At 62.1% G+C, this 461,373-nt stretch carries 394 protein-coding genes, 1 tRNA gene and 4 pseudogenes (2 of these 399 only partly in view); 215 read left to right on the forward strand and 184 right to left on the reverse strand.

Annotated elements, in window-relative coordinates; all coding sequences use genetic code 11:
- The 9 genes from BMY91_RS08545 to BMY91_RS08585 form a co-directional block, all read left to right on the forward strand.
- Window positions 1–745 carry the 3' portion of a zinc-dependent alcohol dehydrogenase gene (locus tag BMY91_RS08545; protein WP_256212654.1) on the forward strand. 326 nt of this gene lie to the left of the window's left edge, so only the last 745 of its 1,071 coding nucleotides appear in the window; the start codon falls outside the window, past its left edge; the stop codon is at window positions 743–745.
- Window positions 742–1,746, forward strand: a complete 1,005-nt coding sequence (locus BMY91_RS08550; RefSeq protein WP_090820905.1) for a cyclase family protein — start codon at window positions 742–744, stop codon at window positions 1,744–1,746. The genes BMY91_RS08545 and BMY91_RS08550 overlap by 4 nt, the downstream gene beginning before the upstream one ends.
- A 28-nt stretch (window positions 1,747–1,774) precedes the next feature.
- Entirely contained in the window at window positions 1,775–2,518 is a 744-nt protein-coding gene (fabG, locus tag BMY91_RS08555; RefSeq protein ID WP_090820907.1) for a 3-oxoacyl-ACP reductase FabG, read from the forward strand.
- 14 nt (window positions 2,519–2,532) lie between these two features.
- Complete coding sequence (locus BMY91_RS08560; protein ID WP_090820908.1) at window positions 2,533–3,747, forward strand: thiolase family protein; 1,215 nt, start codon at window positions 2,533–2,535, stop codon at window positions 3,745–3,747.
- A 70-nt stretch (window positions 3,748–3,817) separates the two neighbouring features.
- Window positions 3,818–4,795, forward strand: a complete 978-nt coding sequence (locus tag BMY91_RS08565; RefSeq protein ID WP_177179877.1) for a LacI family DNA-binding transcriptional regulator — start codon at window positions 3,818–3,820, stop codon at window positions 4,793–4,795.
- Between the two features lie 113 nt (window positions 4,796–4,908).
- Window positions 4,909–5,367 carry a VOC family protein gene (locus BMY91_RS08570; protein ID WP_090820913.1) on the forward strand — a complete coding sequence of 153 codons (459 nt, stop codon included), beginning with the start codon at window positions 4,909–4,911 and terminating at the stop codon, window positions 5,365–5,367.
- 292 nt (window positions 5,368–5,659) lie between these two features.
- Window positions 5,660–6,967 carry an MFS transporter gene (locus BMY91_RS08575; RefSeq protein WP_090820915.1) on the forward strand — a complete coding sequence of 436 codons (1,308 nt, stop codon included), beginning with the start codon at window positions 5,660–5,662 and terminating at the stop codon, window positions 6,965–6,967.
- Entirely contained in the window at window positions 6,964–9,252 is a 2,289-nt protein-coding gene (locus BMY91_RS08580) for a beta-glucosidase family protein (RefSeq protein ID WP_090820917.1), read from the forward strand. The genes BMY91_RS08575 and BMY91_RS08580 overlap by 4 nt, the downstream gene beginning before the upstream one ends.
- 42 nt (window positions 9,253–9,294) lie before the next feature.
- Window positions 9,295–9,897, forward strand: a complete 603-nt coding sequence (locus BMY91_RS08585) for a TetR/AcrR family transcriptional regulator (protein ID WP_090820918.1) — start codon at window positions 9,295–9,297, stop codon at window positions 9,895–9,897.
- A gap of 253 nt (window positions 9,898–10,150) precedes the next feature.
- Here BMY91_RS08585 and BMY91_RS23645 read toward each other — a convergent pair whose 3' ends face one another.
- The 5 genes from BMY91_RS23645 to BMY91_RS08605 form a co-directional block, all read right to left on the reverse strand.
- A complete protein-coding gene (locus BMY91_RS23645; protein ID WP_371261041.1) occupies window positions 10,151–10,633 on the reverse strand; it encodes an MFS transporter in 483 nt (160 codons plus the stop codon).
- Window positions 10,603–10,818 (reverse strand): hypothetical protein, encoded by a 216-nt coding sequence (locus BMY91_RS23415; protein WP_175538680.1) that lies wholly within the window; start codon window positions 10,816–10,818, stop codon window positions 10,603–10,605. The genes BMY91_RS23645 and BMY91_RS23415 overlap by 31 nt, the downstream gene beginning before the upstream one ends.
- Window positions 10,819–10,868: 50 nt before the next feature.
- Complete coding sequence (locus BMY91_RS08595) at window positions 10,869–11,285, reverse strand: nuclear transport factor 2 family protein (protein WP_090820921.1); 417 nt, start codon at window positions 11,283–11,285, stop codon at window positions 10,869–10,871.
- Window positions 11,282–12,910 carry a bifunctional 3-(3-hydroxy-phenyl)propionate/3-hydroxycinnamic acid hydroxylase MhpA gene (locus tag BMY91_RS08600; RefSeq protein WP_090820923.1) on the reverse strand — a complete coding sequence of 543 codons (1,629 nt, stop codon included), beginning with the start codon at window positions 12,908–12,910 and terminating at the stop codon, window positions 11,282–11,284. The genes BMY91_RS08595 and BMY91_RS08600 overlap by 4 nt, the downstream gene beginning before the upstream one ends.
- A 155-nt stretch (window positions 12,911–13,065) precedes the next feature.
- Entirely contained in the window at window positions 13,066–13,869 is an 804-nt protein-coding gene (locus BMY91_RS08605; protein WP_090820925.1) for an IclR family transcriptional regulator domain-containing protein, read from the reverse strand.
- Window positions 13,870–13,997: 128 nt separating this feature from the next.
- On the opposite strand from BMY91_RS08605, the gene BMY91_RS08610 reads away from it, so the two are divergent.
- From BMY91_RS08610 to BMY91_RS08625, 4 genes are all read left to right on the forward strand, one after another.
- Entirely contained in the window at window positions 13,998–15,212 is a 1,215-nt protein-coding gene (locus BMY91_RS08610) for a CaiB/BaiF CoA transferase family protein (protein WP_256212657.1), read from the forward strand.
- Window positions 15,209–16,039, forward strand: coding sequence for a citryl-CoA lyase (locus tag BMY91_RS08615; protein ID WP_090820927.1), 831 nt, complete (start codon window positions 15,209–15,211; stop codon window positions 16,037–16,039). Before BMY91_RS08610 ends, BMY91_RS08615 begins: the two co-directional genes overlap by 4 nt.
- A gap of 77 nt (window positions 16,040–16,116) precedes the next feature.
- Complete coding sequence (locus tag BMY91_RS08620) at window positions 16,117–17,058, forward strand: DODA-type extradiol aromatic ring-opening family dioxygenase (protein WP_090820929.1); 942 nt, start codon at window positions 16,117–16,119, stop codon at window positions 17,056–17,058.
- On the forward strand, window positions 17,055–17,420 hold the full coding sequence (locus tag BMY91_RS08625; protein WP_090820931.1) for a hypothetical protein: 366 nt from the start codon (window positions 17,055–17,057) through the stop codon (window positions 17,418–17,420). The genes BMY91_RS08620 and BMY91_RS08625 overlap by 4 nt, the downstream gene beginning before the upstream one ends.
- 301 nt (window positions 17,421–17,721) lie before the next feature.
- On the opposite strand, the pseudogene BMY91_RS08630 reads toward BMY91_RS08625, so the two are convergent.
- The 9 genes and pseudogenes from BMY91_RS08630 to BMY91_RS08670 all read right to left on the reverse strand — a co-directional run.
- Window positions 17,722–18,365, reverse strand: a pseudogene (locus BMY91_RS08630) (aldehyde dehydrogenase family protein); the annotation flags it as partial.
- Between the two features lie 204 nt (window positions 18,366–18,569).
- Window positions 18,570–20,093 carry a carboxylesterase/lipase family protein gene (locus BMY91_RS08635; protein WP_090820933.1) on the reverse strand — a complete coding sequence of 508 codons (1,524 nt, stop codon included), beginning with the start codon at window positions 20,091–20,093 and terminating at the stop codon, window positions 18,570–18,572.
- A gap of 136 nt (window positions 20,094–20,229) precedes the next feature.
- Window positions 20,230–21,252: an ABC transporter permease gene (locus BMY91_RS08640; protein WP_090820935.1), complete on the reverse strand. Its 1,023-nt coding sequence runs from the start codon at window positions 21,250–21,252 to the stop codon at window positions 20,230–20,232.
- Window positions 21,249–22,226, reverse strand: coding sequence for an ABC transporter permease (locus BMY91_RS08645; protein WP_090820936.1), 978 nt, complete (start codon window positions 22,224–22,226; stop codon window positions 21,249–21,251). Before BMY91_RS08645 ends, BMY91_RS08640 begins: the two co-directional genes overlap by 4 nt.
- Window positions 22,223–23,815: a sugar ABC transporter ATP-binding protein gene (locus BMY91_RS08650; protein ID WP_090820938.1), complete on the reverse strand. Its 1,593-nt coding sequence runs from the start codon at window positions 23,813–23,815 to the stop codon at window positions 22,223–22,225. Before BMY91_RS08650 ends, BMY91_RS08645 begins: the two co-directional genes overlap by 4 nt.
- Before the next feature lie 5 nt (window positions 23,816–23,820).
- A complete protein-coding gene (locus BMY91_RS08655; protein ID WP_177179878.1) occupies window positions 23,821–25,056 on the reverse strand; it encodes a substrate-binding domain-containing protein in 1,236 nt (411 codons plus the stop codon).
- Between the two features lie 414 nt (window positions 25,057–25,470).
- Window positions 25,471–27,186 (reverse strand): CocE/NonD family hydrolase, encoded by a 1,716-nt coding sequence (locus BMY91_RS08660; protein WP_090820943.1) that lies wholly within the window; start codon window positions 27,184–27,186, stop codon window positions 25,471–25,473.
- Window positions 27,183–28,061, reverse strand: coding sequence for an EthD domain-containing protein (locus tag BMY91_RS08665; protein WP_090820945.1), 879 nt, complete (start codon window positions 28,059–28,061; stop codon window positions 27,183–27,185). The genes BMY91_RS08660 and BMY91_RS08665 overlap by 4 nt, the downstream gene beginning before the upstream one ends.
- 203 nt (window positions 28,062–28,264) lie before the next feature.
- On the reverse strand, window positions 28,265–29,191 hold the full coding sequence (locus BMY91_RS08670; protein ID WP_177179879.1) for a LysR family transcriptional regulator: 927 nt from the start codon (window positions 29,189–29,191) through the stop codon (window positions 28,265–28,267).
- 646 nt (window positions 29,192–29,837) lie between these two features.
- Here BMY91_RS08670 and BMY91_RS08675 point away from each other — a divergent pair.
- The gene (locus tag BMY91_RS08675) at window positions 29,838–30,098 is read left to right on the forward strand and encodes a hypothetical protein (RefSeq protein ID WP_143054054.1); all 261 of its coding nucleotides are present in this window, start codon (window positions 29,838–29,840) and stop codon (window positions 30,096–30,098) included.
- 276 nt (window positions 30,099–30,374) lie between these two features.
- Here BMY91_RS08675 and BMY91_RS08680 read toward each other — a convergent pair whose 3' ends face one another.
- The 5 genes from BMY91_RS08680 to BMY91_RS08700 form a co-directional block, all read right to left on the reverse strand.
- A complete protein-coding gene (locus BMY91_RS08680; protein WP_090820951.1) occupies window positions 30,375–31,988 on the reverse strand; it encodes a bifunctional 3-(3-hydroxy-phenyl)propionate/3-hydroxycinnamic acid hydroxylase MhpA in 1,614 nt (537 codons plus the stop codon).
- Window positions 31,989–32,384: 396 nt separating this feature from the next.
- Window positions 32,385–33,149 (reverse strand): IclR family transcriptional regulator, encoded by a 765-nt coding sequence (locus BMY91_RS08685; protein WP_090820953.1) that lies wholly within the window; start codon window positions 33,147–33,149, stop codon window positions 32,385–32,387.
- Window positions 33,150–33,177: 28 nt separating this feature from the next.
- Entirely contained in the window at window positions 33,178–33,579 is a 402-nt protein-coding gene (locus tag BMY91_RS08690; RefSeq protein WP_090820955.1) for a nuclear transport factor 2 family protein, read from the reverse strand.
- On the reverse strand, window positions 33,576–34,835 hold the full coding sequence (locus tag BMY91_RS08695) for a DUF3500 domain-containing protein (RefSeq protein WP_218143832.1): 1,260 nt from the start codon (window positions 34,833–34,835) through the stop codon (window positions 33,576–33,578). The genes BMY91_RS08690 and BMY91_RS08695 overlap by 4 nt, the downstream gene beginning before the upstream one ends.
- Window positions 34,836–34,866: 31 nt before the next feature.
- Window positions 34,867–35,616 carry a FadR/GntR family transcriptional regulator gene (locus tag BMY91_RS08700; RefSeq protein WP_090820959.1) on the reverse strand — a complete coding sequence of 250 codons (750 nt, stop codon included), beginning with the start codon at window positions 35,614–35,616 and terminating at the stop codon, window positions 34,867–34,869.
- 77 nt (window positions 35,617–35,693) lie between these two features.
- On the opposite strand from BMY91_RS08700, the gene BMY91_RS08705 reads away from it, so the two are divergent.
- The 3 genes and pseudogenes from BMY91_RS08705 to BMY91_RS08715 all read left to right on the forward strand — a co-directional run bounded on the left by BMY91_RS08705 (window position 35,694) and on the right by BMY91_RS08715 (window position 39,400).
- Window positions 35,694–36,572: a fumarylacetoacetate hydrolase family protein gene (locus BMY91_RS08705; RefSeq protein WP_090820961.1), complete on the forward strand. Its 879-nt coding sequence runs from the start codon at window positions 35,694–35,696 to the stop codon at window positions 36,570–36,572.
- A gap of 172 nt (window positions 36,573–36,744) precedes the next feature.
- Window positions 36,745–37,763, forward strand: a pseudogene (locus tag BMY91_RS08710) (CaiB/BaiF CoA transferase family protein).
- A gap of 121 nt (window positions 37,764–37,884) precedes the next feature.
- Window positions 37,885–39,400 (forward strand): annotated as a pseudogene (locus BMY91_RS08715) (carboxyl transferase domain-containing protein).
- Window positions 39,401–39,673: 273 nt separating this feature from the next.
- Here the strand turns inward: BMY91_RS08715 and BMY91_RS08720 are convergent.
- Window positions 39,674–40,705 carry a DUF4192 domain-containing protein gene (locus tag BMY91_RS08720; protein WP_090820963.1) on the reverse strand — a complete coding sequence of 344 codons (1,032 nt, stop codon included), beginning with the start codon at window positions 40,703–40,705 and terminating at the stop codon, window positions 39,674–39,676.
- 1,267 nt (window positions 40,706–41,972) lie between these two features.
- Between BMY91_RS08720 and BMY91_RS08725 the strand changes: the two genes are divergently transcribed.
- The 3 genes from BMY91_RS08725 to BMY91_RS08735 all read left to right on the forward strand — a co-directional run bounded on the left by BMY91_RS08725 (window position 41,973) and on the right by BMY91_RS08735 (window position 53,990).
- Window positions 41,973–46,175, forward strand: a complete 4,203-nt coding sequence (locus BMY91_RS08725; protein WP_090820965.1) for an NACHT domain-containing protein — start codon at window positions 41,973–41,975, stop codon at window positions 46,173–46,175.
- A 364-nt stretch (window positions 46,176–46,539) separates the two neighbouring features.
- Complete coding sequence (locus BMY91_RS08730) at window positions 46,540–49,830, forward strand: HEAT repeat domain-containing protein (RefSeq protein WP_090820967.1); 3,291 nt, start codon at window positions 46,540–46,542, stop codon at window positions 49,828–49,830.
- 287 nt (window positions 49,831–50,117) lie between these two features.
- Complete coding sequence (locus tag BMY91_RS08735) at window positions 50,118–53,990, forward strand: hypothetical protein (RefSeq protein WP_177179880.1); 3,873 nt, start codon at window positions 50,118–50,120, stop codon at window positions 53,988–53,990.
- Window positions 53,991–54,227: 237 nt separating this feature from the next.
- On the opposite strand, the gene BMY91_RS23110 is transcribed toward BMY91_RS08735, so the two are convergent.
- Entirely contained in the window at window positions 54,228–54,383 is a 156-nt protein-coding gene (locus BMY91_RS23110; RefSeq protein ID WP_177179881.1) for a hypothetical protein, read from the reverse strand.
- Window positions 54,384–54,463: 80 nt separating this feature from the next.
- Between BMY91_RS23110 and BMY91_RS08745 the strand changes: the two genes are divergently transcribed.
- Entirely contained in the window at window positions 54,464–55,132 is a 669-nt protein-coding gene (locus BMY91_RS08745; RefSeq protein WP_090820973.1) for a hypothetical protein, read from the forward strand.
- A gap of 1,250 nt (window positions 55,133–56,382) precedes the next feature.
- Here BMY91_RS08745 and BMY91_RS08750 read toward each other — a convergent pair.
- Entirely contained in the window at window positions 56,383–57,201 is an 819-nt protein-coding gene (locus BMY91_RS08750) for a hypothetical protein (RefSeq protein WP_143054056.1), read from the reverse strand.
- A 374-nt stretch (window positions 57,202–57,575) separates the two neighbouring features.
- Here BMY91_RS08750 and BMY91_RS08755 point away from each other — a divergent pair, with 374 nt between their 5' ends.
- Window positions 57,576–58,556, forward strand: coding sequence for a hypothetical protein (locus BMY91_RS08755; protein WP_090820977.1), 981 nt, complete (start codon window positions 57,576–57,578; stop codon window positions 58,554–58,556).
- Between the two features lie 910 nt (window positions 58,557–59,466).
- The gene (locus BMY91_RS08760) at window positions 59,467–60,363 is read left to right on the forward strand and encodes a tyrosine-type recombinase/integrase (RefSeq protein ID WP_256212693.1); all 897 of its coding nucleotides are present in this window, start codon (window positions 59,467–59,469) and stop codon (window positions 60,361–60,363) included.
- A 254-nt stretch (window positions 60,364–60,617) separates the two neighbouring features.
- On the opposite strand, the gene BMY91_RS08765 is transcribed toward BMY91_RS08760, so the two are convergent.
- From BMY91_RS08765 to BMY91_RS08780, 4 genes are all read right to left on the reverse strand, one after another.
- The gene (locus BMY91_RS08765) at window positions 60,618–61,484 is read right to left on the reverse strand and encodes a hypothetical protein (protein WP_090820979.1); all 867 of its coding nucleotides are present in this window, start codon (window positions 61,482–61,484) and stop codon (window positions 60,618–60,620) included.
- Between the two features lie 270 nt (window positions 61,485–61,754).
- A complete protein-coding gene (locus BMY91_RS08770; protein WP_090820981.1) occupies window positions 61,755–62,327 on the reverse strand; it encodes a flavin reductase family protein in 573 nt (190 codons plus the stop codon).
- Between the two features lie 2 nt (window positions 62,328–62,329).
- Window positions 62,330–63,373: a methionine synthase gene (locus BMY91_RS08775; protein WP_090820983.1), complete on the reverse strand. Its 1,044-nt coding sequence runs from the start codon at window positions 63,371–63,373 to the stop codon at window positions 62,330–62,332.
- A gap of 20 nt (window positions 63,374–63,393) precedes the next feature.
- Window positions 63,394–64,386, reverse strand: a complete 993-nt coding sequence (locus tag BMY91_RS08780; RefSeq protein WP_090820985.1) for a DUF1852 domain-containing protein — start codon at window positions 64,384–64,386, stop codon at window positions 63,394–63,396.
- 120 nt (window positions 64,387–64,506) lie between these two features.
- Between BMY91_RS08780 and BMY91_RS08785 the strand changes: the two genes are divergently transcribed.
- Complete coding sequence (locus tag BMY91_RS08785; protein WP_090820986.1) at window positions 64,507–65,448, forward strand: LysR family transcriptional regulator; 942 nt, start codon at window positions 64,507–64,509, stop codon at window positions 65,446–65,448.
- A 914-nt stretch (window positions 65,449–66,362) separates the two neighbouring features.
- Here the strand turns inward: BMY91_RS08785 and BMY91_RS08790 are convergent.
- Both BMY91_RS08790 and BMY91_RS23300 read right to left on the reverse strand, forming a co-directional pair.
- Window positions 66,363–66,560, reverse strand: coding sequence for a hypothetical protein (locus BMY91_RS08790; RefSeq protein ID WP_090820987.1), 198 nt, complete (start codon window positions 66,558–66,560; stop codon window positions 66,363–66,365).
- A gap of 354 nt (window positions 66,561–66,914) precedes the next feature.
- A complete protein-coding gene (locus BMY91_RS23300) occupies window positions 66,915–67,139 on the reverse strand; it encodes an FCD domain-containing protein (protein WP_218143833.1) in 225 nt (74 codons plus the stop codon).
- 326 nt (window positions 67,140–67,465) lie between these two features.
- Here BMY91_RS23300 and BMY91_RS08800 point away from each other — a divergent pair, with 326 nt between their 5' ends.
- Window positions 67,466–68,092 carry an MFS transporter gene (locus BMY91_RS08800; RefSeq protein WP_143054057.1) on the forward strand — a complete coding sequence of 209 codons (627 nt, stop codon included), beginning with the start codon at window positions 67,466–67,468 and terminating at the stop codon, window positions 68,090–68,092.
- A gap of 73 nt (window positions 68,093–68,165) precedes the next feature.
- On the opposite strand, the gene BMY91_RS22930 is transcribed toward BMY91_RS08800, so the two are convergent.
- The 3 genes from BMY91_RS22930 to BMY91_RS08810 all read right to left on the reverse strand — a co-directional run bounded on the left by BMY91_RS22930 (window position 68,166) and on the right by BMY91_RS08810 (window position 69,893).
- Window positions 68,166–68,309, reverse strand: a complete 144-nt coding sequence (locus BMY91_RS22930) for a thiamine phosphate synthase (RefSeq protein WP_143054058.1) — start codon at window positions 68,307–68,309, stop codon at window positions 68,166–68,168.
- A 204-nt stretch (window positions 68,310–68,513) separates the two neighbouring features.
- On the reverse strand, window positions 68,514–69,221 hold the full coding sequence (locus BMY91_RS08805) for an RraA family protein (RefSeq protein WP_090820991.1): 708 nt from the start codon (window positions 69,219–69,221) through the stop codon (window positions 68,514–68,516).
- Window positions 69,222–69,269: 48 nt separating this feature from the next.
- A complete protein-coding gene (locus tag BMY91_RS08810) occupies window positions 69,270–69,893 on the reverse strand; it encodes a LysE family translocator (RefSeq protein WP_090820993.1) in 624 nt (207 codons plus the stop codon).
- Between the two features lie 123 nt (window positions 69,894–70,016).
- On the opposite strand from BMY91_RS08810, the gene BMY91_RS08815 reads away from it, so the two are divergent.
- Window positions 70,017–70,469, forward strand: coding sequence for an Lrp/AsnC family transcriptional regulator (locus tag BMY91_RS08815; protein WP_090820995.1), 453 nt, complete (start codon window positions 70,017–70,019; stop codon window positions 70,467–70,469).
- A 45-nt stretch (window positions 70,470–70,514) separates the two neighbouring features.
- On the opposite strand, the gene BMY91_RS08820 is transcribed toward BMY91_RS08815, so the two are convergent.
- The gene (locus BMY91_RS08820) at window positions 70,515–71,027 is read right to left on the reverse strand and encodes a gluconokinase (RefSeq protein ID WP_090820997.1); all 513 of its coding nucleotides are present in this window, start codon (window positions 71,025–71,027) and stop codon (window positions 70,515–70,517) included.
- Between the two features lie 203 nt (window positions 71,028–71,230).
- Here BMY91_RS08820 and BMY91_RS08825 point away from each other — a divergent pair, with 203 nt between their 5' ends.
- Both BMY91_RS08825 and BMY91_RS08835 read left to right on the forward strand, forming a co-directional pair.
- The gene (locus tag BMY91_RS08825) at window positions 71,231–75,934 is read left to right on the forward strand and encodes an NAD-glutamate dehydrogenase (protein ID WP_090820998.1); all 4,704 of its coding nucleotides are present in this window, start codon (window positions 71,231–71,233) and stop codon (window positions 75,932–75,934) included.
- 533 nt (window positions 75,935–76,467) lie between these two features.
- Entirely contained in the window at window positions 76,468–76,950 is a 483-nt protein-coding gene (locus BMY91_RS08835; RefSeq protein WP_143054059.1) for a hypothetical protein, read from the forward strand.
- Between the two features lie 9 nt (window positions 76,951–76,959).
- On the opposite strand, the gene BMY91_RS08840 is transcribed toward BMY91_RS08835, so the two are convergent.
- The 9 genes from BMY91_RS08840 to BMY91_RS08880 all read right to left on the reverse strand — a co-directional run bounded on the left by BMY91_RS08840 (window position 76,960) and on the right by BMY91_RS08880 (window position 85,090).
- Window positions 76,960–77,547, reverse strand: a complete 588-nt coding sequence (locus BMY91_RS08840) for a TetR/AcrR family transcriptional regulator (protein ID WP_090821004.1) — start codon at window positions 77,545–77,547, stop codon at window positions 76,960–76,962.
- Window positions 77,548–77,577: 30 nt separating this feature from the next.
- Window positions 77,578–78,180, reverse strand: coding sequence for a TetR/AcrR family transcriptional regulator (locus BMY91_RS08845; RefSeq protein ID WP_090821006.1), 603 nt, complete (start codon window positions 78,178–78,180; stop codon window positions 77,578–77,580).
- Between the two features lie 5 nt (window positions 78,181–78,185).
- On the reverse strand, window positions 78,186–79,355 hold the full coding sequence (locus BMY91_RS08850; protein WP_090821008.1) for a pyridoxal phosphate-dependent aminotransferase: 1,170 nt from the start codon (window positions 79,353–79,355) through the stop codon (window positions 78,186–78,188).
- 65 nt (window positions 79,356–79,420) lie between these two features.
- Window positions 79,421–80,218 (reverse strand): SDR family oxidoreductase, encoded by a 798-nt coding sequence (locus tag BMY91_RS08855; RefSeq protein WP_090821010.1) that lies wholly within the window; start codon window positions 80,216–80,218, stop codon window positions 79,421–79,423.
- Window positions 80,219–80,323: 105 nt separating this feature from the next.
- Entirely contained in the window at window positions 80,324–81,352 is a 1,029-nt protein-coding gene (locus BMY91_RS08860; protein ID WP_090821012.1) for a 5-oxoprolinase subunit C family protein, read from the reverse strand.
- Window positions 81,352–82,125 carry a 5-oxoprolinase subunit B family protein gene (locus BMY91_RS08865; protein WP_090821014.1) on the reverse strand — a complete coding sequence of 258 codons (774 nt, stop codon included), beginning with the start codon at window positions 82,123–82,125 and terminating at the stop codon, window positions 81,352–81,354. The genes BMY91_RS08860 and BMY91_RS08865 overlap by 1 nt, the downstream gene beginning before the upstream one ends.
- Before the next feature lie 37 nt (window positions 82,126–82,162).
- Window positions 82,163–82,966: a LamB/YcsF family protein gene (locus BMY91_RS08870; protein ID WP_090821016.1), complete on the reverse strand. Its 804-nt coding sequence runs from the start codon at window positions 82,964–82,966 to the stop codon at window positions 82,163–82,165.
- 91 nt (window positions 82,967–83,057) lie between these two features.
- Window positions 83,058–84,407, reverse strand: coding sequence for an MFS transporter (locus BMY91_RS08875; protein WP_090821017.1), 1,350 nt, complete (start codon window positions 84,405–84,407; stop codon window positions 83,058–83,060).
- Window positions 84,408–84,457: 50 nt separating this feature from the next.
- Window positions 84,458–85,090 carry an RraA family protein gene (locus BMY91_RS08880; protein ID WP_090821019.1) on the reverse strand — a complete coding sequence of 211 codons (633 nt, stop codon included), beginning with the start codon at window positions 85,088–85,090 and terminating at the stop codon, window positions 84,458–84,460.
- A gap of 331 nt (window positions 85,091–85,421) precedes the next feature.
- Here BMY91_RS08880 and BMY91_RS08885 point away from each other — a divergent pair, with 331 nt between their 5' ends.
- The 4 genes from BMY91_RS08885 to BMY91_RS08900 are packed head-to-tail and all read left to right on the forward strand — an operon-like array spanning window position 85,422 to window position 90,649.
- Window positions 85,422–86,981 carry an ABC transporter substrate-binding protein gene (locus BMY91_RS08885; protein ID WP_177179883.1) on the forward strand — a complete coding sequence of 520 codons (1,560 nt, stop codon included), beginning with the start codon at window positions 85,422–85,424 and terminating at the stop codon, window positions 86,979–86,981.
- Window positions 86,982–86,995: 14 nt separating this feature from the next.
- The gene (locus BMY91_RS08890; RefSeq protein ID WP_256212660.1) at window positions 86,996–88,042 is read left to right on the forward strand and encodes an ABC transporter permease; all 1,047 of its coding nucleotides are present in this window, start codon (window positions 86,996–86,998) and stop codon (window positions 88,040–88,042) included.
- Window positions 88,035–89,819, forward strand: coding sequence for a dipeptide/oligopeptide/nickel ABC transporter permease/ATP-binding protein (locus BMY91_RS08895; RefSeq protein ID WP_090821025.1), 1,785 nt, complete (start codon window positions 88,035–88,037; stop codon window positions 89,817–89,819). Before BMY91_RS08890 ends, BMY91_RS08895 begins: the two co-directional genes overlap by 8 nt.
- Entirely contained in the window at window positions 89,816–90,649 is an 834-nt protein-coding gene (locus BMY91_RS08900; RefSeq protein ID WP_090821027.1) for an ABC transporter ATP-binding protein, read from the forward strand. Before BMY91_RS08895 ends, BMY91_RS08900 begins: the two co-directional genes overlap by 4 nt.
- 61 nt (window positions 90,650–90,710) lie before the next feature.
- Here the strand turns inward: BMY91_RS08900 and BMY91_RS08905 are convergent, their stop codons facing one another.
- The gene (locus BMY91_RS08905; RefSeq protein ID WP_218143834.1) at window positions 90,711–92,027 is read right to left on the reverse strand and encodes an Nramp family divalent metal transporter; all 1,317 of its coding nucleotides are present in this window, start codon (window positions 92,025–92,027) and stop codon (window positions 90,711–90,713) included.
- 178 nt (window positions 92,028–92,205) lie between these two features.
- Complete coding sequence (locus tag BMY91_RS08910; RefSeq protein ID WP_090821030.1) at window positions 92,206–93,141, reverse strand: dihydrodipicolinate synthase family protein; 936 nt, start codon at window positions 93,139–93,141, stop codon at window positions 92,206–92,208.
- A 165-nt stretch (window positions 93,142–93,306) separates the two neighbouring features.
- Here BMY91_RS08910 and BMY91_RS08915 point away from each other — a divergent pair, with 165 nt between their 5' ends.
- Window positions 93,307–94,317, forward strand: coding sequence for a LacI family DNA-binding transcriptional regulator (locus BMY91_RS08915; RefSeq protein WP_090821032.1), 1,011 nt, complete (start codon window positions 93,307–93,309; stop codon window positions 94,315–94,317).
- A gap of 223 nt (window positions 94,318–94,540) precedes the next feature.
- On the opposite strand, the gene BMY91_RS08920 is transcribed toward BMY91_RS08915, so the two are convergent.
- Together BMY91_RS08920 and BMY91_RS08925 are read right to left on the reverse strand one after the other, a co-directional pair.
- Complete coding sequence (locus tag BMY91_RS08920; protein ID WP_090821034.1) at window positions 94,541–95,986, reverse strand: SLC13 family permease; 1,446 nt, start codon at window positions 95,984–95,986, stop codon at window positions 94,541–94,543.
- A 12-nt stretch (window positions 95,987–95,998) separates the two neighbouring features.
- The gene (locus BMY91_RS08925) at window positions 95,999–97,117 is read right to left on the reverse strand and encodes a PrpF domain-containing protein (RefSeq protein WP_090821036.1); all 1,119 of its coding nucleotides are present in this window, start codon (window positions 97,115–97,117) and stop codon (window positions 95,999–96,001) included.
- A 240-nt stretch (window positions 97,118–97,357) separates the two neighbouring features.
- Between BMY91_RS08925 and BMY91_RS08930 the strand changes: the two genes are divergently transcribed.
- The 3 genes from BMY91_RS08930 (at window position 97,358) to BMY91_RS08940 (ending at window position 101,764) form a co-directional block, all read left to right on the forward strand.
- A complete protein-coding gene (locus BMY91_RS08930; RefSeq protein WP_090821038.1) occupies window positions 97,358–98,296 on the forward strand; it encodes a LysR family transcriptional regulator in 939 nt (312 codons plus the stop codon).
- 216 nt (window positions 98,297–98,512) lie between these two features.
- Window positions 98,513–100,921: a phosphoenolpyruvate synthase gene (gene ppsA / locus BMY91_RS08935; RefSeq protein ID WP_090821040.1), complete on the forward strand. Its 2,409-nt coding sequence runs from the start codon at window positions 98,513–98,515 to the stop codon at window positions 100,919–100,921.
- Window positions 100,922–101,764 carry a pyruvate, water dikinase regulatory protein gene (locus BMY91_RS08940; protein ID WP_090821042.1) on the forward strand — a complete coding sequence of 281 codons (843 nt, stop codon included), beginning with the start codon at window positions 100,922–100,924 and terminating at the stop codon, window positions 101,762–101,764. It begins immediately after the preceding gene.
- Between the two features lie 100 nt (window positions 101,765–101,864).
- Here BMY91_RS08940 and BMY91_RS08945 read toward each other — a convergent pair whose 3' ends face one another.
- Together BMY91_RS08945 and BMY91_RS08950 are read right to left on the reverse strand one after the other, a co-directional pair.
- Entirely contained in the window at window positions 101,865–102,644 is a 780-nt protein-coding gene (locus tag BMY91_RS08945; protein ID WP_090821044.1) for an isocitrate lyase/PEP mutase family protein, read from the reverse strand.
- Between the two features lie 95 nt (window positions 102,645–102,739).
- Window positions 102,740–104,488, reverse strand: coding sequence for an L-aspartate oxidase (locus BMY91_RS08950; RefSeq protein WP_090821046.1), 1,749 nt, complete (start codon window positions 104,486–104,488; stop codon window positions 102,740–102,742).
- A gap of 71 nt (window positions 104,489–104,559) precedes the next feature.
- On the opposite strand from BMY91_RS08950, the gene BMY91_RS08955 reads away from it, so the two are divergent.
- Window positions 104,560–105,501 (forward strand): LysR family transcriptional regulator, encoded by a 942-nt coding sequence (locus BMY91_RS08955; RefSeq protein WP_177179884.1) that lies wholly within the window; start codon window positions 104,560–104,562, stop codon window positions 105,499–105,501.
- Between the two features lie 60 nt (window positions 105,502–105,561).
- On the opposite strand, the gene BMY91_RS08960 is transcribed toward BMY91_RS08955, so the two are convergent.
- Entirely contained in the window at window positions 105,562–106,422 is an 861-nt protein-coding gene (locus BMY91_RS08960; RefSeq protein WP_090821048.1) for a sugar phosphate isomerase/epimerase family protein, read from the reverse strand.
- A gap of 179 nt (window positions 106,423–106,601) precedes the next feature.
- On the opposite strand from BMY91_RS08960, the gene BMY91_RS08965 reads away from it, so the two are divergent.
- The 14 genes from BMY91_RS08965 (at window position 106,602) to BMY91_RS09030 (ending at window position 122,407) form a co-directional block, all read left to right on the forward strand.
- On the forward strand, window positions 106,602–107,600 hold the full coding sequence (locus BMY91_RS08965) for a substrate-binding domain-containing protein (protein WP_090821050.1): 999 nt from the start codon (window positions 106,602–106,604) through the stop codon (window positions 107,598–107,600).
- Between the two features lie 69 nt (window positions 107,601–107,669).
- Window positions 107,670–108,710 (forward strand): ABC transporter permease, encoded by a 1,041-nt coding sequence (locus BMY91_RS08970; RefSeq protein ID WP_090821052.1) that lies wholly within the window; start codon window positions 107,670–107,672, stop codon window positions 108,708–108,710.
- A 5-nt stretch (window positions 108,711–108,715) separates the two neighbouring features.
- Window positions 108,716–109,642: an ATP-binding cassette domain-containing protein gene (locus BMY91_RS08975; protein ID WP_090821054.1), complete on the forward strand. Its 927-nt coding sequence runs from the start codon at window positions 108,716–108,718 to the stop codon at window positions 109,640–109,642.
- 46 nt (window positions 109,643–109,688) lie between these two features.
- Window positions 109,689–111,119, forward strand: a complete 1,431-nt coding sequence (locus tag BMY91_RS08980) for an aldehyde dehydrogenase family protein (protein WP_090821056.1) — start codon at window positions 109,689–109,691, stop codon at window positions 111,117–111,119.
- Window positions 111,120–111,145: 26 nt separating this feature from the next.
- Window positions 111,146–113,095, forward strand: a complete 1,950-nt coding sequence (gene iolD, locus BMY91_RS08985; RefSeq protein ID WP_090821058.1) for a 3D-(3,5/4)-trihydroxycyclohexane-1,2-dione acylhydrolase (decyclizing) — start codon at window positions 111,146–111,148, stop codon at window positions 113,093–113,095.
- Window positions 113,092–113,880 (forward strand): HpcH/HpaI aldolase family protein, encoded by a 789-nt coding sequence (locus tag BMY91_RS08990; protein WP_090821060.1) that lies wholly within the window; start codon window positions 113,092–113,094, stop codon window positions 113,878–113,880. Before iolD (BMY91_RS08985) ends, BMY91_RS08990 begins: the two co-directional genes overlap by 4 nt.
- 32 nt (window positions 113,881–113,912) lie before the next feature.
- The gene (locus tag BMY91_RS08995) at window positions 113,913–115,124 is read left to right on the forward strand and encodes a Gfo/Idh/MocA family protein (protein ID WP_090821737.1); all 1,212 of its coding nucleotides are present in this window, start codon (window positions 113,913–113,915) and stop codon (window positions 115,122–115,124) included.
- Window positions 115,125–115,159: 35 nt separating this feature from the next.
- Entirely contained in the window at window positions 115,160–116,146 is a 987-nt protein-coding gene (locus tag BMY91_RS09000) for a LacI family DNA-binding transcriptional regulator (RefSeq protein ID WP_256212694.1), read from the forward strand.
- A 67-nt stretch (window positions 116,147–116,213) separates the two neighbouring features.
- Window positions 116,214–117,146 carry a hydroxyacid dehydrogenase gene (locus BMY91_RS09005; protein WP_090821064.1) on the forward strand — a complete coding sequence of 311 codons (933 nt, stop codon included), beginning with the start codon at window positions 116,214–116,216 and terminating at the stop codon, window positions 117,144–117,146.
- 66 nt (window positions 117,147–117,212) lie between these two features.
- Complete coding sequence (gene iolG / locus BMY91_RS09010; RefSeq protein WP_090821066.1) at window positions 117,213–118,226, forward strand: inositol 2-dehydrogenase; 1,014 nt, start codon at window positions 117,213–117,215, stop codon at window positions 118,224–118,226.
- Complete coding sequence (locus tag BMY91_RS09015) at window positions 118,223–119,008, forward strand: SDR family oxidoreductase (protein WP_218143837.1); 786 nt, start codon at window positions 118,223–118,225, stop codon at window positions 119,006–119,008. Before iolG ends, BMY91_RS09015 begins: the two co-directional genes overlap by 4 nt.
- Window positions 119,005–119,892, forward strand: a complete 888-nt coding sequence (locus BMY91_RS09020) for a sugar phosphate isomerase/epimerase family protein (protein ID WP_090821070.1) — start codon at window positions 119,005–119,007, stop codon at window positions 119,890–119,892. The genes BMY91_RS09015 and BMY91_RS09020 overlap by 4 nt, the downstream gene beginning before the upstream one ends.
- Window positions 119,893–119,909: 17 nt before the next feature.
- Complete coding sequence (locus BMY91_RS09025) at window positions 119,910–120,914, forward strand: Gfo/Idh/MocA family protein (protein WP_256212695.1); 1,005 nt, start codon at window positions 119,910–119,912, stop codon at window positions 120,912–120,914.
- Window positions 120,914–122,407, forward strand: a complete 1,494-nt coding sequence (locus BMY91_RS09030; RefSeq protein ID WP_090821074.1) for a CoA-acylating methylmalonate-semialdehyde dehydrogenase — start codon at window positions 120,914–120,916, stop codon at window positions 122,405–122,407. Before BMY91_RS09025 ends, BMY91_RS09030 begins: the two co-directional genes overlap by 1 nt.
- 106 nt (window positions 122,408–122,513) lie before the next feature.
- Here BMY91_RS09030 and BMY91_RS09035 read toward each other — a convergent pair whose 3' ends face one another.
- Entirely contained in the window at window positions 122,514–123,197 is a 684-nt protein-coding gene (locus BMY91_RS09035) for a type 1 glutamine amidotransferase domain-containing protein (RefSeq protein ID WP_090821076.1), read from the reverse strand.
- A 34-nt stretch (window positions 123,198–123,231) separates the two neighbouring features.
- Complete coding sequence (locus BMY91_RS09040) at window positions 123,232–123,840, reverse strand: TetR/AcrR family transcriptional regulator (protein ID WP_090821078.1); 609 nt, start codon at window positions 123,838–123,840, stop codon at window positions 123,232–123,234.
- Window positions 123,841–123,926: 86 nt separating this feature from the next.
- Here BMY91_RS09040 and BMY91_RS09045 point away from each other — a divergent pair, with 86 nt between their 5' ends.
- Complete coding sequence (locus tag BMY91_RS09045; RefSeq protein ID WP_090821740.1) at window positions 123,927–124,868, forward strand: NAD-dependent epimerase/dehydratase family protein; 942 nt, start codon at window positions 123,927–123,929, stop codon at window positions 124,866–124,868.
- A gap of 126 nt (window positions 124,869–124,994) precedes the next feature.
- Window positions 124,995–126,029 (forward strand): AAA family ATPase, encoded by a 1,035-nt coding sequence (locus BMY91_RS09050; protein WP_090821080.1) that lies wholly within the window; start codon window positions 124,995–124,997, stop codon window positions 126,027–126,029.
- A gap of 9 nt (window positions 126,030–126,038) precedes the next feature.
- On the opposite strand, the gene BMY91_RS09055 is transcribed toward BMY91_RS09050, so the two are convergent.
- Window positions 126,039–126,767 (reverse strand): VOC family protein, encoded by a 729-nt coding sequence (locus BMY91_RS09055; RefSeq protein WP_090821082.1) that lies wholly within the window; start codon window positions 126,765–126,767, stop codon window positions 126,039–126,041.
- A 117-nt stretch (window positions 126,768–126,884) separates the two neighbouring features.
- Window positions 126,885–128,348, reverse strand: a complete 1,464-nt coding sequence (mtr, locus tag BMY91_RS09060) for a mycothione reductase (RefSeq protein WP_090821084.1) — start codon at window positions 128,346–128,348, stop codon at window positions 126,885–126,887.
- 529 nt (window positions 128,349–128,877) lie between these two features.
- Between mtr and BMY91_RS09065 the strand changes: the two genes are divergently transcribed.
- A complete protein-coding gene (locus BMY91_RS09065; protein ID WP_090821086.1) occupies window positions 128,878–129,216 on the forward strand; it encodes a DUF1801 domain-containing protein in 339 nt (112 codons plus the stop codon).
- A gap of 62 nt (window positions 129,217–129,278) precedes the next feature.
- On the opposite strand, the gene BMY91_RS09070 is transcribed toward BMY91_RS09065, so the two are convergent.
- The 4 genes from BMY91_RS09070 to BMY91_RS09085 form a co-directional block, all read right to left on the reverse strand.
- Window positions 129,279–130,046: an SCO1664 family protein gene (locus BMY91_RS09070; protein ID WP_090821088.1), complete on the reverse strand. Its 768-nt coding sequence runs from the start codon at window positions 130,044–130,046 to the stop codon at window positions 129,279–129,281.
- On the reverse strand, window positions 130,046–130,600 hold the full coding sequence (locus BMY91_RS09075) for a DUF3090 domain-containing protein (protein ID WP_090821090.1): 555 nt from the start codon (window positions 130,598–130,600) through the stop codon (window positions 130,046–130,048). The genes BMY91_RS09070 and BMY91_RS09075 overlap by 1 nt, the downstream gene beginning before the upstream one ends.
- A gap of 24 nt (window positions 130,601–130,624) precedes the next feature.
- Window positions 130,625–131,317, reverse strand: coding sequence for a histidine phosphatase family protein (locus BMY91_RS09080; protein ID WP_090821092.1), 693 nt, complete (start codon window positions 131,315–131,317; stop codon window positions 130,625–130,627).
- Between the two features lie 86 nt (window positions 131,318–131,403).
- Window positions 131,404–132,309: a helix-turn-helix transcriptional regulator gene (locus BMY91_RS09085; RefSeq protein ID WP_090821094.1), complete on the reverse strand. Its 906-nt coding sequence runs from the start codon at window positions 132,307–132,309 to the stop codon at window positions 131,404–131,406.
- A gap of 153 nt (window positions 132,310–132,462) precedes the next feature.
- Between BMY91_RS09085 and BMY91_RS09090 the strand changes: the two genes are divergently transcribed.
- Window positions 132,463–133,299, forward strand: coding sequence for an SDR family oxidoreductase (locus tag BMY91_RS09090; protein ID WP_256212664.1), 837 nt, complete (start codon window positions 132,463–132,465; stop codon window positions 133,297–133,299).
- Between the two features lie 70 nt (window positions 133,300–133,369).
- Here the strand turns inward: BMY91_RS09090 and BMY91_RS09095 are convergent, their stop codons facing one another.
- Window positions 133,370–133,948, reverse strand: a complete 579-nt coding sequence (locus tag BMY91_RS09095; RefSeq protein ID WP_143054060.1) for a hypothetical protein — start codon at window positions 133,946–133,948, stop codon at window positions 133,370–133,372.
- A gap of 189 nt (window positions 133,949–134,137) precedes the next feature.
- On the opposite strand from BMY91_RS09095, the gene BMY91_RS09100 reads away from it, so the two are divergent.
- Entirely contained in the window at window positions 134,138–134,665 is a 528-nt protein-coding gene (locus BMY91_RS09100; protein WP_090821098.1) for a DUF427 domain-containing protein, read from the forward strand.
- A gap of 13 nt (window positions 134,666–134,678) precedes the next feature.
- Here BMY91_RS09100 and BMY91_RS09105 read toward each other — a convergent pair whose 3' ends face one another.
- The 4 genes and pseudogenes from BMY91_RS09105 to BMY91_RS09120 all read right to left on the reverse strand — a co-directional run bounded on the left by BMY91_RS09105 (window position 134,679) and on the right by BMY91_RS09120 (window position 139,592).
- Window positions 134,679–135,983 carry an FG-GAP repeat domain-containing protein gene (locus tag BMY91_RS09105; RefSeq protein ID WP_143054061.1) on the reverse strand — a complete coding sequence of 435 codons (1,305 nt, stop codon included), beginning with the start codon at window positions 135,981–135,983 and terminating at the stop codon, window positions 134,679–134,681.
- A 163-nt stretch (window positions 135,984–136,146) separates the two neighbouring features.
- Complete coding sequence (locus BMY91_RS09110) at window positions 136,147–137,517, reverse strand: L-serine ammonia-lyase (protein WP_090821102.1); 1,371 nt, start codon at window positions 137,515–137,517, stop codon at window positions 136,147–136,149.
- Between the two features lie 131 nt (window positions 137,518–137,648).
- Window positions 137,649–138,542, reverse strand: a pseudogene (locus tag BMY91_RS09115) (LysR family transcriptional regulator).
- 21 nt (window positions 138,543–138,563) lie between these two features.
- Window positions 138,564–139,592, reverse strand: a complete 1,029-nt coding sequence (locus tag BMY91_RS09120) for an Lrp/AsnC family transcriptional regulator (RefSeq protein WP_254779779.1) — start codon at window positions 139,590–139,592, stop codon at window positions 138,564–138,566.
- Between the two features lie 102 nt (window positions 139,593–139,694).
- Between BMY91_RS09120 and BMY91_RS09125 the strand changes: the two genes are divergently transcribed.
- The 3 genes from BMY91_RS09125 (at window position 139,695) to BMY91_RS09135 (ending at window position 143,765) form a co-directional block, all read left to right on the forward strand.
- Window positions 139,695–141,164, forward strand: coding sequence for an MFS transporter (locus BMY91_RS09125; protein ID WP_254779778.1), 1,470 nt, complete (start codon window positions 139,695–139,697; stop codon window positions 141,162–141,164).
- A gap of 26 nt (window positions 141,165–141,190) precedes the next feature.
- Window positions 141,191–142,420 (forward strand): M20 family metallopeptidase, encoded by a 1,230-nt coding sequence (locus BMY91_RS09130; RefSeq protein WP_090821106.1) that lies wholly within the window; start codon window positions 141,191–141,193, stop codon window positions 142,418–142,420.
- A 79-nt stretch (window positions 142,421–142,499) separates the two neighbouring features.
- Window positions 142,500–143,765 (forward strand): glycoside hydrolase 5 family protein, encoded by a 1,266-nt coding sequence (locus tag BMY91_RS09135; RefSeq protein ID WP_090821108.1) that lies wholly within the window; start codon window positions 142,500–142,502, stop codon window positions 143,763–143,765.
- Window positions 143,766–143,881: 116 nt separating this feature from the next.
- Here BMY91_RS09135 and BMY91_RS09140 read toward each other — a convergent pair whose 3' ends face one another.
- The 8 genes from BMY91_RS09140 to BMY91_RS09175 all read right to left on the reverse strand — a co-directional run bounded on the left by BMY91_RS09140 (window position 143,882) and on the right by BMY91_RS09175 (window position 159,062).
- Window positions 143,882–144,463, reverse strand: coding sequence for a dihydrofolate reductase family protein (locus tag BMY91_RS09140; RefSeq protein ID WP_090821110.1), 582 nt, complete (start codon window positions 144,461–144,463; stop codon window positions 143,882–143,884).
- Window positions 144,464–144,550: 87 nt separating this feature from the next.
- On the reverse strand, window positions 144,551–145,330 hold the full coding sequence (locus BMY91_RS09145; protein ID WP_090821112.1) for a type 1 glutamine amidotransferase domain-containing protein: 780 nt from the start codon (window positions 145,328–145,330) through the stop codon (window positions 144,551–144,553).
- Between the two features lie 28 nt (window positions 145,331–145,358).
- Window positions 145,359–146,144 carry a 4'-phosphopantetheinyl transferase family protein gene (locus BMY91_RS09150; RefSeq protein ID WP_177179885.1) on the reverse strand — a complete coding sequence of 262 codons (786 nt, stop codon included), beginning with the start codon at window positions 146,142–146,144 and terminating at the stop codon, window positions 145,359–145,361.
- A complete protein-coding gene (locus BMY91_RS09155) occupies window positions 146,141–146,941 on the reverse strand; it encodes an ABC transporter permease (RefSeq protein ID WP_090821116.1) in 801 nt (266 codons plus the stop codon). The genes BMY91_RS09150 and BMY91_RS09155 overlap by 4 nt, the downstream gene beginning before the upstream one ends.
- Window positions 146,938–147,912: an ATP-binding cassette domain-containing protein gene (locus BMY91_RS09160; RefSeq protein WP_090821118.1), complete on the reverse strand. Its 975-nt coding sequence runs from the start codon at window positions 147,910–147,912 to the stop codon at window positions 146,938–146,940. The genes BMY91_RS09155 and BMY91_RS09160 overlap by 4 nt, the downstream gene beginning before the upstream one ends.
- Complete coding sequence (locus BMY91_RS09165; RefSeq protein ID WP_090821745.1) at window positions 147,909–148,121, reverse strand: MbtH family protein; 213 nt, start codon at window positions 148,119–148,121, stop codon at window positions 147,909–147,911. The genes BMY91_RS09160 and BMY91_RS09165 overlap by 4 nt, the downstream gene beginning before the upstream one ends.
- A 72-nt stretch (window positions 148,122–148,193) precedes the next feature.
- Window positions 148,194–158,681: a non-ribosomal peptide synthetase gene (locus tag BMY91_RS09170; RefSeq protein ID WP_090821120.1), complete on the reverse strand. Its 10,488-nt coding sequence runs from the start codon at window positions 158,679–158,681 to the stop codon at window positions 148,194–148,196.
- A 78-nt stretch (window positions 158,682–158,759) separates the two neighbouring features.
- The gene (locus BMY91_RS09175; RefSeq protein ID WP_090821122.1) at window positions 158,760–159,062 is read right to left on the reverse strand and encodes a hypothetical protein; all 303 of its coding nucleotides are present in this window, start codon (window positions 159,060–159,062) and stop codon (window positions 158,760–158,762) included.
- A gap of 212 nt (window positions 159,063–159,274) precedes the next feature.
- Here BMY91_RS09175 and BMY91_RS09180 point away from each other — a divergent pair, with 212 nt between their 5' ends.
- Together BMY91_RS09180 and BMY91_RS23420 are read left to right on the forward strand one after the other, a co-directional pair.
- Complete coding sequence (locus tag BMY91_RS09180; protein WP_256212667.1) at window positions 159,275–160,804, forward strand: CotH kinase family protein; 1,530 nt, start codon at window positions 159,275–159,277, stop codon at window positions 160,802–160,804.
- Window positions 160,805–160,907: 103 nt separating this feature from the next.
- Complete coding sequence (locus BMY91_RS23420) at window positions 160,908–161,228, forward strand: hypothetical protein (RefSeq protein ID WP_090821124.1); 321 nt, start codon at window positions 160,908–160,910, stop codon at window positions 161,226–161,228.
- A gap of 30 nt (window positions 161,229–161,258) precedes the next feature.
- On the opposite strand, the gene BMY91_RS09190 is transcribed toward BMY91_RS23420, so the two are convergent.
- A complete protein-coding gene (locus BMY91_RS09190) occupies window positions 161,259–162,071 on the reverse strand; it encodes an MBL fold metallo-hydrolase (protein ID WP_090821126.1) in 813 nt (270 codons plus the stop codon).
- A 177-nt stretch (window positions 162,072–162,248) separates the two neighbouring features.
- On the opposite strand from BMY91_RS09190, the gene BMY91_RS09195 reads away from it, so the two are divergent.
- Both BMY91_RS09195 and BMY91_RS09200 read left to right on the forward strand, forming a co-directional pair.
- Complete coding sequence (locus BMY91_RS09195) at window positions 162,249–162,455, forward strand: hypervirulence associated TUDOR domain-containing protein (RefSeq protein WP_090821127.1); 207 nt, start codon at window positions 162,249–162,251, stop codon at window positions 162,453–162,455.
- Between the two features lie 4 nt (window positions 162,456–162,459).
- A complete protein-coding gene (locus tag BMY91_RS09200) occupies window positions 162,460–163,656 on the forward strand; it encodes an NAD(P)/FAD-dependent oxidoreductase (protein WP_090821129.1) in 1,197 nt (398 codons plus the stop codon).
- Between the two features lie 81 nt (window positions 163,657–163,737).
- On the opposite strand, the gene BMY91_RS09205 is transcribed toward BMY91_RS09200, so the two are convergent.
- The 3 genes from BMY91_RS09205 to ligD (BMY91_RS09215) form a co-directional block, all read right to left on the reverse strand.
- A complete protein-coding gene (locus BMY91_RS09205; RefSeq protein WP_090821131.1) occupies window positions 163,738–164,631 on the reverse strand; it encodes a glucose 1-dehydrogenase in 894 nt (297 codons plus the stop codon).
- Between the two features lie 104 nt (window positions 164,632–164,735).
- A complete protein-coding gene (locus BMY91_RS09210) occupies window positions 164,736–166,010 on the reverse strand; it encodes a cation:proton antiporter (RefSeq protein WP_177179886.1) in 1,275 nt (424 codons plus the stop codon).
- 116 nt (window positions 166,011–166,126) lie between these two features.
- Window positions 166,127–167,371 (reverse strand): non-homologous end-joining DNA ligase, encoded by a 1,245-nt coding sequence (gene ligD / locus BMY91_RS09215; protein ID WP_090821749.1) that lies wholly within the window; start codon window positions 167,369–167,371, stop codon window positions 166,127–166,129.
- Between the two features lie 126 nt (window positions 167,372–167,497).
- On the opposite strand from ligD (BMY91_RS09215), the gene BMY91_RS09220 reads away from it, so the two are divergent.
- Complete coding sequence (locus tag BMY91_RS09220) at window positions 167,498–169,246, forward strand: pyruvate dehydrogenase (protein WP_090821133.1); 1,749 nt, start codon at window positions 167,498–167,500, stop codon at window positions 169,244–169,246.
- A gap of 1 nt (window position 169,247) precedes the next feature.
- On the opposite strand, the gene uvrA (BMY91_RS09225) is transcribed toward BMY91_RS09220, so the two are convergent.
- Window positions 169,248–171,821 carry an excinuclease ABC subunit UvrA gene (gene uvrA, locus BMY91_RS09225; RefSeq protein WP_143054062.1) on the reverse strand — a complete coding sequence of 858 codons (2,574 nt, stop codon included), beginning with the start codon at window positions 171,819–171,821 and terminating at the stop codon, window positions 169,248–169,250.
- A gap of 59 nt (window positions 171,822–171,880) precedes the next feature.
- Complete coding sequence (locus BMY91_RS09230) at window positions 171,881–174,250, reverse strand: alpha-L-rhamnosidase (RefSeq protein WP_090821135.1); 2,370 nt, start codon at window positions 174,248–174,250, stop codon at window positions 171,881–171,883.
- Window positions 174,251–174,339: 89 nt separating this feature from the next.
- Here BMY91_RS09230 and BMY91_RS09235 point away from each other — a divergent pair, with 89 nt between their 5' ends.
- On the forward strand, window positions 174,340–175,008 hold the full coding sequence (locus BMY91_RS09235) for a TetR/AcrR family transcriptional regulator (RefSeq protein WP_090821137.1): 669 nt from the start codon (window positions 174,340–174,342) through the stop codon (window positions 175,006–175,008).
- On the opposite strand, the gene BMY91_RS09240 is transcribed toward BMY91_RS09235, so the two are convergent.
- Entirely contained in the window at window positions 175,005–175,829 is an 825-nt protein-coding gene (locus tag BMY91_RS09240) for an IclR family transcriptional regulator (RefSeq protein WP_090821140.1), read from the reverse strand. The genes BMY91_RS09235 and BMY91_RS09240 overlap by 4 nt on opposite strands.
- 236 nt (window positions 175,830–176,065) lie before the next feature.
- Between BMY91_RS09240 and BMY91_RS09245 the strand changes: the two genes are divergently transcribed.
- The 10 genes from BMY91_RS09245 to BMY91_RS09290 all read left to right on the forward strand — a co-directional run bounded on the left by BMY91_RS09245 (window position 176,066) and on the right by BMY91_RS09290 (window position 188,560).
- Window positions 176,066–177,622: an ABC transporter substrate-binding protein gene (locus BMY91_RS09245; protein WP_090821142.1), complete on the forward strand. Its 1,557-nt coding sequence runs from the start codon at window positions 176,066–176,068 to the stop codon at window positions 177,620–177,622.
- A 55-nt stretch (window positions 177,623–177,677) separates the two neighbouring features.
- Window positions 177,678–178,631, forward strand: a complete 954-nt coding sequence (locus BMY91_RS09250; protein WP_090821144.1) for an ABC transporter permease — start codon at window positions 177,678–177,680, stop codon at window positions 178,629–178,631.
- A complete protein-coding gene (locus BMY91_RS09255; protein ID WP_090821147.1) occupies window positions 178,628–180,655 on the forward strand; it encodes a dipeptide/oligopeptide/nickel ABC transporter permease/ATP-binding protein in 2,028 nt (675 codons plus the stop codon). Before BMY91_RS09250 ends, BMY91_RS09255 begins: the two co-directional genes overlap by 4 nt.
- Complete coding sequence (locus BMY91_RS09260; RefSeq protein ID WP_090821149.1) at window positions 180,652–181,659, forward strand: oligopeptide/dipeptide ABC transporter ATP-binding protein; 1,008 nt, start codon at window positions 180,652–180,654, stop codon at window positions 181,657–181,659. Before BMY91_RS09255 ends, BMY91_RS09260 begins: the two co-directional genes overlap by 4 nt.
- 48 nt (window positions 181,660–181,707) lie before the next feature.
- Window positions 181,708–182,718: an alpha/beta hydrolase gene (locus BMY91_RS09265; protein WP_090821151.1), complete on the forward strand. Its 1,011-nt coding sequence runs from the start codon at window positions 181,708–181,710 to the stop codon at window positions 182,716–182,718.
- A complete protein-coding gene (locus tag BMY91_RS09270; RefSeq protein WP_090821153.1) occupies window positions 182,715–183,692 on the forward strand; it encodes an alpha/beta hydrolase fold domain-containing protein in 978 nt (325 codons plus the stop codon). The genes BMY91_RS09265 and BMY91_RS09270 overlap by 4 nt, the downstream gene beginning before the upstream one ends.
- Before the next feature lie 112 nt (window positions 183,693–183,804).
- Window positions 183,805–184,656, forward strand: coding sequence for an alpha/beta hydrolase (locus tag BMY91_RS09275; protein ID WP_090821155.1), 852 nt, complete (start codon window positions 183,805–183,807; stop codon window positions 184,654–184,656).
- A 91-nt stretch (window positions 184,657–184,747) separates the two neighbouring features.
- Window positions 184,748–185,620, forward strand: coding sequence for a fumarylacetoacetate hydrolase family protein (locus tag BMY91_RS09280; RefSeq protein ID WP_090821157.1), 873 nt, complete (start codon window positions 184,748–184,750; stop codon window positions 185,618–185,620).
- The gene (locus BMY91_RS09285; protein ID WP_090821159.1) at window positions 185,620–187,338 is read left to right on the forward strand and encodes an FAD-dependent monooxygenase; all 1,719 of its coding nucleotides are present in this window, start codon (window positions 185,620–185,622) and stop codon (window positions 187,336–187,338) included. Before BMY91_RS09280 ends, BMY91_RS09285 begins: the two co-directional genes overlap by 1 nt.
- Window positions 187,316–188,560 (forward strand): DUF3500 domain-containing protein, encoded by a 1,245-nt coding sequence (locus tag BMY91_RS09290; protein WP_090821161.1) that lies wholly within the window; start codon window positions 187,316–187,318, stop codon window positions 188,558–188,560. The genes BMY91_RS09285 and BMY91_RS09290 overlap by 23 nt, the downstream gene beginning before the upstream one ends.
- 86 nt (window positions 188,561–188,646) lie before the next feature.
- On the opposite strand, the gene BMY91_RS09295 is transcribed toward BMY91_RS09290, so the two are convergent.
- The 4 genes from BMY91_RS09295 to BMY91_RS09310 form a co-directional block, all read right to left on the reverse strand.
- Window positions 188,647–189,714 carry a quercetin 2,3-dioxygenase gene (locus BMY91_RS09295; protein ID WP_090821163.1) on the reverse strand — a complete coding sequence of 356 codons (1,068 nt, stop codon included), beginning with the start codon at window positions 189,712–189,714 and terminating at the stop codon, window positions 188,647–188,649.
- Between the two features lie 81 nt (window positions 189,715–189,795).
- Window positions 189,796–192,075: an alpha-L-rhamnosidase gene (locus BMY91_RS09300; protein WP_090821165.1), complete on the reverse strand. Its 2,280-nt coding sequence runs from the start codon at window positions 192,073–192,075 to the stop codon at window positions 189,796–189,798.
- Window positions 192,076–192,111: 36 nt separating this feature from the next.
- Entirely contained in the window at window positions 192,112–193,383 is a 1,272-nt protein-coding gene (locus tag BMY91_RS09305; RefSeq protein ID WP_090821167.1) for a glycoside hydrolase family 1 protein, read from the reverse strand.
- A 27-nt stretch (window positions 193,384–193,410) separates the two neighbouring features.
- On the reverse strand, window positions 193,411–194,751 hold the full coding sequence (locus BMY91_RS09310) for an MFS transporter (protein WP_090821169.1): 1,341 nt from the start codon (window positions 194,749–194,751) through the stop codon (window positions 193,411–193,413).
- A gap of 189 nt (window positions 194,752–194,940) precedes the next feature.
- Between BMY91_RS09310 and BMY91_RS09315 the strand changes: the two genes are divergently transcribed.
- Window positions 194,941–195,567, forward strand: a complete 627-nt coding sequence (locus tag BMY91_RS09315) for a TetR/AcrR family transcriptional regulator (RefSeq protein ID WP_090821171.1) — start codon at window positions 194,941–194,943, stop codon at window positions 195,565–195,567.
- Between the two features lie 54 nt (window positions 195,568–195,621).
- Window positions 195,622–196,008 carry a nuclear transport factor 2 family protein gene (locus BMY91_RS09320; RefSeq protein ID WP_254779773.1) on the forward strand — a complete coding sequence of 129 codons (387 nt, stop codon included), beginning with the start codon at window positions 195,622–195,624 and terminating at the stop codon, window positions 196,006–196,008.
- On the opposite strand, the gene BMY91_RS09325 is transcribed toward BMY91_RS09320, so the two are convergent.
- On the reverse strand, window positions 196,005–196,409 hold the full coding sequence (locus tag BMY91_RS09325; protein ID WP_090821174.1) for a RidA family protein: 405 nt from the start codon (window positions 196,407–196,409) through the stop codon (window positions 196,005–196,007). The two genes, BMY91_RS09320 and BMY91_RS09325, sit on opposite strands and share 4 nt — an antisense overlap.
- 45 nt (window positions 196,410–196,454) lie before the next feature.
- Complete coding sequence (gene arfB, locus BMY91_RS09330) at window positions 196,455–196,874, reverse strand: alternative ribosome rescue aminoacyl-tRNA hydrolase ArfB (RefSeq protein ID WP_090821176.1); 420 nt, start codon at window positions 196,872–196,874, stop codon at window positions 196,455–196,457.
- Between the two features lie 104 nt (window positions 196,875–196,978).
- On the opposite strand from arfB, the gene BMY91_RS09335 reads away from it, so the two are divergent.
- The 7 genes from BMY91_RS09335 to BMY91_RS09365 all read left to right on the forward strand — a co-directional run bounded on the left by BMY91_RS09335 (window position 196,979) and on the right by BMY91_RS09365 (window position 203,170).
- Window positions 196,979–197,806 (forward strand): ABC transporter ATP-binding protein, encoded by an 828-nt coding sequence (locus BMY91_RS09335; RefSeq protein ID WP_090821178.1) that lies wholly within the window; start codon window positions 196,979–196,981, stop codon window positions 197,804–197,806.
- Between the two features lie 49 nt (window positions 197,807–197,855).
- On the forward strand, window positions 197,856–198,836 hold the full coding sequence (locus BMY91_RS09340; RefSeq protein ID WP_090821180.1) for an ABC transporter substrate-binding protein: 981 nt from the start codon (window positions 197,856–197,858) through the stop codon (window positions 198,834–198,836).
- Between the two features lie 10 nt (window positions 198,837–198,846).
- The gene (locus BMY91_RS09345; protein WP_090821182.1) at window positions 198,847–200,985 is read left to right on the forward strand and encodes an iron ABC transporter permease; all 2,139 of its coding nucleotides are present in this window, start codon (window positions 198,847–198,849) and stop codon (window positions 200,983–200,985) included.
- A 55-nt stretch (window positions 200,986–201,040) separates the two neighbouring features.
- Window positions 201,041–201,436 (forward strand): hypothetical protein, encoded by a 396-nt coding sequence (locus tag BMY91_RS09350; protein ID WP_090821184.1) that lies wholly within the window; start codon window positions 201,041–201,043, stop codon window positions 201,434–201,436.
- Window positions 201,437–201,520: 84 nt separating this feature from the next.
- Window positions 201,521–202,135, forward strand: coding sequence for a dihydrofolate reductase family protein (locus tag BMY91_RS09355; protein WP_090821191.1), 615 nt, complete (start codon window positions 201,521–201,523; stop codon window positions 202,133–202,135).
- A gap of 175 nt (window positions 202,136–202,310) precedes the next feature.
- Window positions 202,311–202,793 carry a pyridoxamine 5'-phosphate oxidase family protein gene (locus BMY91_RS09360; protein ID WP_090821195.1) on the forward strand — a complete coding sequence of 161 codons (483 nt, stop codon included), beginning with the start codon at window positions 202,311–202,313 and terminating at the stop codon, window positions 202,791–202,793.
- A gap of 23 nt (window positions 202,794–202,816) precedes the next feature.
- Window positions 202,817–203,170 (forward strand): TraR/DksA family transcriptional regulator, encoded by a 354-nt coding sequence (locus tag BMY91_RS09365; protein WP_090821197.1) that lies wholly within the window; start codon window positions 202,817–202,819, stop codon window positions 203,168–203,170.
- 1 nt (window position 203,171) lies between these two features.
- On the opposite strand, the gene BMY91_RS09370 is transcribed toward BMY91_RS09365, so the two are convergent.
- Complete coding sequence (locus BMY91_RS09370; RefSeq protein ID WP_090821199.1) at window positions 203,172–203,432, reverse strand: hypothetical protein; 261 nt, start codon at window positions 203,430–203,432, stop codon at window positions 203,172–203,174.
- A gap of 230 nt (window positions 203,433–203,662) precedes the next feature.
- Between BMY91_RS09370 and BMY91_RS09375 the strand changes: the two genes are divergently transcribed.
- Window positions 203,663–204,247, forward strand: a complete 585-nt coding sequence (locus BMY91_RS09375) for a carboxymuconolactone decarboxylase family protein (protein ID WP_177179888.1) — start codon at window positions 203,663–203,665, stop codon at window positions 204,245–204,247.
- A 23-nt stretch (window positions 204,248–204,270) separates the two neighbouring features.
- On the opposite strand, the gene BMY91_RS09380 is transcribed toward BMY91_RS09375, so the two are convergent.
- The 7 genes from BMY91_RS09380 to BMY91_RS09410 form a co-directional block, all read right to left on the reverse strand.
- Window positions 204,271–205,560, reverse strand: a complete 1,290-nt coding sequence (locus BMY91_RS09380) for an MFS transporter (protein ID WP_090821202.1) — start codon at window positions 205,558–205,560, stop codon at window positions 204,271–204,273.
- Between the two features lie 116 nt (window positions 205,561–205,676).
- Window positions 205,677–207,047 (reverse strand): DUF3100 domain-containing protein, encoded by a 1,371-nt coding sequence (locus BMY91_RS09385; RefSeq protein WP_090821204.1) that lies wholly within the window; start codon window positions 207,045–207,047, stop codon window positions 205,677–205,679.
- On the reverse strand, window positions 207,044–208,270 hold the full coding sequence (locus BMY91_RS09390; RefSeq protein WP_090821206.1) for an amidohydrolase: 1,227 nt from the start codon (window positions 208,268–208,270) through the stop codon (window positions 207,044–207,046). Before BMY91_RS09390 ends, BMY91_RS09385 begins: the two co-directional genes overlap by 4 nt.
- 28 nt (window positions 208,271–208,298) lie before the next feature.
- Entirely contained in the window at window positions 208,299–209,846 is a 1,548-nt protein-coding gene (locus BMY91_RS09395; protein WP_090821208.1) for an aldehyde dehydrogenase family protein, read from the reverse strand.
- Window positions 209,847–209,877: 31 nt separating this feature from the next.
- A complete protein-coding gene (locus BMY91_RS09400) occupies window positions 209,878–210,783 on the reverse strand; it encodes an NAD(P)-dependent oxidoreductase (protein WP_090821209.1) in 906 nt (301 codons plus the stop codon).
- A gap of 58 nt (window positions 210,784–210,841) precedes the next feature.
- On the reverse strand, window positions 210,842–211,732 hold the full coding sequence (locus tag BMY91_RS09405) for a MurR/RpiR family transcriptional regulator (RefSeq protein ID WP_090821211.1): 891 nt from the start codon (window positions 211,730–211,732) through the stop codon (window positions 210,842–210,844).
- A 220-nt stretch (window positions 211,733–211,952) separates the two neighbouring features.
- Complete coding sequence (locus BMY91_RS09410; RefSeq protein ID WP_256212673.1) at window positions 211,953–213,917, reverse strand: FAD-binding monooxygenase; 1,965 nt, start codon at window positions 213,915–213,917, stop codon at window positions 211,953–211,955.
- A 161-nt stretch (window positions 213,918–214,078) separates the two neighbouring features.
- On the opposite strand from BMY91_RS09410, the gene BMY91_RS09415 reads away from it, so the two are divergent.
- Window positions 214,079–215,029 (forward strand): 5'-3' exonuclease, encoded by a 951-nt coding sequence (locus BMY91_RS09415; RefSeq protein WP_090821213.1) that lies wholly within the window; start codon window positions 214,079–214,081, stop codon window positions 215,027–215,029.
- 159 nt (window positions 215,030–215,188) lie between these two features.
- A complete protein-coding gene (locus tag BMY91_RS09420) occupies window positions 215,189–215,749 on the forward strand; it encodes a Clp protease N-terminal domain-containing protein (RefSeq protein WP_090821214.1) in 561 nt (186 codons plus the stop codon).
- A gap of 102 nt (window positions 215,750–215,851) precedes the next feature.
- Here BMY91_RS09420 and BMY91_RS09425 read toward each other — a convergent pair whose 3' ends face one another.
- Entirely contained in the window at window positions 215,852–216,940 is a 1,089-nt protein-coding gene (locus BMY91_RS09425) for a fatty acid desaturase family protein (protein ID WP_090821216.1), read from the reverse strand.
- 188 nt (window positions 216,941–217,128) lie between these two features.
- Here BMY91_RS09425 and BMY91_RS09430 point away from each other — a divergent pair, with 188 nt between their 5' ends.
- Both BMY91_RS09430 and BMY91_RS09435 read left to right on the forward strand, forming a co-directional pair.
- On the forward strand, window positions 217,129–217,548 hold the full coding sequence (locus BMY91_RS09430) for a YciI family protein (protein ID WP_090821217.1): 420 nt from the start codon (window positions 217,129–217,131) through the stop codon (window positions 217,546–217,548).
- Between the two features lie 33 nt (window positions 217,549–217,581).
- Window positions 217,582–218,835 (forward strand): RNA polymerase sigma factor, encoded by a 1,254-nt coding sequence (locus BMY91_RS09435; protein WP_090821219.1) that lies wholly within the window; start codon window positions 217,582–217,584, stop codon window positions 218,833–218,835.
- Between the two features lie 45 nt (window positions 218,836–218,880).
- Here the strand turns inward: BMY91_RS09435 and BMY91_RS09440 are convergent, their stop codons facing one another.
- Both BMY91_RS09440 and BMY91_RS09445 read right to left on the reverse strand, forming a co-directional pair.
- The gene (locus BMY91_RS09440) at window positions 218,881–220,560 is read right to left on the reverse strand and encodes an acyltransferase (protein WP_090821221.1); all 1,680 of its coding nucleotides are present in this window, start codon (window positions 220,558–220,560) and stop codon (window positions 218,881–218,883) included.
- A gap of 112 nt (window positions 220,561–220,672) precedes the next feature.
- On the reverse strand, window positions 220,673–221,596 hold the full coding sequence (locus tag BMY91_RS09445) for a helix-turn-helix transcriptional regulator (RefSeq protein WP_090821223.1): 924 nt from the start codon (window positions 221,594–221,596) through the stop codon (window positions 220,673–220,675).
- A 131-nt stretch (window positions 221,597–221,727) separates the two neighbouring features.
- Between BMY91_RS09445 and BMY91_RS09450 the strand changes: the two genes are divergently transcribed.
- Together BMY91_RS09450 and hrpB are read left to right on the forward strand one after the other, a co-directional pair.
- A complete protein-coding gene (locus BMY91_RS09450; RefSeq protein ID WP_090821225.1) occupies window positions 221,728–222,771 on the forward strand; it encodes an NAD(P)-dependent alcohol dehydrogenase in 1,044 nt (347 codons plus the stop codon).
- A gap of 82 nt (window positions 222,772–222,853) precedes the next feature.
- A complete protein-coding gene (hrpB, locus tag BMY91_RS09455) occupies window positions 222,854–225,478 on the forward strand; it encodes an ATP-dependent helicase HrpB (protein ID WP_371261036.1) in 2,625 nt (874 codons plus the stop codon).
- A 10-nt stretch (window positions 225,479–225,488) separates the two neighbouring features.
- Here the strand turns inward: hrpB and BMY91_RS09460 are convergent, their stop codons facing one another.
- Entirely contained in the window at window positions 225,489–227,120 is a 1,632-nt protein-coding gene (locus BMY91_RS09460) for an amidohydrolase (protein WP_090821229.1), read from the reverse strand.
- Window positions 227,110–228,567, reverse strand: coding sequence for an APC family permease (locus BMY91_RS09465; RefSeq protein WP_090821231.1), 1,458 nt, complete (start codon window positions 228,565–228,567; stop codon window positions 227,110–227,112). The genes BMY91_RS09460 and BMY91_RS09465 overlap by 11 nt, the downstream gene beginning before the upstream one ends.
- A 161-nt stretch (window positions 228,568–228,728) precedes the next feature.
- Between BMY91_RS09465 and BMY91_RS09470 the strand changes: the two genes are divergently transcribed.
- From BMY91_RS09470 to BMY91_RS09480, 3 genes are all read left to right on the forward strand, one after another.
- On the forward strand, window positions 228,729–229,346 hold the full coding sequence (locus BMY91_RS09470; protein WP_090821233.1) for a TetR/AcrR family transcriptional regulator C-terminal domain-containing protein: 618 nt from the start codon (window positions 228,729–228,731) through the stop codon (window positions 229,344–229,346).
- The gene (locus tag BMY91_RS09475; RefSeq protein ID WP_256212676.1) at window positions 229,343–230,095 is read left to right on the forward strand and encodes a M50 family metallopeptidase; all 753 of its coding nucleotides are present in this window, start codon (window positions 229,343–229,345) and stop codon (window positions 230,093–230,095) included. The genes BMY91_RS09470 and BMY91_RS09475 overlap by 4 nt, the downstream gene beginning before the upstream one ends.
- A 161-nt stretch (window positions 230,096–230,256) precedes the next feature.
- On the forward strand, window positions 230,257–232,347 hold the full coding sequence (locus BMY91_RS09480; RefSeq protein ID WP_090821235.1) for an elongation factor G-like protein EF-G2: 2,091 nt from the start codon (window positions 230,257–230,259) through the stop codon (window positions 232,345–232,347).
- Window positions 232,348–232,349: 2 nt separating this feature from the next.
- On the opposite strand, the gene BMY91_RS09485 is transcribed toward BMY91_RS09480, so the two are convergent.
- Window positions 232,350–233,015 (reverse strand): alpha/beta hydrolase family protein, encoded by a 666-nt coding sequence (locus BMY91_RS09485; protein ID WP_090821237.1) that lies wholly within the window; start codon window positions 233,013–233,015, stop codon window positions 232,350–232,352.
- Between the two features lie 113 nt (window positions 233,016–233,128).
- Here BMY91_RS09485 and ligD (BMY91_RS09490) point away from each other — a divergent pair, with 113 nt between their 5' ends.
- Entirely contained in the window at window positions 233,129–234,154 is a 1,026-nt protein-coding gene (gene ligD / locus BMY91_RS09490) for a non-homologous end-joining DNA ligase (RefSeq protein ID WP_090821755.1), read from the forward strand.
- A 14-nt stretch (window positions 234,155–234,168) separates the two neighbouring features.
- Window positions 234,169–235,320, forward strand: a complete 1,152-nt coding sequence (locus tag BMY91_RS09495; protein WP_256212677.1) for a serine hydrolase domain-containing protein — start codon at window positions 234,169–234,171, stop codon at window positions 235,318–235,320.
- 27 nt (window positions 235,321–235,347) lie between these two features.
- Here BMY91_RS09495 and BMY91_RS09500 read toward each other — a convergent pair whose 3' ends face one another.
- The 6 genes from BMY91_RS09500 to BMY91_RS09525 all read right to left on the reverse strand — a co-directional run bounded on the left by BMY91_RS09500 (window position 235,348) and on the right by BMY91_RS09525 (window position 241,330).
- Window positions 235,348–235,968 (reverse strand): L-threonylcarbamoyladenylate synthase, encoded by a 621-nt coding sequence (locus BMY91_RS09500; RefSeq protein WP_090821240.1) that lies wholly within the window; start codon window positions 235,966–235,968, stop codon window positions 235,348–235,350.
- Between the two features lie 20 nt (window positions 235,969–235,988).
- Entirely contained in the window at window positions 235,989–236,906 is a 918-nt protein-coding gene (locus tag BMY91_RS09505) for an ABC transporter permease (RefSeq protein ID WP_371261037.1), read from the reverse strand.
- Window positions 236,845–237,846: an ABC transporter ATP-binding protein gene (locus BMY91_RS09510; RefSeq protein WP_090821241.1), complete on the reverse strand. Its 1,002-nt coding sequence runs from the start codon at window positions 237,844–237,846 to the stop codon at window positions 236,845–236,847. The genes BMY91_RS09505 and BMY91_RS09510 overlap by 62 nt, the downstream gene beginning before the upstream one ends.
- Window positions 237,843–238,925, reverse strand: coding sequence for a LolA family protein (locus BMY91_RS09515; protein WP_090821242.1), 1,083 nt, complete (start codon window positions 238,923–238,925; stop codon window positions 237,843–237,845). Before BMY91_RS09515 ends, BMY91_RS09510 begins: the two co-directional genes overlap by 4 nt.
- A 75-nt stretch (window positions 238,926–239,000) precedes the next feature.
- Window positions 239,001–239,891 (reverse strand): N-acetylglucosamine kinase, encoded by an 891-nt coding sequence (locus tag BMY91_RS09520; RefSeq protein WP_090821244.1) that lies wholly within the window; start codon window positions 239,889–239,891, stop codon window positions 239,001–239,003.
- Complete coding sequence (locus BMY91_RS09525) at window positions 239,888–241,330, reverse strand: sugar porter family MFS transporter (RefSeq protein WP_090821246.1); 1,443 nt, start codon at window positions 241,328–241,330, stop codon at window positions 239,888–239,890. Before BMY91_RS09525 ends, BMY91_RS09520 begins: the two co-directional genes overlap by 4 nt.
- A gap of 111 nt (window positions 241,331–241,441) precedes the next feature.
- On the opposite strand from BMY91_RS09525, the gene BMY91_RS09530 reads away from it, so the two are divergent.
- The 6 genes from BMY91_RS09530 to BMY91_RS09555 all read left to right on the forward strand — a co-directional run bounded on the left by BMY91_RS09530 (window position 241,442) and on the right by BMY91_RS09555 (window position 247,314).
- A complete protein-coding gene (locus tag BMY91_RS09530) occupies window positions 241,442–242,173 on the forward strand; it encodes a GntR family transcriptional regulator (protein WP_090821248.1) in 732 nt (243 codons plus the stop codon).
- 1 nt (window position 242,174) lies between these two features.
- Window positions 242,175–242,969: an IclR family transcriptional regulator gene (locus tag BMY91_RS09535; protein WP_090821250.1), complete on the forward strand. Its 795-nt coding sequence runs from the start codon at window positions 242,175–242,177 to the stop codon at window positions 242,967–242,969.
- 173 nt (window positions 242,970–243,142) lie between these two features.
- Window positions 243,143–243,928 carry an SDR family NAD(P)-dependent oxidoreductase gene (locus BMY91_RS09540; RefSeq protein ID WP_090821252.1) on the forward strand — a complete coding sequence of 262 codons (786 nt, stop codon included), beginning with the start codon at window positions 243,143–243,145 and terminating at the stop codon, window positions 243,926–243,928.
- Window positions 243,929–243,982: 54 nt separating this feature from the next.
- A complete protein-coding gene (locus tag BMY91_RS09545) occupies window positions 243,983–245,647 on the forward strand; it encodes a 4-oxocyclohexanecarboxylate 2-dehydrogenase (RefSeq protein ID WP_090821253.1) in 1,665 nt (554 codons plus the stop codon).
- Complete coding sequence (locus BMY91_RS09550; RefSeq protein WP_090821255.1) at window positions 245,644–245,934, forward strand: Dabb family protein; 291 nt, start codon at window positions 245,644–245,646, stop codon at window positions 245,932–245,934. Before BMY91_RS09545 ends, BMY91_RS09550 begins: the two co-directional genes overlap by 4 nt.
- A 39-nt stretch (window positions 245,935–245,973) precedes the next feature.
- Entirely contained in the window at window positions 245,974–247,314 is a 1,341-nt protein-coding gene (locus BMY91_RS09555) for an MFS transporter (RefSeq protein ID WP_090821257.1), read from the forward strand.
- On the opposite strand, the gene BMY91_RS09560 is transcribed toward BMY91_RS09555, so the two are convergent.
- The 3 genes from BMY91_RS09560 to kynA are packed head-to-tail and all read right to left on the reverse strand — an operon-like array spanning window position 247,301 to window position 250,326.
- A complete protein-coding gene (locus BMY91_RS09560) occupies window positions 247,301–248,164 on the reverse strand; it encodes a PaaX family transcriptional regulator (protein ID WP_090821259.1) in 864 nt (287 codons plus the stop codon). The two genes, BMY91_RS09555 and BMY91_RS09560, sit on opposite strands and share 14 nt — an antisense overlap.
- Window positions 248,165–248,171: 7 nt before the next feature.
- Window positions 248,172–249,410, reverse strand: coding sequence for a kynureninase (locus BMY91_RS09565; protein WP_090821261.1), 1,239 nt, complete (start codon window positions 249,408–249,410; stop codon window positions 248,172–248,174).
- Window positions 249,411–249,456: 46 nt separating this feature from the next.
- Complete coding sequence (gene kynA, locus BMY91_RS09570; RefSeq protein ID WP_090821263.1) at window positions 249,457–250,326, reverse strand: tryptophan 2,3-dioxygenase; 870 nt, start codon at window positions 250,324–250,326, stop codon at window positions 249,457–249,459.
- A 107-nt stretch (window positions 250,327–250,433) separates the two neighbouring features.
- On the opposite strand from kynA, the gene BMY91_RS09575 reads away from it, so the two are divergent.
- From BMY91_RS09575 to BMY91_RS09600, 6 genes are all read left to right on the forward strand, one after another.
- Complete coding sequence (locus tag BMY91_RS09575; protein ID WP_090821265.1) at window positions 250,434–250,952, forward strand: HAD domain-containing protein; 519 nt, start codon at window positions 250,434–250,436, stop codon at window positions 250,950–250,952.
- A 178-nt stretch (window positions 250,953–251,130) separates the two neighbouring features.
- Window positions 251,131–252,336, forward strand: coding sequence for an inorganic phosphate transporter (locus BMY91_RS09580; RefSeq protein ID WP_090821267.1), 1,206 nt, complete (start codon window positions 251,131–251,133; stop codon window positions 252,334–252,336).
- Entirely contained in the window at window positions 252,333–252,554 is a 222-nt protein-coding gene (locus tag BMY91_RS09585) for a hypothetical protein (RefSeq protein ID WP_090821269.1), read from the forward strand. Before BMY91_RS09580 ends, BMY91_RS09585 begins: the two co-directional genes overlap by 4 nt.
- A 96-nt stretch (window positions 252,555–252,650) precedes the next feature.
- Window positions 252,651–253,649, forward strand: coding sequence for a hypothetical protein (locus tag BMY91_RS09590; RefSeq protein ID WP_090821270.1), 999 nt, complete (start codon window positions 252,651–252,653; stop codon window positions 253,647–253,649).
- Window positions 253,646–254,536: a hypothetical protein gene (locus BMY91_RS09595; RefSeq protein WP_254779761.1), complete on the forward strand. Its 891-nt coding sequence runs from the start codon at window positions 253,646–253,648 to the stop codon at window positions 254,534–254,536. The genes BMY91_RS09590 and BMY91_RS09595 overlap by 4 nt, the downstream gene beginning before the upstream one ends.
- A 13-nt stretch (window positions 254,537–254,549) precedes the next feature.
- Window positions 254,550–255,101 carry a dihydrofolate reductase family protein gene (locus BMY91_RS09600; protein ID WP_090821272.1) on the forward strand — a complete coding sequence of 184 codons (552 nt, stop codon included), beginning with the start codon at window positions 254,550–254,552 and terminating at the stop codon, window positions 255,099–255,101.
- A gap of 13 nt (window positions 255,102–255,114) precedes the next feature.
- On the opposite strand, the gene BMY91_RS09605 is transcribed toward BMY91_RS09600, so the two are convergent.
- Window positions 255,115–255,579 carry a hotdog fold thioesterase gene (locus BMY91_RS09605; RefSeq protein WP_090821274.1) on the reverse strand — a complete coding sequence of 155 codons (465 nt, stop codon included), beginning with the start codon at window positions 255,577–255,579 and terminating at the stop codon, window positions 255,115–255,117.
- A gap of 160 nt (window positions 255,580–255,739) precedes the next feature.
- Between BMY91_RS09605 and polA the strand changes: the two genes are divergently transcribed.
- The 4 genes from polA to rpsA all read left to right on the forward strand — a co-directional run bounded on the left by polA (window position 255,740) and on the right by rpsA (window position 262,480).
- Window positions 255,740–258,382 carry a DNA polymerase I gene (gene polA, locus BMY91_RS09610; RefSeq protein ID WP_254779788.1) on the forward strand — a complete coding sequence of 881 codons (2,643 nt, stop codon included), beginning with the start codon at window positions 255,740–255,742 and terminating at the stop codon, window positions 258,380–258,382.
- Between the two features lie 84 nt (window positions 258,383–258,466).
- Complete coding sequence (locus tag BMY91_RS09615; RefSeq protein WP_090821278.1) at window positions 258,467–259,780, forward strand: GNAT family N-acetyltransferase; 1,314 nt, start codon at window positions 258,467–258,469, stop codon at window positions 259,778–259,780.
- A 62-nt stretch (window positions 259,781–259,842) separates the two neighbouring features.
- Window positions 259,843–260,820 carry a polysaccharide deacetylase family protein gene (locus BMY91_RS09620; protein ID WP_090821280.1) on the forward strand — a complete coding sequence of 326 codons (978 nt, stop codon included), beginning with the start codon at window positions 259,843–259,845 and terminating at the stop codon, window positions 260,818–260,820.
- Between the two features lie 184 nt (window positions 260,821–261,004).
- Window positions 261,005–262,480, forward strand: a complete 1,476-nt coding sequence (gene rpsA / locus BMY91_RS09625; RefSeq protein ID WP_090821282.1) for a 30S ribosomal protein S1 — start codon at window positions 261,005–261,007, stop codon at window positions 262,478–262,480.
- A gap of 110 nt (window positions 262,481–262,590) precedes the next feature.
- On the opposite strand, the gene BMY91_RS09630 is transcribed toward rpsA, so the two are convergent.
- The gene (locus BMY91_RS09630) at window positions 262,591–263,280 is read right to left on the reverse strand and encodes an IMPACT family protein (protein WP_090821284.1); all 690 of its coding nucleotides are present in this window, start codon (window positions 263,278–263,280) and stop codon (window positions 262,591–262,593) included.
- Between the two features lie 22 nt (window positions 263,281–263,302).
- Here BMY91_RS09630 and coaE point away from each other — a divergent pair, with 22 nt between their 5' ends.
- The 4 genes from coaE (at window position 263,303) to BMY91_RS09650 (ending at window position 269,213) form a co-directional block, all read left to right on the forward strand.
- Complete coding sequence (coaE, locus tag BMY91_RS09635) at window positions 263,303–264,541, forward strand: dephospho-CoA kinase (protein ID WP_090821286.1); 1,239 nt, start codon at window positions 263,303–263,305, stop codon at window positions 264,539–264,541.
- A 29-nt stretch (window positions 264,542–264,570) separates the two neighbouring features.
- Window positions 264,571–266,670 (forward strand): excinuclease ABC subunit UvrB, encoded by a 2,100-nt coding sequence (uvrB, locus tag BMY91_RS09640; RefSeq protein ID WP_090821288.1) that lies wholly within the window; start codon window positions 264,571–264,573, stop codon window positions 266,668–266,670.
- Window positions 266,671–266,838: 168 nt separating this feature from the next.
- The gene (locus BMY91_RS09645) at window positions 266,839–267,867 is read left to right on the forward strand and encodes a TerC family protein (RefSeq protein WP_090821290.1); all 1,029 of its coding nucleotides are present in this window, start codon (window positions 266,839–266,841) and stop codon (window positions 267,865–267,867) included.
- Window positions 267,868–267,896: 29 nt separating this feature from the next.
- Entirely contained in the window at window positions 267,897–269,213 is a 1,317-nt protein-coding gene (locus tag BMY91_RS09650) for an MFS transporter (RefSeq protein WP_090821292.1), read from the forward strand.
- Here the strand turns inward: BMY91_RS09650 and BMY91_RS09655 are convergent.
- The 4 genes from BMY91_RS09655 to BMY91_RS09670 are packed head-to-tail and all read right to left on the reverse strand — an operon-like array spanning window position 269,210 to window position 275,049.
- On the reverse strand, window positions 269,210–270,547 hold the full coding sequence (locus tag BMY91_RS09655) for an alpha/beta fold hydrolase (RefSeq protein ID WP_090821294.1): 1,338 nt from the start codon (window positions 270,545–270,547) through the stop codon (window positions 269,210–269,212). The two genes, BMY91_RS09650 and BMY91_RS09655, sit on opposite strands and share 4 nt — an antisense overlap.
- Window positions 270,540–271,082, reverse strand: coding sequence for a GNAT family N-acetyltransferase (locus tag BMY91_RS09660; RefSeq protein ID WP_090821296.1), 543 nt, complete (start codon window positions 271,080–271,082; stop codon window positions 270,540–270,542). The genes BMY91_RS09655 and BMY91_RS09660 overlap by 8 nt, the downstream gene beginning before the upstream one ends.
- Window positions 271,083–271,129: 47 nt before the next feature.
- Window positions 271,130–272,503, reverse strand: a complete 1,374-nt coding sequence (locus BMY91_RS09665) for a CoA transferase (RefSeq protein WP_090821298.1) — start codon at window positions 272,501–272,503, stop codon at window positions 271,130–271,132.
- A gap of 11 nt (window positions 272,504–272,514) precedes the next feature.
- Window positions 272,515–275,049, reverse strand: a complete 2,535-nt coding sequence (locus BMY91_RS09670) for a DEAD/DEAH box helicase (protein ID WP_090821300.1) — start codon at window positions 275,047–275,049, stop codon at window positions 272,515–272,517.
- Window positions 275,050–275,119: 70 nt separating this feature from the next.
- On the opposite strand from BMY91_RS09670, the gene BMY91_RS09675 reads away from it, so the two are divergent.
- From BMY91_RS09675 to BMY91_RS09745, 15 genes are all read left to right on the forward strand, one after another.
- The gene (locus BMY91_RS09675) at window positions 275,120–275,917 is read left to right on the forward strand and encodes a trans-aconitate 2-methyltransferase (protein WP_090821301.1); all 798 of its coding nucleotides are present in this window, start codon (window positions 275,120–275,122) and stop codon (window positions 275,915–275,917) included.
- A 151-nt stretch (window positions 275,918–276,068) separates the two neighbouring features.
- Window positions 276,069–276,449, forward strand: coding sequence for a GntR family transcriptional regulator (locus BMY91_RS09680; RefSeq protein ID WP_090821303.1), 381 nt, complete (start codon window positions 276,069–276,071; stop codon window positions 276,447–276,449).
- A gap of 65 nt (window positions 276,450–276,514) precedes the next feature.
- Window positions 276,515–279,442 carry an excinuclease ABC subunit UvrA gene (gene uvrA, locus BMY91_RS09685; RefSeq protein ID WP_090821305.1) on the forward strand — a complete coding sequence of 976 codons (2,928 nt, stop codon included), beginning with the start codon at window positions 276,515–276,517 and terminating at the stop codon, window positions 279,440–279,442.
- A 112-nt stretch (window positions 279,443–279,554) separates the two neighbouring features.
- A complete protein-coding gene (locus BMY91_RS09690; RefSeq protein WP_090821306.1) occupies window positions 279,555–280,271 on the forward strand; it encodes an HAD hydrolase-like protein in 717 nt (238 codons plus the stop codon).
- Window positions 280,258–280,926, forward strand: coding sequence for a lysophospholipid acyltransferase family protein (locus BMY91_RS09695; RefSeq protein ID WP_090821308.1), 669 nt, complete (start codon window positions 280,258–280,260; stop codon window positions 280,924–280,926). Before BMY91_RS09690 ends, BMY91_RS09695 begins: the two co-directional genes overlap by 14 nt.
- A gap of 63 nt (window positions 280,927–280,989) precedes the next feature.
- The gene (gene uvrC / locus BMY91_RS09700) at window positions 280,990–283,005 is read left to right on the forward strand and encodes an excinuclease ABC subunit UvrC (protein ID WP_090821310.1); all 2,016 of its coding nucleotides are present in this window, start codon (window positions 280,990–280,992) and stop codon (window positions 283,003–283,005) included.
- A gap of 52 nt (window positions 283,006–283,057) precedes the next feature.
- Entirely contained in the window at window positions 283,058–283,981 is a 924-nt protein-coding gene (gene rapZ / locus BMY91_RS09705) for an RNase adapter RapZ (RefSeq protein ID WP_090821312.1), read from the forward strand.
- Complete coding sequence (gene yvcK, locus BMY91_RS09710) at window positions 283,981–284,997, forward strand: gluconeogenesis factor YvcK family protein (protein WP_090821314.1); 1,017 nt, start codon at window positions 283,981–283,983, stop codon at window positions 284,995–284,997. The genes rapZ and yvcK overlap by 1 nt, the downstream gene beginning before the upstream one ends.
- Window positions 284,998–285,006: 9 nt before the next feature.
- The gene (gene whiA, locus BMY91_RS09715) at window positions 285,007–285,987 is read left to right on the forward strand and encodes a DNA-binding protein WhiA (RefSeq protein WP_018777554.1); all 981 of its coding nucleotides are present in this window, start codon (window positions 285,007–285,009) and stop codon (window positions 285,985–285,987) included.
- A 174-nt stretch (window positions 285,988–286,161) separates the two neighbouring features.
- Entirely contained in the window at window positions 286,162–286,785 is a 624-nt protein-coding gene (locus BMY91_RS09720) for a superoxide dismutase (protein ID WP_090821316.1), read from the forward strand.
- Between the two features lie 272 nt (window positions 286,786–287,057).
- Complete coding sequence (gene gap / locus BMY91_RS09725) at window positions 287,058–288,068, forward strand: type I glyceraldehyde-3-phosphate dehydrogenase (RefSeq protein ID WP_089595055.1); 1,011 nt, start codon at window positions 287,058–287,060, stop codon at window positions 288,066–288,068.
- A 9-nt stretch (window positions 288,069–288,077) separates the two neighbouring features.
- A complete protein-coding gene (gene pgk / locus BMY91_RS09730; protein WP_090821318.1) occupies window positions 288,078–289,304 on the forward strand; it encodes a phosphoglycerate kinase in 1,227 nt (408 codons plus the stop codon).
- A gap of 75 nt (window positions 289,305–289,379) precedes the next feature.
- Entirely contained in the window at window positions 289,380–290,195 is an 816-nt protein-coding gene (gene tpiA, locus BMY91_RS09735; RefSeq protein WP_090821320.1) for a triose-phosphate isomerase, read from the forward strand.
- 36 nt (window positions 290,196–290,231) lie between these two features.
- Window positions 290,232–290,489 (forward strand): preprotein translocase subunit SecG, encoded by a 258-nt coding sequence (secG, locus tag BMY91_RS09740; protein WP_024821019.1) that lies wholly within the window; start codon window positions 290,232–290,234, stop codon window positions 290,487–290,489.
- 166 nt (window positions 290,490–290,655) lie between these two features.
- Window positions 290,656–291,051 carry an RNA polymerase-binding protein RbpA gene (locus tag BMY91_RS09745; protein ID WP_090821322.1) on the forward strand — a complete coding sequence of 132 codons (396 nt, stop codon included), beginning with the start codon at window positions 290,656–290,658 and terminating at the stop codon, window positions 291,049–291,051.
- On the opposite strand, the gene pgl is transcribed toward BMY91_RS09745, so the two are convergent.
- From pgl to tkt, 6 genes are read right to left on the reverse strand one after another with little or no spacing between them, the layout of a single operon-like run.
- The gene (gene pgl, locus BMY91_RS09750; protein WP_090821324.1) at window positions 291,004–291,822 is read right to left on the reverse strand and encodes a 6-phosphogluconolactonase; all 819 of its coding nucleotides are present in this window, start codon (window positions 291,820–291,822) and stop codon (window positions 291,004–291,006) included. The two genes, BMY91_RS09745 and pgl, sit on opposite strands and share 48 nt — an antisense overlap.
- Window positions 291,812–292,753, reverse strand: coding sequence for a glucose-6-phosphate dehydrogenase assembly protein OpcA (locus BMY91_RS09755; protein ID WP_090821326.1), 942 nt, complete (start codon window positions 292,751–292,753; stop codon window positions 291,812–291,814). Before BMY91_RS09755 ends, pgl begins: the two co-directional genes overlap by 11 nt.
- Complete coding sequence (zwf, locus tag BMY91_RS09760; RefSeq protein WP_090821328.1) at window positions 292,750–294,306, reverse strand: glucose-6-phosphate dehydrogenase; 1,557 nt, start codon at window positions 294,304–294,306, stop codon at window positions 292,750–292,752. The genes BMY91_RS09755 and zwf overlap by 4 nt, the downstream gene beginning before the upstream one ends.
- Before the next feature lie 15 nt (window positions 294,307–294,321).
- The gene (locus BMY91_RS09765; protein ID WP_090821329.1) at window positions 294,322–295,953 is read right to left on the reverse strand and encodes a glucose-6-phosphate isomerase; all 1,632 of its coding nucleotides are present in this window, start codon (window positions 295,951–295,953) and stop codon (window positions 294,322–294,324) included.
- A 6-nt stretch (window positions 295,954–295,959) separates the two neighbouring features.
- On the reverse strand, window positions 295,960–297,078 hold the full coding sequence (gene tal, locus BMY91_RS09770; protein ID WP_090821331.1) for a transaldolase: 1,119 nt from the start codon (window positions 297,076–297,078) through the stop codon (window positions 295,960–295,962).
- A gap of 32 nt (window positions 297,079–297,110) precedes the next feature.
- The gene (gene tkt / locus BMY91_RS09775) at window positions 297,111–299,237 is read right to left on the reverse strand and encodes a transketolase (protein WP_256212679.1); all 2,127 of its coding nucleotides are present in this window, start codon (window positions 299,235–299,237) and stop codon (window positions 297,111–297,113) included.
- A 426-nt stretch (window positions 299,238–299,663) separates the two neighbouring features.
- Between tkt and BMY91_RS09780 the strand changes: the two genes are divergently transcribed.
- The 5 genes from BMY91_RS09780 to BMY91_RS09800 all read left to right on the forward strand — a co-directional run bounded on the left by BMY91_RS09780 (window position 299,664) and on the right by BMY91_RS09800 (window position 305,291).
- Window positions 299,664–300,626 carry a heme o synthase gene (locus tag BMY91_RS09780; protein ID WP_090821333.1) on the forward strand — a complete coding sequence of 321 codons (963 nt, stop codon included), beginning with the start codon at window positions 299,664–299,666 and terminating at the stop codon, window positions 300,624–300,626.
- A 283-nt stretch (window positions 300,627–300,909) separates the two neighbouring features.
- The gene (locus tag BMY91_RS09785; protein ID WP_177179890.1) at window positions 300,910–301,290 is read left to right on the forward strand and encodes a peptidase inhibitor family I36 protein; all 381 of its coding nucleotides are present in this window, start codon (window positions 300,910–300,912) and stop codon (window positions 301,288–301,290) included.
- A gap of 29 nt (window positions 301,291–301,319) precedes the next feature.
- Complete coding sequence (locus tag BMY91_RS09790) at window positions 301,320–302,198, forward strand: hypothetical protein (protein WP_090821337.1); 879 nt, start codon at window positions 301,320–301,322, stop codon at window positions 302,196–302,198.
- Window positions 302,185–303,327: a hypothetical protein gene (locus BMY91_RS09795; protein ID WP_090821339.1), complete on the forward strand. Its 1,143-nt coding sequence runs from the start codon at window positions 302,185–302,187 to the stop codon at window positions 303,325–303,327. Before BMY91_RS09790 ends, BMY91_RS09795 begins: the two co-directional genes overlap by 14 nt.
- Complete coding sequence (locus BMY91_RS09800) at window positions 303,324–305,291, forward strand: ABC transporter ATP-binding protein/permease (RefSeq protein ID WP_090821341.1); 1,968 nt, start codon at window positions 303,324–303,326, stop codon at window positions 305,289–305,291. The genes BMY91_RS09795 and BMY91_RS09800 overlap by 4 nt, the downstream gene beginning before the upstream one ends.
- Here BMY91_RS09800 and BMY91_RS09805 read toward each other — a convergent pair.
- Genes BMY91_RS09805 through BMY91_RS09815 form a run of 3 tightly spaced genes read right to left on the reverse strand, consistent with a single transcriptional unit; the run spans window position 305,288 to window position 308,017 of the window.
- Window positions 305,288–306,244 carry a COX15/CtaA family protein gene (locus BMY91_RS09805; RefSeq protein ID WP_090821342.1) on the reverse strand — a complete coding sequence of 319 codons (957 nt, stop codon included), beginning with the start codon at window positions 306,242–306,244 and terminating at the stop codon, window positions 305,288–305,290. The two genes, BMY91_RS09800 and BMY91_RS09805, sit on opposite strands and share 4 nt — an antisense overlap.
- Before the next feature lie 46 nt (window positions 306,245–306,290).
- A complete protein-coding gene (locus BMY91_RS09810) occupies window positions 306,291–307,055 on the reverse strand; it encodes an ABC transporter permease (RefSeq protein WP_090821343.1) in 765 nt (254 codons plus the stop codon).
- Window positions 307,052–308,017, reverse strand: a complete 966-nt coding sequence (locus BMY91_RS09815; RefSeq protein WP_090821344.1) for an ABC transporter ATP-binding protein — start codon at window positions 308,015–308,017, stop codon at window positions 307,052–307,054. The genes BMY91_RS09810 and BMY91_RS09815 overlap by 4 nt, the downstream gene beginning before the upstream one ends.
- A 109-nt stretch (window positions 308,018–308,126) precedes the next feature.
- On the opposite strand from BMY91_RS09815, the gene BMY91_RS09820 reads away from it, so the two are divergent.
- From BMY91_RS09820 to BMY91_RS09845, 6 genes are read left to right on the forward strand one after another with little or no spacing between them, the layout of a single operon-like run.
- Window positions 308,127–308,948 (forward strand): helix-turn-helix transcriptional regulator, encoded by an 822-nt coding sequence (locus BMY91_RS09820; protein ID WP_090821763.1) that lies wholly within the window; start codon window positions 308,127–308,129, stop codon window positions 308,946–308,948.
- A complete protein-coding gene (gene sufB, locus BMY91_RS09825) occupies window positions 308,948–310,411 on the forward strand; it encodes a Fe-S cluster assembly protein SufB (protein ID WP_062068692.1) in 1,464 nt (487 codons plus the stop codon). The genes BMY91_RS09820 and sufB overlap by 1 nt, the downstream gene beginning before the upstream one ends.
- A gap of 2 nt (window positions 310,412–310,413) precedes the next feature.
- Window positions 310,414–311,727, forward strand: a complete 1,314-nt coding sequence (sufD, locus tag BMY91_RS09830; RefSeq protein ID WP_090821346.1) for a Fe-S cluster assembly protein SufD — start codon at window positions 310,414–310,416, stop codon at window positions 311,725–311,727.
- A 21-nt stretch (window positions 311,728–311,748) separates the two neighbouring features.
- Window positions 311,749–312,105 carry a non-heme iron oxygenase ferredoxin subunit gene (locus BMY91_RS09835; protein WP_090821348.1) on the forward strand — a complete coding sequence of 119 codons (357 nt, stop codon included), beginning with the start codon at window positions 311,749–311,751 and terminating at the stop codon, window positions 312,103–312,105.
- A gap of 43 nt (window positions 312,106–312,148) precedes the next feature.
- On the forward strand, window positions 312,149–312,934 hold the full coding sequence (gene sufC / locus BMY91_RS09840; protein ID WP_014921882.1) for a Fe-S cluster assembly ATPase SufC: 786 nt from the start codon (window positions 312,149–312,151) through the stop codon (window positions 312,932–312,934).
- Between the two features lie 13 nt (window positions 312,935–312,947).
- Window positions 312,948–313,280, forward strand: coding sequence for a metal-sulfur cluster assembly factor (locus BMY91_RS09845; protein WP_011774796.1), 333 nt, complete (start codon window positions 312,948–312,950; stop codon window positions 313,278–313,280).
- An 85-nt stretch (window positions 313,281–313,365) separates the two neighbouring features.
- Here BMY91_RS09845 and BMY91_RS09850 read toward each other — a convergent pair whose 3' ends face one another.
- Window positions 313,366–314,265, reverse strand: coding sequence for a KPN_02809 family neutral zinc metallopeptidase (locus tag BMY91_RS09850; RefSeq protein WP_090821350.1), 900 nt, complete (start codon window positions 314,263–314,265; stop codon window positions 313,366–313,368).
- A gap of 61 nt (window positions 314,266–314,326) precedes the next feature.
- Between BMY91_RS09850 and BMY91_RS09855 the strand changes: the two genes are divergently transcribed.
- Together BMY91_RS09855 and BMY91_RS09860 are read left to right on the forward strand one after the other, a co-directional pair.
- Complete coding sequence (locus tag BMY91_RS09855; RefSeq protein WP_090821352.1) at window positions 314,327–315,724, forward strand: class I adenylate-forming enzyme family protein; 1,398 nt, start codon at window positions 314,327–314,329, stop codon at window positions 315,722–315,724.
- Window positions 315,696–316,919: a thiolase family protein gene (locus tag BMY91_RS09860; protein WP_090821354.1), complete on the forward strand. Its 1,224-nt coding sequence runs from the start codon at window positions 315,696–315,698 to the stop codon at window positions 316,917–316,919. Before BMY91_RS09855 ends, BMY91_RS09860 begins: the two co-directional genes overlap by 29 nt.
- Window positions 316,920–316,955: 36 nt before the next feature.
- Here BMY91_RS09860 and BMY91_RS09865 read toward each other — a convergent pair whose 3' ends face one another.
- Genes BMY91_RS09865 through BMY91_RS09875 form a run of 3 tightly spaced genes read right to left on the reverse strand, consistent with a single transcriptional unit; the run spans window position 316,956 to window position 318,976 of the window.
- Complete coding sequence (locus BMY91_RS09865; RefSeq protein WP_090821355.1) at window positions 316,956–317,606, reverse strand: energy-coupling factor transporter transmembrane component T family protein; 651 nt, start codon at window positions 317,604–317,606, stop codon at window positions 316,956–316,958.
- Window positions 317,603–318,340 (reverse strand): energy-coupling factor ABC transporter ATP-binding protein, encoded by a 738-nt coding sequence (locus tag BMY91_RS09870; RefSeq protein ID WP_090821358.1) that lies wholly within the window; start codon window positions 318,338–318,340, stop codon window positions 317,603–317,605. Before BMY91_RS09870 ends, BMY91_RS09865 begins: the two co-directional genes overlap by 4 nt.
- An 18-nt stretch (window positions 318,341–318,358) precedes the next feature.
- A complete protein-coding gene (locus BMY91_RS09875) occupies window positions 318,359–318,976 on the reverse strand; it encodes a biotin transporter BioY (protein ID WP_090821360.1) in 618 nt (205 codons plus the stop codon).
- Between the two features lie 275 nt (window positions 318,977–319,251).
- Between BMY91_RS09875 and BMY91_RS09880 the strand changes: the two genes are divergently transcribed.
- A complete protein-coding gene (locus BMY91_RS09880) occupies window positions 319,252–320,850 on the forward strand; it encodes an ABC-F family ATP-binding cassette domain-containing protein (RefSeq protein ID WP_090821363.1) in 1,599 nt (532 codons plus the stop codon).
- A gap of 47 nt (window positions 320,851–320,897) precedes the next feature.
- Here the strand turns inward: BMY91_RS09880 and BMY91_RS09885 are convergent, their stop codons facing one another.
- The 4 genes from BMY91_RS09885 to BMY91_RS09900 are packed head-to-tail and all read right to left on the reverse strand — an operon-like array spanning window position 320,898 to window position 323,003.
- Window positions 320,898–321,383, reverse strand: coding sequence for a YbaK/EbsC family protein (locus BMY91_RS09885; RefSeq protein ID WP_090821365.1), 486 nt, complete (start codon window positions 321,381–321,383; stop codon window positions 320,898–320,900).
- Window positions 321,367–322,233: an SURF1 family cytochrome oxidase biogenesis protein gene (locus BMY91_RS09890; RefSeq protein ID WP_090821367.1), complete on the reverse strand. Its 867-nt coding sequence runs from the start codon at window positions 322,231–322,233 to the stop codon at window positions 321,367–321,369. The genes BMY91_RS09885 and BMY91_RS09890 overlap by 17 nt, the downstream gene beginning before the upstream one ends.
- Window positions 322,234–322,509, reverse strand: coding sequence for a hypothetical protein (locus BMY91_RS09895; RefSeq protein ID WP_090821369.1), 276 nt, complete (start codon window positions 322,507–322,509; stop codon window positions 322,234–322,236).
- On the reverse strand, window positions 322,506–323,003 hold the full coding sequence (locus tag BMY91_RS09900) for a DUF3099 domain-containing protein (protein WP_090821372.1): 498 nt from the start codon (window positions 323,001–323,003) through the stop codon (window positions 322,506–322,508). Before BMY91_RS09900 ends, BMY91_RS09895 begins: the two co-directional genes overlap by 4 nt.
- A 153-nt stretch (window positions 323,004–323,156) precedes the next feature.
- On the opposite strand from BMY91_RS09900, the gene fabG (BMY91_RS09905) reads away from it, so the two are divergent.
- From fabG (BMY91_RS09905) to BMY91_RS09915, 3 genes are all read left to right on the forward strand, one after another.
- Entirely contained in the window at window positions 323,157–323,882 is a 726-nt protein-coding gene (fabG, locus tag BMY91_RS09905) for a 3-oxoacyl-ACP reductase FabG (protein WP_090821374.1), read from the forward strand.
- 109 nt (window positions 323,883–323,991) lie between these two features.
- Entirely contained in the window at window positions 323,992–324,744 is a 753-nt protein-coding gene (locus tag BMY91_RS09910; RefSeq protein ID WP_090821376.1) for an SDR family oxidoreductase, read from the forward strand.
- A 307-nt stretch (window positions 324,745–325,051) separates the two neighbouring features.
- On the forward strand, window positions 325,052–326,554 hold the full coding sequence (locus BMY91_RS09915) for an ATP-binding cassette domain-containing protein (RefSeq protein WP_090821377.1): 1,503 nt from the start codon (window positions 325,052–325,054) through the stop codon (window positions 326,552–326,554).
- 139 nt (window positions 326,555–326,693) lie between these two features.
- On the opposite strand, the gene BMY91_RS09920 is transcribed toward BMY91_RS09915, so the two are convergent.
- Together BMY91_RS09920 and serB are read right to left on the reverse strand one after the other, a co-directional pair.
- On the reverse strand, window positions 326,694–327,062 hold the full coding sequence (locus BMY91_RS09920; protein ID WP_090821765.1) for a hypothetical protein: 369 nt from the start codon (window positions 327,060–327,062) through the stop codon (window positions 326,694–326,696).
- Between the two features lie 466 nt (window positions 327,063–327,528).
- Window positions 327,529–328,422, reverse strand: a complete 894-nt coding sequence (serB, locus tag BMY91_RS09925; protein WP_090821379.1) for a phosphoserine phosphatase SerB — start codon at window positions 328,420–328,422, stop codon at window positions 327,529–327,531.
- Between the two features lie 111 nt (window positions 328,423–328,533).
- On the opposite strand from serB, the gene BMY91_RS09930 reads away from it, so the two are divergent.
- From BMY91_RS09930 to BMY91_RS09950, 5 genes are all read left to right on the forward strand, one after another.
- The gene (locus BMY91_RS09930; protein ID WP_090821381.1) at window positions 328,534–329,319 is read left to right on the forward strand and encodes an ABC transporter ATP-binding protein; all 786 of its coding nucleotides are present in this window, start codon (window positions 328,534–328,536) and stop codon (window positions 329,317–329,319) included.
- Between the two features lie 19 nt (window positions 329,320–329,338).
- Window positions 329,339–330,124 carry a sulfite exporter TauE/SafE family protein gene (locus tag BMY91_RS09935; RefSeq protein ID WP_090821383.1) on the forward strand — a complete coding sequence of 262 codons (786 nt, stop codon included), beginning with the start codon at window positions 329,339–329,341 and terminating at the stop codon, window positions 330,122–330,124.
- A 7-nt stretch (window positions 330,125–330,131) separates the two neighbouring features.
- Window positions 330,132–330,941, forward strand: a complete 810-nt coding sequence (locus tag BMY91_RS09940) for a TrmH family RNA methyltransferase (protein ID WP_090821385.1) — start codon at window positions 330,132–330,134, stop codon at window positions 330,939–330,941.
- 142 nt (window positions 330,942–331,083) lie between these two features.
- Window positions 331,084–331,341 (forward strand): type B 50S ribosomal protein L31, encoded by a 258-nt coding sequence (locus BMY91_RS09945; protein ID WP_017200906.1) that lies wholly within the window; start codon window positions 331,084–331,086, stop codon window positions 331,339–331,341.
- A gap of 85 nt (window positions 331,342–331,426) precedes the next feature.
- Window positions 331,427–332,527, forward strand: a complete 1,101-nt coding sequence (locus tag BMY91_RS09950; protein ID WP_177179891.1) for a lipoate-protein ligase LplAB — start codon at window positions 331,427–331,429, stop codon at window positions 332,525–332,527.
- Between the two features lie 46 nt (window positions 332,528–332,573).
- On the opposite strand, the gene pepN is transcribed toward BMY91_RS09950, so the two are convergent.
- Both pepN and BMY91_RS09960 read right to left on the reverse strand, forming a co-directional pair.
- The gene (pepN, locus tag BMY91_RS09955; protein ID WP_090821388.1) at window positions 332,574–335,180 is read right to left on the reverse strand and encodes an aminopeptidase N; all 2,607 of its coding nucleotides are present in this window, start codon (window positions 335,178–335,180) and stop codon (window positions 332,574–332,576) included.
- A 4-nt stretch (window positions 335,181–335,184) separates the two neighbouring features.
- The gene (locus BMY91_RS09960; RefSeq protein WP_090821390.1) at window positions 335,185–336,234 is read right to left on the reverse strand and encodes a YeiH family protein; all 1,050 of its coding nucleotides are present in this window, start codon (window positions 336,232–336,234) and stop codon (window positions 335,185–335,187) included.
- Between the two features lie 111 nt (window positions 336,235–336,345).
- On the opposite strand from BMY91_RS09960, the gene BMY91_RS09965 reads away from it, so the two are divergent.
- The 3 genes from BMY91_RS09965 to BMY91_RS09975 are packed head-to-tail and all read left to right on the forward strand — an operon-like array spanning window position 336,346 to window position 339,732.
- Window positions 336,346–337,902: a circularly permuted type 2 ATP-grasp protein gene (locus BMY91_RS09965; RefSeq protein WP_090821392.1), complete on the forward strand. Its 1,557-nt coding sequence runs from the start codon at window positions 336,346–336,348 to the stop codon at window positions 337,900–337,902.
- Window positions 337,903–337,957: 55 nt separating this feature from the next.
- The gene (locus BMY91_RS09970; protein WP_026540668.1) at window positions 337,958–338,884 is read left to right on the forward strand and encodes an alpha-E domain-containing protein; all 927 of its coding nucleotides are present in this window, start codon (window positions 337,958–337,960) and stop codon (window positions 338,882–338,884) included.
- Window positions 338,881–339,732, forward strand: a complete 852-nt coding sequence (locus BMY91_RS09975; RefSeq protein ID WP_090821394.1) for a transglutaminase family protein — start codon at window positions 338,881–338,883, stop codon at window positions 339,730–339,732. Before BMY91_RS09970 ends, BMY91_RS09975 begins: the two co-directional genes overlap by 4 nt.
- Window positions 339,733–339,817: 85 nt before the next feature.
- Here BMY91_RS09975 and BMY91_RS09980 read toward each other — a convergent pair whose 3' ends face one another.
- Both BMY91_RS09980 and glgC read right to left on the reverse strand, forming a co-directional pair.
- Entirely contained in the window at window positions 339,818–341,269 is a 1,452-nt protein-coding gene (locus BMY91_RS09980; protein ID WP_090821396.1) for an SDR family NAD(P)-dependent oxidoreductase, read from the reverse strand.
- 73 nt (window positions 341,270–341,342) lie between these two features.
- Window positions 341,343–342,755 carry a glucose-1-phosphate adenylyltransferase gene (gene glgC, locus BMY91_RS09985; protein WP_177179892.1) on the reverse strand — a complete coding sequence of 471 codons (1,413 nt, stop codon included), beginning with the start codon at window positions 342,753–342,755 and terminating at the stop codon, window positions 341,343–341,345.
- Window positions 342,756–342,848: 93 nt separating this feature from the next.
- Here glgC and glgA point away from each other — a divergent pair, with 93 nt between their 5' ends.
- Window positions 342,849–344,045, forward strand: coding sequence for a glycogen synthase (gene glgA / locus BMY91_RS09990; RefSeq protein ID WP_090821398.1), 1,197 nt, complete (start codon window positions 342,849–342,851; stop codon window positions 344,043–344,045).
- A gap of 124 nt (window positions 344,046–344,169) precedes the next feature.
- On the opposite strand, the gene BMY91_RS09995 is transcribed toward glgA, so the two are convergent.
- Together BMY91_RS09995 and BMY91_RS10000 are read right to left on the reverse strand one after the other, a co-directional pair.
- Entirely contained in the window at window positions 344,170–346,269 is a 2,100-nt protein-coding gene (locus BMY91_RS09995) for an acyl-CoA dehydrogenase family protein (RefSeq protein WP_090821399.1), read from the reverse strand.
- A 46-nt stretch (window positions 346,270–346,315) separates the two neighbouring features.
- A complete protein-coding gene (locus BMY91_RS10000; protein WP_256212681.1) occupies window positions 346,316–347,050 on the reverse strand; it encodes a TetR/AcrR family transcriptional regulator in 735 nt (244 codons plus the stop codon).
- A 62-nt stretch (window positions 347,051–347,112) separates the two neighbouring features.
- Between BMY91_RS10000 and BMY91_RS10005 the strand changes: the two genes are divergently transcribed.
- The 3 genes from BMY91_RS10005 (at window position 347,113) to BMY91_RS10015 (ending at window position 350,730) form a co-directional block, all read left to right on the forward strand.
- The gene (locus tag BMY91_RS10005) at window positions 347,113–348,459 is read left to right on the forward strand and encodes an acetyl-CoA C-acetyltransferase (protein WP_090821401.1); all 1,347 of its coding nucleotides are present in this window, start codon (window positions 347,113–347,115) and stop codon (window positions 348,457–348,459) included.
- A 10-nt stretch (window positions 348,460–348,469) separates the two neighbouring features.
- On the forward strand, window positions 348,470–349,810 hold the full coding sequence (locus BMY91_RS10010) for a 3-oxoacyl-ACP reductase (RefSeq protein ID WP_090821403.1): 1,341 nt from the start codon (window positions 348,470–348,472) through the stop codon (window positions 349,808–349,810).
- Between the two features lie 296 nt (window positions 349,811–350,106).
- Window positions 350,107–350,730 (forward strand): MaoC/PaaZ C-terminal domain-containing protein, encoded by a 624-nt coding sequence (locus BMY91_RS10015; RefSeq protein WP_371261038.1) that lies wholly within the window; start codon window positions 350,107–350,109, stop codon window positions 350,728–350,730.
- A gap of 63 nt (window positions 350,731–350,793) precedes the next feature.
- On the opposite strand, the gene BMY91_RS10020 is transcribed toward BMY91_RS10015, so the two are convergent.
- Entirely contained in the window at window positions 350,794–351,777 is a 984-nt protein-coding gene (locus BMY91_RS10020; RefSeq protein ID WP_090821407.1) for an alpha/beta hydrolase, read from the reverse strand.
- 116 nt (window positions 351,778–351,893) lie between these two features.
- Window positions 351,894–351,979 (reverse strand) — tRNA-Leu (locus BMY91_RS10025).
- Between the two features lie 264 nt (window positions 351,980–352,243).
- Here BMY91_RS10025 and BMY91_RS10030 point away from each other — a divergent pair.
- Window positions 352,244–353,548: a M20/M25/M40 family metallo-hydrolase gene (locus tag BMY91_RS10030; protein WP_090821409.1), complete on the forward strand. Its 1,305-nt coding sequence runs from the start codon at window positions 352,244–352,246 to the stop codon at window positions 353,546–353,548.
- 27 nt (window positions 353,549–353,575) lie between these two features.
- The gene (locus BMY91_RS10035) at window positions 353,576–354,736 is read left to right on the forward strand and encodes an acyl-CoA dehydrogenase family protein (RefSeq protein WP_090821411.1); all 1,161 of its coding nucleotides are present in this window, start codon (window positions 353,576–353,578) and stop codon (window positions 354,734–354,736) included.
- Window positions 354,737–354,771: 35 nt separating this feature from the next.
- On the opposite strand, the gene BMY91_RS10040 is transcribed toward BMY91_RS10035, so the two are convergent.
- Window positions 354,772–355,005 (reverse strand): DUF5703 family protein, encoded by a 234-nt coding sequence (locus BMY91_RS10040; protein WP_090821414.1) that lies wholly within the window; start codon window positions 355,003–355,005, stop codon window positions 354,772–354,774.
- 39 nt (window positions 355,006–355,044) lie between these two features.
- On the opposite strand from BMY91_RS10040, the gene BMY91_RS10045 reads away from it, so the two are divergent.
- The 12 genes from BMY91_RS10045 (at window position 355,045) to BMY91_RS10100 (ending at window position 368,743) form a co-directional block, all read left to right on the forward strand.
- Window positions 355,045–355,302 carry a hypothetical protein gene (locus BMY91_RS10045; RefSeq protein ID WP_090821416.1) on the forward strand — a complete coding sequence of 86 codons (258 nt, stop codon included), beginning with the start codon at window positions 355,045–355,047 and terminating at the stop codon, window positions 355,300–355,302.
- Window positions 355,303–355,558: 256 nt separating this feature from the next.
- Window positions 355,559–357,238, forward strand: coding sequence for a sugar transferase (locus BMY91_RS10050; RefSeq protein WP_090821418.1), 1,680 nt, complete (start codon window positions 355,559–355,561; stop codon window positions 357,236–357,238).
- Window positions 357,239–357,296: 58 nt separating this feature from the next.
- The gene (locus tag BMY91_RS10055; RefSeq protein WP_090821420.1) at window positions 357,297–358,406 is read left to right on the forward strand and encodes a Gfo/Idh/MocA family protein; all 1,110 of its coding nucleotides are present in this window, start codon (window positions 357,297–357,299) and stop codon (window positions 358,404–358,406) included.
- Window positions 358,403–359,422 (forward strand): NAD-dependent epimerase/dehydratase family protein, encoded by a 1,020-nt coding sequence (locus tag BMY91_RS10060; RefSeq protein ID WP_090821421.1) that lies wholly within the window; start codon window positions 358,403–358,405, stop codon window positions 359,420–359,422. Before BMY91_RS10055 ends, BMY91_RS10060 begins: the two co-directional genes overlap by 4 nt.
- Window positions 359,419–360,585, forward strand: a complete 1,167-nt coding sequence (locus tag BMY91_RS10065; protein WP_090821422.1) for a DegT/DnrJ/EryC1/StrS family aminotransferase — start codon at window positions 359,419–359,421, stop codon at window positions 360,583–360,585. Before BMY91_RS10060 ends, BMY91_RS10065 begins: the two co-directional genes overlap by 4 nt.
- A complete protein-coding gene (locus tag BMY91_RS10070) occupies window positions 360,582–361,244 on the forward strand; it encodes an acetyltransferase (RefSeq protein WP_090821424.1) in 663 nt (220 codons plus the stop codon). The genes BMY91_RS10065 and BMY91_RS10070 overlap by 4 nt, the downstream gene beginning before the upstream one ends.
- Window positions 361,245–361,249: 5 nt before the next feature.
- Complete coding sequence (locus tag BMY91_RS10075) at window positions 361,250–362,314, forward strand: glycosyltransferase family 2 protein (protein ID WP_090821426.1); 1,065 nt, start codon at window positions 361,250–361,252, stop codon at window positions 362,312–362,314.
- On the forward strand, window positions 362,311–363,819 hold the full coding sequence (locus tag BMY91_RS10080) for an oligosaccharide flippase family protein (RefSeq protein WP_090821428.1): 1,509 nt from the start codon (window positions 362,311–362,313) through the stop codon (window positions 363,817–363,819). Before BMY91_RS10075 ends, BMY91_RS10080 begins: the two co-directional genes overlap by 4 nt.
- The gene (locus tag BMY91_RS10085; protein ID WP_090821430.1) at window positions 363,816–365,087 is read left to right on the forward strand and encodes a glycosyltransferase family protein; all 1,272 of its coding nucleotides are present in this window, start codon (window positions 363,816–363,818) and stop codon (window positions 365,085–365,087) included. Before BMY91_RS10080 ends, BMY91_RS10085 begins: the two co-directional genes overlap by 4 nt.
- A complete protein-coding gene (locus BMY91_RS10090; protein ID WP_090821432.1) occupies window positions 365,084–366,544 on the forward strand; it encodes an O-antigen ligase family protein in 1,461 nt (486 codons plus the stop codon). The genes BMY91_RS10085 and BMY91_RS10090 overlap by 4 nt, the downstream gene beginning before the upstream one ends.
- Window positions 366,532–367,392: a chain-length determining protein gene (locus BMY91_RS10095; protein ID WP_090821434.1), complete on the forward strand. Its 861-nt coding sequence runs from the start codon at window positions 366,532–366,534 to the stop codon at window positions 367,390–367,392. Before BMY91_RS10090 ends, BMY91_RS10095 begins: the two co-directional genes overlap by 13 nt.
- A gap of 10 nt (window positions 367,393–367,402) precedes the next feature.
- A complete protein-coding gene (locus BMY91_RS10100; protein ID WP_090821436.1) occupies window positions 367,403–368,743 on the forward strand; it encodes a hypothetical protein in 1,341 nt (446 codons plus the stop codon).
- Here BMY91_RS10100 and BMY91_RS10105 read toward each other — a convergent pair whose 3' ends face one another.
- The 3 genes from BMY91_RS10105 to rfbB form a co-directional block, all read right to left on the reverse strand.
- Window positions 368,744–371,521 carry a WecB/TagA/CpsF family glycosyltransferase gene (locus BMY91_RS10105; RefSeq protein ID WP_090821438.1) on the reverse strand — a complete coding sequence of 926 codons (2,778 nt, stop codon included), beginning with the start codon at window positions 371,519–371,521 and terminating at the stop codon, window positions 368,744–368,746.
- 190 nt (window positions 371,522–371,711) lie between these two features.
- Window positions 371,712–373,121 (reverse strand): sugar nucleotide-binding protein, encoded by a 1,410-nt coding sequence (locus BMY91_RS10110; protein WP_090821440.1) that lies wholly within the window; start codon window positions 373,119–373,121, stop codon window positions 371,712–371,714.
- A 3-nt stretch (window positions 373,122–373,124) separates the two neighbouring features.
- Window positions 373,125–374,123 (reverse strand): dTDP-glucose 4,6-dehydratase, encoded by a 999-nt coding sequence (gene rfbB / locus BMY91_RS10115; protein WP_090821442.1) that lies wholly within the window; start codon window positions 374,121–374,123, stop codon window positions 373,125–373,127.
- Between the two features lie 53 nt (window positions 374,124–374,176).
- Here rfbB and rfbA point away from each other — a divergent pair, with 53 nt between their 5' ends.
- Window positions 374,177–375,043: a glucose-1-phosphate thymidylyltransferase RfbA gene (gene rfbA, locus BMY91_RS10120; RefSeq protein ID WP_090821444.1), complete on the forward strand. Its 867-nt coding sequence runs from the start codon at window positions 374,177–374,179 to the stop codon at window positions 375,041–375,043.
- A 7-nt stretch (window positions 375,044–375,050) separates the two neighbouring features.
- On the opposite strand, the gene BMY91_RS10125 is transcribed toward rfbA, so the two are convergent.
- A complete protein-coding gene (locus tag BMY91_RS10125; protein WP_090821446.1) occupies window positions 375,051–375,983 on the reverse strand; it encodes an aldo/keto reductase in 933 nt (310 codons plus the stop codon).
- Window positions 375,984–376,035: 52 nt separating this feature from the next.
- On the opposite strand from BMY91_RS10125, the gene BMY91_RS10130 reads away from it, so the two are divergent.
- Together BMY91_RS10130 and mshC are read left to right on the forward strand one after the other, a co-directional pair.
- Window positions 376,036–376,869 (forward strand): undecaprenyl-diphosphate phosphatase, encoded by an 834-nt coding sequence (locus BMY91_RS10130; protein ID WP_090821448.1) that lies wholly within the window; start codon window positions 376,036–376,038, stop codon window positions 376,867–376,869.
- Between the two features lie 15 nt (window positions 376,870–376,884).
- The gene (mshC, locus tag BMY91_RS10135; RefSeq protein ID WP_090821450.1) at window positions 376,885–378,162 is read left to right on the forward strand and encodes a cysteine--1-D-myo-inosityl 2-amino-2-deoxy-alpha-D-glucopyranoside ligase; all 1,278 of its coding nucleotides are present in this window, start codon (window positions 376,885–376,887) and stop codon (window positions 378,160–378,162) included.
- 107 nt (window positions 378,163–378,269) lie between these two features.
- Here the strand turns inward: mshC and BMY91_RS10140 are convergent, their stop codons facing one another.
- Entirely contained in the window at window positions 378,270–379,175 is a 906-nt protein-coding gene (locus tag BMY91_RS10140; RefSeq protein ID WP_090821452.1) for a PAC2 family protein, read from the reverse strand.
- A 30-nt stretch (window positions 379,176–379,205) separates the two neighbouring features.
- Here BMY91_RS10140 and BMY91_RS10145 point away from each other — a divergent pair, with 30 nt between their 5' ends.
- The 18 genes from BMY91_RS10145 (at window position 379,206) to BMY91_RS10230 (ending at window position 400,251) form a co-directional block, all read left to right on the forward strand.
- Window positions 379,206–380,018, forward strand: a complete 813-nt coding sequence (locus BMY91_RS10145; protein WP_090821454.1) for an HAD family hydrolase — start codon at window positions 379,206–379,208, stop codon at window positions 380,016–380,018.
- On the forward strand, window positions 380,019–381,182 hold the full coding sequence (locus tag BMY91_RS10150; RefSeq protein WP_090821456.1) for a site-2 protease family protein: 1,164 nt from the start codon (window positions 380,019–380,021) through the stop codon (window positions 381,180–381,182).
- A gap of 116 nt (window positions 381,183–381,298) precedes the next feature.
- Window positions 381,299–382,363 carry a tRNA (adenine-N1)-methyltransferase gene (locus BMY91_RS10155; protein WP_090821457.1) on the forward strand — a complete coding sequence of 355 codons (1,065 nt, stop codon included), beginning with the start codon at window positions 381,299–381,301 and terminating at the stop codon, window positions 382,361–382,363.
- A 97-nt stretch (window positions 382,364–382,460) separates the two neighbouring features.
- Complete coding sequence (arc, locus tag BMY91_RS10160; protein WP_090821459.1) at window positions 382,461–384,266, forward strand: proteasome ATPase; 1,806 nt, start codon at window positions 382,461–382,463, stop codon at window positions 384,264–384,266.
- Between the two features lie 50 nt (window positions 384,267–384,316).
- Window positions 384,317–385,936 carry a depupylase/deamidase Dop gene (gene dop, locus BMY91_RS10165; protein ID WP_090821461.1) on the forward strand — a complete coding sequence of 540 codons (1,620 nt, stop codon included), beginning with the start codon at window positions 384,317–384,319 and terminating at the stop codon, window positions 385,934–385,936.
- A gap of 119 nt (window positions 385,937–386,055) precedes the next feature.
- Entirely contained in the window at window positions 386,056–386,259 is a 204-nt protein-coding gene (locus tag BMY91_RS10170; RefSeq protein ID WP_090821463.1) for a ubiquitin-like protein Pup, read from the forward strand.
- A gap of 78 nt (window positions 386,260–386,337) precedes the next feature.
- Window positions 386,338–387,147 (forward strand): proteasome subunit beta, encoded by an 810-nt coding sequence (gene prcB / locus BMY91_RS10175; RefSeq protein WP_090821465.1) that lies wholly within the window; start codon window positions 386,338–386,340, stop codon window positions 387,145–387,147.
- Between the two features lies 1 nt (window position 387,148).
- Entirely contained in the window at window positions 387,149–387,856 is a 708-nt protein-coding gene (gene prcA / locus BMY91_RS10180) for a proteasome subunit alpha (RefSeq protein ID WP_090821467.1), read from the forward strand.
- A 1-nt stretch (window position 387,857) separates the two neighbouring features.
- Window positions 387,858–389,222 carry a Pup--protein ligase gene (gene pafA / locus BMY91_RS10185; RefSeq protein ID WP_090821470.1) on the forward strand — a complete coding sequence of 455 codons (1,365 nt, stop codon included), beginning with the start codon at window positions 387,858–387,860 and terminating at the stop codon, window positions 389,220–389,222.
- 129 nt (window positions 389,223–389,351) lie between these two features.
- Window positions 389,352–390,275: an FKBP-type peptidyl-prolyl cis-trans isomerase gene (locus BMY91_RS10190; RefSeq protein WP_175538609.1), complete on the forward strand. Its 924-nt coding sequence runs from the start codon at window positions 389,352–389,354 to the stop codon at window positions 390,273–390,275.
- A gap of 86 nt (window positions 390,276–390,361) precedes the next feature.
- A complete protein-coding gene (locus tag BMY91_RS10195) occupies window positions 390,362–390,757 on the forward strand; it encodes an FKBP-type peptidyl-prolyl cis-trans isomerase (RefSeq protein WP_011774867.1) in 396 nt (131 codons plus the stop codon).
- A gap of 95 nt (window positions 390,758–390,852) precedes the next feature.
- Window positions 390,853–392,871: a helix-turn-helix transcriptional regulator gene (locus tag BMY91_RS10200; protein WP_177179894.1), complete on the forward strand. Its 2,019-nt coding sequence runs from the start codon at window positions 390,853–390,855 to the stop codon at window positions 392,869–392,871.
- 9 nt (window positions 392,872–392,880) lie between these two features.
- Window positions 392,881–393,231: a hypothetical protein gene (locus BMY91_RS10205; protein WP_090821476.1), complete on the forward strand. Its 351-nt coding sequence runs from the start codon at window positions 392,881–392,883 to the stop codon at window positions 393,229–393,231.
- 36 nt (window positions 393,232–393,267) lie between these two features.
- On the forward strand, window positions 393,268–393,537 hold the full coding sequence (gene tatA / locus BMY91_RS10210; RefSeq protein WP_090821478.1) for a Sec-independent protein translocase subunit TatA: 270 nt from the start codon (window positions 393,268–393,270) through the stop codon (window positions 393,535–393,537).
- A gap of 6 nt (window positions 393,538–393,543) precedes the next feature.
- Window positions 393,544–394,380: a twin-arginine translocase subunit TatC gene (gene tatC, locus BMY91_RS10215; protein ID WP_090821480.1), complete on the forward strand. Its 837-nt coding sequence runs from the start codon at window positions 393,544–393,546 to the stop codon at window positions 394,378–394,380.
- A 24-nt stretch (window positions 394,381–394,404) separates the two neighbouring features.
- Window positions 394,405–397,380, forward strand: a complete 2,976-nt coding sequence (locus BMY91_RS10220; RefSeq protein ID WP_090821483.1) for a DEAD/DEAH box helicase — start codon at window positions 394,405–394,407, stop codon at window positions 397,378–397,380.
- A 59-nt stretch (window positions 397,381–397,439) separates the two neighbouring features.
- On the forward strand, window positions 397,440–399,092 hold the full coding sequence (locus tag BMY91_RS10225; protein ID WP_090821485.1) for an amidohydrolase: 1,653 nt from the start codon (window positions 397,440–397,442) through the stop codon (window positions 399,090–399,092).
- 415 nt (window positions 399,093–399,507) lie between these two features.
- On the forward strand, window positions 399,508–400,251 hold the full coding sequence (locus BMY91_RS10230) for a polyprenol monophosphomannose synthase (RefSeq protein ID WP_090821488.1): 744 nt from the start codon (window positions 399,508–399,510) through the stop codon (window positions 400,249–400,251).
- Between the two features lie 75 nt (window positions 400,252–400,326).
- Here BMY91_RS10230 and BMY91_RS10235 read toward each other — a convergent pair whose 3' ends face one another.
- The 4 genes from BMY91_RS10235 to BMY91_RS10250 form a co-directional block, all read right to left on the reverse strand.
- A complete protein-coding gene (locus BMY91_RS10235; protein ID WP_011774875.1) occupies window positions 400,327–400,674 on the reverse strand; it encodes an RNA polymerase-binding protein RbpA in 348 nt (115 codons plus the stop codon).
- A 274-nt stretch (window positions 400,675–400,948) separates the two neighbouring features.
- Window positions 400,949–401,908 carry an SPFH domain-containing protein gene (locus BMY91_RS10240; RefSeq protein ID WP_090821490.1) on the reverse strand — a complete coding sequence of 320 codons (960 nt, stop codon included), beginning with the start codon at window positions 401,906–401,908 and terminating at the stop codon, window positions 400,949–400,951.
- A gap of 89 nt (window positions 401,909–401,997) precedes the next feature.
- On the reverse strand, window positions 401,998–402,459 hold the full coding sequence (locus BMY91_RS10245; protein ID WP_090821770.1) for an NfeD family protein: 462 nt from the start codon (window positions 402,457–402,459) through the stop codon (window positions 401,998–402,000).
- 80 nt (window positions 402,460–402,539) lie between these two features.
- Window positions 402,540–403,382 (reverse strand): methyltransferase domain-containing protein, encoded by an 843-nt coding sequence (locus BMY91_RS10250; protein WP_090821492.1) that lies wholly within the window; start codon window positions 403,380–403,382, stop codon window positions 402,540–402,542.
- Between the two features lie 69 nt (window positions 403,383–403,451).
- Between BMY91_RS10250 and BMY91_RS10255 the strand changes: the two genes are divergently transcribed.
- Window positions 403,452–405,467: a S9 family peptidase gene (locus BMY91_RS10255; RefSeq protein ID WP_090821494.1), complete on the forward strand. Its 2,016-nt coding sequence runs from the start codon at window positions 403,452–403,454 to the stop codon at window positions 405,465–405,467.
- A gap of 20 nt (window positions 405,468–405,487) precedes the next feature.
- Here BMY91_RS10255 and BMY91_RS10260 read toward each other — a convergent pair whose 3' ends face one another.
- The gene (locus BMY91_RS10260) at window positions 405,488–406,162 is read right to left on the reverse strand and encodes a peptide deformylase (protein WP_090821496.1); all 675 of its coding nucleotides are present in this window, start codon (window positions 406,160–406,162) and stop codon (window positions 405,488–405,490) included.
- A 51-nt stretch (window positions 406,163–406,213) separates the two neighbouring features.
- On the opposite strand from BMY91_RS10260, the gene BMY91_RS10265 reads away from it, so the two are divergent.
- Complete coding sequence (locus BMY91_RS10265; RefSeq protein WP_090821498.1) at window positions 406,214–406,621, forward strand: nuclear transport factor 2 family protein; 408 nt, start codon at window positions 406,214–406,216, stop codon at window positions 406,619–406,621.
- Here the strand turns inward: BMY91_RS10265 and BMY91_RS10270 are convergent, their stop codons facing one another.
- Genes BMY91_RS10270 through BMY91_RS10280 form a run of 3 tightly spaced genes read right to left on the reverse strand, consistent with a single transcriptional unit; the run spans window position 406,622 to window position 409,609 of the window.
- Window positions 406,622–407,752 carry an FAD-dependent oxidoreductase gene (locus BMY91_RS10270; protein ID WP_090821499.1) on the reverse strand — a complete coding sequence of 377 codons (1,131 nt, stop codon included), beginning with the start codon at window positions 407,750–407,752 and terminating at the stop codon, window positions 406,622–406,624.
- A complete protein-coding gene (locus tag BMY91_RS10275; RefSeq protein WP_090821501.1) occupies window positions 407,745–408,476 on the reverse strand; it encodes a class I SAM-dependent methyltransferase in 732 nt (243 codons plus the stop codon). Before BMY91_RS10275 ends, BMY91_RS10270 begins: the two co-directional genes overlap by 8 nt.
- A complete protein-coding gene (locus BMY91_RS10280; protein ID WP_090821503.1) occupies window positions 408,473–409,609 on the reverse strand; it encodes a type III polyketide synthase in 1,137 nt (378 codons plus the stop codon). The genes BMY91_RS10275 and BMY91_RS10280 overlap by 4 nt, the downstream gene beginning before the upstream one ends.
- Window positions 409,610–409,740: 131 nt before the next feature.
- Between BMY91_RS10280 and BMY91_RS10285 the strand changes: the two genes are divergently transcribed.
- The 3 genes from BMY91_RS10285 to iolB all read left to right on the forward strand — a co-directional run bounded on the left by BMY91_RS10285 (window position 409,741) and on the right by iolB (window position 414,207).
- Entirely contained in the window at window positions 409,741–412,134 is a 2,394-nt protein-coding gene (locus BMY91_RS10285; protein ID WP_177179898.1) for an ATP-binding cassette domain-containing protein, read from the forward strand.
- 419 nt (window positions 412,135–412,553) lie between these two features.
- On the forward strand, window positions 412,554–413,294 hold the full coding sequence (locus BMY91_RS10290) for a GntR family transcriptional regulator (protein ID WP_090821507.1): 741 nt from the start codon (window positions 412,554–412,556) through the stop codon (window positions 413,292–413,294).
- 19 nt (window positions 413,295–413,313) lie between these two features.
- A complete protein-coding gene (gene iolB / locus BMY91_RS10295; RefSeq protein WP_090821509.1) occupies window positions 413,314–414,207 on the forward strand; it encodes a 5-deoxy-glucuronate isomerase in 894 nt (297 codons plus the stop codon).
- An 87-nt stretch (window positions 414,208–414,294) separates the two neighbouring features.
- On the opposite strand, the gene BMY91_RS10300 is transcribed toward iolB, so the two are convergent.
- The 8 genes from BMY91_RS10300 to BMY91_RS10335 all read right to left on the reverse strand — a co-directional run bounded on the left by BMY91_RS10300 (window position 414,295) and on the right by BMY91_RS10335 (window position 422,842).
- Entirely contained in the window at window positions 414,295–415,329 is a 1,035-nt protein-coding gene (locus BMY91_RS10300; RefSeq protein WP_090821511.1) for a Gfo/Idh/MocA family oxidoreductase, read from the reverse strand.
- 22 nt (window positions 415,330–415,351) lie between these two features.
- Entirely contained in the window at window positions 415,352–416,458 is a 1,107-nt protein-coding gene (locus tag BMY91_RS10305) for a Gfo/Idh/MocA family oxidoreductase (protein ID WP_090821513.1), read from the reverse strand.
- A 37-nt stretch (window positions 416,459–416,495) separates the two neighbouring features.
- Complete coding sequence (locus BMY91_RS10310; protein ID WP_090821515.1) at window positions 416,496–417,554, reverse strand: Gfo/Idh/MocA family protein; 1,059 nt, start codon at window positions 417,552–417,554, stop codon at window positions 416,496–416,498.
- Window positions 417,551–418,549, reverse strand: a complete 999-nt coding sequence (locus BMY91_RS10315) for a Gfo/Idh/MocA family protein (RefSeq protein ID WP_090821517.1) — start codon at window positions 418,547–418,549, stop codon at window positions 417,551–417,553. The genes BMY91_RS10310 and BMY91_RS10315 overlap by 4 nt, the downstream gene beginning before the upstream one ends.
- A gap of 101 nt (window positions 418,550–418,650) precedes the next feature.
- Entirely contained in the window at window positions 418,651–419,577 is a 927-nt protein-coding gene (locus tag BMY91_RS10320) for an ATP-binding cassette domain-containing protein (RefSeq protein ID WP_090821519.1), read from the reverse strand.
- Between the two features lie 12 nt (window positions 419,578–419,589).
- The gene (locus tag BMY91_RS10325) at window positions 419,590–420,639 is read right to left on the reverse strand and encodes an ABC transporter permease (RefSeq protein ID WP_090821521.1); all 1,050 of its coding nucleotides are present in this window, start codon (window positions 420,637–420,639) and stop codon (window positions 419,590–419,592) included.
- Between the two features lie 52 nt (window positions 420,640–420,691).
- Window positions 420,692–421,687 (reverse strand): substrate-binding domain-containing protein, encoded by a 996-nt coding sequence (locus BMY91_RS10330; protein ID WP_090821773.1) that lies wholly within the window; start codon window positions 421,685–421,687, stop codon window positions 420,692–420,694.
- Window positions 421,688–421,807: 120 nt separating this feature from the next.
- Window positions 421,808–422,842: a LacI family DNA-binding transcriptional regulator gene (locus BMY91_RS10335; RefSeq protein WP_090821523.1), complete on the reverse strand. Its 1,035-nt coding sequence runs from the start codon at window positions 422,840–422,842 to the stop codon at window positions 421,808–421,810.
- 150 nt (window positions 422,843–422,992) lie between these two features.
- On the opposite strand from BMY91_RS10335, the gene BMY91_RS10340 reads away from it, so the two are divergent.
- The 3 genes from BMY91_RS10340 (at window position 422,993) to BMY91_RS10350 (ending at window position 426,296) form a co-directional block, all read left to right on the forward strand.
- Window positions 422,993–424,171, forward strand: coding sequence for a Gfo/Idh/MocA family protein (locus BMY91_RS10340; RefSeq protein WP_090821525.1), 1,179 nt, complete (start codon window positions 422,993–422,995; stop codon window positions 424,169–424,171).
- Window positions 424,168–425,187, forward strand: a complete 1,020-nt coding sequence (locus BMY91_RS10345; RefSeq protein WP_090821526.1) for a sugar phosphate isomerase/epimerase family protein — start codon at window positions 424,168–424,170, stop codon at window positions 425,185–425,187. The genes BMY91_RS10340 and BMY91_RS10345 overlap by 4 nt, the downstream gene beginning before the upstream one ends.
- 86 nt (window positions 425,188–425,273) lie before the next feature.
- Complete coding sequence (locus BMY91_RS10350) at window positions 425,274–426,296, forward strand: Gfo/Idh/MocA family oxidoreductase (RefSeq protein ID WP_090821528.1); 1,023 nt, start codon at window positions 425,274–425,276, stop codon at window positions 426,294–426,296.
- 90 nt (window positions 426,297–426,386) lie between these two features.
- Here the strand turns inward: BMY91_RS10350 and BMY91_RS10355 are convergent, their stop codons facing one another.
- The 10 genes from BMY91_RS10355 to BMY91_RS10400 form a co-directional block, all read right to left on the reverse strand.
- A complete protein-coding gene (locus BMY91_RS10355) occupies window positions 426,387–427,859 on the reverse strand; it encodes a sugar porter family MFS transporter (protein WP_090821530.1) in 1,473 nt (490 codons plus the stop codon).
- 25 nt (window positions 427,860–427,884) lie between these two features.
- Window positions 427,885–428,757, reverse strand: coding sequence for a sugar phosphate isomerase/epimerase family protein (locus BMY91_RS10360; RefSeq protein ID WP_090821532.1), 873 nt, complete (start codon window positions 428,755–428,757; stop codon window positions 427,885–427,887).
- 10 nt (window positions 428,758–428,767) lie between these two features.
- Window positions 428,768–429,781 carry a Gfo/Idh/MocA family protein gene (locus tag BMY91_RS10365; protein WP_090821534.1) on the reverse strand — a complete coding sequence of 338 codons (1,014 nt, stop codon included), beginning with the start codon at window positions 429,779–429,781 and terminating at the stop codon, window positions 428,768–428,770.
- 49 nt (window positions 429,782–429,830) lie between these two features.
- Entirely contained in the window at window positions 429,831–430,748 is a 918-nt protein-coding gene (locus tag BMY91_RS10370; RefSeq protein ID WP_090821536.1) for a sugar phosphate isomerase/epimerase family protein, read from the reverse strand.
- A 30-nt stretch (window positions 430,749–430,778) separates the two neighbouring features.
- Window positions 430,779–432,290, reverse strand: coding sequence for a CoA-acylating methylmalonate-semialdehyde dehydrogenase (locus BMY91_RS10375; protein WP_090821538.1), 1,512 nt, complete (start codon window positions 432,288–432,290; stop codon window positions 430,779–430,781).
- A 44-nt stretch (window positions 432,291–432,334) separates the two neighbouring features.
- Window positions 432,335–434,281 carry a 3D-(3,5/4)-trihydroxycyclohexane-1,2-dione acylhydrolase (decyclizing) gene (gene iolD, locus BMY91_RS10380; protein WP_177179895.1) on the reverse strand — a complete coding sequence of 649 codons (1,947 nt, stop codon included), beginning with the start codon at window positions 434,279–434,281 and terminating at the stop codon, window positions 432,335–432,337.
- A gap of 6 nt (window positions 434,282–434,287) precedes the next feature.
- A complete protein-coding gene (locus BMY91_RS10385; protein ID WP_090821542.1) occupies window positions 434,288–435,250 on the reverse strand; it encodes a Cgl0159 family (beta/alpha)8-fold protein in 963 nt (320 codons plus the stop codon).
- Complete coding sequence (gene iolC, locus BMY91_RS10390) at window positions 435,247–436,266, reverse strand: 5-dehydro-2-deoxygluconokinase (protein WP_090821544.1); 1,020 nt, start codon at window positions 436,264–436,266, stop codon at window positions 435,247–435,249. Before iolC ends, BMY91_RS10385 begins: the two co-directional genes overlap by 4 nt.
- Before the next feature lie 206 nt (window positions 436,267–436,472).
- Complete coding sequence (locus BMY91_RS10395; RefSeq protein WP_090821546.1) at window positions 436,473–436,877, reverse strand: tautomerase family protein; 405 nt, start codon at window positions 436,875–436,877, stop codon at window positions 436,473–436,475.
- A gap of 55 nt (window positions 436,878–436,932) precedes the next feature.
- Complete coding sequence (locus BMY91_RS10400; RefSeq protein WP_090821548.1) at window positions 436,933–437,718, reverse strand: RNA polymerase sigma factor; 786 nt, start codon at window positions 437,716–437,718, stop codon at window positions 436,933–436,935.
- A gap of 95 nt (window positions 437,719–437,813) precedes the next feature.
- On the opposite strand from BMY91_RS10400, the gene BMY91_RS10405 reads away from it, so the two are divergent.
- Complete coding sequence (locus tag BMY91_RS10405) at window positions 437,814–438,797, forward strand: Lrp/AsnC family transcriptional regulator (RefSeq protein WP_090821550.1); 984 nt, start codon at window positions 437,814–437,816, stop codon at window positions 438,795–438,797.
- Between the two features lie 72 nt (window positions 438,798–438,869).
- Here the strand turns inward: BMY91_RS10405 and BMY91_RS10410 are convergent, their stop codons facing one another.
- The 3 genes from BMY91_RS10410 to BMY91_RS10420 all read right to left on the reverse strand — a co-directional run bounded on the left by BMY91_RS10410 (window position 438,870) and on the right by BMY91_RS10420 (window position 440,365).
- Window positions 438,870–439,298, reverse strand: a complete 429-nt coding sequence (locus BMY91_RS10410; protein ID WP_090821552.1) for a VOC family protein — start codon at window positions 439,296–439,298, stop codon at window positions 438,870–438,872.
- A 90-nt stretch (window positions 439,299–439,388) separates the two neighbouring features.
- Entirely contained in the window at window positions 439,389–439,844 is a 456-nt protein-coding gene (locus tag BMY91_RS10415; protein WP_090821554.1) for a VOC family protein, read from the reverse strand.
- 143 nt (window positions 439,845–439,987) lie between these two features.
- Window positions 439,988–440,365 (reverse strand): VOC family protein, encoded by a 378-nt coding sequence (locus BMY91_RS10420; RefSeq protein ID WP_090821776.1) that lies wholly within the window; start codon window positions 440,363–440,365, stop codon window positions 439,988–439,990.
- A 132-nt stretch (window positions 440,366–440,497) separates the two neighbouring features.
- On the opposite strand from BMY91_RS10420, the gene BMY91_RS10425 reads away from it, so the two are divergent.
- Both BMY91_RS10425 and BMY91_RS10430 read left to right on the forward strand, forming a co-directional pair.
- Window positions 440,498–440,887 carry a DUF3054 domain-containing protein gene (locus BMY91_RS10425; protein WP_090821556.1) on the forward strand — a complete coding sequence of 130 codons (390 nt, stop codon included), beginning with the start codon at window positions 440,498–440,500 and terminating at the stop codon, window positions 440,885–440,887.
- A gap of 72 nt (window positions 440,888–440,959) precedes the next feature.
- A complete protein-coding gene (locus tag BMY91_RS10430) occupies window positions 440,960–441,238 on the forward strand; it encodes an Lrp/AsnC family transcriptional regulator (protein WP_090821559.1) in 279 nt (92 codons plus the stop codon).
- Window positions 441,239–441,274: 36 nt separating this feature from the next.
- On the opposite strand, the gene trpD is transcribed toward BMY91_RS10430, so the two are convergent.
- The gene (gene trpD / locus BMY91_RS10435) at window positions 441,275–442,333 is read right to left on the reverse strand and encodes an anthranilate phosphoribosyltransferase (protein WP_090821560.1); all 1,059 of its coding nucleotides are present in this window, start codon (window positions 442,331–442,333) and stop codon (window positions 441,275–441,277) included.
- Window positions 442,334–442,481: 148 nt separating this feature from the next.
- Between trpD and BMY91_RS10440 the strand changes: the two genes are divergently transcribed.
- The 4 genes from BMY91_RS10440 to BMY91_RS10455 all read left to right on the forward strand — a co-directional run bounded on the left by BMY91_RS10440 (window position 442,482) and on the right by BMY91_RS10455 (window position 446,816).
- Window positions 442,482–443,120 (forward strand): aa3-type cytochrome oxidase subunit III, encoded by a 639-nt coding sequence (locus tag BMY91_RS10440; protein WP_090821562.1) that lies wholly within the window; start codon window positions 442,482–442,484, stop codon window positions 443,118–443,120.
- Between the two features lie 88 nt (window positions 443,121–443,208).
- Window positions 443,209–443,997, forward strand: coding sequence for a cytochrome bc1 complex diheme cytochrome c subunit (locus BMY91_RS10445; RefSeq protein WP_090821564.1), 789 nt, complete (start codon window positions 443,209–443,211; stop codon window positions 443,995–443,997).
- Window positions 443,998–444,094: 97 nt separating this feature from the next.
- Complete coding sequence (locus BMY91_RS10450; protein ID WP_018777679.1) at window positions 444,095–445,165, forward strand: cytochrome bc1 complex Rieske iron-sulfur subunit; 1,071 nt, start codon at window positions 444,095–444,097, stop codon at window positions 445,163–445,165.
- Window positions 445,143–446,816 (forward strand): cytochrome bc1 complex cytochrome b subunit, encoded by a 1,674-nt coding sequence (locus BMY91_RS10455; protein ID WP_090821566.1) that lies wholly within the window; start codon window positions 445,143–445,145, stop codon window positions 446,814–446,816. Before BMY91_RS10450 ends, BMY91_RS10455 begins: the two co-directional genes overlap by 23 nt.
- Window positions 446,817–446,904: 88 nt before the next feature.
- On the opposite strand, the gene BMY91_RS10460 is transcribed toward BMY91_RS10455, so the two are convergent.
- Window positions 446,905–447,693, reverse strand: coding sequence for a GntR family transcriptional regulator (locus BMY91_RS10460; protein WP_090821567.1), 789 nt, complete (start codon window positions 447,691–447,693; stop codon window positions 446,905–446,907).
- A 156-nt stretch (window positions 447,694–447,849) separates the two neighbouring features.
- Here BMY91_RS10460 and BMY91_RS10465 point away from each other — a divergent pair, with 156 nt between their 5' ends.
- Window positions 447,850–448,143 (forward strand): HPr family phosphocarrier protein, encoded by a 294-nt coding sequence (locus tag BMY91_RS10465; RefSeq protein WP_090821569.1) that lies wholly within the window; start codon window positions 447,850–447,852, stop codon window positions 448,141–448,143.
- A gap of 92 nt (window positions 448,144–448,235) precedes the next feature.
- On the opposite strand, the gene BMY91_RS10470 is transcribed toward BMY91_RS10465, so the two are convergent.
- The 5 genes from BMY91_RS10470 to BMY91_RS10490 form a co-directional block, all read right to left on the reverse strand.
- A complete protein-coding gene (locus tag BMY91_RS10470; RefSeq protein ID WP_090821571.1) occupies window positions 448,236–448,637 on the reverse strand; it encodes a cytochrome c oxidase subunit 4 in 402 nt (133 codons plus the stop codon).
- The gene (gene ctaD, locus BMY91_RS10475) at window positions 448,634–450,355 is read right to left on the reverse strand and encodes an aa3-type cytochrome oxidase subunit I (protein ID WP_090821573.1); all 1,722 of its coding nucleotides are present in this window, start codon (window positions 450,353–450,355) and stop codon (window positions 448,634–448,636) included. Before ctaD ends, BMY91_RS10470 begins: the two co-directional genes overlap by 4 nt.
- 10 nt (window positions 450,356–450,365) lie before the next feature.
- Window positions 450,366–451,235, reverse strand: coding sequence for an aa3-type cytochrome oxidase subunit II (coxB, locus tag BMY91_RS10480; protein ID WP_090821575.1), 870 nt, complete (start codon window positions 451,233–451,235; stop codon window positions 450,366–450,368).
- 183 nt (window positions 451,236–451,418) lie between these two features.
- Window positions 451,419–451,808 carry a HesB/IscA family protein gene (locus tag BMY91_RS10485; protein WP_090821577.1) on the reverse strand — a complete coding sequence of 130 codons (390 nt, stop codon included), beginning with the start codon at window positions 451,806–451,808 and terminating at the stop codon, window positions 451,419–451,421.
- Window positions 451,809–451,972: 164 nt separating this feature from the next.
- Window positions 451,973–453,406 carry a dipeptidase gene (locus tag BMY91_RS10490; protein ID WP_090821578.1) on the reverse strand — a complete coding sequence of 478 codons (1,434 nt, stop codon included), beginning with the start codon at window positions 453,404–453,406 and terminating at the stop codon, window positions 451,973–451,975.
- A gap of 113 nt (window positions 453,407–453,519) precedes the next feature.
- On the opposite strand from BMY91_RS10490, the gene BMY91_RS10495 reads away from it, so the two are divergent.
- On the forward strand, window positions 453,520–454,113 hold the full coding sequence (locus BMY91_RS10495; RefSeq protein ID WP_090821580.1) for a DUF3043 domain-containing protein: 594 nt from the start codon (window positions 453,520–453,522) through the stop codon (window positions 454,111–454,113).
- A gap of 68 nt (window positions 454,114–454,181) precedes the next feature.
- Here the strand turns inward: BMY91_RS10495 and BMY91_RS10500 are convergent, their stop codons facing one another.
- Window positions 454,182–455,264, reverse strand: a complete 1,083-nt coding sequence (locus tag BMY91_RS10500) for a quinone-dependent dihydroorotate dehydrogenase (protein WP_090821582.1) — start codon at window positions 455,262–455,264, stop codon at window positions 454,182–454,184.
- Window positions 455,265–455,332: 68 nt separating this feature from the next.
- On the opposite strand from BMY91_RS10500, the gene BMY91_RS10505 reads away from it, so the two are divergent.
- From BMY91_RS10505 to BMY91_RS10515, 3 genes are read left to right on the forward strand one after another with little or no spacing between them, the layout of a single operon-like run.
- Window positions 455,333–457,015 carry an FAD-binding dehydrogenase gene (locus BMY91_RS10505; RefSeq protein ID WP_090821583.1) on the forward strand — a complete coding sequence of 561 codons (1,683 nt, stop codon included), beginning with the start codon at window positions 455,333–455,335 and terminating at the stop codon, window positions 457,013–457,015.
- Between the two features lie 9 nt (window positions 457,016–457,024).
- Window positions 457,025–458,050 carry an alpha/beta hydrolase gene (locus tag BMY91_RS10510; protein ID WP_090821585.1) on the forward strand — a complete coding sequence of 342 codons (1,026 nt, stop codon included), beginning with the start codon at window positions 457,025–457,027 and terminating at the stop codon, window positions 458,048–458,050.
- Window positions 458,047–459,120 carry an alpha/beta hydrolase gene (locus BMY91_RS10515; RefSeq protein ID WP_090821588.1) on the forward strand — a complete coding sequence of 358 codons (1,074 nt, stop codon included), beginning with the start codon at window positions 458,047–458,049 and terminating at the stop codon, window positions 459,118–459,120. Before BMY91_RS10510 ends, BMY91_RS10515 begins: the two co-directional genes overlap by 4 nt.
- Window positions 459,121–459,152: 32 nt before the next feature.
- On the opposite strand, the gene BMY91_RS10520 is transcribed toward BMY91_RS10515, so the two are convergent.
- From BMY91_RS10520 to leuA, 3 genes are all read right to left on the reverse strand, one after another.
- Window positions 459,153–459,977, reverse strand: coding sequence for an isoprenyl transferase (locus tag BMY91_RS10520; RefSeq protein ID WP_090821590.1), 825 nt, complete (start codon window positions 459,975–459,977; stop codon window positions 459,153–459,155).
- 2 nt (window positions 459,978–459,979) lie between these two features.
- A complete protein-coding gene (gene recO, locus BMY91_RS10525; RefSeq protein WP_090821592.1) occupies window positions 459,980–460,732 on the reverse strand; it encodes a DNA repair protein RecO in 753 nt (250 codons plus the stop codon).
- Between the two features lie 83 nt (window positions 460,733–460,815).
- Window positions 460,816–461,373 carry the 3' portion of a 2-isopropylmalate synthase gene (gene leuA / locus BMY91_RS10530; RefSeq protein WP_090821594.1) on the reverse strand. Its footprint extends 1,182 nt past the window's final position, so the window shows 558 of its 1,740 coding nt (coding positions 1,183–1,740); its start codon lies beyond the right edge, outside the window; the stop codon is at window positions 460,816–460,818.

A 461,373-nucleotide genomic window follows, 5' to 3' on the forward strand; every position in this document is an offset into this window, starting at 1 on the left:
CTGCCTGAATATGGAGCTTCTGGGCTTGCACCTGGACGGGGGCTTCGCCGAGCGGTTGGTGGTGCCTGCCACGGCCTGCTTCAAATTGCCAGAAGGCTTTCCCCTGGAACAGGGGGCTCTTCTTGAGCCTGCAGGTGTGGCAATGCACGCGATCCAACGCTCCAAAGTGGACATGTCCGGCGCCGATGTCCTCATCACGGGTGGTGGGCCAGTAGGACTCTTCATCGCCGCGATTGCCAAGGCCCTTGGTGGCGGCCAAGTGGTGGTGGTCGAGCCCAATGAGTATCGCAGGAGCCTCATTGATGGCCTGGGAGCCACGTCCGTGACGCCCACGGACGACGTCGCCGGGATCTGCCGCGAATTGTCCGGACCGAAGGTCGGATTCGATGTTGCTTTCGATGCCTCCGGAGTTCCGGCAGCTTTGGCGTCGCTCTTCGAAGCAGTCCGCAAGGAGGCCACTGTCGTCGCCGTCGGAATTCCAGGCAGGTCCCTTGAACTCGACGTCGCTGCCCACCTCATCAAGAAGGGCCTTACATTTACGGGTAGTTTCGGGCGTTCCCTATGGGGGACTTGGGAGCAGATTGCTGAGCTTGTGGCGGGCGGAAAGCTCGATTTGTCTTCGTTCGTCACTCATCGGCTTCCGCTGTCTGCCATGGATGAAGCCATTGGGCTCCTCTCCCAGGATGCCTGCAAGGTGCTGCTGATCCCGGAGCTTCCGGATCACGAAAAACAGGCCGCCCCATGAACCGGGACGCAAGTTTCCCACGTTACAGCGAGCTGCTCAATCGTACTGACGCACCGCCCGGCAGCAGTTGGGGCATCTTTGGCGCCGCCGACGAGTTGGGAACATTGAACTTCCTGACCCCGGAGCATAGGAAACAAGCTGCCGGATTGGTGGCCTCGGGCAATACGCATTCACTGGATCTCCCGCTTGATGCTTTCCCAAAGCCACTGATCTCTCATCGGGGCTCCTTGGAACACAATGTCTTCGGACTCAACGAGTTTCATCGGGACGACCGCATCGACAACCTCTTTCCCCAAGCCACCAGTCAGATTGACGGGCTGAGGCACTTTGGAAACCCTGACTACGGTTTTTACAATGACGCGGACGCCAACAAGCTCATCGCTGGGGATCCAACCCTGGGCATCCAACGGTTTGCCGAGCATGGCATAGCCGGCAGGGGAGTCCTACTGGACGTTGCCCGGTACCTGGAACACACTGGTGAGCCCCTTGACTTCAGCCAACCCCGGGCTATCCCGGTCAACGTTTTGGACGCCACTGCCGAGTACCAGGGCGTCAGCCTGATGTCCGGCGACATCCTCATGGTGCGCTTTGGTTGGGTCGGTCACCGTCTGGAGCAGCAACATTTAAACGCCTTGGACGACGGTGCTCCGCTGGTATCCGTCGGGCTGGAACCCAGCCACGCCACAGCTGAATGGCTCTGGGACCACCAAGTTGCCCTTGCCGCCGCTGACAATGTTGCACTGGAAGCGTGGCCGGCCTCCGGGTCCAAACTGACCGTCCAAGCTGAGATTGACGGGAAACTGGCGGCTTCCTCCCATACCGGCATGCTGCATCGCATTCTTATTCCACTCCTTGGCCTTGCCATTGGTGAACTCTGGTATCTGGATGAGCTGGCGCAGGCCTGCCACGACGACAAGCGCTACGACTGCATGGTGGTGGCAAACCCGCTGCGACTGCCCGGAGGCGTCGGCTCTCCCTCCAACGCGATGGCTATCCGCTAGGCATCGTCTACCCGATCAGGAAGAAATCATGGAATTGCTTAAGCAACGAACGGCTGTCATCACCGGTGGCGCCAACGGACTGGGGCTGGCGACTGCTGTCGCTTTCGCCAAGGAAGGCGCCAACGTTGTTATTGGCGATCTCGATGCCGAACAGGCCGTCAAAGCCGCAGCCGGCCTGGGCATTGGCGACCGCGCCATGGGCATCGGCTGCAACGTCACCTCAACGGACGACGTCGATCGTCTCGCCGCAGCGGCCCGCGACGCCTTCGGAGGCCTCGACGTGTGGGTGAACAACGCCGGATTTACGCGTGACGCCACCATGCGGAAGATGTCCGAGGATGATTTCGACGCCGTCATTTCAGTCCACCTGAAAGGGGCTTGGTTGGGGACCCGCGCTGCTGCGAACATCATGCGGGATCAACCCAACGGCGGCTCCATCATCAACGTCTCGTCCATTTCGGGCAAAGTAGGCAACCCCGGGCAGACCAACTACAGTGCGGCCAAGGCTGGCATCGTTGGCCTGACCAAATCTGCGGCAAAAGAGGTCGGTTTTGCCGGAGTAAGGGTAAACGCCGTGCAGCCGGGCATCATTCGCACAGCACTTATCGACTCCATGAAACCTGAAGTCCTCGAGTCCAGGTTGGCCGAGGTTCCTCTGGGCCGTTTTGGTGAACCGGAAGAAGTGGCGTCTGTGATCCTGTTCCTGGCCAGTGACATGTCCAGCTACTTGACCGGTACGGTGCTGGAAATCGCCGGCGGACGAAACATCTAGGACGAAGGAAACCCATGAATCAGGCTTTTGTGTACGACGCCGTGCGCACGCCCTTTGGCAAGTTCGGCTCCGGTCTTGCTGCTGTCCGTCCCGATGACCTAGCTGCCCACGTGGTCCGTGAGTCCGTGAAGCGGGCTCCGGGGTTGGATGTTGAGCGGATTGACGAGGTGGTGTTCGGTAACGCCAACGGTGCCGGCGAGGAAAACCGCAACGTCGCCCGCATGGCCACGCTCCTGGCTGGCCTGCCGGTCTCCATTCCGGGTACCTCGGTCAACCGGCTCTGCGGGTCCTCGTTGGACGCGGCGATCATTGCTTCGCGGCAGATCAACGCCGGTGACGCTGAGTTGATGCTGGTGGGTGGCGCCGAATCCATGTCCCGTGCGCCGTGGGTGCTGCCGAAGACGTCCAAGCCCTACCCGGCTGGCGACATGACCTTGGCGTCCACCACGCTCGGTTGGCGTTTGGTGAACCCGGCCATGAACAAGGACTGGACCATCTCCTTGGGCGAGGCCACCGAACGGCTCCGCGAGAAGTACGGCATCACCAGGGAACGGCAGGATGCCTTTGCGGCCGACTCCCACAATCTGGCCGACGCTGCGTGGAACGAAGGTTTCTACGACAACCTTGTGTCACAGGTTCCCGGCACGGACCTCGTCCGTGACGAGGGAATCCGCGCCGGTTCGTCTGCGGAGAAGCTGGCCGGATTGAAGACCGTGTTCCGGGCTGAGTCTGACGGGCCCGACGGCGGTACGGTCACCGCCGGGAACGCCTCGCCGTTGTCTGATGGTGCTTCGGCGGCGTGGATCGGCTCAGAGGCTGCTTCGTCCATGCTTGGTCTTGAACCCCTGGCCTGGATCGCGGGCCGCGGTGCGCACGGCAATGATCCCCAGTTCTTCGGATTCGCCCCGGTGGAGGCCGCTAACAAGGCCCTCGCGAAGGCGGGCATCGGCTGGGACCAGGTTGGCGCCGTCGAACTTAACGAGGCTTTCGCCGCGCAGTCGCTGGCGTGCGTTGACGCGTGGGGGATTGACCCCGCAATCGTGAACCAGCACGGTGGTGCGATCGCGATGGGTCACCCGCTGGGTGCTTCCGGTACCCGCATCCTGGGCACGCTGGCCCGTTCCCTGCAGGCTTCAGGGCAGCGCTGGGGCGTCGCAGCGATCTGCATCGGCGTGGGCCAAGGCCTGGCCGTGGTGCTCGAAAACGTCACCGCCGGCGTGGAGCAGTAATCGTCGGCACGGAGGTGGGGCGGGGAGTAGATTTCTAAAGGCATGGACCATGACCGCAGGAGGGAGCAAAGTGCCACGTGCACAGAGGGTGACCGCGTCCGACGTCGCAAAGGCTGCGGGAGTTTCCAAGACCACCGTGAGTTACGTGCTCAACCAGACGCCAAACCAGTCGATTCCGGAACACACTCGGCTGCGGGTTCTGGAAGCGGTCCGCGAACTGGACTATACGTCGCTTGCGGCGGCCCGGGCGCTCCGGATAGGTCGCAATGACACGGTCTTGTTTGTACTTCCGGATTGGCCGCTAAGCCACGCGCTGTCGAGGGTTATCGAGCAGGTCACAGAAGGGCTCGCGCTGCATGGGCTGTCCCTGCTGCTTCAGCGACCCAGCCCCGGACGCTCCCTGATTTCCCAGTGGCGGGAACTCGCACCAGCGGCGCTCATGACTGTTGAGGCAATGGACGCTGGAGATGAGCTGCTCATCAGAGAATCCGGCACTGTGGTGGTGGCCGCTGCTACTGCAGAATTTGGGATCAGGCAGGAGCTCATCGGTGCGATGCAGGCAGAATACTTGGCAGGGCGGGGTCATAGGCACCTTGCCTATGCACGCGTTCTGGATCCCAAGTTGGAGACGCTAAGCGCTGAGCGATGGCATGGATTCAGGAATGCCTGCCATCGTTTGGAGCTCGGCGAGCCCGTGGAGCTGGGCTTTGACCTCAGCGTTGATGGGTCTGTCAGTGCCTTGAAAGGCATGTCTGAAACTGCTGCCTATGTCACCGGAATGGCCACGTACAACGATCAGATTGCTGCAGCGGTCCTGGCTGGTATGCGGCGGCTCGGGAAGAACGTTCCCTTTGACCTGGCCGTTGTTGGGGTGGACGATGAACCGTTCGCTCAGTTTGCCGAGCCACCCCTGACCACGGTCAGGCAGAACCACACCCTCTTCGGACGCTATCTGGCGGACCGGGTTGCATCCGCCATCGGCGGCGAGGAGATGGTCAACGACGCCAAGCCGGACGTGCTTTCGATGATAATCCGTGAGTCTGCCTAGGCTTTAAATGGCCCGCTTTTATATTGATTTTGCATAACTCATCCTCGAATAAATATTGGACGCCGATACATGGCTGGTCAGATACTGGATGAACGATTCGAAAGGAATTTCCCATGGCTTACCTTCGCCTTCATCACGTCAATGTCACCTCGGATGACATGCACACACTTAGCGACTTCTACCGCGATGCCCTCGGCCTGCCCCTGCTGCCATCGCCGAAGATGATCGCGACTACCCATGCCGCTGAATCCGGACAGACGGACGGCGACGCCGAATGGGAAGAGGGGGCACGCTTCTTCGAGGCCGGCGATCCCGAAGAGCTGCAGGTGCACGCCACCCGGCGTCAGGCTTACCTTGCTCTCCAGGAAGGGCATACTGTCAACCCGCTGGTAGGTGGCCACTTCGCCTTCCGCACTGATGACATTGAGGCGATCAAGGCCCGGCTGACGGAACACAACATTCCCTTCGATGACTGGGGAATCTGGTCCGTGGAGGGTTGGCACCAGATCTTCCTGACCGATCCGGCCGGAAACATGATTGAGATCCATCAGGTTAAGGACACCGGGAAGTAGTTGGCTGCCTGCCCCACCTGCGCTACGGGAGCGCAGGTGGGGCGCCTTTGGCAAAAGCGGACTGTGAATCACGCGGGCTTCTGATTTCGCTTTACTTAATCGAATCAGTAGTGGTGCGAAGCTTACTGACTGGACACCGTGATGGCCCTCGCCGTCGCAGGCCGCTAACACCCACGGAAAGTACACCGGCTCGAGCGCCGTTCAGTTCACAGGGCGGCGCACGCCGGCGCAACCACTCGGACGAGAGTTTCCATTGAGCGTGCCGTCCGGGCATATTTACAACGGAGTAGTAATGACCCATACGGAAACAAGGGCAGTTCTTCAATCAGCCGAAGAGGGTGCACCTGAAAGAAACATCAGGCTTACTGGCCAACAGGTCGGCAAGTGGTTCATCGCCAAATATATAGCGGCCCTGATCGGCGTCTACCTGGCGCTGGTCACTCCAGCCTCCGTGACCATCGCCCTGCGGGTTGGGCAAATCGACCCCGAAGGCAAAGCAGGGTCCTTTGCCCTTGTTTCCGCGGTCGGTGCGGGTGCCGCGCTGATATCCAATCCCATCTTCGGTGCCTTGAGTGATCGTTCGACGTCCCGCTGGGGACAGCGCCGCCCGTTCCTCATTGTGGGGTTCACCTGCGGTGCGCTGGCACTCCTGGCGATCGGCTTCGCCCCGTCCATCTTGTGGGTTGCCGTAGGTTGGGCCGCTGCGCAGTGCGCGTTCAATGCAGCGCTGGCGGCCATCATGTCCGTTCTTCCGGAACGGGTTCCGGTGGCGCTGCGCGGCCGCGTTTCCGGGTTCATGGGCATGACGGGACAGATGGGAGTGGTGGGCGGAACTTTTCTCATCCAATTAGTGGGCACATCCGGCGCTTCCATGTTCATCTGGCCCACCCTAGTGGGTGCCCTCATGGTCCTTCCCTTCGCACTTACCCTTCGTGAGGTCCCCAAAGCCCGGGGAGAGCGCGTCAGGGAGACCGCGCGCACGGTGCTCAGTTCCTTCTGGATCAACCCTCTGAAACACCCCGATTTCGGTTTCGCCTGGTTCGGCCGATTCTTCGCTTGGATTGCCCTGTACCTGCTGACCACCTACAAGACGTATTTCCTCATCGACCATTTGGGGTACACCACAGCTACAGTTGCGCCCGTACTGACGCTTGCCATGTTCGTGCTGGCGCTTGCCATTGCGGTATCCAGTATCGGCGGCGGATGGTTGTCTGACCGTATCGGTCGCAGGAAGCCCTTTGTCATTGCTGCGTCCCTGTTGTTCGTGATCGCCATGGTGATCGTCGCGATGTCAAGCACCGTGGAGATGTTCCTCGTCGGAATGGTCATCGCCGGGTTGGGCAACGGCCTCTATCTCGGCGTCGATTTGGCGCTTATTGCGGAGGTCCTCCCGGACAGCGGAACCGCAGCGGGCAAGGGGATGGGAGTATTCAATCTCTCCAGCACCATCCCCCAAACTGTCGCCCCGGTGCTGGCGCCGGCGCTGCTGCTCATCAACGCTGACGGTAAAAGTGGCAACTACACATCCCTCTACCTCATAGCCGCGGGACTCGCGTTTGCAGGGGCAGTTCTCATTCAATTTATTCGAGGAACCCGATGACCGACGTAATCCCTCAAGCATCCATTGCCCGGAGCGACCCGTCATCATCGGGCGTCTCCCACGCTCGAGCCGCAGCACTGACCACAGGTGCGGACTACTGGACCACCAAGGAAGTGCCGGACATCGGACTGCGCTCCCTGCGGTTTGCGGACGGTCCGCACGGCCTCCGCGTCCAGAACGACGAGAACCCCGATCATCTCGGGCTGGAACGAAGTGCCCCCGCCACATGTTTTCCGCCTGCAGTTACCCTCGCATCATCTTGGGACCCCGCACTGGTTGAGGCCATCGGTGCGGCTTTGGGACACGAGGCCAGGGCCGCTGGCGTTGATGTGGTCCTCGGTCCCGGACTAAATATCAAGCGCAGCCCGTTGTGCGGCAGGAACTTTGAGTACTACTCCGAAGATCCGCTCCTGGCCGGCAGCCTTGCAGCTGCGGCAGTGCGAGGTCTCCAAAGCCAGAATGTGGCTGCCTGCCTGAAGCATTTCGCCGTAAACAACCAGGAAACCGACCGTCTTCGGATCAGTGCCGAGGTGGATGAACGTACCCTTCGCGAGGTTTACCTCAGGGCATTCCAGGTAGCCCTGCGGGAGTCTCAACCATGGTCCATGATGAGCTCGTACAACCGCATCAACGGGGTTTATGCCTCGGAGAATCGCTGGCTGCTCACGGACCTGCTGCGCGGAGAGTGGGGCTATGACGGAGTTGTGGTGTCCGACTGGGGCGCTGTGCACGATCCTGTAGCCGCCGTCAACGCCGGGTTGGAGCTCCGCATGCCGGGCAGACCGGAAGACGCGCGTGTCAGCGGCGCCCTGAAGAACGGCCTGATCCCGCCGGTCGTGCTTGAGCGAAGTGCGGAACGGCTCCTTCGCCTCGCCGCCCGGACCACGCAAGACAGCCCAAACCTGGCACTCGACCACGATACGCATCACGAGCTTGTAAGGCATGCTGCTGCTGAGTCCGCTGTCTTGCTGACCAACGACGGAACGCTGCCGTTGGACGTCTCAACGCCGCGGCGGGTGGCAATCATCGGCGAACTCGCCCGCACGCCCAGATATCAGGGTGCCGGCAGTTCGCGGGTGAACGCTTCGCGCGTAGTGTCTGCACTCGACGCGCTGACGGGCCGATTGGAGTCCGGCGGCTGGGTGGTAGATTTCGTGCCTGGATATCACTTGGACGCCGGCGCCGCATCGGCCGAGTTGGTCCAGGAGGCTGTCAATGCGGCCCGCGGCGCCGATGTGGTTCTGTTGTTCCTTGGCTTGCCCGGCGCCTACGAATCCGAGGGCGTTGACCGTACGTCGATAGATCTCCCGGAAGACCAGCTGGAACTTCTCCGCAGTCTTGGGCCCATGGACGTTCCCAAGATTGCCAGCCTCAGCAACGGCGCCGTTGTCACCACGGCGGCCTGGCGCTCGTCAGTCAATGCGATCGTGGAATTTTGGCTGACCGGACAAGCTCACGGGGACAGCATTGCGGATGTCCTCTTGGGAGATGCCGAGCCCGGTGGACGCCTGGCCGAGACCATTCCGGTGCGCCTTGAAGACACTGCGTCCTTCCTTTCGTTCCCGGGAGAGGCAGGGGAAGTCGTCTATGGCGAGGGGATTCACGTGGGCTATCGCTATCACGATGCGAGGGATCTCGCCGTGGATTATCCGTTTGGCCATGGACTTTCCTACACTACCTTCAGTTATTCAGACCTTGCTGTCAGTGTCCGCCCGCTCGAAGATCCCATCGCCTTTGAGGTGGAGGTGCTGGTCACCAACACTGGTATCCGTTCCGGCTCCGAGGTAGTACAGGTTTATGTGACGGATCATTGCTGTGGTGTGCAGACTCCGCCTCGCGAGCTGAGGGGGTGGAAGAAAATCAAGCTCGACGGCGGCGCTTCCGAGGTTGTTCGGATCCCCGTCCGCCGGGCCGATTTGGAGCACTGGCACAGTGGCGTAGGAGGCTGGGCATACGAGGGCGGACTGGCTACGGTTCACATCGGTTCATCGTCAAGGGACCTCAAATTGGCCGCGGACGTTGCCTTGCCGGGCAAAGCGATTGTGGTTCCGCTCAATCAGTGGTCCACGTTTGGGGACTTCATGGATCACGCCGTCATCGGGCCGCAGCTCAGGGCATTGGCCGAGAGCCGCGGCGGCTTCCGAGGCAGGATCGGTGACCTTCTCGGCGAAGAAGCAGGCCGTGCCAACGTTCTGGCTATGCCCCTTGCGACCATCGTTGAGTTCCCGGGCATCCCTCTGGAACCAGGAGATCTCCAAGATTTCATCAGCCGGCAGAACCAGTAGTTCCGCCCGCGGTATCGACTCAAGGAAAGGGATCCATCATAAGTGGCGTGGGATACAGAACGAACAAAAACCCAATTGCTGGACGCCGCCGTCTCGGAGTTCAGCGCCAAGGGACTGGCCGGGGCCCGCATGGACCACATCGCAAAGGCAGCCGGCGTCAGCAAGGAGCGCATCTACCAATACTTTGGCAATAAGGATGCGCTCTACGGTGCGGTGATAACGGCTGAATTGAACCGATTCTTCATGGGCCTCAGTATCGAGGGCAGCGGCGTAGCGGCAGTGGGCGATTTCGCGGGTCGCCTGTTTGACTTCCATGCAGCGGAACCCGGCACAGCCAAGCTTTTGTTCTGGGTAGGCCTGGAAGAGGGGGTGCCGGCAGGTCGCGAGGCCATTTGCAGGGAACAAACACCCCGACTCATAAGGGAGATGCGCCGGGCGCTCCCGGGTATTCTTGATCATGACGCCACTGACTTGCTTGTCACCATCCTGACTCTGTGCAGTGCGGGGGTTGTCTTGTCGCAGGTGGATCTATTGATGGCCGGGGCAGGGTCTGGACGTACTGACCGTCGCAGGAAAGCCATCGTGCTGGTCGCCACGCTTGCAGCGCAAGATCTGGCCACGAAAATGGCTGGCCAGCATGAGTAAGGCGGGCTCAACGGTCGCCCGTGAGGACTTGACGAACTTCCTTGTCATGGCTGACACATGCTTTGGGGAGGCTACGGCTCCCACGGTTGCTGGCATTGACTTGTTGGGGAAGCCAGCCCCGGCCCGGAACCGGCTTATTAGGAAGAGGTTTTACATCGGGCTGACACAGGAGGAGCATTGGGTTGAACCCACGGAACGCTCGGTATCGGCGTTCATGCGCTGGTGCGCCGAGCTTGTTGGGCCCCTTACGAAGCTAAGGGCGACAAAAAGCAGAACCATGGGAAGTGATCTCGGTCCGGCCAATACGCCGAAGAGCCCGGTCAGGGTCAGTGTTGCACAGATGATGGTGACCCCGGCGGATCCGAACCGATCTGCTGCGCAGGCGGCGATGAATGAGCCGAATACTGCTGCGTCGGTGAGGGAGAAACGAAAAGTTCCAGGATTGAGCCGCCGTTTTCGAACAGTGCGGTGAATTTCTGGGACGGCTGGCCCTGGCGTGAGGGGCGTGATTGCGGGCCGGCGTCATGGCGGTGGTGATCGTTCCGCCGACGCCGATGCCGGTGATGAACCGGGCGAGTCCGAGGAGTTCGGGGTTGGGAGCCATGGAGGCCATTACAGCCCCGATTGAGAAAACGGTGGCGGCAGCGGCCATGACTTTGTGGCGGCCAAAGCGGTCAGCGAGGCTGGTTCCGAGCAGCACTCCGGTCAATGCACCGAGATAGACGATGCCGCCCACTGTGCCGGTGGTCTGTTCGTCGATTCCAAGGTCTGGATCCTGGAGGGGACGACGGCCCCGAAGACGATGAGGTTGCAGCCTTCCACGACCGTGACGAACATGCAGAGGGGGACGATGGTGGAATTGGAAAGGTATGGCCGAGCGGAGCGGCCGGTTTGGGGCTGCCCGGTTGCTGGACTTGTCATGGTGGGGTCCTTGAACAGGAAGGGATGGCACGTCGTTCTGCCTTGGAGGGTTAACGTGTGATCACCCGGTGCTCCGACCAGATAAGTCCGGCCGCAACGGGAGTGAAGCTGCCGGCGTAGTGACCGAGCGCCTCACAGACGGGAGCCGTGGGATCAGCCACGGACCATCGTTGGTAAATGGCGTTGTATTCGATGCGCTTCGTACCCGGCTCGATCGTCAGGTTGCTGACCAGGTGGCGGGTGCGCGACGGGTTTGGAAACATGGTGGCGAAGAATGCTGCGATCTTTCGGCGTTCCTGCAACGGGGGGTTGTTTTTGAAGTGCAGTACGGCGTTGGCCAGCAGCGTTGCGGCTGTTTCCGGGTCCTGATTGTCTATGGCCCGGGTGTAGCGGGCCAGGCATTCTTCGATGGTGTAGCGTATCTCCGGCAGCTCCGGGGCGCTGCCGGAGGTCGGGAACGTGGTCACAGTGCGGCAGCGCTGAGACCGGACGTCTCAACGGCCTCGATCGGCGTGCCCAGATCCGAGAGGAAGTCGCGGACCAGCGTCTGAAGACCATCAACCCCGGCGACGCCGTAGATGTAGAAGTCGGGGCGGACGAGCACGGCATCGGCGCCGAGGGCATCGAACCACTGGCCATAGGCTCCGGTAGCGTCCACCGCTGTCGTATCCGAGGGCTCCTGGCCAAACTCGATGATCTGGAATCCGAGGCCTGTCAGTCCGCTGGCGGCATCTGAAGGCAGGTGGGTGCGGACGTCGGCATCTTTGAGCAGCAGTGTTCCGGAGGGAACGAAGACGTCATCGAAGAGCGTCTGTCCGGCCCTGGCCTGGACAGGGGCCTGGATGGAGAGCGTGCCACCGCCGGCGTCGGCACGGTGCAGGCCATCACCGAGTTTGGGCAGCGGGCGGGGAGGAATCGAGGCGCCGTCGGCGATGTCCTTTGCCATCGCTGCGTCCCGCGTGGCAACGGCGCCGGGATCGGTCAGGCAGATGACTTCTCCGAGCTGCATGGACCGGTCGATGAAGTGGCGGACATGTTCGGAGCGTTCCGGGCCGTAGCTGTCCAGCAGTGAATCGGGCGCCAGGTCCCGCAGGATCAGGTCGAGCTTCCATTCGAGGTTGGCAACATCGCGCAGACCCGAGCACATGCCTTGCCCGGCGAAGGGTGGCATCAGGTGCGCGGAGTCTCCGGCCAGGAGCAGGCGGCCGCGGCGCCACTCGTCGCACCAGCGTGCCTGGAAAGTGTAGACGGTGTGGCGTTCCATTTTGGCGGTCTCGGGGGTGACGCCCCACGGCCGCAGGAGTTCCCACGCCCGTCTTTCGTTGTTCAGTTCGTCCTTAGTCTCGTGTTCGAGGCGCATGAATTCAAAGCGTCGGCGCCCGGGGCCGCCCGGGACGACGGTGGTGGGCCGATCGGGGTCGCAGAATTGGGACGCGGGAGGGCTGATCTGCAGCGGCGTCACAGGGATGAGGTCTACGACGAGCCAGTCGTGGAAGTATCCAAGGTCGGTCATCGGTGTGCCGATCCAGTCCCTGACCTTACTGTTGGCGCCGTCGGCGCCGACGACGTAACGGGCGTTGAGCTCGCGGCGTTCGTCGGCGGCGTTGCGGATCTGCAGCAGGACCCTGTCTTCAGTTTCGGTGTGGGTGATAGCTTCCCATCCGCGCAGAATGGTCACCGAGGGAAGGGCCATGACCTTGGCGTCGAGGAAGTTTTCCATTCCGGGCTGGTAGAAAAAATTGCTGACATTCCAGCCGGAGGGACCGGCTCCGCGCCAGTCCAAGTGCAAGAGTGTCTCTTGATTGGCGTTGCGCCATTCGTAGAAATCGTCGTAGGGCTCTACAACCTCGGCCATGATGTCCGGCCCGGCTCCTACTGACTGGAAGATGCGGCCGATTTCGTCGTCGAAGTGTACGGCCCGGGGGAGCGGGTAGACCCTTTCCTGGCGTTCGATCACGGCCACGCGGTGACCGCGTCGGCCCAGTTGCAGGGCGAGCAGTCGCCCGACGGGTCCGTAACCGACGATGACTACATCGAAGTGCTCGTCTTGAGCTGCCGTAGTTTGGGCGTCTTTGCCCGGTGAGTGGCTCATGGGTGTTTGCTCTCCGCTTCCATCGCTGTTTCCCAGAGGAAATGCTCACTGTCCGCTTGGCGGACACGTGTACGTTTTATTGAAACGATGGTGACAGAAGGCGAAGAGGCGTGTCAAGAGTCACGCGGTGGGGGCTGAGTAATTTGGTTCAGGCCTTAGGGTTTCAGGGACTTTGCCGGCCGGGACTGCCAGCGCGCCCAGTCCTTCCCGACGGCTGCGGCCGCCTCCTGCAGCATGGGCAGGTACTCGGAGGTCAGCTTTTCCACGCTCGTTTCCTGAGCCTGGACTGTAATGTTCATCGATGCGCGAACCGCATTTTCGCCGTCGCGCACTCCTACGGAGATAGAGCGGACACCCGGGGCCAGTTCCTCGTCCGCCAGCGCCCACCCCCGATGGCGGACGTCTGCAAGAATCTGCAGGATGCGTTTCTCATCCAGCTGGCTTGGTGCCGGTACGCTTGATCGGGAAGGCTGAGACAAGACCCGCAGTGCGTCCTGAGGGGCGAGGGCGGCGAGGAGAATTTTTCCCTGGGAGGTCAGCATCGCTGGGAATCTTGTCCCTACGTCAACCCTGAGTGCGATCAGTTTGGGCACGGCGACCCGGGCTACATAAATGATGTCGGAGCCATCGAGCTGAGCCATGGAGGAGGACTCGCCGGTCTTTCCCACAAGATCTTCCAAATGGGGCCGGGCCATGTCCCAGAGCCCGAGTGCCCCGATGTAGGCCATTCCAAGCTCCAAGACCTTAGGTGTCAGGGTGAAGGCGCCATTGGTTGCCCTGACATAGTCGAGCTCTTCCAGGGTGAGAAGGATTCTTCTGGCCGTGGGGCGTGCCAGGTCCGCGGCCTGTGCCACCTGACTCAGGCTCATATGCGGCTGGTCTGTTGAAAAGCACCGCAGGACATCCAAGCCGCGCGCCAAAGCCTCTATGAAGTCTGGACCTGTTCCCCGCTGCGCCATCGCGCACCTCCTTTTGCTTTTGGTGAGCCTTGACACATCCGCGCCAAAAGCTCATTCTATAAATATCTCACATCTTCGGACGGTTGTCCGCTAGACGGACGGTGAGTTTGAAGCCGAAAGGAACCACTGTGACCAGCCACTCCCATCTGGAGGCCGCCAAAGCCCGGACGGCCCGCCCCCTGGACGGGATCATCATCGCCGACTTCTCCCGCGTTCTGGCCGGGCCCTATGCCACCATGCTCCTGGCTGACATGGGCGCCGAAGTCATCAAAGTCGAAAGCCCGGGCGGGGATGACACCCGCTCGTGGGTGCCCCCGGTCCGGCCCGACGGAGTGTCGACCTACTACTCGGCCATCAACCGCAACAAAAAATCCGTCGTGCTGAACCTGAAGGAAGCGGACGACCTCGCCGCGGCCAAGGAGCTCGCCGCCCGCGCCGACGTCGTCATCGAAAATTTCAAGCCCGGCGGACTTAAACGGTTCGGACTGGACTACGGCTCGGTCAGGGAACGCAACAAGGCCGTCATTTACTGCTCTATTAGCGGATTTGGCACGGCCGAAGGCGCCGACCTTCCTGGTTATGACCTGATCGTCCAAGCGATGTCCGGGCTCATGAGCCTCACCGGTGACCCAAATGGGGAACCCTACCGCGCCGGCATCAGCGTCTTCGACGTCATGGCAGGGCTGCATTCGACCATCGGCATCCTCGCCGCCCTGCACCACCGCAACCGCACCGGCGAGGGTCAAAATATAGAGACGAGCCTTATGGCCTCGGCCATGAGCGGGCTTGTCAATCAAACCTCCGCCTATGTTGCTGGGGGCGTCACGCCCTTCAGGATGGGCAACGCCCACCCGAGCCTGTTCCCCTACGAAGCATTGCCGACCAAGGACGATGACCTGATCATCACCGCCGGGAACAACGCACAGTTCCGTAAGCTCTGCGCCGTACTGGACGTGCCCGAACTCGCCGACGATGAGCGGTTTGCCGACAACGCCGACCGTACACGGCTCCGCGAAGAACTCCGCCCCCTGCTGGTGGAACGGCTGAAGACCCGGACCGCCGAAGAATGGTTCGGGAAGCTGAACAAAGCCGGCGTTCCCAACGGACCCATCAACACCATCAAACAAGGCGTTGAATACGCCCGGAATCTCGGGCTGCAGCCCGTGGTCCAGGTGGGCGCCGGCGCCAAAACCGTCCCGGGCGTGCGCAACCCTATTACGTTCTCTGCAACCCCGGCACGGTACGATCTGGCACCGCCGGAGCTAGGCGAACACACCGATGAGATCCGTGCCTGGCTTGCTGCCGCCGCCGTCCCGACCGCTTCAACCCCTGGAGAATCATGAATCCCACCCTCGAGCAGGAAAAGCTGCAGTTCCCGACTTCACTGGGAACCTCTTCCGCCACAGAAATCCGCCTCTTGGGCCAGGACCTCGCCGCGGACCTGATGGGCAAAGCCAGCTTCGGCGAACTCGCCTTCTGGCTCGTCGCCATGCGCCGCCCCACCACTGGCGAGCTGCGTGTCTTTGAATCCGTTCTAGTGGCACTTGCCGACCACGGTTTCACGCCCACAGCCATCGCCGCCCGGCTCACCTACCTGAGCGCCCCCGATTCCCTCCAGGGAGCCATGGCCGCCGGCCTGCTCGGCGGCGGCTCCCGGTTCCTCGGTGTCACCGAAGACTGCGGCCAGTTCCTCGCCACGACCCTCGCAGCCCACAAGGAGAACCTCCCGGACACCGATGCGGGATGGGATGACCTCGCACTGGGTGCCATCACCGCCCAGCGTGCTGCCGGCAAATTCGTCCCCGGACTGGGCCACCCGAACCACAAGGAGGGCGACCCCCGGACGCCGGTGCTGATCGGCATCGCCGAGGAGGAAGGCCTGCGCGGGCCACATCTGCGCCTGTTCGAAGCAATTGGCCGGATGAGCGAAAAGGCCCTTGGCCGCACATTGCCGCTCAACGGCGCTGGCGTCTGCGGTGCCGCTCTGGCCGACCTCGGCCTGCCACCCGAACTGCTCCGAGGTTTCGCCCTCCTCGCCCGCGCCGCAGGGTTGCTCGGGCAGATAGCCGAGGAACGGCGCAACCCCATAGCCAACGAGATCTACATGGCAGTGGACCGGAACGCCGTCTACGTCGACCCGCAGTCACCCGCAGCACTGGAAGACAACTAATACCAAAAGGGCCGTCACGGCCCGTAGCCGACCCCGGCCGCTCCCGGAGCACGCCGGCCGCAATCAAAGGAGATGCAATGGCTGAACTGACAGCCGTACTGGCCAGCACCCACCACCCGTTCTACCTCAAAGCCACCACCGCGCCCCCGGAAGAACGCATCCCTCAGGCCGACGAGTGGAAACGCAAGGTCGAGGCCTACCGGGAAACGCTCACCGCGGCCGAACCTGACATCCTTGTCATGGTCGGCGCGGACCACTTCCACCAGTTCTTTCTGGACAATTACCCGACTTTCATGATTGGCAAACAGAATAAATACGACGCCACCTTTTATAACGAGGAGCGCGAATTTGGCATCCCGAAGTACGTGCTCGATGGGGATGTTGCCTTCTCCAATTTCATGCATCAGGGCTTACTGGACCGCGGCTTCGACTTCTCGTTCAGCCACGAACTAAAAATCGACCATTCCATCATCTGTCCGATCATCACCGTCCGCCCGGACGCTGATCTGCCGGTGGTTCCGATCTACACCAACATCTTCGCTCCACCGCTGCCCTCGCCAAAACGGTTCTGGGACCTTGGCCGAGCCATCCGCCAGGTGATCAATGAATACCCGACGGACAAGAACATCGCGGCGATCGGCACCGGCCATCTGAGCCTGGAACTAGGCGGGCCCCGGCAGTTCGGCGAGCACGGGCCCGACCCGGAATTTGACCGCCAGGCCATTGAATGGCTCTCCACCGGCAACATCGAGGCCATCCTGGAAAACGTCACGCACGAATCCATGTCCGGGGCTGGCAACGCCACCCACGGCTTTATGGACCTGATCCTGATGATGGGCATCGCCGGCCCCGAAAACGCCGACTACGTGGACCAGCTGGATTTGTATCACACCAGGGAAATGTTCATGACGTGGTACCCGAACAAGAACGGGAGACAGGCCGCCGCAGCCGAGCAGTCCGCCGCCGTATCCGGCGGCACCGCCGGACCCGTCACTGCCAAAGTAGGTGTCACAGCGTGAGCAAGTACTACGTCAACAAATTCCTATACACGGTGGACCGCGACCCCCGATGGGTAGCACGCTACAAGGAAGATCCCGCCAGAGCACTCGCGGACTGGGAAAAAGACGTCGGCATATGGCTCAATGATGTCGAGAAAACCTCATGGGTGTCCTTCACCGACGAGGAACGCCAGGCGCTGATCAACCAGGACTACGTTTGGCTGTTCGAAAACGGCGCCCACTTCTTCCTTTCGCTGACACTCTTTGTCGCCGTCTTTGAAGAGGACTACACCAGAGAACATGGGCCTCTTTCCTTCCAAAGGGAATTTGCCGGAAAGCTGGACCACTGGCTGGGTAAGGACTACCCGTCCGTGGCCCTCTAAGGAACCAGCGGATGCCGATCCGGCGGTCTATTTGATTCGGATCACTCGGACCGGCTTTGAGGATGGGCCCTTCGCCAGGCTGCGAAAGGCCCGGAGTATGACGTGACGATGCGAACCTGGTGCGTTAGTGACCGTAACTGGAACCTATCCCCCGCTTCAACCCACCCTCTGGCCGTACCCGCCAGTTCGACGGAGGTCGCGTTCCGACTACTACAGGGCAATTAGTAGGCGGCCCCCGGCACTTCCCGGTTGGGTAGGTGTCAAGGTCCACGCAGGTTGGCCGGTACCTCGATTCAGCACGTTAGCTCGTGTAGGGGTCGGTGATGCCGATGTATTGGGTGGTGGTGTACTCGGCGACCCCTTTGGAGCCGCCCTTTGCGGCCGAGCCCTGACTGCTTGACCCCGCCGAACGGTGCCGCGGCATTGGAGTTCACGCCGGCGTTGAAGCCAACCATGCCGAACTCGATCTGTTCGGCCACGTGCAACAGCTTGTTGAAGTCCCGGCTGTGAAGGTAGGACGCCGCGCCGTCTTCGCTGGCGTTGGCCAGCCGGATGGCGTCCTCTTCGGTGCTGAACGTGGTGACCGCGGCGACGGGGCCGAAGATCTCCTGACGGAGGATGGCCGCATCGTTGGGGACGTTAGCCAGGATGGTGGGCTGGTAGAAGTAGCCGGGACCGTCAACCGGCGCGCCGCCGGTGACGGTGGTGGCTCCGGCGTCGACGGCGGCACTCACCAGGGGCTACCTTGCGGGTAGCCACGGCGAGCGGGAAATTCGATGGTGTGATCAGCAGGCACGGGCCCGCGGGTTTGCGTTGGACCAGAATTTTGTTCTTGCCCTTCGGCGAGGCGAGATAGCGGCCGTAATCACGGACAGTTTCTTCGGAGAACCATCGCAGGAATTCGGCGCCATAGGCGACTTCATTGTTTCTATTCCTTGTCTTTTTTGGCTCACCATGCAGGGCTGCCCGGCGCGGAAGGCCGGTTCCCGGATTTCAGTCAGGATGGATTCGGTCCCCTAACAGGCCGGCCACGCATCAGGAGACGTCGGCACGGTCAGGCCGGTTCAGCCAGGACACTCACCCGGTGACGCTCACCGCGGCGGCAGTAGCGCAGTCTGGGGCGTCCAATCAGCGAATCTCAGGTGACGTTCAGCGAGAGAGGGCCGGATTCACCGGCTCAGATTTTGGTATGGCAAATAGCTCGAGGGCACCGCAGCTGTCTTTCAGAGACAGCTCAAGCCTTTCGGATTCGGGGTAACTTGCCACGGGGTTGTCTACACCCCAAATCTGGGTGGTCAGTTCGGGCCCCCATTGTGGCCATCCTGGGTTTCCAGTTGCGGCGAAGCCGGTCCATGCCTTGCGCATTCGGGCGCCTGATTCGAGCACTGAGTCAGTTGGCTCAGGTATCAGCGCTCCTAATCCGGTGTCAAGGGTATCGAAGGTCAAGGGCAAGTCGATGGCGTGCGGTGAGCCAATGCCCCCAACCGGGTCGATGCACAGTTCGTAGACGAAAACGTGTCCCCCGGCATCAGTGGCGGCGATTGCAGCCTGCATTGTTGGGGCAAGGAACAGGTAGTCGGTGATGACTTTTTCGTATACCTCCCCGGGTTCTGCCTTCGGCATGATGGCGCGGTAGCTGTCGGCGTCTCCGTTGGGTGCGAAGATGTGCAGAGCGCTATCCGCTTCATCGCTTGAGATGTTAAACCGCTTCTGTTGGGCGGTGAAGATACGGTATTCATCGCGGGTGTGGCCGGTGATCAGCGGGATATCACGGGCGGCCCCACCTCGCAGCGCCGTCCAGGGGTCCTCGGGCAAGGTGTCCCAATCCACGATCGGCCCAAAGGGCGACGGAGAGTGGGCAAGAGGTCCCCATTGGTCTGCGCGTTCTCCCATAGTGCTCATGACCAGCCGCGTTGCGTCTGCCAGCGCTTGAGGACTCAACTTTTCCAGGGAGCTCGAATCTGCTGTTCCCTTTATGCCAGCTGCGGCGGCAATGGCCTGGGTGACCGAGTGCGCGAGCGGTTGGGTGATGAACATGCGCGGAATACTTTGGGCGATGGCACGGTGGAACAGGCCGCGGGCGCATGGCATGGCCAGCATGGCCAGGACACAGCCAGCTCCTGAGGATTCTCCGAAGATCGTGACCTTTTGCGGATCACCGCCGAAGCCGGCAATGTTATCCCGCACCCATTCCAAGGCCGCGATCTGGTCGAGAATCCCGCGGTTGGAGACGGTGCCCTCGATCTGTCCGAAGCCGTCCACGCCCATGCGGTAGTTCACGGTGACCAAGACGACGCCTTCTTGGACCAGTGACGTTCCGTTGTAGGCCTTTTCTGACCCTGCACCTGCGAGGTACGCTCCGCCGTGGAGCCACACCATGACCGGCAACCGTTCTGGCGTTGAAGTTGGGGCCCACACGTTTAGGGTCAGACAGTCTGGTGCGGGATCAGTCGACGGCGCGATATCCGAGCCTGGCAGCTGCAAACCTTGGGGTGCCGGGGGCCCGTAGGAGCAGGCATCACGAACAGTGGTCCATGGCGTGCGTGGCTGGGGCGGTGCAAAGCGGTGCTGGCCCCAAGGTGGGGCGGCGTAGGGGATGCCAAGCCAACTGCGGACGCCGTTATTTTCACGGCCCTGGACTGGACCTAATTGAGTTGCAACTGGGTTGAGCATGGCATCTCTTTCATGATTTCGTTGACGTGAAGAAGGGCCTGCGAAGCGGCGACAAGGTTTGACTTCGGGGGTTCGTGATTACCTCGTGGTGTCGGCACTGGGAGAAAGAGTTGTGGTTGGCATCAGAACTTGCCGACTAAACCCTGTCGCGGAGGGCCCGGTCCCTGCTGTACCCAGCGACTACGACGAGAATCAGGATCCCGTAGATAATCGTCTGATCTGAACTGGAAAAGCCCACCCCAATGAGAATGGTCGACAGTACCGTTAGAAGCAACGCGCCGATGAAGGTATGCCAATAGTCTCCCCGGGCGCCAAAGGCAGTGCCTCCGACTATTACTGCCGTCAGGCTCTGGAACAGGTAGGGGTCACCCATTGTGAGATCCGCGCTTCCGCTGAAGCCTGCAAGGAGGGCCCCTACGACGGCGGCGGAAAGGGCACTGAGGGAGAATGCTGACACCCAGATTCTGCGAGTGGGGACGAGGGCTAATTCTGCTGCTCGGATACTCGATCCTGTCGCGTAGAGAGATTTCCCAAACTTTGTGTGCCGCAGAATTAACCCAATGCCTACTGCAAGTAGGCACCAGAGAACCACAGCAGGGGGTATTTTGAGACCAAAGGTTGTGCCGACGGGGGATACAAAATTTGAAAGAAAGGCGGGTGCGGAGCCTGGCTGCTTTCCACCGATCCAAATAAGTGTCGCCCCGGTCACTACTGTTCCAACTCCCAAAGTGACAATAAGTGGCTGGACGCGATATTTGTGGGAAATGTAGCCACTGATTCCGCCGACCACAAGCGACACGAGAACTATGAATGCCGCAATGGCAGGGAAGGGCCAGCCATAGGTGCCGTAAAGTTCGGAAGTTAACATTGCGCTCAGCACAATGAACGCTGGCACTGAAAGATCAAGACCCCCCAAAAGAACGACAAGAGTTTGTCCCAGTGCTGCAAGTCCAAGAAAACTTGCGATTATCAACATGGAGTAGACGCTGTTCAAGCGGGTAAACCCGGGTATAAGCGAAGCACCCAGGATTATCAGCGTCGCGAGCATAACGAGTTGCAGCATCGGCACGCGGCCTTTGCCCCGGGTAAGAATGTCACGGATCCTTCCGGATTTCGCCCGTTGAGTGTCCGTTGATACGGCGTTGGTGGGGGCGCTCATGCCACTTTTCCTTTGGTCTTGTTGGCCGTTGAGGTCCGGACTGTCACGATGATGGCTCCAATGAGCATTGCTCCGTATGTTAGGTTCAGCCAGGGCGTTGGCACGCGCATGGCGGAGAGCAGTATCTGAAAAAGGAAAATGGCCGCTGCCGCCGCGAGGGAACCTCCCATGCCACCCCGGCCGCCGGTCATGGAAGTCCCGCCCAGCACGACGGCGGTGATTGCGATCAGCGTGTACTGCATGCCCACGGTACTGTCGCCCGAGCGTAGGATTCCCGTCAGCGCTATGCCTCCGATTCCCGCGAAGAGCCCGCCTGTCGCGTATGCAACGACCCGCACGGCCTTGACATTTACGCCAGAGGTGAAGGCTGCGGTGTCGCTTCCTCCCACCGAGTAGAGGTTTGTCATCCAAGCCGTCTTGCCCAAGAGCGCCCAAAGCGCAAGAGGAGCAAGAATGAGGACCGCCGCGACGGGGACAGGGCCCCAGGAGCTGCTGACGGCGTCCGTCCAGTTGTCACCGGCCTGCATGGGAGAAGGGGCGAGGCGAATATTGATACCGATGAGGATCAACATGGCACAAAGGGTAGCGATGATGGGCTGATACCTGAGCACTGCGACCAGGACACCGTTAAGCGCCCCTATGCCAAGGCCGAGAACCAGCGCGGCAGTAACTCCCATAACTGGTCCGTCCAGCAACTGGCTTGGCAGCAGTAGAGTAACGATGACTATGTTGACTAGCGACATGACTGGGCCCACGGATATGTCTATGCCGCCGCCGCCCCCGAGTATGGCAGGTGTTGACGCCATGGCAGCCAAGGCAAAGGGTGAGAATGCAGCAATGGTCTGTGGCATGTACTGGGGCGAGAAGGCAGCGGGATTGACGATGAGGTTAGCTGCAAGCAGAGCTATTGTCAGCACCGCGGCAATGGCGTAGGGGCGTTGCCATAACCTCGATATTTTATTGGTCCTTGTCACTGGTAATCCTCATGTCCGAAGAAACTCGAAACCAGTTTCTCTCTGGTGGTCATCTTCCGATCAAGCTCTACGAAGACGTTATTTTCTCTGAAAACCAAAGTGCGATCTGCAATCTCCAGGATTTCATCCACTTCTGTGGAAAGAACAATGAATGACACTCCTTGCTGAGTCATTCGCCTCATGAGAGCGTAAATGTCTCGTTTTGCGCCGAGGTCAACTCCTCTGGTCGGGTCGTTGAGAAGAACTATGTCCGGCTCCGCAGCCAGCCATCGGGCAAGGACAACTTTTTGCTGGTTACCTCCGCTGAGTGTTGTTATGGGGTCTCGGTCGCTGCTCATTTTGATCTTCAGCGTCTCTTTGAAGGCCTTCAATCGTGTTAAGGACCGAGACGGCTTTACTACACCAAACTGCACGTCCTGCGACATAGTTGCTATAGAGAAGTTGTCTCCAATGGATTGATTGGGAAAGATACCCTCCGTCCGGCGGTCGCGAGGAACGTAAACAATGGAAGCCCTCACGGCATCTGCGGGCGAAGTGATCTTTTGGGCCTGATTCTTGGTGTAAGCGACGACGGCGCCGGCCACAGGTTCCAAGGCCCAGAGGGCCCTGAGGAAGTGGTCCTGGCCGTGGCCCTCGAGCCCCGCCAGGGCGACGACTTCGCCCTTCCTCAAATGGAAATTGATGCCTTTTGACTCTGCCGACAGTTTGAGATCCTGCGTCTCCAGCTGGACCTTTTCATCCAGTCCTGGCGTTCGTACCTCAACCGATTCTTCGGGCTGGGCAAATGTTTTTCCGGTCATTGAACTGACAAGGACTTCAGGGGTTGCTTCACCGCGGGTGAAGTGGCCGACTGTTCTGCCCGACCTCAGCACTGTGACCCGGTCGGCAATCGCCATGACTTCGTCCATACGATGAGAAATGAAGATGATGCTGGTGCCTTCGCCGGTTAGCTCGCTGCAGGTCTTGAAAAGACGATCCCTAGTGGCGATATCAAGTGCCGATGTCGACTCGTCGAGAATGAGTATCCTCGGCTTCTTGACGAGTGCGCGGGCAATGCAACACGCCTGCTGATCGGACAAAGACAGGGATTCGGTGTGCTGGTCAAGGTCCAACTGTCGGCCCAAGAGTGCCTTGAGCACCTTGTCTGCAATTTGACGCTTCTCAGCCTTTCGAAGCCTGTTTCTAAACACGCCGTCGTAACCAACCCATATGTTGTCCAATACGGTCTGGTTTTCAATGATGGGTACTTCCTGAAACACTGCGACGATACCTGCGCTTATCCCGTCCACCGGGTTGGAGAAGGGACGCAGCCGTCGGCCGTCCATAGATAGTGTTCCCTCGTCGAGATTTTGAACTCCGGTCAAAATCTTTACGAGCGTGCTTTTCCCCGAGCCGTTTTCGCCCATGACGGCGAGGATTTCGCCGGAAAATAGTTCCATGTCACAAGCTGTGAGGGCGCGGGTATGGCCGTACGACTTGGCTAGCTTCTCAACGCGCAGTACCGGGGTCACCGACGTCGCTGGCGTGTTTTCCTCGCTCACCGGCTGCAAACCCATGCTGCTGTCCCTGTCGGGCCCCGCGAGCATCATTGCGTTCACTTCGCAAAAAACTGGTCAATATAACCCGCTGGCGGAAAGGTGCCAGCCGGCGGTTCGGCGGACTTGCCAGAGGACACTTCCGCGCCGCTGACGGCCCAGTCATCCAGGTTTTTGTCCGTGACAAGAGCCGGCTCAAGCAGGACGGTGTTGACCTTTACGCCGTCTCCATTCAAGACCCGGAGAGCAATATCAGCGATTACACCACCCATGGCCTGGGGGCCCTGCCCGGTTGCAGCCCCCCGATAACCTTCGGGTGCGTTTTTCTGCCAGTAGGCGAGGCTTCCTTCGCTCGCCGCGGCATCGGCCATGGGCGGCATCGGCCGGCCTGCCTGTTCGAAGGCGCTGATGACTCCGTTGCCCATGATGGCTGCGTGGACCACGCCGCCAACGTCAGTCTGATGGGTGCTTAGCCACTTCAGCACTTCCGTCTTTGCGGTTGTGGGGTTGTAGGCGCCCACCACGGAGTCGTCGAGGGTGATTTCGGGGCACAGTCCGATGACCTGCTTGATTCCTTCGAAGGTCTCTGTTTCGATTGAGACGCCTTTGACCCCTCGCACTCCCAGCATGGTTCCCTTGCCTCCCATCAGTTTTGCTACTTCCGCCGCTGGCCGGGCTCCGAGAAGGAACGAATTGGGGGAGATGTTTATGACCTTGTCGGAGGGAACAACTGACTGCATGGTGAGCGAAGGAATTCCTGCTGCGGCTGCCTGCTCACTCAGTGGCACGAAAGGATCAGGTGCCAGCGGCTGATAGAGGATGAGGTCCGGAGCGGCCTGGATGGCCGCCTGGAACTGCTGCAACTGCGTCGGAAGGTTGTTCTCGGCAAATGACACAGTGACTTTCCCAATGAGTGGGTCTTTCTCCAGGGCCTCCTTCACAGTCTTCAGAAGGGTCGCCTGGTACGGCACGGCTTCTGTCGAGTAGACGATGGCAACGTCATATGGCGGAGGCGTGGCCGGCTTCCAGTCGCTCCAGAAACTGGGCTTGAGGGCTCCCGAGAATCCGGTGTAGGCCGCCTTGGCGGCAGCGTCCATCTTTGAAATGAGCCCTTCGGGATCATTCAGCGGCGTTGTCGGGATGCTTCCGCATTGCCCGTCGCCGGCCGTTTCAATCGCTGACGGCGCTTGCCCTACGGGATCCGCGGCTGCGCAGCCGGACAAAATAGCCCCGAGGGTGAGTATTCCTACCAGCGCAGGAGTACCAGCCCTGCGCTTCATGATCGTGGTATTCATCAAATCTCCTTTGATTCGCAAAAAAATTCTGGATGGGTCTGACGTCTTCGGTTGGTTCTCTGACAGCGGGTCGCTCCTGAGACGGCTGAATAGAAGCTGTGAGGGCGACGTTGCGTTCCGTGGCTCTGGTCGGACAGGGTGATGCGTCGACCTACCCATGCTGGTGATGACCAGATCTGCGAGGGTGCCGGTTCACTCGGGTTACTACCCGGGAATGAGGCGGGTTATTCGCCGTGTTTCCATTCGAAAGACACGTCAAAGGTCTGCGGGTCGACGGGTTGTCGTCGTGGAACAGAATTTGGGAGTTCTGGGGTGATATCCCGCTGCCTGTTGGCGAGGATCACGGTCAAATGTTTCTGTATGTTTTCCTGGAGTGCGGCGGTCTCCGCCCTCCAGGAGGTGATAAAAGGCCGATCAGCGCTTGATGACGGGGAGGTAGAGGTGGCTGTCGAACTCTCCGCCTGTGTGGATTGTGTGGTTGCCGGAGTTGTGCAGGGGCGCGAAGACGATTTCGAACCTTCCGCTGTAGCGTTGTACGGGCGTTCCCTTGACAATGACGCGGAGGCTCTCTCCGGGTTCGAAAAGGACGCTGTTAGGCCAGATCTCGATGTCCACCGGCACGGGTTTGCCGTGGACAAGCCAGTCCCGCCGGGCGTGCGAGTGCCAGGGGCGCTCCGGCGTGGACCGCTCCTCATCCAGGGCGCGATGGGAGGCCCGCAGCCAGCCGAAGCCCATCGGCCCGTCGTCGTACATTTGGGAGAACGTGAAGGGTACCCGTTTCCCGTGCTGATCGAGTTTTTCAACTCCAACGAAGAGGTCGGCGTCATTGCTGAGGTCAGTTGAAATCCACAGCCTGAGCTTGGCGTTGCCGGTCATCTCAACTCGCTCGTCGAAACGGATATCGAATGTAGCGGCTCCGCTGTCGTCAGTTGACGCATACGATACGGCGGCGGCCATTTCCGGTCGTTGAGTGTTCAATGTCCCTGCGTCCGCATCCAGCCACAATGTCTCGTACGTGACGTCGGGCAGGGGCCAATCGGTTTCGTCCCGGAAGGTCCACTGGTCCTCGCGGGTGCGCACGCCAATGCGGACCCGCGGCCACTCGCTGACGCCGTTGTCGACGTCTTTGAGGTAGCGGTCGAAGAACTCCTTTTGGCGTTGGACGGACTCGGGCTGGTAAAAGCCCTCCCATTCCTTGTCCCCACGTATCTCGAGGAACTTGTCCGGAGAACTAATGCCTCTCCAAGCCTCGACTGTTCCCCGAAGATGAAGGTTGTTGGGGAATTCGGTCACGGCGTAAGTGGGTACGTCCACGGCTTGCCAGTCCGCGACCCTGCACTGCCAGTACTCATCGAAGGTTGGGTGGTCGCGCATCCCTGCTTCCATGTCCTCGACGCGTTGCTGGCCGGTGCCGGTGAGCTGCATCCAGCCGTGGATGAAAGGGAAAGAAGGGATGCCAGCGTGCAGGAAGGCCTCACGGTAACAGTCGCTGGCAGCATCCCAGGGCAAAATAGCAGCTAGGTGGGGCGGCTTTGTTGCCGCGACAGACCAGGCCGTCATGGCGAAGTACGACACTCCACCCCAGCCCACCTTGCCCGTTGACCAGTCGCACTGGGCGAGCCACTCGACAATGTCATGACCCGCCCAAGCTTCTTCAGGCGTGAAGTAGGTAGCGTCCCCCTCGGAGTACCAGTTGCCCACGCCATCGACGATGGCGATGGCATAGCCCCATTCCGTCCAGGGAACGGGGTCAAACTGTTCCCAGGGCACAAAATCCGAAAGCGTTTCGAACGGGATGCCGGACCCGGCCCAGAGCGTTTCGATGTCGAGGTGGGGGTGCTTACCGAAAGGTGCGTAGCCCACGATCACCGGAACCTGGGTTGCGTTGCGCGGCCGGAAGACATCGGCGTAAACGGTTCCTCTTCGGGTTGGAATGGCCACGTCACGTTCGATAAGCATGTTGCCGTGTTCCTCCCGACGGTAGCCGAAACCCGGGTGAGGCTCGGCGCCGGGCAGAGGCTGGGAGGGCTCCCGGCCCGGGCGGTAGGTGCGCCCGAGACGTGCGTCTGATTGGGCTTGTTCCTCCGCCGAGCAAGCCGGGCCTGTGCGAGCGGTTGTTGCTTCTGTCATGCCAGTACTCCATCCTTGGCAGAGATCTCTGTATTCCACTGCCCCCAATTGCGCTCCGTGGCGAGCGTTCCCGCCTCGACACTGCCGGGCGTCTCCACCGCAGGGCGCGGGAGAGCATCTGGGTCGGTGTAATCCCACACCACTCGCTCTACCACCGTCATGGAGAAACTGCGCCCCGCATCAATAATGCTGCTTTCGAGTTCCCTGCACTTCTGGTCCGATTCCCGGCGCTCCCTGAAACGGCGTGCTGCCTCCCGGTCGGGAAACCAAAGCTCTTCGATTCCGGAGTAGGTCTGCACACCACCCGCTTCAAACAGGGTGCCTTTGAACATCGCTGCGTCCAGGGGCAGCTGAGTGTTTTGCACGTAACGGCGGAGGTCTTCGCCCTCGCCGGCAAGTTCAGCTATACGCGCCGAGTACTCACCGCGGCCCACGCGCTCGAACGTGTCACGATCGATGCCCTCTGCCGGAGCGACGAAATTGACGACTTTCACCCCATGGCCCGGCTTCATTCCGGGACCAAATGAGTGGTCGGAAACTACGGAGGTAAGTTCGATAACGAACTCCTTGTCACCGAACGAGTGCGGCTGCATCCGGCGAGGGTAGTCCTCTCCTCCGAAAATCGCCTCCAAAGCATGAACATCCGGCATCACATGGTTCGCAATGGAATACCAGCCCTTTTCATGCCGCCCATAAGGGAAACAGCTATCCGGTACATCGTCGACGGCACGGTGTTGGGAGTATTTCGTGAAACCCGCCATCACGCTCGGGGTGGTCAGCATGAGGGCGACATGAATTACGCCCCACTCAAAGTCGAACATGTCGCGGTCCGCACCCGGCTTTGGGCGGGAAGCAAGCCAAAAGTTGATCATCATTGATCCTTACCTAGGTGGTCCCAGAGCCCTTCAGGAATTCTGGTCTACCTAAAGCATGTGACACCAGTTACATTTCGTCCATGTCGAAATCGGCCGCGATCATTAACTACGTGTTAATAGTCCCTGTTTGATTACCCGGAGCATGCCGATGTTGCCCTGGAGCAGGAGCTTAGGCGTCTGCTGGCGGGGGCAGCTGGACGCGGTTAGCCCGCATCGAGGGCATCAGGTCCGGTACTGTCTTGGGCAAATTCCGCGCTCACCAGCCTGGCAAAGCGATCCCCCAGCGAGGAGGCGGGGCGCTGCCAGGTGCATACGTTGAATGTCACCGCAGGAATGTCATTCACCGTTGCCCAAAACACCCCGGGGTGTTGAATGGCCTGAGCCACAGGTTCCGGGACGAGGCAGACACCCAATCCGGTGACCACCATCGCCAATGCCTCGTCCAGATTGTGCACGCGAGGTCCGCGCTTAGGTCGGCTGCCGTCGGGACGAGGATCCGCCAAGGCCCAACTGGTGTACCGCTCGTCTGCGGAGGCCGGAACGAGGAACGGCATACTGCTCAGCTGAGTTATGGAAATTTGGTCGTGGTTTGACCGGATGAGATCGCGAGATATGTTTGCGCTGAAGAGGACTGCGCGGGGAGCCGTTGAGAGGGTCCTTGTGGTTACCCCGTCGAACCAGTTGGGGCCCCAGCTGAAGGCGACGTCGATGCTGCCGTCACGCAACGCGCTAAGGATGGTGTCCCGGTCGATATGGCGGAACTCCAAGCGGGCGCCATCCAAACGCTCGGGCACCTCCGTGAAGATGCCGGCCAGCCTGTCCGGTGCTCCCACGTGTACAAAGCCTACGCTGAGTACTTTTTCGAGGCGCTTGTTTGACCAGTACTGAATTCGGTCGACTGCGTCAATAGCCTCTTTGGCCAGGGGCAACAGTTCAGTTCCCTGCACGCTGAGTTCAACGCGCCGGGAAGACCTGACGAAAAGCGGGGCCCCGAGCAGAGACTCCAATCTGTGGACCTGCTGACTCAACGCAGGAGTCGTCATGTGAAGTGACTGCGCCGCACGCGTGAAATGCAGGTGCTCCGCCACTGCGACAAAAGCACGCAGGGCGATGGTGCTTGGTTCAGCCACGGCCACTCCTGAAACGTTAAACTTTTCTTAAGAATAGGAACATTTGAGCTGGCCCGCCAGACCTATAGGCCTGCAGGCCGGCTGCTTTTTCATTTTCGTCTCCGGCCTTTCGTAATGAGCGGCCAATCCGGGCTCGACCGGATCCAGTTTCCGGTGCTGATGGCCTCTGTCGGAAGGGCCCGGAAAGTGTGGGTTTGGGGGCTGGAACCTCCATTCCAAAGCAAGGCGTGGGGAGCATGCCACACTTGGTGGACGGGTAGAGCCACAGTGGAAATTCGGAGCTTGCAGCCATATTCGACCGTACAAGCGTTGGCTTGGGTGTTCGTGCCCGAACTGTTGTCTTTTGCGCGTTGGACGCGCAAGACGGCGAAAACATTCTGCACCGGATGACTCCGGACCGGAGAGAATGCGTGTCTGGAGTCTCTCCCTGCCATGGCCGGTCAGGGTCCTTTCGTGGCAGGCCGGCTGCCGAGGTTGGGTGAGGTCACGGGGTAGGAATTCCTTCAGCGGGCCGGGAATCAGCGCGGATTCTGCTCCGTTCCCGCGAAGACCTCCGCGGAGATCTCGTGCGTTACCGGCACCGGACCTCTAAACTCTTGCTGCGCCAAGGTATCGTCTATTTCGGCGGGCTTTGTCGCGGCAGAGCATGCCTTCGGCGCGTCGCGATCACTTGGCTCCATCCCCAACAACCGGCAATGGATGCATCCGGCGCCTGCTGGATCGGCTCCTCGATCGCCGCAAGCGTCCAGTCATCGCCAACGACGCCATCGCCCGCGAACTCGCCGGATATGTGCTGGTCCCCGGCCACCGGCGCACATCCGATCGCGGCCAGCTCCCTAACATCGTTGCCCTCGGGGACGACCCGCGGCAGAGGTGGCGTCTCTGGAAGGAACAAGTCAATGCCTAACCCGAACTTCATAGCCGTGACGTTCGCCGGCGACAGGCAGCTCGTCCAGTGAGGCACGCCCCATCCGGGTGGGCAGCCAGAGTGCAGGTAAGGCCCGCTGTAGGACGGCGTCACACTATTCCTGGTGGCGGCGGGGCAGTTGCCGTGGCGATTTCCGTCGGCCAGGACGCCCTTCATTCTGCCCCGCCCGGCAGACACTGAACCCGTCTTGGCGAATTTTTTCACCCCCATACAGGGCAGAGCGCTCCAGCACAGTACGCGGCGCATCCATCACCCCTAAAAGGCGGCGGCGAGATGCCGGGAGCGAAGTCCTTCCAGGAAGCCCGAGGTGAGCTCCTTGGTTCTAGCGCCGGCGGCTGTTCCGTACAGATGGAAGTCCGGCCTGATCAGTACGACGTCGACGGGGGACTCGGGTGTGCTGAGGGTGTCCAGCCATTGGTGGTAGGTTCCATCGATGTCATTGATGATCTCCACGCCGTCAGAGACAACACTGTCTGCTTCGAAGCTGGCCAGGCGGATCCCGATGAGCCCGAGGCGCCTCTGGTCTTCCAAGGAGATGCCCGTGAGCATGGAGCTGCGCTTCGTGAGAAGTACGCCTGGGCCGCCCAGTAGGTCATCCAACAGCATGCTCGTCTTGCCGGACCCGGTCACGCGCCCCTGAATGGCGAGTTCTCCACCGTGCGGGCCGGTGTGCAGTCCAAGACCTAGCCCGGGGCGGGGTGGGGCAGGTGCTTTCCGGGTGGTTGCCCATTCAGCGATCATGCGCCCGTCGCGGGCCGCTGCTTCCCCCGGCTCGGTAAGGCAGATGACCTGACCAAGACTTATTGAGAACTTCACGAAGGCGGTGGCGTGCTGGGAACGCTCCGGGCCGTATGTGTCCAGCAAAGAGTCGTCAGCGAGGCCGTCGACGACTGCAGCCAGCTTCCACGCCAGATTCATGGCATCGCGGACGCCAGCTCCCAGCCCCTGACCGGCGAATGGGGGCATGAGGTGGGCTGCGTCGCCGGCAAGGAGAATTCGCCCTCGGCGCCACTCGGTTGCCCAGCATGCCTGGAAGGTGTACACCGAGTGCCGTTCGAGCTTCGCGTTCTCCGCCGTGACGCCGTGAGGGGCCAGTAGTTCCCAGGCCTTCTCCGTGCGGTTGAGTTCTTCCCGGGTTTCCCCCGGGAGGCGCATGAACTCCCAGCGGCGCCGCCCGGGCCCTCCGGGTACCATCGTCGCCGGGCGGGAGGTATCGCACAACTGAGAGGCGACGTGGGGAAAATTGAGGCCAGGTCCGGGCTTGACGTCAACTACGAGCCAGTCGTAGAAGAAACCCTCGTCATGCCATTCAATCCCGGTATGCTGGCGCACCGCACTGTTGGCTCCGTCGGCACCTATAAGCCAGCCGGACACGGCGGTAACGTGTTCCCCGTCGCTGGTCCGGGTCAGTTTGACGCGGACGCTGTCCTTGTCTTGGGATATGTCCCCGGCTTCCCAACCACGGAGGACGGTGACCGTGGGCAGTTCCTTGACCAGCGCGTCCAGACGGTCCTCCAGCGCAGGCTGGTTGAAGAAGTAGGTGTTGTACCAACCGGATTCTCCGCGCCCGCTCCAATCAACCTCGACAAGAGTTTGCCCTTGACCGTTCCGCCAGATGTACATGTCGTCATAGGGCTGGGTTACCTCAGGGATGCTGTCGGGGGCGAGCCCGACGGATTGCAGGATCCGCGCAAAATCCGAGCAATGCGTCACGGCGCGAGGAAGCGGATATCCGGTTTCCTTGCGGTCGACGACCAGCACCCGGTGCCCCCGGCGTCCAAGCTGGAGCGCGAGCAGTTTCCCCACTGGCCCGAAACCGACGATGGTTACGTCTGCACTCTGCAGGTCTGAGCCGCCGATGGTGTTCATTGACATACCTTTCGATCCCACGCCTCCACTTCGAGGCATCACTGCATCCAACGTAAGGAATTCAACGTGATTCGACTCACAGAGTGTCCCGATTCGCGGGACGGTAATTGCCTGAGGCGGCACCCTTGCTGATTTCAGGGCCGCCATGTGGTTCAGCTCACACTCTGGTCCTCCATTAATGCCATGGAATGCCGACGAAGGAGATGCGTCCAGGCGGGGCCCCATTCGCCTCAGCGGCCGCTCCCAACCCCCTCCAGCACGCCTAGGACCAGCTCAGGTTCTTCGCGTTCTTCGCGCGGATCCTACCGCCGCTCTGCGTCGCAGAAAACGGGGCATGGGTGTCCTGTGGCCCTCGTAAAAAGTCCAGAGGAAACACCACAAGTTGGCGGGCCGGACTCAACCGAGTCCGACCCGCTTCTTGCGCTCCAAATGCTCCCTGGCGCCTGGTAGGTCAATGACCGGATTCAGTTCCTTCAGGGCCTCCAGGGCTGCGGGGCCTTTGGCCGCGAAGCGGCTTGTCGGCATAACGACAGCTATGGCCTGCAGTGCGCCGGTTGGGCCGGTCATTGCTGTGGCGAGCGCACAGATGCCCAGATCATGCTCTTCAATGTCTACGGCCACGCCGACACGTTGAACGAGCTGCACTTCGTTCTGAAGCTCCAGCCTGTTAGTGACGGTGGTGTCCGTGAATTGTTCGAGTTCCTGGGGGAGGAGGTCCTCGGCCCGGGCCGGTGGAAGGGCCGCCAGAAGGGCCTTGCCGACGCAGCTGGCGTGAAGTGAGAAGCTCCTGCCGACCTTGGTGACACCCTTGAGGCGCTCAGGGGAGGCTACCTGGTCGACGATGACAACTTCGCGGCCACTGAAGATGGCCAACTCTGCGTTCTCGTTTGTTGCCCTCGCCAAGGCGACAAGCTGTCCGCGGTTGGCGCTTAGCAGGTGAAGATGGCCGGCCATGCCGAATTTCAGCACGCCCGGGCCCAGAGCGTATCCGGGGCGGCCTGGTGTTCGGACAACGTAAAGCTCTTCCTCCAGGTGCTGGATGGTCCGGTGCACGGATGATCGGGGAAGGCCTGTGCGGGCAGCGAGTTCTGACAGGCTAAGACGCCCCCGGCTTTCGGCGAGGGCGTCCAGGACCAGACTGACACGGGAAAGGGTCGTCACGGCTTCATCACCGGAACATCATTGCCTCTTAGGATCCGGCGGTCCAAATGCGGCTTACGGTCAAGTGCCGAACAGACCAATCCCCGCTGTTCACCAAGAGCTCGTATTGTCCAAGGGTGTGCACAATTGGTGTACCGCCCGTAAGTAGCCATCGCAGGTAATGGGCAGAGGCACGCCACTGGCCCTCCTCAGGTCCGGGGTTGACGGTCAGGTTGCTCACGTCGTGCCGGTGCCCCTCGGGGCTGCTCCACAACCGTGTGAACAGTTCACGCGCTCCTTCCGCATTCGTGGAAGTGGCAGTGGGAAACTGGACGTGGCTGTTTCCCAACATGACCACCGCAGCGTCTACGTCCTTGCGGTCTGCGATGGCGACGTACGTGTGCAGGAGATTTGCGATTTGGTGTCTGGCTTCGGCGCCTTGAATGCTCATCGGGCTACCTCCGAATGTGCTGCCTGCCATTGACGGACCCAGGACCGGCCATAGTCGTTGCCGTGTGGGGTCCGCAGAACAGTGTGGACATGGAATTGCTTGGGCGTGCGGTAGTCGAGAAACACTCCGCAGTGATGGTCAAGTTCGGCAATGACAACTGGGGACTGGATCCGGTAGTAGAAGACATCGCCGGGCTTGTGCCCGCCGATCCAGGAGAACCAGGTTTCGTTCAGGTGTTCTTTGACCTCGCGCATCCGTGCCGCACGGGGGCCTTCAGGTAAGGGGAGGACGAATTTTTCGACGATTAAAAGGATGATTTGTTGTGCTTCGGCGGGCATGTCCGCCACCCGGATCCCTTCAAAGGGGATGACCCGGTTGTCCTGGAACGCGCCGGCCAGGTGCCTTTCGTCACCGGGATGAACCCGTCCCTCCGGCATGGCCGGGTCGACCATCTGCTGGTAGACCGTCGCGGCGGCCAGTTGGTCGGCCTGCAGCGCTGCCATGAGGTTGGTGCCAAGCTGGATCCGGTCTTCGAAAGCGGCAGTGCCGGCGTGGGGGCCTTCGTCGATCTCGTTTGGCTCTGCTCCGAAGAAGACCGGGCTGAGGGACATGCGTCCATCAATGACAAGGCAGTTCACTGCGCAATGGTGCCCGTATAGCTGCCAGCCCCACGGTGCGCTGTGGTGGGGTGTCCCGTACAAGGCGAAGTTGTAGCTGAACTCGTTTAGGACACTTTGGAGTCCCACGACTTCTCCCAGGAAACCGTTGATCAGCATCATGCCGTGTGCGAGCTCATAGCCTTCCGGGCTTAGGGATGCCTTTACAAGCGCTAAAGCTATTTCACGGACGTCCCGGGGCTGGAACTCGAGCCTGAGGCCCGTATCGAACTGCATGAATTCGGGGTTGGCCCAGGTTTGCCACTCCACGGCATCCACCGGGTAGGTGAGCTTGTCCCGGTCCTCAGCCGAAACCGCAGCCAGCAGGGCCTCCGCTGCCTCGACCATGGCGATAACGGGAGCCTCCTCACCGGGCAGTGCCGGTACAAACGGGTAGAGGCCCTCCCGCAAAGTGCCGTCCTCGGTGACTCCACGGAATTCATTCAAATAAAGAGGTGTCCAGCCCTCAACCAGTTCACCGGTGAAGGTTCCGGCCTTGCGGGCCTCCTGGCGGTAGGCGTAGGCATCAAGGCCCTTCACGTCTTCAATGCGGGGATGTCCTTTCGGGAAAAGGAACTGGCGGAATTCTGCTGTGCTCAAGGGCGCACTCCTTCGTGCTCGTATAACCGGGTCAGTGGTTGTGGTCGGCGACCGCTTGCCGGACAGCCGCGAGTTCGCCGCTGGCGATCGCTTCCACAAGTTCGGCATGAACCCTCAGGCGGTCAGCTCTGTAGGCAGCTGCTGCGGCTTCGTCCTCATCGAAGCGTGATGAAGCCGACGACGATAAATGCCCGAGCGTTCCGATGTATACTGCCCGGGCCATTGCGTTCGGGCAGATAGTGGCGATCCTTTCGTGCAGCGCCCAGTTCGCCCGCATGAACTCGTCCCAGTCCGTCGAGGATTCCATATTGCCCACGAGAAGGCGCAGCTCGGCGAGGTCCGCGTCGGTACGGCATCGGGCAGCCCCGACGTCGATGAGCTCTTCGAGGTGGTCCCGCAGTTCAATGGCATCCATCACGGCAGATGGCTGTTCCCCGACCGTCAGGAGCGTGCGGCGCAATCGGACAACGGGGCTCGTTTCGGCCACGAATAGACCCCCGGTACGGCCCGGGCGGATCTCCAGCACTCCGCGCTCCCGCAGAAGCCGGACCGCTTCGCTGACCGTCGCCCGGGCATAGCCGGTTTCTTCACGCAACGACGGCAGGGTCCCCACAAGGGCCCCTGGCTCAAGACCCTGGGCGCGGACTCTCTCCTCCAACGCGGCAGCAAGATGTTCAGCCCGTGAACGCGGTGCGGCCAGTTTCAATCCTGAAGCTGCGGCGTTCTGAGGTGTCCCGGAATCCTGAACGGCGGGCTGTACGGCGCTGGAGTTCTGTGTCATGCTCCTATTGAAGCACAAAAGGTGCGAATGTTTTAGCTCTTTTCGCCATTGGCTGTCGGAGCACGAAGGGAATACTTATGAAAATCGTCGGTGTCCGCCGCAATGCTGGTCCGGTGGAAGTCGCTGCGCTTTCCCGGGACGGGCAGTCCGTCTCCGTCTTGGCCGGGCTGGAGCAGTTCTGGGCCGCACCTGCCCATCACCTCGCATCAGAAGCATTTGGGGAGGCCCTATCGGCAAGTTCAGTGGAGTTCGTCCCGCCGGTTCTGCCAGGAGCCCGGGTGATCTGTATAGGCCTGAACTACCTCAAGCACGTCGCTGAGGGCTCCTTTAAGGACCAGGAACTTCCCGAACACCCGACCTTGTTCGCACGGTGGACGCAGTCCCTCACCGTGGACGGTGCCGCAGTTCCGGTTCCGTCCGGGGAGGATGGTCTGGACTGGGAAGGCGAGATCGTTGCCTGGGTCGGTGGGACGCTCGTGGACGCTTCCCCGGAAGAAGCGTTGAACGCTGTTATCGGCTATTCGGTCTTCAACGATCTCACGGCCCGCCGGGCCCAGAAACTCACTTCACAGTGGATCCTGGGGAAAAACGCTGACCTTTCCGGTCCGGTTGGACCCATGGTCCTAGCCGGCGAGGTCGGTGACCTGCGCGACGGTCTGCGGATCCAAACCCGTGTCAACGGCGAGACGGTGCAGGACGCGAATACTACTGAGATGGTCTACACCGTAGGTGAAACTCTGGCGCACATTTCCAAGACCTTCACCCTTCGCCCCGGGGACCTGCTCGCCACCGGAACGCCCTCCGGTGTTGGCTACGCACGCACCCCCCAATGGCTCCTCCAGCCCGGGGACATCGTCGAAGTCGAGGTCGAGAAAATGGGCACGTTGCGTAACTCCATAGTTGGCAACGAAGCCCGCCACGCCGCCACCCGCGAGGTCCAGGGAGTACTGCAGTGAGGGTCCGGCTCATCCTGCCGTCTGTCACAGTCCCTGCGTCAGGCCGGGCCTCTAGCCTGCGCATCGGCAAAGGTGCCGCGGAATGAACAGAACTGACAACCCACTAAACCCTCTGTCCGGCCACACGGTTATCGATCTGAGCCGGGCCCTGGCCGGACCGCACGCCGGCATGATGCTGGCCGATCTGGGCGCCCGGGTCATCAAGGTGGAGAACCCGGGTACCGGAGACGACACCCGGGGCTGGAGCCCGCCGTTTGTGGGCCCCGAGGATGACTTGCAGTCCACCTACTTTATGTCCTGCAACCGCAACAAGGAGTCCATCAGTCTGGACCTCAAGAGCGGGGAGGGCAAGGCTGTGCTCCGGGGCTGCTGGAACGCGCCGACGTTGTCATCGAAAACTTCCGCCCAGGTGTCATGGGCCGGCTGGGGTTCTCCCCGGCAGCCATGCATGCGCTTAATCCGCGCTTGGTGATCCTCTCCATCACCGGCTTCGGCCACGACGGGCCGGAATCGCAACGCAGCGGCTACGACCAGATTCTCCAGGGCGAGGCCGGCCTGATGTCCCTCACCGGTCCCGGGCCGGACGACCCGCAGCGCGTCGGCGTCCCCATCGCCGACCTGCTGGCCGGGATGAACGGGGCCATCGGGGTCCTGGCAGCGCTGGTGGAACGGGACCGGACCGGCCAGGGCAAGGTGGTGCGCACCTCGCTGCTGGCGTCACTGATCGGTGTCCATGCGTTCCAAGGCACCCGCACCACCGTGGCGGGCGAAGTGCCACAGGCCCAGGGCAACCACCACCCGTCCATCGCGCCCTACGGCCTCTTCGCCTGCAAGGACGGCAGCGTCCAGATCAGTGTGGGCAGCGAAAAGTTGTGGGCCTCCTTCGCGGATGCATTCGGCCTGGAGCTCGCAGCGCCCGGCTTTGCCAGCAACGCCGAAAGGGTGCGGAATCGGGCCGGGGTGATCGCCGCCGTCGAACGCGTCTTTTCCGGCTACGGCGCCACGGAACTCCTCCAAAAGCTTAACGACGCCGGGATCCCGGCCGGGAAGGTCCGCTCGCTGGACGAGGCGTACGCCTGGGAGCAGGTTGCCTCCCAGGGCCTTATGGTGGACGTTGTTCACCCGTTGCTGGGCAAGGTCAGCCTGCCCGGCCCGCCGCTGAGGTTCTTCGCACCCGGAGACGCTGCCTAAACCACCCTGACCGCACACGACGCGCCACCGCTGCTCAATGAAGACGGGTCAGCGATCCGGCAATGGCTGGGCCTCGTTCCCGAAGATACGGCTGCCGCCGCGGCGTCGGAGGCGAATTAGCATGGCAACAACAGAAAAAATGCGCCACCTGACTGCCGCCGAACTGCTGGACGCAGTCGTGGACGAGGGCTCCTTCTTCTCTTGGGACACTGAGCCGGAGCAACCCGTGGTATCCGCAGAGTATGCCCGCGACCTGGCCCGGGCGCGTGAGCGCAGCGGCGTCGACGAGTCTGTGATCACCGGCGCGGGCCTCATCCGTGGCCGACAAGTGGCGTTGGTTGTCAGTGAATTCTCCTTCCTGGCCGGTTCAATCGGCCATGCGGCGGCGCAGAGGATTGTTGCCGCCGTGGAGCGCGCCACCGCGGAGGGGTTGCCTCTGCTGGCCGGCCCCGCCTCAGGGGGAACGCGGATGCAGGAAGGGACGCTCGCGTTCCTCTCTTTGGTGAAGATCACCGGCGCAGTCCGCGCGCACCGGAAGGCAGGGCTTCCGTACCTTGTCTATCTCCGTCACCCCACCACAAGGGGCGTCATGGCATCCTGGGGATCCCTGGGGCACATCAACGATGCCGAACCAGGCGCTCTATTGGGATTTCTTGGCCCCCGCGTGTACGAAGCGCTCCACTCCGTACCGTTCCCGCAGAACGTGCAGGTTACAGAGAACCTGTTCAACAAGGGGCTGATCGATGGCGTGGTGAACACCGCCTCCCTGGCTGACCTGGTGGACCGGGCACTGCGCATCCTCATGCCCCACCGGTACCCCGTCCCATCGCTGGCCGCTCCCTCCACCCTGACCGTCAGCCCCGCCGAGGTAGACGCTTGGACCTCCATCGGAATCACCCGCCAGCCGCGGCGGCCCGATCTCCGACAGCTCCTCAAATACGGCGCCACCGACGCGCTGCCCCTAAGTGGAACCGGGCAAGGGGAGAAGGGCCCCGGTCTGCTGCTGGCCTTGGCCCGGTTCGGCACCCAGTCCTGCATAGTCCTGGGTCACTCGCGCCCTCTGAGGAAGGACGCACCCGGCATGGGCCCAGGCTCCCTCCGGGAGGCGCGGCGCGGCATGAAGCTCGCCGAGGAACTGCGCCTGCCACTTCTCACGGTCATCGACCCCGCCGGCGCCGCACTGTCCCAGGAGGCCGAGGAGGGCGGATTGGCCGGCGAGATCGCGCGGTCGCTGTATGACCTGATCGGACTGGAATCACCGTCCGTCTCGGTCCTGCTGGGACAGGGCACTGGGGGAGGGGCGTTAGCGCTGCTGCCTGCGGACCGCACAATAGCGGCGCAGCACAGCTGGCTCTCGCCGCTCCCGCCCGAAGGAGCCAGCGCAATCGTACATCGCACCACAGCTTTCGCTCCTAACATGGCGGAGGTACAGGGCGTGAACGTGGCATCCCTCTACGCCAGCGGCCTGGTGGACCACATCGTGGACGAACGCGACGACGCTGCACTGGAACCCCGTGAATTCTGCACACGGATGGCGCATGCGATCGAATACGAGCTCGCGTCCGTGGCTGGCGATCCCCATCTCGAAACTGGTGGCAGCCCGCGGACGGAAATACAGTAACCTGGGTGTTTTCTGACTGGCATTGGGGCCGCCTTGGCTGCGTCATGAGCCGCCGACGGACGCTGGCGCGCAGCTGAGGATGGGGCATAATCGGTGTTCGCCGACCCCCGCCGCACCAGCACGGCCTCCGGGTTCTCACACGTTAACGAGAAAAGACACCCGTTGCTTGTTCTGTGTGGGGAGTACCCGGGCGCGGGTGTAGCAGGGCCTGGCAACGGGCGCCCGTCACACCGAGCAACTCGCTAACAAAACAGATTCGATAAAGCTGATCGGGCATGCACCCGAGCGGTTAGGGCATGTCGAGTCTGGTTTTGTAGGCAGTGTTTTTGTTGGTGTTCCAGCCGGCGATGATGTCAGCTCCGAGCATTTGATTGGTTAGGCGTGCGAAGCGGTAGCCGGGGTCGGTGTCGAGAGCGAGTTGCATGTATTGGTGTGCTTTGGATCCTCGGCCTTCCCACCAGTTGATGTAGCCGATGGTGGTGAGGATGGGTGCTGCGTGTTGTGGGCTGGTTCTGGTGTAGGCGTGGATGAGGAGTTGTTGGGCCCATTCGATCCGTGACCATTGAGGTGCGGTGTCCGTTTGGGCGAAGAGGATGTGTTGGGGTGGTTCGTCAATGCCGGGGATGTCGGCCATGAGTCGGTCTCGGATGTGGGGGAATTGGAAGTTTGCGATGAGGGTGGTGCAGTCTTCGTCGGTGGGGAAGTCGTTCCTGTCGAGCATGCCCGTCCAGAGTTGGCTGGCTTGTTGTGCAGCTTGATGGGGCGTCTGGGTGCGGATGGTGTTCATGCGGTTTTCGACGGCGGTGGCGTGGTCTGCTTCGTGTGTTGGCGGTGGAAGGATGATTTGGTTGGTGGGTTCGATGGTGCTGCCGCGGTAGATGAATTCGGCGTTGACTCGGCTGTACTCGGTAGTGCTGATGGGCAGGCTGATGTCTTGTCCGGGTTCACTGTCGTAGGGGGAGTAGGTGTCGTCGCTAACGAAGATGCCGTCGCGGATGGTGATGCCGTTTTCGGCGAGGACTCCGGTGAGTGCGGCGATGGTCGCTGCATGCGGTTTCGGTTGCCCTGTTTGGCAGTGCTGGGAGGTGTAGAGGGCGAAGACGATGTTCGTCGCGGTGGTGTCACTGGTGAGATAACTGCTGACAGTCCTGGCATAGGGGAGTTCTGTTCCCGGTTGGCGGGGTAGGTCGATGCGCAGGGTGGCGCCGACCTTGCCTTTATCCAGGGTGATGCAGACCAGGCTCTCCTCGGGCCAGAACCCTAGGGTGTGCCCGATGAAGCTGAGCAGGTCTGCCGGGTCTTTGATGGTAAGCGCATTCATTGCCCTTTTCCTTTGCACATGCGTTGCGTCTTTGGTCTTGTGGGCCGTTCTTATAGGGGCCGAAGTGCAACTCAGGAGACCGGGTCCGCCGCGTCAGTGCCCTTGCTAGGCGGAGTACCGTCCAGCGATGATCGGGATATCAGAATGACAAACAGCATTGTTGCTTCTGCCTATTCATGGGCAGGCTGATGCGCGGCGCCATGACGTGAGCTGCCATATTCTTCGGTGTGTGCCATCGCTTGGAGGGATCGCAGCACCGGGTCGGCCGGGGGGTGCTTCCAGTCTCGACATATGCGCCGTTATCGGCATCCTCCGTGACGGACAGTTAAACCTCAGCCATTCCATGGTTCGCAGCACTGCCCGTTCTGCACACGCATTACAGGTGAATGCGGGCCATGTCTGCAAGAAGCTTCCGTGGGAGACCATTGTGGACGGTCGAGCGGCCACAGAGCTTTTTGCGGTCCGTCGGATGTTAAGGTGCGGTTGGTGCAATAACCTCATGCTTGAACCGCGATAAAGACAACCAAGATAGAGATGTGGAACTTGCAGGAGCGGAAAGTCAATGGAAGTCTGCAGACGGCCCGGACGTTTAGCTAGCGATGACAACCGCCACACGATGGCGCTGCATGTGATGTTTCATGGCACGCCATATCCTCGGGACACGCTGGGGAAAATTGAGCGACAAGCGCTCGTTCTGCTGGCCACATTTCGGCATCGAACACACGCTGGGATGCGGTCCCGGGGCGTTTCCTGGCATCGCCTTCCACGGACACGGGTGCAAGATTTCTCGGCCAAGACGGCATACGCGGCCAGGGCTCGGCGGAAGCCTCCAAAATCAACGTCACAGAATCTGAATACCAGGGGCGCCGTTCCACACACTTACAGACGCGAGGTGTTTAACGTGCGAACGGGATCATCCGTTGGATAGGTAGCAGGTCGCGATTGGCGATGTGGAGAGCTCGGTTGCGGTAGCAATGCAGCGATCTCTGGCCACAGCTCATGATGAACCGCACTGCAGCGTCGCTCTTTACACGGATTTGGCCTGGACCCTGCGCCTAAAGTGTGGCCGTCGCCAATGAAATCAGCTGAGGAGGCATAGTGACGGCTACTGCAAGAGCACTGCTGTAAAGCTCACCGTCGCGTCCTCCATGCGGAGGCAATTTCTCGACACGGTATCGACGAAAACGACCGGCACGGTTTTCAGAGTCCGTCGCCACATATTCTTGGGAGGCACCTGGAAACACTGGGTACAGAGAGGATCTTGGGGATGGCGCTCCTACCTAACATCAACTTCCGTGACATCCGTTCCTGGGGCAATCCGCCATCCCAAGCGAGCGGCTTTGAGGAACTGGTCTCGCAGCTAATGCGTGAGCGCCTGATCGGATTTCCGACGGGTACGCGATTTGAGCGCTTTGGCAACCCGGACGGCGGTCGGGAAGGCCGAGCCGTCTTGCCCAACGGAGAGACATGGGCATGGCAGACCAAATTCTTCTTCCAACTCGATTCCGCGGAGTTCGCGGCCATTGGGGAATCTATCAAGCGCGCGCTTGATCGGGAGCCAACCCTTACGAAGTATTTTGTAGTCTTGCCATACGATCGGCCGTCAGGCGATACAGCCCGGTCGAAGAGCGCGCACACTAAGTGGAACGAACACGTGGAGAAGTGGGCGGCTGAGGCGGCGGCCATCGGTCGCGAAGTTTTGTTTGAATATGTTGGAGAGTCGGAACTCCATCACTTCTTGAGCCAGCCCGACCAAGTCGGACGCCTGCGGTACTGGTTTGATCTTGATGGTTTCTCTTCGCTCGACTTTGAACGGATTGCGGCAGAATGCTTGGCGTCTGCAGGCCCCCGTTACACACCCGAACTCAACGTTGTGGTGCCGCTGTCTGAAGCGTTCGAAGGCCTGGGCCGCACGATAGGCTTTCAGTCCCTAGTCCGCGAGCAACTCGCGGCTCTCCGCAAATCCCGTCGCTATGGTTTTGCAATTCCAGACGAATGCCGGGAGGAGTTCAGCGACGCCACTACGGCTGCGGACGTAGCATTGGACCACCTTGACGGACTTCTGGTGACTTCTCGAGATGCTGCGCTCAATCCTGGAATTAGCCTGCCTGATGTCACCTCCGCTCTTCAGACGGCAAAGTCGCATCTGCGAACGCTGACCCGGTTGCTGTCAAAGCATTCCGAACGCGACGGCTACTACTATGACAAGGCCGCCAGTCTCCACTCGCGAGTCAGGGAAATAGGTTCCTCGCTGTATGGGATCGAGCGATTCAGGCGGAGTCGCGGGTGGCAGCATTCCTCGAACTCGACTTTGTTGATCGAAGGTACAGGAGGTTCCGGCAAGACCCATCTCTTGTGCGATCTGGCGAGCCAGAGAACACAGAAGGGCCTGCCCACACTGATTGCTTTGGGCGAGCACTTTCAATCAGGGTCAATCGAGGCGGAGCTTGGACGCATTGTTGGGTTCAACGGGGCGGCGAGTCAACTCCTCGCGACATTTAGCGTTGCATGTGAATCTCTTGGGGAGGTCGGGTTCATAATCATCGATGCGCTCAACGAGTCAGAAGACCGCCGGATCTGGACGCGGCACTTGGCTGGCTTCCTTGACCGGGCCAGGACTTTCCCCAACATAAAGGTCGTAATGTCTTGCCGCACCGAGTTCCTGGCTGACACTATCCCCGAGCATGTGCTCGAGAAACTGGCCAGCGAGGTGCATCGAGGATTCGCTGAGGTCGCCGACACCGCCATTGTAGAGTTCCTCGGCTGGTACGACATTGAAGTACCGTCGTTCCCTCTGCTGGATCTTGAGTTTACCAATCCCCTTTTCCTCAAGTTGCTGTGTACTGCCCTGCAAAGGAGCGGTGCCAGAAGCTTTCCCCGAACGGGCCTCGGTCTGAGCTGGACTTACGACATCCTGCTGGAGTCCGTTAATCGCACGCTGAGTAGTCCGGAGCGCTGCGACTACGATGCCGGGGACGCACTCGTCCAGGCGGCGGTCAAGAATATTGCCCTGGCAATGCGAGATCAGGGGCGGTTCCTCCCGAGGGCAACCGCAAGCAGAATCATTCAGACCTCCCTGCCGGACCGTAGCTGGAGCAGCAGTCTGCTCCGCGGCCTACTGCACGAGGGAATCTTCACTGAGTCGCGATCGAGTGATGGGGCCTCGATCAGGTTTGCTTACGAACGACTGGGCGACACTGCGATTGCGCGCCTGATTTGCAGCGCGGACTCTGTTGAGACCCTGCAATGTTGCCAAGAAATGGCAGCACATTGGTACTCGCACGCTGGGGTGCTGGATGCGTTGGCGGCGATCCTTCCCGAGGTGCACGGTATTGAACTGCTGGACGCCGTGGAGGATAGTTCCAACCACTTTCAACACGAACTTTACACAGGGTTTCTGCGAAGCCTCGCGTGGAGGTCACGGTCTGCCCTTAACGAGCGTACCCGGGAAATTGTTCTTTCACTGTGGAACAGTGATGAATACTCGGACGAAGCGCTGACCGCTCTGCTCCGAGTGGCCACGATTCCGGACCACGCCCTCAATGCCCTATGGCTTCATGACGTGCTGTTCGATTGCGGTCTTCCGGATCGGGATGCGACCTGGACTCAATACTGCAACGGGGAGCAGGGGGAGCGTGCGCCCTTGCAGAAACTAATCTCGTGGGCGTGGTCATCGGCAGCCAAATCAGCTGACGACGACTCGAGGCTCCTCACTGCCCACGTTCTGGGATGGGCGTTGGTATCCAGCCACCGCCCGACTCGGGACAATGCCACGAAGGCGCTTATTTCTGTGCTGGAGGAGGCTCCTGCCCTTGTCGGTAACGTTCTCAACGATTTCCATGACGTCAATGACCTATACGTTGAGGAGAGACTGTTGGCCGTGGCCTGTGGTGTGAGCCTGAGGACTCGGGATACCGCGGCCGTCTTCCTGGTCGCTGAGGGAGTATTCGACTACACCGTCGGACGAGGCTATTGGCCTGTGCATGTATTCTCGCGGGACTATGCCCGGCGTGTCTTGGACAGGGCTCTGGACTTGGGTTGGGAGTCCCCGGAAAATACCCTTCGCGACGTCGTTTGCCCGCCATACGAGTCCATGTGGCCGGCATCCGTGCGATCGGCGGAAGAAATCCGAGCGATGACGGGCCCCCCGGATTACGCGTACTCCACCATAGGCGTGATGTCGAACTTCGACGACTTCCGGAAGTACGTCATCGACACGTCGCTGAGGGATGTTGATCTTCCCGCGGACGTTGACAACGACCTTGTTTCCCGGCTTATCTTCGACCGGGTGCTTGACCTCGGGTGGACCCCGGAGCGTTTCTTACAAGTTGACAAGGCCGTCTCACGGCAGCTTTCGTCTGAAAACAGGGTCGAAAGAATCGGAAAGAAGTACCAGTGGATCGCGTACTTCGAAACATTGGGACTGATTCTCGACCGTTATCCGCTGGACGCCCGATCGAACGATGACAAGCGGACGGAGTATCAGCGTCCGCTTGATGTGCGGGCTCCCGACATAGACCCGGGCGTTCTTCTCAAAGCCCCGGAAAGTAGATCATTCAGGGATAGCGAAAAGTCTTGGTTCGCGCCGGTTTCGCCTGAATTTCCGTCATCCCTTGACCCGGAGTGGCCAGTAGACGACGCGTCCATGCCAATCATAGAGACCCTCATGATGGTGACAAGGCCCGAGGACGGCACCAAATGGATGCTGTTGGAGGGAAATTTCAGTTGGACCCAGCCACTAGTACCGGAGGAGGCCGCGCTCGAACCATCCCGGCATCAGATTTGGATTCAGGTGGATTCGTACCTGATCGATGCCGAGAAGCTGCCCGAGCTGTTGGACTGGGCCGCCAACCTCGATTCCCAAGCGGATGTGCCGACAAGCAGTGATCCATACGGCCTTTTCTTGGCGGATCACCCCTACGGATCGGCGTGGCCTGAAGTATCCACACTCGACGAATGGGATCGGCGGGGGGTCCCAGTCCCAATCGAGATCACCACCACTAATTACAGTGGCACAAGCGGGGAGTGGGACCAGTCAGAGAGCCGCCATTTGTCCGGAATAATCCCCTCGACGGCGTTATGCAGACTACTTGGCGTCGAGCAACTAGAGGAGTTCCGTTGGGGGACTGGTGCGGAAGGCGTCATCATTGAAAATTTCTCCGTCCGGAACGAAGGCCCAAACACAGCACACATGAAGATCTCCACCGTGGTTACGATGCTTCAGCAACACTCCAAAGCGCTATTTTGGACCGTCCGAGCGGCCAAGGAGACGGTCGAACGCGACTACAGCCTGCCCCGGGATGGAATGCCAGTTCGGCGCACCTATCTCGGTTTCTATTCATTGGACGGATCCACCTTCAGGTCCCGCCCAGGACGCGCCGAAACACAACACAGTGGGGGTGGGACAGTCTCGTTCGAGAGTGCCTGGCCCGAGAAGAGCGTCGTTATCGACGCCTTCCCTGAACGCTAATAGTGCCCGACGACGAGGACCGTGGAGAGTCAGATGCGAAAGTGAACCGGATCAGCTCGATGTCTGTCTCCACAGTGCGCGCCAGCTCAGACAGATCCGTGTCGTCGTCCTCAGAAACCGAAGCTGCTGGGCCCAGCATGGTCTGGACCTCGTTAGGGATCCGGCCGTGTTCGAAGTCCTCTTCACGCTGCGGACACAAGCTGTCAGGGTTTCCCTACGATGACTGGTTATAGGGACAAGAACGCCAACGAGCGCCGGGCCTGACCTGGGCGTCGTGGTGCGGCGGTCAGGCGGCCCGGAGCTGGTTCGGTTCTGCCGATCCGGTGCGCCGCGGCCGGGCTGATCATGGGTAGAGTGTCACTCGATGAGCCTTACTTCGCTTCTCCGGGACCCGCAGTCGCCGGAGCGTGCCTACTTGGACCGCGTTTCACCGCTCCTGGAAGCTTCCGGCGGGCATGGCGACGGGGCCCGTGCGGCAGCCGAGGCCCTCGGTCTGACACAGCTGGCCACCAGCGTGACGGTGGTATCGCCGTTCCCGGGGGCCGACCCTCGGCTTGCCGGCACTGCTTTCGACTTCCGCGCCCGGATCGAGCTGGGTGGTTTCAAACCTCACCAGTCCGTGGCGGCCGACGGCGTTGCACTCTTGGATGCGCTGGCTCCCCTCATCGAGAACGGTGGCCACCGCACAAGGATCCTTGCTGAAGCATTCGACGTGGCCGCCATACTGCTACAGGAACCCTCGAACGACCCAGACCTAGACCGTGCGGCAATCCTGCTGGCGTATTGCGAGCAGGTGGCGCGGACGGGTGCCGTGGCAATAAACGGTTCGCTGGGAAGCGCTTGTGACCAGGCTGTCGACGGACGGGCATTGGCCGATGGGGTGGATCCTGGCGCGCTGGCAAACCTCAGATCGTTGGTGGCCTCGAACGGTGACCAGTTCGAGGCCTGGCAGGAGCAGATCGCGGCAGGCGTCCGCTACGAACCCAACCCGCAGTTCGCCGGCTCCCACCTCGTCGATGGCGCCGACGCCGACTGGATGATCGAGCAGACACTCATCGACTGCAAGGTCTATGGCACGCTGACAGTCGGCAAGCTCAGGGACTTCCTCCGTCAATTGCTCGGTTACGTCATGCTTGACACCGATGACAGCCTCGGCATCCGCAGCGTCGGCCTGTGGCTCCCTCGGCAGAGACTTGCGCCGACTTGGAGCCTCACCCACCTCTTGGGCGGGGACTCCGAAGAACTGCTGCCAACCCTGCGGGAGGGATTCATTAAGGCAACCACCCAAACCCAGCTTGCCCGGCACGAACCGGTACCGGAGAAGCGCCGGCATCAGTATCTCGCCGACAACCGACACACCACGTTCCATATGTTGGAGAAGCTGGCATCGAACGAGGACCCGGACCTCCGTCGCAGAGTGGGACGGAACGAGTCGACGCCCGAACAGACCGTCCGGACGCTGGCCGGCGATGGCAGCTGGCATGTCCGCCAGGGGGTCGCTACCAACAGGAACGCGCCCGAGGACGTGCTGGAGGCTCTGGCCAGGGATCGCAGCGTCGCCGTTAGGCGGGCGGCAGCATCGAATCCACGCGCTCCGCAGCCACAACGGAAAGCCGTGGCATCTGGCATCAACCGATACAGCGACATGGATGCTCGGACGGCTGACCGTCCAGACGCCTTGAACAAGGCGGAAAACACCGAAGCGCTGGCGGACTCTGCGCTCGACCTGAGCCGGGTCCACATCGACCAGAACCGGGACGAATCCGCTCTGGACACGCGCTGGTTCTCGGATCTCCTCTTCATGGTTGTGTGGGGAAAACCCCAGTTGCCGATTCCCAAAGAGAGCTATCGCTGGGGCTGGCAGACAGGCCGGACCCTCTGCGTGGAGGATTGGATGCAGGCCGGCCTCCCAGACGACGTCCTGACCGACCTGCTTCGTCCGGACCGCCCCGCCTGGGTGCGGGAGGTAGCCGCAAGCGAACTGCCGCTCTCGGACCCGGCCATGCGTTCAAGCCTGCTCAACGACCCTGATCCTGCGATTCGCTGGTCAACGCTCGAGCGTACTGTCACCTGTCAGGGTGCGGACCTGACTGCCTTGCTCGGCAGCCTTGGGGCATCCCGGGAGGAGAGGCTGCGGTTCCGCACCTCAGGGCTCGGCGCCCGGCGTGACTGGCCGTACACCGCCGCCGAATACGAGCGCCAGACACTCAGGGTCATTGCCGCGCACGCCTCGACCCCCTACAGCATGCTGCTGTTCCTGATGGAGGGATCCCCGCCCGAGGTGCTGGCCAGCCTGATCGAAAATCCGACCCTGAAAGCCGAAGACCGGGATCGACTCGCCGGGTCACTGCAGGCCAGCAGGTCAGTGTCGGTCCGTGCGATGCTCGCATCGCTGAACTCCGTTCCCGCGACCGCCTTGAACGACTTGGCTGCGGACAAAGATACCGTGGTGCGGGAGGCGGTAGCACAGCATCACGCAACGCCGCCGTCCGCCCTCATCCGCCTGGCAAAGGACCCGCAGCGAACCGTGCAGTTGTCGGTACTGAACAACCCGGCCAGCACCCCAGAACTGGCCAGATCCGTCGCCGAATCGCTGCTGCAGGCTGACCTCGATGAGGACTTGCACGAAGTGCTTGGAGTGATAGGCGAGCGAGCGGACATTGATGTGCCGTCCAGTGTCGTCGAAGACGCTCTGGACCGGCTGTCCAAGAGCCGACGGCGGGACCCGGACATGCGCCTGGTGGTCGCCGGTGATGAACGCGCAGGGAGGAAGACTCTGTCACGCCTCGGCCGAAGCACGGATGACAGTGTTCGCCGGGAGGTTGGATCGAATCCAAGCGCTTCAGACGCCGTCATAGAGTTACTCGCCGGAGACACCGAGCCAAGCGTACGTGCGTCCGTAGCTGCCAACCCGCGAATACCAGTGCCGGTTCTCGAACGGCTTGCCTCTGACCGGGAGCCTCGTGTCCGGGCTAAGGTAGCGGTGCACCGGAGCCTCCCGCAGATCGTCCTGATTCGCCTGCTCAACGACCCTGACGACAGCGTCAGGACTGCAGCCATGGAAAACCCTGCAGCTCCCGACGAACTCGTGCGGGAAGTGAAGGCCGAACTGGAACTAGCCCCGGAGCAGACCCGACACAACCGTGCGGCTCTGGAGCAGAAGGTCGCGCATAGGAAGGCGGAGGTGCGCATGAGCGTCGCGTTCAGCCCGGACGCTGACGCCGACCTGCTCAGGATGCTCGGGGGCGAACGGAGGAGCGCCCAGGTGCGCCGCGCCGTGGCCGCCAACCCGAACACTCCTGTCGCCGTCCTGCGCGAACTCGCCGATGACGATAACGACCAGGTCCGCCAGGCAGTCGCCTTCAACGGCGCCACACCAGCCGATCTACTCATTGACCTCGCAAGCAACAGCGTCGATCTCGCAGTTCTCGTGGCGATGAACCCCGACGTCCCCCAGGACGTCCTTCGCGCCCTCAGCCAGGACACCAATCCACTCGTTCGGTTCGTCGCCGCTGGGTATCTGCAATCCCGTCTGGTCGTGAGCGTCGAGAAGACCCCCATCGGGCGGACCTTGGATAGCGGGCTCGACCAAACCGTCAGCGTGGCGGGATTTGCGGACGTCCCCGATCCATTCCCTCCGCGGCATTTCACATAAGCTGACAGTTCCGACTCCGATGAACATTTATCTAAAGCGACTTTGTTCAGTCGTTCAGACTAAACCCCATTCAATCGGTAGCGTTTGGCAAACGAAACCACTGTCGACATAAACCCACTCACACCACAATGGGAGGCATCGTGCCTAAACCGCCCCGGAATCCGCGAGGCCGCAGGAATCCCCGGCGTCGCTCCGGCAGTCCCAAACCCTTCGGAGAAGCCCCTCAACCAGATTCTCCTCGCCTCGTCGCTGATAACACACCGGGTGGCTCGGGAGATGCTTGGTCCGTGCTTCGGCAAGGTGCGCGCAACGTCGCCGGTGTCTCGTGGCAGATAGAGGTTACAGCGTACCTGGTGGTCATGGGACGTATTGGAGCATTGAGGTTCAGGCACTTTACTCCCGAAGGCATCGAGGATGTTGATTGTCGCGACACCGGTGGCGGGGTTGCTTACGTTCAAATGAAAGAGCTTGCGGGTGGACGGGGCAGAATGACTGCCTCGGGAGTTGCCGAGGCTCTATTTCACGGGCAGAAACACACCGCTGAAAGCCCTGTGATCGTCGTGACGGATGCGGCTCTCGGGTCCGGTCTGAACTTCACCGGCTGGATGCTGGACATGCGGACGGACGGCAGTGCTGGATGCGCCTCCGTACAGGAGCACCTGTCCGCGAAGGGGCTATCCGAAGACGAAGCGGAACGGCTCATGGGCCGGTCCTTCCTCGTCAGTCTCCCATGGGACATGCGCCCTTTATCGGAAAAGCTCCTGGTGGAAGCGCTTGGGACCAGTCCTGCGGTGGCGGCCCTTGCTGTCAGCAGGCTCATCGATCTGGTGTCCTCGGCTGCGGCTGATCAACGCACTGCGACCGCGCAAACTGCTCGGGCGATAACCTGCAACGACCTGGACACGATCCTCGCAGAGATTCAGTCGACGGTGGATACGGAAGGCTTGGATGAGGCGATTTCGGCGGGAGTATGCAGTCCAGCGAACTACCTGTCGTCGTCGAACCTGACGGCCGGGCAGTTCTATCTGGGTGCGGAAGGTGCTCCAGGCTTGATTGCGGCAGGTCTCGATGTAGTCCGGCCTGGCGAAATGAAGGCAATTCTAGAGGGATTCAGTCGCCACCAATATGCGTTGCTGCTTGGGCCGTCAGGTGCCGGCAAGTCCGTGCTGCTATGGCGGGCTGCGCGGGATGTGCTGGTGGGTGCGAGCATTCTGAGAGTTGTGAAAGTATCCACGGCGGAGGAAGTTGACCTCCTGGTTCGCCACGCTAGGCTTCAGCAACCTTCGAGAACGGCGCCGTTGGTCATAGCAGCCGACAATTTGGGCCGACCTCAAGTAGGAGCATGGCCCGAGGCGGCACGCCGTCTCCGCGAAATACCGTGGGTGTACCTTTTGGGCGCGGCCCGCAGTGAAGACTTCTCTCCCAGGCTTGCCGCTGGCGGCGCGTCCGTAGTGGAGCTTGTCCTTGACGCCGCAACTGCCAACAACGTCGCTGAAGCCGTGCGGGATGCTGGCATCGAAATACTGATGGATCCGCAGGAAGCCCAAGAACGGGCTGAAGGTTTGCTGATGGAATACATGGCCCTCCTCACAGCCGGTCAAAAGTTTCGGCAGGTACTGGCCGACCAAGTTGAGGGGCTCAGGGACCCTCAGCGCAAGGTCGAGCGGACGCTAGCTCGGTTGGTAACCACAGCACACGGACTTGGTATAGGTCTCGAAGCCGACGCACTCCCGCGGCTGCTTTCCGAACAGGAAGACATCGTCGGGGCCGCTCTGGGTCGATTGAGCGGCGAACACGTCATTCTGCGCGCAGAAACCGAGTGGCGCGGCCTCCACGAACTGCGCTCTTCCACCATTAGCAATCTCTTGCACGAAGCGCCTCCTCCTACCCTGGAGCGGACACTGAACCAAGTGGCGGAAGTTGTTCCACTGCCGCTTGCTGGTTGGCTGCTTCGCCGGGTTGCGCAGGAGACATCCGGAGCAGTTTCCAGCGTTGCCGACATCATAGGTGTCCGGCTGGCCGAAGTGGACGATGCAGTTATTCTTGCCTCTGCGCTGGAAGGAGCAGAACGGGCTGATTCGTTCCTATATGCCGCCAAAAGCCTCCCTGTTCTGAAGGAACACGCGTCTTCGACGCTCACAGTGCACCAGCTGGCGATGCTTATCTACGGAATCGGCAACCAAGGAATCGGTAGCGACACGAGCGGCGGCACAGATTTCGATAGGATGCTGTTAAGCCTCACACCAATCGCCGCACAGGTAGGGCCAAGGGCCGCCATCGTCGTCGACGCAATCAGTAGGCAAGTCACGACCCCGAACGTTATGAGGGTCATGGCAGAAGAACGTCCGGAGAACATTTCCAGGCTGCTGGAAGCATGCATCGGGATTTTACACTTTAATGAGGAAGACGCAACGGCTCTTCTTTCTGCCGTCCCAACTCCGACGAGCCCTCACGAAGCCGATATCGTAGCCCGCATAATCGACAGCCTCGTAGTCCTTGCGGATCTGCCAAACTCTCGGTTGTCGTTCTGCATAGGTGACTTGGAGTCACGGGCGAACATGTTGACCTGCACGGAGCCCTGGGCACTGAACATCGAGGTCGAACACGTAAGCAGTGAGATCACGCTTACGGCGACGCTCATGACACCTTCTTCTGAATCGGAGCGTTCCCTTCCTTTGACTTGGGACATCCACCGCGAAGAACCTGATGACCTCGTTCACAGCCAGGCGATGAGGATAGCCAAGCGACTCGCCGACGGTTGTCCGGAGGCCGACATGGTCAAGATCGTGACGCTTTCTCCCTCCGGCTCCCGATACGTGGTCGCCGGCCACGAACCCGGCTACAAGACCCTAAAGAGAGAAGTATTCAAGAGAAGAGAGTCCGTACGTCAGTCTGTCAGCTACCAGGCGTCCCTTCGACGGCTCGAAGCCGCGTCATCATGGACCGATCTGCTTCGGGAGCAGGTGTTGATTGCTGCGAAACTCTCAGAACTGTTGGGGCAGGGCCATCAACGGATGGCTTCCACGGACAACATGTCCAGACGACATGATTGGGAGGCATCCCTCGCCGAGGTCAACACCGCAGTTAAGTCACTCCGAAATCGTCCGTTCTCTGTCGCGGTCGATCCAGGGCTTTCGCATGCACAAAGCGACCAAGATGAACGGAGTGAAGATGCGGTCACGCGGGCATTCGAACATGTCATCCTTGCACTTGGGGAGCTGGCTGAGCGCAAGTTCCCAGTGCAGGTGTCCATGAGTCTGCAGAAGGCCCTTGCATCCGTGGACGACGCCTTGCGGGCCGGCACCCCCACCCTCAGCACTGTAGGCAGTCCACTGCCGGACGAACTCCGAAAGCATCTGGACCGCCTGCTGCAGCTACAACGTGCGCTGGCTGCATTTCCCTACCTGGACAAGTTCATCAGGACTAGTCCAGAGACCATGAACAACGTGATCAGGCAAGCGACGCAAGAGACCGCGACGCGGGAAGCCTCATTGCTTGGGGAGGCATTGCATCCCCAAACCGGATATCAGCTTTTTCGTATCACTTCAGAGGATCCGCTGCCTCACACCGTTGACGAGTGTGACATCGTCCTGGTGACAGAACTCAGCGCATTGGACGCAGTGCATGAAGCGTTGCAGAAGTGCAAATCCAGTATCCGCGAGGCTCTAACGTCGCGCATCTATTTAGTTGCAACCCTGGAAGAAGATGTGCTCCCAATCGCCTTCCAGTTCGCCATGCATAGCCCCGTCGACATTGTGCCTCTTCCAGCTCCAAAACGGAGTCAAATTTGTGATGCCGCAGGCCTCATTCAGCCGCAACGGGCGCTGACCGATGGCGTTACAAAATTTGTGGAGGTGCTGAGCGGTAGATCTGCCGCGGCAGCGCTGAGGCACCGACGTAACGTGGACTGGCCCGCAGCGAACGCTCCGGAGCCGTTGGAACCGGACAAGCATCTGCCAGCCGGGCTCTCAGGGGCCCACCCCGTAGTAGACCATCTAGTAGAGCTGTACAGGCAGGTTATGGCGGAAGAGGAAGGATTCCGACCGCCAGGAGAATTGGCAGGGGCCATGATTCACCCGTTATCCGGTCTGGACCCGGACGCTGAACAATCCCAGCTTTTGAATCACGTGTCGATGGCTGTCATTGAAAGTTTCAGGTGACATTGGCTTGTAGTTTGCGGAGGTGCTTATCTTGGCGTTGTCCGGGAGACCGAGAATTCTGTCGGTGCTGGCGAGGGTGTCTTCGCATTCGCAGTTCATTGCGCGGATGATTCCGTCCCGCACGAGAGGGATCTGGTCGGCGGCATGTGGAAACTCCCTGGTGATTTGAGCGCAGTTTCGCGGCGGCTGACCTGTGATACCGAACCGGGATCGGTTGCCGGAACTTCTTAGATGTCGTTATTGGTCCTCGCCCGGGCTGCGTTCGGCGATAAGGGAATCAGTGAGCCGTCGCAGATCTGTTGTCTTGTCGACAGCCTCCGTCACTAGTTGAAGACTTTCCTCGGGGACCGCTCTCGTCTTCGTTTCGTCGTCGATGTCCGTGGTGTGGGTCATCGGGACGCTACCGTCTTGCTCACGCTGCGCCACGACCAGGTGAAACCTCGACAGTCATGCCCGAAATGTAGGCTGCTGACATGACAACAGCGCAGGAACAGGAAGACTTCTTTCGCCCGTGGCCACTGGGGCCACACTATGGGGAACTAGCCGATGGGGCCGGGCCGAGGGCTTGGGTGAACTATAAGCTGCACTCGGCCGACTGGTACATCGAAACGCTCGAAGCAGCCATAGCAAAGGTCGGGTTTGACCGCCACGTTGGAATTGAGATGGCCTTGGACGGGGCGCTCACGTCTTTGTGCGCGGGCTACGATGCCTCCTCGGCGGCTCTCATTGGGGTCGCAGAGAGATACCTACAGGTGGAAGAGCCAACCCCTCTCTGGGAGTACAAGCCATCCCTTCTCATACAATTGCTGGGCAGACTCTCACAACAGGGTTTGACGGGCGATCTTATTGGAACCCGGTCTCGCATCAAAGCAGCACTTGTCAGGAAGGAGACCAGCAAGGGGTGGCTGACGATGCTGCAAGACCTCCGCAACCGACCGATGCATAACGACACCCTCCCGAGGCACTTTGACGCTGTGGTCGGCTCCCCGACAGCGAGCGCACTCAATGTAGGCGGTACGCCGACTGAGCCGGTCTCCTACCTCCGCGAGGCTTACCGCGACGTGTCGAATCTCTCCGGGGAGCTGCTAGATATCGTCGATAAGCTCGCCCCTAACGGGATGATTACCCAGCGCGAGCCTTAGCTTGGCGAGGGTTCGGGCAGCTGCATCCCCCCGCCGCCGGCACGCGTTGTGTAGACCCTATTTCGTCCCGGTAACCTGACGGGCCCACGTCTACTACCCCAGTCAACGACGGTTAGGATTCTGACATGCCTAGCTCCCAGCGAGAAACACATGGAAGCGCTACACCCCGAGGGTCGCAGCCCGCAAGCTACTCAAAGGTTCGCACCCCGGGTGAAGAGAAACTCATCAGGGTTCGATTCCGCTAGGCGGAGGCTGAAGCCCACACGGCTCTCTTCCTTCAAGGAGAGCGTGAACGATTTGAAGAGCGGCGGCCTCTGAGAGGCAGGCTCGGTACGTCCGGAGGCGGGCCAGGTTCGGTGTCGTAGGGGAATAGGTGTCGTTGTCGACGTCGGTTCGGTCGCGGATTCCTTCTGATGCAAGAGCTGATGTTCCTGGTCGCGGCCGGGGGTTGGCCAGGGGAGATGTCAGTCTGCTGTTGTGACTGATTTCGTGGCTCGAGCCCCACCGTGGTCGGAGTCTGACGGAAGGACCGGCTCGCGGCTTTATCGCCGCCTTCGGTGGGTGGTCGGTCTCGTACCTTCGTGTGGACGCCACGTTTGTTGGGTTCGGGACCGCCATAAAGTTGTGAAAGGAGACACTACGACTAACGGCGTCAGTCCTGCGGCGGTGAGCGACGGGCGGCTAGCTGGCCAGCTGAGCTGCGTCCTGCGGCGCCTTTTGCTCGTTGCACGGTAGGGCTAGTTCTTCAGGTAAAACCGAGAAGTGAAGGGCCTCGAACCTATTGGCGAGTTCTTTCAGGAGCTTTGTGGCATCTTCTCCTTCAAAGGTTTCTATACAGACGGTAATTGTGTTGATCACAGGCCCGTCGATGAGCTTGCCTCGTTTGAGACGGCATCAGCGTGGCTTACTGCATTCCGTGGGCGTGGCCGCTGGTGAGCTGCCACACGTCAGGCCAGGAAATGCCTGGCCCGTCGTGCAGGCGTTTCAGGTTCCTAAGTAGTTTGCTTGTAAAGGCATTGTCAGCTTCCGAACATCGTTAGTTCCGACGTCAGCTTGATCCCATACTTCCTGCATCCGCTCCCTGTAGCTCTGCCGGGGTGTGTTCCGGGGCGTCAAGTACGAGCGTGATGCCGAGGTCTGCTAGATAAGTTCTGAGGGACATCATGTCCTGAGGTGTGCGGAGCCAGCAGGACTGCCATCACCGGGGCAGCGGCGGGCCACAGACACCGCCAGCGGCCGACGGCAATGGCTCAGCCATGGGCCGTGTCCTCCTCGAGCATGTCATCATCGAATGCAGCTTTTGGAGGTCCGAATGCCAGTTTGGTTGCGCCGACAACAGCCGAAGTGGTGGCGAAGCTGTAGCTGGCGCCAACTATAGCTCCCAACGCGTATGGCAGGACGATGTTCAGCACGATGGTCCCCGTTGGGCCGGTCTTGGTGATGAACTTCGGATGAATGAGGTTATTGAATGGCTTCAGGGCAGAACCGGGAATGGCGTCCAGCGTTTTCCGGGTCCAGTGCAGCCCAGTCCTTTTCGCGAACTTGGGAATTGCCGAGTCGGCACCTTGTTCAAGGACGACGGAGAGTACAAGCGTCCGGCGGTGTTCAATGTCGCCCAGCGGTATCTGGTGCACCTCAGCAACGGCGAGGATGTAGAAAACAGCAGCCGGCAACGACACCGCCGGTCCGCCGAGGGTGATGGCAGTTGAAACTGCTTTCCCCACCTCCGGGGCGGCACCTGCCGCGCCCGATGCGGCACCGGCAGCAGTGGCAGTTGCCATCAGTTGTCGGTCGAGTTTCTTCAGCGCCGCTGCAGGTGTGAGTTTAGGGTTCTTGGCGCGCATCTTCCGGACATGCGCGGCTGCCAAAGATGTCTGGCCCATCAGGATGGAGTTGATCTTGGCGATCAACGCAGGGTCTATGGCGTGTGTCCCTTTTGCGTCAGTGTCATCGGCGGTGCTCTTCGGTTCCCGGGCGTCCAACTGTTTCTCCTCGTCTTCGTCCCCAACACTGCAGTTGACCCTACGAGAAGTATTCCCTATGGAATCGACGTCCTCATACTGCGGCACATTTCGAGTAAAGGACGTGAAGTTCCACAGCAGACGGCGTTTTGGGGACTGCGTCTTTCGGCCATGAAGGGAGGACCTTTATCAGCTCTCCGGGTCGCTGGAGCGGAATATCGATCCTCAGGTTCTTACGTGGGTTAAAATACAAATCTCTCTCGGGACTCGGCGTCGAGTGCCACTCCGCCAGAAGAATCGGGACTACCCTTTCGGGTCAGGAAGCCATCGCCGCCGCGATCCGCGCCGAACCATCAGGGACGGTGTCGTGTTTTCCATCATCGACAGTGGGTGGAAACAGTGAACTCGGGCCTTCAAGTCATGCTTGGAACGCGCTCAGACGGCAGTGACATCACGATAGCTGGCTACCGTACCCTTGAGCCATGACCCGTAAACCCTTCCCCGGTGAGCTTGGCTTCGTTGGCAGTGGTCCTGTTTTGTTCGAAGCAATCCATGCTGACTGGCCAGCCTACCCGGGCGACGATAGCTGGGAACTGAGCTTACTCAGGTTAGGTGATTTTCCCCGAGGTACAGAGTTCCAGTGCATCAGCATTATTGACCAATGCGCCCTTTTCGTGACGCATGTCAACAAAAAAGAACCTGATCTATTCAGTGACAAGCACATGCACGTTGCTGTCCGGCTCAAGGAGCTGCTCGAAATGGACGAGCAAGGCTTTGTTAACGGCGTGGTCATGGAGACAGAGATGTCGCCAGCGCAGGTCCATGCAAAGCGATCACAGGGGCCTGAGCTGTGGGCGCAGCTCCAAGCTGGCGGAAAGCTCTACTACCAGCTGGCAAACGGCGAGTACGCTCCCATCGAGCTCGAGGACGATGAAGAATGGGCCGAGGAGGACAGGGCGATCGCTCCTATGTCGCCCCGCAGCACGGAGCTCGTTGGCATGTACGAAGGAACCCTGATTTCCCTTAAGCCTGCAGCCTGGCCGGAAATGGAGCGCTTGGCGCGGGAAACCCTGGAAATTCCTCCGAGCCTTCAAAGTCGGTTGGGTGTGGTGTTGGACGCTGGTCTATATGATTCAGCCATCAGGGATCTGGGAGCAGCGCTGGAGACGCGCATGCGCGTGGTAACCGGCACATCCGGCTACGGGCAGAACCTTATCGAGGACTACATAAAAGCCTTGCACACAAACCAGGACGGCCTCCCCGCACGCATCAAGTCACTTCGGCAGGAGCTGCGTTCAATTTTCAAATTCATACGCAACGAGTTCGCACACAATTTGGTTGAGCTTGAACCGAGCCACGGGTATGCATTCGTTTCCCGGCTCTGCTGGCATGTGCGCGATGTAGAACTGGTCATTGAAAGCCGCGGCCAGCACAAGGCAGGCGAGGGCTTCATTCGCGGGTGATCCCTACACAGCTGTGATCGGGAGTTTCCAGGACAAGCGAAAGCTTGTTCTCAACCCGATAGCGAGCGATGCTGCCATGAACCCTGCCCCTTGACGTTCCCCCGCGTCCCTCCCAAGCATCTGGATTCGTCCATGCTCGTGTTCGAGCTGGACCGGGAATCACAATGGTTCCGTACCCCACGACGCTGAACTCATCACCACGGCAGCGACCTTGGCTTTCTTAGCTAACCGGGAAGGACGTCACCAAGTCTGTGGTTCTGGGATCACCGACCGGCGGATGAGCGACGCTTCACGTGATGCTCACTTTTTTCTAGAGACTGCACGCCCCGGTGCAGAAGAACTTACGAGAGCGTTTCCGGTCAAAGGAACAACAATCTCTGCAGACTTTACCCGAAGTCACCCATCCGTGGGATCGCCCGCCACAGTGACGTCCGCTCAATATCTGTGCAGTCAGGGTTTTGCAATGTCATGTCGCCCGTGCGCTGAATCTCAATGACGTTGTGAAAGGAGGAAATCTGATGAGTCTTACTTGCCCAATCCCAGTTCGCACTTGCGGTAGCCGACATGTACTTGCTGGACGCTCCGCTGTGCAATGCATTTTATCCGCCATGGGCGATGACCCGACGTTCGCTGATTGGCAAAAAGAAGGTGTGGACAATGTCCACACTTTTCACCCCGGACTGGCCCGTACAGCCGCCGGACTGGCTCGGATTCCGCATGTTTCCGCCACTTCCCAGCAATGACAAGGCCGGGAATCGCCTTCGAGTCCCACCTCGGGCACGATGTTGTTGCAGGTCAGGGGCCTATATGGCCCCTGACTGTTGACAAAACCCCAAGTCTGACATGGAACTAGCATTTTTATGTGGCTAGTATCCGGAAACGCTTCAAAAAGGACGGCTCCTTGTCCTTCATGGTGGTCTGGCGTGGCCCCAAGATCCGGAAGCAGCAGGGTATCACTGTCGACTCCGCGCATGAGGCTGAAACGCTCAAGCGGTTGCTCGATGCAAACGGTCAATCCTTTGAGATCGCCCAGCAGGCACTGATGGACAACAGGGCGAAGATACCCACGGTGGGTGAGGTCATTCAGGAGCACATCGACCTCCTGATTCGACCTTCGAGCGGGACCGTGAAGACGTATCAGACGATGCTTGATCTCCATGTGAAGAAGGTCATTGGCCACGTCCCCGTCGACAGGCTGGACTACCGGATAATCGCGTATTGGGTGAAGTCGATGATGGCCAAGGGATGCTCACCGAAGACGATCAAGAACGTGCACGGCCTGATTTCCGCGTCGATGAACACCGCGGAGATGTTGGGTTACATCACTCGCAATCCGTGCAGGGGTGTGCAATTGCCCAGCGCTGAGAAGGCCGAGGACGAATTGATGTTCCTCACTCATGCAGAGTTCGGGTTGATCATGGATGGCATGGGGGTGCGGTACCGCGACTTCACCAACTTCCTGGTGATGACTGGCACCCGTTTCGGTGAGGCCACGGCGCTGACCGTCGCCGACATCGACCTGCTGAGAAAGCCGGCCACCGCCAGGATCAACAAGGCATTTAAGCTGGATGGGCAAAACCAGTTCTACATCGGCCCCACGAAGACGGGTGCTGGCAAGCGGACCATCGGGCTGAATCCGGGGCTGGTTGATCTACTCATTCCGTTGGTGGCTGGCCGCCTTGGTGGCGACCTGCTGTTCACGACGCGCCGCTCTCGGCGCTGGTCTACCCTGCAGCCAGCGATGACCTGCCATTGGACGACCGAAACTGCCCTTGGCAGACCAGCAACAGCATGCTCTTGTTCCTGACGTTACCGACCAAGAGGGATGCCTGCGTCGCAAAGCTGGCGCAGTGGCTCGGGCGCAGCTATGCCGCCCCTTGACTTGCCCAGCCAGCCAGGTTCCTCTGTGGGGCAGTCCGCACCCACGTAGTGTCGATGTCGGGTTTATGCCGGGTGACAGGACCACCATAGGATTCGAAAATTGAGTGCAGAAGGCCTATATAGTCCGAGTAGCTGCTCGACACCGTCCTGTGGCCCCGCACGTCGTGGTCAGCCCGACTATCACTTGCCCTGCGGGTCAGCAACGCAACGGCTATTGCCAGCGACAGTTGTGCCGAGATCGCCGGTATACACCTGAAGAACCAATCCATCCGGCCCGAAGCCGTTGGTTATGATGAGCTTGTTCGTGGCCGTCGACTGATCAAAAACCTTCACGTCGTACCCGCTGGACTTATAGAACTCCTCGACCTTTTGCCCTAGTGTCTCGCGCTCGGTGTCGCCAAGGGGGCCCCTGGTCCTGGATCCGCCGAATTCTTTGCCGCCTCCGGTTCCCTGGAAGTTGCAGTAGCCACCTGCCGGAACATCCTTATTGGTCCATTCACCCGGCGCCATCGCCTGGATCTCATCTAGGAGTCCAAATAATTCGCTGCCGGCTGCTTCTGGCGTCATCGTCGTTCCTTCTCCGCTGATGGGAAGATCGCTTGTTGAATTCGACTGTGAAGATGAGGGGTTTGCCGTGTCACTATTGCCCGGTGTTGTGGGGAAGCATCCGGATACGAGCAGAAAGACCGAGCAGGCGGCGAAAACGGTTGCCGTGATTCTTCGTCGGTTCAGCACCTGTTTACGGACATCATCGCGTTGCCGCCAAGCGGCCAGTTCCTTTTGCCGGGCCTTCTCCTGCTGAGCTCGGAGCCTGGCCTCCCGAACGTCATCAGCCAGAGCGGTAAGAACACCCGCAAGCCTGCCGCGATCATCGGACCTGATGCCACATGCCGCCTCGAACAAGCGCGCGTAGCCACCCTTGAAGTGCTGCAGCGCTTGGTCCACAGAGCCGGTCAGGAAGCCTCCCTCGGCGCGCATAACCTCGTCGGCGGAGTTCGCGGCACGGATCAGCGCATCGGCCGCGCCGTCATCAAAAGTAATCCCCATACCTGCCCCCATACCAAACAATAAATCCAACGACTAGCATAACTGTTGTTTGCTTGTTCACGCGAGAGAATGACGCCACATGTGCCTGGCCCCGGTTGGCCTGTTCAGTGGTGGGGGAGCGGGTTCAGGGTCGCATGCGTGCAGACCAGGGTTGCATCCGAGCCATCCAGGGAGTCGCTGGATGCCGATGTTAAACGAGGACGACGGCGGAAGTTACCTCCCGCCGTCGTGAGCCGTTCGGCTTGCCGCCTCGCATTGTTGGCGCGGCGCTCAGCCCTCAAGCTTGGAATGCTCGCCCAGGCGGTGCCAGGACCGGTTGTGGTAGACCAGAGCGTCGCCGGGTTCGCCCGCTTGGACGTCACGCATCACGCGCGACTCCAGGGCGTGAACGGCGATAATGGTGGAGGTCCCCACCTCCATGCGATTGATGACGGCGCACCGGACCCAGGCGCGGACATCTTCATAGACCGCTTCGCCGGTTGCAAGGGCGGACCAGCGGTGCGTCTGGTCAAAGCGGTCGGCGCCGGGGGTCGCTCCAAACTTTGCCAAGTCGACGTCGTGCGCGTCCAGCAGGTGCACCACGACGGTTTCGGCGCGCGAGAGAACCTCGGACGAGGAGGACAGTGCCGAGACCGAGAAGATCAGCAATGGAGGTTCCGCACTCACTGACACCACCGACGATACCGTCAGCGCCACTGGCCCTTCGCCGGCGTCGGCCGTGATGACGGCGACACCTCCGGGGTGGCCACGGAACAGTGCTTTGAAGTCGTCGGCCGGGAGGGACTGAGTGAAAGATTTCTTCGGAGCCCCGAGCCAAGTGTCTGTGGGATAGGCGTGAAACATCGCTACACCTTGGGGGCGGAGCGTTCAAGTTCCTCGCGAACGATTCCCGTCCCTGCACTGAGAGCACTCAGCTTGGCCAGGGCGACGTCCCGGGGGAACGGTGCCATGCCGCAGTTGGAGCTGGCGATGAGCTTGTCCGCATCGACGAACTGAAGGGCCTTGCGGAGGGTGTCCGCTACCTCCTCCGGGGTCTCGATGGTCTCGCTTGCGACGTCGATTGCACCGAGCATGACTTTCTTGCCTCGGAGGAGCTCGATCAGGTCCATGGGCACGTGGGAGTTCTGGGATTCCAGCGAGATGATGTCGATGCTGGAGCTCTGCAGCAGCGGGAACGTTTCCTCGTACTGCCGCCACTGTGAGCCGAGCGTCGCCTTCCAGTCATTGTTCGCCTTGATCCCGTAGCCGTAGCAGATATGCACAGCAGTCTCCGCACGCAGCCCTTCTGCCGCTCGCTCAAGCGCAGCCACGCCCCAGTCCTTGACCTCGTCGAGGAAGACGTTGAACGCGGGCTCGTCGAACTGGATGATGTCCACGCCGGCCGCCTCGAGTTCCTTCGCCTCCTGGTTCAAGATGGTGGCGAACTCCCAGGCCAGCTTCTCGCGACTCTTGTAGTGGTCATCGTAGAGGGTGTCCACCATGGTCATGGGGCCGGGAAGAGTCCATTTGATCGGCTGGTCGGTAGTTGCGCGGAGGAACTTTGCGTCTTCGACGAATACCGACTGCTCGCGGCGCACCGCTCCGACGACGGTGGGCACGCTGGCGTCGTAGCGATCGCGGATGCGCACGGTCTTGCGCTGTTCAAAGTCCACCCCGCTGAGGTGCTCGATGAAGGTGGTGACGAAGTGCTGGCGGGTTTGTTCGCCGTCGCTGACGATGTCGATGCCGCGTCGGCTCTGTTCGTGGATGGCGATGCGCAGCGCATCCTGCTTGGCCTCGAGCAGCGCATCTCCCTCCAGTTTCCACGGGGACCACAGAGTCTCCGGCTGTGCGAGCCACGATGGTTTCGGCAGGCTACCGACAACGGTGGTGGGCAAAAGTGTGTTCATGATTGACGATTCTCCGTGGGTCAGTTGACGAGAGCGGGGTATTTGGCGGTCCACTGGTCCAGCAGGTCCTTGTGGGGCGTGATGAAGTGTTCCTCCGTGTACTTCGCCTGCGTGATCGCGAGTTGACTGCGCTCGACGCGGTCGTAAGCGATCTGGGTCCGCGAGTAATCCTGCTCTCCCAGGCTCGGCTGGTAGACGACGGCGGCGGCGGAGTTCGCGTTGTAGACCTCCGGGCGGTAGATCTTCTGGAACGTCTCCATGGTGCTGATGGTGCCGATGAGCTGCAGGTTGGAGTAGTCGTTGAGCAGGTCGCCGCGGAAATAGAAGGCGAGCGGCGCTACGCTGCCGCGTGGCATGAAGTAGCGGACCTGCAGCCCCATCTTGGCGAAGTACGCGTCCGTCAGCGAGAAGTCGTCCTGTTGGTACTCGACGCCCAGGACCGGGTGATGGTTCTCCGATCGCCGGTACGTTTTGCTCGTGGAGACGCTGATGCACACCACTGGCGGCTGCGGGAAGCGTTCCTGGCAGGCGGAGGAATCGAGGAATTGCTGGAACAGTTTGCCGTGCAGATCGCCGAAGTCTTCTGGAACGGTGGGCTTGCCTGACTCCGCTGCTGCCGCTGGCAGAACCACGCTGAAGTCGAAGTCGCGGACGTAGGAGGAGAAGTTGTTCCCCACGATCCCCTGGTGGCGGACCCCGTTGAGCTGGTCGACGATCTGGATGTCGAGAACTTCGAACAGGGGGAACTGCCGATCCGTACCTTCCGCAGTGAACTCAATCTGCACGGAGACAATCTCAAGCTCGAGCGTGTAACGGTCCCGGTCCGGGTTGTCCCAGCTTGCGAGATCGTTGAAGCGGCGCCGAATCATGGTCAAGGCGTTGCGGAGGTTCTCCTGGCGGTGCTCGCCTCGTGCCAGGTTGGCGAAATTCGTGGTGATCCGGGAGCCTTCTGACGGGGAGTAGTCCTCGTCGAAGGGGGTGGTGGTGATGCTGAAGGTGAAGTCGTCTGCCATGTGCTGCCAATCCGTTGATGGGCCGGAGACGGCCTTTCAGAAGGTGATGTATCCATGGTGCAGCTTTCCCATGGGTATCAGGTAACTAGTGGTTACTATGCATTCATATAGAATTGCCCTATGCCCCAGATCTCGAGCGGATTGACCCTGCAGCAGCTCCGTTACTTCATAGAAGTTGCAGCTGAGGGGTCGATCTCCGCAGCCGCCGATCTCCTCTACGTAGCGCAGCCAACAATGTCCGCTTCGATGAAAGACCTTGAGGCCCGGGTTGGCCGGGCACTCCTGCTTCGCTCCGCCCGCGGAGTCACGCTCACCGCCGACGGGGTAGAGTTCCTTGGCTACGCGAGGCAGGTCGTGGAGCAGTTCGCTCTCCTCGAGCAGCGCTATCTTGGTAGGCCGCCGCGGCGACGTCTGCTCGGGGTGTCAACGCAGCACTACTCGTTCGCGGTGGACGCCTTCGTCCGGATGGTCAAGGCCACTGATGTGGCCGAATACGAGTTCTCGCTGCGGGAGTCCCGTACCTGGGACATCATCGAGGATGTCCGGACGCTCCGCAGCGAGTTGGGCATCCTCTATCGGAACGATTTCAACCGGAAGGTCATCGACAAGCTGCTCCGGGAATCCGGGCTCGCGTTCACTCCACTCTTCCTCGCCGATCCGCACATCTTCATTTCACGGAAGAACCCGCTCGCCTCAAAAGAGCGTGCGACTCTCGATGATCTCGCCGGCTTGCCGAGGCTAACCTTCGATCAAGGTGCGAACAACTCGTTTTACTTCGCCGAGGAGATTCTCTCCACCTTGTCCAGCAAGCAGGAGATCCGGGTCTCTGACCGTGCCACGATCTTCAACCTCATGATCGGGCTCCACGGCTACACGATCTCGACGGGCATCATCAGCGGGCAGCTCGACCCGGAGATCGTCGCCATCCCGCTCGACGTTGACGAACGCATCGAAATCGGCTGGATCGGCCACGCCTCGATCCCGCTCACCGACCAAGCGCAGCGCTACCTCGGGGAATTGCGGGCCGTCGTCGCTGAGTTCGGCGTGGCGCTGCTCGACTGACTGCTGCCGTCGTCGCTGAGTTCGGCGTGGCGCTACCCGGCCTGGTGCAGGTGATGACGATCCAGCCAAGGGACATCACGCCGGGCTTCTGGAACTCCACGTCAGAGATGCTAGGCAGACACCGTACTGTGTGATCAGCCCGGATACGGTGCTGACCGAAGTCGTGTGCAAGGAGTGCCCACCCGACATTCTTAATGGGTCCCGGGAATTCGCACTGCAGGGTAGCCGTAGAAGCAGGAACAAGATGTGGACAATGTCCGCACTTTCCGCCTCGGACCGCCTTTTTTTAAATCCGTCGGAGTGGCCCGGATTCCGCATTTTCCGCCAGTTCCCAAAGCGACCAAGCCCGGGAATTCCGTCCTAGTCCCAGCTCGGTGACCCCTGGACTGGAAGTAAGGATCTTCGTCGTCTGTTGGCAGGAGAAGGTCTTGGGCGCGGTTGGAACTATTTTGAGTTGCATGCCCGCCGCTCTCTTGTGGACTGAACTTTGGACGCACCAAAATGGCGGGCCGTACGACGCGGCGGCATTTGAAAGTTGGGGCTGAGGTTGCAACTATCCGAACGCGATGACCAACCGGCGACGTCGGTGGACGCTACCATGATGCACGCTTAGCCGAGCGCCTGATCTCAGGTGGATGTCTGACGGGCTCCCCGGAACAGTGAAGGACCGCCCGGAAAGTGCTGATGGGCGATTGCGGAAGGGCCAATTTGCCGATCAGTCGCGCCTCCCGTTGACGCTGCTCAAGTCCCACATATGCACGGGCCCATCAGCTCCTGGGATCAGGAATCCCGTAGCATCCAAAACACTGCAGCAACGACGCTGCACCTCAGATCATATTTTCCCGAGGAACATGAAAGAGCCGGCCCAATCTCGAGTGCCGGCTCTTTTGGTGATGTTCGCCGTTTTTAGCTCGCTACCTCCAGTGGCCAGTGTTGTCCAGCCCGACGTAGTGGGATTGACCAAGGGTCTTTCCATGGCGGAAATCCCGGAGTGCACGTTCCGACTCCGGATCCGAATCGACTGGCCGCTGTTTCTTCCACTTCAACAGATAAAGAGCGATCGTCGCAACGATCAATAATCCTGCTGCAATGACTACACCGAGCAACTGCATGGCGCCCCCTTTTATGAATCAACTGTAGATGTCCCTCGCCGAATGGCCTAGGTACCTGAGCCATCACGGATACCCCACTGAATGGGTTACTGAGCACAAGGATGGCCTCCCTCATCGTAGGGTGATGAGAAGAGGCCATCCCAAGGAATTACACTTTTTCCTCTGCAGAACCGCCGGAGGCAGTTGGCCTGTTCTAGGTCAGGCAGATACCTCGGCATCGGTTTCGAGGTCCACTGCGGTCAGTTCCTCAGCCTCCGGCGCCGCTTTGGTGCTGGTGAGCAGTGCCCGGCGTGCAGATGCGACGTGATGACGCATGGTTGCACTGGCGGCTTCCGCGTTCCGGGTCTGGAGCGCCTAGAGAATGGCCCGGTGTTCGCTGAGCGCGTCCCGACGCGGGTGCTTCCGGGTCAGGCTCCGGTATTGCCGCATGACGAGCGCGTACAACAGCTGATCCACGAATCCGGACAGTGTGGGCTGTCGTGCCGAGTCGCGATCCAGCTTGTGGAAGCCGCGGTTCAGCCTTGAGTATTCCGCCTCTTGTCGGTCGTATTCGGCAGTGGCCATCTGCTCGCAGATCACGGCAAGTCCTAGAGCTCCTCATCGGTGGCCCGTTCAGCGGCCTTGGCTGCCAAAGCCGATTCGAGGATCTCGCGCGCCTCAAGAATTTCCACGGCTTCTTCGATGGTGAAAATTCGCGTCCGCACGCCACGGTGGGGTTCGCTGGTGAGGTAGCCCTCCTGGACCAGCCGGGCCGTGGCCGACCGGACGGTTCCTCGCGAGAGACATCCAGCAGGCCCGTCAATTCCGCCTCTGTGAGGCGAACGTTGGGTTGGAATCGTCCGGAGATGATGAGGCTGCGAAGATCCTCGTAGGCCTGGACGGTACGGGTGGAGGAGAGGTCGCCGGTGACCGATGTTAGCTCACTCATGTGCTGTGCCCCTTTCCGTGGTACACGTGGTGAATGTATCGTCACGCTCCCTCTGTACGCCCCCGAAATCCTTCACGGCGACGCGCAAGTGGTCAGTGCACTCTTCATCGCAGTGGGCGCAGGCGCCATCATCGGAGTGCTCGCCATCGCCGGGATCCTGCAAGCCACACCGGGCAGGCTGATTCTCGCCAGCCTCATCTTTGCCGCCCTATTGTTCGCGATCTCCCTTGCTCCAAACCTGATTCCGGCGCTCATCCTGCTGTTTCTACTGGGCGCCGCCGGCGTGGCCTACCGCGTTATCACCACCTCCATGGCACAACTTGAAGCAGATCCGATCATGCGTGGCCGCACCATGGGTTTTGTTCGTCATCACGATAGGCGGCACCTCACCCGTGAGCGCGCCCCTGTTGGGGTGGCTCTGCGAAGTGCTTGGTGTCAGGGCAACGCTCATGATCGGTGCCGCTGGTTGCGCGGTGATGTCGGTGGCGATCTGGGTCTACATGCGACGCCGGCCCAAGACGGCAGCTTCACCGCCACATGCCGCCAGCGAAGTCATCGACTCCGCGACCCACATCAGCAGGTGACAGCTCGACCCCGGCACTAGATGTGCCGGGGTCGTGTCCCTGTGAAGTGAAGCAACTGAACGTCGATCCCAAGTCCACTTCGTATAGTTCGGTCTATTTGTTCGAGAGGCTCGACAGCTCTTCGACGGCGCTGCCGATTGCTATGCCTCGGGCGCCGGCGGCCCTGAATTCCTCGGCGTTCTGCATGTTCATCCCGCCCGTTGCCACGAAGTTGATCGAGGGGAATGGCCCGCCCATTTGCTGGAGTTCGCGTCCGCTTTCGCCGGGCTCGCCTCCATCTCAACTGAGTTAGCCCCCCAAAAAAGTCTGAACTCCGCCGTGCTGAATCCCGATTCCTTGCATTGGGTCGCACGACGGGCTGAACATCGGGCTCTGTTGTGCACGGGGGTTTGCGAGGCAGGCACGACGGCGGGGTGTCGACCATTTATCCTGAGCGGTTGCCTACTCCTCGATTTCGCCGCCGAAGGTACGCAGGTGTTGCCGGAACGTTATGGTGGGGTCGCTGTTACGGGTGTCCTGGTATTCGGTGAGCCGGGCTTGGTTCCTGAAGGTTGTGCCCATGAGCATGCGGGCCGCTTGAGTTCGTTCCGTGTCGCGGATGGTTGTGGCTGTGTCGGCGATCTCTTGGGCGCGGTTGAGGGGGATGAAAAGGACGCCGTCGTCGTCTCCGAGTACGAAGTCATCGGGGGAGACGGTGTATGGACCGCTCTTTGCTGTGCTGAGCGCCGCGGGATCGCGGGGGTCCAGGCGTTGAGGCCCGACGGGGAGGGCCCCTTGGCTGAAGACGGGGAGGCGGATGGTCTTGAGTTCGGGGGTGTCGCGGTGCAATCCCCAGATGACGATGCCGGCCATACCGGCGCGGCTTGCTTCGAGGGTGACAAGGTCGCCGACACACGCCTCATCCTGCCTGCCTTCGTTGTCCACTACCAGGACATCGCCCGCCGAGGCTCGATCGATGGCCTCCAGGAAGACGTCTACGCTGCCGGTGTGGCGGGCGGGTGCGACGCGGCCCAGAAGGTGGGTTCCGGTCCAGAGCGGGGTGGTGCCGGTTGGTGCGCAGCGGACGTCGATTCCGAGGCGCATGCAGGCGTCGGCCACGTGCGGGGTGGTGAGGTCCAGATAGGTGCGGTGAAGCTGTTCCGGTTCCAAGGCTATGGTCTCCGCTTTCTCGTCATGGTGGGTGATTGTCCGTAGGGTTTAGGGGCTCCAGTGGAGGACTTGTTCGATGAGCAGGAACATTCCGATCAGGATCATCGCGGCCCCCGATATGCGGGTGACCCGACGGGCTGCGCTGGGTCGGGTCCTGAGCACGGCGCGTGCTCCGGTTCCCACGCAGATGTAGATGACTGCGCAACTGGCGACGTGGATCAGTCCAAGGACAATGATTTGGGCCCACATCGGCCAGTGGTTGTTGGTGTTGGTGAACTGGGGGAGGAGGGCCAGGAACAGGAGGAAGACCTTGGGGTTCAGGCCGCTGATCCCGGCGCCTTTGATGGCCTGGCGGGCCCAGCTGCCATCGATGCTTTCGCCGGCTTGGGGGACGGATGGGTTCCTGAGCATAGCCAGTCCAAGCCACACCAGGTACGCAGAACCGGCTACGGTGAGGACGCTTAACACCACGGGAGACCCTGCAAGCAGCGCCCCTACCCCCGCTGCCACAATCAGGGTGGCAGCGAGGTGCCCGGTGAGCAGTCCCGCAACGGCGGGAATGACGGTCCGGTGACGGAGGCCTGCTGAAATCGCGTAGGCCCAATCCGCTCCGGGTGTCACCACGAACAGGAAAGACACCGCCCAAAAAGCGGCCATGGTCCCTAGCGGCATCCGTACTCCTTTGGTGTAAAAATCCCGAGTGTCCGGGACCCACGAAGAAGCTTACGGAAGGAGGACTGGAATGTGCTTCCAAGTTCTTTGGCTCAATAGGCAAAAGCAGGGATAATCTTCCCTATGGACAAGGTTGACAGGAAGATTCTTGCTGAGCTGCAACTGGATGGGCGGCTGTCCCTGACGGATTTGGCTGAGCGTGTGGGTTTGAGCCTGTCGCCTTGCCACCGTAGATTGCGTGCCCTGGAAGACTCGCATGCCATCAGCGGATACCGTGCACAGCTGGATGCGGAGGCCCTGGGCCTGACGTTTGAAGCATTGGTGTTCGTGACCATGCGTGACGGGGACAGGGCCGCGGTGGCGGCCTTCGAAGAAGCTGCCGCTGAGATCCGCAACGTACTGAGGGCGCAGCGGCTCTTTGGGGACCCCGACTATTTGCTCCAAGTCGTCGCTAGAGACGTGCGGGAATTCCAGAGAATCTACGACGAGCAACTCTCAGCCCTGCCTGGCGTTCAGCGGTTGAGTTCTACTCTGATCATGAAGAATGTCGTGGATAACCGGCCGTTGCCACTGTGACACCCGGGAGGGCTCCTCAGTCCTCATGCCAAGTTGGCGCAAGCCCTAATGCTGAAGCTGCCCGCAGATGGCATCCAACAGCAGGGGAGGGGCGAGACTGAAATCAGCCAGCACATGCCTTTCATCCGACGCGAGTGGCTCCAAGGTACCGAGTTGCGAGTCGAGGAGGCTGCTCGGCATAAATTCGTGGTCGCGGGCGTTCATGCGGGCCAGAAGGGTTTCGCGGTCACCCGTGAGGTGGACGAATACGACGTCGGGCGCATGCTGCCGCAACAAGTCCCGATAGCTGCGCTTCAGCGCCGAACAGGCGATGATCAGGGGCTCTCCGGCGTCCTGTGACTGGCGTAGTGAGCGGCCGATTTCCTCAAGCCAAGGCCTCCGGTCATTGTCATCCAGTGGAATTCCTGCGCCCATTTTCGCCTTGTTGGCGGCAGGGTGAAGGTCATCGCCATCCTGGAAAGGCAGACCCAGGCGATCGCTCAGCAATGAGCCCATGGTCGATTTGCCACAGCCGGAGACTCCCATGACAACAAGCGGCGGGAGGGGTTCATGTCCCATGTGAGGGTCCTTTCGGGGTCTGCCGGGCTGACGTTACTGCCTTATGCAAGCGTGAGATTATCTTCACAAGTGAGAATAGTTTCGCAAATTGCTTCGATGCCGTCAAGGCTTCGAAAAAGCCTTGACGGTGCGCTTGATATGAGAAAAGATTCTCATATCTTTCGAAGTGCCGACCCCAAGACGAACCCACAAGGGAGCAAGACGTGTCCACGGAACAAGACATGGAAATCCACGCGCTGCCTGAATACTTCCTGGCGCACTACTACGCAGAACTGACGCCGGAGGAAGCGGAACCATACGTCGTTGGACGGCTTGAGGCCCGCGCAGCTGCCCACCTGAACGCCGTCAGGAGCGCGGGCCAGGAGGCGTGGATAGGCCTGCTGCCGGACGCGACGAGCACCGTGCTGGGTATCGTTTGCGACGACTCCCCTTTCGTAGTGGACTCTGTCCTGGCTGAGCTGACGCGACGCCGTTTGGGCATTCGACTCGTCGTGCATCCCCTGTTTACAGTGCTTCGGAACGCAGGCGGTGCAATCACGGACATCCACCCCGATTCAGCCAGGCCGGGGAGCCGGGCTGAATCGTGGATCGCCGTGGAACTGCGCGACCTCCTCTCCGGGGAAGAATCAGCCAGCCTGCTGGAATCCCTCCGGCGCGTCCTCGCAAATGTTAAAGCAGCCAGCGGTGACTGGGTTTCCATGCGCAACAAGCTGGGGGAGGTAGCCAACGGGCTCCCCAGCCACGACAAGACCCGCAACCTCCTGGACTGGCTCAGCAGCAATCATTTCGTCTTTATCGGCTACAGGGAGTACGCCTTGGAAAGAGGTGAATCGGAGGATCGCTTGGTGGCCATTGCGGGAACAGGGCTCGGTATCCTCCAGAACCCCGGCGTCGCTGCTACTGAGCTCCCGCGCGTCCTGACCGGCGCCGCCCGTGACTCGGCTCGGGAGCCGATTGCCGTCGTCGTCACCAAGGCCCGCTCCCGTTCTACGGTCCATCGCGACTCACACTTGGACTACATCGGCGTCAAGAAGTTCAACGTCGCGGGCGAGGTGACTGGCGAGCACCGCTTCCTCGGTCTCTTCACCTCCAGCGTCTACAACGGTCCTCTGGACAATATCCCCGTAGTTGCGGAAACCATCAGCGGGGTCATGACTCGCAGTGGCCTGAACCCGTCCAGCCATTCGGGGCGACAGCTCATGGCCATCCTGGAAACTTATCCACGCGACGAACTGTTCCAGATCGGCGTTGAGGAGCTGTTCAATATTGCGGGCAGCATTATGCGGATGCAAGAGCGCCGGCATTCACGAGTGTTCCTGCGCCGTGATAGTTACGGCAGGTTCGTGACGGTACTCGTCTACTTGCCGCGGGACCGATACAACACGTCGGTTCGCGTTCGGATTGAGCATGAACTGCGCGCAGCCTTCGGCGCCGTTGACGTCGAGCACGAGGCCCGCGTCAGTTCGTCGGCCCTGGCACGCATCTTCTTTACGGTGTGGACGTCCTCGGACGGCACAAACGGGATTGATGAAGCCGTGATCGCGGGACGGGTCAACAGGGCGGTGAGGTCATGGCCGGAAGGAGTCCGGGATGCCCTGAGGTCAAGTCGTTCCGCAGCCGAAGCGGAAGTCCTCGCCAAGCGATGGGGCGAGGCGTTCCCGCCGGAATACCAGGTCCGGTACAGCGTGGAAGCGGCCAGCCAGGACGTTGAACGGTTCCATGAACTCGGCACGGATGAAAGCACGACGGCGGCACGACTTTACGTTGATCCCGTCACTGACGCATCGACAGGCTCGCCTGGACGCATTCGCCTCTATCTTCGCCGTCCTGAGAGCCTCAGCCGCATCCTGCCGTACTTCGAGCATCTGGGTCTGGAGGTGCTGGAAGAACGTCCACACGAAATCGTTGATTCCGACGGCCTGGTTTTCTACCTGTATGACCTCCTGGTGGCCAGGCCCGCGGATGTTTATTCGTCCGAAGCGTGGGATCTGGTGCCGGGAACGTTCCGCGCCGTGCTGGGCGGGGAAACCGAATCGGATCAGCTCAACACCTTGGTCCTGCAGCAGGGATTCCAGTGGCGCACCGTGGCGTTGTTGCGCAGTTATGTGAAATACCTCCGGCAGCTCGGGACGTCGCATTCCTTTGAGTTTGTGGCTTCGACGTTGCAGTCGCACCCGGAGGCGGCGAAGTCGCTGGTTGGTTTCTTCGCCGCGAAGTTCGACCCCGATCATGTGGGCGACCGTGCTGACGCCGTGGTTGCCGCCCAAGCGACTGTCGCCGCAGCCATGGACAACGTGGCCACCCTGGATGCGGCGTTCGTACTTGAGGCGCTGGCCTCACTGGTCCAGTCGACGGTCCGCACCAACTTCTACCAGGGCAAAGCGCACATCAGTCTCAAATTCGATCCCACAAGTATCGCCACGCTGCCCAGCCCGCGACCGGCACATGAGATCTGGGTCTACTCCCCGCGAGTGGAAGGCGTCCACCTTCGTTTTGGGCTGAGGGCCCGCGGCGGACTGCGCTGGTCGGACCGGCAGGAGGATTTCCGCACCGAAGTCCTGGGGCTGGTCAAAGCGCAGTCGGTCAAGAACGCCGTGATTGTTCCGGACGGCGCCAAGGGCGGCTTCTACGCCAAGTTCGCGGCAGACAAGGGGGACCGTGCGGCGCAGTTGGCCGAGGGGCAGGAGTGCTACCGGACCTTCATCCGCGGCCTGCTCGACCTCACCGACAACATTCACTTCGTGGGCGGACAGACGCAGGTTGTCGCTCCGCCCCGCGTGGTGAGGTACGACGGCGACGATTCCTACCTTGTGGTGGCGGCGGACAAGGGGACGGCCTCCTTCTCGGACATTGCCAATGAGTTGGCAGGTAGTTATGGCTACTGGCTGGGAGATGCGTTCGCTTCAGGAGGCTCCATTGGATATGACCACAAGCGGATGGGCATCACGGCGCGCGGTGCGTGGGAATCGGCGAAGATTCACTTCAGCGAGCTGGGAATCGACCCCCGCGCCACGGACTTCACGGTTGCTGGTATCGGCGACATGAGCGGTGATGTCTTCGGCAATGGCATGCTGTTGTCGCGCCACGTGCAGTTGCTCGCTGCCTTCGACCACCGGCACATCTTCCTGGACCCGGATCCGGACGCGGCGTCGTCTTTCGCCGAACGTCAAAGGCTCTATGCGCTGCCGCGCTCCAGCTGGGCAGACTACAACCCCTCATTAATCAGCGACGGCGGCGGGGTGTGGCCGCGGACAGCCCGCGCCATTCCAATCCATCCGGCGGCCCGCGCTGCACTTGGCCTGGATCCGGCCATCAAATCAATGAGCCCGCCGGCCCTCCTGCAGGCAATCCTGAAAGCTCCGGTCGACCTGCTCTACAACGGCGGCATCGGAACCTACATCAAGTCCAGCACGGAAAGCCATGCCGACGCAGGGGACCGGGCCAACGACTCCATCCGGGTCAACAGTAGCCAACTCCGCGCCCGCGTGGTGGTGGAAGGCGGCAACCTTGGTCTCACCCAGGCGGGTCGCGTTGAAGCAGCGTTGTCAGGTGTTCTGATCAATACGGACGCAATCGACAACTCGGCGGGCGTGGACTGCTCCGACCACGAGGTCAATATCAAAATCCTGGTGGATCAGTCCATCAGGGCAGGGATACTTCCCGCTGCTGAGCGCACCGCATTCCTGGCAGGTCTCACGGACGAGATCGCAGAATTGGTGCTGACCGACAACGTAGCCCAGAACGTGCTGCTCCTGACCGACAGAAGGTTCCCGCCGGCGTCGTTCCCCAACTATGAACGGCTGATGCAGTTCCTTGAGGGGCGCGGTGAACTGGACCGCGAGCTGGAATTCCTGCCCAGCACGCGGACCTTGGAAGAACGGATCTCCCGTGGCAAGGGACTCACTTCGCCGGAATTGTCCGTCCTGGCCGCTTACGCCAAGAACACCTTGGCGAGCAGCATTCGGAGCGCTCCACTGCTCAAGGACCCTTTCCTCGCCAAGTTCCTGAAGGGATATTTCCCCAGCCCCGTCGTGGCCAAGCTGGGGCAGGGGGTTGAGCGTCATCCCCTGCGTGATGACATCATCGCCACAGTGCTCGCCAACGATGCCATCAACATTGGTGGCGTGACCTCGATCTTCAGACTCATGGAGGAAACGTCCGCGGACGAGGCATTGGCAGTCAAGTCGTTCGTCATCGCCAGTGAGCTCTTTGGCCTGAGCGATCTGTCCCTTGGGCTGGTGCATGCCTGCGCGGACCTGCCGGCCGAGAAGTGGAGCCGGATCTACCTGGACGTCAGGCGCGTCCTGGACCGGGCCATGCGCTGGTTCATCCAGTACGACCACCAACTGCCCATTGAGGATTGCCTGAAGCTGTACCGCCCGGTGGTGCAGAAGCTCCGGAGTCGCGTGCCGGAGATGCTTGTTGGATCGGACAGGAATGACGTCGCGGCTCTCCTGTCGTCGGCCCTTGAGTGGGGTTTGCCGGACGACGTGGCGCGTACGTGGGCGGAGCTTCGTGAGGCATTCACCCTGTTGGACATAGCCCGGGTGCAACAGCTGACCGGAAGACGCCTGGAGGACATAGCGCCTACCTATTTTGCGGTGCGGGACCGCTTCGGCATTGAATCCCTCCTGGCCAAGGTGGATGACCTGCCACGGTCCACCAAGTGGCAGGCCATGGCCCGGGCGTCGCTACGGGACGATGCGTCCGCCGTCGTGCCTGAACTGACGGTCGCCGTCCTGGGCCTCGGCGACGAAACGCCCGGCGCCGATCGCGTTGCCGCGTGGGAGCAACTGCACCACGCCCGTCTTGACGAATCGGAGCGGTTGGTTGACTCGGCGCCGTCGGGCAGCTTTGAGGCACTTTCTGCCTATCTGGGCACCCTAAGAAAGGCCGCCCAGGCGTGAAATGGGCGCTGAGCACAACGGATGGGCGGGACTGGCACGCCCGTGAGTTCAGTGAGCGTGACCCCTCCTGGCGCAAGAGCAGCCAGCGGGGGCTCGTGTGCCTGGGCTGCGGCTCGCCGGCGTTCTTCCGCGCTCCATCACGAAAGAAGACGCCGGCATTCGGGGCCAAGCACAAGGATGGCTGCGAGCTTCTGAAGGAAGCGTGGGGCGTCTTCAGATATCTCCAATGATGTTGAGATTACTTAATCAAATGAGAAACTTTTCTTGCTTTTATGTGAGCTGGACCATAGGCTTAAGGCAAGAACCAGAACAACGCCGGAGGCAAGTAATGTTGCGCATCGTTGGACAGCCAGAATCAGACCGTTCCGGTCGAAACCGACTCACGGCCGGCACGGGAAGCCATTGCCCGATCAGTGGAATGTGGGCCCCCGAGGGGGATGTAGGGAAAAGCATGCAGCTCCTGGAAGGCAGCATTATGCCCGCGCGCGGCGACTTGGCCGTCGACTGGCAACTGGTCCAAGGCCTTACCCGTCGTGACCTACATAGCTGAAGCGCGGCCGCGTCGCCGCGCAACGCCTGCCACGCCCCGTTTGAACCGCGTGGAATTGCGCCTTTCGGAGTCCCGGGTGACGCGGGCGCGCATCGATAGCCATGTACGTACACTGCTGAGCCAGCGGAATGAGGCAATTGCGGCTGCGTTGGCGGACAAAGTGTCCTTATCTGCGATTTCCACTGTGGTGGGGATCAGGGCGGCGGATGTAAAGCGGCTCGCTGGCGCCTACCAGGACCTGCACTTTTCGGGAGTTCGGCATGATTGGCACCTCACGCGGTTGTTCACGGTGGTCCGCCAACTGGATGCTGCGTTGGAAGACAAAGAGCAGACTGCGCAGAAACTCCGGTGCGACATCCTGGAGGGGCTGGAATCAGGCCGGATGGACATCTTCCGGATCGCAGCCCTGACTGCACTCCCGGCCGAGCGGATCCGTGAACTCATGCGGCCGGGGGCCGTTCAATAAAGCGCCGGACTAGGCGTGCTCGCGGTCCTCGCTCCAGCCTCTCAGTGCGCCCTTGAGGGCGGAGATGAGCCTGGCGGTGACGTGGTCCTTGGTCAGGCCGACAGTGTTGATGAGGTCCAAAATTTCGCGTGGATCAAAGAGGATGTTCCAGAGGAACATTGCTTCGTCTCCGATGGGCGGCAGCCCCAATTCCTCAACAGCCTCGCGCAGGGGTCGCTCCAAAGCATCCGCCTGAACCGTCAGGTAATAGGCGCCAGTACGGAGCCTGGCAAGGTATCCCTCGCCGGAACGGGTGTAGAGCATGGCTCCGCCATGACGGGTGACCAGGTCAACCCACTTGCGGCTGACCGCCGTCAACAGCTCGACGCCGGACATCTCCTGCTGCTTCAGGCTGTAGTCGCGCAGCTTCTCGCCGACGCCAAACCGGTATTCTGCCAGGATGTCCTCGACTGAAGCGAAATGCCGGTAGGCGGTGGCAGTTGAGATTTCCGCGTGCTTGGCAACATCGGTCATGCTGATGGTTCCGCGACGGGACGCGAAAAGCTGTCCTGCTGCCTTGACCAGTTGCCTGCGGTTGCGCTGTGTGTCACTACGCATTGATTGGGTGCCCTTTCGTCAACTCATAGCTTAGGTCCTGGAAGCCGACCAACCCGTGAGGGCGGCGGTGAAAGTCCTGACCAGTCGCGCGGACACTTGCTCCGCAGTGAGTTCCAGGCTCCCGATGAGATCGTAGATTTCCCGGGGGTCGAAGAAGCCGTTCCAAAGGAAAAGTGCTTCATCGCCCGGATGCTGGATTTCCAAGGCCCGGGAGGCCTCCTCCAAAGGACGTTCCAATGCTTCAGCTTGTACTGTCAGGTAGTAGGCGCCTGCCCTGACCCGCGCGAGGTAGCCTTCCGCTGAGCGCGTGTGGACCATGGATGCCCCGTGCTGGACCACCAAACGAACCCATTTGTGGCAGACAGCCTTCAACAGCTCCAGCCCTTCCGCCTCTGCAGCGCGGCTGAACTCCAAGAGCTCCCGGCCCACTTCAAAGCGGTAGGCGGCAAGCACGTCGTCAACAGAGGCGAAGTGGCGGTAGGCGGTAGCTGTCGAGATGCCGGCTTCAGCAGCGATTTCGGACATGGTAGCCGAATGGCCGGCTCCGAAGAGCCGGCCGGCCGCGTCCACCAAAAGCTTCCGGTTCCGCTGCATGTCGATGCGCAGCCCGGCCGGTGGGTCGAGAACAGTCATGGTGCCTACTTGAGTGCCGCAAGTCCCGTGGCGATGCGCTCGACGCCGAGCGAAATCGCCTCCGCACTGGCAGCGTAGGACAGACGCAGGTGATGCTCACCGTTCCGACCAAACTCGCTGCCCGGGCGCACTGCTACGCCGAACTCGCGCAGGTGCGTCACCATCTGCGCTGCCGGCATGTCGACGTAGTACTTCGGGAAGAGGTAGAACGCCCCTTCAGGGGAGCTGACCGTGAGTCCCGGAATCCTGCTGAGGCCCTCAAACATCAGTTCGCGGCGCACCGCGTAAGAAGCATGCATGCGCTCGATGTCGGGGCCGCAGGTTTTGAGCGCCGTCAGGGCAGCCAGCTGGACGGCGGTGTTCATTGAACCGTTGAAGGTGTTGTGGACGCGCGCGGCAGATGCGATGACATCCGAGGGGCCCCAGAGGTAGCCGACTCGCCAGCCCGTCATGGCATAGCTCTTGGAGAATGTCTGGCAGTAGATGGTCCTGCCCACCAGGCCCGGTATTTCCAAAGCGGAAGTAAAGGGTTCAGGCGTGTAAACGAGATCGCTGTAGGCCTCGTCGGACAGAACCAGGGTGTCCGTACCGGCCACCATGTCCGCCAACGCTTCCAGCTCCTGGCGGGAGTGGACGATGCCGGTGGGGTTGGAAGGGTTGCAGAAGACGAACATCTTGGCCCCTTCAAGTGCTGCGGCCAGGGCTTCAAGGTCCCAGTGAAGGTCCTCAGCCAGTGGAACAGGCACGACGGTTCCGCCGGCCATGCTGACCAAGTCCGCGTACAGGGAGTAGGTGGGGTCCGGGATGACCACCTTGTCTCCCGGGTTCACGATGCCGAGGATCGCGGCGGAAAGGCCTGCGGTTCCGCCCTGGGTGATCAGGACGTCGCTGGGGCTGGCCACTTCGCCGAGGAGCTGGCCGATACGGGCAGCCAGCTCCTCGCGAAGCACCAGCTCGCCGAGCAATGGCGAGTAATGGGTGTGCCCTTCTTCCAGGGCGCGGGCAGCTGCGGCGCGGACCTGTTCGGGGGTGTCGAAGTCCGGCTCGCCCATGGCCAGGGACACAAGGTCGCCTTTGGACTGGGGCTGCTGGACGCGCAAGGACGTGCGCTGGACCCGCAGCACGGCCTCGGAAGGCTGGAACGCTGCGATGGCGGTGGTTGGTTCAAGGGTCATGACAGTCCTGCTTCGAGTCGTCGGGAGGGTGGCGGCTTTGCCGGGTGTGTAGAGGTGCCGGGGTTTCACGGACGGGGGAGGTCTTCTGCGGGCGCGCCCGTCCAGCGGCTGATTTCGATGTCCCCGGAGGTGTCGCGTTGCACCGTAGGCGCAATGACGAGCTCTTGAACCACAGTGCGCTGCGGCAGCGTGGCCACGAGGTGGATGGCGCGGGCCACGTCCTCCGGCTGGACCATGGCGTCGCGCTCTTCAGTTTTGGGTGGACGGGCCCGGTTGTCGAGAATCGGAGTGGCTGTCTCGCCCGGAAGAATGGTGATGGCGCGCAGCCCTTCATTGCGGAAGGTGTTGTGCAGGTACGTCATGAAGTTGCGGACCGCTGCCTTGGCAGCGCCATAGGCGGCACCCCCCAGCAGGTTGGGATTGACTGCAGCCAAGGACGAAACTGTGATGATGGTGCCGGTGTTCCGGGCGAGCATGCCCGGGAGTACTGCCTGAGTGAGGAGGTAGACAGCGTTGAGGTTGACGTCCAGGACCTCGTTCCATTCTTCCTGGCTGATCCAGCGGACATTGAGGACCTTGCTGGCGCTGCCGGCGTTGTTGACCAGGATGTCTACCGGACCAGCGTTTTCGCTGACCCAGGCCACCAGGGTGTCAACGTCGTCCTTGGATGCGATGTCCGCAGCGCGGGCGTGGACGTTGCCGCCGTCGGCCTTGATTCCTGCGGCGACTTCTTCCAGGACCGACAGCCTGCGCCCCACAAGCACCACGTGCGCTCCTTCGGCTGCAAGCAGTTCCGCGGTGGAGCGGCCCATGCCCGTACCTGCGCCAGTGATAACGGCGACCTTGCCTTCAAGAAGTCCCATGATTTACGTTCCTCGGGTCTGGTTGGTTGTGAGATTCGAATCACATATGCGAAAAGTTTCTCATTTAGTCTACGTGAGCGTCAAGTGCCTCGGGCGTGAAGTGCTTCAGGCCGCTTCCTGCGCCGCGACCGGTCGCGAATGATGTGGCAGGTCGATGGCGCCGAAAAGGCTCTGCACTCGCGATTCCAAGAGGCTCAGCCGGCGCTGGGACTCGTGCTGGCTTTCGACAGCCTCTTCTTGGCCCACCCAGCGGAATCTCATGCGCTGGCCGGGCCGGGCTTGTCCCAACATGGGAAGCGAGGCCTTGGTGGCGAAGGCGACAATGGGATAGCCGGCGGTGAGGGTTCGGTAACGGCCCAAGATGATGAGTTCGTCTCCGTGCGGAATTTCGAAGGCGCCGATGGGCACACCGTGGGACACGATCTCACCGAGCCCTTCCGGATGCACTACCGGCCCATCAAGACGCAGCCCTACGTGGTTGGATTTCGCCGTCACCGTGTACTCCCGGGCGGCGAGCAACTCCCTGATTCCGTGTGCCGCATCAGTGTGGGGGCCTTCAACGATGTCGATGCTCCACACCGGGTGATCGAACGAAGGAACAGGTACTGGGAGGCGGAACAACGGCTGTGTCAGGTAAGGGTGCTCGAAGCCGGCGTAGGCCGTAACGAGGTCCAGGTGCTGCCCAACAGAGATCTGCTGGGGAAAGCCCATCCGTGCTTCGGGTGCGGCGCTGCCCATGAAGTGTTCGGTGACCAGCGTGCCGCTGATAGCGAGATAGTTGCGCATGCCGCCGTGGGCGTTGGCGATAACCACCCTTCCCTTGGCAGGGACGCACACAGGTTCCCACATCTGTACTTTGCTCCCGTTGACGGTGACATCGGCCGGCGCTCCGGTGACCGAGATCAAGAGGGGCCTGGCCGTGGTGAAGGAAAACCGGCCACCCATGATTTCGATGCCGGTGGCATTCCGGGGATTGCCCACCAGGATGTTGGCCACGGACGCGGAGTGCTGGTCTGCCGCCCCGCCACAGGGAACACCCAATGCCTCGGACTGTTCCCTGCCCAAATCCTGGAAGGTTGCCAGCCAGGCCGCTTCACGGATTTTGATGGTGACGCTTCGCTCGGACGCCGGCATCAGTGAACCTCCTTGGTGGTGTACGAATCGGTGCGCAGGAACCGTCCTTCGAGCCGTTTCCATTCACTTTCCGGGACCACCTTGAACTGCACGGTGTCGCCGAGCTTAAAGGAGGTGGGCGGGTCTTCCCGAATGTCGCAGATGGTCAGGGGAGTACGTCCGATGACTTTCCAGCCAGTGGGCCCCGGGAACGGCTGGATGATGGCGTTGGTGCCGGCCACCATTACGGATCCCGGGTCCACGTTGGTGCGGGGTTCCTTGCATCGGCTGACTTGTCCCGGGAACTCTACCCGCCCCATCATGGGGGCCATGGCCGAGGCCAGGAGGTTTATGGTCAGCTCGGAAGCTTCAAGATGCCGCAGGACGGCTTCCTTACTGATGCCTAGTTCTTCCGCCACGTCCCTGAGATCCGGGGCAAAGGCTTCGTTGATCACGATGGGGATGACGAAATGCTTTCCCGTTTGTGATGGGCCGGTGCCCTCGAAGCTCCTGCTTGCCGCGGCCAACCGGATGGTTTGTGCCAGCTGGCCGTGGCTGACGGCGAGGCAGTCAAATTCCACGAGGACGGAATCAATGCCGGCCACGACGTCGAGCAGGCCATGGGGACGGACCTCCAGCAGGATTTCGCGCAGCTTCCGGCTTCCCGTCTGGCGTTCCTCAACTGTCCCGGAGGCGATGCTGACCATCAATGCGGAGTCCCCGAACGGAACTGCTTTGATGTCTGGGATGGCCGATGCCGGAATCAGCTGTCCGGGAGCTGGGTACGTGCTCATGTGTCCTTGGGTGCTCGGTAGTAGGTGCGCGGCTGAATCAGACCGTTGCCAGGCGGGCTTTTTCGGCCAGGACTTCCTGCAGACCGGTGGCTTTGACGCCGGCCTTCTCCAGCGCGGCGCGGAGGGCGGTGCCGTTTTCCAGGACCTGCGGGTGGTCACCGTGCAGGAGGACGACGTCGGCGTCGTGGCCCAGCGGGACCACCTTGCCGGTGACGGCGCGAACCGTTCCTTCGGTGACAACCTGGACCACACGACGCCCGATCTCCTCAGGATCGTGGAGGAGAGCGCCCTCGGTATTGCGGGAAACAGGCATGCCGTCTTCGCCGTAGCCGCGGTCGGCCAAGAAGACGTAGCCCACTTCGAGCCCGCGCTTGCGGGATTCGTCGGCAAGTAGGCCGTTTTGGCAGATCACAATGTACGACGGGTCGTAAGCCTTGATGGCGTCCGTGATAGCGCGGGCGTGCTTCGCATCGGTCTGGGCGATGCTGCCCATCCGGCCGTGCGGGGCGACGTGGCTGATCTTGCCGCCGTGGATGCGGGCAAAGGCGTCCAGAGCGCCGATCTGGTAGAGGACATCCGTGCGGATTTCCTCTTCACTGGCCTCGATGAGGCGGCGTCCGAATCCCACCAGGTCCGGGTAGCCGGGGTGCGCGCCAAGTTCGATTCCGCGCTCGACGCAGGCCTTGACGGTGGTGTCCATAACGCGCGGGTCTCCGGCGTGGAAGCCGCAGGCGATGTTGGAGGCGGTGACCAGGCCCAGCAGGGCGTCGTCGTCTCCGATGGTGTAGTTGCCATAGCTTTCGCCGAGGTCTGCGACGACAGCGACTGAGTTGATGCCCAAGGTGACTCCCAATGGTTTCGTTGTGGTGCTTTATGGTCCAACGACGGCGGCCGGTCGGCAATGGCGGCAGGCCGCCGTCGTGCGTGTCTCGTTAGTGGGTGGCCAGCGGCTGTCCCTTGGTCTCCTTGAGGAAGAAGATGGAGACCAAAGTGATGACGGCCGTTCCGATCGCGGCGTAGGCCGGGACCATGCTGTTGCCGGTGCTCTTGATCAGCTCGGTCATCACCAGTGGAGCGCTGCCGCCAAAGATGATGGTGCTGATGCTGAAGCCAATGCTGTAGGCGCTGTAGCGGACAGTGGTGGGGAACATTTCGGTCAGGACGGTGTGGACCACGGCGGCGTGGCCGGAGAAAGCGATGGCCATGATGACGGTGGCCACGCAGGCCAGTGCCATGTTTCCGGTGGTGATCATGGCGAACATCGGGTAGGAAACCACGGCCATGAGCACTGCCGAAAGCATCAGGACGGGCTTGCGGCCGATGCGGTCGGACAAACGGGCCATGAGGGGGATGGCGATGATGATGGCAACCAGGCTGACGGCCGTGACCATGAGGGCCTGCAGCATGCTGAAGTTGTTGCCGCTGCCTAGCTGTGTTTTCAAATACGTGGGCATGTAGGCGAAGAGCAGGTAGTAGCCGGGACCGTTCACTGCGGGCAGGAAGATGGTCAGGGCGATGGCCTTGAGGTGGCGCTTGGAGGTGAACACGGCCCGCAAGGGGTTGTGCTCCACAACGTTGCGTTCACGCAGTGCCGCGAAGTGCGGGGTGTCTTCCATCTTGGAACGGATGTAGAAGCCAACGTAACCAAGCGGGAGGGCGAACAGGAACGGGATGCGCCAAGCCCAGGCTTCCATGGTGGCATCGCCCAGCGTGGTGATGAGCATGGCCGAGAAGCCGCTGCCGAAGAGGAGCGCGCAGAAGGAGCCCACCGCGATGAAGCTCATGGAGAAGTTGCGGTGCTTGTCGTGGGCGTACTCGCCGACGAAAGCCATGGCGCCTGCCACTTCACCGCCCGCCGAGAAACCCTGGAGGATGCGGAAGAGGATCAGCAGAGCCGGGGCAGCCCAGCCGATCACTGAGGACGACGGGATGAGGCCGATGCAAGCCGTGGCGCCGGAGATGAGGAGCAGGAGCACTGCAAGCAGGTTCTTGCGTCCCAGCTTGTCGCCGAGGTAACCGGCGATGACGCTGCCAAAGGGGCGGGCCAGGAAGCTCACCAGGAAGCCGACGTTGGTCAGCAGCAGCGAACCGAGGTCCTTGGAACCCATGATGTTGATGGCCAGATACGTGGTGAGCAGACCGTAGATTCCGTAGTCATACCATTCCACGAAGGAGCCCATGGTGCCGGCCAGGGTTGCCTTGCGCACCACCTTGCCGTCAGCGGTGACGACCTTGATTTGAGCGGTGTTCAGTGTCACTGATTCCGTCGATGTGTTAGTCATTGCGGGTTCTCTCAGTCTAAGCGGGGTCCCGTTGGGGGAGTAGGGGAGGACTAGCTGTATTCGCGGGTGATCTCGGCTGTCATTTCTGCCTCGTGGACTGCAACTGCTCTGACGAGTTCGAGGATTTCGGCAGCGCGGGCCTGGGGGATGACGACGACTCCGTCATCGTCGGCGGCGACGATGTCACCGGGGGAGCAAACAATGCCGCCGATGGCGACGGGTTCGCCGATCACGCCGGGGCCGTTCTTAAAGGGTCCTGCGGGGGTGGTGCCACGGGCGAAGACGGGGAACTTGATCTCGGTAATGGTGGCGCGGTCACGGATGTAGCCGTCGATGACGGCGCCCGTTGCGCCAGCGGCCTCAAACCGTTGGGAGAGCTGTTCGCCGACCAATGCGCGGTGTTCGTGGCCGAAGCCGTTGATCACGAGGATGTCGCCGGGCTCAATGTAGTTAAGGGACTCGATGACGGCGGCGTTGTCGCCTGCCGCGCCCAAAACCGTCAGGGCGGAGCCCACGCACTTGGCCCCGGCCCAGACCGGATTGATGTTTCCGTCCACCAGGCCGAGGCGTTCCATGGCATCGCCGATGTTGGCTACCGGGAATTCCTCAAATGCGCGGACCAGTTCCCGCGGCGGCCGGGTCCACTGTGCCTTGCGGACTGTGAGCTCGAGGGTCGTTGCCATGTCTTCCACCTTTGGTTGGTCCGGGTTCCGGATGAGTTGGACGCCTTGAGACGTCAATCACATATGAGAAAAGTTTCGCGTTTTTTCATCACCGCGTCAAGGCCCTTCTGTTTCCAGTGTGTAAAACATCGGCGTGGCGGGGGTCACCTGTGGGCGAACTCACAAAAAACCGTTGACTTCCTCCGCCCAATTAGAGAAACTCTTCTCATTCGCGAAAGTTATCGCAGATCAAATTCCTTTCGTTTCCCCGCCAGATGCGCTCGCATCCGCAATGGCCAGGCACTCGAAGGCGACCAGGAGGCTCATCCCTATGCAAGGACGTTCCACTTTCATGGCAGCGGCGGCGACCGTTACCGCCGCCGCGTTCCTTTTGACCGGTTGCACCACGGGCGGTCAGGCTTCCTCCGGCGGCACCGGCGGAGCAATGTCCACCGACACCATCAGGACGGCCCTCAACGCCGACCCCACCACCTTCAATGCAGCCAAGGCCAACGCGAAGGACGATTACGAGGTAGCGCGATTCCTGTTCGACACTGTGGTTCGCCGGGACGCCGACGGGAAGTTCATTGGCGGCTTGGCCACCGATTGGAAGTCCACCGCCTCTGAAGCCACGCTGACCATCCGCAAGGATGCCACCTGTGCGGACGGCACAGCCATCACCCCCAGTATCGTGGCCAAGTCACTGAGCTACTTCGCCGATCCAGCCACCAAAAACAACTTCGGCAAGCTAGTCTTCGGTCCCGGCCAGCCCACCATTACCGGTGATGACGCCGCTGGCACCGTGGATATCAAGCTTGCGCAGCCGTGGTCCGAACTCATCGGCGGATTGACCTTGGCGCAGACCGGCATCATCTGCCCGGCAGGACTCGCTGATCTGGAGGGCCTGGCCAAAGGCAGCGTCAAAGGAGCCTTCTCCGGCCCGTACACACTGACGAAGTCCAGTCACGGAGTCAGTTACGACATGACCTTGCGTGAGGACTACAAGGCCTGGCCCCAGTGGTCCAAACCGTTGGAGGGAACTCCAGCCAAGACCGTTCGGTTCTTCCCCGGCGTCAATAAGACAACGGTGGCCAACCAGCTCCTGACAGGCGAGATGGACGTCTCTGACATCGCGCCCGCGGACGTCCAGCGCTTCGAAAGCAACGAGGACTATGCCGTCACCACAGTCCCGTTTGCCGGCATCTTCCTGCTCTTCAACCAGCGCGAAGGCAGCCCCTTCACGGATCCCGCACTGCGTAAGGGCGTGGCACAGCTGATGAACCAGCAGGCCTTCAACTCCGCTGCTTACGCAGGCAAGGGCATTACCTACAACTCGATCGTCGCCCCTACCGTTCCGTGTGCGCTCCCGGATAACTCAAGCCTGACCCCGGAGGACGCAGCAGCAGCCAAGGCTGTTCTCGCAGGCAAGACGTTCAAGATGGTTGGCACCACAAGCATCGGCCCGAACGGTGCAGGCAGCACCTACGTCCAGGAAGCCCTCCGTGCTGCAGGGGCCACGGTGGAACTCCAGCTCGTGGACAACGGAGCGTGGGCCACCATGACCCAGACCAAGCCCGAAACCTGGGACCTTACCGTCCAAGGTGACGCCAACTTCGTCGGTACCGTGGCAGCATCGCTGACCCGCATCGCCGGCGTCCCCACCGAAAAGGGCGGCCGCAATATTGGCGGCGGGGAGAACGCGGACATTCTCGCGGACATCGCCACGGCCCAGTCCGCCACCGACGAATCGGCCCGTTGCGACGCATACACCAAAGCGCAGAAGAGCATCCTGAGCGACAACGACGTCGTTCCGTTCGTCGGCGAGCCGCAGATCGTCGCGCAGCGCTCCGGGTTCTCCATCCAGGCGCCGTCGGGGATTGTCGACTACGCCACCATGCGCATCACCAAGTAAGCAGAGGTTTCACGATGACTGAACCAACCATGCTCTCCAAGGAAGTACAGATCCTTGAGAGCACAGCCCCGGGGGCCACCAAGCGCCCCCGGGGCGGTGCCCTGAGTCTTTCCCCGTGGGCCGACTACGCTTTTCGCCGCGCCGGCGGTGTCCTCATCTCCGTCGTCCTGCTCGTCGTCGTGACCTTCTTCATGGTTCCGCTCATCCCGGGCGACCCTGCCGTTGCAGTGGCCGGAGCGGACGCCACGACGGAACAAATCGAGGCCATCCGCAACAGCCTGGGCCTGAATGATCCCCTCTATGTGCAGTTCATCAGCTACGTGGGCGGTCTCTTCACCGGAGATCTGGGGGAGTCCTTTGCCTACAGCACCTCGGTATCGCAGATCATCGCCACCAAGCTTCCCTTCACCGCGGAACTCGCCGTCCTCGGCATCATCCTGGTGCTCCTTGTCTCTGTTCCTGCGGGCATGCTCGTGGGCATCCTGACCCGTGGAGGCCGTAAGAAGTGGCTCGACGTGTCCTTCGGCATGCTGACCGGATTCTTCCAGGCAGTTCCGCAGTATGTGGTTTCCACCATGCTGGTGGTGGTCTTTGCGATCATTCTCAAAGTCCTCCCGGCAGCTGGTGCGGCTTCCTTGAGTGCCCTCATCCTTCCCGTAATCGGGCTGTCGATTGCTCCCATCTGCTCCATTGCCCGCGTAGTACGCCGCGAGACGTCAACTGTGTTGGAGCAGGACTACTTGAGGACTGCCCGCGGGTGGCGGTTGCCATCGGTGCGCCTTTACGCCCGGCACGCCTTGCCCAATCTGCTGACGACGGCCCTCACCCTGGCCGGGCTCATCTTGGCCGGCATGCTCGGTGGCGCAATCATCGTGGAGAACGTCTTCAACTGGCCGGGGCTGGGCCGCGAAATCGTCACAGCAATCGTGAACAAGGACTACCCCGTCATTCAGGGGATCATCCTGGTCCTTGGGTTCCTGGCCATCGTGCTGAACCTCTTGGTCGACGTCATCCTCGGCCTCATCGACCCCCGTACGCTCGGAGGAAAGTCCAATGGCTGAGATAGCCCGTCCACGCCGTAGGTTCCGCTGGACCACCGGCCTCATTGTCGGCATCGTGATGATGTCCATCATGGTCCTCACCGCCATCCTCGCGCCGATGTTCCTCACAGAAGCTGCGGAAAAACTCACCCCGCAGGCCTCGCAAGGACCAAGTCCCGAGCACTGGCTCGGAACCGACGATTTCGGCCGCGACGTCCTGGCCAGGTCCTTGGTCGCCACCCGCCTGACACTCCTCATGACGGCGGCGACCACGGCAATTGCCGTCGTCGCAGGCATCGCAATCGGCACCGCCGTATGGCTGGCACCGCGTCGGATCCGCGCCGCCGTGCTCCGTGTCATCGAAGCTGCCGTCGCCTACCCGAGTCTCATCTTCTCGTTGCTGATCGCCGCCATCCTCGGCCAGGGCACTTGGTCTGCGGTGCTGGCCATCTCCATCGCCAGCATTCCGGCCTTCGCCCGGCTCACTGCCAACATGGCGGCCTCGATCTCGCAGCGAAACTACGTGTCAACAGCCCGATTGCTTGGCGTCTCCGGACCCCACATCATCACTCGGCACCTGCTGCCGAATATGGCAGAGCCGCTCTTGGTACTGACCGCCACGGTCTTCGCCACCACGTTGATTGACCTGTCCAGCCTGTCCTTCATCGGACTCGGCGTGCAGAACCCTGAGTATGACTTCGGCCGCCTCTTGAACGAGGGGCTCGTCAACATCTATTCCCAGCCGCTTCAGGCCGTGATGCCTTCGATCATGATCACCATCACGGGTCTTAGCGCCATGCTGATCGGTGACGGCCTCGCAGCTGCCACCGATCCCCGCGGTGGGCGAAAGTTCGGCAGCCTCCGCAAGGCATCCGAAGTGCCCGCTTCGTTGCGCGCTGATGCCGAAGCGCTGGTGGAGGTGGACAACCTGACCGTCACCACGCCGTCGGGACTTCCGTTGGTCAAGGGCGTGTCCCTAAGCATCCACGCCGGGGAAGTGGTGGGTCTGGTGGGAGAGTCCGGTTCCGGGAAGTCGCTCACCGCCATGTCCATCGCCGGGCTGCTGCCGGAGGAACTCGGCGTCAGTGCCAAGACAATGCGCCTCGGCGAGCTCAACCTGCTGAAAAAGAACAACCCACGCGAGCTCGCCACGTCGATTGGCCTTGTGTATCAAGACCCGGGAACCAGCTTCAATCCGGCCCTGCGCATTGGATCGCAGCTAACCGAAGTGAGCCGGGTACATCTCGGCCAGTCGAGGGGCACAGCGTTCGGACGGATGATCAAGGCTCTAGCGGACATTCGGATCACCCAACCGGAGAAGCGCATGAAGCAACACCCCCACGAACTCTCCGGCGGGATGCTGCAACGAGCCATGATCGCGTCGACCCTGGTCACGGACCCTCGCCTGATCATCGCCGATGAGCCCACCACAGCCCTCGACGTGACAGTCCAAGCCGATGTGCTCAGGCAGTTCCGCACCATCAACCGCGAAATGGGCACAGCCATGCTGTTCATCTCCCACGACATCGGTGTGGTGCAGGCGCTATGCGACAAGGTCATCGTGATGAACGGCGGCAAGATCCTCGAGCGGCTCACAGGCGAAGAACTCGCCGCCGGCAAGGTGAAGCACCCGTACACCAAAGCACTTCTTGCCGCGACACCATCCATCGCTGAACGTAAGGCCGAGCTCGTCACCATTTCAGCCAAGGACTTCGCCCTGGATGAAGTTTTCGACGACGACCCCGCTACGGGCGGCCACGTCACCACCAGCCGGACTGTCGAGGAGACCGCCAAATGAGCGCTGTTACAACTCAGAATCAGCCGGTTCTGGAACTGAAGGACGTCAAGGTCACGTTCGGTTCCGGACGTTCCGCCGCCACTGTCCTCAAAGGCGTGAACGCCAGTATCCAATCAGGCAAGACGCTGGGCATCGTGGGGGAATCGGGCTCGGGAAAGTCCACTATGGCCAAAGCGATTGTGGGCCTGGTGAAGCCGAGTGATGGAGTGATCTCTTTCTCCGGCCGCGACGTGACCAAAATGTCCGGAGTCGAGCGACGCCGCATGAGGCGGGCCGTGCAGATGGTTCCCCAAGATCCGTATTCCTCGCTCAACCCCCGGCGGACCATTGGGCAAACCCTCGCGGAGGCAATCGATCCCCTCCGGGCCAACCCCAAGGAACACAGCGAGAAGATCTCCTACTGGCTCTCAACCATCCGCCTGGATCCCGAAGTGGCCGAACGCTATCCACACGAGTTTTCCGGCGGTCAGCGCCAACGCATCGCTATTGCCCGTGCTTTGGCTGTGCAGCCGAAACTGATCATCGCGGACGAGATCACCTCCGCTTTGGATCTCTCGGTACAAGCTGAGATCTTGAACCTCATTGGCAGGCTCCGTAAGGAACTGGACCTCACCATGGCCTTCATCTCGCACGACCTGGACGTTGTGCACCACGTCAGCGACGAAATACTGGTCCTGTTCCACGGCGAAGTGGTGGAGCAAGGCGATGTTGATTCGGTGTACGGGAACCCCCAGCATCCCTACACACGCCGGCTGATTGATTCAGTTCCGGGTGGGCCGGGATTCGATATTGGCGAACGCAGGGTTGCAGTCGGTGGACTGAGGGTCTGAAGCGCCACGGTGCCCCCACCTTTTAGGTGGGGGCACCGGTTGTTGCCGCGCTTGGCCGGAGTTAGCCTGCCACGAAGTTGAGGATCAGCCGGATGGACAGGGCAAGTACTGCGAGGAGGCCCAACACGCCCAGCAGGTTCTGCCACCACTTGTTGCGTAGCGCTCCCATCAGTTCGCGGCGGTTCGCCATGACTACGATCAGGGTGGCCAGCAGGGGTGCGACCAGGATTGTCAGCGCTTGGGCAATGACGATGACCTGCACCGGTGAGGTCTGGAAGATGACGGTGATGGTGAGGCCGAACGCGAGGATGATGGCGCTGATCAGTTTCTGTGTGCCGGAAGTGATGCCTTTGGTGCCGCGCCGGTTGAGTGCGTCGGAGAGCATGGTGCCCCCGGCGGTGCAGTTGGCGGTCATGGCGGAGAAGGCGGCGCCGGTGAACCCGATGGCGAAGATCGCGGTGCCGATTGGGCCGGCAAGGGGTTCGAAGATGCTGCCGAGTTGGCCCATAGTTGCGGCTGCCTGGCCAGTGGCGCCGAGTACGGATGCAGCCACGACGATCACGAGGGAGGTCATGATGCCGGGGGCAACGATTCCCGGAATCGTATCCACCATGGTGATGTCGCGGTAGTCTGCCTCGCTGCGTGCGCGCTCCTTGGTGCCGTAGGAGGTGTAGAAGGCGGCGTTCACGGAGAAGTTGGTGCCGACAAGGGCGATGACCAGCAACCAGGCATCGCCGGGAACGCGGGGAATTAAGCCGGATGCTGCCGCGGCCCAGTCAGGGTTCGCGATGAAGGCCGATGTGACGAAAGCAATTGCCATGACGCCGACCATCACCACCAGAACCTTCTCTATGACCCGGTAGACGTTGCGGAACAGGAGGATGGTGGCCACCATGGCGGTGCCGATGATGGTCCACATCACCGGTGATCCGCCAAGGAGCATTGACGCGCCGAGGCCGAGGCCGACGGCATTGCCGACTGAGAAGCACAAGGTAACCAGGAAGACGCCGATGCCGGCGATCACCCCGACCTTCTTGCCGAGGTGGTCTTTGATTGACTGGATCAATGACACCGGAGACTTGATACCCAGGCGCACGCTCATGTCGGTCAGGAAAATCATCAGGATGGTGGACACGACGATCACCCAGATCAGGGTGTATTGGTATCCGCTGCCAGCCTGGACGGCGGTGGCAAGGTTGCCGGGTCCGAATTGCCAGGCGCCGGCGACGAAGGCTGGTCCGATCAGGGCAAGTTGGCCCCAGAAGGATCGGCGGGTCTTTCGGGTCTCGGCACTGGTCCGGACACTGCTGGGGGGTAGATGCCCCAAACCGGCGCCCGGGGTACGCGAGGTGCTAGGCGTCTTCGTATGCTCAATCACGGCGCGCCCTCCTTCCACGGGACTATTCTCCCGCTCAGTCTTCTTTGACTTCATTAATCCCGACCTCAATGTCGGGTGGGCGGCCCACCGAAGTGGCCGATTGCCCACGTATCAACGCGGGCGGTAGTCGAACCAGGGTGCGTGCATTTCACCTTTCCCTGCACGCACCCTGCGGTCCTCAGACGTTGGCTGTGACCTTGCTGATGTTTGCAGCGGCGAAGGCTTCCGCGATTTCTGCATCGGCGCCTGCAGGCAGGGGCAGCAGCGGGGTGCGTACCGTGGCGTGATCCAGGATGCCCCGGTTTACCAAACCCCACTTCAAGGCGACGGTGCCCTCCATGTGGGACCCACGGTGGTAGACGTTCTTGGTCACCGGAAGGAGCCGCTCGTGGATGGCGTGGGCGCGCGGGTAGTCCTGTGCCTTGCCTGCCTCGATCAGCTCGACGAGCAGCTCGGGAGCGATGTTGCCGTAGCCGACGAGTAGACCGTCGACGTCGAACATCGTCGGCAGCAGGTATTCGTCATGGCAGGAGAGCACCTGCAACTCGGGGTACGCGGCGCGCAATGCCGGGATTTCGGTGTACCACCGGCGCATGTTGCGGACGCCGTTCTTCGTGGCGAACACGCCTTCCTGGCCCGCGATGTCCAATTGGGTGTCCAGATCGTAGGTGGCCTTGGTGTTGTCCGGGTATTGGAAGAGAATCAGCGGCAGGCCGGACGCTTCGTAGATTTCCTTGTAGCGCGATTGCGGCGCACCGTTCTGGTATCCGAAACGCAGCCACCCATGCGAGGGATAGACCAGGCCCGCTGACGCGCCGGCTTCCACCGCCTTCTTTGCTTCGAGGGCTGCGGTCTTATTGCCCTCCTTGGTAATACCGGCTACCACCGGCACGCGGCCGTCTGTGGATGCCACGAAGGCTCGGATGACGTCCAGCTGTTCCTCTTCGGTAAGGAACGTGCCTTCGCCGGCATGTCCCAGGACCACCAGGCTTTTCACGCCCTCAATCGATCCCAGCCACGAACCCAGACGCTGGATCGCAGCGAAGTCGACAGCGCCATCTTCGGTGAAAGGGGTTACAGGTGCGGGGCTGAGTCCGCGGAGATCGAGTGTCATTACAGCTACCTCTTGTCTTCATTGATGTTGGCAGTTCCGCATTTGTGGGAACGTTTGCGGGAACGTTTTCAAGTTTGCACGTGTCGCAGCTCACTGTCAAGGGAACGTTTGCAAGTCAGGAGGATTAGAGTGTCTGTAACACCTATGCCGACTAGGAGAAACGCCATGGAACCGGACGCCCCCGGCAACGTTGTCACACTGAAGGACGTCGCAGCGGCCAGTGGTGTAAGCATCTCCACGGCCAGTCGCGCCCTCGATGAGCGGACCACCTCCCGGTCCGCGGCCGCGGCGAACGTCCGGAAGGTAGCTGAGGAGCTCGGTTACCGGAGGAACTCTTTCGCGTCCAGTCTTCGTCGGGGCGAGACCCGGACCTTGGGGGTTCTGGTCCCTCGCCTGAGCGACACCGTCATGGCCCTGATGTTCGAAGAACTCGAAAAAGCTGCCGCCTCCCGTGGCTACTTCGCCATGGTTGCTACCAGCGGTGATGACCCTGACGAGGAACGCCGCGCAGCGGAAACCCTGCTGGACCGCAATGTGGACGGATTGATACTGGCAACGGCCCGGCTCGATGACAAACTTCCCCTCCTTCTGCGTGAACGCCGGGTAGCACATGCCCTGGTACTGCGTACCGACGGCATCAGCCCATCAGCGCTCGGAGATGACGAAGTGGGCGGTTATCTGGCCGTGCGCCACCTCATCGACCTTGGCCACCGTGACATAGCAGTGGTCACCGGCCCTGACTTCACATCTTCCGGTAAGGCCCGTCTCACCGGGGCCCGCAGGGCCATGGAAGAAGCCGGCATCAACGCACCCGCCAACTGGCTGATTGCAGCGGGTTACGGCATCGAAAACGGCTATGCCGCCGGTGATGAACTCCTCGGCGCCAGCCACCGGCCTACAGCGATCTTCGCGGCCAACGACAACATTGCCATGGGTGTCATGGCTGCAGCCCATCGCAACGGCATCGCCATCCCGGAGGATCTCGCCCTGGTCGGGTATAACGACACACCCCTTTCAGCGCGGCTGCCCACACCCCTAAGCTCGGTCCACGTTCCCCTGGACCAAATCGCCGCCACCGCCGTCGACCTCATCGTCAACCCCGGGAAGGAACCACTCATCCGGCGCTCCATGCCCACCCTGATTCCACGCCAATCCAGCGGTACACCTAGGCACTAGTCACCAGAAGCCACCACGGATATGGGTCCGCCTTGTCCATGTCCCAAGAGGAGCAAGACCAGAAAATACCCCCTGCAGGGCCGCCGGCGTGGCTGCCCTGCAGGAGGTATGTGGGATTTGCGCTTTTGCGCCCGTCTCTCGGGCTACCTGTTGCGATAGGTGTGCAAGGCGCATTCCCCGCGCCGGCCGATCAATGATGCCGGCAGTTTTTTGGCCGTGAGGCTTACATGATGCCGGTTGGTACCAACAAGGCCCAGGCGAGTGCGGGTGCCACCAGGACTACTCCGCCCGCGTACATCATCAACTGCTTGTAGACACGCTGCCGGTCGTCCTCGCGGGCGTTGGCTACCACCAAGGCACCGTCTGTGGAGAAGGGGGATACATCCACAACGGTTGCGGCGATGGCGAGGGCAGCCACTGTTCCCGATGCACTCAGCGAGCTCGTTGCCAGGAGAGGACCGGCCAACGGGATGAAAGCCGTCAGCAGTGCGGTGGAGGATGCGAAGGCTGAGCCGACGCCGATGACGTAGCAGAGCACAAGGGCGATGAGGAGTGGTGCTCCAAGCGCCAAAGCCTGCTCGGCGAGGGTATCGATGACCCCCACGTGCTGGAGCAGGGAAACGTACGTGATCATGCCGGCCACAAGCAGCACGGTGGACCAGGAGACACCGCCGATGAAGGTCCGGTGTTCCTTGATGTTGACCAGCGCCAGCAAAAGTCCGGCAGAGAGGGCTATGAAACCGATGGGCATGTGGAATCCCAGGGCGCAAACCAGCATGGCAACGATCAGCGCAAGGGTGAGGATCTGCTGGCCATGCGGCCGGGTGGTGCGCGTCTCGAGGTCGGCGTGCTGGCCGCCAGCGCCGTCGCGAAGCTTACCCAGGAGAACGAACAGCACCACCGTGAGCACCGACAGGATCAGATTGAGGGCAAAGCTCGCCGCGAAAAGTGTGCCCTGGGAGATCGGAAAGCCGTTCTTCACCGCGATGTCATGTACCAGGACTCCAGCCACGGAGAGCGGGGAGAAGCCTCCGGCGTGGGCTCCGTTGATGATGAAGGCGCCCATCAGGACGGGGTGGATCCGTGATTCGTAGGCCAGGCCTATAGCGGCAGGTGCCAGCAGTGCGACGGCGGCGGGTGAGAAGGTGCCCAGTGCTGTGAGTGACGCTGCCAGAAGGAAGAAGACCCACGGCAGAAGCAGGGTCTTGCCCCGCACCAGCCGGACACAGTTCTGGACGATGATGTCGATGGTCCCGTTGCGCTGGGCCATGCTGAAGAAGTAGGTGACGCCGATGATCGTGATCACGATGTTGGCGGGGAAGTCGGCCAGGATTTCCTTATCGGTCATGCCGAGCATGAAGTAGCCGACGCCGAAGGAAGCCACGAGTCCCATAACACCGATGTTCAGTGGCCATTTGGTGGCGACGACGAACATCACCACGAGGATTACAAGCGGGATGATTTGGGTGGCGGTCATGGTCGGCTCCGATTCCGGGGTAGCCGCCGGGTTGAAGATGGCACCCCCGAACAGGATGGCGACCAGACCCAGAATGACAGAAGCGGCAACCGTTATCAGCAGGATACGGCGGCGGTTGTTGGTGCGCTGGGAACCCTGTTCCCGGATCTCGCTCTCGGCCTCGGGAGCTGGTTTGAAAATAGTCTTAGCCATGGTGTTTTCTCCTCATCGAGTGGCTGTTGCTAGTGAGGCTTCGACGACGTTGCCGAGAGTCTCCGGGAGGTGAATGATGCTTGAAGCGATGGTGCGCGCTGTTCGGTCGACCCCCACCAGTAGGGATCCTTCATGTCCTTCGCTCCAGGTTTCGATGACACCGGCAGGGGTCCTGAGCCTCAGGACTGCTTCGGATGTGTTGCCAGTGATGGTGTTCAGCACCGTGCCGGGCGTGCGGGCAGCCAGCGTCAGCGCGATGCTGCCGGTGATCGCCAGGGCGGGATGTGGTTTACCCATGGAGAGCATCATGACGTTGACGTCAGCCTCGGCGTCGGGCCCTTCGGGCGGGCCGACGATTGCAAGCTTGGGAACAGCCCGCGCGGCTTGAGCGGGAGTTGCAGCCATACCCATTCGGACTGCTGCCTGGCGGCGAATGACGTCCAGGGTGTCCAGTTGCAGTTCAACTCCGGCTTTCCACGTCTCGTAGCGGGCAGTGTCCAGTCCAAGTTCCTCAGCCCGCACCATGACAACTGGCGCGCCGGCGTCCACCATCGAAACAGTCCAGCGTGTTCCTCCGGCCACCATCGTGTCGGTTGCTGCGCCCGTGGGCAGCAACTGCCCGGTGGTCTTGCCTGCCGGATCCTGGAAGCCGAGCCCCACTTTGTAACCGGGAAAAACGACGCCGGGCATCTGCGCGTTCGGGGCGATCGGCAGGGCGCCTGCGGGAGTTGCAACCCGTTGAATGATGATCTGACCGGTGTTGGTGTTCCGCGTGACGATCCGGGTGGAATCGCCGTCGGGAACTACCCACCCTTTCTCGATGGCGTAGAGACCCACAACCGCAGAGCAGTTCCCGCAGTTGCTGCCCCAGTCAACCGAGGCTTCTTCGATGCCCACCTGGGCGAAAGTGAACTCGACATCCACGTCATGGTCCTCCGGGCGGCGAAGGATCATTGCCTTGCTGGTGGTTGAAGTAGCCCCGCCTACGCCATCGATCTGCCGGGAATCGGGACTTCCGAAGAGCCGGGGCAGGAGGTCGTCCAGATTGACGCTGGCCCTGTTCAGGTCTTCAGTTTCAAAGACCCAGCATTTGCTGGTGCCTCCGCGCATCCATTCAGCTTCGATCTTCATTGTGCTTCCTTGCCTCTCGTGGCATCGTGCAAATTTCTTGTGCCTGTTACGAGGATGATGCGGATCACATATGAAGACAATGTTCAAAATATGAGGGGGAGTTTAGGGATACTTCATTCAGTGCCAACAGCGGGTGGGGATATGGTTGCAGATTGCTGAACCGATGGTAGCGACGCCCCAGAACGCTCTAAAGGTGGTGAGGATGCGTAGAATGAACCAAATATAGGGAAGGGTGTAGCAGTGCTTAACGATGAGAATCTGAATCTTTTTGATATTCGGCGGCTCGCCCTTCTGGTGGAGGTGGTTGAGCAAGGATCCATCACGGCCGCGGCCGACATCATGATGTACTCACCCTCCGCCGTCTCCCAGCAGCTCCGAAAGCTGGAGCAGGAGGTAGGGCAACCTCTCCTCAATCGCCGGTCCCGCGGTGTGGTTCCCACTGAGGCCGGTCAGGTCTTGGCAGGACACGCGCGAAAGATCGTCGGGCAGATGCGTGCGGCCCGGTCCGACCTGGGTCAGATCGCCGGTTTGAACCGCGGATCGTTGACCGTGGGGACGTTCCCCACGCTGGCCGGTTCCTTTTTGCCGCTGGTGATCCGCGCGTTCAAGAAGCGCTACCCCGCTATTGCCTTGTCAGTGCGCAGCGCCCGCTTTGACGAACTCGTGTCGGACCTGGAATCCGGAGTGACCGGGCTGTGCTTGCTCTGGGACTACCCGTGGAACCGGTTCAACGACGAATCCATTCGCATCACTGAAGTCTTCCAGGAGAGCACGGTGATCCTCGTGGCCAAGGGGCACCCCTTGGCAGATCGTGATGAAGTCTCCATGAAAGACCTCCGAAAGGAGTCATGGATAGTCCGTGCGGAGGCCCACCCAGTGGTTGAGGTACTTCAACGATCCGCTCACGACGCCGGCTTCGAACCGAACATAGGTTTCCTGGCCAACGATTACCAAGAGGCCCAAGCCATGGTCAGCGTCGGGATGGGTGTGGCGATGGTCCCCAAGACAGCAGTAGCCCTGCAGCACCCGGATGTAAGGACCCTAAGCCTCGGCGCTGACGCACCCCTGCGACGGGTTCTTCTGGCCCAGCGCCAGGACAAGGTGTATGCGCCCGCAGAGGTAGCCTTCCATTCAACCCTTCTGGAGATTGCCCGCGAACATGGCGGAGACTACCTCTAGGGCCGAGTGCTGCTGCAGGCAAACCTGATATTGGGGAACCACCCTGACCCCTCGTACACCCCCGGTCTGCGCTCCATGCCCTTGATGACCTTTCGTTACATCGCGCATATGTTGCGCCAGTCACATCTATTTGCTTCCACTGAGCTTGAGCCTTGATCCTTGCATGACCTAGTTTTTTAGCGCTTGTCAGAGCGTGCCCAATGGAGGACACAATTTATGACTAACGTTCTTTGGTTTTCTGAGCTTGGCTTGTCCGACCTTGACCAGGTTGGCGGCAAAAATGCATCACTCGGCGAAATGGTCCGGAATCTCGCCTCTGCCGGGGTGAAAGTTCCGGGCGGATTCGCGACGACGGCGGACGCTTACCGGCGTTTTCTGGCGGAGTCCGGGTTGGATGCCCGGATCGAAGGCATCCTGGAAGGCCTGGACAGCAGCGATGTCACCGCTTTGGCCAAGGTGGGCCAGGAAATCCGTCACCTGATCGGCGAAACACCGTTCCCGGCCGGATTCGAAGAAGACATCCGGACCGCTTATGAGCGCCTCACGCGGGAGCACGGCGGGGACGTGTCGTGGGCCGTGCGTTCCAGCGCCACGGCCGAGGACCTTCCGGACGCCTCATTCGCCGGTCAGCAGGAGACGTTCCTGAACATCCGCGGCGTCGACAACATCTTGCTCGCCATCAAGGACGTCTTCGCTTCCTTGTATAACGACCGGGCCATTGCCTACCGGGTACATCACGGCTTCACCCATTCTGAAGTGGCGCTTTCGGCCGGTATTCAGCGCATGGTGCGTTCCGACGTCGGCGCTTCCGGGGTGATGTTCACCATGGACACCGAAACTGGCTTCACTGACGCTGTGTTCATCACGTCCTCGTATGGGCTGGGGGAGGCCGTGGTGCAGGGTGCTGTGAACCCTGATGAGTTCTATGTCTACAAGCCAGCACTGGCAGCAGGGCGGCCGGCCGTGCTCAAGCGGGGTCTGGGGGAGAAGGCCGTGCAGATGGTCTACACGGATTCGGTGGAAGTTGGCCGGACCGTTGACTTCGTTCCGGTGGCGCAGGAGTTGCGGAGCCGTTTCAGCCTGAACGATGCCGAAGTCCAGGAGCTCGCCCGGCACGCAGTGGCCATCGAGGCACATTATGGCCGTCCGATGGATATTGAGTGGGGCAAGGATGGTGTGGATGGTGAGCTGTACATTCTTCAGGCCCGCCCGGAAACCGTCGAGTCCCGTAAAGCTGCGGGTACCACGTCCCGGTACACCCTCGCGGAACGTTCCACGGTGTTGGTGGAGGGACGGGCGATCGGTCAGCGGATTGGTGCCGGGCAGGTCCGGGTGCTGTCCTCGATCGATCAGATGGCATCCTTCCAGGAGGGCGATGTCCTGGTGGCGAACATGACGGATCCGGACTGGGAACCGATCATGAAGAAGGCTGCCGCTATTGTCACTGACCGTGGCGGACGGACCTGCCACGCAGCCATCATTGCCCGGGAGTTGGGAATCCCCGCCGTGGTCGGTACCGGGTACGCGTCCCAGATCCTCAAAGACGGGGCCCCGGTCACGGTGTCCTGCGCGGAGGGCGAGGCCGGGCTGGTCTATGAGGGTTTGCTGGAGTACTCGTTGCACGAGACCAGTGTGGAGACCATGCCGGAAGCTCCGGTGAAGATCATGATGAACGTGGGAACCCCGGAACAGGCGTTCAGCTTCTCCAAGCTCCCCAACCATGGTGTGGGCTTGGCCCGTCTGGAGTTCATCATCAACCGGCAGATCGGCGTCCACCCCAACGCCTTGTTGGCGGTGGCAGGTGAGATTGAGCGTCCGGCTGCCTTGGATGACTACACTGTCCGGCAGATCCAGGAAAAGACCGCCGCCTATGACGGTCCCCGCGATTATTATGTCCGCCGCCTGGCCGAAGGCATCGCCACCATTGCCGCGGCGTTCGCACCGGAACCGGTCATCATCCGGCTCTCGGACTTCAAGTCCAATGAGTACGCAAACCTCATCGGTGGTCCGGCTTTCGAACCGGAGGAGGAGAACCCGATGATCGGGTACCGTGGCGCGTCCCGGTACCTGTCATCCTCGTTCCGTCAGGCATTCGAACTCGAATGCGAAGCCTTGAAGTACGTCCGCAACGAGATGGGCCTGAGCAACATCAAACTCATGGTCCCGTTCGTACGGACCTTGGACGAGGCCCGCGGCGTGACCGAACTCCTCGCCGCCAACGGGCTCCGCCGCGGAGAGGACGGGCTGGAGATAGTGATGATGTGCGAACTTCCGGCCAACGCACTTCTGGCCGATGAGTTCCTGGAGTATTTCGATGGTTTCTCCATCGGCTCCAACGACCTCACCCAGCTCACCCTGGGACTGGACCGCGACTCTGCCCTGGTTGCTGAAGGCTTCGATGAGCGGAATCCGGCCGTGACCAAACTGCTGGAGATGGCGATCACGGCGTGCCGCGCCAAGGGCCGCTATGTGGGGATCTGCGGCCAGGGTCCCAGCGACCACCCGGACTTCGCTGAGTGGCTGCTCGGACAGGGCATCAGTTCGATTTCGCTGAATCCCGATGCCGTGACCGAGACCTGGCTGCGCCTGGCCCGCACCACACGTACCACCAGCACCACCGCCTAAATGGCAGACCACATTACCGTGGGGGCAGGCTCCGCGCCTGCCCCCACGGTGTTCTTCCTTTCCGACAGCACGGGGATCACGGCTGAAACGCTCGGCAATACGCTGCTGACGCAGTTCCCGGGCCAGCGGCTGGAACGGCGCACCATTCCGTTCATCACCACCGTCGAGCAAGCGCGCGAGGTAGTGGCGCTGATCGATCGGGTCGCGGAAAGTGGTTCCCTGCCGGTCATCTTTTCCACTGCTGTAGGGCAGGACATCCGGGCGATTCTTTCCCGGAGCCGCGGGCAGTTCTTCGACTTGTTCGGAGCCCACATCGGACAACTCGAACAAACCCTTGGTGCGCAGGCCAACGGCAAACCCGGCCAGGCCCACGGCGTGGGCGACGCCGTCCGCTACCAATCCCGCATGGCCGCCGTCGAATACGCCATAGAGCACGACGACGGTCAGTCGCTTCGGGCGCTCGAACGGGCCGAATTGATACTCATCGCCCCGTCGCGGTGCGGGAAAACGCCCACCACCATGTATCTGGCCCTGCAGCACGGCATCCTCGCCGCGAACTTCCCCCTGGTGGAGGAAGACTTTGACACCATGACCCTCCCGAAACCCTTGCTGCCCTTCGCGAACAAATGTTTCGGGCTGACCTCCCAGCCCGTCCGCCTCAGCCAAATCCGGCAGGAACGCCGGCCGGGAAGCAACTACGCCTCGCTGAACCAGTGCACCTTTGAGCTGCGCAACGCCGAGGACATGTACCGGGCCAACAACATCCCTTACGTCAACTCCGCGTCCATGTCCGTGGAAGAAATATCGGCCACCGTGCTCCAACGCATGCGGCTGCACCACTGAGCGGCGACGCCGAACCCGGTTCCTGTGTCGGCCGCGGTGATCGGCACGCGATCTGGCCCGTGACCGGTCCGGTGGGTGATGCCGGACCGGTTTCCTTGTTCTAGTTCAGGGCCGGAGTGTCCTTGGGGATGACGCCGGAACCATACAGATCGGCGGCGAGATCCTGGAGCGCACGCAAGGCGACCCGCTGGGTAAAAGGACCGTAGGAAACCCGCGCGACGCCCAGTTCCTGGAGCTCGGCTGCGGGAAGCGCTCCGGGGGCGCCGATCACAGACAACTTGCCGTGTCCCAGGCCTGCGACGAGCGGCTCGATGACGTCGCGTGTCAGGGCGCCAGGCACGAATACCAGCGCTGCGCCTGCATCCAGGAAGGCGCGACCACGGGCAATGGCGTCTTCAATGCTGTCCTTGATTGGTCGGTCACCGCCTTTCGCGATGGCGTCGGTGCGTGCGTTCAGCTGGAACGCGATGCCTTCGCCGTTGGCGGCGTCGACGATCGCCTTCACTCGGGCGACGGCTTCGTCGAAGGGGCGCAGGCGGTCTTCGACGTTGGCGCCCACGACGCCGATGCCAATTGCGCGACGGATTGTTTCGGCTGGGTCTTCATAGCCGTCGTCGAGGTCTGCTGTGACCGGAAGGTCCACCGCGTTGACGATCCTCTTCACGCCATCCAGCGCGACATCAAGGGGCATGGTCCCATCGGCGTAGCCATACGCGGCCGCAATCGAGTGCCCGGCGGTGGCAATGGCTTTCGTCTCGGGAAGGGCTGCAACGGTCGAGGCGCTGATGGCGTCCCACACGTTGACCACACTCAGGATTTCCGGTGCCTCATGCAGAGCCTTCAACTTCTCAGCCCGGGCATGGGTATTTGATTCGGTCATGGTCGTCCTCCGTCGTCATGGTTGGGATCACTCGCAAAAGTCAGCCTAAAGGCAAATCGGCGTCGCTGCCCGGAACGGAACCTGGCGGGTGCGCTTCACTCGACAAGCTTGCCAGCGACGGAGTCCTCCGCGTGGGCCTCGGCCAAGGCCCGGAAGGAGTCTGGAGCCGGGGCCAATGGCTCGAAGGTGACGCCTCCGCCGGGGGACCAGACAAAGTTGCCCTGCAGTGACGGATCCAGCGCTGGGAAGTCAGCCCGGTTATGCGCTCCCCGTGTTTCGCGGCGTTCCAGCGCGCACTCCAGGGTAGCTCGTGCGGCGAGGAGGGAGCCCAGTAGGTCATAGGCGTGGGCCAGGTCGTCGAACCCCGCGATGTCCGGGTGCGCCGTAACGAAGCGGGCGCGTTCCTCCACATCGGCCAGCTTCCTGAGTCCCTCCTGCAGCCCCTGCTCGGTGCGGACCACACCGGCGTGTTCGGTCATGAGATTGCGCAGTTCACGCTGCAGACGGCGCGCTGACTCTGTACCTTCCCCGTTCAGCAGGCCGCGCATTTCGTTGCGGGCCAGCCCCACGGCTGTTGGATCCCGACGGACGTCGGTGCGGGAACGTACGTATTCGGCCACATGCTCACCGGTAATTCGCCCATAGACGAGTAGTTCAATCAGCGAGTTTCCTCCGAGGCGGTTGGCTCCATGCAGGCCCGAGGATGCCTCTCCGATGGCGTACAGTCCTTTTACTCCTGTCCCGTGGTCCTCCGGTGCAACCCATACCCCGCCCATGGAGTAGTGGGCGGTGGGCGCGATCTCGATCTTGGTAGTGGTGATGTCCAGCATTTGAAGGTCGATCAGGGTGCGGTAGACCCGGGGCAGTTTTTCCATGATGGTCTCCCGCGGCAGGTGGGAGACGTCCAGGTAAACCCCGCCTTTTTCAGTCCCACGGCCTTCGGCGACCTCGGTGAATCCGGCAAGTGCAACCCGGTCACGGGTGGAGAGCTCCATTCGCTCGGCGTCGTAACGTTCCATGAAGCGCTCACCGAGTGCGTTCGTGAGGATTCCACCTTCTCCGCGGGCCGCCTCGGAGACCAATGTCCCAGCGGCGTCGTCCGGCTCAAGCAGGCCCGAGGGGTGGAATTGGACCAGTTCGGCGTCGCGTATCCGGGCACCCGCCAGCGCCGCCAGCCTGAAGGAGTCGCCGGTGTTCTCGTCGCGTCGTGAGGAGGTGTGGCGCCAGATGCGCGTGTGGCCGCCTGCGGCGAGGACGACGGCATCGGCGTGGATCTCTATTGGCGTGCCATCAATGATGTCGAATCCATAGGCCCCAAAAATGGTCCCGTCGGCGACCAATAGCCGGGTGATGTACACGGTGTCGATGATGGGAACCCTCAACTCTGCCGCCCGGCGCATGAGTGTGCGCTGGATCTCCAGTCCGGTGTAATCCCCGGCATAGGCAGTGCGGCGGTATTTGTGCGCGCCGAAGAAGCGCTGGGAGATGCGGCCATCCTCTTCGCGTGCGAAAGGCATCCCCCATTGCTCGAGGTCCTCAATACCGCGGGCAGCGTGCCGAGCGACAGTTTCGACGATGGTCGGGTCGGCCAGGAAGTACGACTCACGCAAAGTGTCGGCGGCGTGCTGCTCCCAGCTGTCTTCCGGGTCCATGGTGCCCAAAGCAGCGTTGATGCCGCCGGCCGCCAGGCTCGTGTGCGCATCGTGCTTTCTCCGCTTACCCACGGCCAGCACCTCAACCCCTCTCTGGGCGAGTTCAATCGAGGCGCGCAGGCCGGCGCCGCCGGTGCCGATGACAAGCACTGAGGTGGACATGAGACGTTCTGGAGAAGATGAGAGGTTCATACCCACAACGGTAGGAGGGCAGGCTCGATGTCTCCAATGAATTATCCTGCTTGGACTGATGCGTTTATGCTATGACCATGAAGTTGGAACAGTTGCGCTCCTTCGAGATGGTTGCCCGCGTCGGGCATTTCACGCGCGCGGCCGAGGAGCTGTACCTCGCACAACCCTCACTAAGCCGACAGATCGCCACACTTGAGGCCCATCTCGGTACGGCGCTCTTTCACCGCCGGCCCACAGGGGTGACACTGACAAACGCGGGCGAGCTACTCCTGCCCATTGCCCGCCGCATGCTCGGCGATGCGAAAGCAGCCGAGGACCAGATCCAGGAACTGGCAGGATTGCGCCGCGGCCGCGTTCGCCTCGGCGCCCCGCCAACGTTGTGCGTCTCGCTGGTGGCCGATGTGCTGGCCGCCTTCCGCAGCGCTCATCCGGGAGTGGAATTGCACATCACAGAAGGTGGTTCGCGTTTTCTGGTGGAGGCCCTCAACGAAAGCGCGTTGGATTTGGCCCTGGTGGTCACGCGGGGAACAGATCCCTCCGTTTCGGGCACCGAGTTGGTCCCGCTGTTATCCGAAGAACTGGTGGTCATTTCAGCTGCCACATCAGGGTCGCCGGAAGAATTCACTCTCGAGGAACTCTCCCGCGAGCCGCAGGTGGCGTTCAACCGCAGTTATGAGCTGCGTGGGGCTACCGATGCTGCGTTCTCCGCGGCCGGGTTTGAGCCCGTGATCGCCGTCGAGGGTGGGGAAATGGACGCCGTACTTCGGTTCGTGGAACGCGGGCTGGGCGTGGCGGTGGTGCCCGCGATGGTGGTCATCGACCGTCCCGGGCTCCGTAGCGCACGTTTGGTGCGTCCCTCACTGACGCGCACCGTCAACCTTGCCCGACGCAACGACGTCGGACCTTCGGCGGCTGCCGCCGCGATGCAGCAGTTCGTCTTCGACGCTGTGGACCGTCTCGCGGCACCGGGTTCTGAGTTGTCGCGCCTTGTCACGGCAGCGCCACGTGACTGACCCTTTGACCCCAATCGTCGTGGAGGTGCGCCTGCCTGCTGGTTTCAGGTGAAGGACGTGTCAGTTCGGAAAGCAAGATAACGCCGTTGAGTGCGCGACGGCGAGAGCCTCGCGGACAGGGAGGGCGCGGTGGGCATTGGAAAGTATTTCCACGCCCCACGGACCATGGAAACCGATGTCCAGCAGAGTAGTAATAAACCCCGTGACGTCCTGATCGCCTTGGCCGCAAAGCCGACGGTGGTCCCTGGTGTCTTCGAATAGTGTGCCGCGGACTTCGGCGTCGGCATCGTTCAACTCGACTCCGAAAATCTGGTCCACCGTGAGCTTCTGTGCGAGTTCTTCGGGCGTTGTCCCGTGCCGGAACACGTGCCAGTAGTCCACCACCAGCCCACACTCGGGCATGTCCACGGAGCGCATGAGATCTGCTGCGTGGGGGATCGAATCCACCATGGAAAAGGCCATGGGTTCCAACGCAATGCGGGTCCCACGGTTGGCGGCTTCCTTGGTGATTTGCTGCAATGGCGCCACGAACCGGGTGTAGTCCTCGAGGCCTTCACCCATGGCGGTTCCCACCTTGATAAAGCTGGCATCCAGGGCTTCGGCGGCGTCGAGCAGGAGGTCGAACTGAGGCCTCCATTCATGGGAGCGGGAATCGTCCCACCAGCTGCTCAGCAGTTCCACTTCCACGTGGCCGAGGCCGGCTTGGTCTGAGATTCTCCGTAGTTCCGGGAAGCCTATGGTGTCCCTGATGGTCAAAAGATCGTCGTGGGCAAGGCCAAGCCCTGCCCATCCTGTTGTGGCAATGGCGTCAACGCGCTCCTCGATGGGAACTGGGCTGTTCTCGGGCTTGCTGAGCGGGGCAACATTGCCTGCGCTGGTCCAGCAGGAGGCAATCAATTGTGGTGTGTTGGGCGAAGTCATAACTCAATTGGAACGCTCCATTGACATTTGGTCAAGCCTTGATTTAGCGTTGGAGCGTTCCACAAAGCGAGGTGGATCACATCCGTTCACATCGACGTTGTTCCGTTCTCCCACCATGCCTTCGCAAGGCGCAGCAGTGCGGGTAACGGTGAAAATACGCGAATCAAAGGAGATTTCACGTGGCGAAGTTCAATTTGCGGAAGGGCGCACTGGCGCTGGCCGTTGTACCGCTCCTGGCGTTGGGGGCATGTTCTGCAGGCGGGGGCAAGACTGAGGCAGCCGGGGCGGACAGCGGATCCGCAGGCCAAGCAGCAGACACAGCGCGCATCAAGGTAGCTATGATCACCCACGCTGCGGCAGGAGACACTTTCTGGGACATCGTCCGCAAAGGCGCCGAAACCGCGGCTAAGAAGGACAATGTGGAACTTCTCTACAGCGGGGACGCAGAGGGCGGCCGCCAGGCGCAGCTTGTGCAGCAGGCCATTGACCAGAAAGTGGATGGCATTGTGGTCACTTTGGCCAAGCCGGATGCGCTGAAGGACGTCGTCAAGAAGGCTGTCGACGCCGGCATTCCAGTGGTCAGCATGAACGCCGGAGAGGACCAATCCAAGGCCTTGGGTGCTTTCACCCACTTCGGACAGAGCGACAAACTCGCTGGTGTGACGGTCGGAAAGCGACTGGCCGAGGAAGGCATCAAGCACCCGATCTGTGTCATCCAGGAGCAGGGCCACGTAGGCCTCGAGAACCGCTGCGCCGGTATCAAGGAAAACGTTCCGGGCACCGAAATCCTCAACGTCAACGGCGCCGACATGACCTCGGTTTCGTCCACCGTGTCTGCCAAGCTCCAATCAACACCCGGCGCCGACGCCATCGTCGGCCTCGGAGCTCCCTTCACGCTCACCATTGTGAAGTCTGTCAAGGAAACCGGAAGCAAGATCAAGGTTGCTTCCTTCGACCTCAACGCCGAACTGGCTAAGGCAATCGAAGACGAAAGCGTTGAATTCACGGTGGACCAGCAGCCGTACCTACAGGGTTACGGCAGCGTTGACGCCATCTGGCTGAGCAAGGTTGGTGGCTTCAAAGTGGGCGGCGGCCAGCAGGTTTACACCGGCCCTGCCGTGGTGGACAAGAGCAACGCCGGGGACGTCACCGCATTCGCCCAGGCCGGTATCCGCTAACCACGAAGAAACCGTCGGGATGCCGGACCCCAACTGCCCGGCATCCCACGCCAAAGGAGTAAGTAAATCATGGCCAATGCTGTCCTAACCGCCCCTTCGGATGAGCGCGTCAGCACCCGGAACGCCTTTCAGAAATTGTTGGTCCGCCCGGAAATCGGTGCCCTCGTTGGGGCCGTCGTCCTGTTCATCTTCTTTTCCGCAATCGCGCCCGTCTTCCTCCAGCCCAGTTCACTGGCAACCGTTCTCTACGGAAGTTCCACGATCGGCATCATGGCCGTGGGCGTTGCCCTGCTCATGATCGGCGGCGAGTTCGATCTCTCCACCGGCGTCGCCGTCATCACCTCTGCACTGTCCGCCTCCATGTTCAGCTGGTACTTCAGCATGAATATCTGGGTGGGAGTCCTGTTTGCCCTGGTTGTCTCGCTGGGCATCGGGTTCATCAATGGCTGGATCCTGGTCAAGACCAAGCTGCCCAGCTTCATCGTAACTCTGGCAACCTTCCTCATGCTCGCGGGCCTGAACCTCGGCCTGACCCGCCTGATCGGCGGCGCCGTTGCTACGCCGTCCATCTCGGACATCGACGGGTTCGACGCCGCACGGGCAATCTTCGCGTCCAGCGTCAAGATCGGCGGAGTCGACGTCAACGTCACGGTGTTTATCTGGATTGCCCTGGTGATAGTGGCTTCCTGGGTCCTGCTCCGCACCCGGGTGGGCAACTGGATCTTCGCGGTGGGCGGCGACGCCAACGCTGCCCGCGCTGTGGGTGTTCCGGTGACCAAGACCAAAATCGGCCTGTTCATGGCTGTCGGTTTCTGCGGCTGGATCCTGGGAATGCACAACCTCTTCGCTTTCAACACAGTGCAATCCGGCGAAGGCGTAGGCAACGAGTTCCTCTACATCATCGCCGCAGTCATCGGCGGCTGCCTCCTGACCGGCGGCTACGGCTCAGCAGTGGGTGGCGCGATCGGTGCGTTCATCTTCGGCATGGCCAACAAGGGCATTGTTTACGCGCAGTGGAACCCGGACTGGTTCAAGTTCTTCCTTGGCCTGATGCTTCTGCTGGCCACCATCGTGAACCTCATCGTCAAGCGTCGAGCCGAAAGCAAGTAGCCATCATGAACTCACAGCAAATTGACCAGCAGACCCTGCTGAAGGATGAAAAGGACCCGCTGACGCACACACCGGTGCACCTGCTTTCGCTGGAGAACGTGGGCAAGCACTACGGCAATGTCATCGCTCTCCGGGACGTGACCATGGCCGTGGACAACGGCCGCGTCACCTGCGTCCTGGGTGACAACGGTGCCGGCAAGTCCACCCTGATCAAGATCATTGCCGGCCTGCACCAGCACGACGAAGGCTCTTTCAGGATCATGGGCGAGGACCGCAAGCTCGGCTCGCCGCGCGAAGCGCTCGACGCCGGTATTGCAGCTGTGTACCAGGACCTCGCCGTTGTTTCACTCATGCCGATTTGGCGGAACTTCTTCCTCGGCTCCGAATTGACCACCGGCGCGGGTCCTTTCCGACGCCTGGATGTCCAGAAGATGAAGGACATCACGCTCAAGGAACTTGCCGAGATGGGCATTGACCTCCGCGATGTGGAACAGCCAATCGGCCAGCTTTCCGGCGGTGAACGCCAATGCGTCGCCATCGCCCGGGCGGTGTACTTCGGCGCGAAGGTGCTGATCCTGGACGAGCCCACTGCAGCTCTGGGCGTCAAGCAGTCCGGTGTGGTGCTCCGCTACATCCTGCAGGCGCGCGACCGCGGACTCGGCGTCATCTTCATTACCCACAATCCGCATCACGCCTTCCCCGTGGGCGATCGGTTCCTGCTGCTTAAACGTGGCAAGTCCATCGGTTACTACGAGAAGAAGGACATCACGTTGGAAGAACTGACGGCCCAGATGGCCGGCGGAGCCGAACTGGCCGAATTGGCCCACGAGCTGGAGCAACTCGGGGGTCACGCCGAGGCACTCAACGAAGTCAAAGCCGAAGTAGCCGGAGTGGCCGACGCCGCACCGGAAAGCAACACCAAGCGCCACTGACCGCAGACGTAACAGCGAACGTTTACAACCCCTGGATGGAGCAACCATGGAAATGCTAATAGCCGGAAACTGGCGCAAGGCAGCTGACGGCAGGACGGAGGAAGTCCGCTCGCCGTTTGACGGCAGGACGATCGACACCGTCCCGGTCGCCACGGTCAAAGACGCCCAAGATGCCCTTGACCGGGCAGAGACCGGCGCCCACCTGCAAAGGACCACCCCTGCGCACGTTCGGGTCGACATCCTGCTCCGCGCCGCGGCATTGGCCGATGAACGGGCTGAGGACATCGCCCAGACTATTAGCGCTGAAACCGGAAAACCCATCACGGAAGCCAGGGGAGAGGCGTCACGTTCAGGCAACATCATCCGCTTGGCCGCCTACGAGGGAAGCCAGCTCTACGGTTCCACGCTCCCCTTGGACGCCAACGCAGGAACGGGGCTGGACAAAGTTGGCTTCACCCTGCGGCAACCGGTGGGGATCGTCGTCGCGATCACCCCCTTCAACTACCCCGCCTTGCTGGTGTTGCACAAAATTGCACCCGCGCTGGCAGCCGGAAACGCCGTCGTCCTTAAGCCTGCCCGGGCGACGCCGCTGACGGCGCTGAAGCTGGCACAGTGCTTCGTCGACGCCGGCCTGCCCCCGGAGGCGCTGTCCGTCATCACCGGGCCTGGCAGCACCCTGGGCGATGTTCTTGTCACGGATCCCCGAGTGCGCAAGGTGTCCTTCACGGGCTCCACCGCCACCGGAACCCGCATCAGCAACATCGCCGGCGTGAAGAAGCTCTCGCTCGAACTCGGTGCTTCCTGCCCGGTGATTATCCTGCCCGATGCCGACCTCGAGTTGGCGTCCAGCGCTGTGGCGGCAGGCGGTTTCATCAATTCCGGGCAGGTCTGTATTTCCGTGCAGCGGGTCATCGTGGATCGCCGTGTTGAAGCAGATTTCCTGGACGCGCTGGTTCCCAAAGTGGAAGCCATCTCCGTGGGCAACCCCAAGGAAGACGACACCCGGATCGGTTCGTTGATCTCCGAGGAAGAAGCGGCACGGGTTCACGCCTCCATCAACGAGGCCCGCCACTCCGGAGCCCGGGTCCTGACAGGAGGCGAGCGCGACGGCGCCGTGGTGACTCCCGCCGTCGTGGCCGGAGTCGACCCACGGTCAAAGCTGAGCCGGAATGAACTGTTCGGCCCCGCCGTGGCCGTTTCCTCAGCCCAGGACATGGAATCGGCCATCGCCATGGCCAATGACAACGAGTACGGCCTCGGCGCCGGCATCTTCACAAGGGATGTCGCCACCACAGTGCAGGCCATGCGGCAGATCGACGCCGGCAACATCCATGTCAACTGGACCCCGCTGTGGCGCGCGGACCTCATGCCCTACGGCGGCCTGAAAGGCAGCGGCATCGGCAAGGAAGGCGTCCGCTCGGCCGTCGAGGAGATGACCGAAGAAAAGACGATCATCCTGCACGGACGCTCCTGGTAAACCAACCCCGAATCGGAAGTAAGGCAATGACCACACCATCTCAAACCATCAGGCTCACCACCGCCCAGGCGGTCGTCAAGTATCTCTCCGTGCAGTACTCTCTGGCCGACGGTGTCCGCCGTCGCTTGGTTCCCGCCGCGCTGGGGATTTTCGGCCATGGCAACGTGGCCGGGCTGGGCCAGGCACTGGACCAACTCGCCGATGACATGCCGTTCATCCAAGGCCGCCATGAGCAGTACTTGGCCCACATCTCCACTGCGTACGCCAAGGCAAGCCGCCGCCAGGCCGTACTCGCCGTTACGGCCTCCATTGGCCCGGGCGCATTGAATCTGGTCACCGCCGCAGGCCTGGCAACCGTCAACAGGATCCCACTGCTGCTCCTGCCGGGCGATACTTATGCCACGCGCCATCAGGGTCCGGTGCTCCAGCAGTTGGAGCACCCCACGGAAGCCGATGCCACGGTCAACGATGCCTTCCGTCCGGTCTCGCGCTTCTTTGATCGGATCAACCGTCCGGAACAGCTCCTGACTGCACTCCCGCAGGCCATGCGCGTGCTGACCAGCCCCACCGACACGGGAGCAGTGGTCATCTCGCTGCCCCAGGACGTCCAATCCCACGCCTATGATTTCCCGGCGGAATTCTTCGAACCCCGCGACTGGAAGATCCGCCGGCCGTTGCCGGACCTGGAAGAGATCGACGACGTCGCCCGCCTCATCCGCAACGCCGAGCGTCCGGTGATCATCGCCGGCGGCGGCATCCACTACTCCGACGCCCACGCCGCCCTGGAAGCACTGGCCGGACAAATTGGCGTTCCAGTGGTGGAAACCTTCGGTGGCAAGGGGGCCGTGACCAAAAACGAATGGTGGCAGGTGGGTGGTGTCGGGCTTGAAGGCAACTTCGCCTCCAACACCCTGGTGAAGCAGGCGGACCTCGTGCTCAGCGTCGGTACACGGTTGACGGACTTCGCCACCGGATCGCAGTCGATCTTCCAGGATCCGAACGTCCGGTTCGCTGCGTTGAACATCGTGGACGCCGATACCCGTAAACAAGGCGCCACAGGCATCCTGGCCGATGCCCGCCTGGGCCTGGAAGCGCTTGCCGAGGCCTTGGAAGGCCACTCCACCAGCGAAGCCTGGCAGGAGACAGTCCACGCCGAAAAGGCCTCATGGGAACCCATCCGTGCCAAGTGGCTCGACGCCGACACCGCCTACCGTCCGGAAGATCACCCGGACGCTCCGGTCACGGGAGCGGTGCTGACCCAGCCGCAGCTCATTGGCCTCATGCAGGAACACGCCCGCTCCGGCGACACGATCATCGCGGCAGCCGGAGGCCCGCCCGGTGACTTGCAGAAGGTCTGGGACGCCACGGGAAACCGTAACTGCCACCTGGAATTCGGATTCTCCTGCATGGGTTACGAGATCGCGGCAGGCATGGGCGTGCGCCTGGCCGAAGGCAATAACGAGAACCGTGTGGTCACCTTCATCGGCGACGGCACGTTCCTCATGGCGCCCACCGAGATCCTCACCGCGGCCCAGGAAGGACTCAACGTCACCATCGTTGTCTCCGAAAACCATGGTTACCAAGTCATCCACCGCCTCCAAATGAACCGCATGGGACGCGAATTCGGCAACGAATTCCGCTACCGCACCACCGGCGGAAGTGTCGCCGTCGACGACGCCCCAAAGGCCCGGCTGGACGGCGATTACCTCAAGGTGGACCTGCGCCAGATCGCCGAAGGACTCGGCGCCTTGGCCATCCGCGCCACCACCGCCGCCGAGGTGCGGGAAGCACTGTCCTCCACCCGCAACACCGCAGGCCCCGTGGTGATTGTGGTTCCCACCGTTCCCCACGTGGACCTGCCCGGCGGCGACGTCTGGTGGGACGTGGCGCCGGCCGAAGTCTCGGACCAAGAATGGGTTCAATCCTTGCGCTCGGATTACGAGACAGCACGCGGCAGCCAGCGGTGGTTCGGATGAGCGCGGAACTGTTCGACGGCGGCCCTCTGGACGGCGGGAAGCTGCGGCGCCGCTTGGCAGCTGGAGAAGTCACCGTGGGGACGTTCGTCGGAATGTCCTCCACCATTGCCACTGAGGTTTGCGCAGCTTCCGGCGCCGACTGGGTGCTGGTGGACCTTGAACACGGCTCGGGCGGCGAAGACTCCGTTCGGGACGGTGTCCTGGCCGCCGGAAGCTACGGAGTGCCCACCATCGTTCGGGTGGAGAGCGGCGAGCGGATCCGCATCGGACGTGTCCTGGACCAAGGTGCGGCCGGGATCATGGTGCCGCGGCTGAACAGTGTGGTGGAAGTGGGAGCCGCCGTGCGGCACATGCTGTACCCGCCGCACGGCGATCGTGGCGTGGCAACCTATAACCGTTCTTGCCGTTGGGGGATGGACCGGGCTCCTTTGAGCTCAGCCCAGCAGAGCACTGTGGGGATCATCCAGATCGAAACCCTGGAGTCACTGGACACCGTGGAAGAGATCGCAGCCCAGGACGGTGTGGACGTCCTGTTCGTTGGTCCGCTGGACTTGTCCTACGCCTTGGGGGTCCCGCTGCAACTGGACAGCAATCCCTTCCAGGAGGCGCTGCAACGGGTCGTGGCCGCAGCCGAAGCACATGGCAAAGCGGCAGGCATCCTCGCCGTGGACGGACACGGGGCAGCGAAATACGTCCGGCAAGGCTTCCGGTTCGTAGCCATCGGCTCTGACTCCACCATCATGGCGGCGGCGTTCCGTGACGCCTTCGACACCGCACGCAACTAACCAAACAGATGTCAAACAAGAAAGGCATGAACGTGAGCCCAGAATCGCGCACCATCGGTGTCGGCCTCATCAGCGTCGGATGGATGGGTAAGCTCCACTCGCGCGCCTACCAGACCGTCCCTTACGCATACCCGGACCTTGGCCTGACAACCAAGCTCGTCATCGCGGCGGATACGGCCCCGAACCGGGTGGACTACGCCCGCGACGTCCTCGGATTCGCCGAAGGCACCACGGACTACAACGATGTCCTGAACCACCCGGATGTGGACGTTGTCTCCATTTGTGCCCCCAACTTCCTGCATGCCGAAATCGGGATCGCAGCGGCCAAGGCCGGAAAGCACTTCTGGATCGAAAAGCCCGTTGGACGCGGCTACGACGAAACGGCAGCCGTGCAGGAAGCGGCGCTGGAGGCCGGCGTCGTGACATCCATCGGCTACAACTATCGCCACGCTCCGGCCGTTGAGCACGCACGGAAGCTGGTAGCTGAAGATAAGCTCGGCCGGATCACCAATGTCCGCGCCGTGTTCTTCTCGGGCTACGCCTCCGAACCCAATGGTGCCTTGTCGTGGCGATTCGACCGAAAACTCGCCGGAACAGGCGTACTTGCAGACTTGTTCAGCCACGCAACGGACTTGTGCCAATATGTAGTTGGACCCATCGCCGAGGTGACCGCGCTGACCAGCACGGTCTACACACAGCGCCCCAAGCTGGCAATGGGATCCGGGACGCACTTCGCAGTGATAGAGAACGGTGAAATGGGAGAGGTCGAAAATGAGGACTACGCCGCCGCGCTGGTCCGATTCGGCCCGTCCGCAGTCGGCGCTGGAGCCGTCGGCACCATCGAGTCCTCCCGTGTCGCCGTCGGACCCGAGTGCGGCTACCAGATCGAGGTCTACGGAACCGAAGGTTCACTCAAGTGGGACTTCGAACGCATGAACGAACTCAAAGTCTGCCTGGGCCGCAACAACGAGGAACAGGGCTACACCACCGTTAACGCGAGCCCCCGCCACGGTGACTACTCCTACTTCCAGCCCGGCCCCGGCAACAGCATGGGCTTTGACGACCTCAAAGTCATTGAAGCCAAGAAGTTCCTGGTAGCCGTCGCCGGCGGAGCGCAGGAAAACTCCAATATCCACGATGCCGCGTCGGCTGCAGCGATTGTCAGTGCCGCCGAAACGTCGTCGCTGTCCGGTCAGTGGCAGAAGATCGAGGAAATCCACGGCACAACGGCAGCGCGGGCATAACCATGGCCTCTTCATCCGCCCGGCGGCCAACGATCATGGACGTGGCAGAACGTGCCGGTGTTTCAAAGTCCTTGGTCTCGCTCGTCCTGCGCGATTCACCCCGCGTCAGTGACGAGCGCCGCCAGCGGGTGCTGAAGGTTGTGGAGGAGATGGGCTACGAGCTGAACCTCGCCGCCCGTTCCCTGGCAACCCGGGACAGCGGAACCATCGGCGTTCTGGTCAGTGACATGCACAACCCCTGGGCTTTCGATGTTGCCGACGCCGCCAGGACAGTGCTGGAAGAGGCTGGTCACACCGTCCTCTTCAGTGCTGTCACCGCGGCCGACAGGGGAGTGGACCAATCCATTCTCCAGGCGTTCCGGGATCTGCGTGTGGCCGGGTTGCTGGTGGTGGGAACGGTGCCGGACAAGGCACCGTTCAACCGCGCAGTATCGGGCGGAGCCGTCGTGTTTGCCGGTGGCGGACCGGACTACATCGACACCGCTGATGTGGTCCGCAGTGATGACACCCAAGGCATGGCGATGGTCGTTGAGCACCTGATCGCCCAAGGTCACGAAAACATTGTGCATCTGGGCGGACTGGGGGGCTCGGTGGGCCGTGCCCGCGTGGACGGCTACTCGGCAGCCATGGAAGAACACGGCCTGTCCCGCCACATCACCGTGGTGGACACTGATTTCTTCCAGGAATCCGGCTACGTCGCCGCCCAGCGGGCACTGGGCTCCACCCGGTCCAAGCACGAACGCCCCACGGCCCTTGCCTGCATCAACGACCTCGCCGCTTTCGGCGCCATGACAGCCGCCGATGAGCGGGGAGTTGAAGTGGCCATCACCGGCTACGACAACATTGCCTTGGGCGCCATGCCCCGTCTCGGCCTGACCACGGTGGACCCGGATAGCTCAACTATTGGCGTCACCGGGGCCAAAACCCTCCTGGAACGTATCCACGGCGAGGGCAACGGCTTTGCGCACCACCCCGTAACGCCACATCTGGTGGTCCGCACGTCCAGCCTGCTCGGGCTCTAACCACACCTCTCCCTGCTGCTGGGCTACATCCAGCAGCGCTCCCACACCCACATCTTCAAGGATGACGATGGCTCCTTTAACCACACCTCAAATCTTTGTCGCTCTTGGCAGCGTCCAACCAGATCTGGTTGAACCGCTGCTCTCGGAAAACCAGCGACTCGTCCAACACCCCACGGCAGAGGATCTTGCCACTGCTGAGGCAGCAATCGTACGGGCCGCCTTTCGCGTGGACCGGGACATGCTGGACCGTATGCCCGCTCTCAAAGTCATTGCGAGAACGGGCGTGGGCACTGACCTCGTTGACCTCGCCGAGGCCCACCGCCGCGGCATCCCGGTAGTTATCACGCCCGGAAGCAATACGGCCTCAGTGGCTGAAGGCGTCTTCGCCCACTTACTGTCCCTGGTCAAGAAGCTGTCTCCGCTGACTGCGCTGGTTCGCGAGGGTCGCTGGGAGCATCGCACCGACGTCGTGGTTGGTGATCTGGAGGGATTCACGCTGGGAATCATCGGGTATGGCCGTATTGGCCGCCGTGTTGCCCGCATTGCCGAAGCATTTGACCTGAAAGTGCTGGCTTACGATCCCTACGCCGAGATCCCGGCCGCGATCCGCTGTGACAGCGTGGAGGAACTGCTGGCCGGCAGTGACTTCACCACCCTGCACGTACCGCTGACATCCGAGAACCAGAACCTCATGGATGCTTCGCGGCTGAAAGCCATGAAGACTGGGGCGGTCCTTATCAACTGCAGCAGGGGCGGCTTGATCGACCTCGATGCCGCGTACGAGGCGCTGAAGTCCGGGCAGTTGTCCGGGCTCGGCCTGGACGTCTTCGATCCCGAACCACCCACGCATCATCCGCTGTTTGACCATCCCAATGCAGTGCTCACCCCGCACCTGATGGGCTTCACCCGCCAAGGCATGGCGCACACCGTCAGGGACGCCGCCCAGGGCGCAGTGGATGTCCTCGCCGGCCGGAAACCAGCAGCTGTGGCGACGCCATGACAGTTCTCAAAACCATAAACCACGCCCGCTCAACGCCGGGCACCCCTCTGGAAAGGACCCCCATCAATGTCTGCTGACCGTCCCCTCAAGGTAGCGCTGTTCGGTTCAGGCCGCATTGGCCAAGTCCACGCCCGCAACATCCTGGCCAATCCCGGGCTTGAACTGGTTGCCATCGCGGACCCGTTTATCGACGGTGCACAGGCTCTTGCCGCTGGAACCAGCGCCGCGGCCGTCGCAACTGCTGACGAGGTCTTCGCCATCGATGGCCTGGATGCTGTGATCATCGGCTCGCCCACCAGCACCCACGTCGACCTCATTTCACGGGCGGCAGCACACGGGGTGGCAGCACTCTGTGAGAAGCCGATCGACCTGGACCTGGACCGCGTCCTGGCCTGCCGGGACAGCCTTCGCGGCAGCGAAACGCCGCTCATGCTCGGCTTCAACCGCCGCTTTGACCCCAACTTCGCCGCCGTCCAGTCCCGCGTGGCCGCCGGAGAAATCGGCAAGCTGGAGCAACTGACCATCATCAGCCGCGATCCTGCACCCGCCCCGGCCGCCTATATCGCCAGTTCCGGAGGTATCTTCCGGGATCAAAGCATCCATGACCTGGACATGGCCCGGTTCTTCGTTCCGGAGATCATCGAAGTTTCAGCGACCGGTTCCAACTTGTTCTGCGACTACATCGAGGAAGCCGGCGACTTCGACTCCGTGGTCATCACCTTGCGTGGCCGCAACGGGGAACAGATCACCATCATTAACTCCCGCCACAGCGCCTTCGGCCATGACCAGCGCCTCGAAGCCTTCGGCAGCGAAGGCATGCTCACCGCCGGCAACCTCACCCCCACCAGCGTGCGGAAGTTCACCGCGGCCGGCGCGGAAGAAGCCGACCCCTACCTGAACTTCTTCCTGGAGCGCTACGCCGAGGCCTACCGCAGCGAGCTGGACAGCTTCGCATCCGCTGTCCGTTCCGGCACGGCCTGCAGTCCAGGATTCGACGACGGACTCCAAGCTCTCCTGCTGGCGAACGCGGCAGAAGAGTCGGCGCGCTCCGGGCGTGTTGTGAAAATCGGGCAGGCATAACAATGGCACTCCTCAAGGACAAAGTGATCCTCATCAGCGGAGGCACCCAGGGACTGGGAGCTGGTGTCGCACGACGTGCTGCTGAGGAAGGAGCCGCCGGCATTGCCATCACCGGACGGAACGCCGACTCGGGCGAGCAGCTCGCTGCCGGGATCACCGCCACCGGGGTTGAAGCCCGGTTCATCAAGACAGACCTCGCTGATGTTGAACAAGCCCGGAACTCTGTCCTGGAAACGGTAGCGGCGTTCGGGCAGCTCGACTGCGCCGTCAATGCGGCCGGCCTGACTACCCGAGGCACCATGCTGGACACCACGCCAGAGCTGTTTGATGCCCACATGGCGGTGAACCTGAAGTCTCCGTTTTTCGTCATGGCCGAGACCATCAAGCATCTTCGCAGCAGGGGTGTTCCAGGAAGCATCCTGAACGTCATTTCCATCGCGGAACTCGGCGGGCAGCCGTATCTGGCGCCGTACGTAGCGGCGAAGGCGGGCCTGGCTGGCGTTACCAGAAATGCCGCCCACGCGCACCGTTGGGACAAGATCCGCATTAACGGCCTGGACATCGGGTGGACCGCCACAGATGGCGAAGCCGAAACACAAAAGAAGTTCCACGGCGCGGGGGATGACTGGCTGGAGAAGGCCAACGCATCCGTCCCCATGGGAAAGCTCGGACAAGTGGACGAGATCGCCGAATTCATTGTTTTTCTCCTCTCCGACAGGAGCGGTGTAGTCACAGGCTCAGTCATCGACTGGGACCAGAACGTACTTGGAGGATCAGATTGAGCACCATCACCAGCCGCCTCGCCGCAGCACCCATTTCGTGGGGAGTCTGTGAAGTCCCCGGATGGGGCCACCAACTCGACGCGGATAAGGTCCTGTCCGAAATGACCACACTGGGCATCAGCGCCACCGAGTTTGGGCCAGCCGGCTTCCTGCCCGAACAAGCAGCCCGGCGCGCCGAGGTCTTGAAACAGCACAAGCTGCAGGCCATCGGAGGCTTCTTCCCGGTCATTCTTCATGATCCGTCCAGGAATCCCTTGGAAGTGGTCGCTGCTGAACTGGATGCCTACGAGGCCGCAGGAGCCAGCATCATGGTCCTGGCAGCTGAGACCGGTGTTGCCGGTTACGATCAGCGCCACGTGCTCGACGCCGAAGGGTGGGAATTGTTCGGCCGGAACCTTGACGCCGTGGTCAAGGCCGCTGCGGACAAGGGAATCCAAGCGGTGGTCCACCCGCATGTAGGCACCATGATTGAGACCACCTCGGATGTGGACCGCGTCCTCAACGACACGGCAGCCAACCTTTGCCTGGACACAGGCCACCTGCTCATCGGCGGCACCGATCCCGGACTGCTGGTCCGCGACTACGCGGCACGCATCGGCCACACCCATCTCAAGGACGTGCGGACGAAGGTAGCGCGGCGCGTCCAGGCTGGCGAAAGCTCTTACACGGACGCAGTCAAGGAAGGCATGTATGTGCCTCTCGGGCAAGGCGACGTCGGCATCGCAGGGATCGTCCGGGACCTGCTGGACGCCGGCTACCAGGGCTGGTTCACCATGGAACAGGACACCATCCTCACTTCAGAACCCACGGACGAAGGGCCGGTCCGGGACGTCCGCCAGTCCGTTGAGTTCCTGCGTCACCTTGATGCGGAGATCGGAGGGTGAGCGCGGTCCGCTGGGGAGTGCTGACGACGGCACGGATCGCACAAGGACGTTTCCTGCCATCCATGAGCAGGGCGCGGAATGCCGTGGCATCTGCCATCAGCAGCCCCAACGGCAAAGCTGCGGAGGTTGCTGCACAGTTCGATATTCCATCGTCGTATGGATCCCACGAGGAGCTTCTGGCTGATCCAAACATCGAAGCCGTCTACCTGCCGTTCCCGAACTCGCTGCACGCTGACTGGATTGTTGCGGCCGCCGAAGCAGGGAAGGACATTCTCTGCGAGAAACCGCTGGTCGCCACCACCCACGACTACCGCAGGGTCATCGAAGCGTGTGAACGCAATGGCGTGAACCTCATGGAAGCGTTCATGTACCGCTTCCATCCGCAGCACCAGAAAGTACGAGAGTTCATCGATTCGGGCAGGATCGGCGAGCTGGTCTCCCTGCACGCGCGTTTCCACTTCGCCATGGACCGAACCAACAGTGAGGTCCGGCTCCAGCCAGGCATGGACGGGGGTGCCCTTAACGACGTCGGCTGTTACGCCGTCGACATCATGAACATGGTCATGGGCCGCGCCCCGGAGTCCGTCTATGGAAAGGGCACCAGCCGAACCGACGCCGTGGAAACCACTGTGGCGGCGATCCTTGATTACGGTGACGTCCTGGGCACGCTGGATTGCGGGTTCGAAGGGCCACGAACCCACACCTTCCAAGTCATTGGAACCAAAGGGCAGATCACTCTCGATAAGGCCTTCGACCCCGACCCCGGCGAAATAGCACGCGTCACCGTTTCCTTGCGCGACGGGCGAACGGAATCGTTTGACATCGGCGAAGACCAATTCAGAACCGAAATCGAACGGTTCAGTGCCTGGGTGCGCAACTCCGGCCCCGAAGTCATCCACCGGGAACTGACAGAACAGAACCTTGCCGTCCGCCTGGCCCTCCAGGAATCACTCGCCACCGGCCTGCCCCGCACAGTCAACGACGTCCATGCCGGGCAGCACCAACTACTTCAGGAGCAGTAATGACCATCATCAACCATTTCATCAGCGGCGCTGAGGCAGCCGGCAGCGGCACCGCCACCAAGCCTGTCTTTAACCCGGCCACCGGAGCCGTGACGGCCGAACTGCGACTGGCCAGCGCCGCCGATCTTGACACCACGGTGGCAGCAGCAAAAAAAGCAGCCGAGTCCTGGGGCGACATCTCCCTGGCCAAGCGCACCGCCGTGCTCTTCAAATTCCGTGAGCTGGTGGCGTCCCACGTCGAAGAGCTCGCCCAACTGATCACGTCCGAGCACGGCAAGGTCCTCAACGATGCCAAGGGCGAGATCGGCCGGGGCCTCGATGTCATTGAGTTTGCCTGTGGCATCCCACAGTTGCTCAAAGGCGAATATTCCGACCAGGTTTCCACGGGCATCGACGTCTTCTCCTTCCGGGAGCCGGTGGGCGTCGTTGCCGGCATCACCCCGTTCAACTTCCCCGTTATGGTGCCCCTCTGGATGGCTCCGATGGCCATTGCCACCGGTAACGCGTTTATCCTCAAGCCCTCGCATCGAGTGCCGTCCGCAGCCATGCTGATGGCCGAATTGTGGAAGGAAGCAGGCCTTCCCGACGGCGTCTTCCAGGTCCTGCATGGTGACCGCGACGTCGTCTCCGGACTGCTCACCCACCCGGACGTGGACGCTATCTCCTTCGTTGGATCCACGCCTGTGGCCCGGCACATCACCGAAGTTGCCACCGCGCACGGAAAGCGGGTCCAGGCGTTGGGAGGGGCGAAGAACCATGCGATCGTGATGCCCGACGCCGACCTGGACAACGCTGCCGACCATCTGGCCGCTGCGGCTTTCGGTTCCGCCGGGCAGCGCTGCATGGCCATCTCGGTTGCAGTCGCCGTCGGTGATGCCGCTGACCTGCTGGTCAAGAAGGTCGAAGAGCGCGCCCTCGACGTCAAGGTCAAGAACGGGACAGAAGCCGATGCTGACATGGGACCCGTAATCAGCCCCGAATCCCGGGACTTCATCGTCAAGACAGTCTCTGAAGCCGAAGCCGCTGGTGCCGCAATGGTGGTGGACGGACGCGACCTCGTGGTTCCCGGCCATGAGGAAGGCTTCTGGGTAGGTCCCACGGTCATCGACCACGTGAAAACCGAAATGAGCGCCTACCAGGAGGAGATCTTCGGACCTGTGCTCGTGGTGGTCCGCGTGAACGACCTCGAGGAAGGCATCCGACTGATCAACTCCAACCCGTACGGCAACGGAACCGCGATCTTCACGTCTTCCGGTGCCGCTGCGCGGAAGTTCCAACGTTCCGTGGACGTGGGAATGATCGGCATCAACGTACCGTTGCCTGTGCCGGTGGCTTACTACTCGTTCGGTGGATGGAAGGCATCGCTGTTCGGCGACAAACACATCTACGGTCCCGAAGGCGTCTCCTTCTACACCCGCGGCAAGGTCATCACCTCCCGCTGGCCGGAAACCAACCACGCGTCGGGTGCCTCGTACAACTTCCCTTCCAACTAGAGGGCATTGTCCACGGCCAACCTCCAAGGGCGGTCCCAGGCTTATCAGTTGGGACCGCCAGGCCGCACTGGAAGACCAGCACCTTTGCTTGCTTATCAGCAGATTTCTAGAGAAGCGCGGCAACCTTCTGGGCAGTCGCCTTCGCCGATCCCGGGTTCTGGCCGGTGACCAGGTTGCCGTCCGCAATTGCGTAGGAGACGAACGGGAGCAGGGCTTTCTCATAGAGTGCTCCGCGGTTCTTCATCTCCTCCTCCGCGTTGTATGGCACCAGCTTGTCGACGCGAGCCAGCACTTCTTCCTGCCACGCGAATCCGGTCACCTTGCGGTCTTTAACGAGGAGGCTGCCGTCCGAAAGCCTGATGTTGAGCAAACCGCAGTACCCATGGCAGACCGAGGACACGATGCCGCCTCGTTCCCAGATTTCGCGGGTGATCCTCTGCAATCCTTCGCTGTCAGGGAAGTCGTACATCACCGCATGACCGCCGGTGAAGTAAATGGCATCGTAGTCGGCCGGGTTGATGTTCTCAGGGGCGGCGGTGTTTTCGAGCAGGGCCATCCGTGCTGGGTTGTTGTGCCACGATTTAGCTGCTTTGTCGTAGCTGGGGAACTTCAGTGAGCGCGGTTCCAACGGGGTCCGCCCACCTTGTGGGCTGACAATGTCCTGTTCGAAACCGCGCTCTTGGAACACTTCCCAGGCGTGAACCAGCTCGGACAGCCAGAGGCCGGTCTGGTGCGAAGGATCCTGGTAGTGGCTGACATTGGTGACGACGTGAAGGATGCGTTGTGTCATGCTCGTTCTCCTGAGGGAGGTGGCGGGATCGGGACTAGCCGCCCGAGGTGTTGTTGTTCAGCGCGAAGAGCGCCCCAACCGCCGACTTCACGCGGGCTGCAACGTCGTCGCTGGTTTGAGGCCGTAACTTGCCGTCGAGGTGAAGGAACGCCAGTCCGTGCGCCACGCTCCACAACGCGATGGACAAATTGGGGTTGTTGGCGCCCGGGAAAAGGCTCGCTATTGATTGGTTCAACATCTGGTGAAGCTGCTCCGAGGCGTGCACACGGTCGCTGTCCTCCTGGTCGCATTCGTTGCCGAACATCAACCGGAATACGGCCGGCCGTCTCAAGGCGAACGCAACGTAGGCCACTCCGAGTGCCGTGATCACCTCTTCTGGCGCCGCGGGCGCCGCGGGCTCCGTCGAGCCCGCCAATGCAGCCTCGAGGTCCACTCGCAGGTCTCTGAATCCCTCGATCGCAACCGCACTGTCCAGCGCTTCCCTGTCCGCGAAGTGCCGGTACGGCGCTGTGGGTGACACGCCTGCGCGTCGAGCGACGGCCCGCAACGAGAATGGCTCGCCCGCTTCCAGGCCCTCAATCGCCGCAGCGAGCAGGGCTGCCCGAAGATCACCATGGTGATACGGCTTTACCGATGTTGACACTGCTAACTTCGCCTCCTACGCTGATGTAAGCAGTGCAAACATATCGCATTGCGAATCCGATGTCATCCGAATCAGCAGAGGTTCAAATGCAGACCATACTGGGCGCCAATGGCCAGATCGCCGTGGAACTAGCCCGCGAGCTAACACGCGCCTACACGCCCGACTTGCGGCTGGTGAGCCGCAACCCACGCAAGGTGAGCGAGTCCGACGTCGTGATAAGTGCGGACCTGCTCGACGCCGGGCAGACGGCTGCCGCTGTTGAGGGCAGCGACGTCGTGTATTTCACCGCGGGGCTGCCGGCGAAGACTGAACTATGGGAGGCGCAGTTCCCTACGATGCTCCGGAACGCGCTGGATGCGACGCGTGAGGCCGGGGCGAAGTTCGTCTACTTCGACAACACGTACATGTATCCCCAGGACGATCGCGTCCAGACTGAAGAGACGCCGTTCGCTCCCAACGGAAGAAAAGGCATGGTCCGCGCGGCAATGGCGTCGATGGTGCTTGAGGAGATGGCCCGCGGCGACATTCCCGTCCTCATCGCCCGCGCTCCCGAGTTTTACGGGCCGGGGAGGACGCAGAGCTTCACCAACACCCTGATCATCGATCCTCTCAAGGCCGGTAGAAAGCCCCGCATCCCAGTGCGGGATGACCGGCTCCGCACACTCATCTGGACCCCGGACGCCAGCCGTGCACTTGCACTCCTGGGCAACACACCGGACGCCTATGGGCAGACGTGGCACCTTCCGGTCGCGGAAGAACGGCCGAGCTACCGGGAATTCGCCACCATGGCCAGCGAAGCGTTTGGCCAGGAGCCCGGCTACACGGTTGTTCCCAGACGGCTCCTCAGCGCAGCCGGGCTATTCTCTGCGCAGGTACGGGAACTAAGGGAACTCCTGCCGCGCTACGAACACCACAACCGCTTCGACTCCACGAAGTTCACCGCCCGCTTCCCGGAGTTCGCAATCACCTCTTACCGCGATGGCCTCGCCATCATCAACGCAGAAGATCGACTGCGCAGGGCAGAGTAGCGGCAATGGCGTCCGGGACGGCATTTGCAGCGCTCAAACACAGGTGCGGGAAGGTGGGCTATCACTGGGGGACCAAAGAGGATCGAGGACCCACTGCAGCCGGAGTTCGAGGACTACAGTGGGTGTATGGCTGCCAGCCGAAATCCGCTCGATGACCTGCGCGAAACCATCGGCCATTTGGCCAATCAGCTCAAGCTGCCCGGTTCGGAGCGCGTGGACGAACTGGTGGGCGATGTCCTTGGTCCGAGGCCCGGTCCGGGCCGGCCGTTGTCCGAGGTGCAAGCCGAACTCGATGCATTGATCGGGCTGGAGACTGTGAAGGAGCAGGTGCGCGGCCTTGTCGCATTACTCCAGGTCCAGGCCCGCCGTAAAAGTCATGGCCTGCCGGAGGTGGCAACGTCACAGCATTTGGTGTTCCTTGGAAACCCGGGCACGGGCAAAACGACTGTGGCGCGGCTTCTGGCCGAAATGTACCGGGCAGTTGGGCTGTTGCAGAAAGGTCACCTGGTGGAAGTCGACCGTTCGGGCCTGGTGGGGCAGTACGTCGGGGCAACCGCCATCAAGACGGACCGCGTGATCCGGCGCGCACTCGACGGTGTCCTGTTCATCGACGAAGCCTACGCGCTGGCCCCGGAGGACGGACGGATGGACTTCGGACCCGAGGCGATCGAGGTTCTGCTCAAGCGGATGGAGGACCACCGGCACCGTTTGGTGGTGATCGTGGCGGGGTATCCGCGGCTGATGGAGTCATTCTTGCTCTCCAATCCCGGGCTGCGCTCCCGGTTTGCTCGCGAGATCACGTTTCCTGACTACTCGGTGGACGAGCTTCAGACGATCTTCCATAGGATGCTGGTCCAGCATGAGTACACGCTGGAGCCCGGTGCTGAACAGATGCTGCGCCGCATCCTCGCCGGGCTCCATCCGGGCGAGGATTCCGGCAACGCACGGTTCGCCAGGACACTGTTCGAGCAGGCGCTCAACCGCCAGGCGTTGAGGCTGTCGCTCGACGACGCACAGAGTCTCGACGCGCTCGATCGTGAAGCCGTCATGACTCTCACCACAGATGACCTTGTCAAAGCCGCTCTGGCTTTGGGCGAAGAGCCGGAGCCAGAACCGAGCCCGGAACCGGAACGGTCCCGCTGGTGGCGATGGCTGGCCTGACGGACGTGGTCAGCCTCCGGCGCTGAGTGCCTGCTCCAGATCCGTCGCGTTGGCCAGCGCTTCGCCCAACTTCTCCCGCTGCTCGCTGGTGAGCTCCACGGCTGCGACCTCAGTCAGCAGTACGCCAGCCCCTGCCGTGTCACCAAGCCGCATCGCGAGCTCGGCGCCGTAAACCAGCGCTTCGACCAGGTCGGTGACCGGGGCCGACGCGCGGTGCCGGTTCAGCGCGCTGCCCAGGATCCGGGCTGCCTGCTGTGTGTCACCCTTGGAGTCGCCCAGTACGACCGCGTTCTGAAGGGCCTTCGCGAGCCGGCTGGAGGGTTCCTCGGTGTTGTCGTCCGCCGATCCGGTGTTGTGAAAGATCCGGATCCAGTTGCCGCCGGGGTCTACTACCGAGAAGCCGGCCGCGTTGCCGGTGTTTTTCCGCTTGCGTGGCCTGGTCATTCGCGGGATGCCGGAGACCAGAACCTTGCCGTGCACTGCACGCATGCCAGCGGCGAAAGCTTCATAGAGCGCCATGGTGTCCTCCACCAGGACCACGCACGATCCGTACGAGGCCTCCGGGTCAAAGTCGTCCAGCCCGAAGAACTGAAGCTGGAAGTCTTCGCGGCGGAGGCCGACGCAGGGGTAGGGCTTGGTTTGCCAGTAGGTGCGCTCAAAACCAAGCATCTGGTAGAAGTCCGCGATCTCGTCGATGGATCTGCAGGGCAGCAGGGGAACCGTAATCTCGCCGGACATGGCTTCATCCTCACGCGTAGGAGAGCAGCAACAGTGCACATCCTACGTCAGAGGTGCGAGGGTGCCCAGAAGCGATGGCGGCGGACCGTGGGCGTAACGCCATACCGGAAGAGTTTGTTATGCGTGGCTTATGCCGGCGGTGTGTTCCGAGGACTTATCGGCCTGGTCTTTTTGGCTGAAGGTGAGGCCGAGGAGCGCGTTTTCGGTGACTTCGGGCAGTGCGGGGTGGATCCAGTATTGTTTGGCTGCGAATTCGCGGACGTCCAGATCGAAGGCGAGGACGGTGATCATTTGCTGGATCAGGGTTGATGCGTGCGGGCCCATGTAGTGGGCGCCCAGGAGTTTGCCGGTGTCCTGGTCTGCGATGAGTTTGCAGATTCCCGTGGTGTCTTCCAAGGCCCAGCCGTAGGCAACGTCCCCGTAGTCCTGGATTTTGGTGGTCACGTTGTGGCCGTGGTTGAGGGCTTGGTCTTCGGTCATGCCGACGGTGGCGATCTGGGGATGGGTAAACGTGGCGGCGGGGACGTGATCGTGCGGCATTTTCTGCAGGCTGCCCGGGTTCAGCAGGTTGTGGCGCACTGCGCGCATCTCGGCGTTCGCGACGTGCTTGAGCATGTGAGGCGAGGAGACGTCACCCAAGGCCCAGACACCTGCGGCGGACGTCGACCGGCCGTATTCGTCCACCTTGATCCGACCGTCGTCTGTCATGTCAATCCTGGCGGAGGGCAGGTCCAGCAAGTCTCCGTTAGGGACGCGTCCGGTGGCTACCAGCAGTACCTCCCCGGTGGCGGAGGTGCCGTCGTCGAGCTTGACGGTTATGCCCCGGTCCGTTTGCTCGGCGCCGGTGGGGGTCCGGCCGAACCGGATGTCGAAGCGTTCTGCGGCCAGGGTGTTGAATCGGTCGTGGAGGTCGGTGTCGAGGTTCCGCAGGAGCGTCGAGCGGGGGATGATCGTGACGTCGGTTCCGAGGGCGTCGAAGACGTGGGCGAACTCCATGGCAATGTAACCTCCGCCAATGATCACCAAGGATTTGGGCAGTTCCGGCAGGCGCATGATGTCTTCGTTGGTGTGGTACCGCACCCCCGAAGTGGCGATGGCCTCGGGGATCATGGGCCTGGAGCCCGCGGCAATGACCACGTGGTCGCCGGAGATGGTTTTCTGCTGATCGCCCTGGCCGGTTCGCAGAGTGCGTTCTCCGATAAAGACGGCATGCTGGTCGTAGACATCAATGTTCGGGGTCCGGGGGCCACGGCGATACTCCTCACCGGCGGCGGCGATCGGATCAACACGGTCCTCGAAGATCCGTGTGACGATGTCCGGCCAATCCACGGAATCGATTGTTGCGTGGAGGCCCAACCGCCCGGCCTCAAGAATGTCCAGCGCGGTGTCAGCGGTGTGAACATACATTTTCGACGGGATGCAGCCGACATTCAGGCAGGTTCCGCCGAACGTACCTTCCTCTATGATCGCGATGGACCGGTCATCGAACCCGGGTCCGGGAATGGAGTTCCCGGACCCGGAGCCGATGATGACCAAGTCGTAGTGCCTATCTACGGGGATGTCGCTGGCGCCAGTGTGCATAGTGGTAGTCCTTAGTCCGGGGTCTCCTCAACCCTACTGAACACGAGCCGAACCGGACCGCCGCCATCACACAGAAAAGCGCAGATGAGCCGATCAGGGCGGTGGCCACGGAGTAGCGGGCCATGGTCGTGTATCCGGATTTGGTCCCTGTCACACGTACTTTGATGGCGATTCCCTTGTCCGCGGCGACCAATTTGTACGTCTGGGCCGTGGCAACGGCATGGGAAAGGTCCTTTTCCCCACGAAAGTGACTGAAGGGACCGAGTGGTCCTCTGTCATCGTAGGCGTCGGCCCAAGGCCGTGCCATGGGGAGATCTGCCCCGTCGATTGCGGCCAGAGAGGGCAAGCGGGCGGCGCTTCCGCCAGGTGGGTTCGCGGCAGAACCTGGGCTCGGCAGAAGTGGCGCTGCCTCGACTACCTCACGCACGCGACGTAAGCTTGCCGCGTCGCTCATGGCACATGACGTCGATGATCCGGACGTGCACGGCCGGGCATCACTGGATGAGAACTACAAGGAGGCTCGAAAACAATGTTTACGAAGAAGGGCGACGATGCTGCTCTCGCCAAACTCCGCGATGCGCCGGCCCCATTTGGGGAGATTGGGGTGCGCCTCCACAGCATTATCCGGGAGAGTGCGCCGTCCTTGGAGCCGATTGTGCGATGGGGTTTGCCTTTCTACGTGAAGGACGGCAAAGACATTTGCTATATCAAGCCGGACAAGGAATACATTGTGTTTGGGTTTGGTGAAGTGGTGAACCCTGCGCGTCAGGAGGGGGAGCACATGCACCCGGTTGCGTGGACCTTCACCTCGCTGGATGCTGCGACGGAGGCCAGGGTCCGGGCACTCGTCGAGAAAGCGGCTGCCTGACACGGACCCGCTTTTGGTGGGTCGCAGATGCCCTGGGCCGATGCGCGACCGAAGTCACTCGTCTAGAACAACGGCCAGGGCACCGCGGGCATCCCACCACTCGGAGCCGGAAAACGGCCGTCCAAACGCAGACGGGAGCAGCGGGCAGCGAGAGATGCGATTTCTTGGGTGCTGATCAACCCCGCCAAGTCCCGGCCCAGCCCAGCGTTCAGTGCCTCGGACACCCGATCGAGGCCTTCGAGTTCCTCGGCATCAAGATCGTCGCCCAGCCATCCCCAGAGCACGGTGCGCAGCTTGTGGTCAGTGTGAAAGGTAAGCCCGTGGTCCACGCCGTGCCTGGGTCCATCAGTCATGGCAAGAATGTGGTTGCCTTTGCGGTCGGCGTTGTTGACCACTACGTCAAATACCGCCATGCGCCTGAGGGCAGGCGAGTCTTCGTGAACGAGGGCCACAATATTTCCGTTCTCGTCCTGCCCCTCAAGAACCTGTTTCCAGCCCGTCTCCGGCATATCCTCAGCAGCCACCAGGTTCACGGCGCTCTGGTCTGGGTCCTGCTCCTGCCAGAGCTGGACCATACCTTCACCCAAGGGACCTTCACGCAGCCACGTGCGCGGCACGATGTCCCAGCCGAGGACTTGCGAGACCAGATATGCGGCCACCTCACGGTGGGCGAGCGTGCCGTCCGGAAAATCCCAGAGCGGACTTTCGCCAGCTATCGGTTTATAGACCACAGGCACCTTGCCGATGCTGCCCAGAAATGTCGCGTTTGAGGCGGTGGTGATACGGCCGGTAAGGGTTAGCTCGGCGGTCACCAGGTCCAGCGACGGCATTAGACTTCGGGCAGAGTGCACTCGTGCCCGTCGGCGTCCATGGGGTAACCGCAGAGCGGGCATGCCGGACGCCCTGCGCCTACGACCTCGCGGGTGCGCTTGGCGAAGGCCCGGGCAGTGCCCACCGGCATGCGGACCAGCATCATTTCGCTTTCGTCAGTGCTGTTCTCCGTGAGTGGCTCGTCAATGTCATCAGCCTGGACATCGGCGAGGGAGTAGGCCTCAAGGACGATCTGAGCCGTGGTTGGATCCCAGTCCAGAGTCATGGCACCGGTGCGAAACTGTTCGTGAGGGGTCTCAAGCGGTTCATTGTCCACGAGTTCAATGGGCGTACTTGTGGGAACGCTGAAGGGGTTGCCGTCGATGGTGATGAGCTGATCGAGGACTTCGTCGATCTTTTCCGCGAGAACAGCCGACTGTTCCTTCTCGAGGGCGATGCTCACCATTTGTGCCCCTGTGCGCACCTGCAGGTAAAACGTGCGTGCTCCTGGAAGGCCAATGGTGCCAATGACAACCCGATCAGGCCAGGCAAACTCGTGAACGCGTGTAGGCATGTCAGTATCTTAGGCACATGAGGTTTATGGCGTCTTCTGCCCTGAGCCGCCGCCCACCGGTGCGTCGCCAGAACGGATGCCGTTCGACAGCCACGACAGATCGCCGGCCTCGGTGTTGGTGGCGTAGACGCTCGGCCGGCCAGCGCTGAAGTTGACGATTGATACGGAGGCAGGGCTGACGTTTATCCGCTGGAACAGGTCAAGGTGCATGCCGAGCGCGTCGGCGAGGATTGACTTGATGACATCGCCGTGGCTTACCGCCACCCATACGGCCCCTGGACCATGCTCGGCTTCGAAGGCTGCATCGTGGCGTCTGATCGCTGCCACCGAGCGGTACTGCATCGCTGCCATGGACTCACCCCCTGGGAAGACGACGGCGGATGGTTGCGACTGCACCAGGGGCCACAAATCCTCGGTTGCCAGATCGCTGAGCTTGCGTCCCTGCCACTGGCCGTAATCGCATTCGGTGAGGTCGGGGTCGACAGGCGCAGAGGGGGCGCCGGCCTGGCGATCGATGATGAGCTGCGCGGTCTGCCGGCAACGCTCAAGCGGGCTCGACACCACCCCGACGACCGGAACGCTTGCGAGCCGCTCTCCGGTCAGGGCCGCTTGGTTCCGCCCGACCTGGTCCAAGCTGACGCCGTCGGCCCGACCAGCCAGCAGTCCACTGGCATTGGCTGTAGTGCGGCCGTGCCGCACGAGAATGAGAGTTGCCATCCGCCCAGCCTATCCACCCGCTGGTTGTTTGTGTCGCCACGATCGACCGGGCGGTGGAGGCTCTGGCGCCGTCAACTGGTGAAATGTCACTTCCTGGTATCGATGTCTGACGCCGATGGGGAGACTGTGGCGGGTTCGACGGTGTGGGTGTTTGCCCAGTTCGCCAGTAGTTGGAGCCCGTCGTGGGACGGGCTCCCTGGTTGGGCTGAAAATACGAGCATGTGAAGGCTCTTGTCGGTGGCCAGTTCGAGGCCGATGTAGTTGAGGTCAAGGTCCCCGACGATCGGATGATGGATGCTCTTGACTCCGGTTCGGTGTTCGCGGACATCGTGCGCTCCCCAGAGCTTCCGGAAGAAGTCGCTGCGGGTGGAGAGTTCGCCTACAAGGTCGCTGAGCTTGCGGTCGTAGGGGGAGCGGCCCGCTTCGACCCGAAGGAGGGCGACGATCTGGCGCGCATTGGATTCCCAGTCCGGATAGAACAGCTGGGCTTTGGGATCAAGAAACACGAAACGCGCCGCGTTCACCGGTTGCGGGGAGTCACTGAACATCTCGGGAAACAGGGCTTTGCCGAGCCGATTAGCGGCGACGGCGTCGAGCCTGCCGTTTTGCACGAAGACGGGCACTGTGGACATCGCGTCAAGGGTTTGCTGCAGGACCGGGTTGGTCCTCAAGGACCGGGCGGGGCGCCTGCGATACGGACGTGTTCCGGTATTGGCTGATCGGATGAGCTCGTTGAGATGTGCGTGCTCGGCATCGTCGAGTTGGAGGGCCCTGCTGACCCCATCAACGACAGCCTCCGAGACTCCTTTGGCGTTACCGCGTTCCAGTCGCTTGTAGTACTCGACGCTCATTCCCGCCAGCAAAGCCACTTCTTCACGCCTCAGGCCAGGTACCCGCCTGCGTCCACCAAAGTCCGGTAATCCCGTTTGCTCGAGGTCGAGCTTGGCTCGGCGCGACATGAGGAACTGGCTGAGATCGTCCTGGGTGCTCATGGAATCGAAGGTACTCCACTCGGGGCGATCTATAGGGGCCCTGTTGGGGAACCCATAGGTAGGGTCTCGCTAGCCTTCGCGCCAGCCCGTTGACTTGTGTTCATGGGCCGCTGCGAAACCGCAACGGACAACGAAGACAGAAAAGGCATCATCTTGACTAACGTATGGTTCATCACTGGAGCCGCCCGCGGCATGGGCGTAGATCTGGCCAAGGCAGCGCTGAATGCCGGCCACCGGGTGGTTGGCACGGCGCGGGACGCTGCCAAGGTAACCGCCGCCCTCGGCGAACACGAAAACCTTCTGGCTTTGTCCTTGGATGTGACCGACGCCGATGCGGCCACGGCGGCCATCAAAGCTGCAGTTGGACGCTTTGGAAGCGTCGACGTCCTGGTCAACAACGCGGGCAACTTTTACGCCGGGTACTTCGAGGAAATCAGCGATGCACAGTTCCGAGCGCAGATGGAGACCAACTTCTTCGGCCCTCTGAACGTCACAAGGGCTGCCCTCCCGGTCATGCGCAAGCAGCGGCGTGGCCACGTCATCACCATCACGTCCGCCGCCGGCATCATCGGCCAGGAGTTCTGCGCCGCCTACGCCGCATCGAAGTTCGCCCTCGAAGGCTGGATGGAGTCCCTCCACTACGACGTCCAACCCTTCGGCATTCACACCACCATTGTCGAGCCCGGCTTCTTCCGCACAGAACTCCTCGTCGAAGGCGCCTCCTCGATCTGGCCCGAGCTCTCCATCGATTACTACGCCGAGCGCACCACCCAGACCATCGCAGTGTGGAAGAGCATGAACGGTCTGCAGGGCGGAGACCCCGCCAAACTCGGTGCGGCGTTGGTCACCATCGCCGACCTGGAAACCCCTCCGCTGCGGTTCGTCGCCGGAGCTGACGTGGTTGCCGGCGTCGAGCAAAAAGCCAGCCTGCTCCTCGCCCAGGTCGACGCGCATCGCGAACTCTCCTCCACCATGGCGATCGACGCGTGAGTCACTGACCCCTCCGCTCGTCCGTCCCGTGAGCAAGGCAGCCGAAGCGGTGCCGTAACACCGGACCGTCTCAGCGCCGGTGTTCCCCCAAAACCCACCGGAGGGGGAGTGAGGCGTTGACGAGCAGCACCGCGATCACGAACCAGCCGGCAAAGAGGAGGCCGCCGTCGGGGATTTCCGCGGTGCTGGTCGTGCCGCCGGCCGTCACGGATTCCTGAACCGGCTTGACGTAACCGGCCACGATCAGCGCGAGTCCTGCTGCGGCAGTGAGCAGGTAGATCCGCCCGTTGCCGGCCCACCAGCGATTGATCGACGGCACCAGGCGCAGCGGCAGTCCGAGCACCACAGCGATCAGGATGGCGAACGGGGGAGCAATAATTCCTCCGAGTATCCAGCCGATGAAGCTCCCCACGCCATCATATTCCCGCGATGTTGCCGCCATGGTGAACACGATCCAGGAGGGCGCCAGGAGCGCGAAAGCCAATGCCAGTTGGCTGGGCTTTGCCAAGCCTGTGGCTCCGTAGCGAACCGCTGGGATGTCGCCCAACGTCACCGCTGGTCCTTGGGGTCTGGACACGTCGTCCTGGTTCCAGGCTGCGCTTGGTAGCTGCTCGGTACGTCTCCGGTCTGCGTTGAGTGGGTCCCCCATGACGCCATTATGCCCGTGGTTCGCCCCGCCGCCGGCAGCCTTCCTTCGCAGCGGGCGGAACGTGGCGGTTCTTATTCGGCACAAAGGCCGTCACGCTGGAAGCGACCAAAAGGTCTTCTTCACGCCTGGGACCCGACGACGGTAATATTCGCCGTGCTCAACCGGCCGCCCTGGTGGCACCATGGACTCATGGCTCAAGCTCACGGCTTTTTCGGCGGCATTAAGCGTCCGCACCCCATCAAGCCCCGTCCCGGTCAGGAGTCTGTCTGGGACTATCCGCGGCCCCCGCGGGTGGAGGTTCGGACTGATCGGATCGTTGTGCGGCTTGCCGGACAGGTCATTGTGGACACCACGGATGCCGTGCGAGTACTGGAAACCAGCCATCCGCCCGTCTACTACCTGCCCATGGATGCGTTTCCGTCGGGTGCACTTGTAGGGGCCGAGGGCTTCAGTTTTTGCGAGTTCAAGGGAAGGGCCCACTACTTCGACGTGGTGGCAGGCGGAATCTGGGTCCCGCGCGCTGGGTGGCGGTACCCGGAACCCAGCCCGGGTTTCGAGGCCCTCAAGGACCGGGTGGCACTGTACCCGGAGGGTATGGATGCCTGTCAGGTCAACGGTGAGCAGGTGACCTTCCAGGAGGGCAACTTCTACGGCGGCTGGATCACCCGGAAGATCGTCGGTCCGTTTAAGGGGGGTCCGGGCACTGCTGGGTGGTAAGCCTTTCAGCCGGCTAGATAAGCGAGCGGAAGATGTCCCAGCCTGTGCCAATGGTTTGGTCTGTGGGGACGAATCCTGAGTACTTGAGCAGGTCTCCATGAGGGTTGATGGCGATAGTGTCGTTGCGGGTCACAGTGTGACCCCAATGGATCGCCTCACCCAGGTTGTGGGAATAGCTGCCGGCGCCGATGACATCAATCATGACTCCCCAGCCGGGCCCCCAGGTACCCGCGCCTTCCCAGCCGCCTTGGCCATCGGAGCGGTAATGGTGCATGTAGCCGGCGTGATTACGCCCAAGGATGTCCACATTTCCGTCGCCGCTGAGGTCGCCGGAGGCGATGATCTTGTCAAATACCTGCCAGCCGGTGCCCACCACCTCTGGTTCTTTCCAGCCGCCGGCACCGTCACCCGGGTAAAGGTGAAGATCGCCCTCGGCGTCGCGGCCAAGAACGTCGTTGACGGTATCCCCATCGAAATCGCCCGGGCCCACGATCGAGTCGAAAACATTCCAGCCTGTACCCACGATTGACCTGTCCCTCCAGCCCCCGTGGCCGTCGCCTGGGTACAGGTAGAGGTCTCCCTCAGCATCCCGGGCGAGGACGTCGTTGTTTCCGTCGCCGTCAAAGTCACCGGGGGAGAACACGATGTTGAAAACGTCCCATCCGGTGCCCACCAGCCGGGGTTCATCCCACCTCGCCGACTCGTAGCTGGGGCACAATCCTTGGTCGCAAGAGCCAAGGGCGTAAGTGTACGTCCGCGGATACAGGACCAGCCGGCCGTCGTCCGTGCGGCCCATCAGCTCGAAGTTTCCGCGCCCGGTCCAGCCCATGGCGCGGTTCGACGCCGCAATGGGCGCTGTCTCCTCGCTGTGCAGCAGCGTGTTCTGGTCACCCCGTAGGGAGTCGCCGCACTGCTTCTTCTCCGGAGTCGTGGCGTAAACGTTGAACGAAAGTCGATTCCCCCGGTCCGAGGGCAGAATCTTGAGCGGTTCCACCTGCCGTTCAGGAGGAAGAGGCGTGCCGTTGCTGAGCCATTCGATCGTGTACCCATCAGGCGCGGCCTGGGTCTTGTCGCAGCCCGAAAATTCTGCTGGAGCTCCCATGCGCAACTCTGACCCGACGTACGGCATGCCGATCATGGACACGATCCCGTCCATGTCAATGTGGTGCAGGGGCTGGGCCCCTGCGGTGGTTGCAGACGCGGGGGCCGCCCCGGATCCCACCAATCCAGCAACCAGCAGTACAGCCGTTGCCCAGAGTCGTTGTGGCGATGTTCCACGCAGGGGGCCACGAGCAATTGAGCGAAACAACAAAGACATCAGATAGCCTCATCCCTGGGTTGGCCCACAATCCGGTGGCGGCAGCAGACCCGTAACGGGCCCATAGGTCCAAACCTAGCCACAGAATCTCTGCGACATCCGGACCCGCCGTCCGTGTCGTGGCGCGGCCGGAGCAGCAGTGGAGCCGGTAATGCGAGGGAAGTCAGCAGGCAATGACGTTAACGGCGAGGCCTCCTCGGGAGGTCTCTTTGTATTTGCTCTTCATGTCCGCGCCGGTCTCCCGCATGGTCTTGATGGCGGTGTCCAGTGGGACGTGGTGGATGCCGTCCCCGCGAAGACTGATCCGCGCGGCGTTGATGGCTTTGTTGCTGGCCATCGCGTTGCGTTCGATGCAGGGGATCTGGACCAGGCCGCCGACGGGATCGCAGGTCAAGCCAAGGTTGTGCTCGATCCCGATCTCGGCCGCGTTCTCCACTTGCCGGGGTGTGCCACCCAGAATTTCGCACAGCGCACCCGCGGCCATGGAACAGGCCGAGCCGACTTCCCCCTGGCACCCAACTTCGGCACCGGAAATTGAGGCGTTCTCCTTGAACAGCACGCCAATTGCTGCTGCCGTGAGGAGGAAGCGGACCACGGACTCTTCGTTGGCCCCTGGCGTGAACATCATGTAATAGTGCAGCACGGCAGGAATGATCCCGGCCGCCCCATTGGTGGGTGCTGTAACCACGCGGCCGCCTGCGGCGTTTTCCTCATTGACTGCCAAAGCAAAAAGGTTCACCCAGTCAACGGCGCGCAAAGGATCGCTGGTGTCATGTGTCGCTTGCAGGTCCGCCAGTAGCCGGGGCGCCCGACGGCGAACCATCAGGTTCCCGGGCAGGTGTTCTTCCGTGCGGCTGCAGCCGCGTGAAACGCATTCCTTCATGGTTTGCCAGATACGCAGCAGTTCCGCGCGGGTTTCCTGTTCGCTGCGCCATGCGCCTTCGTTGGCCAGCATGAGATCACTGATGGATAGGCCTTCACGGTCACAGTGGGCCAACAATTCCTCGGCACTGGAAAATGGGTAGCGGACCGTTATTGCGTCCGGCTGGTCCCTTCCCACGGCATCCTCGTCCACCACAAAGCCTCCGCCCACTGAATAGAAGACGCGTTCGCTCAGCACGTTTCCCTCAACATCAAACGCCTGGAACCGCATGCCATTGGGGTGGGCGGGCAGTGACTGGCGCCGGTGGAGCACCACATCCTTGCCCCGGTTAAACGGGATGACTCGACGGCCGCCCACGAGGATCTTCTTCGACGCGGTGGCATCGTCCACAACACGGTCCGCTGTGAGCGTATCCACGGTTTCAGGCGCCTCGCCCATGAAACCCAGAATGACCGCCTTATCCGAGCCGTGCCCTCGGCCCGTAGCCCCCAACGAACCGAACAGCCCCGCGTAAAGGCGATCAACGGCGTCGAACTTTCCTTCCGTTTCAAGGGATTCAATGAAGGTGCGGGCGGCGCGCATCGGTCCCACAGTGTGGGACGACGACGGGCCGATTCCGATCGAGAACAGGTCGAGGGCGCTTAAAGCCATGGCATACCTCCGGGAGGACTGGTGGGGTGGGTTCTCTCACCAGCTTGGAGGTGTATGGCAGCGGCGTCCATCGGGATCTTTTCAACAAAACTTTAAGCAAGACTTAACGATTGGCTCATGGAGCCTCCTCGTTATGCCTTGGGGCGTGCGTCGGTGGCCTTCCGCAATTCATCGACGACGGCGGCAATCGCCGGTGACTCCCTGCTCGCGGCGCGGTTCAGGACGATGATGTTGCGGCCGCAATCCGGTTCGACGCGACGCACCACCAGGTCCTCCGTTTCCCGCCCGAGGTTCAACTCGCTCATCAGTGCCACGCCCAGGCCGGCACGGACCAACCCCAGCGTGGCCATCAGATTCCGGCAGTTTGCAATGACGCTCGGCTCGAATCCAGCCTCACGGCAGGTTTGGCGAACGAACTGCTCAAAGACGCTGCCTTCCTGGTCCAGGATCCAGCGTTCGTGGGCGTAGTCGGCGAGCGTGGCAGTCGCGGCGACCTACCGGTCCTGGGGGAGGCAGAGGATGATCTCATCGCGGGCCAGGACGGTCTTCACCAGCCCGTCACCCTGGATTTCATGCAGATCGTCCACCACAGCCACGTCGATGTGCCCTGACTTCAACCTGGCAACGCTTTCAAACGGCTCCAGGTCTGAAACCGTGACGTCCAGGCGCGGGTAGCTGGCGCGCAGGGACATGACGGCAGCTGGCAGTACCGTGCTGCAAAAGCTCGGGAAAGCACTGATGGCCAGGCGCCCGCGGACGTCTGTTTGGAGCTTCTTGAGGCTCGCCTCGGCCGCCTCAACCTCGGAGGCGATCCTGCCGAAGTGCTCCACCAGCATGACGCCGGCTTCCGTCAGCCGCACCTTCCGGCCGGCGCGGACCAGGAGGGCAAGGCCGGCTTCCCGTTCGAGCACGGCCAATTGCTGGCTGACCGCCGAGGTTGTCATATGCAGCGTGGCTGCTGCGGCCGTCATGGTTCCCTCAAGCTCCAGGGTCTTGAGGATGTGCAATCGGCGGATATCGAGCACGGGGCCTCCTACAGTTTAGGTCTACTTAACCTCAGTATCGCGACTCCAGCTACTTTCCGACGACGGGTGGATGAATCCCAGCGTCGCGGCACCTTGTCCGTCGATGAGTCGGCCCAGATGTTTGCTCATCCTGAACACCACGCTGCGATCAACGATCCTGGCACTGGGCACGGCAGCTTCCAAGGCAGCCTCGAAGCGCATCACGTCCGACATTTCCCGCAGCCACACGGCCACCACCAAGTTGTATTGGCTGGCGACAGCGAGTGCGGTTCTGGCTTCGGGTATCTGCGCCATGAGCCCGTGCATCTGCTGGATGTGTTTGGCGGCCGTGCGCATGAAGTACCAGGCGTAAACGGGCCACCCGGTGACAGTCCGCGCCACGTCGGTTCGGATCCGGAGCATGCCTTCGGCGCGCATTCGCGCAAGCCCGTCGGCGACGCGTTGCTCGCTCAACCCGTGCTCGGCGGCAATCCTGCTGACGGGGCGCCGGCCATCTTCAACCAGGCAGTGGCGGAGGGCCGCTTCGACATCCGGGTGCACCGTCCGGGGTGCCCTGGCCCGGGGCGGTCGGGGGCGGGGGATTTTGCTGGCTTCTGTGGGAGCCAGTGCGCGCAGCCTCCAGTCGGATGCCTCCATGACTACTTCTGTAACGAGGTGGGTTTGGGTATTTTTGACTCCTTCCAGGGCACCAATGCGGTTGGTGACGATGTCCCAGATGGACAGCGGGGTATCGGCAAGCATGGTGGCCAACAGATCGCGCCCTCCGGAGGTGTGGTCCAGGGTCAGTACTTCCGGGATTTGTGCGAGGTGGCGCGCCACCTCGCTGATTTGCTGGGGTTTGCACGTGATGTCGATCAGGGCGGACGCTCCGCTGGGGAAGATTCCGGTGACCCAGGCGAGTCCGCGTTCGCGCAACGATTCCCAGCGCCGGGCCAGTGTGACGGCATCGACGCCGATCACAGGTGCCAGTTCACTCCACGGTGCCCGGCCTTCTATCTGAAGGGCATGGATGATGCGCTCTTCCAGGGGATCAAGCATGTTTTTCGGCATGGGAAGAAGAATAACCACGGAAAGCTGCAATTTCATCAATCGGAAACACGGCACTTCCATGATGTTGTGATCCCGTTCACTTCTCATCACATCGGAGCGCACATGCGTACAACTGCGCAGAAATCCACCACCGCGGCAGGAGCCGTCGGATTCCTGGTGGTCATGGAGCTTGGCAGCGGCATCCTTCAGGGGTGGCTGAATCCTTTGTTCTCTTCCATTGGTGAACACTATGGAGTCCCGGCTGCATCCCTGAACTGGATCAGTGCCGCGTATCTCCTGGCTACAGTCCTGGTTGTTCCCCTCCTTTCCAAGCTCGGCGATATCCACGGCCACAAACGGATCCTGATGATCGCCACGGCCATCGTGGCCGCCGCATCGGTCCTGGTGGCCTTCGCACCCAACTACGGGTTGTTCCTGCTGGGCAGGGCCATCCAGGCACCTCTGGCCGTGTTCCTTCCCTTGGAATTCGCTATAGTGCACCAACGCGATTCGGAGCGCTCAGGTCGCAGTATCGGCCGGCTGGTTGCGGCCCTGACCCTGGGCGCCACCATTGGCGGACTGCTCTCCGGAATCGTTCTGGACGCCGTCGGCAGCCTGTCCATCACGCTGCTTATGCCTGCGATCTTCATGGCACTGTGCCTTCCCGGGATCGCATTCTTCGTCAAGGAGACACCGTTGCGCAGCAAAGGCCGGGTGGATTATCTGGGTGCTGCCCTGCTGGGTGGTGGGTTGGCCGCACTTCTTGGCGGTGCCTCAAACCTCTCAACGTGGCCCCCGATGACCACGGCCATCGCCATGCTGGCTGGGGTGGCACTCCTGGTCGCCTGGGTGCTGTCCGCCCGCCGGACCGAACACCCGTTGGTGGACCTCACCATGCTCCTGCGTGGTGGGATTGGCCTACCCATCATTGTGGCGTTCCTCTACGGCGCCCAACTCTTCGGTGCGCAGGCGCCCATCTCGGTCTACCTGCGCTCGGATCCGGCCACTGTGGGCTTCGGCTTCGGGGCGGCAGCCTCAGCGGCCGGAACCATGCTCAGCATCATGGCGTTGGCAGCATTCCTGGGGGCATCCTTCAGCGACCGCGTATCCCGTGTTATAGGTGGCCCCCGGAGCGTTGCCGTGGGCGGTGGGCTAAGCGCCGTTGCCTACGTTTTCATGATCCTGGCACCCGGCAGTTTGGTCACCTTCTCAGTGTGGCTCGTCGTAGCCGGTCTGGGCTCCGGATTGGTCAGCGGCACCCTTCCCACGCTGGTGGTCCAGCGTGCAGCGGCCGATTCGGTGGGCATTGCTTCCGGTCTCTACAACACAGCACGCACCGCTGCCGGTGGAGTGGCGGGCGCGCTCTTTGCTCTGCTGATGGCGGCGCTCACCACTCCCACTGCTGCAGGAACCCCGGCGGCCACGGAGCTGTCCTTCCATGCCGTCTGGTGGATCTGCGCTGGCCTGTCCGTGCTGTTTGCCGTTGCAGTTCTCTTCATTCGGCCAGCCAAGCCAACCGTACTCACCGACCCAACTGCTCCCGCCCCGGAGGCAACCCACGGTGCCCCCGACGCTCTCGAACCCGTCAACTGACACCACCACTACACGAAGGAATAACAATGACTGTTTCCATCGACATCACGTCCAAGGACATCCTGCGCGAGGCTGTACGCGAGTCCGTGACCGCCGTCGGGCCTTCCATCCTGGAACTCAGCCACACGGTCCATGCGCTGGCAGAAATTTCCTGGGAGGAGCGCCAATCGGCTGCGGCTGTGGCCGCAGTGCTGCGTGAGGGCGGCTTCGACGTCACCGAAAACGCCTATGGAGTCCCGACGGCGATCGAAGCCGTCTATGGCCGCGGCGAGCTGACTGTGGTCCTCTGCGCCGAATACGATGCACTCCCCGAGGTGGGCCACGCGTGTGGGCACAACATGATCGCTGCCGCCGGGGTTGGTGCCGCTTTGGCACTCAAAGATGTTGCCGACGCTGCCGGGCTTCGCATCAAACTCCTCGGAACGCCGGCCGAGGAACACGGTGGCGGTAAGGTTTCGCTGCTGCAGGCGGGGGCGTGGGAGGACGCCGCTTTCTCCCTCATGGTCCACGGAATGACCGGAACCGAACGCAGCGCAACTGCCTTCAGCATGGCCGCGGTGGAGCGCTTCGAAGTTCAGTTCAAGGGCAGTGAAGCCCACGCCGCCGGCGCACCGGACAAAGCCATCAACGCTGGAGCTGCGGCAAGTTTGGCCCTGATGAACATGGCGGTCCTGAGGCAGCACCTGCCGGAAAATGCCAACACCAACGCGTTCATTTCCCATGGTGGCGGCGCCACCAACGTCATCGCCGGCGACTCTACTGTCCAGGTGGAAGTGCGTGCCGGGGATGTCGAAGTGTGGCGAAACCTCAAGCGCAGGGTACTGGCATGCTTTGAAGGCGCGGCTATCGCGACCGGCTGCACGTGGACGCACCGGCAGACCGAACACCCTTATGCGCCTATCGACACCCACGCCGGGTTGGGCAAAGTCTGGGATCAGAACATGGAAGCGGTTGGGAGGCCAGTGGACACGACGCCCATTTTCGGCGGCGGTTCCTCGGACATGGGCAACGTCTCGCAAGTAGTACCTTCCGTGCACGGGATGGTGGTGGTCCGCAACAGTACGGCTGTCCCTCACCACCCGGACTTCACCGCAGACGCCATCACCCCTGAGGCGGACCAGGCGGTCCTTGATGGCGCCACAGTCCTGGCCTGGACCATTCTTGACGCCGCTCTGGACACCGGGCTGCGCGCCGAGCTGCTGGAACTCCAGGAAGCACGGCGTCCTGGCGCCACCACCGCCACGCTTGAGGCCTGATCCCGCCCCTGGGCGGGACCTGGGGCATAGACTCCCTGTTGATCACCATCCAGTCGACTCAGCCAACGGAGCAGGACGAATGACACAGCTACGGACAAGGTTCGGTGCCAATTACACGCCATCGCGCGGATGGTTCCATCACTGGCTGGATTTCGATGTGGACGATGTCAGACGTGACCTTGACTCGATCGCCGGTTTGGGGCTGGACCACGTCCGGGTGTTTGCCTTGTGGCCGCACTTTCAGCCGAATCGATCGCTGATCCGGGAACGTTCGCTGGAAGATTTGAGGGCCATGGTGGACGCGGCCGGGGAACGTGGACTGCAAGTCTCCGTGGACGGATTGCAGGGGCACTTGTCCAGCTTCGATTTTCTCCCTGCGTGGACCCAGACATGGCGCCAGAAAAATCTGTTCACTGACCCGGAGGTCCTGGAAGGCCAATCCGCATACCTGACGGCGTTGGCCCGTGCTGTGGCGGACTGCCCAAATTTCCTTGGCATGAGCATCGGCAACGAATTCAGCCAATTCGGGTCCGCTGCCCACCCGCAGCAAAGCCAAGCCACGCCCGAGGAAGCCCGGCACTGGGTAGCCACCATGCTGGCGGCGTGCGCTGCCGGAGCTCCGAACGCCTGGCATCACCACTCAGAGTATGACGCCGCATTCTTCGATGGCCGGCACCCCTTTACTCCCAGTACGGGGGTGCCATTCGGCTCCATGCCAACAGTCCACTCGTGGGTCTTTAACAACACAGCCCAGATGTATGGCGGCATGAGTGAGCAGAGCCTCCGGCTGGCCGAATACCTGATTGAACTTGCCCGCGGCTGGTCACCGGATCCCTTTGCCCCCCTTTGGCTTCAGGAAGTGGGAGCCCCCAGCCCGCATGTTGCATCTTCCGATGCCGCCGAGTTCGCCCGGCGCACTCTTGAGTACGCCTTGGACTGCGAGAACCTCTGGGGCGTCACATGGTGGTGCTCCCATGATGTGGACAGAACCTTGATGGACTTCCCGGAGCTCGAATATTCGCTTGGCCTGTTGACCACCCACCAGGCCGTCAAGCCGCAAGGGACAGCAGTGTCAGAGGTTGGCCGTAAATATCGGGAGAACCCGTCATTGGCCGGACAGCGCACCACTGCATTGGTGCTCGATCCGGGCGGGACTACAGGTTCGAATCGTCAACAATGCGCGCCAGGGGGTGCATTCTTCGAGTCCTGGATGTCGCTCGCCATGTCCGGTCAACGCCCCACGGTGGTGTTGGCCGGCAAAGCAGAGGACGACGCGTACCTCGCCACCCGCGGCATCACGGAGCTCCGCTACGCCGCCGACGTCCAGTTCAAGCATTCTCCATGAACCGGACCCAGCGACGCCTGATCCGGAGGCAAGGATTTTGCCGGAGGTGGTCTTGAGGCTGATGGCCATGGGAATCAGTGCCTTTTAAAGAGGCCACCTTGAACGGGCCGCAACGATCAAAGGGCGGCAACGAATTCGGCGATAACAACACCGGTAGAGGTGGTGAGGCTGCGTTCCAGTTTCAGGTCCACGCGGTCTCCGTTTGCAAAGAGCCGGGTTCCGGAGCCCAGCACCAGGGGGTGAATCAACAACGTGTAACGGTCGATGAGTCCTGCGGCGTGCAAGCTGCGGACCAGTTCGCCGCTGCCCATGATCAGGAGATCGTGGGGGTACTGGTCCTTGAGAGCGGCCACGGTGGTCACCGCCTCACCGGCCAGGAGTTCACTGTTCGCATAGGCCAGCGGTGTGTCTGCGCCACGTGAGACGACGAACTTGTCAGAGCCCACCAGAGCATCAACAAAAGGATTGGGGCCGCTGGAGGTCCAGTAACCGAGCACATCCTCGTAACTGCGGCGACCGAACAGGAGACCCCTTGTGGCCCGCATGCCCTCACCGGCGTACTTCATCGAAATGTCGTCCTGGTAGCCGTTGGCCCAGCCTCCATGGGTGAAGCCGGCCCTGGTATCTTCATCGGCCCGGCCAGGTCCCTGCATAACACCGTCGAGCGTGATGTGCTCAAAAGCAGTGATGGTGGACATTTTTCCTGCTCCTTTCGGCCCGCAGCTGATGCCCGCAGCTGATGGCCGCCCAACTCAGGGCGGCCATCAGCCAACATGCCGTGCGGACTAATGTTCGGCGTCTGCCGAGGCCTGCTTCCTGGCAGTTTTCTCGGCGTCCTTTTCGGCGCGCAAAGCCTCTGCCTCGTGCTGCTCCTCAGCCTTTTCCTGATGAATGACCTCCGCAAACAGCTTTTCCATTTCCTTGGCCACGCCAGCAGCTGAGGCCGGGTTCTGCCCGGTTACCAGCCGTTCGTCCACCACTACCTTCTCTTCGAAGACTCCTGCGGACACGTGGCGGGCGCCCTGTTCCTCCAAGCGGTCTGCCAGGAAAAACGGGATGACCTTGTCCTTGCCGGCGGCTACTTCCTCGTCATTGGTAAAGGCGGCCACATCGCGGCCCTGGACAAGGCGGAAGCCGTTATCCAATTCAACGTTCAACAGGCCTGCTGGTCCATGGCATACCGCGCCTACCAAACCGCCGGCGTCATAAACGCTGGCCACAAGGTTCTGCAGGCCTTCGCTGTCCGGGAAGTCCCACATGGTGCCATGGCCTCCTACCAGGTAGACGGCGTCATATTGCCCGGGATCAACCACATCCACCCGGGCTGTGTTGTAGAGCCCGGCACGTGTGGTCTCATCCTGGGTGAAGGCAACCTGAATGGGATCATCCGAGTCCACCTCGTCACGTGGAGGCTGGCCGCCCTTGATGGACGCGAAGTCGACGAAATGTCCGGAATCTTTGAAGACCTTCCAAGGGTGTGCGGCCTCGGCCACGTTGTAGCCGGTCTTCTCTCCGGTATCGCCGATCTCGGAAACGCTGGTCAGTACCATGAGGATTTTCTTCATGAAGTGCTCCTTTCGTCCATCTTCCACACTACGCCCCACTCAAATTCAGGCCTTTGGAAGGTGCCCTGAGGCTGCCACGCCTCGCCTGGGGAAGTACCTTATTGGCGTCCCTTGGCGCCGGTGGGCCGCAGGCAATGGCTGAGACGGCCGCCACGTGGGTTGAGATGGCCGGGACCGGATAAACGTCAAATCCGTGCACCAGCGGCTGTTCCGGACAATCGGCCCGAAGAGCCTCGGCACCATTACCATCGGAAACCAGCGAGACGGCGGATGGCGGGACGCTGAGCCCCACTCCGGCGGCCTTGAGCACAGCTTCTTTGGCAACCCACTGACGCATTCTTTCCCTTACCCCGGTCTTGGCGATCACCGAGGCCGCCGCGGGACTAAGAACATACTCGTCAAACCCCTCAAAGAGCGCCGACGGGACGCGTTCCACATCGGCGCCGACGCTGGCGGCAGCCGGTCCAGCTACTGCCATCACCAGTCCATGACTCCGGGAAAGGCTCAATGACATTCCCGGCAGGACCGTCCGTCCGTGGCCTGAACTGCCGCACCCAGGGCAGTATCGTGTGATGTTCAAGCCTGGGGCTGCGAGAGCATCCAGCCCCAGGCGATGCGCGGCGAGCAGGCGCAGCAGTACATGCGATGCCGCGTAGTCGCGGCTGTCCTCAACGGTGCGGAACCGACGTCCTGCGATCCTTTCGTCAGGGCCCAGGAACCGGTCCAGGCCGCCGACGCTGGAACACGCCGCCCCGACGCTGGCGGACGGCAGAATGAGATATCCGACGCCGGGAGTCCCGGCTTGGGCGGTCACAGCTTGCTGATGCGGCGGTACTTGGCGATCGCCAAGGGTGCGAACACCGCGATGATGGCAATGCTGCATGCGACGGCATACAACAACGCGTTATCCGCGGGCCAGCCACCTGGAGCGATGAACCCCGAGGGTGCGGTGTTTCCGAAGAGCTCACGCACGGCCGTGGCCACGGAGGTGACGGGGTTCCATTCGGCGATGGCGCGAAGGGGGCCCGGAAGCGAAGCCGTCGACACAAAGGCGCCCGACACGAAGGTGACAGGGAAGAGCCACACCAGGCCAAGGCTTTGCGCTACTTCGACGCTGCGCGCCGTGAGGGCTATCAGCGCACCAATCCAGGACACCGCGAACGCGAAGAGCAACAACACGCCCAGCGCTGCGAGCATCTCCAGGGCGCCGGTGTTCATACGCCAGCCGACTGCAACCCCGCAGAGGAGGGTCACTGCGATGGATATGACGCTGGTGTAAAGGTCAGAGGTGGTGCGTCCCAGAATCACCGCGACGCGGGACATGGGCAAGGAACGAAAGCGGTCAATCAATCCGAGTTGAAGATCCTTGGCCAGATAGACGGCCGTAAAGGATGCGTTGAACGTCAGGGTCTGGGCCAGGATGCCGCCAATGAGGAAGCTGCGGTACTGGTCGCCACCCAGGGAACCGCCGAAGACGAAGCCCAAAAGCAAGACGAACATCACGGGCTGCACGACGCCGGTGACCAGCGCTCCCGGGGTGCGGAGAACGTTGAGCAGGTTGCGGTGGGCAATGACGGAGCTGTCCCTGACAGCGGCAGAGATGACGCTCAAGCGGGTACCCCTTCCTTGCTGATGTGGTTTTCGGGCTGCGTGTTTCCTCCTGTGAGCTGGAGGAAAACGTCGTCCAGGGTGGGCCGGCGAAGGGAGGCTTCGGTGACTGCGAGGGACCTGGCATCCAATTCGGCCAAGACGCGAACCAGCACGCTGTGGCCGCCGGGTGCTGCTACGGAAACCCTTAACGCGGCGTGGTCCACCTCGGGGATTGCCAACCCGCCGGTGGCCTCCGTCAGCACGGAAGTGGCCCCTTGCAGATCTGCCGCATCCCGCACGGTAACGTCCACACGCCCTGAACCGGCGCGGTTCTTGAGCGCTGTGGGAGTGCCTTCAGCGATGACACTGCCATGGTTGATGACGGCAATGTGGTCCGCCAACCTGTCAGCTTCTTCAAGGTATTGGGTGGTCAGGAGGACGGTTGTTCCCCCAGACACCAAGCCGGCCACCACGTCCCACGTATCCAACCGGCCGCGCGGGTCCAAGCCGGTGGTGGGTTCGTCCAGCACCACCACCTTGGGCCGTGCCACCACGGCACCCGCAAGGTCCAGGCGGCGTCTCATACCGCCCGAGAAAGCCCCGGCCCGCTTGCCCGCAACCTCTGTGAGCCGGAAGTCCGCCAATAACTCGTGGGCACGGGCGGTGGCATTCCTGCGGTTCATTCCGTAGAGGCGACCCACCATGTGGAGGTTCTCAAAAGCAGTGAGCTTTTCATCCACGGCCGCATATTGCCCTGAGAGGCCCAGGTTGCGTCGTACGCTTTCAGGGTCTTTGCGGACGGAGTGGCCGGCCACCCAGGCATCCCCGGAATCCGGTGTCAACAAGGTGGTGAGAAGCTTCACAGTGGTGGTTTTGCCGGAGCCGTTGGGTCCCAGTAAACCCAACACTGTGCCTTCTGCCGCGTTGAGCGTCAGGCCATCGAGCGCTGTGAAGGCGCCGTAGGACTTGCGCACATCTTCTACCCGGATCACTGGCTGGCGGCAAGCTCGGCAACCTTGCGCGGAGCCATGTCTGTCCACGTTTGGGACACGTATTCCAGGCAGGCCTCGCGGCTGTCAGGGCCGAACATGGCTACCCATCCTTTGGGGGTGGCCGCGAATGAAGGCCACAGGGAGTGTTGTTGGAATTCGTTGACCAGGACGGAGAAGGTTGCTGAAGTGTCATCGAACGGGTTTGTCACGAGGATTGACCTTTCGGGTTGTTCCGGCGCTAACAGTGCCCCGGGTTCCGGAGCGTTGTAAGTCATTCGGACTCAGCCCCCAAGCTGGATGGCCAAGGCAGGCATGATTACGGGGAGAGCTGCGTCACTTAATATCCGGGAATGCCTGTCCGGCACCTCAATGTCTGTAATGCTCCCGGTGACGTAGGGCGCCCAGGCCTCGGCTCCCGGTGTCCCCTCAGGAACGTCAGCAGTGGCGCGGAAAAGCAGCAGGTCGCCGTCGAAAACTGCCGGTTCCTGTTCCCTGATCAGCCGCGCCAGCACGGGGAAGTTCTCCACCATGGCTTGCACAGCGTCCAGCGGAACGGTGCCCAGCGGGTTGTGGTTCCTGCGGAGGATCTCCTGGGCCTTGGCGCCGTCAAGATACTCGTGATCGGACTCGTCCAGGTCATAGCCCTGCGCCTCGAGGTAGGCAGCCCAAATTCCGGCTCCCGCACCTACGTCATCATTGTTCTCCTGGTTTCCGGGGAACGCGTCGAGGATGGCCAGTGACGCAACCTCATCGCCGAGGTCCTGGAGCCGGGTAGCCAGGCGGTGGACCAAATGCCCGCCAAAGGACCAGCCAAGAAGATGATAGGGGCCGGCCGGTTGAACGGACTTGATGCGGTCAATGTAACTGTCCGCGAGTTCCGTAAGGTCCAGCGCAGTGACTGCGTGGGTGGCGCCCGGCTCCATGCCTGGCATCTGCAGGCCGATCAGGGGCCGCTCCGGATCCAGCAAACCCAGCATTGAGGCGTAGCCCCACGCGATACCCGACGCCGGATGGACAGCGAACAGCGGCGCTTTGGTGCCGCTGGTGCGCAGGGGAAGAACCTGGCGCAGGCTTTCCGCTGCGCCGTCCTCCACGCCACGATCGGCCTCAGCCAGAAGCCCCTCCACTGTGGGAGCGCGGAACAAGGCCTGCACCTGCAGCGATACACCCAACGCTGCATTGATTCGGGCAATCAACGGTTGCGCCAGGAATGAATGCCCGCCCAGTTCGAAGAACGACTCATCCACCCCCGCCTTGTCCAGGGACAACACGTCCGCGAAGATTGCGGCCGCCGTCTGCTCCCGGGGAGTCCGTGGAACCTTGCCGGACGTGCGCGGCGCGCTGTCCGGTTCCGGCAAGGCAGCAAAGTCCACCTTGCCGTGGTGCGTCAGGGGGATCTCCTCGACCGCCACCACAACTGCGGGCACCATGTAATCGGGCAGCAGCATCCGCAGATGAGCGCGGACGCCTTCGGTAAGTGCCGCCATGGCATCAGAACCTCCGATGCCTGCGCGACCCTTGGGAACCACCCACGCCACCAGCCGCACTGTGTCTCCGGACGGCACTGCCCGCACCACGGCCGCTTGGACGTCCGCAGCTGAAATGGCTGCCTGTTCCACTTCACCGGGTTCCACGCGGAAGCCACGGATCTTAAGTTGATCGTCGTTGCGTCCGGAGAAGACGATGCTCCCGTCCGCGTGCCGCACCACCACGTCACCGGTGCGGTACATGCGCCCGCCGTCGGCGCTGAAGGGGTCGGCCACAAAGCGTTCAGCCGTCAGCCCCGGCTGGCCCCTGTAGCCGTTGGCCAGCTGTCCGCCTGCGATGTAGAGCTCGCCGGAAACACCTGGCAACGCTGGCTGCAGCAAGGGGTCAAGAACATACAGTGCGGTCCGGGAGGTGGCAGCTCCCAGCACCGGGGCGGTGTAATCCTTAACCCGTGCCATCACTGTGTCCACCGCGGCTTCCGTAGGACCGTAAAGGTTCCAGGCAGTGATGTTGTCCTTGGCGGAAAGTGCGTCCCACAGGGCGGGATCGAAGGCTTCGCCACCCAGAGCAAGGCTGAAGGTGGAATCCGGGCCGCTTCCGTCCAGCACCCGGGTGAACGCCGGCTCGCTCAGCAAATGCCTCGCGTACCCGGGCGTAGTTTCCCAGACGCTGATCCGGTGTTCTTCGAAGTAGCCTGCCAGTGCGGCAGGGTCCCGCCGCATATCCTCGCCCACCATGTGAAGCTGATGCCCGGCAACCATCCACAGGATGGGATCCCAGGATGCATCAAATCCGACTCCGGTGGTGTGGGCCACCCTTTGCTGGACTCCCGTGGTGTGGGGCTCCAGTCCCGCGAAGAGGGTCTCACCATGCGATTCCAGCAGGGCTGCCAGGGCGCCATGGCTTACCTCCACCCCCTTGGGCCTCCCCGTGGAGCCAGAGGTAAACATGACGTAGGCCAGATCGCGTCCTGCAGGCTGGCGCTCGCTGAGTTCCGGGACGGAGCCAGGCCCGTTGCCCGCAGCTGTCCCAAGGAGTTCGGGCAGCAAAACCAGGCGCGGAACCGCACGATCCGGGTTCCGGGCAGCCACCGTGGACAGCAGCGCAGCCATGCGGTCTGCTTCCTGCCCGATGCTGACCACCACCGAGGGCACGGCGTCCTCCAGGATGGCTACCACCCGGTCGTCGGGGTATTCCGTATCGATCGGGTTGTACACCGCACTGGCCGCAACGACGCCCAGCAAAACCTGAATGGTTCCGGTGGACCTGGGAAGGAACACGGAGACAACATCGCCCGTGGCCGCTCCCTGCGTCTGGAGTCCTGCCGCCACACGGCGCACAGAGTCGGCCAGCTCAGCAAAAGTGACCTTGGTGTCACCACTGACCAGCGCTACGGAGTCCGGGGCGGACTGGACGCTGGCAGCGAAGACGGCCAGGACGCCGTCGGGCTCTTCCGGATGATTCCCGACGGCGGATCGCCGTCCCGCTGTCAGCCCCGTCAACGCGGCGGCTTCCTCAGGATCAAGCAGCGGCACCTCCGCAACAGGAGTCTCCGGATCAGCGGCAGCCCGCTCCACGAAACGCATCAGGCTCCTCACGAGGCGTTCGATGCTGGCGTCCTGGAACATTGCCGCGTTGTACTCCAGCGTGGCTGAAAGACCGGAGTCGCCGGGACGGAACGTGAAGGAGAGATCAAACTTCGCCTCGCCCGAGCCGTTTTCCGGCAGCGCAGTGACGGTGGCACCGGGTAAGTCCGGAATGGATGCGGGGGAGCTGTCCACCGTCAGCATGGTTTGGAACAGCGGGTGCCGTCCCAGCTCGCGCTCGGGGTTCAGTACCTCCACCAGCCGTTCAAAAGGGACGTCGTCATGATCGAAAGCCGCCAGCACGCTGGTTCGGGCGCGGTCAACCATGGTACGCACAGTGGGAGAACCAGCGGCACTGATCCGCAGCGGCAGGGTGTTGACGAAGAATCCCACCAGGTCCTTCAAGGCCGGGTCCGTGCGCCCTGCCGTGGGTGAGCCGATGACTATGTCATCGCCGGCCCCCAGGCGGTTCAGGAATCCGGCCAGGACGCCGTGGAACGTCATGAACAGGCTTGCGTTGGAGGTGGCTGCCAAGGAGTTCAAGGACTCCAAAGTTTCCCCGCTGAGCTCGAAGGCACGCTGTTTGCCGGGTTGACGGGCCTCGCGTGGACGGCGCTGATCGGCTGGAAGTGTGAGCTCAGTGGGAATGCCTGCCAAGGATTCCTCCCAGAACCGGACCTTGCTGTCTGCAACCCCGGCGGCCCCCAGAACTTCCTGCTGCCACGAGCTGAAGTCTGCGTACTGAAGGCTGAGCGGAGCAAGGCTGCTCCCGCTGCCGGTCACAGCTGCCGAATAAGCCTCGGACAAGTCCCGGGCAAGTGGAGCGAGGGACGCGCCGTCGCTGGCAATGTGGTGGATCACCAGCTGAAGGATCCATACAGGCTGGTGGCCGTCACCGCGGCGCAGCAGTACCGCGCGCAGGGGAAGATCGTTGGTGACGTCGAAGCCCTTGCGGGCTTCCCCGGCCAGGATGGAGGCTTGCATTTCCTCGCTGCCCACCGGGATGATCCGCAGCAGTCCCCGCGCTTCCCCCGCAGGGTGGACCAGTTGGTGGGGGGTGCCGGCAGTTGCCGGGTAGCTGGTCCGCAGGACCTCGTGCCTGGCCACCAGAGCGTCGACGGCGGTGGACAGGGCCTGCTCATCCACTTCGCCTTCCAGCTGGGCGGCCAGTGAGATGTTGTAGTCGGCGGAGCCTGGATCCAGCTGGTTGAGGAACCACATGCGTTGCTGGGCGAAGGACAGGGCAGGGCTCTCATGGCGGCTTGCCGTGCCGGTTGCCAGCCACTCCACGAGGGTGGGGCCGGTTACCTGGCCGGGGCCAGCGGGAGCCGCCCGGCCGTCGTCGGGCGTAAAACCTGCCGACCGTCCGGAGGAGATCGCTCCCAACAGCGCCCCGGGAGTTGGTTGATCGAAGAGTGTACGCAGCGGAAGGGCAGCGCCAAAGGCTTCCCGGATCTTTCCCATGATGGTGATCGCCAAGAGAGAGTGTCCCCCCAGCAGGAAGAAGTCATCATCCATGGCGACCGTCGCCAGCCCGAGAACCTCACCGAATATGCCGGCCATGACGTGCTCTTCGGGAGTGGACGGGGCCGTTCCTTCACCTGCACCCAATGCCGCGGGCGTCGGAAGCGCTTTGCGGTCCAGCTTTCCGTGGGAGGTCAACGGAATAACCGGAATGGGCATGATCAGGGCGGGCACCATGTAGCCGGGCAGCTTGTTGGCCGCGTGCGTCCGTAGTTCAGCGGGGTCCACATCACCCACCACATAGGCGACGATTCTCTGGGCCGGATCGCCATCGGTGACAGCAACAACGTGCTGCACATCCGGATGGCTGAACAGGGCAGACTCCACCTCACCCAGTTCGATCCGGAATCCGCGGACCTTGACCTGGTCGTCGGTCCGGGAAAGGAATTCCAGCACACCTGTGGCGTCACGCCTCACCAGATCGCCAGTGCGGTACATGCGGCTTCCATCCTCGGTGAAGGGATTGGCCACAAAACGCGAAGCTGTCTCGTCAGGACGCTGGTCGTATCCCTGCGCCATCCCGTCGCCTGCCAGGTACAGCTCTCCGGGGACCCCTGCGGGAACCGGTTGCAGGTAAGCATCCAGCACCCACGCAGACGTGTTTCCGGCGGGTCTGCCAATCACTGGCTTGGCTCCGACGATGTCCGCCATCACCGAATCAACAGTGAACTCGGTGGGGCCGTAGAAGTTCAACGCTTGCACGGAAGGATCGGAAGCCAGGCGTTCCCAGAGGGCACCGGATACGGGCTCGCCGCCCAGGGCAAGGATCAAAGGCTGATCGCGGTGCTGGGCAAGGAGGCCGAACTGCAGCAAGTGCGCTGCAAACGAGGGGGTTGTTTCCAAGACGCCTATGCCGTGCTGGAGGCAGTAGCGGCTGAGGTTTTCGGCGTCGCCGCGCTCCGCATCGGACACCATGTGCAGCTCGCCGCCCGCCACCATCCAGAGCATGGGATCCCAAGCCGCATCGAAACCCAGCCCGGCGATGTGTGCCACGGCAACAGGTTTCTCCTGCTCCGCTGCGAAGCGCGGAGCAAACAGGGCGCGGTGATGGTGTGCGTAAAGATTGGCCAGGGCTCCGTGAGTCACGGCAACGCCCTTGGGCCGTCCGGTGGAACCCGAGGTGTACAGCACGTAGGCGAGGTCGCCGGGGGCGCACTCCGCCGAACCGGTCCCGGGGCCAGTTGCGCCGGCCGCCAGCAGGCTGGCAAGAGTCACCGCCTTGGAAGGTTCGACGCCGGTACCCGCCTGGCCATGAACGATCACTACCGCCGGGCTGCTGTCCTCCAGGATCATCCTGATCCGTTCCGAGGGGTAGGCGAGATCGATCGGTATGTACACGGCACCGGCAGCAAGCACGCCGAGGGCAGCGGCGACTACGTCCGCTGATCGTGGGATGGCCACGGCCACGCGGTCACCCGTGCGTACACCGCAGGCCGCGAGCCCCTTGGCGATCATTTCAACCCGGCCCCGGAGCTGATCGAAGCTCCAGGACGTTCCTTCAGCCACCACTGCAGTGCGGGATGCATGCTTAGCTGCAGTCTGCGCGAAGGCGTCCAGAATGGTGGGCCACGGAACGTCGAGTAATGTGGCGGCGCTGTGTGCCAGGACTTCTGCATGCTGGCGTGGGTTCTGAATGCGCAACCGGTCCAGCGTCACGCCCGGGTGGTCGGCAAACTGCCCGGCAACCAGTGCGAACCCTTCAGCCAGCCGCTCCACGGTATTCCGGCTAAACAGTGCCGGGTCATAGGCGAGTGAGCCGGAAATGCCGGCGTTGGCTGTTTCGGCAAGATCCAGGAGGAGGTCGAACTTTGCCCCGCCCGGTTCCCTCCCCATGTCCGCAGTGGCTTCCAGGCCTTCCATGGACAGCGAGGGGTCGGGGGTATTTTGCAGCGTCAGTACCACCTGGAACAGAGGATGGCGGTGGCGCGAACGTGTCGGGTTGAGTTCTTCCACAACGCGCTCGAAAGGGGCGTCCTGGTTCCCGTAAGCGTGCAGGTTGGTGTACCGGACGCTTTCCACCAGCTCGGATGCGGTGGGGTTGCCGGACGTGTTGGTCCGCAGCACCAGGGTGTTGACGAAGAATCCCACCAGTTCGTTGAGCTGTGTGTCGGTCCGGCCCGCCACCGGTGTGCCCAGCGGGATGTCTTCTCCGGCGCCCGACTTGGTCAGCAGCGCGGCAAGCGCCGCCTGCAGCACCATGAAAAGGCTCGCATTCTGCTTCCTCGCCAGTGAGTTCAGGCCCGCAGTGGTGCGTGCGTCCAGATTCAGAGGAATCGACGACGCCGGGAGTTCGCCTTCGCGGGTTCCGCGCGGGAAGTCGTAGGGCAGTTGGAGCTCCTCCGGGGATCCCTTGAGCTCGCGGGACCAGAATTCCAGTTGCCGTGAAATGGGACTGGAAGGGTCCTCTTCCTGTCCCAGGGCTTCACGCTGCCACAGGGTGTAATCGGCGTATTGGACGGGCAGCCCGTTGGAAGGGGCCGCCGTTCCGTTCAGCCGCGCCGTGTAGGCCTCGGAGAGGTCACGGGCCAACGGTGCAAGGGACCAGCCATCGGCGGCCACATGGTGCAACGTGATGGCGAGGACGTGGTGGTCCGGCGCCAGTTGGAACAAAACCGTCCGCAGCGGGAGCTCCCGGGTGATGTCGAAGCCGCTCTGGGTCTCTGCCTGCACGGCCCGGTCCAGGTTCCCCGCCTCGCACTGTACAGCCAGGAGTTTGGCGGGCATGATCCCCGGCGGCAGGATTTCCTGGCGCGGTTCACCGTCGGACAAGGGGAGAATGGTGCGTAGCGCTTCGTGCCGGTCCACGATGTCCGTGAGCGCACCTTCCAGGGCACCCACTTCCAAGGGGCCCTTCAATGTCAGCACGATGGGGATGTTGTAGGCACCCGACTGGTGGTCAAGACGGTTCAGGAACCAAAGCCGGCGCTGGGCGAAGGACAGCGGGATGTTGGCTGGCCGCACCCTGGGACCCAGTACAGGAGTAGCTGCTCCGTCGCTTTCCAATGCCGCCGCGAGCCCCGCTACAGTGGGCTCTTCGAAGATGGTTCGGAGGGCGGGGGCTGAACCCGTGGCGTCCCTAAGGTGCGCCGCGAGCCGTGTGGCCAGCAGCGAGTGGCCGCCCAGCTCAAAGAAGTCGTCCTCTAGGCCAACGGCTTCCAGGCCCAGAATCTCGCGGAAAGCGTCAGCCACCACGCGTTCGGCCGGTGTGCGCGGTGCCGTGGTCTCAGCCTCCGGTTCCGGCGTGGGCAGGGCGCGGGTGTCCAGCTTGCCGTTTGCTGTCAGGGGTATCGAATCGATGGCAATGACTGCGGCGGGCACCATGTAGTCCGGCAGGGTCCGTCGGGCCTCTTTGCGGATAGCGGCGGAGTCCAAGGCGCCGCCGTCGAATCCTTGCCCAGGATGCGAAGGGGTGACGTAGGCGAGCAGCTGGTCATAGCCGGCCTTGTTCTTGCTCACGGTCACGGCTGCCTGGGCTACCCCTTCCATACCGCGGAGGACCTCTTCGATCTCAGCCAGCTCAATCCGGAATCCCCGGATCTTCACTTGCTGGTCCATCCGGCCAAGGAATTGCAGGGTCCCGTCGTCCAAGCGACGCACCACATCTCCCGTGCGGTACATGCGCGAGCCGTCCAGCGCAAAGGGATCGGCCACGAACTTACCGGCGCTGAGCCCGGGCTGGTCGAGGTAGCCGCGCGCGAGGTTGGGCCCCGCCACGTACAGCTCCCCGATGGCATTGTTGGGGACCGGATTAAGCCCCGAGTCAAGGATGTAGTGCCGGCTGTTGGCCACGGATCCTCCCAGGGTGACATCCGTGCCGGGTTCCATCACAGCGGTCAGTGAGTCCACGGTGGTTTCGGTGGGACCGTAGAAGTTGTAGGCCACTACGCCCTCATGCGTGGCTAACTCGCGCCACGTTGCAGGGTCCACGGCTTCTCCTCCCAGAGCCACCACGGAGGGGTGGGCGTCCTGGTCGAAGAGACCGCCGGCCAGCAGGGCCTTGGCAAACGACGGCGTGGTTTCGATCGAATCGATGCGTTCCCTGGCCAGGAATGAGCTCAGTGCTTCGGGATCGCGCCGGGTGTGGTTGTCCACCATGTGCAATTCATGTCCAGCGAGGAGCCACAGGATGGGATCCCAGGAGGCGTCGAATGACAGTCCCGCGGTGTGGGCTACCCGGAGGCGGCGGCCCAGCCGTGACGCGGCAGGATCAAAAATCCTGTCCCGATGCGAGGTCAGCAGGTTCAAGAGGGCCAGGTGTTCCACACCCACGCCTTTGGGGCGGCCGGTGGAGCCGGACGTGAAAATCACGTACGCAAGATCATGCTGGCCGGCCACGGGTGTCGGCGGGGCCGGGTCCTTGCTGTCCAACTCAGCCGCGACCACACTAGAATCCAGTACCGTCACAGGCACACTGGTCCGCGGCCGTCCTTGGTCACTGTCCTCATTCAAGGCTGTCTCTGTCAGAAGAAGGACCGGTGCTGCGTCCTCCAGCATGCCTTCCACGCGCCCCGCCGGATAGTCCGGATCCAGGGGAACATAAGCTGCACCTGCTTTCAGGATGGCCAGGATAGCAACCGGCAGCAGAACGCTCCGGTCCAGCCGGACGGCAATAGTGGCCCCAGGCTTGGCGCCGCGCTCGCGGAGAAAACGTGAGAGTTGGTTGGAGCGCTTTTCCAGCTCGGCAAAGCTCAGGCGACCGTCGGCGGCCACAACGGCAGTTCTCTCAGGTGCGGCTGAGGCTGCGGTTTGGAGCTCCTCAACAACGGTGTGGCCAGGGAGGTCCATTGATGCGGCGTCTCCCTCAGCGAGCAGGGACTGCTCCTCCGACATCGACGTTACTGACAGTGCCGCCGTCGGATCTTCCGGGTTGGACAGAAGCTCACCAAGAAGCCGGACAAAGCGCGTCAGGTGCTTATCCAAGCCGGCTTGGGTGTAGAGGCCGGCATTGGCGGCGAACTGCACTGTTACGCCGTCGGAGGCGTTGTTCCCGAGCCCATGGACAATGACGGACAGGTCATCAATGGGGCCCGTGGAGAGGATGTGCATGGTGCCGGTGGCTTCGCCGAAAGCGATGCCGTCCAGAACCGGAAGGATATTCACCGATGGACCCAGGTAGCTGCCCTGTCCGGTCATGGTTTCGTAGCGGGTCCGCTGGTGGATCAGGGCTCCGCGCAGCTTGCCGCCCGTAGCGGCCACCATGTCCTGGACGGTGGCTCCGGGACTGATGTCCAGCCGGATGGGGACAATGTTGGACAGCATGGACGGTGTGGTCTTGGCCAGCTTCCCGCGACGTGCTGTCACGGGGAGCGCCAGCGACACGTGCTGTTCACCGGTCATCCGGTGCAGATACAAGGACACTGCCGTAAGGATTAACGCCGGCGCACTTCCGGATGCCGTCTGGAGTGCGTCCACCGCGGACGGGGGCAGCGTCCGGGTTGATCGCAGCAAAGCCTCTGCCGTTCCCGTGGGGCGGCCCGCCAGCCCGGCCGGGGTTGGTTGTCCGTCCAGTTCTGCAGCCCAATAGGCTGCGTCGGCTGAAGCCGCTGCCGAGTCCTGATAGTCGTGATCGTCCTCAATCAGTTCATCCAGAGCAGCAAAATCCGGGGTTGTGTTTTCGCCGGCTTCCTTGGCGGTGCCCAGAGCCTCGTAGACCGCGGCGACGCGGCGCAATACCAGCACCGCGGAGTAGCCGTCCAGAAGCAGATGATGGACGCGCTGGTAAAAGAAATGCCGGTTCTCGGAGAGCCTGATGACCTCTGTGTGGAGCAGTCCGCCGTCTTCCGCGCTGCGTGCCTGCGCCATGTCCGTGTCCATCAGCCCGCGTGCGGTCTCTTCTCGCGTTGCTTCGCCGCCGCAACCACTGAGATCGGTGAACTGCACCGCGGCTTCCATGGCCTTGGCGTACTGAAACGGACCTTCGTCGTCCTCACCGAACGCCAGGTTCAGTGCCGGAGTCTCTGAGACTGCTCGGGCCACGGCCGCTTCCAGCCGGGAAACATCCAAGGGGCCGGAAATTTCGATGAACTGCCCGATCTGGTACATGGGGCTGCTGTGCGCCAACTTCTGCGCGTACCAAATTCCCCGTTGTGCGGCAGATAAACCCATCCGGGCTGGTGCCTGGTTCGCCGGGATGCCGGGCTGGTCAGGGGAGGCGGGGATAGGGGAGTTCATAATCCTTCTCTGCAGTGGGAGGCGTGGAAAAGCAGCGGCAGCCCTGGGAATCAGGACTGCCGCGTCATGAAGGTGGGGTTACTGGAACTGGCCGAGCTGGAGGGGGCCCAGTACATCTCCATCAATCAGGGGTCCGTTGATGAGCGGTCCGTTGATGAGGCCGCCGTTCAGGATGCCGCCGCTGAGTACGCCGTCGCCCAGGAGGCCGTTGAGGACCCCGCCGTTGAGCGCGCTGGTGCTGGTGGGAGCAGCGGTAGTGGCTGCAGGTGTGTCAGAAGTTGTTGCCGCTGCTTGTGCGGGGAAGGAGGCAAGGGTGAAGGCGGAGGCTGCAAGGACGGTTCCGACTGCGAAACGTGCGGTGTTCTTGGTGGACTTGTTCACGGGATCTTCTCCAGTACGTAGCTGACGTTGTCCGCGCGCCACGGGTGACGCGCCATCAGCTATTCGGAGCTGCGCGCCACGTGGATGGGAACCGGGTTCGGCAGAGGACATTTTGGCTGGTGCTCTCCTTTCCCAAGGTGGGGCCGGTAGATCGGAGGCATCCCCGGGCACCAAGAAGCCATAAGTCAAGGAACTGCACACGCACAACATGGATGAGGCACAGCAACTGCACAGCTCCCGCGGGAATCGTTGAATGGATCATCCCCGAGCTTGAAAGCAGCAGGTTCATGCAGCGCTCCGCGTCCACCATCCTTTCCTCGTCGTTCCTCGCCATCGCCCTTGGCCTCAGCGGCTGTGCTGTGACTCCTGCGGCCGGCCCGGATGGCTCCAGCAGCGGTGCTGCCCGCGTTTCGGAGGCAGCGGCGGCGGACGATCAAAGCACGACGGCGGCCAACGCCTTTTTCGCTGACGGCGCCACCCATGCGGTTGGCATTGATTGGGACGAGACTGCTTACGCAGACATGATTGCCGCTTACGAAAAGGACGGTTCCAAGGAATGGATTCAGGCCGACATCACCATTGACGGGACGTTGATAGCCGACATTGGCGTGCGGCTCAAGGGCAACTCGACGTTGCGGAGCCTGAGCGGGGGCGATGCCGGGGGACCAGGTGGCGCCGTAGGAACTTCGGCCGGGATTTCCTCGGACGTGCCCGAGTCGCTTCCCTTGCTCATCGACTTCGACAAATACGTTGATGGCCAGACGTATGAGGGTCTGACGCAGTTGTCCTTGCGTCCGGGTTCGCCGGTCCTGAATGAAGCTTTGGCTTTGGCCCTGACCGAAGCGAGCGGCCAGGCTACGCAGCGATATGCCTACACCACGTACTCCGTGAACGACGGTCCTACGCAGACCCGGTTGCTGGTTGAAAACCCTGATGAAGCATACGCGGACTCGCTCTTTGACTCTGCGGGTGTGCTTTACAAGTCTGACGCCGGGTCCAGCTTCACCTATCAGGGCGATGATTTGGCAACGTATGAGGAGCAATTCAAGCAACTCAACAAGAAGGACACCGCAAACGTTCAGCCGATCGTTGATTTCCTTAAGTGGTTGTACGAGGCGAGTGATGAGCAGTTCGACGCCGAGCTGGCCAACTGGGTGGATGTGGACTCGTTCGCACGGTATGCCGCCACGATGAACCTTCTGGTTAATGGCGACGACATGGCGGGGCCCGGCCAGAATTACTACCTCTGGTATGACCTGGAGACCAAAAAGATCTCCATTATTTCGTGGGACCTAAATTTGGCCATGACGGGCAACGCCACGGCGTCCCCGGACGAGCAGGTGTCCATCGGTGGAGGTGGAGGCGGCGCCGGGCGCGGCGGTATGCAGGCTCCAGCCGCGGACGGCGATGGTGGAGGTCCCGCCATGGCAGATCCTCCGGGCGCCGATGCGGCAACCGATCCTGGAGCCGGAACGGGCACGAAGGCTGCTGGTGGCAAGGGAGGAAACGCCCTTAAGGAGAGATTCCTGGCCTCGGCCACCTTCAAGCCCCTGTATGACAAGGCCTACGCTGAGCTCTACCAGCAGCTGTATGGCAGCGGAACCGCAGAGGCCCTCCTGCAGGACATCACGGCTACGGTTCCTGCCAGCGACAACCTGACGGCGTCAGTGCTCGCCGGGCAGGCCGCGACGCTCAAGACGTTTATTCAGGAGAGAACCGCGGCACTCAAGGATCAGGTCTAACCGCAGTGCCGGGTCCAACTGCCGGACCTCTCCGCGGCTCTTTCTCATGCGGCTGTGGCGCTGCTCCGTGGTGGCGGAGAGCACATTGTTACGCCTCCCCGCCATGGACATCGGACTTGCTGCCCTCCCCGCGCTGACCGGTTGCGGCCTCAGCGGAGGGTCTACCAATGCCACCGATAAAGTGGCCGACCCCATCCAGCGCATCGTGGTGGACAACTTCCGTGCGCCTGTGGCCAACTGGGCGTTGGAGTCCGACGCCGCGTACATTCTGTCGTTGTCCCGCTGCCTTGGGACGCTGACCAAGTACGATTCCGCACAGGGCAAGATTGCCGATCCACAACATCAGCACAGCAAAGATCTTGTTGCTGCCGCCATCCCGTGCCGGGGGTTGCACCTGAAAAGGATGAGGTCGGTACGCAGTTGAGGTCCCGAGTGGCCGGGTTCCCGTTTTCGCTCAGGTCAAGTGGTCGAAGTCCCCGCGTGCCCACGCGGCGTGCCTCTGGGCGGAATCGTTCAGGACAGTCTTGGCGTCGGAGTAGATGACATTGTTGAAGTTGCCGTAGATCCGGTCAAACTGGAGATCTCCCAGGTGGGCCGCCACCCGCAAAGCCGCTGCCCCGGACAACGGGAGGTGATTGGGATAGCTGCGCATGAAGGCGACGGAGCGGCGGTCAGGATTGGGAAACACGGTGTCACCGGTCAGCAGCACGCCTTTGCCTTCGGCGCCGGCAGACCAATGCACCACCGCGCTGCCGGGGAAGTGGCCGCCGGTCTGATGCAGTGTTAGGCCTTCGGTGAGGGCCACCTTGTGGGACCAGTAGGTGATGTGCGTGTCATCGCGGCCCAGCCACACGCGGTCTGCACCCGCAACAAATACGGGGATGCCTCCGAGCCGATGTGACCACTCCACCTGAACTCCAAACATATGGGGATGGCTCGCTGCGATCGCCAGGACCGGACCATGCCCGAGTACGGTCTTCACAGCCTGGTCATCGACGTAGCCCACCGGATCCCACAGCAAGGATCCTTGTGGTGTCACCACCAACTGGGTTGTCTGGCCAATTCCGACCTTCGGCTCGCTTCTTATCCCGAAAAGTCCTGGCTCGTTCTCCTTGAACGCGAGCTGCTGGCCGGCCCGCTGGAGTTCGTCCAAGGTCAGCCATTTCTGGCCGTCGTCGGGTACGTATTGCCGCTCGTCAGTGCAGATGGGGCAGAGCCTGGGGACTGGTTCCTCCCGCTCAACAGCGCAGGTTGCACAGATCAGCATGGGTGGTCCCTTCCACGTACCTCGGTTCTGGCCCGCCCAGACTATGGCACGTGGAACGCTCGGAGGAAGGGGCCCCTGGCATCGATTGCGAGGGGTACCGCGAAAATGATCATGATGCTTACTATTGTCGAGGACGCCAACGACGGGCGCCTACACCACACCACACCAGGAGCGGGCATGGCACTGAGCAAGGGAACACGGGTGGAGTGGAATACCTCCCAGGGCAAGACCCACGGAAAGATTGTGGAGAGGAAGACCAGCGACTTCGAGTTGGATGGCGCCCTGCATCGAGCCAGCGAGGCCGAGCCGCAATATGTTGTGGAATCGGAGAAAACAGGTGCCAGGGCGGCGCACAAGGGCTCTGCGCTGACTGAGAAGAAGTAACGCCGTGGCCGGGTACTTTGAGGTTGTGATCGTCGGCGGCGGCAATGCAGGAGTGTCGCTGGCGGCGCGTTTGACACGTTACGGGGTTAAAGGCATCGCCGTCATTGAACCCAAGGAGCACCATCTCTACCAGCCGTTGTTTTCCCATATTGCAGGCGGCCGGGCTGAGGTCAAAGAAGCCGTCCGCAGCCAGCGGTCGGTCATGCCCAAGGGCGTTGCCCTGATCAAGGATGCGGTGGATGGCGTGAAGGCAAGCGCCAACACTGTCAGCCTCAGCTCCGGCGCCACCGTGTCCTATGACCATCTGGTGCTGTGTCCGGGGCTGCAATACAACTGGGATGCCATACCCGGGCTGGCTGAGGCGGTGCATTCGCCCTACGGCGCCTCGCACTACGAGTTTGAGCTTGCCCCGAAAGCCTGGACCCTCCTGAGCAGTCAGCAGTCCGGAACGGTGATCTTTACGATGCCTGCCGGGCCCATCAAGTGCGGGGGTGCCGCCCAGAAGCCGATGTACTTGGCGTGCGACTACTGGAAGGAACAGGGAGTTCTTGACCGGATCAAGGTGGTGATGGTCCAGCCGTATCCCACCGTGTTCGGCATTCCCGTGATTGATCGGGAGCTTGAACGCAAGATTGCGGAGTATGGCATCGAGCTTCGAACCAACAGCGAACTGGTGGGAGTCGATCCCGTCAACCGTGTGGCGACCATCCGTGACCACGCGGCGAACACCACAGAGAACCTTGGCTACGACGTTCTCAATGCCGTCCCGCCCCAGAGTGCGCCGGACTGGCTCAAAGACACGGATCTGGCTGCCGTCGGAGATGATGGCGGTTTCGTGGAGGTTGACTCGCAGACACTCCGGCACGTCCGGCTTCCCAATGTCTGGTCCCTTGGTGACGCTGCGGGCACCAACAACTCCAAGTCCGGCGGGGCGCTGCGCAAGCAGACCAAGGTCCTCGCCAAAAACCTGGTGGCGGCCCGCAAGGGTGGGCAGCTCACGCAGGCGTATGACGGTTACTCTGTGTGCCCCTTCACTGTTTCGCGCAACACCGTGGTTTTTGCTGAGTTCGACGACACATACAGGCTCATGCCAACCGTTCCCAAGGTGCAGACGTGGAAGGAAAGCCGGCTTTCCTGGTGGGTGGACCGGTGGATGTTCCCGCAGGTTTATTGGCGCATGATCCTCCGCGGCCGGGCCTAGCCGGCAGGGGCTGGTCCTAGCCGCAGAGACCTGGGCGCCAGTGGCCCGCTGTGCCACTGGCGCCCAGGCAAACCGCGCTGGCTACGGCGTGGGGCTGCCGCCGTTCACGTTCAAGGTTTCTCCCACCACATAGCTGGATTCCGGCGAGGCAAGGAATACATATGCCGGCGCCAACTCGGCAGGCTGACCGGCCCGGCCAAGGGGAGTGGAGTGCCCGAACTCCGGCAACGCCTCCTTGGGCTGCCCGCTGCTGACCTGCAGTGGAGTCCAGATCGGCCCGGGCGCCACGGCGTTCACCCTGATGCCTCGGGGCGCCAACTGCTGGGCCAAACCTTTGGTGAAGTTGTTGATGCTGGCCTTGGTGGTGGCGTAATCCACCAGTGTTGGTGATGGGTTGTAAGCCTGAATGGACGTGGTGTTGATGATGGTGGATCCGGCCGGCAGATGGGGGAGGGCGGCCTTGGTCAGCCAGAACATCGCATACACGTTGGTCTTCTGCGTGTGGTCGAACTGTTCGTCGGTGATGTCGGCAAGGTTTTCCTGCGCCACCTGCTTCCCGGCGTTGTTGACCAGAATGTCCACACCGCCCAGGATTTCGACGGCGGTGTCCACCACTTTCCGGCACACGGCGGAGTCTTTAAGGTCGCCCGGGACCTTGACGGCCTTGCGGCCTGCGGCTTCGATGATGCCGGCTATGCGGTCTGCGTCCTCTTCCTCTTCCGGGAGGTAGGAAAGGACCACGTCCGCCCCTTCGCGGGCGAAGGCGATTGCCGTGGCTGCGCCGATTCCCGAGTCCGCTCCGGTGACGATCGCCTTTCGTCCTTCGAGGCGCCCGGTACCGCGGTAGCTGTCTTCGCCGAGGTCTGCCGTGGGTGTCAGATCCGCGTCGAGCCCGGGCTCGGGTTGGTGTTGCTTCGGAGGCGAGATCTGCTCGTAGGCGGTGACGGGGTTTCTGAACGTGTACTGATCGGTCATGGTGGTCCTCCTGGTGTCGAGGTGTGGCCATAAAAGCTAAGGAAGCTTATGGTTTCCACCCTAAGCATGCGGTGACCCGTCTGCAAAGCGGGACCAACCTGGCGCTACGCACCGGTGGGAGAAGGGTCCGACGGCGGGAGGCCGCCGTCGGACGCTTGTTCCGTTCGGTGTGGACTGCTGCCCGCGGGGAAGTCATTGCTTGTTTCGGGCCTCCCGTTGCGCTGCAATTGGCGAAGCGCCAGCAGCGGAAACAGCAGCACCGAGAGCATTCCGGCCCCAACCAAGGCGGAGGCGATGCCGCTGGTGATGAAGCCGTGGTCCTGGCCAATGGCCGTCACCGCGACGATGATTGGCAGCCCGGTCGCGCCGAAGAGCAACAGGGCACGCTTATCGGACCGGGTGGAGCCGGAAGGGGCCGCCAACAGCGACGGCAGGCCGCGGATGACCAGCAGCATCACAAGGAACAGGGGGAGCAAGGCGAGGGTTGCCGGGTTGGACGTGAGGGCGCCCAAATGGAAGTCGATGCCGGTATCGATGAAGAACACCGGCACCAGGAAACCGAAAGCGACGGCGTCAATCTTGGTCTCAATGACCCTCCGATCTTCCTGGGGCGCGCGGGCGATGGTGACTTTCCACAGCACACCGGCCGCGAAAGCGCCCAGAAGCATGTCCAACCCCAGCACCATGCTCAGGACAACCAGTGTGCTCAGGATCAACATGATGGACCGCATGGCGAATTGGCTGCTGGTGTGGAGCGTCCTGGTGACCTGCGCATGAAACAGGGTGTGCCGGGAGCGTGAGGCCAGGAAGATGGCAACTCCGGTCAACAGGACGAATCCCAGGAGCACTGCCGACGCCACCCCCAATTGCTTGCCGCTGAGGAAGAGTGAGATGGCGATGAGCGGCCCGAACTCGCCCACCGCCCCCAAGGCCGCCACCGCGATGCCGATGGGTGACTTTATCTCGCCGGCGTCGCGGATGATGGGGAGCAGTGTGCCCAGTGCGGTGGAGCACAAGGCGACGCCGATGATCACTGCGGCCTCAGGTGCAGGCGCCAGGATGAAGCCAGCGCCGATGCCCGCTGCCAGCGAGATAATCCAGCCGGCAGAGGCGCGGCTAATGGGACGGCCCCGGATTGCGGCAAAGTCGATCTCGTTGCCTGCTACGAAGAACAGCATGGCCAAGCCGAAGTCGGCCAGGGTATCCGTGAACGGGGTGGATTGGATCCACCCCAACAGGCTGGGGCCGAGCAGGATCCCCAGGACAATCTCGAAGACCACTATCGGCACTTTGACCAAGGGGTCAAGGAGCCGGGTGATGATGGGTGCCACAACGGCCAAGGCTGCGATCAGTACCAGTGACGTGGACAAGCCTTGCATCGGCAGTGCCTCCGGAACCTCGGCTGCTTGTGGAAAAGTAATCCCAAGCTACCGCCACGCCTTGCAGTGCGCCAGATGAGGCCCCACGTGCAAAACCTGCCGGTGGAGGTGCGTTCTCAGGCGCTGGGCCGTCCCGGCCATTCCTTGCCCGCCCAGGGGTCGTAGTTGGCAATGAGGTCTTCTTGCGGCGGGCGCTGATCGTCGGGAATATGCTGGAGGTTCACCCGGACCCTGTACCAGAGCGAACTGGACCCGCGCATGCCGTCAACCAGTACGTCGGCCGGGTGCAAGGCTGACACCAGCTCCGCGTGCTGCGCCTTCCATTCATCAAAGGCTGCGAGGGCTTCGGGTTTGGTCTTGGTCCGGGCCACCTCGATCAACGGCATCGTGGACACACGTCGTCCGGAGCCGTCCCCTGACCGCGGAGCCTTCTCTGCGGGTCCCAGCTGGACAGCCAAGGCGAGCAATCCCTCGAGGGAACCCGCTGTGTCGTCGATGCCTGCGTGGGGATCGCCCTTCTCTGCGAACCTTTGGGGCACGCTGAGTACCGTGAACTGCTCCGGCCGGGCGGAGCGCACTTCGTCCCACGTGAGCGGGGTTGAGACCCTGGCGTCGGGCCTGGACCGAACGGAGTAGGCCGAGGCCACGGTACGGTCCTTGGCGTTCTGGTTGAAATCTACAAAGACGCTTTCGCCCCGCTCCTCCTTCCACCACCGGGCGGTGGCGAGGCCCGGGGCCCGGTTCTCAACTTCGCGGGCCAGGGTTTCAGCGGCAAGCCGGACGTCGCGGTAGGACCATCGTGGCGCAATTCGCACCAGGATATGGAGGCCCCGCGAGCCCGAGGTTTTCGCCCACCCCACCAGGCCGACGTCGTCCAGTACTTCTTGTGCCACGTACGCCGTATCGACGATTTGCGACCAGTCGACACCAGGCATGGGGTCCAGGTCCACCCGGAGTTCGTCCGGATGGTCGAGGTCTTCGGCGCGAATCGGATGCGGATTCAGGTCCAGGCAGCCAAGATTCACTACCCACGCCAAGCCCGCAGCATCGCGGATGACTGTCTCTTCTGCAGAGGTGCCGGAGGAGTAGTGCAATGTTGCCGTATCGATGAACTCCGGATGGTTTTCCGGCACGCGTTTTTGAAAGAACGGCTCCGCGTCGATGCCTTTAGGAAAGCGTTTGAGCACCATGGGCCGGCCGCCTGCGCCGCGCAGGGCGCCGTCGGCGACTGCCAGGTAATAGCGAACAACATCGAGTTTTGTCAGCCCGGGCTCGGGGAATACCACCTTGTCAGGATTGGAAATGCGAACTTCGGCACCGCCGATGTCCAGAATCTCCGCCGGGGTCTTGGAGGGGCTCATGCGGGCCACGCTAGCAAGCAAGGTGTTGATGCGCCACAGCTCTCAGGCCACCCAGCTGGAGCAAAGCCGGGCGGACTATATTTGGCCATGTCAGCCCACCGCCACAACTGAGGGAGTCTGCACACTATGGCCAAAGAACTTGCCACCCAGCTCATTGAACAACTCCAGGCTGCCGGCGTGCAGCGGATTTACGGAATCGTAGGCGACAGCCTTAACCCAATCGTGGACGCCGTCCGTCAAACAGGAGGTTCCAGCAAGGGCGGCATCGACTGGATCCCCGTCCGCCATGAGGAAGCGGCAGCTTTTGCTGCGGCTGCGGAGGCGCAATTGTCCGGCAGGCTGGCGGTCTGCGCCGGGTCGTGCGGCCCCGGCAACCTGCACCTGATCAACGGGCTGTATGACGCCAACCGCACTGGCGCCCCGGTGCTTGCCATCGCCTCGCACATCCCCAGCAAGCAGATTGGGAGTGGCTTCTTTCAGGAGACGCATCCGGACCGGCTGTTCAATGAATGCTCCGTTTACTCGGAGCTGGTCAGCACCGCCGAGCAAGCGCCCCGCGTGATGCACAGTGCCATCCAGAACGCTGTGGGCCTGCGGGGAGTGGCGGTGGTGACCCTGCCCGGCGATATCGCAGGCCTCGAGGCCACGGCGCCCACGCCCCTTCCTGCCACATTCCGGCCCGCGAGCCTGGTGCCGGACCCGGTCAGCGTCCAGGAACTTGCCGGAGCGATTAACGACGCCGGCAAGGTTGCCATCTTTGCGGGCGCCGGAGTTGAGGGCGCCCACGCCGAACTGATGGCGCTGGCCGAACTGGTCAACGCCCCCATTGGTCACTCCCTGCGCGGCAAGGACTTCGTCCAGTACAACAATCCCTTCGACATCGGCATGACGGGGCTGCTCGGCTATGGCGCTGCGGCCGAAGGCATCGAAGACGCGGATTTGCTGATTCTGCTGGGCACCGATTTCCCGTATGACCAGTTCCTCCCGGACACCCGGACGGCCCAGGTGGACCGGGCTGCCCAGCGGCTGGGGCGCCGCACCGACGTCGACATTGCCGTTCATGGGGACGTCCTGCCTACCCTGAAGGCTCTCCTGCCCCTGCTGCAAGCAAAGAAAAGCCGCCGGTTCCTGGATCAAATGCTCAAAAAGCATGATCGCTTGATGAACAAAGCCGTAGGTGCCTATACGCGCAAGGTGGAGAAGAAGCAGCCGATCCACCCGGAGTATGCTGCCTCGCTGCTGGACCAGGTGGCGGCCGAGGATGCCATCTTCACCGCTGACACCGGCATGTGCAACGTCTGGACCGCACGCTACATCAACCCGCTGGGCACCCGTCGGCTGATCGGGTCCTTCCTGCATGGCTCCATGGCCAACGCCCTGCCCCACGCGATCGGCGCGCAGGTGGCCTACCCGGGACGCCAAGTGGTGTCCGTTTCCGGGGACGGAGGCCTGTCCATGCTGCTCGGTGAGCTCGTCACAGTCGCCGCACATAAGCTGCCGGTGAATGTGGTGGTGTTCAACAACTCCACGCTGGGCATGGTCAAGCTCGAAATGTTGGTGGACGGGCTCCCGGACTTCGGAGTTGACGTGCCGGATGCCAACTATGCCGCGGTGGCCAAGGCGCTTGGCTTCCATGCCGTGCGGGTCACCGATCCTGCGGACATTGAGGCCGCGTACAGGGAAGCATTTGCACACCCCGGTCCGTCGTTGGTGGAACTCATAACGGACCCCAATGCACTGTCCATTCCACCAAAAATCTCCGGCTCGCAGGTGATAGGTTTTGCCACTGCCATGTCAAAAGTGGTCCTGAATCGGGGAGCCGGCGAAGCTGTCAGCATGGCACGCAGCAACCTGCGCAATATCCCCCGCCGCTAGGTCACCGGCCCAGCACGGCGGCGAGGTACGGCGCAGTACGGCTCTCCTTGGAGCGCGCGACGACGGCGGGCGGCCCTGCGGCGATCACCTCGCCGCCGGCGTCGCCACCGCCGGGTCCCAGGTCGATCACCCAGTCCGCACCCGCCACCACATCCATCTCGTGTTCAACCACGATCACGGTGTTGCCGGCATCGACCAGCCTGTGGAGTTGCTTCATCAGGAGCTGGACGTCTGCGGGGTGCAATCCCGTGGTGGGTTCGTCCAGCAGGTAGAGGGTGTGGCCGCGCTGGACGCGCTGCAATTCCGTGGCGAGTTTGATGCGTTGGGCTTCGCCGCCGGAAAGTTCTGTGGCCGGCTGCCCCAGCCTGAGGTAGCCCAGGCCCACCTCCTGCAAGGTTTGGAGGCTGCGTGAGACGGAGGGGAGATCGGCGAGGAATTCGGACGCCGTGTTGACCGTCATGCCCAGTACTTCGGCAATGTTGCGGCCACGGTAGGTGACCTCCAGTGTCTCCGGGTTGAACCGGGAACCGTTGCACTCGGGGCATGGGCCGTAGCTTCCTGGCAGGAACAGCAATTCCACCGCCACGAATCCCTCTCCCTGGCACGTTTCGCAGCGGCCTCCCGCCACGTTGAAGGAAAACCTACCGGCGCCGAAGCCACGCTCACTGGCACTATCGGTGGCCGCGAACTCCTTCCGCACGCCGTCGAAAAGGCCCGTATACGTTGCCAGGTTGGAACGCGGTGTGCGCCCGATGGGTTTCTGGTCGACTTTCACCAGTCGGTCCAGCTGGTGCAGCCCGGACACGGACGCGGCGGCATGGACCCTAGGGGGAGCATCGTTGTCTGCGGCCTCCGGGTGCAGCCGGGCTCCCACCATGTCGGCCAGGACGTGGCTCACCAAGGTGGACTTGCCGGAGCCTGATACGCCGGTCACGGCGGTCAACACTCCCAGCGGAAATGCAACCCCCAGATTGCGGAGGTTGTGCCTGGTGATCCCGCGAAGTTCCAGCCACTCTTCCGTGGTGCGTGGCACGCTGGGAGCCAACCCGGCGGCGACCGGACCGGCGTCGTGCTGCCTGTTAGTCCCGCCGGAGGTGCTGCGGCCGTCCGGGAAAAGGAAGGGTCGGGTCACGGAATCCTTCACATGTTCCAGCCCGTCCACGGGGCCGCTGTAGAGGATTTTTCCGCCGCCTTCGCCGGCGTGTGGTCCCACATCCACCAGCCAGTCGGCGGCCCGGACAAAGTCCATGTTGTGCTCCACCACGAACACCGAGTTGCCGGACGTCTTCAGTTGATTCAGCACATCAAGCAGGGGCTCGGCGTCGGCGGGATGAAGCCCGGCGGAGGGTTCATCGAGTACATAGATGACTCCGAACAGGCCGGAACGCAGCTGGGTGGCGATCCGGAGCCGCTGCATCTCGCCAGGGGACAGCGTGGGCGTAGCGCGCCCCAATGCCAAGTATCCCAAACCCAATTCCAGCAGCACGGTAACCCTGTTGAGCAGGTCCCGGGTGATGGCGACTGCTACCTCGTTCCCTTCTCCGGAGGTCTGCTTGCGGGACGCAGTCCCGGCTCCCTTCACCTCAGTTGTTGGCCGGATCACCGCGGCCAGTTCGGTCAGGGGCAGGGCGTTGAGTTCAGCGATGGTCTTGCCGGCGAATGTTACGGCGAGCGCGTCGGGCCTGAGGCCGCTGCCGTTGCATTGCGGGCATCGTCCGGTCTCCATGAAGCGCAGCACCCGGTCCCGCATGGTGGTGCTCTTGGAGTCCGCAAGGGTGTGGAGGACGTAGCTTTTGGCACTCCAGAAGCGGCCTTTGTATGGCTTGGCGACGCGGTCGCGTTGCGGTGTTACTTCCACCACCGGTTGCTCTTCGGTGAAAAGGATCCAGTCGCGGTCCTTCTTGGGCAGCTTCTTCCAGGGCGTGTCTACGTCGTAGCCCAGGTGGGTGAGGATGTCACGGAGGTTCTTGCCTTGCCATGCGCCGGGCCATGCGGCAATAGCGCCGTCCCGAATGCTCAGGGAGGGGTCCGGTACCAGGGATGCTTCGCTGACCGTGTGTGCAACACCCAAACCGTGGCACTCCGGGCAGGCCCCGGCTGCTGTGTTGGGGGAGAACGCGTCAGAGTCCAGTTGGCTGGCGCCGGCCGGATAGCTGCCGGCACGGGAGAAGAGCATTCGCAGGGAGTTGGAGAGCGTTGTTACTGTTCCGACGCTGGAGCGGGCTGTCGCTGTGCCGCGGCGTTGTTGAAGCGCGACGGCGGGTGGCAGTCCGGTGATGGTCTCTACTTTGGGGTTGTGGCCCTGTTGGATGAGGCGGCGGGCGTAGGGAGCGACGGATTCGAAGTAGCGTCGTTGGGCTTCGGCGAAGATGGTTCCGAAGGCCAGCGAGGATTTTCCCGAGCCGGAAACGCCCGTGAAGGCGACGATCGCGTCCCGGGGGACGTCTACGTCCACGGTGCGCAGGTTGTTCTCGCGTGCTCCGCGGACTCTGACAAAGCCATCTTCGGGATCGGCAAACTGCGGCGTGGGCTGGTGCGGAGCGGGCCGTTGGGAATTTCTCAGTTTACTGTCCATTGCTACGACTCTATCGGCGTCCGGGGCCGGCGCGCATTGAGGAGGCCTGTGCGGAGGTTTCACACAGTGTGGAATTCGTGTTCGCCTGCCGGGGCGTTGTGACTGGTTCCATCCGGCATGCTGACGACTGCTGTGACTCCTTCCGGGATCTCGATGCGCAGGGCGAACGCCCCGTGTTCCACGGTCCAAGCGCTGGTGATTCGGCCGTGGACGGTCTCGACGGTTGCACGTGCCGAGGTGAGGCCGCCTCCGGGCTGCGGGGCGATGGTCACGGTACGGTACGCGGTTTGCCCGCTGTCCGGGTCCTCCGGCAAGCGAATTCCGGCCACATGGGTGTAGAGGAATGAACCCGCGGCGCCCTTGCTGTAGTGGTTGAGGGAGCCCCTCGCTCCGGTGGCGGTCACGCCGTCCCACCATTCCCACATGGTGGTGGCACCGGCGTCCAGCATGCCGAGCCAGGATGGTGTGCCGGTGGAGAGCAGCAGTTGGTAGGCGACGTCGAGGTAGCCATGATCAGCCAGTACCGGAAGCAGGAGGCCGGTAGAAAGAAAGCCCGTGCCCAGTCGGTTTCCGTTGAGGCGGATGAGTTCAACCAGCCGGGACGCCGTCAGCGGGGCGAGTTTCTCCGGGACCAACCCGAAAGCCAGGGCGCGGACGTAGTGTCCTTGGGACTCTTCGCCCAACCGGCCGTCCTGGTCCAGGTACTCTGCTTGCCAGGCGTCGAGGACCGCGGCCGCCAATGAGGCGTAGTGGGCTGCGGCTGTGATCTCGCCGAGCACTCTGGCAGTTCTGGCCAGGAGCTCGGCGGAGCGGTACAGGTACCCCGTGGCCACTATGCCGTGGTCGCGGGAGGGGTCAGGATTCGGCGGAGTGTCCGGCTCCAGCCATTCGCCAAAGTGGAATCCGGTGTCCCACAGAAACGTCTCGTGGGGCAGGGGAGTGGGCCGTGCCGCCGCGCGTAAAGGGTGCCGGCCGGCGGCCGCGGCTCCGGCAGCAAAGTCCACCCATGAACGCATGGAGGGGAAGGCTTCCGCCAAGGCTTCTTTATCCCCGTAGGCACGCCAGAGGGACCATGGTACGAATACTGCGGCGTCACCCCATCCGGCCGAGCCAGTGGCGAGATCTTCAAAGAAGTTGCCGGAGGGCCCGGCGCCGGCAGGATTGGGAACCACCGTGGGCACCCTGCCGTCAGTCCATTGGTCGGCGGCAAGATCCTTCAGCCACTTGGTGCTGAAACCTGACACATCGAACATTAGGGCAGCCGTGTCTACAAAGACCTGCCAGTCACCAGTGAACCCGGACCTCTCGCGCTGGGGGCAGTCCGTGGGGACATCGCAGGCGTTCCCACGGAAGCTCCACAGCACAGCATCGTGCAGGGCGTTGATGCGTGGATCGCTGCAACGGAACGTTCCTGTGCGCGTCAGGTCGGTATGGACCACCACCGCGGTGATGTCCTGCGAGGACAGTTGGCTGGTGAGGCCTTCGATCTGCACGTACCTGAAGCCGTGGGTGGTGTGCCGCGGCTCAAAGACATCGCCAAGGTGTCCGGCGGAGATCACTTCGTCCACCTGCCCTGCGGGAAGGGGAGTCTTGGTGGCGAAATCGAAAGCGCGGATGTTTTCGGTGGACACCAGCCCGGCCGGATCAAGTACCTCCCCGTGTCGCAGCGTGGTTCGGGTGCCCTCGGGGCCGAGTTCCGTCAGGCGGACCCAGCCATTGATGTTCTGTCCGAAGTCCACCACCGTCACTCCGGGCGCGGAATGGGTGATGCTCACGGGCTGGAGCTCCTCGATGCGTCGCACCGCCGGGGCAACCGGCCGGACGTATCGTTCGCTGTTGCCGTAAAGCCCGCCGTGCCGGGTGGCCACCGGAAGCCAACCATCCGTCGTCGTGCCGTCCTCCGGCTCGGAACACCGGCGGAAGTCGATTGTTTGGCCATCCATCAGGTCAGCGTGGGTGATGTGGCTTTCCCGTGAGGTCCAGAGCTTATCCGTGACTGCGAGGGTTCCCGACGGCGAGGTGATGGAAGCGATGAAGGCAGTTTCGCGCCCGAAGCCGTCGGCCCTGCGCTCGAAGCCGTGGCGGCCGCGGAACCAGCCGTCGGAGAGAAGCACGGAGATGACGTTCGCGCCGTCCAGCAACAGCCCAGTGATGTCCCATGCGTGGACCTGCAGGCGTTTGCGGTATGCGGTAAATCCGGGCGTCAGTTCCTCATCGCCCACACGGCTGCCGTTGATGAAGAGTTCGTAGAGTCCATGAGCCGTGGCGTGGATGGTCGCTCTGCCGCGGCCCGGCACCCACTCGAATGTGCTGCGGAGCCAATAGGCGGGCCGCCTGCCGGGTTCGGAAGGCTGCGTTTCAACGGGTGAGATCCAGGAAGCATCACGCAGGGCCGCTTTCAAAGAAGGCTGGGAATGATGGTCTGTCAAGGGAACTCCTCCGGGGAAATCAGGCAGCTTGGTGGCCTTTGCCCATGCTAGACCATAAAAACCGTGCTTGCACTGTTTTTAATTTGGATGTGGATGACTACCCTGAGAACGTGCGTACGCGGCGAAGAACTGGAAGCTATGAAGTAGGGCGTGCCAAGCGCGCAGAAATTCTGGATGCGGCAACGCGGCTCTTCGGCACGTCCGGATACCACAGAGTGCCGCTCGCGCAGGTGGCAGCGGACGTGGGGCTCAGCGAGAGTGGCCTGCTGCACCACTTCCGCTCCAAGAAGCACCTGCTGCTGGCGGTGGCGGAGCGCCGGCTGGAGCAAACGGCCACGTGGTGGGGCTCGCGCCCCCCACAGGATGCGGAGGACCCCGTGGAAGTATTCCGGACCATGGTGGACTCCACGCGTGAGTTGGCCAGGGAACCGGGGCTTATTGAGCTGTTCGTTCTGATATCGGCTGAAGCTGCGGACGCCACCACGCCTGCGCACCAGTTGTATGCCTCGTGGTACCAGCGGGCAGTGGACGAGACCGCCCAGCGACTCCGTGACGGCGTCGAACGCGGTTACCTTCAACCCGACACGAACGTGGGAGGCTGTGCCCGCGAAATCATCGCCGTCAGCGACGGACTGCAGCTGCAGTGGGTGCTCTCAGGCGGGAAGCTGGACCTCGTGGAAGCCATCCGCGACTACTCCCGCCGGCTGGCGCGCTCACTCCTGACGCCTGGGTACGCCGGCGCGGCCGACTCCCTTTAGCGCATCCGTACACTTTCGCTGGGCCCCGGGTTGTAACCCAGGTTGCGCGAGACAGCCCTGGCGGTTGCCTGCACGGCAGGGGCCAGCACATTGGGCGGTGTTGCGCCGTCGGGAACCACAATGGACAAGGCGGCCACCACTGTCCCCTCCGCGCCGAAGATGGGCGATGCAACGGAGACCGTCCGCGACGGCGCCGATCGCCGGATCATGGCCAGGCCCGTACGGCGCACATCGGACAAGGTGCGCCTTAGCTGACCTTCCGGCATGGAATCCACGCCGACTTCGACGTCGGGCGGTTGGTTGATGACGGACTCCTGGAAGGCGGCATCTGCGCCGGACAGCAGAACCAGGCCCACCGCCGTCGACCTCAGGGGCGCGCGTCCACCCACGCGGTAGGCCACCTCGGTTGCTTCCTTTGACGACAACCGTTCGATCAACACCGCCTCATTCTTGTCGCGCACTGCCAGCAGGACGTGATGGCGGGTCACGGCAAAAAGATCCTCAAGGTAGGGCAGCGCGATTTCGCGGACTCCATGGCCGCGCGGCGATAGCGAGGCCACCTCCCATAGCCTGACGCCCACCACATAACGGCCATCCTCCAGGCGTTCAAGGGCGCCCCAGGCCACCAGCCGGGCAATCAGCCGCAGGGCTGTGGGGGCGGGTATGTCCGCCAGCCGCGCCATTTCGGACAGGGTCAACGCCCGACGGCGGTCGCTGAAGACGGCAAGCAGGCTTAGGGCGCGGTCAATGACGGGTTCGCCCTGCTTGGGCCGCTTGCCGCGCTGCGGTTTATCGGCGGCCGTCCCGTCTTCTGCCGGCATGTATCTGAATCCTTTCAACCCAGTGAGTGATCTTCACCACAATACTGTTTCAACCAATGAAATTCACATGGGGCTCCATGGCCCCCGCCCACGACTCTTGAAGAAGCCGGTTACCGGAAGCCATCTGACGAGAGGGCGCCGACGGATCGGCCGGAACAGGTCATTGCCGACCACGTTCAGGCCTCCGGTGCCACATCCCGACTCACGATTCCATCACGAATGCGAAGGCGCAGCACATGAATCTCCTCACCTCACCTGCACGTCGGAGCGCGGCCGTCCTGGCCGGCGCGCTCCTTCTGGGATCCCTGACAGCATGCGGCGGTGGGTCATCCGCCACCTCCACCGTGGACAAGAGCACGCTGACCATTGCGACGGATAGCGACAGCGCGTCCTTCGGCTATGACCCCTTGCGTGTCTCGGACGCCCAACGGCAGTTCTTCGAAGGCCTGTATGAAAACCTGATGACCCTCCAGCCAGATGGCAGCGTGGGCCCGGGCCTTGCCAAGGAATTCAGCTACAACGCAGATAACACCGTGCTGACGCTGACCCTCAAAGAAGGTGTCACCTTCACTGACGGCTCCACGCTGGATGCCGCGCTGGTCAAAGCAAACCTTGATCGTCGCAGCGACTCTGCGCTCAGCGCCTACTCCGCCATCGCAAAGGGCGGAGCGCAGGAAATTGCCTCGGTTGACGTCGTGAGCCCCACCCAGGTATCCATCACTTTCGCCAAAGCCCAGCCGGGCTTCGAGAAGAACCTCACCTCCACCTTGGGGATGATCGTTGGCAAGAACGCAGTGACGGACAGCGCCAGCCTGGCCACCACCCCGGACGGCTCGGGGCCTTACACCCTGGACAGCGCAACCACGGTCAAAGGCAACAAGTACGTCCTCACCAAGAACGACAAGAACGCGGACGCTTCCAAGTACCCGTACAGCAAGATCACGTTCAGCGTCATCATGGACCCGCAGGCCCGTGCCAACGCGCTGGTCTCCGGCCAGGCTGACGTTGCCTCGCTGACCTCGCCCACGGTTGACTTCGCCAAATCCAAAGGCGTTGGCGTCTCCCAAATCGGTGGCACCGTCCAGACGATGATCTCGTTCGACAAGATCGGCAAAACAGCGCCGGCGTTTGCCAGTGAGAAGGTCCGTCAGGCATTCCAGTACGCCATCAACCGTCAGGCACTGGTGGATGCCCTCCACAAGGGCGACATCCCGGCATGGAACGCCTTGCCCAAGGATTCGGCAGGCTTTACTGAAGAACTGAACTCCACCTACGCTTACGACCCCGCCAAGGCAAAGAGCCTGCTGGCCGAGGCTGGATACGCCGACGGCTTTGAATTCACCATCATCGCAAGCACCCAGACCCAAACGGACCTGCAGGCAGTCCAGAAGGATCTGGCCGCGGTCGGCATCACCATGAACGTCAAGCTGGCGGCCTCCACCGATGAAGCATTCGCCGCAGTGGCCACCACTCCACTCGGGTACGCCCCGTTGGGCTGGGACAACCCGGTCGGATTGATGTACGGAGCGGTCCTGAGCGGCTTCACCAACGTCCAGAAAGCCACAGATGAGCAGCTGAATGCCGCAACCGCAGAAGCCGCAGCAGCCAAGGACGATGCCGCCAAGAAGGCCGCGTTGACCAAACTCAACACACGTCTGGTGGAGTCCGGCTGGATGATCCCGCTGTATGAGTCCCTCACCAACCAGGGCTACAACACCAAGAAGGTCCAGCAAGTGAAGTTCGCCGGCAGCAACGTGTACCCGCTGCTCTCGTCCTACGCACCCACCAACTGATCCAACCGACAGGCCGGACGCCACTCCCGCAGGGCGTTGGCGTCCGGCCCGACCAATGGAGGTCACCATGGCAATGTTTGTCACCAAACGCCTGCTGATGGCGCTTGCCACAGTGCTGGTGGTGGCGGTGCTGGCATTCCTGCTGGTCCACGCCATGCCCGGCAGTCCGGGTGCCGTCTCTTTGGGCGCCGGCGCTTCGCAGGACGCCATCGATCAGCTGAACCAAAGCCTGGGGTGGAATGACCCGTTGGTGGTCCAGTTCTTCCGCTGGCTTGGCGACGCCATCCAAGGCAACCTTGGGAGCTCGCTCATTGACGGCCGTTCCGTGAGCGCAGACCTCGCCACGAGGCTTCCGGTCACGGCATCCCTGGCAGCCGGAGCCACCATCCTGAGCGCCATCTTCGGCATCATCCTGGGCGTTACCGCAGCTGTCCGCGGGGGGTTCCTCGATCAGTTGATCGGCGGATTCGTGGGACTGCTGGTGGCTCTCCCTGCCTTCTGGATCGGCGTCATCTTTGTCTACCTGTTCGCCGTCCAGTCATCGGTTTTTCCTGCCACCGGATACGTTCCCTTTGACGTTTCCCCGCAGGATTGGGCCATGTCACTGGCCCTCCCGGTGATCACGCTGGCCGTTGGCGGCGCAGCCTTCATAGCCCGGCAGACAAGGGCTTCGATGCTTGAGGCGCTCCAACAAGAACACATCCGGACGCTCCGGGCCACAGCCACACCCACCTGGAAGATTCTCTACGTCCACGCCCTGCGCTATGCGAGCCTGCCGATTGTGGCCGGCATTGCCCTGCAGTTCATCGGCCTGTTCGGAGGCTCTGTCATCGCCGAGCAATTGTTCGCCATGCCGGGCCTCGGCCAGGCCGTCCAGACGTCCGTCAGCACCCACGACGCCCCTGCCGTCCAAGGCGTCGTAGTGATCGCCACCGTGGTGGTGGTTGCCGTGAACCTCGTGCTCGAACTCTCTACCAAATTCCTTGACCCGAAGTTGCGTGCCTCATGATCCCCACACTTCCAGCCACCCCGCGCAAAACTGCCCTGACCAAACTCTCCGGGCATCGCCTCCTCGCGTCCCCGACCGGCCTCGCCGGTACCTTGTGGTTGGCGGTCATGGTCACGGCATCACTGACAGCACCCTGGTGGTTGCCCTTCAAGACCGAAGACCAGGACTTTACTGCCGTCCTGTCCGGCCCTACAGCAGCCCACTGGTTGGGCACGGACGAACTGGGCCGTGACATCCTTAGCCGCATCTTCGCTTCAGCAGCCGAAACCCTGGGGACGTCGTTCATCACGGTGATTGTCGGCGTCGGGCTGGGAACGTTGCTGGCCCTTGCGGCAGCGAACAGCCAGCGCGCCGAGGGCGTCATCAGCCGCGTCACCGAAATCATGATGTCGTTGCCGGGCACGGTGATCATCCTTGCCGTCATCGGTGCAGTGGGGACCAACATCCCGTTGATCATGGCCATCCTTGGCGTGCTGATCTCCGCGGGAATCTACCGCGTGATGCTCGGCCAGGCCAAGTCCCTGCAGAACCAGCTGTATGTGGATGCTGCCACCGTTGACGGACTCAGCCCCCTTGCCATCAGCGTCCGCCACGTGCTGCCGGGCCTGGCCACCACCATCGTGGTGCAGTCCGCCTTGATCTTCGCCGTAGGCCTCCTCATCCAGGCCGGCCTGGCGTTCATCGGCTTTGGACCACCCCTCCCGCAGCCCAGCTGGGGCGGCATGATCCAGAGCGCTTCGCAGCACGTCTATGACGCTCCCTGGCTGATGGTTCCCACGGGGGTGGTCCTGGCTCTGACCGTACTGTCCGCCAATGCCATCGGCAACGCCCTGGGCAAGGCCCCGAACGCTGGGGCTTCGCACCTTCCTTCAGCAGCCATCCGCAGGAAGAGGGCCGGCCAGGCGGCCGCGGCGGCGGCAGCAACTCCAGCCGTCCGGAATCCTCCCGCGGCAGGCAAGCTCAGCGTCCGCGGACTTTCGGTAGGGGTCGACGGCGGAACTCCACTGGTCACGGACGTCTCCTTCGACGTCGAGCCCGGCACGGTCCTGGGGCTGGTAGGCGAGTCTGGCTGCGGCAAGACGATGACGGCTTTGTCCTTGATGGGGCTGCTGCCGTCCGGAGTGGCCGTGACGGACGGGCAGATCCTGTGGAACGGCAAGAACCTTGCCGCGGCCACGGACAGGGACATGGAAGGCATCCGCGGACGTGAGATCGCCCTGATTTCCCAGGAACCCATGAGGGCCCTTGATCCCATGTTCACCGTGGGCTACCAGTTGACCTCCGCGATCCGGCGACTGCAGTCCATGGGCCGGGCGGAGGCGGGAGCCGAGGCACTTGGCTTGCTGGAGAAGGTGGGGATCGTGGATGCCAGGCGCATCCTGAAGAGCTACCCGCACCAGATTTCCGGTGGCATGGCCCAACGTGTTGCCATTGCACTGGCCCTGTCCGGAAAGCCACGCCTGCTGGTGGCCGACGAACCAACTACCGCCCTGGACGTGACGGTCCAGGCCGAGATCCTGTCCCTGCTGAGATCGCTGGTGAAGGACACCGGAATGTCAGTTGTCATGGTGACCCACGACCTCGGCGTTGTGGCAGATATCTGCGATCAGGTTGCCGTCATGTACGCCGGCCAGGTAGTGGAAAATGGCCGCACCGGCAGCATTCTGGACCAGCCGCGCCATCCTTACACCCTTGCCCTCCTCGCGGCGGATCCACACGCCAATTCCGCCCACGATATGCCCCACCGCCTCGCCACCATCAAAGGCCAGGTTCCGCAGCCCAAGGACTGGCCCGCAGGTTGCCGGTTTGCAGCGCGCTGCCAGTTCGCTGGATCTGCGTGTGTGGTACCCGTGCCGCTCCTTCCTTCCGGAACGGAGACGGGACTGGTGCGCTGCGTCAAGGCCGACGAACTTGCCGTGGAAGGAATGGCCTGGGTGGCCACCGATTCCGCTGTCCACCAGCATGTCCCCGCAGAAGTTCCGGCCCGGCATCGACTCGACATCACAGAAAAGGACATGGCATGAGTATCGACACCCCCCTGCGGCCAGAAAGTGCTTCCACCGTCCACCGCATGCCGATGCTTGAGGTGAAGGACCTGGTGGTTCGCTACGGCCACGGAAGGAAAGCAGCCAGCGCACCTCCGGCCGTTGACGGCGTCAGTTTCGCCATCCAACCCGGTGAAACGGTGGGGCTGGTAGGGGAGTCAGGGTCCGGAAAGTCCACCATCGGGAAGGCGATCCTGGGTCTCCAGAGGGTCTCCGGGGGTTCCGTGGCTTTTCAAGGCGAGGACATCACACACGCCAAGTCCGGCAAACGCCGTGCCATCGGCAGTGAGCTCAGGGCCGTCTTCCAGGATCCCAACTCGTCCCTCAACCCCCGCAAGACAATCGGCGCCTCACTGGCAGAACCGCTGCGCATCCGCGGTGTTTCCAGTGGCGTTGCGCGGGCCAAGGCAGAGGACATGCTGGAACGCGTTGGTCTGCCGAGGGAAGCCGTGGACCGTTACCCCAGCCAGTTCTCCGGAGGACAGCGGCAACGCATTTCGGTTGCCCGTGCACTCATCTGTGAACCACAACTGGTGGTGTGTGACGAAGCAGTCAGTGCTTTGGACCTTTCCACGCAGGCGCAAGTACTCAACCTGCTCGCGGACCTGCGGGACGAGCGTGGCTTGAGCTACCTGTTCATTGCGCACGACATCTCAGTTGTCCAGTTCCTGGCGCAGCGCGTGGTGGTGCTCTATCGAGGCCAGGTCATGGAATCGGGGCCGGCAGCAGCGGTCACTGAGTCCCCGAAGCACCCGTTCACCCAGGCCCTGGTGGCGGCATCCCCCGTTCCCAGGCCCGCTGAACAGGCCCAGCGCCGTGCGGTCCGTGAGTCTTTGGGAGTCCGTACGGCCTCTGCCGCGGCAGCCACGGCGGGCGGGTGTCCCTTCCGCCAACGCTGCCCGCTGGCCACTGAGCTCTGCTCTACCGAACGCCCTGCTGTGCGTCGGGTGGGCGAGGCGGACGTCGCCTGCCATTACGCCTGAACCAATCCATCGGCTTTCCTGACCAATATCGCTTCCAGGAGGAAATACATGACACTCGAGACCGCTGAACACCGGGCTCCCACCCCGCCGCCGTTCCCGGCCTTTCACGCGCCCGGGCAAGCCGAGGTGGTGTCCGAAGACTCGATGGTGCATCGGGAGCTCAGTTATGCGATTGCCGTTGGGTTCCGTCGGCTCTCCATGGACATTTGGCTTCCCCGCAGGGCGGCCGATACCCCTGTTCCGGTGGTGGTGTGGATCCACGGCGGTGCTTTCCAATTGGGGGATCGCCGCGAGCTCCCGCCGACGTTCGCGCCGGACTCAGTGTTCCACCTCCTGAACCAAGCGGGCATTGCGTGCGCAACCGTGGACTACCGGCATTCCCTGGAGGCGCCGTTCCCTGCCCAGCTGCACGACATCAAGGCAGCCGTCCGGTACCTCCGGCATCATGCAGAGGTCCTGGGCATCGACCCTGCCAGAATCGGAGCCTGGGGCGAATCGGCGGGCGGACACCTGGCGGCGCTGCTGGGACTCACCGGAGAGCGCGAAGACCTTGAAGGTGGCCTTGGCGTGCAGGGACAGCCCAGTTCCGTGGGCGCAGTGGTTGACTTCTACGGGGTGTCCTCCCTGAACGACATGCCGCCGATGACGGCCGCCAACGACTTCATGGGCCCGGCACTGCTGGCTGCCGTGCCAGAGGGGGTGTCGGTGCACCCGGAAACCATGCTGGTAGGTGGCTCCACGGACCCTCTTGTCCTGGACGCAGCCAGCCCGTCCAACTACGTGACACCGGACGCAGCCAGTTTCCTGCTGGTCCACGGTGACTCCGACGGTTTGGTGCCTTTGGCGCAGAGCGAACTCCTGGCGGACTTGCTCAGGAAGTCGGACGTCAAGCACGAGCTGGTCACCATTGCAGGCGCGGACCACTGCTTCTTTTTTGCCGAGGACCAGCTGGAACGCATCCTGGCGCTCTCCATCGAATACTTCCGGAGCGAATTTGGCCTGGGCGAACCCGCCACATCGGGCCACGCCCCGGAGGCTCCTGATTCCCTCCACACATGAGCCTGGATCCGGAACTGGCAGGGGTCATGGAGCATGTGGCCGGGGCTAAGTCCTTCGCCGATCTCCTCTCTGATCCATCCGGACTCCTCCGCTTGGAAGCCTTCGGCAGTGGCCGGCTTGCCTACTCGCCTCCCAACGTGCCCGTCCACAACGTCAAAGCACCCGGGCCAAACGGTCCAGTGGGTGTGCGTGTTTACGGTGGCGGGGCCAAGGCGGGGTCGGTTTATTCGAGTCCCGGAGTTCCGGGCCTTGTGTGGCTGCACGGCGGCGGATTTGCAGGGGGCAGCCTGGACATGCGGGAGGCCGATCAACTGGCCCGCGAGCTGGTCCACCGCACGGGCGGGATGGTTTTCTCCGTGGACTACCGTTTGGCGCGTAAGGGTGTTCACTTCCCGGTGCCACATCACGACGTCTTGGCCGCCTGGCTGTGGGCCACCGACAACGCAGGGCACTACGGCGTAAATCCCGCAATGCTATGCCTTGGGGGAGCAAGCGCCGGGGCAAACCTGGCAGTGGGGGCTGCCATGTATTTGAACGATATCGGCGAGCCTCTGCCGGCCAGGATGCTCCTGGCATATCCGTTCCTCCACTCCGGGCTGCCTGCCCTGAACTCCTCGGATGCGGCCTTACATGCCCTGCCGCGACTACTGCGCTTCACCGCCGACGATTGCAGGGCAATGGTGGAGAACTACATCGGCGGTCCTGTGGGCACGGCGTCCTCCTACGCTGTGCCCGGGGACGCCGACCCCCGCGGCATGCCACCTACGTCCGTCCTTGCCGCCGAATATGATGACCTGCGTGCATCCGCGGAGCGCTATGTGTTGTGCCTTCGGGAAGCCGGAGTCCCCGTGAACTTCCACATCGAGGCCGGGGCAACGCACGGGTACCTCAACCACTCAGCGGGGATGGCAGTGGTGCAGCGTGGGCTGTCCTTCCTGGCAGAGGAGCTTGAGTCAGCCAAGCGGTTTCAATGATTGGAATCGCCAGTTCAGCTCCGGGGTCACGTCCGACATTCTTGGATGAAGAGGCGGGGACATTGTGGACCCCGGCCCAAGCAACAGACCTAAGCACCAGAGGGAGTCGACGATGACAGATGGCGAAGCGTTGAAAGGCATTGAATTCGCCCGCAGTGGCCATGAAGGTTCGCGCCCCCTGTTATTGGATCTCTACCTGCCGGGCGGGTGGGACCACGCCAGTGACCAACGCCTTCCCGCCGTCGTTCATTTTCATGGTGGCGGTTGGCGCGTGGGTGAGCGTTCCTCTTTGGGCCCGGTCTGCGACAAATTCGGCCTGGATCCGTTTGACGTACTCGCAGAAGCCGGATTCGTGGTGGCTTCTGCCGACTACAGGCTCAGCTCCGAGGCGCATTACCCGGCACAACTTCACGACGCCCAGGCTGCAGTGCAGTGGCTGCGCAACAATGCCGGGGAGTACGGAATAGACCCGGCGCGCATCTACGTATGGGGTGACTCTGCCGGCGGGCACCTGGCCAGCCTGGTTGGACTCACGGCCGTGGACGGAGAAGCTGTAGCAGGCGTCGTAGCCTGGTACCCGCCAACGGACTTGCTCCACATGGGGGAGCAGGCGCTGCCCCATGCGGTGGCCCGTGCCAGCGATCCCGGATCCCGCGAGGAGTTGTTGGTGGGTGCAGTACTGGCGGACAACCCGGACCTTGCCGCCGCTGCAAGCCCCATCAGTTACGTTGGCCCGGACGCCCCGCCCTTCCTGCTGATCCACGGAACGGCCGATCGCTTTGTTCCGGCGGCCCAGTCAGAATCGTTGGCGGGTGAACTGGCCAAGGCGGGTGCCGACGTCGAACTTCTCCTCATCGACGGCGCTGACCACATGTGGTCCACCGCGGACGGTGGTTCGGCAGCTGCTGAGAAGGCCCTCGCTGCCACTGTCTCGTTCTTCCGCACGCAAGCCGCGCTCGCATAACCTTTTCCAGATTTCGGCAAGACCAACCAGGGGTTTCCTTGCCGCGCCCTCCTATCGATTACCGCCTTCGGGCGAAGCTGAAAGGCCCATCATGCAGTACATAGGCATTAACCACGACGACGACACTTGGGTGGCGGCCCTCGGCGGAACCAAAGTTTTCCCGCTGGCGTCCGTCACGGACTTCTGGGCCGATGCAGCCCGTTGGCAGGAGAAGGCCACGGCAATCGTTGCTGACGGTGCAGCTGGAGGCGGTGCAGCCGGCAAGGAGCGGACAGAAGTCACCGAGGTTCCGTTGGTTCCAGCGTCGGCCCGGGTGATCTGCGTGGGCCTCAACTACAAAGCGCACGCAGCTGAAGGAAGTTACAAGGACCAGGAGTTGCCGCCGTACCCCACCTTGTTTGGTCGTTGGACGGCGTCGCTGTCCGTTGGCAACGTGCCTGTGCCCGTGCCCGGTGGCGAAGCCGGGCTGGACTGGGAAGGCGAGGTGGCGGCCTACATCGGCAAACGCGTGGAGTCTGCTGACGAGGCGAGCGCGGAGGATGCCGTGTTCGGCTATTCCACGTTCAACGACCTCACTGCGCGCCGCGCCCAGAAGCTCACGTCCCAGTGGACGCTGGGCAAGAACGGTGATTTCAGCGGACCGCTCGGCCCGCTGGTCAGCCGTGACGAGGTGGGCGATCTCCGCGATGGGCTTCAGGTCCGCACCCGCGTGAACGGTACAGAGGTTCAAAATGGGAATACGCGGGACATGATTTTCTCAGTACCGTCCATCATCTCCCTGATCAGCCAGACGTTCACCCTCCACCCCGGAGACGTGATCGCCTCCGGCACGCCCGAGGGTGTGGGATATGCCCGGACGCCCCCATGGCTCCTTCAGTCAGGTGACACGGTGGAGGTCGAGATCGACAAACTTGGCACCCTGGTCACTCCTGTTGGTGAACCGATTCTTCGAGCGAGGGCGTGATGGGTACGCTTCACACGGCCGGACTCGATGACCTGCCGGGCGAGGTTCCTGTACTGATCTCCGGTGGTGGACCCAGCGGCCTGTTCCTGGCGCTCGACCTCGCCCAGCGGGGGATACGGAGCCTGGTGATCGAGCCGCGTGTTTCCATAGACGCGGACCGTCCCCGCGCCAAGACCACCAATGCCCGCACCATGACCCATCTGCGCCGGATTGGCCTGGCGTCCGCACTGCGGAGTGCAGCGCCGCTCCCAGTGGACTTCGCACAGGACGTCATTTTCTGCTCTTCCCTGACGGGCCGCGAGATCAGGCGATTCCCCAACGCCTTTCAACTGGAAACCGGCAGGTACCAGCCCCAGCCCGAGTGCGGGCAGCAGGTACCGCAGCCTGTGCTGGAGTCCGTGCTCAGGGACGCGGTGGAGGCATCCACGCACGCCACGTTGATGACGGGGCTGCGGGTGAAGTCCTCTTCGAACGTAGCGGGCGGCCAGCAGGTCACCGTGGTTGACGCCGCCGGCCAGTCCCGCACCGTTCGCAGCAGCTTCCTGGCGGGGGCCGACGGCGGTTCGTCTACCGTCCGCCGTGGCCTGGGTATCCGGCTGGAGGGTGGATCTGCAGCGTTATCCAACATCAGCATCCTGTTCCGGTCCACCGAGCTCGCCAGCACCATCACTTTGGATCCTGCTGTGCAGTACTGGGTCCTTGGCCCCGGAACGGCCGGCATGGTGGGGCGGATGAACCTGGATCAGACCTGGTGGGCCATCGTTCAAGGTGTTGACGCCAACGCTGAAGGTCTGGACCCGGTGGCCATGGTTCGGTCTTTAGTAGGTGCGGACATTGACGTTGACGTGATCGCAACAGATCCATGGACGGCCCGCATGCTCCTTGCGCCTTCCTATGGTGAAGACGGGGTGTTCCTGGTGGGCGACGCTGCCCATCAGAATCCGCCCTGGGGTGGGCACGGCTTCAATACGTGCATCGGCGACGCCGCGAATCTGGCGTGGAAGATCGCAGCTGCCCTTGAGGGGTGGGCTGGCCCGGAACTCTTGGCGAGCTATGGCCTTGAGCGGCGCCCCGTCGCCGAACGAACCATCAACGATGCCGCAGCCAACGGCAAGGCACTCGCCTACCACTTTGCCGACCCAGCACTGGAAGCCCAAGGGTCCGACGGCGACGCCGCCAGGGCCAGTGCCAAGGAAGCCCTCGGAGTGAAGCAGAGCGAATTCGACTCATTGGGCCTGGTGCTCGGCTACAGCTACGCCGGGACGCCGTTGGTTGTCCCGGATGGATCTCCAATACCGGTGGAGGATCCCATTCGTTACACTCCATCAGCCAGCCCTGGCGCCGTCCTTCCGCACGCGTGGCTGGACGACTCCACCTCGCTCTACGACGTCCTGGGGCAAGGTTTCACGCTGCTCGTTGATGCGCTATCCGTGGTGGGATCCGCCGTCGAAGATCTTTACGCACCGGTGCTGGCCGCAGCGGCCGAGCGGGGCGTTCCGGTGACCGTGACCGCCGTCGGTCCAGACCGTCGGGGAATCCCGATGTCAGAACACTGGGCCGCCGACGCCGTCCTGGTCCGCCCCGATCAGCACGTGGCATGGCGGGGTTCCTCCGCTGAAGCCGCAGCCGGCGCCCTCAGCGTGGCCGCAGGGTGGGTCCATCACAACGATTCGCACAACACCAAGGAGATTGCACATGCCGACGCCGTCATTTCGTGACTACCTCTTTGCCCCGGAAGACCCGCGCGTAGCAAAACTACGTGGCCTGGACGCGCGCTCCTACGCGGAAGCAGCCAAGGACGACTCTTTTGCCGGACCCATGATCGAGGGGTGGAAAAAGCTCTACCCGAAGCCTTTTGTGGGTGTCACCAGTGACGGAACCATCCGTGAAGGCCTGTATCCGCTGAGCCACGCTTCGCCGGGCGAGGAAGCGCCGACGTCGGACATGGTCACCGCAGCTGAAAAGTTGCTGGCCCTGCTGACCACTGATCAGCGCGAACGCCTCAGCTACGCCGTGGACGCCATCCAATGGCAAAGCTGGGCCAATCCCGAATTCATGCAGCACGACACCGGGCTGCGCCTGGACGAGGTGGATCCCGCCGTGCGGGACGCCATGCTGGCCGTTGTGGAGGCCAGCCTCAGTCCCGAGGGGTATGCGTTGGCGCGAAGCCTCATGCGGATCAACGGCTTCCTGGGTGAACTGGTGGAGTTGCCGCTGCTTATGAACGAGTTCAGCTACAACGTGGCGCTCTTTGGCACCCCCTCAGAGACGGAGCCGTGGGGCTGGCAGCTGTTCGGCCATCACGTCGCCTTGAACTGCCTGGTGGCTGGAAGTCAGCTGGTCATCTCACCGGTCTTCCTGGGGGCGGAGCCGGACGTGATCGACGACGGCCCGCACCGGGGCGTCAAGGTCTTCAAGGAGCGCATCCAGTGGGCCCGTGAGCTCATGGCCGCGCTGCCGGTGGACCTGCGCGCCGATGCCGTGGTCTTTGAACAGATGCAGGACCCCGCCATGCCTGAGGGCCGGCTGCACCCAGGAGACGAACGGCACCTTGCGGGCTGTTTCCAGGACAACCGCGTCATTCCCTACGAGGGCATCCCGGTGACGTCGATGCCCGCCGCGGCCACAGCCCTGCTGGACCGGATGGTGGAAGACTCCATTGCCTACCTCCCGGCCGGCCCACGTGCGGCACGCCTCAGGGAAATCCGGGAACTGTATTCTGAGACGTTCTTCTCATGGATCGGGGGCTGGGAAGGTGACGAGGCGTTCTACTTCCGCGTCCAGAGCCCCGTGGTGATCCTGGAACTGGACCACCACACCGGTGTCTTCCTCGACAACCATCACCCCGCACCGTTCCACATGCACACCGTGGTCCGTACCCCCAACGGCAACGACTACGGCCGGGCGCTGGTCCGGCAGGCCGCATCCCGCGTGGATTGATTTCAGGCCCGGCTATGTAACGCGGTCGGCCACACTGAAGAAGGCCCGGATCCCTGCAGGGGATCCGGGCCTTTCAGCGGTCGAACTTAGATATCAAGCGCAATACGACGCTGCGGAGGAGGACCAACCACGGTCAGGTCCATTTCCGCCTGGGCGCGGCCAAAGCCTTCCATGTCCATGTAGGGCTCGCCACCCTCGGTATAGATGTAGTCCTCAGTGGGCTTGTTGAAGTACTCGAAGAAGCCGTTGAACACCGACGGTGTCAGGAACCCCACCATTTGGGTGTTGTGGGCATCGAACGCAAACGAGTGGACGGTGCCGGCCGGGGCGTGGACAAAGTCGCCCTTGGTCAGCAGCATTTCGCGCCCGTTGGCGTACAGCCACATGCGCCCCTCCGTGCAGAGGAAGTTCTCTGTGTGCTCCGAGTGGAAGTGCAGCGGAATGTACGGTGACTTGGCGCCCTTGGTGTGCACCGCGAAGTAGTTCTCACCCGTATTCTGCGGCCGTGAGAGGTAGGAAAACATGGTCTGGTAGCTGACCAGTCGTTCGCCTTCCCCGGCACTGAGGAAGTAGGGACTAAGCGACGCCGGCAATCCTGCGTTTTGCTGCAGGCTCGGGGCCACACGCTCCACGTCAGGGAACGTGATGCCGAATTCTGCGCCCACCTCAGCGAGCTCCCGGGCGCTGGGCTGATGGCCCGGACGCACCGGAGGAACGTGGGAGTCGATGGGCGTGCCAACGCGCTCGTAGTAAGCCTCCGCCCCGCCGGGAGTCATCCAATTCAGGAAGCGCGTGTAGTGGCTGGCCATGCGGTAAGCATGCGGGGTCCCCGGAGGAATGACCACAGAGTCGCCCGGGGTCAGGATGCGGCTTTCTCCGGGCAACCAGACATGGAGGATGCCGTCAAACACGTACAGCGTTTTGTGTTCGATCGCGTGGGTTACGAAGGGAGATTCAGCTCCCATGCCTCCTGAGATGTAGGCGGCGCTGAAAATTCCGCCCGTGTCGGCAGCCCGGGCGATGACGGTGATCAGCTGTCCATTGAGCTCATACCGGGCACCTTCGCCGGAGGCCATGTAGTAGGGGACGGCTTCGCCCGGCAACGTGTTGGCCAGGGGGAGTGTTTTGTTGATTTCCTCGACGCTGAGGGACATGTGTTCCTTCTTTCCTTCGTCGGCATAAGTACCTTGTACAAGCTTTGCTCATCGACTGAGGGCCGTGGCGGGTGATTTCACTCAATGAAAACTGAGCTCAGCGGGCGAACTCTTTCTGATGTGGTGACCTGGGCCCACCACTTCGTCGTCCGATCCGGGAATCCGGAGAACGGCTTCGCTGCCATCAGGCACTGTGGCTGTGACCTCCACCCGGCCCTCAACCATGTCCCAGCGCACCGAAGCCAATCCCAGCGGTGTTTCCAGTGTGGTTTCTGCCCAGTCGAGTCCGCCACCGGGCTGCGGTGCCATCAGGATGCGGCTGTAACCGGGTTCCAGTGGGGCCAGTCCGCCGATGGTCCGGTGCATCCAGTCCACCACGGCGCCCAGCGCGTAGTGGTTGAAGCTGGTCATTTCACCGGGGTTGATGGTGCCGTCCGGAAGCATGGAATCCCAACGTTCCCAGATGGTGGTGGCTCCCATTGACACGGAATACAGCCAGGACGGGTTTTCGGTCTGGAGCAGCAAGCGGTACGCCGCGTCCAGGTTTCCTGTCTCCGTGAGTGCATCCGTGACGAACGGTGTGCCGGCAAAGCCAGTGGAGATGCGGTAACCCGATTTTTCCACCAGTTCGGCCAGCCGGTGACCGGCAAACTCGCGGTCGGCCTCGTTGAGAATTCCGAAGACGATCGCCAGGGCGTAGACGGTAGTGCAGTCGCTGGTAATCACGCTTTCGGAAACGTAGTGTTCGGTGAACGCTGCCTGCAGCTCGTGTGCCATGGTCCCGAACTCGGCCGATGCCCCCGCATCTCCCAGGACGTCAGCGGCAGCCGCCACCAAGGACGCTGTACGGAACGCACACAGTGTCGCCACCACATGCTTATCGGCCTTAGCCGCCCATGGCTGGTCCGGCGCGGCGTCAGGGTCGAGCCAGTCCCCAAATTGGAATCCCGTATCCCACAGGCCGTTGGGTGAAAGCTTGCTGCGAAGGCGCCGGGCGTGGCCGGTCATTGATTCGAATTGCTCTTCGAGCACCCGCCGATCACCGTAGGCCCGCCACAAAGCCCAGGGAACCCAGACCGCTGCGTCGCTCCACAATGCGGCAGTGTCCGGAGCGCCGAACTCGGCTGGCTGCTCGATGTACTTGAGGACGTTGGGCACCACAAACGGCACCAGGTCCTGGTCATGGCTTTGCTCCAGGGCAAGGTCACGCAGCCAGTCGCGGAGGAAGTCCCGGCTGTCGAACAGGAACGCGGCACTGGGCGCGAACGCCGAAAGGTCACCGGTCCAGCCGAGGCGCTCGTCGCGCTGCGGACAGTCCGTAGGGACGTCCACGAAGTTGCCGCGCATACCCCACACTGCGTTTTCGTGCAGGCGGTTCAGCAACGGGTTTGACGTCTGGAAGGTTCCGATCCGCTTCATGTCCGAACTGATCACGACGGCGGTCAGGCCGCCATGCTCGCGAAGGGCATCGGCGCCGCCGGGCCACCCATCAACCTCGGCGTAGCGGAAGCCGTGGAATGTGAGTGTCGGCTCGAAGGTGTCGCTTCCTCCGGAGAGGGTGAACCGGTCTGTCGCTTCTGCCGAGCGCAGCGGGCGGGTACCCAGCTCGTTCTCTTCCAGCACTTCGGCGTGGCGGACCGTTACTACCTGACCGGATGTCCCGGTCAGCGTGGCCCGTACCCAGCCCACCAGGTTCTGGCCGAAGTCCACCAAAACCTTTCCTGCCGGCGACGTCCATACCTTCACTGGTTGCAGTTCCATCTGGCGGCGGACGGGAGGTCCGATGTAAGGCTCAAGGCGGCTGAGGTCGTCGTCGAGCACTCTGGCGGCAGACCATTCGGAGGAGGCGAAGCCGGGGGACAGCCACGCGTCGTCGAAACGCCGGGCATCAATGGACTGGCCATCATAGAGATCGTTGGCGGTGGTGGCCGACGGGCCGGCCGTCCACGAGGCATCCGTTCCGACGACTTGCTCATGACCATCCGCGAAACGGATCCGGAGTTCAGCGAACCCGCCGAGTTCCTCACCGTAGTACTTGGAACCCCCCGACCACGCCAGCCGCCCCCGGTACCAGCCGTTTCCGAGCGCAAGCCCAACCACCGTCGTCGTACTGACCAGTTCGGTGACGTCGAGTTCGCTGTACCGGACACGCCATTCATAGCTGGACCAGCCCGGAGTAAGGAGGTCCTCGGACGTCCGCTGACCGTTGACCCAAGCCTCCACCACCCCCAGCGCGGACAGGAAGAGGGTGGCGGACTCCACGTCGCCGTGGCCTTCGTCCAGCTGGAACTCGCCGCGGAGCAGTGGTGCGCCGTCGAAGTCCTTGTCCGAAGCGATCATGCGGGCGTGCCAAGTGGTCATGTGTGATCTCCAGTATCGGTAGTGGGGGAGTCCGGGTCAGGCAGGTTGGTTGACGAGGTCCAGTGCCGCGCCGTTGACCTGCGCTACGCCTCCCAGCCAGTATGCGCTGGGTTTGGGAGTGCGTTCCTGGGTCTGACGGTCCACGGCGATCAGTCCGAACTTGGGGACGTAGCCGAACACCCACTCAAAGTTGTCGAAGGCTGTCCAGGCGATATAGCCGCGGACGTCAAGTCCGTCAGCCAGGCAGGAAGCCACGCCGGTCACTGCGGTGCGAAGGTAGTCCAGGCGCTGGGTGTCATCCTCGGTGGCGAGGCCATTCTCGGTGACGATGACCGGGATCTGCGCAATACGCGCAGCCTCGCGGATGGTCGCTTCCAGTCCCTCAGGGTAGATTTCCTCTCCCATTTGGTTGGTGGGAACGCCATCTTCAGCGTGGACAAGTCCATCTGCGCCGAACACCGTCCGGCCGTACGTCTGGATTCCCACAAAGTCGTCTCCCCGGGAGGCTTCAAGGAAGCGCTCGTTAACCTCGCGGCGAATGCGGTCTGCGTTGGCTTCTCCGCCGGAGGCGGCATGAATGTCCGTGTTGGCCAGGGTCCAGCCGACCATCAGGTCCGGATAGCGGGCCTTGATGGCATCGCGCCCGGCCTGGTGCGCTGCGAGCTTCACATCGAAGCCCGCCTTGGAGACGGTGAACTGGAACGGGGCCACCCGGGCCGCCTCAATGTTGAGGCGCTCTGCGGCCGCCGCCCAGATGGGCACCTCGCCGCGGCTTTCGGCAGGTCCGCCGCCGATGCCGATTTCCTTGAGCAGCCACGGAAGGTTGGGCTCATTGAGCGTGCACGCGACGCCGATGAGGTCGCCAAGGTGTTCAGTGGCGTGATCGCAGAAACGGGCGAAACGTTCAGGGGTCGCTGAATCTTCCCAGCCACCGGCGGCCAGCAGCCACAGCGGGGAGGTGAAGTGGTGGAAGGTGACCACCGGTGTTAATCCGTGCTCGTGGCAAGTTTCCAGGACGCGGCGGTAATGGTTGAGTGCTGCCGTCGAGAACTGACCTTCAACCGGCTCAATCCGTGCCCACTCCAAGGAGAAGCGGTACGTGGTAAACCCCAGGCTGGCGATGAGCGCGATGTCCTCGCGATACCGGTGATAGTGGTCAATGGCGTCACCGGAGGGTTCGGCGAAGATGGTGCCGGGCAGCTGCTCCAGCAGCCAGGTGTCGCTGTTGACGTTGTTCCCTTCCACTTGGTGTGCGGCGGTTGCGACTCCCCAGAGGAAGTCGTCGGGGAAGGACTGGGAGGTGGTCATTGTTGTTTCCTTTTCCATGCCCGCTTGCTAGCGGACACCCTTGATGAATGTGACGGTGACGCTTCCCAGGGCGCACAGCGCGGCGGCTGCGAACCAGAGGAAGCCATAGTTGTGGCCGCTGCCGATGGCGAGGATCGCGGGGGCGGCTGCGGGAACGATGATGTTGGGGATGCTGAGGGCGAGGCTGAAGACCGCCATGTCCTTACCGGTGTCCTTGGCGTCAGGGAGGACCGCGGCGCACAAGGCAAGATCCACGGTGAGGTACATGGCCTGGCCCATGGCGAACACGATCCACGCCACCACGAACTGTTCGAACGAGGTTGCCGTTGCGCCGATGACCAGGGCAGTGGCCATCAGCAACGCGGCGGCGATGACGAACGGTTTGCGGCGGCCGATCTTGTCAGAAAGCCAACCCGATACGGTGAAGAAGAGGATGCTGACAGGTGCCGAGATGAGGGTCAGCAGACCCGCGCTCTTCCCGGCCTCGGCAATCGGCATACCCAGCCCGTCCATGAGGAAGAAGATGAAGTAGGCGAACAGGGCCGTCATGGCAATGCCTGCCAGGAATCGTGAGGCCCATGCCCAGGCGAAGTTGGGGTGTTTTCGGGGGTCAACCAGGAACGTTTTCGCCAAGCCCTTGAGGTCCAGGGGCGGGAGTTCGGCGCGTGTCTTTGCGGGGTCCTTGTACATCACCAGGAGCGGGATGCTGCAGATGAGTGCCAGCAGGACCGGGACGCACATCATGAGCAGCGGGGCGTCCACCAGCCACGCGGCGATGTACGAACCAGCGGACATTGCCAGTGCACCGGCCATGCCCATGGCTCCCATGACACGCGCCCTCTTGTTGTCCGGCAGCGCCTCGATGGGAATGACCGCGTAAGCGTTGAACGCAGCCTGGGCAGACACCAGTGCTACCACGTACGCCGCGACAATCACGGGTGTGGAGGGCACTGTGCCAATGACGGCAGCGGCAAGCAGTGCAGGGACCAGCCCGCCGATGATCCACGGGCGACGCCGGCCGAAGCGGCCTGCCGTGCGGTCGGACAGGGCGCCAGTCAGCGGGATGGTGACGAGCAAGAGCAGTGAACTGATGGAGACCGCCATGCCGTAGCTCGTCTCCTTGGCGGCCGGATCAACTGCGGCCAGGCGCAGCGAGAGAGCCGTACCCAGAGTCAGGCTCATGATGTACATGCCCAAAGCGGCGATGAGTACAAGGGCCATGGTCTTTTTGGTGGACGGCTGCTGCGGTGCCGCACCTGAAGGCACTGCGCTCGACGGCGGTGTAGCGGCTTCCGTGCCGGCGCCGGCGTCCAGTGTTGCTCGCCCGGCAGGTTCCAAGACCTGTGCCTGCGTTGTTGGGTCACCCATGGGAATCCTCCTTTGGACCAGAGCCACCGTTGGCTCTTAATGACAGGTGATGCGGGCCGTGGTGAAGTCCCTGCCCTTGATGTCTCCTGCAAAGGTATCCATACTTTGACCACTTTGGAATACTTTCGTCAAAATTTCTTTACCAAAGTGGAAAAGAAACTTGATAGCCTCGTCCGAAGGAGGTCTCACATGGATCAGGAAACCAGCACTCAGCCCAGTCGCACACCGGGCCGGACGGGCAAGCGTGCTCCCTACGCGAACGGGGCAAAAAGGCGGGCTGAGCTGGTGGAAGCTGCTTTTCAGGTGTTCGCCGAAAAGGGGTACCTCGGCCTGTCCATCCGGCAGATTGCCGAAGCCGTAGGAACCAGTCACACCGCTCTCCTCCATCACTTCGGGAGCAAGGAAGCGCTGCTCGAGGCCGTGTTGGTCTTGCGCGAAGAGCGGGAAGGGCCATGGCGCACCGAACTCATCAGCGAACGCGGCCTCCTGGAAACCGTGCCCGCAGTCATGCGGCACAATGCCGGGATCCGTGGCGTGATCCACCTCGACGCAACGCTGCGCGCGGAAGCCATCAGCCCCGATCACCCCGCCCATGCCTTCCAGCTCCGGCGGAACCAGGACTTCGTGGCCTCGGTGGAGGCCGAACTCGAACGTGAACTTGCGGCGGGCCGGCTGCGCGAAGGCCTCTCGCCACGCGTTGTAGCCCGCCAGATCACCGCGCTGGTGGATGGAATCCAATTGAGCTGGCTCTATGACGAATCGGTGGACATGGCCGAACATCTCCAAGGCTTCATGGATCTGATAAAAAACCACTGACAGCGGGTCCACCTTCCGTAGCGCGGGCCTCTACCCAGGAGGACAATGCGGTTCATGGCAGATCAAATTGGCAATGAAAACGTGGTCAAGCGGCTGATCGACTGCATCAACGAGCGCCGTATTGACGTCATGGATGAGCTGTTCCATGATGACGCGGTGATGCACTGGCCGCAGTCCGGGGAAGTTGTGCGCGGCGCTGGGAATCGCCGGGGTATTTACAACGCTTTTCCGCAGTTGCCCACTATCACGCCCCACCGACTGCTCAGCGGCGGGGATCTTGTGGTGGCAGAGGCGCTGCTGGACTACGACGGCCCTCAGTACCAGACGGTTTTCATCTTCGAGTTCCGGGACGGCAGGATTGCCAAGGAGACGGCGTACTGGAGCGAATCCTTCCAAGCTCCGGAGTGGCGCGCCGAGTGGGTGGAGATCAGCGGCAGCTAGTCCCGTTCGACTGCGGCTATCGCGCTGATTTCCACCAGCGCGCCCGGCACCCCCAGCCCTGCCACGAAGGCGGCGGTCACCAGGGGTGGCTCCTCGGATGCCAGCTTGGAGGCAATCGCCCCGTATCCGGCAGCGAGGTCGGCGCCCTGGACGAAGAGCACATTCCACTGGACCACATCGCCTAATGCGGCACCTGCGGCTTCCAGCGCGGTCTTCGCGTTGTCGAGTGCCCGGGCAGATTGGGCGGCCGCGTCGCCCTCGCCCACCAGTACCCCGCTGGCATCGACAGCGTTTTGGCCGCCAACGTAGATGGTAGTGGCGCCGGGCGGGACAACGGCGACATGACTGAAAGCAGGGCTGGAAACCAGCCCTTTCGGGCGGATGCGCTGTATGGGTGCCATGACTGTATGGTCCCACTGACCTGCCGCTGCCAACAGGGGAGCCGGCTACTCGGCCGAGGGCCGGCGTCGTTGTTGTTTGGTTACCGATCTGTGTTCCTTCGCCACCCGGTGGCGCCGGGCGGAGCCCCGGGTCGGCTTGGACGGGCGGCGGACACTTTCCGGGACCAGTGCATGGGTGATGAGCTTGGCCAGCTTGGCCAAGGCAAGCTCCCGATTACGTAGTTGGGACCTCTCCTCCGAGGCTGTGACTGTGATGACTCCGGCCACGAGTTTTGGTCCCAGGCGCCTCAGCAGCAGCAACCGCTGTTCCTCCGTCACTGCGGAAGAATCGGCGACATTCCACAACAACTCTGCGCGGCTGTCCGTGGTGTTGACGTGCTGTCCGCCCGGACCCGACGAGCGCGAAAACCGCCAGCCAAGTTCCGACGCAGGAATCGTCAGCGAAGGCGGGATTTCAAGGTCCATGGAACAAGCCTTGCACGTGCCTGACCCACGGTGGAGCACCCCGGCGCCGACATTCTCAGACACGTTTTTATGAATTAGGTAAGGCTAAGCTAATCTTTCATTTTGTGATTGAACTGAACGAACTCTCCGGGCTTGAAGCCACCGACCTCGTCCTCCGCTATGGGGACAAGGACGTGGTGCACGGTGCCGGGCTTAGCCTCGAACCGGGCCGCATCGTAGCCCTGGTGGGTCCGAATGGCAGCGGCAAGTCCACACTGTTGCGGGCTCTGGCCCGGCTGCACGAGGCAACCTCCGGTACCGTGACCGTCCGCCCTGCAGACGGCGAAGCAAGCGATGCCCTCATGATGAAGCGAAGCGACTTTGCGCGTCACGTGACTTTGCTCTCGCAGAGCCGGCCAGTACCTCATGGCCTGAGCGTTCGTGACGTGGTCGAGTTCGGCCGCCATCCTTACCGTGGACGGTGGCGGGCTGCCGATCCCGAGGGTCCTGCCGCCGTCGATCGCGCCATGGAGCTGACGGGCGTTGCTGAGTTGGGAAGCCGCGGCGTTCACGAACTGTCGGGCGGCCAACTGCAACGCGTGTGGTTGGCAAGCTGCCTCGCCCAAGACACTTCGGTGCTCCTGCTCGACGAGCCAACCAACCACCTGGATCTGCGCTACAAGGTGGAGATCTTTGATCTTGTGCACGATCTCGCGCGTGTTCACGGTGTGGCCATCGGCGTTGTACTGCACGACCTCGATGAGGCAGCCGCTCTGGCCGATCACGTGGTGGTCCTGTCCGCAGGCCGTATCGCTGCCGCAGGGCCAGCGCACGAGGCCCTCGATGCTGAGCTCCTGACTGAGGTTTACTCAATCCCCATCGTCACCCACACCGACCCCCTGACCGGCAGGCTGCGCACCCGCGCCGTCGGACGGCACAGCAATAACCAGTAACCACAGCATCACCCCAACGAGTCAACCCTCACATATGAAAGGGACCCCTGTGTCCATGAAGATCCACAAGGCCCTGGCTGCAACTGCCGCCCTGGCAATCCTGCTCACCGGTTGCGGCACCACCGAAGGCCCGGCAAGCTCGGCATCGAATACTGCCGCTGCCGGAGAACCCGTCACGGTGACTGATGCCCGCGGCACCGAAGTCAAACTCGACGCGCCCGCCAAACGCGTGATCGGCACCGAATGGAACGTGGTGGAAAACCTGACCACACTGGGCGTCATGCCGGTGGGCGTCGCGGACGTCAAGGGCTACAACGCCTGGGTTACGGCCGGCAAGCTGGACAGCACCCCAACGGACATCGGAACCCGCAACGAGCCCAGCTTCGACACCATCGCGTCGCTGGATCCTGACCTCATCGTCGCCACCACCGACCTCGCCGAACCCGTCATCAAGCAGCTCGAAGAATTGGCTCCGGTGGTTGTGGTGAAGTCCGCAGACGGCAGCCGCCAGATCGCGCAGGCCGAGGACAACCTCAAGCTGGTCGCCAAGGCAACCGGTACAGAGAAGAAAGCCGACGAAGCCATCGCGGCCTTTGATGCCGCTGTCGCCAAGGGCAAGGCAGATCTCGAGAAAGCGGGCCTGGGTGGATCCCGCGTAGCGTTCGCCGACGGCTGGGTGGCGGATGGCAAGGTTTCCGTCCGTCCGTTCACCAAGGGTTCCCTGCTGGCGGATATCAACACCGAGCTGGGGCTCGTCAACCCTTGGACGGTTGAAGGTGACCCCGCGTATGGCCTGGGTTCCACCGACGTCGAAGGCCTCACCGCAATCAACGCTGACCACTTCGTCTACATCACCAACAGTGCCGATGGCGATTTCACCGAGCAGCTGACTGACAACGCCGTGTGGAAGTCGCTTCCGTTCGTCGCCTCGGGCAAGGTTCACCGCCTCGCCGACGGCATCTGGATGTTCGGTGGACCTGCTTCGATGACGCAGTACGTCGACGCAATCGTCGCGTCGCTGACCAAGTAGTCCCACCCGCATGACCGACACTGTGAAGAGGCCCGCCATGACCGTACCCACGGCCGTGGCGGGTGCTCCCGTACCAGCCGCGCCATCCGGACGAGACGGCCGCTTTCGTTCCGGTCCAGCCCTGGTGGCTGGCGTTGGAGTAGTTATTCTGGCCCTGTTTTCCATGATTCACCTGACTCAAGGAACGGCCGACGTCGGCCCTTTCCAGTTGTTGGGGCTTCTCACCGGAGACGGAACAGACCAGGAAACCGCAGTGTTGCTTGCTTCGCGGGTGCCGCGCCTTTTCGCCGGCCTGTTGGTCGGTATCGCGTTGGGGGTGGCCGGGGCAGCTTTGCAGTCGGCCACCCGCAACGTCCTTGCTTCCCCTGACACGCTCGCTGTCAACGCCGGCGCACACTTCGCGATTGTTGCTGTGGCCGCGTTCGGCCTGACTCTTCCGGCCCTCTTGTCCGGTGGCATCGCCTTCATCGGCGGCCTCGCCGCGGCAGTGCTGGTACTTGCCTTGTCCGGCGGTGGTGCGAACGGAAATGGCGGCCCGATCCGTTTGGTGCTGGCCGGTACGGCACTTGCCCTGGGCTTGCATTCGGCCACCAGCGCATTCCTTCTTTTGTTCAGCCAGGAGACCACTGGCCTTTACGCCTGGGGCCAAGGCAGCCTCGCGCAGTCACGCACCGATGAGCTGATCCAGTTCACGCCTGTGGTCCTTCTGGCCATAACCGGTCTGTTCCTCCTTGCCCGACGGATGGATCTTTTGGGTCTGGGCGATGATGCCTCAAGGCTGGCCGGTGCGGATCCGCGCCTGGCCCGGGTGGGCGCCGTCGTGCTTGCAGTAGTTCTGTCCGCTGCTGCTGTGACCATCGCCGGTCCGATCGGTTTTGTGGGCCTGTGCGCGCCTGCCATCGTGCGGTTGCTGGCCTCGCGACTTGGAGGACTGGGACGACACAGGGCGCTGCTGCCCATCTCCGGCTTGGCCGGTGCGGTGGTTGTCATCGGAGCGGACGTCCTGGTTCGTGGACTCTTCGGCGCTCAGGCAGGTGTTGAAGTGCCCACCGGCGCCGTTACAACAGTCTTCGGTGCCGTATTCCTTGTCATCCTGGCCATGCGGATGTCCGACGCCGGGTTGAGTGTTGCCGGTGACGCCTTGGCAAAGCTTCGATCCCGCAGGTTCTTCCTTGGCGTGTTGATCGGGCTCTTGGTTTTGCTCACCGGTTTGCTGGTGGCCGGCGCACTGCTGGGCGACGCGAAGCTACTCCTGGGGGACCTGGTCAATTGGCTCACCGGTCAGTCAGGAAACCGCGTCAGCGCTGTACTGGGAACCCGGATGCCGCGTGTCCTTGCCGCTGTACTCGCCGGAGCTGCGCTGGCTCTGGCCGGCGCCTTGATTCAAGCGGTGTCCCGCAATTCCCTGGCCGAGCCCGGAATTCTTGGCGTCTCCGGCGGTGGCGGCCTCGCAGCAATCATCGTCATCACCACTGTCCCCACTGCAGGTGCCTGGGTGGTTACCGGCTCCGCGCTCGGGGGAGCGGCACTGTCCGCGATGCTGGTCTTCGGGCTGGCTTTCCGGGGCGGGCTTCAACAAAACAAGCTGGTCTTGATCGGCATTGGCATTTCCGCAGGGCTGGCAGCCGCCATCACTGTTCTCCTGGTGACCACTGACCCGTTCAACCAGACGAAGGCACTGACATGGCTGTCTGGTTCTACCTACGGCCGTAACTTTGCCTCAGTTCTGCCCCCGCTGCTGGCCCTGGTGCTTGCCCTGCCCGTTCTCGCGGGCATGCGCCGTGATCTGGACCTGATAGCGGTTGATGACGACTCTCCCCGCGTGCTGGGAATCGGTTTGTCCGGGTCCCGGTTGCTCCTCCTTTCCGTGGCGGTTCTTTTGACTGCCGGCGCCGTCTCTTCGGTAGGCGTTATTGCCTTCGTTGGGCTTGTGGCACCCCATGCGGCCCGGACACTGGTGGGCGCCCGGCACGCACGGGTCCTCCCGGTTGCAGCGCTTATTGGCGCCTGCACGGTGTTGTTCGCGGACGTGATCGGCAGAACGGTCATCGCCCCGGCGCAGATCCCCGCGGGCATCATGACGGCGCTGGTGGGTGCACCGTACTTCGTCTACCTGCTGTGGCGTTCCAGGGCGGACAGGACCGTCTGACCACTCTTGATGGACCGGATGCAGCCGGTTCATCAGTTGCGCTTAGGATCAACTCATGGCCGGTTCCCTGGATGTCCTTGGCCCCATCCTGGAAATGATGACGTGGGTGGGGTTCGTCCCCGGCGTGCCCCTCTTGATCATCGCGTGGGTTATCGCCAGACGCCGGTGCCAATGGGTCACCGCCCAAGGGGAGCAGTTTGCCGCCGGGGGCTTCCTGGGCCTGCAATGGGTGGACCAAGCCAACGAGGAACAAAAGGTCCTGTTGGACGTTGCGGCCAAGGACGGCAGTATCGCTTCGTCTGCTGTGCTGGTCCATTATGACGTTTGCCACCCCTCGCGATGTTCCCTCCAGCCGCCACGCCACGACCACACCATTCTGATTCTGGGCTGGATACTCACTGGCGTCGGGATCGTGAGTACCCTGGGCGGCTTCGTCCTTCTCCTCCTCTAGCGTGGACCTCTTGAACGCCCGATCCCTCCGGGGCTAGCATTTCCGCGCACGGTCAACGCGCATTGCTCAATTGAGGAGACTGCTATGAGTGAGACGACCGCAACCCTGATGGTGGACCTGATCATTTCCCTTGACGGCTACGCCTCAGCCGAAGGTTGGCCCGGCTGGTGGGGACTGGAGGGGCCGGAGTACCTGGCCTGGCTCGAGGAAGAAGGAAAGCAGGATTTCACCACCCTCATGGGCGCCAATACCTATCGGGTGATGGCCGGCATGTCCCAGGAAGCCTCGGAAGACAGCTCCGGGTTTTCGGAGGAAGAGGGTGCGAGTTTGACGGGCTTGGCGGCCATGCCCAAGATCATTTTCTCCTCCACACTCACCGAACCCCTGGCGTGGCCCAACTCCGAGTTGATATCGGGGGACGCTGTGGAGGCCGTGCGGGAACTGAAGCGGACGCGGCAGGGCACGTTCAGCACACTCGGCAGCCTGAGCCTTTGCCGTTCGCTGCTCAAGGCCGGCCTCGTGGACAGGTACCGCTTGGTTGTCTTTCCCGTGATCACCGGGAAGACAGGCCGGGAGCGGATCTATGACGGGTATCCGGACGTAGCCCTGGACATGATCCAGAGCCGGACGTTTGACGGTCGTCTCCAGTTGCTGGAGTATGTTCCCCGCGTTATCGATGCACCCCTGAGCCGGGATTAGCGGGACAGTCCAGTCCGCGCGTTCACCTGGGCAAGGAGAGGTTCCAGGCAGCTGGGGTAATGGGCCACGGTCTCTTCACCGGGCACGTGGTTCCAAGGCAAGCTAGTAAATAAGGAGACTTACTAATAGGCTGTCGAGCGGGGATTGACCCCGTAGCGGACGAAAGGGGCCCGTAATGGCCGAAGATCAGGGCATCAAGAAGGTCACGGACATCATCAACGACTCCAGAATTGGCATGCTGACCACCATCAACGCCGAAGGCGCGCTTGTCAGCAGGCCCCTCGCTGTCCAGGAAGTTCAGGAGGATGGCGATCTGTGGTTCTTCACCGGGCTCGGCACATCCCAGGTGGCGCACCTGCGTGCCGATTCCAGGGTCAATGTTTCGTTCGGCAAAAGCACGGAATGGGTTTCCGTTGCAGGAACTGCGTACGTGGTGACCGACCGCGCCACGATCCGCGGGATGTGGAACCAGGTAGTGGAGGCCTGGTATCCGGACGGTCCCGAAACGCCTGACGTATGCCTGATCCGGGTCGACTCCGAGTCTGCGGAGTATTGGACCAGTCCGGGGGGCACCATGGCAACCGTGTTCCAGTGGGTCAAGTCCAAGGTCACCGACTCCCGGATGAGCGTCGGTGAAAGTGGCACAGTGGAACTGTGACCCTTACCCGGCGTCCGGCACCAATGGTTGACGTGGCCCGTTTCCGGGCCCTTCTGGAGGAGGAGCGCGAGCGGAAACTCGCCCTCCTTGCGGCTTTGGGGAGTGACATCAGCTCGGTGACTGCCGCGCGGGTGGACTCCAATGTGGATGATGAGCATGACCCGGAAGGCAGTACCATCGCCTTTGAGTTGTCGCAGGCCTCGGCGCTTCTGACCCAAAGCGAAGCGGGACTGGAACAGATCGAGGCGGCGTTGGGCCGCCTGTCAGCGGGAAGGTACGGTTACTGTGCCGTGTGCGGCCTTGCCATCCCGGAGGGGCGGCTTGAGGCCCGGCCATGGACGCCCTTCTGCGTGGCCCACGCCGCCGGCAGGGCTTGATTCAGCCGGACATTCCTGGGGATACGGGAACGAACTCTATGCCCTGCTGAACTTTCTTCTGCGGGCCACGGGAGAATCCCTTCGCATCCAGGTTGTTGCCCGCGCGGTAGGCCGCAAGGGCTTGGTCGTAGATTTCGTTGAGACGGCGCCCTGTGAAGACTTCCTGGGTGCCATCGGCAAAGCTGACGGCAACTGCGGCGGTTGCCGGGAAATGCCTGTTCATGCGGATAAATCCTTGGGAGTCTTGCTGCAGGGAGATCATGGTGGGTCTGCGCTTTCACTGGGGGTGTGACCAGTCTGGCCTGCGCGGCTTCTTTCGATGGCAGTTAGTTGCAAGATCAAGTAATTCGATGTCGTACAACTTGAAGCTTCGACTAGTCGGCAAGGGTCCCACTGGGGTTTGGGTTAACGGCTCTTTTCCTTAAGCGGCCGCTTACTGACTGAACATACCGTTCATTTACAAAAGTCGAAGGCAGGGCCACAATAGCCGGCATGTCCATCCTCACAGTGCCTTCCGAAGGCGAAGCTACCGGCCTGACCGCTGAAATCTACGCTGCAGACGTCAAATCCATGGGGTACGTTCCCAGCCACACCAAGGCAATGAGCCTGAATCCAGAGGCACATGTGGTGTGGGAATCCCTGACACAGGCCATCAGTTCATCGATGGGCCTGCGCCGCTACGAGTTGGTGACCCTCGCCGCTGCCCAAGCCATCGGGTCATCCCACTGCAGGCTGGCCCATGGGAAGAAGACACTCACCATCATCAATGAGGAACAACTGATCGCGATTGCCCGCGACTTTCACCACGCCAGTCTCCCGCCGGAGGAAGTGGCCATGATGGATTACGCGGTGAAGCTGAGTACCGATGCGGCCTCCATGAACGACGACGACTCCCGGCAGTTGCGTGAAGCTGGGTTCAGTGACCGGGAGATAGCGGACATCACCCTGGCTGCCGCTGCCAGGAACTACTTCAGCAGGGCGCTGCTGGCGTTGGCGGTTGAGCTCGACGTTCCGCCGGGGGTGAGTCCGGAACTCCAGGACGCCCTCTTGTCAGCCCCACCCCAGGCGGGTGGGTGAGCCGTCGTCGGGCAGTCACGCGGCTAGGCGGGCGACGGTGACGTGCTGGACCGGTCCGCAGTGGGGTGCTGCTTCCGGCTGGCCAGCAGGAATGGCACGGCGATGAGTTCGATGACACCTGCCAAGGCCAGCGAGGTTGGATACCCGTAGAGGTCTGCGCTCCGGCCCAGGAGCGGCTGGACCACCACACCACCGCTGGAGCCCATGAGGGAATCGAAGCTGAGGACCGTTGCCCGCTGCTTGGACGGAATCATGTCGTTGACGTAGGCCTGCCGGATGGGAGTAGCCGCTGAGCCCACCACAGCCCAGAGGGCCAGCAACACCAGGGCCACCCAAAAGATCCGGGTAAAGCCGAGAACCAGGAGAATCAAGGCTCCCACGACGCCACTTAGAATCAGCACTGACGTACGTTTGTGGAACAGCTCCCGTGCATGGGGCGCCAGCCAGCCGCCCAGGACCTGTGAACCTGCCACAATCGCCGCAGCCAAGCCTGCCACGGAGTAGGCCTTGGGGTCGCCGAAGAGATCCAGCAGGTACGGCTGCAGGGCATAAAAGACATAGATCCCGACGCCGGCACTGAAGGGGGCGGCGAGCATGACGTACCGGACGGGCGGGTTTTTCAAACCATTGTCGATTGACGCCGTGAGGACGGCCCGGGCGGCCCTCAGGGGGTGCGTTGAACGCTCCGGTGAGAAGCCGACGTCGTGCATTAATCCAAAGGCGACCGCAAACATGGCCACCAGCACCGCGACTCGCAGGAGGAACGGCACGCCCAGGTTGGTGGCTTGGGCAATGACGCCACCGGCAACGGACCCCAACAGCATCGCGACGCCCTGCACCATCTGCCCCCGCCCGAGAACAACCTCCAGGCCGCCCTCATATCCGGAGTAGCGCAAAGCATCCACCAGCCATGCCTCCACTGCACCGGAGAAGAAGGTGAAGCCGAGGCCTAGCAACACTGAGACCACCGCCCACATCCAGAAGGGCGCGGAGATCTGCCACAACACGAAGTACAGGTAGGTGGAAGCCGCCAACGTCACAGTGCCAAGCAGGAACGAAACCCGCCGGCCCCAGCCATCGGCGATCACGCCGGTGGGTACCTCGAAAAGAACCATGCCGGCCGTAAAAAAAGCGTTGGCCGCGAAGGCCTCGAGGTTGCTCAGCCCTGCGTCCAGCAGGAAGAGCGTATTGATGCCCCAGATGAAGGATGCCGCAATGGTATTGCCCAGCGTCAGGGTGAGGTAGACGCGTTGGATTTTTCGGGCGGCGTCGTTGAGGGTGTCGTCGCCCCCGCCGCTGCGAGGATGGACCACAGTTCATTGTCGTCCTGTTTGGCTGGGTATTCCATGGGTAGCGGCTTCCGGGAGGGATGGCCCCTGCCGTGCGGCTGCCATGAAGCCGGCGGGGGCCAACCCGGTGGGGGATCCAGCTAGTGCCAGAGGCCCAAAGCAAACTCCGCTATGACGGTTGAAAGCAGGAAGGACGCGGTGATGGCTACAAGACCCACAGGAATGATCTTCCAGCCGATATTCCGCAGCAACGGAATGTCCTTGCCCAGCGAGAGCCCGGCCAGGGTCAGCATCACGGTGGCAATTGACAGGAAGTCCACCGTCTTGACGGCCTCGTTCAGGACCCCGGATCCGAAGAACCACGGGCTCGAAACGTACGCACCGATGGTGGTGATGAAAACAATGGCGGAGATCTTCCGGGTGATCCTGGCGAGGAACAGACTCACCAGGACCAGCGCCAACATAATGCCGTACCCGGCAAGAATGGACAGGCTCAAGCCCTTTGCAGCCACCGCCGCCGTGCCAACACCCAACACCGTCAGAACGGACAAGGAAAGCCAGAGCGGCAGCTTCATGGCCGCAGAGGACTTTGCCACTTCTTCACGGAAACGGCGGTTCTCTTCGGCCTGAACCTCATCCTGCTCCAGTTCAACGGCTGTGCGGGCCTGGGGAGCCGTACCGGCAGCGACCTTCTGCGACTCCTTGTTGCGGGTAAGTACCTTGTAGAACTTGTCAGCCACAGGCAGTGCGATGTAAATGCCCACGTAGACGCCCAGGATGGTGGTGATCAGGTTGGAGACGGCAGCCATGCCCAGAATGGCTTCCTGATCTCCCGGGTAGGCAGCAATGATGCTCGCCGCTGAGGCAGCCATCATGGAGCCCGAGCCAACGCCGGCTCCCATCGCGAGGGCCAGTGGATCGAAGATCTTCCAGTTGGCAACCAAAGAAGTCAGCAGCGTAATGAAGATCGCGCCGAAAAGGGTGCCAAAAACGTACATGGCCAGAACGCCCCGGTACTGGTCGGAATCCGGACCGTACTTCTCGGAGACCATGGCGAACGACGGCTCGCGGTCAAGGGAGAACGTTGCGCCCACCGTCGCCTTGCCCATGCGCAGGAGCACAGCGAGCGGAAGCGCCAGCACAATGGTTCCCAGGAGGTGGCCCACTTCCTGCAGGAGAAGAGCCGGGCCGGCTTTGATGAGGCTCGGCAGGCTCGGCCCAATGTTGAAGGCGAGCCTGGCCACCAGGAGCAGAACGGCGACGCCAACAAGGGCAGCCGCCACCCGCTGCAGATCCAGGCCAAGCGGCTTGAATTTCTGGATTGAGACCAACAAGCCCAGAATTAGCCCCCACACCATGGGGAAGATGATGATCGCACCAATGCCAAGATCAATCTTGGCCTGGCCGATGAACTGGACCGCAAGGGCAATGACAAACGCCAGCGCGGCAATGGGAAGTGTCAGCCGTGTGCCGGCCTTATCCGTCCGCGCGGTTTCGGTGCTGGTGCTCATGATGATGCTTCCTGAATCAGGGCTTCGCGGCGGTAAGCCGCCTTGACGAAGCGTTCTCTCTGTTGGGGATTTATTGCAGCACCCGCCACTGTCCAGGCCAGCGCAGTGGCTGCCTCGAACATCACGGCGTATGCCTCAGGGGTGTTCGCAAGGGCCGCAAAGCCATGCGAGTGGATGGGTACGTTTGCACCCGGGATGCTGAGCCACGGATGCAGCGACGGGATCACCTGGGAGATGTTCCCCATATCCGTGGAACCGCCACCCATGCCCGCTGCCGGAGACGTGTCTTTACCGAACGCGTCCATGGCTTCAGTCCAGTGGGCGGCAAGTTCTCCGTCCTGGACCAACGGCTCATAGAGCGGCTCCGCAGCGGTGATGTCCAGTGTGGTTCCGGTGGCCAGGGCAGCTCCTTCAAAACACCGCTTCACCCGCTCAACCAAGGCCTCGTATTCCGGGAGCGTGAACGCGCGGCACTCAAACGGAACCACCGCGTGATCCGGAATGATGTTGGTGACGTGGCCGGCCTCCGCCACGTAGCAGGCCACCCGGTGATCTCCGGGAATTTGCTGACGGAGCAAACCAATGGCCACTTGGCTGAGCACGGCAGCGTCCCCGGCATTGACACCCATATGCGGGGCAGCGGCAGCATGGGCGGCCTTACCGGTAAACACCGCCTCATAGCGGCCCACAGCCTGCGCCGTGGTCCCCGCCGGGTTGTAGGTCACGCCGTCCTGGACGGGATGGACCATCAAAGCCAGCCCGACGCCGTCAAAGGCGCCCCGCTCAAGCATCAGCACCTTGCCTCCGCCATGCTCCTCCGCCGGGGTGCCGATCGCCTTCAACGTAATACCGAGCTCGTCCACATGGGGAAGGAGCGCCAAGGCCGCCGCCACGGAAGCGCCCGCGATGAGGTTGTGTCCGCAGGCATGGCCCACCGAGGGCAGGGCATCGTATTCCACGCACAAGGCAACAACCAGATCACCTGTTCCGGCGCTCGCCGTAAACGCAGTGGGCAAATCTGCTGTTCCCTGCGTGACATGGAATCCACCTTCTGACAACAGCGAGGTAATGGCCTCAGCCGCACGTACTTCCTCGAAGGAGATTTCCGGGTTTGCATGCAGATCCTCCGACAACGCCTGCACGCGAGGTTTCCACGTGGCGACTCCACCGGCCAGCGCTTGGCGAAGACCTTCATCCGAGGAGGTTGATGTGACGATTTCCATGGGTTCCTCCTGTTAGTAGGACAGTGACTTAGTAGGACAGTGACGGGAAGGGGGAGCCGGCCGCTCGCGTGGGCACCCAGACAGCCTTCGTCTGTGTGTACTCGTCAAGCACTCCCGGCCCGGACGAACGGCCATGCCCGGAATCGCCGAAACCGCCGAAAGGAACAGCAACGTGGATGGTCTTGTAGGAGTTGATCCAGAACGTCCCGGCCTTAACCTCACGGGCGATGTGGTGCGCGCGGGAAATATCTGACGTCCACACTGCGCCGGCCAAGCCGAAGGTGGTGTTGTTGGCCCGTGCGATGGCCTCAGCTTCGGTGTCAAAGGCGTCGGCACCCACCACAGGACCAAAGACTTCGGTGGTCTCCAAGCGGTTTGCGGGGGTCACGCCATCCAAGAGCGTCGGCATGACCCAGTGGCCGCCGGCCAAAGGGGAGCCGGCCAACGACTCGGGCAACATCGCCCCCGTGAGACGGCGGCCGCCGTCGTGCATTCCTGCTTCAATCAGCGAGGTGACCGTAGCGAATTGAGGGGCCGTAATGATCGGGCCCACCTCTGTTGCCGCGTCCAACGGATCTCCGACCCGGAGGCGGGCAGCACGTTCGGCCACCATTTCCACGAACCGGGCATGTACGCTGCGCTCCACGAGGAGGCGCGAACCGGCCACGCAGGACTGGCCCGCACCGGAGAAGATCGCCGATACGGCGCCGTCGGCCGCGCGTTCCAGGTCGGCATCGGCGAAGACAATGTTGGCGCTCTTGCCGCCAAGTTCCAACAGCGCCGGGATGCCCGATTCAGCAGCAGCCACGGCCACCCGGCGACCAGTAGGGACGGACCCGATGAAGCTGATCTTCCCAACCCGTCGATCCGCGGTGAGCTTGGCCCCAACGGTCTGTCCCAAGCCGGTGGCCACGTTGAAGACGCCGTCCGGGAGGCCGGCCTGGTGTGCCAGCTGGGCCAGCCGGACCGTAGTGGCGGGAGTGAATTCGCTGGGCTTGATGATGACGGCGTTGCCGGCTGCCAGCGGTGCGGCGGAGTTCCAGCCCGCAGTGAAGAGCGGGGCGTTCCACGGCGTTATGGCCACCACGACGCCCCACGGCAGGCGCTCGGTGTAGGTGTGCCACGGTCCTGGCACGGGGATGGTCTGACCGGTCAGCTTGTCTGCCCATCCGGCGTAATACCCGAACATTTCGGCCACTTTGGATGCTTCAACGCGGGCGTCACGAATGGGCTTTCCGGTGGTGGCGGATTCAAGGATCGCCAGTTCTTCGCTGTGGGCTTCCACCACCGTGCTGACGTTGCGGAGGATGGCAGCGCGTTCGAATCCGTTCAAGGCGCCCCATGTTGCAGCGCCACGGACGGAACTCTCCAGGATGGCATTGGCACCGTCGGCGCCCGGATCGGCATACGTAGCGAAGGCTTCGCCGGTGGGTGCCGAGGTAAGGGTGATGGAGTGGCCCGATCCCGGGACAACCGCGCCGTCCAGGTAAGCGCCCAGTCCTGCCGGGAAGGCAGCGTCCAGGACGTCGCGGGCCGTGGCCGTGGAAGTAGCTGCGGGGGCAATGGTGATGCTCAAAGTAGTGTCCTTCAAGTGCTGGGGCGGCTGGCTACGCTGCGTGGGTGGTGTTGGGGGCGCCGGCGGGAGTTACTGCGGGCGCTACGGTTCGGGCGATCTCGGTGAAATCGGCCGCCGGGCCAAGGGCTGCCAGAGCTTCCTGCCACTGGCCGGCCGCCGCCGCAAGAAGCTCTGGTCGCTCGCCGATCTGCCGGGCCACCTCAATGGCCAGTGCGGCGTCCCGAGCCATCAGACCGAGGGAAAAGCCGGAATCGTGCGTGCCGGACAACACCCAGTTGGGGTACATGGCCGCCGAGACTTTACTTCCACCGGATGCGTCGCTGATGCTCCTGGCTGCCACCGCCGGGTCAATGCCGTAGGCCTTCGCTACGCCGAGGGCTTCGCCAACAGAAACAAGGTTTGCTGCGGCAAGGACGTTGTTCAGCAGCTTGACCACGTTGCCGCTTCCAGGTCCGCCAATGTGGGCGTACTTGCCACCGGTGAGTGCTTCAAGGATGGGCTGCGCGGCCTTCAGGGCAGGATCCGTTGCACCCACAAAGGCGCTCAGGCTGCCGGTTGCGGCTCCATCACGCCCGCCGGAAACGGGGGCATCCACAAACGCAGCTCCGCTGGATTCCGCCAGAGTGTCCATCGCTGTACTGGTGCCCGGTTCGGACGTGGTGGTGTCAATGATTGCGATGGTCCCGGGTGCCGAGAGCAGCACCGGAACCGTGGCCTCGACAATGGTGGCTGACGGCAGCGACAGCACTGCGTAGGGCGTGCCGGCAAGATCCTGGAGTTCGGCCGTGGTGGACACTCCAATCCCCGCAGCTGCAGTACGCGCGGCCTCCGAGGGATCAAAGCCAATGACATTCCAGCCCGCGTTGTGCAGGGTGGAGGCCATCGCGCCTCCCATGGATCCAAGGCCGATGACGGCGACGCGGCGATTGTTGCTCATTAAGTACTCCTCAGTGGGGGTCTGGATGGGAAAGAAGCTTCGGCGGCAGCACCATGTGTCAGTCCAGGTAGATATCCAGGTCTTTCCACAGCTGCTGGGTGCGCCGGATGGCAGTGCGGCTACGTTCGGGGTGGGCCGCTTCCATACCCGCCAGAAGTCCATAGATCATGGAGTTCGCTGCCGTCACGGATTGGAAGAAGGAGATCCCTTCCGAAGCCACAATCAACAAATGATCCGCGGCCGCGGCGAGGCGTCCCCGCCGCATATCGCTGATGGCGATCACGGTGGCACCTGCCTGTTTGGCCGCTTCGGCTGTGATGATGATCTGCTGGACGGAACGCCACATGTTGACCACTACCAGCACGTCCCCGGGTCCCAGGCTGTTGGCTGCCGAGGCGAGGTGGACGCCGCCCCTGTTTTCCAGGGAGATGGGGTATCCCATGGTGGAACCGAGGTGTGCCATGACGCTGGCCGGGCCGGCGAAGGATCCGATGCCGATTGCCGTGATGGATTTCGCCGACGCCAGGGCGGCGATGGCCGCTTCGACGTCTTCGGCAGTGTTCGAGTCGAGGGTCAGCCTCAAATTCTCAATGTCATGGTTCAGCGCGTCATGGAGGGGGCTGCGGTGTTCGCCGTGTTCAAGCAGTGTGTCTTCGGTGGAGATCATCACCAGATACCGGGAGCGCAGCTCGCGCTGGAGGTCCGGCCAGCCACGGTATCCCAGGCGCTGGGCCGTGCGGACCACCGTGGAGTTGTTGACGTCCGAGCGTTGGGCGATCTCCGCAATGTCCGCGTACGACGAAAGCTGTGGGTTTCGGGCGATGACCTCCACTACCCGGGCCTGCGACTTGGACAGAGCCACCTCCGGCAGTGCGTCCCCCAGCCACGCGTGATCCACGGACTCCCGTGCCACAGGGGCGGCTCCGGCCTCATCTTGCCTGGTTGTCACGGTCTCTACTCCTTGTAACGCACATCACTCTGCAAACTTCATTGCATTTAACATACTCTGCAATTTGGTTTGCGACTAGTGGTTTGCGTTACAGGCATGTAAACCTTCCATCGGCCCGTACGGCACTCCGCTTTCCCCAAAGTGGATAAACGCCAAGTGCCGGGGACCTTGAAGGTCCCCGGCACTTCTGCCATTACTTGGTCCTGGTTGCCCAGGCTCCTTAGGCTTGGTTGCTCACCAGCCCCGCGGCTGCGTTCTTGTCTGCTGGCGTGGACTCTGCCGTTCCGTCCGAGTGCACAGCCGCTCCCGAGTGCACAGCCCCGAAGAAGGCGCCGAGCTCGGCTGTGGCCGTCAACGGCAGGACGTTCGCCACGTATTGGTCGGGGCGAACCACCACCACCACGCCATCGCGGCTGAGTCCTCGCAGTTCAAAGATGTCCGACGCCGGATCAGTGCCGAACACCTTCTCAAGATATGTGAGCTCGAAGGGCCCAACGGTCGGCTTGAATGCCCCCGGGACGGCGTTGATGTCGATCGCCGTATGGTCCTGCTGGTAGATCACCTTCACATCGAACCAGGCGTCCCTGTCAGAGTTCGACGGCGTTGCGGCCAGCGGCGAATCCGGCGAGTTCGCGATCCACTCGGCAAAGTCTGCTACCGGGCCCGGGTCGCCCGCCGGTGCGGCGTCGGCGAACACGTAGATCCGCCAGCGGCCGTCGGCCTTGGCGTGATGGCCCAGGTGCATCGGATTGGTGTCGCAGACCCTCAGCACGGGCGCGGACTTGAAGCGCTTCCCCAGGGGGAAGCCCGTGGCAAGCTCCTGGTGCCGGGGTTCGGCAACCAGCAGGGACGGCGCGTACTGCGTCATGAAGCCTGCGGGAAATTCGGCGGTGCTGGTGTAGAACGTTTCCAGCTCTGCAGGGTCTTCGAACTCTTCGGGCTTCTTGGCCATCAGGGTTGACCACTGTTTGTCGAAGTCGATCAGGTTCTTCGCCACCACCTGGCGCTCTGCCGAGTAGGTGTCCAGCAGGCTTTCCGGGCTTCGGCCCTCCAGGACGTGCCCCAGCTTCCAGCCGATGTTGAAACCGTCCTGCATGGAGACGTTCATCCCCTGGCCAGCCTTGGCGCTGTGGGTGTGGCAGGCATCCCCGGTGATGAAGACCCGTGGGGTTCGTGTGCCGCGCTCCTCCGGCAGGACGTCGTCGAACCTGTCTGTGAGGCGGTGGCCTACCTCATAAACGCTGTGCCACGCGACATTGCGGACATCCAGGGTATAGGGGTGGAGAATGTCGTTGGCCTTCTGGATGATCTGCTCAATGGTGGTCTTCCTGACGGCCCCGCGATCATCCGCGGCAACTTCGCCCAGGTCCACGTACATGCGGAAGAGGTGGCCGCCTTCGCGGGGGATCAACAGGATGCTTCCGCCGGCGCCGGATTGGATGGCGCACTTGGTGCGGATATCGGGGAAGTCGGTCACGGCGAGGACGTCCATGACGCCCCAGGCGTGATTGGCCTGATCGCCGGCCAGGTGGCAGCCAATCGACTCACGGACCTTGCTGCGCGCGCCGTCGGCGCCAACCACGTACTTGGCCCGGATGATGCGCTCTTGGCCCTCGTTGGGGCCGGAGGTGTAACCCAACGTGACGGACACCGGGTAGTCGCCCTCACCCGTGACCTCAAGGCCGTGGAATTCATAGCCGTAGTCCGGCGTCATCCGTGCGGGGGAGTTGGCCATGAACTCGGCAAAGTAGTCCAGGACGCGTGCCTGATTCACGATCAGGTGCGGGAATTCGCTGATGCCGGCGGGGTCGTCCACTGCGCGGGCAGCACGCACGATGCGCGAGTGGTCGGCTGGATCCGGCTTCCAGAATGCCATCTCAGTAATGCGGTACGCCTCGGCGATGATGCGTTCGGCAAAGCCAAAGGCCTGGAAGGTTTCCACGCTCCGGGCCTGGATGCCATCGGCCTGGCCAATGGCCAGCCTGCCGGCGCGGCGCTCCACGATGCGCGTTGTGACATCGGGGAACTGTGAGAGCTGCGCTGCGGTCAGCATGCCAGCGGGGCCACTGCCCACGATCAGGACATCAACTTCATCGGGAAGCCCGGCTGGTCGATTGATTCCGACGCCGGACGCCGGCTCAACTCTGGGGTCACCGGATACGTAACCGTGGTGGTGGAACTGCACGGGCTTTCCTCACTTCTTTGTGGGCATCTGTAGATTGTTCGATAATAGAACTGCTTGTTCTATTATCGCTCACACAATCGTAATGCGGCTCACAGTACTGTTCAAGCATGTGGGCTTCCCTTGGTGGATTCGGCGTCGGTTCTCCCTGAATGGGCTGCAGCATGTCAGGATCAGGTATGCCGCGATTGATGCTTTTGGACACTGCCTCGTTGTACTTCCGTGCCTTCTACGGCGTACCGGATTCGATCCGACGCGATGACGGAACGCCCGTCAATGCTGTCCGCGGACTGATGGACATGATTGCCCGGCTCACTACTGACTATGAGGCGACCCATCTGGTGGCCTGCTGGGACAATGATTGGCGCCCACAGTGGCGTGTGGACCTGATCCCAAGCTACAAATCCCACAGGGTTGCCGAGATTATTACCGATGGCCCCGACGTCGAGGTGGTCCCGGACCCGCTGGAAGCGCAAATTCCCATGATCCGCCGCGTGCTGGGTCTCGCGGGTATAGCAGTGGTGGGTGTGGACGAACATGAGGCTGACGATGTCATCGGAACCTATGCCAGCCAGGCAGAGTTCCCCACGGACGTAGTCACCGGCGACCGTGACCTTTTCCAGTTGGTTGATGACAACCGCGGGGTCCGGGTCATTTACACCGCCCGCGGGATGAAGAACCTGGAGATACTTACGGACGTTGTGGTGGTGGGCAAATACCGTGTACTGCCCCAGCAATACGCCGATTTCGCCACCCTTCGCGGCGACGCTTCCGACGGACTGCCGGGTGTTGCCGGGATCGGCGAAAAGACAGCCGCCTCCTTGCTTGGCGCCCATGGCTCGCTGGAGGGGCTGCTGGCAGCAGCGGAAGCCCCCGACGGCGGCCTGTCCGCCGGCATCCGGGCCAAACTGTCGGCCGCGGCGGACTACCTGAAGGTGGCACCCGCCGTCGTCAATGTGGTGCGCGACCTGAAGGTGCCCACCCTGGAAGAGGCCGGTGCTGAACTGCGGCCTGTCACTGGCGAGGCACGGGCGGAGCTGGAGCAGTTGGCCGATGAGTGGAACCTCGGCGGATCGGTCAAGCGGCTGCTGGACGCCTTGGACAAGCTTGGCTGAAAGCACAGTGCGCACAGCCTGTCACCTGGATTCACAGAAGAATGACAGGTTGGGAACAGCCTGAACTGGGGTTCCCCTCCCATGGTGTTAAGAGGACGGCACTACTCACCGTCCCTCAGACACCAGCCGTACTACCTACGGCTCATTGAGGAGAGGTACATGTCGAAAACCAAAAGAATTACGCTGGGCGTCACTGCCGGGGCGCTGGCATTGGGCGCAGGGATGGGCGTGACGAGCATCGCGACAGCAGCCACAACCCCGACGCCGAGTGCCACGTCATCCGCAGACGCGTCCACCGCACCGACCGACCGCGGGGGTAAACCCGGCGGCCATGGACATGGTCGCGATGGCGGCCAGATTGCCGCTGAGCTGGCCACCAAACTTGGCGTTGACGAGGCCAAGGTAACCGAAGCACTCAAGGCCTTCCGTGACGCCAACAAGCCCACCACGCCACCGGCCGAGGGTACGGAAGGAACCAAGCCCGACCGTACGGCACAGGACGCCGCCCTGGCGAAGTCGCTGGCTGCCGCGTTGGGCGTTGATGAAGCCAAGGTCACCACCGCCCTGGAGGAGATTCGCGCCGCGGGCCAAGCGGAACGTGCGGCTGCGTTGAAGACCAGGCTGGATAAGGCGGTCACCGACGGCAAACTCACCCAGGCCGAGGCTGACGCGGTCACCAAGGCTGTTGAAGCAGGGGTCATCGGAGGAGGCGGTCGCTGAGCTGATCCGTTGAGGCCGAGAGCCGTCTGACAAAAAATCCCCCGGGTATGAGTCCCGGGGGATTTTTCGTGGTGCCGCGGGTTTGCGGGCGTCTTCCACGCGTCAGCGAGGCCTGAATTGGTCCACGACGGGGCATTCAAAAGGCTCGCCGGCGAACAGGCCCACGTCGTCCAAGTACTTGACCACGATTGCGTAGGAGGACATCAAGCTGGTTTGGGTATAGGGAATTCCCAGCTCTTCGCAGCAGGCCTTGACGATTCCGGAAGCGCGGTGGAGATAGGGCCGCGGCATGTCCGGGAAGAGGTGGTGTTCTATCTGGCGGTTCAGTCCTCCCATCAAGGCGTCCATGAAGCGGCCACCGGTGATGTTCCTGGCAGTGAGGACCTGACGGTTCAGAAAGTCAGTTCTGGTGGATGTCGGCAGGATGGGCATGCCTTTATGGTTCGGCGCAAAGGACGCGCCCATGTAGAAGCCGAAGACACCCAGCTGTACCCCCAGGAATGCGAAAGCCATCCCCAGCGGCAGCAGCGAGAACACCAGGACCGGCACAATAAGCAACCGCAGCATGATGACGGGGATCTCCACCCACCGGTGTTCCACTTTCCGTTGGTGCAGCAGGTACTTCAAGGAATCAAGGTGAAGGCTCACCCCGAGGAAAAACAGCAGGGGGAACAACAACCAGCCTTGCTTGTGCGTCACATGCACCATGACACCCCGTCTACCACTGGCGGCTTCGGGGTGGAACGCGATGGCGCCGGTGTGAATGTCCGGGTCCTTGTCAATGACGTTGGGGAAATTGTGATGCCGAGTGTGCTTCTGTGCCCACATGGAGTAACTGATCCCCACCAAGCCTGTGCCGATGAGCCGCGCGGACCACTCATTCATTCCCTTGGATTTGAACACCTGCCGGTGCGCGGCCTCGTGGGCAAGGAAAGCGAATTGTGTCAGAACCACGCCCATGACGGCCGCGATCAGGAGCTGGAACCAGGTGTCGCGGAGCAGGAGGAACCCGCTCCACGTTCCGGCCCAGGCGATCATCAGGATGACGAAGATGGAGATATAGAATCCACGGCGACGCTTGAGCAGGCCGGCGTCGCGCACGGACTTCAGGAGCGTGGAGTAAGAGTTGACCGCCCGGGCGGTGGCACCTCGCTCCGGACCAAATTTCTGGGACGAACGTTCTGGTGCCATGATGCCTCGAGCCACTGACCGGCGGACTTAACACATCGTTTTCCACCGTCTCTTCAGACTACGCCCCCGCCGCGCACAAAGCCCCACCGGAAATTGATCCGGGCAGGTTGTCGATTTTTCCTCGACCCGTTCGACCTATGGATGAGAAAGTCGAAAGGGGCTTTCCACGACACAGGAGATTGAGTGAAATGGCCAAGTACATGTTGATCATGCGGGCAGATGATGATTCCTATGCGAAGTTCCAAAACATCGACTTCAACGACATCCTCGAAGCCATGGGGAAATTCAACGATGAACTGATTCGTGCGGGGGTGTTGCTGGCCGCCGAAGGCCTGGAGGATCCCAAGGAAACCGTGGTGGTTGACTTCACCGGCGAAACACCCGTCGTCACCGACGGCCCTTACGGGGAAACGAAGGAGCTTTTTGGAGGCTTTTACATCCTGGACGTTGCTTCCAAGCAGGAAGCTGTGGAGTGGGCGCGTCGGGCGCCCATGACTGCCGGAACCAAGACCGAAATCCGTCGCGTTACCAGCATCGACGAGTTCCCGCAGGACAACGAATGGATCCAGAAGGAACGCGCTTGGCGGGAGCAGACAGGGCAACTGTAGGAGGACCGGGCCACCACGTGAGTTGCAACTGACATGAGCAGCAGTGCGGCCAGGGCCGCCGTCGACGCCGTGTGGCGCAGTGAGTCTGCCCGGATCGTCGGCGCCCTGGCCCGCTATACAGGGGATTTCGCCTTGGCCGAGGACTTGGCGCAGGAAGCCGTCGCTGAGGCTCTGGTGGCGTGGTCTGTCAACGGGTTGCCGGCCGAGCCGGTGGGATGGCTGCTGACTGCAGGCCGGCGACGGGCGATCGACATGTTCCGGCGGCGTGCTGCCCAAGATGAGAAATACGCGCTGCTGGCCCGCGGGCTCACCTGGGAGGAACCAGGCGTGGATGTACTGTTCAACCCGGAAGCGATCGACGACGACGTCCTCACGTTGATGTTCATAGCTTGCCATCCGGTGTTATCCCGGGAGGCGCGGGTGGCACTCACGCTGCGGGTGGTGGGCGGCATGGGCACTGAGGAGATCGCCAGGGCGTTCCTGGTGCCTGTCCCCACCATTCAAGCCCGCATCACGCGTGCCAAAAAGACGCTCGCTGCGGCCCACATTCCTTTTGCCGCACCGGAAGTGCCTGACATCCCGGAGCGATTGGGGTCCGTACTTCAGGTGGTGTACCTCATCTTCTCGGAAGGCGCCTTCGCGTCCGGAGGCGACTCGTGGATGCGGACGGAGTTGGCCAGCGAAGCGCGCCGGCTTGCCAGGGTTCTGGCCCGGCTGGCACCGAAACCCGAAGTCTTTGGATTGCTCGCCCTGATGGAACTAACGGCAGCCCGCTTCCCCGCAAGACTCGACCCTGCAGGTAACCCTGTCCTCCTTGAAGACCAGGATCGACGCCGGTGGGACCAGTCCGCCGTTCGGCGGGGCAGGGCGGCGCTGAAGACGGCGGTTGGTGCGGGCCGTGGGCTTGGCGCCTATGGACTGCAGGCATCCATTGCTGAATGCCATGCCATGGCACGCTCCGCAGCGGAGACGGATTGGCAGCGAATAGTCATCCTCTACGAAGCGCTCGGCCAATTGACACCTTCGCCGGTTGTTGAACTCAACCGTGCAGTGGCGGTGGCCATGGCTTCGGGACCCTCCGCCGGGCTGGCCATGGTGGACTCCTTGGCGGACAGCGGAGTGCTCAACGGCTCGCACCTGCTTCCCACTGTGCGCGGCGAGTTGCTCACCAGGCTTGGCCGGGTCAGGGAGGCGAAGAGCGCGCTCCTTGAGGCACTCCGCCTGTGCTCCAATGCCGCCGAACGCGCTGCGCTGGAGCGGAAGATCTCTGAGTTGCCGGGTCAGTAGTCGCCAGGCCGGGGCAGTCTTTCGCGGCGCTCCCCGGGCCGCGAGCTAAAGGGTCGGCAGCTGGAACGCGGGTTCGGGCCGATGCACGCCGCGCGGGCGGTAACCCAAGGCCTCAGCGCAGCCAAGGAGGTCCGCGAGGTACCAGATGATGGCCAACCACATCTCCGTACCCTGCAGCGAGGGGACGTGCTGCGACCCACTCTCCGGTGCTGCGCTGAAGCCCATGCCTTCGCCGGCGCGCCATCGGCCAAGTGCCTGCGTGAGCTGCGTCAAGGCCCACGCGTTCATATCGTGCCTGCGGTGGACGGTTTGCTTGGACGCAAGCCACAGGGGGTGCACTACGTCCAATACGTTGCAAGCGTTCTGCCTGTCCGGACCGAAGTAGCGCGCATCGGCAGAGTGCTCCAACACCGTGTCTACCAACCGTTCAACGTGTGGCAGCGGCAAACCGAACTGCGCAAACGTGCCGCGAGTGAGCCGGTAGTACCCGTTGACTACCTTGAGGCGGGTGTCATCGTTCGGCGCTCCCCAGGTACCCGCTGCGGGATTCACCTGTGTCAGCAGCCATCCGAACAACGCCTCCAGGGAACCTGGGGAGCCGGCGTGCTCCCGTGCAAGGTTCCAGTACGCAGCCGTACCCCAGGCGTCAACCCAGGCGCCGGACTCCCACGGTTCCTTTCGCCAGGGGAGGGACTTTAGCGAGTCCACCACCTCTGCCGGGCCCATCGTGGCCACAGCGTGGATCGGATGCTGGAATCGGCTGCCCAGGAGATCGAGGGCATAGCCAACAGAGAGTACGTGATAGGTGGCCGCGCCAACCCCGAACCTGAGCCCGGCCAGTGCGCCGGGACCGTCCAACTCCGGCACCAATCCCGTTACTGGATCTTGAAGGGCTTCCAGCCGCAGCCTGTGCTGGTCGGAGGACAGCTGGGGAGGAACAGAGCCCAGGAGGAGGTCTGACACTTCAATAGCATCGCAGTGCGCCCTGACTGTCGGTATTACGCCGGGCCGATCTACGTAGCGGCCACCGTCGCCGGGCATCCAACTCCGTGCGAGGATCCCCGGAGCGTCGGCGCGGGCTGCATCGGCGAAGGTCGCCAGCGCAGCCCGCAACCCGCCGTCGGGCCCGGTCTTGTGGTCCGCCGCAGCGGCGGCGGACCCATCCCGCCTGTCCCGGATCCGGCGCGCAGGATTGCCGCCAACAACGGACCAGTCCGGAACATCCTTGGTGACCACAGCGCCGGCCGCCAGGACGGCGTGCGAGCCTACAGTGACGCCATCAAGGACAACTACGTTGGAACCTATCCAGACGTCGTCGCCAATTGTGATGCCTTTGCTGGTGAGTGGCTGCTTGAACACGGGTTCCGCCGGGTCCATCGAGTGGTTGAAGCCCAGGATGGAGGTGTGGGCTCCAATCCGTACCCCGTCGCCCATGGTGACGGTGCCACGGACCACGCTGAAGGCATTGACAGTGCAGTCGTCCCCGATGTCGATGGTGCCGGTGACGTAGGCATGCGCGGCAATAAAGGAATCCGCGCCTATCGAGAGCGTGTCTGGTGCGATGCAGGCCAAAGGGGAGAGGAAAGCCCGTTCGCCCACGCTGACCCCATCCCGCTCAGCCAAACGTTTTTGGTACTCGTGCTGGGCTTCACGGTCGGATTCGGGCGCGGCGCCCCAAAATGTCCACGGTGAGAAGTCATAGCTGAGGTCGTGCTGGGAATTCACGTCGATGTCTCCGCGTCGATTAGAGGCTGGAAAGCGCTTCCCCCAGTATTCCTGCGCTGCTAACACCCCGTCAATGGAGCAGCGTGAAACGATCAGGTTCGTTCAGGCGAGACTACGTGCTGGACTCATGCTTGTGAATGATGGGCTGTGCTTCACCGGCCACGTGATCCGGATCCGGCATCGTCGCCGCCCAACTGGCCAGCAAGCGGAAAGCATCCGCTGTTGGGGTGTTGGGTTCCCCGTTGTAGACAGTCAACGTGAGGCCGGAATCGGCCGAGAACTCCATTGCCTCATAGAGCATGTGCAGATCACCAACAATTGGGTGTCTGAAGTACTTCTGCCCCGTGTAATGCTGGCGGACGTTGTGGGCCGCCCACCTCACCCGGAATTCCTCGCTCCGAGTGGACAGTTCGCCTACCAGATCGGTCAAACCACGGTCGTACGGATCCTTGCCGGCTTCGGTGCGCATAATGGCCACGGTGTCGTTCGCAGCGCGTTCCCAGTCCGGGTAGAAGGCATGGCTGCGTTCGTCGAAGAAGAGGTAGCGGGCAAGGTTGGGAGGCTCCGAAGAATTACTCCCGCGGGTTGAGTAAATGTCGGAGTAGAGTGCCCGGCCCAAGGCATTGCTCGCAAGGATGTCCAAACGACCATTGCGCACGATCGCTGGTGAATTGGTGATGGCGTCCAGGGTGAGTTGTACGCCAGGACGGATGGTTTGCTTCCGTGCCGGGCGCCGCCGAGGCCTGCCACCTTCGCTTGCAGCGCGGGCAAGGTCATACAAGTGGGCCCGTTCGGCGTCGTCGAGTTGCAGGGCGTTGGCCAGGGACTCCAACACGCTTTCGGAGGCGCCGGAGAGGTTTCCCCGCTCAAGGCGGGTGTAATACTCCACACTCATTCCCGCAAGCATGGCTACTTCGCCGCGTCGGAGGCCCGGCACACGGCGGTTGCCGCCGTACGCCGCCAACCCCGCTTGCTCAGGCGTGATTTTCGCCCTTCGCGTGGAGAGGAAATCGCGCGTCTCGGTCCGGTTGTCCATGGTTCCAACCGTAGGGCTTTTCGGTTGCCAAGGGAGTCCCTGCCAGTACCCCTCACAGCAGTGACTCCCTCCCACGGTGGGAAACAGGGTTAGATGGAAACATCCCAACCGGTTATGAACGCAGGAGAAACATACCTACCGCTAACGCTTACGCTGCCCCCTCGGCCACGGGCGAGCTGACCCTGACCACCATCGAACGCCGCGAAGTTGGCCCCAACGATGTCCACATCGACATCAAGTTTGCGGGCATCTGCCACTCGGACATCCACACGGTTCGCGGCGACTGGGGCCCGCAGCAGTACCCCCTGGCCCCGGGACACGAGATCGCCGGCATTGTCACCGCCATTGGCGCTGATGTCACCAAGCACAAGGTGGGCGACCGCGTCGGAGTGGGCTGCATGGTCAACTCCTGTAAAGAGTGCAGGAACTGCCTGGCGGGAGAAGAACAGTACTGCCTTAAGGGCAACGTTGGTACCTACGGTTCAGTTGACCGCGATGGGACCATCACCCAGGGCGGTTACTCCAGCAACGTTGTGGTGAACGAAGACTTCGTGGTCACCATTCCGGAGGGTTTGGACCTCGACGTCGCTGCCCCGCTCCTGTGCGCCGGCATCACCACCTACTCTCCGCTGCACCACTGGGGTGCCGGTCCGGGCAAGAAGGTTGCTGTCGTCGGTCTCGGCGGACTGGGCCACATGGCCGTGAAGATAGCCCACGCCATGGGTGCCGAGGTGACCGTCCTTTCGCAGTCGCTGAAGAAGATGGAAGACGGCCTCAAGCTTGGGGCCGACCACTACTTCGCCACCAGCGATCCGTCCACCTTCGAACAACTCGCGGGCACCTTTGACCTCATCGTCAACACCGTCAGTGCCTCCATCGACATCAGCGCCTACCTGCAGTTGCTGACACTCGACGGCACGCTGGTCAACGTTGGAGCGCCGGCTGAGCCCCTGCCCGTCAATGTGTTCTCGCTCATCACGGGCCGCCGCCGTTTTGCGGGCTCGGCGATTGGTGGGATCCGCGAAACCCAGGAAATGCTGAATTTCTGCGCCGAGCACGGCCTGGGCGCCGAAATCGAGGTTATTCCGGCCAGCAAGATCAACGACGCTTATGAGCGCGTTCTCGCCTCTGACGTCCGGTACCGCTTCGTCATCGACGCGTCCACCATCAGCTAGGCCAGGGCACCACCGATACGGCCACGCTCCCGTCCAAGGGGGCGTGGCCTTTGTCTTGCCCTCCGGCAGGGACAATGGACTGGTGACTTTCAGACTGGAAACCATTGGCAACGGGCTGGTCTTTGCTGGTTCCCTCGAGAACCTGGCCGCCGTCATGAAAAACCAAGGCGACGGCGGTACGGCGGTGGTGCAGGCCCCGCCCGGTACGGGCAAGACCACTCTGGTACCGCCACTGCTGGCCAATCTTGTGTCTGAACGGTACCCGGACCAACCCCGCGTCGTGGTCACCCAACCACGGCGCGTCGCCGCCAGGTCCGCAGCCCGCCGCCTGGCGTCGTTGGACGGCACGCGGCTGGGAGGCAAGGTTGGCTACACGGTCCGCGGGGAAAGCAAGGTCAGCCGGGACACCGTCGTAGAGTTCGTCACCCCCGGAATTCTGCTCCGGCGGCTACTCTCGGACCCCGGCCTTGAGAACGTACACGCGGTAGTCCTTGACGAAGTCCACGAGCGTGGCGTGGAAACCGACCTCTTGCTCGGCATGCTCGCGGAAGTGAGGGAGCTCCGCGGCGACCTGACGTTGGTCGCGATGTCGGCAACCCTCGACGCTGCCCGTTTCGCCCGGCTGCTTGGGCAGGCAGGGCCCGACGGCGCCGTGCCGGCACCCGTGGTTGATTGTCCGTCCGCACTGCACGCTTTGAAGGTCGAATGGACGCCGGCCAAGGAGCGCCGCCTGGACCAGCGGGGTGTGGCCCGCAGCTTCCTGGATCACGTGGCCGGCATCGCCGCGGCCTCGTATCTGGCTGGCCTGGCAACCAACCCGGAGGTGGACGCCTTGGTGTTCCTTCCGGGAGCGAGGGAAGTGTCCGACGTCGCCACCCGTCTTCGCGTACAGCTGTCCCCAGGGATTGAGGTGCTGGAGTTGCACGGCCAGACAGGACCGGAGGCACAGGATCGGGCGGTCTCAGGGCGTGAGCCCGGCGGCCCTCCCCGGATCATCGTCTCCACATCCCTGGCGGAATCGTCCCTCACGGTTCCGGGGGTTCGCTTGGTCATCGACTCCGGGCTTTCCCGGGAGCCTCGGCGGGACGCTGGCCGGGGTATGTCCGGCCTGGTCACGGTGTCCTGCTCCAGGGCATCGGCGGACCAGCGGGCCGGCCGCGCTGCACGGCAAGGGCCTGGCACGGTGGTTCGCTGCTATGACCAGCAGGCTTTCGCCGCAGCTCCGGCACACCAAACCCCCGAAATTGCCGTTGCAGACCTGACAGGACCGGCACTGATTCTTGCCTGCTGGGGTGCGCCCGGCGGCCAAGGCCTGTTGCTTCCGGACGCGCCGCCGCCCGGCGCCATGGCGGATGCGATGGAGGTCCTCCGGGAGTTGGGGGCGGTCACCGGGGCCGGAGGTGTCAGCGCTTTGGGGAAGACGCTGGCCAACGTCCCGGCCGATCCCCGCCTGGCCCGCGCTTTGCTCGATGGTTCCGCGGTGGTGGGCGCGCGCGCAGCTGCAGAAACGGTTGCCTTGGTGGCCGGCGACCAGCGCGCGCCCGGGGCTGACATCACAAGGCTGCTCGTCGCGCTCCGCTCAGGATCAGATCCGAACAGCCGGCGCTTCGCAGAGGACGTCAAACGGATGGAGTCCATCGCGCGGCAGGAGGCGGCCGTCGTCGTGCGCAGGGCCTCCGCCACGGAGGTCACGGCGAGGGAAGCGCCGGGGTTTGTGGTGGCGTTGGCCTTCCCGGACCGCATAGCCAAACGCGTTCCGGGCGAAGGGTCAACCACCTATCTGCTGTCCTCAGGAACACGCGCCGGACTCCCCGCCGGAAGTCCACTGTCCGGGCACGACTGGCTTGCAGTGTCCGAAGTGTCCCGTGCCCAGGGTCGCGACGCCGCCGGAACAGGTGCCGTCATCCGCGCGGCTGCACCGTTGTCCGCGGAACTGGCAGAAGCAGCCGCACCCGGGCTCCTCATCGAAGAGACGAAGGCAAAGTTTGGCCAAGGGCGGGTGACAGGCAGGCTGGAGCGACGACTCGGCGCCATCGTCTTGTCCTCCACACCTGTCCGGCCTTCGGCCGAGTCAGGACGGGTAGCTGTGGCAGAAGCGCTGCACAAGGCCGGCTTCTCCCTGATTGGCTGGTCGACCTCCGCGGATACTCTCCGCAGACGTCTGGCCCTGCTGCATCGCGAGCTTGGCGGGCCGTGGCCCGATGTCCGCGAAGCAAGCCTGCTGGCCCGGCTGGATGAGTGGCTTGCCCCTGAACTCGAGGCCATCGCCAGCGGAACTCCAGTAAGTTCGATCAACCTCACAGAGCCTCTGCGGCGACTGTTTCCTTGGCCGGAAGCTTCGCGTATGGAGAGTCTGGTTCCTGAGCGCTTGGAGGTACCCAGCGGTTCGCGGGTACGGATTGACTATCCGGAGGTTTCCGAAGGGAGCAAGGATAACGACGGCGGCAGGCCGGTGGTGGCGGTCAAGCTCCAGGAATGCTTTGGCTGGGACCGTACACCGCGCCTGGTGGACGGCAGGGTGCCAGTCTTGTTCCACCTGCTCTCTCCTGCCGGAAGGCCGCTGGCTGTCACGGACGATCTCACCTCGTTCTGGTCCGGCCCTTACGCGCAGGTCCGGGCAGAGATGCGTGGGCGCTACCCCAGGCATCCCTGGCCCGAGGACCCATGGACTGCGCCCGCCACTGCCAAGACCAAGAACCGGATGTAGGCCAGCCCAGCTACGCCAGCCGCTCCAGCATGAACTGGACCTCGCCGTCCACGAAGGTCCCCAGCACCTCGCTGGCCGCGAACTCGTCCGGGGTGGTGGTCAAGGGATCCAGTTCGAATGCCGTGAAGTCTGCCCGCTTACCAACGGTGATGGAGCCCGAAACGTCCCACAGCCCGGCAGCTTTCGCTGCGTGCGAGGTATACCCTTCCAGCGCCTGGAGTGCGGTGAGTGCCTGGGCTGGGGCGATGGGTTCCTGGTCCGGGTGGCCGGAGCGCCGGCGCAACCGGGCATCGGCCATAATCGGCAGGGGCTCGTAGGGGGCAATGGGCCAGTCGGATCCGATGCCAAGAGTCACCCCGGCCTCCCGCAGGTCCCGGCACCGCCAGGCGCGGTCTGCACGCTCGTCCCCAAGACGCGTGGACCAGTTGTCGCTGTGGTCTGCGAGGGAGTAGTGGGTGCAGTGGGTTGGCTGCATGCTGGCCACCACGTCAGCCGCCTTGAACCGGGCGACGAGTTGGTCCGGAACAGTTTCAATGTGCTCTATCCTGTGGACGGTCCGCCGCAGGATGTCCGCAGGCACAGCATCGCGGAATGACTCGACAGCGTCCAACACGTGTTCCACTCCTGCATCGCCAATGGCGTGCGTCGCGGTGGGGATTCCACGGGAAGCGAAGTAACGGACGGCGGCGGAATACTCTTCGGGTCGTGGCCAGAACGGAGCCGTTGATTGGCCGTGAACGTCAGGTTCGAACAGCCACGCGGTACCGTTGTCAACGGTCCCGTCAACGAAGAGCTTGATGGCTTCAATGGACCATCGGCGGCCACCTTTGCCAATGCTGCGGGCCAGTTCCTTCCACTCTGCTTCGCCGCTGCCAGGCATGCACCATGGGGCTGTCCGTAGCCTCAGCGGGAGGTCGCCGTCGGCCTCCAATGCCTGAAGCAGCGCCGTGGATTCGTCGCTGTGGTCCATCACGTGGCCGCCGGTCAGCCCCGAGCGGGCGAAGTCCCGGAGGAGTTCTGCGAGCCGCGTTTTGCGTTCTGCAAAAGACTCCTGTGGGACGTGGCGCTGCACCAATTCCATGGCCGCAGCTTCCACCAGGAAGCCGGTGGGAACGCCGTTGGCATCGCACACCACCTCAGCAGTTTGCTCGAATTCGTGCCGGCCGTGGATACCGGCCACTTCCAGGGCCCGGCTGTTGGCCAACGCTGAATGCCCGTCGAACAATCGGATCAGGGCCGGCTTGCCGTTGCTGACGTCGTCCAGCACGCTGCGGTGCAACGGCACTGTACCGAAGGCGTTGGGATTCAGCCCCCAGCCACGCAACCAGCCGTCGTCGTGCGTGGCTTCAGCCCGCAGCAGAGAGCGGACGTCCTCCAGCGAGGTGGCGCCGGACAGATCGACGCCGATGGTGAGGTCCAGGCCGAACACGGGATGAATATGGCAGTCCACCAGCCCCGGTGTCAGGGTGGCGCTGCCGAGGTCCACCACGCGCGTGCCGGGCTGGCGCCACGTTTGGGCGTCCTCGCGGCTCCCGACGGCGGCAATCACCCCGCCGCTGACGGCTACAGCTTGAACAGGACCGGGAGTGCGGGGGTCCATGGTGTGAATGGAGTCGGACAGAATGATGAGGTCAGGAGTCATGGGTTTCGAAGCTTCCAATCCGGGCGAAGACGTCAGGGCGGGCGGTACGCAGGCTGCGGGCAATCAGCAGGCCTGCCAGGAAAACGATGGGCGCCACCAGGAGCAGGATGGTGTTGGTGAGGGCATCGGCGAAAGTGAGCAGTTCGATGTTGATCGCGATCAACGCCACCACCCCGAACAGCAGGATGGCCGAGGCCACGCTGAGGGGGATGAGCCAGCGGTTGGTGACCGCGGCCGGGTTGCGGCGCAGATAAAGGAACGCTGCCACGGAGACCAATCCCTGCAGGGCAACAATTCCAAAGATTCCTGGCGTGTTGACCCAGATCAGCAGCTGCTTGTACGGATCGGCACCGGCGATGGCGCAGATGATGATGACTACGGCGGCCAAGACGGTTTGAATCTGCCCCGCACGATGCGGCGACTTGTATTTGGGGTGGGTTTTGCCGAGGAACGCGGGGAGGACGCCGTCCTTGGCGAGCATGTAGACGTAGCGGTTGATGGCGTTGTGGAACGCCAACTGGGATGCGTAGACACTGGTGACGATGAGGACGTACATGACAACCTCAGCCCAGGGCCCCACGTACTGGTTGATGGTGGCGAAGAACATCCCGTCGGCGAGTTCGCCGGCAGCAGCCATCACGTTCCCGTCGCCATAGGCCTGGATGACCGTCCAGACGATGAAGGCGTAGAACACGGACATGAAACCTACGGCGATGTAGGTGGCGCGGGGGACTGACTTGTCCGGATTGCGGGCTTCGCGCCGGTACAGCACGGTTGATTCGAAACCCATGAACGCCGCAAAGCAGATGGCCAGGATCGCCAGGACGCCCGGCGTGAACGCGTGCTCGGGGGAGAAGGACGCCAAACTGATGCCTTCGGCTCCGCCGTGCACCAGAATTCCGGCGCCCATGATGGCCAGGATCGCTGTCTCTGCGATCAGCAGGACCCCAAGGACCTTCGCGCCCACGTCGATCCCGCGGTAACCGAGGAACCACACAGCGGCAATGGCCGCCAGGGCGACAGCAGGCCATGGAACGTCCAGGCCGAACAGGGTGCGGAGCATCGCCTGGGTCTGGACAGCAAAGAGTCCATAGACACCGATTTGGAGGCAGTTGTAGGACACGATCGCCAGGATGGCTGAGGCCAGTCCCGCCGTTTTGCCCATGGCCAGGGTGATGTAGGTGTAGAAACCGCCTGCCGCCTTGACGTGTTTGGTCATGGCCATGAAGGAGATTGCGAAGACCAGCAGGACGGCACCGGCAATGACGTAGCCCACGGGGGCGCCGATGCCCCCGATGCCTATGGCTACAGGAGCCACGCCGGCCATGACGGTCAAAGGGGCTGCGGCGGAAATTACCAGGAAGGCTATGCCGCCGGTGCCAATGGCATTCCGTTTGAGCCCATTTCCAGCATCCGCTGCTGGAGGTCGGGTTTCGAGGTCAGACATGGGGGTCCTCTGTGGTGATGGGGGAGGGAAGTATGTGGTGGGGTATGGATCGTTAAGCGAAAGGCTTTCGTTTATCGTAGGGGGTTGTGACTGGCGGCACAATACTTCGACGCAAAGTTCTGGCTAGAGTCGTAACAACAACCCTGAATGGAGACATCCGTATGGCACGCCCGCTGGTCCCCCTGATATCCATCGACGCACTCGTCACCGCCGCCCTTGAGCTGGTGGATGAGGCCGGGGACTTCAGCCTGCCCAAACTGGCCAAGCGGATCGGGGTCAGCCAGTCTTCCATCTACAACCACGTCAGCGGGCGCGAGGAAATCCTTGAGCTCATGCGTGGCCGGATCATCGCGGAATCCCCGTACGTCCTTGAAGACCAGCAGGAATGGGAAGCCGCGCTCCGGGCGATTGTCCGCAGCTACAGGGACGCATTTGCCCGGCACCCCCGGCTGGCGCCTCTGCTGGTCCTGCAAACAGTTCAGGATGACCAGGTCCTTGCCCTTTACGAGAACCTGGCGGTCGCGCTCCGCGCAGCGGGCTTCCAGGGCAGGGATGTGGTGTCGGCAATCTCCACCATTGACAGTTTCGCCTTGGGATTCGCCTTGGACCTGGCGGCGCCTGACGTCGTCTGGGCTCCGCCGGCGCAAGGCTATCCCACACTCACCAGCGCCCTGGCTCACGCCGGACCGTCTGCCGAGCGCGGCGAAGCTGCTTTTGATTTTGGTTTGGAAATCCTCATCGCCGGACTGCAGTCGCGCCTTCAGTCGACGGTGCTGTGACCGTGGACGGTGCCGGAAATGTGGCCCAAACCTGGTGGGACGCAGTGGTTCGCGGATTCACGGACACGCATACCACTGCGGTGCCGTTGCCTGCGCTCCTTGGCATTCTTGCCTGCTCCGTTATCCTCAGCATTCCACGGGTCACGTGGCGGTGGTTCGGACTGTACGTCACGTTCATCCATGAACTCGGCCACGCCTACGCCGCACTGATGACGGGGCGATTTGTGCATGGCCTCCGCATCGGGCTGGACCATTCAGGCCGGCTGGTCAGCAGCGGACGGGGAGCCTTCGGTGCGGCATGGTCGGGCTTCTGGGGCTATCCGGCACCGTCTGTCGTGGGACTTTGCCTGATCGGGGCGTTTGCTGCAGGGCGTTCGGGCGCAGCCATGTCCGTGGGGGCATTAATCCTGCTGGTGTCATTGATCTTCCTTCGCAACCTCACCGGGATTCTCGTAGCCGTATGCAGCGCGGCCATTGCCCAAATCCTGATCCTGTTCGCGACGCCCACCTTCGTGAACTATGTGGTGTTGGCCCTCGGCGTTGCCCTTTCCGTGGGCGGTGTCCGTGATCTGTTCAAACTCGTTGGGGTGCACACCCGTCGGCGTGACCGCTTGGCTGCGTCGGATGCGTTCATTCTGGGTCGCACCACAGGAGTCCCGGCTCCCCTCTGGTTGGCCGGCTTTACCGTGGTTATCGCCGGATCCGCGCTGACGTCTGCCTGGCTGTTATGGGGGATGCTGGCCGTTTAGTCCGGGGTTCGGCAGGAGGTCAACGGGCCCGACGGCGGCGGGCTGGGTTTCCTCGGCGCCACCCCTTGCCCTGTGGTCGCCTCAGGGTGTCAAATCCTCTTTAACGTTTGATCTTCATGACGTTTGGACTCCGTGCCGGGATACAACACCAGGAGGTGCCCATGTCCACGAAGGGGACGCGCGAATCAGCCAAGGGAACCGGACCGGGCGCGCCTGATCCCAGGCGTGGGGAGAACGGAGCGGCCTTGGCCGCCAACCACCCTGCGGGAATCCGGAACGTGGCCCTGGTGGGGCACTCGGGTGCCGGCAAGTCACTGCTCGTGGAAGCCCTGCTCGCGGCCACCGGAGCCATTACCCGGATGGGTTCCATCAGCGATGGGACCACGGTCAGTGATTCTGATCCCTCGGCCATCCATCAGCAACGCTCCGTGACCATGTCAGTGGCACCCATCATGGTGGGGGATATCAAAATCAACCTAATTGACACCCCGGGCTACACCGATTTCACCGGCGAACTTCGCGCTGGTTTGAGGGCCGCAGATGCGGCCCTTTTTGTTGTGTCGGCTGTGGAAGCCATTGATGGTGCCACCGTTGCCTTATGGGGCGAGTGCCAGAGCATCCGCATGCCGCGGGCGGTGGTGCTCAGCAAGCTGGACCATCCGCGGGCCGACTTCAGTGCCGCCGTCGTTCGCTGCCGGGAAGCGTTCGGTGACTCCGTCTTACCGCTATACCTCCCGGCTGAAGGCAATGCGGGCCTGATCGGGATCATCCACGGCACCAGTGATGAGGAGTCGGTGGAGGAGGCCCGGGGTCCGTTGATCGAAGGCATTATTGCCGAAAGCGAAGATGAGACGCTGATGGACCGGTACCTGGAGGGTGAAGAACTGCCACTCGCGGACCTCGTCAGGGATCTGGAGACCGCAGTTGCCCGCGGGAGCTTCTTCCCGGTTCTGCCTGCATCGGCCGAAACAGGCCTGGGTCTCGCGGAGCTCATGTCCCTGATCACCGATGCCTTGCCGTCCCCCTTGGAACGCATTCCTCCGGCCGCCATGAGGCTGGACGGATCCTCGCTAAAGCCCCTTGAGTGTGATCCCACTGCCCGCCTCGCTGCCGAGGTGGTCCGGACCACGGTAGACCCTTTCCTTGGCCGGGTGTGCTTGGTTCGCGTCTTCTCGGGGACCTTGAGGGAAGATTCGTCGATCCACATAGGTGGCAGGGGACTTGCGGACAGGGGCCACGAGGATCACGACGCCGATGAACGCGTTACCCATCTCTATTCGCCAGTCGGGTCCAGCTTGAAAGCGGTACCGCAGTGCATTGCCGGTGACATCTGTGCCATCAGCAAGCTTGCCAACGCGGAGACGGGAGACTCCATATCTGATCGGGAAGCGCCGCTCCTGATCGAGACCTGGAACATGCCCGAGCCCTTGATGCCGATCGCGATTGAAGGCGCCTCACGGAGCGACGAAGACGCCCTGGCCAAGAGCATCGGCAAAGTGGCCGCTGCCGATCCCACCCTTCGTCTGGAACGCAACCAGGACACGCACCAACTGATCCTCTGGTGCATGGGAGAAGCGCATGCCGAAGTGGTCCTGGACAGGCTGCGCAACCAGGGCGTCAAGCTCCAGACCGTTGAAGTGATCACCCCGCTTCGCGAAACTTTCGCTACCAAGGCCACTGGACACGGCCGGCACGTCAAGCAATCAGGAGGCCACGGTCAGTTTGCCATCTGCGATATTGAAGTGGAGCCCTTGGCCCGGGGCGAAGGATTCACTTTCGCGGACAAAATCGTGGGGGGTGTGATCCCAGGGACGTTCGTGGGTTCCGTGGAGAAGGGCGTCCGCTCACAGATGCTCAAGGGTGTCTCAGCTGGATTCCCCGTGGTGGACATCAAGGTGACCCTGGTAGGCGGAAAGACCCACAGCGTGGATTCCTCGGACGCGGCCTTCCAAGCAGCCGGTGCCCTGGCGCTGCGGGAGGCGGCGGCCGGTGCCAGGATCCAACTGCTGGAGCCGGTCTCAACGGTGGTGGTCAGCGTTCCTGACGACTATGTGGGGTCGGTGATGAGTGATCTGTCCGGCCGGCGGGGACGTGTCACAGGTACCATCGCCGAGGACACCGGCGGCACGGAAATCAGTGCAGAAGTTCCGGACCAGGAACTTCTTCGCTATGCGATCGAACTGCGCGCACTAACTGCAGGAACCGGCCGTTTCAGACGCTCCTACCTTCGCCACGAACCACTTCCGAAGTAGCCCTATGGGTCGGCCTTGATGAAGGAGGCCACGGCGGGAGCAAGCGACGCCCCCACATCGGCCGAACTGCGCTTCACGCCCTTGACCCCGAACGAATGGTCACCGCCCTCGATCCACTGGAGCGTCGCCGTCGGACCTATCCTGTCCACCACACCCTCCAGCAGGTCCGGGGTAGCAAAAGTATCGCGGGTCCCTTGCAGGAAGAGCATGGGCACGGTGACGCCGTAGAGATGCTCATCGCGCAGCTTCTCCGGTTTGCCCGGGGCATGCAGTGGATACCCGAGGTACACCAGTCCCCGGGCCGGCATTCCTTCAGCTACTGCCATGGACGCCATCCGGCCGCCGAACGACTTGCCAGAGGCCCACAGCGGCTCGCCGTCGCTGAGTTCAGCAGCCCTGTCCATGAGCACCTTCCACGTGGCAATGGCCAACGGTGGCCGGTCAGGGAAGCGGCGGCCGGCCTCGCGGTAGGGAAAGTTGAATCTCAACGTGGCGACGCCCTGGTCAGCCATCGCTTCTGCGAAACCCTGCAGGAAGGGATGTTCCATGCCGGCACCGGCACCGTGGGCCACCACCAGGGTGGCGAAAGGCTCAGCGGGCCGGATGTGGAGGGCGGATACTTCGCTGTTCTCCACGGTGATGGACAAGGGCGTCTCTGTGCTTGGCATGCCTCCATCATGGCCCATCCGGGCCAGGGCGCAGGTGCTGAAATCAGAAGAGACGCCACCGAAATACGCCAAGGGTGCTGACGTGCCATGCCTTAACGGGGTAGCTTGTGCCCATGGCGAGCGAAGCAACCACAGTTACCGTGCCCGGGCCTGACGGGCCGCGCGAGGTCCGCATTTCCAGTCCCAGCCGCGTCATGTGGCCAGAGGCAGGCCTGACCAAGCTTGACCTTGCCAACTACCTGATTGACGTCGGTGAGGCCTTTGTGACCGCGAACGGAAACCGGCCCATCAGTCTCCAGCGCTACTCGGGAAACATCGAGGGGGAGATGTTCTTCTCGAAGAATCCACCCAAAGGTGCACCCGACTACGTTCGTTCGGTTCCGGTGACCTACCCCAGCGCACGGTCCCATCCACAGTTGGTGATCGACGAACCGGCGGCTGCGGTGTGGGCCGCGCAAATGAATACGGTGGTGTTTCATCCTTGGGCCTCCCGGGCCAATGACCCAGACAATCCAGACCAACTGCGGATTGACCTGGATCCCCAACCGGGCACGGACTTCGACGACGCGATTTCGGCCGCGCTGGAACTTCGTTCCGTCCTTGAGGAGGCGGGCCTGACTGCTTTCATCAAGACGTCCGGCAACCGTGGACTCCACGTGTACGCCCCCATCCATCCCAAGCATGAGTTCCTGGACGTCCGTCACGCCGTCATCGCCGCCGGCCGTGAACTGGAACGCCGCATGCCGCAGAAAGTCACCACTGCCTGGTGGAAAGAGGAACGCGGCACCAGGATTTTTGTGGACTTCAACCAAGCCAACCGGGACAGGACCATTGCCGGTGCCTACAGTCCCCGCGCAGTGCCCAGCGCCCAGGTTTCCTGTCCCTTGACATGGGACGAACTGGGAAACGCAGATCCCGCCAAGTACACCATTGCCACCGTGCCGGGCCGTTTGAAGGAGAGCGGCGATCCCTGGGCAGCCATGCACAAGGAACCCGGGGACATAGACATCTTGCTCAAGTGGTGGGAACGGGATGTCAAGAACGGTCAGGGCGAGATGCCCTTCCCACCGGAATTCCCCAAGATGCCGGGTGAGCCCATGCGTGTCCAACCGAGCCGGGCCCGCAAGCCGGAGGAATAAACCCGGGAGACCATGTGCCGGGACGTCCAGCCAGGGGAATTCTGACCGCCGCACTCGTCTGCGGCGTGTTCCTGGCCGGCTGCACCGGCACGCCGGAGCCACCCCCGCTCCAGCCAACCGCCCCGTTGCCGCCGCCGGTAACAGCTACGACGCAGCCGTCGACGACGGGCCCTCCAGCCGTGCCGGCCCCCACAGGCGAGGGGGCTGCGTCGCCTTCGGACACGGCGGTAGTTACCCCCGCTTTCCAGGAACTTCGTGCCGCCCTGGAGCTCTTCAGCAGGGAGAAGCTGCAGGAGGGCGCGTCTGCGGTAATCATCAGGGCGAAGGCCGGCCAACAAGAGTGGACGCATGCGGCAGGGGTGAGGAGCCGTGACGGGCAGATTGCTGTTCAGACCAGTGACCGTTTCAACGTTGGGGGCCAGTTACGCACAATGCTGGGGGTCTCCGTCATGAAGCTTGTGGAAGAAGCTCAGGTGCGGTTGGACGACGCCATCATCACCCACCTCCCCGGTTCGCTGGCAGGCAACAGCACTGTGACCGTCCGCCAGCTCCTTGGGGACCTGAGCGAGCTGCCTGGCGGGCTTGCCTCGCGGGCAGATTCCCTGCTGGGCCAACTCGTCACGCAGCTTCGCGGGCAGCCCCTCGAGGCTGTGTTGCGAACAGACATCCTGACGCCCCTCGACCTTCGTTCCACGGTCCTTCAAGAGCAGTCCAACGCCTGGCCCGGGGACCTTGTCCACGGCTATGTCCACGTGGGCGGTGCAGTTGTGGACGTCGTAGGCCTCGGACCGGCCAGCGGGAGGGCTTCACCTGCCCTCTTATCCACGGTCCAGGAGATCACGGCGTTTCAGTTTGCCCTGCTCGGCGGAGAGTTGCTGTCGCCTGAAGGTCTCGTTGCCATGAAAGGCACTGTGTTCGCCGATTACGGACTCGGCTTGGACCACTGGAATGACCGTTGCACCAACGGCTACTACTACGGCCATGTGGGAGATGTGCCCGGGTACGGAAGCATTGCCATCAGCAGCGCCGACGGAAACCGCCAACTGGCCATCTTGATGGCGTATCCACCGCAGCCCCTCTCGGAGAAGCCGTCAGCGCTGGCCTTGGAAATGACGGGCGTCGCGCAGGTAGCCCTGAACTCGGGCTGCCGCTTTCAGTTCCGTTGACATTTCCACTGACGCCGGCGCGTAGGCCTACTCGAAGCGCGAAGGATCTCCGGTTCCTCGCCGAACCACTTCGGCCACACCGCTGGAGAAGTCGATCACGGTGGTGGGTTCGGAACCGGTGTCGCCGGCGTCGATCACGCCGTCCACCTGGTGATCCAGTCTTTCCTTGATTTCCCAGCCTTGGGTCAACGGTTCCTCCGCATCCGGAAGCAGGAGCGTACTGGACAGCAGAGGTTCGCCCAACTCGGCCAGGAGGGCCTGGACAACCCTGTGGTCCGGGATGCGCACGCCCACGGTCTTCTTCTTGGGGTGCAGGAGCCGCTTGGGAACCTCCCGTGTGGCGGGAAGGATGAAGGTGTAGCTGCCGGGCGTAACGGCCTTGATGCTGCGGAAGACGTCGTTGTCCAGCATGACGAATTGCCCCATTTGGGCGAAATCCTTACACACCAGCGTGAAGTGGTGTTTGTCGTCAAGCTGCCTGATGGTCCGGATCCGGTCCAGTGCATCCCTGTTGCCGATCTGGGCCCCCAGGGCGTAGCAGGAGTCGGTGGGGTAGGCGATCAAGCCACCGTCCTGCAGCATCTTAACCACTTGGCCAATGGCGCGTGGTTGAGGATCTTCCGGGTGAACATCAAAGAATCTGGCCATGGGAAGAGCCTACGACAAAGCTAGGACAACACATCCTTGTTGGAGAACCTGGCGTAGGCCAACGCGCCGCATACGGCAATGTACGCGGCCTGCAGCACGGCGTTTTCTCCGAACGATGTCCACGAGACCGGCTCCCGGAGCAGGTCCGCGAAGCCCAACCAATGGTGGCTGAACAGCCACGGATGCAGCCAGTCCAGTTGTGGCAGATTGTCCAGCACCTGCGAGACCACCGAAAGGACAATGGTGGCGGCCATTGCGCCCACCGGTACGTCCGTGAAGGTGGAAATCAGCAAGCCGATCGCGGACAGGCCCAGCAGGGAAACCGTGATGTAGGCGGCGATCAACAGGGATCGGAGCGCTGACTCACCCACACTGATGGTGTCCCCGGACAGCAGGGTCACAGGACCCACTGGAAAAAGTACGACGCCGGCCAGGGCACCTGACGCTGCCACGGTAGCCGTTGCGGCGAAGCAGAAAGCGACGGCCCCGGCGTATTTCACCAGGAGCAGACGTATCCGCCCCGCCGGTGCCAGCAGGAGGTATCGCAAGGTACCCAGGTTCGCTTCCCCGGCAATCGTGTCTCCGGCAACGACGCCCACGGTCAGCGGGAGGAACAGTGGCACGCACACCACCAAGGCCGTGACTGCAACGAAGAGTCCGTTTTGGGTGATGCGGTCCAGGAACAACGGACCACGGCCAGGAGTCGCCGGCCGTGACGACAACTTGACGGCGACGGCAATGAGTATGGGTACAGCCGCGAGGGCTATCAACATGGCCCATGTACGGAGGCGACGGAACAGCACTGACAACTCCGAGCCCAGCAGCGCCCACCCCGCACTGGACCCCACGCTGGACCCCGCCTGGGCCGTGCCAGTTTCAGCCGACAACGTCGAACCCCTCCCCGGTGAGCGAGACAAAGCGTTCCTCAAGGCTCGCATTCTCAACAGTGAACCCGCGGACCCGCACACCATCGGCCACCAGTGCGGCCACGATCGCTTCAGGCGCCAGTCCGTTGGGCCCTGTGGCCACCAACGCCTTGGCCTCGGGCAGTGCGGTGCTTGGGTGCAGTGCGGTGGAATCCCACGAGGAACCGGTGCCTGCGCCTTGGCCGGGAACCAGCCCCAGGCGCGCCAAAACACCGGCGGCACGTTCGACGTCGGGCGTGTGAACCACAACGTGCGCCTCACCGGAAGAGCGCAGCTCATCCAGCGGCCCCTGGGCCACCAGCCGCCCCGCACTCATGACGCCCACATGGGTACACATCTGCTCCACCTCAGCCAAGAGATGGCTGGAGACGAACACGGTGGTTCCTCCGGCAGCGAGTGAACGAACCAAGGCCCGTACTTCACGCGTCCCCTGGGGATCGAGTCCGTTGGTGGGTTCGTCCAAAACCAGCAACTCCCGCGGCCTGAGCATTGCGTTGGCCAGGCCAAGGCGCTGCTTCATGCCCAAGGAGTACGCGCGGACCTTCTTACCGGCGGCGTGGCTGAGCCCCACCCGGTCCAGCGCGTCATGGACCCGCTCCCGCCTGGTGGCCGAAGAAGCGTGTCGGTCAGCGGCATCCAGACGCAAGAGGTTTCCTGTGCCGGACAGAAAGGGATAGAACCCGGGACCTTCCACCAGGGCTCCCACGTCCGGCAGTACGGAGGCCAAAGCTCCGGGCATCTCCATGCCCAGGACGCGCACGTTCCCGCTGTTCGCCGATGCCAGTCCCAGCAGCACGCGGATGGTGGTGGTCTTCCCGGAGCCATTGGGGCCGAGGAAGCCAAATATCGAGCCGCGGGGAACGGCGAGGTTAATGCCGTCTACGGCGGCGCGGCGGCCGAAACGCTTCACCAGACCCTGGGTCTCTATGGCAAGCCCGGCAGGTTCCTTCACTGGGCGGCAGCGGCTGACTGAAGCCGGTCCAAAGGCACCATGCCCGCATAGACGCGGCCGTCGTCGAGCACCAGGACGCTCAGCAGGGACGTCGTCAACGCCCGGCCACCGGCAACCGGCTGCAGGGCCTGGGACAGCTGCGGATTGGACAAGAACCCGGGTGGAACGGATCCTGCGGGGAACGCGAGCACCGTGTCCCAGCCTTCACCGGTGGGTGCTGGACCACTGTGGCGGAGCTGTCCGGCGTCCGGCGGCGCCGCCAACGTTGGTACGGGTTTCGGCGGTAGGACTTCTTCCGTGATTGAGGCGCCGGAAGGAGGAGTGAACTCAAACAGTCCAGCGTCCGGAGTGGACAGATTCAGCTCCGTGAAGGCAAGTGAGTAGGCGGGCTCTTCCTGATCCTTGGCGCGCACCTCGATTCCCAGCGGAAGTCCAGTCTGGGAATCAACGTCGATGGACACCGAGTCAACCAAAGTCTCCTGGCTGCGTGGGTTCAGGGTCAGCCGGTAGGCGCTGCGGCCGGCAACAGACCGGGCGTCTCCAACGCTGACTTCGGTGGAGCTGTCAATGGCCGCCAGGAAGCTTCTTGCCACTGCCTCGGGTGTGGGCATGGTGGAACGGGAAGGCATCGACTCATGGCCGTCGGAAGCGGGCGATGCCGGGGCGCTGAGATGGGTGGCGCTGTTGTCCGCAGAGTCATAGAACCAGGCGTTGCCGCCGTTGATCACCACGTCACGCTCAGCCAACTGGTCAAGAACCTGCAACCGGGCCTTTGACGGGCCATCCACAAAGATCCTGGCCGTGTGGGTGCCGGTCAACAGTTCCAGGGCCGAGGCCGCTCCTGGCGCAATGCCAGGGCCGGTGGTCGGAACCTCAGGCAGCCCCAACCCTGCGGACTGCTCCACCGTGCCGGACAACGCCCGCACGTCGGTGCGTGCGATCATGGCCAGGATCTCGTCAGCAGTCTTGGACGGCAAAGATACGGCCGCGCCTGCCTGGACCGAACCAAGCAGAACCGCCATAACCAAGGCAACGGGGATGAGGAGAGCAGGCAGCCATCGCTGCTGAGCCCGTGTCATCGCTACCAACCACCGCATGTGAAAGGCATGGATCCAGACTACTCCGGTTACCTGTGGGGATCACGCGCCATCAGGTCAGGGCAGGATCAGTTGCCGCGCCAATTCCACGGCGCCGTGGACGGGGGGCTGCGTCAGGATCCTGATGGACGATGGATCTTCCAAGGCAACCTTCCGTGCAACTGCGCTGGACAGGCCGTTGTGGTTCACCAACAAACTGCCGGCCATGACAAGCGGCAGTTCCAAACCGAGCTCACCCAGCACCTGCCTGGCCAGGGCGGCCAGATGGTGGGCTGCCTCGGCTTGGATCCGCAAAGCCGCGGGGTCGCCTTCGGCAGCCAATTCAAGGACAAGGGGAGCAAGCCCTGCCCAGTGGTCGGGCTCGGGCTTGGCGTAGAAGGAATCCATGAGTTGGAGGGCATCGACACTGGCCGTAGCAGCCATCAGGGACTGGACAAGCGTGCCGGGTTCCAGGCCTGCATAGTATTCGCGTAGGGACTCCCGCACGGCGTCGCGCACCACAGAGTAGGCTCCACCTTCGTCGCCCAGCAGGTAGCCATACCCTCCACTGCGGGCTTCCCGTCCGTCAGCGTTCCGGCCCCAGGCCACCGAGCCTGTACCGGCAACCACCACAGCGCCTGCGTCCAGTCCGGCTGCTGCGAGCACAATGCGAGTGTCGTGGACCACGTCGATTTTTGCGCCGGGGAAGTGTTCGGTCAGCAAGGCAGACAGGACCGCACGGCTTGCGGGGGTGTCAGCGCCTGCCGCTCCTGCGCACACGGCTTCGACTCCCGTCCCGACGCTCGACGCGATCCGGCGCAGCACGGCGTCAGCGCCCTGGTGGCCCACGGATGAGAGGTTGGCGCTCGCTTCGGTGATCTCGACGCCGGTACCCTCGCCGGAGTCATCCGACCGCACAGCGTGCGTCTTTGAGCCGCCGATGTGGAGGCCCAGAACTGCGGGCGTCACCGGACTGCCGCCGGTTCTGTGGTGGTTTCCGCGGGGTTCATGCTGCTGTTCGTCCCGCCTTCGACGTCGGGCCACTTGCCACCGTTTTCCCAGAACTGCTGTATTTCCTCCAACTGACGTCCCTTCGTTTCAGGTGCGAACTTTCGGACAAACATAAACCCGAGGATAGCCAGTACACCGAAAACGGCGAAGGTTCCTGCCCCGCCGAGTCGCTGGAGCATCGTGAGGAAGAAGGCCGCAACCAGGACATTGGCCACCAGATCGGAGGTCAGCATGGCACTCGCACCGAGGGAACGCAGACGCGATGGGAAACTCTCGCCGGCGTAGACCCACACCAGGGCACCGAAGCCAAAGGTGAATCCGACGGTGAACAGGAGAACTCCCAGGAATCCCAGAACGGTCAGGAGCCCACCGAAGTTCTGCCCCGCCATGAAGACGCACACCAGCAGGATGTTCGCCAGCACCATCATCCCAATACCCGTCAACAGCACTGGACGGCGTCCCAGCCGGTCCACCAGGGACAACGACACAAAAACGGCAAAGAGGGCAGCTACCTGAACGGCCGCCGGAAGGAGCAGAAGAGCCGCATTGCCGCTGAACCCCATGGCCTCGAAGATCCTGGGACTGTAGTAGACCACCGCGTTGATGCCGGTGATCTGGATGAAGAAGCCCAGACCCACAACAAATACTGTGGCCCGCAAGTACGGGACGCGGAGCATCTCCCGGAGCCCTCCGCCGCGTTCTTCGCTGATGGCACGCTGCATTCGGGAAAGTTCAGCTTCCACGTCAGCATCCGGTTCGATGGCGGAGAGGGTTCGCCGGGCATCCGCTGTCCGGCCCCGCATCATGTACCAGCGGGCTGTATCGGGGAGTTTGATGACGATGGCCAGCACAATCACAGCCGGAACGGCGGCGAGTCCCAGCATCCAACGCCAGGATCCGGTTCCGGCCAGGACATAGGCGGCAACATAGCCCACGATGATGCCGATGACCGTGGCCACCTGGTAGGCCACCAGCAGGGCGCCACGAACTTTCGCCGGGGCCGATTCTGCGACGAAGACCGGGACAACCACCACCGAGACTCCGATGGTCAGGCCAAGAAGGAGACGGGCAAGGAGCAAGGTGGGCACGTCGTTCGACATCGCGCTCAGAACGGCGAAGAGCGCATACCCTACGGCCAGGCCCACCATGCACGTCTTCCGGCCCAGTCGGTTGGACAGCCAGCCGCCCACCAGGGCGCCCAGCACTTCTCCTGCAACCACCGCGGTGGTCACCAGCTCTTGTTGGGAAGTGGAGAGGTTGAACTGCTTGGTGATGAACAGCAGGGCGCCGGCGATGTTTGACATGTCGTACCCGTAAATTACGCCGATGGTGGCAGCAGCGCCGCCCACCAGAAGCCCGAGTCGGGGTGTTTGCCGGAGGTCATGCAGGATCGACATCTTTGTCCCTTGGATCTGTGGAAAAGTAGGGTCTTGCCGGAATGCTTCCGGAATTGGTTTAGACCAACCTGCCAAGATTGGCATAGACCAATGATGTTGTCTACAAGTAGGATGTCCAATATGTCCACAGATGTCGCGCCGGCGACCCCCAAGTATTACCTCCTCAAGACCGAGGTGCTGGGGCTGATTGCAGGACTCCAGCCGGGAACTCTCATCCCCACGGAGCGGGCACTCGCAGAAAAGTACGCGACATCCCGCACCACAGTCCGGCAGGCCATCAGCGAGCTCGTGGCGGAGGGAAAGCTGGGCCGCATCCAGGGGCATGGAACGTTTGTGGCACCTCCAAAAGTGACACACGTCCGGCAGTTGACGTCATTTTCCGACGACGCCCGTACGCAGGGCCTGAGGCCGGACTCCAGGCTCATTGCCTTGGAAGTGGTCAAATCCGATGCCGGGGTTGCAGCCCATTTGGGCCTTGACCAAGGCGATCCGGTCACCAGGCTGGAACGCATCCGCCTGATCGACGGAGAGCCCTTGGCCCACGAGATCGCCTGGCTGCCAGGCAGGCTCCCGAGGTTTAAGTCCAGTCTGGCCAAGGCCGGCTCGCTCTATGCCGTGCTGGCCGATGTCTACGGGGTTCGAATTGCCGACGTCGAGGACACCGTGGAGACGGCACTTGCCGGGCCGGAGGATGTGCGGCTGCTGGGCATCGAGATGGGGGCACCCCTGCTGTTGGTTCACCGCCTGGCCCGTGACTCGGCAGGTGTTCCGGTGGAATGGACACGCAGCTCGTTTCGGGGAGACAGGTTCCGGTTCGTCTCCCGCGTGAAGTCCGGAGGCTGACGTGGCCAACTCGTCGTCGGGTGAGTCGGTCATCCGCCGCGTCGTCCGGCTGGTGGGAGCGTTCGACGACGGTCACCGCACCATGAGTGTTGCTACCTTGGCCCGACGGTCAGGACTTCCGGTCACCACCACGTACCGGCTGGTGGACGAACTCCTTGCCGAAGGGCTGTTGGAACGCGAACCCAACGCCGAGGTTCGAATTGGCACGCGGCTCTGGGAACTGGTCTCCCGGAGTTCACGCATGGTGGGCCTTCGCGAAGCTGCCCTGCCGTTCATGGAGGACGTTCAGTCGGTGGTCCAGCACTCCACCACGCTGGGGATCCTGGATTCGGACGAGGTGCTTTACATCGAGCGGATCGGTTCCCGCGACTCGATGGTGGATATCACCAAGGTGGCGGGCCGGCTACCGGTCCACGGAACGTCCTCCGGGTTGGTGCTGTTGGCCCATTCATCGCCGGCGTACCAGGACCTTTTCCTGTCGCGGACGCTGGAGAAATTCACGGATGCGACGTTGACCAGCCCCACCGAACTCCGACGCCATTTGGCCAATATACGACAGCGCGGTTTTGCTTCCATGCCCGGAATTATCGTCCCGGAGTCCAGTGGAATTGCAGTGCCGGTTTTTGACAGGACCAACACCGTGGTGGCCGCACTGAGCGTTGTTGTGCCCAGGAACGAGGAAAACGCTGCGGCGCGTGTGCCGGTCCTGATGACCGCTGCACGCGGCATCTCCCGTGCCCTGGGTTGGCGCGACGAACTCAAAGGTGCCCTCCGCCAAAGCAACGGAAACTTCTGATTCCCGTTCATCGGTAACCCTGTGGTGCCACTCACAAGTCCGCTGGCAGAGTGGAATCCAGCAGGGCAGTTCGCCCGGTAACCACACTTTGCGGCCCATAGGCCCTGTTCCGTGCTGCCCTGCGCCTTACTCAGAGTTCAGCAGCCGCAATGCCGCGGCAGGAGGAGTTCGTCATGGACACAACAACGTTGGCTGGTAGACAAGCAGGCGCCGCGCGGGTGGCTGGCAAGGTGGCCGTGGTCACCGGCGGCAGGGGAGACCTCGGCGGAGCAGCTGCCCGCCTGCTGGCCGATCACGGAGCAACTGTCGCCAGCCTGGACCGGGCTGAAACCCACTCGCCGGCCAGCTACCCCGGGATCACAGAGTACGCCGTGGACGTCACGGACGAAGCCAGCGTGGCCGAGGTTGTCCGGCAGCTCACTGCCGAACTCGGCGTGCCGGATGTCCTGGTCAATGCGGCCGGAATTATCGGCCCCGCAGGAGCCAGCCACACCGCCACCACGGATGATTTCAACGCCATCTTTGATGTCAACGTCAAAGGAGTCTGGCTCCTGACCAAACACATTGTTCCGGCCATGATCGAAAAGCAGGCCGGCAGCATCATCAATTTTTCGTCCATTCACGGTTTGACCGGCGGACGCAACGTCCCGCTGTATCACGCCACCAAAGGGGCGGTCCGGCTCTTGAGCAAGTCAGATGCCGCAGCCTACGGCATGTATGGCATACGGGTGAACTCCATCCACCCCGGTTCGATGAACACCAGGATGAGCCGCCACTCGGCAGAGCAATCGGACATCGGAGCTGAGGCCTACTACCAGCAGCTTGTTGGTGGAAATCCGCTCCCACGCCAGGGCGAGCCCGATGAAATCGCCTACGGAGTCCTCTATCTGGCCTCCGACGAATCCCGGTTCACCACAGGCTCCGAGCTGGTCATCGACGGCGGCTACACGGCCGTCTGAGCACCTCATTTCTTTCCGTAGCAAACCCACATCTTTCCCATGAGAGGCAACACCATGAAGTTCCTGAACGGAACACCTTCCGGGACCTACGACGTCGTTGTTGTCGGTTCCGGCGCAGGCGCGCTGACCGCAGCGGCGACAGCCGCACGGGCCGGCAAGTCCGTCGTCGTGCTTGAAAAAACCGAATTGCTGGGCGGCACGTCAGCCGTTTCAGGCGGCATGCTCTGGGTGGCAGACAACCACCATGCCCGCGAGGCGGGGCTGCGTGACTCCAAGGAGGCCGCGGCGCAGTACGTCCGGGCCGTGGCCCGCGGCCGCAGCCGTGAAGAGCTCCTGGACGCTGCGCTGAACTACGGAGATACCATGCTCCGTTTCACCGAGGATGAATGCGGCGTCCGCTTCATTTTCCTCGACAACTTCCCGGACTACCGCCAGGACTTGCCAGGTTCCGTGGAAGGCGGACGGACAGTTGAACCCGAACTGTTCAACATCCGTGAAGCTCTCGGTGACCTGGCGGTCCACGTGCGCTCTGACGGGCGTGCGCCATTCACCATGCAGGAATACGAGACTTGGGGAGCGTTCACCAAGTTTCCCTGGGAGGAGTTGAACCAGCGGCAGGAGCAGGGACTTGTTGCCAAAGGTCAGGCGCTGGTGGCCATGCTGTTGGCCAGCCTGGTCCGCGACGGCGCTGCGCTGGTGGCCGGTGCCCGCGGGCACCGGTTAATGCTCGACGCCGGTAGGGTAGTGGGCGTCCAACTCGAGTCTGGTGAAACTTTCCACGCCAACGACGGTGTGGTCCTGGCCACCGGAGGATTCGAATGGGACAAGGCCTTGGCCGATTCACTCCTGGCCTCACGCCTCTACATCATGTGTTCACCCCCATCGAATACCGGGGACGGCCTCAAGATGGCCCAGCGGGTTGGGGCGCAAACCCGCGGTACGCGTGAAGCCTGGTGGGCGCCCATGGCCGTCACGGGGGACACCAGGGACGGCGCCCCCGTAGGCACGCTGCTCCGCTTCGAACGCCAAGGGCCGGGCTCGCTGATGGTCAACCGCCACGGACGCCGCTTCGCCAACGAGTCACAGAATTACAACGACCTCGCCCGCTGCCTGCAGTCCTGGGATTCGCCCAACAACCAGACACTGAACACGCCTGCACACGTAGTGTTCGATCACAGCTATCTGGAGCGGTACGGCGTCTTGGCGCACCGGGCCGGCCAGCCAACACCCGACTACCTGATCGAGGCTCCCACCCTGCACCAACTCGCTGCCCGGATCGGTGTTCCCGCAGTGAATCTCGAAGCAACCGTAGGCCGTTTCAACGAGTACGCGGCGAAGGGCGAAGACCCTGACTTCGGCCGCGGAGAGAGCGCTTACGACCAGTACTGGGGCGATGACGAGTGCCCTTGGCCCAACCCGTCGCTGGGTCCTCTGCACAAAGGTCCGTTCTATGCCATGGAAGTAGTCAACGGGGCATTTGGCAGCAACGGGGGAGTAGCCACGGACGGCCTCGCCCGGGTTCTGGACGTGGACGGGGAGCCGATCCCCGGACTCTTCGCTGCCGGCAACACCACCGAGAACGCCTACGCCGCCGGTTACCCCGGTGCCGGCGCTACCTTGGGGCCCATCATGACCATGGGATACCTTGCGGGCCGGACCGTTGCCGGCCAGCCAGCCGAGTATGTGCCTGTACCCGCTACCGCCGGAGTTGGAGCATGATCCGCCACGCTGTGCTCTTCAAATTCAAACCGGACTTCCCTCCGGCGGACAAGGCCGCGTGGATTGAGGGCCTGAATCGGATGGACGGCAACATTCCGGGGCTCTTGAAGCTCACGCACGGAGCCGACGTCCTCCAGCATCGCCGTTCTTTCGACTATGCGATTGTGGCTGACTTCGCCTCGGCAGAGGACATCGAGGTGTACAACACCCACCCACTGCATGAACCCCTCAAGGTGTACTCGTTTCCCAACAGCGAGCAGATCATTGCCGTTGATTTTCCGCTCTAGCTGCGATCAGCGAACTGTGCCATTCGAAGGAGAATAGCCATGTCAATCACAACCCGGCAGTCAACAACGCTGCGCAAAACCCCGGGAAAAGCGGCTCTTGCTTCTTTTCTGGGTAGCACCCTGGAGTACTACGACTTCTTTATCTATGGCTCAGCTGCCGCGCTGGTCTTCGGTCCGCTGTTCTTCCCGTCTGAAGACCCCTCGGTAGGCCTGATTGGCGCTTTTGCGACCTTTGGGGTGGCCTACGTGGCACGTCCCGTGGGTGGCCTGGTCATGGGCCATTTCGGCGACAAACTGGGCCGGAAGAAAATACTGCTCATCACCCTGGGCGTCATGGGGTTGGCTTCCCTGGGCATCGGATTCCTGCCCAGCTACAGCCAGATCGGCGTATGGGCCCCCATCCTGTTGGTGATCGGACGCCTGGCACAGGGCTTCTCTGCCGGTGCGGAGTCGGCAGGTGCTTCAACTCTTACGTTGGAGCACTCTCCTGAAGGCCGCCGCGGCTTCTTCACCAGTTTCGTCATGACCGGCTACGCCTCCGGGATGGTCCTGGCCACCCTCGTCTTCATCCCCGTAGCAGCGCTGCCCACCGAAGCCCTGATGACCTGGGGTTGGCGTGTGCCGTTCTGGTTGTCCATCGTGGTTCTGGCCATCGCCTACTGGGTGCGGACCCATTTGGATGAGACGCCGGTGTTCGAGGAAGCGAAGGACCGCCGGGCCGTTGCTCCCATGCCGCTTCGGGAGGTGCTGCGTTTCCAATCGGCGGACGTGGCACGCGTAGCCGGGATGTCCATCATGTCCGTCATGCAGACCATCTTTACGGTGTTCGGCTTGTCCTATGCCACCAACTCGGCTGGTTTCGACAAGGCCTCGATCCTGACCGTCAACGCGGTGGCCATCGGGTTGTCCATGTTCGTGATGCCACTGACAGCCAAACTCTCGGACAAGGTGGGGAGGCGGCCACTCCTCCTGACGGCTGCCATCGGTTGCTCGGTGACGATCTTCGCCTACTTCTGGACACTGTCCACTGGCAACATCCTGCTGGTGTTTGTTGCGGCATTCGTCAATATGACGTTGCTCTATTCCTGCTTCAACGGAATCTGGCCTGCGTACTTTGCGGAACTCTTTGCGGCGCCGGTGCGGTACTCCGGCATGGCCCTGGGCAACCAGTTGGGCTTGGTGGTGGCTGGCTTTGCCCCCTTGATCGCCGGGCTGCTGCTGGGCAAAGGCCATGACGGCTGGTTGCCCGTAGCCAGTTTCGCGGTCCTGTGCATGGTGATTGCGGGTGTGGCCGCCTTCTTCTCGAGGGAGACGGCCAAGACCCCTCTCGAAGAGCTCGGCGAGCCCTACTGGCGCGGGGTGGGAATCAGGAGACCGTAACCACGGCGCTTTCACCCAACGTACTGCGCACGAACTCCGCACTTGGTTCGGCGTATGCAGCCACGATCCTGTTGAACAATCGTGTTCCCTCGGCCCCGGGCCAATCCGCAGGCAGGAATGCTGCCGGCAGCCCGGGGTCGAGGTAGGGAATGATCCGCCATCGGTCAATGCACTGGACATACGTGGCAAAGGCCCCGGAGTCAGGTTCCACGGCAGCAGCCCCTTGCAGGGGAACGGCGGCGCTGTGCTCGTCGATAAAGTCCCTGTGCAGAGTGGCCACGGCTTCCAGGTCCCACCACTTGGACGCGGCGTCCTGGAGGGTGCCACCTACCAGCGGTGCTTCCGTCACGAAGATGGTGGTCAAGTCGCGCAGGCCAAGGTCTGCCAGGATTTCCTCCACTTCCCCGCGCAAGGAATCGGGGCAGATCCACAGCCCTGCCGCCACCGTCCCGCAACCGATCCAATGGAGCCTGCGCCGCAGCTGGTGCCTCTTTTCCCGTTCCGTTTCAGGGATGGAGAAAGAGATCAAGCACCAGGGATCCTGTGCAGACATGCTCCGGGGGTTGTAAATCCGGCGGTCGCCCCGGGCCAGCATGCCGGCGGCACCATCAGTCAGGGTAAATCCGGGGACGCCGTCACGGGCCTCCTGCAACACCACATCCTTTTTGCGCAGGCGGCCCAGGGCCGTCCGGGCGACTGTCCCGGACGTGCCCAGGGCCTCCATCAGCGTCACAATGTCCTTGGCGGACATCCAACCACCGGCGTCGCGCAGATACAGGCCTACGACGGTACGCAGCAATGACGTAGTACTCCCGGGCCGGGAGTCCATGTCGTCAAGAACGGAACTCATCCCCGGCTCACAGCAGCTCGGAGAGCGCGTCGCGGATGGCAGCCACTCCCAGCTCAACCTCGGCGTAACTGGTGCTCAAGGGCGACAAGCCAATACGCAAGCCGTGCGGGGGGCGGAAGTCGGGAATGACACCCTTCTCCCACAGTTTGGCAGTGACATCCGCGAAGAGGGGGTGGTCCACAGTGATGTGCGAGCCACGCTCAGCCGGATCCCGGGGACTGACGATTTGGGCGCCCAGCGGTACCAGGAGTTCTTCGGACAGAGCAATGGCGTACTCGGTGAGCTTGATGGACTTCCCACGAACGGCGTCCATGCCCACAGAGGCGATCAGTTCCACCATGTCCTTGAGTGGCTGCATGGCCAGGACCGGCGGGGTTCCTGTGATGAAACGGCGCATGCCCTGAGCCGGCCGGTAGGCGTCCGTCATCCCAAACGGATTATCGGCACCCATCCAACCCCAGATCGGCTGCTGCAAACGGTCTTGCTGCGACGAGTTCACGTAGGCGAAGGCGGGCGAGCCCGGCCCGCCGTTGAGATACTTGTAGGTGCAGCCCACGGCGAGGTCAACTCCCCATTCGTCCAGCTCCAAGGGCACTGAGCCAACGGAGTGGCAGAGGTCCCACAGCATGAGGGCCCCGGCTTGACGCACCTTGGCGGTGATCCCCTTGGCATCTGCCAGGAATCCCGAGCGGTAGGCCACATGGCTGAGGACCACCACGGCAGTCCGCTCGCCAAGCAGCCCGTCCAGGTCTTCAACCCGGACACCGCTGGCGGGATTGGCGGCGATCCACCTGATGGTTGCTCCGCGTTCCTTGGCGATGCCTTCGATGATGAACCGGTCGGTGGGGAAGTTGTCGCGGTCAATGATGATTTCATCCCGACCAGGTTGGGCGTCCACGGCGGCACGAATCATCTTGTACAGCATGACGGACGTGGAGTCGCCAACAGTGGTCTGCCCGGGGGCAGCGCCGAGTGCCACTTCGCCAATGCGGTCACCCACAGCGGTAGGCTCATCCATCCACTGCTCATCCCAGCCGCGGATCAGCCGGCTGCCCCAGGCGTCGTGGACGAAGGAGGCAAGGTTCGCTGCCGTAACCTTCAACGGGCGTCCCAATGAGTTCCCGTCGAGGTACGAGGCCAGTTGATCGGCGTCGGGCGTGTAGAACGCATCACGCTGGGAGGCGAGAGGATCGGCGGCGTCCAACTCGGCAGAGGTTGGCCGTTGGGTCTGCTGTGCGGTGGTCATGGTTCCTCCTGCGGAAGTAGTGGGCGGCGTTGCCCCGATGTTGTGCTTAGTTGCCGATCTCGGTGCGGACGGCGTAGAGCTCTGGGAAGAAGGTCAGGTCCAGGGCGCGCTTGAGGAAGTCCACTCCGGACGATCCACCGGTGCCTACCTTGAAACCGATGGTGCGTTGGACTGTCCGCAGATGGCGGAAACGCCAGGCCTGGAAATTGTCCTCGATATCCACCAGGTCCTCGCAGGCCTCGTAGAGGCCCCAAGGAGTGTCGTCGGATTCGTAGATCTGCTGGAAGATGGGCACAAGGTCCTGATGGAACGTCCACGGTTCACTCTTGTCGCGCTCAAGGATCACGGCAGGGATGTCGTATCCGGCACGGGCGAGCACCGCCAGGAAGGCGTCGTACAGCGTGGGTTCCTCCAGGAGCGTGCTGAGCAGCGCGTGGGCTTCCGGCTCGCTTTCGAAAACACGCAGCATGCCACGGTTCTTGTTGCCCAGCAGGAACTCAACACCCCGGTATTGATACGACTGGAAACCGGACGAGCTGCCCAGGAAGCCGCGGAACTGTGCGTACTCACGGGGCGTAAGGGTTCCCAGCACGGACCACTGCTCCGTCATGGTGCGCTGGATGGCCTTCACGCGGGCAATGCATTTGAGGGCTTTGCCCAGGTTGTCGGTGTCAAAAAGCCTGCGGGCTTCCAGCAGTTCATGGAGCACCAGCTTGAGCCAGAGTTCACTGGTCTGGTGCTGGATGATGAACAGCAACTCATCGTGGTGCTCCGGTTGGCTGAGTGGGTGCTGGGAACTCAGCAGGCTGTCAAGGTCCAGGTATCCGCCATAGGACATCGCATGCCGGAAATTAGTGCGGACGGTGTCCTCGATCTGGCGGACGCTTTGGGGGGAATGGACTGCGGGCTTTTCCATGGTTTGAGATTATCACTTCCATGACGAACGTCAAGGGATTGATTTGCCTCGTACTGGACAGTCGTCCCGTAGGCTGAGGCTCAGTCATTGGGGAAGGGGGATTGTCCATGGGATCCGAGGAAGAAGCCGTAGTGCCGGTGTCCATCTATTTGGATGTCGACGGCGTGGTGAATCCCTTTAGTCCGGCCGGAACCACGGACTGGGGCACCGAATGGAGCATTGCCGACGCCGGGATCCTTGAGGTCGCTTTCGCCCCGGAGGTGGTCGCTGAGCTCAACGCTCTTGCCACCCACCCTGCCGCCCGTTTTGTTTGGCTGACCACGTGGGAACGCCTCGCCCCGGAGTTCCTGTGCCCTGCGATCGGACTGAACGGGCAGGACTGGCCGGTACTGTCCAGCCAGGGTTGGGACGAAGGGCCCGAATGGTGGAAACTCGTGGCACTCCAAAAGGACCTGGCCGCCGCTGGAAGCGAGCGGATCATCTGGCTCGACGATCAACTCAGCCAGGAGTCCGATGCCAGATCCTGGGCTGAGTACCAGCAGGACCGTGTGCTTTGCATCTCACCGAATCCCCGCAAGGGTCTGTCGCGTCGCGAGCTCGCGGCCGTGAAGGCCTTTCTGGGCTGAACCGGAGCCCCGGCACGTTTGTCCACTCAGGGTATGGCACGTAGGATTCTTAAGGTTTCAAGCCCGCCAGAGAGAATCCCGCAAGTCGAGTCAGTTGAACATTTGCTGAACTATGCTGTGGATGGCAGGTATGGGGAAGTGAAACTGCTGAACGTCGACTCTGCAGATTGGGCAACAGGTGGATATCACCTTCATGGTCGCGCTGGTAATAGCGTTGGCCCTATTCTTTGACTTCACCAACGGGTTTCACGACACAGCCAATGCGATGGCTACGCCTATCGCTACGGGGGCGATCAAGCCCAAGACGGCCGTCGCCCTGGCCGCTGTCCTCAACCTCGTAGGGGCGTTCCTCTCCACGGAAGTGGCAAAGACCATCTCCGGTGGTCTGATCCGGGAAGGCACGGACGGCATCCACATCACACCGGACATCATTTTTGCCGGTCTCATGGGGGCGGTCCTCTGGAACATGGTGACGTGGCTCAAGGGCCTTCCATCGAGTTCCTCCCATGCCCTGTTCGGTGGCCTCATCGGCGCCGCGGTTGTGGGCATCGGGTTCCACTCCATCAACTTTGAAACCGTCCTTCAAAAGGTGATCCTGCCCGCGATCTTCGCGCCGCTCATCGCAGGCCTCGTGGCCTATATCTGTACCCGTCTTGCGTATGCGCTGACCTCGAGGCATGACCCGGAAACCGGTGACAAGCTCACGCAGAAGCGCGGCGGTTTCCGTACCGGCCAGATCTTCACCTCAAGCCTGGTAGCCCTCGCCCATGGCACCAACGACGCCCAGAAGACCATGGGCATCATCACCCTGGTCCTGATTGCCGCAGGCACGCAGACGCCGGGCTCCGGCCCCCAGTTCTGGGTCATTGCAGCTTGTGCCTTCGCCATCGCCATTGGTACCTACGCAGGTGGCTGGCGGATCATCCGCACCATGGGTTCGGGACTCACGGAAGTGAAGCCCGCCCAGGGCTTCTCCGCTGAGACCAGCACTGCCTCGGCAATCCTTGCTTCGTCCCATTTGGGTTTTGCCCTCTCCACCACGCAAGTCGCCTCCGGATCCGTCATCGGCTCGGGCCTGGGCCGCAAAGGAACCTCGGTTCGCTGGGGCACCGCCGGCAAGATCGCCCTGGGGTGGCTCTTTACGCTGCCGGCCTCGGCGATTGTCGGTGCGTTGACGGCCCTGCTGGTGGGCACTGGCGTTGTGGGCGTCATCATTGCCGCCGTTGCAGGCACGGCCGCCGTGCTGTTCATGTTCGTGGCCTCCCGCAAGTCGCACGTTGGCCACCACAACGCCGTCGAGGTTGAGGAAGCCGGCCACGCAGTGCGGTTCCGCAAGAAAAAGAAGTCCCGAAAGACCACCCCCAGTGAGGATGTGCAGCGATGAAATGGTTGGAATTGCTGCAGGTAGCCGGAGTCACGCTCTTCTCCGCCGTCACGTTGGTGGTCCTGTACTCATTGGGTGTCCGCCTTACGGCCATCGCCGGTGATGCGCAGCAGAAGTCGCCCGGCCTCATGCGCTCCCTTGCCTACGTGTGCTTTGCCATTTGTGGCGCTGCCGTGCTGTTTGGCATTTATCTGATCGTTCCGTACTTCGGAAAGTAGCTCCCTCTCTGGCAGTCACGTCCATTCGGGAGAATAATCAGCAGTGTAGTTATGCACATAACTGCGTGGTTGTGATCCGGCAGATGTGGGGCTGTCATGAAGTGCCATTCCCGAAGCCACATCATCGGACTGGCGCTGCTTCCGGTCCTGGTGCTGGGTCTGTCTGCTTGCCTCCCGCCCTCCTCTGACGGACTGTCCCCGGATACCACCGCCAGTTCGTCGCGGTCAGGAACCATGCCACAGCCCGCCTCAACCGTCGCCGTACCCACCGCCGGGCAGCCGGCAGGTCCCGCCGGTCCCGGGGCACCACAGGCAGAGGCACCGGTGGTGCGGTGGGTCCCCATTGGGCCGGTCGGTCCGAATGACCCCACGTCAGGGCAGCGTTATCTCCTGCTCCAGCAATTCCAGTGCGACGCCCTCGCGCAGAGTGTGGAAGGCGCCGAGGATGCCGCTGTCTGGTTAGCGGGCGCCGCTGTATGCCGGGCCTTGCAGAGCGGCAGCGAGCAAGAATGGCAACAAGCTTCCAATGCTGTGGCCGCGACGCCACGGATTCCACAGACACAATGCCTGGAGTCCAGGGTGGCGGCCACCTCAGCGTCCTTGGTGGCCCAACATCGCAGCAATCCCGGCGTTGCCTTCAAGGTGGAGCCAGGCCAGGGCGAGGCGTGCCCTCGCCAGTTGGTCGGGTTGACAGTGGTGGACCAGGACCTGAAGCCGGTTCCGGGAACATCCAGGGCCTCGGGTCCTCGTACAGGCGGCACTGTTGTACGCCTTGACGGTTACTACGTTCGCGTGGGGGACGTCCTCTTCGACGGCGCCGTAGCAGACGTTGAGTTCGTTGGCGGCAGGGATGACTATGGCATTGTTTACCTGCGCATGCCGCCGGCGAACGGCCGGGACTCAGTTCGGATCAGCATCACTGACACGGTGGACGTCGCTGGGACAGTCACGTTTTTCTACGAGAATTCCAGCACCTCCAGCAGCAGCCCCGGGGCGTCGGAAACTGCCGGGACCGTTCCGCCAACGAGTCCTCCAGGCAGCACCACCACGCCCGCCCCAACGCCAAATGCAGCATCCTCGACGGCCGCGCCGTGAGTGAACCGCAGGAGTCCGAAGAACGCAGCCTCATCAACACCCGATGGCAAAGGACCCTGGAGGTCCTCTCTGTCATTGGACCCCCTCTGACAGTGGCCACGGCCTTGCTGGTCTATTTCGGCTGGGCCCGGACGGATGCGCAGGCCAAGGCCATGGGCTTGGATGTCAGCCTGTTCGGATACACGGTGCAGGATTTCATCCTCAGGAGCATCCAATCGCTCTTCCAGCCGCTGGCGTGGCTCGTGGTGATTGGACTGCTGTGGCTCATCCTGGACCGGGCGGTGTCGCGGCTCCTTGACTCGGCAGACCACCGGACGCTCATCCGCAGAACTGCGACGGTGGTGACGGTACTGGGCTTCGCCTATGCAGCCGTGATGTGGACAGTAATCGTGGCACGGCCGGGCCAGATCGTTCTTTATGCGCCCTTTCTCATCGCGGCCGGCCTCGTCGTGGGAGCTTGGGGACTCAGCGTTCGGCGCCGCGCCGTGGAGCCTGCGGGCCGGGCGTTGCGCATCACTCCGCGTGCACTTGAAAGGGCGTTGGTGTTCACCCTTGTCACGCTGCTGCTGTTTTGGGGCACCTCCGATTACGCACAGGCGCTGGGTCGCGGGGCTGCCGTTGACTACCAGGAGCGCTCGGGGCTGCTGCCCACGGCTGTGGTGTACAGCAAAGAGCGATTGGCAGTGACCGTTCCAAACGTCCGTGAGGATTCAGTCGGCACAGAAACTGCGCCGCTGTTCCGCTACACCGGCCTCCGGCTTCTGGTGGTCAGCGGCGGCCGGATCTTCCTGCTGAATGAGGGGTGGAACCTGGCCCAGGGGAGGGTAGTGGTTTTGCCCGATGACGGGAGCGTCCGCGTGGAGTATGGGAACGCCTCTGCCGACTGATTAGTCTGGGGCCATGTCGATTTTCCAGTACTACGTAGCTTCAACCATTGACGGATTTATCGCGTCCCCGGATGACGACCTTGGCTGGCTCCTGCAGTTCGACAAGGTGGACGGCGTCAATGAGAGCATCGAGGCGTTCATGGCGGGAGTTGGCTGCATTGCCATGGGCGGAGACACCTACCGCTGGTTGATGGAGCACGAGCCCGGCAAGTGGCCGTATCCGGAAACCCCATGCTGGGTCTTCACGCACCATGAGTACTCCGCACCCGCAGGCTCTGATATTACTTTCGTCCGCGGTGACGTCCAGGAGTTCGCTCCGGATCTCCTGAGGGATGCCGGCGACAAGAACGTCTGGTTGGTGGGTGGCGGGGACCTCGTGGCGCAATTCGCCAATGCAGGACTGCTCCACGAGATGATTGTCACCATTATTCCTGTGGTGCTGGGCGCCGGAAAGCGGCTGTTGCCGTTGAACGGCCCGACGGCGCCACTGGAGTTGCTCTCGTCCAGGATCCTCGGTGGGGCCGCGGCTGAGCTGCATTACCGGCTTCCGCAGAGCACCGGCTGAGCGTCAGCCGGTCTCAGTGGCGGTTGTCGCGGATCATGTTGGTGATGCGTGCCGTGGAGAGGCGGCGGCCCTTCTCGTCAGTGATGACGATCTCGTGCGTGGCAAGGGTGCCGCCCAGGTGAATGGCGGTGCACGTGCCTGTCACCAGGCCGGTGGCAACGGAACGGTGATGGGTTGCACCCACTTCGATGCCGACTGCATGCCGGCCCCTGCCTGCGTGCAGGGAAGCAGCAAACGATCCCAGGGTCTCGGCCAGGACCACGTGCGCTCCGCCATGGAGAATGCCGGCAACCTGCGTGTTTCCTTCCACCGGCATGGTGGCCACTGTGCGCTCGGCACTCATTTCGGTGAACTTGATGCCGAGTTTCACCACCAGGGCGCCCACCCCGTGCGCCGAGAGCCAATCGTGGAATTCTTCCGGCACACCTGCCTCGTTGAGCTCGTCGACAAACCGGTTCGGCGTGAAATTGTCCATCATGCCAACTAGGCTGGCACCTGTGAGTGAAACAACCAAACCGGACCAGGTTCCAACGGCCCAAGCTGCTGCCATCGCTACAGCACCCGCCCCCTCTGCAACACCATCCACCAGCATCACGGGGGAGGGCCGGCCCAGGCTCTTGGTCCTGGACGGCCACTCCATGGCATTCCGGGCTTTCTACGCCCTTCCTGCGGAGAATTTCTCGACGGCCAGGGGTCAGTACACCAATGCCGTGCACGGGTTCACCTCCATGCTGATCAACCTGATCAAGGATCAGAAGCCCACCCACGTCGCCGTAGCCTTCGATGTTTCCGACGACACCACGTTCCGTAAGGCTGAGTACAGCGAATACAAGGGCGGCCGCAACGCCACCCCAGCCGAGTTCGCCGGCCAGATCGGCCTGATCGCCAAGGTGATGGAAGCCTGGGGCATCAGGACCATCGCCATGCCCGGATACGAGGCAGACGACGTCCTGGCCACCCTGGCGGCACAAGGCGACGCCGCAGGCTTTGAAGTCCTTCTCGTTTCCGGTGACAGGGACGCGTTCCAACTCATCAATGACAATGTCTTTGTGCTTTATCCCAAGCAGGGTGTCAGCAACATCCCCAAGATGGACGCTGCGGCCATCGAGGAGAAGTACTTCGTCAAGCCAGGCTTGTACTCGGACCTGGCGGCCCTGGTGGGTGAGACTGCGGACAACCTTCCCGGAGTTCCGGGCGTTGGCCCCAAGACCGCCGCCAAGTGGATCAACCTCTATGGAGGCCTTGAGGGCATCCTGGAGAACCTTGATGCGATCGGCGGCAAGGTGGGTGGAGCGCTCAAGGAGAACCTTGAAAACGTCAAGCGAAACCGCCGGCTCAACCAACTTCTGACCGATCTGGACTTGCCGGTCACGTTGGCCGATCTGCACGAGCCCCGGCCGGACCGCCAGGCCATCGAGGAACTCTTTGAAGAGCTCGAATTCCGGACCCTCCGCACCAGACTTTTCGATCTTTACGGCGACGACACTGCCGGAGCTGCGCCGGACACCATAGAAGCACCGGAATTTGCCAGACTCACTGACGCGGCAGCACTTGAGGCGTTCTTCGCTGCCGGATCGGGTGTTCGTTCAGCCGTTGCTGTTCAGTTGGTGCCGGGACGTATTGGCGACGACGCCAGCGCGCTGGCCATCGTGCGGAACAACGGAGCAGCCTTCATTGACCTTGCGGGGCTGGACGCGGACGCAGAGTCTGTCCTGGCCCGTTGGCTCCAGGATCCCGAGGAAGCCAAAGTCCTTCACGAGTTCAAGTCGGCTCTCAAGGCTCTGCACAACCGCGGCCTTGGCCTGGAAGGCGTGGTGGATGACACGTCCATCTCCGGCTACCTGATCCAACCTGACCGTCGCAGCTATGACCTCGCCGAGCTGGCCCAGGTTCACTTGAAGATCACGTTGGCAGCTGCTGCAGCCCAGTCAGGCCAGTTGGAATTGGACCTGTCCGGCGACACTGATGAGGTTGCCTCAACAGCACTCGTCCAGCATGCCGCCGTCGTGCATGCGCTCAGCAAACACTTCGAAACGGAACTTGCCGAGATCAAGGCTGATGCCTTGTTGACCACCCTGGAACTTCCGGTGGCACGCGTGCTGGCCCAGATGGAACTGACAGGCATCTATGTGTCTACGGACCGCATGGATGAGCAACTCGCGGACCTCACCAAGGTGATCGAGAATGCCCAGGAGCAGGCATTCGCGGCAATTGGGCACGAGGTCAACCTTGGCTCGCCCAAGCAGTTGCAGACAGTTCTTTTTGATGAACTGGGACTTCCCAAGACCAAGAAGATCAAGTCCGGCTACACCACGGATGCTGCGTCCTTGAAAGGCCTGCTGGAGAAGACCGGCCACGAGTTCCTGGTCCAGCTCATGGCGCACCGCGAATCCTCCAAGCTGGCTCAAATGGTGGAGACGCTGAAGAAGTCCGTGGCAGATGACGCGCGCATCCACACCACGTACGCGCAGAACATCGCAGCTACCGGCCGTATCTCGTCCAACAACCCCAACCTGCAGAACATCCCGGTCCGCAGTGAGGAAGGACGTCGTGTCCGCGGCATCTTCGTGGTCAGTGAAGGCTACGAGTGCCTGTTGTCCGCCGACTACTCCCAGATCGAAATGCGCATCATGGCGCACCTGTCCGGCGACGAAGCTCTGATCCAGGCCTACCGTGATGGCGAGGACCTGCACCGTTTCGTCGGATCACGGATCTTCAACGTCGAGCCGGCCGACGTCACCAGCGCCATGCGCTCCAAGGTGAAGGCGATGTCCTATGGCCTGGCCTACGGCCTCACGTCCTTTGGGCTGTCCAAACAGCTGGAGATCTCCGTGGACGAGGCCCGGACGCTGATGAAGGACTACTTCGACCGCTTCGGCGGAGTTCGCGATTACCTCCGTGGCGTCGTGGACCAGGCCAGGACAGAGGGATTCACGGCTACCATTGAGGGCCGCCGTCGCTACCTGCCGGACCTGACCAGCACCAACCGCCAGGCGCGCGAGGCCGCCGAGCGCATCGCACTGAACTCACCCATCCAGGGTTCCGCGGCGGACCTCATTAAGCGCGCCATGCTGGGTGTCGCGGCAGAACTCGCCAGCCAGGGCCTCAAGTCGCGATTGCTGCTCCAGGTCCACGACGAACTCGTCCTCGAAGTTGCCCCAGGGGAACGCGAGGCCGTGGAGAAGCTGGTCATCGAGCAGATGGGTTCCGCAGCTGAGCTGTCCGTCCCGCTCGACGTCCAGATCGGTGTTGGTTCGAGTTGGTACGAGGCCGGTCACTAGTCCGGACGGGCATTCGATGGATCGCCGGAGGGCGCGCCGCCCAGATGGTGGCGTGCCCTCCGGCGTCTGGCTAGGCTCGAGGACGTGGCTGATCCCAATGAAACAAACCTTGAAAAATACTCCGTCCGGCGTTTTCCTGCCGTAGCCGATCCGGGGGACGCGGACTACAGCCGCTGCACCACCTGGGTGCAGGCGGTTTCGCACGGCTTCCACCAGCAACGGCGCGATGCCGAGTACCTGGCCAAAACCTTGTCGGCGTACCAAACGGACAAGCGGGAGTTCACCGGCGTCTACGTCAATGGCGGCGTGCCGGATCACTCTTTGGGCAGGGACGTTCCGGTGGCCACCTACGCCACCATGCGCAAGTCCCTCAACATAGGCTTCGGCCGCCAACTGGAAGCCAATCTGGTCACGGCTGTGACAGTCCGCGGTACGCATCGTCGAAACGGCATACTTCGTGGGATGATCACTGCCGACTTGGAAGCAGCCAAGGACGACGGACTGGCCATGGCTGCCCTCACGGCTTCCGAAGGCACCATCTACGGCCGCTTCGGCTTTGGTGTTGCCACTTTTGAGCGGAGCATCAAGGTGGATACGGGCCCGCGCTTCCGGCTCAAGGGACAGCCGGACGGCACCGTGGAAGTAGCCGATCCTGCAGTGCTGCTGGACGTGGCGCCGCAGGTCTTTGAGCGTGTCCAGCGGGTCTCTCCGGGTTCCGTTGACCGCCAGGAGTATTACCGTCTGGTTGCATCCGGTTCGATCGGCCATGACGGTAAACCGGATACCAGTGTTCGTTGCGCCCTGCATTACGACCCTTCAGGAACCCTGGATGGATTCGTGTCCTATCGCTTCAAGGGCTGGGACCACAAGCCATACACCATGGAGATCGTGGACATCGTTGCGGCCACCAATGCCGCTTACCTTGACCTCTGGCGCTTTCTGGGCAGCATCGACCTCATTGATGAGGTGACGTGGGCCGAGGCACCTGTGGATGACCCGCTGACGTGGGCGCTCGAGGATCCCCGGTGCATTGATGCTTCTGAAATCCGCGACATGCTCTGGCTGAGGATCCTGGATACGCCGGCTGCCTTGCAGGCACGCAGCTTTCCCGCCTCCGGCCGGCTGGTGCTGGAAGTGACGGATCCGTTGGGTTTGGCGGGTGGCACATTTGTTCTGACGTCCGACGCCGGTGCTGCCGCCGTCGTCACTGATGCCTCAGGTGAGGCGCCCCACCTCAGCATGGACATCGCAGACCTCGCATCCATCTACCTCGGTGCGGTGTCGCCAGTGACCTTGGCCGCCGCTGGGCGGATCCAGGAGAAGACGCCGGGTGCAGCGCTCCAGGCCCAGCAGATTTTTGCCGTCGAGCGTTCCGCGCATTGCCTTACCCATTTCTAGACCCACGCCTCTAGGGCGCCGAATAAACACAACCACATAGTCACAACCAGATAAGGACATCCATGGGGGATTCCAAGCGGCGGCCGTTGGCCGGCCGGCGATCAGTGCTGCTTGGAATGGCGGGCTTCGCATCTGCCGCGCTGGCAGCGTGCGCGGACGTTGGCAGCGAACCGGGGCGGGCCGTTCCTTCCCCGGACCAGACTTCGGGAAGTTCCCCGAACACGGGGCCAGCCACGCCGCCACCGTCCATCGCGGCAAAATCCAGTGAGCAGGCCGCTGCTGCCTTGGCGCCGGCAGCACCGTCCAAGTCAGCAGCACAGTCCACGCTGACGGCAGTGCCGGAGAAAGCCGGGATCCTGGCCGAATTCACGGGGCGGCGGCCCAGGGAATGGGGGCTGCACGTGACGGGCGTGGTGAACAACTCCCAGTCCCGGCAGGTGGTGCTCACGTTCGATGCGTGCGGAGGACCCGGAGGCTCCGGATGTGACGAGGTCTTGTTGCAAACCCTTCGGCGGCTCAAGGTTCCAGCAACACTCTTCCTCAACAGCCGCTGGATCCAAGCAAACCCCACCCTGTCGGCGGAGCTGGCGGCGGACCCGTTGTTCGAGCTCGCCAACCATGGCACCTCGCATCTCCCGCTCTCCGTGAACGGCAAATCCGCGTACGGAATCGCTGGCACGCCCACAGCGGCGGCAGCCTACGACGAACTCATGGGCAACCAGGCCGTCATGCAGGAGCTAAGCGGCAAAACCCCACGGTTCTTCCGGCCGGGGACTGCTTACTATGACGAGGTTGCGGTGGAAATGACGCGACGCCTGGGCTTGCTGCCGGTCAACTTCACAGTCAACGGCGATGGGGGTGCCACATACGCAGCGGCCACCGTAGCCACCGAAGTGGGCAAGGTGGTGCCAGGCGACATCGTTATTTCACACTTCAACCGGCCCGCTGCCGGCACGGCAGCAGGTTATGCGCGGGCATTGCCGCGGCTGCTTGACCGGGGAGTTTCCTTCGGGCGCCTCGGAGACGTCCTGTCGCCGTAACACTCCTTTTGACCCCGCTTTGGCAATGCGACTAGAATAAACGGGCGTGTACTACGTGCATGCATCCATTTTGTATTAATCCACAAATCAGGATGACCCGGCGATTTGCCGTGTTCTGCCGTCCGGACCCGGGCGGCAGCGGTTTGCCTGACCGACTATCTATCCACAACGGAGCCCCTACTACATGACCATCACCTCCACCGAGAAGCCCGGTACCCCCGTAGTCGCCATTAACGACATCGGTACCGCTGAGGACTTCCTCGCAGCTGTCGACGCCACCATCAAGTACTTCAACGACGGAGACCTCGTCGAAGGTACCGTCGTCAAGGTCGACCGCGACGAAGTTCTGCTCGACATCGGTTACAAGACCGAAGGTGTCATCCCTTCCCGCGAGCTTTCCATCAAGCACGATGTTGATCCCGGTGACGTCGTCGCCGTTGGCGATCAGGTCGAAGCTTTGGTTCTCACCAAGGAAGACAAAGAAGGCCGTCTGATCCTCTCCAAGAAGCGTGCTCAGTACGAGCGCGCCTGGGGCGACATCGAGAAGGTCAAGGAAGAAGACGGCGTCGTTACCGGTACCGTCATCGAGGTTGTCAAGGGTGGCCTCATCCTGGACATCGGCCTGCGCGGCTTCCTGCCCGCATCCCTCGTCGAGATGCGTCGCGTCCGCGACCTGGCTCCGTACATCGGTCAGCAGATCGAAGCCAAGATCATCGAGCTGGACAAGAACCGCAACAACGTTGTTCTGTCCCGCCGTGCATGGCTCGAGCAGACCCAGTCCGAGGTTCGCTCCACGTTCCTCAACAAGCTGGAAAAGGGCCAGGTTCGTCCCGGCGTCGTTTCCTCCATCGTCAACTTCGGTGCCTTCGTGGACCTGGGCGGCGTAGACGGCCTCGTTCACGTTTCCGAGCTGTCCTGGAAGCACATCGACCACCCGTCAGAGGTTGTCGAGGTTGGCCAGGAAGTCACCGTCGAGGTCCTCGAAGTGGATCTGGACCGCGAGCGTGTCTCCCTGTCGCTCAAGGCTACGCAGGAAGATCCGTGGCAGACCTTCGCCCGCACCCACGCCCTCGGCCAGGTTGTTCCGGGTAAGGTCACCAAGCTGGTTCCGTTCGGTGCGTTCGTTCGCGTCGAAGACGGCATCGAAGGCCTCGTGCACATCTCCGAGCTGGCTGTCCGCCACGTGGAGCTCGCAGAGCAGGTTGTCTCCGTTGGCGACGAACTGTTCGTCAAGGTCATCGACATCGACCTCGAGCGTCGCCGCATCTCCCTCTCCCTCAAGCAGGCTAACGAGGGCGTTGACGCTGACAGCACCGAGTTCGATCCCGCTCTGTACGGCATGGCCGCCGAGTACGACGAAGAGGGCAACTACAAGTACCCCGAGGGCTTCGACCCCGAGTCGAACGAATGGCTCGAGGGCTACGAGAACCAGCGTGCAGCTTGGGAGCAGCAGTACGCTGACGCCCAGACCCGCTGGGAGGCCCACAAGAAGCAGGTTGCCCAGCACGCTGCTGACGACGCTGCTGCTGCAACGTCCGGTGAGAGCGATTCCGGCACCACGAGCTACTCCTCGGAGCCGGCTGCTGCTGAGTCCAACGCTGGCACCCTGGCGTCCGACGAAGCCCTCGCTGCACTGCGTGAGAAGCTGACCGGCAACTAATTCTGCCTCCCCTCCGGGGATGTGCTGAATAGCCAAAGAAGGACCCCTGCCTCCGGGCAGGGGTCCTTCTGCATTAAGTCCACCAGTTAGGCCCAAACACGGTTTCTTGATCAGTGGGGGACATCTACCCATTCCGTGCCCTGGGGCGTGAGTACCGCCGTTCCCGCGGTCAGGGATGCCACCCGCGAGTGGGCATCTGCAATGCCCGCTGCTTCGTCGGGCAGTGCTATTCGCAAAACGGCATGCGCTGCCTCATAACCGGTCTCCGCCATGACGTACCCGGCATTGCGAAGCTCATTCTCCAGGCGCCCCGCCTCGGCGTGGGGAACATCCACGGCACACAGCCGCAACCGGCGGCGCTGCACCAACGGCGCACCATCCAAGGCTGCCGACACGGATTCGGAGTAGGCCCGAACCAGCCCACCGGCACCTAGGAGAATCCCACCGAAATAGCGCACGACGACGGCACTCACGTCACTGAGGTCGGTGACCCCCGGTGCTGCCTCGCGTTTGATCAGAGCTTCGAGCATGGGGATGCCGGCCGTGCCCGAAGGCTCGCCGTCATCACTGGATCGTTGAACCATCCGGTCCGGGCCAATGACGAACGCCGAGCAGTGATGGCGGGCGTCGTGGAATTCACGTCGGAGTTCCGACACCAGGGAGCGGGCAGTTTCCTCATCCGGGGACCGCCGGAGAACAGTGATGAAGCGCGACCGGCGTATTTCCAGCTCGTGGCGGAAGTCTTGGCCTGCCGACAGAGTCGTGTAGGTGGTCGCACGGCTGTCTTCCTCATTTTCCACCGCTTCAGTCTAGTGTTGAGGAGTGCTGAAGATCGGGCTGACGGGCGGCATCGCCTCAGGGAAATCACTGGTGGCATCCAGGTTGCAGGAATTGGGTGCGCTCCTCATCGACGCGGACCTCATTGCCCGGCAAGTGGTCGAACCAGGAACTCCTGGGCTGGCGCGTGTTGTGGAGGCATTCGGGCCAGGCGTCCTGGACCGTGACGGCCGGCTGGACCGGCCCAAGCTTGGCTCCATCGTGTTCCACGACCCGTCGCAGCGCGAGGTTCTCAACAGCATCATCCATCCGTTGGTCCGGGAAACCGCGGCCGCACTCGTTGCTGGAGCTTCTGCCGGTGACATCGTGGTCCAGGACATCCCACTATTGGTAGAAACCGGGCAAGGCAGCAATTTCCATCTGGTCCTTGTGGTGGATGCACCGGAGGACGTTCGCGTCGAACGCATGGTGAAAATGCGGGGCATGACACCGGAAGACGCCCGTTCCAGGATCGCATCGCAGGCCACACGCCCAGAGCGCAACGCCGCTGCCGACGTCTTGCTGGACAACGTGGGGAGTCCTGAAGAGTTGCTGGCCAGAGTTGATGCGCTATGGGAGCAGCGCCTGCTGCCTTTCGCGGAGAACCTGGGCCGCGGTGTCAGGGCCGCCCGCCACGCAGGCCCCGTGTTGGCCGCATCGAACAGTGAGTGGGCCGCGCAGGCCAATCGACTTGCAGCCCGGGTAACTGCGGCCGCACCCGATGACATTGTGGCCGTTGATCACATTGGGTCAACATCGGTGCCGGGCCTGGCCGCAAAGGACGTGATTGATCTCCAAGTTGCTGTGACTGATCTTAAATCGGCTGACCGCATAGCTCCACTGCTCGCCGAGGTGGGATTTCCGGCCGTGCCGGGAATTACAGGGGACACGCCAAAGCCAAGCGAACCGAACCCTGAACAGTGGCAGAAGAGGTTTCATGCGAATGCGGATCCGGGGAGGGCAGTGAACCTGCACGTCCGTGCTGTGGGATCCCGCGGCTGGCACTATGCACTGCTCTTCCGCGATTGGTTGCGGGCAGAACCGCAGGCGCGTGCTGCGTATGAGGCCCACAAACGCGAACTCACTGCCCAGCATGCGGGGGGTGAGGGTACGGCTGCCTACGCGGAGGCGAAAGAGCCCTGGTTCACCGAGGTTGCCTGGCCGCTCATGGATGAGTGGGCCAATCGCACCGACTGGCGTCCGCCGTCGTATGTGTCTTCTGCTGAAGGCAAACGCGGACAGTAGCTGTCCTGGGGCGGGGGTAGATTGGTTTTATGAGCCTTGCCCAGGAAATCAACCGCGTCGTCGCGCCTTTCGAAGTGATCAGCGAGTTCAAGCCCGCCGGTGATCAGCCCACCGCCATTGCAGAACTGACGGAACGAATCAACAACGGTGAAAAGGACGTGGTCCTCCTCGGCGCTACTGGTACCGGTAAGAGCGCCACCACCGCGTGGCTGATCGAACAGGTGCAGCGCCCCACCCTGGTGATGGTCCAGAACAAAACCCTCGCCGCGCAGCTGGCTAATGAGTTCCGTGAACTCCTGCCCAACAATGCGGTGGAGTACTTCGTCTCCTATTACGACTACTACCAGCCTGAGGCGTACGTCGCACAGACCGATACCTTCATCGAAAAGGACTCCTCCATCAACGAGGAAGTCGAACGGCTGCGCCACTCTGCCACCAATGCGTTGCTCACTCGTCGCGATGTGATTGTGGTGGCTACTGTTTCCTGCATCTACGGTTTGGGCACACCGGAAGAATACATCGCCGGAATGGTGACCTTGCGCAAGGGTGCCGAGATGAACCGCGACCACCTCCTCCGGAAGTTCGTCTCCATGCAGTACGCCCGCAATGACATGGACTTTCACCGGGGCACCTTCCGCGTTCGGGGGGACACTGTGGAGATCATCCCGATGTACGAGGAACTCGCCATCAGGATCGAATTCTTCGGCGATGAGATTGAGAACATCCAGACGCTGCACCCCCTGACTGGCGAGGTGCTCAGGGATGAAGAGGAGATGTACGTGTTCCCGGCGTCGCACTACGTGGCCGGTCCGGAACGGATGGCCCGTGCGATCAAGCGCATCGAGGACGAGCTGGCCGATCGTTTGAAGGTCCTCGAAGGCCAGAACAAGCTGGTGGAGGCGCAAAGGCTCAGGATGCGCACCACCTACGATCTGGAAATGATGCAGCAGATGGGCTTCTGCAATGGCATCGAGAACTACTCGGTTCACATTGACGGACGTAATCCGGGGACCGCACCGCACTGCCTCATTGATTACTTCCCGGACGACTTCCTGCTGGTGGTCGATGAATCGCACGTGACCATTCCGCAGATCGGCGCCATGTATGAAGGCGACATGTCCCGCAAACGGAACCTTGTGGACTTCGGCTTCCGACTGCCCTCGGCCATGGATAACCGGCCCCTTAAATGGGACGAATTCCTGGAACGCATCGGCCAGACGGTGTACCTGTCCGCAACACCTGGAAAATACGAGCTCGGCAAGGCCGATGGCTACGTCCAGCAGATCATTCGCCCCACCGGTCTCATCGACCCCGAGGTTGTGGTCAAACCCACCAAGGGCCAGATCGATGACCTGCTGGGTGAGATCAGGACCCGCACCGAAAAGAACGAGCGCGTCCTGGTCACGACGTTGACCAAGCGAATGGCCGAGGACCTCACCGACTACCTTGTGGGGCACGGCGTCAAGGTGGAGTACCTGCACTCCGACGTCGATACTCTCCGGCGAGTGGAACTCCTCCGGGAACTCCGGATGGGCGTCTTCGATGTCCTGGTGGGCATCAACCTGCTCCGCGAAGGTCTGGATTTGCCCGAGGTATCCCTCGTGAGCATCCTCGACGCGGACAAGGAAGGATTCCTCCGCTCCTCAACGTCACTGATTCAGACCATCGGCCGTGCCGCGCGTAACGTCTCGGGCCAGGTCCACATGTATGCGGACCGGATCACCGACTCCATGGCCCACGCCATCGAAGAAACCAATCGCCGCCGGGCCATCCAGGTTCAGTACAATGCTGACCATGGGATCGACCCCCAGCCGCTGCGGAAAAAGATCGCCGACATCACCGATCAGTTGGCCAAGGAAGACGCCGACACCCAGGAGCTGCTCAACAATAACCGGCTCGCCAAGGGTGGGAAGCGTGGAAAGTCGGCCGCAAAGGGTGCAGCGACTGTTCGGCAGGACGGACTTGCCGCAGCGCCGGCGGAGGATCTGGTGGGCCTCATTGAGCAACTGACCGAACAGATGCATGGCGCTGCTGCCGAACTTCAGTTCGAAGTTGCCGCAAGGATCCGTGATGAAGTCAAGGAGTTGAAGCGCGAATTGCGGCAGATGCAGTCCGCAGGGCACGCCTAAGGTAAGGTTGAGGTCACGTAGGGGAGTATCCCAAGCGCTACGTCCGTCAGCACGCAAGGCACAGATGCCTCGCCGGATCTAGCGGGCCGCCAACATTTGCATTCACCGCACCCTGGCAGGCCGGAGAGACTTACACCGCTTTCCCGTACCCTGCGAAAGGCACCTTTAATGCAGCTTCCCGTCTGGTTTGAGGTCGGCTCCTTTGTCGTCCTCGGAATCATCCTGCTGATCGACCTCCTGTTGGTCGTCAAGCGTCCCCATGAACCTTCCATGAAGGAAGCGGGCCTCTGGGTCGGCTTCTATGTCGCCTTGGCACTGATCTTTGCAGTTGCCATGTTCTTCTTTGCCGGCCATGAATACGGCGGCCAGTTCATCGCCGGCTGGGTCACTGAGTACAGCCTCAGTATCGACAACCTGTTTGTCTTCATCATCATCATGGCCCGCTTCTCTGTGCCCCGTAAGTACCAGCAGGAAGTGCTGATGGTGGGCATCATCATCGCGCTGATCCTCCGCGGTATCTTCATCGCCCTTGGCGCTGTGGTGATCGAACAGTTCAGCTGGGTGTTCTACATCTTCGGTGCGTTCCTCTTGTGGACTGCATGGAAGCAGGCCAAGGATTCCGGCGAGGACGAAGAAGAGGGTGCCGAGAACCCGCTGATCGCCCGTCTTCGTAAAGTCCTTCCGATGTCCGAGAAGTTCGATGGCAACAAGATCCGTACCGTGGTGGAGGGCAAGAAGGTCTTCACCCCGATGCTGATCGTCTTCATCACCATCGGCCTGACCGACCTCCTGTTCGCGGTTGACTCCATCCCCGCGATCTTCGGGCTTACCCAGAGCGCGTTCATTGTGTTCACGGCCAACATCTTCGCGCTGATGGGCCTGCGCCAGCTGTACTTCCTTCTTGGTGGCCTGATGACCCGTTTGGTGTACTTGAAGCACGCACTATCCGTCATCCTGGCGTTCATCGGCGTCAAGCTGGTCTTTCATGCCATGCACGTCAATGAGCTCCCGTTCATCAACGGCGGCCACCACATCGAGTGGGCTCCGGAGATCCCCACCTACGTTTCCCTGGCGGTCATTGTTGGCACCATCATCGTGGCGGTTGTTGCCAGCCTCCTGAGTCCGGCAGCCCGCCAGGCCAAGCTCGACGCCCGTCTGGAAAAGGACGCACAAAAGAGCATGAGCGAAGCCGAGTAACTGACTCCTGGACGTTGTAGTCTCGTGAAGTGACTACCACCTCTTCTACGGCGCTGGACCCTCAACGGGTTCAGCGCCGTACTGTTTTCCTTCTTGGTTCGGCCCAGCTGCTCAGCGGTATTGGAAATGGAGCCACCCTCTCCATAGGCTCGTTGCTGGCCGTGGATCTGTCGGGTTCCGAAGCCTGGGCGGGTTCCATCACAACGGTGCTGACCTTGGCAGCAGCTGTTACGGCTTTGCCACTGGCGAGGTTGGCCGAGGCACGTGGACGGCGCGTGGGGCTGGTCACCGGGTTGCTGGCCGCAATGATGGGTGCACTGCTGGTCATCGGCTCTGTCACGGCCCAAGCATTCCCCTTGCTGTTGCTGGGCGCAGCGTTCCTGGGCCTGGGGACTGCGGCGAACCTCCAGGCGAGGTTTGCCGCCGTCGACCTCGCCGAACCGGAGCGCCGCGGACGGTCACTGTCCACAGTCGTCTGGGCCATCACCATAGGAGCTGTGGCCGGGCCCAACCTGATCCAACCGGGGGCAGCCGTGGGGGCGGCACTTGGCCTGCCGCCCATCGCTGGTCCGTTTGTCTTTTCTGCAGCAGGGCTGCTCTTGGCGGCCGTAGTCCTTTTTGCTGGTCTGAGGCCGGATCCGCTGCTGTTGTCCCGGCGCTTGGCCTCGGACGCCCTCAAGGGCGGGGACCTGGGAAATCCCCCCATCAGGGGCACCATCCGATCCGGCCTGCGAGCAGTCCGGTCATCGCCGCAGGCATTGCTGGCCCTGGCTGCCGTAGTTGCCGCCCACGGTGTCATGGTGGCCGTCATGTCCATGACACCTCTTCACTTGCAGCAGCTTGTGGGAGGAACCCACCAAGGACACCACGGCGGTACCAGCGACAGCACGGACGCCCTGGTGATCATAGGAGTGACCATTTCGCTGCACATTGCCGGGATGTTCGCTTTGTCGCCGCTGTGGGGGTGGCTGACGGATAAGGCCGGGCGCCTGCAGACCATCGCCATGGGGCACGGTCTCCTGCTGCTGGCGGTGTTCGTCGCCGGCTTCGGCCAGCACGAGCCCGTACTGGTGACTGCCGGGCTGATTCTGCTCGGGTTGGGCTGGTCCGCTGCGACTATTGCCGGCTCAACCTTGTTGGCGGAGAGCGTGGCACCCGACCAACGGGTCACCGTGCAGGGCGTATCGGATACGCTGATGGGCGCCGCCGGTGCAGTCGGCGGCGCCACCTCGGGCCTGCTTCTGGCCTGGATCGGCTACCAAGGACTGAACATCGCTTCCAGCGTGATCGCCGCTGCGGTGCTTGCTCTGGCGGCCGTCATGGGAGCGCGCCGGACCACCGGCTAGCGCGTGGCCCGCACCATACCGAAGAGGCGCCCGAAGATGCCTTCGCCATCTTCGCCGATCCCGTCATGGTGGAATTCGGACGTCACCCAGGGTTGCAGTCCCCGCACAGCGGCAGCGGTCTCCAAGGAGAGATCGTGGTCCACGTAAATGTCGTCTTTGTACACGGCCGCAGCAGTGGGAACCGTGTTCGCAGCCAGCCGCTCGATGTCATACAACGGCTTCCAGTCCTTCTTGGCCGCCAGCCGTTCGGCCACCTCGCGCAGAGGTGAAAGCGAAGGATCCTGCTCGAAGTACCACGGATAGACCATTTCGCCCGTCAGCAAGGGCTCCTCAGCCTCCGGCGTGAACTCGGGAAAGTCCTCCAGCACACGCCATGCTGCCCAGTTTGTTGCCTCATCCTGGCCATAAATCGATTCGTGCAGAACCGCATACAGCGGGTTGCTGGCCCGGCTGACGAGTCCCCGCACCTGCTCAAGAAACGCTTCGGACAGCCGCTCACCGGACGCCGTGGTGATGAATGCGTCCTCCAGGAGGTAATGCAGTGCGTCCACCCGGGTGTTGCCGCCCAGGTAAGATCCCACCATCTGGAACCGTTCAGGTGTCAGTCGCTCGCCGCTGGCAAGGAATTCGGGTTGCTGTTCCAGATGGCGAATGATCCGCGTGAGTTTCTCCCGGTCCTCGGGATACCACGAGAAATACTCGGCATTCCGTGCTGCCACGCGTCGGAAGGTGGCCTGGTACACACGGTCCGCTGGGCCATGGAGTGGCGCCAGCCCACCGGTGATCAGCACCTCGCGCAGTCCCTCCGGCGCGAACGACAGATACGTCAAAGCGCAGAATCCGCCAAAGCTCTGACCCAGGACCGACCACGGCGGGGAGCCCAGAACCTGCCGGATGTACTCGGCGTCGGCCACGATTGAATCTGCCCGGAAATGGGTCAGGTACTCTGCCTGGGCCGCGGCGTCTCCCTGCAGTTCCAGGGACTGCCGCTCAATGGGTGTGGACAAGCCTGTACCCCGTTGGTCGAGCATCAGGATGCGGAAGTCCCTTGCGGCGGCCTTCATCCACCCGGACAACGAGGTGACCCGGTTACCCCGCCCACCAGGTCCGCCCTGGAGGAACAGAAGCCACGGAAGCCTCGCAGCCGCTTCCGCAGAATGCTCCGTTGAAGAGTACTCGCGGGCGAAGACCGTGATGGTTTCGCTGGTACCCTGACCTTCCGCGGGCGGATGGACCAAAGGAACAGTGAAGAAGTGTTCCGCCGTTCGGAGTCCACGGAACTCGTGGCGGGCACGGACGTCATGAACAGCGGGGGAGACGTGCGGCTCAGCCACGGGCCATTGCCTCGCTGGGCTGGGTCCCGCCGGCCTGCTCGTGGCTGCCCTGGGCAGTGGCACCGCCGAATGCTTCAAGTGCACCGCCCGTCAGGCGGAACGTGGACCATTCCTCCATCGGGAAGGCACCGAGGTTCTTGTAGAAATTGATGGAGGGCTCGTTCCAGTTAAGGACGCTCCATTCCACCCGAGCGTAACCGCGTTCGACGGCGGTCGCAGCCAAATGCTGCAACAGGGCCTTGCCGTGGCCCTCGCCACGGGCCTCGGGGACTACGTAGAGGTCCTCAAGGTAAATGCCGTGGACGCCCTCCCACGTGGAGTAGTTCAGGAACCAGAGCGCGAAGCCCTGCACCATCCCGGCACTGTTTTCCGCAATCGTGGCGTACACGCGGGGGTTCCCGCCAAAGAGGACGTCAGTGAGCATCTCCGGAGTGTTCCTGACTGCGTCCGGCTCCTTCTCATAGATCGCAAGATCATGAATCATGCGCAGGATTGCAGGAACGTCTTCGACAGTGGCCGGGCGGATTACACTCATGCATTCGAGCTTACTAGGACCGCCGCGCTTCCTCCCGCCCCTGCCTGCTATTGCCACCCCAAAGCAGACGTTCCGTACCGCACGGGGGCTTTGCCGTACAGCAGGGGCTTACCGTCCACCATCAACGGCGGCCCCACATGGCGGAGCCGCCCGTAGGGGCTCGCCACCTCAAAATACTCCGGCCGGGGCGGCTGAATGGATGGGGCGGATACCGGGGCAGGAGTTAACTGGAAGAGCTCTTCTGCTGTGCGTGCCAGTGAGAGTTTCGCGGACCCACCACTCCCGGTGCTCAGCCGCTCAGCCAGCAAAGCCAAGGCTGCGGCAGCAAGCCCGTACCCAGTGGCATGGTCCAGGGCCTGGACGGGCAGCGCGCCTGGTCTCCAACCGCCGTCGTGATCCTGACCGTAGTGGTGGGCAATACCGGAAGCCGCCTGAACCAGGCTGTCGAAGCCCCGGCGCCTGCTCCATGGCCCGGTGCTTCCCCATGCCGTCAAGGCGACCACCACGGCATCCGGCCTTTCTGCCAGCAGGGCCTCGGAGCCCAAGCCGAATCTGTCCAGACCGCCGTTGCGGTACCCCGTCACGATGACGTCCGCCGTGCGGGCCAGCCTCAGAACTGCAGCCAACGCATCGGGATCTTCCAGGCTAACCTCAGCACTGCGCTTGTCGAACCCCATGTCTATGAAGGCATCGGTCAACTCTGGAAGTGCCGGTGGATCTATGCGCAGAACGTCGGCGCCCAAAGCGCCGAGCAACCGGGTGGCCGCAGGTCCGGCGATGACCCGGGTCAGGTCCAGTACCCGCAAGCCAGCCAGGGGGCGGTGCGGATCGTTCGAAGGCACCCATGACGACGGGCGCTGGCTCTCTCGCAGCCCGGCGGGACGGGACACGACCACCCAAGAACCTTCAGTGGCGGCCTGGAACATGGGCGTCGCCTTCCACTCCGCCCTCGAGCGCACGGCCGCTGCCACACCCTTGTGCGCAACGATGATGTCCTCGGCTTCCTGGGACGTCATGGAGCCAAGGGTACGGTCCACATCCTGCGGGCCGGTTGCCTTGAGAGCCTTCATCAGCCGGGAAGCGTGGTGCGGGTAGTTCGCGTGAAGGCGGATCCAGCCGTCCGCGGTGGCCCGGAAGCCGGACAACGGGGCGAAACCCTGCGCCTTGCGGTCTGAGATCAGGAGATGGCCCAGCGAGTCGAAAGATGCCGCCGTTGGCCCAGCGGCCACTGAGTACCTGCCGGACGAACCCGTGAGTGCGTTAAGCGCCGTGGCTGCCAGTTGAACCGACCCCAGAGCCAGTCCTTCGACGTCCAAGGGGCCGCCCCACCATGTACGTGGACCTGTGCAGGCAGCCGGCTGCTCCCTGCGGAAGGCCTGCAACTCCTGCAGGCCGGCTGCCACGTCCGGTACGGCTTCCACGGCGACCGGGCCTACAACCTGTTGACGTCCGTGACGCGGACCACTGCGGTGCCGCTCTCATCAGATGCCGCCAAGTCCACATCGGCCGAGATACCCCAGTCGTGATGGCGCGCCGGGTCATCGAAGATCTGCCGGACCTTCCACATGCCGGGACCCTCGGTGATGATCAGGAGTCCGGGACCGCGGGCGTCGGGACCGGTCCCAATGTCGTCGTGTTCGTCGAAGTAGTCGTCCAGGACCTCTTCCCACCGTTCGGCGTCCCAGCCCGCATCGGCGTCGAGTTCGCCCAGGGCAGCGGAGTCCTCGTCCGCAAAGAGTTCAACCCTGCGGAACATCTCGTTGCGCACCATCACACGGAAGGCCCTGATGTTGGCGGTCAAGAGTGGTGGCGGGGGCGGGGGAGCGTCATGCGGCGTGGGTGCCAGCCCGGATGTGAGCTCTTCCCACTCATCCAGCAAGCTCGAATCCACTTGGCGGACCAACTCACCCAGCCACGCGATGAGGTCCTCAAGATCCTCACGGAGCGAGTCCTGGGGTACGGTCTGCCGAAGGGCCCGGAAGCCGTCCGCCAGATACCTCAGGACGATGCCCTCCGAGCGGGCCAAGCCGTAGAACTGAACGAACTCACCAAAGTTCATGGCACGCTCATACATGTCACGGATGATCGATTTGGGCGCGAGCTCGAAGTCGCCTACCCACGGTGCGGCCTTACGGTACACCTCAAATGCTTCGCCGAGGATCTCCGCCAAAGGCATGGGGTAGGTGACTTCATCCAGCATGGCCATGCGCTGCTCGTATTCGATGCCATCGGCCTTCATGGCGGCAACTGCCTCACCGCGGGCTTTCTTCTGTTGAGCCGAAAGAATCTGGCGCGGCTTCTCCAGCGTCGATTCGATGACTGAGACGACGTCCAAGGCGTACGACGGCGATTCCGGATCGAGCAATTCCAGCGCAGCCAGTGCAAAGGGCGAAAGCGGTTGGTTCAGGGCGAAGTTGGCCTGCAGATGGACCGTCAGGCGTACGGACCGGCCCTCCGCCTCCTGTTCCTCCTCCGGAATGCGTTCCACCACACCAGCGGCCAGCAGTTCGCGGTAGATCCCCAGCGCCTTCTTCATGAGCCGAAGCTGTGCGGGGCGGCTCTCGTGGTTCTCGCTAAGAAGGCGGCGGGTTGCCTGGAAGGGGTCTCCCGGACGCTCCATCAGGTTGAGCAACATAGCGTGCGTGACCGTGAAGCTGGAGGTCAAGGGCTCTGGTACGGATTCAACCAGACGCTTGAAGGTGGGTTCGCCCCACGACACGAAACCCTCTGGAGGCTTCTTCTTCACCACTTGGCGCAACTTCTTCTGGTCATCGCCAAACTTGGCGGTTGCCTTCGCCATGGCTTTGGTATTTTCCACCACGTGATCGGGCGCCTGGACCACCACGGTGCCCGCGGTATCGTAGCCGGCACGGCCGGCACGTCCGGCAATCTGGTGAAACTCGCGGGAGTTAAGAGACCTGGTGCGTACGCCGTCGTACTTGCTCAAAGCGGTCAGCAGCACTGTCCGGATGGGCACATTGATGCCCACCCCCAGAGTGTCTGTACCGCAAATGACCTTCAGGAGCCCGGCTTGGGCAAGCTGCTCCACCAGACGGCGGTACTTGGGCAGCATTCCTGCATGATGGACGCCAATTCCGTGGCGGACCAACCTGTTGAGGGTTTTCCCGAATCCAGCGGCAAACCTGAACCCTGCGATCAGTTCCGCGATGCGGTCCTTCTCCGCGCGGCTGCACATGTTGATGCTCATGAGATTCTGCGCACGCTCAATGGCTTCTGCCTGGCTGAAGTGCACCACATAGACGGGAACCTGCTTGGTGGAAAGCAGTTCCTCAAGTGTCTCGTGCACAGGGGTCAGGTGGTAGTAGTGGTGCAGCGGAATGGGACGTTCGGCGGAGCTCACAGTCGTGGTGGTCCGGCCCGTCAACTCAGTCAGTCCTGTTTCGAAACGGCTCACATCTCCCAAGGTGGCTGACATCAGGAGAAACTGCGCTTGGGGGAGTTCCAACAAGGGAACCTGCCAGGCCCAACCGCGCTGAGGGTCTGAGTAGAAATGGAACTCATCCATGATGACGGAACCGAGTTCAGCCGATGAGCCTTCGCGGAGGGCAATGTTGGCGAGGATCTCCGCCGTACAGCAAATAATGGGGGCATCCTGGTTTACCCCGGAATCACCCGTGATCATGCCTACGTTCTCGGCGCCGAAGATGTCGCAGAGCGCAAAGAACTTTTCCGACACCAAAGCCTTGATGGGGGCCGTGTAATAGCTCCGCTGACCGCGTGCCATCGCCTCAAAATGGGCTGCAATGGCCACCAGCGATTTTCCGGAACCTGTGGGGGTGGCGAGGATGACGTTGGCACCGGAAGCGAGTTCCATGATCGCTTCGTCCTGCGCTGGATACAGCTGCAGCCCGCGGCTCTCCGTCCACTCCACGAACCGTGTGTAGATTTCGTCCGGGTCCAACGGACCGGTGGCGGTGGAACCGGGGAGCTGCTCAAGAAGTTTCATTGGTTTCCAGCTTAGTGCCCGCACGGTTTAGGCTCGGCCCAGCAGCGAAGCCAGATCCGAGGAGGCTCTAATGAAGTGGGATCCGAACAAATATGTGGAGTTCGGCAACCATCGTGACCGGCCATTCCATGACCTCGTCGGAAGGGTCCAGTCCAGCGGGCCCAGGAAGGTGGTGGATCTCGGTTGTGGTCCCGGAAACCTGACCGCCACGTTGACAGAGCGCTGGCCGGATGCCCGCGTGATGGGCATTGATTCGTCGGAGGAGATGCTGCTCCAGGCTGAGTCGCTGGTCAAAGCGACCACTGGCGCGGAGCAGTCCGGCAGGCTGGAGTTCGCGCAAGGCGACATTGCAATGTGGGCACCGGATGCCGATACCGATGTTGTTGTCACCAATGCCGCGCTTCAGTGGGTGCCGGGCCACCAGGAGATGTTGGGGGGATGGTTGCGCGCGCTTAAACCTGGTGCATGGTTTGCCCTGCAGGTCCCCGGGAATTTCACGTCGCCGTCCCACACACTCATGCGCCAACTGGCCGAGTCACCCCAGTGGGCGTCACGGTTGAACGGCGTGCTGCGGCACGACGATGCAGTAGGCAGTCCTGCGGACTACTTGGGCATCATGCTCGACGCCGGCTGCTCGGCTGACGCGTGGGAGACCACCTATCAGCAGGTACTGCCGGGCGAGGACCCGGTCCTGCAGTGGGTCCGCGGTACGGGGCTTCGACCGGTCCTGGCGGCCCTGTCCCGGGACGAGTCAGCCGACTTCGAACAGGAGTACTCGGCGATGCTGCGTGAGGCCTATCCGGCCACAGCCCACGGAACGGTCTTCCCCTTCCGGCGGATTTTTGCCGTGGCACGAAAGAACGCATGAGCGACGCCGCAGCTTCTCTTCCCGCAGCGAGGGCTTTGGTGCGCCGGGATGGCTTGTTCCGTAGCGGAGTCGCTGGTCTAATTCTCGGCATGGACCAAGGACGCTTCGAACAACAAACGCCTCATGTGGCGGCACTCCGTCGGGGCGAATCATGACCCCCGCAGGAGAATTCCCGGGCACATGGCGCCCCAATACCGGCAGCGCGGTGGCGCTGTTCGAGCAACTGAGGCTGCGGATCATAGAACTCGCCGACTCCGGTGTCCTGGCTGTAGGAGCAAAGCTTCCGCCGGTACGCAATCTGGCAGGTGTCCTGGATGTCGCGCCCCACACAGTGGCGCGGGCATACAAGGAACTGGAGGCAGCGGGTGTCGTGGCTACCCGCGGCCGCAACGGCACGGTGGTGTGTGCGAGGGACGACCGCTGGGGAGCCCTGGCGGATGTCGCTGCACAGTATGCGGCCGCTGCGAAGGCCCAGGGTGCTTCCTTCGCTGAAGCGGTGCAGCTTCTTGCGGCAGCCTACGACGCCGATTGATACCGATCAGTAGCGTGTGAGGCACGACATGGAAATTCGAAGAAGTTTTCGATTAGCATTGGTAAGTGCCCAAAGCCTTAGCTGAAGATACCGCCATCGAATCGTCCAACCGCGTCCCTGCAGTTCCTGAGACCAAACCCGCGAGGCCGGACCTGTCGCGGCTGGTGGTCAAGGGCGCCCGGGAACACAACCTTCGCAATGTGGACCTGGACCTTCCCCGCGACGCCATGATCGTGTTTACGGGACTCTCTGGTTCCGGAAAGTCCTCCCTGGCTTTCGACACCATCTTCGCCGAAGGCCAGCGTCGGTACGTGGAGTCGCTGTCCGCCTACGCGCGCCAGTTCCTCGGCCAGGTGGATAAACCGGACGTGGACTTCATCGAGGGCCTGTCGCCGGCTGTCTCCATCGACCAGAAGTCAACCAGTAAGAACCCACGGTCAACCGTGGGCACCATCACCGAGATCTACGACTACATGCGGTTGTTGTGGGCCCGCGTTGGTCGTCCGCACTGCCCCGTCTGTGGTGAGCCAATCGCCCGCCAGACGCCCCAGCAGATCGTGGATCAGCTCCTGGAACTGGAGACGGGCACCCGCTTCCAGGTCCTGGCCCCTGTTGTCCGTGGGCGCAAAGGCGAGTTTGTGGACCTGTTCAAGGAACTCACAGCCAAGGGTTACTCCCGGGCACGCGTCGATGGCGAACTGGTTCAGCTGAGCGACCCTCCCAAGTTGGGCAAGCAGTTCAAGCACACCATTGAAGTTGTGGTCGACCGCCTGGTAGTGAAGGAAGACATCAGCCAGAGGCTAACCGATTCCGTGGAGACAGCGCTCGGTTTGGCTGAAGGCCGCGTATTGGTCGAGTTCGTCGATCTCGAGGCCGGAGACCCGGAACGAATCAGGGCTTTCTCTGAGAATCTCGCGTGCCCCAATGAGCACCCCTTGGCGATCGACGAGATCGAGCCCCGCTCATTTTCCTTCAACAACCCGTTCGGCGCCTGCTCTGCCTGCAGTGGCATCGGTACCAAGCTTGAAGTTGATGAAGAACTCATCATTCCCAACCCTGAGCTTTCACTGGCTGAGGGTGCCATTGCCCCGTGGTCGCTGGGCACCGCGACCACCGAGTACTGGAACCGCCTCCTTGAGGGCCTGGCCCACGAACTCGGCTTCTCCATGAAGACCGCCTGGGAGAAACTCCCCAAGGAAGTCCGCAATACTGTGCTTCACGGCAAGGACCATAAGGTTGTTGTCCAGTACAAGAACCGATTTGGCCGTGAGCGCAAGTACAGCACCGGCTTCGAAGGTGCCATCCAGTACGTCCACCGGAAGCACGGTGAAACCGACTCTGAGTGGGCCCGGGACCGGTACGAAGAGTACATGCGCCAGATTCCCTGCCCTGAGTGCAACGGTGCGCGCCTCAACCCGGCGTCGTTGTCAGTGCTCATCAACGGAAAGTCAATCGCCGAGGTTGCGGCCCTGCCCATGCGGGAGTGCGCAGAGTTCCTGGGGAGTTTGACCCTGACAAGCCGGGAAGCCCAGATCGCCAACCAGGTCCTGAAGGAGATCCAGGCCCGCCTGACCTTCCTCTTGGATGTCGGTTTGGAGTACCTGAATCTTGAGCGTCCCTCCGGCACTTTGTCGGGTGGTGAAGCCCAGCGGATCCGACTGGCCACCCAGATCGGCTCAGGCCTGGTGGGAGTGCTGTACGTCCTTGACGAGCCGTCCATCGGACTGCACCAGAGGGACAACCGCCGGCTCATTGAAACCCTTACCCGCCTCCGGGACCTCGGCAACACCCTCATCGTGGTGGAGCATGACGAAGACACCATCCATGAGGCCGACTGGGTGGTGGACATCGGACCGGGCGCCGGAGAGCACGGCGGCCAGGTGGTGCACTCCGGAACCTATAAGGAGCTCCTGGAAAACACAGAGTCACTGACGGGTGACTACCTCTCCGGACGCCGGAAGATCGACATCCCCACCAAGCGGCGCAAGTACGACAAAAAGCGCGAGCTCAAGGTTGTTGGCGCCCGGGAGAACAACCTCAACAACGTTGACGCTACCTTCCCCCTGGGACTCTTCACCGCCGTCACCGGCGTGAGCGGGTCAGGCAAGTCCACCCTGGTCAACGAGATCCTTTACAAGGTCCTTGCCAACAAGCTCAATGGTGCCAAGCAGGTGGCTGGCCGGCACCGGACAGTTGCGGGTTTGGAGCATCTGGACAAGGTGGTCCACGTTGACCAAAGTCCTATTGGCCGCACACCGCGTTCCAACCCGGCAACTTATACCGGCGTGTTTGACAACATCCGCAAGCTCTTCGCGGAGACAACCGAGGCCAAGGTCCGTGGCTATCAGCCCGGTCGGTTCTCCTTCAACGTCAAGGGTGGTCGTTGCGAAGCATGTTCGGGCGACGGCACGCTGAAGATTGAAATGAACTTCCTGCCGGACGTCTATGTTCCGTGCGAGGTGTGCCACGGGGCCCGGTACAACCGGGAGACCCTTGAAGTTCATTACAAGGGCAAGACCATCGCGGATGTGCTCAATATGCCGATCGAGGAAGGCGCAGAGTTCTTTGCCGCTTTCACACCGATCGCCAGGCACCTTAACACCTTGGTGGACGTCGGTCTTGGCTATGTCCGGCTGGGCCAGCCGGCCACCACGCTCTCTGGTGGTGAGGCACAAAGGGTGAAGCTCGCAGCCGAACTTCAGAAGCGCTCCAACGGGCGCAGCATCTACGTCCTGGACGAGCCCACCACCGGACTGCACTTTGAGGACATCAGGAAGTTGCTCATGGTTCTCCAGGGCCTGGTGGACAAGGGCAATACCGTCATCACCATTGAGCACAACCTGGACGTCATCAAGTCAGCGGACTGGATCGTGGACCTGGGTCCCAACGGCGGTTCGGGTGGCGGAAAGATCGTAGCCACAGGAACTCCGGAACAGGTAGCTAAATCCACTGACAGCCATACGGCGACGTTCCTGGCCGAGATTCTGGGTTAGCTGCCGCAAGACAGCCAAAGGACCGTCGAGGGAATATCTCCGAGACCCTGGAAGTATTCCAGTAGCGGCATGCGAGTTTCAGGCATGCCGCTACTCGTGAGAAACTAACCCGGTGACTCAAACAACGGTGCCCGTAATATTCGATCTGGACGGCACCCTTGTCGATCCAGCAGGCGGTATCACGGGAGGCATTTCCGCGGCTCTCCGGGAAATGGATCTCCCGGTCCCGGAACAATCCGTCCTGAATTCCATGGTGGGTCCCAAGCTCAGTGATTCGCTGCTGCATTTGGCGAACGTCCCCAGCGAATTGGTGGATGAAACCATTGAGCGGTATCGGCGCCATTACAAGGAAACGGGTATCGGCCAAAGCACGTTGTATCCGGGAATCTACGAGCTCCTGGAATTCTTTGCTGAATCCGGCCGGCCTGTGGCAGTTGCTACCCAGAAGCCCCAGTCCATAGCGCGCCTGGTCCTGGAGCACCATGGGATCGCCGATTTCTTTGTCTCCATCCGTGGAGCGGCTGATGACGAATCCCTGGGGGCCAATACGGCGTCGGGGAAAGTAGAGATCGTGGGTGCTGCACTCGCAGACCTCCATTCCCAACCGGCCGTGATGGTGGGGGACCGGCACCAGGACGTCGCGGGCGCCATGGCGAACGGGCTGGACTGCATCGGCGTCACCTGGGGGTTCGCGCCGGATGGTGAACTCGAAGAAGCCGGAGCAGTCGCCGTTGTGTCAACCACAGATGAGCTGCGCACCAAAATTGAAGAACTTGACGCTGTCCGCACGGCAGCCCTGAGCGAGGTACAAAACGATGGCAGTCTTTGATGCGATCCGATGGACTACCCGAGGCCTGATCTCCTCCACATGCCGTCCCACCGTCATTGGCCTGGAGAATGTCCCCAAGGACGGGCCTTTCATTGTTGCCCCCAACCACCTGTCCTTTTTGGACAGCGTGATTGTTCAGGCATTGATGCCCCGCCCGGTGGCTTTCTTCGCCAAGGCCGAGTACTTCACCACCAAGGGCGTCAAGGGCGCCGTGATGAAGTCCTTCTTTGAGGCAGTGGGCTCCATTCCTGTCGAGCGTGGGGAGCAGGCAGCCAGTGTGCAGGCGCTCAAGACCCTGCTGGACATCCTCGATGCGGGCAAGGGCATCGGTATCTACCCTGAGGGCACCCGCTCACGGGACGGGATCCTCTACCGTGGACGCACCGGCGTGGGGTGGCTTGCCCTGACCACTGGTGCGCCCGTGATCCCCGTGGGACTGATCGGCACCGAGAAGCTGCAGCCAGCGGACAAGAATGCCGTACGCCCCCAGCACTTCACCATGAAGGTCGGCGAGCCGCTTTACTTTGATAAGACCGGGCCGGATCATTCATTGCCCGCGCGCCGTGAGGTCACAGACAAGATCATGGACGCCATTGCAGTGCTCAGTGGTCAGGAACGGTCCAGCAGCTACAACCAGAGCAAGTCGGTGGACTAGGCGTTCAGCGTCGTCTGCAGTGGTGTGGCGTTGGGTGTCTGTCCGGTTCACTAGACTGGGAACGTGGCAGATCCAGCAAGTTACCGGCCCCAAACGGGTGAAATTCCCACCACCCCGGGCGTCTATCGTTTCCGCGACCCCCATGGCCGGGTCATCTATGTGGGCAAGGCAAAAAACCTTCGCTCCAGGCTGAACTCATACTTCGCCAACCCGGCTGGGCTGCTTCCCAAGACGCACGCAATGGTCCACGCAGCCAGCAGTGTCGAGTGGACCATGGTGGGCAGCGAGCTGGAATCGCTGCAGTTGGAATACACGTGGATCAAGGAATTCAAACCGCGATTCAATGTTGTGTTTCGCGACGACAAGACGTACCCCTACCTCGCTGTCACCATGGCGGAGAAATTTCCCCGCGTTCAGGTCATGCGCGGCGAACGCAGGAAGGGCACGCGGTACTTCGGCCCGTACACAGCTGGCGCCATCCGCGAGACGATGGATACCCTGCTGCGGGTTTTCCCGGTACGGAGTTGCAGTGCGGGCGTTTTCAAGCGCGCGGAATCCAGCGGACGGCCCTGCCTCCTGGGATACATCGACAAATGCTCGGCCCCTTGCGTTGGCCGTGTCACTCCGGATGAACACCGGGACCTTGCGGAGGATTTCTGTTCCTTCATGGGTGGCGAAGCCAAACGGTTCATCAGCCGGCTTGAAAAGGACATGGCGGCAGCGGTAGCCGATCTCGATTATGAACGCGCGGCCGGCCTCAGGGACGACATCATTGCTTTGCGGAAGGTCTTTGAACGCAACGCCGTGGTCCTCGCCGAGGACACCGATGCAGACGTCTTCGCCCTGCATGACGACGAACTGGAAGCCTCCGTGCAGGTCTTCCATGTACGCGGTGGCCGCGTCCGGGGCCAGCGTGGCTGGGTGGTGGAAAAGGTGGAGGACGCCACCACGCCGGAACTCATCGAACACTTGCTGCAACAGGTCTACGGTGAAGACAGCGAAGTCCAGGGCCGGATCCCACGGGAAGTCCTGGTACCGGAAAACCCGAGCAACCACGCCGAACTCAGCGAGTGGTTAGGGGGACTCCGCGGCGCCAAGGTGGATATCCGCGTACCGCAGCGCGGTGACAAGGCAGCACTCATGTCCACTGTCCGCGAAAACGCCGAGCAAGCCCTCAAACTGCACAAGACGCGCCGCGCCGGAGACATCACCGTCCGTTCCGTGGCACTCCAGGAGCTACAGGAAGCTTTGGAAATTCCGGTGCCGCTGCTTCGCATCGAATGCTTTGATATTTCCCACGTCCAAGGCACCAACGTGGTGGCATCCATGGTGGTGGTGGAAGACGGGCTCCCGAAGAAGTCCGATTACCGCAAGTTCTCCATTACGGGCCCGGCTGCGGCCGATGACACCGCGGCCATGCACGACGTCCTGACGCGTAGGTTCCGGCACTACCTCACAGACAAGGCCGCCCAGGTCCCCGTCGTCTCGGGCGAGATCGTCAATCCGACGCGAGCCGGGGCCCGGAGCGCGGGTGATGCGCCGACGTCGGACCCTTCCATGCCGGCACCCAAGGCGAAGTTCGCCTATCCGCCAAACCTGGTGGTGGTGGACGGTGGCCAACCGCAGGTCAATGCTGCTGCCCGCGCCCTGGCGGCGCTGGGAATCGACGACGTTTATGTCGTGGGCCTCGCCAAACGGCTGGAGGAGGTCTGGCTTCCCGACAGCGATTTCCCCGTCATTTTGCCCAGGACATCGCAAGGCCTGTATCTCCTGCAGCGGATTCGCGACGAAGCCCACCGCTTCGCCATCACGTTCCACCGGCAGAAGCGCGGAAAGGCCATGACGGTCTCGGCCTTGGACGGTGTACCGGGTTTGGGGGAAGCCAAGCGCAAGGCCCTGGTGGCGCACTTTGGTTCGCTGAAGAAGATCAAGGCAGCGTCTGTGGAAGAACTCACGTCCGCCAAGGGAATCGGGCCAGCGTTGGCCGCTGCCGTGGTCCAGCACCTCGGTACCACCGATGACGCTGGAGAAACGGTTCCCGCTGTCAATATGACCACCGGCGAAATCCTTGAATCTTAGCTAGGGTAAGAACTTGCTGTAATGACCATTCCGAACGAAACGGGGACACTTGATGGAAGAGGCAACGGCAGGGTCCGGCACGGAGCAGGACGGCCTCACGCCCGTCAAGCCACCGGAGGCGGAACTGCTGGTCGTGACCGGCATGTCGGGGGCAGGGCGCAGCACGGCCTCTGATGCACTGGAGGACCACGGCTGGTACGTCGTGGATAACCTCCCGCCGCAAATGCTGGGCACCCTGGCTGAAATCGTGTCGCATGCTCCGAAATCAATCCCCAAACTTGCCGTGGTGGTGGACGTCCGCAGCAAGGACCTCTTCACCGATATCCAGACGGCCCTGGGAGCCCTCAGCGCCAGCGGAATCACCTTCCGGGTGCTTTTCCTGGACGCCAACGACGACGTCCTGGTTCGCCGGTTCGAGCAGGGTCGCCGCCCACACCCGTTGCAGGGTGGGGGCAGGATCCTTGATGGCATTGGGATCGAGCGTGAGGTCCTGCGGGAGCTGCGCGAACACGCCGACGTCGTCCTGGACACCTCGGACTTCAACGTTCACGGCCTTGCCACGGCCATCACTGAACTGTTCAGCGACACCGGTCCTGTAACGCTCCGCCTCAACGTGATGAGCTTTGGGTTCAAATACGGACTACCGGTGGATGCCAACTTCGTGGCCGACGCCCGCTTCATTCCCAACCCGCACTGGGTCCCCAAACTACGGCCGCATACGGGGCTGGACGAAGACGTCAGTGACTACGTGCTCGGCGCCAACGGCGTGCACGAATTCGTGGACCGGTATGTCCGGGCTCTGGAGCCCGTACTGGACGGCTACCGCCAGGAAAACAAGCACTACGCAACACTGGCTGTTGGCTGCACTGGCGGAAAACACCGATCGGTGGCTGTCGCCGTCGAACTCTCCAAGCGCCTGGCGCAGTACCCGCGTGTCACCGTGACCACCACCCACCGAGACCTGGGACGCGAGTAGTGGGCGTCCTCACGGGACCGTTGCCGCTGATCCCGCCCAAGGGCGTCCCTGGCAGTCAGCAAGAGAAGAGCCCCTCGGTGGTTGCCCTGGGCGGCGGGCACGGGCTGGCAGCTTCGCTTTCTGCCCTGCGGCTGCTCACTTCGGAGCTGACGGCAATCGTCACAGTAGCGGACGACGGCGGTTCTTCCGGGCGTCTCAGGGACGAGTACGGCGTCCTCCCGCCAGGAGACCTGCGGATGGCGTTGAGTGCCCTGTGCGACGACACCGACTGGGGCCGGACCTGGCGTGATGTGATGCAGCACCGCTTCGACGCCGGGACGGCCAAAGGTGGATCCCTGGACCACCACGCCATGGGCAACTTGCTGATCGTTACGCTGTGGGAGCTCCTGGGCGACACCGTCGCCGGCCTGAAATGGGCCGGCGCGTTGTTGGGCGCACGGGGTCAGGTGCTGCCCATGTCCAGCGTTCCTCTCACCATCGAAGGTCAGGCGCACGTCGAGTTGCCTGGCGGCGGCCAGCAGTTGCAGACCGTCCGGGGGCAGGCAAAGTGCGCAGTGGCGGGGAAGCTGGAGGATGTCCGGCTCCTGCCCGAAGACGCCCCTGCCTGCACTGAAGCGTTGACAGCCATCGAATTGGCCGATTGGGTCATCCTGGGGCCCGGATCCTGGTACACGTCCGTGCTGCCACATTTACTTCTTCCCGAGCTGCGGCAAGCCCTGGGTGACACCGCTGCCAAGCGGTGCCTCACCATGAACCTTGATGTGGAAACCAAGGAAACCTCAGGCATGTCGGCGGCCGACCATCTGGATGTCCTGCGCCGCTACGCGCCTGAGTTCAGTGTGGACGTGGTCCTTGCCGATCCCGCTGCGATCCAGGATCTCAGGGCTTTCGAGAAGGCTGCGGGGATGATCGGTGCTGAAGTGGTGTTGGGTAGAGTAGGGGCGTCGAGGCGCCGCCCCGTCCATGATCCCCTGCTGCTGGCAGCGGCGTACCACGATATTTTCGGGAACAGTTAGGAACACGCGATGGCACTTACTGCGTCGGTCAAGGACGAACTGTCCCGGCTGGACATCAAGAAATCCTCAGTCCGCAAGGCTGAGGTTTCAGCAATGCTGCGCTTTGCGGGCGGCTTGCACATTATTTCGGGACGAATCGTCATTGAAGCCGAAGTCGATCTTGCCTCCACGGCACGTCGTCTTCGAGCAGCAATCGCAGAAGTCTACGGACACCAGAGCGAGATCATTGTGGTTTCCGGCGGTGGCTTGCGTCGGGGGAGCCGCTACGTAGTCCGGGTGGTGCGGGATGGCGAGGCCCTGGCCCGCCAGACGGGATTGCTGGACGGACGCGGGCGCCCTGTCCGGGGCTTGCCTTCGGTAGTGGTCAACGGTTCGGCAGCAGACGCAGAGGCAGTCTGGCGCGGGGCGTTCCTCGCCCACGGTTCCCTGACCGAGCCTGGACGTTCGTCCTCGCTCGAAGTCACCTGCCCCGGCCCTGAATCGGCCTTGGCGCTGGTGGGAGCTGCCCGTCGCCTCGGCATCCAGGCAAAGGCGCGCGAGGTCCGTGGTGTGGACCGCGTGGTCATCCGGGACGGTGACACCATCGCCGCCCTGTTGACGCGCATGGGCGCCCATGACGCTCTGATGGTCTGGGAGGAACGTCGCATGCGAAAGGAAGTCCGGGCCACCGCCAACAGGCTCGCAAACTTCGATGACGCCAATCTGCGCCGCTCAGCCCAAGCCGCGGTGGCAGCGGGGGCTAGGGTTGACCGGGCTTTGGAGATCCTGGGCGACGACGTACCGGACCACCTCAAATACGCAGGTGAGTTGCGCGTAGCCCACAAGCAGGCAAGCCTGGACGAGTTGGGCCGGCTTGCCGATCCACCCATGACCAAGGACGCCATCGCGGGCCGTATTCGCCGCCTGCTGGCAATGGCGGACAAACGGGCCTTGGATTTGGGCATCCCGGGCACCGAGGCAAATGTGACTCCGGAAATGATGGACGAGTAGTCCGCACCCATAGAATCGAAAAAGTGCGGAGGAAATACTCTGAGGCCACCGCGGGTTATTCCCGGTGGCGGCAAGAGCAGGTTTCTTCGCCAAGGATTTCCGGCTGGCCCGCTGGTCGGATGAAATAACGAGAGTTACCAAACCGGACTTCAGTCCATTACATTGGAGGATTTCGTGACAGAGTACGTTCTGCCCGAGCTCGGCTACGACTATGCAGCACTCGAGCCGCACATTTCGGCAAAGATCATGGAGCTGCACCACAGCAAGCACCATGCGGCCTACGTTGCCGGCGCCAACAACGCGCTCAAGCAGCTGGCCGAAGCTCGCGACCAGGGTGATTTCGCCAACATCAACCGCCTCTCCAAGGACCTTGCGTTCCACACCGGTGGTCACATCAACCACTCCGTCTTCTGGAACAACATTTCCCCGGATGGTGGCGACAAGCCCGAAGGCGAGCTCGCAGCTGCGATCGATGACGCTTTCGGTTCGTTCGATGCCTTCCGCGCCCAGTTCAGCGCAGCAGCGCTGGGCCTCCAGGGTTCCGGCTGGGCCTTCCTTGCCTACGAGCCCATCGGCGGCAACCTCCTCATCGAACAGCTCTACGATCAGCAGGGCAACGTTGCAGTCGGCACCACCCCTCTGCTGATGCTGGACATGTGGGAGCACGCCTTCTACCTGGACTACGTCAACGTCAAGGCTGACTACGTCAAGGCATTCTGGAACATCGCCAACTGGGCCGATGTCGCCAAGCGCTTTGAAGCCGCTCGCGCCAACGCCACGGGCCTCATCGTCCTCTAGGTGGTGAGCACCGGTTCACGCCGATGTAACAAAAGTCACTTTTTGCGTGAATTGGGGCCAAATGCTGGAAAGCCTGCCTCCGCAGTTGCGGGGGCAGGCTTAGTTAAACGTAAGATGGATCACGGAAGGCGGTTAGCCTTCAGCAACGTGGCTGGTCGCCCTCCGATCTGATAATCACCTCTGCCCAAAGACGTGCGGGGTCTGTTAGTTGGAAATATCTAAATCCGACTCACTAGGCGTGCTTGCAAGAGCACCAAGGAGATTGACACATAGTGACCACCCGTATTGGTATCAACGGCTTCGGCCGCATCGGCCGTAACTACTTCCGCGCAGCACTGGCCCAGGGCGCTGACCTGGAGATCGTCGCAGTCAACGACCTCACCAGCCCTGAGACCCTCGCCCACCTCCTGAAGTACGACTCCGTCGGTGGACGTCTCGCCCAGACCGTGGAAGTTGTCGATGGAAACCTGGTAGTCGACGGCAAGTCCATCAAGGTTCTCGCCGAGCGCGATCCCGCCAACCTTCCCTGGGGCGAACTGGGAGTGGACATCGTCATCGAATCCACCGGTTTCTTCACCAAGGCAGCAGCTGCCCAGAAGCACATTGACGCCGGCGCAAAGAAGGTGCTCATCTCGGCCCCTGCAAGTGACGAGGACATCACCATCGTCATGGGCGTCAACCACGAGCTCTACGACCCCGCAGCACACAACATCATCTCCAACGCTTCCTGCACCACCAACTGCCTCGGCCCGCTGGCCAAGGTGGTCAACGACGCCTTCGGCATCGAGCGTGGCCTCATGACGACGGTGCACGCCTACACTGCTGACCAGAACCTGCAGGACGGCCCGCATGGCGATCTCCGCCGCGCCCGCGCTGCAGCCATCAACATGGTCCCCACGTCCACCGGTGCCGCCAAGGCCATCGGCCTGGTCCTGCCGGAGCTCAAGGGCAAGCTGGACGGCTACGCCATCCGCGTCCCCGTCCCCACCGGCTCAGCTACCGACCTCACGGTCACGGTTTCCCGCGAAGTGACGGTTGAAGAAGTCAACGCGGCCGTCAAGGCTGCCGCTGAGTCCGAGCAATTCGCAGGCATCCTCAGCTACACCGATGCCCCCATCGTTTCCTCGGACATTGTGGGAGACCCTGCGTCCTCCATCTTTGACTCCGGCCTGACCAAGGTCATCGGCAACCAGGTCAAGGTTGTTTCCTGGTATGACAACGAGTGGGGTTACTCCAACCGCCTTGTAGACCTCACGGAGCTCGTCGCATCCAAGCTGGGCTAGGGTAGACACATGACATCTCACACCCTCAACGAACTCATCGCTGAAGGTGTCCGCGGGCGGTACATTCTGGTCAGAAGTGACCTGAATGTGCCGCTCGACGGCTCTACAGTGACCGATGACGGCCGCATTAAGGCCTCCCTCCCGGTCCTCAAGAAGCTCTCGGACGCCGGTGCCCGTGTGCTCGTTACCGCACACCTCGGACGCCCCAAGGGCGCTCCTGAAGACAAGTACTCCCTGAAGCCTGCTGCTGCGCGCCTTGCTGAATTGGCTGACTTCCCAGTGGAACTCGCCGCAGATACTGTCGGCGACTCCGCCAAGGAGCTCGCGGCCGGCCTGCAGGACGGTCAAGTACTCGTCCTGGAGAACGTGCGCTTCGATGCCCGCGAAACAAGCAAGGACGACGCCCAGCGTGGTGCCTTCGCTGACGAACTGGTAGCCCTTACGGGAAGCAACGGCGCGTTCGTGGATGATGCTTTCGGCGCGGTCCACCGTAAACACGCGAGTGTTTACGACGTCGCCACCCGGCTCCCGTCGTACTTGGGCGACCTTGTCCACACCGAGGTAGAAGTTCTCAGGAAGCTCACCACCGACACGCAGCGTCCGTATGTTGTGGTCCTTGGCGGTTCCAAGGTCTCCGACAAGCTGGCCGTGATTGACAACCTGCTGGGCAAAGCAGACACCATCCTGGTGGGTGGTGGCATGCTGTTCACTTTCCTGGCGGCAGCGGGTCACAAGGTAGCCGGCAGCCTCCTTGAGGAGGACCAGATCCCGGTTGTCCAGGATTATCTCAAGCGGGCCGCTGACGCCGGTACGTCCTTCGTCATCCCCACGGATGTTGTGGTGGCCAGCCGCTTCGCAGCGGATGCCGAACACGAGGTCGTCAAGGCTGACGCCATTGAAGAGAGTGCTTTCGGCGCTTCCGGCATTGGCCTTGATATCGGCCCGGAGTCCGCCTCGGCCTTCGCAGCACAGATCGAAGGGGCCAAGACCGTTTTCTGGAACGGACCTATGGGCGTCTTTGAATTCGAGGCCTTCGCAAGTGGCACACGTGCCATCGCCCAGGCCCTGACGGACACCGTGGCCTTCACGGTGGTGGGCGGTGGCGACTCTGCCGCTGCCGTCCGGACTCTCGGCTTCGAGGATTCGCAATTCGGCCACATCTCCACCGGTGGCGGCGCCAGCTTGGAATACCTTGAAGGCAAGGAACTTCCCGGCCTGAGCGTCCTGGACCGCTAAGCACCAAACCGGCCGGCAGGACGCAATGGCGTCCTGCCGGCCGTTCCATATCTCAACGCATTCTTTGGAGTTCATGTGACTACCTCTGCCAACGGCAACTTCGTCCGCAAGCCCTTCATCGCCGGCAACTGGAAGATGAACATGGATCACGTCCAGGGCATCACCTTGCTGCAGAAGCTCGCGTGGACCTTGTCCGACGCCAAGCACGATTACAAGCGGGTTGAGGTGGCCGTGTTCCCGCCGTTCACGGATCTCCGCGGCGTGCAGACGTTGGTGCAGGGCGATGACCTGGACGTTGTTTATGGCGGCCAGGACCTTTCCCAATTCGACTCCGGCGCCTACACCGGCGACATCTCAGGCCAGTTCCTCAACAAGCTGGGCTGCGCTTACGTCCTGGTGGGGCACAGTGAGCGCCGCACCATCCACAACGAGTCGGACGAGGTCTTGAACGCCAAGGTCAAGGCAGGCTTCCGTCATGGAGTAACTCCTGTGCTGTGCGTTGGCGAGGGCTTGGAAATACGCCAGGCCGGCACCCATGTGGACCACACGTTGGCGCAGTTGCGCGCAGGCGTCGAAGGACTCACCGCCGAGCAGGCCGCCGAACTCGTGGTCGCCTACGAACCCGTGTGGGCCATCGGTACCGGAGAGGTGGCAGGCCCGGAGGATGCACAGGAGATGTGCGCCGCCATCCGCGCCGAACTTGCGGATCTCTTTGATGAGGACTTCGCGTCGAAGACTCGCCTCCTCTACGGCGGCTCGGTCAAGGCCAACAATGCTGCGGCCATCATGTCTGAAACGGATGTTGATGGATTGCTTGTGGGTGGCGCCAGCTTGGACCCCGCTGAGTTTGCTAACATTGTCAGGTTCGAGAGCCACCTCGTCACGGACTAGTCCGGCTCCCGTTTTCCGCTTCTTCGAAAGGCCGTCGTGGACGTTCTTCAAGTCATTCTGCAGATCCTGCTGGGTATTACCAGCCTTCTGCTGACGCTGCTCATCCTCCTTCACAAGGGACGTGGAGGCGGCTTGTCCGACATGTTCGGTGGCGGAATGAGCTCCGGATTGAGTTCGTCCGGTGTGGCCGAGCGCAACCTCAACCGCTTCACCATCATTCTTGGAATTACGTGGGGTGCTGTGATCATCGGCTTGGGCCTGATCATGCGCTTTACATCGGGCGGCGACTCCTAGTCGCCCTAAAAAAGGGGAGGCTCCTTAACGGGAGTCTCCCCTTTTTTCTGGCCGACGGCTCCCCACACTAGTGCCGTCGTCGAGCCCCTCGCATTAGACTTGCACTGTTGGCTGAAAGGCCTACGGGCCGTGACGGCCGACCACCGAGTCGCTAGGGGTTCGAAAAATGGTTCATGGCACGCCTGGTTATCGAGGCACCCGTGTGGGTGTGGCCCAAGGTTCGGCTCCTCGACATCAAAGCGATCACGGCGAGGGCGAACAACTGCCGCGGATTCGAGTTCCCTACTGGTGCGCCAAGGGACACGAAACGCGGCTTGTTTTTCTCAAGTTGCCCGATGAACAGATTCCCAAAACCTGGGATTGCCCCAAGTGTGGACAGCCCGCCTCACGCGAGCCTGGCATTGCCTCTTCAGCCAGACCCGACGACGAAATCTTCAAATCACACCTGGATTACGTTAAAGAGCGACGCTCCAGCCAAGACGCAGAAGTTGTCCTGGCTGGAGCGTTGGAGCGGTTACGCGCCCGCGGGGTCCTTCCGGACCAACTGCTGGGGGACGCGTGAAGCTGCGTTCTCGTCGATAAGCCACAGGGTCCGCGCACGCCCGATCGGACCCGCTGCCGGGACCTGGACCGGGTTGGCGCCCGCCAACGCCAGGCCGACGGCCCCCGCCTTGTCTTCGCCGGCCACCACCATCCAGATTTCCTGGGCGGTATTGATGGCCGGCAGCGTCAGTGAAATACGCGACGACGGCGGCTTGGGAGAGTTTTCCACGCCCACCACAGTGCGCTCTTTCTCGCGAATGCCTGCCTGCTCGGGGAACAGTGAGGCAACGTGGGCGTCCGGGCCTACGCCGAGGAGAAGGATGTCGAATCGGGGGAGGATCCCCGCGTGATCAGCACGGTCATCAGAGGTGTCCGCAGCGTGCTCGGCTTGGGCCGCCGCCTTGAGTTCTTCAGCGTAGGCTTCAGCAGCTTCCTCGGCAGTGGCGAACTCGTCTGTTGAGCCGGGCTGGTGAACCCGGGCCGGGTCAACAGCCAAGTGGGACAACAAGGCCTGGTGGGCTTGGCGGGTGTTTCTGTCTTCGCTGTCAGAGGCAACAAAACGTTCGTCTCCCCACCAGAAGTTAACCTTTGACCAGTCGACCGCGGGAGCTGCGGCAGAATCAGCAACCGCCTTCAATGTACCAATGCCGACGGTTCCGCCGGTAAGCACCACCGTCGCCTCACCGTGCTTGTCCTGGACATCCACGAGCTTGGTGATGAGACGGGCCGCAATAGCGGCCATCAACACCTTGGAATCGGGGTGAATGCTTACTCTTGGCTCAGCGTGCACTGGTCTGGACTCTCCTCTGGCTGGTAAGTGGCAGTCCCATCGTAATCACTTCTCCGAAGACTTCGTCCGGATCGAGGCGCCGCAGTTCCTCCGCGAGGCAATCCTTGAGGCTTCGACGGGGAAGCGTGATACGCTGCGCCGGCTGACCGGGCTGTGTCAGCTCTGCTACCGACAAGCCGGGGCGGAACAGCTGCACATCGCCGCTGGCGCGGGTCAAGCGGACCCGGCGGATGCCGGTGCCGGCAGGGTCAGCCACGATCGTGACCGGGGCCTGCAGGGCCAGGCTCAGCCAGGCCGCCAGCAACAGTGTGCTGGGGGAGTCCGAGGCACCTTCAACGGCAACGGCCGACACTGGATCGCCGTCCACTTGGTCGAAGACAGCCGCGAGCTGCATGCGCCAGTTGGTCAGGCGGGTCCAGGCGAGGTCGGTATCTCCGGCCTTGTACGTTGCACGGATGTTTTCCAAGGCGCGCCGCGGATCCGGCTCGTTGGCGGAGTCTGTGATGCGACGGTGCGCGATGCGGCCGATGGAGGTTTCGCAAGCACTCTCCGGGGCGCCGTGCGGCCACCAAGCCACGATTGGTGCATCCGGCAGCAGCAGGGCCGCCACCAGGGATTCGCTTTCATGGGCCATGTGTCCGTGCCCGCGCAAGACGATAACCTCGGAGGCTCCGGCGTCGCCACCCACACGGATCTGCGCGTCGAGGCGGTCCGGACCTTCAACACCTGCGTCGGCAAGGACGATGATCCGGCAGGGGTGTTCCCTGCTGGCCTCGTTGGCTGCCTCGATGGCTTCTTCTTCCTGCCCGGACTTGGTGACAACCACCAAGGTCAGGACACGGCCCAGGGCGATCACACCTCCTTGTTCGCGCAGCGACATGATCTTCTTGGAGATCTTGGAGGTGGTTGTGTCGGGAAGATCTACGATCATGGCCTTCTCCAGGTTCGTCCGTCGCGGGCCAGCAGGGCATCAGCCGAGGCCGGTCCCCAACTGCCGGGTGCGTAAGGTTGCGGTTGTTCATCCAGCCCGGCCCAGTATTCCTCAAAGGGATCAAGGATCTTCCAGGACAGCTCCACTTCCTGGTGACGCGGGAAGAGCGGCGGTTCGCCCAGGAGCACATCGAGGATGAGGCGTTCGTAGGCCTCGGGGCTGGACTCGGTGAAGGAGTGGCCGTAGCCGAAGTCCATGGTGACGTCGCGGACTTCCATCTGCGTGCCCGGAACCTTTGACCCGAACCGGATCGTGGCGCCTTCATCGGGCTGGACACGGATCACCACGGCATTCTGACCGAAGTCGTCCTCACCGTGATCGCGGAACAACAGGTTCGGTGCGCGTTTGAACACCACGGCGATTTCCGTGACACGGCGGCCAAGGCGCTTGCCGGCGCGAAGGTAGAACGGCACCCCGTGCCAGCGGCGGGTATTAATGTCCACCCGGATCGCAGCGAAAGTCTCGGTCTTGGAATCTGCTGGGATGCCGTCCTCGTCCAGGTAGCCGAGGACTTCTTCGCCGCCCTGCCAGCCGCCGGTGAACTGACCCCGCGCTGAATGAGTGGAAAGGTCGTCAGGGAGCTTGACGGCAGCGAGGACCTTTTCCTTCTCTGCCCGCAGGTCATCGGCGTTGAAGGAGATGGGCTCTTCCATCGCGGTCAGGGCAAGCAACTGCAACAGGTGGTTCTGGATGACGTCGCGGGCAGCACCCACGCCGTCGTAATACCCTGCACGACCCCCGGTGCCGATGTCCTCCGCCATGGTGATCTGGACGTGGTCCACGTAATTAGCGTTCCAGAGCGGTTCGAACAGCTGGTTTGCGAAGCGCAGCGCCAGGATATTCTGCACTGTCTCCTTACCCAGATAATGGTCGATCCTGAACACGGCATCGGCCGGGAACACGGATTCCACGATGTCGTTGAGCTGTCGGGCGGACTCGAGGTCGTGCCCGAACGGCTTTTCGATCACCACACGACGCCACTGGCCCGGCTTGGCCTGCGCCAGGCCGTGCTTGGACAGTTGGCGGCAGACCTGCTCGAACGCCTTGGGCGGGATGGACAGGTAGAAGCCATGGTTGCCGCGGGTGCCGCGGGTCTCATCGAGCTCGTCGAGGACATCGCCGAGACGCTCGAAAGCGTCGTCGTCGTCGAACTCGCCTTGGACAAAGCGGATACCGGAAGCAAGCTGCTCCCACACGGCTTCATCGAACTTTGTGCGGGCATGGGCCTTGACGTTCTCTTTGACCTCGGCCGCGAAGTCGGCGTTGTCCCAATCGCGGCGTCCGAAGCCCACCAACGCGAAGCTGGGCGGGAGCAAGCCGCGGTTGGCGAGGTCGTAGACAGCAGGCATGAGTTTCTTACGGGCGAGGTCGCCGGTGACTCCGAAGAACACCAACGACGATGGCCCGGCGATGCGGTTCAGGCGCCGGTCCCGCGGATCCCGCAAAGGGTTCCGCAGACCGGCATTCTTCCTGCCGTTTTCAGTTTCTGGCATGTTTGGTTCTGTGCCTTAGCTTTCGAGTGCGCTGGCCTGGCCGGCCAGCGCAGCGACGACTTCCTGGAGTTGTGCCACGCCTGCTGCACGTTCGGTGAGGTGCAGGCGCAGGACTGGGCGGCCATGGCCCTCAAGGACCTGGGCGTCGCCCGAAGCCTGGGCGGCAATGAGCTGACCGAAAGTAAACGGTCGCTCCGGGATCTCCAGATCGGTGGACGATGCCGCAGTGATCTGAAGGAAGACGCCGATTGCCGGTCCGCCCTTGTGGAACTGGCCGGTGGAGTGAAGGAACCGCGGGCCCCAACCGAACGTCACCGGACGGCCGCTGACAGCTGCGAGTTCGTCACGGATGCCTTCCAGCGGTGCGTGCGAAATCCGGTCAAGGTAGGCCTGGACGCTCAAGTAGCCATCCGCGCCCAGCTGGCCCAGGAGGGCCTGCACAGCTTCCGAGGCAGTCGTCGCGGAGCCAAGCCAATCGCCGCCGCGTACTTCCACTGCGCCATCGGTGAAGGCCGCCGGGGTGGGTTCGGGGCGTGCGTCCAGCAGGCCGCGTGCAGCCACCTTCGCAGCCTCGACGTCGGGCTGGTCAAACGGGTTGATCCCCAACAGGCGACCTGCAACTGCCGTGGCAAATTCCCAAACGAACATCTGGGAAGGCAGCCCACCGGCGATTGCCACCTCGTTGTCCCGGAGTTCGACGTCGGCGTCCGCGCTTACCAGCCGAACCACCAGAACGTCGTCGGCCCCGTTAAGGGCTTCGGGGGAATCCGGGCCCGCGACGACCGGCAGCACACCAGTGCCGAGTTTGCCGGTGGATTCAGCGATCAGCTGCTCGGCCCAGTCGGCGAAACCGACAATGCCGGATCCGTCTTCCGCGATGACAATCTTGTTGCGCAACGGACTGGTACCACCCAGGGCAATGCCCAGGGCCAGCCCGATGTTGTCAGCTGAATCCTCGTTGAGGACCTCCGCCGCCTCTTCTGCCTCATCCAGGAAGGCCTGGATGTCCACGCCTGCCAGACCACAAGGGACCAGACCGAATGCAGTGAGTGCTGAGAATCGTCCACCGACGTTGGGATCGGCGTTGAACACGGCACGGTAGCCAGCCTCGCGGGAAGCCTTGTCCAGGGGCGAGCCCGGATCCGTAACAATGATGATGCGGCTCTTGGCATCGATACCGGCGTCGTTGAACGCCTTCTCGAAGACTCGTCGCTGGGAATCAGTCTCAACGGTGGAGCCCGACTTGGAAGAGACGACAATGGCCGTCTCTGCCAACCGGTCATTCAGGGCAGCGCTGACCTGTTCAGGGTCAGTGCTGTCCAGCACAGTCAGCTCGACGCCGGCGGTGCCGGCAATAACCTCAGGAGCCAAGGAAGACCCACCCATGCCACAAAGAACAATGCGGGTAACCCCCTCGGCGCGGAGGGCGTCACGAAGCTCCAGGATGTCCCCGACCAGAGCCTGGGACACGGTGGCGGCCTCTACCCAGCCAAGGCGGATCGCGGACTCAGACTCTGCATCAGGGCCCCACAAGGTGTGGTCCTTGGCGAAAATCCGGGTTGCGATCTTTTCTTCGACCAAACCGTCAATATGCTGGGCGATTGCCTGCTGGGCGGCACCGCTGGCGTCGTAGCTGATTGTGCTCATAGTTACTTAGGAAGCCTTCCGTGCGGTGACGAGTGCGCCTTCAACGTCGGCGAGGAGTTCCTTCCAAGAGCCCACAAACTTCTCAAGACCTTCGGTCTCGAGAAGGGTCACGACGTCGTTGTAGGAGACGCCGAGTGCTTCGAGGGCGTTGAGGGTCTCGTTCGCTTCGTCGTACGTGCCGGTGATGGTGTCACCGGTGACCACGCCGTGGTCGAACGTGGCGTCGAGCGTCTTTTCCGGCATCGTGTTCACTACGCCGGCTGCAACGAGCTCGGTCACGTAGAGGGTGTCCGGGTACGCCGGGTCCTTCACACCGGTTGAGGCCCACAGGGGGCGCTGGGGGAGCGCGCCGGCTTCGGCGAGCACTGCCCAGCGTTCGGTGGAGAAGAGCTCTTCGTAGACCTGGTAAGCCAGACGTGCGTTCGCAACGCCTGCCTTGCCCTTGAGTGCCTTGGCTTCATCGGTGCCGATGGCGTCAAGGCGCTTGTCGATCTCCGAGTCAACGCGGGAGACGAAGAATGACGCCACCGAGTGGATCTTGGAGAGGTCGTGGCCGTTCTCCTTGGCCTGCTCAAGGCCGGACTGGAAAGCGTTGATGACCGCGCGGTAGCGCTCCAAGGAGAAGATCAGCGTCACGTTGACGCTGATGCCCTCAGCCAGGGTAGCCGTGATGGCTTCGAGGCCTTCCAAGGTTGCCGGGATCTTGATGTGGACGTTGTCCTTGTTGACCTTGGCGTAAAGGTGCTTGGCCTCGGCGATGGTACCGGCGGTGTCCCAAGCAAGGCGGGGGTCCACCTCGATGGAGACACGGCCATCCACTCCATGGGTGGCAGCGGCGATCGGCGCGAAGAGATCGCAGGCGTCGGCCACGTCCGTGGTGGTGATTTCGAAGATGGTCTCTTCGACGCTGGCACCGGCCGCGGCCTGCGCTGCGATGGTGGCGTCATAATCCGTGCCGGCGGTGATGGCGGCGTGGAAGATGGACGGGTTGGTGGTTACACCAACGACGTTCTTTTCGTCGATGAGCTTCTGCAGGGTGCCGGAGTCAAGGCGGGTGCGGGAGAGGTCATCGAGCCAGATGGAAACGCCGGCGTCAGAAAGTTGCTGCGTGGGAGTGCTAGACATGTGTTTTTCTCCTGTGAGAGGGAAACAGACTGTTATGCGTTCGAGTCTGCGAGGGAGTCTTTGGCTGCGGCTGCGACGGCTTCGGCGGTGATGCCGAATTCGTTGAAGAGCCGCTTGTAGTCAGCCGAGGCGCCGAAGTGCTCCAGGGAGATGGAGCGGCCGGCGTCGCCGACGAATTCGCGCCAGCCGAGCGCCAGGCCTGCCTCAACAGAGACGCGGGCCTTCACCGCTGCCGGGAGCACGGATTCGCGGTAGGCCTCGTCCTGCTTGTTGAACCACTCAACGCAGGGCATGGAGACAACGCGTGCTGCGATGCCTTCAGCCTGGAGGGCTTCGCGGGCCTGGACTGCGAGCTGGACCTCGGAACCGGTGCCGATCAGGATGACCTGCGCGTCAACGGTTTCGCCGTCCTTGGAGGCTTCGGCCAGGACGTAGCCGCCCTTGGCCACACCTGCGGTGGAACCGAAGGTGTCACCGCTGGCTTCACCTTCGCCGCGGGCGTAGGTGGGGATGTTCTGGCGGGTCAGGACGATGCCTGCCGGGTTCTCGTGGTTCTCCAGCATCGCCTTCCAGGCAGCTGAGACCTCGTTGGCGTCGCCGGGGCGGACCACATCCAGGCCCGGAATAGCGCGCAGGGAGGCGAGCTGCTCCACCGGCTGGTGGGTGGGTCCGTCCTCGCCCAGGCCGATGGAGTCATGCGTCCATACGTAGAGGGACGGGACACCCATCAGCGCGCCGAGGCGGATGGCCGGGCGCTGGTAGTCGGAGAAGATCAGGAACGTGCCGGAGAACGCGCGGGTGCGGCCGTGGAGCGAGATGCCGTTCACGATGGATGCCGCGGCGTGCTCACGGATGCCGAAGTGCAGCACCCGACCGTACGGGTTGCCTTTCCAGGCATCCGTGGAATGCGACGTCGGGATGAACGACGGCGAACCTTCAATAGTGGTGTTGTTCGACTCGGCGAGGTCAGCCGAACCGCCCCACAGCTCGGGAAGAACCGGGCCGATCGCGTTCAGGACCTTACCGGAAGCTGCACGGGTGGAAACGTCCTTGCCGGCCTCGAACACGGGAAGCGCGGCGTCGATGCCCACGGGCAACTTCTTGGCTTCAACGCGCTCCAGCAGGGCTGCGGCGTCCGGGTTGGCGGACTGCCATGCCTCGAAAGAGGTCTGCCATGCTGCGCGGGACTCGGCGCCGCGGTCCAGGACCTTGCGGGCGTGGGCCAGGACTTCCTCGTCAACGTCGAAGGACTTGGCGGGATCGAAGCCGAGCACGGTCTTCAGTGCTGCGACTTCCTCGGCACCCAGTGCAGAGCCGTGGATCTTGCCGGTGTTCTGCTTCTTCGGAGCCGGGTAGCCGATGATGGTCCGCAGCGAGATGATGGACGGCTTGTTCGTCTCTGCCTTGGCTGCCTGCAGTGCGGAGTAGAGCTCCTGGACGTCTTCGACGTAGTCGCCGGTCTTGGTCCAGTCGACGCGCTGGGTGTGCCAGCCGTAGGCCTCGTAGCGCTTGAGGACGTCTTCGGTGAACGCGATGTCGGTGTCGTCTTCGATGGAGATGTGGTTCTCGTCGTAGATAACCACGAGGTTGCCCAGCTCCTGGTGCCCCGCGAGCGAGGAAGCCTCGGACGTGACGCCTTCCTGGAGGTCGCCGTCGGAAGCGATAACCCAGATGGTGTGGTCGAACGGCGACTCGCCAGCGGGAGCATCGGCGTCGAACAGGCCGCGCTGGCGACGCTGGGAGTACGCGAAACCAACTGCGGACGCCAGGCCCTGGCCCAGCGGGCCGGTGGTGATTTCCACACCGGCGGTGTGCTTGTACTCGGGGTGGCCCGGGGTCAATGAACCCCAAGTACGCAGCGCCTCAAGGTCCTTCAGTTCCAGGCCGTACCCGGAGAGGAACAGCTGGATGTACAGGGTCAGGGAGGTGTGGCCAGGGGACAGGATGAACCGGTCACGGCCAATCCAGTCCGGGTTCTTCGGGTCATGACGCATCAGCTTCTGGAACAGCAGGTACGCTGCCGGAGCCAAGCTCATCGCCGTACCAGGGTGGCCATTGCCGACCTTCTCCACGGCGTCAGCGGCCAACACGCGAACGGTGTCAACTGCCTTCTTGTCCAGATCGGTCCATGACAGTTCTTGCTCTTCCAAATGTGGCACGAAAACCGAGCCCCTCTCTGTGCTGACGGCAGGCGTACGGACACGGCACGCAGGAAGCACAGGATGGCGCCCGCTGCAATGTGTCTACCAGCCGTTCACCATTGAAACGTTGATCTCTCATCCAGACGCACGGATATCCGAGAATACGGTTTCCCGGATCGTCAACGTGTGCTGATCTGCTCAACAGCTTAGCCCTAAACGTGTCATGTAACTCAGGGAATCCCACTAACTGGACAGAAATTCCCTTATATGAATCACAATGGCCCGGTGGTGGTGTGAAGATTCGGAAACATTGACGCATTTTGCGGACAACGGGCCACTTCCGGCCACGGTATGATATTTGGAGGCCACCAGCGGTTCGTGCGCCCGCGTTTCTTTGAAAGCCGGGATGGCAGCCGCTGTGAGAACCCCAGAGCATAGAACAGAGTGACTGCCGCCGTGAGCACAACTGATACGCCCCTTAACGCGTCCCCGGCCCGGGGAAGCATCGGAATTTCCCGTAAGTTCAAGGCGTATCTGGCTCTGACGAAACCCCGTGTCATCGAGTTGCTCCTGGTCAGCACTCTTCCCACCATGATCTTTGCGCAGCGCGGTTTCCCGTCCATTGGCTTGATCCTGGCAACGCTCGTTGGCGGCGCGTTCGCAGCCGGCAGCGCGGGGGTGTTCAACTGCTACATCGACCGCGACATCGACAAATTGATGCACCGCACTGAAAAGCGTCCCCTGGTCACCGGCGAGGTGACTCCACGCGAGGCCTTGGTGTTCGCTTGGATTCTGGGGGCTGCCTCCATCGCGATCCTGTGGTTCGGCGCCAACCCGCTATCCGCTTGGCTGGGCCTCGGTGCGATCGTTTTCTACGTGGTCATTTACACCATGATCCTGAAGCGCCGGACTGCCCAGAACATCGTATGGGGCGGGGCTGCCGGATGCTTCCCGGTACTCATCGCCTGGGCGGCTGTTACCAACACCGTTGAGTGGCCCGCAATCGTCCTTTTCATGGTCATCTTCCTTTGGACGCCTCCTCACTACTGGCCCCTGTCCATGCGTTACGGCGAGGACTACCGCAACGCAAAGGTGCCCATGCTCGGTGCCATCGCCGGCGCAAAAGTGGTCTCTGTACAGGTAGTTCTCTACGCCTGGGCCATGGTTGCCTGCTCCCTCCTGATGATCCCCGTCGGCGGGGCCGGCTGGGTCTACACAGTTGTTGCCGTTGCCGCCGGAGCGTGGTTCCTCTATGAGAGCCACGCCTTGTACAAGCGCGCACAGGGAGGCGACGTTTCCAACAAGGGCGCCATGAAGGTCTTCCACGGTTCCATCAGCTACCTGACATTGCTCTTTATCGCGCTGGCCGTGGACCCGTTCATCGGCTCACCGATCATCGGCGGCTAAGCCAAGCGCCAGCCCCTACAGCAAAAAGGTTCGACGCCGGTACTCACCTGAGTGCCGGCGTCGAACCTTTTCTGGTTTCCAGGACAGAACTTCTGATGCTCCAGGATGGGACGGGCCGCCACCTAGAGACCTCCCGCAACCACCTAGATTTGACTGTTGAGCACTCAAATTTGCCGCTAAACGTCACCTAGTTTGAGTTCTGGCGTCTAGGTGGTGGGCGTAGGCGCTTAGCGTTCGTGGTGGAACAAAGCTGTTCCAATCACCTCGAGCACTGGGGAAAACAGTGAAAGCAATCCTTCGTACAGCCGGAATTCTGACAGTGGCGTCAGCGTCAGTCCTGACCGGGGTGACTGCCGCCCAAGCCGCACCGGCATGCTCCACGGAGCGTGTATGCCTCTATGACGACTACTGGTTCACAGGAACACAGCGGTCCTATAACTGGGTCGCATCATATGTGGGTGACGCAGCAAACGATAAGGCCAGTTCGATCGTCATTGGCCCGCCGGCGAACGTTCAATCGCCCTACGTCTATCTGTACCGGGATCTCAACTACTCGGGCCATGCCGTCATTTTCCGTGGTGGCAACGCAGTGAACGATCTTCGGGGCGTGTCAATGTATTCAGGCGTGAACTGGGACGACGAGATCTCCAGCATCTGGGGTTAGCCTTGCGACCTCCCACCTTTGGATCCATCGTGCAGATTGCCGTGTCGCTTGCTGTTGTGGTGAGTCTCACCACGGCCTGTTCCGCCCCGTCAGCGGCACCGCCCATCGAACCTGCCACCGCCAGCTTGCCGTCCGTCGATCGTTCCGCCGGTGCCGGGGCAAGGGCATCCCTCAACGAAACAAGCGGTGAGGTGGTTCTCCCCATGAGTGCCTACTGGTACTCAGACCGCGAGAACGTCATGGTCAATACGGCGGTTGCCTTCCTCATTTACGACTGCGTCGAGGACGCGGGCTTCACGGTTGCACCCTGGGGAGGCGGAGGCAAGGCTCTGCAGGACTATAGATATGGTCAGTGGTCCCGTTCCCTGGCCGCGCGTAATGGTGCCATGCCGGAGATCCGCATGATTCCGGGTGTGATGGATGAACAACCGGAGCGCCCTCCCCTCAGCGCACAGCAACAGGAAATGGAAGTGAAGTGCACCAGTTCGGTGGGGCGCGCTGGTTTGCCTGAACTCCTTGAGGGCCTGGCCGGCGACACGTCTCTGCAGAACCAGATCACGCGCAACGCTGTGGCACTGACTGAACGCGATTCGGACTATGTAGCCTTCCGGCAGGGCTGGGAGGAGTGCGTCGCCGCCAAGGGCCTCAAGGTTGCCGAGGAAGGTTCGTGGAACCTAAAGTCGAGCGGCTCCAAGGAAGACGAGATTCGTGGTGCCTTGTTGGACCTTGATTGTAAAGAGGCCAGTGGCGGAGCAGGAAAACCTTATGACATTCTGGCGCAGTATCAGGCAGCACAGATGAAGGACCATCAAGCACAACTCAACGCCTTGGCAGAAGAGAAGGCGGCTGCAGTGGAGCATGCAAAGCAGATACTGCGGGATCACGGCGTGGCTGATGCAAGGCTCTGAGTCACTGACGTTTACCCGTGCCATGCGGCGTGTTCCGCGTTGGTGGCTGATTCCCGTGGCGGTTCTTGTTGTGCTGGCAGGGTTGGGCGCCGCGTACTGGGCCGGTGGTTCCGGCATGGCAGGGGCGGAACCGACGCCGTCCCTGGCGGTCGTTGTTCCAGTGTCGGCAACCGTGGAGCGTCGGGCAGTGGTTAAACAGACGGTCGTTGCAGGAAAAGTCATCGCGGGAGCACAGGCCGTTCTTAGGGCAAGCCTTGCCGATGGTGTTGACAGGCTGGTGGTGACATCAGCGGCCAAAGAGGCCGGAAGCCTGGTTGTCCCAGGAGAATTGCTGGCCGTCGTGTCCGGCAGACCTTTACTGATCCTGCCCGCCAGTGTCCCGTTGTACAGGGACATCACCCACGGTGACACGGGACCCGATGTGGAAGCCCTTCAGACCGGCTTGGCCTCGTTGGGTTATGGGTGTCCCGTAACAGGAACCTTTGATCTGCCAACCCAGCAGGCATTGGGTTTCTGGTACAAGGCGGCGGGGTTTCAGGCACCCACGGAGTTTGGTCCTTCAGCCAAGGCATCCCCGTCAGACGTCGTGTTCCACTGGCGGGAATTCATGCAGGTACCCGGTGACACCGGGACGATCGCGTTCATCGCTGGGCCTGGTGCCATTCTGGCAGAGGATGGGATCGTGGCACGGATCAATGTCGCCGCCGACTCAATTGTGGCCCGGGCCGATGTTGTCCAAGCGGAACAATTCCCTGTGGGCATGCCTGCAACGGTCAGGGCAGGATCCACAGTCCTGGAGACAGCCGTGGCGCAGGTCAGCAGCTTTCGGGAGGGGGACCCAAGTACGAACGAATTTCCAGGAAAAGACATCACCGTGACCCTGCCACCGGGGACACAGGGATTCGCGGCCGGCCAATCAGTCACCGTCACTGCAGGCAGCGCGGCCATGGAGTCCTTGGCCGTTCCGCTGATAGCCATTCGACAAGAGAGTGGTATGCCCTACCTCCTGGTTGAGGGGAACGGCGAGTCCCGACGATTGGACGTTAACATCACAGCGCAGGCGGACGGTTGGGTGGCCATCGCTGACGTCGACGGACTGGCTGTTGGGGACGAGGTCAAGCTGCAATGAGCACTCCCGTATCTTCCCCGAGATCGCCTGATCCCGAACAACGCCAGCCGATTCTCAGCTTGCGTGCAGTGGATCGGCTGTTTTCCGGAGCGAAGGCCCTGGACGACGTGTCTCTGGACATCCAGGAGGGGGAGTTCGTCGCTATCGTCGGTCCGTCGGGTTCGGGAAAGTCGACCCTGCTCAACATTCTCGGACTCCTGGACACACCGACGCGCGGTGTGTATCTGATCGATGGTGCGGACGTCCAAGGACTTAACCAGAAGCAGAGAGCGCAACGGCGGGCAGACGTTTTTGGCTTCGTCTTTCAGGAATCCCACATGGTGGGGCGGGACGCAGCAGCCCGGAATGCCGTGCTGGGCCTCCGCGCACGGGGAATTGGGATTGGTGTTCAGAAACAACTGGTCATACCGGCCCTTGCCAGATTTGGCCTTGCGGGCAGGGCCGCGATCCCGGCTGCGCTTTTGTCCGGGGGAGAGCGGCAACGGCTCGCCATTGCCAGGGCAGTAATGGGCACGCCCAGGGTAGTACTAGCCGACGAACCCACGGGCAGCCTGGACACGGCGAACGGCGAGATCGTCATCCACCACCTGCGCGAGCTCAGTGACTCTGGAACCACCGTGGCCATGGTGACCCACGATCCGGACATTGCCAAAGCTGCGGACCGCATCATCACCATGCGCGATGGAGCCATCGTCAAGGACACAGGTGAGCACCGGAACCGCCTCGTCATTCCAAAAGATTCGGTTCCCGTTCGAGGAAAGGACAAACCCACCTTCGTCCGGCACCGACGCCACGAGGCCGCGGATGTTATTGCTGACGCACTGTCCGCGCTCACGGTTCGTCCCGCCAAGGCCCTCTTGCTGATCATGGCATTCCTTCTGGGCAGCGGAGGGCTGGTAGCGGCCATCGGTCTCAGCGAGAGCGCCTCCGTCAAGGTATCTGCTCGGATCGACGCAGCCGCAAGAGACGAAGTCCGGGTGACGCGCGAGGGAGGTTATGCATCATGGGAGGCCGTCAGGAACGATCTCCAGGCATCCGCGGGACTTTTCGGTGTTCACGATGCCGGCGTCATTGCCGAGCTCTCATCGTCGGTGGTGCAGCCATCAACGTTCCGCCCCGCCACATTTCCCGAACAACCGATATTCAACGGAGCCGTACGGGTAGTTGACTCTGCCTACCTTCGCCTCCAAGGCGCAACGGTCTCTTTCGGCGACGCCGCCCTGCTCGACCAGTCGTTCGGGGGACCCGTTGCCATCCTGGGCCGGGAAGCCGCCGACCAACTGGGAGCCGCAAAGCCAGGACCCGGCGTCGTGGTGTGGCTGTATGGCCAGCCCGTCCCAGTGGTGGGGATTATTGACGACCCGGGCCGGGACCCTGTTCTGCCGGCAGCGGTCCTGGTGGGTATTGGATCCTATCCCTCGGCCAGCAACGTCGCAGCGAGCCTGGTCCTTCGAACCACTCCAGGGATGCCGGCCGCCATAGCGGAAGCGCTGCCGAAAGCGCTCCAGCCGAGCGATCCCGGCAACGTGAAGGTGCAGACCGTGGCGGATCTGCGCGAGCTCAGGCAAGGGATCAATTCGGACCTCGGCAGGCTGGTGGCCATCGTTTCAGTGGTATTGCTCGCCATGGCCTGTCTCAGCGCCGGAACCACCATGTATTTGGGCGTGCTGACGCGATCAAGCGAGATTGCACTCCGGCTGGCTCTGGGCATGCGACGCGGAGTACTGGCATCGATGTTCGTCACCGAAGGGGCAGTGGTGGGAGCCTTGGGCGGTGCTGCGGGCGCAGCTGTGGGCATGGGGGCTGTACTGGCCTACGCGTCAAGTCAGGGCTGGGCATCAGCGATCCCTTGGTATGCGTCGTTGTGGGGTGTTGGAGCGGGGCTCGCCAGCGGCATCCTGTCCGCCGTCTACCCGGCCGTACTGGCCATGCAGTCCAACCCCGCCCAACTCATTCGCGCCTAGGACACCTGATGGTGGACCGGGCTGGACTTTGCCACGTCCGCTGCGTTGGTGGCAGCACTCATCAGCAGGGCTGCGCCGAGCATGTGAGCGCCTACAAGCAATGCAGGGATGCCGTTGTAGTACTGCGTGAAGCCAATGACAGCCTGCAGCAACGTCACGCCGAGCAGGAGATACGTGGCGGTACGGAAAGGACCACCGATCTTTTGCCGGACCACCAGATACACGGCGAAAAGTGTGCCTGCGGTGATGAGGTACGCAGGAACCGCATGTATGTGGGAGAAGAGGTCCCAGTCGAGGTCGTTGCGCGGTGCATCCGCATCCCCGGCGTGCGGGCCGGCGCCAGTCACCACTACACCCAGCATCACGGCAATGGCAGCGAAGACCGCAACAGCCATGGTCAGGGGCCGGGCAATGCCCGGGAGGGACTGCAATGTCCTGTTCATGAAGCCCCCCGTGCGCCCGTAGGCGCGGTTGACCAGCAAGGTTGAGAAGACCACCAAGGCCATGGACACGAGGAAATGCAGGCCCACCACCCAAGGGTTCAGGCCCGACAGTACTGTGATACCGCCGATAACCGCCTGCGTGGGGATGCTTGCCAACAGACCCAGGGCAAGCATGAACAGGTCTCGGCGCTGCTTGCGCAGGTTCCACAAGTACACCAACATCAGGGCTGCGACAGCTGCGAGGGCGAACGTGAGGAGGCGGTTGCCGAATTCAATGAACCCGTGAACACCCATCTCAGGGGTGTTGACCAGCGAGTCGCTGGTGCATCGCGGCCACGTAGGGCAACCAAGGCCGGAGGCCGTAAGGCGCACTGCACCACCGGTGACCACCAGTACTGTCTGTCCAATGAGTGACAGCAAAGCCAGTCTACGTACGGCTTTGTTGACCTCGGTGGGCAACTTGGACGTGAACCGCTGGATGGTCTTGGGAAGGCGCGATGCCGTGCTCACAGTTTTCTCACTTCTCAGTTCTGCATTGTTGTCGGTGCCAGGTTGGTTAGTTCCACTTGAACCAGCGGATGGCTGCGGCCCCGGCCAGGACAGTCCACAGCAAGAGGATCAGGACAGCGGGAAATGGTACGGCTCCCAGCAAGAACGCGTCTCTGAGGGCTTGCCCCAATGCTCCTGAAGGCAGGAACTGGACGATTCCCTGGACCGCAGAAGGGAGCCGTTCGGACGGCACCACAATCCCGCCAAGCGCGCCCAGCAGGATCCACAGCAGGTTGGTGATGGCCAGGGTTGCTTCAGGACGAACCGTGCCCGCAACCAGCAGGCCAAGTGCTGTGAAGGCGGCGGCGCCAAGCACCAGCAACCCGATTCCCGCGGGCCACGCCTCGAGCCGCGGCTGCCAGCCCAGGAAGCCGGCGATGACTCCAACCACTACTACCTGGAGAAGGAGGACCACCAGCACAGCGAGGATCTTTCCGGCTATGAGCCCGCCCCTGCCCAGGGGCGTGGTGGACAGGAAGCGAAGGACTCCGTAGCGACGATCAAATCCGGTAGCAATGCCTTGGCCGGTAAAGGCCGTGGACATGGCGCACAGAGCCAGGATTCCCGGGGTGGCCACGTCAACACGGGTTCCACCCAGACCATCAAGCAGTGGAGTGACTACCAGCCCCACCAAGGCCATCAAGGGCAGGACGATCGCGAGAATGAGTTGCTCGCCGTTCCGCAGCATAGTGATGGTCTCGTACCGCCCCTGTTGAACGATCCGGCGGGCCAGTGACGCCGGTCCGGCGTTGGGGGAGAGGAGCTTGCTCATCGGAGGTCCCTTCCGGAAATATCCAGGAACACGTCTTCCAGGCTTCGGGCTTCCAGGCGCAGTGAGGCAGGCATGATGTTCCGTTCCGCCCACCAGGCAGTCAGCGTTGCCAGATCCCGCGGCGTGAGTTCGCCTGTGATGGAGTAACTACCGGAGCGCGTTTCCGATACTTGCAGGCCCGCTCTGAGAACTCCGGCGAACTCGAGTCCGGCCGGGGCGTCGAAGTACAGGGTGCGATCAGTGATGGCGGCCCCGGCCGTGTGGTCATGCTTGAGGAGCTCGGAAACGGTCCCCTCCACCACGTTGTGACCGCCATCAATGATGTACACGTAGTCAGCCAGGCGTTCGGCGTCGTCCATCAGGTGCGTGGTGAGGACGATGCCCATGCCGGCGTCCCGAAGTTCGGCGATCAAGTCGAAAACCATCTGGCGGGATTGTGGGTCCAACCCTGCACTGGGCTCGTCAAGGAAGAGGATCTCGGGGTTTCCCACCAGTGCGGCTGCCAGCGCCAGCCGTTGTTTCTGGCCGCCCGACAGGCGGCGCACATTGGTCCGGCTGAACTGGTTGATGCCGAGGCGTTCCACCAGGGCATCGATATTCATCGGGTTTCGGTACATGCCGGCAACGTGTCGCAACAGCGGGATAGGACGGGCCGACGGCGGCAAGCCACCGTCCTGGAGCATCACACCGACGCGGGACCGCAGGCCGGCACCGGCGGTATCCGGGTCTGCGCCCAGCAGGGAAATGGTCCCCCCGGTTCGCTTCCGCAGACCTTGGGCGCACTCAAGCGTGGTGGTCTTCCCGGCGCCGTTCGCTCCCAACAGCGCGGTGACTTGGCCTCGCTCGGCCACCATGGACAGTCCACTGACCACCCGGAGCATTTTGCCGTCAAGGGAGGCCAGGGGGCCTACATCCTTAATGAGTCCATCTATGGTGAGGACAGGGGAATCAGGGGATCGCACCAGAGTATTCTACGGGAAGTAGTACGGTCACACTTGGCAGGGAGCCCAGGTCAGTCTTGCCTTACTGGATGCATGAAACAAATTACGACATGATTGTGTTGTGTATTCCATGAGCAGTCCAGTTTCCATGCCTTCACAACGGCATGCTGCAGCGGCAGAGGCCCTGGTCGCCTCGCCTGCGCTGCCGGACGCGGATGACCGCACCCGGGACCGCGTCCTCAGCGCCGTGCTCGAAAATGGTCCAGTGAGCGCCGCCGAACTCGGCGACCTCCTCGGATTCACGCCCGCCGCGGTTCGCAGGCATCTTGACCATTTGGAACGCAGCGGTGAGATCGAGGTCAAGCGCGTAGCCAAGGCAGGTTCCGGCGCAGGGCGACCCGCCCGCCGCTATGTCCTCAGCTCCCAGGGACAATCCCGACTCGGCGACGATTACCTGAATATTGCCAGTTCAGCCCTCAGGCGCCTCCAGGAACTCGCCGGGGAAGACGCCGTCCGCGAGTATGCGGAGGAACGTTTCTCCGACATGGAGCGCCGTTATGCCCCGGACGTCGAAGCTGCCGGGGATGACATCACAGCGCGGGCCATGGCACTGTCCAAGGCCCTCAGTCGCGACGGTTTTGTTGCCTCTGCCCACTCCATTGAGGCCAAATCGCCCCTGCCGGCAGCGCTGTCCAGCGTGCAGCTTTGCCAGGGGCATTGCCCCATCCAACGCCTTGCTGCGGAGTTCCCGGTGTTTTGCGATACCGAGACCAAGGTTTTCTCCCGCCTGGTGGGCGTCGATGTCCGGCGCCTATCCACTCTCGCCCAGGGCGGACACGTTTGCACCACCCACATACCTACCGGGCGCCCGGCTGCCACGGCATCTCCGGATGCCGCAGAGCAGTCCGGGAGTCCGTACCAGGAATCAAACAACCAGCAAGAAAGGCCGTGATGACGGACCAAATAGCAGAGAAAGCGGTAGCCGAAGGCACTGTGATCTCGGAGATTCTGGAGAAGAATCCCGAACTGCACGGTATCGGAAACTACGAGTACGGCTGGGCCGACAAGAACGACGTAGGCGCAAATGCCCGTCGTGGCCTCAACGAGGAGGTTGTCCGCGACATCTCCTCGAAGAAGAACGAGCCCGAATGGATGCTCGATCTGCGGCTTAAGGGCCTGAAGTACTTCGACCGCAAGCCCATGCCTACCTGGGGTGCAGACCTCTCGGGCATCGACTTCGACAACATCAAGTACTTCGTGCGTTCCACCGAGAAGCAGGCGGCAACGTGGGAAGACCTTCCCGAGGACATCCGCAACACGTACGAGAAACTGGGCATCCCGGAAGCCGAGCGCAGCCGGCTCGTCTCGGGTGTTGCCGCACAGTATGAGTCCGAGGTTGTCTACCACCAGATCCGCGAGGACCTGGAAGCCCAGGGCGTTATCTTCCTGGACACTGACACCGCCTTGCGCGAACACCCGGAGATCTTCCAGGAGTACTTCGGAACCATCATCCCCGTGGGCGACAACAAGTTCGCCTCGTTGAACACGGCTGTATGGTCCGGCGGATCGTTCGTGTACGTGCCCAAGGGCGTGCACGTGGACATCCCCCTGCAGGCCTACTTCCGTATCAACACGGAGAACATGGGCCAGTTCGAGCGCACGCTGATCATTGCTGATGAGGACTCCTACGTTCACTACATCGAAGGCTGCACGGCTCCGATCTACACCTCGGACTCGCTGCACTCCGCCGTTGTGGAGATCATCGTGAAGAAGGGCGCCCGCGTCCGCTACACCACCATCCAGAACTGGTCCACCAACGTGTACAACCTGGTCACCAAGCGCGCCATCTGCGAAGAGGGCGCAACCATGGAGTGGATCGATGGCAACATCGGCTCGAAGGTGACCATGAAGTACCCGGCCGTCTACCTGGTTGGCGAGCACGCCAAGGGTGAGACGCTGTCCATCGCCTTCGCAGGCGAGGGCCAGCACCAGGACACCGGCTCCAAGATGGTGCACATCGCGCCGAACACCAAGAGCTCCATCATTTCCAAGTCCGTGGCCCGCGGCGGCGGCCGTGCCGCTTACCGCGGCTTGGTCCAGGTCCGCGAAGGCGCCAAGCACTCGGCCAACACGGTCCGTTGCGACGCTCTCCTGGTGGACACGATTTCCCGTTCGGACACGTACCCGTACATCGACATCCGCGAGGATGACGTTGTCATGGGCCACGAGGCCACCGTTTCCCGCGTCAGCGAAGAGCAGCTCTTCTATCTGATGTCCCGCGGCATGCCTGAAGACGAGGCCATGGCCATGATCGTTCGCGGCTTCATCGAGCCGATTGCGCGTGAATTGCCCATGGAATACGCCCTCGAGCTGAACCGCTTGATTGAACTGCAGATGGAAGGGTCCGTCGGTTAACAATGACTGATATCACTACTGAAAAGGCGCGCATCGGCGCGCCCTCGGCCCAGCCGTTTATCAACGGCTTCACCGAGGAAGGCGAGAACCTTTCGCCCGTCAACACAGGTACAAATACGTCCACGACGTCGGAGCAGCCCTCCGCTGGTCCGCTCGCCGGTGCTTCGGCCAAGAGCCACTCGCACGGTGGCGGCGTGGGGATTCCGGACAGCTCGCGGGCCGGCCGCCTCACCTCGTACAAGCTTGCTGACTTCAAGCCGCTGAACGGCCTTGAGGAAGACTGGCGGTTCACACCGCTCAAGCGCCTGCGTGGCCTTCACACCGAAGTCCTCAACGGCGCAGCTCCGGCCGTCAGCGTCACCGCACCTGCCGGCGTCGTTGTTGAAACTGTGGGACGCGATGACAAGCGCATCGGCCAAGCGGCCATCCCGGAAGATCTTGTGTCTGCCAATGCCTGGGAGAACTTCGCGGAGGCAACGGTTGTGACCGTGCCTGCCGAGCTGCAGGCGGAGTCTGAGGTTTCCGTCCTGATTACCGGCGCCGGTGAGGCACCTTCTGCCCAGCACATCGTGATTGTGGCAGAGCGCTTCTCCAAAGCCGTTGTGGTCCTGGACCACCAGGGCACCGCAGTTGTCTCCGAGAATGTGGAGATCATCGTTGAAGACGGCGCTGAACTGACCGTTGTGTCGCTGCAGGAGTGGGCAGACAACGCAGTTCACGCTTCATCGCAGCAGGCAAAGATCGGCCGCGATGCCAAGTTCAAGCACATCGTTGTCAGTCTTGGCGGCGACCTCGTCCGCGTCACCCCGTCCACCCGCTTCACTGCGCCGGGCGCCGACGTCGAAATGTTCGGCCTATACTTCGCCGATGCAGGACAGCACCTTGAGCAGCGCCTGTTCGTTGACCACGCAGTGGCCAACTGCAAGTCCCGCGTTCTGTACAAGGGTGCACTGCAGGGCCGCAATGCTCACAGCGTGTGGGTTGGCGACGTCCTTATCCGCAAGGAAGCAGAAGGCACCGACACCTACGAGGCCAACCGCAACCTGGTCCTCACCGACGGTGCCCGCGCGGACTCAGTTCCCAACCTCGAAATCGAAACCGGCTTGATTGAGGGTGCCGGCCATGCCAGCGCCACCGGCCGTTTCGATGATGAGCACCTGTTCTACCTCATGGCCCGTGGCATTCCCGAAAAGGTTGCCCGCCGCCTGGTGGTCCGAGGCTTCCTCAACGAGATCATCCAGCAGATCAAGGTTCCGGCAATCGAAGAGCGCCTGACCGCAGCTGTTGAGCGCGAACTCGCCGCGACCGACAACTAAGACAGGCCAGGCAGGACAACAATGAGTGAAGACACCAAGGGCGAACTGGTATGCAACGCCAATGACATCCAGGTCAAGCAGGCGCTGCGCGTCCTGATCGATGACTACCCCGTAGCCATCGTGAAGGATTCGATGGGCGATATCCACGCCATCGCCGATACCTGCTCGCACGCGGACATCTCGTTGTCCGAGGGCGAGGTTGAAGGCTGCGCGATCGAATGCTGGGGACACGGTTCCCAGTTCGACCTCCGCAGTGGACAGCCCCTCCAGCTGCCTGCTTACGACCCCGTCCCCGTTTTCGCCGTCACCATCGATGGTGACGACGTCTACGTGGATGTGACCAACGTTGTGAACGGTGCCTCGGTAGATAACTACTGAGCGCCCAGTACCGCCAGACTTACGAACGAAAAGAAAGAAGAGCATGTCAACTCTTGAGATCAAGGATCTGCACGTCAGCATTGAGACGGAGCAGGGCACCAAGGAGATCCTGAAGGGCGTCAGCCTCACCATCAAGACCGGTGAGACGCACGCAATCATGGGCCCCAACGGCTCCGGCAAGTCCACGCTGGCTTCCACCATCGCAGGCCACCCCCGCTACAACGTCACCAGCGGCACCATCACCCTGGACGGCGAAGACGTCCTGGAGATGAGCGTCGACGAACGCGCCCGTGCCGGCGTCTTCCTGGCCATGCAGTACCCGGTAGAGGTCCCCGGCGTCACCATGACCAACTTCCTTCGCACTGCCAAGACCGCCATTGACGGCGAAGCTCCGGCCCTCCGTACCTGGACCAAGGACGTCAAGGCTGCCATGCAGCAGCTGCGTATCGACGCCGACTTTGCACAGCGCAACGTCAACGAAGGCTTCTCCGGCGGTGAGAAGAAGCGAGTTGAAATCCTCCAGCTCGAACTCTTCAAGCCGAAGTTCGCCATCCTTGACGAGACCGACTCCGGCCTGGATGTTGACGCTCTGAAGGTTGTCTCCGAGGGCGTCAACCGCGCACACGAAGAGGGCAACATGGGCACCCTGCTCATTACCCACTACACCCGCATCCTGCGCTACATCAAGCCGGACTTCGTTCACGTCTTCGTGGACGGCAAGGTTGTTGAAGAGGGCGGCCCCGAGCTCGCTGACCGTCTTGAAGACGAAGGCTACGATCGCTACGCCCCGGGCGCAGGCGTTGCCGTTGCTCCTGCTGTGCAGGCCTAGTTAGGATCTTTCCATGACCGAAATCAACACGGCGCGAACCAGCCTCGAGGACGTCGAGGAAGCGCTCAAGGACGTCATTGACCCCGAGCTTGGGGTCAACGTGGTGGACTTAGGCCTTCTCTACGGACTCAAGTACTCGGACGAGGACGGCGCCCTCCTGATCGACATGACACTGACAACAGCGGCCTGCCCGTTGACTGACGTGCTTGAAGAGCAGGTTGGCAAATCACTCGATGGAGTCGTCGATGACTGGCGCCTGAACTGGGTATGGATGCCGCCATGGGGTCCTGAACGGATCACGGACGACGGTAAGGACCAGATGCGGGCCCTCGGCTTCAACATCTGATCAGTAAGTTTCTCCTGCTCTCAGCGGGTAAAAGAATGGTTCCGGGCAGGTTGCCCGGAACCATTCTTCGTTGAGGCGGAAAACCCTAAGGAGAAGCCACCCCAAAAGTGTCGCACTTGTTGATGTCGCCCGTGGTGTACCCCTGGTAGAACCACTTCTGCCGCTGCTCGCTGGAACCGTGCGTCCACGATTCGGGCGATACTCTTCCGGTGGCGGCCTGCTGGATCCGGTCATCGCCGACGGCGGACGCGGCCGAGAGGGCGTCGCGCAAGTCCTGCTCAGTAAGGGGATCGAGGAACGGTTTTCCGCTGGCATCGGTCTGAGTGGTCGCGTGGCGTACCCATAGGCCTGCGTAGCAATCAGCCTGCAACTCAACGCGCACAGCACCTGACTGCGGCCCCTGCGGATCCTGCTGTGCCTGGTCCAGGGTGCCCAGGATGTTCTGAACGTGGTGCCCGAATTCGTGGGCCACCACATACTCCTGGGCCAAGGGACCGCCCGAGGAGCCAAAACGCGTCACCAGTTCATCGAAGAAGCCGGGATCGAAATACGCCTTAACGTCCGCCGGGCAATAGAAGGGTCCCACTGCTGTGGTAGCCGGGCCGCATCCGGTATTCGTGGCGGCATCAAAAATGACCGTTCCTGGGCGGGAGTATTTCACGTTGTACTGAGCAAGATAGTCCGGCCAGAAAGCGTTGAGGCTATTCACAGTGCCCGTGATCCGGCAGTCGAGACGCTTGTCCGCATCCGCACCTGTTTGGCATTCCTGGACGCCTCCGGCGCCTCCACTTTCGACGGCGGGAGGCTGGCTGCCGCCGCCCGTCAAGTCGCCGAGAATGTTGGGGTTGATCCCGAACAGTGCCAGGAGGAGAACCACAATGCCGCCTCCGATGCCACCGCCAATCTTGGTTCCCCTGCCCATTCCACCGCCACGTCGGTCTTCCACCTGGGAAGGGTCAAGCTGCGCGCCATCGTTGAAACTCATACAGTCAGAATAGACGTCACTTTTGGTGACCGGGGTCGGACACTGCCGTAAAATTACGTGGATGCCCTTCCTGGACAAAATTCAGCTCTGGGCCGAGGAGCGCCCCCACGACACCGCCGTCGTTGTGGGCAGCAGTCGGCTCACCTGGGCCGGACTTCGCGATGCCGCTGCAGCGCTCCCCGGCCAGTCGACCAACACCACTGTCCTCGCCGAACCCAACTCGAGCCAGTTCATCGAACGCTATGCGGCCGCTGTCGCGGGGGAGCGCCGCTGCGCGGTGCTGGACCCGCAATGGCCGGCCCCCATGATCGAAGACGTCACTGCGCGGATCCGGGCGGCTGCCGTTCCTGCCACCGGCAAAGATGAGCTGGTGGACGGCGACCCTTCCAGCACTTTCCTCATTGGGCTCACCTCTGGCACCACGTCGATTCCGAAGGCCTTCACGCGTTCGCGGCGTTCGTGGCAGGTTTCATTCGAGGCGTCCATCGAGTTCTTTGGCCTCTCCCAGGACGACAGGACCTTGGCTCCGGGTCCCCTGTCCGCCAGCCTGAACCTGTATGCGCTCTCGGAGTGCCTCTATGCAGGAGCTGCCTTCCACACCCTGCCCACGTTCGACGTCGGAGATGCCCACGCCGCTATCAGCCATGACGGCATCACCAGGCTGGTGCTGGCACCTACCATTCTCCGGCTGCTCAGTGAGCGCGGGCTCGCTGGTGACGTTGACGCGTCCGGTATCCGCAGCATCATTTGTGCCGGTTCCAAGCTGGATGCCCGCACGTTGGAGGCCGCACGACGCTGGGCACCCCATGCAGCCATCTATGAGTACTACGGTGCCTCAGAGTTGAGTTTTGTGTCCGGCACCCGTCTGGCCGCCGGCCAGCCGCTTGACGCCAGCGGTACCGGCATCGGTTCGCCGTTCCCGGGAGTGGACTTAGGCATCCTTGACGATGCCGGCCGCTCCCTGGCCGACGGCGAACATGGCAACATCAGCGTGCGCAGCGGCATGGTCAGCAACGGTTACCTATGGGGCGACGACGGCCAGGCCCTGCGGTGCCTGGATGGCTGGTTCACGGTGGGCGACCAGGGGTACCTTGATCGGGGGACGCTGCATATTCTTGGCCGTCGTTCGGACATGATCATCACGTCGGGGAAGAACGTCTACCCGCACGAGGTGGAACTGGCTCTCGCGTCAGTTCCCGGTATTGAGCTCGCAGTAGCCGCCGGAGCGCCCGACGATATCCGCGGCCAGAAGGTGATTGCCGGCGTCGTTCCTGCTTATGGCGCCGTCACCGCCACTCAACTCCGCAGCGGTCTGGACGGGTTGTTGGCACGCGACAAACGCCCGTTGCAATATTTCCTGTTGTCGGAGCTGCCCATGACAGACCGTGGCAAGGTCAGCAGGAAAGTCCTTCTGGATTGGATCAAGAATCATGACCCGCGGGCGCAGCCCCTTGCTTAGCCCGGCGCCATGGGACGGCACCACCGACGAATCACGGCAACCGGTCATCATCGCAGCGCTGAGGACGCCGGTTTGCCGCGCCAACGGCCAGCTGAAACAGCTCCGCGCCCCTGACCTCCTGGCCCCGGTCCTGCGCTCCTTGGTGGAGTCCCTGAACGTGCTGCCCGCTGATGTGGACGATGTCATTATGGGAAACGCCGTGGGTGGAGGCGGGAATGTGGCCCGGTTCGCCGCCCTCCAGGCCGGAATGCCCACCAGCGTGCCTGGGCTGACAGTGGATCGCCAATGCGGCTCGGGCCTGGACGCCATCGCTTTGGCGTCCAGGCTGGTGGCGGCGGGCGGCGATCCGCTGTATCTCGCAGGCGGAGTGGAGAGCATCAGTACCGCACCTGCCCGCGCCAACAGGAACGACGACGGCGGACTGGACTTCTACTCCCGGGCTGCCTTTGTGCCGCCACAGTTTGGCGACCCGGACATGGGGGTTGCGGCAGAAAATGTTGCCCGGACGTTCGGTGTCACCCGCCAACGGCAGGATGAGTACGCCCTCCGAAGCCATCGTCGCGCAGTGGACGCCGCCAAGGGTGGCCGGTTCGCAGGGGAGATCGTTCCGCTGCCGGGCAACGGAGCCCGAGTGGACGCCGACGACGGCCCCAGGCCTGCGCTCCGGGCGGCCCTCATGGAGCGGTTCCCGGCTGCCTTCGTGCCCGGCGGAACGGTGACGGCCGGAAACTCCTGCTTCGACGCGGACGCCGCATCCGCCGTCGTGGTCACCTCACTGAAGCGTGCACGCGCCCTGGGCGCCGCAGACGGGCTGCTGGTGCTCGGCAGTGACACCACCGGCGTTGAGCCGGAACTGCTGGGTATCGGTGCCGCGTATGCGGCAAACCGGTTGTTGACGACGCTGGGCGTGGCATCGGACGACGTTGACCTGATCGAGTTCAACGAAGCCTTCGCTTCACAGACGATTGCCTGCATGGACCACGTAGGGATTGATCCGGAGAGGGCCAACCTGGATGGTGGGGCTCTGGCTTTGGGGCACGGTTACGGTGCCTCGGGTGCTGTCCTAATAACCCGTCTTCTGGCTCAAGCTCGACGGCGCAACGACATGGGGTTGGAGATGCCTCTGGGTTTGGCGATGATCAGCAGTGCTGGTGGACTCGGAACGGCAACCCTTGTTAAGTATGCCAATCTGTGAAGCATTCGACGCTGTGAAGTAGTCGACTCTGGCGCTCTAGCTGTACATCCAGCGCCCGGACGCCGGGTCGTCCGGTTCCCCCAGACCGCGTGCAGCCAAGGCGTCGCCGGTCTGCCGCGCGTAGGCCACCGTGGTGATGAACACCGGGAGCACCAGTGCCCGGGGGTTGCGTTCCAGCCCGCGTGCACGCGCCGAGTCCCGTACGTCTGAGAAAGCGCCTGCAATGAAGGGGATGCTCCTCAGCATCACGGCGATGGTGAGCGCGAAACGTTCAGGGTCCGCACCGAAACGTCGGAATGGCTTGGCGATGCCAACCACTCCATCCAGAAGTTCCTGCACAGGCGTCGTGGCCGTAAGCACAGAGGCTGCCACCACACACACCAGGACGTTCAGCACAATGCGCGCGGCAGTTGGTCCACCCAGCTGCCACCACTGGAAAAGGCCGATGATCAAAAGAATCGGAGCCACCATCCAGATGGCCCGCCCCAGACGTCGGTAGCCGGCGCCGCTCAACAGGAACAAACCGCTCATCACAGCGAAGGCAAGCAGGGAAACCGTCCAGTCCACAATCAGGAAGGAGACAGCGCCGCAGGCTGCCACCACCAGGAACTTAAGCCACAGGGGAGTGCGATGGATGATCGAGTTGCCGCGGACGTAGTTGCCGATCAGGAAACCGTGGCCCCTCACTGTGGCGCCTGACCCAGTGATGGTGCGTCCAGTGTTGCCGCGCACAGCGCCCGGTAGAAGGAGACGCCTTCGGCCGGGCTGCCGTCGAACACTATGCGGCCGGCTTCCACCACCAAAACCCGATCCATATCCATGGCAAGGTCAAGGTCGTGGGTGGACATGACCACCTGCTGATCCAGCCCGGCGATGGTTCGGCGCAGGAGCTCGCGGTTCCTGAGATCCAGGAGAGTTGAGGGCTCATCCAGGACCAGAACCTTTGGGTCCACCGCGAGAACTGCGGCCAAGGCCAGCAGTTGGCGCTCACCGCCTGAGAGCTCGTAGATGCTTTGGTCGGCAAGGCGCAAGAGCCCAAAGCGCTCCAGGACAGACTCGGCCCGGCACGCACGTTCTTTTGAATTCCTCACGGAACGGCGCAGGGACAGTTCCACATCCTCGCGGCCGGTTGGCATCACCAGCTGCGATAGAGGATCGGTGAAGACGAAGCCCACGTTGGCCCTCACCCGACGGACGGCAGCAGTTGTGCTGTCCCCGTGAACCACAACTGTGCCCTCGCTGGGCTCAACCAGGCCGTTCAGGAGCCTGAGGAGTGTGGACTTTCCGGAACCGTTGGCCCCAATGACGCCGATTCGACGCTCGGACAATTCCAGGGAGACGTCACGCAGCAGGGTCTTGGGCGCGTCGCTGCCGTCAATTGCGACGCGCACCGAGACGCTGCTGAAATTAATGGAGCTCATGTACTGATTGTTCCCGCTTTACTTGACCCGACGTACCAGGACGTCCGGGAAGGCCTTGTGGATGGCCAAGGCAATGACAACCGCCAACACGTTCTTGAGGATGTCACCGGGGTAGAACGCGAGATCCGCGATGAACGCCTTGCCGAAGTTCAGCTTGCCGTTGATCATCATGCCCAGGATGCCCAGGCCGTGAATGATCACGATGCTGCTCGCCATGGCTGCGGCGAAAAGCCACAGCCCGCGGTACTTGACCGTCCTGCGGATCACGACGCCTGCCAGGTAGCCCGCAGCGGCTGCAGCCAGGGGGAACGCGATGATGTAGCCGGCCGACGGCGTGGCAAGGATACCCAGGCCGCTGCGGCCACCGCTGAAGATGGGCAGCCCCGCGAAGCCCAGCAATACATAAAGCCCGACGGCGGCAAAGCCCCGCCCAGCCCCCAGTACCAGACCGCTGAGCATCACCGTCAAGGTGACCAGGGTGATGGGGACACCAAGAGCTCCCACCGGAATGCCGGGAACAATAGCTGAAGCTGCCACAAGCGCAGCGAAGACGGCGATAAGGCCAAGGTCTGTGGCAGTCCAGCGTTTACGGGTGGCTGTTGTTCGCTGCACGGTGGCAGCGTCGGTGTTGCTCATGGTGGGTCCAATCAGGTGTGATGCGATGCGATGAAAGTGCGTGTTCCCCTGTTGACGAGAATACGGACGGCCCTGACAACATTTTTTGGAGCCTCTCCACAACACAACCCGGCAATTCTTTGGCGGGTGGCACAGTTTTCCTCTATCTGGGCCGATGTCAGCCTGCGCCCGGGGTGCCGGTAGACTTGGAAAGGCTGTTCTCACGGCCGTCCCCGCCGCACTTATCGGGCCCACCGGTCCCCGCGAGCGTTCCCCATTGAAAGGCATCACCCGAATTGATTACCGTCCAGGAACTCGAACTCCGCGCCGGCGCACGCCTGCTCATGGACCAGGTCAACTTCAGGGTGGACAAAGGGGACAAGATCGGACTTGTGGGGCGCAACGGTGCCGGCAAGACCACACTCACCCGCGTGTTGGCAGGTGAAGGCCTTCCGGCAGGTGGCAAGGTAACCCGCAGCGGCGAGATCGGCTACCTGCCCCAGGATCCTCGGACACCGGACATGGAACAGCTCGCCCGGGACCGTATCCTCTCCGCGCGTGGTCTGGACGTGGTGGTGGGCAAGCTCAAGAAGGCCCAGATGGAGATGGCCAGCGAGGACGCAGCCGTCCAACGCAAGGCCATGAACCGTTACGACCGTTTGGAAGCTGAATTCCTGGCTGGAGGCGGTTACGCGGCAGAAGCCGAGGCGGCCGCCATCTCCTCCAACCTTGCCCTGCCGGAACGCATCCTCAATCAGCCGCTGAAGACCCTTTCAGGTGGCCAGCGCCGCCGTGTGGAGCTGGCCCGTATCCTTTACTCTTCGGCCGAAACGCTCCTCCTGGACGAACCCACCAACCACTTGGACGCCGACTCCATCACGTGGCTTCGGGATTTCCTCAAGGACCACCAGGGCGGACTGATCGTGATCAGCCACGATGTGGAACTCCTCGAGGCCACGGTCAACAAGGTCTACCACCTGGACGCCAACCGGGCCCAGATCGACTACTACAACATGGGCTGGAAGCGGTACCTGCAGCAACGCGAAACAGATGAGCGTGCCCGCAAGCGCGAGCGTGCGAACGCTGAAAAGAAGGCCCAGGTCCTCATCGACCAAGCCAACAAGATGCGCGCCAAGGCCACCAAGGCCGTCGCCGCGCAGAACATGGCCAAGCGAGCCGAACGTCTCCTGGGCGGTTTGGAGGCCGTCCGCGAAAACGACCGCGTGGCAGCCCTGCGCTTCCCGGACCCCTCGCCCTGCGGCAAGACCCCCTTGACCGCCGAGGGCCTCAGCAAGTCCTACGGATCACTCGAAATCTTCACCGATGTGGATCTGGCAATCGACCGTGGCTCCAAGGTAGTTATCCTCGGCCTGAACGGCGCGGGCAAGACCACCTTGCTCCGTATGCTCGCCGGTGTGGACAAGCCTGATACCGGCGATATCATTCCGGGCCACGGGCTCAAGGTGGGCTACTACGCCCAGGAGCACGAAACGCTGGACCACGATCGCACCGTCCTGGAAAACATGCGCTCCTCAGCGCCGGACATGAAAGATGCCGAAGTACGCGGCATCCTGGGCTCGTTCCTGTTCTCCGGTGACGATGTTGAAAAGCCTGCAGGCGTATTGTCCGGTGGCGAGAAGACGCGCCTGGCGCTTGCCACCATTGTGGCTTCCAGCGCCAACGTGCTTCTCCTGGATGAGCCCACCAACAACCTGGATCCGGCCAGCCGCGCGGAAATCCTGGGGGCGCTCAAGAACTACAGTGGCGCCGTCGTCATGGTCAGCCACGACGAAGGTGCGGTGTCAGCGCTGAATCCAGAGCGTGTAGTGCTGCTTCCGGACGGCGTGGAAGACCACTGGAACGAGGACTACCTGGACCTCATTACGCTGGCGTAAGCCCTGGTTGCGTCGCTTCGCTTGCGGGTTGTTAGCCCATACGGCGACTAACGGACTTGAAGTTCCTCAGCGTTGGTGATGGTCCTTAGTTCCTCATAGCTGATGGAGAACATCGAGTTGTGGTCTCCGGCACCCGCCCAGAGTAGTGGGTGTTCTTGGAGCGAGGTGTCCAGGATGGTTCGGAGTTTCTCAGGGTGGCCTACAGGGGCGACTCCGCCTACTTCCTGGCCCGTGTGTTGCAACACGAAGTCGGGTTTTGCACGGCGGATTCTGCCGGATCCCAGCTGATCTGCCACCAGCGATGTATCTACCTTGGCCGCGCCGCTGGCAAGGATGAGCAGTGGTTCACCGTTGAGCTCGAAGATGAGGCTGTTGGTGATCGCGGCAACGTCGCACCCCAGGACTGAAGCAGCGGCCGCCGCGGTAGGAACCTTCTCGCCAAAAGTCCGGACAGTGTCCTTGGCGCCGGCTGCTGTTAAAGAAGCCCGGACGTGTTGTACAGGGTCGGCGCTCAAATCAGTAGCCTTGTGCATCAAGGATCGCGTCTTCCTCTTCTTCTGACGATGGGCGTTTGTTCTTCCGTGGAGCAGGGGTCCGCTTCTTGGGCGCTCCGCCTGCAGCGATGATCTGCTCGTCCTCTTCGTCTTCGGCATCGATGGCGGCATTGCGGGCCTGTTGGCGGGCCGCGTAGCCAAAGCCGATGAACATCAAAACGCCAAAGGCGAACCACTGCAGGGAGTAGGAGAGATGGGTGCCCTCTTCCGTGGCTGGTTTGGGGAACGGCGTGGGCATCTCCTGGACCGCAGGATCCTCACTGGCCAATTGGCCGTAAGCGCCGGTGGCCAGGGGGTAGGGGAGTTCCGTGGCAAAACTGGCCAGATCGATCGAGGCGAGCTGCCCGTCCACGGCGCCGCGGTCAAGCTTGGGCTCTGCCGGCTTGAGGCGGGCAACCACGGTGACCTCACCTGTGGGAGGTGCGGGAACGACGTCGGGACGCCCCGGCGTGTTGTTGCCGATGGGCAGCCAACCGCGGTCAATCACCACTGCTTCGCCGGTGGTGAGGCGAAAAGGAACCACGACGTCGTAGCCTGGCTGGCCGTTCAGCGGCCGGTTCCGGACAACCCGCTGACCGTCAATGTCATACCTGCCCCGAAGCTCAACCTGGGTCCACTCCTTCTCAGGGTCCAGGGCGTTGAACTGATCCTTGACCTCTGCGAAGGGGACAGGAGTGGCCGAATAGTTGCTGACCACGCGGTTGATCTCTGCCAAGGTCTCAGCCCTGCGGTCCATTTGCCAGCGTCCCAGAAACACGCAGGCTGTGGCGAAGATGACGGCCAAGACGAAGTACCCCAGCCATTTGCTGGAGAAAAGGAAACGGTACATTCAGCGGGCCTCGTTCGCAGATTCTTCGTCGGCCAAAAACGGCACGCTTTCTTTCCAAAGGCCCCTCGTCTGGAGGTAGTCCTCCAGCCAAGCCCGGTGTTCGTCGCAGGACAACCAGACTTTCCGCCGCTCAGGAGTATGGATGCGTGGGTTATTCCATAGAAGCTGCCAGTCAGCATCGGCCCGGCAGCCCTTGCGGGAGCACATGGCCGATGCTGTGGCGCGTTGATCTGCTTGGCCGGCAGCATTCGCTCCGCCAAGGTTGAAGATGTTCATGAAGCCGCCCGTTCGTTGCCGGTGTGTCCGGCCTCGCTTGAATGCCCGGTGGACGGGCCCTCTTCTTTGCTTGCTGGTTCGTCGTCCACGAGTTCGCCCTGGAGAACAGTGGGCTCTTCTGAAACTTCGTGCTCGGGCTGTGTGGAGCGTTCAATCTCCGGAACGGCCACATAGTCCAGCAGCGATTCACTGTGGTCCTCGGCTTTGTCGTTCCCATTGGCGATGACCACGGCGATCCATGGAAGGAAGACGGCGCCTGCGATGGCAATGATCTTGAACCAGCCGTCCACAACAAAGATCAGAATGATGCAGACCATGCGGATACCCATGGCCACGGCGTACTTGATCATGCGGTCGCGCATGTCTTCTGAATGTGCAGCAGCGGCATCAGTGATGCTGTGGACTTCGGGATCACTGGAAACAGCGTCCGGTTCCCCGGGCACTTGCTGCAGGGGACTGTCTTCTCGTGTCACAACTGAATCATCACGCTCCAAAGGCCTCTGTCAATTCTCTCACCAACGCTCTATGCGCCCAAACCACGCGCGTTGCTGGTTACCGGCCGGTTGTGGCGGGTGGCGGATAAGATCGACACAGGAAAATCCCTCTTCATAGCGGCCGTTGAGTGCCGCGGAACCTGGAGCGAAAGCATGACTGAAGCAGTATCCACCGGCCGGAGCGTCCTCATCACCGGCGGCAACCGAGGGATCGGCCTTGCCATTGCGGAATCGTTCCTTGCCAATGGTGACAAAGTAGCGGTCACCTACCGAAGTGAAACAGAATTGCCTGAAGGCATCCTGGGCGTGAAAGCCGACGTCACGGACGAGGCCTCCATTGATGCGGCGTTCAAGATTGTCGAAGAGGCACACGGGCCGGTCCAGGTCCTGGTAGCCAATGCAGGCATTACCAAGGACACGCTCCTGCTCCGCATGAGCGAAGAAGACTTCACGTCGGTGCTGGATACCAACCTGACCGGCGCTTTCCGTGTCATCAAGCGGGCGTCCAAGGGCATGATCCGGCTTCGCAAGGGACGTGTGGTCCTCATCTCCTCGGTGTCAGGCCTCTATGGTGCACCCGGCCAGATCAATTACTCCGCCTCCAAAGCCGGCATGGTGGGGATCGCGCGCTCACTGACCCGCGAGCTCGGAAGCCGGGGTATCACGGCCAACGTCGTGGCACCGGGCTTTATCAACACCGACATGACCGCAGAATTGCCGGAGGATACCCAGAAGTCCTATCTGGCCAGCGTTCCCGCAGGGCGCTTCGCCGAAGCCTCCGAGGTAGCGGACGTCGTGCGCTGGGTTGCGAGTGACGAAGCCGCGTACATCTCAGGTGCGGTCATCCCGGTGGATGGTGGCCTCGGAATGGGCCACTAGCCGCTAGCGCAGTTTTTTGTCCGGGGTCGACAACAGATTTCATCCCTGCCGCTGGCATGATGGATGTCGAGCCCACGGAATTTGGATGAAGTGAACAAAAGGAGCACGAATGGGACTGCTGGATAACAAGACCGCCATCGTCACGGGTTCTTCCCGCGGAATTGGCGCTGAAGTTGCCAAGATTCTCGCCGGCGAGGGTGCCGCCGTCGTTGTTAATTACCGCCAGAAGGCGCCGCGCGCCAACAAGGTAGTGGCCGGGATTCAGGCCGCAGGCGGACGCGCAGCGGCTGTCGGCGCTGACCTGACCACCGATGAAGGCGTGCACGCACTTGCCAGCACTGCCATGGAGGAATTCGGCTCACTGGACGTTCTGGTCCTTAACGCCTCCGGTGGCATGGAATCGGGCATGGAAGAAGGCTATGCGCTCAAGCTGAACCGCGATGCCCAGATCAACATGCTCAATGCGGCCGTCCCGCTCATGCCTGAAGGCTCGCGCGTTGTCTTCGTCACCAGCCATCAGGCGCACTTCGTTGAGACCGTGCCCACCATGCCCGAGTACGAGCCGGTGGCAAAGAGCAAGCGCGCCGGGGAAGACGCGCTGCGCGCCCTCGTCCCAAACCTGGCTGACAAGGGCATCTCCCTGGTGGTGGTATCCGGCGATATGATCGAGGGCACCGTCACGGCAACGCTTCTTGACCGCTCCAACCCTGGCGCCATTGAGGCCCGCCGCGCGGAAGCGGGCAAGTTGTATTCCGTAGAGGAGTTCGCTGCTGAGGTGGCCAGAATGGTTACCGCCGATGTCGAAACCGGCCACACCGAATACGTGGGCGGCGCCGATTACTTCAACAAGGCAGCCGAATAGAGCACTCGTTATTAGTTGTGGTCCGGGACACCTGTCCCGGACCACAACTATTTAAGCCTCCAATCGTTGGCCATCGGTGCGCACGTGATTCCGAATCCTCCAACCAGCGAAACACTATGATGACAATTCTATAAATTATTGGAAATTTCGCGTCACGATATGGTCCTTGCTGTTTCAGTTTTAGTCTTTTGCATTAAGGGATTCCATCTGTTTGACTCTCAAAGGCGCCCTCGTCCATAGTTCCCAGCAGTGTGGATAAATGAATGCTGATGACGGGCGGACTTTGTCCCTGGCCTTAGGAGCTTCTTTGGACCTGTTATTGCATGCTGACGATATTCACGCCTCCTATGACCAGCGGCGAATCCTCAAAGGCGTAGAACTATCCCTGCATCGGGGAGAGAACCTGGGATTGATCGGAACCAACGGCGCAGGGAAGACCACCCTTATGGGCGTGTTGGCCGGATCCCATCAGCACGATGGTGGCCGGATCACCCTGGGCGGCGAAACATACAAGCCGGACTCGATGGACGAGGCCCAGGCCTGCGGGGTTGGACTCATACCCCAGAACTTCAAAATCGACCCCCAGCTGACCATCACCCAAGCCATCTTTCGGGGAACCTTCCAGTCAGGGAAATCCCATGAACAGCTCCGGGATCAAGCCAGTCAGTTGATTCGGGACATCGGCATCAGCATGAATCCGGACGCCAAAGTCGGCACCCTGATTCGTGCCGAGCAAGCCCTCGTGGAAGTCCTCAGGATGGTTGCCGAAGAGGCGCAGTTGGTGATCATGGATGAGGTTGCCGCCTCACTGCCCGACCACGATGTTGCTGTTCTGCATCAGGTCCTGCGGATGCTCATCCGGCAAGGGCGGGCCATCATCTACATCACCCACCGCCTCGACGAAGTCCGATCCATTGCGCACCGCATCGCGGTCATGCGCGACGGAAGGGTGCACAAGGTTCTGGACGCCGCCGGTGTTAACGAAGACGAACTCGCTTTCCTCTTGCTTCAGCAGGAACGGGAGAAAGTCTCCCGGCCCACTGCGCCGGAGGGAAGCGGTGACGCGTTGAGCGTCCTGAACCTCGGTGTGGGGGATACGGTTCGGGATGTGACCTTTACTGTCGCTAAAGGGGAAATCTTCGGCCTGGTAGGCACACACCGTTCGGGGGTCCACGAACTCGTAGAGGCGATCGCAGGCATTCATCCCAGCACGGCCGGGAAAATCCTCATGAACGAAACGCCGGTGCAGATACGGAGCCGGCAGGATGCCCGGCGGTTGAAGATTGGCTATTCGTCGGAGAGCTCCGACTCACTGGAATCCAGCACCAGCATCGTGGACGGGCTTCAATCGGATGCCGGCACGGCCGGCGTGACCCTGAACGACGAAATCTCCCAGCTACGTGGTGTGGTGGACGTGGTCCGCCGGATGCGCATCAACACCACTAACATTCAAGGCTCCATCAGCACCTTGTCTGGTGGCGACCGGCAGAAAGTGCAGCTCGCCAAGTGGATGGCCACCGACTGCGATGTGCTGATCCTTAGCCATCCCAGCCGCGGAATCGACATCGGCGCCAAAGAAGTCGTCTACAAGATGCTGAACGAGCTGAGCCGGACCGGGGTTGCGATCATCCTCTTGTCTTCAGACCTGTCAGAAATGGTCAGTTGGTGTCAGCGCATCGGCGTGATGCGGGACGGGGAACTCGTGACTATTGAGGCCAATGCCAACACCAATGAAGATGTCCTGGTACATCACATGCTTGGCGTGAAATTTGAATCTGGAAACGGCGAAGCCCGGCGCGCAAGAAACTAGTCCGACCCGCAGAAGGCGCCCGTCCGGTTGTAGGCGCCTGTCCGGTTGAAGACGCCTGTCCGGTTGAAGACGCCCGTCCGGTTAACAACAAGGGACGGTCGCGAATCCCGCGACCGTCCCTGAGTGGTTCCGTGAGCTATCAGATGGCGATTTCCTTTGCGATGTTCTTGAGCTTGTGCCGTGCCAAAGCGAGGTTTGCGTAGGTACGGTCCAACACCAGATACACGAAGAGGCCCTTGGACCCGTCAGAGTTCAGGACGTTGATCAGGTGGTACTGGGTGTCCAGGGTGATGAGGATATCTTCGATATTGCTGTTCAGGCCAAGGTCAGCCATGGTCCTCAGCTTGGAGCTGACAACATTGGAGTTTCCGGCAGCAGCAACCCCAAGGTCGAAGCCGGGGTTGCCACCTTGGGCCAGGGCCATGCCACTGGAGTAATCCACGATTGCCGCACCTGTGGCGCCTTCAATGGATAGTAGTTGCTTGGTGGCTTCATCGAGTGAGCTCATAAGATATTCATCCTCTTCTGTTGTGTATTCACCGGAATCCGTGAGCTCATGGAAGATATCGTGAAGCGGCATTGGTGGCACGTCGGGGGAAGTCAGCTCATGATGCGCCAGCTCGACTCCTTCGCGCCGTTTCCACCACTTCCACGTGCGCTCCGTACGGTTCACTCCCTATCCCTGCTCTTCCGTCATCCCGCCCTGCCGAAGGCATCACGGATTTCGTCGTCGAGTTCTAAACTTTACACATTAATAACCCAGCGACTGGTCATTATGGGACATTCTCATAAACCGTCGTAAAGTTAACGACCGACGGCATCTATTTGAGCTATCAGTTCACGACAATTCAATAAATTTAGCGCGTTTCTGCGTCACGAAATAAGGTTTAGTGTTTCGGAGGTATTTTGGGCGCACGGAAGCCACCGATGGGCAGCGTGGCCGCCGACAGGAGTCAAAGAGGGGCGGTTGAGTCTTAGACGTTGGCGATGTGCCGGACAGCATCCAGGTAAGGAATGTTGATCACGGCGTCAGCTGCGGCACGGACAGCCGGCTTGGCATTAAAGGCAACACCAATGCCGGCAGCATTGAGCATGTCGAGGTCGTTGGCTCCGTCGCCCACCGCGATGGTGTGCTCCAAGTTGATTCCCTCCGCCGCTGCCCACGCGCGCAAGTACTTTTCCTTGGCTGCACGATCAATGACTGCGCCCAGCACCTTGCCGGTCAACGCGCCGTCGACGATTTCAAGCTCATTGGCAATCCAGTAATCAAGGCCCAGCTCTTGGGCGATGGGACCCAGAATCTGATTGAAGCCTCCGGAAACGACAGCCACAACGTGGCCGGCCGCTTTGAAAGCTGCCACGAGCTCTGCGGCGCCGAGGCTAAGCCGCACCTCGTGCCGGACGGAATCGACGACGGCGGCCGGAAGGCCGGCGAGGACGGCGACGCGGGCGTGCAGGCTCTGGGCGAAGTCGAGTTCGCCCCTCATGGCTGCTTCAGTGACGGCCGTAACTTCTTCGCGCTTGCCTGCATGCTCTGCCAGTAGCTCAATCACTTCCTGCTGGATCAGCGTTGAGTCAACGTCCATGATGAGCAGTTTCCGGGAAGCCTGCCGCAATCCTTCGGGAACGATTGCGGTGTCCACTCCGGCTTGGGCCGCTTCTGCTATCTTCCGCCGGACAACTGCCAGGTCCGCTGCAGTCTCTGTGCCTGCAGTGAGGCTCGCCGTGACGACAGCAAATCGATCATCCCCACCGTGTGATTCCGACGACACTGCGACGCCGGATTCGGCCAGTGTTTTTCGCACATTGTCGAGGGATTCAGGGGACAAATTCACGCCATAGCTGACCGCAGCCAAGTTCGAAGTCATGGCCCCAATCCTACTGAGGGCGCTGCATGCGCCCGAATTCGTTTCGCGACACAAAGCCTGCACGCTGACCGGTTATCAGTCATATGGATTTTTGTCCTAGTGTCTACTGCTATGAGTGATGTTCTGGAACTGGCTTCCGTCAGCGTTGTCCGAGGCAAGAAGACCCTGCTGGACAAGGTTGACTGGCAGGTCAACGAAGGCGAACGGTGGGTCATCCTGGGACCCAACGGGGCCGGTAAGACCACCCTTCTCCAGATCGCTGCAGCCCGACTGCATCCCAGCAGCGGCCAGGCCGGGATCCTTGATGAGACCCTGGGCCGCGTAGACGTCTTTGAACTCCGCCCCCGGATCGGTCTTTCCTCCGCTGCGTTGGCTACCCAGATTCCCGAGCACGAGAACGTCTTGAACGTTGTGGTCACCGCCGCCTACGGCGTCACGGGCCGCTGGCGCGAGGGTTACGAGCGCGACGACGAACGCCGCGCCTTCAGCCTCCTGAATGACTGGGGGATGGGCCCCCTGCTCAACCGGACGTTTGCCACGTTGTCGGAGGGAGAGCGCAAGCGTGTCCAAATCGCGCGTGCCCTCATGACGGACCCTGAACTGCTGCTTCTTGATGAACCAGCGGCCGGCCTCGACCTCGGCGGCCGTGAAGAACTGGTCCACAAGCTCGGCGAGCTTGCCAGCGACGAAGCTGCTCCAGCCATGGTCCTGGTGACCCACCACCTTGAAGAAGTTCCTCCTGGCTTTACCCACGCAATGCTGCTTCGTGAAGGTGGCGTGGTTGCCGCGGGCCCCATCAAGGAAGTCCTCACTGACGAGCACCTCAGCAATACCTTCGGGCTCGCGCTGGACGTTTCCGAGAGCGGTGGCCGTTACACGGCTACTGCCCGCCGCTAAAAGGATCCGGTAACTTAAAGTGGAGATTCTTAGCAGCATCCTGGTCTTTTTCGCGGGCTTGTGGGCCGGCACCATCAACGCCGTTGTCGGCTCCGGCACGCTGGTCACGTTCCCCGTACTCATCGCTATTGGCGTGACGCCTGTTGTTGCCTCCATGAGCAATGCGATGGGCCTTGTGGCGGGCAACGCCGCCGGCGCATGGGGCTACCGGCGCGAACTTGCCGGTCGCGGCAGGCAGCTGATGAAGCTGTTGCCGGCCTCTTTGCTGGGCGGTATCACCGGAGCCTGGCTGCTGCTGCACCTGCCGGAGAAGGTGTTCCACTACGTTGCCCCGGTGCTGCTGGTGGTTGCCCTGCTGATGGTGGTCTTCCAGCCCAGACTGCAGGCATGGGTGCGCAGCCGGGAAGAAAACCCTGAGCATGCCATCCGCGATCGAAGCCACGGCATCCTGCTGGTGGTCCTCGTGTACCTTGCCGGTGTCTATGGAGGCTACTTCGTCGCAGCCCAGGGGATCCTCCTAGTGGGAATCCTGGGGGTTTTCCTCTCCGGAACCATGCAAAATGCGAATGCCATGAAGAACATCCTGGTGCTGGGCGTCAACATGGTTGCCGCCGTTTCCTACCTGATTTTCGCCTTTGACCGCATCGAGTGGTTCTTTGTCCTCCTCATTGCCGTGAGCTCCACCATCGGCGGCCTCATCGGTTCGAAAGTAGGGCGGAAGCTTTCCCCGAAAGTCCTGCGGGCCGTCATTTTCGCGCTCGGCATCGTGGCACTTGGCTTCATGATCGCCAACCTGCTGAAATAGTCCCCCGGTGACCTTTCACTATCTCGAGTCTGCAGCTGATCCCCGCGTCGCGGACTACACCACGCTCACCGATGTACACCTCCGGAAGCTCCGCGAGCCTCAGGAAGGCATGTACATCGCTGAGTCCTCCCGGGTCCTTCGCAGGGCACTGGCTGCAGGACATCAGCCTCGTTCCTTTTTTCTGGCGGAAAAGTGGCTGGACGATCTGGACGACGTTTTTCAGGCGTACCCCGACGTTCCCGTCTTCATTGGCAAAGCTTCCCTGCTGGAGGAGATCACCGGATTCCACCTTCACCGCGGTGCGATGGCTGCCATGCACCGGCCGGCTCCCGTTCCACTGGAGGAACTCCTCGCCAACGCTCAACGTGTGGCCGTTCTTGAGGACATAGTGGACCACACCAATGTGGGTGCGATCTTCCGCTCGGCCGCCGCGCTGGGTATCGATGCTGTCCTCGTCTCGCCCCGGTGCGGCGATCCGTTGTACAGGCGCAGCGTTCGGGTCAGCATGGGCACGGTCTTCCAAGTGCCGTGGGCGCGGCTGGAAAGCTGGCCCGATGACCTGGTCCGCTTACAGGACCAAGGTTTCACGGTGGCCGCCATGGAATTGACGGACGACGCCCTGGACGTGGACGACCTGGCGATGCAGCAAATACCGAAACTCGCCCTGGTGCTTGGAACCGAAGGTGCAGGTATGAGCGCCGAAACGCTGGCCGTCGTCGACCTCGCGGTTAAGATCCCGATGCGGGCAGGTGTTGATTCATTGAACGTAGCAGCTGCCTCCGCGGTAGCGTTTTGGGAACTTCGCCCGAAGTCCTGATCCCGGTTTCGTATGGCATGGCGGTATCCGCTATGATTGGTTGTTGGCCCGGGCACTGAAATATTCACTTTTCAGTATCTGACCACCTCCATTCATACCTGGCAGCTGGCAAAATCCAGTTGCGCGAACAAAAGGTCCCATTATGAAGTCTGATATTCACCCGAAGTACGAAGCTGTTGTCTTCAACGACCTGGCCTCCGGTACGCAGTTCCTGACCAAGTCCACCGTGTCTTCCTCGAAGACCATCGAGTGGGAAGACGGAAACACCTACCCGGTTATCGACGTCGAAATCTCTTCGGAGTCCCACCCGTTCTACACGGGCAAGCAGCGCATCATGGACTCTGCTGGCCGCGTCGAGCGCTTCAACGCTCGCTTCAAGGGCTTCGGCGGCAAGAAGTAACCACTTCACCCCAAGGCTTTCGAAGGCCCGCATTGCTGGATTTCCGGCAATGCGGGCCTTTGCGTTTTCCGGCAAGATGGACAGCATGACTTCCCAGCCCCTGAACTCACCGGAAACCCACGACGACGGAACGCGCCCCCACGGGGAATACAAGGTACCCGGCGGGAAACTCGTGGTGGTTGACCTGGACGTCATGGACGGACGCTTCACCAATGTCTCGCTGAGCGGCGATTTCTTCCTGGAGCCCGATGAATCACTACAGGACATCAACCGGGCGCTGACGGGCCTACCAGAGAGCTCAACAGCGACAGAGATAGCCACAGCCGTCACCGCGGGGTTGCCCGAAGGGGCCGTACTGTTCGGGTTTTCCGCAGAAGCGGTGGCCATCACCGTCCGCCGTGCACTGTCAAAAGCCACCGGCTGGGCTGACCACCAGTGGGAAGTTATCCCGCCCTCAGTCCTGCCCACACAGGTCAACGTAGCCTTGGACGAAGTCCTGACAGAGGAAGTCGGCTCTGGACGGCGAAACCCGACGCTTCGTTTCTGGGACTGGGAAGAACCCTCCGTGGTGATCGGCAGTTTCCAATCCGTCCGGAACGAGGTGGATCCAGAGGGCGTGTCCCGTCACGGCATCACGGTGGTGCGCAGGATCAGCGGCGGCGGAGCCATGTTCATGGAGGCCGGCAACTGCATCACCTACTCCTTGTATCTTCCGCAAACCCTCGTGGACGGCATCAGTTTCGCCGACTCCTATGCTTTCCTGGATGCCTGGGTCATGGCCGCCCTGGAGAAACTCGGCATCACGGCGTTCTACGTTCCCCTCAATGACATCGCCACAGACCAAGGCAAGATTGGCGGAGCAGCGCAGAAACGCCTCGCCAACGGCGGAATGCTCCACCATGTGACCATGAGCTACGACATCGATGCCGACAAAATGCTGGAGGTTCTGCGCATCGGCAAGGAGAAGCTCAGCGATAAGGGAACCCGCAGTGCGAAGAAACGAGTGGATCCCTTGCGACGACAGACCGGGCTCGCCCGTGCAGCGATCCTTCAGGCCATGCAGGAGGTCTTCACGGAGCGCTACGGCGCGGTGGAGTCCCGGCTCACCGATGCGGAATTGAGTGAGGCCAGGAACCGCGTGGAAGCGAAATTTGGCACAGCGGAATGGTTGAACCGGGTTCCCTAATGTGCGGGTAATGCAGGCCCCGTTCCTGAAGGCCCGGGGTCGCCGCCTAGCCCGTGGCGCCCTGGGCTGTCAGTGCGCGGAAGAGGTGGCTGCGTTGCTCCACTATGATGCGCCGCAGTGCCCTGGGTGCGTCAGCATGCGCTCCAAGCCAGTCGTCCGTCCGGACAATGACCGGGTGCTCGGCGGCGTGCATGCCCTCCCCAAGATCCTGGGCGGCCGGGAACAGCCCCCGGACGATCCTGCCCGCAATTTCAATACTGCGCTCCGCCCAGACCTTTTCAAGGCACTCGAAGTACGGCTCCACATAAGGTTCCAGCATGACCCTGGGGGCCGTGGCGAATCCAGCGATGGTAGCGCTCAGGATCTCGTTGGAGAGCCCGGTGCCGGTAACCGCAGAGTCCCATGCTGCCGCCTTCACCGAGGCGTCGGGACGCGCTGCGGAGGCAAGGGCGTGGCCTTCTCTGCCCGAAGCGGTTCTATCCGCTGACAGTTCCCTGTCCAGCTCAGCTTGCGAAGCCTGTCCGTGGGCTGCCAGTGCCTGCCAGAGGCTCCAGCGCAGTTCGGCGTCTACAGCCAGTCCGTCGATCACGGTGGCACCTTCCAGGATGCTCCGCAGCAGGGAAAGCTCACTGTCGCCGTGCCGGGAGACATCAGCGAGGGTCCTGGCCCAGGCAAGTTGCTGATCCGACCCCGGCCGGGCGGCCCGCAACTGCGCGGCGGCAACGGCAAGGAAGACCTTGCGCACACCGTCCCGCGCGGCTGGGGGCACGAATCGCTCGATGGCACTTGAGGCGTTGCCCAATACGTTCAGGAGGACACCGATTCCTGTTTCTGCGGGCGCGAACTGTTCAACGGCAGCCACATACCGGGCCGCAGGCGTAACGCCGTCACGGGCCGAATCCCACAACGCTGTCCAGCACAGGGCGCGCGCCATGGGGTCCTGGATTTTGTCCAGCGTGGTCCGTACCGTGTGCTCAGAAACGGGATCCAGCCGCACCTTTGCGTAGCTCAGGTCGTCGTCGTTGACCAGCAGCAGCGCCGGACGCCGTTTCCCGTTCAACGCACCCACCAAGGTACTGGGTCCCGTGACGTCCACATCGATGCTTTCAGTCCGTACCAAGGCGCCCGTTGAGTCGGAGTTGTACAAACCCAGCCGCATGCGGTGCGGACGGAGTTCCTGGTGGCCTGTGATGGGGTCGACGGCGTCTTGGCGGAGAGTCACAGCGCCCAGGGTGCCGCCGTCGTCCACGATGTCCGCAGAGATGGTGGAGATGCCCGAGGTCTGCAGCCATTGGCGTGCCCAAGCGGCCAGATCCCTGCCGGACGCAACGCTCAGGGCTTTCAGAAGATCCTGGAGGGATGTGTTGCCGAAGGCGTGGTCGCGGAAGTACTGCCGGGATCCAGCAACGAAGGCTTCGAAACCAACGTAGGCCACCAGCTGCTTCAAGACGGAGGCGCCCTTGGCGTAGGTGATGCCGTCGAAGTTTTGCTTGGCAGCTTCCAGGTCCGGGATGTCGGCCACAATCGGGTGTGTGGTTGGCAGTTGGTCCTGGATGTAGGCCCAGGCTTTCCGTTTGCTCGCGAAGTTCACCCACGCCGTATCCCAAGCGGTGGCGCGGTCCACGCCCAGGGTCCCCATGTAGTCGGCGAACGACTCCTTGAGCCAGAGGTCGTCCCACCAGTTCATGGTGACGAGGTCTCCAAACCACATGTGCGCCATCTCGTGCATCAGCGTGTTTGCGCGGGCTTGGTATTGGGCATCCGTGGCTCGCGAAGCGTAGACGTACTTCTCCGTGAAGGTCACCAATCCAGGATTTTCCATGGCCCCGAGGTTGTACTCGGGAACGAACGCCTGATCGTACTTGCCCCAGGGATACGGGTAGTCGAAGAGTTCATTGAAGAATTGGAGCCCGTTCTTCGTCAGACGGAACAGCTCGTCGGCATCGAAGGAGTCCGCCAAGGAGGCGCGGCAGAAAAGGGCCAGCGGGACGTCAAGGCGGGTGCCGTCGTCGAGCGTTGCTCCCCAGTGATCTGTTGCCTTGAAATAAGGGCCCGCCAGCACGGTGGTGATGTAGGTGGACATGCGCTTGGTGGTGGCGAAGTCCCATTGTGCGGCAACAGGGTCACCTGTCAGCGGCGTGCGGGCCGTCTCCGTCCCGTTGGATGCGACCTCCCAGCCACTTGGAGCGATCACGTGGAAAGTAAATTCAGCCTTGAGGTCAGGCTGTTCGAAATTTGCGAAGACGCGCCGGCTGTCCGCGGGTTCGTACTGGGTGTAGAGGTAGCATTGGCCATCCGCAGGGTCCACGAAGCGGTGCATTCCCTCGCCTGAACGGCTGTACAGTGCCGTTCCTGCCACTGTCACCGTGTTCTGGTCCGCGAGGCCTTCCAGGATGATCCTGTTCCGGTCCACCACTGACGCGACGTCCAGCTCCTGCCCGTTCAGCACCACCGATTGCACGCCACCGCTGATGAAATCCAGGAAAGTAGCGGAGCCAGGCGTGGCTGAGAACGTGATGGTACTGGTACTCGGGTAACCGGCGACTGCGGGATCTGCCGCGTCGCGGACATCGAGGGTGACGTCGTAGCTGTGGGTGGTGATCAGGGCTGAACGGGTGGCGGCTTCATCGCGCGACAGGTTGTGATTCGACACACAGCTATCTAATCATGATCCACGCAGCGCCCAGACCCAGCGATGCGATGATCAGCCACGAGCCCAAGGCCACCAGCGCTGCCCGCCCTCCGGTGTGGATCAGGGTGCGGACCCTTACTGCAGATCCCAAGCCAAAGAGCGCCGTGGCCAGGAGGATGTCCTGCAGCACCGCAGCGACTTCCAAAGCCACAGGTGGGGCCCATCCCAAGGATCGGACGGCCACCATCGCGATGAAACCAAGGACGAACAGCGGGACAATCGGGGGGAACTTTCCATCGCCGTCGGCCCCTGCATCGGCAGGTCCGTTGGCGCGCTGCCTCATATGGTCGAATCGCTGGTGGAGCCCGGCGGCTGCCGCGATGGGCGCCAGTAAGACCACCCGCGTCAATTTGACGACGACGGCGATCGCCAGCGCCGCTGTACCGGCAGTTTGGGCTGTGGCCACCACTTGGCCCACATCATGCACGGACGCGCCGGTCCATGCCCCAAATTGTTCCGGGTTCAGGTTCAGGGGGTGCATGAGCAGCGGCAGTACTCCGATGGCCAAGGTGCCACACAACGTCACCAATGCCACGGGCAGAACGGTGTCCTGGTGCTTGATCCGACGCACGGCGGCCATGGCACCAATGGCCGAGGCACCGCAAATGGAAAATCCGGTAGCGATCAGCAGGGCAGTTTCCCCTGGAAGGCGGAGCAGCCGCGCAAGGCCGTAGGTCCCCACGAAGCTGACCAGCACCACACCGGCAATGAGCAGCAAGGACACCCAGCCAAGGCCGAGCACGTCCTGGATGCTGACCTTCAGGCCGAGCAGAACAATCCCGGCACGCATAAGGTGCTTCCCGGCGAAGTCCAGGCCCGGGCGGGCGCGTCCCGCAGTCAACACCGACGTGCCCGGTATATTTGCTGAGAGCAAGCCCAAGGCGACAGCGAGCGTCATTGCCGGAATGGCTGGAATGACCGCGTGGATGGTGAAGGCAAGCCCCGTCGCGGCAATGCTCAGGACCAACCCGGGCCCCAGCCGGGACAGCTGGGGCGCAAGACTGTTGAAGGGCATGCCTCAACCCTGCCGGATGGGGGCACGGAAAGGCGAACCGGGAGTACTCGGAAACCGCGACACAATCAGCGCGTAATGCGCTCGACTCAAAAAGGTGATTGTCTAATTCCCATGTCTGACCTATTCCAGGATTACTCCGAGGCCGCTGCGCGTAGTGGCGCCTACGACGAGATGTTTGCCCCAGGCCACGTTGCCAGAAAATCCTACGGTCAGGTTTCCGGCGCTTTGCGTGAGCTTTCCCTGGCTGACGTCACTGCCCGCGCCGACTCCATGGCGCGTACATTTCTGGACCGTGGAGTGACGTTCGATTATGCGGGGGAGGAGCGGCCGTTCCCGCTGGACATTGTTCCCCGGGTTATTCCCGCCGATGAGTGGGATGTGCTGGAGCGCGGCGTGGCCCAGCGCGTCAAAGCGCTCGAAGCGTTTCTGAATGACGTCTACGGACGCATGGCCGTGGTTACCGACGGTGTGATCCCACGGCAACTCGTGACCACCAGCGCACACTTCCACCGGGCTGTCCATGGCTTCGAGCCGGCGGGCGGCGTCCGCGTGCATGTTTCGGGCATTGACGTGGTGCGTGATGCCGCCGGCACCTTCCGGGTCCTTGAGGACAACGTGCGGGTACCTTCCGGCGTCAGCTACGTCCTGGAGAACCGCCGCGCCATGGCCAAAGGCCTCCCTGAGGCTTTCGGCCAACAACACATCCGACCGGTTGAGGAATACCCCCGCCGGCTCCTGTCCGCGCTCCGCAAGACCGCACCGACAGGCGTGGACGATCCCACCGTGGTGGTCCTGACACCTGGCGTCTTCAACAGTGCCTATTTTGAGCACACCCTCCTTGCAGGGCTCATGGGCGTGGAGTTGGTGGAAGGGCGCGACCTCATTTGCAGGGGTAACCGCGTCTACATGCGCACCACAGCCGGTGAACAGCGGGTGGATGTCATTTACAAGCGCATCGATGACGACTTCCTGGATCCGCTTCAGTTCCGCTCTGATTCCATGCTCGGTTGCCCGGGATTGGTTAACGCAGCCCGCGCCGGGGGAGTGACCATCGCCAACGCGGTGGGCAACGGGGTTGCTGATGACAAGCTCGTGTACAGTTACGTGCCTGACCTGATCCGGTACTACCTGCACGAAGAGCCGATCATCGCCAACGTCGACACTTTCCGGCTTGAGGAAAAGGAAGCCAGGGAGCATGTTTTGGACCGCCTGGACGAACTGGTGGTCAAGCCTGTTGACGGTTCAGGCGGCAAGGGATTGGTCATTGGACCGGATGCCACCAAGGACGAACTGGACGCCTTGCGGAAGCGCGTCATTGCCGATCCCCGTGGTTGGATCGCACAGCCGGTCCTGCAGCTCTCCACGGTTCCCACTCTGTCCGGCGACAAGTTCGGCCCACGCCACGTGGACCTGCGGCCCTTTGCGGTTAACGACGGCGACGACGTCTGGGTCCTGCCCGGCGGCCTCACCCGTGTGGCCCTCAAGGAGGGCTCGTTGATTGTGAACTCCAGCCAGGGTGGCGGCTCGAAGGATACGTGGGTCTTGGCCGACTCGCCTCAACTGCCGGCCGAGTTGATCCCGCGGCAGTCCGTCGCCGTGCGGGAACAAGTCTCCGTGTGGCCCGTGGAAAGCAACTGGCGTGACCGCCAAACGGAGCAGCAGCAGTGACCGCGCTCCACCACCACTTGAACTTCGATATGCACCACGCGAAGGAGGCAGTTCCATGCTGAGCCGCATTGCTGAGTCACTTTTCTGGATCGGACGCTACGTAGAACGCGCCGATGGCACATCCAGGATCCTGGACGTGCACCTCGAGCGACTGAACCACCTGCCACTGGAGGAACAGCGAAGCGTCGCCCGCGAACTCCTCGCGGTGATGGGCGCCAAGCCCCAGAGCGAAGATTTCGGCCTCCCTGAACTGCTGCACGCGCTGGCCTATGACAAGCAGAGCGCATCCTCCATTGCCGGTTCGCTCGGTGCCGCGCGCGAGAATGCCCGCCGTGCACGGGAGACCGTTTCGCAGTCCCTCTGGGAGAGCCTGAACACCACGTACTACGGCCTCAACCAGCACCGTAAGGACGTTGTGGGGACCTACCGTTTTTGCAACTGGGTCCTGGAACGGACCGCCATGGTGCGCGGCCTTGCAGACACCACTGTCAGCCACGATGAGAGCTGGCTGTTCATGGTACTGGGGCGCTCCCTTGAGCGGGCCGACATGACAGCCCGCATGCTCTCGACGCGGGATGTCCAGTCCGCTGGAATGTCGTGGGTCAACATGCTCCGCTGCGCCGGCGCCTATGAGTCCTTCATCCGTACCCGCAGGGCAGCGTTCGGCGACCAGCACGCAGCCGAATTCCTACTGTTGGACCGCCTCTTCCCGCGATCGATCGTTTACGCTTTGCGCGACGCCGACGAGTGCCTTGCAAAGCTGGATCCGTCAGCGCAGCGCGTGGGTTTCATCAACGATGCCCGGCGCATCGTGGGCCAGGCCCGTACATTCCTGGAGTTCCACCGCACGGACGATCTCATGTCCGAGCTGCCGGAACACATGGAACGCGTACAGAAGGCCGTGACGCAGGCTTCGGATGCCATTTCCCGTAAGTACTTCAATCAGGCTGATGAGCACGCCTGGGTGGGAGAAGTTTCATGACCCGGCTGAGCATCGTCCATAAGACGGCCTACAAGTACAACCGCCGCGTGACCTTGTCCTACAACGAGGCCCGGATGACTCCGCTGACCGATGGGCAGCAAGTGGTCCTGGAATCCTCGCTGAAGGTTTCGCCCAACCAGGCATCGGTCAGCACGTACCGCGACTACTGGGGAACGCGCGTCACGGCGTTTGATATGCAGATGCCCCATGAGAGCCTTGAGGTCCTCGCCACGGCCACCGTGGAAGTGCATCGCACCGAGCGCGTTGCCACTGACGACGACATCGTGGGCTGGGATGTCATTGCCTCGGATAAGGTCCAGGACGAGTTCAGCGATTGGCTACCACAATCCAGGCTCAGCGGTCCCGGCGAGGAAGTCCTGGGGATTGTTCCCGGTATTGTGCAGGGCAAGAATCCACACGAGGCTGCACTGGCGGTCTTTGAGTGGATGGCCGGCGAAATGACCTATATGAAGGGCACCACTGGTGTAACCACCAATGCGGAGCAGGCGTGGTCGCAGCGGCAAGGTGTCTGCCAGGACTTGGCGCACCTTGCCATTGGGGCCTTGCGATGCAGCGGCATACCTGCCCGCTACGTTTCCGGCTACATCCACCCGCGGTCGTCGGCGGACATCGGGGAAACCGTTGCAGGACAGTCCCACGCGTGGCTGGAATGGTGGGACGGTGAGTGGCGCAGTTGGGACCCCACCAACCACAAGCCGGCCGGCGACTACCACGTCACCGTTGCCAGGGGACGGGATTATCGTGACGTTCCTCCCCTGAAGGGCATCCTGTCCGGTGGCGGCGGGTCGGGGCTCTCCGTTTCCGTGGAGATCACCCGCCTCGCTTAGGATTTTTTGTACGGATAAGGCCCTCAAGAGTCGCTCTTAAGGGCCTTATCTGTACTCAAACATCAGTACTGAACTCGGGGACTTTCTACCAGGGTGACGGCTTGTAATCCTTCAGGAAGACGCCGTATTGGTCTTCGCCGTTTTCACCCATCACAATGGGGTCGTAAACGCGGGCAGCGCCGTCCACAAGGTCCAACGGAGCGTGGAACCCTTCTTCCATGAGCCTGACCTTGGTGTAATGGGGACGCTCGTCGGTGATCCAACCGGTGTCCACCGCAGTCATGAGAATCCCATCGGAATCCAGCATCTCCTGGGCGCTGGTGCGCGTCATCATGTTGAGGGCTGCCTTGGCCATGTTGGTGTGGGGGTGTCCAGGGCCCTTGTATGCCCGGGAGAACTGCCCCTCCATGGCGGAGACGTTGACGATGTATTTCCGGTGCGCAGTGGACCGCTTCATGGCACCACGGAGCCGGCTCACCAGCAGGAAGGGTGCCGTGACGTTGCACAACTGGACTTCGAGCATTTCCAGGGGGTCCACCTCATCCACCACCTGGGTCCAGCTGTTGATCGAGGCGAGGTCCGGAACCAAGCCACCGGCATCGATGGCTGTCCCTGACTCGATCCTTTCCAGTGACGCCGATCCGGTGGACAACGCCAGCGAGGTGATGGCATCGCCGGCCAGGACCGGGTGTTCGGTGACGCTGCTCGCCAGTGCCAGTGGGTGCTTGTCATGCGCATGGCCGAATGTCACCAGCTCAGGTCCACCGTTGGCGGCTTCCAAGGCGGCCGGCAAGGGCTCGTCCTCTGCGTCCACCAACGGCTTGTAGGCATTCCCGGAGCGTCGCACGGTCTGGGCCGCATTGTTGATGATGATGTCCAGGGGGCCGGCTTCATCCAACGAGTCCGTGAGGGCCATGACCTGCGCCGGATCACGGAGATCGATGCCAACGATGCGCAGGCGGTGCAGCCAGTCTGCGCTGTCTTCCATGGCAGCGAAGCGACGGGCCGCGTCCTTGGGAAAGCGAGTAGTGATGGTGGTGTGCGCACCGTCGCGAAGAAGGCGCAACGCGATGTACATGCCAATCTTGGCGCGTCCACCGGTCAACAACGCCCTGCGGCCCGTGAGGTCGGTACGCGCATCCCGCTTACTGTGGCTGAAAGCCGCGCATTCAGGGCAGAGCTGGTGGTAGAAAGCATCCACCTGCGTGTAGTGCTTCTTGCAGATGTAGCAGGGACGGGAACGGATAAGGTGTCCCGCGATCTCGCCGGTAGTGGAGGGTGCCAGCTTGTTGCCGCGGGTTTCGTCGTCAATCCTGTCCGGCGCCGCGGTGGCCGTCAGGGCAATCACAGCACGGTCAGCTTCGGCAATGGAGTCACGCTTGGTGACGCGGCGGTGTCGTTTGACGGCCTTGAACATCTTGCCGGTAGCACGCCGGACGGCAACATAGTCCGGGTGCTCTTCGTCATAGACGTGGATCGTGGTCAGAACCTTGAGGCAGGCCTGGATCTCTTCAGGCGTCAGATCGGTGGAGCTCATTGACCTGATTTTACAGCCTTGGGACCGCGTGGCCTGCCTCGGGTTCTGTTCGCGTCAGGGGAGTGGCTGCCGCTTAGTGCGTCGCACTCTGGGTTGCAGCATCTGCCACGCGTGACTGGATCCCGGCAGCTACCTTTTCAGCAGAGTCGCGAATGTCGGGGTCGTCATGCGTTGCAGCTTTAACGGCCTCGGGAAGACCCCGGCGGTGCTGCGCGGACAAGGCCAACTCTGCTTCCCCCGGCTCAGGAACCACTTGGCCCTTCGCCAGGACGGTGATGCCGGACTCGGTCACCTTGTAACCGCGGGCTTTGTCCAAGGCAGGGTCCAGGCCGATGGCGGCGCCTGCCGGAACCTTGACGTTCTTGTCCAGGATGGCCCGCTTGATGACGGCGCCTTCGCCGACCCGGACTTTGTCCATCAATACGGAGTCCTGTACACGGCTGCCGGCTGCCACGTAAGCATCGTTGGACAGGACGGAACCCTCCACGATCCCTCCGGAAATAACCACACCACTCGCCACGATGGAATCCAGCGCCGTGCCCACCGTGTTGTTCTCACCGCGGACAAACTTTGCGGGCGGAGAAATGCTCTGGCGGGTGTAGATGGGCCACTCGGAGTTGTACAGGTTAAAGACCGGCACGGGGGAAATGAGATCCATGTGCGCGTCGTAGAACGAATCGATGGTGCCAACGTCGCGCCAGTAGGTCCGGTCGCGGTCTGTAGCACCGGGGATGTCGTTGAGTGTGAAGTCGTACACGCCGGCTTCGCCCTGATCCACGAAATACGGAATGATGTCGCCACCCATGTCGTGCTTGGTGTCGAGGCGTTCCGCATCCACGTGCAAGGCTTCAACCAAGGCGTCTGCGTTAAAGACATAGTTGCCCATTGACGCAAGGAACTGCGTGGGGTCCGCGGCCAGCCCGGGGGTGCTGGCAGGTTTCTCCACAAAGGCTGCAATCTTCTGGGGATCGTTTTGGTCTACTTCGATCACGCCGAATTGGTTGGCCATGTTCAGTGGCTGGCGGACGGCCGCGACTGTGGCCTTCGCCCCACTTGCAATGTGCTGCTCCACCATCTGGGAGAAGTCCATCCGGTACACGTGGTCAGCGCCAACCACTACCACGATGTCCGGGGCGTCGTCGTGGATGAGGTTCAGCGATTGATAAATGGCATTGGCGCTGCCAAGGAACCAGCTCTTGCCCACACGCTGCTGCGCGGGAACAGATGCCACATAACGGCCCAACTGCGTGGACATGCGCCAGGTTTCCGAGATGTGGCGGTCAAGGCTGTGCGATTTGTACTGCGTCAGAACAACAATTTTCAAATATCCCGAATTAACGAGATTGGATAGTGCAAAGTCAATCAGGCGGTAGCCGCCGGCAAACGGAACCGCGGGCTTGGCCCGGTCCGCCGTCAGCGGCATGAGTCGGTTGCCCTCTCCGCCTGCCAATACGATTGCCAAAACTTTCTTCAACGCCATGGTCACAGCTCCCCGTACGTCTTCGTAGCCCCCAAAAGTCCGATTTTCCGGACTCTTTCACACTAGAACACATACGCCGGAACGACTACGTTGGTTAGCGTGCGAATAGACATTGTGACTAAAGAATTCCCTCCGGAAATTTATGGCGGTGCCGGTGTCCACGTTGCCGAGCTCAGCCGGGTGCTGGCAAAGCACGTTGACCTTCATGTCCGGGCGTTCGGTGCGCCCCGTGATGCCGACTATCACGGGGCTTCGGTGGCGTCCTACGCCACGCCGGAAGACCTCGGCGAGGCCAACGCTGCCATCCAGACCCTCGGCGTAGACCTGCGGATCGTTCCGGACATTGCGGGAGCGGACCTCGTCCACTCGCACACCTGGTACGCCAACATGGCAGGCCACCTTGCATCACTCCTGCATGGCATCCCGCACGTTCTCAGCGCCCACAGCCTGGAGCCTCTGCGCCCGTGGAAGGCTGAGCAGCTCGGAGGCGGCTATGCCCTGTCCTCCTGGGTTGAGAAGACGGCCTATGAGGCGGCCGCCGCCATCATTGCCGTGTCCGACGGCATGCGCCAGGACATCCTCCGCAGTTACCCCAACGTTGATCCGGACAAGGTTCGTGTTGTCCACAACGGCATCGACGTTTCCCTGTGGGAACGCGATGAAGAGGATGACGCGGTCCGCGCACTGGGCATCGATCCTGCCAAGCCCAGCGTGGTGTTCGTGGGCCGCAACACCCGTCAAAAAGGTGTTCCGTACCTGCTTCGCGCCGCCTCGAGCCTGCCGGACGACGTCCAGCTGGTCCTCTGCCTCGGTGCTGCCGACACTCCGGAGCTGGCTGCCGAGACGGCCCGCCTCATTGAGGAGCTGCAGACCAAGCGTGAGGGCGTCGTCCTTATCGAGCGAATGCTGCCGCGACGCGAACTCATCCAGGTTCTCAGCCACGCCACGGCCTTTGCCTGCCCTTCCATTTACGAACCCTTGGGCATAGTGAACCTGGAGGCCATGGCGTGCGGCGCAGCTGTTGTTGCCAGCGCCACCGGAGGCATCCCGGAAGTTGTGCAGCACGGCGAAACAGGACTGCTCGTTGAGCTGGAACAGGTGACGGACGGAACCGGCACACCGCTGGATCCGGAGAAGTTCGTCAGCGATTTCGCCGCTGCCCTCAACGAAGTGGTTGCTGATCCAGCCCGCGCCCGTGAAATGGGCAAGGCAGGACGGCGCCGGGCAGAAGAACACTTCTCCTGGGAATCCATCACGGAAACTACCCTTGAGGTCTACCGCTCCGTCCTTCGATAAACGGAACCCCCACCCGTCCCGGCAGCAGGACAAACCACGACGGCGCCGCCCCCTTTGCCGGGGACGGCGCCGTCGTGCTTTATCAAAGTTCCGCAACTGTTCACCGCCTGGCAGCGGCGGAGTGCTAACGCGACTTATTGGCCTTCTGCGCAAGGAGCGTCTTTTCGTCTGCAGGCGCACTTCCGCTGGCACGCTGCTCGCGGAAGTATTGGCGCGCCGCGTCCTGGCGGGTGGCTTCTGCGCCCGTCGCAATCGAGGCCCGGAGGTGCTCCGGGCCGTAACCGAAGGCATCCACGAGGTCCACCGCGTGCGGGCGGATCTTGACCAGCAAGCGGTTGATGTAGGCGCCCACTGTCCGGCCACGCTGCATGGAGAGGCGTCCGTTCATGAGGTACCAGGAGAGGTGCTTCTCAATCAGGGACAAGCCGAAGAGATCACGCAGCCAGGTCAGAACGCGCTTGGTCCCGTCGTCTGTAACGTGAGTCAGGGCCTCGGTGAACGCTTCCCACTGCAGAAGTTCGGCATGCGCTTGCGCCGCTTCGATGAGTTCATGCTGGTGCTGGTTGAACAGGGCTGCAGCTTGATGCTGGGGAAGCTTGTTTGCTCCCTTGAGCGCGGCACCAACGTCGGCCACCATGGACTGAACGCGGTCTGCGAGCAAGGTCCGCTGGCCTTCCTCATCACGCAAAGCCAACGCGGCCTTCTGGACTGAACCGGTGTCGGCCACAAACTGGGCTACCTGCCGCAGGCCTGTCCGGTGCAGGGCAACGCCGGCCGCCTGGTCCACTACATAGCGGGCCAGCACACCAAAGTCCGCACTGCGGAATTCCTTGGCGTAATCGGCCAGGAGGCGTTTGGCCACGAGTTGCAGCAGCACGGTGTTGTCTCCTTCAAACGTGACGTACACGTCCAGGTCCGCGCGCAGTGAAGCAAAGCGATTCTCGATCAGGAAACCGGCGCCACCGCACGCTTCACGGCACTCCTGCAGCGTGTCCAGGGCATGCCAGGTGCTGAGCGGCTTGAGCGCAGCCGCCAGTGTTTCCAGGTCCTGACGATCGGCGTCGGTGTCGTGCGCGCCGGAGAAGACGTCGTCGAACTTCTGCAAAAGCTGTTCGTGCGCGAAGCTGGCCGCATAGGTGGTGGCCAGTCGGGTGAACAAGCGGCGCTGATGCCGCTGGTAATCCAGCAGAACTTCCTCGTCAGTGGCCGACGAGGCGTTGAACTGACGGCGCTCGGTGGCGTACTGGATAGCTGTCTTGAGGGCTACCTTGCTGGCAGCGACCGCTGCCCCATCCAGGGAAACACGTCCCTGGACCAGGGTTCCCAACATCGTGAAGAAGCGCCGACCCGGACTCTCGATGGACGAGGAATACGTTCCGTCCACCGCGACGTCACCATAACGGTTCAGCAAGTTGGTGCGGGGGATCCGTACATCCGTAAAGTGAAGGCGGCCGTTGTCGATGCCGTTCAACCCACCCTTAATACCGTCGTCTTCGCCGCCGATACCCGGCAGGAACTCGTTGGTGGCGGGATCCCGGAGTTCCACATAGAAGGCATGGACGCCGCGGTTGACGTTTTGCGTTACCAATTGGGCGAAGACCACGGCAGCAAGGCCGTCGTTGGCAGCGTTGCCGATGTAATCCTTCCAGGCTGCACGGAAGGGAGTGTTGATGACGAATTCCTGGCTGGCGTCATCGTAGGTGGCCGTCGTCGCGATGCTGGCGACGTCCGAACCGTGGCCGGTTTCGGTCATGGCAAAGCAGCCGGGAATGTCCAGGCTCATGATGCCGGGGAGCCACTTATCGTGATGTTCAGTAGTCCCCAGGTGCATCACTGCCGAGCCGAAGAGGCCCCACTGCACGCCGGCCTTGATCTGCAGGGAAGGGTCAGCTGTGACCAGTTCCTCGAAGCCGGCGATGTTGCCGCCGTGATCGTCGGATCCGCCCAGGCGGGTTGGAAAGGCACGGTGGACAGCGTTGTTGTCCACCAGGAATTTCAATTGCTCGAACACACGGGCGCGGTGCTCGGTGTGATGCATCCCTTCGATCTTCTGAACCGCCGGGTTCCCTGCAACCTCGCGGGCTTGGTGTCGAATGTGGGCCCACTTGCCAAGGAGCTGCTCGCCAAGGGCGGCGACATCAACCACGGGTTCCGTCCCAGCGGCGGCATCGTCGCGGCCGGAGGATTGATGGGCGGATGAGGCCCGGTCCACTACTTCAGTCATGTTGCTTCCTTCTTTGGTTCCGACAACTGATGAGTCATTACTGGTGTCAGGTGGTGGTCTTGAGAGCCGGAGCTATGCCAAGGCACAGCCAATCGGTGATCTGGCCGGCCATGGTGGCCTGATCGGGTTTGGAGCTTCCAGCCGGGCTTCCCAACCACATCTCGCCGGCGTTCCGCACGAGTCCTATCGCCGCGGTGGGCCAGTACGTGATCACCGACTCCCTCTCCTCGCCAAGGTGTTCCCGCATGGGTGTTGCGATCATGTCCGTGATTTGCTCAAAGAAGTTACCCAGCGCACCCGATGCGGCGATGGGGTCCTGCGCTGAAGCCTCTCCCGGACTCAGCCGGGTAATGAACGCGTAAACGTGGGGACTGGATTCGGCCATCTGCAGGTAGGCGGAAACCATGGCAAGCAGGCCCTCGCGCGGAGTCTGCGCAAGTTGGGCTGCTTCCTGCATGCGGCGCTGCATTTGACCCAGCACAACCTCGCCCATTGCCTGCTGAAGACCGGCTTTGTCGCCAAAGTAGCGGTAGTAGACAGACTTTGAGGTGCCGGCGGCCCCGGCGATGTCCTCCATGGATGCGTCGCTTCCGAGCCGATGCACGGCCTTTCGTGCGGCTTTGATCAGTTCGCGGCGCCGTTCTTCACGGTGGGACTGCCAGCGTGCAGCGCGCCCGTCTACCGCGCCAGGCGCAACCGGTGATGCCGCTGCGGGAGCGTCACGGACGGCGGCCCGAGGGGCGTCGGCGGCATTGGCGGATTCTTGATGGCGGCTGTTCACGATACTCAGCGTATCAGGTACGCTGGGTATCAGTAACTGGCAATGATCAAAGGAGACAAAACATGGCTGCAGCAGACGTGTCCACGGGAGAAACCCGGGAACCCACACCCTCACCTCTACGCTCCGCGGTCATCGTGGGCGGTAACCGAATCCCGTTCGCCCGGACAGGCGGCGCCTACGTGAAGTCCTCCAACCAGGACATGCTCACTGCGGCATTGGACGGGTTGATCGCCAGGTTCGGGCTCCAGGATGAGCGCATTGGTGAAGTAGCGGCAGGAGCCGTGCTCAAACACTCCAGGGACTTCAACCTCACCCGTGAAGCTGTCCTCGGCTCTGCGTTGTCCCCGGAGACCCCGGCGTACGACCTCCAACAGGCCTGCGCCACCGGGCTGGAGACAGTGATCGGATTGTCCAACAAGATCAAACTGGGCCAGATCGATTCAGCGATCGCCGGCGGCGTGGACTCTGCGTCCGATGCTCCGATCGCCGTCAGCGAAGGACTCCGGGAGATCCTGCTGGACCTGAACCGAGCCAAGACTGCCGTGCAGAAGCTGAAGATCATCGGCCGTATCCGTCCCAAGGACCTGGCCCCCGACGCACCGAATACGGGGGAGCCCCGCACGGGACTTTCCATGGGAGAGCACCAAGCGCTCACCACGGCCCAGTGGAAGATCGCCCGCGAAGCGCAGGACGAACTTGCCTACAACAGCCACCGCAACCTCGCTGCCGCCTATGAACGCGGCTTCTTTGATGACCTCATCACCCCGTACCGTGGACTTAGCCGCGATTCCAACCTGCGCGCGGACACCACCTTGGAAAAGCTCGCCTCGTTGAAGCCCGTTTTCGGTAAGAGCCTCGGGTCCGAGGCCACCATGACAGCCGGCAACTCGACTCCGCTGACTGACGGCGCGTCCACAGTCCTCCTCGCAACCGAAGAATGGGCAGAAGCTCATGGCCTGCCCAAGCTCGCCACCGTCCTTGATGGTGAGGCAGCCGCTGTGGACTTCGTCCACGGAAAGGATGGCCTCCTCATGGCACCGGTCTTCGCAGTTCCACGCATGCTGGCCCGCCATGGACTGACGTTCGAGGATATTGACTTCTTCGAAATCCACGAGGCCTTCGCCGGAACCGTTTTGAGCACCTTGGCCGCCTGGGAAGACGAGGAGTTCGGCCGCACACGGCTGGGCCTTGACGGGGCACTTGGCAAAGTTGACCGCGCCAAACTCAACGTCAACGGCTCCTCATTGGCAGCCGGACATCCCTTCGCGGCAACGGGTGGCAGGATTGTTGCATCCCTTGCCAAGATGCTGCATGAGAAGGGAGCTGTAGATGGGCGCCCCGCACGTGGCCTGATCTCCGTATGCGCCGCAGGCGGCCAGGGCGTCGTTGCCCTTCTCGAAGCAGCGTAGGGGGAATTCCATGACAGACAAGTACACACAACTGGTTAGCCGCGGACTGGGCAGGGACGTGGCGAAGAAGCTCGGTCTGCCCCAGCCCGTCCAGCTCCGCCGCTACCAGCCCGGAGCCCCGCTGGTGACCGGTCCGGTCCTGGTCAGCGGCGACAGTGCAGGCGCCGACGACATCGCCACCACGCTCCTGGGCTGGGGTTTGGACGTAAGGCGCAATGCCCTTCCCAAGGAGAAGCTGGGCGCCATTGTCCTCGTCCTCGATGCCGTCCAGCATCCAGGGGACCTGGGAAAGACTGTATTGGCGGCGGGGACCTCGCTCAGGGACCTGGCAGCCAACGCACGGGTGGTCACCATCTCCCGAACAGCCCAATCTGCCCCCACGCCGGCTTCGGCTGCCGCCCGCCAGGGCATCGATGGCCTCCTGCGGTCCATGGCCAAGGAACTGCGCTCGGGGGCGACAGCCAATGGCATCCTGCTCCATGACAATCTGGCAACCACCAGCCCTTCAGCCTTGGGTGCACTCAGGTTCTTCCTCTCCGGGCGATCGGCCTATGTTGATGGTCAGTTCCTGACGGTCACCTCAACCTCGGGCAGCTTGCCCACTGACTCGGAGAAGCCGTTGGCGGGCAAGGTGGCGGTGGTAACCGGGGCAGCCCGGGGCATCGGGGCCGCCATTGCCCGGACACTGCACCGCGACGGTGCCACGATAGTCGCAGTGGACATCCCCGCGGCGGGGGACCATCTGGCTGCTGTTGCGAACTCCGTCCGGGGTACTGCACTCCAACTCGATATCAGTCGGGACGACGCCGGCCACCGGATCATCGAGCACGCCGTGGAACGCCACGGCAGGCTGGACATCGTGGTCCACAACGCCGGGATCACGCGCGACAGGCTTCTTGCGAATATGGACGAGGGCCGCTGGCACTCGGTCATCGCGGTCAACATCGCAGCGCAGCTGAGGATCAACGAGGCCCTTTTGGCGTCGGAGCACTTCAAGGACTCGTCCCGGATCGTGTCCGTGGCGTCCACCAGCGGCATCGCCGGCAACAGGGGCCAGACCAACTATGGCGCTTCCAAAGGCGGGGTGATCGGCATGGTGAGGTCTACGGCAGCCTTGATGGAACCCTTCGGCGGAACCATCAACGCTGTTGCCCCGGGCTTCATTGAGACCGAAATGACAGCCAAAATGCCCTTTGTCATCCGCGAGGCCGCCCGCAGGCTCAATTCGCTGAAGCAGGGCGGCCAGCCCCAGGACGTCGCCGAAGCCATCGCTTTCCTCGCCAGTGATGCTGCCGGTGGCATTTCCGGCGACGTTCTGCGCGTGTGCGGTCAACAACTGGTGGGAGCATGACCGGGCCCCAGCCGGTGGTCCTTGGGGAGCTGCCATCGCTGTCCAAGCTGTATGTCAACGCTGCAACAACTGCCGCCCGTCGCCGGGTCCTCGGGACATCGGCGGGAAGGAAGTTGCCGGCGGTCAGCCATGAGGTCAGAAACGTTCGGGCCGACGTCGGCAACTTGACCGCGTACCAACACCTCGTGGGGGAGACTGCCAGCGACATTCTTCCCGCGGGATACGTTCACGCGTTGGCGTTCCCCGTGTCCATGAGCATCATGAACCGCGACGACTTTCCGTTGCCACTCCTTGGAATGATCCATCTGAAGAACCATGTGGAGCAGCGCGTGCCCATTCAGTTCACCGAGGCTTTGGACATCCGGTCCTGGGCGGCAAACCTGGCTGGTCACAGGGCGGGGACGCAACTGGATGTTGTGGCTGAGGTCCGCTCGGCGTCCAGTGGTGATTTGCTGTGGCGAGGCATCTCGACGTACCTCGCCAAAGGTGTCTTCCTGCCAGGCATCGATAAGCCCGGCAACCCCAATGGGGCAACGGGGGCTGGGGACTTTTCGCCGCCGGATCCTACGGCGTTGTGGCAACTCGGCCTGGATACCGGCCGGAATTACGCCACTGTTTCCGGTGATTTCAACCCGATCCACCTGAGCGTTCTTTCTGCCAAGGCTCTGGGGTTACGCGGGTCCATTGCCCATGGAATGTATTTGGCCTCACGTGCCCTGGCGGACGTGGGAGCGGTCAAGGCTGACTCCTTTACCTGGGACGTCGCCTTCGAGGCACCGGTATTCCTCCCAGCACGCGTCGCCTTGGACATCGCGACGGTCCATTCAGGGGCCGGAAGCTGGGAACGTTCGGACTACGTGGCGTGGAATCCGCGCAGCGGGCGGCGCCATTTCACCGGAAGAGTATCAGCGGTGATCTAACGTTCTGACCTGATGCAGTGCAAGACGACGGCGGACACCGGAAGGTGCCCGCCGTCGTCGTTGTTAATCCTCCGGGATCTGAAGAAAGCCAGCAGTACTTTGCGGCACGTACGCACCGGCCCAGCGGAAGACCTCCTCGAAGAAGAGGCTGCGTGCGGGTTCGGCCGAGAGCGCGAGGTCGTGGATGCCGCCGTCGATCCTTGCCAAGGTGACCAAGCGGCCCAATTTTGTGCTGCGATCAGCAATGTGCCGGACATCAAGGACGATGTCCGAAGAATTGATGGACTCCAATGGCGCCGTCCCGGTGGCGCTGGCCGTGGAGGCGCACACCAACACGGGGCATCGGATATCCAGGCCCCTGGCGAGCTCGGCGTGTCCGCGCCTTATGGCACGCAGCCAGCCGGCAAGGACAGGGAACCCCTCCAGGGGCTTCCAGCTGAGGTTGAATTCCCATGCTCCGCCGGTTGAGGCGTGCAGGCTCCGCCCGTAGCGGTCACCCAGCACGCCCACCTGGCGCCGCGGCTGGTAGTTTGCAAGACGTTCGACGACGGCGGTTCCCACCGCGCGCTGGAGGAAGGGCTTGTTGAGGTCGAACCACGGGCTGTTCAGGACCAGCGCATCCACCAGGCCATCGAAGCGACGACGATGCGCCCACAGGCTGGTGACCAAACCACCGGTGGAGTGGCCGAGGACCACCAGGACGTCATGCCCGTCCTCCTCCTTGATGATGCGGGCAGCCTCATCCAGCTCTTCGTCATAACTCTCAAGGGACTCAATGTAATTGGGAGTCTGGTGGGCGAGGAGGGAGCGTCCGTATTTCCGGAGATCCAGCGCGTAGAAGTCGAATCCGGCATTGGACCACTCATCGGCCAGGTGTGTCTGGAAGAAATAGTCCACAAAGCCGTGAACGTAGAGGACTGCCCGCCTGCTGGCCTTTGGCGTTTTCCTGGAGACCAGCGTAGCTGTGACGGCACCTTCCGCATCCGGCTCAAGGGTAAGAGTCCGTGCCACATATTCCGGACCAAGGATGTCTTCGCAACCGGCCATGTTTTCCTTAGGTGAGCGGGGAAGAAACAATGTGATCAAACTCGCATTGTAGGTGGGGCAGCAAATCCACGGCAAAACAAACAAGGCCCGGAATCCGTGGATTCCAGGCCTTGTGATGGTGCGCGGAGGGGGACTTGAACCCCCACCCCCTTTCGAGGACTAGCACCTCAAGCTAGCGCGTCTGCCATTCCGCCACCCGCGCAGGTGGTGTTCAGATGGGCCGTTCCGCACCTTTCGGTGCTTTACTTTCCTCCGAAGCAGCGAGAAAAACTCTAACACGGTTTCGGGTGGCTGAAAAATCGACGCTGGTCAGGGCGCCTTCCACAGACGTCCGGCGACCCCGGGAGCAACGAATGCCTGACTGAGGTCGCTGCTTCTGAGTAGGCTGATGGGACACGGGACGGGCTGCGGAATCCGCAATGCGCGTCGCCGGAACCTGCAGCCCAGCCACGCAAGGAGAATTTCCATGTCTGTCATCCGCCCCGAAGACGAAGTTGTCCGGATCTGCCAGGAGCTCATCCGCATTGACTCGTCCAACTTCGGCGACGACACCGGTCCGGGGGAGCGCGCAGCTGCCGAGTACACGGCTGGCCTGATCACCGAAGTGGGCCTTGATGCCGAGATTTTCGAGTCCGCCCCAGGACGGGCCAACGTGGTAACCCGCCTGGCCGGCGAAGACCCATCAGCCGACGCGCTGGTGGTGCACGGACACTTGGATGTTGTTCCTGCACTCAAGGACCAGTGGAGCGTTGATCCCTTCAGTGGCGAACTGAAGGATGGATTGGTCTGGGGTCGGGGTGCCGTGGACATGAAAGACATGGACGCCATGATCTTGTCCGTCATGCGGGATTTCGCCCGAACGGGCCGCAAGCCCAAGCGCGACATCATCTTTGCCTTTTTCGCTGACGAGGAAGCGGGCGGCACGTACGGCGCCCGTTACGCCGTGGAACATCGGCGGGAACTCTTTGACGGAGCCACTGAGGCTATTTCGGAGGTGGGCGGATTCTCCGCCACGATCGGCGGCCAGCGGACCTACCTGCTGCAAACAGCGGAAAAGGGGCTTTCCTGGCTGCGGTTGGTGGCCCACGGCCGGGCAGGCCACGGCTCGCAGATCAACACCGACAACGCTGTGACCCGCCTCGCAGCTGCCGTGACCAGGATCGGCCAGCACAAGTGGCCGGTGGAGCTCACTCCCACTACGCGCCAGTTCCTGGACGGCGTGACCGAGCTGACCGGCGTCGAGTTTGATGCTGAAAACCCTGACATCCTGCTGAAGGAACTCGGTACTGTGGCCCGGTTCGTGGGCGCGACTCTGCAGAATACGTCCAACCCCACGCTGCTGCGCTCCGGATACAAGCACAACGTCATCCCTGAATCGGCGGAGGCTTTTGTTGACTGCCGTACTCTGCCCGGCCAGCAGGAACTGGTGTTCGAAACCATCAAGGAACTCGCCGGCGACGGCATTGACATCAGTTATGTCAATAAGGACGTCTCCCTCGAGGTGCCGTTCGCCGGCAACCTCGTGGACGCCATGATCGATGCCCTGCACTCCGAGGACCCTGGGGCCAAGGTTCTGCCGTACACGCTCTCCGGCGGCACGGATAACAAGTCCTTGAGCAAGATCGGCATCACCGGCTACGGCTTCGCGCCACTCATGCTGCCCGACGAACTCGACTTCACCGGCATGTTCCACGGCGTGGATGAGCGTGTTCCTGCCGAATCCCTGCAATTCGGCGCCCGGGTCCTGAGTACCCTGCTGAGCAACTACTAGACGCGATCACCCTAAGGAGGCCCCGGAATGGCTCCCGAAGAAATCCTGCCTGACGCTCTTCTTGAACGTCTGCGCGGCCGCGCTGCCGGCTATGACCAGAACAACCAGTTCTTCCACGAGGATCTGGAGGAACTTGCGGCCGCCGGATACCTCAAGCTTTTCGTTCCGGAATCCGACGGCGGTTTTGGACTCGGTCTCGAAGCGGTAGCTGCGCTGCAGCAGCGGCTCGCCACGGCAGCGCCGGCCACAGCGTTGGCCGTCAATATGCACTTGGTGTGGACCGGCGTCGCGCAGGTCATGTCGGCCAGGGGAGACACCTCGCTGGACTTCGTCCTGAAGGAAGCCGGGAAGGGTGAAGTTTTCGCTTTCGGTATTTCCGAAGCCGGAAACGATTCCATGTTGTTCGATTCCGGCACGATCGCTGAGCCATTGCCCGACGGCAGCTACCGTTTCACCGGCAGGAAGATCTTCACCAGCCTCTCACGTGGCTGGACCCGGCTGGGGACCTTCGGCAAGGATGCGGAGGCACGGGACGGCGAAGGGGAACTCGTCTTTGGTTTTCTCCGGCGTGACGAGCCCGGGCACGAGACCCTCAGCGACTGGGACACCCTGGGAATGCGGGCCAGTGCCTCGAACACGACTCTGTTGCATGGGGCCGTGATCCCGCCTGAGCGCATCTTCCGCAAGCTGCCTGTTGGGCCGAATAAGGACCTCTTGGTTTTCGCGATCTTCGCATGTTTCGAAACGTTGCTCGCTGCCGTCTATACAGGTGTGGCCGAGCGCGCTTTCACCCTGGGCGTGGCAAACGTCAAACGCCGGGTATCAGCCAAGCATGGTGGCCGAAGCTACGCGCAGGACCCTGACATCAGGTGGAAAGTAGCCGATGCAGCCTTGGCCATGGACGGGATAACCCCGCAGATATCCACCATTGCCCGGGACGTGGACAACCAGGTGGATCACGGAGCGCAGTGGTTCCCCAAATTGGTGGGGCTCAAATCACGCGCCACCGAGAACGCGCGGCTGGTGGTGGATCTTGCCATACGGGTCACGGGCGGTTCCAGCTACTTCCGGGGCTCGGAAATGGAGCGACTGTACCGGGATGTGCTCGCGGGCATTTTCCATCCGTCCAACGATGAATCCGCGCACAGCACCGTAGCCAACGCGTGGCTGGGCCCCTTGGAGGACTAGCGGCTGGTGTGGGCGACCACGGCTGCTGTTAGGGGCTAAACAGTCCGCTGCACGGAATAGACCTTCCGGCGCAGCCAGAACCGCCGGCCGCCGCCGAGGTAAAGCACGCTGCGCTCGAGTTCCCACTTGCCGTACTCCGAATGTTCAGCGAGACGGCGCCGCGCGTCAGGCAGCGAATCCTCAGGTCCCACCGTCAGGACGAGGTATTCGTACTGACGTGCATAGTCTCGTTGGCGCTCCACGGAGCTGCCGGGAAATTGTTCTCTCATCCCTCTCCATTTTCGTCCTTTTCCGGCTAACGTGAAGTCATGAGCATCGATCCGCGTGTCGCGCTTCAGTCTTTGACTGCTGCCCTGGAAGAACATTTGGCCGCCGCATCCGCCAGGCGGGGCGAGGGTGACCCCAACGTCGAAGCGGCGTTCTTTGCCGTCGCCGATGCCTTCGAGGTTTACGAAGACGCACTCTACGAGGCGTATTCCGAGGTTACTCCTCTGCAGGTCTTCGATGATGAAGACGAGGACGACGATGAAGTCCTTGATGAAGACCTCGAAATCGTGGAGGACTAGAAACTCCTGAAAGCCGGCCACCTTTGGGTGGCCGGCTTTTTTGTGCCCTTTTGCGTGTTGAACGGGGCCCTTTCAGCCCGTGATTCCGCGGATTTATGCAGCTGGAGCACGTAGTCATGCCAGCGTCAGCTAGGTACTTCTACGTAGGGGGCATAGGTAATCCTGCGCAAACTTGAGTATCGACTACTGGTGCGCCTCCGGACCGCCCCGGCTTCACTGAGAGGAAGGCAACGGCAGGTCTGCAAAGAAGGCTGACATGGTAAGAGTTCCAGTCTTGCGAATGGGCAAGGCAGCGGCACCGCGAGGAGCCGCGCATGCCTCCGTGAGGTCGGCCCTTCCCTTGCAACCCGCTGTCGCCGAAGTCAATCCGCCGGCGTCTCCCTGGATTGACAAGTCCACTGCTGCACAGCGGACTGAAAAGGCGGGACTGGCGGCGTTGAGGCCGGATGTCACCCTGGACCTCGTGCCGCCAGTCACCCACCGCCGCTCACGGGCAAAAGGTCCGCAGCGGGACCGTGCGACGTGGACACAATTGTTGACCAACAGCCTCCGGCTGGCGGACTCCGCACTGGTTGCCGCCGCCGTCTTTGCCGGATTGGTGCTCAATACCGGCGGCGGGCCGTTCGCCGAAGGCAGTCCCGCTCAAACAACGCATCTGATGTTGGGGGTAATCCTCGGCACCGCCTGGCTGGCAGCGTTGGAGGTCTACCGGACAAGGGATCCCAAAGTGCTCGGAGTGGGTCCCGAGGAGTACAAGCGCGTACTTTCGGCCAGTTTCCGCGTCTTCGGTTTCCTGGGCATCGTGGCCGTGGTCTTCCGCTTGGAGGCTGTCAGCTCCTTCGTCCTGGTTTCGTTGCCCCTGGGGGTAGTGGCCCTGACGGGCAGCCGTTGGGGGTTCCGTCGCTGGCTGAGCTACGAGAAGTCGCGTGGCCGCTGTCTCTCCCGGGCGATTGTGGTGGGAGAGCCCCAGGACGTCCGGTACGTCATTAAGCAGATCAACAGGAAGTCCGGGGCCGCCTACGACATCCTGGGAGCCTGCCTTCCCGGCGCCCGCCGCGGTGCCGTCCTTGCCGTTGACCACCTGAGGGTCCCCGTATTGTCCTCGATTTACGGTGTCGCCCGGACCGTGCGTCAGACAGGCGCCAACGCAGTCATCGTGGCCGGCCCCGTCCCGGGCGGCAACCAGTTCATCCAGGAACTCGGATGGAGGCTGGAGGAGAATGCGGCCGAGCTTGTCCTGGCAGCAACCCTGACCAACGTGGCTGGTCCCCGTATTCACTGGCGGCCCGTTGAGGGACTCCCGCTGATGCACGTTGACATTCCGCATTACTCAGGAGGCAAGCACAGCCTTAAGCGCCTGATGGATGTGACCGTCTCAGCAACAGCCTTGCTCGTCCTGGCTCCGATACTCCTGGTTCTGGCGGCCGTTGTCCGTACCGACAGTCCAGGGCCCGTACTGTTCCGGCAGGAGCGGATTGGAAAGAAGGGCACCACGTTCCAGATGCTGAAGTTCCGCTCCATGGTGGTTGATGCTGAGTCCCATCTTGAAGCCCTCAGCCAGCAGGATGAAGGCGCGGGGGTGCTGTTCAAGATCCGCGGCGACCCACGCATCACCCGGTGCGGGCGCTGGATGCGGAGATACTCCCTGGATGAACTGCCGCAATTCTGGAACGTCCTGGTGGGCAACATGAGCTTGGTGGGACCCAGGCCGCCCCTTTCCCGCGAGGTGAGCGGTTACGAGCGGCACACGCATCGCCGGCTGCTGATCAAGCCGGGCATTACCGGGTTATGGCAGATCAACGGCCGTTCGGACCTTCCGTGGGAGGAAGCTGTTCGGCTGGATCTGTATTACGTGGAGAACTGGTCAATAGCGGGGGACTTGATGATCATGTGGCGGACGTTCCGGGCGATGACCCGACCATCCGGCGCCTACTAGCGAAAGTCACGCAGTACCCAATAAGAACCGCGCTATTAACACAGAAGTCGAGTGGGAAATGAGCATACGAACTATTCCATCAGGACAACTGAACGGCCACGAACTCCGGCCGAGACTTCGAATTGCCGTGGTCGGGGCGGGCTACTGGGGTCCCAACCTCGCCAGGAACTTGAAGGCGAGCCCCGATTGGGAACTGGTGGCCATTTGCGATCTGGACGTTGATCGCGGATTGAAGCTCGCCGAAACTGTTGGTGGGGTCCCCGTCGTCGAATCCTTGGACGAACTGTTGGACACCTACAACCTGGACGCTGTAGCCGTGGCCACACCGGCGCATACCCATCACGGAGTGGTGATGACTGCGCTGCGGGCCGGTAAGCATGTACTGGTGGAAAAGCCGCTCGCGGACAGCCGCGCCAAGGGCCTGGAAATGGTGGAAGAAGCCAAAGCCCGGGGGCTGGTCCTGATGGCCGACCACACCTACTGCTTCACGCCCGCCGTTCTAAAGATTCAAGAACTTGTAGCCAGCGGTGCCCTGGGCGACATCCTGTACGTCGATTCCGTGCGCATCAACCTGGGACTCGTCCAGCCCGACGTCAACGTCTTCTGGGACCTGGCCCCGCACGACCTTTCCATTCTTGACTTCGTCCTGCCCGGCGGCCTCCACCCCACGGAGATCGCGGCCCACGGAGCAGATCCCTTGGGAACAGGAAGGGACTGCGTGGGACACCTGACGTTCGGCCTGCCCAACGATGCCATGGTGCACATCCATGTGAACTGGCTCAGCCCCACCAAGATCCGGCAGATGATCATCGGAGGGTCAAAGAGGACCCTCGTGTGGGATGACCTGAACCCCCAGCAACGCCTCAGCGTCTACGACCGCGGTGTCAGTCTGGAACACCAGCCCAGGTCCGCGGCCGACAAGAAGAACTCCGCCATCTCCTACCGCCTCGGAGACACATGGTCGCCCGCCCTGCAGGAACGTGAGCCCTTGGGCCAGGTAGTGGCTGAACTCGCCTCGTCCATCCGGAACCACTCCATGCCGCGCACCAGCGGTGAATCCGGACTCAGGGTTCTGTCCGTGCTGGAAGCCGTAACCCAAAGTCTCAGCACGGACGGGCAGTCCACCGTGGTGGCCGGCAACGAGGTCAATCTCCAGGTTGCACGGTGAAAGAGCTGCTCGGCGCCAACGTGCTGGTCACAGGCGGTGCCGGAACCATCGGGTCAACCCTTGTTGACCACCTGCTCGACGGCGGCGCAGCCCACGTCGACGTCCTGGACAACCTTGTCCGTGGTCGCCGGGCGAACCTTGACAGCGCCTTGGCCAGTGAACGCGTCACGCTGGTGGAAGGCGATCTGCGGGACCGGGACCTGATCCACGACGTCACTGTCGGCAAGGACCTGGTTTTCCATCAGGCAGCCATCCGCATCACCCAGTGCGCCGAGGAACCGCGCCTGGCACTCGAAGTACTGGTGGATGGGACCTTCAACGTCCTCGAGGCCTCAGCGCAACACAACGTGGGAAAGCTCGTCACGGCGTCCAGCGCCTCCGTCTATGGGATGGCCGAGGAGTTCCCCACCAAGGAACGCCACCACCACCACAACAACGACACCTTCTATGGTGCGGCGAAGTCCTTCAACGAAGGAATGGCCAGGAGTTTCCGTGCCATGTCCGGGCTGAACTACGTGGCCCTTCGCTACTTCAACGTGTACGGACCCCGGATGGACGTCCATGGGCTGTACACCGAGGTGCTGGTCCGCTGGATGGAACGGATCGTCGATGGCCAGCCTCCGCTGATCTTCGGCAGTGGCCACCAAACCATGGACTTTGTCCACACCGCAGACGTAGCCCGGGCCAATGTCCTGGCCGCCGTCAGCGGCGTGCAGGAAGGGGCCTACAACGTGGCGAGCGGCACCGAGACCAGCTTGGCGGAGCTGGCGCACACGCTGCTGAGGGTCATGGAATCACCGCTGCACCTGGTGCACGGACCCGAACGGGCAGTCAACGGCGTTGCCCGGCGCTTGGCGGACGTGTCGGCGGCACGCAAGGACCTCGGCTTCGAAGCGGCAGTAGGTTTGGAAGATGGCCTGCGCTCGCTGGTGTCCTGGTGGCGGCCCTTGCGCCAGGAGATCGCTGCAGCGAGGACATCCGGCAGCCCTTCCGCCCCGGTAGTGGGTGCGCGATGACCACGTCCGAGACCCGCCTGGCACGCATCGATGTCATGAAGCCATGGCTTGGCGAAGAGGAAGCACACGCAGTTGCCGAGGTCATAGCTTCAGGGTGGGTTGCCCAAGGGCCTAAGGTCCGCCAGTTCGAGGAAGCTTTCGCACTGGCGCAACACGCAGGTTTCGCCGTGGCGACGTCCAGTTGCACCACCGCACTCCATCTTGCCCTCGCGGTTGCGGGCGTGGGACCCGGGGATGACGTGGTGGTGCCGTCCTTCTCCTTCATTGCCACCGCCAATGCCGTTACTTATACCGGAGCGCGGCCGGTCTTTGCTGACGTGGACCCAGTGACCGGGTGTGTCACCCGCCAGACCATCGAGGCCGCCCTCACTCCGGCCACCACGGCTGTCATTGCCGTAGATCAAGGAGGCGTCCCAGTTGACCTTGATCCGCTCCGCGCATTGTGCGACCCACGGGGCATCACCGTTGTGGAAGACGCTGCCTGCGCCATCGGTTCCCGGTATCACGGCATGCCTGTCGGGGCCGGCGCGGAGGTGGCCGCATGGTCTTTCCATCCCCGGAAAATCCTCACCACAGGTGAAGGCGGGATGCTCTCCACCTCACGCCAGGACTTTGCGGACAGGGCACGACGGCTCCGGGAACATGCCATGAGTGTCTCGGCCGCTGACCGCCATGCCAGCATTCTGTCACCGGCGGAGGAGTACCTCGAAGTAGGGTTCAACTACCGCATGACAGACCTTCAGGCCGCCGTCGGAATCGTTCAACTGGGCCGCCTCCACACTGCCGTCCAGCGTCGTCGGGAACTCGCCGCCACCTACGCGAACGCCCTTGCAGGTATTGACGGCCTTCGGCTGGTCGATGACCCGGCTTACGGCATCAGCAACTTCCAGTCGTGCTGGCTCGAAGTCGGCCCCGGGTTCGCCATGGGAAGGGATGCGCTCATGACCCACCTGGCCGAGGATGGAATCTCCGCACGGCGGGGCATCATGGCGGCGCACCGCCAACCGGCCTACGCCGGCAGGGACACCGGACAAGCGGACCTGAGCGTCACTGAAAGGCTGACGGACCACACCTTGATCCTTCCCCTTTACCACCAGCTCACCCTGAGCGACCAGGTCCGTGTCATCGATTCGGTACTTCGCGCGGCAGGACAGGGAAGATGAGCGAATTACTCCTCATAGCGGCCAGCGGACTCGCCCGGGAGGTACTTGCCATGGTCCGCAGCAGTGGCCCCTTCGACGTCATCGGGATTCTTGATGACGACGAGGACAAGCTTGGGCGGGTGGTGGACGGCGCCCACGTGCTGGGCCCTGTCCGGGACGCCCTCCGGTTTCCGCACGCGCTGTTGCTGGTCTGCATCGGATCCGGATCGGGCAGGGAGAGCGTTGTGATGAGGCTGCGCTCGCTGGGGCTGGACGAGGACCGCTACGCCACAGCCATTGATCCATCCGTCAACGTCCCGGAGGGCTGCGAGATCGGCCGGGGGAGTATCCTCCTGGCGCATGTGAGCATGACCGCTTCGGTGACCATCGGCAATCACGTGGTGGCCATGCCCGGGGTCACGTTTACCCATGACGACGTCATCAGTGATTTCGCGACGTTCGCCTCGGGAGTATCGCTGGGCGGGAACGTGCACATCGGCCGGGCCGCCTACATCGGGATGAACGCCAGCGTCCGCGAGCGCCGGACCATTGGCGCCAAGGCAACCATCGGCATGGGTGCGGCGGTCCTGAGCGACGTTCCCGACGACGAGACGTGGGCTGGCGTTCCTGCGCGCGTTATCAGGCGGGGCAGCGCTCCCGCACTGGAGGGGGTCCAGTGAAAGTAATGCGTCCGGTTCCTGTTACGGCGCCGCCCAGCGTGAGCGTGGTGGTTCCTTGCTACAACTATGGCCGGTACCTGCCCCAGGCTGTGCACAGTGCCTTGTCCCAGGAGGGCGTGGACGTCGAAGTGATCGTGGTTGATGATGCGTCCACGGACGGCAGCGCAGCTGTTGCTTGGCGTCTGGCTTCCGTAGATCCCCGCGTCACTGTGGTGCATCACGAGGTGAACCAGGGGCACATCGCCACCTACAACGACGGACTTTCCCGGGCCAGCGGCCGCTACGTGACATTGCTGTCCGCTGATGACTTGATCGCTCCGGGCGCCCTGGCCAGGGCGACAGCGCTGATGGAAGCACATCCGCATGTGGGGATGGTGTACGGCCTGCCCAAAGACTTCACGGATCAGCCCCCGCGGGTTGCTCCACGCGAGCGCACTATCTGGACGGTGTGGGGTGGCAGAAGTTGGATCGCGCTGGCTTGTGCCCGCGGACGAAACTTCATCCTGTCGCCCGAAGTGGTGATGCGCACTGAGGCCGTCCTCAGTGTTGGTGCGTACAGCGCCACACTGCCCCATTCCGGGGACTTGGAGTATTGGTTGCGTGCTGCAGCTTCCTGGGACGTGGGGCGGATCAACGGCCCGGTCCAGGCTTTCTACCGGGTCCACGGTGCGAACATGCACCAGACTGAGTTCGCAGCCGCAGTGGTTGACCTCCAACACCGGCTGGATGCCTTCCGGGTCCTTGAGGACCCCCGGTTCCCCTGCTCCCCGGAAAAGCGGGCCCAACAGTTGCAGCGGGCTAAGAGGGCGCTGAGCAAGGAAGCTGCCCGGCTCGGACGTCAAGAGCTCACACGCGGCGGAGCGATGGAAGCCGCAACTGAGCTGCGGAAGTTCATTGAGTGCCTTCATGACGTCCCGGGCAATATCCACCGGGCCAATGCCCTGCAGGCCCGGATTGCGCGTGCTTCCCGCGGCAAGAAGCCCGGCACCGGGCGATCGGCTGCGCAGTACGTACATACGCAGCTGGATCGGGTCCGTTGGCGCCTGTGGGCCATGACGGGGATATCATGACGACCGCCGGCGAACAGGGCCGTTCCCTGGGCAACCGTGCTGCGAGCGCCACTCTCTGGGGTGGGGTCAACATGGCCCTGGGCAGGATCGTGCAGTTCGCCACCACCATCATTGTGGCCCGGATGATTGCCCCTGAGCATTTTGGTGCGCTCGCGGTAGCCATTGTGGTCCAAACCATCGCCACGAACATGGCTGAGCTTGGGGCTACAGCCTCGCTGGCCCGGGGCAACGGCGACCCGGACAAGATCGCCCCAACCGTGTTTTCCATTGCCTTGGTCACCAGCGGCATCATGACTGCGGCAGCTGTCCTCTGGGCTCCGGCCCTGGCAGCGGCTTTCGACGACCCCGCGGCAACCCCCGTGATTCAGGTACTGTCACTGACCATCCTCCTGCAGGGCGTCGGCGCAGTACCCTCCACCATGGTGTGGCGCGAGTTCCTGCAAAAGCCGCGGGTCGTCGTCGATATTTGCAGCCTGATGACCGTACTTCTGCTCGTGGTTCCCATGGCCCTGGACGGATGGGGGGCCATGGCTTTTGCATGGTCCCGCGTCGGGGGGCAACTTGTGGCGATGGCCGGGTACTGGATCATCACACCGAAGCGGTACGCACCCGGTTTCGACCGTCACGCGGCCGCGGAAATACTGCGTCTGGGCATGCCGCTGGCGATGGCCAACCTCGTGGTCTTCGTCACGCTCAACGTGGACTACCTCCTGGTGGGACGGATGCTGGATCCGACGGCTCTGGGCTTGTACCTTCTCGCGTTCAACCTGGCCGGGCTGCCAAGTTCGGTCATAACGGCCGTTATCCGGGCCACGGCAGTTCCAACGTTCGGCAGGCTCTTCGCCGAAGGCACTCTGGGGCTCCTGGCGCCCAGATTTGTCAGCGGGGTCTCTTACTGTGCCTTTCCAATTTCTGCCTTGGTCGTAGCCCTGGCCCACCCGTTGATCGTGACCGCCTACGGAAGTCCGTGGGCCCCGGCCGGTATCGCATTGTCAACGCTGGGCGTCTTCGGCGCCACCCGGATCCTGGTGGAACTCTTCGCTGACCTCAGCGTCGGCGCAGGCCGTACCGGATGGCTTTTCTGGGTTCAGGTTGCTTGGCTCATCACCCTCACACCCGCCCTCTACCTCGGCATCACGTGGTGGGGGATTGCGGGAGCCGGCATCGCGCACGCCACAGTGGCGTGCCTAGTGGTGATTCCCCTCTATGTGAAGTCCCTGACCTCAGTACTGCACACCACTTCATGGCAGCTTCTTCGTGGAAGCCTCGCCCCGTTCGTGGCCGCCACACTGTCCGGCACGACAGCCTGGCTGGTTACCCGCGGCATGGAGAATACTGCCGCGGCCCTTGCCATCGGCGTCCTGCTTGGCTCAGCCCTCTACGGACTGCTGACGCTCCGACAGGGCAAACAGCTGCTGGCGGACGTCCGGGCGTTGCTCAAGGCCAAGGGAACCGTTCCCGCAACAACCCACGCTACGAGTCCTGAAAACGCGGTCCGGCCATGAAAGCGCCGATGCTGGTTACTGCCCGCCTGGTTGCCCGACGATTGCGCCGGGATGGGTGGAGGCCAGTGGCCCGGACCATCGCCGCCAGGGCAGCAGCCACAGCCATCGATACCTGGCACCTGGCAGAGCCCGGGCTTCCCCTTGCGGAGTCGGACATCTGCGATTCCAGGTCCCTGTTCCGGTCTTCACCGGCCCCGGTTCCGAACGGATCCCTCAAGGTGGGGTGGATCTGCACCCCACCATCACCCGGATCAGGGGGACACACCACCTTCTTCCGAATGGTGGAAGAAATGGAAGGACGGGGCCACCAGTGCACCCTGTTCCTCCATGACATCAATGACGACGACGTGCGCCGGCACGAGGAGACCATCCGAAGCTACTGGCCGGCGCTGCGTGCCGGGGTTCGCAGCGCCACATATGGGATGGAAGGGGTGGACGTCATGGTGGCAAGTTCCTGGCCCACGGCACATGTTGCCGCGAACAGGGCACCGGACGGCGTCCACCTCTTCTATTTCATCCAGGACTATGAGCCATACTTCTATCCGCATGGGTTTCTTTACGCCTTGGCCGAAGACAGCTACCGGCTGGGACTGAGCAACGTGGCGCTGGGGGAAATGATCGCCGAGGTCATGCGGACCGAGCTGGGCGAGCCTCCACAGGCTGTCATTCCTTTTGGCTGCGACACGGCAACGTACCGGCTCGTCAAACCCGCCGCGGGCAGTGGCCGTTCAGGAGTGGTGTACTACGCCAAGAAGAACGTGGACCGGCGAGGATACCTCCTGGCCAAGCTCGCCCTGGAACGTTTCCACACCCTCCACCCGCAACAGGAAATCCACATCTACGGAGACACCGTCACCGGATGGAAGATACCGGTCACCAACCACGGCAACCTCACCCCCGCCCAATTGAATGTGCTGTACAACCAAACCATCGCCGGCCTGGCTATCTCCTTTACCAATATCTCCCTGGTTCCTGGCGAACTTCTAGCAGCGGGAAACGTACCGGTCCTCAACGAGGCCGCCTTCGCATCGGGGCTGCTTACGGACCCCGACGCGGTGTGGGCCACCGCCACTCCAGCCGGACTGGCCACTGCGCTCGCAGAGGTGGTCAGTGCCCCGGACATCGGACTGCGTGCAGCAGCCATCGCTGGAAGACAGCGGTTGGATTGGACTGACTCCCGCCGGGCGTTCGCGGACTTCGTCGAATCCTCTTGTGCATCCGTGCCCGATGCTGCTCCCAGCGGTTCCCTGCAGGGAGGCCGCTCATGAGGCGCATCAAGAGGTATCTCGTCTTTCCGCCACCCCGGGAGATCCAGCTTCGCCACCTTGAAGGGACCACGGGTGACGCCGGAAACGTGGGCTTGCTGCTGAAGTTCGCGGCCTTCGGAGTGTTCTTCTTCCCGTCCAACATGATCATAAAACCCATCGGAGCTGTGGGAACGGTGCCTATCATGCTGGCTCTTCTGCTCTTGGCCTTCTGGCTGTCTTCAGCACTTTTTGGACTTCACAATCCGCTGAAGTCCAGTAATCCAGGACGCTTGGGGCTCGGCCTGCTGTGGGTAGGAACGTGCGCCTCCTACGTGGCGTTGTTCTCCGGCTTCACCGGGAATACCAATGTCTCAGCCCAGGCCGCGGCGGACCGCTGGCTGATCTTGATCCTTGCATGCGGTGGCATCGCCTTAGTGACCTGTGAGGCTGTCCGCACTCTCGATAACGCGATGTCACTGGTCCGTGCCATTCTTGCCGGGGCCTTCTTTTGTTGCGTGGTGGCCCTGATCCAGTTCCTCTTCCGGGTTAATCCGATGCTGTGGATCCAGGAGGCAATGCCGGGCTTCACAGACAATGGCGGCAACACTGCTTTTCAGGTACGTGGTCTCATGACACGGGTTGCGGGCAGCACCTTCCATTCCATTGAACTGGCCGTGGTGTGCGCCATGTTGCTGCCGTTGTCCATCTGGCGCGGATTGTATGACCGGACCGGCTACAAGTGGTTCCATTGGACCGGTACCGGGTTGCTGGTTGTTGCCATCGCTTCCACCGTGTCACGGTCCGGGGTCCTCGGGCTGTTCCTGGGCCTGGCAGTCTTCATCCCCTTCATGCCCCGGGCGGCGCGCCGCTGGGCTGTAGTGGCAGCCCCTGCGGCCATGGCAGCCCTGTTCGTCGGAATTCCCGGATTGGTAGGCACGCTGACCTCGTCCTTCACCGCAGGCAACAGCGACCCTTCGCTCACAACGCGGACCAACAACTACCCCCGCGTCGCCGAAATGTTCGGTGAACTGCCCTTCCTGGGACTGGGACCTGGAAACTACTTGCCGGACAACGCCCTGCACATCCTGGACAACCAATACCTCAACTCACTGGTCACCCTGGGCCTGGTGGGCTTCATCGGCATGGTGGCCTACCTGACCCTGCCGGCCATTTCATCGTTTATCGCCGCGCGCGCCTCCAGGCTTCCTGCCCTGCGCTGCCTGGCAGGAGCCGTGGCAGCCGGCGGGGCAGTGGCCGCAGGCTGCTCGTTGACATTCGACTCAATGGCCTTCCCTGTCTTTGCGCTGGCCTACCCTTTCATCGTTGGCCTCGGAGGAGGTACATGGATCATGATTCGCCGTGAAATCGAGCTACGGGAAACCAAAGCTCCAGAACACCACAGCAGCGGGCCGCCCCTGAACGGATTTACCCGCACACCTTCCACACCGAATGTCGAGGCGATCACATGGACCCGGTAGCAGTCATCAGAACGTTGTGGCACCACAAACTCATCGTGCTGCCAGTTTTGCTGGTCACGGCACTGGCAGCCGTTTACGTATACTCCTTCGCGCCCCGGTCCTATGAGGCCAAGGCAACCTACGCAATCGTCAACCCCAAAATCCCCACAGCTGCCGAGCTGGAGAAGAACCCCGGACTCAACTCCCTCAACTCGGACAACCCCTACCTGCGCTCCGCGGATTCCTCCCTGATCGCCCAAGTGGTAGGCACGCGCTTGAACGACGACACCACCGGAGACGCGCTCCTACGTGACGGACTCAGCACCGACTTCACTGTGCAGCGTCCGCCAGCCTCCTTCCTGATTGAGATCTCGGCCTCCTCGGAAAGCAAGGACAAGGCAGTAGCAACCGTCAAGGCCCTCGGAACACGGTTGGAAAAAGACCTGCTTGCCATTCAATCCATCAACGGAGCCAATGAGCGGTTCCTCTACACATCGCTGATGGTTGCCGCACCGGACAACGCCACGGAACAGTTCTCCAGCCGGCTCCGGTCACTGATCGTTGTGCTGGTGGCAGGGATCGTGCTCACCTTCGGGGCGGTCTCCATTGCAAGGGGCCTGGAGTCCTCAAGGGTGCGCGCCCGTTCAGCCGCACCAGCGGAGGAGCCGAACAAGAAGTCCCGGCGACGGCAGGAAAAAAACCGCGACGTTGACGAGCCACCCCTTGGCCATGACCTGGAAGAACTGACCATCCAGGACGTCCTCAAGCCAGCCGACGCGGACCCTTTCTTCACCGCCAACGGACCCCTGAGTGAATCCCTGCGGACCCGCAACGGCGGCAAGTCGCCCATCAAGGAAACATCTGCCTGAAAGGTAGTCCGTGAAACCAAGGACAGCCGGCATCCTGGGCGGAACAGTCCTGGCCAGCATCGTGGTTGCGGTTGCCGCTGCCAGCGGGGTTCCGCCTTTCATTGGTGCCAACGTGCCGGACAGCAAAGTAACCGGCACTACCGGGCCTACCGCATCCTATGACGGAGTCACGCTGAGGCCGGTGGACGGCGGCCCGGACTACTACGGCACCTTCAAGAACGGCCTGCCTGCCGACCCGGCATTCTTCCCCATCGCCGTATGGTTCGAAAGTGTCCTGGATCAGGGAAACATAGCCCTGGACACTGCAGCCGGCCTCAACACCTACGTGGAGCTGACGGCCAACTCCGATCTGCAATTGGTGCGCGCATCGGGCATGTACGCCATCCCCACCTTCGCATCCCCGGATGCCTCCGGCTTCGCACTCAGCGATGAAGTGGACATGTGGGCCGGGCCAGGCAGTACACCCTGGACGGGCAAGTACCCAGGAGAAGGTCCTCTCTGCACCCCTGAAGAGAGCAAATGTGGGTACACCGTGCAGAAAGAACGCCGGGCCGTATCACCCCAGGGAGCAATGCTGTACGCCAACTACGGCAAAGGGGTGGCCTTCTGGCTATCCGATGAGGAATCCGTGGAGTTCTTCAAAGGCATCCAGGACGTCGTATCAGCGGATACCTACTGGTTCACCGACCCCAGCATCTGCGCCAAAGGTGAAGGTGGCGCGATCATCGGCTATACCCGGGACCTCACCCCGGACGAATGCCGGCTGGCCGCAAATTACGGCTGGACCATTGAACGCATTCGAACCCTCCAAAAAGCCGGAAACACCACCCCCATCTGGGCTTTTGTGGAAGCCGGGCACCCGTTCAAAGACTCAGCCAACGCCACCACCATCACCGCCCCCCAGATCCGCGCAGCAGTCTGGAGCAGCCTGATCCACGGAGCCAGGGGAGTGATCTACTTCAACCACAACTTCGGGGGAGACTGCATCTCCCAGCACGTCCTCCGCGATTGCGGAGTGCAAGTCCGGCCAACGGTAACTGCACTCAACCAACAAATCACCGGGCTGGCACCAGTCCTCAACGGCCCCTTCCTTGACGGCGCCACCACAGCCACCGGGCCCGTGGACTTCACCACAAAACTCCACGACGGCAAGGTCTACATCTTCGCCGGGGCCAACAAGGCGACAGGCGGGCCGGCGACCTTTCACAGCAAGTGCGGCGGAAGCACCGCCGTCGTTCTTGACGAAGACCGGACCCTGCCGATCGTCGATGGCACCTTCACCGACACCTTCACCGACGGCAACGCCGTCCACCTCTACCGCATCGAAGGAGGCGGGAGCTGCGGCCTCTGACTAGCGGCTGCTTTCATCCCGCTCCCAGACGGGCGCCGGCTTCCGGCCCAGCAACGCACGACGGCGTCCGGCAACGGCGAAGGCAGCGTAGACAACGGCGTCAACTGCAGTCAGAGGCCCCCGTACGGACAACAACAGCTCCCGGAAGGTCCGCGACGTTGACTGCCCGCCGGCAAAGCCATCCTGCTGTGCATTCCCGCGGTACGTCCGCCGGAGGATGGCAAGCAAGGCCGCCCGTGTCCGTGGGGTCCTCACCACCACAGGCTCAGTTTTCAGAACAGACTTCTCCACCCCGCTGAACAGGCGATCAACGTAATAGTCATCCCCGGTCAGGTCAGGAAAGGCACCCAAACGGTCATGACCCTCCCTGCTCAGGGCGTAAGCCCCCGCCCCCCACAGCCCCCGGGCATTCGCCGGTACACGGCTCCGAGCCCTGTAATAAGACCGCACAAGCGGTGATGCGCCACGGGTGTCGTAAAAGAATGCCGGACGGGCTGCCAGCAACGGCCCCTCCTGGAGAGCCCCGAAAACGGCACCCAACGCATCCGCACTGACCTCTATGTCCGCGTCGAGGTAGAGCCGCGGCCAAAGGCTGGCCACCTGGTCAGCCGCGTTCAATGCCGCTGTCTTCGAAGCAGCCTCCACATGGAGGACACGCACCCCGGCGAAACGCGACGCAATGGACTCCGTACTGTCCGTGCAGCCATTGCAGGCAACAATGACCTCAACTGTGCCCCAAGCAATGACATCCCGAAGAGAATCGAGAGTCCTGGCAATAACAGCCGCCTCATTATGCGCCGGAATGATCACCGCTCCAGAAGGGGGAATCCCGCCACCCCCCACGGGAAAGGCCTGCCGAGTCGTCTTGGGCAGCCTGCCCCACCTCCGGCGATCAACCACCGCAAGCGCCGCCTCACGATGCCCCGGCCTATGCACCCGGGCGAGTTCCGAAACCAGCACCACCGCGGTGAATGCCCGCAACCGGGCACGCCCACAGTACTTCGCCGCATAGCGCACCCGGTTCACGGCCATCAACGCCGTCAATGCTGTTGAGGTCCCCGACCCCCCACGTTCATGCCACATGCGGGCCGACGGCTCAAACCAAATCCGACGGCCGGACTCCCGCACCCGCCGGCAATAGTCTGTCTCCTCCGAGTACAGGAAGAACTGCTCATCCCAGTCGCCCACCGCGCCGGCGGCCGCGGCACTGACCAACAGCGCAGCACCCGTAGCCCAATCAACCGGGTGCGCATGCCGGTAACTCTCCGGATCAAAGTCCATCTCCGACAACCAGCCCGGCCGTCCCTGCACCCGGCTACCCAGCGCCGCGTCACCCAGCGCTCGCAGAATGCCCGGCTCACGCCGCAGCGAGGGGTACACACTTCCGTCGTCATCCAGCAGGACGGGCACCACCATCCCTGCCCCGGACTCGGCCATCCTCCGGCGCATGGCCAACACCGCACCAGGCTCCACCCGGAGGTCAGGATTCAGGATCAGGTAGGCGTCAGCGGCGCCTGCTACCCGCATAGCGGCATTGATGCCGCCGGCATAGCCCAGGTTGCCCCCGGTAGGAACGGTGACCACGTCCGGATGTTGAGACAATGCGGCCAGGGTGCCCTGGTCCGGGGAGTTATCCGCAACCACCACCTTGATCGTCTGTCCTTCAGTTTCCGTCCGCAGGCTGGCCAGCAAAGGATCCACGTCATCGGCGTTGTTGTAGGTCACCACCACCACAGCGACGTCGGCACGGACGCCCACCGGGACGAACTGCCCCGAAGCACGGCTGGGCTCGTGCTCCGGGACGGCTGATGGGGTCGCTGGCGCTGCAGGGTGCACCATCGATTCAGGCGCCGTTGTGCTGCTCCTGCGCAAGGTGACGTAGGCCGTTGGCCCGTCCACCAGGTAACGCCGGGCCAATCTCTTCGGTTCGAGCATCAGCCGCCACGCCCACTCCAGCCCATGAGCACTCACCCAGACGGGAGCACGCCTTATGCGGCCTGCCAGAAAGTCCACCACAGCACCAAAGGCAAGCAGCACCTTTGCACCCGTCAGGGCCCCGTACTCCGCGATCCAGAGTTCTTGCCGGGGCTTACCCAAACCCACCACCAGGATGTCCGTGCCGCTCGCAGCGATAGTTGCCGCAAGTTGGGAGGATGCCTCCGGGTCGCTGAGGACGGGCCGCTCAGGCGCCCACCACCCAGTCACCACCAGCCCGGGGCGCTCCACAGCGAACCGTTCACGGGCAAGTTTCTGGGCCTCCGGTGAACCGCCCAGGAACCCCACCCGCAGCCCCCGAAGCCCGGCCAGGTCCAAGAGGGGTCCCACCAAATCGCTGCCCGCCAGGCGCGGCCAGGAACGGTCGGTAAGCCTCCGGGCTTCTGCAACCAGGGGCGCCCCATCCAGCAAAGTCAGCCACTCAACGGGTGCCCTCTGGTTCAGGGTTCCCTCCCAGCGGCCGCCGGCGCCGAAGTGCCGGATGTGATCGAGGTTGGCCGAGCATACACCCAACGGTCGCGCGTCAACGGCTGCTGCATGGTCCAGAATTTCCTGCAGCGCGTCGTCTTGGTTCATCAGTTTGACCGGCGCTCCGCCGAGCTCCACCCACCGATCTGTGAGCTGATTTGTGGGCTTGGCCGTGGTCTCATCAGCAGGTTGCACCGCGGGCGGCCGCCCGGGCCGCCCGTGGGGAGCCAGGAACAGTGCGGTGCCTTTGACGTTCAAGGCACGGGCACGGTGGGGGGCAACGTCTTTGCGGGGCGCGATCTTCGGCAGCAGCATCCGGGCTCTCCAGGATTCGGGATCAACTCAGGGCACAACAATTGAGGCCGGCGATCCAAGGCTGCTGCACTGCCTGGACCGCCGCGGACAGCGGACGCTGCCCGACCATCTTGTTCACTTGTGTTGTCTCCCGGCCCGGCCACATTGTGGGCTGCCGTAGGGCAACTTTAGGCCGTTTTGGCGCACTCCGCTAGGTCTGTAAACCAATCACATAGTCAGCAAGGCGTTGGGCAGCAGCGGGTGGATCAAAACCGCTGTCCCGGATACGCGAGAGATCCAGGACACTGCTCCGCGGGCGTGGAGAGGTGCCCGGTTTGGCGTACGCCACGGTACTGACCGGCATTACCAAGCCAGGGTCCGTCCCGCACAAGCGATATACCTCTTGGGCAATGTCCGCCCAGGACTGCCGTTCGCCGCTGTTGCTGAGGTTGTACGTGCCGTAAGGGGCGTTGGTGGTGAGCAAATGCCGGATGCCCGCGGCGATGTCGGTGGCGAAGCTCAACCGGCCCCATTGGTCATCCACCACGGCGGGCGAGGCTCCCCGAGCCGCCAGCCCAACCATGGTGCGCACAAAGTTGCGGCCTTCGCCCACCACCCAGCTGGTCCGCACGATGTAGTGCCGTGGCACCGTTGCCGCAGCACCATCGCCCGCCGCTTTGCTCTGGCCATAGACTCCCAGCGGCGACGGGCTTTCGTCCTCCCAGTGGACGTCTGCGGTTCCGTCGAACACGTAGTCGCTGGAGAGATGGACCAGCGTCAGTGAATGCTCGACGGCGGCACGCGCCAACCGGGACACCGCACCTGCGTTGACACGCCAGGCAGCTGCGCGCCCTTCTGCGGTCTCCGCGGCGTCCACACCAGTGAAGGCCGCTGCGTTCACTATGGTGGAGTACTTCCGCCAGTCCCGCGCCGTGTAGGCCTCTTCGGACGTGATATCGAAATCTGCCCGGCCGGCGAACTCCACCGTCGTGTCCCCGTGGAACGCCATTCGCAGGGCCTTACCAAGTTGGCCGTCCGCGCCCAGGACCAGCGTGCGCCGGCCCAGCATCGGAACCACGTCCGGCAGGCGTGGATGGGTTCTGTCCTGTGGAGAAACAATTGCCTTGTCCAAGGAAATCGGCCATGGGACAGCCGTTTGTTCATCAGCCAGGTTGAGGAACGTGTAGTCCTTCTGTGCCTCCGCGCTCCAATGGTCGTTGACCAGATAGGTGTAGGCCGTATTGACTTCCAGGGTCTGGAAGGCGTTGCCAACCCCGCGGGGAACATAAATCGCATCCTGGGCCGTCAGCTCCGCGCAGAACAACGTCCCGAACGTGGGCCCTTCGCGAAGGTCCACCCATGCGCCGAAGACCCGTCCGGAGGCGAGCGAAATGAATTTGTCCCACGGTTCGGCATGGATACCTCGGGTAGTGCCTCGCGCAGCGTTGAAGGAAATATTGTTCTGCACCGGGCCGAAGTCCGGCAGCCCGGCCGCCAACATCTTCTCCCGATGCCAATTCTCCTTGAACCAGCCCCTGTGGTCCCCGTGGACGGGCAGCCCAAACAACAGCAGTCCGGGGATGGGTGTGCTCCGTGAGCGCAATTGCTGGGCAGGATCCACGGGTCAGTGGCCTTGACCGGCATATTTTGTTTCAGTGGCGGCTTTCTGGGGCCTCCACCAATGGTGGTTGGCCTTGTACCACAGCACTGTGTCAGCCAGCCCTGATTCAAAATCTGAATACCGGGGCCGCCAGCCGAGTTCCCTCCGGAGTTTGCTGGAGTCAATCGCGTAGCGAAGGTCGTGGCCGGGCCTGTCGGTCACCAGATCGTAGGCATCGTCGGGCTGACCTGCGAGCGAAAGCAGCAACTCCACCACCTCGCGGTTGGACCTCTCGCCGTCGGCTCCTATCAGGTACGTTTCACCCACGCGGCCGCCCTGCAGGATCGCCCACACGGCCGACGAGTGGTCCTCCACATGGATCCAGTCCCGGACATTCCGCCCGTTGCCGTACAGGCGCGGCCGGTTGCCATCCAGGATGTTGGTGATTTGCCGTGGGATGAACTTTTCCACGTGCTGGTAGGGACCGTAGTTGTTGGAGCAATTGCTGATGGTCGCCTGGAGACCGAACGAACGGACCCACGCCCGCACCAGCAGGTCCGAGCCGGCTTTCGTGGCCGAATACGGGCTGGTTGGCCGGTACACGGAGTCTTCGGTAAAGCGGTGCGGATCATCAAGGGACAGGTCTCCATAGACCTCATCTGTGGATATGTGATGGAACCGGGTGCCATGCTTTCGCGCGGCCTCAATGAGCGTGAAGGTCCCCATCAGGTTGGTATCCACGAAGGGGCGGGGTTCCTGCAGGGAGTTGTCGTTGTGGGATTCGGCGGCAAAGTGAACCACGGCGTCGGTGTCAGCCACCAGCGGGTCCACCACGCCGGCGTCGCAGATGTCGCCATGGACGAAGTCGAATCGTTCCGGCGGCAGCCCGGCGAGTGATTCCATGCTGCCCGCGTAGGTGAGTTTGTCCAGGACCGTGACATGCAGGCCGGTGTGCTCCATGATGTAGTGGACAAAGTTGCATCCAATGAATCCGGCCCCGCCGGTGACAAGGATTCTCTGCATGGCCCTAGAGTAGCCGTCCGCGGCGAGACTGGGCACAGGTGAGGACGGCTGGTTTGCGAGGAATTGTTCTTGCAGGTGGAACGGGTTCGCGGCTCCATCCCATTACGCTCGGAATCAGCAAGCAGCTGGTTCCCGTGTTCGATAAGCCCATGATCTATTACCCCCTGTGCACGCTGATGCTGGCAGGGATCCGGGATGTCCTGGTCATCACCACGCCAGGGGATGCAGAGCAGTTCCAACGGCTCCTCGGTGATGGTTCCCAGTTCGGCATCAACCTCAGCTATGCGGAGCAGCCGACGCCGGATGGTCTCGCCCAGGCGTTCATCCTGGGGGAAGACCACATTGGAAGCGGCAAGGTAGCGCTGATCCTCGGCGACAACATCTTCAACGGCCCAGGCATGGGCAACCAATTGCGCCACTACGCAGACGTCGATGGCGGCGCCATCTTTGGTTATTGGGTCAAGGACCCGTCCGCTTACGGTGTGGTGGAGTTCGACGACGACGGCCTGGCGGTTTCCATTGAAGAGAAGCCGGCCGTCCCCAAGAGCAACTATGCCGTCCCCGGTTTGTACTTTTATGACAACAACGTGGTTGCCATGGCGAAAGACCTCAAGCCCTCTCCGCGTGGGGAGTTGGAGATCACGGACATCAACCGCCAGTACATGGAACTCGGCCGGTTGCACGTACAGAAATTCCCACGGGGTACTGCCTGGCTGGACACAGGAACGTTCAGCGACTTGAACGACGCATCAAACTACGTCCGCACCACGGAAAACCGGCAGGGTTTGAAGATCGGCTCACCGGAAGAAGTGGCATGGCGGATGGGCTACCTGACCGATGATGAGCTTCGCCGGCAGGCTGCCAAACTCTCCAAGAGTGGCTATGGGAGCTACCTCCTGGACATCCTGGACCGCCAATAGCACCACATTACGTGGCGGAAACATCCTCGAGCGCGCGGGCAATTTCAGCTGGCAGAACCGTCAGCTGCGCGTCCAGCACTTCCTTGAGTTGGACGGCATTCCTGGCACCGACAATGGCCGTCGCAACGCCGGGACGGGAGAGCAGCCAGCTCAGGGAAACGTCCAAGGGAGACCGCCCCAGGCCGCGGGCGGCCATTGCCACTGCCTCCACCACCCGGGAAGCTTTGGGCTCGAGGTAGGGCTCAACGTAGGCAGCGAGACGGCTCTGGGCCGCACGCGAGTCAGCCGGAATCTGCCCGCGGTATTTGCCGCTCAAGACCCCTCGCCCCAAGGGAGCCCAGGCCATGAGGCCCAGGCCCGCATCCTCAACGGCTGGAATCAGTTCCTGCTCCGCCCTGCGTTGCACCAAGGAGTACTCCGACTGGTTCGCCACCAAGGTGAACCCGGCCACGGCAGAGGCCTTTGCCGTCTGCCATCCGTTGTAGTTGGAAATTCCCACGTAGCGGGCACGGCCGGTGCGCTGGGCCAGTTCAAGTGCTGACAGTGTTTCGTCCAACGGCACGTTGGCGTCCCACTCGTGGGCGAACCAGATGTCGATGTAGTCGGTACCCAGTCTGGCCAGGCTGGCGTCGAGGGCGGACAACATCGCCCCGCGGGAAGCGTTGATGCTGCGCCTGGAGTCCGACGACGACACGCCGGCTTTCGTGGAGATGACCAGCTCTGAGCGGGCCACCACGTCACCCAACATGGACCCCAGCATCGCTTCAGCCTGCCCCTGGGCGTAGGACGCCGCGGTGTCAACAACAGTGCCGCCGGCAGCAACGAACGCGTTTAGCACTTCTGCAGCGTCCTGTTCATCTGTTTCCTGGGCCCAGGACATGGTTCCGAGGGACAAAGAGGACACACGGAACCCGCTGTTTCCGACATAACGCTGCTGCATAGCTGCTAGCTTACGGGCAGTTCCCAGACTTCATGACGTAGGGTCTATTCACGTGAACTGGATAGAAGCAGCCTTGCTGGGCCTGGTGCAGGGCCTCACCGAATTCCTCCCGATCTCTTCAAGCGCGCACCTGCGGATTGTCGGCTCCTTCCTTCCGGGGGCCTCAGATCCCGGCGCCGCTTTCACTGCAATCACGCAGCTGGGTACCGAAACCGCTGTGATTGTGTACTTCTGGCGTGACATAGTTCGCATCGTCCGTGCGTGGTTTGGGTCCCTCACCGGCAAAGTGGAGCGCAGCAACCCGGATGCCCGCATGGGATGGCTGGTCATCCTGGGCAGCCTGCCGATCATCGTCCTGGGTTTGTTGTTCCAAGACCAGATTGAGTCCGTGTTGCGCAGCATGTGGATCGTTGCCACCATGCTGATTGTCTTTGGCATGATCCTGGCTGTTGCCGATGCCACTGGCCGCCAGGAGAGGGATCTCACGCAGCTGAGCTACAAGCACGGCATCCTGTACGGTTTTGCGCAGGCAATGGCCTTGATCCCTGGCGTCTCCCGGTCCGGTGGCACGATCACCGCCGGCCTGCTGATGGGCTACACCCGCGAGGCCGCTGCAAGGTACTCCTTCCTGCTGGCCATTCCAGCAGTGTTCGGCAGCGGGCTCTACCAGCTCTACAAGACAGTTTCCAACGAAGGATTGTCCGGACCTTACGGGCTTCCTGAGACCGCCCTTGCCACCGTCATCGCTTTTGTCGTGGGCTACATCATCATCGGCTGGTTCCTGAAATTCGTCTCCACGCGCAGCTACAGGCTCTTCGTTTGGTACCGGATCCTCCTTGGCCTGGCGTTGTATGTCCTGCTCGGTTTCAATGTGATCAGCGCCTAGCACTAAGGTTGAGTCGTGAAATCGTGGACCTCCCGCCCTGTTCCTGAGCTGCCCGGCAGCATGCCGCAACTACGCCTGTTCGACACAGCCCTTGGCCGTGTGGTGGAGGTTGAACGGCAGCCGGAGCAGTCCATGTACGTTTGCGGCATCACTCCCTACGACGCCACGCACATGGGGCACGCTGCCAGCTATGTGGCCTTTGACCTCCTGAACCGTGTCTGGCGTGACGCCGGCATCCGCGTTTCCTACGTCCAGAACGTCACGGATGTGGACGACCCCCTGTTGGAACGCGCCACGGCTACCGGCGTGGATTGGCGCGAGCTGGCGCAGAGCCAGATCGACTTGTTCCAGACCGACATGGACGCCCTCAACGTTTTGGCGCCAGACCATTACGTCGGTGCTGTTGAGGCAATCCCGGACATTGTGCCCGCCATCGAGCGCCTGGTCGCCGACGGCGTCGCCTATCGCGTTCAGGGTTCGGACGGTGAACCTGATGGCGATGTGTATTACGACGTCGAAATGGCCGGCAAACGCTCGGACGCCACCGATGCCTGGACCCTGGGCGACGTGTCGGGTCTTGGCGAGGCGGAGATGTTGACCCTCTTCGCCGAACGCGGTGGAGACCCCGCGAGGCCGGGTAAACGCAATGCCCTTGACCCCCTGCTCTGGCGTGTAGCCCGCGACGGCGAACCCAGCTGGCCGGGCGCAACGCTAGGCGACGGCCGGCCCGGTTGGCACGTTGAATGTACGGTCATCGCTCAGAAGTACCTTCCGGCACCATTTACCGTCCAGGGCGGCGGCTCAGACCTGGTGTTCCCGCACCACGAAATGGGCGCAGGCCACGCGTACTCCCTTTCCGGCGTCCCGTTGGCAAAGCACTATGCACACGCCGGCATGGTGGGCCTGGACGGCGAAAAGATGAGCAAGTCCAAGGGCAACCTGGTTCTGGTTTCCAAACTCCGCGCGGCCGGAGAGGAACCTGAAGCCATCCGTCTGGCCATCCTTGCCAACCACTACCGTTCTGACTGGTCGTGGACGAATGAGGAGTTCAAGGCCGCCAAGGACCGGCTCTCGCAGTGGCGCCTTGCCCTCGCTCACGCTCCGGAGGGCTCTTCAGGACCGCTGGTTACCGCTATGCGCAACGAGTTGTCCAACGACCTCAACGCACCCGGAGCCATCGACGCAGTCGATCAGTGGACCGCGGAGGCTCTGCGCACCAAGGGTGACACCTCGGAACAGGACCAGGCAATCATTACCGATGCCATTAATGCCTTGCTCGGTGTAGAACTCTAGGCTTTCTCATCCCGGGAGACAGCAACGGCCCTGACGTCTTGTCAGGGCCGTTGCTTTTTGTTCGCAGTCTTTACAGGACCTCAGGGCCGCCTCGCATCAGCCGTGCTTCAGGGCCGTTCTTTGCCGCGCCTCTTCAGGTATCGCTCAAACTCGCGTGCGATCGATTCACCCGAGGCTTCCGGGAGATCCGCCGTGTCCTTGGCTTCCTCCAATTGCCGCACGTAAGCAGCAATTTCGGGGTCCTCCGTGGCTAGTTCGTCCACTCCGCGTTCCCAAGCCTCCGACTCTTCGGCCAGTGCCTGATTGTCGAGGGGGACTTGAAGCAGATCCTCCACCTTGTGCAGAATCGCGAGCTGGGCCTTGGGGGAGGGAGGCTGGGCAACATAGTGCGGTACTGCCGCCCACAACGAAACCGTCGGCAGCCCTGCCAGCATGGCAAACTCTGCCAGCACACCCACAATCCCAACCGGTCCCTCATACTGGGACGCTTCCAGGTTGAGGCGCTCACGCAGCGAACTGTCCTCCGTGGTGGTGCTGACCGGAATGGGGCGGCTATGGGGCACATCGGCCAGCAAGGCACCGATCAAAATGACGGAGTCCACTTTGAGTGCTTCCGCGTGGACCAACAATTCCGTGGTGTACGCACGCCAACGGTATGAAGGTTCAGTGCCGAGCACGAACACCACATCCACGTTGCTGTCCGGAACGGCCGCCTTGTAGATGCGGGTGGAGGGCCATTTGACCTTCCTGGCACCGGATGAGGTACGCCTGACGGTGGGCCTGGTGAACTGGAAGTCGTAGTACTCCTCGGCGTCCACCGTGGCCACCTTCTTGCCGTCCCAGAGTTTGTTCAGATAGTGCAGCGCATCGCTGGCGGCCTCGCCGGCATCATTCCAGCCCTCGAATGCGGCAAGCATTACGGTGACACGCTGGCCGTCCGCCGGTTCCTTGAGGAAACGCTCGGGCTCCGCGGTGATGTCCTGCCCTTCGGGGGTCCCGTCCACACTGTTCATTCACTCACCCTACGTCCAAGACCGTGATGGATGCATGGCATTTCACGCCGAAGCGTGTCCGCGATTCGCCCACAGCGCAACCCGCGGACAGCCGCCCGCCAGGTTCCACGTAGACTTGAAACCATGCATTCCTCACCCAGCCAGCCCCTCCTCAAAGCCGTGCTCTGGGATATGGATGGCACACTCGTGGACACCGAACCCTATTGGATCGCGGCCGAGCGCGCGCTGGTGGAGTCGCACGGCGGAACCTGGTCCCACCAGCAGGCCATGCAGTTGGTCGGGCAGTCCTTGCTGCATTCGGCGGCAGTCCTCCAGAACGCAGGCGTCAAGCTCGAGGCCCGTGAAATCGTTGACACTTTGAGTGCACAGGTCATCGCCCAGGTCCGCAAAGAGGTCCCGTGGCGGCCCGGTGCCCGCGAACTGCTGGATCAGCTCCACGAGGCAGGAATCCGCTGCGCGTTGGTCACCATGTCAGAGGGTCCCTTGGCCGGAGTCGTCGTGGAGAGCCTTCCCAAGCCGTACTTCGAATTCATGGTCACCGGGGATACCGTCACCAACGGAAAACCGCACCCGGAGGCCTACCTGACCGCAGTTGAACGTCTCCGACTGGATGATCCCACCCTGACAATCCACCACTGCGTGGCGTTGGAGGACTCCGTGCCTGGAGCTACAGCAGCCATCGCGTCGGGTGTGGTCACAGTCGGCATTCCCCATCAGGTACCGCTGCCAGAGGACCACCGCATGGTCACCTGGGACACCCTGGTAGGCAGGACTGCCGCGGACGTCGGCCAGCTTGTGGATGACCGCTTCACAGCAGCAAACCTGCTTGAAGGGGCAAACTAGGTGAGCAGTTCCCCCGCGCCGCATCATGCTGCCACCAAGAAGGATGGCATTCCGCTCGGTAAGATCGCCGGCGTTCCGGTTTACCTCGCCTATTCCTGGTTCGTTATTGCGGCCATCACAGTGGTCTTCTACGGTCCGTCCGTCATGGATTACTTCCCGGGCATTGGCTACTGGGGATACCTCGTTGGGCTCGCGATCGCATTACTGCTCGCCATTTCAGTCCTCGTGCACGAAATGGCCCATGCATTAAGCGCCAGGGCGTTCGGTTGGCCGACAGAGAAAATTGTGTTGAACCTGTGGGGAGGCCATACGCAATTCGAAAACTTTACGGCTTCCCCCGGACGCTCGGTCATCGTTGCCCTTGCCGGACCGGCCTCGAACTTCGTCATTGCGGGGATCATGTGGGCTGTTACGGTCACGGGGATGCTCACTGGCGTGCCGCGCATGCTGGCGGACATCCTGATGCTGGCCAACCTGGTGATCGGTATCTTCAATGTCCTCCCGGGCATGCCTCTCGACGGTGGGCGCCTCGTGGAGTCGGCCGTCTGGAAAGCCACCGGTAGCCAGGACAAGGGAACCATTGCTGCAGGTTGGTCCGGTCGGATCATCGTGGTGGCCCTGGTTATCTGGTTCATTGTTGTGCCTTTCCTCAAGGGCCAATTACCGGACCTGATGTACACGGTGGTCACCATCCTCGTCTGCGGCTTCCTGTGGATGAGCGCTTCCAGCTCAATCCACCACGCCAAACTCCGCAGCCGCCTCTACTTGGTGAGCGCCGCCGGCCTGGCGGAACCCGCCGTAGGCGTGCCGAATTCAGCCTCCGTGGCAGACGTCCTGGCCGTTTCCCCGGCCGGAAGTCCCGCCGTCGTCATCTGCGGACCGGACGGCAAGCCGCAGGGCGTCGTGGATCTGGGTGCAGCTTCCGCTGTGCCCGCGCACGCGATCACGACGACGCCCGTCACTGCCGTTGGGCATGCCCTGGCCGCCGGGGCTTATGTCCCGGAATGGTCCAAGGGGCAGGAACTCATCCAGTACCTGTCGCGGCTTGAGGGAGGCGAATACGCTGTGGTGGACCACAACGGCATCGTTACCGGTCTTCTCCGCCAGCAGGCCGTGGTGACGGCCATAACAGGTAAGGAAGCCCGCCGAAGTGGGCGCGCCTGACTCCTGTGCCGGTAGAGTTGCATGCCGGCGGTTCACCACCGACCCCAGAGATTTTTTGGCGCCCACCAGCCAGCAAAAACGTTGCGGCCCAGCCGTACAGGAGCGAGGAACAGTACATGAGCAGCGAAACCGCCGCACCCGAAGCCAGCGCAGGTTCTGATCAGCCCGGCACCGGCACAGCAGTGCAGCCGACGGGCGCTGCGCGCCGCCGCGGACCCTTCCGCGTGGGCGAGCGGGTGCAGCTCACGGACGAACGTGGCCGCATGAACACCATTACCTTGGAGGTGGGCGGAGCTTTCCATACTCACCGCGGCTTCCTAAACCATGATGAGATCATCGGCAAAGTGGACGGCTCCGTGGTCGGCAACAACGTCGGCCAGCAGTACCAGACGCTGAGGCCGCTGCTCTCGGACTTCGTCTTGTCCATGCCGCGCGGTGCAGCAGTCGTTTACCCAAAGGACGCTGGCCAGATTGTCACCATGGCTGACATTTTCCCCGGCGCACGCGTCGTGGAAGCCGGCGTCGGCTCCGGCGCCCTGTCCATTTCGCTGCTGCGTGCTGTAGGGGATGGCGGGTACCTTCACTCCTTTGAACGTCGCGAAGAGTTTGCAGACATCGCCCGGGGAAATGTGGAGACCATCTTCGGCGGCCCGCATCCCGCGTGGCAGATCTCGCTGGGCGACTTCCAGGAAGAGGTGGTCAAGGCCGAGGCCCCCGGCTCCGTGGACCGCGTGGTGCTGGATATGCTCGCTCCCTGGGAGTGCTTGGACGCCGTAGCCACAGTTCTGGCACCGGGCGGAGTCTGGATCAATTATGTGGCCACCGTCACCCAGTTGTCCCGCACCGCTGAAGCCATCCGCGCGGATGGACGGTTCACCGAGCCTGACGCTTGGGAATCGATGGTTCGCGGGTGGCACCTTGAAGGCCTGGCCGTTCGCCCGGATCACCGCATGGTTGCCCACACCGGCTTCCTCCTGGTGACACGCCGGCTTGCCGATGGCGTCAAGGGGATCTCCGTGAAGCGACGCCCCTCCAAGACTGAGTTCAGCGAGGAAGACCTCAACGCCTGGACCCCCGGCGCAGTGGGGGAGCGATCAGTGTCGGACAAGAAGCTCCGCCGCGCTGCCCGTGATGCCATTGCCGGAACCAACGTCCAGGACGATCCTCCGGTCACAAACTGACAAAGGTCACAATAGAGTCCGCATTCCGGATGTCACCAAGCACCCTGCGCTTTTCGGGACTAAGGTCTTGTTAAGCGCAGGAAGGGGCTGATGAATCGTGGATACGTCAAACAACGACCTTGGGCGGCCGACGCCGGAAGAACCAGACGCAGCGAAAGAAGCGGCGAGCCGGGGGCTTGCCGCTGTTCAACCGCCAGACCCTTCGAGTGAACTGACTGTTGCAGAACGGCAGATCAATATTCTCCGGGACAAGCTTCGCCACATTGACCGCCAGTTGGCGGCCGCGACGCAGAACAACGGCAAACTCGTCAGCATGCTGGAGACAGCCAAGGCCGAGATTCTTCGCTTGAAGGGCGCCTTGGAGCAGGAGGGCCAACCACCCTACAGTTTCGGCACCGTTGTGCAGATCAACCCCCGGAAGCAGCCCTCCGCCGGCAACTCCGGCCAAGCTGCCACCGAAGAGTCCGTGGACATTTTCAATTCAGGCCGCAAAATGCGCGTAGGCGTGAGCCCACTGGTCAACATCAACCAGCTGGCCGTCGGTCAGGAAGTGCTCCTGAATGAGGCATTGCTGGTGGTGGCCGGACTTGGCTACGAGCGTGCCGGTGAACTGGTCACGCTTAAGGAACTACTCGGCAAGGACCGCGCCCTGGTGGTGGGCCGTGCCGATGAAGAACGCGTGGTCCGGCTTTCGGGAGCACTCCAAAACATCCATCTGAAAGTTGGGGACGCGCTGTCCCTGGACTCACGTACTGGCTACGCACTGGAGAAGGTCCCGCGGGCCGAGGTGGAGAACCTCGTCCTGGAGGAAGTCCCGGACATTACCTACCAGGACATTGGTGGCCTCGGACCGCAGATTGAACAAATCCGTGATGCTGTGGAGTTGCCCTTCCTGCATCCGGACCTTTACCGCGAGCACGGGCTCAAAGCCCCCAAGGGCATCCTGCTGTACGGCCCTCCCGGGTGCGGCAAGACCCTCATTGCCAAGGCTGTTGCGAATTCCCTCGCCGCCCGCGCTGCCGAACGCGCCGGAAACACGGACCTCAAGAGCTACTTCCTGAACATCAAGGGTCCGGAGCTCTTGGACAAGTACGTGGGAGAGACCGAGCGGCACATCCGCCTCATCTTTTCCCGGGCCCGTGAAAAGGCCTCCGATGGCAGCCCCGTGGTTGTCTTCTTCGATGAGATGGACTCACTGTTCCGCACCCGCGGTACCGGAGTCTCGTCCGACGTCGAAACCACCATCGTGCCGCAATTGCTCAGCGAGATCGACGGCGTCGAGCGGTTGGACAACGTCATCGTCATCGGCGCTTCCAACCGCGAGGACATGATAGATCCCGCAATTCTTCGTCCGGGTCGGCTCGATGTAAAAGTGAAGATCCAACGCCCGGACGCCGAGGCAGCCGCGGACATATTTGCCAAGTACATCACCACGGACCTGCCCTTCCATGACCAGGATCTGGCCGAGTACGGCGGCGATGTTCAGGCGACCGTGGACGCCATGGTCCAGCGCACCGTGGAAGCAATGTATTCCACAGAGAAGTCCAACGAATATCTCGAAGTCACCTACGCCAATGGTGATACCGAGATGCTCTACTTCAAGGACTTCAACTCCGGTGCCGTGGTGCAGAACGTCGTGGACCGTGCAAAGAAATACGCCATCAAGGACCTCTTGACCAACAATCAAAAGGGCCTGCGGATCGAGCATTTGCTGCGGGCAGTGGTGGATGAGTTCCGCGAACACGAGGATATGCCGAACACCACCAATCCGGATGACTGGGCCCGAATCTCCGGCAAGAAGGGTGAACGGATCACCTACATCCGCACGATCGTTCAGGGCAAGGCCGGGCAGGAACCGGGCAAGTCCATTGAAACCACTGCCAATACGGGCCAGTACCTGTGACAGCAAGACCCGAAGGTTCGCCTGCAGAAAAGTTGCCCCACGGGGGCGCCATGCGCGTCATGGGTTCGGAAACTGAATACGGAATCCACGCACCGTCGGCCCCCGGCGCGAACGCCACCATGATGTCCGCAAGGATCATCCAGGCCTACGCCACCGTCACCCGGCAGCGGGCTGCCGGCGGTGCTGAGACCCGCTGGGACTACACGGACGAAGAACCGCTGCACGATGCCCGTGGCTGGACCCTCGACCGGGCGGCCGCAGACCCCAGCCAACTCACGGACCAGCCACCAGTACTCGACGCCGAAGCTGTCGCCTTGGCGTACGGTCGCCAGGAGCTGGAACTCGATGGTGCCGACGAGTCCGGCTCGCTGTTGATGAACATGGTCCTCGGCAACGGCGCACGCCTGTACGTGGACCACGCGCACCCCGAGTATTCGAGCCCGGAAGTGACCAACCCGCGGGACGCCGTGGCCTGGGATGCTGCCGGCGACCTCGTAGCCCTGGCAACGGTCCGGAAAGTCGCGGCTGACACCAGCCTGCCTTCGATCAACCTGTACAAGAACAACACGGACAACAAGTCCGTCTCTTACGGATCCCACGAGAACTACCTCATGCCGCGGTCCGTACCCTTCGGAGACATCATCCGTGGCCTGACGCCGTTTTTCGTATCCCGCCAAGTGGTGTGTGGTGCCGGCCGTGTTGGTCTGGGACAGGACAGCTCCACTCCTGGCTACCAGATCAGCCAACGGGCAGACTTCTTCGAGGCAGAAGTAGGGCTGGAGACAACCATCCGGCGTCCCATCATCAACACCAGGGACGAGCCCCACGCAACGGCAGACAAGTACCGGCGCCTGCACGTGATCATCGGCGACGCCAACCTGAGCCAGGCCTCCAACTACCTCAAATTTGGTACCACGGCCATGGTCCTAAGCCTCATTGAGGCCGGACAGGCACCAAAGATCGAGGTTCACGAACCCGTCCAGGCGCTCCAGACGATCAGCCACGACACCACGCTGACCGCCACAGTGAGACTCCTTGATGGTCGAAGGGTGAGCGCCCTCGATATCCAGTGGATGTTCTACGAGGCGGCCGCAAAACTCGCCCAAGAGACAGGCGTGGCTGATTCCCTGACTGGCGACGGCCACACCCACGATGTCCTGGCACGGTGGGAGTCCACGCTGACGATTCTGGGCAGCGACATCAGCGCCGCTGCCTCGTCCGTCGAGTGGGTAGCCAAGAGATCGCTTCTGGACGGGTACCGAAACCGCGATGGCCTGGCGTGGAACGATGCCAGGCTTGGCTTGGTGGACCTGCAGTGGTCAGATATACGGCCCGAGAAGGGTCTCTATTACAGGTTGCTGTCCCGGAATCGCATGACCCGGATCGTCGACGACGGCCTCATTGCCCGGGCGGTTGGCGAACCTCCTTCGGACACCCGTGCCTACTTCCGGGGCCGGTGCGTCTCCCGGTTTGGAAAAGACGTGGTGGGTGCAAGCTGGGACTCGGTCATTTTCGACGTCCCAGGTCTTGGAAAGCTGCAGCGGGTACCCACCCGCGAACCTTTGCGCGGAACTGAAGCCCTCACCGGTGCACTCTTTGAGAGGCACCAGGACGCCGGCTCCTTCCTGGCCGAACTGATGGGCCAGAATCCGCCCCCGGTAAAGAGCTGAGGCGTGCCCGCCACAGGAAGATTCGTGCCTGGTCAAAGCCATACGCAGCAGCCTGCAGCGTGGCAATATGGCAGTAGGAAGTCTCCGGCATCAGGGGACTGACAGTAGGGAGAAAGAAAATGGCAGCTCAGGAGCAGCAACAACCGCAGTCCCGGGAAACCGAAACTGAAGTAGACGTCCCGGAAGCCCCACCCACAGCACCCGAAGCCCAGGCATCGGACGCGACACAGGGCGTGGATGACCTCCTCGACGAAATTGACGGCGTTCTGGAATCGAACGCAGAAGAGTTCGTCAGGGCCTTCGTCCAAAAGGGCGGCCAGTAAACGAACCGTCACAGGATGTACTGCCCGGCCGGCGTGAGGCCGCCGGGCATCGGAACGCAGAGTCGAAGGAGTGCAGCAATGCAGGACCCGTCAACCGGCCCCCTGGCCACCCAGGCAACGTCTTCTTTCACGGAGCATCTCCAACGCTCGCGTCCTGAACTCCTTCCCTTCAATCAATCACTACCCGCCGGCATGGTGCCATCCTCGCCGCACGCCACTACCATCGTTGCCCTGACATACGCAGGGGGAGTGCTGATGGCCGGAGATCGGCGAGCCACCATGGGCAACATCATCGCCAGCAGGCACATAGAGAAGGTATTTCCCGCTGACGAGTACTCCGTGCTGGGTATTGCCGGTACGGCGGGACTGGCCATCGACATCACACGGCTGTTCCAGGTTGAACTGGAGCATTACGAGAAAATTGAGGGCACACTCCTCAGCCTGGTAGGCAAAGCCAACCGCCTGGGCGCAATGATCCGCGGGAACCTGCCCATGGCTATGCAGGGAATGGCAGTCATTCCCCTGTTCGCCGGGTTCGACCAAGTGTCCGGAGTGGGGCGGTTGTTCTCCTACGATGTGACGGGCGGCCGCTACGAGGAGCAGGAACACCACTCGGTAGGTTCCGGTTCGGTGTTTGCCCGCGGCGCCCTGAAGAAATTGTGGAAGCCAAACCTCTCCGAAGAAGCCGCCGTCGCCATCGCCGTCGAGGCTCTGTACGACGCCGCAGATGACGACTCGGCAACGGGCGGTCCTGATCCCGTCCGCCAGCTGTGGCCCGTGGTGTACACGGTTAATCGGGCGGGCAATCGACGCGTTCCCGAACGGGACTTGGCCGCCATCGCGGGGGCCATCGTTGAATCGCGTGCCATCGCCGGACGGGAGGCCTGACATGACACAGCAGTTCTATGTCTCTCCCGAGCAACTGATGAAGGACCGTGCGGACTTCGCCCGGAAGGGCATCGCCCGCGGACGCTCCGTAGTGGTTATCAGCTGCGCTGACGGCATCGCCTTGATCGCGGAGAATCCGTCGCCTTCATTGCATAAAATCGGCGAAATCTACGACAAAATCGCGTTCGCCGCTGTGGGAAAGTACAACGAGTTTGAAAGTCTTCGGCAGGCAGGCGTCCGCTACGCCGACGTCCGCGGCTACTCCTACGATCGTGAGGACGTCACGGCCCGCGGCCTCGCCAGTGTGTACGCACAGAGCCTCGGCGCCGTCTTCACCGCTGAACAGAAGCCGTTCGAGGTGGAACTGGCGGTAGCCGAGGTGGGTCTGGCACAAGAACAGGACCACCTGTACCGGCTGACTTTCGATGGTTCCATCGCGGACGAAAACGGCTTTGTGGTGATGGGCGGCCTGGCTGACCAGATTTCCGACGTCGTCAGCGCGGCATGGGAGCCTGAGTTGAACCTCGCCGGGGCCATGCGTTTGGCACTGCGCGCCCTGGCCACCGATAAGGAAGCCGAAGCATTGCCCGCCACAGCCGTTGAAGCCGCAGTCCTGTACCGCGCTTCGGAAAGCCACCGGGGTTCCCGAAGGGCCTTCCGTCGGCTCCTGCCTGAGGACATGACCCGCCTGCTCACAGAGGAGAGCTGAGATGGATAAGCGAATTTTTGGCATCGAAACGGAGTTTGGGATTTCCTACTCGAGCCCGGATTCACGTCCGCTGGCTCCTGAGGAAGTGGCTCGTTACCTCTTTCGCAAGGTAGTCAGTTGGGGCAGATCCTCCAATGTGTTCCTGACCAACGGCTCAAGGCTTTATCTGGACGTTGGATCACACCCGGAGTATGCCACAGCCGAATGTGATGATCTCGCCCAGCTCATCGCCCATGACCGGGCGGGCGAGCTCATCTTGGATGACCTGGTGGATGAAGCCCAATCGAGGCTGGCAGCGGAGGGATTCAACGGCACGGTCTATCTGTTCAAGAACAACACCGACTCCGCGGGAAACTCCTACGGCAGCCACGAAAACTACCTCATTCCGCGGCGCGGGGAGTTCTCCCGCCTGGCCGAAATCCTGATTCCGTTCCTGGTGACGCGTCAGCTGATCGCCGGAGCGGGAAAGGTCTTGAAGACCCCGCATGGCGCCACCTTTGCGTTCTCCCAGCGGGCCGACCACATCTGGGAGGGCGTGTCGTCTGCCACCACCAGGTCAAGGCCCATCATTAATACCCGCGACGAACCACACGCTGATGCCGAGTTCTACCGCCGGCTCCACGTCATCGTGGGGGACTCCAACATGTCTGAGACCTCGGCATTGCTCAAAGTTGGAACGGTGGACCTGATCCTTCGCATGATTGAGGCAGGCGTGATCATGCGGGACATGCGCATGGAAAACCCCATCCGCAGCATTCGTGAGATTTCCCACGACCTCAGCGGCCGCGCCTTGGTCAGGCTGGCCAACGGCAGGCAATTGACCGCACTTGATATCCAGCGCGAATACTTGGGCAAGGTCACGGAATTCGTGGCTGCCAACGGCGCACACAACGCCCACGTGCCTCTCATCCTGGACCTGTGGAAGCGGACTCTGGACGCCATTGAGAGCGGAGACACCAGCACGATCGACACCGAGGTCGACTGGGCCATCAAGAAGAAGCTCATGGACGGGTATATGCGGCGACATGACCTGAGCCTGGATTCGCCCCGTATTGCACAACTCGACCTCACCTATCACGACATTTCCCGGCAACGCGGTATCTTCTTCCTGCTCCAGGCGCGGGGGGCCGCACGCCGCCTGGTGACGGAAACAGACGTCAAGGACGCCGTTGATGCACCGCCTCAGACAACGCGGGCCAAGCTGCGTGGCGACTTTGTTCGCCGCGCCCAGGAACTGGGCCGTGACTACACCGTTGACTGGGTTCACCTGAAGCTCAACGACCGCGCGCACCAGACAATCCTCTGCAAGGATCCCTTCCGGAGCGTTGATGAGCGGGTAGATGCACTTCTGGACTCCATGAGCTGAGCGGCTTTATAAGCTGGCTCTCAGCTTCACGGGCTATTCTGGATAGTGGTCTCTTTCCAAGAGCCACCCTGCTTGGAGGCGTTTAGCGTCTTTCCGAGTGTCCCTTGCCCCGACGAAAGTGTCTTTTTTGTGCGCCGACTCCTAGCAATTCTCCTTCCTGCCCTGCTGCTCATCACTGCGTGCGGAGGAAACACTCCGGCAGCCGAGCCCACCAGCCAGTCAGCCGGTGATACCTCCAAGCTTGACTCCGTGAAAGTGACGGACAACGGAAACGACAAAGCCCCGGGCATTGAGTTCTCCAAGCCCCTCACCGTGTCCGAGACCACTGTCAAGATGGTTGTCGAAGGCGACGGAGAGCGGATTAAGGCCGGCCAGACGGCCGAGCTGGTGTATCTGGCCGTCGACGGCAATGACGGTAAGACCGTGGAAGACGCTTACGCCAACGGCCCTCAGCCGATCGAGCTTACTGACGAGCTGAAGGCAGGCAACGAGCAGATCTACAACGCGATCGTCGGCGCCAAGATCGGTTCCCAGATCGCCTTCGCGGCACCGGGCAATGCCACGGCTTCTGCACCCGCCTCCACACAGCTGGTCATCTTCAAGTTGGTCTCAGCCAAGGATGCCGCGCCGGTACTGGAGAAGCCGGAAGGTGAGACAGTAACTCCTCCTGCAGGGCTCCCCACCGTTAAGGAAGACGACAAGGGCATTCCCCAGATCTCCGTTGACGGAGTAGCCGCTCCCAAGGAACTCATCGCCCAGGACCTCATCAAGGGTTCCGGTGCAGCCGTCAAGTCAACTGACACCCTCACTGTCAATTACGTGGGCGTCAACCTTGTTGGTGGCACCAAGTTCGATTCCAGCTATGACCGCGGAAAGTCCACGAGCTTCCCGCTCACTGGCGTCATCAAGGGCTGGACCCAGGGCCTTGAGGGGAAGACTGTCGGCTCCCGCGTCCTGCTGGTCATTCCCAAGGACCTGGCCTACGGCGACGCAGGCCAAGGCGAAGCCAAGGGCGACCTCGTCTTCGTCGTGGACATCCTCGGCGTCAAGTAGCCAACGGCCGTCGTCTGCACGACTGCCGGGCACTGGCTTAGGCTGGTTCCTGACATCAATCCGTCCCCCACATCAAAGGAGTACCCATGTCATTCGGTCAGCGTGACTTCGACCGCACCAAGCCGGAAATCGACTTCCCGGAAGGTGACGTCCCCACGGACCTCGTCATCACGGACCTCATCGAGGGCACCGGCACGGAAGCCAAAGCCGGGGACACCGTCTCCACGCACTACGTCGGCGTGGCCTGGTCCACTGGCGAAGAGTTTGACGCCTCATGGGGCCGCGGCGCTCCGCTCGACTTCCGTGTTGGCGTTGGCCAGGTTATCCAGGGCTGGGACCAGGGTCTCTTGGGCATGAAGGTTGGCGGCCGCCGCCGCCTGGAGATTCCGTCTGAGCTTGCCTACGGTTCCCGCGGTGCCGGCGGAGCGATCAAGCCCAACGAGGCTCTGATCTTTGTGGTAGACCTCGTGGCTGTCCGCTAGGACACCACCTTTGCGCAAGGCGCGTCACCTTCCGGTTTCACTGGTTGGTGACGCGCCTTGCTGCTTTCCTGCCGGTCTTTAGTAACGTAGCAACCGTGTCCGCATCCCGCACTGAACGACTCCTGAACCTTCTCCTGGCCTTGCTCAATACCAAGGTGGGACTTCCACGGTCCATCCTGCGCGAAAAGGTTTACCGCGATTCCGCCGAAAATGACGTCGCTTTTGGACGCATGTTCGAGCGTGACAAGGTGGATCTTAGGCAATTTGGCTTTGAGATTGAGACCCTCACGGACCCGCAGAATTTTGGAGTGGATGACCCCGCCACTACGCGCTACCGCATTGGCAAGGACTCCAACAGGCTCCCTGAAGTCAGTCTCACTCCTGCTGAGTGCACCGTCCTCCTGTTGGCCGCCCAGCTGTGGGAACGTGCTGCCCTCGGTACTGCTGCCGCCAACGCCGTCCGCAAACTGCAGGCTGCTGGTGGCTTTACTGATGTGGATCTCCCCGCGGGCGTTCAGCCTCGCATCAAGCCGGCCGGACAAGCGTTCGACGACGTCGTGGCGGCCATGCACGGCAGGCATCCGGTCCGTTTCGGCTACCTCGCGGTCAGTTCGGGACGCGAAGAGGTCCGCGATGTCGAGCCATGGGGACTGGGCAGCCGATTTGGCCAGTGGTACCTGGTAGGCCTGGACCGGGAGAGAGCGGCCAAGAGGCTTTTCAGGCTCTCGCGGATGACCAGCGCCGTTACCGTACTGACCGGCAGCACTTTTGAGCCGCCGGAATCCTTCGACGTCCGGGCAGAACTGGACTCCCTCAACGAGCTCCCGGTCCAACACGCCACCCTTGACGTGGACAGGGACCGCCTCCTTCCCCTGCGAAAGAGGGCGAACAGTGTCACGCCGCTGCCCGCGGGCTCCAACCGTGACCGTCTGGTTGTGGACTTCCGTGATCCTGAGCAGCTCGCCGAAGAATTAGCCTCCTACGGCCCCCACGTCCTGGTGGTGAGCCCGGCGGAGCTGTGTGCCGCCGTCGTACGCCGCCTCCAAGGCGCCCTTGACGTCGATGCTGTCCCGTCCGTACCCCTGCAGTTCCCCGACGCTGGACGCGCGCCCAGGGCGCGGAAGCGGACGTCCGAGGACCAGTTGGCAAGGATGCTCCAGCTGGTCCCTTTCCTGGTCCACCATCAGGGGCTGCACATCCAGGAAGTAGCGGATCATTTCGGCATCACGCGGAAAGCGCTGATTGACGACCTGAAGATCCTGATTTGCTCGGGTCTTCCAGAGGGCTACCCCGATGACCTCCTGGACATCCAGTGGGAAGACGACCATGTGTACATCTCCGAGCACTTGGACCTGAATCGTCCGGTGCGTTTCAGCGAGGAGGAGGCAGCTGCGCTCCTGACCGGCCTGGCCATGCTGGGCGACCTGCCGGCGTTGGCCGGAATGGCCGAGGACCAGCCTGGGAGTGCTCTGGAATCCGTCACCATCAAATTGACCGGCGCCGCAGGGCAGGCCGGCCGTCTGGCTGGTTCCGTGGCCGGCCAATCCGTCGCGCCGGGTCAATCGCAGGCGTTTGCCACGATTACGCAGGCGATCAGGGATGGACAACAGCTCCATCTGAAGTATCTCTCCCGGCAGCGGGATGAGGTCACTGAAAGAGACGTCGATCCCTTGCGGCTCTATTCTCTGGACGACACATGGTACTTCGAGGCCTACTGTCACAGTAAGACGGGCATCCGGAATTTCCGCTTGGACAGAGTGGAGGCGTTGGCACCCAACGGCCGTCATGTCACCGGGTCTGCAACGGCCGCGGAAGACTTTCCGGCGCGCCTGTTCACTCCCAGCGATGACGACGTCCTGGTGGTCCTGCAGCTGACCCGGCAGGGTGCCGGGCTGGCTGACGATTACTACGCCGAACGCACGGCGCCAATGCCCGACGGCGGACTCCTCGCTGAAGTACGGTTCGGGAACGCAGAGTGGCTGCCGATGTTCGTTTCCCAGCATGGCGGATCCGTCCGTATCGTTCACCCCGAGCAACTTCGCAAGGGGGCCCGTGCCTGGCTTGATGCGGCCCTGGCCCAGTACGACTCTGCTTCTGACAGCCCGGCTGGCTAGACTACTCAGATGCCTTGGTGGTTCTGGATCCTGTTGTGGATCGCGCTAATAGCCCTTTCATTGCTTCTGCACCTGGCGCTGGGGTACCGCTTGTTCAGGAAATTCATGTCAACTGTTCATGAATTGGGCGATGCGGGTAAACGTTTCAGCAACCTTTCGCCTATGGTCGAAACCTCCGATGTTGAACGGACGGAGGACCACCCTGAGCCGGGCTCCGCAATTTTTGCCTCACCGGAGCAGATGCGTCATGATTACCTGACGGCCAAAGCCTTCCGCCAGGAAGTTCGTCGCCAGAAGCGCGTCAAGCGCAAAGCAGAGCGGGGTCAGCCCCAAAACCTGCACGACATTGAATTCAGATAGACGTAGGATGTATCCAAAAGGAAAGGACCTCCCCACATGAGGCTCGAAGGCTGGCATCTCATCATCATCATCGTCCTGGCTCTGGTGCTTTTTGCAGCACCGAAGCTGCCGTCCATGGCGCGCAGCATTGGGCAGTCGATGCGTATTTTCAAGTCTGAAGTCCGGGAAATGAAGAAGGACGGCTCTTCCGAAACGAAGGACGCCCAGGACTCTTCCGACGCCGTCGAAGGCAAGGTTGTTGGTCACCCGGACGTGAACGCCAAGAACAACGGCGAGACTGACGTTCCGCCCTCCACCCGCGTCTAGTAAGAAGTGGTTGAGACGAAGGGGCGCAAGGCCAACCCCGAAGCCCGGATGGCGCTCCTTGACCACCTCAAGGAGCTGAAGAACCGGCTCTTCAAGGCTGCAATCGGCGTCATCCTGGGAACGGTGGTGGGCTTCATTGTCTACCAGCCGCTTCTGGAGGCTTTGATTAAGCCGATCAAGGATCTCAACGAAAAAGAAGGCCGCGCCGCAACGCTGAACTTTGACGGCGTCGCCAGTTCGTTTGACCTCATGGTGCAGGTTTCGGTCTTCCTAGGCGTGATTCTTGCGAGCCCGGTGTGGATTTACCAGCTCTGGGCTTTCATCGTGCCCGGCCTTCACAAAAAAGAGCGTCGACTTGCGTTGTCGTTCGTGGCAGCAGCGGTGCCGCTCTTCATCGGCGGCGTCCTCCTCGCGTGGCTCGTTTTGCCCAACGCCGTGCGGGTCCTGACTGACTTCACTCCGGTGGGTGGATCCAACTTCATCAGCGCCGAAATCTACTTGGCCTTTGTGCTCCGGCTCCTGCTGGCCTTCGGTATCGCTTTCCTTGTCCCGGTGGTTTTGGTTGGCCTGAACCTGGCAGGAATCGTCAAGGGCAAGCAACTCATCAAGAGTTGGCGCATTACCATCTTCCTGGTGTGCTTGTTCGCTGCGATGGCTGCTCCCGGCGCTGACGCCATGAGCATGTTCTACCTCGCAGCGCCCATGCTTCTCCTGTTCTTCGCTGCCATTGGTGTCTGCGTGTTGAACGACCGCCGCCGTGAGCGTCGCGCCATCAAGCGGGCGGCCGAGACCGAGGCCACGGCGAACATCGCCACCCCGGCCTCGGATCTGGAGAATCTCTAGACATTCGGCCACTAGGCTTGATGCATGTCCTCCATTTCCGGGTCTTCATCTCCATCAGACCGTTACCAGGCGGCTGCCCAGCGCGCCGCTGAGTCGAAAACGTACCTCGGGTCCTTCGCCCGTTCGCTGGACTTTGACCTGGACGACTTCCAGCGCGAAGCGTGCAGGTCACTCCAGGAAGGGCGCGGCGTTCTGGTGGCAGCCCCCACGGGTGCAGGCAAAACAATCGTTGGCGAGTTTGCCATCTATCTCGCATTGGAACGCGGTCTGAAAGCGTTCTACACCACCCCCATTAAGGCCCTGAGTAACCAGAAGTTCTCAGAACTGGCAGCAAAATACGGCGCAGCCAACGTTGGTTTGTTGACCGGTGATACCACCATCAACGGCGATGCCCCGGTGGTGGTTATGACCACCGAAGTCCTGCGGAACATGCTCTACGCCGATTCGGAAACACTCGGCGATCTTGGCTTTGTAGTGATGGACGAGGTCCACTACCTGGCCGACCGCTTCCGGGGTGCCGTCTGGGAAGAAGTCATCATCCATCTGCCCAGCGAAGTGCAGGTAGCGTCCCTGAGCGCCACCGTTTCCAACGCGGAAGAGTTCGGCGCATGGCTGGACACCGTCCGGGGTGACACCGACGTCATCGTGTCCGAGCACCGCCCCGTGCCCCTATGGCAGCACGTCATGGTGGGCCGGGACATCGTGGACCTTTTTGCCGGCGATACCACGTTCGATGAGATCGCTCCCCGGGCACCCGGGGAGCAGGAAACCGAAGCGCCGGATCTTTCCGAGGCTGAGGAAATCGTCCGCGAGCCAGCGCCCACAGAGCACCGCAAAACATCACCCAAGCGCTCCGCGGCCAGCCAAGTTCGCCAAGCGGTCACCGGACCCGGCTTTGAGGTCAATCCGGACCTTCTTGCCATGGCCCGTTCGGAAAGCCGCATGAACATGAACGGACGCTTTGGCCATGGCGGACGGAGCCGTCGCCGCCAGGACCGCTACCGGGACGATCGCCAGCAGTCAGAACAACGCAGCCCCGTCAGGAAAGCCAGCCGTCCGCAGGTGATCGAGAGCCTGCGCCGCCAGGACCTCTTGCCTGCCATTACGTTCATCTTTTCCCGAGCAGGCTGCGACGCAGCGGTAGCGCAATGCGCGGCCTCGGGCCTATGGCTGACCACCGAGCACGAGCAGCAGATTATTGCCCAGCGTGTGGATGAAGCGAGTCACGAGATTCCCGCTGACGATTTGGACGTCCTCGGTTTCTGGGGTTGGCGCGATGGCCTCGTCAGGGGTTTTGCAGCCCATCACGCGGGCATGCTGCCCACGTTCAAGGAAGTGGTGGAAAAGCTCTTTGCCGATGGCTTGGTGAAGGCCGTCTTCGCTACCGAAACCCTGGCCCTTGGCGTGAACATGCCCGCCCGCTGCGTGGTCCTCGAAAAGCTGGAAAAGTTCAATGGCGAAGCGCACGTGAACATCACCGCAGGGGAGTACACACAGCTCACCGGGCGTGCGGGCCGCCGTGGAATCGACGTCGAAGGGCACGCCGTAGTCTTGTGGCAGCCCGGTACGGATCCCGCCGCGGTGGCCGGCCTGGCGTCGCGACGCACGTACCCCTTGAATTCCAGCTTCAGGCCTACTTACAACATGAGCATCAACCTGATTGCGCAGTTTGGGCGGGTTCGGGCACGCGAAATTCTGGAGTCCTCCTTCGCGCAATTCCAGGCAGACCGTTCCGTAGTTGGCTTGGCCAGGCAGGTCCGGGGACGCGAAGAATCCCTGGCAGGCTATGCCAAATCCATGCAGTGCCACCTCGGGGATTTCACCGAATACTCCAAACTGCGGCGGGAACTCAGCGACGCCGAGAATTTCGCGGCCCGCGACCACCAGCGTGCCCGCAAATCCCATGTGGCCGATTCCCTGACCCGGCTGATCCCTGGCGACGTCATCAGCATCCACAGCGGAAGACTGGCCGGACACGCAGTGGTCCTTGAGGTGGATCGAAACGCCCGCGAGCCCAGGCCTTCCGTACTCACGTCGGATAACCAGCTGCGCCGCATAGGGGTGCACGATCTCGAGGGACCGGTCTCGCCCCTCACCCGTATCCGGATCCCCAAATCCTTCAACGCCAAGGTGCCCAAATCGCGGCGTGACCTGGCCTCCGCAATGCGCCACGCCATCAGCGAGGACGCGCCGGAGAGCCGACGCAACAGCAGGCACGAGGACTTCGGCTTGGGAGCCCGGTTGCCGGACCAGGAAAAGAAGATCGCCGATCTTCGGAGGTCGCTGAGGGCACATCCGTGCCACGGCTGCAGCGAACGGGAGGACCATGCACGGTGGTCAGAGCGCTGGTGGAAGCTGCGCCGGGAAACTGACGGCTTGGTCCGCCAAATTCAGGGCAGGACCAATACGATTGCCAAGACCTTTGACCGCGTATGCGATGTTCTCTCGGTTTATGGCTACTTGGAAACCAGCGACGCCGGACAGGTCGCCATCAGCGCAGACGGTCAGCGGCTTCGCCGTATCTATGGTGAGAAGGACCTTCTCATTTCCCAGACGATCCGACGCGGCGCCATCAATGATCTCGACGCTGCCGAACTGGCATCTTTTGCCAGCTGCCTGGTGTACCAGGCCAAGCGGGAGGACCGGGGACTCCGGCCCAAGATGCCCTCGGTGTCGCTCGAGTCGGCCGTGGACATCGTGATCCGCGAATGGTCCCAGCTTGAGGACACGGAAGAGCACAACCGGCTGCCGCTCACCGGTGAGCCGGAATTGGGACTGATGTGGCCCATGTACAAGTGGGCAAAGGGCCGCCACCTGCAGGAGGTGCTCAGTGGCACCGATCTGGCGGCCGGAGACTTTGTCCGCTGGGCGAAGCAGGTTGTGGATCTCTTGGACCAGTTGGCCAAGATCCCGCAACTGGATCCTCGATTGGCGAGGATCTGCCGGGAATCCATCGACTTGGTTCGACGCGGCGTCGTTGCCTATTCAACAGTGGCTTAGCGCACCGCCTTTTGTTGTCTCACTGATTGACTGTTTTCAAAGCTCAAGGAGCATTACGCATGAACCAGCCAGGCGTGCCAGCCGGCCATGACCACAAGGACCACAAGGTCACCATGTATCGCAACGGGTCGATTTATACGGCCGCAGATCCCTTTGCCACGGCCATGGTGGTGGACGGCGACACCGTTGCGTGGGTGGGTTCCGAGCAGGCTGCTGCTTCCATCGCCGATTCATCGATGGAGATCATCGATCTCCGCGGTGCACTCCTGGCACCTGGCTTCGTGGATTCACACGCACACCTGACGGAGACAGGACTCGCGTTGTCCGGCCTGCAGCTGGCGTCGGTGCGGTCAGCCAAGGAACTGCTCGACGCCGTTGCCACCGTTGGCGGCTCAGGTTCAGTTCTGGGCCATGGTTGGGATGAGACGGGCTGGAGTGACCCCACACTGCCCACTCTTGAGGAACTGGATCGGGCGGCGGGTGGACGGCACGTGTATCTTTCGCGGATCGATGTGCACTCTGCTCTGGTGTCGTCCTCGCTGGCAGCAGCGGCTGGATTGAAAGGGAAGGACGGATTCTCCGGTACGGCCCATGTGGTGCGGCAAGCGCACACGTCGGCCCGGCTGGCGGCGCGGCATTTGCCTGACGGCGAACGACGCGCATACCAAGCACAGGCACTGCAGGAGGCCGCTTCCAACGGTTACGTGGCTATGGCGGAGATGGCGGCACCCCACATCTGCGGTCCTGACGATCTTCGGATGGCCGCGTCATGGAATGAGCACACGAACAGCCCCGAAGTGCTGCCTTACTGGGGCGAACTGGCCAGATCCGCGGATCACGCCCAAACCATCCTGGACAGTCTGGGAACAAAGGTACTGGGCCTTGCGGGGGACCTGAACATGGACGGTTCCATCGGCTCCCGGACGGCGTCGCTCATGAACGACTATGCCGATGCGCCAGGGCACCGCGGCAGCCTGTATCTCTCGGTGGACGATGCCGCCACACACCTTGCGGCCACGTCCTTACTGGGCGTCCAAGCGGGTTTCCACGTCATTGGCGATGCCGGACTGGGTGCCGTCCTGGACGCCCTGGATGCAGCCGCTGCCGAGGTAGGGGAGCAGCGGATCCGGGCAGCGGGCCACCGCCTTGAGCACGTGGAGCTGGCTGACCAGTCCGCTATTGAGCGGCTGGCGAAGTATTCCATTACGGTCAGTGTGCAGCCAGGGTTCGATGCCGCGTGGGGCAGGGCCGGAGGTCTCTACGAGCAACGACTCGGCGATCGCAGCCAGGCCATGAACCCTTTCGCATCCTTTTACGCCAGCGGTGTGCCCATTGCCTTTGGCAGTGACAGCCCTGTGACACCCCTGCGACCATGGTCCAGTGTTCGCGCGTGTCTGGAGCACAGCAACCCCGAACAACGAATCTCGGCGCGTGCCGCGTTCCTTGGCCATACCCGGGCAGGGTGGCGGGCTGCCAAGTACCGGAACCCGTTGATGGGCCAGCTGGTTCCGGGCGCACCGGCCAGCTTCGCCGTGTGGGAAGTCGAGGAATTGATGGTTCAGGTGGCGGACAGCCGCGTTCAGTCCTGGAGCACCGACCCCCGTGCCCGCACTCCGCTGCTTCCTGCCCTCGACACCGGCAGCGATCCCCGCTGCCTGCAAACGGTTCGCGAGGGACATGAACTGTTTGCCCATGACTCACTGCGGGCCTAGACACCGAATTTCATGACGGAGATCGGGTGCTGAACTGGACCGATGCAAGGATCCGCAGGTCAACCGCCGGTTGACAGAGTGGGGTGAGTCCGTAGCATTGAGGCTCAACGGATCATCATTGCAGAGGCAGCTGCCGGAGCTTGCTGGTTCGGCCGTGGCCGGAGCGGGCTCATGGTGGCGGCAAAGTGAGTGGGCAGGTCCACAGCGACCCGGAAAACAGTTCGTCCGGAATATCCTTGTTCGGCGCCACTGGTGCTGGGCTTGTGGACCTGCCCGCAGCTTCCCGGCAGTTGTGTCCGGCGCCACAGCGGCCCGGGAAGAGTCGTCCGGCGTCCTATAATGGAGAGTTGCGCCAGAATGCCAGCCGCCAGGCTGCTCCGGCACACTGACCGCTCCATCAAGGAAAGGCCTCTTCTTGCGTGTCCTGACGATCATTCCCACCTACAACGAGCTGGAATCGCTCCCCAAGACGCTGGGGCGGCTGCGCGCTGCTGTACCCGAGTCCGATGTTCTGGTGGTTGACGACAACAGCCCTGACGGTACGGGACAGCTGGCTGACGAGTTCGCCGCAGCGGATAGCCAGGTGCATGTTTTGCATCGCAAGGGCAAAGAAGGCCTCGGCGCTGCGTACATCGCCGGTTTCAAGTGGGGATTGGCTGCCGGCTATGACGTCCTGGTGGAAATGGACGCGGACGGCTCCCACAAGCCGGAGCAGTTGCCGCTTCTTCTCGATGCCGTCAAGGACGGCGCCGACCTCGCCATGGGTTCACGGTGGGTCCCGGGTGGCAGCGTGGTCAACTGGCCGCTCTACCGGCAGGCTATCTCCCGCATTGGCAGCACCTATGCCCGCATCATGTTGGGCGTAAAAATCAAGGATGTTACCGGTGGCTACCGGGCCTTCCGTCGCAGCACGCTGGAGGCACTCAATCTGGACGCCGTCGAGTCCGTGGGCTACGGGTTCCAGGTGGACCTTGCCTGGCGCGTGGCCAAGCTCGGCCTGCGCATCGAGGAACGCCCCATCACGTTCGTGGAGCGAGAGCTCGGCGCCTCCAAGATGAGCGGCAACATCGTGGTGGAAGCCATGATCAACGTGACCAAATGGGGACTGGCAGCACGTTGGGCGAAGCTCACTCGAAAGTCACCCGCAGCCGCTAAGTAGTTGGGCAATAACAAAGGCCGGGTCCGGTTTCCTTGAGGAAACGGACCCGGCCTTTGTTGTCTCAGTCGCTGCAGACTAAGCGGAACGACGCTCTCCACGACGCTCACGCAGGATGTTCAATCGATCCTCGAGGATCTGCTCCAGCTCGGGAAGGCTCCGGCGCTCAAGCAGCATGTCCCAGTGGGTACGTACAGCTTTTTCGTTGGCATCCACGGGACGCTCGCCGTCAACCAGAAGCGCTTCCTTGCCCGTCTTGGAAACCCACACCGGGGGGATCTCGGCTTCGGAGGAGAAGGTTACGAAGACCTGCTCGCCATCCTCGCAGCGGTACTCGACCCGCTGGCGCGGCGCCGGTTCAACGCCGGATTCGGTTTCCATGCTTTGGGCGCCAAGACGCATACCCCGCAGGCTGCGATCGCTCATGATTACTCCCTCTGTCTGTTCGCGGAGCAGGAACCCCGCGCTAGCCGTAAGCCGTTTGCACGTTCCTTACGGACTACTTCTGCACACCTTGCATCACTAATTGCAACGCCTGGCAAAGCTTTTATGTTCCATCCACACTGAACCAGCCGGACAAATATCCCATTATACGCGGATGAGGTCCCTCTACCCAAAGCGGGCCTTAAAGGCCGGACGGCCAGCCACAGAATGGCTGGCCGTCCGGTACGGGTTACTGCTGCTTTGTGAGGCGTTTCGGCTACTCGGCAGTACGGGCCGGCTGGGCCCCCTTGCCGGATTCATCACCGAAAAGGCCGGCGGCAGGTGAGTCACCGTTACTGCCTCCCAGGGCACCACCGATGCCCTTGAGTGCCTCGCCTACTTCGCTCGGAATGATCCAGAGCTTGTTGGAACTCCCTTCGGCGATCTTGGGGAGCGTCTGCAAGTACTGGTAGGCCAGGAGCTTCTGGTCCGGATTTCCCTTATGAATCGCGTCGAAGACCTTCTGGATGGCCTGGGCTTCACCGTCAGCCCGAAGGATAGCTGCCTTCGCGTCACCTTCAGCAGCAAGAATGGCTGCCTGACGCTGGCCTTCTGCGGTGAGGATCTGGGACTGCTTGGTGCCTTCCGCAGTCAGGATTGCGGCACGACGGTCACGCTCAGCACGCATCTGCTTTTCCATCGAGTCCTGGATGGAGTGGGGCGGATCGATCGCTTTCAGTTCAACGCGTGAAACGCGGATTCCCCAGCGGCCCGTAGCTTCATCAAGCACACCACGGAGCTGGCCGTTGATCTGGTCGCGGGACGTCAGCGCCTCTTCGAGGTTGAGTCCACCCACCACGTTACGGAGCGTGGTGGTGGTCAACTGTTCCACGGCTTGGATGTAGTTTGCGATCTCGTACGTGGCCGCTCTGGGATCGGTGACCTGGAAGTAGACCACCGTGTCGATGGAAACCACAAGGTTGTCTTCGGTGATGACCGGCTGCGGCGGGAATGACACCACCTGTTCGCGCAGGTCGAGCAGCGGCAGGAGCCTGTCGACGAACGGGATCAGTATGGTGAGCCCCGGGTTAAGCGTGCGCTGGTACTTGCCGAGTCGTTCTACGACGCCGGCTCGTGCCTGCGGGATGATCCTTACCGAGCGGACCAACACGATGATGACAAAAATGACGAGAACAATCAGCACAATTGCTGCTGCTGTTCCTCCTAAGCCGTCCATACATCTCCTTCGTTCCCCAATTGCGTGGTTTGATGCGGCTTTGCGCGGGCGGGTTGCCCACCCGGCAACCGACTAAATCAGTGGGCGCCTCAGCGCGGGCTATTGTCGGCAGACGAGGCGACTACCGCCGTCGCGCCGTCAATTTTGGTGACCTGGACTGTTGCGCCGGCGTCGATGACGCCAGCGGTGCTGCGGGCGCTCCATACGTCACCGCCAATTTTGACGAGTCCACTTGTGCCGCTCACGGCTTCGATGACGAGAGCTGACTGGCCTATAAGGCGGTCGATATTGGAGCGCTGTTCTTCGGGCCCCTTGTGGAGGTGCTTGAGCGCCACGGGCCGCACGAAGGCAATCATCAAGAGGGAAACAACGCAGAAAATAACAATCTGCAGCCAGAACTCGGCGCCGGCGAAGTCAGCAATCAGGCCGGCAAGGGCACCGCCGCCCAGCATGATGAAGAAGAGGTCGAGAGTCAGCATCTCCACCACTGCGAACGCGAGGAACACGGTGAGCCAGAGGGCCCACCAATTCTCGCCGAGCCATTCAAACATCCGTTCCCCCTTGGTCCCGGATCCCGCGAGGGGGATCACAGTCACTGTTCTCCCATCCTAGCCCGACGTACCGCCCCACGTCAGGACACGGTAAACACGCTGATCCGGAACATGGCCGTGGTGGTCGTGGAAGCATCGGATTCTGCCAACCCGGACAACTGCCCGGAGTGGAGATGATGGCCGGCCGGGCCCATGAAGGCGAGATCTGCTACCTCCGGGCCACTCAAAAGCAAGGGGATATCCAGGGTGTGGCTGTCTCCGGAAGCGAAATGCGCCCGCATGCTGTCAACCAGGCGTTCCTCTTTGCCATCTTCGATCCCCAGCATCCCTGTCCGGGCGGCGATCTCCGCGAGATGCCCGGGCCGCGGCGTCACCACCACAAGGGTTCCGCCCGGCCGGAGCACGCGGGCGAATTCTGCGGGGTTTCGTGGAGCAAAGACCACCATGACCACGTCCGCGGAGTGGTCCGCCATGGGCAGTGGCCGCCAGATGTCCCACACCAGGTTGGCGGCCTCCGGGTTGAGTCGAGCCGCCCGACGAAGCGCAAACTTGGAGATATCCAGGCCCACGGCGCTGGCCCCGCTCTTTGCGGTGACTGCCCGGAGATAGTGTCCGGTCCCGGTCCCGGCGTCGAGGACCAACGCATCAGGTCGCCGGAGTACGCCCTCGGCAACATCCGCAACAGCATCGGCCAGAGCGGAGTAGTGCCCGCCCTCCAAGAACCGGTATCGGGCGGCAACCATGTCAGCCGAATCAGCTTCAAAGACGGTGCCCTTGCCCGTCAGCAGGTTGAAATAGCCCTGTTTCGCGGCGTCAAAGGTGTGCCCCGCACCGCAGGCCAGGCTCCGTGGCTGATCTTCCTTAAGCTGGAACGCCCCTTGGCAGACAGGACAGCGGAGGGCAGCAACAGCATGGGACAACATGGCTCCAATCCTACGGTGGGACGGAGTGTCTGGTACCTGTGGTGAAAACACCGGGCTAGGCTCACCAGCGTGAAACCAGAGCAACTTCCCCTGCTGAATTCCGTGTCCGCCCCCGCCATCCACCCTGACGGCACCAAAGCTGTGGTCTCCGTCATCAGACCGGATTTCGATGCCGACAGCTACGTTGGACAGCTGTGGAGCGTCCCGTTGGACATCACCAAGCACCCTCGCCGCATCACGCGCGGATTCAGGGACAGTTCGCCGTCATTTTCACCGGATGGGCTTGTTCTTGCCTTCCTCCGAAGCGATCCCGATGGCAAGCCGCAGCTGTTCGTGGTGGAGGCGGCCGGCGGCGAACCGCAACGGATCACGGATCAGCACAGCGGCATCAGCGGTTTTATCTGGGCTCCCGATTCGCACCGGATTGCCTTCCTTGCCAGGGTGGCGGAGCAGGGCCGCTACGGAACAGTCGACGGCGTTACTGCTGGAGGCGAAGATGCCCGCCTGATCACGAATAATCAGTACCGGATGAACGGCGTGGGATACACAGGGGACCAGCCCCAACAAGTGTTCGTCGTAGAGGTACCGGAACTGGGCGGCGAACCCGCAGTTGCACCCCGTGGGCGGGCAGCCCATGAACAGCCGGCCCGCGAAGTCAACGGGATACCTGCAGCCAAGCAGCTCACGTTTGGCGATGCCGATCACGATTCCCCGTGCTTCTCCGCTGACGGGTCCCAGATCTATTTCGTGGCCGGCCTGCACCAAGGGCACGACGACGATCTGGTCACCTCCGTTTACCGGGTAGCAGCCTCCGGCGGCGAGCCAACCGCCGTCGAACCTTCAAACAAAATCCGACAGACTGTCACGGACGTCCGTACATCGACTGATGGCCAATGGCTCTTTTACATTGCCCAGGACATGGGTCAAACGGGCCGGGACTTCGTGGCACGCAACGGCGTCCTCCATGTCATGCCCATCGGCGGGGGAGAGTCCGTGCCGCTGACCGACGTCGAATATCTGGATGTCGCCGGGCCTTTGGAGCCCAGCGGTCCCGCCAGCGTGCTGGTGCTCAACACGGCTCTGGGCAGCGTCGAACTGCTGGATGTTCCCGCTGAAGGCGAGATTACGCCCTTGGTCCACGGCGCCCGGGTGGTCATTGGAGCAAGCGTGGCAGCCAACGGCGAAATAGCGGTCAGCTACTCGGATGCCGCCACGATGGGCGACGTAGCATCTTTGGAACGAAATGAACTGCGCCTGCTGACAGACTTTTCAGCAGGCTTGAGAAATAACTCACGGGTCAGCGAGCCAGTGGATTTCGGGGCATCCTCCGAGGACGGCCACCGGGTCCATGGATGGGTCGTGCTGCCGGACGGGCCTGGACCGCACCCCGTCCTGCTGAACATCCATGGCGGACCGTTCGCGCAATACACCGGCGCCTACTTCGACGAAGCGCAGGTATACGCCGCAGCCGGGTACGCGGTGGTGATGTGCAATCCGCGGGGGTCCTCCGGCTACGGCCAGTCCCATGGCCGGGCCCTTAAGGAGCGCATGGGCACAGTGGATATGCAGGACGTCCTCGCCTTCCTGGACTCAGCGTTGGCCGCCTTCGACGCCTTGGACCAGGATCGTGTAGGGATCATGGGTGGTTCTTACGGCGGATACCTCACGGCCTGGACCATAGCTCACGATCACCGGTTCACGGCAGCGATCGTGGAACGTGGCTTCCTGGATCCCGTCAGCTTCACGGGCTCATCAGACATCGGCTGGTTCTTTGGGGGCGAATACACCGGAGGTACTGCGGAGCAGATGGCCGCCCAGAGCCCTATGGCCGTGGCCGGATCCGTGACAACCCCCACCCTGGTGATCCACAGCGAGAATGATCTTCGTTGCCCCGTTGAACAGGGACAGCGCTACTACTCCCAGTTGAAGAGCCAAGGTGTGGAGACCGCCCTGTTGGTCTTCCCCGGCGAGGACCACGAACTCTCCAGATCCGGGACACCCCATCATCGCAAGCAGCGCTTCGAGCACATCCTTCACTGGTGGGCACAACACCTTCCCACGCCGTCAAACACCCCGGAGGTGTAGCCGTCCCGCTACGTTCGGCCTCAGTGGAGAAAGCCGAGGGACCTGCGGGCCTCATCGATCCCAGGGGCAGACCACCGGGCTGAGTGCTCTGCGTTGCTGGTCAGCGAACGTATTTCGGCGCGGTCCAGGTAGAGGGTTCCGTGGAGGTGGTCCGTTTCATGTTGCACGATGCGGGCCTGCCAGCCTGAAAACCACTCTTCGACGGCTTCCCCCGCAGGGGTGGTGTACCGCAACTCAACGTTGCGATGCCGTGTCACAACGGCCTGGTAGCCGGCAACAGAGAGGCAGCCTTCGTAGAATGAGGCAATCTCCGTTCCCAGCGGCTTGTACTGCGGGTTGATGATGGCGAGGAATTCCAGATGTTCCCGGTGACGCACCGCCGCCGATGCCGGATCAACCTCATACTTGTCCTCCAGGACCGCCAGTTGCAACGGTATGCCCAACTGGGGAGCGGCCACGCCAACCCCGGGCGCTTCATGCATGACATCACGCATCCGGTCCACCAAGGCCATCAGCTCAACGTCGTCAACCTGGCCATCAAAGGGAGCGGCCACCTGCCGCAGGACAGGATGGCCCGCCTGGACAATGGCCGGAAGATCCTCCGAATCAAGAAGTCGGCGGACAGCATCCCTGATCTGCATCGGATTGAAGTCGGTGGCGGGGTTGGGTGCCTCGTGATGAGGTTGATGCGTCATGCCTTGAGCCTAGCGCGGCAGGGGCCATGGACCATGGACTAGGCTCGACAAATGAGCGATTCTACACCCTTGGACCACGTACTGGGTTTCGTCAGGACTGTTGAAGCCGGCGGCGGAGCTGCCGAATTGCGGCCCTTCCTGGCAGAAGACTTCAAGCTCACAGAGTGGCCACATGCATTGTCCAAAACCGGCTCCACCCGAACCCTGGCAGAGACCTTGGCGGGAGCCGACCACAGCAAGGAAATTGTTGTCGATCAGCGCTTCGACGTGGTCCGGACTACTACTCAGGAAAACCGCGTGGTCCTTGAAATGAATTGGTCCGCCACACTGCTCCTCGACCTGCCACACTGGGACCGCGGCGATACCATCCGAGCCAGAAGCACTGCTGTTTTTGAGCTTCGGGATGGCTTGATCACCAGCCAGGACACCTACGACTGCTACTACACCACGCCGGAATAACTAGCGCATGGTGAAGCGCCGCTCCACCAATCCTGCCACTGCGGGAAGCTCAAGCGCAGCGGCAAAGAGCTTGTTCCTGGTGGTCATAAACTGCGGTGGCAGGGGCCTGCCCAGAGCCATGTTGAGCCCCGCCTGCCTCGACGCCCGCACTGCGGCACTGCGGCGTAACTTTTCGAACTCGCGGAGCCGCCGCCCGACATCGTCTCCCTTGAGGGAAGCGTCCATGATGGGCGCGAGTGCCGCAGCGTCCAGCCATCCCAGGTTCATGCCTTGCCCGCCGATTGGACTGATTTCATGGGCAGCGTCACCTAAGAGAATCACGCGGCCGTGAATCATCCGCTTCGCCAGACGTGAACTCACCTCAAAGGCGCTCACCATGGAGTTGCTTGCCGCATCAAGCACCTCACCCGTCCTGGACCCCACCAACTCAGCCAATCCGGCCGCCGTCGTGCCTCTATCCGGTTCGCCCAGCCTCACCACCCATCTGCGCACGCCACCCGGCAGGGGGAACGACTCCACAATCCCTTCGGGCTCCAAATAGAGCACTGCGTCACTGCCGTGCCCTGTGTCGTCTGCAAAGTCGCCCATGATGTACGAGTCCGGATAGCTTTTCGGCGCCAAGTGGGGCAGTAACCCCTGACGGATGCTGGAGTGCGCTCCGTCGGCAGCAATTGCCAATCTGGCGGTGAACTGGTGAAGCTTCGACCCGGAGTTGGCCATGACGCGCACCGACCGGAAGTTGTCCAGTACTTCGCGGACGTCCGTACCCCGAATGATTGCCTGCGGGTCCACCTCCATGACTGCGGTTTCCAGGACTTTCTCCGTGACGGCCTGGGGGACAGCAAGGATGAACGGCACGGCGGGATCCCCGGAAAACGGGAGTTCAGCCACCCTGCGTCCACGGCTGTAGGCGATGCCGCGGCGGATGTGGACACCTGAGGCCACAAGTTGGGCGGCCACTCCGGCCCGGGAAAGCTCAGCCAACGCAGGAGGGTGGATTCCGATGGCTCGCGAACGGGTGCTTCTGTCGCTCCGGCGTTCCAGAATGCGGACCCGGTGGCCGCGCTGCAGCAAAAGTAGCCCCATGAAGAGGCCCACCGGGCCTGCGCCGACAATCACAACGTCAAGCACGTTCCTCCCGAAGCTCCGTTGACTTAGGGCGCCTGTGGACGAGCAGGTTGTGCCACGGGCCGTTTCTGTCCACAGACCAGTGCTCCGGAACCGTGGACTCCAATTCGCTAGCCGTGTAGCTGCGCTTGATGGACACCAAGCCGTCACCACATATGTAGGAGCCCACCCCAAGCGGCCAGAAACCTGCGGCGAACAACACGTATGACACGTTGCTGCGATTGAGGTCGTTGTGCAGGGACACGCCCCGGCATAGCGCTTCTGAGTCACGCAGAACACCCGCAAGCTGTGCGTCGTCGAGGTGGTGAAGGACGTGGTTGGACATCACGACGTCGAACGTCCGCCCCTCGGCTACCAACTCGGAGCTGTGTGCTTGGCGGTATGTCACACCCGCCACAGGAACGGCCCGGGACGCAAACAGGTAAGCCCGCTCATCCGGGTCAATCGCTGTCACTTCAAGCCTGAAGCCATCCCTCTGGGCCCAGAGTGCCAGGTTCCGGGCCACGTCCCCGCTGCCACAACCAATGTCCAGCAAGGATGCTGCGCCCTTTTCTGCGAGCAGAGGACGCACGTAGGTGCAGTAGGTCCCGTGCCACCCCGAGAGCAGCCTGTTGACCACGGGAAACCTGGCATAGGTTTTGTTGAGCCGCTGGGGGTCGCAATCAGCTCTGTCCATCTCCTCCACAGAATGCAGATCCCTGTGTTGGAGGGATCCCCACGGACTCACAGCTCGGGGGAGACCAGTGTGAAGAGGCCAGTCTCCACCGTCAGCCCCGGGCCGAAGGCCATGGAGCAGATCCGTTCCTCGCGTTCGGTTGCGTTCTGCCCCAGCATGTATTTCAGGACAAACAGCACGGTGGCGCTGCTCATGTTGCCGTACTCCCTAAGTGTTTCCCGCGCCGGGACCAGCTGTTCCTGGGTCAGTTCGAGCTTTGACTCGACCTTATCCAGGATGCTGCGGCCGCCCGGGTGGATGGCCCAATGCGTGATGTCCCGGTAGGGGAGTCCAGCCAGTTGAGGCTCCTTGGCCAGCAGCGGCTCCAGGGCCCCGGTGATGTGTTCTTCTATGATGTGGGGGACGTAGGAACCCAGCACCATCTCGAATCCTTCATCGCCAATGTTCCAGGCCATTGCTTCCTCGCCCACTGGTGTGAGCACAGTTTCAAAATGATCCAGCCGGATCACGGGATCCGGCCCCTCCGGTTCACGGGCAGTGACGATCGCGGCCGCTGCGCCATCGCCGAAAATGGCTGAGCCCATGATCGTGTCAGGATCATTTGAGGTCCTGACGTGAAGGGAGCAAAGCTCAACACAGATCACCAGAACCACAGCATTGGGATCGGCCACGCAGAACTGCTTTGCCGCCTTCAGCGCGGGAAATGCGGCATAGCAGCCCATGAATCCGAGATGGTACCGCTGCACGGCGGGGTTAAGCCCCAGGGCGCGGACCACCTTGTAGTCGGGTCCAGGATTGAAGAAGCCCGTGCAGGACACAGTGATGACGTGGGTGATGTCGTCCAGATCGATGCCCGACGCCTGTGCCACTGCAGATTTGCCGGCTTCTACGAAGAGCTTGGTTGCTTCTGTGGCAAAGATTTCGTTGCGGACCTTGGTACTGGGGCTCAGGACCCGGTTGGTTTCGGGATCGAAGAACCGTGGATTCTCGGGATGCGCGTCCAGGCTCAGCTCTTCGACAGCCGTGTAGCGCGTATCAATTGCTGCGGAGTCAAAGCAGGTGGTCACGAGCCGCGTTCCCAGCCGGGTCAGGCCTGGCTGGGATGCGAAAACTTCACGAGCTTGTTGCTGGACGAGGATGGTTGGCGGAACTGCGGTTTCAAGGGACCTCACGTATACCGGCATGCTTCATTCTTAGTGAGTAAACCTGTGAAGACAATGGCAGAATCAAACGTACTGATCGAGGCTGGTCAGTGTGAGCCAGGCGACGCCGACGGGGGACTGTTGGGCAGCGCCGCCTAACAGATGGAGAAATGATGACAATTGCTGCGGGCACTGACACGCAATCTCCCCAGTCGCACGTTGCCGACACCCACGATCTGATCCGGGTCCAGGGTGCGCGTGAAAACAATCTTAAAGACGTCAGCATCGAGATTCCGAAGCGGCGGCTCACAGTTTTCACGGGCGTTTCAGGATCAGGTAAGAGCTCCCTGGTTTTCGCCACCATCGCGGCAGAGTCGCAGCGGATGATCAACGAAACGTACAGCGCGTTCGTGCAGGGCTTCATGCCGTCATTGGCCCGCCCTGATGTTGACATGCTGGAAGGACTTACGACGGCGATCATCGTCGACCAGGAGCGCATGGGGTCCAACCCTCGGTCAACGGTAGGCACGGCCACCGATGCCAACGCGATGCTGCGGATCCTCTTCAGCCGTCTGGGGCATCCCCACATCGGCTCACCCAACGCCTACTCCTTCAATGTTCCAACCGTGAAAGCCAGTGGGGCCATCACAGTGGAGCGGGGCGAGGGCAAGACCAAGACTGAGAAGGCTTCCTTCAACCGGTTGGGCGGAATGTGCTCGCGCTGCGAGGGCATGGGTTCGGTCAACGACTTCGATCTGACGGCGCTGTATGACGACAGCAAGTCCCTCAGTGAGGGCGCGCTCACCATCCCCGGTTACACCATGGATGGCTGGTACGGGCGAATCTTCAGCGGTTCCGGATTCTTCAACATGGACAAACCCATCGCCAAGTTCACCAAAAAGGAACTCCACGACCTCCTGTACCGTGAGCCCACCAAAATCAAGGTGGAGGGCATCAATCTCACTTACGAAGGCGTGATCCCCAAGATCCAGAAGTCCATGCTGAGCAAGGACGTCGACGCCCTTCAGCCGCATATCCGTGCCTTCGTGGAGCGGGCCATCACGTTCACCACGTGCCCTGAGTGCGAAGGTACCCGGTTGAGCCCCGAGGCCAGGTCATCCAAGATCAAGGGCAAGAGCATCGCAGACGTATGCACCATGCAGATCAGCGACCTTGCAGAGTGGATCCGCGATCTGGACGAGCCTTCAGTTGCTCCGCTCTTGAAGGGTCTCCAGCACCTCCTGGACTCGTTCGCGGAAATCGGACTGGGGTACCTTTCCCTTGACCGGCCCGCCGGTACATTGTCCGGGGGAGAGGCACAACGGACCAAGATGATCCGGCACCTGGGATCCTCCCTCACTGACATCACCTACGTCTTCGACGAACCCACCATCGGCCTGCACCCCCACGACATCGAGCGCATGAACCAACTCCTGCTGCAGTTGCGGGATAAGGGAAACACTGTGCTGGTGGTGGAGCACAAGCCAGAGACCATCGCCATTGCCGATCACGTTGTTGACCTCGGGCCGGGCGCCGGTACGGGCGGTGGCACTGTCTGCTTTGAGGGGAGTCTGGACGGCCTGCGGGGGAGCGACACCATCACCGGGCGCCACCTCGACGACCGCGCTTCCATCAAGAGCAGTGTTCGCTCAGCTCATGGCCAGCTGGAGGTCCGCGGTGCGTCAACGAATAACCTCAAAGACGTCGACGTCGATATCCCCCTTGGCGTTCTCTGCGTTCTCACAGGCGTGGCCGGGTCCGGTAAGAGTTCGTTGATTCACGGATCAGTGGCGGCCCGCGACGGCGTCCTGGTGATCGATCAAGGAGCCATCCGTGGTTCGCGTCGGAGCAATCCTGCCACCTACACAGGGCTGCTGGAGCCGATCCGAAAAGCGTTCGCCAAAGCCAACGGTGTGAAGCCTGCCCTGTTCAGCTCAAACTCCGAGGGCGCTTGCCCCACCTGTAATGGCGCCGGCGTTATCTATACGGATCTAGGCGTCATGGCCACCGTGGAATCCACATGTGAAGAGTGTGACGGAAAGCGCTTTCAAGCCTCAGTCCTCGAGTACAAGCTGGGGGACCGAAATATTGCAGAAGTGCTTGCAATGTCCGTCAATGAGGCCGAGGGTTTCTTCAGCGAAGGGGAGGCGCGCACCCCAGCCGCCCACAAGATCCTTGACCGCCTTGCCGACGTCGGACTGGGCTATTTGACCCTCGGACAGCCGCTCACGACATTGTCCGGCGGTGAGCGCCAACGCCTCAAGCTGGCAACGCAGATGTCCGAAAAGGGTGACATTTACATCCTGGACGAGCCAACCACCGGACTGCACCTGGCCGATGTCCAGAATCTGCTGGGAATGCTGGACCGTTTAGTCGAGTCGGGCAAGTCAGTCATTGTGATTGAACATCATCAAGCCGTCATGGCTCATGCCGACTGGATCATTGACCTTGGTCCCGGCGCAGGTCACGACGGCGGCAAGATCGTTTTCGCCGGAACGCCCGCAGATCTTGTGGCCGGCAAGTCGACGCTGACTGGAAAGCACCTGGCTGCGTATGTTTCCAAATAGCGGGCTGTTGTGGTCGTCTCGATGTGATTCAATGCGACCACAACAGCCGGTTCCAGCAACTCTCCAATAACGCCGATAATCTACATTATGTAAAGTAAACCAGTAATTACAGGATCGGACGCGTGATTGCCCCTCCTCCGGACCCGGGTGCCCGGCTTCGGCGCAGTGCGTTTCTTTCATCTGGCGTTTCTTTCATCTGGATGCTGTGGATCTCTCTCGCCCCTGGTCTTGCCCTGACGTCATGACATGATTTCCGAGTTTCCCTCACGCCATAGCTGTGTCGCGCCCACTTGACCCCAGCCGGACGACTGTTACTATCGAGAAAAGAAAGCATGTCCTATCAAAAGAACAAAGGGTGACATACTCCGGCGTCGTGACAGTGAACGCCTGAGTTGGATCTGTAACGCGGGGAGCATTCAGTGGCGAATCAACTTGGTCTCAACATCGATCGTTCCTCCCCCGTGCCCTTGTACCACCAGGTAGTGCAGGGCATCGAGGCGGCAATCCACAGCGGCGTCCTGGAACCAGGCAGCCGGCTTGATAACGAGATCGACCTCGCTGCTCAGCTCAATTTGTCCCGGCCCACCATGCGCAAAGCCATGGACGAACTGGTCCGTTCGGGCCTCTTGGTGCGCAAACGCGGCGTAGGCACCCAAGTGGTCTCCAGTCAGGTCAGGCGGCCGCTGGAGCTTTCCAGTTTGTTCGATGACCTGACGAACAACGGCAAAAAGCCCACTACTGAGGTGTTGAGCTTCTCCCACATGGAGGCGGATGCTCCCACGCTGGCTACGCTTCAGCTTCCGGCCGGTTCCAAGGTGTACCACTTCACGCGGTTGCGCAAAGTTGGTGGAAAGCCGCTGGCGCTGATGGAAAACTGGGTCCGCGATGACATCGCCACCATGGACGAATCCATGCTGGCAGCCGAAGGACTCTATGCAATTCTTCGCCGGGGAGGCGTCAACTTCCGGCTGGCTACGCAGCGGATCGGCGCGATGATCGCCAACGACTATCAAGCGCCCTTGCTGGAAACCGACGTCAATTCTGCACTGGTGACCATGGAACGAACGGCTGTGGACGATACCGGCCGCAGGGTTGAAACCGGTCACCACGTTTATCGTGCCGACTCCTACAGCTTTGAAATGACACTCGTACAGCGCTAACACGAAGGACTCCCCCACCATGACCAACTGGGTCTACCCCCTGGGCACCGCCACAGACGGCGACTGGGACATTTCACTTGGAACATCGGATTCCTCCGCCGTCGTCAATGGATGGGCCCATACCGGCCTGAAGGTCGCCACACTGGCGCCAGGTGCCGTCGTCGAGCTTCCAGCCGCGAGTGAGGAACGCATTGTGGTTCCGCTCAACGGCGCTTTTGTCGCCACCGTGGAAGGTGTCGACTATCCGCTCGCGGGGCGGCCGTCAGTCTTTAACGGACCCACCGACGTTCTGTATTCGGGCACAGGCAAGACCGTCACCATCGGCTCAGCCGACGGCGGCCGCGTCGCCGTCGCCACGGCACCAGCGCAGGCTTTGTATCCGACTCGCCTGATCAAGGCCGCTGAGACGCCTGTGGAACTGCGGGGCGCCGGCAACTGCTCCCGCCAGGTTCACAATTTCGGGACACCCGCAGCCTTGGAGGCGGATCGCTTCATTGTCTGCGAAGTCATCACCCCGGCCGGCAACTGGTCCTCCTATCCCCCACACAAGCATGACGAGGAGAAGGACGGCGAGACCCACCTCGAAGAGATCTATTACTTCGAGACACAGGTGGCTGCAGGCTCCGGGGCACCTGACGATGCCGATGCCATTGGCTACCAACGCGTCTACGCCTCCGACGACCGACCGATCGATGTGTCGGCGGAGGTCAGGACAGGCGACGTTGTGCTGGTCCCCTACGGCTGGCACGGCCCCGCAATGGCGGCGCCGGGCTACGACCTGTACTACCTCAACGTGATGGCGGGTCCCGGCCCAGTCCGCGAATGGCTGATCAGCGATGATCCCCACCACGGGTGGGTGCGGCAGAGCTGGGACGAGCAAGAGATCGACCCCCGGCTTCCCTTCGGCGCGTAACACTGCGGCCAACTGACCAGAGACGGAAAAACTCATAAAAAGTGCCCCCTTCCTGACCGCTGGTTTCAGGAAGGGGGCATTTCCGGGTCAGCGGGAAGAACCGAGGTCCACCTTCACCGGCGCACCCGTCACCAGAGACTCTTGGGCCGCATCGGCCACCCGGGATGCCGCCACGGCGTCCTCCGGCGGGCACGGGTTCTCCCGCTCCCCCAGAATCAGTTCCACGAAGGCTGCCATCTCGGAGCGGTAGGCCTGGTTGAAACGCTCCGCAAAAGTCCTGTGCGGCTCACCGGCAGGAAAGTCAGTGGCAGCTTCGGCAGATGTCAGGGCGGAGTGCTCGTCCAGGCCCACCATCAGCGAACGGCGGGAGCCCTGAATCTCAAGCCGCACATCATGGCCGGCCCCGTTGTAACGGCTGGCCGAAACCGTTCCCACCGTGCCGTCGTCGAACGTGACCACGGCCAGCGCCGTGTCAACATCGCCCACATCCCCGATGGCCTGGTCACCATTGTTGGATCCCTTGGCGTAGACCTCCACGATCTCCCGGCCGGTCAGCCACCGAAGTATGTCGAAGTCATGCACCGAACAGTCCCGGAACAGCCCACCGGACGTAGCCAGGAATTCGACGGGCGGCGGCGTCATGTCACAGGTGACCGCTCGCAGGGAATGAATCCAGCCCAACTCACCGGATTGATAGGCGCGTTTTGCTTCGAGGTAGCCGTCGTCGAAGCGGCGTTGATGGCCGATTTGTACTACGCCATTGTTCTGCTTGATGTAATCCACAACCGGCAACGAGTCAGTGACGTTCAGGGCCACCGGCTTTTCGCAGAAAACCGGGATCCCCGCATCCACCCCCGCCCGGATAAGGTCGGGGTGGGTTGCCGTTCCGGTGGCGATGACCAGACCGTCCACGCCTGAGGCAATCAACTCCCCCACTGACGGCAGGTACTCAGCGCCGAGGTCTGCAGCTGTTTTCTGCGCATGGTCCGTTGCCACATCTGTCAGCCGAAGGTGGATATTGAGTCCCCTGGGGTGAAGAATCCCGTTGAGCGCGCTGATGTTGTTGGCGTGCATGACGCCGATGCGCCCAACGCCAACGAGGCCAAGAATAATGTTCCTCATAGTGTCCTTTGTGGTAGAAGAGCTAGGTGGCGGGAAGCGATTGCAGGGTCAAAGCACCAGGCACCGGCACCGGGCCGCCTTGTTTGACCGATTCGATACACGCCAAGGCACAGGCAAGCGCCCGGCGGGCGTCCGAGGCGCCGGGTGTGACCGTAAACGCCGCAGCCAACGAGGGTGCGCCGTCGCGGCGGGCTCTCACCACAGCAGCGAAGTCGGCTAGCTCGTCTGTGTAGGCCTGGCGGAAAAGTTCCACGTTGAGCCGGGGCGTTTTGGCTGCGGCCCCGTCCGCACCGTACCGGCGGGCCGCGGTCTCCGTGGCACGGCCGGCCTGAACCATGCCCTGGGAGCCGAACACTTCGCCCCGGACGTCATAACCGTACAAGGCACTGAAGTTGGCTTCGGCAACGCCAATGGCACCGTTGCTGTACCGGATGGTGACCACTGCCGTGTCCAGAAATCCCTGGTCTCGCAGCCCGGGTTCCACCAGCGCATCCGCTACGGCGTAAACCTCCACGGGCTCGGCCCCTTCATTGAACCAGTTGAGGGTGTCGAAGTCATGGATGAGGGTTTCCAGGAAGATGGTCCAGGCCGGTACTTTGGCCGCGTGCGGGATGCTGCCGTTGCCAGGATCGCGGGTCAGTGATCGAAGCAACTGGGGACGGCCGATGATGCCTGCGGCCACGTCCTCCTTCGCAGCCAGGAAGTCCTCCGCGTATCGACGATTAAAACCAATCTGGAAGTGGACGCCGCCGGCCTGCACCGCCGCCAGGGCCGCATCAAGTTCGTCGAGATCCTGTGCGGCAGGTTTTTCGCAGAAAACATCCTTCCCGGCAAGAGCCGCCTGAGTGATGAGTGCGGCATGGAAGCGGGCGGGGCTGGCAATGACTACGGCATCGATGGTGGGGTCGGCCATCACATCCTCAGGGCTGGCGGTGACCTTGGCGACGCCGAGTGATGCCGCCAGGTCCTCAGCTGATCCGAGATTGGGGTCGGCGATAGCGCCAAGCACGGCGCCAGGGACTCGGCGGGCAATGCTCTCGGCGTGAAACGCACCCATCCACCCTGAACCAATCAGACCGATTCGTACAGGCTCGGGAAGGGGGGTGGAGTGTGAAGTGAGATAAGCCATGGGCTGTTCCTTTCAATGGTGGCAGGGCCAGGGAGGGTCAGGCAGGCGCGGGCAGCCCGGACGGGTCAGCTTCGCCGGGAAACACCACGCCCAGCTGGCTCCGGATCTCATCAGCTACCTCCAGCGTGCGGATGGAAGCAGCCAGCGTTCTTTGGTCGACGAACGTATTGCCGCCGGCAATAGCCCGGGCCACGGCCGCTGCCTCGTAGTGCAGGCCTTCAAAGTGTCCGCCCACAGGCTCGCTGTGGCGCAAGCGGGTGCCATCCGGGAACGTGACATCGAATCCTCCGGGCATATTGAAGGGCCCATCGATAGACAACGTAGCCTCGCTGCCCACGATCGTTGCTGCGGTAGGCGTGAAGTTATGCAGGTGGGTGTTCACCACGGCCTGGGCGCCGCCGTCGAACTGCATCACGGCGGACAATTGCGCAGTCACCCCTGATTCGTGGGGCTGCCCCAAGGCATGCAGTCGGCTTGGCTTACCCAGAACCTCGGTCACCAAAGCGAGCGGGTATGTGCCGAGGTCCAGCAGCGGCCCACCAGCCAGCAGCGGGTTGAAGATGCGGTGGGTCTCATCGAAGTGCTCCCCGTACTCCGCCGAGACAGTAGTGATGGTGCCCAGTGTTCCGGCTTCAAGGATCTGCCGGATCACATCAAACTTGGGCAGGAAAAACGTCCACATCGCCTCAGCGGCAAATACCCCAGAGGCCTCGGCGCGTGCGGCAATGTCCCGCGCCTGGTCAGCATTGAGACCGATCGGCTTTTCGATCAGCACATGCTTGCCGGCGTTCATGGCCAGCAGAGCAGCCGCATGATGGCCGGTGTGCGGTGTGCAAACGTAGACGATGTCCACGTCCGGAGCGGCGGCCAGCTCTTCATAGCTGCCATAGGCCGCAGGTATGTTGAAAGTCTCGGCGAAAGTCTTGGACCGGCTCAACGAACGGGACCCGACGGCGGCAATCACCTGCCCGGTATGCGCCTGGATGGATTCCGTGAAGCGCTCTGCGATCCAGCCCGGACCCATGATGCCCCAGCGCAGCGTGGGGGCATCCTTGGAATCCGGCACACGGGATTCAGGAAGGAACGTGCTGGTCATGAATAGCTGACTTTCGTGTAGGCGCCGCTGCTGTGCAACGACTGGATCATGGCTTGTGCCACCAGGGCCGCGTGGAGTCCGTCCTGCGCGCCGGCCAGCGATGGCGTCTCTCCCATGGCGAGTGCTGAAATCCAGGCTTGCAACTGCAACCGGTAGGCATCGGCGAAACGCGGGCGCCAGTCCGCAGGGATGGACGATTGGCGGATTCCTTGCTGTTCGACATCCAGCAACGAGGAATCCCGCAAGGCCGCGGTACCCAGCTCAGAAACCACCTCGCAACGGGTCGTGTATCCGTACTGGGCGTTCAAGAACAGCTCCAAGGTTGTCAGCGTCCCGTCCGCCGTCCGTATGGTCATGAAAGAGGGGTCCTGGAGCGCAGTACCAGCACGAGGAGTACTTCTCCCGGCCTGCCATGACACCTCCGTAATGGGAGAATCCAGCAGCCAGGGAATGATGTCCAACTCATGAATTGCCGAATTGGTGATGGCAGACTCCGAGGTTGCACCGGGCACGGATGAAGCATTCCGGCTGATGCAATGGACCATCAGCGGATCCCCCTGTGCCTTGCTTTGTACGGCGTTCCGTAGCGCAACGTAACCAGGGTCGAATCGACGCATGAAACCGAGGGACAGCAGGGAAACTCCCGTCGCAGCCACAATGTCCGCGTCAGCCGCTACCACCTCCAGGCTCTCCATCAGCGTGGGAGCCAAGGGCTTCTCGCACAGTACAGGGGTCATGGCCTCGAAGCATTCGAGGACCAGGCCTGAGTGCGTGGAATCGTGCGAGGCAACCACCACAGCGTCCACCTCGCTGGAGTTGATCAACTCCGATGGATCGGTGGTGATACGCGCGGACGGCGGAGCTGCCGCGGCGGCACGATCGACGTCGAGATCCGCCACATAGGTAACTTCCGCGCCACCTATGGTGGTGGAGAGGTTCCGTATGTGGTCTGCGCCCATGATGCCGGCGCCGATGACGCCTACCCTGATCGTCATAATCTGTCCCCTTTTAGGCTTGTAAAATTTTGCACATGCTGCGCGCACAGCGGACAGGGTGCTCCAGTGGAATATCCGGAGCACCCCGCCACGCGTCTTCGTCAGCTGTGTTTGGGACCGCTGGCGTGAACGCCGTCCGCGACATCGGCTACCTCGGCCTTGACTTCTTTCACCACGTCACCATGACCACCCAGTTGCTCCAGTTCATGGGCAAGTTCCGCGAGCTCGGCGCCACCTGCCATTTGCGCGGTGAGTTCGTCCAGCGTGATGTCCTTCTTGTCGTAATAGCCAATGGACTTGCCACGCTTGAGCAACAAGAACCGATCGCCGACAGGGAAAGCGTGGTGAGGGTTGTGAGTGATGAAGATGACCCCCAGTCCACGATCCCGTGCCTGCAGAATGTAGCGCAGGACCACACCGGATTGCTTCACGCCGAGGGCAGCCGTGGGTTCGTCCAGGATCAACACTTTCGCACCGAAATACACTGCGCGGGCGATGGCCACGCACTGGCGCTCGCCGCCGGACAGCTGGCCAATCGGTTGCTCGACATCCCGCAAGTCGATGCCCATATCGGCAAGTTCCTTGAGCGTGATGGCCTTCATGTTTTCGACGTCCATGCTCTTGAACGGACCAAAGCCTTTGGTGAGCTCCGAGCCAAGGAAGAAGTTACGCCAGATAGGCATCAAGGGCACCACTGCAAGGTCTTGGTACACGGTGGCAATCCCGGCATCCAATGCCTCGCGAGGGGACCCGAACTTTCGCTCCTCCCCCATAATGTTCAGCACGCCGGCGTCGTGTTGGTGCAGGCCGGCAATGATCTTGATCAAGGTGGACTTACCAGCACCGTTGTCGCCCAGCACACACGTGACCCGGCCGTTGTCCACGGCCATGGTGACATCGCTCAACGCGATGATGTTGCCGTAGTGTTTGCCCACTCCCTCCAAGGAGAGCAGGTGGACGGGAGTATGCGTGAGTGGGTCGCGTTCATTCTGGAGCAAAGTTTCCTGGTCGATCGCTTTGGCATTCATTTCCCGTGCCCCTTACTTGAGTTCCGCGCGACGCTTGACGATGAGATTGACAATGGTGGCCAGCAGCAGCATCAGGCCCAGGAAGAACTTGAACCAATCCGGGTTCCACTGCGCGTAGACAATGCCCTTGTTCGCCATGCCGAAGATGAACGCTCCAATGGCACCGCCCACCGCCGACCCGTAGCCGCCGGTCAGGAGGCAGCCGCCGATGACTGCGGCGATGATGTAGAGGAATTCGTTGCCTACGCCTTCGCCGGATTGCACTGTGTCGAACGCGAACAGGTTATGCATTCCCAAGATCCAGCCGCAGAAGCCCACACCCATGAACAGCCCGATCTTGGTCGCTTTAACCGGGACGCCGACAGCGCGGGCGGCATTCGCGTCCCCGCCGACTGCGAATATCCAATTCCCCACCCGGGTCCGCATGAGCACCCACGTGGCTACGGCAACCAGTGCGATCCAGATAAACACTGTGATCTTGACGTCAATCCCTGCGATGTTTACCGACGACGCGAAGACTCCACGAGCGGTGTCGAAACCATCCATGGTGGAGATGGAGGGCGAGGAGACAGATCCTCCGATAAGCCGGGTGAGGCCCAGGTTCAGCCCGGTCAACATCAGGAACGTGGCCAGAGTGACAATGAAGCTGGGGAGCTTGGTCTTCATGAGGATCCATCCGTTGATGAAACCGATGGCCAAGGAAACCAGCAAAGCGAGGATGACTCCAACCCAGACGTTGGTGGTGAAGTACCAACTGAACATTGAGGCCGTGAGCGCTGATGAAATAACAGCCACACCAGTGGAGAGGTCGAACTCGCCGCCGATCATCAGCAGTGACACCCCAACTGCCATGATCCCGATGGTCGAACTGCCGTACAGAACGGTGGCCAAGGCATTGGGCTGGGTAAACGTCGGGGACACCAACGCAAAGAAGATGAAAAGGACGATTGCGCCGACGAGGGCTCCTACCTCGGGACGTCCAAGGAGCTTCTGTAGTGCGCTTCGCCGCGCAACCCGTTCATCTCCAGCAGGTGAGGTGATCTTGGTTTGAATAATGGTCATGATGATTCTCCTTGCCGTCGGGCTGGCATCCGCCAGCCCGACCAGCGGGCTGTTAGCGGATACCCTGTTCGGCAAACTTCAGGACTTCGGCCGCATTCGATTGATCAACGATGGCCGGACCTGTGAGGACTGACTGTCCGCCACCAACCTTGAATCCGCCCCGCTTGTTCTGCCACAGGGCATCCACGGCACCATAGCCTTGGAGCCAAGGCTGCTGGTCAACCGTGAACAGCACGCTGCCGTCGGCAACCTTCTGGGCAAGTTCCTTGTTGAGGTCAAAGCTGGCGACCTTGGCCGAACTCCCCGCCGTGGCTACTGACTTCAGGAGTGTCAGAGTGATGGGGGCGCCCAGGCCGATGATCACATCAGCGTCCTTCGACGCCTGCAGTTTTGCGGTTGCCGTGGACTCCACAGACGTCATGTCCGCCCCGTTGACATAGAGGATTTCGGTTCCCGGCACCTTTGCCTTCACACCGGCACACCGGGCTTCGAGCCCCACGTGCCCTTGGGCCTGGATCACGCACACAGGGTGTTTGTAGCCACCCTCTGCGAGCCTGGCTCCCACCGCCTCGCCGGCAAGTTTCTCGTTGGAACCGAAGTGTGTAAAGGCGCCAAGCTGGGCGGAAGCCGCTTCGCCGGCATTGAAGCTGACAATAGGAATGCCTGCGTCAGCTGCCTTCTTGAGCGCATCCTTAAGAGCATCCGGCGTAGCCAACGTCACGGCAATGCCATCCACCTTCTGATCCACTGCCTGCTCGATCAGCTGAGCCTGCCGGCCCGCCTCCGGATCCGAGGTGTACAGCAATTCGACATTGTCCTTGGCCGCAGCCTCCTCAGCCCCTTTCCGCACAGTGTCCCAGAACGTGTCTCCGGCGGGAGCGTGCGCGATCAGCGCGATCTTCATACGCTCCGTCGTGGCTACTTGGCCTCCCCCGCCACCGGCGGCAGCTTCCGGTGCCCTGCCACCCGTGCTCGAACATGCGCTGAGGGCAACGATTGGAACTACCGCCGCTACCACCATCGTTTTACGCCATGAAAAACCCGCCACCATAATCTCCTTTGATCCCAGGTCCGGGCTGCCACTTTGCAGCCTCAGGAGCACCGTCTACCTAGATCATGGTGATGCAGCTCACGAATGTCAATACTTTGTCCTGACATTAGTATGTTTTTACTTGAGGATCCCGGGGTGCCCCTGACGAGCAGGCGCCGTTGTAGCCCGAACGACCACAACCGGATCAATCAGCATCCGCTGGGAGCCGCTGATGACGCCCCGGATCCGGGCAAGCAACGCACTTGCCACGTCCGCCCCCACGACGTCGCTTCGATTGTCCACCGAGGTGAGTTCAAGGTAGCGGGACTTCGCCAAGGATGAATTGTCGTAGCCGATCACCGAGACGTCAGCAGGCACGGCCAGGCCGCGGGCCTTGAGGGCCCCAAAGGCGCCCAGCGCCATCGTGTCATTGGCCGCGAAAATCGCCGTGATGTCCGGATGGTGATCCAGCAGCCAAGAGGCCGAGGCGTACCCGTCTTCCTCCGAAGTACCCCCCTCCTCCCCCGCGATGTACGGGCAGGCCCCCGCTTGACGGAGCCGGGCCTCAAAACCTGCCCTGCGATGGGCAGCCGCACCACCGGAACCCGAAAGATGACCGATTTTTTGGTGACCCAGGCTCAACAGGTGGTCCGCGACCATCGCACCTCCGGCGTCGTCGTCGTTGGTAATGAGGTCGGCATCGCCAGGAACGCCGTTGCGCCAGCCCGCTACCATCACAGGAACACCAGCACCCCACACGGTCGCATCACCGGGCTCCGCCGCAATGACCAACCCCTCAACATGCATGGCAAGCAAGCCATCGGCCGCTTCCTTGATGCGGTTCTGCCCAGGCCGGGAATCCGCCAGCGTGACCTGGTACCCCTGCTCGGTCAGCACCGATTCCATCCCTCGAAGCAGGTCAACAAACCAAAGGTTCCGGTAGTCGTCAATGACCAGCCCAATGCTTTTGGTCCGACTGCTCGCGAGCGTCGTCGCCGCCCGACTGGGACGGTACCCCAGCTCCGCGATCGCGGCACGGACGGCCTCGCGCCGCTTGTCACTGACCCGTTCCGGCTTTTGCAACACCAGCGAGACAAGCGATGGGGAGACGCCGGCCAGCTTGGCTACGTCATAGATTGTTGGGCGCCGGGCTTGGTGGGTTCCAGAGTTCACCGAAGAGACCCCCCATCAGCCCGATCAGCCTTTCGAGAATGATTGACAGGACATATAGACATGACTACGCTCAAATCCAGCATACAAAATTGTAGCGCTACAAAATGCCGCTGAGTGTTCCCGCCGCGGCAGATTTTCAAAGGAGAAATCATGGCTGAAAGCCTTGGCGTCGCGGTCATCGGCGCAGGTATGGCCGGGAAGGCCCACGCGGCGGCCTACCGCACAGCATCTACCCTCTACAGTCCGGTCCTACCTGGGATCCGGTTGGTTTCCATTGGTGACGTCAACGCTGAGTTCGGCTCTCTCGCAGCCCGGCGGTTTGGCTACTCGCGCCACGACACCTCGTGGCAGGCCATCGCAGAAGCCGACGATATTGACGTCGTCAGCGTGGTGATTGCGAATTCGCTCCATCGCGAAGTAGTGGAAGGCCTGTTGGCGGCCGGCAAGCACGTCCTGTGTGAGAAGCCTCTGAGTGACTCTTTGGACGATGCCCGTGCCATGGCTGAGGCCGCCCGCAACGCCGCGTCCATCGCGCGCATCGGCTTCACCTTCCGCCGCACCCCCGGCATCGCCTACATTCGCGATCTCATCCGCACAGGCGTCCTGGGCAATGTCCTTCATTTCAGTGGCCGCTACTGGACAGACTATGGATTCAGCCCGTCGGCGCCCATGAGCTGGCGCTATAAGGGCGGGCCGGGCTCCGGGGCTTTGGCCGACGTTGGAAGCCACCTCGCCTACGTATCCGAGTTCCTCTGCGGCGATATCAAGTCAATCAACGGTGGGCGGCTGAGCACAGTCATCGGAAAGCGACCCGTGCCACTCGGAGCCGTCATGGGACATGACCATGCCGCTGTGAGCGACACCTTCGAAGCCGTCGAGAACGATGACTACGCGGCCTTTTCGGCCGAATTCGAGAACGGCGCCGGCAGTTTCGAGGTCTCCCGTGTTGCAGCCGGGCATGCCAACAGCCTCCAGTTCGAGGTCTTCTGCGAAAACGGGGCGGCCAAGTTCGACCAGCGCCGCCCCTCGGAGATCCAACTCTTCCTCAATGACGGCTCAGGGACGGCAAACGGCTACCGACAAGTCATCCTCGGGCCTGGCCACCCTTACATCACTGGCGGATTGGCCATGGATGCACCGGAGGTGGGCTTCGGCCAGAACGACGCGTTCGGCTACCAGGCCAGGGCGTTCCTCGAAGAGGTCGCCGGCTTGAGCGAAGCGGATTCCCTGCCCCGCTGCGCCACCTTCGACGAAGGCGTCCGGAACATGGAACTCCTTGGCGCGGTCACTGAATCGGCCTTGGGCGACGGAAAGAAGGTCACCCTGTGAAACTTGGCGTCTATAACGCGATCCTGCATGACCGGCCACTGCCGGAGGCACTGAAGGTCATTGCTGATCTGGGCCTGACAGGAATTGAGATCAACACTGGAGGCTTCCTGCCAGCAGTGCATGTGCCCACCTTTAACCAGATTCTGGAAAGTGATGCGGCCCGCGACGACTATCTGGCGATCTTCGAAGGCACAGGTGTTTCGATTGCCGGCCTGAACTGCAACGGCAACCCCCTGCACCCCAAACGCGAAATCGGTGAGAAGCACGCCGAAGACATTCGCCGCTCCATCCGCCTGGCTCACAGGCTGGGCCAGAACCGCGTGGTCACGATGTCCGGCTTGCCCGGGGGCGAGCCGGGCGCCACCTCCGTCAACTGGGTTGTCAACGCTTGGAACTCGGCTGCACTTGACGTGCTCGACTACCAATGGGGAATAGCTACTGACTTTTGGAAGGAAACGGACCGCCTCGCCGCAGACCACGACGTCAAGGTGGCCTTGGAACTGCACCCGCAGAACATCGTCTTCAACACAGCCGACGTCCACAAGCTCATCGAACTGACCGGCGCTACACATGTGGGCGTTGAACTGGACGCTTCGCACTTGTTCTGGCAGCAAATGGATCCGGTAGCTGTGGTTCGCGAACTCGGCCCGCTGGTGTTCCAAGCAGCTGCAAAGGATGTCCGCGTCAACACAGCAAATGCCGCCCTCTACGGCGTGTTGGACAACAGCTTCCGCCGCTTGTCGCCGGAGGAAAACCGGACAAACCTTGGCGGCGATGAATGGGCCAATGAGTGGCCGAAGAACTCTGCATGGGACTTCGTGGCTTTGGGACGCGGCCACGACACCGCGTTCTGGACCGAATTCCTGCGTGCGCTTCACGACGTCGATCCAGGCATGCTGGTCAACATCGAACATGAGGACGTCTCCTTGGGACGCATCGAAGGTTTGCAGGTAGCAGCCCAGGTGCTGCTGGACGCTGATGAGGCACTGGCCGCCTCTTTGAACCCAACGGCCTGACGTTCCACTTTCCGGATCCGGATGGGGACGGCGCCCAGGCGTCGTCCCCATCGTTGTACCCACAGAGCAACAGGAAGGTTCATAGAATGCGCATTGGAATTGTTGGATATGGAGCCGGCGGGAGATACTTCCATGCTCCGTTCATTGAAGCAGCCGAAGGCATGGAGCTGGTTGGCGTCGTGGCTCGTTCTGAGTCGACAAAAGCAGCGGTGGAATCGGACTTCCCCGGCATGCCCACCTATCCAAGCCTGGGCGAGTTGATTGCAGCAGGGGTGGACGCCGTGACCATCACCACCCCGCCCCACACACGGTATGACCTTGTGATGGAAGCCATCACGGCAGGAGTGCATGTTGTGGCTGACAAGCCTTTTGCACCAACGGCAGCTGCCGCAGGCCAGCTGGCGGAGGCCGCCCACAAGGCCGGCGTTGTCCTGAACGTCTTCCACAACCGCCGCCGTGACGCCGACATACTGACCCTGGCCCAGGTGCTGAACGCGGGAGGGGTAGGCGAGCTCTGGCGGGTGCACTCGATCATGGACCAGGACGACGCGGGCAGTTTGGAAGTTGGTGCTGCCGGCGGACTCTTGCGTGACCTTGGCACCCACCTGGTTGACCAGATGCTGTGGCTCCTGGGGCCAGTGACACATGTACATGCGAGCTTGGATTGGACGGAACGATTTGGCGAACGCACGGACTGTGGATTCTTTGTCACCATGACCCACGCTTCCGGCGTTGTCTCCACAGTTTCTGCCAGTAAGCTCAACCACTCCACCACCAGGGAGCTGCGCGCCTACGGCAGCGAGGGCAGCTACATTGCCGCGGGTTCCGACGTTCAGGCCAATGCCCTGATGGCAGGGCGGCGGCCGGTTGCGGAACGGGAGAGTTGGGGCATTGATGCACCGGAATACTGGGGAACCCTCTCCCGGAAGGACCACCGCGAAGCCGTACCCTCGGCCCAAGGGGACTACACAGGCTTCTACACCGAGTTCGCGCGGGCTGTCCGTGGCGAGGGCGCAGAGCCGGTGCCGTCGTCGGAAGGTATCAGAACCCTGGAGGTTCTGGACGCCGCCCGCCGAAGCGCGCTGGAGAACGTGGTGGTGGCGCTCTGACGAGTCCTCATCACACGCGCAAAAGCGCCCGATGCCGTCCGGCATCGGGCGTTTTAGCGTTCATCTGGCCCACTATGGGGGCAGTTCCCTTTAGGAGGTGGCCCCCGTGCGCTGCTGGACCCCTGCGCCCCGCTTGAACAAGGATTCCAGCTCTTCGAGTGATTTGCCCTTGGTCTCAGGGACAGCTCGCTTCACCCAAACAATTGCGCACAGCTGCAGGGCTACAAAAATGAAGAACGTCCCTGACACTCCCATCCAGGCAACCATCTGAGGGAAGAAGAACCCGATAAGGAAGTTGATCATCCACAGAACGAAGACGCAGATGCCCATGCCAATCCCACGAACGTGCATCGGAAAGATCTCGGACATGGTGAGCCACGTGACAGTGCCGATGCATCCTTGCATGGAGGCAAGAAATGTCACCATGAATACCAACACCAGATACCCCCGCAGCGCGCTTTCCGGCAGGGCCAGCGAAATGAGGGCGATGGCCGTCAAGGAAGACGCCGTGCCGATCAAACCCACAATGAGCATGGGCTTCCGGGGCACGCGTGTCATCAGGTACATGCCCACTATGACGGCTGCTACGGATGTGAGGCCGTTGAGAACATTGGCAACAAGGGCACCTTGATCCCCAAAGCCTGAGGACGACAAGATGGTGGTGCCGTAATACATGATGGCGTTGACGCCGCTGATCTGGTTGATGACTGCCATGCCGAGACCCACCACAAAGATCCGGCGAATCCATGGCACAGTAAGGTCCTTGAACGTTCCGAGTTTGGACTGGTAGTCCTCCCTGGCCGCCTGACGTACCTCATCGAACTCGACGCCGACGGCCCCCGCATTACGGGTCGATCGCAGCACCTCCAGGACCTCTCCGAAACGTCCGGCTGACGCCAGCCAGCGAGGACTCTCGGGCAGCACCAGCATGCCGAACCACAGAATCACTGCGGGAACCGTGGCAATCACCAGCATCCAGCGCCAAACGTGCATCTCTTCCGGAAAGAGGTTGCCCAGGACGGCGTTGAAGGTGAAAGCCAGGAACTGTCCAGTGACGATCATGAGTTCGTTCTGAGTGACGATCCTGCCGCGCTGGGCGGCGGGCGACATTTCAGCCAGGTACACGGGAACGATCACCGAGGCACCGCCGACGGCTAGGCCCAGGACAGTGCGGGCAAGGACAAGGAGCCCGGTGGTCGGCGCCAAGGAACAGCCAATGGTCGCAACGGCGAAGATCAGGGCCAAGGCCATGATCGTCTTGCGACGACCGAAGCGGTCGGACAGCCGGCCCGCACTGATCGCGCCGAAGGCGGCGCCGAACAGAAGCGTCGACGTGACAAGGCCTTCGGTCAACGGCGTCAAGCCAAGGTCCTTCTGCATGAACGGCAAAGCACCATTGATCACACCGGTGTCATAGCCGAACAGCAGCCCGCCGAAGGTGGAGAACAACGCAACCTTGCGGAGGAATTTCTTGGGGTCGGCCTGCTTGCCGGTCTTCCCTGAGGCTTGCGGACGAACAGCAGGCTGGCCTGTTGTGGTCTCGATGGACGGAGACTTGGTCATAGGTACCTTTTCTCGTTACCTGTCCCTACTTTGTCCGGGCGACGTAGTCGGTCATCGTCTTGAGCTGGTAGCGCGACACCTCTTCAGCGTTGTCGTCTTCGGCAAACACGGATGACACCATCACGGTGTTCTCCTTGTCCAGGAAGCCGATCTCCTGCAAACCGCCAAAGAACTCGTCCCAGTTCACGTCACCGTCGCCGATCTTAAGGTGCTGATGGACGCGGACAGCATTGCCTGGCGGATTGGTGATGTACCGCAGGCCGTGCGAGGCGTGGTGGTTCATGGTGTCGGAGACATGGACCAGTCGAAGCTTGTCGCCCGCGGCCCGCATGATCTCCAACGGCGAGTTGCCCATGTGGAAGGTATGCGAGGCAACGTAGACCATGCCAATGTTCGGGGAGTTGATGCCGCGAATGACACGCAAGGCAGCGAGTCCGTCTTCCACGAAGTCGTCCGGGTGCGGATCGATCAGGACGTCCATACCTTCGCGTTCGATGATCGGCAGCAGCTCTTCCATGGAGCGATAGAAAGCCCGCTCGGATTCCTCTGCTTTCTCCGGTCGGCCACTGAATTCCGTATTCATGGTCTGGACGCCCAGATCCACCGCGATCTGAATGGCCCGCTTCCAGTAACGGACGGCTGCTTCACGGGCATCCTCATCCGGACCGGACCAGCGCAGGACCGGCAGGACGGAGGCAATTTCCACTCCGGCATCCTTGCAGGCACCCTTGAGCTTCGCCACGAGTTCATCGTCGGCCTTCGGGTGGTTGAAGAAGGGGATGAGGTCCGCGTGGGGGGTCATCTGAAGGTACTTGTAGCCGAGGTCTGCCGCCACGCGCGGGAACTCCAGCAGGCTGTGACTGTGGTGGAACGGTGTGGGATCAAGTGCGATCTTCATGGTCAGTCCCCTACTTGTAGAGATCCGGCTTGGTGTTCAACTGAACCTTGACCTTGTCGCCGGACTTCTGGGCCTCGACGCCGGCCTCGCAGCAAGCTGCGGTGGCGTAGCCGTCCCAGGCCGTGGGTCCGCCGATTTCGCCGCGAAGGGCGGCGTCCACCCAAGCCTGCACCTCGACGTCGTACGCCGCGCCGAACCGTTCTTCAAAGCCTGGGGTGACGTTCCCGCCCCATTTGCCCGCGGTCTGGACGTACGGGCCGTTGTCCCCTCCGATGCTCACGATGCCGTCCTCGAAGGACGCCTGCGTGGCCACCTGGTAGCCGAACTTGGCGTTGACGTAGATTTCGACGTCGGCCAACACCCCGGACTCGGTTTCCAGCAGGACGTGCTGGGGGTCGTGCTGGCCGTTCGGGGCGCTGCGCGTGGGCTTCCCCAAGCGGACTTGCACCGAGGTGATTTCCTCACCGGTGAAGTAGCGGATCGCGTCGAACTCGTGGACCACAGAGTCGTTGATCAGCATCTCGTTGGTAAAACCCTCAGGCGTGGTCGGGTTTCGGTGCTGGTGGTGCAACATCAACAGCTCCCCCAATTCGCTGTTGCGGATGATTGCACCCAATGCCGAGTACTCAGCGTCGAAGCGGCGCATGAAGCCTACTTGGATGCGTTTGTGGCCCAGCGTCTGCTCGGCCTGGACCACTTTCCAGGCGCTGTCGGCATCGGGCGTCAGCGGCTTCTCGCACAGAATCGGGAAGTCCTTTTCCAGTGCTTTGTAGAGGATTTCCTCGTGGAGGAAACCCGGGGTGGCGATCAGGACGGCGTTCACGTCGCCGTTGTTCAGCGCCTCATCAGCGCTGGCCAGGGCCACGGCGCCATCTATACCTTCAATTGCGGCTTGCGCACGTGCCAGGTCAACGTCGACGACGGCGGCTACTTCAGCGCCGTGGATGCGGGTCCTGAGGCGCTTGATGTGGTCCGCACCCATGCGGCCTGCGCCGATAACGGCAACGCGGAGAATCTGTGTCACTGTATTTGTCCTTCGTGAGGTTCTTCTGGGGAGCTGTTGCGGGGAAGGGCTACTGGACCCTGGTGCGGGAGCCGCAGGACAACAGATAATTGCGGGTTCGCTTGGCGATGGGCATCGGAACGTCGAACGCTACGGGATACATGTCCTGTTCCACGATGCCAAAAATGGGCCGGTTGAGCGCTTCCACCGCTTCTATGACGGCCCGCAAATCCGGAAGACCGTGCGGCGGCTCGGTCATGACTCCTGCCAAGTTGGCTGCGGCCCAGGTCATGTTCTTCGCGTTAACCTCGGCAAGAACCTCGGGGTTGATCTGTTTGAGGTGCAGGTAACCAATACGGTCCGGGTAGTTCTTGATGAGCTCAAGGCTGGAAGCGCCGCAATACTCAGCGTGCCCCGTGTCAAGGCAGAGGTTCAGGTACTGCGGATCGGTGGCGGCCAGCAGCGTTTCAATATCCTTTTGCGCGCCCACATGCGAGTCTGCGTGTGAGTGGAACTGCTGGTGAAGGCCGAAGTCCTCCAACAGGACTTTGCCCATCCGGTTATGGCCCGCGAAGAGATCTGCCCACTGTTCGTCGGCCAGTTCACCGTTTTCAACGGCTTCCCCGGTCACGTCGTCGCGCCACATCGCTGGAATGACCACGATATGTTCGCCGCCCATGGCTGCCGTCAGTTCGGCCACCTTGCGGGCCGGCTCCCAGGCCTCGTCATACTGCTTCGCTCCGCGGTGGAAGGCGGTAAACACCGTTCCTGCAGTGACCTTCAGGTCCCGCTGCTTCAGTTCCTCGGCCAAACGTGTGGGGTTGTTGGGCAAGTAGCCGTATGGGCCCAGTTCAATCCACTTGTAGCCGGACTCGGCAACCTCATCCAGGAACCGTTCCCACGGAGTCTGCCGTGGGTCATCGGCAAACCACACACCCCAGGAATCGGGGGCAGTGCCGATTATCAGCTTGTTCTCAACATCAGTCATGACAGCGTTGTCTTTCTCTGGCGACAGGGACTAGTTGGAGGGGAAGTTGTAGGAGGCGCCGGAGGCGTGGGTGGGTTCGGGCCAGCGTGAGGTGATGACCTTGCCACGTGTGTAGAAGGACACGCCCTCGGGGCCGTAGATGTGCTTGTCACCGAAGAGGGAGTTCTTCCAGCCACCGAAGGAGTGGTAGGCCACCGGGACGGGCAGGGGCACGTTGATGCCCACCATGCCCACTGTCACCGAACGCTGGAACTTCCGTGCGTTCGCGCCGGACGAGGTGAAGATCGCTGTGCCATTGCCGTACGGGTTGGAGTTGATCAGCCTGATGCCGGCCTCGAGGTCTTCGACACGGACCACCACCAGGACAGGTCCGAAGATCTCCTCGGTGTAGGCGGTCATTTCGGTGCTGACGTGGTCTATCACGGTGGGGCCCACCCAGAAGCCCTCTTCGTGGCCGGGGACCACCAGGTCGCGTCCGTCCACCACCATGGCCGCACCGGCTGTTTCGGCTTCGGTGACGATCTTGACGATGCGATCCTTGGAAGCCGGGGTGATGACCGGGCCCATCTCGGCGTCGGGTTCGGTGCCGTTCTTGACCTTCACGGCCAGGGCGCGTTCTTCGACCTTTTTCACAATCAGGTCGGCGGCATCCCCCACGGCGACGGCGACGGAAATCGCCATGCAGCGCTCACCGGCGGACCCGAAAGCGGCGGCGGCGAGGTGGTCCGCGGCGTTGTCGAGGTCCGCGTCGGGCATCACGATCGCGTGGTTCTTCGCACCGCCCAGTGCCTGGACGCGTTTGCCGTGCTTGGTGGCGGTTTCGTGGACGTATTGGGCGATCGGGGTGGAACCAACAAAGGAGATGCCGTCCACGTCGGGGTGGGTCAGCAGCCCGTCGACGGTTTCCTTGCCGCCGTGCAGGACCTGGAACACGCCATCGGGCAGGCCGGCCTGCTTCCAGAGTTTGGCCAGAAGCATCGGGGCAGACGGGTCACGCTCGGAAGGCTTGAGGATGAACGCATTGCCGGTGGCGATGGCCATCGGTGCCATCCACAACGGCACCATCACCGGGAAGTTGAACGGGGTGATGCCGGCCACGACGCCCAAGGGTTCGCGGAATGAGAAGACATCGATGCCCGTGGAAACCTGGTCCGAGTAATCGCCCTTGAGCAGCTGCGGGATGCCGCAAGCGAACTCGATGACTTCCAGGCCACGGCCGATCTCACCCTTCGCGTCGGAGAGGACCTTGCCGTGCTCGGCGGTGATCAGCTCGGCCAGTTCGTCCACGTGCGCGGCGACGAGTTCACGGAACTTGAACAACACACCGGTGCGCTTGGCCAGGGAAATGTCGCCCCAGGACCCGGCAGCCTTCTTGGCTGCGGCAACGGTGGTGTTCAAATCGGCTTCGTTGGCCAGGCGCAGTTCAGCGGAAACCTGGCCGGTGGCCGGGTTGTAGACCGGTTGGGTGCGGTCCCCTTCGCCGGTAGTTTCAGCGCCGTTGATGAAGTGGTGGATGGTGGTCAGTATGGTCGTCGTCGACATGTGCGGACTTCCTTTGGTCTGTGGCTTTGAAGTGTGAGCGGTAATCAGCCGAGCAGCTTGCGCTGGCGGCTCTTGTGGTCGGTGTAGGTCTCGTAAGCCCGTTGGGTGGATTCAAGGTCTGAGACCTGCGAAACGGGAACGTCCCACCAGGACTCGGAGCTCGGGGCGTCCAGCAGAGGATCAGACTCGATATGGATGACGATCGGGCCTGACTCCGGGGCTGCCTTGGCTTCCTTGATGGCGGCGCCGAGCGCGTCAATGACGTGCTCCCCTGGTTCGATCCGGATAACTTTCGCACCCAGGGATTCCGCGTTGGTGGCGAGATCGATGGGAAGGTTCTCGCCGGCGTCGAAACTGTGCCGTTCCTTATCCAGGACGCGGTACTGCGTGCCGAAGCGCTGGGAGCCCAGGGACTCGGACAACGACCCGATGGAGGCGTAGCCGTGGTTCTGAATAAGGACAACGATCAGTTTGATGCGTTCGGCGACGGCGGTGACCAGCTCGGTATGCATCATGAGGTAGGAGCCGTCCCCCACCATGACCACCACGTCCCGATCAGGGCCACCGGCAGCGGCTTCGGCCAAGGCTGCGCGCTTGACCCCCAGACCACCGGGAATTTCGTAACCCATGCAGGAGTAGGCGTATTCCACGTGGTAGCCAAACGGGTCACGGACGCGCCACATCTTGTGCAGGTCACCAGGCAGGGAGCCGGCGGCACAGATGACAACGTCGTGGTCATCCATGGCCTTGTTGGTGGCACCGATGATCTCGTTCTGGGCCGGAAGCGGCGTGTAACGGGTCTCGAAGGCCTCGTCCACGATTCCGTCCCAACGCTTCTTCTCCGCCGCTACCTTCTGTTCAAGGTCAGCACCCACGCGGTAGCCGCCCAAGGCCTGGTTCAGCTTCACCAGGGCCTTCCGGGCGTCCGCGACGATCGGCAACGTGGTGCCATGCTTGTAGGCGTCGATTGGGGCAACGTTGATGTTCACGAACTTCACGTCCGGGTTCTGGAACGCTGTCCGGGACGCAGTGGTGAAATCCTCGTAGCGCGTGCCGATGCCGATGATCAGATCCGCTTCGGCCGCAATGGCGTTGGCCGCCGTCGTTCCCGTTGATCCAATGGCACCGAGGGAGAACGCGTGGTCCCATGGCAACACACCGACGCCTGCCTGCGTATTGCCCACCGGAATGCCGGTCAACTCAGCAAACTTTGCCAGTTCCTGGTTGGCGTAGGCGTAGAGGACGCCACCGCCGGCGATGATCAGCGGGCGTTTGGCGGCGCGGATGGCCTGCGCAGCACGGCGGATATCGTCGTCATCGGCTTCGGGCCGGCGGATCCGCCATTCACGCTCGGACAGAAACTCTTCCGGGACGTCGAAAGCCTCGGCCTGGACATCCTGCGGCAGGGAAATTGTCACAGCACCAGTCTCGGCCGGGTCCGTGAGAACCCGCAGACCGTGGTGGAACGCGGAAAACAGTTGTTCCGGCCTTGAGACCCGGTCAAAGAACTTGGACAGCGGCCGGAAAGCATCGTTGACAGTGATGTCGTACGCGTAGGGCAGTTCCAGCTGCTGCAGCACTGGGTCGGCAGCGCGCGTGGCGAAGGTGTCACTGGGCAGCAGCAGCACCGGCAGGCGGTTAGTGGTGGCCAACGCCGCACCGGTCAGCAGATTCGATGAACCCGGACCGATGGAGGTGCTGATGGCGAACGTCTGACGGCGACGGGTGTGCCGGGCGTAACCCACGGCTTGGTGCACCTGGGCCTGCTCATTGCGGCCCTGGTAGTACGGCATGATGGTCGGATCGGCAGCCTGGTACTGCTTCAAGGCCTGTCCTACGCCGGCAACATTGCCGTGCCCAAAAATACCGAAGGTCCCTGGAATAAGGCGCTCACGGTAGTCCTGGCCACCGATGGAATCCACGGTGTACTGCTTGGAAAGGAACTCGACCACGGCCTGCGCCACAGTCATCCGACGGGTTGGTGTTCCCATGGGTCTTTACTCCGATACTTTCACGGGGATGCGGTCTGACAAGGTGCGCTCAACAGCAGCGTCCTGCTCGGGCGCAGTGTTATTCAGCAGCGAAGCGGCCGTCGCAACGGCGCCTGCTACGTCGCCGTCACGCGGGTACAACAAAGTTCGCCCGACAGTCAGGCCGCGAACGCCAGGCAGGGCCAGGGCCGCTTGCCAGCTGGCGAAAACTTCATCCTGGGTCCCCGTGGGGTCCCCACCCAGCAGCACAGTGGGCAGCGTGGTGGAGGCCATGACACGTTCCATTTCATCCACCACCGGCAGTTTCATCCATGTGTAGGCACTGGTGGAGCCCAGGCCCTCGGCGATGCCGACGGACTTGATGACAGCGTCAGCGCGGAGATCGTTGCGGACCTTGCCGTGGGAATCACGAATGGAGAGGAATGGTTCCACCATGGCGATGAGCTTGCGTTCGGCCAGCGAATCGATGGCCTTGGCCGTTGCTTCGAGTGTTGCCACGGTGTCCGGGTCGCCCAGGCAGATCCGTGTCAGCATTTTGCCGCCATCGGCACCGAGAGCCCGCAAAGCTGCTGCCGTGTGCCCGGTGAAACGGTCATCGAACTCGTTCACTAGGCCGGCCAGTCCTCCCCGGTTCATGGAACCGAACACCAGCTTGCCTTCCAACGCGCCCAGGAGCAGGAGATCGTCCATGATGTCCGGCGATGCCAGGATGCCGTCCACTGCCGGGTTGGCCAAGGCGATCTGCAGCCGGTCCAGCAGGTCGCGGCGGTCTGCCATCGCCATCGGTTCCGAGCCGACGGACAGTGCTCCGCGTGCCGGGTGGTCGGCCGCGACGATGAAGTTCTGGGTGCCGTGCTTCAGGCCCGGATGCTTGCGGCGGGTGGCTGCAGCGCGGGCCACGGCCTCGGGGTCCTCCAGCCTGATCCGGCTCAAGTGCTCGTAGCGGCGGGGGTCATCGTTGAGGCTCAACGCACTGCTCCTTCTGCAAGGGTGGACGATGCAAGCGTTGCGCCGGGGATGGGCCGGCCACGTTCGGCGAGCAGCGAGGTGACCTCATCCGGCGTCGGCATCGCATCCGCGCACGAAAGACGGGAGGCCACGATTGCTCCCGAAGCGTTGGCGTAATCCAGAACCTCGGATAGCGGCCAGCCGGACAAGAGCCCGTGGCAGAAGGCACCGCCGAAAGAGTCACCGGCGCCCAATCCATTGACCGTCTCCACCGGGACGGGCGCAGACACGACCCGCTCGGTGCGTGTTTTGGCCATGACGCCTTCCGCGCCAAGCTTCACGACGGCGATCTCGACGCCGGCCGCCAGTAAGCGATCCGCCTGTTCGTCGGGTGTGCCCTCACCTACGGCTACAGCGCACTCCTTGTCATTGCCTATGGCAACAGTGACATGCGGGAGGATTTTGGCGACCTCGGCGCGGGCTTCCTCTTCGGAGGCCCAGAACATGGGGCGGTAATCCAGGTCCAGGATGGTGAACTGACCTTCCTTCAGGCCAGTCCGGGGACGTGCCTGATGCGCGGCGATATGCGCACTGCGGCTGGGCTCCTGACAGAGGCCGGTCACAGTTGACCAAAAGATTCCTGCGTTCCTGATGGCATCCAGGTCCAATTCAGCGGCTTTGATCTGCAGGTCCGGCGCCGTAGGGAACCGCCCGTAGAAGTAGAGCGGAAACTCGTCGGTTGCGGGCTTGATCGCACAGAACGTTACAGCAGTTGGGTATTCCCGGACCGGGGCCACGAACGAATCATCAACATTAAACTTGTGCAGTTCGCGATGAAGGTAGCTGCCGAAAGCATCATCACCAGTGCGGGTGATGACACCCGCGCGTCGGCCGTGGCGCGCAGCGGCGACGGCCACGTTGGAGGGCGAGCCTCCGAGGTACTTGCCGAAGGACGTCACGTCCTCCAGGTCCACTCCAATGTCATTCGGGTAGATATCAACGCTGATGCGCCCGATCGTGAGCAGTTCGTGGGTCACGGTGATCGCGGACCTTTCTGTAGTGAACTCTGCCGGGACATTGAGAGCTCCGGTGCCTGGATGGACCGCACGTGAGCGGGGCCACAACCACTACTCTGCACCACAATTCATGTCCTGTCAAAGGTTTGTACTGACATATTTACAACGAAACGTAGTCCCTGCGGAGAATCACAAAAGAGAGCCCCTGCAGAGCGCGCCGGGCAGGACTATTTTGCCGGTACGGCCAGTTCGCCAGTGAGATATTGGGCCCGGCCAAAGCCGAAGGACCAGTCGCTGGCACTGTTTTCAACGTATCCAAGGAAGACATCTTCGCCAGCGACGCCAGCGCCGGCCAGGCTCGCTGCGATGGCAGCATAGAGCTCCTCTTTGGCAACCCGGCCCCGGCCTTCCTGAGTGAAGATCTGAATCATCACCACACCATCTGTCCGCTCGAATCCCAATCCCGCATCCTGGGCCACGATCTGGCCAACGGCATGCTCGGTGACGATATGGAAATAGTCACGTTCCGGAATCCCATACTCGGCAATGATGGCATCGTGGATGCAGCGGCTCAGCCTTGCAAGCTCTTCAGGGCTTCTGCCTTCGTTGACGTCGATTCGAACAAGAGGCATTTCAGTCCCTTTCATTAGTTTGTCCTGACATACTAACAAGGAACCAAAGGTCGCGCTAGCCGAATGCCTTCCGGCGATCCTGCCGACTGGAACTTCCTTCCATGGCCGAGTGGATGTCCTCAAGGTGCCTCAACGCCTCTGCGCAGCTTCGGCAGGCCGCAACATGGCGCGCCACACGATCGCGTGCGGCTTTGCGTACGGCGTTACGGACAAATTTGCCCAAGTGCCGCGAGAAGTCCGTGCAAGAGTTATTGGGCGATTCAGCGACGTGTTCTTGAAGGTACGCCTGCCGCAGGCCCTCCCGCGCCCTGATCAACAGTGCAGAGACTCCGTTCGGACTCAGTTCCATCACACGTGCCGTCGCAGCAGGCTTCAGGCCCTCCACGTCAACGCACCAGAGAACGGCACGCCACCGTAACGGCAGCGTACGGAAAGCACGCATCAGGATCGTTGTTTCGAATGCCTTGATGGTCACGTCCTCGTCCAATACCAGGACGTCCATCATGCTGCCGTATCTAAAGGTTGCAGTCCTCCGCCCCTGAAGGTTTCTGCGGTAAGCCGTACGCCTCACGGTGGTAGTCAGGTAGGCCTGAAATGATTCCCTGGGTCCCCCACCCGCACACAAAGACTTGAGGACGCTGGCGAATGCTTCCGCTGCAATATCCTCGGCTTCGTCGGAATTGTCGGATTCTGCGCGCGCCACATATCGGGCCACTGCATAGTGCCGCCTGTACAGCTCCTCGAAGGAGGCAAGATGGCCAGAGCGCACCAAGTCAACCAGCTGCGAGTCGTCCGGCATTTCGTGGGCGTGATCATCTAAGGACGCGGCTTTGGGCGACATGGCTGCCTTTCAAGGAGTCTGGGGCGGGCCAAACGTAGGCAGCAAATGGTTGAATACACTCACGGTGCAGGCTTTCCGCGAAATGGGGGCGATCAATGCAGGATTATGATCTCGACGAGCGGGATCTTCGCCTTCTGCACGCACTTCAGCTCCGCCCCCGGGCACCATGGGCGGCCTTGGCGCCTGTAGTTGGGGCAGACGCAGTCACACTCGCAAGACGCTGGAACGCTCTCCAGGAGTCAGGGCTTGCGTGGATTACGTCCTACAGGGGCCCCGGGGCGAAGTACACCGGAGCAATCGTGGAGATAGCCTGTGCACCGTCCAGCGTCGCTTCTGTGACCGAAGACCTTGCCCGCGACGACGAGGTTCTCACCATCGACCAGACCGCAGGAGGCAGGGATCTGGTGGTGACCCTCTTGTGCTCAACCGATACAGATCTTGGAAGGTTCGTCCTGGACCGACTGCCCGCAGTGTCCGGAATAACCAGCACCCGCACCCACCGGGGCATCAGGCTTCTGGCCGATGCGCAGCGGTGGAGGTTACGTTCCCTGCCCGAACGGGAAATCCAGCAGCTTGAGATGAGCCTTCCCCATGCAGCCGCCCCACAGAGAGGAGTTTCAGCGGCCGTGGAACAAGGGGTCGTCGATATCCTGCGCATTGACGCACGGGCCTCCCTCTCCCGGATATCCGAAGAGCTGGGCGTCTCCCCATCCATCGCCAAGAACGCGCTGGCCACCGTTATGGCCGGCAAACGCCTCGTCCTGAGGTTGGAAGTAGCGCGTACATACTCGCCGTGGCCCGTGGCGGTCTGGTACTTTCTCAGGGTTCCGGCCACTGAGGTCGAACACGTTGCTGCGAAGCTGGTAGGCCTGGAAGAGATGCGACTGGTCGCTACGACGGGAGGGCTCTACTCCATCCTGATGAATGTGTGGCTCCGCCGCGTAGAAGACATGACGGTCCTTGAACGGCAACTCGGTGAACGGTTGCCGTTCGCCGAGATAATGGACCGTTCCCTCGTGTTGCGTACTCCCAAGCATATGGGCCAAAGGTTGACGCCGGATGGCCGGCGCATTGTCTGATTCAAGGAAAACGAATGCCCCGCCCGGGAAACTGGGCAGGGCATTCGTCTGGGTAATCACACTGGACAGTGGCTACTGTTCTTGTGGTGCACCAGCGATGTTCACCAGCCACGCGATTCCAAACTTGTCCACGCACATCCCGAAGATGTCACCCCACGGTGCCGCTTCGAGCGGCACGGTGACCGTACCGCCGTCGACGAGTTTCTCCCAGTAGCCACGCAGCTCGGCTTCATCAGCCGATTCGCCGCTCAGCGACACGGACACGTTGTCACCGGGGTTGTATTCCATGCCGTTGGGCGTATCCGCGGCCATAAGGGTCAACCCACCTGGCGTTTCCAGCATGGAGTGCATCACCTTGTCGGCTTCCGCCGGATCCTGGCTTGCCTGATAGTCACCAAAAGTGCTGATGTTCAGCTCTCCGCCAAAGACGGATTCATAGAAAGTGATGGCTTCCCGGGCGTTGTCCCGGAATGAGATGTAGGGGTTGAGGCGGGTTGTCATTGGTGGATTCTCCTCATGGTTGTGTGGTGCATGCGCACTTCACCGTGCCGCCATGCTAACAGCGCCACATGGCGCCTGTCCCCCGAATTTCTAGTCGCCGTCGTAGGCCTTTTGGAGGGCGTTAATGTCCAGTTTGCGCATCTTCAGCATGGCTTCCATTGCACGCTGGGAGCCTGCCGGGTCCGGTCCAGCCAGGAGTCCGGACATGGCCGTGGGGACGATCTGCCATGACAAACCAAATTTGTCCTTAAGCCAACCGCACTGGCTCTCTTCTCCCCCCACCAGCAAAGCGTCCCAGTACCTGTCCACTTCCTCCTGGGAGTCACAGTTCACCACCAGTGAGACAGCCTCGTTGAACGTAAACACCGGACCGCCATTGAGTCCCATGAACTGCCGGCCTTCGATCTCGAACTCGACAGTGAGAACCTTGCCGTCCGGCCCTTGCATCGTTTGTCCCATGGATGAATTGTCGAACGTCGAGGTGTAGAACTCCGCGGCCTCGGCCGCCTGCCCGTCGAACCATAAACACGTGGAAATCTTCTGCATCAGCCATTCCTCCGGGATCGCCGGGGACCGCATGTCCCCTGACCGAGGCTAGTACCGCACGAACACGGACACAACGCACGACGACGACGAATCCGCCTGCCCGGATGGCGGCACCAATCGCCGGGCTGCTGAAGCACCCCGGGCTAGTCCCCCGCAGTCCGTATCCGGCTGACCAACCCCACAGTGTTGGCTTCGCTGTCCTCAATAAAGGCCATCCACTCTTCGGAATCCGGTGGCCCCAGGGTGTCGTCCTCATGCGCGTAGATCATCCGTGGATCAGCGATGTTCCTGACGCCCCGATTCCGCAGTGAGGCCACGGTTCCGTGGAGATCTGCAACCTCGAAATAAATGAGGGACGACGGAGCGCCCTTTTCCAGCAGCAGACGGACACCATCGATCTCAAAGAACAGCAAGCCCGGAGGGTCGAAAAGGGCTCTGGGCTCAACACCCAGGAGCGCTGAGTAAAAAGCAGCTGCCCTCTTGAGGTCCTCGGCCCGCTGGGCCACCTGAATGAATCTCATGGCTTCCTCCACGCTGTTTGTCCCGCCTGGCCACTTGCCAAACATCGTGGACGCCACCGCCCCTGCTTGCAAGGGGCCGGGTATATCCACCTGACTTCGCGCGGGGGTCACGGGTTGGATAGTGTCAGGAGCATGCTTTCATCCTCCAGATTGTGGATTCCTGCGGCCGGTGCCGACCTCCTGTTGATTCTTGTCTTCGCCGCCATCGGCCGTGACGCCCACGCCCGCGGAGAGATCGTCTCCGGAGCTTTCATGACGGCATGGCCATTCCTCGCCGGAGCCGCCGTCGCATGGTTTGCAGTGAGGGCGTGGCGCTCACCCTTGGCGGTGTGGCCCTCCGGCGTCTGCATTTGGCTCGGATCGGTGCTGGTCGGGATGCTGCTGCGGGCTGCCACCGGCCAGACGGTGGTCCTGCCCTTCATCATTGTGGCGTTGATCAGCCTGGGAGTATTCCTCGTCGGATACCGCGCTCTGGTTGCCTTGGTGGTGCGCGCGTCGCGGAAGCGGCAACGCCGGGTGTGATCAGGTCCGCTGTCCCATGGATGCACTACGCTGAGAACAGTCCGCAACGCAGCTTTTCCGGAAAGGCCCCACGTGATCACCGCTTTCGTCCTGATCAAGACCGATGCCTCACGCATCCCGGAGACCGCCGAGCAGATCTCGGCTATCCAAGGCATCAGTGAGGTCTATTCCGTCACGGGCGAATGGGATCTGATTGCGGTAGCCAGGGTGACGAAGCACGAAGAACTCGCGGACGTTATTGCCGACCGGCTTTCAAAGGTTGCTTCAGTGGTCCACACCACCACGCACATCGCTTTCCGTGCATACTCACAGCATGATCTGGACGCAGCTTTCGCGCTGGGATTCGAGTAATCCCGGGCGTATGCCTGGACGCGGTACCTTCGGAGGCTAACTCCTGCTGAGTGCCGTCCACTTGGCGAGGACTTCGCCAGCTTTTCCGGAGTCAATCGATTCGGCTGCCCGATCGAAGGCGGCGCGCATCCGTTCCACAAGGCTTCCGTCCGCGTGAAGATCAACAGACACCAATCCGGCAGCGGCATTCAGCAGTACGGCATCCCGCACGGCCCCGCCCTTACCAGCGAGGATCTCGCGGACCACTTGGGCATTCGCAGCAGCGTCACCCCCGCGAAGATCGGCCACGGTGGACGGTGTGATTCCCAGCTGAGCGGGAGAGAACACCTGCTCGGTAACTGCGCCGTTCCTGATCTCCCAGACGGTGGATGGACCCGTCGGGGTGAGCTCGTCCAGTCCGTCGTCGCCGCGGAACACCAGCCCTCGGCTTCCGCGGCGGGCAAGGACTCCTGCCACCAAGGGTGCCATGCGGGCATTGGCAACTCCGACAGCAGAGGCCTGGACGTGTGCAGGATTGGTCATTGGTCCGAGGAAATTGAACGCCGTGGGAACGGCAAGTTCACGCCGCGGGACCGCGGTATGCCTGAATGACGGGTGGAAGACCTGCGCAAAACAGAAGGTGATTCCCGCTTCCTCGGCGTTCCTGGCTACCTGCTCAATTGACAGGTCCAGGCGAACTCCCAGGGCTTCAAGGACGTCAGCGGAACCCGAGGTTGACGATGCAGCTCTGTTCCCGTGCTTCACCACCTTGGCACCCGCCCCGGCCGCTACAAGGGCTGCCATGGTGGAAATGTTCACTGTGTTGAGTCGGTCACCGCCGGTTCCAACGATGTCCAGCTTCTCGCCGGAGATCTCAATGGGATTGGCGTGCTGGACCATCGCCTCTACCAGACCGGCCAGTTCCTCTACCGTTTCGCCCTTGGCCCGGAGCGCCACCAGGAACCCTGCAATCTGAGCCGGCGTTGCCTCACCGGACATGATGGTGTTCATGGCCCACTCTGTGTTGCCCACCGCAAGGTCGTCGCCGTTGATCAGTGCTGAGATGAGTCCTGGCCAGGTATTGCTGGTTGCAGGAGCCGATGCCGGAGAAGTCACTCACTGATGCTATCCAGCCAGCCATGCGGATGACCAATGTGAACGAGGCCGGGAACTTTTCCGCGCGATTTCGCGTCTTTGTAGAAAAAGTCTCCCGAATCGGTGGTTTGCATTGGGAAGTCTGGACTTTTACAGACATAATGTCCTTGTGACATCTGCGACCCATGCCCCCAGTACCCCGGCGCACCCGACGCTGAACCGCCCCAATCTGGTTTCTGTTGGAACCGTTGTTTGGCTGTCCAGTGAGTTGATGTTCTTCGCCGGCCTCTTTGCCATGTACTTCACCCTGCGCTCCACATCCGGACTGATGTGGGCCGAGGAGACGGCCAAGCTCAACTTCCCGTTTGCGCTCGTCAACACCATCGTCCTTGTGGCAAGTTCGTTTACTTGCCAGATGGGCGTCTTTGCCGCCGAGCGGCTCGAACCCCGCCGTACCGGCGGTCCGCTCCAATTCACCCGCTGGGGCATGACTGAATGGTTTGTCCTCACCTTCATCATGGGTGCCTTCTTCGTTGCTGGACAGACCACGGAATACGCAATGCTCGTTTCCGAGCACGTTTCCCTGTCGTCCAACGCCTACGGCTCCGCCTTCTACATGACAACGGGCTTCCACGGCCTCCACGTCATCGGCGGTCTGATTGCGTTCCTGTTCATCATTGGCCGCGCGTTCGCAGCCAAGAAGTTTGGGCACTTTGAAGCGACGTCGGCGATCGTCACCTCGTACTACTGGCACTTCGTTGACGTCGTGTGGATCGGCCTCTTCCTGGTCATCTACGTCCTCAAGTAAGCCCGGCTTTGACTCTTTTTCTACAAGAGGCAGAATTTCAAGAAGCGGCTCGCGGAGCCGACGCAGGATCGAATAAAGGAACCACCACGTGAAGGCACTCTCGCAGAAGCGACGTCACCCACTGGCAGCCATTGCGCTGCTGTTGATGGGCCTCCTCCTCACTGGTGGGCTCTACGCCGTTGCCACAACTGTCAACCAGGCCAAGGCCGACACCACAAGCTTCAGCGCCAGTGACGTAGAAGAAGGCGGCAAACTCTTTGCCGCCAACTGCGCCACTTGCCACGGCATGGGTGCCAGCGGAACCCAGGACGGCCCCTCGCTGGTCGGCGTGGGCGCTGCTGCAGTTGACTTCCAGGTTGGTACCGGTCGTATGCCCATGCAGATGAGCGGACCGCAGGCCCAGCAGAAGCCCGCCCAGTTCAACGAGGAGCAGACCAAGCAGCTCGCTGCCTATGTTGCGTCCCTCGGCGCCGGCCCGGCCATTCCCGAGGAACACCTCCTCGATGGCAAGGGAGATGCAGCCAACGGTGGCGAACTCTTCCGCGTCAACTGCGCCATGTGCCACAACGCAGCCGCTGCCGGCGGTGCGCTGACCCGCGGCAAATTCGCCCCGGCGTTGGCGGGTGTGAGCGCAGAGCACATTTACGAGGCCATGGCTACGGGTCCGCAGAACATGCCCGTGTTCAATGACTCCAACATCACCCCTGAAGACAAGCGCGACATCATCACCTTCCTGAAGACCATCGAAGCCAACGGTTCGCCTGGTGGCGCTGACCTGGGCTCCCTCGGCCCGGTCTCTGAAGGCCTCTTCGTCTGGGTTGCCGGCTTGGGAGTCATCATCGCTTTCACGATCTGGCTGACGTCCCGCACGTCCTAGTTCCGGACACAAGAAAACTTCTGCTGCACGGTCAGCAGTTTGAAACTGAAAATAACTCGGCCCCGGTCGAGACAACGAGAGAAGGATGAGGCGAATTATGGGCAACCATAGTGACGGCAGTCCGAACCACTCGGGCACCGTAGCTACGGCTGGTCAGAATGAGGTGGAGAAGTTCCAGGATCCTGGTCTTCCTCCGCATCGTTTGCGCCTGGCTGACACGGACCCGGTAGCCGCAAAACGCGCCGAGCGTCAGGTAGCCATTCTGTTTGGCACCTCCGTCATCGGTACGCTGGTCTTCCTGGTGGCATACTTTGCCATCGACCTTGGCGACGACACCACCATTGCGACCATCCGCACCCAGAACCTTCTTCTGGGACTCGGCACGGCGTTCGCAATGCTGGGTATCGGCACCGGCATCGTGCACTGGGCCAAGGCCCTGATGCCCGATCACGAAGTGTCTGAAGAGCGTCACGCTATCCGCACAGAAGAAGATCGCCAGGCAGCTGTGCGCATCGTCGACGACATCGTCGAGGAAACCGGCATCAAGCGTCGCCCGCTGATCCGCAACACCCTTCTTGGTGCCGTTGCGCTTGCTCCGCTCCCGGCGCTCGCCATCTTTGGTGACTTGGGTCCGCGTCCGGACAAGGCTCTGGCGCACACCATGTGGGCACCAGAGGGCGGCAAGCTCAAGCGCCTGACCCGCGACCCCGATGGCACCCCCATCAAGGCCTCGGACGTCACCATTGGTTCGGCCTTCCACGTGATCCCTGAAGGCCTCAACGAACTCCACGAAGGCAAGCTGAACGAGAAGGCCAAGGCCGTGGTTCTGCTGATGCGCCTGGACCCGAACTCATTGAACCCCTCCGAGGGACGCGAAAGCTGGAGCTACAACGGCATCGTTGCTTACTCCAAGATCTGCACGCACGTCGGTTGCCCTGTTGCTCTTTATGAGCAGCAGACCCACCACCTTCTGTGCCCCTGCCACCAGTCCACGTTTGACCTCACGCAGGAATGCAAGGTCATCTTCGGGCCGGCAAGCCGTCCGCTCCCCCAGCTGCCGATTGCAGTTGACGCAGAGGGCTACCTCGTCGCAACCAGCGACTTCAGAGAACCTGTAGGACCGAGTTACTGGGAGCGTGACGAGCATGAGCGCCTCATCAACAGCTGAAGCCCCCTTCGTTCCGAAGACCAAGGTTGGTAGTTTCACCAACTTCGTGGACGAGCGTGTGGGTGGCTCCGGCATCCTGCGCGAGTTCGGCCGGAAGGTCTTCCCCGACCACTGGTCGTTCATGTTCGGTGAGGTGGCGCTGTACTCCTTCGTCATCCTGCTGATGTCAGGTACCTTCCTGACCTTCTTCTTTGATCCGTCCATGGCGGAGACCCACTACCAGGGTTCGTACACACCGCTGTACAACGTCGAAATGTCTGTTGCCTACAGCTCGTCGCTGAACATCTCCTTCGATGTCCGCGGCGGTCTGTTCATGCGCCAGGTACACCACTGGGCTGCACTGCTGTTCGTAGCATCACTGGGTGTCCACATGCTGCGCGTTTTCTTCACGGGTGCTTTCCGCAAGCCCCGCGAAATGAACTGGGTTGTGGGTGGCGTACTGCTCATCCTCGCCATGGCAGCCGGCTTCACCGGCTACTCCCTCCCCGATGACCTGCTGTCCGGCAACGGCCTGCGCATCATCGACGGCGTCATCAAGTCGATTCCGGTGATCGGTACATACACCTCCTTCTTCCTCTTCGGTGGAGAATTCCCGGGCACGGCCATCATCGGCCGACTGTATGTCCTGCACATCCTCCTGGTTCCGGCCCTCATCCTCCTGATGATCGTCATTCACCTGTTCATGGTGGTTGTCCACAAGCACACCCAGTACCCCGGCCCGGGCCGCAACGACGGCAACGTCGTTGGCTACCCCCTTGGTCCGGTTTACGCCGCAAAGGCCGGTGGATTCTTCTTCATCGTCTTCGGCGTGCTGGCGCTCATGGCAGCGGCATTCACAATCAACCCGATCTGGAACTACGGTCCATACGATCCCTCGCCGGTCTCCGCTGGTACCCAGCCTGACTGGTACATCGGTTTCGTCGATGGTGCCCTCCGCCTTATGCCGGGTGTCATCAATGACTTCCACTTCGAATGGATCATCTTTGGGCGCACGCTGACGCTGAACGTTCTCCTGCCCGCTCTTGTGCCGGCAGGCATCATCTTCACCGTGCTGTTCATGTACCCGTGGATCGAACGCTGGATCACCAAAGACAACCGCGAGCACCACGTTCTTGATCGTCCGCGCAACGCCCCTACCCGCACAGCCATCGGCGTCGCAGGCTTCACGTGGTACTGCGTGATGTGGGCAGCTGCAGGTTCCGACCTCATTGCAACGCACTTCCACGTGTCGCTGAACGATGTCACTTACTGGCTGCGGACGCTGTTCTTCATCGGCCCGGTCATTGCCTTCATCGTGACCAAGCGCATTGCGTTGGCCCTCCAGCGCAAGGACCGTGAAATTGCCCTGCACGGCCGTGAGACGGGCCGGATTGTCCGGCTCCCCCACGGTGAGTTCATTGAGGTGCACGCTCCGCTGGACGAGTACAAGCGCTATAAGCTCGTTGGATTCGAATCTCTGGCTCCCCTGCCGGCCGAACCGAACGAACACGGCGTTGTCACGCGGAAGGAGAAGCGCCGCGCCGCACTCTCCAAGTGGTTCTTCGAGGACCGTGTTGCCCCGGCAACGCCGGCGGAACTTGAGGCCGCACATGCTCATGGCCACCACGAGGCCATCGCAGCTGGTGAAGACCAGAAGAGCCTGAGCCACTAACGCCAAGCACACAGCATAAGGGAGGGGCCCGATCCATAGGATCGGGCCCCTCCCTTATGCGTCTATGCGTCGCGGGTTCCAACGGCCCCTACTGGGTGCGATATCCCGAGGAGTAGTTCCGGGTGGGACGAACACCTGGACGCTGCAGTGGAACCCATAGTTTGTAGCGATCGGCGCGGTAGTAGGAGACGGAATAGTCCACCATTGCACGGGCAACAAAGGCATGGCGTTGAATCTTTAGCAAGGGTGACCCGACGTCGACATTCAGCAATCTGGCAGTGGATGGTGATGCGGCGGTGGCCTCAATCATGTCCTCACCCCACTCCATGACCAAGCCGAACCGTTCGCTCAGCACGTTGTAGAGGGACGTCGGAGGTGCTTCATCGAGGAGTCCAGGGACCCGGTGGGCAGGAATGAAGTTCTCATCAACACTCATGGGCTCGTTGTCTGCCAGCAGCAACCGTCTGAACCGAACCAGCGGCGTGCCCTCTTCCATTTGGAGTTCACGGGCAAGGAATGCACTGGCAGCGATCTGCTCAAAGCTCAGAACCTTGGCGGCAGGCACCATGCCACGGCGCTGCATCTCCTCGCTGTAGGAGGTCAGCTTCACTTGGAGATCCAGTTTGGGCTTGCGGACGAATGTTCCGAGCCCCACCACGCGCTCGATTACTTCCTCACCCACCAGGGCATCGATGGCCTGACGCACGGTCATGCGTGCCAGTCCGAATCGGTCAGACAGGTCCCGTTCAGACGGCAAGGCAGATCCCGGAGGGCACGACTGTGCAATGAATGCCCGCAGTATCTCCCGCAGCTGGACGTAGATGGGGGTACCGCTGGTGCGGTCGATATCGCCGGCGATGCTTGATGCCTCAGCCACAGCGATGGTCCAGCAAGTGAGTCATACTTCAAGGATAAGTCAGTGCCACCGCAGGTCTAGACCACCCGCCGGCGATGTGGAACAGGAATGCAAGCGCCCGCTACGCTTGTATGGATCATTTTCTGACGGAGAGTCCGTCATAACAAAGGAGTTGGCTTGCCGGAGCAGAGGGCCGTCGTTGGCGCCGAAATCGGATTGCATGCACGGGCTGCGGCGGTGTTTGTCCGCGCTGTCACCGACACGGGCCTGCCAGTGACCATCCGCAAGAAGGATGGCCGGCCTGTGGATGCCCGTTCGCTGCTGGAAGTAATGACAGAAGACTTCGGGCACGGATGCGAAGTTTTCCTCGGGGTGGCACCCGAGGCACTCAGAGACGATCAGACCGCTGCCGGGGTCAGGAGTGCTCTCAATGCCCTGTCGGCCGTTCTTGAGGCCACTGAGGCCCGCTGAGGCACAATTCCGGCAGAGCCATGACATAGGCGTGACTTAACGACGATGGGCCCCACCTGGAGGTGGGGCCCATCGATCGTATTAGTGATTATCTAGTGTGCGTGGTCGCCACGGCTGTATTCGAAGACCCAGCCAACCAAGGCAACAAGGGCCAGCCCGCCGGCGACGTAGGTCACCCAGAAGCCAATGGCCAGGCCGAGGAAACCGCCGGCACATGCAAGGCCAAGAACCAGGGGCCACCAGCTCCAAGGACTGAAGTGCCCCTGTTCGCCTGCGCCCTCGTGGACTTCGGCGTCGGGACGGTCCTCCGGGCGCATGCCAATGCGCTTGCCGGTGAAACCAAGGTAAGCACCGATCATGCCGGCGAGGCCGCCAACCAGAAGAATCCCCAGGACGCCTACCCACTCAGACCATTCGGTCAGGAAGCCATAAGCAATGGCTACGGGAACAAAGAAGAACACTCCAGCTCCGAAGAGCCACGATTCGATTTTCATGAGCGGACGTCCCTCTGGTCGGCGTTACCCAAAACGGCTGCTGCGGGTGACGGAGCTTCGGCAGTGTGAACCTGGGCCAACTCAGGGTGGTGCAGGTCCAGCGCCGGGCGCTCGGAGCGGATACGGGGCAAGGAAGTGAAGTTGTGGCGCGGCGGCGGGCAGGACGTTGCCCATTCCAGCGAAGCACCGAAGCCCCACGGGTCATCAACTTCAACCTTCTTGTTGCTCCGCCAGGTGATGTAGACGTTCCAGAAGAACGGCAACAGAGAAGCACCCAGGACGAAGGAAGAGATGGTGGAGAACTGGTTCATCCACGTGAAGTTATCCTGCGGCATATAGTCGGCGTAGCGGCGCGGCATACCTTCAACACCCAGCCAGTGCTGGATGAGGAACGTGCCGTGGAAACCCAGGAACAGAAGCCAGAAGTGGATCTTACCAAGACGCTCGTTGAGCATCTTGCCGGTCCACTTGGGCCACCAGAAATAGAAGCCTGCGAACATCGCGAACACCACGGTGCCGAACACCACGTAGTGGAAGTGGGCCACCACGAAGTAGGAATCCGAGACGTGGAAGTCCAGCGGCGGGGAGGCCAGGATGATGCCGGTCAGGCCACCGAAGAGGAACGTCACCAGGAAGCCGATGCTCCACAGCATGGGGGTCTCGAAAGTGATGGAACCCTGCCACAGAGTACCGATCCAGTTGAAGAACTTAACACCCGTGGGAACCGCGATCAACATGGTCATGAAGGCGAAGAACGGAAGCAGCACCGAACCGGTCACATACATGTGGTGAGCCCATACCGTGACGGACAGGGCGGCAATGGCGATCGTTGCGTAAACAAGGCCCTTGTAACCAAAGATCGGCTTGCGGCTGAATACCGGGAAGATCTCGGAAACAATACCGAAGAACGGCAGGGCGATGATGTAAACCTCAGGGTGGCCGAAGAACCAGAAGAGGTGCTGCCAGAGAACGGCGCCGCCGTTTTCGGGATCAAAGATGTGCGCACCAAAGCGGCGGTCGGCGCCAAGAGCGAAGAGTGCAGCTGCCAGCGGCGGGAAGGCCATCAGAACCAGAATTGCCGTAACCAGCGTGTTCCACGTGAAGATCGGCATACGCCACATGGTCATGCCCGGAGCACGCATGCAAATGATGGTGGTAATGAAGTTGACCGCGCCAAGGATGGTTCCGAAACCGGAGAGCGCCAGGCCGAAGACCCAGAGGTCACCACCGACACCCGGACTGAACGTCGTGTTGGACAACGGCGCGTAAGCGAACCAGCCAAAGGAGGCTGCACCTTGGGGCGTAATGAACCCGGAGACGGCGATGGTGGAGCCAAAGAGGAAGAACCAGAATGCCAGGGCGTTCAAACGCGGGAAGGCAACGTCCGGAGCACCAATCTGCAGCGGCATGATCACGTTGGCAAAGCCGGCGAACAGAGGAGTTGCAAACATCAGGAGCATCACGGTGCCGTGCATCGTGAACATCTGGTTGTACTGCTCTTTGGTCTGCAGGATCTGCATGCCGGGTTCGAACAATTCGGCGCGGATCAGCAGCGCCATGACGCCACCGAGGCAGAAGAACACGAAGGACGCAATCAGGTACATGTACCCGATGGTCTTGTGGTCCGTCGAGGTGATCCAGTTGACGACGATGCGTCCCTTGGACTTAGGAACTACGGGAGCCTCAAGGGTCCCGGCGGATTGAGTGTAAGTAGCCACGTCGCTCCCCTTACTTTTCGTTCAGGTTCGGATTGCGGTCGTATTCCGCACCGAGCAGGCCCGTGTTGCCATCCTGGCGGAGTTGATCCATGTGGGCCTGGAACTCAGACTCGGAGACCACCTTGACGCGGAACAGCATTTCGGAGTGATATTCACCGCAGAGTTCGGCACACTTGCCATCGAAGGTGCCCTCCTTGGTGGGGGTGAACCTGATGTAGTTCGTCTTGCCCGGGATCATGTCGCGCTTCTGAAGGAAGGCGGGAACCCAGAACGAGTGGATGACATCGCGGGAATTCAGCTCCAGGTCCACGGACTTGCCCACCGGCAAGTACAGGGTGGGGAGAAGTTCCTTGTTGACCTCGTTGCCGGTCAGGTGAGCCTGAACGCCGGCTTCGTGGAGGTCCTCATTGATGACCTCACCCTTTTTGTAGTTGAAGTCCCAGGCCCACTGCTTGCCGCGGACGTCAACAACGACGTCGGCAGGCTGCGACCGGTCATCGATCGCGCGCTGGTCCTGATCGGTGAAGTAGAAGAACACCAGAACCATGAACAGCGGGATGGTCAAGTAGAAGACCTCGAGCGGCAGGTTGTAGCTGAGCTGCTTGGGGAATCCCGTGGTGCCCTTGCGGCGACGGTAGGCAATGATGCACCAGACCAGAAGGCCCCACGTGATGATACCGACTGCCAAGGCGGCGATCCATGAGTTGACCCAGAGGTCCATGATCCGGTCAGTGTGGTTGGTCGTGCCGCGCTCTGTAGGCAGCCAACCCTTCTCTACCTCTGGTGAACATCCGGTCAAAACCAACGCGCCGGCTAGTGCCAAGCCAGTGATCGATGTGATCTTTATGCGTCGGCTGCCGGTTCGGTTCTGCGAACTCACAGACGGCCCTTCCTCTTGTTGCTGTCTCCCGGCAGGCCGAAGGCTCACCGGGCACACTAAAAGTTTTACTACCCGATGTAGAGCTTACCGCTATCAAGCGGTTTTCGCGCACATGTCAGCGCCGTGGCTCCGATCGGTTTTAAACACGTCCGGAGTGGCGCCGACATGCAGCGATGGCTCACATCAGTGGAACGAATCACCGCAGGCGCAAGACCCGCCGGCGTTCGGGTTATCGATGGTGAAGCCCTGCTTCGAAATGGTGTCCTCGAAGTCGATGCTGGCACCGCTGAGGTAAGGAACGCTCATCTTGTCTACGACGACTTCAACGCCGTCGTAGTCACGGACTGCGTCTCCGTCAAGCATGCGCTCGTCGAAGTAAAGCTGGTAGATCAGGCCGGAGCATCCCCCAGGCTGGACTGCAACGCGCAACCGAAGGTCGGTGCGCCCTTCCTGTTCCAGGAGGCTGCGGACCTTGCCTGCGGCGACATCGGTCAGATTGACCTCGTGCGTGGGCAGTTCGTCGTTGGAGACGACCTGTGCTCCGGTGCTGTTTTCGTTGGTTGCAGTGCTCATTGGCCTACCTTCTTATGAAGCTCTTGGAGGCCGCGCCGGAACGCTGCCTGCCCTTACCCAATTACGTACGGGTTATAGCTAATGCTACGTCGCACAGACGCTTAGCTATAACTCCTGACGTAACCACAGACAGCATTTGGTTGTTCCCGGCGCGCCGTTGCAGCTTAGTCCGTCAAACCTTCGGCATTCAGGCGGGCAAGCATTAGGGATTCAGCCAGCACTGCGTGGCGGAAGTCTTCGATGTGCAACGATTCGTTGGCACTGTGCGCTCGGGAATCGGGGTCTTCAACTCCGGTCACCAGAATCTGGACGGCGGGGTACATCTCCAGAAGGTCTGCAATGAAGGGGATGGAGCCGCCAATGCCCATTTCCACCGGCTCCACGCCCCAGGACTCCCCCAGCGCCCAGAGCGCCACCCTTGCAGCAGCGGAGGACGTGTCGGTGGAGAACGCGTTGCCCCGCTCCCCCGGAGTGAACGTCACCTTGGCGCCGAACGGTGCCTTGGCTTCGACATGCTGCCTGAGGGCATCCATTGCCGCGTGCGGATCCTGCCCCGGTGCAAGCCGCATGCTGAATTTCGCCCTGGCAGCGGGAATAAGGGTGTTGGAAGCGACGTCCACGGCCGGGACGTCCATGCCGATAATGGACAATGCCGGCTTGGTCCAGAGGCGGGAGGCGATGGTTCCGCTTCCTGCCAGCTTCACGCCGTCGAGCACTGATGCGTCGGCCCGGTAGTCCGCTTCGGTGAGGTCCACCGCTACGTGGTCGCGGCCCACCAGGCCGGCAACGGCCACGTTGCCGTCGTCATCGTGAAGGGTAGCTATCAACCGGGACAAGAGCGTGGGAGCATCGAGCACCGGGCCGCCAAACATCCCGGAGTGTACGGCGTGGTCCAGAACGCGCACTTCAAACGTACCGTCCACCAGACCGCGAAGGCTGGTGGTCAGGGCGGGCACCCCTACCTTCCAGTTGCTGGAGTCGGCCACCACGATCACATCTGCCCGCAAGAGTTCCTGGTGCTCCTCAAGGAACGCCCGGAAGGTGGGTGATCCGGCCTCCTCTTCTCCCTCGAAGAAGAACGTCACGCCCAGGCCAAAGTCGTTTCCCAGCACCTTGGTCACGGCGCTGTAAGCCGCCAGGTGGGCCATGATGCCTGCCTTGTCGTCAGCCGCACCGCGGCCATACAGCCTGCCGTCCCTCTCTTCGGCGACAAAAGGTTCCGATTTCCAGAGGTTACGATCCCCCGGCGGCTGCACGTCGTGGTGCGCGTACAGCAGGATGGTTGGCTTGCCCTCAGCGGCAGGGCGGCGGGCGACGACGGCAGGACCACCGGGGGTTCCGTCGGCTTTGTCGCACCGCAGGATCCGGACGTCCTCCATACCGGCGGCCTTAGCCAGCGAAGAGACCGCTTCGGCGCTGAGATCAAGTTGCTTGGGGTCGAAGCTGGGCCACGCTATGCCGGGGATGCTGACCAGGTCTTTGAGGGAAGCCATCGTGGCCTCAAAGGAATCGTTGACCGCGCGGGTCAGCGCCTCGACGGGGGTGGAGCCGGAGTGCCGTTGCCTGTTCTGCGGGTTGTCCGCATGTGCTGAAGTCATGGCCCACACTTTACCGTCGCGTCTCCGGAGGCCGGGGCAGGCAGGGCCCGGAGGCGGACTCACGGCATGGGGCACGTAACCTGCGCCACCTCGCTGCGGGGTATTCTGTAGGGGTGTTCGGACGCAAAAAGGAAGAGCCCAGCGCTCAATCAGTAGTAGACCAGGCCTACGCCGCCACCCCGGAGCCGGGTGCGGGAAAGGGCACCCCTACGCCCAAGCGGAAGGACCAGGAAGCGGCCCGCAAGCGCCCCTTGGTGCCCAACGACCGCAAGGCTTCAAAGGCGGCAGAGCGGGTAGCCATCCAGGACCAGCGGCAGAAAATGCGGCAGGCGCTGGACACGGGTGATGAGAAGTTCCTGCCTCTCCGGGACAAGGGTCCCCAGAAGCGATACACGCGCGACTACGTGGACGCGCGGTTCAGCCTGGGCGAATACCTGATGTTTGGCGCTTTGCTGTTCGTGGTGATCTCCCTGATCATCCCGCCCACCAGCGCAGGTATCAGCTACGTCCTGGTGGGTTTCTGGATCATGTTCCTCGCGGTCTTCGTGGACGTCTTCATCCTGTCGCGCAAGCTTCGGAAGCGCCTCACGGAAAAGTTTGGCGAAGTTGAACGTGGCTCGGTCTGGTACGGATGCATGCGTGCCCTTCAGTTCCGGAAGCTCCGCCTCCCCAAGCCGCAGGTAAAGCGCGGAGAGTACCCCGCCTAACAGCCTTCAGACCTTCAAAAAACGAGAAACCCCGGACCATGGGTCCGGGGTTTTCTGTTGGGAAGCGGTTACTGGCGGGGCGAGCGTCGACGACTTTTCAGGAGACCCTTGTTGATGCGGGAAGCCCAGAAGGGCCCCTCGTAGAGGAAAGCTGTGTAACCCTGCACCAAGGTTGCGCCTGCATCCAGTCGATCCTGGACATCCAAGGCAGTCTCCACGCCACCGACGGCGATGAGTACCAGCTCATCACCCACCGCTGACTTGAGTCGTCGAAGGACATCGAGGGAACGCTCCTTAAGAGGAGCTCCCGAGAGGCCCCCCGCACCCAGTGCGGCAACCTTCACGTTGTCCGAGACCAGCCCTTCACGGGAAATGGTGGTGTTGGTGGCGATGATGCCATCAAGCTTGAGATCCAGCGCAAGCTTCGCGACGTCGTCGATGTCGTCATCAGAGAGGTCCGGCGCGATCTTGACCAACAGAGGAACATGCCGCCCGGCGGACTCATCGGCAGCATCTCCTACTGCGCGCAACAGCGGACGCAATGTCTCCACATTTTGCAGAAGCCGAAGTCCCGGCGTGTTGGGCGAGCTGACGTTGACCACCAGATAATCGGCAGCGGGCGCCAAGCTGCGTGCGCTGACCAGGTAATCCTCGGTGGCGTCGTCGAGTGCCACCAGCTTGGTCTTGCCGATGTTAACCCCGATAATCGGCCGAACGTCCGGGTGCTGCCTTTGCAAAGCAGCCCGTGCGGACTTGAGCCGCGGCGCTACGGAAGCAGCGCCGTCGTTATTGAATCCCATACGGTTGATGACCGCACGGTCCTCAACCAATCGGAACAGGCGTGGCTTCTCGTTGCCGGGCTGCGCCTGGCCGGTAATGGTACCCACTTCCACGTGCCCGAATCCGAGCTCGGACAAAGCTTCGATCCCGTGCCCTTCCTTGTCAAAGCCGGCTGCGAGGCCAAACGGCGACGGAAATGTCAGCCCGAGGGCCTCCGTACGAAGGGAAGCATCCGGGGCTGTCATCCTGGCAAGAATCCGGCCGGCGCCCGAACGGTGGGCAGCACGGATTCCCTGGAAGCCGATCTTGTGTGCCTTCTCGGCGTCCATCCAGGAGAAGGCCAGCTTGAAGAATGTGGGGTAAACACGCATGGTCCTAGTTTTCCGCTTTACGGACAACTCACCAAACCCGTGACCCGCACTGGGGCTAGCATGTACGCATGCCGCTGGATATTAGTGACGCAGATCATTCGAACCCAAGGATTGTTGCAGACATCGTCGTGGTGGGAGCGGGGCTGTCAGGTCTTGTTGCCGCCGCCACGGCCTACGCAGCCGGCAAGTCAGTAGCCGTGCTAGACCAGGAGCCCGAGGCATCAATTGGCGGCCAGGCGCATTGGTCCTTCGGCGGCCTCTTCATGGTGGACACTCCTGAGCAGCGGCGCCTGGGCGTCAAAGACAGCGCTGAGCTCGCTTTGTCCGATTGGCTTGCGTCGGCAGCCTTTGATCGCTCCGGGGATAGCAACGCGCGGGAGTGGGCCGAGGCCTATGTGGAGTTCGCTGCGGGTGAGAAGCGGGCATGGCTCCGGAACCTTGGCGTCGGCATCTTCCCACTGGTGCAGTGGGCAGAGCGTGGCGGCTACGGACCCCAAGGACACGGGAACACTGTCCCACGCTTCCATGTCACGTGGGGCACCGGACCAGCGCTGGTGAAACCGTTCCTCGGGAAAGTGCGGGAAGGCGTCGAGGCCGGCCGGGTAAGCCTGCACTTCAGGCACCGTGCCCTTTCCCTGATAACGACGGCGGGCAAGGTCACGGGCGTTTCCGGTGAGGTGCTGGAACCGTCGACGGCGGTGCGTGGCACTGCGACGGCGAGGGTCGCCGTTGCGGGTTTCGAAGCAAGCGCCGGTGCTGTAGTGGTGACATCCGGTGGTATCGGCGGTAACCATGACATGGTCCGGCGCCAATGGCCCGGAGAAAACGCACCCACCTACATGCTGAGCGGCGTCCCGGTTTCCGTTGACGGAGAATTCCAATCCGCCGTGGAAACCATGGGAGCGTCGGTGGTCAACGGCGACAGGATGTGGCACTACCCGGAGGGTATTCATAACTACGATCCTGTGTGGCCCAAGCACGGCATCCGCATCCTGCCCGGCCCATCGTCCCTGTGGCTAGATGCCGAGGGCCACCAGCTGCCGGCTCCCCTCTTCCCCGGCTTTGATTCCTTGGGAGCACTGCGCCACATACTCGGCACCGGCCACGATTATTCATGGTTTGTCCTCAACAGAACCATCGCCCTCAAGGAGCTGGCCTTGTCCGGATCCGAGCAGAATCCGGATCTCACAGGCAAGGACATCAGGCTTCTTGCATCCCGATTGAAGCCCGGCAGCGATTCTCCCATCCAGCGGTTCCTGGATAAGGGAGTGGACTTCATTCAGGCCTCGGCTCCCGCAGAACTCGCATCCCGGATGAACCAGCTCACGGAAAGCCCCCGGATCAACGCCGCCTCGCTGGAATCACTGATTCGCGCACGGGATAGCCAAGTGGCCAGCGGTCTGGGCAAGGACCCACAACTCGCCGCCATCAGGGCAGCCCGCCGGTTTGCTACGGACAAACTAATGCGGGTAGCTCCCCCGCACCGACTGACGGACCCCGCCCACGGACCTTTGGTCGCCATCCGGCTTTCCGTGCTGACCAGGAAGAGCCTGGGTGGGCTCAGAACGGATCTGCGTTCCAGGGTCCTGGACAACGGCGGGCAGGCCATACCGGGCCTCTACGCGGCGGGCGAAGCTGCAGGATTCGGCGGCGGTGGCATCCATGGCTACCGTGCATTGGAGGGCACTTTCCTGGGCGGCTGCCTCTTCACGGGGAGGGCAGCGGGACGGGACGCCGCCGCCAGTGTCTAAGCTAATGCCATGGAGTGGACCGCTGACATCCTGGGAACGGACTTCCAATCCTGCGACATTGACGCTGCAGGTCCGGACGGCGTCGTCCGGCACGCCACGCTGATCCGCCACAGGACAGGGCCCGGAACCCAACCGTCCGGCCGGGGGCACACAATGGCCGGGCGATACGGCGCCGTCCTCTTTCTGCACGGCTGGAGCGACTACTTCTTCAATGCCGAACTTGCCAGGTTCTGGGCCGGGCAAGGCTACGACTTCTACGCGCTGGACATGCACAATCACGGACGGAGCCTGCAAGCGGGAAACCCCGGCGGATATGTGGCGAATCTGATCGACTACGACGCTGAAATCAACCAGGCTGTTCAGGTCATCCGGCATGACCGCGGCGGATCGCCTGCAGGCAGCTTGACGCTAATGGGACATTCCACGGGAGGACTCGTGGCGGCCTTATGGGCCAGCCGCCACCCAGCAGAGGTCCAATACCTGATCCTTGACAGCCCCTGGCTGGAGATGCACGGCAGTTCCTTGGTACGGCGGGCTGCGCAAGCCATGGTGGCGCCGGTGGCAAAGCTTCGTCCCAAGACCGTCCTCAGGTTGCCGGAGCGGGGCTTCTACTTCCGGAGCATCAGCAGTTCCGCCGAAGGCGAATGGTCCCTTGATGAAAAGTACCGGCCACCTTTGGCATTCCCGGTCCGCGCGGGATGGCTCAATGCAGTCTTTGCCGGGCATTCGCAGGTTGCCCGGGGCCTGAATCTGGAGATGCCAGTCCTGGTACTGGCGTCGTCAGCCAGCGCCAACGGCATGGTGTGGCAGGAATCCATGCGCCGCTCGGATGCTGTCCTTGACGTCAGTGTCATGGCCTTGCGCGCCATGGCATTGGGACGGACCGTCACCCTGGAACGCATCGACGGCGGCCTCCACGACGTCTTCCTGTCGGCACCGGCGGTGCGCAAGGACGCATACGCACGTCTGGCCCGATGGATCAAGGGATTCATGCAGTACGAAGCGCCTGAAGAACGGCACGAAGGGGAGATATGACCACCGCGGGGGAATCGGCAGCACAGTGGAGACCCGACATTCTTGGCCACGGCTATGAATGCATGGAACTTCCACTCACGCCGGATGAAGAGGGCACCACTAAGGCGACCTTGATCAGGCATGCGCCTCCAGTCGCCGACTCAGCACCGCATGGAATCCTCGACTTCCTTGCGTCATTTACCAAACGCAGGCGCCGTCCTGCTCCGGCTGATCCTTCCGGAGCCCCCAGGGCCGTGCTGTACCTCCACGGATGGGCGGACTACTTCCTGCAGACTGAGCTTGCCGAGTATCTGACGGCGTCAGGATTTCATTTCTATGCAGTGGACCTGCGGAAATTCGGCCGAAGCCTGCTGCCGGGACAGACGCCCGGCTACACCTCGGACCTCAGCGTCTACGATGAGGATCTTGCGGCGGCTTTGACGGAAATCGAACGCGATGTGGCTACGAGGACCAATAGCAGCACGCCACCCACCATCCACATGCTGGGCCATTCGCTGGGAGGCCTGATTGCCGCGCTCTGGGCCGATCGTAACCCCGGCCGATTGGGCACCCTGGTTCTGAACTCGCCGTGGCTGGAGCTTCAGGGCAGTAGCCTCGTCCGCAGCATAGCCATGCACTTGGTGGAACCTTTTGCCCGCACGGATCCCAAGCGCCCCTTCCGGTTTCCGGACATGCCGGCCTACTGGGAGAGCGTCAGTAACGAGGCCCACGGCGAATGGATCCTGGACCCTGTGTGGCGACCGCGCACTTCCTTCCCCATCCGGGCCGGTTGGACCAAGGCGGTTCTGGCAGGACATGCTGCCGTGGAGCGCAAGCTGAACATCGACGCACCCGTGCTGGTTCTGCTGTCCGGGCGGACCAGAATACAAGCCGAATGGACCGCTGACCTCATGCGGGCGGATGCTGTGATTGACGTGGAGGAAACCTCACGACGGGCCCTCGGACTCGCCCGTCGTACCGCGGTGTTCCGGTACCCGGGAGCCCTCCATGACGTCTTTTTGTCCAGGCGCACCGTCCGCCAACAGGCCTATCGCGACGTCGCGGTGTGGCTGGCTGCCTATCCGTATTGATGCACTTAGGGCCCTGACGTAGCAAAGGCGTGCTACGTGGCGGGCGGGGCCGCATCCACTGCTCCACCGTAGCGGCGGTCGCGTTTCGCATAGATCTCGACGGCGTCCCACAGGGTTCGCCTGTCCACGTCCGGCCACAGGGTGTCCATGAAAACGAACTCGGCATAGGCAGATTGCCACAGCAGGAAGTTCGAGAGTCGCTGCTCCCCAGAGCTGCGTAGGAAGAGGTCCACGTCGGGGAGGTCCGGCTCATCGAGGTATTTCTGGATGGTCTTCTCCGATACCGACCCCGGCTTGAGCCGCCCCGCTGCGACATCGTGGGCAATTGCCGAAACAGCATCGGCGATCTCGGCGCGGCCACCGTAATTAACACACATGGTCAACGTGCAGGTGTCGTTGCCTCGCGTATAGTCCTCGGCTTCTTCCAACTCCTTGATGACGGAACCCCACAATCGTGGGCGACGGCCCGCCCAGCGGATGCGGACACCCCATTCGTCCAGCTGGTTGCGCTGGCGACGTAGTACATCCTTGTTAAATCCCATGAGGAAACGGACTTCTTCGGGCGACCGGCGCCAGTTCTCGGTGGAAAAAGCGTAGACACTGACGTACTTGATTCCGAGCTCGATCGCCCCTGCCATCACATCGAGGAGAGCAGGCTCACCGGCCTTATGTCCTTCGATGCGAGGCAGTCCACGCTGATTTGCCCAGCGGCCATTGCCGTCCATGACAATCGCCACATGCTGCGGGATGAGTTCACTTGGAATGGCCGGTGGGACCGCCCCGGATGGATGAGCATAGGGGGCCACCACTGGCGCCGTTCTTGCCGTTGTTGACTTGCTCTTTTTTCCAAGTGCCACTGTCAGCTTCGCTCCACGTGTTTGAGTGATTTCAATGCCCGTTCCAGGTGCCATTGCAGGTAGCTGGCCACCAGGCCTGCTGCTTCCCGTCGATGCCGGGGGTCGGAAGTATCCGCGACGCTCCAGTCACCCGTCAGCAGCGCGCCGAGCAACACCACCGTCTCTGGTGCCGGCGCCGGTGAACCGGGAGGCCTGCAGTCGCCGCACACCATCCCGCCTATCGGTGCCGCAAATGCCGTATGTGGACCGGGCCGGCCGCAACGGGCACATGAGGTAAAGCTCGGCGCCCAGCCTCCAGTCGCCAGTGCCCGGAGCAGGTAGGAGTCCAGGATGAGTTCGGGAGGATGGTCGGAACGGCTGAGCGCAGCCAGTGCGCCAACCAACAGGTTGTACTGGGCAGTTCCCGATTCAGTATCGGCGTCCGTCAGTTTCTCCGCAGTCTCTGTCATGGCTGCAGCAACTGTGAACCGCCCGTAGTCAGCTGCGATGCTGCTTCCATAGGCACCCTTCGCGACGGCTTGCGTCACAATGTCCAGCGTGCGGCCGGAAACGAGTTGCAGGTCCGCCACCATGAATGGCTCCAACCGGGCACCGAAACGGCTGCTGGTTCTACGAACCCCTTTGGCAACCGCACGAACCTGTCCATGGTGCTTGGTCAAGAGGGTGATGATGCGATCCGCTTCCCCCAGCTTATGGGTACGGAGCACCACGGCGTCGTCCCGATAGGAACGTGCTGCAAACGACGGATTGGCCACACCTAATCTTCGCATTACGCCCGCGTCCGGGTTGGTCGCCGGACCGTGTGGTGACGGTATTTCCCGTCACCACACGGAGGGCATTAAGCTCGGGCGTCCCGGACTGCCCGGTTCACTGCCGAAATCAGCGCCTTGAGGGAAGACGTCGTGGTGCTGGGGTCGATCCCCACTCCCCACAAAACCCGTTCGCCGACGGCACATTCGACGTAAGCTGCTGCACTGGCGCTGCCGCCTTCGGACAAAGCGTGTTCGCTGTAATCGAGGACACGGACGTCAACACCGTCATGGTGCAGGATGTCCAGCAAGGCAGCGATGGGACCATTGCCGTGTCCGGTCCTGCGAACCTCCACGCCGTCAATCCGCAGATTGGCGTTCATGGTCATGGCACCGGATTCGTCCGTCTCGGTGCTGATGCTGCCCAAGGCGTATCGGCCCCACTGCGCCTGCTCCTCATCGGAAGGCAAGTACTCATCCTGGAAAATCTTCCACAGCTGGGCGCCACTGACCTCGCCACCAACAGCATCGGTACGTCGCTGGATGACCCCGGAGAATTCGATCTGTGCACGGCGGGGCAAGTCCAGGTTGTGCTCATTCTTCAGCAGATAGGCAACACCGCCCTTGCCGGACTGGGAATTAACCCG

This window comes from Arthrobacter sp. yr096 (genome assembly GCF_900108925.1).
Classification (GTDB): Bacteria; Actinomycetota; Actinomycetes; order Actinomycetales; family Micrococcaceae; genus Arthrobacter.

Coding starts and splice junctions, on each gene's coding strand:
- BMY91_RS08550 (WP_090820905.1), top strand. CDS start 742: ATGAACCGGGACGCAAGTTTCCCACGTTACAGCGAGCTGCTCAATCGT.
- fabG (WP_090820907.1), top strand. CDS start 1,775: ATGGAATTGCTTAAGCAACGAACGGCTGTCATCACCGGTGGCGCCAAC.
- BMY91_RS08560 (WP_090820908.1), top strand. CDS start 2,533: ATGAATCAGGCTTTTGTGTACGACGCCGTGCGCACGCCCTTTGGCAAG.
- BMY91_RS08570 (WP_090820913.1), top strand. CDS start 4,909: ATGGCTTACCTTCGCCTTCATCACGTCAATGTCACCTCGGATGACATG.
- BMY91_RS08575 (WP_090820915.1), top strand. CDS start 5,660: ATGACCCATACGGAAACAAGGGCAGTTCTTCAATCAGCCGAAGAGGGT.
- BMY91_RS08580 (WP_090820917.1), top strand. CDS start 6,964: ATGACCGACGTAATCCCTCAAGCATCCATTGCCCGGAGCGACCCGTCA.
- BMY91_RS23415 (WP_175538680.1), bottom strand. CDS start 10,818: ATGACAAGTCCAGCAACCGGGCAGCCCCAAACCGGCCGCTCCGCTCGG.
- BMY91_RS08600 (WP_090820923.1), bottom strand. CDS start 12,910: ATGAGCCACTCACCGGGCAAAGACGCCCAAACTACGGCAGCTCAAGAC.
- BMY91_RS08605 (WP_090820925.1), bottom strand. CDS start 13,869: ATGGCGCAGCGGGGAACAGGTCCAGACTTCATAGAGGCTTTGGCGCGC.
- BMY91_RS08615 (WP_090820927.1), top strand. CDS start 15,209: ATGAATCCCACCCTCGAGCAGGAAAAGCTGCAGTTCCCGACTTCACTG.
- BMY91_RS08620 (WP_090820929.1), top strand. CDS start 16,117: ATGGCTGAACTGACAGCCGTACTGGCCAGCACCCACCACCCGTTCTAC.
- BMY91_RS08635 (WP_090820933.1), bottom strand. CDS start 20,093: ATGCTCAACCCAGTTGCAACTCAATTAGGTCCAGTCCAGGGCCGTGAA.
- BMY91_RS08640 (WP_090820935.1), bottom strand. CDS start 21,252: ATGAGCGCCCCCACCAACGCCGTATCAACGGACACTCAACGGGCGAAA.
- BMY91_RS08650 (WP_090820938.1), bottom strand. CDS start 23,815: ATGATGCTCGCGGGGCCCGACAGGGACAGCAGCATGGGTTTGCAGCCG.
- BMY91_RS08655 (WP_177179878.1), bottom strand. CDS start 25,056: ATGAATACCACGATCATGAAGCGCAGGGCTGGTACTCCTGCGCTGGTA.
- BMY91_RS08660 (WP_090820943.1), bottom strand. CDS start 27,186: ATGACAGAAGCAACAACCGCTCGCACAGGCCCGGCTTGCTCGGCGGAG.
- BMY91_RS08665 (WP_090820945.1), bottom strand. CDS start 28,061: ATGATGATCAACTTTTGGCTTGCTTCCCGCCCAAAGCCGGGTGCGGAC.
- BMY91_RS08675 (WP_143054054.1), top strand. CDS start 29,838: ATGCCTTCGGCGCGTCGCGATCACTTGGCTCCATCCCCAACAACCGGC.
- BMY91_RS08680 (WP_090820951.1), bottom strand. CDS start 31,988: ATGAACACCATCGGCGGCTCAGACCTGCAGAGTGCAGACGTAACCATC.
- BMY91_RS08690 (WP_090820955.1), bottom strand. CDS start 33,579: ATGAGCATTCAAGGCGCCGAAGCCAGACACCAAATCGCAAATCTCCTG.
- BMY91_RS08700 (WP_090820959.1), bottom strand. CDS start 35,616: ATGACACAGAACTCCAGCGCCGTACAGCCCGCCGTTCAGGATTCCGGG.
- BMY91_RS08705 (WP_090820961.1), top strand. CDS start 35,694: ATGAAAATCGTCGGTGTCCGCCGCAATGCTGGTCCGGTGGAAGTCGCT.
- BMY91_RS08720 (WP_090820963.1), bottom strand. CDS start 40,705: ATGAATGCGCTTACCATCAAAGACCCGGCAGACCTGCTCAGCTTCATC.
- BMY91_RS08725 (WP_090820965.1), top strand. CDS start 41,973: ATGGCGCTCCTACCTAACATCAACTTCCGTGACATCCGTTCCTGGGGC.
- BMY91_RS08730 (WP_090820967.1), top strand. CDS start 46,540: ATGAGCCTTACTTCGCTTCTCCGGGACCCGCAGTCGCCGGAGCGTGCC.
- BMY91_RS23110 (WP_177179881.1), bottom strand. CDS start 54,383: ATGACCCACACCACGGACATCGACGACGAAACGAAGACGAGAGCGGTC.
- BMY91_RS08745 (WP_090820973.1), top strand. CDS start 54,464: ATGACAACAGCGCAGGAACAGGAAGACTTCTTTCGCCCGTGGCCACTG.
- BMY91_RS08755 (WP_090820977.1), top strand. CDS start 57,576: ATGACCCGTAAACCCTTCCCCGGTGAGCTTGGCTTCGTTGGCAGTGGT.
- BMY91_RS08760 (WP_256212693.1), top strand. CDS start 59,467: ATGGTGGTCTGGCGTGGCCCCAAGATCCGGAAGCAGCAGGGTATCACT.
- BMY91_RS08765 (WP_090820979.1), bottom strand. CDS start 61,484: ATGGGGATTACTTTTGATGACGGCGCGGCCGATGCGCTGATCCGTGCC.
- BMY91_RS08770 (WP_090820981.1), bottom strand. CDS start 62,327: ATGTTTCACGCCTATCCCACAGACACTTGGCTCGGGGCTCCGAAGAAA.
- BMY91_RS08775 (WP_090820983.1), bottom strand. CDS start 63,373: ATGAACACACTTTTGCCCACCACCGTTGTCGGTAGCCTGCCGAAACCA.
- BMY91_RS08780 (WP_090820985.1), bottom strand. CDS start 64,386: ATGGCAGACGACTTCACCTTCAGCATCACCACCACCCCCTTCGACGAG.
- BMY91_RS08785 (WP_090820986.1), top strand. CDS start 64,507: ATGCCCCAGATCTCGAGCGGATTGACCCTGCAGCAGCTCCGTTACTTC.
- BMY91_RS08790 (WP_090820987.1), bottom strand. CDS start 66,560: ATGCAGTTGCTCGGTGTAGTCATTGCAGCAGGATTATTGATCGTTGCG.
- BMY91_RS22930 (WP_143054058.1), bottom strand. CDS start 68,309: ATGGGCGGGCCATTCCCCTCGATCAACTTCGTGGCAACGGGCGGGATG.
- BMY91_RS08810 (WP_090820993.1), bottom strand. CDS start 69,893: ATGCCGCTAGGGACCATGGCCGCTTTTTGGGCGGTGTCTTTCCTGTTC.
- BMY91_RS08815 (WP_090820995.1), top strand. CDS start 70,017: ATGGACAAGGTTGACAGGAAGATTCTTGCTGAGCTGCAACTGGATGGG.
- BMY91_RS08820 (WP_090820997.1), bottom strand. CDS start 71,027: ATGGGACATGAACCCCTCCCGCCGCTTGTTGTCATGGGAGTCTCCGGC.
- BMY91_RS08840 (WP_090821004.1), bottom strand. CDS start 77,547: ATGCGTAGTGACACACAGCGCAACCGCAGGCAACTGGTCAAGGCAGCA.
- BMY91_RS08845 (WP_090821006.1), bottom strand. CDS start 78,180: ATGACTGTTCTCGACCCACCGGCCGGGCTGCGCATCGACATGCAGCGG.
- BMY91_RS08850 (WP_090821008.1), bottom strand. CDS start 79,355: ATGACCCTTGAACCAACCACCGCCATCGCAGCGTTCCAGCCTTCCGAG.
- BMY91_RS08855 (WP_090821010.1), bottom strand. CDS start 80,218: ATGGGACTTCTTGAAGGCAAGGTCGCCGTTATCACTGGCGCAGGTACG.
- BMY91_RS08860 (WP_090821012.1), bottom strand. CDS start 81,352: ATGCCGGCGTCCGAGCGAAGCGTCACCATCAAAATCCGTGAAGCGGCC.
- BMY91_RS08865 (WP_090821014.1), bottom strand. CDS start 82,125: ATGAGCACGTACCCAGCTCCCGGACAGCTGATTCCGGCATCGGCCATC.
- BMY91_RS08875 (WP_090821017.1), bottom strand. CDS start 84,407: ATGACTAACACATCGACGGAATCAGTGACACTGAACACCGCTCAAATC.
- BMY91_RS08880 (WP_090821019.1), bottom strand. CDS start 85,090: ATGGCAACGACCCTCGAGCTCACAGTCCGCAAGGCACAGTGGACCCGG.
- BMY91_RS08885 (WP_177179883.1), top strand. CDS start 85,422: ATGGCAGCGGCGGCGACCGTTACCGCCGCCGCGTTCCTTTTGACCGGT.
- BMY91_RS08890 (WP_256212660.1), top strand. CDS start 86,996: ATGACTGAACCAACCATGCTCTCCAAGGAAGTACAGATCCTTGAGAGC.
- BMY91_RS08895 (WP_090821025.1), top strand. CDS start 88,035: ATGGCTGAGATAGCCCGTCCACGCCGTAGGTTCCGCTGGACCACCGGC.
- BMY91_RS08900 (WP_090821027.1), top strand. CDS start 89,816: ATGAGCGCTGTTACAACTCAGAATCAGCCGGTTCTGGAACTGAAGGAC.
- BMY91_RS08910 (WP_090821030.1), bottom strand. CDS start 93,141: ATGACACTCGATCTCCGCGGACTCAGCCCCGCACCTGTAACCCCTTTC.
- BMY91_RS08915 (WP_090821032.1), top strand. CDS start 93,307: ATGGAACCGGACGCCCCCGGCAACGTTGTCACACTGAAGGACGTCGCA.
- BMY91_RS08920 (WP_090821034.1), bottom strand. CDS start 95,986: ATGGCTAAGACTATTTTCAAACCAGCTCCCGAGGCCGAGAGCGAGATC.
- BMY91_RS08925 (WP_090821036.1), bottom strand. CDS start 97,117: ATGAAGATCGAAGCTGAATGGATGCGCGGAGGCACCAGCAAATGCTGG.
- ppsA (WP_090821040.1), top strand. CDS start 98,513: ATGACTAACGTTCTTTGGTTTTCTGAGCTTGGCTTGTCCGACCTTGAC.
- BMY91_RS08940 (WP_090821042.1), top strand. CDS start 100,922: ATGGCAGACCACATTACCGTGGGGGCAGGCTCCGCGCCTGCCCCCACG.
- BMY91_RS08945 (WP_090821044.1), bottom strand. CDS start 102,644: ATGACCGAATCAAATACCCATGCCCGGGCTGAGAAGTTGAAGGCTCTG.
- BMY91_RS08950 (WP_090821046.1), bottom strand. CDS start 104,488: ATGAACCTCTCATCTTCTCCAGAACGTCTCATGTCCACCTCAGTGCTT.
- BMY91_RS08955 (WP_177179884.1), top strand. CDS start 104,560: ATGACCATGAAGTTGGAACAGTTGCGCTCCTTCGAGATGGTTGCCCGC.
- BMY91_RS08960 (WP_090821048.1), bottom strand. CDS start 106,422: ATGACTTCGCCCAACACACCACAATTGATTGCCTCCTGCTGGACCAGC.
- BMY91_RS08970 (WP_090821052.1), top strand. CDS start 107,670: ATGGCCAATGCTGTCCTAACCGCCCCTTCGGATGAGCGCGTCAGCACC.
- BMY91_RS08975 (WP_090821054.1), top strand. CDS start 108,716: ATGAACTCACAGCAAATTGACCAGCAGACCCTGCTGAAGGATGAAAAG.
- BMY91_RS08980 (WP_090821056.1), top strand. CDS start 109,689: ATGGAAATGCTAATAGCCGGAAACTGGCGCAAGGCAGCTGACGGCAGG.
- iolD (WP_090821058.1), top strand. CDS start 111,146: ATGACCACACCATCTCAAACCATCAGGCTCACCACCGCCCAGGCGGTC.
- BMY91_RS08990 (WP_090821060.1), top strand. CDS start 113,092: ATGAGCGCGGAACTGTTCGACGGCGGCCCTCTGGACGGCGGGAAGCTG.
- BMY91_RS09000 (WP_256212694.1), top strand. CDS start 115,160: ATGGACGTGGCAGAACGTGCCGGTGTTTCAAAGTCCTTGGTCTCGCTC.
- BMY91_RS09005 (WP_090821064.1), top strand. CDS start 116,214: ATGGCTCCTTTAACCACACCTCAAATCTTTGTCGCTCTTGGCAGCGTC.
- iolG (WP_090821066.1), top strand. CDS start 117,213: ATGTCTGCTGACCGTCCCCTCAAGGTAGCGCTGTTCGGTTCAGGCCGC.
- BMY91_RS09030 (WP_090821074.1), top strand. CDS start 120,914: ATGACCATCATCAACCATTTCATCAGCGGCGCTGAGGCAGCCGGCAGC.
- BMY91_RS09035 (WP_090821076.1), bottom strand. CDS start 123,197: ATGACACAACGCATCCTTCACGTCGTCACCAATGTCAGCCACTACCAG.
- BMY91_RS09045 (WP_090821740.1), top strand. CDS start 123,927: ATGCAGACCATACTGGGCGCCAATGGCCAGATCGCCGTGGAACTAGCC.
- BMY91_RS09050 (WP_090821080.1), top strand. CDS start 124,995: ATGGCTGCCAGCCGAAATCCGCTCGATGACCTGCGCGAAACCATCGGC.
- BMY91_RS09055 (WP_090821082.1), bottom strand. CDS start 126,767: ATGTCCGGCGAGATTACGGTTCCCCTGCTGCCCTGCAGATCCATCGAC.
- mtr (WP_090821084.1), bottom strand. CDS start 128,348: ATGCACACTGGCGCCAGCGACATCCCCGTAGATAGGCACTACGACTTG.
- BMY91_RS09065 (WP_090821086.1), top strand. CDS start 128,878: ATGTTTACGAAGAAGGGCGACGATGCTGCTCTCGCCAAACTCCGCGAT.
- BMY91_RS09070 (WP_090821088.1), bottom strand. CDS start 130,046: ATGCCGTCGCTGGACCTGGTGACCGCCGAGCTAACCCTTACCGGCCGT.
- BMY91_RS09075 (WP_090821090.1), bottom strand. CDS start 130,600: ATGCCTACACGCGTTCACGAGTTTGCCTGGCCTGATCGGGTTGTCATT.
- BMY91_RS09080 (WP_090821092.1), bottom strand. CDS start 131,317: ATGGCAACTCTCATTCTCGTGCGGCACGGCCGCACTACAGCCAATGCC.
- BMY91_RS09085 (WP_090821094.1), bottom strand. CDS start 132,309: ATGAGCACCCAGGACGATCTCAGCCAGTTCCTCATGTCGCGCCGAGCC.
- BMY91_RS09095 (WP_143054060.1), bottom strand. CDS start 133,948: ATGGGGGACCCACTCAACGCAGACCGGAGACGTACCGAGCAGCTACCA.
- BMY91_RS09100 (WP_090821098.1), top strand. CDS start 134,138: ATGGCTCAAGCTCACGGCTTTTTCGGCGGCATTAAGCGTCCGCACCCC.
- BMY91_RS09105 (WP_143054061.1), bottom strand. CDS start 135,983: ATGTCTTTGTTGTTTCGCTCAATTGCTCGTGGCCCCCTGCGTGGAACA.
- BMY91_RS09110 (WP_090821102.1), bottom strand. CDS start 137,517: ATGGCTTTAAGCGCCCTCGACCTGTTCTCGATCGGAATCGGCCCGTCG.
- BMY91_RS09120 (WP_254779779.1), bottom strand. CDS start 139,592: ATGCCGAAAAACATGCTTGATCCCCTGGAAGAGCGCATCATCCATGCC.
- BMY91_RS09125 (WP_254779778.1), top strand. CDS start 139,695: ATGCGTACAACTGCGCAGAAATCCACCACCGCGGCAGGAGCCGTCGGA.
- BMY91_RS09130 (WP_090821106.1), top strand. CDS start 141,191: ATGACTGTTTCCATCGACATCACGTCCAAGGACATCCTGCGCGAGGCT.
- BMY91_RS09135 (WP_090821108.1), top strand. CDS start 142,500: ATGACACAGCTACGGACAAGGTTCGGTGCCAATTACACGCCATCGCGC.
- BMY91_RS09140 (WP_090821110.1), bottom strand. CDS start 144,463: ATGTCCACCATCACTGCTTTTGAGCACATCACGCTCGACGGTGTTATG.
- BMY91_RS09145 (WP_090821112.1), bottom strand. CDS start 145,330: ATGAAGAAAATCCTCATGGTACTGACCAGCGTTTCCGAGATCGGCGAT.
- BMY91_RS09170 (WP_090821120.1), bottom strand. CDS start 158,681: ATGAACTCCCCTATCCCCGCCTCCCCTGACCAGCCCGGCATCCCGGCG.
- BMY91_RS09180 (WP_256212667.1), top strand. CDS start 159,275: ATGAGGCACAGCAACTGCACAGCTCCCGCGGGAATCGTTGAATGGATC.
- BMY91_RS23420 (WP_090821124.1), top strand. CDS start 160,908: ATGGACATCGGACTTGCTGCCCTCCCCGCGCTGACCGGTTGCGGCCTC.
- BMY91_RS09190 (WP_090821126.1), bottom strand. CDS start 162,071: ATGCTGATCTGTGCAACCTGCGCTGTTGAGCGGGAGGAACCAGTCCCC.
- BMY91_RS09195 (WP_090821127.1), top strand. CDS start 162,249: ATGGCACTGAGCAAGGGAACACGGGTGGAGTGGAATACCTCCCAGGGC.
- BMY91_RS09205 (WP_090821131.1), bottom strand. CDS start 164,631: ATGACCGATCAGTACACGTTCAGAAACCCCGTCACCGCCTACGAGCAG.
- BMY91_RS09210 (WP_177179886.1), bottom strand. CDS start 166,010: ATGCAAGGCTTGTCCACGTCACTGGTACTGATCGCAGCCTTGGCCGTT.
- ligD (WP_090821749.1), bottom strand. CDS start 167,371: ATGAGCCCCTCCAAGACCCCGGCGGAGATTCTGGACATCGGCGGTGCC.
- BMY91_RS09220 (WP_090821133.1), top strand. CDS start 167,498: ATGGCCAAAGAACTTGCCACCCAGCTCATTGAACAACTCCAGGCTGCC.
- uvrA (WP_143054062.1), bottom strand. CDS start 171,821: ATGGACAGTAAACTGAGAAATTCCCAACGGCCCGCTCCGCACCAGCCC.
- BMY91_RS09240 (WP_090821140.1), bottom strand. CDS start 175,829: ATGCCGGCAGAAGACGGGACGGCCGCCGATAAACCGCAGCGCGGCAAG.
- BMY91_RS09245 (WP_090821142.1), top strand. CDS start 176,066: ATGAATCTCCTCACCTCACCTGCACGTCGGAGCGCGGCCGTCCTGGCC.
- BMY91_RS09250 (WP_090821144.1), top strand. CDS start 177,678: ATGGAGGTCACCATGGCAATGTTTGTCACCAAACGCCTGCTGATGGCG.
- BMY91_RS09255 (WP_090821147.1), top strand. CDS start 178,628: ATGATCCCCACACTTCCAGCCACCCCGCGCAAAACTGCCCTGACCAAA.
- BMY91_RS09260 (WP_090821149.1), top strand. CDS start 180,652: ATGAGTATCGACACCCCCCTGCGGCCAGAAAGTGCTTCCACCGTCCAC.
- BMY91_RS09265 (WP_090821151.1), top strand. CDS start 181,708: ATGACACTCGAGACCGCTGAACACCGGGCTCCCACCCCGCCGCCGTTC.
- BMY91_RS09270 (WP_090821153.1), top strand. CDS start 182,715: ATGAGCCTGGATCCGGAACTGGCAGGGGTCATGGAGCATGTGGCCGGG.
- BMY91_RS09275 (WP_090821155.1), top strand. CDS start 183,805: ATGACAGATGGCGAAGCGTTGAAAGGCATTGAATTCGCCCGCAGTGGC.
- BMY91_RS09280 (WP_090821157.1), top strand. CDS start 184,748: ATGCAGTACATAGGCATTAACCACGACGACGACACTTGGGTGGCGGCC.
- BMY91_RS09285 (WP_090821159.1), top strand. CDS start 185,620: ATGGGTACGCTTCACACGGCCGGACTCGATGACCTGCCGGGCGAGGTT.
- BMY91_RS09290 (WP_090821161.1), top strand. CDS start 187,316: ATGCCGACGCCGTCATTTCGTGACTACCTCTTTGCCCCGGAAGACCCG.
- BMY91_RS09295 (WP_090821163.1), bottom strand. CDS start 189,714: ATGTCCCTCAGCGTCGAGGAAATCAACAAAACACTCCCCCTGGCCAAC.
- BMY91_RS09300 (WP_090821165.1), bottom strand. CDS start 192,075: ATGACCACTTGGCACGCCCGCATGATCGCTTCGGACAAGGACTTCGAC.
- BMY91_RS09305 (WP_090821167.1), bottom strand. CDS start 193,383: ATGACCACCTCCCAGTCCTTCCCCGACGACTTCCTCTGGGGAGTCGCA.
- BMY91_RS09310 (WP_090821169.1), bottom strand. CDS start 194,751: ATGGGTGACCCAACAACGCAGGCACAGGTCTTGGAACCTGCCGGGCGA.
- BMY91_RS09315 (WP_090821171.1), top strand. CDS start 194,941: ATGGATCAGGAAACCAGCACTCAGCCCAGTCGCACACCGGGCCGGACG.
- BMY91_RS09320 (WP_254779773.1), top strand. CDS start 195,622: ATGGCAGATCAAATTGGCAATGAAAACGTGGTCAAGCGGCTGATCGAC.
- BMY91_RS09325 (WP_090821174.1), bottom strand. CDS start 196,409: ATGGCACCCATACAGCGCATCCGCCCGAAAGGGCTGGTTTCCAGCCCT.
- arfB (WP_090821176.1), bottom strand. CDS start 196,874: ATGGACCTTGAAATCCCGCCTTCGCTGACGATTCCTGCGTCGGAACTT.
- BMY91_RS09345 (WP_090821182.1), top strand. CDS start 198,847: ATGACCGACACTGTGAAGAGGCCCGCCATGACCGTACCCACGGCCGTG.
- BMY91_RS09350 (WP_090821184.1), top strand. CDS start 201,041: ATGGCCGGTTCCCTGGATGTCCTTGGCCCCATCCTGGAAATGATGACG.
- BMY91_RS09355 (WP_090821191.1), top strand. CDS start 201,521: ATGAGTGAGACGACCGCAACCCTGATGGTGGACCTGATCATTTCCCTT.
- BMY91_RS09360 (WP_090821195.1), top strand. CDS start 202,311: ATGGCCGAAGATCAGGGCATCAAGAAGGTCACGGACATCATCAACGAC.
- BMY91_RS09365 (WP_090821197.1), top strand. CDS start 202,817: ATGGTTGACGTGGCCCGTTTCCGGGCCCTTCTGGAGGAGGAGCGCGAG.
- BMY91_RS09370 (WP_090821199.1), bottom strand. CDS start 203,432: ATGATCTCCCTGCAGCAAGACTCCCAAGGATTTATCCGCATGAACAGG.
- BMY91_RS09375 (WP_177179888.1), top strand. CDS start 203,663: ATGTCCATCCTCACAGTGCCTTCCGAAGGCGAAGCTACCGGCCTGACC.
- BMY91_RS09385 (WP_090821204.1), bottom strand. CDS start 207,047: ATGAGCACCAGCACCGAAACCGCGCGGACGGATAAGGCCGGCACACGG.
- BMY91_RS09390 (WP_090821206.1), bottom strand. CDS start 208,270: ATGGAAATCGTCACATCAACCTCCTCGGATGAAGGTCTTCGCCAAGCG.
- BMY91_RS09400 (WP_090821209.1), bottom strand. CDS start 210,783: ATGAGCAACAATCGCCGCGTCGCCGTCATCGGCCTTGGATCCATGGGA.
- BMY91_RS09415 (WP_090821213.1), top strand. CDS start 214,079: ATGTCAGGATCAGGTATGCCGCGATTGATGCTTTTGGACACTGCCTCG.
- BMY91_RS09420 (WP_090821214.1), top strand. CDS start 215,189: ATGTCGAAAACCAAAAGAATTACGCTGGGCGTCACTGCCGGGGCGCTG.
- BMY91_RS09425 (WP_090821216.1), bottom strand. CDS start 216,940: ATGGCACCAGAACGTTCGTCCCAGAAATTTGGTCCGGAGCGAGGTGCC.
- BMY91_RS09430 (WP_090821217.1), top strand. CDS start 217,129: ATGGCCAAGTACATGTTGATCATGCGGGCAGATGATGATTCCTATGCG.
- BMY91_RS09435 (WP_090821219.1), top strand. CDS start 217,582: ATGAGCAGCAGTGCGGCCAGGGCCGCCGTCGACGCCGTGTGGCGCAGT.
- BMY91_RS09445 (WP_090821223.1), bottom strand. CDS start 221,596: ATGGACAACCGGACCGAGACGCGCGATTTCCTCTCCACGCGAAGGGCG.
- BMY91_RS09460 (WP_090821229.1), bottom strand. CDS start 227,120: ATGACTCCTGACCTCATCATTCTGTCCGACTCCATTCACACCATGGAC.
- BMY91_RS09465 (WP_090821231.1), bottom strand. CDS start 228,567: ATGTCTGACCTCGAAACCCGACCTCCAGCAGCGGATGCTGGAAATGGG.
- BMY91_RS09470 (WP_090821233.1), top strand. CDS start 228,729: ATGGCACGCCCGCTGGTCCCCCTGATATCCATCGACGCACTCGTCACC.
- BMY91_RS09480 (WP_090821235.1), top strand. CDS start 230,257: ATGTCCACGAAGGGGACGCGCGAATCAGCCAAGGGAACCGGACCGGGC.
- BMY91_RS09485 (WP_090821237.1), bottom strand. CDS start 233,015: ATGCCAAGCACAGAGACGCCCTTGTCCATCACCGTGGAGAACAGCGAA.
- ligD (WP_090821755.1), top strand. CDS start 233,129: ATGGCGAGCGAAGCAACCACAGTTACCGTGCCCGGGCCTGACGGGCCG.
- BMY91_RS09500 (WP_090821240.1), bottom strand. CDS start 235,968: ATGGCCAGATTCTTTGATGTTCACCCGGAAGATCCTCAACCACGCGCC.
- BMY91_RS09505 (WP_371261037.1), bottom strand. CDS start 236,906: ATGCGAGCCTTGAGGAACGCTTTGTCTCGCTCACCGGGGAGGGGTTCG.
- BMY91_RS09515 (WP_090821242.1), bottom strand. CDS start 238,925: ATGACACGGGCTCAGCAGCGATGGCTGCCTGCTCTCCTCATCCCCGTT.
- BMY91_RS09525 (WP_090821246.1), bottom strand. CDS start 241,330: ATGTCGATCCTGCATGACCTCCGGCAAACACCCCGACTCGGGCTTCTG.
- BMY91_RS09530 (WP_090821248.1), top strand. CDS start 241,442: ATGTCCAATATGTCCACAGATGTCGCGCCGGCGACCCCCAAGTATTAC.
- BMY91_RS09540 (WP_090821252.1), top strand. CDS start 243,143: ATGGACACAACAACGTTGGCTGGTAGACAAGCAGGCGCCGCGCGGGTG.
- BMY91_RS09545 (WP_090821253.1), top strand. CDS start 243,983: ATGAAGTTCCTGAACGGAACACCTTCCGGGACCTACGACGTCGTTGTT.
- BMY91_RS09550 (WP_090821255.1), top strand. CDS start 245,644: ATGATCCGCCACGCTGTGCTCTTCAAATTCAAACCGGACTTCCCTCCG.
- BMY91_RS09555 (WP_090821257.1), top strand. CDS start 245,974: ATGTCAATCACAACCCGGCAGTCAACAACGCTGCGCAAAACCCCGGGA.
- BMY91_RS09560 (WP_090821259.1), bottom strand. CDS start 248,164: ATGAGTTCCGTTCTTGACGACATGGACTCCCGGCCCGGGAGTACTACG.
- BMY91_RS09565 (WP_090821261.1), bottom strand. CDS start 249,410: ATGACCACCGCACAGCAGACCCAACGGCCAACCTCTGCCGAGTTGGAC.
- kynA (WP_090821263.1), bottom strand. CDS start 250,326: ATGGAAAAGCCCGCAGTCCATTCCCCCCAAAGCGTCCGCCAGATCGAG.
- BMY91_RS09575 (WP_090821265.1), top strand. CDS start 250,434: ATGGGATCCGAGGAAGAAGCCGTAGTGCCGGTGTCCATCTATTTGGAT.
- BMY91_RS09585 (WP_090821269.1), top strand. CDS start 252,333: ATGAAATGGTTGGAATTGCTGCAGGTAGCCGGAGTCACGCTCTTCTCC.
- BMY91_RS09590 (WP_090821270.1), top strand. CDS start 252,651: ATGAAGTGCCATTCCCGAAGCCACATCATCGGACTGGCGCTGCTTCCG.
- BMY91_RS09600 (WP_090821272.1), top strand. CDS start 254,550: ATGTCGATTTTCCAGTACTACGTAGCTTCAACCATTGACGGATTTATC.
- BMY91_RS09605 (WP_090821274.1), bottom strand. CDS start 255,579: ATGATGGACAATTTCACGCCGAACCGGTTTGTCGACGAGCTCAACGAG.
- polA (WP_254779788.1), top strand. CDS start 255,740: ATGGCATTCCGGGCTTTCTACGCCCTTCCTGCGGAGAATTTCTCGACG.
- BMY91_RS09620 (WP_090821280.1), top strand. CDS start 259,843: ATGGGGGATTCCAAGCGGCGGCCGTTGGCCGGCCGGCGATCAGTGCTG.
- rpsA (WP_090821282.1), top strand. CDS start 261,005: ATGACCATCACCTCCACCGAGAAGCCCGGTACCCCCGTAGTCGCCATT.
- uvrB (WP_090821288.1), top strand. CDS start 264,571: ATGAGCCTTGCCCAGGAAATCAACCGCGTCGTCGCGCCTTTCGAAGTG.
- BMY91_RS09645 (WP_090821290.1), top strand. CDS start 266,839: ATGCAGCTTCCCGTCTGGTTTGAGGTCGGCTCCTTTGTCGTCCTCGGA.
- BMY91_RS09660 (WP_090821296.1), bottom strand. CDS start 271,082: ATGAGTGTAATCCGCCCGGCCACTGTCGAAGACGTTCCTGCAATCCTG.
- BMY91_RS09670 (WP_090821300.1), bottom strand. CDS start 275,049: ATGAAACTTCTTGAGCAGCTCCCCGGTTCCACCGCCACCGGTCCGTTG.
- BMY91_RS09675 (WP_090821301.1), top strand. CDS start 275,120: ATGAAGTGGGATCCGAACAAATATGTGGAGTTCGGCAACCATCGTGAC.
- BMY91_RS09680 (WP_090821303.1), top strand. CDS start 276,069: ATGACCCCCGCAGGAGAATTCCCGGGCACATGGCGCCCCAATACCGGC.
- BMY91_RS09695 (WP_090821308.1), top strand. CDS start 280,258: ATGGCAGTCTTTGATGCGATCCGATGGACTACCCGAGGCCTGATCTCC.
- rapZ (WP_090821312.1), top strand. CDS start 283,058: ATGGAAGAGGCAACGGCAGGGTCCGGCACGGAGCAGGACGGCCTCACG.
- whiA (WP_018777554.1), top strand. CDS start 285,007: ATGGCACTTACTGCGTCGGTCAAGGACGAACTGTCCCGGCTGGACATC.
- pgk (WP_090821318.1), top strand. CDS start 288,078: ATGACATCTCACACCCTCAACGAACTCATCGCTGAAGGTGTCCGCGGG.
- BMY91_RS09745 (WP_090821322.1), top strand. CDS start 290,656: ATGGTTCATGGCACGCCTGGTTATCGAGGCACCCGTGTGGGTGTGGCC.
- BMY91_RS09755 (WP_090821326.1), bottom strand. CDS start 292,753: ATGATCGTAGATCTTCCCGACACAACCACCTCCAAGATCTCCAAGAAG.
- zwf (WP_090821328.1), bottom strand. CDS start 294,306: ATGCCAGAAACTGAAAACGGCAGGAAGAATGCCGGTCTGCGGAACCCT.
- BMY91_RS09765 (WP_090821329.1), bottom strand. CDS start 295,953: ATGAGCACAATCAGCTACGACGCCAGCGGTGCCGCCCAGCAGGCAATC.
- tal (WP_090821331.1), bottom strand. CDS start 297,078: ATGTCTAGCACTCCCACGCAGCAACTTTCTGACGCCGGCGTTTCCATC.
- BMY91_RS09795 (WP_090821339.1), top strand. CDS start 302,185: ATGCAAGGCTCTGAGTCACTGACGTTTACCCGTGCCATGCGGCGTGTT.
- BMY91_RS09800 (WP_090821341.1), top strand. CDS start 303,324: ATGAGCACTCCCGTATCTTCCCCGAGATCGCCTGATCCCGAACAACGC.
- BMY91_RS09810 (WP_090821343.1), bottom strand. CDS start 307,055: ATGAGCAAGCTCCTCTCCCCCAACGCCGGACCGGCGTCACTGGCCCGC.
- BMY91_RS09820 (WP_090821763.1), top strand. CDS start 308,127: ATGAGCAGTCCAGTTTCCATGCCTTCACAACGGCATGCTGCAGCGGCA.
- sufB (WP_062068692.1), top strand. CDS start 308,948: ATGACGGACCAAATAGCAGAGAAAGCGGTAGCCGAAGGCACTGTGATC.
- sufD (WP_090821346.1), top strand. CDS start 310,414: ATGACTGATATCACTACTGAAAAGGCGCGCATCGGCGCGCCCTCGGCC.
- BMY91_RS09835 (WP_090821348.1), top strand. CDS start 311,749: ATGAGTGAAGACACCAAGGGCGAACTGGTATGCAACGCCAATGACATC.
- sufC (WP_014921882.1), top strand. CDS start 312,149: ATGTCAACTCTTGAGATCAAGGATCTGCACGTCAGCATTGAGACGGAG.
- BMY91_RS09845 (WP_011774796.1), top strand. CDS start 312,948: ATGACCGAAATCAACACGGCGCGAACCAGCCTCGAGGACGTCGAGGAA.
- BMY91_RS09850 (WP_090821350.1), bottom strand. CDS start 314,265: ATGAGTTTCAACGATGGCGCGCAGCTTGACCCTTCCCAGGTGGAAGAC.
- BMY91_RS09855 (WP_090821352.1), top strand. CDS start 314,327: ATGCCCTTCCTGGACAAAATTCAGCTCTGGGCCGAGGAGCGCCCCCAC.
- BMY91_RS09860 (WP_090821354.1), top strand. CDS start 315,696: ATGACCCGCGGGCGCAGCCCCTTGCTTAGCCCGGCGCCATGGGACGGC.
- BMY91_RS09870 (WP_090821358.1), bottom strand. CDS start 318,340: ATGAGCTCCATTAATTTCAGCAGCGTCTCGGTGCGCGTCGCAATTGAC.
- BMY91_RS09875 (WP_090821360.1), bottom strand. CDS start 318,976: ATGAGCAACACCGACGCTGCCACCGTGCAGCGAACAACAGCCACCCGT.
- BMY91_RS09885 (WP_090821365.1), bottom strand. CDS start 321,383: ATGCACAAGGCTACTGATTTGAGCGCCGACCCTGTACAACACGTCCGG.
- BMY91_RS09890 (WP_090821367.1), bottom strand. CDS start 322,233: ATGTACCGTTTCCTTTTCTCCAGCAAATGGCTGGGGTACTTCGTCTTG.
- BMY91_RS09895 (WP_090821369.1), bottom strand. CDS start 322,509: ATGAACATCTTCAACCTTGGCGGAGCGAATGCTGCCGGCCAAGCAGAT.
- fabG (WP_090821374.1), top strand. CDS start 323,157: ATGACTGAAGCAGTATCCACCGGCCGGAGCGTCCTCATCACCGGCGGC.
- BMY91_RS09910 (WP_090821376.1), top strand. CDS start 323,992: ATGGGACTGCTGGATAACAAGACCGCCATCGTCACGGGTTCTTCCCGC.
- BMY91_RS09920 (WP_090821765.1), bottom strand. CDS start 327,062: ATGAGCTCACTCGATGAAGCCACCAAGCAACTACTATCCATTGAAGGC.
- serB (WP_090821379.1), bottom strand. CDS start 328,422: ATGACTTCGAACTTGGCTGCGGTCAGCTATGGCGTGAATTTGTCCCCT.
- BMY91_RS09930 (WP_090821381.1), top strand. CDS start 328,534: ATGAGTGATGTTCTGGAACTGGCTTCCGTCAGCGTTGTCCGAGGCAAG.
- BMY91_RS09945 (WP_017200906.1), top strand. CDS start 331,084: ATGAAGTCTGATATTCACCCGAAGTACGAAGCTGTTGTCTTCAACGAC.
- BMY91_RS09950 (WP_177179891.1), top strand. CDS start 331,427: ATGACTTCCCAGCCCCTGAACTCACCGGAAACCCACGACGACGGAACG.
- BMY91_RS09960 (WP_090821390.1), bottom strand. CDS start 336,234: ATGCCCTTCAACAGTCTTGCGCCCCAGCTGTCCCGGCTGGGGCCCGGG.
- BMY91_RS09965 (WP_090821392.1), top strand. CDS start 336,346: ATGTCTGACCTATTCCAGGATTACTCCGAGGCCGCTGCGCGTAGTGGC.
- BMY91_RS09970 (WP_026540668.1), top strand. CDS start 337,958: ATGCTGAGCCGCATTGCTGAGTCACTTTTCTGGATCGGACGCTACGTA.
- BMY91_RS09975 (WP_090821394.1), top strand. CDS start 338,881: ATGACCCGGCTGAGCATCGTCCATAAGACGGCCTACAAGTACAACCGC.
- BMY91_RS09980 (WP_090821396.1), bottom strand. CDS start 341,269: ATGAGCTCCACCGATCTGACGCCTGAAGAGATCCAGGCCTGCCTCAAG.
- BMY91_RS09995 (WP_090821399.1), bottom strand. CDS start 346,269: ATGACTGAAGTAGTGGACCGGGCCTCATCCGCCCATCAATCCTCCGGC.
- BMY91_RS10005 (WP_090821401.1), top strand. CDS start 347,113: ATGGCTGCAGCAGACGTGTCCACGGGAGAAACCCGGGAACCCACACCC.
- BMY91_RS10010 (WP_090821403.1), top strand. CDS start 348,470: ATGACAGACAAGTACACACAACTGGTTAGCCGCGGACTGGGCAGGGAC.
- BMY91_RS10015 (WP_371261038.1), top strand. CDS start 350,107: ATGATCCATCTGAAGAACCATGTGGAGCAGCGCGTGCCCATTCAGTTC.
- BMY91_RS10020 (WP_090821407.1), bottom strand. CDS start 351,777: ATGGCCGGTTGCGAAGACATCCTTGGTCCGGAATATGTGGCACGGACT.
- BMY91_RS10030 (WP_090821409.1), top strand. CDS start 352,244: ATGTCTGTCATCCGCCCCGAAGACGAAGTTGTCCGGATCTGCCAGGAG.
- BMY91_RS10035 (WP_090821411.1), top strand. CDS start 353,576: ATGGCTCCCGAAGAAATCCTGCCTGACGCTCTTCTTGAACGTCTGCGC.
- BMY91_RS10040 (WP_090821414.1), bottom strand. CDS start 355,005: ATGAGAGAACAATTTCCCGGCAGCTCCGTGGAGCGCCAACGAGACTAT.
- BMY91_RS10045 (WP_090821416.1), top strand. CDS start 355,045: ATGAGCATCGATCCGCGTGTCGCGCTTCAGTCTTTGACTGCTGCCCTG.
- BMY91_RS10050 (WP_090821418.1), top strand. CDS start 355,559: ATGGTAAGAGTTCCAGTCTTGCGAATGGGCAAGGCAGCGGCACCGCGA.
- BMY91_RS10055 (WP_090821420.1), top strand. CDS start 357,297: ATGAGCATACGAACTATTCCATCAGGACAACTGAACGGCCACGAACTC.
- BMY91_RS10065 (WP_090821422.1), top strand. CDS start 359,419: ATGACCACGTCCGAGACCCGCCTGGCACGCATCGATGTCATGAAGCCA.
- BMY91_RS10070 (WP_090821424.1), top strand. CDS start 360,582: ATGAGCGAATTACTCCTCATAGCGGCCAGCGGACTCGCCCGGGAGGTA.
- BMY91_RS10075 (WP_090821426.1), top strand. CDS start 361,250: ATGCGTCCGGTTCCTGTTACGGCGCCGCCCAGCGTGAGCGTGGTGGTT.
- BMY91_RS10080 (WP_090821428.1), top strand. CDS start 362,311: ATGACGACCGCCGGCGAACAGGGCCGTTCCCTGGGCAACCGTGCTGCG.
- BMY91_RS10085 (WP_090821430.1), top strand. CDS start 363,816: ATGAAAGCGCCGATGCTGGTTACTGCCCGCCTGGTTGCCCGACGATTG.
- BMY91_RS10090 (WP_090821432.1), top strand. CDS start 365,084: ATGAGGCGCATCAAGAGGTATCTCGTCTTTCCGCCACCCCGGGAGATC.
- BMY91_RS10095 (WP_090821434.1), top strand. CDS start 366,532: ATGGACCCGGTAGCAGTCATCAGAACGTTGTGGCACCACAAACTCATC.
- BMY91_RS10105 (WP_090821438.1), bottom strand. CDS start 371,521: ATGCTGCTGCCGAAGATCGCGCCCCGCAAAGACGTTGCCCCCCACCGT.
- rfbB (WP_090821442.1), bottom strand. CDS start 374,123: ATGCAGAGAATCCTTGTCACCGGCGGGGCCGGATTCATTGGATGCAAC.
- BMY91_RS10125 (WP_090821446.1), bottom strand. CDS start 375,983: ATGCAGCAGCGTTATGTCGGAAACAGCGGGTTCCGTGTGTCCTCTTTG.
- BMY91_RS10140 (WP_090821452.1), bottom strand. CDS start 379,175: ATGAACAGTGTGGACGGGACCCCCGAAGGGCAGGACATCACCGCGGAG.
- BMY91_RS10145 (WP_090821454.1), top strand. CDS start 379,206: ATGCATGGCATTTCACGCCGAAGCGTGTCCGCGATTCGCCCACAGCGC.
- BMY91_RS10155 (WP_090821457.1), top strand. CDS start 381,299: ATGAGCAGCGAAACCGCCGCACCCGAAGCCAGCGCAGGTTCTGATCAG.
- dop (WP_090821461.1), top strand. CDS start 384,317: ATGCGCGTCATGGGTTCGGAAACTGAATACGGAATCCACGCACCGTCG.
- BMY91_RS10170 (WP_090821463.1), top strand. CDS start 386,056: ATGGCAGCTCAGGAGCAGCAACAACCGCAGTCCCGGGAAACCGAAACT.
- prcB (WP_090821465.1), top strand. CDS start 386,338: ATGCAGGACCCGTCAACCGGCCCCCTGGCCACCCAGGCAACGTCTTCT.
- prcA (WP_090821467.1), top strand. CDS start 387,149: ATGACACAGCAGTTCTATGTCTCTCCCGAGCAACTGATGAAGGACCGT.
- pafA (WP_090821470.1), top strand. CDS start 387,858: ATGGATAAGCGAATTTTTGGCATCGAAACGGAGTTTGGGATTTCCTAC.
- BMY91_RS10195 (WP_011774867.1), top strand. CDS start 390,362: ATGTCATTCGGTCAGCGTGACTTCGACCGCACCAAGCCGGAAATCGAC.
- BMY91_RS10205 (WP_090821476.1), top strand. CDS start 392,881: ATGCCTTGGTGGTTCTGGATCCTGTTGTGGATCGCGCTAATAGCCCTT.
- tatA (WP_090821478.1), top strand. CDS start 393,268: ATGAGGCTCGAAGGCTGGCATCTCATCATCATCATCGTCCTGGCTCTG.
- BMY91_RS10220 (WP_090821483.1), top strand. CDS start 394,405: ATGTCCTCCATTTCCGGGTCTTCATCTCCATCAGACCGTTACCAGGCG.
- BMY91_RS10225 (WP_090821485.1), top strand. CDS start 397,440: ATGAACCAGCCAGGCGTGCCAGCCGGCCATGACCACAAGGACCACAAG.
- BMY91_RS10235 (WP_011774875.1), bottom strand. CDS start 400,674: ATGAGCGATCGCAGCCTGCGGGGTATGCGTCTTGGCGCCCAAAGCATG.
- BMY91_RS10240 (WP_090821490.1), bottom strand. CDS start 401,908: ATGGACGGCTTAGGAGGAACAGCAGCAGCAATTGTGCTGATTGTTCTC.
- BMY91_RS10245 (WP_090821770.1), bottom strand. CDS start 402,459: ATGTTTGAATGGCTCGGCGAGAATTGGTGGGCCCTCTGGCTCACCGTG.
- BMY91_RS10250 (WP_090821492.1), bottom strand. CDS start 403,382: ATGTTGTCCCATGCTGTTGCTGCCCTCCGCTGTCCTGTCTGCCAAGGG.
- BMY91_RS10260 (WP_090821496.1), bottom strand. CDS start 406,162: ATGACGCATCAACCTCATCACGAGGCACCCAACCCCGCCACCGACTTC.
- BMY91_RS10265 (WP_090821498.1), top strand. CDS start 406,214: ATGAGCGATTCTACACCCTTGGACCACGTACTGGGTTTCGTCAGGACT.
- BMY91_RS10280 (WP_090821503.1), bottom strand. CDS start 409,609: ATGCCGGTATACGTGAGGTCCCTTGAAACCGCAGTTCCGCCAACCATC.
- BMY91_RS10285 (WP_177179898.1), top strand. CDS start 409,741: ATGACAATTGCTGCGGGCACTGACACGCAATCTCCCCAGTCGCACGTT.
- iolB (WP_090821509.1), top strand. CDS start 413,314: ATGACCAACTGGGTCTACCCCCTGGGCACCGCCACAGACGGCGACTGG.
- BMY91_RS10300 (WP_090821511.1), bottom strand. CDS start 415,329: ATGAGGAACATTATTCTTGGCCTCGTTGGCGTTGGGCGCATCGGCGTC.
- BMY91_RS10305 (WP_090821513.1), bottom strand. CDS start 416,458: ATGGCTTATCTCACTTCACACTCCACCCCCCTTCCCGAGCCTGTACGA.
- BMY91_RS10310 (WP_090821515.1), bottom strand. CDS start 417,554: ATGACCAGCACGTTCCTTCCTGAATCCCGTGTGCCGGATTCCAAGGAT.
- BMY91_RS10315 (WP_090821517.1), bottom strand. CDS start 418,549: ATGACGATCAGGGTAGGCGTCATCGGCGCCGGCATCATGGGCGCAGAC.
- BMY91_RS10320 (WP_090821519.1), bottom strand. CDS start 419,577: ATGAATGCCAAAGCGATCGACCAGGAAACTTTGCTCCAGAATGAACGC.
- BMY91_RS10325 (WP_090821521.1), bottom strand. CDS start 420,639: ATGACCATTATTCAAACCAAGATCACCTCACCTGCTGGAGATGAACGG.
- BMY91_RS10340 (WP_090821525.1), top strand. CDS start 422,993: ATGGCTGAAAGCCTTGGCGTCGCGGTCATCGGCGCAGGTATGGCCGGG.
- BMY91_RS10350 (WP_090821528.1), top strand. CDS start 425,274: ATGCGCATTGGAATTGTTGGATATGGAGCCGGCGGGAGATACTTCCAT.
- BMY91_RS10355 (WP_090821530.1), bottom strand. CDS start 427,859: ATGACCAAGTCTCCGTCCATCGAGACCACAACAGGCCAGCCTGCTGTT.
- BMY91_RS10360 (WP_090821532.1), bottom strand. CDS start 428,757: ATGAAGATCGCACTTGATCCCACACCGTTCCACCACAGTCACAGCCTG.
- BMY91_RS10370 (WP_090821536.1), bottom strand. CDS start 430,748: ATGACTGATGTTGAGAACAAGCTGATAATCGGCACTGCCCCCGATTCC.
- BMY91_RS10375 (WP_090821538.1), bottom strand. CDS start 432,290: ATGTCGACGACGACCATACTGACCACCATCCACCACTTCATCAACGGC.
- iolD (WP_177179895.1), bottom strand. CDS start 434,281: ATGGGAACACCAACCCGTCGGATGACTGTGGCGCAGGCCGTGGTCGAG.
- BMY91_RS10395 (WP_090821546.1), bottom strand. CDS start 436,877: ATGCCTCTTGTTCGAATCGACGTCAACGAAGGCAGAAGCCCTGAAGAG.
- BMY91_RS10400 (WP_090821548.1), bottom strand. CDS start 437,718: ATGTCGCCCAAAGCCGCGTCCTTAGATGATCACGCCCACGAAATGCCG.
- BMY91_RS10405 (WP_090821550.1), top strand. CDS start 437,814: ATGCAGGATTATGATCTCGACGAGCGGGATCTTCGCCTTCTGCACGCA.
- BMY91_RS10410 (WP_090821552.1), bottom strand. CDS start 439,298: ATGACAACCCGCCTCAACCCCTACATCTCATTCCGGGACAACGCCCGG.
- BMY91_RS10415 (WP_090821554.1), bottom strand. CDS start 439,844: ATGCAGAAGATTTCCACGTGTTTATGGTTCGACGGGCAGGCGGCCGAG.
- BMY91_RS10420 (WP_090821776.1), bottom strand. CDS start 440,365: ATGAGATTCATTCAGGTGGCCCAGCGGGCCGAGGACCTCAAGAGGGCA.
- BMY91_RS10425 (WP_090821556.1), top strand. CDS start 440,498: ATGCTTTCATCCTCCAGATTGTGGATTCCTGCGGCCGGTGCCGACCTC.
- BMY91_RS10450 (WP_018777679.1), top strand. CDS start 444,095: ATGGGCAACCATAGTGACGGCAGTCCGAACCACTCGGGCACCGTAGCT.
- BMY91_RS10455 (WP_090821566.1), top strand. CDS start 445,143: ATGAGCGCCTCATCAACAGCTGAAGCCCCCTTCGTTCCGAAGACCAAG.
- BMY91_RS10470 (WP_090821571.1), bottom strand. CDS start 448,637: ATGAAAATCGAATCGTGGCTCTTCGGAGCTGGAGTGTTCTTCTTTGTT.
- BMY91_RS10485 (WP_090821577.1), bottom strand. CDS start 451,808: ATGAGCACTGCAACCAACGAAAACAGCACCGGAGCACAGGTCGTCTCC.
- BMY91_RS10490 (WP_090821578.1), bottom strand. CDS start 453,406: ATGACTTCAGCACATGCGGACAACCCGCAGAACAGGCAACGGCACTCC.
- BMY91_RS10500 (WP_090821582.1), bottom strand. CDS start 455,264: ATGCGTGTTTACCCCACATTCTTCAAGCTGGCCTTCTCCTGGATGGAC.
- BMY91_RS10505 (WP_090821583.1), top strand. CDS start 455,333: ATGCCGCTGGATATTAGTGACGCAGATCATTCGAACCCAAGGATTGTT.
- BMY91_RS10510 (WP_090821585.1), top strand. CDS start 457,025: ATGGAGTGGACCGCTGACATCCTGGGAACGGACTTCCAATCCTGCGAC.
- BMY91_RS10515 (WP_090821588.1), top strand. CDS start 458,047: ATGACCACCGCGGGGGAATCGGCAGCACAGTGGAGACCCGACATTCTT.